This is a genomic window from Brevibacillus sp. MER 51 (assembly GCF_023714195.1).
GTDB lineage: Bacteria > Bacillota > Bacilli > Brevibacillales > Brevibacillaceae > Brevibacillus.
Map to the genome: position 1 here is coordinate 53980 of NZ_JAMAUS010000005.1, position 345555 is coordinate 399534.

At 47.7% G+C, this 345555-nt stretch carries 351 protein-coding genes, 5 tRNA genes, 1 other RNA gene, 3 pseudogenes, 7 riboswitches and 1 other annotated feature (1 of these 368 only partly in view); of the genes and pseudogenes, 88 read left to right on the plus strand and 272 right to left on the minus strand.

Annotated elements, in window-relative coordinates:
- Positions 1-1504, minus strand: the start of a protein-coding gene (locus tag M3630_RS12335; RefSeq protein WP_251252305.1) for an NACHT domain-containing protein. 1688 nt of this gene lie to the left of the window's left edge; the window shows 1504 of its 3192 coding nt (coding positions 1-1504); its start codon is at positions 1502-1504; the stop codon falls past the left edge of the window.
- 260 nt (positions 1505-1764) lie between these two features.
- On the opposite strand from M3630_RS12335, the gene M3630_RS12340 reads away from it, so the two are divergent.
- From M3630_RS12340 to M3630_RS12355, 4 genes and pseudogenes are all read left to right on the plus strand, one after another.
- A complete protein-coding gene (locus M3630_RS12340) occupies positions 1765-2256 on the plus strand; it encodes an ImmA/IrrE family metallo-endopeptidase (RefSeq protein WP_251252306.1) in 492 nt (163 codons plus the stop codon).
- Between the two features lie 37 nt (positions 2257-2293).
- Positions 2294-3988: a recombinase family protein gene (locus M3630_RS12345; protein ID WP_251252307.1), complete on the plus strand. Its 1695-nt coding sequence runs from the start codon at positions 2294-2296 to the stop codon at positions 3986-3988.
- Positions 3946-4374, plus strand: a pseudogene (locus M3630_RS12350) (magnesium chelatase subunit ChlI family protein); the annotation flags it as partial. The gene M3630_RS12345 and the pseudogene M3630_RS12350, both read left to right, overlap by 43 nt.
- 443 nt (positions 4375-4817) lie before the next feature.
- Positions 4818-5546 (plus strand): hypothetical protein, encoded by a 729-nt coding sequence (locus M3630_RS12355; protein WP_251252308.1) that lies wholly within the window; start codon positions 4818-4820, stop codon positions 5544-5546.
- Here the strand turns inward: M3630_RS12355 and M3630_RS12360 are convergent.
- The 36 genes and pseudogenes from M3630_RS12360 to M3630_RS12535 form a co-directional block, all read right to left on the minus strand.
- A pseudogene (locus M3630_RS12360) lies at positions 5546-5647 on the minus strand (protein tyrosine phosphatase); the annotation flags it as partial. The gene M3630_RS12355 and the pseudogene M3630_RS12360 sit on opposite strands and share 1 nt — an antisense overlap.
- Positions 5644-6198, minus strand: a complete 555-nt coding sequence (locus tag M3630_RS12365) for an NADAR family protein (protein ID WP_251252309.1) — start codon at positions 6196-6198, stop codon at positions 5644-5646. The pseudogene M3630_RS12360 and the gene M3630_RS12365, both read right to left, overlap by 4 nt.
- Before the next feature lie 43 nt (positions 6199-6241).
- A complete protein-coding gene (locus M3630_RS12370) occupies positions 6242-7018 on the minus strand; it encodes a nucleotidyltransferase domain-containing protein (protein WP_251252310.1) in 777 nt (258 codons plus the stop codon).
- A gap of 97 nt (positions 7019-7115) precedes the next feature.
- On the minus strand, positions 7116-8963 hold the full coding sequence (locus tag M3630_RS12375; RefSeq protein WP_251252311.1) for an Ig-like domain-containing protein: 1848 nt from the start codon (positions 8961-8963) through the stop codon (positions 7116-7118).
- Between the two features lie 339 nt (positions 8964-9302).
- Positions 9303-9680 (minus strand): YraN family protein, encoded by a 378-nt coding sequence (locus M3630_RS12380; protein WP_251252312.1) that lies wholly within the window; start codon positions 9678-9680, stop codon positions 9303-9305.
- The gene (locus M3630_RS12385) at positions 9677-9970 is read right to left on the minus strand and encodes an EscU/YscU/HrcU family type III secretion system export apparatus switch protein (protein WP_173608045.1); all 294 of its coding nucleotides are present in this window, start codon (positions 9968-9970) and stop codon (positions 9677-9679) included. The genes M3630_RS12380 and M3630_RS12385 overlap by 4 nt, the downstream gene beginning before the upstream one ends.
- The gene (locus tag M3630_RS12390) at positions 9967-11865 is read right to left on the minus strand and encodes a hypothetical protein (RefSeq protein ID WP_251252313.1); all 1899 of its coding nucleotides are present in this window, start codon (positions 11863-11865) and stop codon (positions 9967-9969) included. Before M3630_RS12390 ends, M3630_RS12385 begins: the two co-directional genes overlap by 4 nt.
- 40 nt (positions 11866-11905) lie before the next feature.
- Entirely contained in the window at positions 11906-12682 is a 777-nt protein-coding gene (locus M3630_RS12395) for a ribonuclease HII (RefSeq protein ID WP_173608047.1), read from the minus strand.
- Positions 12683-12767: 85 nt separating this feature from the next.
- On the minus strand, positions 12768-13661 hold the full coding sequence (gene ylqF / locus M3630_RS12400; protein ID WP_007719698.1) for a ribosome biogenesis GTPase YlqF: 894 nt from the start codon (positions 13659-13661) through the stop codon (positions 12768-12770).
- A gap of 28 nt (positions 13662-13689) precedes the next feature.
- Positions 13690-14253: a signal peptidase I gene (gene lepB, locus M3630_RS12405; RefSeq protein ID WP_251252314.1), complete on the minus strand. Its 564-nt coding sequence runs from the start codon at positions 14251-14253 to the stop codon at positions 13690-13692.
- A 135-nt stretch (positions 14254-14388) separates the two neighbouring features.
- A complete protein-coding gene (gene rplS, locus M3630_RS12410) occupies positions 14389-14736 on the minus strand; it encodes a 50S ribosomal protein L19 (protein ID WP_015891886.1) in 348 nt (115 codons plus the stop codon).
- A gap of 167 nt (positions 14737-14903) precedes the next feature.
- Positions 14904-15635 carry a tRNA (guanosine(37)-N1)-methyltransferase TrmD gene (gene trmD, locus M3630_RS12415; RefSeq protein ID WP_056486459.1) on the minus strand — a complete coding sequence of 244 codons (732 nt, stop codon included), beginning with the start codon at positions 15633-15635 and terminating at the stop codon, positions 14904-14906.
- A gap of 12 nt (positions 15636-15647) precedes the next feature.
- Positions 15648-16175: a ribosome maturation factor RimM gene (gene rimM / locus M3630_RS12420; protein ID WP_173608049.1), complete on the minus strand. Its 528-nt coding sequence runs from the start codon at positions 16173-16175 to the stop codon at positions 15648-15650.
- The gene (locus M3630_RS12425) at positions 16172-16609 is read right to left on the minus strand and encodes a YlqD family protein (protein WP_137028306.1); all 438 of its coding nucleotides are present in this window, start codon (positions 16607-16609) and stop codon (positions 16172-16174) included. Before M3630_RS12425 ends, rimM begins: the two co-directional genes overlap by 4 nt.
- A gap of 86 nt (positions 16610-16695) precedes the next feature.
- Positions 16696-16923, minus strand: coding sequence for a KH domain-containing protein (locus tag M3630_RS12430; protein WP_007719711.1), 228 nt, complete (start codon positions 16921-16923; stop codon positions 16696-16698).
- Between the two features lie 23 nt (positions 16924-16946).
- Positions 16947-17219 carry a 30S ribosomal protein S16 gene (rpsP, locus tag M3630_RS12435; protein WP_047067992.1) on the minus strand — a complete coding sequence of 91 codons (273 nt, stop codon included), beginning with the start codon at positions 17217-17219 and terminating at the stop codon, positions 16947-16949.
- Between the two features lie 113 nt (positions 17220-17332).
- A complete protein-coding gene (gene ffh, locus M3630_RS12440) occupies positions 17333-18745 on the minus strand; it encodes a signal recognition particle protein (RefSeq protein WP_047067995.1) in 1413 nt (470 codons plus the stop codon).
- A 10-nt stretch (positions 18746-18755) separates the two neighbouring features.
- Positions 18756-19094: a putative DNA-binding protein gene (locus M3630_RS12445; RefSeq protein WP_016743283.1), complete on the minus strand. Its 339-nt coding sequence runs from the start codon at positions 19092-19094 to the stop codon at positions 18756-18758.
- A 143-nt stretch (positions 19095-19237) separates the two neighbouring features.
- Complete coding sequence (ftsY, locus tag M3630_RS12450; RefSeq protein ID WP_144614433.1) at positions 19238-20245, minus strand: signal recognition particle-docking protein FtsY; 1008 nt, start codon at positions 20243-20245, stop codon at positions 19238-19240.
- A gap of 45 nt (positions 20246-20290) precedes the next feature.
- Positions 20291-23863 carry a chromosome segregation protein SMC gene (gene smc / locus M3630_RS12455; RefSeq protein ID WP_251252315.1) on the minus strand — a complete coding sequence of 1191 codons (3573 nt, stop codon included), beginning with the start codon at positions 23861-23863 and terminating at the stop codon, positions 20291-20293.
- A 260-nt stretch (positions 23864-24123) separates the two neighbouring features.
- Positions 24124-24810: a ribonuclease III gene (gene rnc, locus M3630_RS12460; protein ID WP_026043146.1), complete on the minus strand. Its 687-nt coding sequence runs from the start codon at positions 24808-24810 to the stop codon at positions 24124-24126.
- A gap of 54 nt (positions 24811-24864) precedes the next feature.
- On the minus strand, positions 24865-26106 hold the full coding sequence (fabF, locus tag M3630_RS12465; protein WP_251252316.1) for a beta-ketoacyl-ACP synthase II: 1242 nt from the start codon (positions 26104-26106) through the stop codon (positions 24865-24867).
- A gap of 136 nt (positions 26107-26242) precedes the next feature.
- Entirely contained in the window at positions 26243-26476 is a 234-nt protein-coding gene (gene acpP, locus M3630_RS12470; protein ID WP_005834336.1) for an acyl carrier protein, read from the minus strand.
- 81 nt (positions 26477-26557) lie between these two features.
- Positions 26558-27298: a 3-oxoacyl-[acyl-carrier-protein] reductase gene (fabG, locus tag M3630_RS12475; protein ID WP_173608054.1), complete on the minus strand. Its 741-nt coding sequence runs from the start codon at positions 27296-27298 to the stop codon at positions 26558-26560.
- Positions 27292-28242: an ACP S-malonyltransferase gene (fabD, locus tag M3630_RS12480; protein ID WP_251252317.1), complete on the minus strand. Its 951-nt coding sequence runs from the start codon at positions 28240-28242 to the stop codon at positions 27292-27294. The genes fabG and fabD overlap by 7 nt, the downstream gene beginning before the upstream one ends.
- 2 nt (positions 28243-28244) lie before the next feature.
- On the minus strand, positions 28245-29261 hold the full coding sequence (locus tag M3630_RS12485; protein ID WP_251252504.1) for a beta-ketoacyl-ACP synthase III: 1017 nt from the start codon (positions 29259-29261) through the stop codon (positions 28245-28247).
- Positions 29262-29266: 5 nt separating this feature from the next.
- On the minus strand, positions 29267-30274 hold the full coding sequence (gene plsX, locus M3630_RS12490) for a phosphate acyltransferase PlsX (RefSeq protein WP_173608056.1): 1008 nt from the start codon (positions 30272-30274) through the stop codon (positions 29267-29269).
- 13 nt (positions 30275-30287) lie between these two features.
- On the minus strand, positions 30288-30878 hold the full coding sequence (fapR, locus tag M3630_RS12495) for a transcription factor FapR (protein WP_088908224.1): 591 nt from the start codon (positions 30876-30878) through the stop codon (positions 30288-30290).
- Between the two features lie 127 nt (positions 30879-31005).
- Entirely contained in the window at positions 31006-31974 is a 969-nt protein-coding gene (locus tag M3630_RS12500; protein ID WP_251252318.1) for an ABC transporter ATP-binding protein, read from the minus strand.
- A gap of 11 nt (positions 31975-31985) precedes the next feature.
- Positions 31986-32774, minus strand: coding sequence for an ABC transporter permease (locus M3630_RS12505; RefSeq protein ID WP_251252319.1), 789 nt, complete (start codon positions 32772-32774; stop codon positions 31986-31988).
- Between the two features lie 4 nt (positions 32775-32778).
- A complete protein-coding gene (locus M3630_RS12510) occupies positions 32779-33558 on the minus strand; it encodes an ABC transporter permease (protein ID WP_251252320.1) in 780 nt (259 codons plus the stop codon).
- Between the two features lie 184 nt (positions 33559-33742).
- On the minus strand, positions 33743-34504 hold the full coding sequence (locus tag M3630_RS12515; RefSeq protein ID WP_251252321.1) for a DeoR/GlpR family DNA-binding transcription regulator: 762 nt from the start codon (positions 34502-34504) through the stop codon (positions 33743-33745).
- A gap of 151 nt (positions 34505-34655) precedes the next feature.
- On the minus strand, positions 34656-34826 hold the full coding sequence (gene rpmF / locus M3630_RS12520; RefSeq protein WP_005834357.1) for a 50S ribosomal protein L32: 171 nt from the start codon (positions 34824-34826) through the stop codon (positions 34656-34658).
- 140 nt (positions 34827-34966) lie between these two features.
- Positions 34967-35485 (minus strand): YceD family protein, encoded by a 519-nt coding sequence (locus M3630_RS12525; protein WP_221868388.1) that lies wholly within the window; start codon positions 35483-35485, stop codon positions 34967-34969.
- A gap of 85 nt (positions 35486-35570) precedes the next feature.
- A complete protein-coding gene (locus M3630_RS12530) occupies positions 35571-36638 on the minus strand; it encodes a SepM family pheromone-processing serine protease (protein WP_251252322.1) in 1068 nt (355 codons plus the stop codon).
- Complete coding sequence (locus M3630_RS12535) at positions 36635-37429, minus strand: patatin-like phospholipase family protein (protein ID WP_251252323.1); 795 nt, start codon at positions 37427-37429, stop codon at positions 36635-36637. The genes M3630_RS12530 and M3630_RS12535 overlap by 4 nt, the downstream gene beginning before the upstream one ends.
- Before the next feature lie 147 nt (positions 37430-37576).
- Between M3630_RS12535 and ylbJ the strand changes: the two genes are divergently transcribed.
- A complete protein-coding gene (gene ylbJ / locus M3630_RS12540; RefSeq protein WP_251252324.1) occupies positions 37577-38806 on the plus strand; it encodes a sporulation integral membrane protein YlbJ in 1230 nt (409 codons plus the stop codon).
- Between the two features lie 4 nt (positions 38807-38810).
- Here the strand turns inward: ylbJ and coaD are convergent, their stop codons facing one another.
- Positions 38811-39290, minus strand: a complete 480-nt coding sequence (gene coaD, locus M3630_RS12545; RefSeq protein ID WP_188068726.1) for a pantetheine-phosphate adenylyltransferase — start codon at positions 39288-39290, stop codon at positions 38811-38813.
- Positions 39291-39337: 47 nt separating this feature from the next.
- Positions 39338-39904 carry a 16S rRNA (guanine(966)-N(2))-methyltransferase RsmD gene (gene rsmD / locus M3630_RS12550; RefSeq protein ID WP_173608065.1) on the minus strand — a complete coding sequence of 189 codons (567 nt, stop codon included), beginning with the start codon at positions 39902-39904 and terminating at the stop codon, positions 39338-39340.
- A 444-nt stretch (positions 39905-40348) separates the two neighbouring features.
- On the opposite strand from rsmD, the gene M3630_RS12555 reads away from it, so the two are divergent.
- Complete coding sequence (locus M3630_RS12555) at positions 40349-40492, plus strand: hypothetical protein (protein WP_016743266.1); 144 nt, start codon at positions 40349-40351, stop codon at positions 40490-40492.
- 122 nt (positions 40493-40614) lie between these two features.
- The gene (ku, locus tag M3630_RS12560; protein WP_173608066.1) at positions 40615-41574 is read left to right on the plus strand and encodes a non-homologous end joining protein Ku; all 960 of its coding nucleotides are present in this window, start codon (positions 40615-40617) and stop codon (positions 41572-41574) included.
- A 62-nt stretch (positions 41575-41636) separates the two neighbouring features.
- Here ku and M3630_RS12565 read toward each other — a convergent pair whose 3' ends face one another.
- Entirely contained in the window at positions 41637-42518 is an 882-nt protein-coding gene (locus M3630_RS12565; RefSeq protein ID WP_221868391.1) for a cation diffusion facilitator family transporter, read from the minus strand.
- 247 nt (positions 42519-42765) lie between these two features.
- Positions 42766-42878: riboswitch (TPP riboswitch) on the plus strand.
- 149 nt (positions 42879-43027) lie between these two features.
- On the opposite strand from M3630_RS12565, the gene thiC reads away from it, so the two are divergent.
- Positions 43028-44782, plus strand: coding sequence for a phosphomethylpyrimidine synthase ThiC (gene thiC, locus M3630_RS12570; protein WP_251252325.1), 1755 nt, complete (start codon positions 43028-43030; stop codon positions 44780-44782).
- Between the two features lie 15 nt (positions 44783-44797).
- Complete coding sequence (locus tag M3630_RS12575) at positions 44798-44968, plus strand: hypothetical protein (protein ID WP_173608069.1); 171 nt, start codon at positions 44798-44800, stop codon at positions 44966-44968.
- Between the two features lie 47 nt (positions 44969-45015).
- Here the strand turns inward: M3630_RS12575 and M3630_RS12580 are convergent, their stop codons facing one another.
- Positions 45016-45345 (minus strand): DUF1904 family protein, encoded by a 330-nt coding sequence (locus tag M3630_RS12580; RefSeq protein WP_251252326.1) that lies wholly within the window; start codon positions 45343-45345, stop codon positions 45016-45018.
- A gap of 408 nt (positions 45346-45753) precedes the next feature.
- On the minus strand, positions 45754-46689 hold the full coding sequence (locus tag M3630_RS12585; protein WP_251252327.1) for an ATP-dependent DNA ligase: 936 nt from the start codon (positions 46687-46689) through the stop codon (positions 45754-45756).
- 337 nt (positions 46690-47026) lie between these two features.
- On the opposite strand from M3630_RS12585, the gene M3630_RS12590 reads away from it, so the two are divergent.
- Positions 47027-47908 (plus strand): carboxylesterase, encoded by an 882-nt coding sequence (locus M3630_RS12590; RefSeq protein WP_251252328.1) that lies wholly within the window; start codon positions 47027-47029, stop codon positions 47906-47908.
- Positions 47909-48022: 114 nt separating this feature from the next.
- Here the strand turns inward: M3630_RS12590 and M3630_RS12595 are convergent, their stop codons facing one another.
- Genes M3630_RS12595 through M3630_RS12610 form a run of 4 tightly spaced genes read right to left on the minus strand, consistent with a single transcriptional unit; the run spans position 48023 to position 52366 of the window.
- Positions 48023-49381 (minus strand): GerAB/ArcD/ProY family transporter, encoded by a 1359-nt coding sequence (locus M3630_RS12595; protein WP_251252329.1) that lies wholly within the window; start codon positions 49379-49381, stop codon positions 48023-48025.
- A 12-nt stretch (positions 49382-49393) separates the two neighbouring features.
- A complete protein-coding gene (locus tag M3630_RS12600; RefSeq protein ID WP_173608074.1) occupies positions 49394-49630 on the minus strand; it encodes a hypothetical protein in 237 nt (78 codons plus the stop codon).
- Positions 49623-50789 carry a Ger(x)C family spore germination protein gene (locus M3630_RS12605; RefSeq protein ID WP_251252330.1) on the minus strand — a complete coding sequence of 389 codons (1167 nt, stop codon included), beginning with the start codon at positions 50787-50789 and terminating at the stop codon, positions 49623-49625. Before M3630_RS12605 ends, M3630_RS12600 begins: the two co-directional genes overlap by 8 nt.
- Complete coding sequence (locus M3630_RS12610; protein ID WP_483298467.1) at positions 50786-52366, minus strand: spore germination protein; 1581 nt, start codon at positions 52364-52366, stop codon at positions 50786-50788. Before M3630_RS12610 ends, M3630_RS12605 begins: the two co-directional genes overlap by 4 nt.
- A 168-nt stretch (positions 52367-52534) precedes the next feature.
- Between M3630_RS12610 and ligD the strand changes: the two genes are divergently transcribed.
- The 3 genes from ligD to M3630_RS12625 all read left to right on the plus strand — a co-directional run bounded on the left by ligD (position 52535) and on the right by M3630_RS12625 (position 54672).
- The gene (ligD, locus tag M3630_RS12615) at positions 52535-53437 is read left to right on the plus strand and encodes a non-homologous end-joining DNA ligase (RefSeq protein ID WP_251252332.1); all 903 of its coding nucleotides are present in this window, start codon (positions 52535-52537) and stop codon (positions 53435-53437) included.
- A 73-nt stretch (positions 53438-53510) separates the two neighbouring features.
- On the plus strand, positions 53511-54308 hold the full coding sequence (gene lgt / locus M3630_RS12620; protein ID WP_251252333.1) for a prolipoprotein diacylglyceryl transferase: 798 nt from the start codon (positions 53511-53513) through the stop codon (positions 54306-54308).
- Between the two features lie 124 nt (positions 54309-54432).
- Positions 54433-54672, plus strand: a complete 240-nt coding sequence (locus tag M3630_RS12625) for a hypothetical protein (protein ID WP_173608079.1) — start codon at positions 54433-54435, stop codon at positions 54670-54672.
- Positions 54673-54741: 69 nt separating this feature from the next.
- Here M3630_RS12625 and M3630_RS12630 read toward each other — a convergent pair whose 3' ends face one another.
- The 3 genes from M3630_RS12630 to M3630_RS12640 all read right to left on the minus strand — a co-directional run bounded on the left by M3630_RS12630 (position 54742) and on the right by M3630_RS12640 (position 57217).
- Positions 54742-55761 carry an inorganic phosphate transporter gene (locus M3630_RS12630; RefSeq protein ID WP_173608080.1) on the minus strand — a complete coding sequence of 340 codons (1020 nt, stop codon included), beginning with the start codon at positions 55759-55761 and terminating at the stop codon, positions 54742-54744.
- On the minus strand, positions 55754-56371 hold the full coding sequence (locus M3630_RS12635) for a DUF47 domain-containing protein (RefSeq protein WP_173608081.1): 618 nt from the start codon (positions 56369-56371) through the stop codon (positions 55754-55756). Before M3630_RS12635 ends, M3630_RS12630 begins: the two co-directional genes overlap by 8 nt.
- A 159-nt stretch (positions 56372-56530) precedes the next feature.
- The gene (locus tag M3630_RS12640; RefSeq protein ID WP_251252334.1) at positions 56531-57217 is read right to left on the minus strand and encodes a GGDEF domain-containing protein; all 687 of its coding nucleotides are present in this window, start codon (positions 57215-57217) and stop codon (positions 56531-56533) included.
- 217 nt (positions 57218-57434) lie between these two features.
- On the opposite strand from M3630_RS12640, the gene M3630_RS12645 reads away from it, so the two are divergent.
- The 3 genes from M3630_RS12645 to M3630_RS12655 all read left to right on the plus strand — a co-directional run bounded on the left by M3630_RS12645 (position 57435) and on the right by M3630_RS12655 (position 59470).
- Positions 57435-58499, plus strand: coding sequence for a type III polyketide synthase (locus tag M3630_RS12645; protein WP_251252335.1), 1065 nt, complete (start codon positions 57435-57437; stop codon positions 58497-58499).
- A gap of 2 nt (positions 58500-58501) precedes the next feature.
- Positions 58502-59029 carry an isoprenylcysteine carboxyl methyltransferase family protein gene (locus M3630_RS12650; RefSeq protein ID WP_251252336.1) on the plus strand — a complete coding sequence of 176 codons (528 nt, stop codon included), beginning with the start codon at positions 58502-58504 and terminating at the stop codon, positions 59027-59029.
- Positions 59030-59149: 120 nt separating this feature from the next.
- Positions 59150-59470 carry a hypothetical protein gene (locus M3630_RS12655; protein WP_026043151.1) on the plus strand — a complete coding sequence of 107 codons (321 nt, stop codon included), beginning with the start codon at positions 59150-59152 and terminating at the stop codon, positions 59468-59470.
- 17 nt (positions 59471-59487) lie between these two features.
- On the opposite strand, the gene M3630_RS12660 is transcribed toward M3630_RS12655, so the two are convergent.
- The 4 genes from M3630_RS12660 to M3630_RS12675 form a co-directional block, all read right to left on the minus strand.
- Entirely contained in the window at positions 59488-60603 is a 1116-nt protein-coding gene (locus tag M3630_RS12660; RefSeq protein WP_251252337.1) for an aminopeptidase, read from the minus strand.
- A gap of 146 nt (positions 60604-60749) precedes the next feature.
- On the minus strand, positions 60750-60932 hold the full coding sequence (locus M3630_RS12665) for a YozQ family protein (RefSeq protein ID WP_251252338.1): 183 nt from the start codon (positions 60930-60932) through the stop codon (positions 60750-60752).
- Positions 60933-61050: 118 nt separating this feature from the next.
- Positions 61051-61533, minus strand: coding sequence for a hypothetical protein (locus tag M3630_RS12670; protein WP_251252339.1), 483 nt, complete (start codon positions 61531-61533; stop codon positions 61051-61053).
- Between the two features lie 74 nt (positions 61534-61607).
- Entirely contained in the window at positions 61608-62033 is a 426-nt protein-coding gene (locus M3630_RS12675) for a MarR family winged helix-turn-helix transcriptional regulator (RefSeq protein ID WP_015891940.1), read from the minus strand.
- A gap of 387 nt (positions 62034-62420) precedes the next feature.
- Here M3630_RS12675 and lepB (M3630_RS12680) point away from each other — a divergent pair, with 387 nt between their 5' ends.
- Positions 62421-62981 carry a signal peptidase I gene (gene lepB / locus M3630_RS12680; protein ID WP_173608087.1) on the plus strand — a complete coding sequence of 187 codons (561 nt, stop codon included), beginning with the start codon at positions 62421-62423 and terminating at the stop codon, positions 62979-62981.
- Positions 62982-63043: 62 nt separating this feature from the next.
- Here the strand turns inward: lepB (M3630_RS12680) and M3630_RS12685 are convergent, their stop codons facing one another.
- The 6 genes from M3630_RS12685 to M3630_RS12710 form a co-directional block, all read right to left on the minus strand.
- Entirely contained in the window at positions 63044-63865 is an 822-nt protein-coding gene (locus M3630_RS12685) for a M15 family metallopeptidase (protein ID WP_251252340.1), read from the minus strand.
- Positions 63866-63956: 91 nt separating this feature from the next.
- Positions 63957-64838, minus strand: coding sequence for an NAD-dependent epimerase/dehydratase family protein (locus M3630_RS12690; protein WP_251252341.1), 882 nt, complete (start codon positions 64836-64838; stop codon positions 63957-63959).
- Between the two features lie 27 nt (positions 64839-64865).
- Positions 64866-66899: a gamma-glutamyltransferase gene (gene ggt / locus M3630_RS12695; protein WP_251252342.1), complete on the minus strand. Its 2034-nt coding sequence runs from the start codon at positions 66897-66899 to the stop codon at positions 64866-64868.
- A gap of 168 nt (positions 66900-67067) precedes the next feature.
- Entirely contained in the window at positions 67068-68147 is a 1080-nt protein-coding gene (locus M3630_RS12700; protein WP_251252343.1) for a phosphodiester glycosidase family protein, read from the minus strand.
- Entirely contained in the window at positions 68128-68634 is a 507-nt protein-coding gene (locus M3630_RS12705; protein WP_173608092.1) for a coiled-coil domain-containing protein, read from the minus strand. Before M3630_RS12705 ends, M3630_RS12700 begins: the two co-directional genes overlap by 20 nt.
- Positions 68635-68772: 138 nt before the next feature.
- Entirely contained in the window at positions 68773-69597 is an 825-nt protein-coding gene (locus M3630_RS12710; RefSeq protein ID WP_251252344.1) for an RDD family protein, read from the minus strand.
- A 78-nt stretch (positions 69598-69675) separates the two neighbouring features.
- Between M3630_RS12710 and M3630_RS12715 the strand changes: the two genes are divergently transcribed.
- Positions 69676-70656, plus strand: coding sequence for a stage II sporulation protein M (locus M3630_RS12715; RefSeq protein WP_173608094.1), 981 nt, complete (start codon positions 69676-69678; stop codon positions 70654-70656).
- Here the strand turns inward: M3630_RS12715 and M3630_RS12720 are convergent.
- The 5 genes from M3630_RS12720 to M3630_RS12740 are packed head-to-tail and all read right to left on the minus strand — an operon-like array spanning position 70623 to position 75646.
- Complete coding sequence (locus tag M3630_RS12720) at positions 70623-71993, minus strand: DUF58 domain-containing protein (RefSeq protein ID WP_251252345.1); 1371 nt, start codon at positions 71991-71993, stop codon at positions 70623-70625. The genes M3630_RS12715 and M3630_RS12720 overlap by 34 nt on opposite strands.
- Complete coding sequence (locus M3630_RS12725) at positions 71944-72864, minus strand: AAA family ATPase (RefSeq protein ID WP_232773294.1); 921 nt, start codon at positions 72862-72864, stop codon at positions 71944-71946. The genes M3630_RS12720 and M3630_RS12725 overlap by 50 nt, the downstream gene beginning before the upstream one ends.
- An 8-nt stretch (positions 72865-72872) precedes the next feature.
- The gene (locus M3630_RS12730; protein ID WP_251252346.1) at positions 72873-73997 is read right to left on the minus strand and encodes a DUF4350 domain-containing protein; all 1125 of its coding nucleotides are present in this window, start codon (positions 73995-73997) and stop codon (positions 72873-72875) included.
- Entirely contained in the window at positions 73990-74616 is a 627-nt protein-coding gene (locus M3630_RS12735; protein WP_221868401.1) for a DUF4129 domain-containing protein, read from the minus strand. Before M3630_RS12735 ends, M3630_RS12730 begins: the two co-directional genes overlap by 8 nt.
- Positions 74609-75646 carry a DUF7847 domain-containing protein gene (locus M3630_RS12740; RefSeq protein WP_251252347.1) on the minus strand — a complete coding sequence of 346 codons (1038 nt, stop codon included), beginning with the start codon at positions 75644-75646 and terminating at the stop codon, positions 74609-74611. The genes M3630_RS12735 and M3630_RS12740 overlap by 8 nt, the downstream gene beginning before the upstream one ends.
- A gap of 176 nt (positions 75647-75822) precedes the next feature.
- Between M3630_RS12740 and M3630_RS12745 the strand changes: the two genes are divergently transcribed.
- On the plus strand, positions 75823-76401 hold the full coding sequence (locus M3630_RS12745; RefSeq protein ID WP_251252348.1) for a hypothetical protein: 579 nt from the start codon (positions 75823-75825) through the stop codon (positions 76399-76401).
- Between the two features lie 245 nt (positions 76402-76646).
- Here M3630_RS12745 and M3630_RS12750 read toward each other — a convergent pair whose 3' ends face one another.
- From M3630_RS12750 to M3630_RS12765, 4 genes are all read right to left on the minus strand, one after another.
- Positions 76647-77795 (minus strand): glycosyltransferase family 4 protein, encoded by a 1149-nt coding sequence (locus M3630_RS12750; RefSeq protein ID WP_251252349.1) that lies wholly within the window; start codon positions 77793-77795, stop codon positions 76647-76649.
- Positions 77796-77828: 33 nt separating this feature from the next.
- The gene (locus M3630_RS12755; RefSeq protein WP_251252350.1) at positions 77829-79670 is read right to left on the minus strand and encodes a CotS family spore coat protein; all 1842 of its coding nucleotides are present in this window, start codon (positions 79668-79670) and stop codon (positions 77829-77831) included.
- Between the two features lie 183 nt (positions 79671-79853).
- Positions 79854-83126, minus strand: a complete 3273-nt coding sequence (locus tag M3630_RS12760) for a DEAD/DEAH box helicase (protein WP_251252351.1) — start codon at positions 83124-83126, stop codon at positions 79854-79856.
- Positions 83127-83228: 102 nt separating this feature from the next.
- Positions 83229-83459 (minus strand): DNA primase, encoded by a 231-nt coding sequence (locus tag M3630_RS12765; protein ID WP_251252352.1) that lies wholly within the window; start codon positions 83457-83459, stop codon positions 83229-83231.
- Positions 83460-83738: 279 nt separating this feature from the next.
- Between M3630_RS12765 and pdaA the strand changes: the two genes are divergently transcribed.
- Complete coding sequence (gene pdaA, locus M3630_RS12770; RefSeq protein ID WP_173608105.1) at positions 83739-84524, plus strand: delta-lactam-biosynthetic de-N-acetylase; 786 nt, start codon at positions 83739-83741, stop codon at positions 84522-84524.
- Positions 84525-84594: 70 nt separating this feature from the next.
- Here pdaA and aspA read toward each other — a convergent pair whose 3' ends face one another.
- Positions 84595-86019: an aspartate ammonia-lyase gene (aspA, locus tag M3630_RS12775; protein WP_217366858.1), complete on the minus strand. Its 1425-nt coding sequence runs from the start codon at positions 86017-86019 to the stop codon at positions 84595-84597.
- Positions 86020-86178: 159 nt separating this feature from the next.
- On the opposite strand from aspA, the gene M3630_RS12780 reads away from it, so the two are divergent.
- Positions 86179-86688, plus strand: coding sequence for a Gmad2 immunoglobulin-like domain-containing protein (locus M3630_RS12780; RefSeq protein WP_173608106.1), 510 nt, complete (start codon positions 86179-86181; stop codon positions 86686-86688).
- A gap of 363 nt (positions 86689-87051) precedes the next feature.
- Positions 87052-87798, plus strand: a complete 747-nt coding sequence (locus tag M3630_RS12785) for a YwaF family protein (RefSeq protein WP_251252353.1) — start codon at positions 87052-87054, stop codon at positions 87796-87798.
- 1 nt (position 87799) lies between these two features.
- Here M3630_RS12785 and M3630_RS12790 read toward each other — a convergent pair whose 3' ends face one another.
- Positions 87800-88678 carry a LysR substrate-binding domain-containing protein gene (locus M3630_RS12790; RefSeq protein ID WP_251252354.1) on the minus strand — a complete coding sequence of 293 codons (879 nt, stop codon included), beginning with the start codon at positions 88676-88678 and terminating at the stop codon, positions 87800-87802.
- Between the two features lie 145 nt (positions 88679-88823).
- Between M3630_RS12790 and M3630_RS12795 the strand changes: the two genes are divergently transcribed.
- Positions 88824-89720 (plus strand): DMT family transporter, encoded by an 897-nt coding sequence (locus tag M3630_RS12795; protein ID WP_251252355.1) that lies wholly within the window; start codon positions 88824-88826, stop codon positions 89718-89720.
- Positions 89721-89846: 126 nt separating this feature from the next.
- On the opposite strand, the gene M3630_RS12800 is transcribed toward M3630_RS12795, so the two are convergent.
- The gene (locus tag M3630_RS12800) at positions 89847-91442 is read right to left on the minus strand and encodes an amidohydrolase (protein ID WP_251252356.1); all 1596 of its coding nucleotides are present in this window, start codon (positions 91440-91442) and stop codon (positions 89847-89849) included.
- 218 nt (positions 91443-91660) lie between these two features.
- On the opposite strand from M3630_RS12800, the gene M3630_RS12805 reads away from it, so the two are divergent.
- Complete coding sequence (locus M3630_RS12805) at positions 91661-92971, plus strand: MFS transporter (RefSeq protein WP_232773303.1); 1311 nt, start codon at positions 91661-91663, stop codon at positions 92969-92971.
- Positions 92972-93097: 126 nt separating this feature from the next.
- Here M3630_RS12805 and M3630_RS12810 read toward each other — a convergent pair whose 3' ends face one another.
- From M3630_RS12810 to M3630_RS12830, 5 genes are all read right to left on the minus strand, one after another.
- Positions 93098-93379, minus strand: coding sequence for a hypothetical protein (locus M3630_RS12810; RefSeq protein ID WP_047068137.1), 282 nt, complete (start codon positions 93377-93379; stop codon positions 93098-93100).
- A 281-nt stretch (positions 93380-93660) separates the two neighbouring features.
- Positions 93661-94011 carry a YolD-like family protein gene (locus M3630_RS12815; protein ID WP_007728326.1) on the minus strand — a complete coding sequence of 117 codons (351 nt, stop codon included), beginning with the start codon at positions 94009-94011 and terminating at the stop codon, positions 93661-93663.
- Positions 94008-94379, minus strand: coding sequence for a YhjD family protein (locus M3630_RS12820; protein ID WP_251252357.1), 372 nt, complete (start codon positions 94377-94379; stop codon positions 94008-94010). The genes M3630_RS12815 and M3630_RS12820 overlap by 4 nt, the downstream gene beginning before the upstream one ends.
- Positions 94376-95617, minus strand: a complete 1242-nt coding sequence (locus tag M3630_RS12825) for a DNA polymerase IV (RefSeq protein ID WP_173608113.1) — start codon at positions 95615-95617, stop codon at positions 94376-94378. The genes M3630_RS12820 and M3630_RS12825 overlap by 4 nt, the downstream gene beginning before the upstream one ends.
- Before the next feature lie 172 nt (positions 95618-95789).
- Entirely contained in the window at positions 95790-96659 is an 870-nt protein-coding gene (locus M3630_RS12830) for an AraC family transcriptional regulator (RefSeq protein WP_221868411.1), read from the minus strand.
- 122 nt (positions 96660-96781) lie between these two features.
- Here M3630_RS12830 and M3630_RS12835 point away from each other — a divergent pair, with 122 nt between their 5' ends.
- The gene (locus M3630_RS12835; RefSeq protein WP_251252358.1) at positions 96782-97144 is read left to right on the plus strand and encodes a VOC family protein; all 363 of its coding nucleotides are present in this window, start codon (positions 96782-96784) and stop codon (positions 97142-97144) included.
- Between the two features lie 20 nt (positions 97145-97164).
- Positions 97165-97680, plus strand: a complete 516-nt coding sequence (locus M3630_RS12840) for a GNAT family N-acetyltransferase (protein ID WP_251252359.1) — start codon at positions 97165-97167, stop codon at positions 97678-97680.
- Here M3630_RS12840 and M3630_RS12845 read toward each other — a convergent pair.
- From M3630_RS12845 to M3630_RS12880, 8 genes are all read right to left on the minus strand, one after another.
- The gene (locus M3630_RS12845) at positions 97647-99143 is read right to left on the minus strand and encodes a hypothetical protein (RefSeq protein ID WP_251252360.1); all 1497 of its coding nucleotides are present in this window, start codon (positions 99141-99143) and stop codon (positions 97647-97649) included. The genes M3630_RS12840 and M3630_RS12845 overlap by 34 nt on opposite strands.
- Before the next feature lie 161 nt (positions 99144-99304).
- Positions 99305-101359, minus strand: coding sequence for an ATP-dependent DNA helicase RecG (gene recG / locus M3630_RS12850; protein WP_251252361.1), 2055 nt, complete (start codon positions 101357-101359; stop codon positions 99305-99307).
- A gap of 1 nt (position 101360) precedes the next feature.
- On the minus strand, positions 101361-102245 hold the full coding sequence (sdaAA, locus tag M3630_RS12855; RefSeq protein WP_047068155.1) for an L-serine ammonia-lyase, iron-sulfur-dependent, subunit alpha: 885 nt from the start codon (positions 102243-102245) through the stop codon (positions 101361-101363).
- Between the two features lie 38 nt (positions 102246-102283).
- Positions 102284-102949: an L-serine ammonia-lyase, iron-sulfur-dependent subunit beta gene (sdaAB, locus tag M3630_RS12860; RefSeq protein ID WP_173608118.1), complete on the minus strand. Its 666-nt coding sequence runs from the start codon at positions 102947-102949 to the stop codon at positions 102284-102286.
- Between the two features lie 249 nt (positions 102950-103198).
- Positions 103199-103693: a hypothetical protein gene (locus tag M3630_RS12865; RefSeq protein WP_251252362.1), complete on the minus strand. Its 495-nt coding sequence runs from the start codon at positions 103691-103693 to the stop codon at positions 103199-103201.
- 103 nt (positions 103694-103796) lie between these two features.
- Complete coding sequence (locus tag M3630_RS12870; RefSeq protein WP_221868414.1) at positions 103797-104654, minus strand: DegV family protein; 858 nt, start codon at positions 104652-104654, stop codon at positions 103797-103799.
- Between the two features lie 45 nt (positions 104655-104699).
- Positions 104700-106406, minus strand: coding sequence for a DAK2 domain-containing protein (locus tag M3630_RS12875; protein WP_251252363.1), 1707 nt, complete (start codon positions 106404-106406; stop codon positions 104700-104702).
- 13 nt (positions 106407-106419) lie between these two features.
- Entirely contained in the window at positions 106420-106785 is a 366-nt protein-coding gene (locus tag M3630_RS12880) for an Asp23/Gls24 family envelope stress response protein (RefSeq protein WP_007728362.1), read from the minus strand.
- A 248-nt stretch (positions 106786-107033) separates the two neighbouring features.
- Between M3630_RS12880 and rpmB the strand changes: the two genes are divergently transcribed.
- Positions 107034-107222, plus strand: coding sequence for a 50S ribosomal protein L28 (gene rpmB / locus M3630_RS12885; RefSeq protein WP_005831020.1), 189 nt, complete (start codon positions 107034-107036; stop codon positions 107220-107222).
- A gap of 99 nt (positions 107223-107321) precedes the next feature.
- On the opposite strand, the gene spoVM is transcribed toward rpmB, so the two are convergent.
- The 6 genes from spoVM to M3630_RS12915 all read right to left on the minus strand — a co-directional run bounded on the left by spoVM (position 107322) and on the right by M3630_RS12915 (position 110717).
- Positions 107322-107405 carry a stage V sporulation protein SpoVM gene (gene spoVM, locus M3630_RS12890; RefSeq protein WP_005831022.1) on the minus strand — a complete coding sequence of 28 codons (84 nt, stop codon included), beginning with the start codon at positions 107403-107405 and terminating at the stop codon, positions 107322-107324.
- A gap of 23 nt (positions 107406-107428) precedes the next feature.
- On the minus strand, positions 107429-107602 hold the full coding sequence (locus tag M3630_RS12895) for a hypothetical protein (protein ID WP_007728365.1): 174 nt from the start codon (positions 107600-107602) through the stop codon (positions 107429-107431).
- A 191-nt stretch (positions 107603-107793) separates the two neighbouring features.
- Positions 107794-108354 carry an energy-coupled thiamine transporter ThiT gene (gene thiT / locus M3630_RS12900; RefSeq protein ID WP_173608122.1) on the minus strand — a complete coding sequence of 187 codons (561 nt, stop codon included), beginning with the start codon at positions 108352-108354 and terminating at the stop codon, positions 107794-107796.
- A 128-nt stretch (positions 108355-108482) separates the two neighbouring features.
- Positions 108483-109205, minus strand: coding sequence for an amino acid ABC transporter ATP-binding protein (locus M3630_RS12905; RefSeq protein WP_069849464.1), 723 nt, complete (start codon positions 109203-109205; stop codon positions 108483-108485).
- Positions 109198-109857: an amino acid ABC transporter permease gene (locus M3630_RS12910; RefSeq protein ID WP_173608123.1), complete on the minus strand. Its 660-nt coding sequence runs from the start codon at positions 109855-109857 to the stop codon at positions 109198-109200. Before M3630_RS12910 ends, M3630_RS12905 begins: the two co-directional genes overlap by 8 nt.
- Before the next feature lie 53 nt (positions 109858-109910).
- Positions 109911-110717 carry a transporter substrate-binding domain-containing protein gene (locus M3630_RS12915; RefSeq protein ID WP_251252364.1) on the minus strand — a complete coding sequence of 269 codons (807 nt, stop codon included), beginning with the start codon at positions 110715-110717 and terminating at the stop codon, positions 109911-109913.
- 244 nt (positions 110718-110961) lie between these two features.
- Between M3630_RS12915 and M3630_RS12920 the strand changes: the two genes are divergently transcribed.
- Entirely contained in the window at positions 110962-112095 is a 1134-nt protein-coding gene (locus M3630_RS12920; RefSeq protein ID WP_251252365.1) for a M20 family metallopeptidase, read from the plus strand.
- A 128-nt stretch (positions 112096-112223) separates the two neighbouring features.
- Positions 112224-112646 carry an RDD family protein gene (locus M3630_RS12925; protein ID WP_173608126.1) on the plus strand — a complete coding sequence of 141 codons (423 nt, stop codon included), beginning with the start codon at positions 112224-112226 and terminating at the stop codon, positions 112644-112646.
- 146 nt (positions 112647-112792) lie between these two features.
- On the opposite strand, the gene M3630_RS12930 is transcribed toward M3630_RS12925, so the two are convergent.
- The 15 genes from M3630_RS12930 to M3630_RS13000 all read right to left on the minus strand — a co-directional run bounded on the left by M3630_RS12930 (position 112793) and on the right by M3630_RS13000 (position 127803).
- Positions 112793-113257, minus strand: coding sequence for a protease complex subunit PrcB family protein (locus M3630_RS12930; RefSeq protein WP_173608127.1), 465 nt, complete (start codon positions 113255-113257; stop codon positions 112793-112795).
- A gap of 392 nt (positions 113258-113649) precedes the next feature.
- Entirely contained in the window at positions 113650-114300 is a 651-nt protein-coding gene (rpe, locus tag M3630_RS12935) for a ribulose-phosphate 3-epimerase (RefSeq protein ID WP_251252366.1), read from the minus strand.
- A complete protein-coding gene (gene rsgA / locus M3630_RS12940; RefSeq protein WP_251252367.1) occupies positions 114294-115184 on the minus strand; it encodes a ribosome small subunit-dependent GTPase A in 891 nt (296 codons plus the stop codon). The genes rpe and rsgA overlap by 7 nt, the downstream gene beginning before the upstream one ends.
- A gap of 18 nt (positions 115185-115202) precedes the next feature.
- The gene (pknB, locus tag M3630_RS12945; RefSeq protein ID WP_173608129.1) at positions 115203-117185 is read right to left on the minus strand and encodes a Stk1 family PASTA domain-containing Ser/Thr kinase; all 1983 of its coding nucleotides are present in this window, start codon (positions 117183-117185) and stop codon (positions 115203-115205) included.
- 5 nt (positions 117186-117190) lie between these two features.
- Positions 117191-117946 (minus strand): Stp1/IreP family PP2C-type Ser/Thr phosphatase, encoded by a 756-nt coding sequence (locus tag M3630_RS12950; RefSeq protein WP_173608130.1) that lies wholly within the window; start codon positions 117944-117946, stop codon positions 117191-117193.
- 4 nt (positions 117947-117950) lie between these two features.
- Positions 117951-119021 (minus strand): dual-specificity RNA methyltransferase RlmN, encoded by a 1071-nt coding sequence (gene rlmN, locus M3630_RS12955; protein ID WP_173608131.1) that lies wholly within the window; start codon positions 119019-119021, stop codon positions 117951-117953.
- A 211-nt stretch (positions 119022-119232) separates the two neighbouring features.
- Positions 119233-120579, minus strand: coding sequence for a 16S rRNA (cytosine(967)-C(5))-methyltransferase RsmB (gene rsmB, locus M3630_RS12960; RefSeq protein WP_251252368.1), 1347 nt, complete (start codon positions 120577-120579; stop codon positions 119233-119235).
- Between the two features lie 3 nt (positions 120580-120582).
- Complete coding sequence (fmt, locus tag M3630_RS12965) at positions 120583-121533, minus strand: methionyl-tRNA formyltransferase (protein ID WP_251252369.1); 951 nt, start codon at positions 121531-121533, stop codon at positions 120583-120585.
- A 4-nt stretch (positions 121534-121537) separates the two neighbouring features.
- The gene (gene def, locus M3630_RS12970) at positions 121538-122014 is read right to left on the minus strand and encodes a peptide deformylase (RefSeq protein ID WP_173608134.1); all 477 of its coding nucleotides are present in this window, start codon (positions 122012-122014) and stop codon (positions 121538-121540) included.
- A 16-nt stretch (positions 122015-122030) separates the two neighbouring features.
- The gene (gene priA, locus M3630_RS12975; protein WP_251252370.1) at positions 122031-124466 is read right to left on the minus strand and encodes a primosomal protein N'; all 2436 of its coding nucleotides are present in this window, start codon (positions 124464-124466) and stop codon (positions 122031-122033) included.
- A complete protein-coding gene (gene coaBC, locus M3630_RS12980) occupies positions 124463-125710 on the minus strand; it encodes a bifunctional phosphopantothenoylcysteine decarboxylase/phosphopantothenate--cysteine ligase CoaBC (protein WP_251252371.1) in 1248 nt (415 codons plus the stop codon). The genes priA and coaBC overlap by 4 nt, the downstream gene beginning before the upstream one ends.
- Positions 125711-125785: 75 nt before the next feature.
- Positions 125786-125992 carry a DNA-directed RNA polymerase subunit omega gene (gene rpoZ / locus M3630_RS12985; RefSeq protein ID WP_106653312.1) on the minus strand — a complete coding sequence of 69 codons (207 nt, stop codon included), beginning with the start codon at positions 125990-125992 and terminating at the stop codon, positions 125786-125788.
- Positions 125993-125996: 4 nt separating this feature from the next.
- Positions 125997-126617 (minus strand): guanylate kinase, encoded by a 621-nt coding sequence (gmk, locus tag M3630_RS12990; RefSeq protein ID WP_047068199.1) that lies wholly within the window; start codon positions 126615-126617, stop codon positions 125997-125999.
- A 16-nt stretch (positions 126618-126633) separates the two neighbouring features.
- Positions 126634-126894, minus strand: coding sequence for an extracellular matrix/biofilm regulator RemA (gene remA, locus M3630_RS12995; protein WP_015891999.1), 261 nt, complete (start codon positions 126892-126894; stop codon positions 126634-126636).
- A 24-nt stretch (positions 126895-126918) separates the two neighbouring features.
- Complete coding sequence (locus tag M3630_RS13000; protein ID WP_221868418.1) at positions 126919-127803, minus strand: YicC/YloC family endoribonuclease; 885 nt, start codon at positions 127801-127803, stop codon at positions 126919-126921.
- A gap of 179 nt (positions 127804-127982) precedes the next feature.
- Here M3630_RS13000 and M3630_RS13005 point away from each other — a divergent pair, with 179 nt between their 5' ends.
- The 3 genes from M3630_RS13005 to M3630_RS13015 are packed head-to-tail and all read left to right on the plus strand — an operon-like array spanning position 127983 to position 130576.
- Entirely contained in the window at positions 127983-129722 is a 1740-nt protein-coding gene (locus M3630_RS13005; protein ID WP_251252372.1) for an Rqc2 family fibronectin-binding protein, read from the plus strand.
- A 36-nt stretch (positions 129723-129758) separates the two neighbouring features.
- Positions 129759-130100, plus strand: coding sequence for a DUF2512 family protein (locus tag M3630_RS13010; RefSeq protein ID WP_047068205.1), 342 nt, complete (start codon positions 129759-129761; stop codon positions 130098-130100).
- 32 nt (positions 130101-130132) lie between these two features.
- Entirely contained in the window at positions 130133-130576 is a 444-nt protein-coding gene (locus tag M3630_RS13015; RefSeq protein WP_251252373.1) for a hypothetical protein, read from the plus strand.
- A gap of 90 nt (positions 130577-130666) precedes the next feature.
- Here the strand turns inward: M3630_RS13015 and ssrS are convergent.
- The 5 genes from ssrS to M3630_RS13040 all read right to left on the minus strand — a co-directional run bounded on the left by ssrS (position 130667) and on the right by M3630_RS13040 (position 133735).
- A non-coding RNA gene (ssrS, locus tag M3630_RS13020) (6S RNA) lies at positions 130667-130857 on the minus strand.
- Positions 130858-130942: 85 nt separating this feature from the next.
- Positions 130943-131713, minus strand: coding sequence for an enoyl-CoA hydratase/isomerase family protein (locus M3630_RS13025; protein WP_251252374.1), 771 nt, complete (start codon positions 131711-131713; stop codon positions 130943-130945).
- A 17-nt stretch (positions 131714-131730) separates the two neighbouring features.
- On the minus strand, positions 131731-132906 hold the full coding sequence (locus M3630_RS13030; protein ID WP_251252375.1) for a CaiB/BaiF CoA transferase family protein: 1176 nt from the start codon (positions 132904-132906) through the stop codon (positions 131731-131733).
- Between the two features lie 130 nt (positions 132907-133036).
- Positions 133037-133387: a DUF4870 domain-containing protein gene (locus M3630_RS13035; protein WP_007728403.1), complete on the minus strand. Its 351-nt coding sequence runs from the start codon at positions 133385-133387 to the stop codon at positions 133037-133039.
- A 96-nt stretch (positions 133388-133483) separates the two neighbouring features.
- Positions 133484-133735: a hypothetical protein gene (locus tag M3630_RS13040; RefSeq protein ID WP_173608142.1), complete on the minus strand. Its 252-nt coding sequence runs from the start codon at positions 133733-133735 to the stop codon at positions 133484-133486.
- Between the two features lie 281 nt (positions 133736-134016).
- On the opposite strand from M3630_RS13040, the gene M3630_RS13045 reads away from it, so the two are divergent.
- A complete protein-coding gene (locus M3630_RS13045) occupies positions 134017-134187 on the plus strand; it encodes a YjzC family protein (RefSeq protein ID WP_007728413.1) in 171 nt (56 codons plus the stop codon).
- A 50-nt stretch (positions 134188-134237) separates the two neighbouring features.
- On the opposite strand, the gene M3630_RS13050 is transcribed toward M3630_RS13045, so the two are convergent.
- Positions 134238-134489, minus strand: coding sequence for a hypothetical protein (locus M3630_RS13050; protein WP_221868422.1), 252 nt, complete (start codon positions 134487-134489; stop codon positions 134238-134240).
- A 91-nt stretch (positions 134490-134580) separates the two neighbouring features.
- On the opposite strand from M3630_RS13050, the gene M3630_RS13055 reads away from it, so the two are divergent.
- Positions 134581-135114: a DUF309 domain-containing protein gene (locus M3630_RS13055; RefSeq protein WP_251252376.1), complete on the plus strand. Its 534-nt coding sequence runs from the start codon at positions 134581-134583 to the stop codon at positions 135112-135114.
- On the opposite strand, the gene M3630_RS13060 is transcribed toward M3630_RS13055, so the two are convergent.
- Positions 135111-135662: an RNA 2'-phosphotransferase gene (locus M3630_RS13060; protein ID WP_251252377.1), complete on the minus strand. Its 552-nt coding sequence runs from the start codon at positions 135660-135662 to the stop codon at positions 135111-135113. The genes M3630_RS13055 and M3630_RS13060 overlap by 4 nt on opposite strands.
- A 24-nt stretch (positions 135663-135686) precedes the next feature.
- Entirely contained in the window at positions 135687-136367 is a 681-nt protein-coding gene (locus M3630_RS13065; protein WP_251252378.1) for a CPBP family intramembrane glutamic endopeptidase, read from the minus strand.
- A 193-nt stretch (positions 136368-136560) separates the two neighbouring features.
- On the opposite strand from M3630_RS13065, the gene M3630_RS13070 reads away from it, so the two are divergent.
- Both M3630_RS13070 and M3630_RS13075 read left to right on the plus strand, forming a co-directional pair.
- Positions 136561-137760 (plus strand): MFS transporter, encoded by a 1200-nt coding sequence (locus tag M3630_RS13070; protein ID WP_251252379.1) that lies wholly within the window; start codon positions 136561-136563, stop codon positions 137758-137760.
- 97 nt (positions 137761-137857) lie between these two features.
- Complete coding sequence (locus tag M3630_RS13075) at positions 137858-138337, plus strand: CcdC family protein (protein WP_015892012.1); 480 nt, start codon at positions 137858-137860, stop codon at positions 138335-138337.
- A 35-nt stretch (positions 138338-138372) separates the two neighbouring features.
- On the opposite strand, the gene M3630_RS13080 is transcribed toward M3630_RS13075, so the two are convergent.
- Positions 138373-138780: an NUDIX hydrolase gene (locus M3630_RS13080; RefSeq protein ID WP_251252380.1), complete on the minus strand. Its 408-nt coding sequence runs from the start codon at positions 138778-138780 to the stop codon at positions 138373-138375.
- 25 nt (positions 138781-138805) lie between these two features.
- Positions 138806-139621 carry a VOC family protein gene (locus tag M3630_RS13085; protein WP_251252381.1) on the minus strand — a complete coding sequence of 272 codons (816 nt, stop codon included), beginning with the start codon at positions 139619-139621 and terminating at the stop codon, positions 138806-138808.
- 78 nt (positions 139622-139699) lie between these two features.
- On the opposite strand from M3630_RS13085, the gene M3630_RS13090 reads away from it, so the two are divergent.
- The gene (locus M3630_RS13090; RefSeq protein ID WP_251252382.1) at positions 139700-140869 is read left to right on the plus strand and encodes a CapA family protein; all 1170 of its coding nucleotides are present in this window, start codon (positions 139700-139702) and stop codon (positions 140867-140869) included.
- A gap of 62 nt (positions 140870-140931) precedes the next feature.
- Here the strand turns inward: M3630_RS13090 and M3630_RS13095 are convergent, their stop codons facing one another.
- The 12 genes from M3630_RS13095 to M3630_RS13150 form a co-directional block, all read right to left on the minus strand.
- Positions 140932-142197, minus strand: coding sequence for a homoserine dehydrogenase (locus M3630_RS13095; protein WP_251252383.1), 1266 nt, complete (start codon positions 142195-142197; stop codon positions 140932-140934).
- An 87-nt stretch (positions 142198-142284) separates the two neighbouring features.
- Positions 142285-142396, minus strand: a riboswitch (SAM riboswitch).
- Between the two features lie 64 nt (positions 142397-142460).
- Positions 142461-142567, minus strand: a riboswitch (SAM riboswitch).
- Positions 142568-142662: 95 nt separating this feature from the next.
- Positions 142663-142800 (minus strand): hypothetical protein, encoded by a 138-nt coding sequence (locus tag M3630_RS13100; RefSeq protein ID WP_173607641.1) that lies wholly within the window; start codon positions 142798-142800, stop codon positions 142663-142665.
- A 156-nt stretch (positions 142801-142956) separates the two neighbouring features.
- Positions 142957-143163, minus strand: a riboswitch (cobalamin riboswitch).
- Between the two features lie 20 nt (positions 143164-143183).
- Positions 143184-143711, minus strand: a complete 528-nt coding sequence (locus tag M3630_RS13105; RefSeq protein ID WP_251252384.1) for a DinB family protein — start codon at positions 143709-143711, stop codon at positions 143184-143186.
- 17 nt (positions 143712-143728) lie between these two features.
- Entirely contained in the window at positions 143729-144370 is a 642-nt protein-coding gene (locus tag M3630_RS13110; protein ID WP_173608153.1) for a cyclase family protein, read from the minus strand.
- A gap of 21 nt (positions 144371-144391) precedes the next feature.
- Positions 144392-145381, minus strand: coding sequence for a Gfo/Idh/MocA family protein (locus M3630_RS13115; protein WP_251252385.1), 990 nt, complete (start codon positions 145379-145381; stop codon positions 144392-144394).
- Between the two features lie 23 nt (positions 145382-145404).
- Positions 145405-146904, minus strand: a complete 1500-nt coding sequence (gene zwf, locus M3630_RS13120; RefSeq protein ID WP_251252386.1) for a glucose-6-phosphate dehydrogenase — start codon at positions 146902-146904, stop codon at positions 145405-145407.
- Between the two features lie 98 nt (positions 146905-147002).
- Positions 147003-147623: an arylformamidase gene (gene kynB, locus M3630_RS13125; protein ID WP_251252387.1), complete on the minus strand. Its 621-nt coding sequence runs from the start codon at positions 147621-147623 to the stop codon at positions 147003-147005.
- Positions 147624-147759: 136 nt separating this feature from the next.
- Positions 147760-148938, minus strand: a complete 1179-nt coding sequence (locus tag M3630_RS13130) for an ATP-binding protein (RefSeq protein WP_251252388.1) — start codon at positions 148936-148938, stop codon at positions 147760-147762.
- 184 nt (positions 148939-149122) lie between these two features.
- Positions 149123-149647 (minus strand): phage tail protein, encoded by a 525-nt coding sequence (locus tag M3630_RS13135; RefSeq protein WP_251252389.1) that lies wholly within the window; start codon positions 149645-149647, stop codon positions 149123-149125.
- Positions 149648-149662: 15 nt separating this feature from the next.
- Complete coding sequence (locus tag M3630_RS13140; RefSeq protein WP_251252390.1) at positions 149663-150172, minus strand: phage tail protein; 510 nt, start codon at positions 150170-150172, stop codon at positions 149663-149665.
- 27 nt (positions 150173-150199) lie between these two features.
- Positions 150200-150715, minus strand: coding sequence for a phage tail protein (locus M3630_RS13145; RefSeq protein ID WP_251252391.1), 516 nt, complete (start codon positions 150713-150715; stop codon positions 150200-150202).
- Positions 150716-150769: 54 nt separating this feature from the next.
- Positions 150770-151246, minus strand: a complete 477-nt coding sequence (locus M3630_RS13150; RefSeq protein WP_251252392.1) for a GNAT family N-acetyltransferase — start codon at positions 151244-151246, stop codon at positions 150770-150772.
- Positions 151247-151573: 327 nt separating this feature from the next.
- Between M3630_RS13150 and M3630_RS13155 the strand changes: the two genes are divergently transcribed.
- Both M3630_RS13155 and M3630_RS13160 read left to right on the plus strand, forming a co-directional pair.
- On the plus strand, positions 151574-151894 hold the full coding sequence (locus tag M3630_RS13155) for an ArsR/SmtB family transcription factor (RefSeq protein ID WP_483298468.1): 321 nt from the start codon (positions 151574-151576) through the stop codon (positions 151892-151894).
- Positions 151895-151993: 99 nt separating this feature from the next.
- Positions 151994-152203 carry a Rossmann-fold NAD(P)-binding domain-containing protein gene (locus M3630_RS13160; RefSeq protein WP_251252393.1) on the plus strand — a complete coding sequence of 70 codons (210 nt, stop codon included), beginning with the start codon at positions 151994-151996 and terminating at the stop codon, positions 152201-152203.
- Positions 152204-152342: 139 nt separating this feature from the next.
- Here M3630_RS13160 and pyrE read toward each other — a convergent pair whose 3' ends face one another.
- The 18 genes from pyrE to M3630_RS13250 all read right to left on the minus strand — a co-directional run bounded on the left by pyrE (position 152343) and on the right by M3630_RS13250 (position 176955).
- A complete protein-coding gene (gene pyrE, locus M3630_RS13165; RefSeq protein WP_087349934.1) occupies positions 152343-152981 on the minus strand; it encodes an orotate phosphoribosyltransferase in 639 nt (212 codons plus the stop codon).
- A gap of 27 nt (positions 152982-153008) precedes the next feature.
- Complete coding sequence (gene pyrF / locus M3630_RS13170) at positions 153009-153746, minus strand: orotidine-5'-phosphate decarboxylase (RefSeq protein WP_353057234.1); 738 nt, start codon at positions 153744-153746, stop codon at positions 153009-153011.
- Positions 153747-153761: 15 nt separating this feature from the next.
- Complete coding sequence (gene carB / locus M3630_RS13175) at positions 153762-156974, minus strand: carbamoyl-phosphate synthase large subunit (RefSeq protein WP_251252394.1); 3213 nt, start codon at positions 156972-156974, stop codon at positions 153762-153764.
- Positions 156958-158055 (minus strand): carbamoyl phosphate synthase small subunit, encoded by a 1098-nt coding sequence (locus M3630_RS13180; protein ID WP_142061874.1) that lies wholly within the window; start codon positions 158053-158055, stop codon positions 156958-156960. Before M3630_RS13180 ends, carB begins: the two co-directional genes overlap by 17 nt.
- Before the next feature lie 55 nt (positions 158056-158110).
- Positions 158111-159391, minus strand: a complete 1281-nt coding sequence (locus tag M3630_RS13185; protein ID WP_251252395.1) for a dihydroorotase — start codon at positions 159389-159391, stop codon at positions 158111-158113.
- The gene (locus tag M3630_RS13190; RefSeq protein ID WP_251252506.1) at positions 159358-160299 is read right to left on the minus strand and encodes an aspartate carbamoyltransferase catalytic subunit; all 942 of its coding nucleotides are present in this window, start codon (positions 160297-160299) and stop codon (positions 159358-159360) included. Before M3630_RS13190 ends, M3630_RS13185 begins: the two co-directional genes overlap by 34 nt.
- 177 nt (positions 160300-160476) lie before the next feature.
- On the minus strand, positions 160477-161826 hold the full coding sequence (locus M3630_RS13195) for a solute carrier family 23 protein (protein WP_251252396.1): 1350 nt from the start codon (positions 161824-161826) through the stop codon (positions 160477-160479).
- A gap of 163 nt (positions 161827-161989) precedes the next feature.
- The gene (gene pyrR / locus M3630_RS13200; protein WP_007728461.1) at positions 161990-162529 is read right to left on the minus strand and encodes a bifunctional pyr operon transcriptional regulator/uracil phosphoribosyltransferase PyrR; all 540 of its coding nucleotides are present in this window, start codon (positions 162527-162529) and stop codon (positions 161990-161992) included.
- 224 nt (positions 162530-162753) lie between these two features.
- Positions 162754-164118, minus strand: a complete 1365-nt coding sequence (locus M3630_RS13205; protein ID WP_251252397.1) for a TolB-like translocation protein — start codon at positions 164116-164118, stop codon at positions 162754-162756.
- A 98-nt stretch (positions 164119-164216) separates the two neighbouring features.
- Positions 164217-164618: a VOC family protein gene (locus tag M3630_RS13210; protein WP_251252398.1), complete on the minus strand. Its 402-nt coding sequence runs from the start codon at positions 164616-164618 to the stop codon at positions 164217-164219.
- Positions 164619-164638: 20 nt separating this feature from the next.
- Positions 164639-165568 (minus strand): RluA family pseudouridine synthase, encoded by a 930-nt coding sequence (locus M3630_RS13215; RefSeq protein WP_251252399.1) that lies wholly within the window; start codon positions 165566-165568, stop codon positions 164639-164641.
- Between the two features lie 45 nt (positions 165569-165613).
- The gene (gene lspA / locus M3630_RS13220) at positions 165614-166063 is read right to left on the minus strand and encodes a signal peptidase II (protein ID WP_173608169.1); all 450 of its coding nucleotides are present in this window, start codon (positions 166061-166063) and stop codon (positions 165614-165616) included.
- A gap of 77 nt (positions 166064-166140) precedes the next feature.
- A complete protein-coding gene (locus M3630_RS13225; protein ID WP_173608170.1) occupies positions 166141-166782 on the minus strand; it encodes a serine/threonine-protein kinase in 642 nt (213 codons plus the stop codon).
- Between the two features lie 844 nt (positions 166783-167626).
- Entirely contained in the window at positions 167627-169051 is a 1425-nt protein-coding gene (locus M3630_RS13230; protein ID WP_251252400.1) for a phosphoglucomutase/phosphomannomutase family protein, read from the minus strand.
- A 19-nt stretch (positions 169052-169070) separates the two neighbouring features.
- A complete protein-coding gene (locus M3630_RS13235) occupies positions 169071-171032 on the minus strand; it encodes a glycoside hydrolase family 15 protein (RefSeq protein WP_251252401.1) in 1962 nt (653 codons plus the stop codon).
- A gap of 18 nt (positions 171033-171050) precedes the next feature.
- Positions 171051-173456: a sugar phosphate nucleotidyltransferase gene (locus M3630_RS13240; protein ID WP_251252402.1), complete on the minus strand. Its 2406-nt coding sequence runs from the start codon at positions 173454-173456 to the stop codon at positions 171051-171053.
- Between the two features lie 30 nt (positions 173457-173486).
- Positions 173487-176324: a 1,4-alpha-glucan branching protein domain-containing protein gene (locus M3630_RS13245; RefSeq protein ID WP_251252403.1), complete on the minus strand. Its 2838-nt coding sequence runs from the start codon at positions 176322-176324 to the stop codon at positions 173487-173489.
- A gap of 10 nt (positions 176325-176334) precedes the next feature.
- The gene (locus M3630_RS13250) at positions 176335-176955 is read right to left on the minus strand and encodes a DUF4912 domain-containing protein (protein WP_251252404.1); all 621 of its coding nucleotides are present in this window, start codon (positions 176953-176955) and stop codon (positions 176335-176337) included.
- Between the two features lie 337 nt (positions 176956-177292).
- Between M3630_RS13250 and M3630_RS13255 the strand changes: the two genes are divergently transcribed.
- A complete protein-coding gene (locus M3630_RS13255; protein WP_251252405.1) occupies positions 177293-180220 on the plus strand; it encodes a collagenase in 2928 nt (975 codons plus the stop codon).
- Positions 180221-180296: 76 nt separating this feature from the next.
- Here the strand turns inward: M3630_RS13255 and M3630_RS13260 are convergent, their stop codons facing one another.
- The 6 genes from M3630_RS13260 to M3630_RS13285 form a co-directional block, all read right to left on the minus strand.
- Positions 180297-181088 (minus strand): DUF4247 domain-containing protein, encoded by a 792-nt coding sequence (locus tag M3630_RS13260; RefSeq protein WP_173608176.1) that lies wholly within the window; start codon positions 181086-181088, stop codon positions 180297-180299.
- Between the two features lie 17 nt (positions 181089-181105).
- Positions 181106-181612, minus strand: a complete 507-nt coding sequence (locus M3630_RS13265; protein ID WP_016740757.1) for a DUF4178 domain-containing protein — start codon at positions 181610-181612, stop codon at positions 181106-181108.
- Between the two features lie 25 nt (positions 181613-181637).
- Positions 181638-182042 (minus strand): DUF350 domain-containing protein, encoded by a 405-nt coding sequence (locus M3630_RS13270; protein ID WP_251252406.1) that lies wholly within the window; start codon positions 182040-182042, stop codon positions 181638-181640.
- A gap of 66 nt (positions 182043-182108) precedes the next feature.
- On the minus strand, positions 182109-182774 hold the full coding sequence (locus M3630_RS13275; RefSeq protein WP_173608178.1) for a PspA/IM30 family protein: 666 nt from the start codon (positions 182772-182774) through the stop codon (positions 182109-182111).
- A 122-nt stretch (positions 182775-182896) separates the two neighbouring features.
- Positions 182897-185149 (minus strand): type IA DNA topoisomerase, encoded by a 2253-nt coding sequence (locus M3630_RS13280; protein ID WP_251252407.1) that lies wholly within the window; start codon positions 185147-185149, stop codon positions 182897-182899.
- A gap of 82 nt (positions 185150-185231) precedes the next feature.
- Entirely contained in the window at positions 185232-186365 is a 1134-nt protein-coding gene (locus tag M3630_RS13285) for a DUF2515 domain-containing protein (RefSeq protein WP_251252408.1), read from the minus strand.
- Here M3630_RS13285 and shc point away from each other — a divergent pair.
- Positions 186338-188320: a squalene--hopene cyclase gene (gene shc / locus M3630_RS13290; RefSeq protein ID WP_251252409.1), complete on the plus strand. Its 1983-nt coding sequence runs from the start codon at positions 186338-186340 to the stop codon at positions 188318-188320. The two genes, M3630_RS13285 and shc, sit on opposite strands and share 28 nt — an antisense overlap.
- Before the next feature lie 9 nt (positions 188321-188329).
- Here shc and M3630_RS13295 read toward each other — a convergent pair whose 3' ends face one another.
- Positions 188330-188527 (minus strand): hypothetical protein, encoded by a 198-nt coding sequence (locus tag M3630_RS13295; protein WP_251252410.1) that lies wholly within the window; start codon positions 188525-188527, stop codon positions 188330-188332.
- Between the two features lie 147 nt (positions 188528-188674).
- Here M3630_RS13295 and M3630_RS13300 point away from each other — a divergent pair, with 147 nt between their 5' ends.
- The 6 genes from M3630_RS13300 to M3630_RS13325 are packed head-to-tail and all read left to right on the plus strand — an operon-like array spanning position 188675 to position 190641.
- Positions 188675-188926 (plus strand): spore germination protein, encoded by a 252-nt coding sequence (locus M3630_RS13300; protein ID WP_173608186.1) that lies wholly within the window; start codon positions 188675-188677, stop codon positions 188924-188926.
- On the plus strand, positions 188923-189165 hold the full coding sequence (locus tag M3630_RS13305; RefSeq protein WP_251252411.1) for a spore germination protein GerPB: 243 nt from the start codon (positions 188923-188925) through the stop codon (positions 189163-189165). The genes M3630_RS13300 and M3630_RS13305 overlap by 4 nt, the downstream gene beginning before the upstream one ends.
- A 47-nt stretch (positions 189166-189212) precedes the next feature.
- A complete protein-coding gene (gene gerPC / locus M3630_RS13310; protein WP_173608188.1) occupies positions 189213-189827 on the plus strand; it encodes a spore germination protein GerPC in 615 nt (204 codons plus the stop codon).
- A complete protein-coding gene (locus M3630_RS13315) occupies positions 189824-190015 on the plus strand; it encodes a spore gernimation protein (protein ID WP_221869115.1) in 192 nt (63 codons plus the stop codon). The genes gerPC and M3630_RS13315 overlap by 4 nt, the downstream gene beginning before the upstream one ends.
- Before the next feature lie 14 nt (positions 190016-190029).
- A complete protein-coding gene (locus M3630_RS13320) occupies positions 190030-190422 on the plus strand; it encodes a spore germination protein GerPE (protein WP_251252412.1) in 393 nt (130 codons plus the stop codon).
- Between the two features lie 3 nt (positions 190423-190425).
- Entirely contained in the window at positions 190426-190641 is a 216-nt protein-coding gene (locus tag M3630_RS13325; protein ID WP_007717765.1) for a spore germination protein, read from the plus strand.
- A gap of 85 nt (positions 190642-190726) precedes the next feature.
- Here M3630_RS13325 and ppsA read toward each other — a convergent pair whose 3' ends face one another.
- The 3 genes from ppsA to M3630_RS13340 form a co-directional block, all read right to left on the minus strand.
- On the minus strand, positions 190727-193342 hold the full coding sequence (ppsA, locus tag M3630_RS13330; protein ID WP_251252413.1) for a phosphoenolpyruvate synthase: 2616 nt from the start codon (positions 193340-193342) through the stop codon (positions 190727-190729).
- Positions 193343-193552: 210 nt separating this feature from the next.
- Complete coding sequence (locus M3630_RS13335) at positions 193553-194149, minus strand: Hsp20/alpha crystallin family protein (RefSeq protein WP_251252414.1); 597 nt, start codon at positions 194147-194149, stop codon at positions 193553-193555.
- 85 nt (positions 194150-194234) lie between these two features.
- Positions 194235-195590, minus strand: a complete 1356-nt coding sequence (locus tag M3630_RS13340; protein WP_251252415.1) for an LCP family protein — start codon at positions 195588-195590, stop codon at positions 194235-194237.
- A gap of 237 nt (positions 195591-195827) precedes the next feature.
- Here M3630_RS13340 and M3630_RS13345 point away from each other — a divergent pair, with 237 nt between their 5' ends.
- Positions 195828-196757 (plus strand): NAD(P)/FAD-dependent oxidoreductase, encoded by a 930-nt coding sequence (locus M3630_RS13345; protein ID WP_251252416.1) that lies wholly within the window; start codon positions 195828-195830, stop codon positions 196755-196757.
- A 14-nt stretch (positions 196758-196771) separates the two neighbouring features.
- Positions 196772-197245, plus strand: coding sequence for an NUDIX domain-containing protein (locus tag M3630_RS13350; RefSeq protein ID WP_251252417.1), 474 nt, complete (start codon positions 196772-196774; stop codon positions 197243-197245).
- Between the two features lie 74 nt (positions 197246-197319).
- Here the strand turns inward: M3630_RS13350 and M3630_RS13355 are convergent, their stop codons facing one another.
- From M3630_RS13355 to M3630_RS13520, 34 genes are all read right to left on the minus strand, one after another.
- Complete coding sequence (locus M3630_RS13355) at positions 197320-198693, minus strand: MFS transporter (protein WP_251252418.1); 1374 nt, start codon at positions 198691-198693, stop codon at positions 197320-197322.
- A 15-nt stretch (positions 198694-198708) separates the two neighbouring features.
- Positions 198709-199860: a mandelate racemase/muconate lactonizing enzyme family protein gene (locus tag M3630_RS13360; protein WP_251252419.1), complete on the minus strand. Its 1152-nt coding sequence runs from the start codon at positions 199858-199860 to the stop codon at positions 198709-198711.
- Positions 199847-200620, minus strand: a complete 774-nt coding sequence (locus M3630_RS13365) for a TraR/DksA C4-type zinc finger protein (RefSeq protein ID WP_173608198.1) — start codon at positions 200618-200620, stop codon at positions 199847-199849. Before M3630_RS13365 ends, M3630_RS13360 begins: the two co-directional genes overlap by 14 nt.
- 104 nt (positions 200621-200724) lie before the next feature.
- Positions 200725-203502: an isoleucine--tRNA ligase gene (gene ileS, locus M3630_RS13370; protein ID WP_251252420.1), complete on the minus strand. Its 2778-nt coding sequence runs from the start codon at positions 203500-203502 to the stop codon at positions 200725-200727.
- Between the two features lie 45 nt (positions 203503-203547).
- Positions 203548-203814: a binding site (T-box leader), on the minus strand.
- A gap of 90 nt (positions 203815-203904) precedes the next feature.
- Complete coding sequence (locus M3630_RS13375; protein ID WP_007717747.1) at positions 203905-204396, minus strand: DivIVA domain-containing protein; 492 nt, start codon at positions 204394-204396, stop codon at positions 203905-203907.
- A gap of 100 nt (positions 204397-204496) precedes the next feature.
- Entirely contained in the window at positions 204497-205270 is a 774-nt protein-coding gene (locus M3630_RS13380; protein ID WP_173608200.1) for a YlmH family RNA-binding protein, read from the minus strand.
- Positions 205271-205282: 12 nt separating this feature from the next.
- Positions 205283-205549 carry a YggT family protein gene (locus M3630_RS13385; protein WP_173608201.1) on the minus strand — a complete coding sequence of 89 codons (267 nt, stop codon included), beginning with the start codon at positions 205547-205549 and terminating at the stop codon, positions 205283-205285.
- A gap of 31 nt (positions 205550-205580) precedes the next feature.
- Complete coding sequence (locus tag M3630_RS13390; RefSeq protein WP_007717736.1) at positions 205581-206009, minus strand: cell division protein SepF; 429 nt, start codon at positions 206007-206009, stop codon at positions 205581-205583.
- 42 nt (positions 206010-206051) lie between these two features.
- Positions 206052-206750, minus strand: a complete 699-nt coding sequence (locus M3630_RS13395; protein ID WP_087348010.1) for a YggS family pyridoxal phosphate-dependent enzyme — start codon at positions 206748-206750, stop codon at positions 206052-206054.
- A gap of 20 nt (positions 206751-206770) precedes the next feature.
- Positions 206771-207601 (minus strand): peptidoglycan editing factor PgeF, encoded by an 831-nt coding sequence (gene pgeF, locus M3630_RS13400; RefSeq protein ID WP_251252421.1) that lies wholly within the window; start codon positions 207599-207601, stop codon positions 206771-206773.
- A gap of 82 nt (positions 207602-207683) precedes the next feature.
- Positions 207684-207962 carry a YlmC/YmxH family sporulation protein gene (locus M3630_RS13405; RefSeq protein WP_015892085.1) on the minus strand — a complete coding sequence of 93 codons (279 nt, stop codon included), beginning with the start codon at positions 207960-207962 and terminating at the stop codon, positions 207684-207686.
- Between the two features lie 160 nt (positions 207963-208122).
- Positions 208123-208902 carry an RNA polymerase sporulation sigma factor SigG gene (gene sigG / locus M3630_RS13410; protein ID WP_007717728.1) on the minus strand — a complete coding sequence of 260 codons (780 nt, stop codon included), beginning with the start codon at positions 208900-208902 and terminating at the stop codon, positions 208123-208125.
- Between the two features lie 149 nt (positions 208903-209051).
- Positions 209052-209774 carry an RNA polymerase sporulation sigma factor SigE gene (gene sigE / locus M3630_RS13415; RefSeq protein ID WP_007717727.1) on the minus strand — a complete coding sequence of 241 codons (723 nt, stop codon included), beginning with the start codon at positions 209772-209774 and terminating at the stop codon, positions 209052-209054.
- A 2-nt stretch (positions 209775-209776) separates the two neighbouring features.
- Entirely contained in the window at positions 209777-210742 is a 966-nt protein-coding gene (gene spoIIGA / locus M3630_RS13420) for a sigma-E processing peptidase SpoIIGA (RefSeq protein WP_251252422.1), read from the minus strand.
- Between the two features lie 235 nt (positions 210743-210977).
- The gene (ftsZ, locus tag M3630_RS13425; protein ID WP_106783052.1) at positions 210978-212126 is read right to left on the minus strand and encodes a cell division protein FtsZ; all 1149 of its coding nucleotides are present in this window, start codon (positions 212124-212126) and stop codon (positions 210978-210980) included.
- Positions 212127-212252: 126 nt separating this feature from the next.
- A complete protein-coding gene (gene ftsA / locus M3630_RS13430; RefSeq protein ID WP_173608204.1) occupies positions 212253-213509 on the minus strand; it encodes a cell division protein FtsA in 1257 nt (418 codons plus the stop codon).
- A gap of 142 nt (positions 213510-213651) precedes the next feature.
- Positions 213652-213999, minus strand: coding sequence for a small basic family protein (locus tag M3630_RS13435; RefSeq protein ID WP_007717721.1), 348 nt, complete (start codon positions 213997-213999; stop codon positions 213652-213654).
- Positions 214000-214001: 2 nt separating this feature from the next.
- On the minus strand, positions 214002-214748 hold the full coding sequence (locus M3630_RS13440; protein WP_251252423.1) for a DUF881 domain-containing protein: 747 nt from the start codon (positions 214746-214748) through the stop codon (positions 214002-214004).
- A gap of 20 nt (positions 214749-214768) precedes the next feature.
- Entirely contained in the window at positions 214769-215479 is a 711-nt protein-coding gene (locus M3630_RS13445; protein ID WP_173608206.1) for a DUF881 domain-containing protein, read from the minus strand.
- Positions 215480-215501: 22 nt separating this feature from the next.
- The gene (locus tag M3630_RS13450; RefSeq protein ID WP_173608207.1) at positions 215502-216287 is read right to left on the minus strand and encodes a cell division protein FtsQ/DivIB; all 786 of its coding nucleotides are present in this window, start codon (positions 216285-216287) and stop codon (positions 215502-215504) included.
- 131 nt (positions 216288-216418) lie between these two features.
- Positions 216419-217675, minus strand: a complete 1257-nt coding sequence (murA, locus tag M3630_RS13455; RefSeq protein WP_015892094.1) for a UDP-N-acetylglucosamine 1-carboxyvinyltransferase — start codon at positions 217673-217675, stop codon at positions 216419-216421.
- Positions 217676-217690: 15 nt separating this feature from the next.
- A complete protein-coding gene (murB, locus tag M3630_RS13460; RefSeq protein ID WP_173608208.1) occupies positions 217691-218596 on the minus strand; it encodes a UDP-N-acetylmuramate dehydrogenase in 906 nt (301 codons plus the stop codon).
- 102 nt (positions 218597-218698) lie between these two features.
- On the minus strand, positions 218699-219802 hold the full coding sequence (murG, locus tag M3630_RS13465) for an undecaprenyldiphospho-muramoylpentapeptide beta-N-acetylglucosaminyltransferase (protein WP_232773335.1): 1104 nt from the start codon (positions 219800-219802) through the stop codon (positions 218699-218701).
- 77 nt (positions 219803-219879) lie between these two features.
- Positions 219880-220974 carry a stage V sporulation protein E gene (spoVE, locus tag M3630_RS13470; RefSeq protein WP_173608210.1) on the minus strand — a complete coding sequence of 365 codons (1095 nt, stop codon included), beginning with the start codon at positions 220972-220974 and terminating at the stop codon, positions 219880-219882.
- Between the two features lie 66 nt (positions 220975-221040).
- Positions 221041-222405, minus strand: a complete 1365-nt coding sequence (murD, locus tag M3630_RS13475; RefSeq protein ID WP_251252424.1) for a UDP-N-acetylmuramoyl-L-alanine--D-glutamate ligase — start codon at positions 222403-222405, stop codon at positions 221041-221043.
- The gene (gene mraY, locus M3630_RS13480; protein WP_007717699.1) at positions 222402-223373 is read right to left on the minus strand and encodes a phospho-N-acetylmuramoyl-pentapeptide-transferase; all 972 of its coding nucleotides are present in this window, start codon (positions 223371-223373) and stop codon (positions 222402-222404) included. The genes murD and mraY overlap by 4 nt, the downstream gene beginning before the upstream one ends.
- Positions 223374-223415: 42 nt before the next feature.
- Positions 223416-224894, minus strand: a complete 1479-nt coding sequence (locus M3630_RS13485; protein WP_232773337.1) for a UDP-N-acetylmuramoyl-L-alanyl-D-glutamate--2,6-diaminopimelate ligase — start codon at positions 224892-224894, stop codon at positions 223416-223418.
- Between the two features lie 152 nt (positions 224895-225046).
- Complete coding sequence (locus M3630_RS13490; RefSeq protein ID WP_251252425.1) at positions 225047-226975, minus strand: stage V sporulation protein D; 1929 nt, start codon at positions 226973-226975, stop codon at positions 225047-225049.
- 64 nt (positions 226976-227039) lie between these two features.
- Positions 227040-229511 (minus strand): penicillin-binding protein, encoded by a 2472-nt coding sequence (locus M3630_RS13495; protein WP_251252426.1) that lies wholly within the window; start codon positions 229509-229511, stop codon positions 227040-227042.
- A gap of 141 nt (positions 229512-229652) precedes the next feature.
- Positions 229653-230066 (minus strand): cell division protein FtsL, encoded by a 414-nt coding sequence (gene ftsL2 / locus M3630_RS13500; protein WP_251252427.1) that lies wholly within the window; start codon positions 230064-230066, stop codon positions 229653-229655.
- A 33-nt stretch (positions 230067-230099) separates the two neighbouring features.
- Positions 230100-231044: a 16S rRNA (cytosine(1402)-N(4))-methyltransferase RsmH gene (gene rsmH, locus M3630_RS13505; RefSeq protein ID WP_251252428.1), complete on the minus strand. Its 945-nt coding sequence runs from the start codon at positions 231042-231044 to the stop codon at positions 230100-230102.
- A 17-nt stretch (positions 231045-231061) separates the two neighbouring features.
- A complete protein-coding gene (gene mraZ / locus M3630_RS13510; RefSeq protein ID WP_007717680.1) occupies positions 231062-231493 on the minus strand; it encodes a division/cell wall cluster transcriptional repressor MraZ in 432 nt (143 codons plus the stop codon).
- 151 nt (positions 231494-231644) lie between these two features.
- Positions 231645-232904, minus strand: a complete 1260-nt coding sequence (locus M3630_RS13515) for an adenosylhomocysteinase (protein WP_047068374.1) — start codon at positions 232902-232904, stop codon at positions 231645-231647.
- A gap of 94 nt (positions 232905-232998) precedes the next feature.
- Positions 232999-233889, minus strand: a complete 891-nt coding sequence (locus M3630_RS13520) for a LysR family transcriptional regulator (protein ID WP_251252507.1) — start codon at positions 233887-233889, stop codon at positions 232999-233001.
- A 128-nt stretch (positions 233890-234017) separates the two neighbouring features.
- Here M3630_RS13520 and M3630_RS13525 point away from each other — a divergent pair, with 128 nt between their 5' ends.
- The gene (locus M3630_RS13525) at positions 234018-235280 is read left to right on the plus strand and encodes an APC family permease (RefSeq protein ID WP_251252429.1); all 1263 of its coding nucleotides are present in this window, start codon (positions 234018-234020) and stop codon (positions 235278-235280) included.
- 40 nt (positions 235281-235320) lie between these two features.
- Here M3630_RS13525 and M3630_RS13530 read toward each other — a convergent pair whose 3' ends face one another.
- The 10 genes from M3630_RS13530 to M3630_RS13575 all read right to left on the minus strand — a co-directional run bounded on the left by M3630_RS13530 (position 235321) and on the right by M3630_RS13575 (position 245340).
- A complete protein-coding gene (locus tag M3630_RS13530) occupies positions 235321-236373 on the minus strand; it encodes an S-layer homology domain-containing protein (protein ID WP_251252430.1) in 1053 nt (350 codons plus the stop codon).
- A 161-nt stretch (positions 236374-236534) separates the two neighbouring features.
- Positions 236535-238157, minus strand: a complete 1623-nt coding sequence (gene bshC / locus M3630_RS13535) for a bacillithiol biosynthesis cysteine-adding enzyme BshC (RefSeq protein WP_251252431.1) — start codon at positions 238155-238157, stop codon at positions 236535-236537.
- Between the two features lie 123 nt (positions 238158-238280).
- The gene (locus M3630_RS13540; protein WP_007717657.1) at positions 238281-238838 is read right to left on the minus strand and encodes a helix-turn-helix domain-containing protein; all 558 of its coding nucleotides are present in this window, start codon (positions 238836-238838) and stop codon (positions 238281-238283) included.
- A 52-nt stretch (positions 238839-238890) separates the two neighbouring features.
- The gene (locus M3630_RS13545) at positions 238891-239289 is read right to left on the minus strand and encodes a DUF3397 domain-containing protein (RefSeq protein ID WP_251252432.1); all 399 of its coding nucleotides are present in this window, start codon (positions 239287-239289) and stop codon (positions 238891-238893) included.
- Entirely contained in the window at positions 239286-240251 is a 966-nt protein-coding gene (locus M3630_RS13550) for a ketopantoate reductase family protein (RefSeq protein ID WP_251252433.1), read from the minus strand. Before M3630_RS13550 ends, M3630_RS13545 begins: the two co-directional genes overlap by 4 nt.
- Positions 240252-240421: 170 nt before the next feature.
- Positions 240422-241960, minus strand: coding sequence for an acyl-CoA carboxylase subunit beta (locus M3630_RS13555; protein WP_251252434.1), 1539 nt, complete (start codon positions 241958-241960; stop codon positions 240422-240424).
- 17 nt (positions 241961-241977) lie between these two features.
- A complete protein-coding gene (locus tag M3630_RS13560) occupies positions 241978-242751 on the minus strand; it encodes an enoyl-CoA hydratase-related protein (protein ID WP_251252435.1) in 774 nt (257 codons plus the stop codon).
- A 37-nt stretch (positions 242752-242788) separates the two neighbouring features.
- Positions 242789-243688 carry a hydroxymethylglutaryl-CoA lyase gene (locus M3630_RS13565; RefSeq protein WP_251252436.1) on the minus strand — a complete coding sequence of 300 codons (900 nt, stop codon included), beginning with the start codon at positions 243686-243688 and terminating at the stop codon, positions 242789-242791.
- A 52-nt stretch (positions 243689-243740) separates the two neighbouring features.
- Entirely contained in the window at positions 243741-243953 is a 213-nt protein-coding gene (locus M3630_RS13570; protein ID WP_106783004.1) for a biotin/lipoyl-containing protein, read from the minus strand.
- Between the two features lie 31 nt (positions 243954-243984).
- On the minus strand, positions 243985-245340 hold the full coding sequence (locus M3630_RS13575) for an acetyl-CoA carboxylase biotin carboxylase subunit (protein WP_251252437.1): 1356 nt from the start codon (positions 245338-245340) through the stop codon (positions 243985-243987).
- 276 nt (positions 245341-245616) lie between these two features.
- On the opposite strand from M3630_RS13575, the gene M3630_RS13580 reads away from it, so the two are divergent.
- Entirely contained in the window at positions 245617-246084 is a 468-nt protein-coding gene (locus tag M3630_RS13580; RefSeq protein WP_047068385.1) for an N-acetyltransferase, read from the plus strand.
- Between the two features lie 86 nt (positions 246085-246170).
- Here M3630_RS13580 and M3630_RS13585 read toward each other — a convergent pair whose 3' ends face one another.
- The 3 genes from M3630_RS13585 to M3630_RS13595 all read right to left on the minus strand — a co-directional run bounded on the left by M3630_RS13585 (position 246171) and on the right by M3630_RS13595 (position 248179).
- Positions 246171-246812: an RsfA family transcriptional regulator gene (locus tag M3630_RS13585; protein ID WP_173608225.1), complete on the minus strand. Its 642-nt coding sequence runs from the start codon at positions 246810-246812 to the stop codon at positions 246171-246173.
- Positions 246813-246946: 134 nt separating this feature from the next.
- Positions 246947-247714, minus strand: coding sequence for an enoyl-CoA hydratase/isomerase family protein (locus tag M3630_RS13590; protein WP_251252438.1), 768 nt, complete (start codon positions 247712-247714; stop codon positions 246947-246949).
- Positions 247715-247801: 87 nt separating this feature from the next.
- Complete coding sequence (locus M3630_RS13595) at positions 247802-248179, minus strand: Spx/MgsR family RNA polymerase-binding regulatory protein (protein ID WP_016740704.1); 378 nt, start codon at positions 248177-248179, stop codon at positions 247802-247804.
- A 439-nt stretch (positions 248180-248618) separates the two neighbouring features.
- Here M3630_RS13595 and M3630_RS13600 point away from each other — a divergent pair, with 439 nt between their 5' ends.
- Positions 248619-249317: a helix-turn-helix transcriptional regulator gene (locus tag M3630_RS13600; protein ID WP_047068388.1), complete on the plus strand. Its 699-nt coding sequence runs from the start codon at positions 248619-248621 to the stop codon at positions 249315-249317.
- Positions 249318-249454: 137 nt separating this feature from the next.
- A complete protein-coding gene (locus M3630_RS13605) occupies positions 249455-249721 on the plus strand; it encodes a DUF2626 domain-containing protein (RefSeq protein ID WP_015892123.1) in 267 nt (88 codons plus the stop codon).
- A 47-nt stretch (positions 249722-249768) separates the two neighbouring features.
- Here the strand turns inward: M3630_RS13605 and M3630_RS13610 are convergent, their stop codons facing one another.
- Positions 249769-250866 (minus strand): class I SAM-dependent methyltransferase, encoded by a 1098-nt coding sequence (locus tag M3630_RS13610; protein ID WP_251252439.1) that lies wholly within the window; start codon positions 250864-250866, stop codon positions 249769-249771.
- A gap of 93 nt (positions 250867-250959) precedes the next feature.
- Here M3630_RS13610 and M3630_RS13615 point away from each other — a divergent pair, with 93 nt between their 5' ends.
- Positions 250960-252033: a coiled-coil domain-containing protein gene (locus M3630_RS13615; RefSeq protein ID WP_173608228.1), complete on the plus strand. Its 1074-nt coding sequence runs from the start codon at positions 250960-250962 to the stop codon at positions 252031-252033.
- A gap of 13 nt (positions 252034-252046) precedes the next feature.
- Here M3630_RS13615 and M3630_RS13620 read toward each other — a convergent pair whose 3' ends face one another.
- Entirely contained in the window at positions 252047-253303 is a 1257-nt protein-coding gene (locus M3630_RS13620) for a CapA family protein (RefSeq protein WP_251252440.1), read from the minus strand.
- A 93-nt stretch (positions 253304-253396) separates the two neighbouring features.
- On the minus strand, positions 253397-254044 hold the full coding sequence (locus tag M3630_RS13625; protein ID WP_251252441.1) for an MBL fold metallo-hydrolase: 648 nt from the start codon (positions 254042-254044) through the stop codon (positions 253397-253399).
- A gap of 63 nt (positions 254045-254107) precedes the next feature.
- On the opposite strand from M3630_RS13625, the gene M3630_RS13630 reads away from it, so the two are divergent.
- Positions 254108-254608 (plus strand): hypothetical protein, encoded by a 501-nt coding sequence (locus tag M3630_RS13630; RefSeq protein ID WP_232773349.1) that lies wholly within the window; start codon positions 254108-254110, stop codon positions 254606-254608.
- Positions 254609-254659: 51 nt separating this feature from the next.
- Here M3630_RS13630 and M3630_RS13635 read toward each other — a convergent pair whose 3' ends face one another.
- Both M3630_RS13635 and M3630_RS13640 read right to left on the minus strand, forming a co-directional pair.
- Positions 254660-255199 carry a hypothetical protein gene (locus M3630_RS13635; protein WP_232773351.1) on the minus strand — a complete coding sequence of 180 codons (540 nt, stop codon included), beginning with the start codon at positions 255197-255199 and terminating at the stop codon, positions 254660-254662.
- Between the two features lie 83 nt (positions 255200-255282).
- The gene (locus M3630_RS13640) at positions 255283-255729 is read right to left on the minus strand and encodes a hypothetical protein (protein ID WP_173608386.1); all 447 of its coding nucleotides are present in this window, start codon (positions 255727-255729) and stop codon (positions 255283-255285) included.
- A gap of 139 nt (positions 255730-255868) precedes the next feature.
- Between M3630_RS13640 and M3630_RS13645 the strand changes: the two genes are divergently transcribed.
- Positions 255869-256345, plus strand: coding sequence for a DinB family protein (locus M3630_RS13645; protein WP_251252442.1), 477 nt, complete (start codon positions 255869-255871; stop codon positions 256343-256345).
- A 333-nt stretch (positions 256346-256678) separates the two neighbouring features.
- Here the strand turns inward: M3630_RS13645 and M3630_RS13650 are convergent, their stop codons facing one another.
- Positions 256679-258013 carry a PhoH family protein gene (locus tag M3630_RS13650; protein WP_173608234.1) on the minus strand — a complete coding sequence of 445 codons (1335 nt, stop codon included), beginning with the start codon at positions 258011-258013 and terminating at the stop codon, positions 256679-256681.
- Between the two features lie 203 nt (positions 258014-258216).
- On the opposite strand from M3630_RS13650, the gene M3630_RS13655 reads away from it, so the two are divergent.
- A complete protein-coding gene (locus tag M3630_RS13655; protein ID WP_251252443.1) occupies positions 258217-258822 on the plus strand; it encodes a YhcN/YlaJ family sporulation lipoprotein in 606 nt (201 codons plus the stop codon).
- A 22-nt stretch (positions 258823-258844) separates the two neighbouring features.
- On the opposite strand, the gene M3630_RS13660 is transcribed toward M3630_RS13655, so the two are convergent.
- The 3 genes from M3630_RS13660 to M3630_RS13670 all read right to left on the minus strand — a co-directional run bounded on the left by M3630_RS13660 (position 258845) and on the right by M3630_RS13670 (position 261939).
- Positions 258845-260032: a trans-sulfuration enzyme family protein gene (locus tag M3630_RS13660; protein ID WP_251252444.1), complete on the minus strand. Its 1188-nt coding sequence runs from the start codon at positions 260030-260032 to the stop codon at positions 258845-258847.
- A complete protein-coding gene (locus tag M3630_RS13665) occupies positions 260029-261192 on the minus strand; it encodes an aminotransferase class I/II-fold pyridoxal phosphate-dependent enzyme (protein WP_251252445.1) in 1164 nt (387 codons plus the stop codon). The genes M3630_RS13660 and M3630_RS13665 overlap by 4 nt, the downstream gene beginning before the upstream one ends.
- A 94-nt stretch (positions 261193-261286) precedes the next feature.
- Positions 261287-261406: riboswitch (SAM riboswitch) on the minus strand.
- Positions 261407-261480: 74 nt separating this feature from the next.
- Entirely contained in the window at positions 261481-261939 is a 459-nt protein-coding gene (locus M3630_RS13670) for a pyridoxamine 5'-phosphate oxidase family protein (protein ID WP_251252446.1), read from the minus strand.
- 138 nt (positions 261940-262077) lie between these two features.
- Here M3630_RS13670 and M3630_RS13675 point away from each other — a divergent pair, with 138 nt between their 5' ends.
- Positions 262078-262419, plus strand: a complete 342-nt coding sequence (locus M3630_RS13675) for a DUF5665 domain-containing protein (RefSeq protein WP_007723262.1) — start codon at positions 262078-262080, stop codon at positions 262417-262419.
- A gap of 9 nt (positions 262420-262428) precedes the next feature.
- On the opposite strand, the gene M3630_RS13680 is transcribed toward M3630_RS13675, so the two are convergent.
- From M3630_RS13680 to M3630_RS13690, 3 genes are all read right to left on the minus strand, one after another.
- A complete protein-coding gene (locus M3630_RS13680; protein WP_251252447.1) occupies positions 262429-263817 on the minus strand; it encodes a hypothetical protein in 1389 nt (462 codons plus the stop codon).
- A gap of 190 nt (positions 263818-264007) precedes the next feature.
- Entirely contained in the window at positions 264008-264283 is a 276-nt protein-coding gene (locus tag M3630_RS13685; RefSeq protein ID WP_251252448.1) for a hypothetical protein, read from the minus strand.
- Between the two features lie 10 nt (positions 264284-264293).
- Positions 264294-264620, minus strand: a complete 327-nt coding sequence (locus M3630_RS13690) for a YlaH-like family protein (RefSeq protein ID WP_251252449.1) — start codon at positions 264618-264620, stop codon at positions 264294-264296.
- A 231-nt stretch (positions 264621-264851) separates the two neighbouring features.
- Here M3630_RS13690 and M3630_RS13695 point away from each other — a divergent pair, with 231 nt between their 5' ends.
- Entirely contained in the window at positions 264852-265325 is a 474-nt protein-coding gene (locus tag M3630_RS13695; protein WP_251252450.1) for a glutathione peroxidase, read from the plus strand.
- A gap of 69 nt (positions 265326-265394) precedes the next feature.
- Here the strand turns inward: M3630_RS13695 and typA are convergent, their stop codons facing one another.
- Positions 265395-267236 (minus strand): translational GTPase TypA, encoded by a 1842-nt coding sequence (gene typA / locus M3630_RS13700; RefSeq protein WP_048033790.1) that lies wholly within the window; start codon positions 267234-267236, stop codon positions 265395-265397.
- A 139-nt stretch (positions 267237-267375) separates the two neighbouring features.
- On the opposite strand from typA, the gene M3630_RS13705 reads away from it, so the two are divergent.
- Positions 267376-267987 (plus strand): YhcN/YlaJ family sporulation lipoprotein, encoded by a 612-nt coding sequence (locus tag M3630_RS13705; RefSeq protein ID WP_251252451.1) that lies wholly within the window; start codon positions 267376-267378, stop codon positions 267985-267987.
- Between the two features lie 79 nt (positions 267988-268066).
- Here M3630_RS13705 and speD read toward each other — a convergent pair whose 3' ends face one another.
- Positions 268067-268468 carry an adenosylmethionine decarboxylase gene (gene speD, locus M3630_RS13710; RefSeq protein WP_007723244.1) on the minus strand — a complete coding sequence of 134 codons (402 nt, stop codon included), beginning with the start codon at positions 268466-268468 and terminating at the stop codon, positions 268067-268069.
- Between the two features lie 319 nt (positions 268469-268787).
- On the opposite strand from speD, the gene M3630_RS13715 reads away from it, so the two are divergent.
- Entirely contained in the window at positions 268788-269282 is a 495-nt protein-coding gene (locus tag M3630_RS13715; protein WP_251252452.1) for a GNAT family N-acetyltransferase, read from the plus strand.
- Positions 269283-269389: 107 nt separating this feature from the next.
- On the opposite strand, the gene M3630_RS13720 is transcribed toward M3630_RS13715, so the two are convergent.
- The 3 genes from M3630_RS13720 to M3630_RS13730 all read right to left on the minus strand — a co-directional run bounded on the left by M3630_RS13720 (position 269390) and on the right by M3630_RS13730 (position 271666).
- Entirely contained in the window at positions 269390-269986 is a 597-nt protein-coding gene (locus M3630_RS13720) for a hypothetical protein (RefSeq protein WP_173608243.1), read from the minus strand.
- A gap of 346 nt (positions 269987-270332) precedes the next feature.
- Positions 270333-270839 carry a DUF4446 family protein gene (locus M3630_RS13725; protein ID WP_251252453.1) on the minus strand — a complete coding sequence of 169 codons (507 nt, stop codon included), beginning with the start codon at positions 270837-270839 and terminating at the stop codon, positions 270333-270335.
- Positions 270840-271066: 227 nt separating this feature from the next.
- Positions 271067-271666: a hypothetical protein gene (locus tag M3630_RS13730; RefSeq protein ID WP_048033797.1), complete on the minus strand. Its 600-nt coding sequence runs from the start codon at positions 271664-271666 to the stop codon at positions 271067-271069.
- A gap of 230 nt (positions 271667-271896) precedes the next feature.
- On the opposite strand from M3630_RS13730, the gene M3630_RS13735 reads away from it, so the two are divergent.
- Positions 271897-272532: a YktB family protein gene (locus tag M3630_RS13735; RefSeq protein WP_251252454.1), complete on the plus strand. Its 636-nt coding sequence runs from the start codon at positions 271897-271899 to the stop codon at positions 272530-272532.
- Positions 272533-272616: 84 nt separating this feature from the next.
- On the opposite strand, the gene M3630_RS13740 is transcribed toward M3630_RS13735, so the two are convergent.
- Complete coding sequence (locus tag M3630_RS13740) at positions 272617-273621, minus strand: NAD(P)H-dependent flavin oxidoreductase (protein ID WP_285860547.1); 1005 nt, start codon at positions 273619-273621, stop codon at positions 272617-272619.
- Between the two features lie 121 nt (positions 273622-273742).
- On the opposite strand from M3630_RS13740, the gene M3630_RS13745 reads away from it, so the two are divergent.
- Entirely contained in the window at positions 273743-275215 is a 1473-nt protein-coding gene (locus M3630_RS13745) for an aminotransferase class I/II-fold pyridoxal phosphate-dependent enzyme (protein WP_173608247.1), read from the plus strand.
- Positions 275216-275301: 86 nt separating this feature from the next.
- Positions 275302-277272, plus strand: coding sequence for a beta/alpha barrel domain-containing protein (locus M3630_RS13750; RefSeq protein WP_251252456.1), 1971 nt, complete (start codon positions 275302-275304; stop codon positions 277270-277272).
- 69 nt (positions 277273-277341) lie between these two features.
- On the opposite strand, the gene M3630_RS13755 is transcribed toward M3630_RS13750, so the two are convergent.
- The 5 genes from M3630_RS13755 to M3630_RS13775 form a co-directional block, all read right to left on the minus strand.
- Positions 277342-279240: a hypothetical protein gene (locus M3630_RS13755; RefSeq protein WP_251252457.1), complete on the minus strand. Its 1899-nt coding sequence runs from the start codon at positions 279238-279240 to the stop codon at positions 277342-277344.
- A 106-nt stretch (positions 279241-279346) separates the two neighbouring features.
- Positions 279347-279472: a GapA-binding peptide SR1P gene (locus M3630_RS13760; protein WP_007723214.1), complete on the minus strand. Its 126-nt coding sequence runs from the start codon at positions 279470-279472 to the stop codon at positions 279347-279349.
- A gap of 118 nt (positions 279473-279590) precedes the next feature.
- On the minus strand, positions 279591-280388 hold the full coding sequence (locus tag M3630_RS13765) for an alpha/beta hydrolase (protein ID WP_251252458.1): 798 nt from the start codon (positions 280386-280388) through the stop codon (positions 279591-279593).
- A gap of 108 nt (positions 280389-280496) precedes the next feature.
- Positions 280497-280796: a DUF3055 domain-containing protein gene (locus M3630_RS13770; protein WP_015892160.1), complete on the minus strand. Its 300-nt coding sequence runs from the start codon at positions 280794-280796 to the stop codon at positions 280497-280499.
- A gap of 78 nt (positions 280797-280874) precedes the next feature.
- Positions 280875-281423 carry a MarR family winged helix-turn-helix transcriptional regulator gene (locus M3630_RS13775; protein ID WP_007723208.1) on the minus strand — a complete coding sequence of 183 codons (549 nt, stop codon included), beginning with the start codon at positions 281421-281423 and terminating at the stop codon, positions 280875-280877.
- A gap of 180 nt (positions 281424-281603) precedes the next feature.
- On the opposite strand from M3630_RS13775, the gene M3630_RS13780 reads away from it, so the two are divergent.
- Together M3630_RS13780 and M3630_RS13785 are read left to right on the plus strand one after the other, a co-directional pair.
- Positions 281604-282032 carry a DUF1885 family protein gene (locus M3630_RS13780; RefSeq protein WP_221869085.1) on the plus strand — a complete coding sequence of 143 codons (429 nt, stop codon included), beginning with the start codon at positions 281604-281606 and terminating at the stop codon, positions 282030-282032.
- A gap of 110 nt (positions 282033-282142) precedes the next feature.
- A pseudogene (locus M3630_RS13785) lies at positions 282143-282782 on the plus strand (glycoside hydrolase family 73 protein).
- A 111-nt stretch (positions 282783-282893) separates the two neighbouring features.
- Here the strand turns inward: M3630_RS13785 and M3630_RS13790 are convergent.
- The 5 genes from M3630_RS13790 to dapD all read right to left on the minus strand — a co-directional run bounded on the left by M3630_RS13790 (position 282894) and on the right by dapD (position 287318).
- The gene (locus M3630_RS13790; RefSeq protein ID WP_007723202.1) at positions 282894-283256 is read right to left on the minus strand and encodes a DUF4912 domain-containing protein; all 363 of its coding nucleotides are present in this window, start codon (positions 283254-283256) and stop codon (positions 282894-282896) included.
- A 112-nt stretch (positions 283257-283368) separates the two neighbouring features.
- Positions 283369-283968, minus strand: a complete 600-nt coding sequence (locus M3630_RS13795; RefSeq protein ID WP_048033807.1) for a hypothetical protein — start codon at positions 283966-283968, stop codon at positions 283369-283371.
- A gap of 273 nt (positions 283969-284241) precedes the next feature.
- Complete coding sequence (locus M3630_RS13800; RefSeq protein ID WP_251252459.1) at positions 284242-285375, minus strand: N-acetyldiaminopimelate deacetylase; 1134 nt, start codon at positions 285373-285375, stop codon at positions 284242-284244.
- A gap of 3 nt (positions 285376-285378) precedes the next feature.
- Positions 285379-286593 (minus strand): aspartate aminotransferase family protein, encoded by a 1215-nt coding sequence (locus M3630_RS13805; protein WP_173608253.1) that lies wholly within the window; start codon positions 286591-286593, stop codon positions 285379-285381.
- A gap of 14 nt (positions 286594-286607) precedes the next feature.
- Positions 286608-287318 (minus strand): 2,3,4,5-tetrahydropyridine-2,6-dicarboxylate N-acetyltransferase, encoded by a 711-nt coding sequence (dapD, locus tag M3630_RS13810; protein ID WP_007723196.1) that lies wholly within the window; start codon positions 287316-287318, stop codon positions 286608-286610.
- A 91-nt stretch (positions 287319-287409) separates the two neighbouring features.
- Positions 287410-287599: riboswitch (Lysine riboswitch) on the minus strand.
- Positions 287600-287739: 140 nt separating this feature from the next.
- Between dapD and M3630_RS13815 the strand changes: the two genes are divergently transcribed.
- Together M3630_RS13815 and M3630_RS13820 are read left to right on the plus strand one after the other, a co-directional pair.
- Positions 287740-288180 (plus strand): flavodoxin, encoded by a 441-nt coding sequence (locus M3630_RS13815; protein WP_173608254.1) that lies wholly within the window; start codon positions 287740-287742, stop codon positions 288178-288180.
- Positions 288181-288248: 68 nt separating this feature from the next.
- Positions 288249-288797 (plus strand): GNAT family N-acetyltransferase, encoded by a 549-nt coding sequence (locus tag M3630_RS13820; RefSeq protein WP_173608255.1) that lies wholly within the window; start codon positions 288249-288251, stop codon positions 288795-288797.
- Here M3630_RS13820 and M3630_RS13825 read toward each other — a convergent pair.
- From M3630_RS13825 to M3630_RS13835, 3 genes are read right to left on the minus strand one after another with little or no spacing between them, the layout of a single operon-like run.
- On the minus strand, positions 288772-289617 hold the full coding sequence (locus M3630_RS13825; RefSeq protein WP_251252460.1) for an EcsC family protein: 846 nt from the start codon (positions 289615-289617) through the stop codon (positions 288772-288774). The genes M3630_RS13820 and M3630_RS13825 overlap by 26 nt on opposite strands.
- Before the next feature lie 22 nt (positions 289618-289639).
- The gene (locus M3630_RS13830) at positions 289640-289834 is read right to left on the minus strand and encodes a hypothetical protein (RefSeq protein WP_251252461.1); all 195 of its coding nucleotides are present in this window, start codon (positions 289832-289834) and stop codon (positions 289640-289642) included.
- A 60-nt stretch (positions 289835-289894) separates the two neighbouring features.
- Positions 289895-291937: a hypothetical protein gene (locus tag M3630_RS13835; protein ID WP_251252462.1), complete on the minus strand. Its 2043-nt coding sequence runs from the start codon at positions 291935-291937 to the stop codon at positions 289895-289897.
- A gap of 191 nt (positions 291938-292128) precedes the next feature.
- Between M3630_RS13835 and M3630_RS13840 the strand changes: the two genes are divergently transcribed.
- Complete coding sequence (locus tag M3630_RS13840; RefSeq protein WP_251252463.1) at positions 292129-292929, plus strand: class I SAM-dependent methyltransferase; 801 nt, start codon at positions 292129-292131, stop codon at positions 292927-292929.
- Positions 292926-293600 carry a type 1 periplasmic-binding domain-containing protein gene (locus M3630_RS13845; RefSeq protein ID WP_251252464.1) on the plus strand — a complete coding sequence of 225 codons (675 nt, stop codon included), beginning with the start codon at positions 292926-292928 and terminating at the stop codon, positions 293598-293600. Before M3630_RS13840 ends, M3630_RS13845 begins: the two co-directional genes overlap by 4 nt.
- 91 nt (positions 293601-293691) lie before the next feature.
- On the opposite strand, the gene M3630_RS13850 is transcribed toward M3630_RS13845, so the two are convergent.
- The 3 genes from M3630_RS13850 to M3630_RS13860 are packed head-to-tail and all read right to left on the minus strand — an operon-like array spanning position 293692 to position 297420.
- The gene (locus M3630_RS13850; protein ID WP_173608261.1) at positions 293692-295209 is read right to left on the minus strand and encodes an efflux RND transporter periplasmic adaptor subunit; all 1518 of its coding nucleotides are present in this window, start codon (positions 295207-295209) and stop codon (positions 293692-293694) included.
- Between the two features lie 24 nt (positions 295210-295233).
- Positions 295234-296694: an ABC transporter permease gene (locus M3630_RS13855; protein ID WP_173608262.1), complete on the minus strand. Its 1461-nt coding sequence runs from the start codon at positions 296692-296694 to the stop codon at positions 295234-295236.
- 24 nt (positions 296695-296718) lie between these two features.
- The gene (locus tag M3630_RS13860; protein ID WP_173608263.1) at positions 296719-297420 is read right to left on the minus strand and encodes an ABC transporter ATP-binding protein; all 702 of its coding nucleotides are present in this window, start codon (positions 297418-297420) and stop codon (positions 296719-296721) included.
- Positions 297421-297641: 221 nt separating this feature from the next.
- Here M3630_RS13860 and M3630_RS13865 point away from each other — a divergent pair, with 221 nt between their 5' ends.
- Positions 297642-297815: a hypothetical protein gene (locus M3630_RS13865; RefSeq protein WP_007723176.1), complete on the plus strand. Its 174-nt coding sequence runs from the start codon at positions 297642-297644 to the stop codon at positions 297813-297815.
- Between the two features lie 171 nt (positions 297816-297986).
- Positions 297987-298814, plus strand: coding sequence for a pyridoxine/pyridoxal/pyridoxamine kinase (pdxK, locus tag M3630_RS13870; RefSeq protein ID WP_237898773.1), 828 nt, complete (start codon positions 297987-297989; stop codon positions 298812-298814).
- A 71-nt stretch (positions 298815-298885) separates the two neighbouring features.
- Here pdxK and rarD read toward each other — a convergent pair whose 3' ends face one another.
- Positions 298886-299794, minus strand: coding sequence for an EamA family transporter RarD (rarD, locus tag M3630_RS13875; protein WP_251252465.1), 909 nt, complete (start codon positions 299792-299794; stop codon positions 298886-298888).
- 287 nt (positions 299795-300081) lie between these two features.
- Between rarD and M3630_RS13880 the strand changes: the two genes are divergently transcribed.
- The 3 genes from M3630_RS13880 to M3630_RS13890 all read left to right on the plus strand — a co-directional run bounded on the left by M3630_RS13880 (position 300082) and on the right by M3630_RS13890 (position 301966).
- Positions 300082-300990 carry an EamA family transporter gene (locus M3630_RS13880; RefSeq protein WP_221869075.1) on the plus strand — a complete coding sequence of 303 codons (909 nt, stop codon included), beginning with the start codon at positions 300082-300084 and terminating at the stop codon, positions 300988-300990.
- A 146-nt stretch (positions 300991-301136) separates the two neighbouring features.
- Complete coding sequence (locus tag M3630_RS13885; protein WP_173608267.1) at positions 301137-301601, plus strand: DinB family protein; 465 nt, start codon at positions 301137-301139, stop codon at positions 301599-301601.
- Entirely contained in the window at positions 301598-301966 is a 369-nt protein-coding gene (locus M3630_RS13890; RefSeq protein WP_251252466.1) for a glyoxalase superfamily protein, read from the plus strand. Before M3630_RS13885 ends, M3630_RS13890 begins: the two co-directional genes overlap by 4 nt.
- 85 nt (positions 301967-302051) lie before the next feature.
- On the opposite strand, the gene M3630_RS13895 is transcribed toward M3630_RS13890, so the two are convergent.
- The 8 genes from M3630_RS13895 to M3630_RS13935 all read right to left on the minus strand — a co-directional run bounded on the left by M3630_RS13895 (position 302052) and on the right by M3630_RS13935 (position 306399).
- Positions 302052-302127 (minus strand) — tRNA-His (locus tag M3630_RS13895).
- 17 nt (positions 302128-302144) lie between these two features.
- Positions 302145-302231 (minus strand) — tRNA-Leu (locus M3630_RS13900).
- A 9-nt stretch (positions 302232-302240) separates the two neighbouring features.
- Positions 302241-302316, minus strand: a tRNA-Val gene (locus M3630_RS13905).
- 38 nt (positions 302317-302354) lie between these two features.
- A tRNA-Glu gene (locus M3630_RS13910) sits at positions 302355-302428 on the minus strand.
- An 8-nt stretch (positions 302429-302436) separates the two neighbouring features.
- Positions 302437-302529 (minus strand) — tRNA-Ser (locus M3630_RS13915).
- A 784-nt stretch (positions 302530-303313) separates the two neighbouring features.
- The gene (gene thiM / locus M3630_RS13925) at positions 303314-304174 is read right to left on the minus strand and encodes a hydroxyethylthiazole kinase (RefSeq protein ID WP_251252468.1); all 861 of its coding nucleotides are present in this window, start codon (positions 304172-304174) and stop codon (positions 303314-303316) included.
- A complete protein-coding gene (locus M3630_RS13930; RefSeq protein ID WP_229088094.1) occupies positions 304140-304682 on the minus strand; it encodes a hypothetical protein in 543 nt (180 codons plus the stop codon). The genes thiM and M3630_RS13930 overlap by 35 nt, the downstream gene beginning before the upstream one ends.
- A gap of 280 nt (positions 304683-304962) precedes the next feature.
- Positions 304963-306399: an RtcB family protein gene (locus tag M3630_RS13935; RefSeq protein ID WP_251252469.1), complete on the minus strand. Its 1437-nt coding sequence runs from the start codon at positions 306397-306399 to the stop codon at positions 304963-304965.
- A 183-nt stretch (positions 306400-306582) separates the two neighbouring features.
- On the opposite strand from M3630_RS13935, the gene M3630_RS13940 reads away from it, so the two are divergent.
- The 3 genes from M3630_RS13940 (at position 306583) to M3630_RS13950 (ending at position 309883) form a co-directional block, all read left to right on the plus strand.
- Entirely contained in the window at positions 306583-307878 is a 1296-nt protein-coding gene (locus M3630_RS13940) for a helix-turn-helix transcriptional regulator (protein WP_251252470.1), read from the plus strand.
- Entirely contained in the window at positions 307865-308674 is an 810-nt protein-coding gene (locus M3630_RS13945) for a WYL domain-containing protein (protein WP_221869070.1), read from the plus strand. The genes M3630_RS13940 and M3630_RS13945 overlap by 14 nt, the downstream gene beginning before the upstream one ends.
- 102 nt (positions 308675-308776) lie before the next feature.
- On the plus strand, positions 308777-309883 hold the full coding sequence (locus M3630_RS13950; protein WP_251252508.1) for an N-acetylmuramoyl-L-alanine amidase family protein: 1107 nt from the start codon (positions 308777-308779) through the stop codon (positions 309881-309883).
- On the opposite strand, the gene M3630_RS13955 is transcribed toward M3630_RS13950, so the two are convergent.
- From M3630_RS13955 to M3630_RS13985, 7 genes are all read right to left on the minus strand, one after another.
- Positions 309868-310344, minus strand: a complete 477-nt coding sequence (locus M3630_RS13955; protein WP_251252471.1) for a hypothetical protein — start codon at positions 310342-310344, stop codon at positions 309868-309870. The genes M3630_RS13950 and M3630_RS13955 overlap by 16 nt on opposite strands.
- Positions 310345-310514: 170 nt before the next feature.
- Entirely contained in the window at positions 310515-311171 is a 657-nt protein-coding gene (locus tag M3630_RS13960; RefSeq protein ID WP_173608275.1) for a YitT family protein, read from the minus strand.
- A 278-nt stretch (positions 311172-311449) separates the two neighbouring features.
- Positions 311450-312016: a bifunctional adenosylcobinamide kinase/adenosylcobinamide-phosphate guanylyltransferase gene (cobU, locus tag M3630_RS13965; RefSeq protein WP_251252472.1), complete on the minus strand. Its 567-nt coding sequence runs from the start codon at positions 312014-312016 to the stop codon at positions 311450-311452.
- Positions 312017-312028: 12 nt separating this feature from the next.
- A complete protein-coding gene (locus M3630_RS13970; RefSeq protein ID WP_251252473.1) occupies positions 312029-312805 on the minus strand; it encodes an ABC transporter ATP-binding protein in 777 nt (258 codons plus the stop codon).
- Positions 312806-312814: 9 nt separating this feature from the next.
- Positions 312815-313852 carry a FecCD family ABC transporter permease gene (locus tag M3630_RS13975; RefSeq protein ID WP_251252474.1) on the minus strand — a complete coding sequence of 346 codons (1038 nt, stop codon included), beginning with the start codon at positions 313850-313852 and terminating at the stop codon, positions 312815-312817.
- Between the two features lies 1 nt (position 313853).
- Complete coding sequence (locus M3630_RS13980) at positions 313854-314849, minus strand: ABC transporter substrate-binding protein (protein WP_251252475.1); 996 nt, start codon at positions 314847-314849, stop codon at positions 313854-313856.
- Between the two features lie 156 nt (positions 314850-315005).
- Positions 315006-315154, minus strand: a riboswitch (cobalamin riboswitch).
- Between the two features lie 148 nt (positions 315155-315302).
- A complete protein-coding gene (locus M3630_RS13985; protein ID WP_251252476.1) occupies positions 315303-316247 on the minus strand; it encodes an MBL fold metallo-hydrolase in 945 nt (314 codons plus the stop codon).
- Between the two features lie 157 nt (positions 316248-316404).
- On the opposite strand from M3630_RS13985, the gene M3630_RS13990 reads away from it, so the two are divergent.
- The gene (locus M3630_RS13990; RefSeq protein ID WP_251252477.1) at positions 316405-316989 is read left to right on the plus strand and encodes a pyridoxamine 5'-phosphate oxidase family protein; all 585 of its coding nucleotides are present in this window, start codon (positions 316405-316407) and stop codon (positions 316987-316989) included.
- A gap of 47 nt (positions 316990-317036) precedes the next feature.
- On the opposite strand, the gene M3630_RS13995 is transcribed toward M3630_RS13990, so the two are convergent.
- Positions 317037-317795: a MerR family transcriptional regulator gene (locus M3630_RS13995; RefSeq protein ID WP_251252478.1), complete on the minus strand. Its 759-nt coding sequence runs from the start codon at positions 317793-317795 to the stop codon at positions 317037-317039.
- Positions 317796-317930: 135 nt separating this feature from the next.
- Between M3630_RS13995 and M3630_RS14000 the strand changes: the two genes are divergently transcribed.
- Positions 317931-318101 (plus strand): hypothetical protein, encoded by a 171-nt coding sequence (locus M3630_RS14000; RefSeq protein WP_016738742.1) that lies wholly within the window; start codon positions 317931-317933, stop codon positions 318099-318101.
- A 50-nt stretch (positions 318102-318151) separates the two neighbouring features.
- Here M3630_RS14000 and M3630_RS14005 read toward each other — a convergent pair whose 3' ends face one another.
- Positions 318152-319084: a manganese-dependent inorganic pyrophosphatase gene (locus tag M3630_RS14005; RefSeq protein WP_173608389.1), complete on the minus strand. Its 933-nt coding sequence runs from the start codon at positions 319082-319084 to the stop codon at positions 318152-318154.
- Between the two features lie 143 nt (positions 319085-319227).
- On the opposite strand from M3630_RS14005, the gene M3630_RS14010 reads away from it, so the two are divergent.
- Positions 319228-320001: a metallophosphoesterase family protein gene (locus M3630_RS14010; RefSeq protein WP_251252479.1), complete on the plus strand. Its 774-nt coding sequence runs from the start codon at positions 319228-319230 to the stop codon at positions 319999-320001.
- 29 nt (positions 320002-320030) lie between these two features.
- Here M3630_RS14010 and M3630_RS14015 read toward each other — a convergent pair whose 3' ends face one another.
- The 6 genes from M3630_RS14015 to M3630_RS14040 all read right to left on the minus strand — a co-directional run bounded on the left by M3630_RS14015 (position 320031) and on the right by M3630_RS14040 (position 326805).
- The gene (locus M3630_RS14015) at positions 320031-320627 is read right to left on the minus strand and encodes a PepSY domain-containing protein (protein WP_251252480.1); all 597 of its coding nucleotides are present in this window, start codon (positions 320625-320627) and stop codon (positions 320031-320033) included.
- Positions 320628-321476: 849 nt separating this feature from the next.
- Positions 321477-322478: an ABC transporter substrate-binding protein gene (locus M3630_RS14020; RefSeq protein ID WP_251252481.1), complete on the minus strand. Its 1002-nt coding sequence runs from the start codon at positions 322476-322478 to the stop codon at positions 321477-321479.
- Between the two features lie 44 nt (positions 322479-322522).
- Entirely contained in the window at positions 322523-323548 is a 1026-nt protein-coding gene (locus tag M3630_RS14025) for a FecCD family ABC transporter permease (protein ID WP_251252482.1), read from the minus strand.
- Positions 323548-324585, minus strand: a complete 1038-nt coding sequence (locus tag M3630_RS14030; RefSeq protein ID WP_251252483.1) for a FecCD family ABC transporter permease — start codon at positions 324583-324585, stop codon at positions 323548-323550. The genes M3630_RS14025 and M3630_RS14030 overlap by 1 nt, the downstream gene beginning before the upstream one ends.
- On the minus strand, positions 324560-325153 hold the full coding sequence (locus M3630_RS14035; protein WP_251252484.1) for a nitroreductase family protein: 594 nt from the start codon (positions 325151-325153) through the stop codon (positions 324560-324562). The genes M3630_RS14030 and M3630_RS14035 overlap by 26 nt, the downstream gene beginning before the upstream one ends.
- 32 nt (positions 325154-325185) lie before the next feature.
- Positions 325186-326805 (minus strand): AraC family transcriptional regulator, encoded by a 1620-nt coding sequence (locus tag M3630_RS14040; RefSeq protein ID WP_251252485.1) that lies wholly within the window; start codon positions 326803-326805, stop codon positions 325186-325188.
- A gap of 276 nt (positions 326806-327081) precedes the next feature.
- Here M3630_RS14040 and M3630_RS14045 point away from each other — a divergent pair, with 276 nt between their 5' ends.
- Positions 327082-327816, plus strand: a complete 735-nt coding sequence (locus M3630_RS14045) for an SDR family NAD(P)-dependent oxidoreductase (protein ID WP_251252486.1) — start codon at positions 327082-327084, stop codon at positions 327814-327816.
- Between the two features lie 19 nt (positions 327817-327835).
- Here M3630_RS14045 and M3630_RS14050 read toward each other — a convergent pair whose 3' ends face one another.
- Together M3630_RS14050 and fmdA are read right to left on the minus strand one after the other, a co-directional pair.
- Positions 327836-328147, minus strand: a complete 312-nt coding sequence (locus tag M3630_RS14050; protein WP_251252487.1) for an FmdB family zinc ribbon protein — start codon at positions 328145-328147, stop codon at positions 327836-327838.
- A gap of 36 nt (positions 328148-328183) precedes the next feature.
- Positions 328184-329365, minus strand: coding sequence for a formamidase (gene fmdA, locus M3630_RS14055; RefSeq protein WP_251252488.1), 1182 nt, complete (start codon positions 329363-329365; stop codon positions 328184-328186).
- Positions 329366-329691: 326 nt separating this feature from the next.
- Between fmdA and M3630_RS14060 the strand changes: the two genes are divergently transcribed.
- Positions 329692-331170: a sigma-54 interaction domain-containing protein gene (locus M3630_RS14060; RefSeq protein WP_251252489.1), complete on the plus strand. Its 1479-nt coding sequence runs from the start codon at positions 329692-329694 to the stop codon at positions 331168-331170.
- A 55-nt stretch (positions 331171-331225) separates the two neighbouring features.
- Here M3630_RS14060 and M3630_RS14065 read toward each other — a convergent pair whose 3' ends face one another.
- Positions 331226-332143, minus strand: a complete 918-nt coding sequence (locus tag M3630_RS14065; RefSeq protein WP_251252490.1) for a phosphotransferase — start codon at positions 332141-332143, stop codon at positions 331226-331228.
- 53 nt (positions 332144-332196) lie between these two features.
- On the minus strand, positions 332197-332832 hold the full coding sequence (locus tag M3630_RS14070) for a helix-turn-helix transcriptional regulator (protein ID WP_251252491.1): 636 nt from the start codon (positions 332830-332832) through the stop codon (positions 332197-332199).
- A 219-nt stretch (positions 332833-333051) separates the two neighbouring features.
- On the opposite strand from M3630_RS14070, the gene murB (M3630_RS14075) reads away from it, so the two are divergent.
- The 3 genes from murB (M3630_RS14075) (at position 333052) to M3630_RS14085 (ending at position 335709) form a co-directional block, all read left to right on the plus strand.
- Complete coding sequence (murB, locus tag M3630_RS14075) at positions 333052-333954, plus strand: UDP-N-acetylmuramate dehydrogenase (RefSeq protein WP_251252509.1); 903 nt, start codon at positions 333052-333054, stop codon at positions 333952-333954.
- Between the two features lie 23 nt (positions 333955-333977).
- Positions 333978-334331, plus strand: coding sequence for a HesB/IscA family protein (locus M3630_RS14080; protein WP_251252492.1), 354 nt, complete (start codon positions 333978-333980; stop codon positions 334329-334331).
- Between the two features lie 187 nt (positions 334332-334518).
- Positions 334519-335709 (plus strand): multidrug effflux MFS transporter, encoded by a 1191-nt coding sequence (locus M3630_RS14085; RefSeq protein WP_251252493.1) that lies wholly within the window; start codon positions 334519-334521, stop codon positions 335707-335709.
- Positions 335710-335787: 78 nt separating this feature from the next.
- Here the strand turns inward: M3630_RS14085 and M3630_RS14090 are convergent, their stop codons facing one another.
- The 4 genes from M3630_RS14090 to M3630_RS14105 all read right to left on the minus strand — a co-directional run bounded on the left by M3630_RS14090 (position 335788) and on the right by M3630_RS14105 (position 339627).
- Positions 335788-337803 (minus strand): endonuclease MutS2, encoded by a 2016-nt coding sequence (locus tag M3630_RS14090; RefSeq protein ID WP_251252494.1) that lies wholly within the window; start codon positions 337801-337803, stop codon positions 335788-335790.
- 362 nt (positions 337804-338165) lie between these two features.
- Positions 338166-338636: a macro domain-containing protein gene (locus M3630_RS14095; RefSeq protein WP_173608301.1), complete on the minus strand. Its 471-nt coding sequence runs from the start codon at positions 338634-338636 to the stop codon at positions 338166-338168.
- 18 nt (positions 338637-338654) lie between these two features.
- On the minus strand, positions 338655-339041 hold the full coding sequence (locus M3630_RS14100; RefSeq protein ID WP_173608302.1) for a hypothetical protein: 387 nt from the start codon (positions 339039-339041) through the stop codon (positions 338655-338657).
- 22 nt (positions 339042-339063) lie between these two features.
- Positions 339064-339627, minus strand: coding sequence for a putative glycolipid-binding domain-containing protein (locus tag M3630_RS14105; RefSeq protein WP_251252495.1), 564 nt, complete (start codon positions 339625-339627; stop codon positions 339064-339066).
- Positions 339628-339781: 154 nt separating this feature from the next.
- Here M3630_RS14105 and M3630_RS14110 point away from each other — a divergent pair, with 154 nt between their 5' ends.
- Positions 339782-341242, plus strand: coding sequence for a flavin monoamine oxidase family protein (locus tag M3630_RS14110; protein ID WP_251252496.1), 1461 nt, complete (start codon positions 339782-339784; stop codon positions 341240-341242).
- A gap of 61 nt (positions 341243-341303) precedes the next feature.
- Here the strand turns inward: M3630_RS14110 and M3630_RS14115 are convergent, their stop codons facing one another.
- Together M3630_RS14115 and M3630_RS14120 are read right to left on the minus strand one after the other, a co-directional pair.
- Positions 341304-341873 (minus strand): GNAT family N-acetyltransferase, encoded by a 570-nt coding sequence (locus M3630_RS14115; RefSeq protein WP_251252497.1) that lies wholly within the window; start codon positions 341871-341873, stop codon positions 341304-341306.
- Positions 341874-342090: 217 nt separating this feature from the next.
- Positions 342091-342678 (minus strand): DUF3238 domain-containing protein, encoded by a 588-nt coding sequence (locus tag M3630_RS14120; protein ID WP_221869049.1) that lies wholly within the window; start codon positions 342676-342678, stop codon positions 342091-342093.
- Between the two features lie 164 nt (positions 342679-342842).
- Between M3630_RS14120 and M3630_RS14125 the strand changes: the two genes are divergently transcribed.
- Positions 342843-343433: an AAA family ATPase gene (locus M3630_RS14125; protein ID WP_173608306.1), complete on the plus strand. Its 591-nt coding sequence runs from the start codon at positions 342843-342845 to the stop codon at positions 343431-343433.
- A 4-nt stretch (positions 343434-343437) separates the two neighbouring features.
- Here the strand turns inward: M3630_RS14125 and M3630_RS14130 are convergent, their stop codons facing one another.
- Both M3630_RS14130 and M3630_RS31170 read right to left on the minus strand, forming a co-directional pair.
- The gene (locus tag M3630_RS14130; protein ID WP_173608307.1) at positions 343438-345012 is read right to left on the minus strand and encodes an FAD-dependent oxidoreductase; all 1575 of its coding nucleotides are present in this window, start codon (positions 345010-345012) and stop codon (positions 343438-343440) included.
- A gap of 453 nt (positions 345013-345465) precedes the next feature.
- Positions 345466-345555, minus strand: a 90-nt coding sequence (locus M3630_RS31170) for an IS3 family transposase (RefSeq protein ID WP_483298460.1), incomplete at its 5' end; no start/stop codon positions are given.

Consider the following 345555-nt stretch of genomic DNA (forward strand, 5'->3'; position numbering starts at 1 on the left):
TCGGTCTTTTAAGTTCATCATAAGTAATAACTTGTTTATCAAAGAGTAATTTATATATATTAAAATCGTCTTCTTTCATGACATTAGTAATAATGTCTCTACTGATTCCTTGGAAAATCTCTATATTGATTGGCGTTTTAGCTTTTAGTGCTTCTCTAATCCAATTATTAAATTGGTCAATTTTAAAACCATATACTGAAGCAAAATAATTGATTGGTCTATTCTCTTGATTTTTCTTCATGTATGGATGATACATGTTTAAATGTTTTTCTAGTCCGTGCTCAATCGGTCTAGAAGATATAATTATTCTATTCTTGCGACATTTCTTTTCGTCAATATTTTGTATTTTTTTTACTGATCTTAAAACTTTGTCGATCCGATCTTCTGATAGATTTCCACATTCATCTAAGGAATCAATTAAAAAAACATATTCTTTCTGCTTGAAGTCTTCATCTTCAACGTTTAACCCAAACTTTTTTGCCAGATAGTCACTAATGACTCCGTATGTACTCCCTTGATCAAACTCGTCAAATTCTCTTAGATTAAAATAAACTGGAATTGGTGTTTCACACGTTTGCATATGTTTTTTAGCTAAAGTAGAAGCATACCTTTTGAGAAATACAGACTTTCCTTTTCCAAAATCAGCTATGATAAACATGATCTTTTCAATAGTATCATCCGTTCCAAAGTACTCTGAAATCATTTCCTCTAGTGGCACTAAAGATTCTTCAATTTCATTAATTTTTTCTATATCTTTTTTATAATTCCCTGTTTCCTCGTAACGATATTTATCTACGATTTTCCAAGACCCGTAAGTTTTCTGATAAGTAAAATCTTCTCCTTTTAAGAATCCGATTTTATTTAACTCAACCATGTGGTTCAACAATTTTCCTTCTTGATTTTTTATCCATTTTTCATTTATTTCTTCTTGATGTTTTTGATAATCGTCTCCAAAATGTTTTTTTACCTCTTCCTCAATATTTTCATTATAACTACGAATAAATTTATTCTTTAAGTCCTCATAATTTGTATGGTCAGGTGTGTATTCTTCTAGTAGTTTAATGCAGATGCTTTTAATTAAAGTACATGCTGGATGTCTTTGTGCATTAAAATCCAAGGTTATTTCTGAATCTGCAATATTTGCCTTCTTTTCTTCAAATACTTCTTCAAAACGTTTAATTAGCCTTTTTTGGGAATCATGATCAATATATATTTCGTCAAGTTCCAATAATGATTTTGTCCCTTGCTCACATGCAGCTTTAAAATAAATTCCCAAGCCAAAATTTTGTAATTTATTCTCACTCAGATTTTCAAAATATTTATCTATTAACTTCTGACCAAATAATTTAATGACAATGCCTATTGTTCCGTTTGCATTTCCTAATATTTCTTGACCGTTTTTTTCAAAATTATCCTTAATATTGTCTACTGTAAGTTTTGAAATTAAAGGTATTGTCTCTTTAACATTCTCTATCCATTGCTTTGTTTTCGTTAGTTTCGACATTCTTTTTCCTCCAATGACTCAAGATGAATATTAAATACTTGATTTGATTTATGACTTTCTTCTCCACTATTGAATTATTCCTACATAAAGATTCGGCAAATAGTCCCAATTACCTACATTTTTCTATCGAGCTTATCCGACATAAAACGACAAAACATACTAATTAAGCCGCAATCAATACATCAAATTGTCACTAGTAGGAAAAAAGTAGGGATGGTAAAATCATTTACAGAACAAACGTTCCTGCTAGAGGTGATCTGATGAAATCGTCCTACTCTCCTACCCCACTCGAAATTTGGATAAGTCAATTTTATAAACAGCTAGGAATATACACACCTGAAGAACTAGATGAACAGCGTATAGCTAGATCATTAGGCATCCATCTCTTTTACAAAGAGATCCCATCAATGGCATATGAATTCGGCCGCTTCAAAAGTATAACGATAGACAAACGACTCCCTTCACTTGTGCAAAGGGAGCATTTTTATCATGAGCTTTGTCATATCCTCCGTCATTCCGGACGCCAGCTAATGATGCCTGCTGCCTTCCGTGAGTTACAGGAATGGGATGCAAGGAATTTCACAAGATATGCTGCATTACCACTACATATGCTGAAGAACTATGATTACAAGCAGCCTGAAATACTTGATATCCTATCAGAGCAGTTTAAAGTTACACCCGAACTATGTTCAGATAGGTTGCTGAGAATAAAATCAAAATTGTCATGCAACCCAATCCGATTCATCTCGTAACAAATCAAAAGGACAAATCTCAGTATAGGAGGGAACCATGTTGCGGTTAGGAATTTATGCACGTGTTAGTTCAGACGATCAAGCAGAACGTGGTACGATCGAAAACCAACTTGAATTTGCTCGTAAGTATGCGGATCTCCATCAGTTAGAAATTGTTAAGTGGTACAAGGATGATGGTGTAACTGGAACCGTTCCATTAGAAGCACGTCCAGCCGGTCGTGAACTGTTACAAGATGCTAAGAACAAAGAAATTGATCTCCTTCTTATCTACCGCTTAGACCGCCTGGGACGATCAGCCAGAATCATCCTGAATTCCGTTCACGATCTAGAAAGTGACAGTGTTAAAATTCGTTCTATGACGGAGCCATTTGATACCGGAGATCCGTCAGGCCGTTTCCTTTTAACCATTTTAGCAGGGGTGGCTGACTTAGAGCGTGAGACCATCATAGAACGTCTGTGGTACGGTGCAAACCGCGCTGCACGGGCTGGTAAATGGCTTGGAGGTATTGTCCCCTATGGATACCGCGTAGGCAGTGAAGGCTATCTGGAGATTTGTGAAGACCTACTTCCCCACTCAGACATGACTGAGGCAGGAGTTGTAAGGCTAATCTTCCATATGGTTGCTAACCAAGGTAACTCATGCATAAAAGTCTCTGACTATTTAAATGCATTAGGTGTCCCTACGGCATACGCAAAGGATGATCGGAAAATTACTCGAGGGAAGCGAAAAGAGAATACTGCGGGTATCTGGCGCCCCTCAAGAGTACGTGGGATTATTACGAATACTTCTTACAAGGGAGTACATTTCTACGGAAAACGGAGTACACGAAAGCGAGAAGTAATTGAACGTGAAGTTCCAGCCATCGTTGATGTAGACACGTGGGAAAAAGCACAAAAAGTCCTTCGAAGTAATCAAATAGAAGCTATGCGTAACACCAAGAATCAGTATTTACTTCGAAGCCTACTAAAATGCCAGTGCTGCGGATTAACGTATGTGGGGATTCATTATCCAGGGAGTAAACGAGCATTGAAAGGTTTCTATGTTTGTACCGGTAAACAAGCATATAAGGGACCACTGCAAGGGAAATGTACATCAAAAAATCTGCCGCAAGATTGGATCGAGGACCTTGTGTGGAGAGATTGCTTGGCCTTTATTAATCAGCCAGGGGAAGCCCTTCAGGAGATTGCTGCAGCTAGAGAATTAAAGCTGACTGAGAAGGTCGATTTGGAATCAGAAATAACACTTATTCAAAAGAGCATTGATGATAAAGATGTAGAACGACAGAGTATCCTGGACCTCTTCCGTAAAAGCATCATTACTTTTACCGATTTAGAGAAACAGATCCAAAAAATTAATCAAGAGAAAGAGATCCTCGAGCAACGGATAAAAGAAATACGGACCTCGCTACAAGTTGACCGCGATTACTCTACTAAGGTAATGAATGCTTTTCAATTACTCACATCACTACGAAACAAACTAGATGACAATCCATCATTTGAAACGAGACGTGAAATTGTGAAGGCTCTGGTACAACGCATTCAGGTGCATACAACCCCTAGTGAAGGATCAAAACGCCCTCGTGCTTCTGTCACCGTTCAGTATTGTTTTTCCAAGGATATTATCTACACGGATGTCCTTGTGGATTCTTCGGTACTCGAGAGAAGCAAACCTGCTCATGCTCCCCCCAGCAAATCTACAAATACCGCTCAAAGCTCTCAGGTCCCTTGCTAGACCGCATCGATCTGCACATCGAGGTGCCGAGAGTACCCGTTCAACTTCTTCACAACAGAACAGCAGAGGAGTCCTCAAAAGACATTCAGCAGCGAGTAGAACAAGCGAGGGCTGTCCAATGTGAAAGATACCACTATCGTCCGGGATGCCCTTTTAATAGTGTGATGAATGGTGAAGAGCTGCGCCAATTTGCCCAACTAGATAAGGAAGGACAGGAGATGCTGCAGTTGGCTTTCGAGACTCTCGGTTTAAGTGCCCGAGCTTACGACAGGATAGTCAAAGTAGCAAGAACTATCGCTGATTTAGATGGAGCTTCCAACGTAGAGGTAGCACATGTAGCTGAAGCGATTCGTTACCGAGCATTGGATCGTGGATTACTTTTTTGATGCTAAATAAATTATGAATGTTGAACACAATGTTCATCTAGGCGTGGACGCTACAGTAAAAGACTCTCTAATTGACAAAATAGTTAAAGAAAATCCCTTTATATTTTCTAGCCTTAGAATTTAACTAACCCGTCTCTTTTAAAGAGACGGGTATTCAACTATTATCTCTGCTTGAGTAACGATAGCATATCTGGTCTCTTTACTAAAAAAATAAGATGAAAAATTCACGAAAATAGTATATCTTTCACATAGTTTTCGTAATTTGAAATACCATTTTACATGTTTTGTCGAATCGTGCGAGTGAGTAAATGTCAAATGAAATAGTAATACTAGGAAACGTATTGTCAAAAAAGTGGAAAAATGTCGAAACATTAAACTCTATCAAGATATAAGGTTGATAGTAATAAATTGAAGCTAAATTGTAAGTATTTGGAGGAGTATTTATGGGGTTATCTCGAAGCGAACGTAATGAAGACAGAAGAGATGCAAGATTAGAACGCCGTCAAGCTTTAGAGGCAAAAGCCCAAGCAGAAGCAAAAAAATCGACTTCTAGTCGCGCTCAACAAAGCAATACAAACTTATCGAAATCATCCATGCAAAAAGCTAGTGTAGATAGAGTTGACATTAGCGAAGCGGCAAGAAATTTAGCAGCTACGGTGCCTAAACAAGCTCAAACATCAAATAACACAGGAGTAATGCATGGTCCACCGATTCCACCGAAAACTAGTAGTACCCAAACATCAAATAACACGGGAGCAATGCATGGTCCACCAATTCCTACTAAAACGGAAAAGACATGGGGTGAGGCAAGTAGTGAAGCCTCAGTTAGTGCTTCGCTTTCAACACTTACAAATAATGCAGCTGAAAAAATGTTAAGCAGCATTATTTGTGATTCAACTCTTCCAGGAACAGCGGGGAAAATCGTTGCAGTAGGTACGTCAACTGCAGATGTTTATTACGATGCCGCAGCTAATCTCTCTAAAGGTGATACCAAGTTTGAGAGTAATAAATCGATTTCGCAATCTTTTACAGAGGCTGTCACAGGGGCTATAATCTCTGAACTAGGTTCATCGGCATTGGTGAATGCAATCGCAGTATCACCAGCTTATATGAAACTAATACCACAGAAAGATAAAACTATTGCATTAATGGCTTCATTAGGTACCGGTTAAGTACCTGCTGATCTAACTTCATATTCATTGATCCCGTGAAAAATCTTTTCTGCCGTCAAGCTCCTCCATTTATTTCTGCTACAAATAAACAATAGCTTCATTCTTCCTCCTCATCGAAATCTTCAAACTGCCATTCCTCTGGTACCGGAAAATAAGCGTCATACTCATTCCTGGCATCCACACTCATTTCCTCTAGCCATGGCCAATAATGCATGACATAGTCCTCACCAAATCCCATCCGCCAAAACAAACTATATGGATGCTCTTCTGGAAACTCAATCCATGGCGGCAAATAGAAATGCGGTTGATACCCATCTAAGCTTTCACGTACTTCCATCCACAATTTTCCGAGTAAGTTTGGATCGTTACTCGAACGATCGATTAAGGCTGCATCCCCGGTAGAGAGCAGAATTTCACGAATGACAGGATACTGTTCCACTTTTGCTTGTAATGCCTTGCGCATGATCTCTTTTTCTAGGGCAGTCCCTAAAACTTTTTTTGCTTGCAGATAGTGTTCCAAGGTTGTCCATATTTCCCCTTCCAACTCTATTGGATGACCGGAGAAATTGGAGAAGCAGCCGTAAGGTTTGTCTGGCTGGTCAAAATGAATTTCGAGAGGTTGCTGTATATGTTTTCGGATATGATCCTGCATGAAAATTTGTGCCTCCCTATATATCGTAACGTTTCCATCATGACTAACTGATAATCCACGCCTTCTGTAAATAATTCCGAAATATCTCATCCAGCTTGTCAGTTGGGTCCTCCAAATCATTTGTATATTGGCTCGCCAGTGCAGTCAGACGCCCTATTTGTTCCTCAATAAAACGGTGAAGCTCTTCGATTCTTGGCTCCAAATTCAACTCATCCCCAGCCATTTTTCTTTGGAGCAGCTCAGAAATTTTACTTTTTAGTATAGAATCTGTTACTAACTCTCCAACTAACTGATCAAATCCAATGGGAGGATTCGTATGATACGTTTCGATCCAGATGCATGCGAGGATCGGGCGTAACACATAAAAGTATTTTTTGATTTTGACTTGCTCACCTTGCAGATAGTCCCGAAAATTCCCTTTGGCCATACTGAGGTAATGATGCAAGGAAGCCTTTGGCGAGAATACTTCCCCTTGCAACCTTACCAGCTCATTGCGAAAGCCAAGTGTATCGAGATAAACAATGTCTGATACAAGCCATTCTTGTAGGGGCGGATTCGATTTTCGAAATAGCTTGAGTGCTTTTCGAATATCCCAGCCGTTTATATCTAATAGGTCGTTGATCGGTACTTCCACAACATCCCGTTTGGCGTCAATGGACAAATACCATTCCGGCTTCTTCACATAGACAAAACGTACATCATAATCGCTATCTTTGGACGGAAATCCCCATGCCCGGCTTCCCGATTCAACAGCGAACAATATTTTCAACTCATGCGCTTGCTCGATTTCTTTTAACTTTTCCAAGATGATCTCTCTCAAGATTCATTCCTCCTCCTACAACAAATAACAAGTTACCCTTTCTCTGGGAAAAAAACTCGCTGAACCAATAACGATTCAGCGAGTTTCTTGTCAACTATTATTTTACCGTTACTTCGATTTCCACTTCATAGCCTTTGTATTCAGCAGTAATAGTGGCCTTACCTTTCTTTTTACCTTTTACCGAACCACTGCTGGATACTGATGCTACAGACGACTTGGAGGACTTCCATTTAGCTTTAGAGCTGCTGATGTCATCGCCATCATAGGTGAGCTTGATTTTTTCGGAGTCACCCTTTTTAATGGTAATGCTTGTGTCATCTGCTTCCAGCTTGCCTGAGCTTTTGCTGTCTACTTTTACTTCAATTTCTACTTTTTCGCCTTTATACGTAGCTGTAATGGTTGCTGTACCTTTAGCTTTTGCAGTAATTGTACCACTGCTGCTAACCGTTGCTACGGAAGATTTAGAGGTTTTCCATGATGCTTTTGAACCGCTGATTGAACTTCCATCGTATTTCAGGCGAATCGTTTCTTTTCCGCCTTTTTTCAAGGTAATGCTCGTATCGCTTGCTTCCAGCATGTCTGAAGAAGAAGAAGTATCTACTTTTACATCAATTTCTACCTTATACCCTTTGTATTCTGCTGTAATAGTAGCGGTCCCCTTGCCTTGGGCTGTAATCACACCACTGCTATTTACAGTTGCTACAGAAGAATTGGATGTTCTCCAAGTTGCACTGGATAAAGAAATTCTTTCATTATCGAATTTGAGCAGTACAAAATCTTGCTGTCCCTTTTTCATAGAGATCTTTGTTTCTTCTGCTTCAAGTCTGCCAGACATATCTACTTTTACTTCAATTTCAACTTTATGACCTCTGTATTCAGCTGTAATGGTAGCCGTGCCGGTTCCTTTTGCTGTAATCACACCATCGTCTACAGTAGCAACAGAAGATCTAGATGTTCTCCAAGTTGCTTTCGAACCGCTGAGTGTATCACCATCGTATTTCAGCTTAACGGTTTCTTTGTCCCCTTTTTTCAAAGAGATGCTAGTATCATCAGCTTCTAATTTACCGGAACTGTCAGTATCTACATAAACATCAACTTCTACTTCGTAGCCTTTGTATTTTGCAGTGATCGTTGCTGTACCTTTGCCTTTTGCAGTAACGACACCATCGTCATTTACAGTTGCTACAGAGGACTTCGAAGTTTTCCAGGTTGCTTTTGAACCAGAAAGTTTATCGTCGTCATACGTCAACTTAATTGTTTCTTTATCGCCTTTTTCCATTTTCAGCTGGGTAACATCTGCTTCCAGCTTACCGTCTGAATTTCCGCCGCCTTCAACATCAACGCGGATTTCTACCTCTTGGTCTTTGTAGCTCGCAGTAATGACTGTGCTTCCTTCGCCTACACCTTTAATTTCACCATCATCAACAGTTGCGACATATTTATCTGCGGTTTTCCAAGTTGCTCTTGATCCAGGGAGACTGCTGCCCGCAAATTTCAAACTAACGTTTGTTTTTTTACCTTTTTTAACAGAAACCTCTGTTTTCGTAGCTTCGAGAGTCTGTGCTCTGTCAACTGTCACTCTAACGGTAGCACGATAACCGTTGTATCTAGCAGTAACAACAGTCGTTCCTACTTTCTTACCGTAAACAACCCCATTGCTGACAGAAGCGATGCTGGAGCTGCCAATTTCCCAATCAACCAATGCGTTATCGATAGGGCTGCCATTATAAGTAAGGCGAATGGTTTCTGTATCCCCAATCGTAACATTCACTGAGCCTACGTTTGCTTTCAGGCCTGTAGTGCTTGCTACCATACTATAAGCTTCAATAGGTTGTGGTGTCGTGACTTGAGCAGAAGCAATGCCGGTAACTGAAAACTGAACAGTACAAATAGTTGCTACCGCTAAGGAGACGTTTTTCATTAAACTGTTCTTAATCTTTTTCATGTTTTTTACCTCCAAATTATTTCCTATACTTCTATTGACGAATGAGATGGAAAAATGTCACACCAAATTGGATATTTTTTTGAAAAACATTTGTTTTTCTTTTAAATAATTGTTGGTATCCCGGGATTCAAAAGCAACAGTGATACTAGTGATGGGTTTGTCCGTGCGAATCAATCAAAGTTTCATCAAAAAAAAATACTTCCCAGCTTTTGAGCCGGAAAGCGGATATTGATGCTTGGAGGAGTTTCATCGCGTCGAGTACAGTACATAGTACGCTGGCTCTGCGACTGATGCTGTAGACGTATCCCCAATATATCCGTGGTCAAGAGCCCGTTTTTCCTAGAAAGCACTCTCATAATGCTCAATGACTGGCTTCGTGAAGTCTCCACCTTGCGTTGATGTACCGGTGTAAATCGCAATGACATCAAAACGAAAGGCCGGGATTGGCTGTGAGGCTTTTTGCAAATATTCGATGGCAAGCTCACGCAGCTTTTGTTTCTTCTTCCACGTAATGGACTCGCCCGCTGTTCCAAAAAATTGGCTGCTTCTCGTTCGAACCTCAATGAAAACCAAGCAATTACCGTCTCGAGCAATCAAATCCATTTCCCCACGTTTTGTTCGAACATTTCGATCAACAATGAGGAAACCCTTGTTCACTAAATATCCTTCAGCAAGCTGTTCTCCTCTTTGACCAAGAAGACGGCGGCGATCGCTCATGATTTGGTTCCTCCGCCTTTATCGATGCGATAGACAAAAGCAAGGATTTCTGCCACAACTTGATACAGCTCCGGGGGTATTTGTTGATCCAAATCCAGCTTGCCCAAAACCTCTACAAGTGATGGATCCTCCTGAACCGGTATATCATGCTCCTTCGCTGTCTTCAGGATATTGTCAGCCACGTACCCCTTGCCTTTTGCCACAACCTTTGGGGCTTCCATGGTACCCGCCTGATATTTTAGTGCAACTGCCTGTTTTCGTTTTTGCTCTGATGAGGATGGCGGCTTCATACGCGAAGGTCCACCCCTTTATAGTCAGCCAGGATGTGGCCTTTGGTTTGGATCGGACTTGTCGACTTCCCGCGATCGGCCGGGACTGGCTGCACACGCATAGCCGATAGATGGTAACCAACATCCTGTAATTGATCAGCAAAACGATCCTTGGACCCTTGAATGAGTGCTTCCACCCATGGCGTATCGTTAAATATTTGCAAGTTAACGATTCGATTCACGATACTTGCATCAATCATGGTTGTCCCCATACTTTGGAGTTCCAAATGAAAGAAAAGACGGCAGTTCTCCGGATCAAGCTGTCCAGAGCCTTTCTTTTTCGATTCAATTTGGACGAAAGCGGTCTCATCCCCCTCCTCTTGGCGAATCGGAATTTGCATAACGATTTGAGACAAAGCCTGGTTAGAGGGTTGTACCATCATCAACTGTTGTCCGGTGACTTGTTGCAGCAGTTGATCTGCTGCTTCACGCAAGGCGGTTGGGATTGCCTGAGCTGGCGCTTGACTGATTTGCAGCAAGAGGGATTTGACTGTATCCATCTGCTTTAATGAATGCGAATCGTTTGCCCCTTGTGAAAATGCCTGTCCCATCAATTCTCTCTCGTGGGTTACGCCTAAATGACGAAACAATTCAGCAATCGGGTTAGCAGCTGTGGCGCCATTCACTGCACCAGATGCTTGCGACACCATTTGTGGCATGACTTTTTGCCCCGCGTTGTTCACTGCGGCCCTTTGCTCCGCCATCTGCTTGTTCTGGACCGGCTCCTGATTCATCTGTATTGACTGAGGAGTAGGCAATGGCTCGTTTCGAGCAATCTTTGAATCGATGCTTGGACTACTGGTCTGGTTAGACATCAATTGATTACTCTTTCCGGTCATAGCGTTTTGCAACGAGTCTACCTGTTTACCGGCGGTGGTTGGTGCAGGTACTGTCCCGGTAGCAGTAGAAGCATTTGGCGAAACAGGTTGTGACGGCGTTGGTATGTTACTGGAAGCCACCGTTGATGGTTGGGGAGATGTCTGCACTTGCGATGTAGGCTGACCGCTCTGCGCAGGCAGGGGCTGTGTCTGGTTTCCTCCAGTCGCATTCTGCGAAGCACCTTGATTGGGCTGATTTCCTTGTGGCATTTGTTTGACCGCCAGGCCCTCGTCTGCACCATCGTTGCCCGCGATAAGTATAGAGAGTCCCGTCAACTTATCTTTTAACTGACTAACAAGCTGTTTGACATCTCCCGTTGCCGCATTAGCTTGTCCGGGGACTTGCTGTGATTGGCTTTGAGGAACTTGACCCGTCATCTGCGAAGGCTGGCCCTCTCCTTCTAAAAAGAGCGAGGCTTGCTGCAGCAGGTTCTGAATGAGTTGACCCATTGGCTTGTCCGATAAAAAAGCTTTGAGCCCTGCGATTGTATCGGGAGACAGTGGCAAATTTCGTTTCATGGCAGTCATGAATGCCTCAATAGTGGCATTGTCTACACCTAATCGCTGCGCAACAGCTGAAAAAGCTTGTATTGTCTCCTTATTCACAGGCAGATTGGCACCAAGCAGCGCTTGCACGATCGCTTTGTTCTCTTTTGTATCGGCAATCCCTAGTGTGCGCATTAGCCCTTCTAGAGATGCTTCTTTGCCTGCTCCTTCTCCGACGCTTTCCAAAACCTTCAGCGTGACGACACCTGTTGATGGCTGGACTTGCAGCCAAGCTTTTTGGCCCGGTTCCAAACTTGCTTCCATTTTAGCCTGAACCTGCATTCCCCCGACTTGTACGAGCGCCATATTGTCCGGGTAATGCTTGATTACCGTGCCTTTAAACACTTGTCCGGGAGTAAGCTCAACCGGCTTCGGAGCGGATATGGGTGCTTTTTGCACGAATGATTGAATAAGTTGCGACGGGGAAAACATGCAGATCCTCCTCCTGTGAGCGGTATGTTACTTGCCCTTTTTATGCGTGTTCTTTTACACCAGTAAATGTCTTGCGATGAATCGGCGTAGGTCCAAATCGAGCGATTGCTGCCAGATGCTCAGGAGTGCCGTAGCCTGCGTGCTTGTCAAAGCCATAGGCTGGATATTGTTCGGCATACTGGGCCATCAATCGATCACGGGTGACCTTTGCTACAATCGATGCGGCCGCAATCGAGACACTCTTGGCATCTCCACCGATAATCGGAACCTGCTCGCAATCCATTCCGGTTAGCTGTACGGCGTCAATCAGTAATGCATCTGGAGATTTACCTGCCTGCTGGATTGCCAGCTTCATCGCCTCTTTTGTAGCAGCTAATATATTGATCGCATCGATTCTTGCTGCATCGACAATTCCGATACCCACAGCAAGTGCATCTCTTTGAATGATTTCGCAAAAAGCCTCCCGAGTGGATACAGGTATCTTCTTCGAGTCATTCAGGCCTGGCAAGTAAAAATCCTTGGGCAGGCACACGGCACACGCGACAACTGGTCCAGCCAATGGTCCTCGTCCGACCTCATCTACCCCGAATATGTATTGATGGCCTTTATCAAACATCGCTTTTTCATAGACGGTCATGTCAGCCCACATCTGCGCGAGCTTTTCTTGGCGTGCAAGCGCTGCTTCTGCCTGCTTCGCCAGAGCCTGTACACCCGCTCTTTTATCTTCTTTCAGCAATTGTAAAAAATCTTTGGGTACCTCGTCCAACTTTTCCATCGTCACTCGTATTTCTTTTATCGACATATCCGCTAGATTCATTGACTCATTTCTCCTTATCGATTCTCATAGTAAAAAACCTGCCTACCGTATATGTCGATAGACAGGTTTTTGATGGCTGGGAAGCTTATTCTGGAAAAGACACTGGCTTACCAATCGGTTCGTCCATTTCCCAGTCAATCGGGCGCTCGACAGAGATCGTTCCCAGCTTACCGGAACGCAGCTCACGCAGGAAAATTTCCGCTGCCTTGTCGTAATCGATATTTCCGCCAGAAACGAGACATCCGCGCTTCTTCCCGATTTCTTCGAGCATCTCTACTCGATCCTCAGGCAATTCTTTTAGCTTGAAGCGTTCGATCAGGCGTTCCGGATAGTAATGCATCATGTAGCTGATGACAAATAATGCTACCTCCGTAAAATCAATGAGCTCATCTTTAATTGCCCCACTTGCCGCCAATCGCAGGCCTACCATCTGATCTTCAAATTTCGGCCAAAGAATACCAGGCGTATCGAGAAGCTCCAGTGTATCGCCCATTTTTACCCATTGTTGCGCCTTGGTTACCGCTGGTCGATCACCAGTGGCTGCTACCGAGCGCTTGGACAAGCGGTTAATGAGGGAAGACTTGCCGACATTCGGGATACCCAAGATCATGATGCGGATGGCACGACCTTGCATCCCACGCTCACTGCGCTTTGCCAGCATGTCAGCTGCTAGCTCCTTACACATTTCTGGCAGCTTGCTGACACCTTTTCCACTCAGGGCATCAATCGGCAACGTACGAATGCCTTGCTTGCGAAAATAAGCAATCCACTCATCTGTTGCCCGTTCATCTGCCAAATCTGCTTTGTTTAGTAATATCAAACGTGGTTTATCACTGACAATCTCGTCAATCATCGGATTTCGGCTGGAAAGCGGCAGACGTGCATCGAGAAGCTCGATGACTACATCGATTAATTTCAGCTTTTCCGTTACTTGACGACGTGCTTTAGCCATATGGCCAGGAAACCATTGGATCGTCATGATGTCTCACCTACCTTGAAGCTTTGCTTTATCTTGTCAAGCGAATTCCCGCAACCGGCCAAAAAGTAAATTCAGCTCTGCCAACAACCGTACTGACGGCAACAGGACCGATCGCTCTGCTGTCATGACTGTTCAACCTGTTGTCGCCCATCACAAAGATATGGTCTGCTGGTATTTGGACCGGGGGAAAATCGTGGGTAAAGAACGGCTCTCCCTGCTGCTTCGCTTGTTCTTTCGATTGTGCAAGATACGGTTCCTCTACCACTTTGCCATTGACCAGCAGCTGATCGTTTTTGACCTCTACTGTATCACCCTCAACAGCAATGACTCTTTTGATGTAATCTCGCTCCTTTTCAGCATGGAACACGATGATTTCACCAGGTTTCGGATCTTGCAAAAAGTAAAGCGCCTTGTTCACCACTAATTTTTCGCTGTTATGTAATGTACTTTCCATGGATTCGCCTTCTACAATAAACGGGGCGAACAAAAAGGTGCGAATGAGAAACGCCAAGACTAAGGCGATCCCAAGTGCCTTTATCCATTCCCATAGTTCATTTTTCTTCTTATGACTGGAGGTAATTTCTTCGCTCATGACTTACGATCCTCCCATGAAAGCTCGTCCAACCTTAGCTGTAACATATGTCAAGATGAACTATTTTATTTCAAGATCGCTAAATGGAAAAAAGAGGCCTGGCAAGCAGGCCAGTCCTCTTTCTAAGCGTTACGCTTATCGACGAATTTCTTTAATACGAGCTGCTTTACCTACGCGATCGCGCAGATAGTACAGTTTCGCACGACGTACTTTACCATGACGCACGATTTCGATCTTGTCGATCTTAGGCGTGTGTACTGGGAATGTACGCTCAACACCTACGCCGTAAGAAATCTTACGAGCTGTAAATGTTTCGCTGATACCTGTACCGCGACGGCGAATGCATACGCCTTCGAACAGCTGGATACGCTCACGCTGACCCTCGATAACCTTAACGTGTACACGAACAGTGTCACCAGGTCGGAACGCAGGAATGTCCTGTTTCAATTGCGCTTTTTCCAGTTCACGGATAATTTGGTTCATTTGAATTTCCTCCTTCCGATAGACGTTCTTACTCGTCTAACCCATAGGTCCAGCCGCTTGGGCTGCGTTACGAGTAGCGGACCGCCTTAGTCAGCGGGCAAAATTGCCACAAGAAGTATATTAACATAGCGGGCACAAAACTACAAGACTCTTCCCCTATTTGTTCCCTACTTTTTTTCCTGCTCTAATTCAGCCAATAGCTTTTTCATTTCATCTGTCAGCGCGAGCTTCTCCAACAAATCTGGACGCCGTGCTTTTGTTCGACGCAGCGATTCTTTTAACCGCCAGCTTTCAATATTGGCGTGATGGCCTGACAACAGTACGTCTGGCACTTTCCAGCCGCGAAACTCAGCCGGTCGTGTGTAATGTGGGTATTCGAGCAGTCCCGTTGAAAAGGAGTCCTCAACGGCTGACGTTTGGTTTCCCAACGCTCCTGGTTGCAGACGAACGACACTGTCAATGACCACCATCGCCGCAAGCTCTCCCCCGGTCAGAACGTAATCGCCAATCGAGATTTCATCCGTGACGAGATGCTCCCGAATTCGCTCGTCGTACCCTTCATAATGACCGCAGATGAAGACAAGATGCTCTTCTTGCGCTAGCTCTTCTGCCAGCTTCTGATGATAAGGCACACCCTGTGGGCACATCAGAATCACTCGGGGTTTTTTCTCTCCCGTCAAGGCTTCTACAGCCCGGAACAACGGTTCGGGCTTCAGGACCATTCCTCCGCCACCGCCATAAGGGGTGTCATCTACCGTACCGTGCTTGCTCTCAGAGAAATCGCGAAAATTGGTGACGTGAAAATCAACCAGTTCTTTTTCGCTTGCCTTGCCCAAAATGCTGCTGGATAAAACACCTGTAAACATTTCGGGAAAGAGCGTAAAAATATCGATCCGCATCTGAAGTTCCTCCTACAGCAAGCCTTCCATTAGATGGCAGACCACACGTTTGTTCGCGATATCTACTTCCTTGATGCATTCGTCGATATACGGCAACAAGATTTCTCCGCGTTTTCCCTTCACTACCCACACATCGTTTGCTCCTGGCTGCATAACATCCACAATTTTCCCCAGTTCTTCGCCCTCGTCGGTTACTACAACGCAGCCGACGAGCTGATGAATGTAGAACTCGTCCTCTTCTAATTCCATCAGGGCTTCCTCTGGAATTTTCAATTCTCCGCCCTTGTACTTTTCGATATCGTTAATATGCTCATAGCCTTGAAAGCTCACAATCTCAAAATTTTTATGCGGGCGACGAGAAGCGATTTTCAATTTTAGCGGCTCACTAAGTGTCGGGTGGAACAAGTACAGCTCATTTCCTTTGCGAAAACGCTGATCTGGAAAGTCAGTCGTTGGTGTTACGCGTACTTCACCACGCAGGCCATGCGTATTAACTAGTTTGCCTACTCCGTAAAAACTATTTTGGCTCAACGTGTTCATTCCTCCTTTTCTTTGTTCCCATTTTTTGTTTGTAGCCGAATCTCATGTACCAGGCCATCTTTTATCATGATTTCCGTTCCGGACATCATTTCATCCCAGACATCGCCCTCTTGAATCGAGACAGGGCTTTGAACTGTCTGGTAATCGATCTCGCTTCCCTCTGGAAGATTTTCAACCTGCTGGAGGGTATATGTCAGATGATCTATCTTTTCCTTGCGTCGACGCTCTTCCTGCGCGATTTTTTCTTGCGCCAACGCATATGTATCCGCAGACTTTTTCTTCGCCTCGGTTAATAACTTTTTGGATTGAAACTGCCACTGCTCCCATTCTTTACGCTGCAAACGAAGTCGCTGGCTATACTGATCAATGAGAGCAGCCCGTGATGCTTCCGTAATGATCAGTTTAACCTGTACCGTCCGAAATATAGTAAGCACCTTCGCCACTCCTTTCGGAAAAATCATCATGGTCTATGAGCATCTTGGATACTAGAAAAAAGACTGGGAAAGCTCCCAGTCTTTTCTCATACAATTTCAACCGTGACACGCTTGTCCGTTTCCACGGATGCGGCGATCACGACCGTGCGCAGGGCTTTCGCGATTCGACCTTGCTTGCCAATAATCTTCCCCATATCATCAGGGTGTACCGACAATTCAAAGACGAGAGTTCGCTCTTTGTCCACTGCGTTAACACGAACCTCATTCGGATGATCGACGAGAGCTTTAGCGATCGTTTCGACCAGCGCTTTCATCATCAAACCTCCAGAAGACCGACTTATTTGCCGTATTTGGTTTCGTGTACTTTTGCGAGTACGCCTTCTTTGGAGAGAAGGTTACGAACGGTGTCAGTTGGAGCTGCACCATTCAGGATCCATTGTACCGCTTTGTCGGTATCAATTTTCACCACTGCCGGTTGTGCAACCGGATTGTAGTAACCGATTTCTTCAATGAAACGGCCATCGCGTGGGGAACGGGAGTCAGCTACTACTACACGGTAGAAAGGAGCTTTCTTGGAACCCATACGCTTCAGACGGATTTTTACTGCCATGTTGTGTCACCTCCTGTATTAATCAACGCTAGAAGAGCATCTGCGTTGGTGCTACTATATCTGAACCATCGCGGCCAGCTGACAAGTCAGTGTCGCGAAGAGATCATGCCTACTTACTTGAACGGTGGCTTGAAGTTAAAGGGGAAGTTCATCCCGCCTTGGTTGTTGCCTCCGCCTTTTCCCATGAAAGGTAATCCGAAGCCTTTTTTCTTCGACTTCTTGACCATTTTGTCAGCAGCGCCTGAGAATTGCTTCATCATCTTTTTCATTTCCTCGAACTGCTTGAGGAAACGATTGACTTCTTGAATACTCGTTCCGCTTCCGCTTGCGATGCGCTTGCGACGGCTGGCATTCAATAAATCAGGATTCGCGCGCTCTTGTTTGGTCATGGATTTGGCGATCGCTTCAACGCGGGCAATCTGCTTTTCATCCACGTTCATCTTGCCCTTCATCTTGTTCATTCCTGGCAGCATGCCGAGAATGTCTTCAAAAGGACCCAGGTTGCGAAGCTGCTGCATGGAATCCAGGAACATGTCGAAGGTAAACTCACCTTGGCGCATTTGGCGTTCCATATCGCGTGCTTTGTCTTCATCCACGGATGCCTGTGCTTTTTCAATCAGGCTGAGTACGTCCCCCATACCCAAAATACGGGAAGCCATACGATCCGGATGGAACGGTTCGAGCGCATCCAGCTTTTCACCCATCGCCGCGAATTTGATCGGCTTTCCAGTGACAGCCTTGACGGACAGTGCCGCACCGCCTCGAGTATCACCGTCGAGCTTCGTGAGAACCACACCAGTCAGTTCGAGCTGGCTATTGAAGCTCTCTGCTACATTGACGGCATCTTGACCTGTCATCGCGTCCACGACGAGTAAAATCTCATCGGGCTTGGTTACCTCGCGAATCTGCTTCAACTCGTCCATCAGCGCTTCGTCAATATGCAGGCGACCTGCGGTATCGATGAGGACTACGTCGAGATGATTCGTCTTCGCGTGTTCAATCGCTTGGCGAGCGATATCGACAGGACTGACTTGATCACCGAGAGTGAAGACGGGAACATTGAGTTGGTCCCCTAAAACCTGAAGCTGCTTGATCGCAGCAGGACGGTAAATGTCTCCCGCTACCAGAAGCGGCTTGCGGTTTTGCTTTTGCAAATACTTGGCCAGCTTACCGGTTGTGGTTGTTTTACCTGCCCCTTGCAGACCTGCCATCATAATGACGGTCGGCGGGCGGTGAGCCATCGTGAGCTGAGCGACGTTGCCACCCATCAGAGCGACCAGTTCTTCATTCACGATCTTGATCACCATTTGGCCAGGCGTCAAGCTTTTCATGACTTCCTGACCGACTGCGCGCTCCTTGACACGAGCAACGAAGTCTTTTACTACTTTAAAGTTAACGTCTGCTTCCAGCAGGGCCAGACGAACTTCACGCATCGCTTCATTCACGATGGTCTCGTCTATTTTCCCTCTGCCGCGCAGTTTGTCAAACGCGTTTTGCAGCCGATTGGCTAAGCTCTCAAACGCCATGCGAGCCCTCCTAATCCATCTCTGACAGTTGGTGGAGCAAAGTGTTCAGCTCGTCTCTTGTCTCGCTCTCCGAAAGCTCATTTACAAGTTCATTCATGCGATTCAACACGTCCATGCGTTTTTCATGACGCTCAGCGAGGCGAAGCTTCTGATCGTATTCAAACAGTTGCTTCTCTGCTCGCTTGATATGATCATAAACAGCTTGGCGGCTGACCTCATGCATCTCGGCAATTTCTCCGAGCGATAAATCGTCCAGATAATACAGCTCAAGATATTCTCGCTGCTTGCCCTTGAGTAGCGGCGCGTAAAAGTCAAACAAGAGATTGACTTGATTGGTCTTTTCTAACATGAAACCAATCCTTTGCTATGAGGTACTCGTTTCAAACTGTAAAGACTTTTTCTTTACAGCACGTAGATTATAGTACCTAATTCCACACCTAGTGTCAAGGTTTTTTATTGACATCATTTTTTTATCTTTGAAACACTATGTTTTTACGCATTTTCCTGCTCTTCTGTTTCATCTTTTTGGATCAATCCAGCAAATAGCGCATGAACAAATTGCTCAGGATCAAACTGCTGCAAGTCATCCATTCTTTCACCCAACCCGACGTATTTCACCGGAATGTTCAGCTCGTTGCGAATCGCAATGACGATACCACCCTTTGCTGTACCATCCAGCTTGGTCAGGACTAAACCTGTTACTCCAGCAGACTGTCCAAACGTTTTCGCCTGTGAAAGCGCATTTTGCCCAGTCGTAGCGTCCAAAACGAGCAAAACCTCGTGCGGAGCTCCTGGCAATTCGCGCTGCAATACGCGGTGTACCTTCGCCAGCTCTTCCATCAGATTGACTTTGTTTTGCAAGCGGCCTGCGGTATCGCACAACAGCACATCAACCTGTCGGGATTTCGCTGCCTGAATCGCATCGTAAATCACTGCAGCCGGATCAGAGCCTTGTTGCTGCTTGATTACATCAACTCCTACACGCTCTCCCCAAACCTCCAGCTGTTCAATCGCTGCTGCGCGGAACGTGTCACCTGCTGCCAGCAGCACTTTTTTGTTTTGCTGCTTGAACATGTGCGCCATTTTACCGATCGTAGTCGTTTTCCCTACTCCATTTACCCCTACGAACAAAATGACGTTCAGACGACCGTCCTCTACATTCAGAGACGTATCCGCCGCATCATCATTTTTCAAAAGGGCAACCAGTTTTTCTGAGAGAATGGGCTGCAGGTCGATCGCATTCTCGATTTTTTGCTTGCGCACTTCTGTCCGCAGGTCGTCAATGAGCTCCATGACGGTATTGACGCCCACATCGGACGTAATCAAAATTTCTTCTAATTCATCGAAAAAGTCATCGTCGATCTTTTTGTAGCGACGTACGAGATCCTCGACTTTTTCTACTAGCAGGTCTCTCGTCTTAGCCAAACCATCCGTAAACTTCTGGGTGACCTCTTCGGACTTTTGGACAATAGCATCACGAAGGCGCTTGAAAAAACTCATGTTCATCTTCCTTTGCGGGTAATATCAATTGAATGGCAGATCCCTTTAAGAGGCAGATTCAACAAACTTGTCACTGTCCTCCAGCTTGACGGAGACGAGTTTGGACACGCCGCCCTCCTGCATCGTGATACCGTATAGCACGTCTGCGCTTTCCATGGTGCCTTTTCTGTGTGTGACGCAAATAAACTGCGTCTGGTTGCTGAAATGGTGCATGTACTCGGCGAAACGGTTAACGTTCGCCTCATCCAAAGCGGCTTCTACCTCATCCAATACACAGAATGGCACTGGCTTCACACGCAGGATGGCAAATAGCAAGGCCATCGCAGTCAAAGCACGTTCGCCCCCGGACAAGAGCGCAAGATTTTGCAGCTTCTTGCCAGGTGGCTGCGCCACAATATCGATGCCCGTCTCAAGCAGATTATCTGGGTTGGAGAGTACAAGATCTGCGCGTCCTCCTCCAAACAGTTGGACAAACACGTCGCGGAACTGCTCCGAGATCGCATCAAATGTTTCTTTGAAGCGGCGCGACATCTCTGCGTCCATTTCTTGGATCACTTGATAGAGCATATCTTTTGCTTCATTCAAATCAGCTTCCTGCGAGCTTAAGAACTGCTGACGCTCGGCCAAGCGCTCATATTCCTCAATCGCACCAAGGTTCACAGTGCCAAGTGCCCCAATTTGCTTTTTGAGACGATTGACCACTTGTGTCTCTTCCTGAATCTCGCCACGTGCCGGATATTTTTGCTTCGCCAGGTCGTAGCTCATTTCGTATTCTTCGGAGAGTTTATTCAACAGATGGTCGAGCTCTACCTCGTTGCGGTTGACTTTTACTTCTTCCTGATGAAGCTTTTCCTCGAGCGATTTAACCTCGCGGCGGATTTCTTTCACCTGCTGTTCTACTTGCTCCTGTTTGTAAAAGAGAGTCGCCCGCTCACTTCTCCGCTCTTGAATCAAACCAGCTACACGGTCTTTATCCTGGCGCAATTCGCTAATGCGCTGATCCAGCTCTAGCCCGGACGATTCGTTCGTACGCTCCAGCTCATCAAGAGATGCCAAATTTGCGTTTTGTTCTTCCCATTCTCGCTGCAATTGGCTTTTTTGCTCCAGCAATCGTTCTGTTTGCTCCAAGCGTGATTGATACTCTTGCTTGACCTGCGCATTCAATACTTTGAGACTTGTTATTTTTTGATTCATTTCTTCTTTGGATTCGAGCTGCTCTTGACGTTTCGCCTCTGCTTCTGCGATCTGTGCACTGAGCTCTTTTTCCTCTTGCTCCATGGCAGTCAAAGAGGCTTGCAGCTGCTCTTGCTTGCGTTTGGCTTCTTCCATCTCGCGGCGATAGCTCTCAATATCTTGTTCAACAAGCTTTGCTCGCTCGCCTAAGGATCTGCCTTCCGATTCCTTTTGCTGCAAGAGTCCTTTTACTTCCTGTTCTTTCAGTCGCAGACTTTCGCCCTCTGTCCGCAGAGCTTCTTGCTCCTGCTGCATTTGCGCCAGTTCCTTCGTCAGCTGCTCCATAAGGGTAGTATGCCCAGAAATTGCCTGGTCGATTTCTACCAGCTGCGCTTCCAGCTCTTCTGATTGACGGTTGCGCCCAAGCAGGTTCGTGCTGTTCTTTTTCAATGCCCCCCCTGTCATGGAACCGCCAGCATTTACGATATCGCCTTCCAGCGTCACGACGCGATAGCGGTAGCCAAGCGTACGGGCTACACGGTTTGCCTGCTCCAGCTTTTCCGTAATAATGACATTCCCCAAAAGACTTTCGAGGATGGGTCGGTACGCTTCTTCAAAAGTCACGAGCTCACTCGCGATTCCGACGACTCCACTCTCCTCCTCAAGCTGGCGCTTATCGCTTGCCTGCAAGGTACGAGGACGGATGACATCGAGCGGTAGAAATGTTGCCCTACCTGCATTGTGTTGCTTCAAGTGAGCAATGGCTGCACGACCAGATGCTTCGTTGTCCACGACGACGTTTTGCAGTGCGCCACCCAATGCGACCTCCATCGCTGTCTCGTATTGCTGTGGCACAACAACGAGCTCAGCGACCGCTCCATGGATCCCTTTGAAGCCCCGCTCGCGTGCTTTCAAAATTTCTTTTACCCCTTGCTGAAACCCTGCGAATTCCGACTGCATTTCTTTTAACAGGTCAAAACGAGACTTCGCTGCTTCCCGCTTTTGTTCCCAGTGGCGCAGCTCCCGACGGGCTGTTTCAAGACGGGCTTGTCCTTCACGCATACCCTCGACCAGCTCTTTGTATCTGACGCCAGTTTCTTGAATGGTAGAAACGATGTTCTCCAGCTGATCTTGGAGTTGGCTCAACTGAGCTAATCGCTGCTCTTCTTCTTCATCAAGCTGTTTTTTTCCAGACAATTGACGTTCGACTCTGGCCTCGCTTGTCTTGAGTAGCTGCTCTTGATGGCGATTTTCGTTGCGCAGATTCGCCATTTCGTTGAGCTTTTCGAAGTAATCACTCTTCAAACGCTCCACGTCATCTGTCAGTGATTGCACCATGGAAAAAAATTGACCTTCTGCTTCTTGCAGCGAAGCGTGGGCTTCGGTCATGCGGCGATCCGCTTCCTTGGCCCGCTCTTGTTCTTCTGCCAATTCTGCCTCAAGCCCGTGCTGCTTCTCGGTAATCCGATGCATCTGCTCCATCGTCTGCTGGCGATTGGCATTGAGATTGCGCATACGCTCCCGCAATACCTCACGTTGTCCTTCGACTTTTTCCGTCTCTTCACTGACTGTCAAAAGTACTTGTTGCAGTTCTTCGATAGATTGGTCGATCTGGGTGACATGAAAACGCGCTTGCTCCAGATCAGCTTCTTGTTTGGATGCTTCGGTCGTTTGTCCGATTAACAGGTGCTTGAGTTCCTCTACCCGTCCGGTAGCTGCTTCCCACTTCGTATGAGCTGCTTCAATTTGCTGCACGTAAAGAGCAACTTCATGCTCAACCAGCTGGCGGTGAAGCTCCTTGTACGTCTTGGCTGTTTCTGCCTGCTCCTGCAAAGGCCCGATCTGCTCCGTAATTTCACTGACGATATCGTGAATACGCACCAGATTTTGCTCGGTGTCATCGAGCTTTTTCTCCGCCTCGCGCTTGCGTGTTTTGTATTTGACGATTCCGGCCGCTTCTTCAAATATTCCACGGCGATCCTCGGACTTGGTACTGAGAATTTCCTCAATTTTTCCTTGACCGATAATGGAATACGCTTCTTTACCCAGCCCCGTATCCATGAACAGCTCCATAATGTCTTTTAGACGGCAGGATCTGTTGTTTATGTAATACTCACTGTCACCAGAACGATACACTCTGCGGGTAACGGACACCTCCGAATATTCCACATCGAGCGAACGATCTGTATTGTCTAAGGTGAGTGTCACTTCTGCGAAATTCACTGGCTTGCGCTTGTCACTGCCCGCAAAAATAATGTCTTCCATTTTCGCTCCACGCAACGACTTCGCGCTCTGTTCCCCCAGTACCCAGCGGATCGAATCAGAAACGTTACTTTTCCCACTTCCATTCGGTCCCACTACGGCTGTTACCCCTGGTACAAATTCCAATTCCGTGCGATCGGCAAAGGATTTGAATCCAGCCAGCTCCAGGCGTTTCAAATACATACGTACGGTCCTCCTTAAGAAACCATCCAAGACTGCCTGTCAAATTGACAGACTTACAAACATGCAAGGAACGGATGGTACCCGAAAAGAAGCCCCTGCATCGAACAGGAGCTACCTACTACGAGCCTACATGGTCATCTGTAGGTAAGTGTATCATAGATAGCGGTCATCTCGCAGTATTTTCCCTATGTTTCCCACCCGAAAGAAAAAAGCTGCACCATCTTGTAGCAGATGATGCAGCCCTTCTCGCTGACGAGTGATTATTTATCCCCCAGCTTGACCAACGCTCGTGCAGCAGCTTGCTGTTCCGCTTCTTTTTTGGAGCGGCCAGAGCCGATGCCAAGCGAACGATTGTTCAAAAGCACCTCAGATACGAATTCTCGATTATGAGCTGGTCCTTTTTCTTCTACAATTCGGTAATGGATGTCTCCCAGATTGTCTTGTTGAACAAATTCCTGCAACTGGCTCTTGAAGTCGGTTACCTGGGCAAACTCTCCCTTGTCGATGCGCGGGTACACGTATTTTTCCATAAAGGAAAAGACTGCGTCCAACCCCTGGTCCAAGTAAAGCGCACCTACAAACGCCTCAAAAACGTCCGCTAGCAAGGCTGGTCGCTGACGTCCACCTGTCAGCTCTTCCCCTTTTCCCAGCAATACGAGATCGCCAAAATTCAACAGTTCAGCAAACTTGACAAGAGAAGGTTCACAGACAATGGCTGCACGCAGCTTCGTCATTTCCCCTTCGCTCATCTTCGGAAAAGTTTTATACAAAAACTGGGAGACGGTCAACTCCAGTACAGCATCCCCCAAAAACTCTAGCCGTTCATTGTCTGATATTCGTTTGCCGCGTTGCTCGTTCACGTAGGAAGAATGGGTGAATGCCTGCCGCAAAACGCTTTCATCGCGAAAGCGAAAGCCTATCGTTTCTTGCAGCTGTGCAAAATTCATCACCCTCACCACCATTCCAGGAGACTGCCTACTATTTCTATCAGTAGGGCTCATTTATGCTTCGTATCGCTTCAGGACAATCGTTGCGTTGTGACCGCCGAATCCAAATGTATTGGAAACAGCCACATTGACGGTCGCCTTGCGCGCATGGTTCGGAACATAGTCCAGATCACATTCTGGATCCGGGTTTTCCAAGTTGATTGTTGGAGGCAGTACTTGATCACGCAGCGCATAGGCCGTCGCGATTGCCTCGACTCCACCAGTAGCACCCAGCAAATGGCCTGTCATCGATTTGGTCGAGCTGACAGCCAATTTGTATGCGTGCTCGCCAAACACACGCTTGATCGCTTGTGTTTCTGCGATATCTCCTTGGTCAGTAGAAGTACCATGTGCATTAATATATTGGACTTCTGTTGGGTCAACGCCAGCGTCTTTCAGTGCGCTCGCCATGCAACGCGCTGCCCCTTCGCCACCAGGAGATGGAGAAGTAATATGGTGAGCATCTGCACTCATCCCGTAGCCAATGACTTCCGCGATGATCGTTGCTCCACGTTTTTTCGCATGCTCAAGCTCTTCCAGAATCAGAACACCAGCACCTTCGCCCATTACGAAGCCATCGCGATCTTGGTCAAACGGACGGCTCGCTTTTTGCGGCTCATCGTTTCTGGTGGACATCGCTTTTGCCGAGCAAAAGCCTGCAAATGCCATTGGACGCACCGTTGCTTCTGCTCCACCTGCGATCATGACATCTGCGTGATCGAACTGGATCAGACGCAGTGCATCACCGATCGCATTTGTACCTGTCGCACAAGCGGTAATCGCACTGGAAGTTGGTCCTTTTGCACCGTATTGAATAGATACTGCACCAGACGCCATGTTCGCAATCAGCATCGGTATGAAGAATGGACTCACACGACGCGGTCCTTTTTCCAACAAGACGGAATGCTGTTCTTCCCATGTAGTCAGACCACCGATTCCGGACCCGATGTATACACCCACTCGTTCCGCATTTTCTGGCGTGATCTCCAGTTTTGCATCTTCTACAGCCATTTTGGCAGCAGCTAATCCAAACTGAACGAATCGGTCTGTACGTCGGATATCTTTCTTGTCCATATACTGCTCAGGATCGAAGTTTTTCACTTCGCCTGCAATTTGTGTTGGATAATCTGAAGCGTCAAAGGCAGCCACACGGTCAATGCCTGATTTTCCTTCCAGCAAGCTGTTCCAGAAAGTCTGCGCGTCATTCCCTACTGGAGAAACGACACCAACGCCAGTAATCACCACTCTGCGTTTCATTGCAATCACCTCTATATGAAAGTCAGCAGTCAGCTTCTTACATTCACTGCATGCAAAACGTGTATTTATTTGAATTATGTACAGGTGGCTATTGAAGGAGAAGTCCCGTATGGTACGGGACTTCCAACAGATCAACCTACTTGTGAGATTCTATGTATTTAACAACCTCACCAACAGAAGTGATCTTTTCAGCATCTTCGTCGGAAATCTCTAAATCAAACTCATCTTCGAGTTCCATTACGAGTTCAACCACATCCAGGGAGTCAGCGCCCAGGTCTTCTTTGAAAGAAGCTTCCAAAGTAATTTTGGACTCATCTACACCCAGACGATCGACGATGATTTTCTTCACACGCTCCAAAGTATCTGCCATCTTGCTTCACCCCCTCTCCCGTATTATAGTGGATGAGCTTTCAAAAAACCAGTTTTCAGAAAACGCGCGATGGTTTTCTTCCTACATGTACATTCCGCCGTCTACGTGCAGGGTCTGCCCTGTCATGTAGTTGGCTGCGTCGGATGCCAGGAACAACACGACAGATGCGATATCATCTGTTTGTCCCAAGCGGGCAAGCGGAATTTGGCTTGTGAGTCCTGCTTTGACATCCTCCGGCAATACAGCAGTCATTTCTGTATCAATAAATCCTGGGGCAACAGCATTCACCGTGATATTGCGGCTTGCCAGCTCACGAGCTGCTGTCTTCGTCAAGCCAATAACCCCAGCTTTTGCAGCTACGTAGTTAGCTTGTCCTGCGTTCCCCAAAACACCTACCACAGAAGTGATGTTGATGATTTTGCCTGAACGCTGCTTCATCATTGGGCGGGTCGCTGCCTTTACGCAGTTGAATACCCCCTTCAGATTCGTCGCAATGACATCATCCCACTCGTCTTCTTTCATGCGCATGATCAAGTTGTCGCGAGTGATTCCCGCATTGTTCACGAGAATATCAATTGCACCAAAATGATCCAAAGCAGCTTTGAACATGTCGTTGACATCTTCTGTAGAAGAAACGTTCGCACGAATCATGATGGCATCGCGGCCCATTTCTTTAATAAGGGAAACCGTCTCACTCGCTGCCGCTTCACTACCTGCGTAATTGACAACTACATTCGCGCCAGCTTCTGCCAGCTTCAATGCAATTGCACGCCCAATACCACGGGAAGCCCCTGTGACCAGTGCTGTTTTTCCTGTTAACATAGTACCCCTCCGTTCAAAAGCTCAGTAAGCGAATCCATGTCCTGCACAGAGATAATCGTCGTATCCGCTGGTGCGATTTTCTTGATTAAACCGGCCAAAACTTTTCCTGGACCGATTTCCACAAAGGTTGTCACCCCTGCTTCGACCATCCATTGTACAGAATCCTCCCACAAAACTGGAGCGGAAACTTGTTGAACCAATTGATCTACTATGATGGTAGCCTCAGATACTGGTCTAGCCGTTACGTTTGCCACAACAGGCACGGTCGCTTCTTGTACCGTAACGCCAGCCAAGACAGCTTGCAGCTTCTCTGCTGCCGGCTGCATCAAGCTCGAGTGGAACGGACCGCTTACATTCAATGGAAGGACACGCTTTGCGCCCGCTTCCTTCGCTTTTTCACCGGCCAACTTCACACCTTCAGCAGAACCAGAGATGACAATTTGCCCTGGGCAGTTCATGTTCGCTAATTGAACAGGATGTCCAGCTGCTGTTACCTCTTCGCAAACCACATGCAGTGCCGCGCGATCCATGTTCAAGACAGCAGCCATAGCACCTTGTCCCGCTGGCACCGCTTCTTCCATGAACTGACCACGAGCTCGCACAGTTTTGACTGCATCTGCAAAGGACAAAGCCCCTGCCGCGACCAAAGCAGAATACTCACCCAAGCTATGACCTGCTACGAACGCAGGCTTATAGTCAGACAACTTTTCTTTCAATGCTGCGAAAACAGCGATGCTTGCTGTCAAAATAGCTGGCTGTGTGTTTGCTGTCAGCTTCAATTCCTCTTCTGGTCCTGCAAAACACAGTCCCGACAAGGAAAAGCCGAGTGCTTCATCAGCCTGCTCAAATATATGACGGGCCGCTTCCGATTGTTCGGAGAGAGCTTGCCCCATTCCTACAAATTGTGAACCTTGCCCCGGAAAAACAAAGGCTACTTTTCCCATTCCTACTTGCTCCCTTCTGCCGGAGTCGTGCACCACTTCAAGAGCGTCGCTCCCCAAGTCAAGCCGCCACCAAACCCAACCAGGATCAGGTTGTCGCCTTCTTTTACACGACCAGCCTTTACTGCTTCATCCAACGCTACAGGAATAGACGCAGAGGACATGTTTCCATAACGATCCAGGTTGATCGCTACTTTATCCTCAGACAAACCAAAGCGCTGTACGGCAGAGTCGATGATTCGTTTGTTTGCCTGATGCGGTACCAACAGGTCGATCTCATCCTTCGATACGCCCGCTTTGGACAAAACAGCCTCTGTTGCAGAATTCATGACGCGAACGGCGAATTTGAAAACTTCTCCGCCTGCCATGTAGAGATAATGCAGGCCTTGTTCGACAGACTCAGCAGATGCAGGCGTTCTGGAACCACCTGCTGGCAAGCACAAGAGGGACCCGCCTGATCCATCTGCACCGAGCTCAAAGGACTGGAAGCCGTATCCCTCGCTAACTTCACCGATAACAGCCGCACCTGCACCGTCTCCGAACAAGACGCATGTATTTCGATCTTTGTAATTCGTAATTTTGGACAAGGTCTCAACGCCTACGACCAATACTTTTTTATACAAACCGTTTTGGATGAACTGAGTCGCTGTTGTAATTCCGTACAAAAAGCCTGTGCAAGCCGCGGAAAGATCCATGGCAGCCGCACGTGTAGCACCCAGCTTTTCTTGCAGCAAGCAAGCAGTAGACGGGAACGACATGTCAGGCGTTACAGTTGCGACAATGATCATATCCAGCTGTTCCGCGCTGATGTTTGCTTTCTCGAGCGCTTCTTTGGCAGCCTCGTAAGCCAAGTCGGAGGAAGCTTGCTCCGGTGAGCTAATGCGACGCTCTCTGATTCCGGTACGGGAAACAATCCACTCATCAGAGGTTTCCACCATTTTCTCCAGATCAAAGTTCGTCAACACCCGCTCCGGGGTATAAGAGCCTGTAGACAAAATTCCTACTGAACGCTTTGTACTCATCTGCTTCACTCGCTTTCTCCCAAAGTATTTTTCTGTAATGATTGCTGGATAATCTCGTTCACGTCCTGCTGAATAAACCGCGTTGCACTGACAATCGCGTTTTTCATCGCACGCTCATTTGAGGAACCGTGGGCCTTGATCACAGGGGATTTCAATCCCAGCAAGGGAGCACCACCGTATTCCGCATAATCCATTTTCTTTTTAAAGCGTACCAATCCTGGTTTCAGAATGGCAGCTCCTAGCTTATTAATCAGGCTGGAAGTAAACTCCTGCTTTAACTGCGAAAAGATTGTGGAGGCAGCACCCTCTACGGCCTTTAACAAAACATTTCCAACAAAGCCGTCGCATACGAGCACATCACAGGCTCCTTGCATAACATCGCGTGCTTCCACATTTCCTACGAAGTTCAAGTCAGCTTCTTGAAGGAGAGGAAAAACGGCTTTCGTCAATTCATTCCCTTTTCCTTCTTCCGTTCCGACATTCAGCAAGCCTACTGTCGGCTGCTTGAAGCCCAACACTTTTTCAGCGTACAAGCTCCCCATCAGTGCGTACTGGACAAGCTGATGCGGCTTGGCATCCATATTGGCTCCGACGTCTAGCGTCAGTGTTACACGGCCTTTTGTATTCGGGATATAGGCACAAAGCGCCGGGCGCTCGATTCCATCCATGCGACCCGCGTACAGCAAGCCCGCTGTCATCAAAGCACCCGTATTCCCAGCCGAGATCATCGCGTCGACTTTTTTCTCGCGCGCCATCTCAACAGCTACGACCAGCGAAGAATTTTTCTTACGCCGAACTGCTCGAACCGGTTCATCATCTGGCAAAATCACTTCCGCTGCAGGAACAATTTCAATGTTTGCCGGAATATCCTGCGGCAAGTGGTTCCGAATAGCCTGTTCATCTCCCACCAATACAACTGTAATGGCCGGGTTTTCCTTGATGGCAGCAAGCGCCCCTAATACTGTACTCTTCGGTGCGTGATCGCCGCCCATCGCATCCACTGCAATTCGCAACCGTGACTCCTCCTTACTCCTCATCCATGCTGTTATGGTAGCTCGACATTTCAACTACACGGAAGGTTGCCGTAAAGACCAATTCACCCTGAACCTTCGTCTCTACACGCACCTTGCATTCGTCGCCGTTACGGCTCCTCACCACTGCTTTTGCAACCAGCTTTTCCCCTGCTCGTACAGGACGGACAAAGCGGATTCTCGCTGTAGCTGTCAACGCTACCTCTGCGTTGATTACGGCAACTGCCAATGAGTTGGCCTGAGCAAATATATAATGCCCTCGGGCAATTTGTGTTTTCGAAAAAACATGCTCTTCTTTAATTTCCAATACGGAAATGGCCTGTGAATCGAGCTGTAGATCAATAATCTCACCGATGATTTCATCGATGCCCAATGATTTTACAGGATCAAGACTTTTCTCTGCGACTGTCTTGATTCGTTCACGCAGCTCCGGTATGCCTAATTCCAGTCTGTCTAAGCGTATGGTTTGAATACTGACACGAAATAACTCAGCCAGATCTTCGTCCGTCGCAAATGGGTTATCCGCCAGATACTGCACTAAGCGGGACTGGCGATCTTTTTTTGGCAAGCGGGCGATGCTGAACACCCCCTTAAGCAGGATTCAGTTGTACTATGTATGATTGCGATCTGTTTTTAATACCTGGTACCAAAACACAGTATACGGGAGAAGATGTGGAATTACAAGTATCGATCACGAAATTAGGTAGCCATCCCTAACGGTAAATCAGACGAATGATCTCCTCAATCCCCGGTTCTTTCATCTGGATGTCCAAAGGCTCATCCCACCCCGCCACCTCGGCAAGGATTCGCGGCGAAGAAATTTTTCCTTTGTCGAAGTAAATCGAAAGCACATTTTCTGATAGCTCCATCCGCTCAATTCCCTCTAGCTCGTAAAGCTTTTCTGGCGGTTGTCGAAATTCGATTCGTATGAGGCTTGGCAGCCCTATCTGGTGTCGCAAATCAGCCAAGCTCGTATCCATCATCTTTTTGCCATGATTGATCACGATAATCCGGTTGCAGAGTTGTTCAATATCGTCCATATCATGAGTCGTCAAAAGAATCGTCTTCTTCTGGGTCTGATTCACTTCTTTCAAAAAAGCTCTGATGCGAGTCTTCGCGACCACATCCAACCCAATCGTAGGCTCGTCCAAAAACAGGACAGGTGGATCATGCAGTAGAGCTGCCGCCAAATCAGCTCTCATCCTTTGTCCTAACGACAATTTACGCACTGGCGTATCAAGGAATTCATGAAGGTCCAGCAGTTCCTGATACAACTCCATCGATCGCCGATACGCGCTGTCGTCAATTTTGTACATCGCTTGCAAAATTTCGAAGGAATCTCTGACTGGCAAATCCCACCAAAGCTGTGTTCGCTGCCCGAACACCACTCCGATCTGCGAGGCTACTTGAATTCTTTCCCGCTGCGGACTATATCCGCCTATCCGGATTTCCCCCTGGCTGGGATGAAGAATTCCCGCCAGCATTTTGATTGTCGTCGATTTACCTGCGCCATTCGGCCCGATATATCCCACGAACTCGCCTCTGTCAATGGAAAAGGAGATATCGTGGACGGCTTTGACTTCCCTTCGTTCACGAGAAAAGAGTGTTCGTAGAGAAGAAAAGCGCCCCTCCTTCGCTTGATTCAGGAAAAATGATTTTTCGATGTGCTCTGCTTCAATCATGTTACCCCTCCTTAGCTCCCTGTACTATGGTAGTGTCTAATCCCGACATTCCACAGCATACGAGCGAAATAAAAAGCACTCGCTGCAGCTACTGGGGTGAGTATCGGATAAAACCATTCGCCCCCTTTGCCCAACAGCGTCAACATTGGCAAATAATTCATATATGCAATCGGAATCGCTGAGAAAAAGAGCCATTTGAGCCAGTTTGGATATAGCCCGATCGGATAATTGGAAGCATTGGCTGGTGCATAAATGGTAAAGGTCAGCATGTCTTTCATCTGATGCGTCCAAAAGGCGACCCCAGCCGTAGCAAGACCAATGGAGAAATAGATCACTCCGCCAGACAAAATGGCAATTGGTGAGAATAGCACCAACCCCATGATCGATTGCCCTTCCGCCGCAAGACCCGACAAGGAGATGACCAAAACAGATACCCCTTGCACCAACCCTCCCACTCTCGACAAATCAAGATTACGTGTCAATAGCAGAAGCAAAGGTGAAACAGGCCGGATGAGCAATTGATCGAGCTCCCCTAGTACGATGTACTTCTCAAAGTCGTTAATTTCCGGAGCAAACAGTCGATACAAGGAGACAGATGCCGAGGAAATCCCGTAAAGCATCCCAACCTCGTAAATATTCCACCCGACCACATCGTGAAATCGGTACAAAATTGCAGAGAGAATAATAAAATCAAGCACCATAATCATTCCGGTCGTGGCAGCGCTCGTGACAAAATTTATCTTGTATTGCATTTGCGAGCGAATGCTGGCCGTAATCAGTTTGCGATAGAGGGCAAACATATGGTTATCCTCCTTGAATTTCTAGCTTTCTTCTTGCCATGTTCGTCACCAATAAAGCAACTACTGTTAAAGCGAGCGCCCATCCAGCTTGGACTAGCATGCCATAAGGAGGAGCAAGCTCTAGCAAGGTCATGACTGGATAATAAATCATCGCGGAAAAGGGCAAATAAGGCGCTACCTTTCCAAACATCCCGGGCATCAAGTCGATCGGAATCATTTGTCCACCTAACCCAAAGATCAGTGACAAAAGGATGAGATGTACCCAGCGAATTTCTGTCGTCCAGAAGGAAGAAATGCCAGCGAGATAAAAGAGTAACATGCCTACGTACGTTCCTAGCAGAAGCGAGAGGATAAACCAGAAGTAAGTGAACAGATGGGAGGGAAAAAAGAAGCCTACCGCTAATCCTAGCAGCAAGCCAATCGGAACACTTCGGTAACAAGCATTGTACAAAAGTCGTCCAAACTCCTGACTGAGCATGTACCAGAGATAATGAACAGGCTTGATCATATCCAGACTGACAGCCCCGCTCCTTACCGCTATTTGCACATTCAGACCTGGGGACAGAAAAGTTGTCATCCAGAGAACGCTTTGGCAAATCGCGATGTAATACCCCATTGTTTTGACATCATACGGGCCATATACTTGTTTTCCAGAAAGGACACCCGTCCAAATGGCAATAAAAACAAGCCCAAAAATCGAGCTTGCGACATTGTTGACGACATGCGATAAACGATACTGAAGATTTCGACGATAGCTCTTGCAAATAATCCGCCAATAGACCATAGAACCCTCCTCTTGGAAAAGTCAGGATTATCAGAATAGCAGGGGCAGTACATAAATGCAAGAAAAAAAGAAAGAGTCCTTCCCATTTGAAGGACTCTTTCTGATAAATCCATTTGCTGTCACGCTGGTCACCCATTCACGCCAGCCAAATGGAACTTATCCTCTTTTTTATGGATCAATAGCTTCATGTGGAAGCTACAATCACCTCTACATCGTTAGCGTGCAAAGCCTCAGCTATTTCCTTTTCAGGCAGCTTATCGGTCACGATAATATCGATCTGGTCAAAACCTGCAACGCGATACAACATGCTTTTTCCAAACTTGGTATGGTCAGTGAGTATGATCACTTGATCGGCGCGCTTGATCATTTCTTTGATCAGAAAGCCGTGATCCTCCTGCGTGGACATGAGCCCTTCCTTTGTAAGACCACATGCACCAACCAGCACTTTATCGACATGAAAATCAGCGAGGTTTTGAATTACGCGTGTACCGAGCACACATTGATCCTCTGCATGCACGTCTCCGCCCAAAAGCTTGACAAGAACGCCTTCTTTTCGGGACATACTGGCGGCAGTCGCTAATGAGTTCGTGATGATGACATGATCGCGGGTCTGCAACGATTCCACCGTGAGCTGAACAGTTGTAGACGCATCGAGCAGCATGTAATCGCCGTCTTTGATCAGACGGGCCGCCGCTGTCGCAATACTGCGCTTTCCTGTCAAATCAAGCTGCATTCGTTCCTGATGGGAGTAGTTCTTTTTGTTGAGGCTGGGCAGTACTGCTCCTCCCCTGGTCCGCAGGATTTGTCCCTGCTCCTCCAGCTTGACGATATCACGCCTCGCTGTGTCACGGGAAACCCCAAACTGCTCAACTACTTCTTGCACACTGATTCGCTGGTGCTCCTGCAGATACGCAAGAATTGCAGCCAACCTCTCCTCTTGAAACACGAAGCCTCAACCCCATCCTTATCTTGACTACATTATAAGTCATTTAAGTCATTTACACAAGTGATAATAAGCATTTGTAAGTAATGATAAGCAATAGGAAGGAACAAAAAAAGCAAGGCGATTTCTCACCTTGCTTTCTTAGCAGCGAATATTACTTCGCTACTTTCACGCCTTTGTAGTGACCGCAGCTTGGGCAAACACGATGCGCAAGCTTGTATTCGCTGCAATTATCGCATTTGATCATGCCTGGAATCTCTAATTTGAAGTGCGTACGACGCATTCTTTTACGGGTTTTGGAAGTTCTCCGTTGAGGTACTGCCATCTTCCTTACACCTCCTTCAACTGACAAATGCTAAGAAGCTCTATTGGGTGGACAGTATAGGCAAAATGCTTATGCCATCCTTCAAAAATGAGACGCTGCCACGAATGGTCGGCGAATCATCTTGAATACAGTAAGAATACTTATTTGCTGTCTTTGAAAAAGTCAGCCAACCCAGCCAAACGCGGGTCAACACGCTCATTCTTGCAGCTGCATGCCACTTCGTTACGGTTCACACCGCAAGTCGGGCACAGACCTTTGCAATCCTCCTCGCAAAGCGGGAAGGTCGGCATTGCCAGTAAGAAGTCCTCTTGCAACAGCGAGTCCAGCTCGATTTCATCGCCTTCCAAAGGAAGGATATCGCTGTCCTCGTCATCTTGCAGAATTGGATCATCCGCAAGCGCAAATGTCTCAGAGAAATCTACTGTTGCCTGATCGACAAAAGGATTCAAGCATCTCGCACAGACAAAATTCACGTCTGCCTTCATGCTTCCTTTTACGTAATAGAGATTGCCCAGCTGAACGGCTTCACCACTCGCAGTCACAGGACTAATCCCGCGAATCTCATGATGACGCTTCTTTAGCTCATCTGCTTCCAAGGTTACCTGGAATGGCAACGGCTCTCCTTTTCGGTGCTCTAACTCTGCTAACTTAATGTTCATAGCATTTTCACCTCATGCACAACAAAGATGATTATAGACCCTGCCCAAAGCTTTGTCAACCATTTTTGCTTGACAGCTAGTTTGCTCAGGTAGATTTCGGTTTTTGTCCATTCAAGTACGTAATCGCTTCTTCCACCGTCTTGACCGGAACCACTTTCATTGAAGTTCCAATCCGCTTGGCAGTCGCTAACGCCTCCTCGTAATTGGAAGTCGTATCTGGCGTATCCTGTGGAGCAAAGAAGATCTCTGCGCCCGCTTTGTCCGCTGCGATTACCTTTTGATTAATGCCACCGATCCTGCCTACTTTTCCGTCTAACGAAATCGTGCCTGTTCCTGCAATTTTATAGCCTTTTGTCAAATCCGTCTTCGTATTTAACTGGTCATAAATCTCCAGGGTCATCATTAACCCAGCAGAAGGACCACCAATCCCTTGAGAGGCAATGGTAACTTCTTTTGGAATGATGATTTCCTGTTTGTTGTCAGGGCGTACACCAATTCCAACTGACTTGGACTCAGGTAGTGGTTCCAAGGTTAACATCGTTTTGGCCTCTTGTCCATCTCTTGTGTACGTAATTTCGACTTGGTCGCCTGCTTTTTTTGCAGAGAGGGCTGTCAGCAAATCTTTTGCCTCAGATGTGCGAACCCCGTCTACAAACGTAATGACATCTCCGATTTGCAATGCTTTATGGGCAGGGAACCCTTCCAAGGTACCCATCACCCACACACCCTGCTTCTCGATTTTCACTTCGAAGCCGGCAAGACGGAATGCGACTGCCTCCGCAATTTTTTGTGAATTGTCCATGACCGCTTGTTCTCGACGGATAAAATCTTCGCTGTCTTCTCCCTTGCTGACAACCAACTCCTTGGGCAATAGCTCAACATCCTGCGCCATTTTTGCATACCAATACCACGGCAAATTCGCTTCGCCCATTCGAACCGTCGTGAGCATGAAGGAGCCGGTCTCGTCTTTCTTGCCGCCTTCCACTTGAATCATCGGCCCCAACTCAATCGCTGACCCCGGACGACTCACGTAATAATTCGTCGGTACAAAAAAGGAAATGCCCAACAAGACAAAGACCAAGGCAAGTATCCAGCTAAAGCCTCTGGTTCCTGTAGATCTGCGTCTGTTGGCATAAAGCTGTTCCTCACTCATTCTTGTGCCTCCCAATTTGCAATTAGTTCCTGTATGCGTTCGATATGTTCAGTACCCGCACGTTTGCCTAGCTCGATAATTTCTTCGACACCCGTGTACGCGATACTGCTATAGTGTCCAACATCAGGCCTGATTACGATGTCTGCCGCAATGATTCGATGTCGCAGAATTTCCCTTTCCATGACATCAATCGTTTGGGCGATCACATCAAAAATACTTTTGACTTCCATCCGAGTGTCGAATTGGGCGACATCTACCGCAATCACGATATCGGCACCCATTTCACGCAGCACCGTCACCGGCACGCGATCAATTACTCCTCCGTCGACCAAAAGCCGCCCCCCTACTTTTTCAGGGACGAAGATGCCTGGAATGGATATGCTCGCCCTCACCGCTTGATCAATCGGGCCTTCACGAAATACGACGCGCTCCCCTGATTCAATATCCGTCGCTACAATGGCAAGGGGCTTATTCAGCTCTTCCAAGCGCTTTCCGTGCGTTAACAGACGAATCAATTGTTTGATCTTTTCCCCCGTAACAAAGCCCATGCTGGGTACGGTCAAATCGAGCCAATGCTTGCGTTTTAAATTCAAGGCAAGCTTTCCCATCATGTGCGGTTCAATTCCGTTGGCATAGACAGCTCCAATCAAACTGCCCATACTGGAGCCAGCGAGCATGTCAATCTGAATACCATGTGCTTCTAGCGCATTCAATACACCAATATGCGCAAAACCGCGAGCGCCTCCTGAACCCAGGGCTACACCCACGATTGGTTTACGTCTTGTCTGCATGGAAAAACCCCTCCCTGTAACCAGCCTATGTGGTAAATCGCTGTTCCTTTCACACTTGGGAGATATTCGTCGACCAAGCTTACGCATAGTTCTCCCGCTTGCCACGTAGACATGTACTACTACTTTTCTTCGATTCAGGAGGAATCCATGTCACGCCACTCACCCGTACTTACATTGTTGCTCGCCATTTCGACAGTTTTCATTGTTATTTCGTTGATCGCATACTCACAGATTTCTTTTGAAGCTGCCGTACGCGGTCTGAAAATATGGTGGGAGGTAGTTTTTCCCTCTACTCTTCCCTTTATTGTGCTGTCTGAGGTGTTGATGGGTCTGGGCGTCGTTCATTTCGTCGGCGTGTTACTGGAGCCATTCATGCGCCCACTGTTTAACGTTCCGGGAACTGGCGGGTTCGTGCTGGCAATGGGCTTCTCGTCCGGCTATCCGGTAGCCGCAAAGCTGACAACACGCCTGCGTCTGCAAGGCAATGTGACGAAGGCTGAGGGGGAACGACTCGTCTCTTTTACAACGACGGGAGACCCTTTATTCGTCATGGGAGCAGTGGCAATCGGCTTTTTCCACAGTGAGCAAATGGGCATCATTCTAGCTCTGACTCATTATTTGTCAGCTGTACTCATGGGTGTGGTCTATCGTTTTCATGCGCCTTTTGCCATAACTTCAGCCCCATTGGAGAAAAATTCATTGCCTCTTCCTTTACGAGCCTTGCAAGCGATGCATCGGGCACGTGTCCGTGACGGACGTCCGTTCGGAAAATTAATGGGAGAAGCAGTGCAATCCGCTCTGAATACCTTGCTCATGATCGGTGGTTTCATCATTGTTTTTTCGGTATTAATCCAACTTTTCTCCACGATTCATCTGACACAAATCATCAGTACGCTTCTCTCGATTTTTCTCGGTCCCTTTGGTTTTCCGCCAGCCTTTTCCCAAGCAATTGTGGCAGGATTGTTCGAAGTAACCCTCGGCGCACAGGCAGCGAGCATTGTCCCTGATGAAGTTTCCCTGGTCTGGAAAGCAGCCATTGCCAGTGCGATATTGTCTTGGGGCGGTTTGAGTGTTCACGCGCAGGTCGCAAGTATCTTGAGTGAAACGGATATTCGTGTCGCCCCTTACTTGATTGCCAGATCCCTGCATGCTTTGCTAGCTGCGATTTTGACCTTCGTCTTTTGGGGGCCACTTGCCACAGTCAGCTCCTGGCTCGTGGAGCAAGCCGTCCCTGTATTTGTGCATGCGAAACCTGAGGTCCCTGCGACGAGTTGGTGGGAGACCTTGCTATTATCAGGGGGACTCGCCATCGGCGTTGGTGCAATTCTTTTGTGTACCAGCCTGGCTCTTTCGCGCATGAACCGCAGTAAGACGTGATAATCTACTCGGCCATTTTTCGCTTCAGTGCCTCTTCTACGATTGGCGGCACCAAATCTGCGACACTCGCCTTGTATTTCGCAACTTCCTTCACAATACTTGAACTCAAGTACGAATATTGATTGTTCGTCATCATGAAAAACGTTTCGATATTTTCATCGAGTTTTTTATTAATCGAGGCGACTTGCATCTCATATTCAAAATCAGAAACAGCACGAAGGCCACGAATGATCACCTGTGCGCCCTTTTTGTTCATATAGTCAATTAATAAGCCGTCAAATGAGTCCACTTCTACATTTTTCATGTCAGCCGTTACCTGACGAAGCAATTCGACACGCTCTTCTACGCTGAATAATGAGTTTTTCTTTGAATTGATCAAGACGGCGACAATGACCTTATCAAAAACGTTGGCACCCCGCGCAATAATGTCGAGATGCCCATAAGTAACAGGGTCGAAGCTTCCTGAACATACGGCGATTGCCATAGCGGGTTATCCTCCCTTGGTGTTCTTTACGCACCTTAATTTGAAAGTTAGGCTTGTGGTTCCAAATCGTAATAATAAACGGTAATGGCCGTATCCCCATACTTCGCTGCTCGATCCTTCACACAATAACCAATCGCATCCGGAAAGGAGTCTGCGATATCATGCTCAGCCACGATCCAAGCTCCGTCCGCCAACATTCCCAGCTCCTGTAACATCGCAATTTCTTCGACAATCTTTTGCTGGGCGTATGGCGGGTCCAAAAAGACAAGATCAAATTTTTGATGGCGGGTACTCAGTGTGCGAATGGCGCGCTCCGCATCCATGCGATATAGCTCGGCATAATCGTCCAGCCTGCAAGTGCTGACGTTTTGTTTTACCACGGCAAACGCTTTGGGATCTCGCTCCACAAAAACAGCTCGATCCACTCCCCTACTCAATGCCTCGATCCCGAGACCACCTGTTCCTGCGTATAGGTCCAATGCCCAACCACCATCGAAATAGGGGCCAATCATATTAAAAATCGATTCTTTGACTTTATCGGTTGTCGGTCTGGTTCCTTTGCCCGGGACTGCTGCCAACCGTCTTCCTCTGTGTTCTCCAGCGATGACTCGCATACTCATTTCACCTGTCTGCTTTCCTGATATGTATGTTTTAAGACGCGATTTTCTAAGACTGAGAATGATATCATACTATCACAACTGCATACACCCGTAAAATTAGCAACTGGAAAAATTTATGCGCAAGAAGGTATACAACCCCATACTATTGGAAAAGATGATGAATAGCGACGCAACGGTGTCGCTGACAACCGCGGAGAAGACTTACGTTTCCCCATAAGCTCTTCCTCCGGTTTCTCCTCTCCCATAATTGAAAGGCTGTTCACTTTGGCGCACGACGTGTCTGATAGGAGCATTTCGTGCCATCGCTCCCTTCATCGGGAGGAGTTGAACGGCTGCCCCTCGTCATTTGGCGATGGGGTATTTTTTTGTGTCCAGCGCATACTACATGTACCTGCAACACCCTCTACATGTAGATTGCCTGAAGGGAGTGAGTCAATCATGGCAGAAAAGCGACCGTCCGCACAAAAGCTGAAGGCGTCCAAAGCCCAGTCCATTGCAGACCGCACAGGCAAAGACGTCGAACTGGCGCGTGACATGCAATCGCGTGCAGATCAATCGGACATCGTCAAACATGGACAATAGTTGCATATGTAGCCAGCCGCATCGAATCGGCTGGCTTTTTACTTTTCCACCTTCAATTCCCTCGGCACTTCTTCTAAAGGGATACAGATACTATTCAAAATGACTGTGAAGGAGGTATCCGCATGCATACGGTGTGGAAGGGTTCAATCAGCTTCGGCCTCGTCAATATACCTGTTCGCATGTTTACTGCAACGGAAGAGCGCGATATTCGCTTTCGCCAACTGCATAAAGAGTGCAATACCCCGATCAAGTACACGAAAATGTGCCCGCACTGCCAGCGCGAGGTCGATACGAATGAAATCGTCCGTGGCTTCGAATACGAAAAAGGACATTTTGTCATGATCGACGATGATGATCTGGAAGCCATTACTCCAGAAACACGCAGAGCCATTGAAATTATCGACTTCGTAGACTTGTCGGAGATTGATCCTGTTTATTTTCACAAGAGCTATTTCCTATCTCCACAAGACACCGGCGAAAAAGCATACGCCTTGCTGCGATCGGCTATGGAACAAACAGGAAAGATCGGCGTTGCACAGGTGACGATGCGCAATCGGCAAAGCCTGGCCGTTATCCGACTGTATGAACATTGCATCATGCTGGAGACAATCTTCTATCCGGATGAGGTACGCCCCGTCAATCAAGTGCCTGCCTTGCCTGAGGCCAATGTAACGTTGGCCGAAAACGAACTGAAAATGGCAACTGAGCTCATTAGCAATATGACGCTCCCTTTTGATCCGGCAAAATATACGGATGAATATCGATCCGACCTGCAAAAACTGATTGAGAAAAAATTGGAGGGTCAGGAAATCGCCACTGCACCTACTGTGGCAAGAACCAATGTTATTGATCTCATGCAAGCCCTAAAAGAAAGCTTGGAGTCTACAGCCGGTCAAGCCGCAGTACCCATCAAAATCGAACCGGAACCGACTCCTTCAAAGCCTGCGCGAAAACGCACCACTGCTGCCTCCTCTTCCGAAAAAGAGCAAGCATCGAAAAAGCCGACCGCAGCCGATCCCAAAAAAACTACGACTACTTCTACAACCAAAACACTGCGCAAAAAGAAGGCTACCTCTGGTTAGCAGCACATAACAAAAAAAACCTGCCCACACTGGACAGGTTTTTTGTATTCCCATGATGGAATCTAACTAGGCGCCATTTTCCTGCACGGTTCAATATGGATATGAACGGCGTTAATGCGGTGAATCTTGCGCATCTGTTCTTCAATTTTTTCGGTGATGGTGTGGCTCTCCACCACATTCAGCCCTGGATCTACATGGATCACAACATCAACCAGCACGCTGCTTCCATGGTAGCGGGCTTTGATGTCACTGATATCCTTTACTCCTGAAATCGAGGAAATCGTTGCCCGCAGGTCCGCAAGCTCACTTTCGTCGAAGCCATCTGTTAAACGGTGGGTTGCTTCTCTGAAAATGTCCCACGCAGTCTTCAAGATAATGAGACCAACAACAAAAGCAGCTAATGGATCGAGCCAATGCAATTGAAACTGTGCGCCAGCTACCCCGATAAACGTCCCGATACTGACGAATGCATCTGAGCGGTTGTCAGCGGCCGCTGCATCCAGTGCTTGGCTGTTTGTTTTGATGGCGAGCTTTTTATTGTAGCGATAGACAAAAAGCATAATAACGGCAGTTGCAAGTGCTGTCCATCCTGCTAACAGGTCAGGAGCCGAATGTTGTGGATCAAACAAGGATGGTACGGCATTCGTAATGACCTGAACTCCGACAAATAGCATAATAAATGATGCGACAAGTGCTGAAATCGTCTCTGCCCGGAAATGGCCATACGGGTGATCTTTGTCAGGTGGTTTCCTTGCAATACGCAGCCCGATCAAAACAGCAATTGATGCGACCACATCTGTTGAGTTGTTAAGACCGTCGGCCATTAAAGCTTCCGACGCTGTGACATACGCAACTCCTATTTTTAATACAGAGCAGAAAATGTAGGCAAAAATACTCACCCACGCTCCACGTTCTCCTTGTTTTAGATCCGAATAAACATCCATACCTCATCACCTCAAAATACTTCTCCATCCTGCTTCGACAACGCGGAAAATCAAAGCGCTGGAAGCAGTTGCTTTTTTTCGAACTTCATCGTAACAGATAGGAATCATGTGGGTCTACAGAAACAGTTTTAGTCCGATTCATGAGAATAGGGGGGAGGAAAATGTGTTGCACACCTGCAATTTTTCACTAGAAAATTATCCTTGAAATTAACTTGACTTCCCGTTATCCTATTGTTGCAATCCAAAAATAAAAAAGCACGGGAGCTTGGAATTCACCAGGCTGAGAGGATGGTACTGTGCCATCGACCGTTGAACCTGAACTGGGTAATGCCAGCGGAGGAATGTCATATACGACACGAAAAGATACGTGTATTTTTAGGATACCCGTTTCTTCTCTACTCTCGCGTTGGCGTCGCATGTTGTTTATGCGGCGCTTTTTCGCGGGATGTTTCTTTCGCCTCCCTAAACGGTTCTCGCTTTCGTGCAACCAAAACAAGGAGGTTTTTCTTATGTCATTGGTGTCATCTTTTCCAGGTAGTCGCAAAGTATACGAGACAGGTAGTCGTGCGGACATCCGTGTCCCGATGCGCGAGATTTCTCTTCATCCTACCGAAGGATTGTCCGGCTCCACACCCAATCCTCCCATTCGCGTGTATGATACGAGTGGCGAGTATACTGCATCCGGTTATGTCCCTGACATTCAAGCAGGACTCCCCTCCATTCGCCACCAATGGATTGATGAGCGAAATGATGTGGAAACGTATGTCGGTCGCGAACCACAACTAGTCGACGACGGCATCCGAAACGAAGAGAAGGCTGTCACCCTCCCCACTTTCCCTCGAGAGGGCTACAAACCTAAACGGGCAAAGCCAGGCAAAAATGTTACCCAGCTTCATTATGCCCGAAAAAATATCATCACACCGGAAATGGAATACGTTGCCATTCGCGAGGGGGTCTCTCCTGAATTTGTACGGGCAGAAATCGCCGCTGGACGTGCGATCCTCCCTTCTAACATCAATCATCCTGAGAGCGAGCCGATGATCATTGGCCGCAACTTTCATGTCAAAATCAATGCCAACATCGGAACATCAGCCGTCAGCTCTTCCATGGAAGAAGAGGTCGAAAAAATGATTTGGTCTGTCCGTTGGGGTGCCGACACCATTATGGACCTCTCGACGGGAAAACATATACACACCACGCGGGAGTGGATTATCCGCAACAGTCCCGTTCCAGTTGGTACTGTCCCGATTTATCAAGCACTTGAAAAAGTAAATGGCAAAGCCGAGGATTTGACATGGGAGGTTTACCGAGACACCTTGATTGAGCAAGCGGAGCAAGGCGTCGATTACTTCACGATTCATGCTGGTGTTCTTTTGCGCTACATCCCCATGACAGCTAACCGCGTTACCGGTATCGTCTCTCGCGGCGGATCGATTTTGGCGGCATGGTGCCTAGCCCATCACGAGGAAAACTTTCTGTATACGCATTTCGCTGAAATTTGCGAAATTCTGAAGGCCTATGACATTTGTGTATCCCTTGGAGATGGACTACGTCCTGGCTCTATCGCGGATGCGAATGATGAGGCACAGTTCGCGGAGCTTGAAACATTGGGGGAACTCACAAAAATTGCGTGGGAACACGACGTACAAGTCATGATTGAAGGCCCCGGTCACGTCCCCATGCATCTCATTCGTGAAAATATGGATAAACAGTTATCCATTTGCCATGAGGCCCCTTTTTACACACTCGGGCCGCTCACGACAGACATTGCCCCCGGCTATGATCACATTACTTCAGCGATTGGCGCTGCCATGATTGGATGGTTCGGAACAGCGATGCTCTGCTATGTAACGCCCAAGGAACATCTCGGCCTTCCGAATAAAGAGGATGTCCGCAACGGTTTAATCGCATACAAAATCGCTGCGCATGCCGCTGATCTCGCAAAAGGACATCCGCGGGCAAAACAGCGAGACGATGCCTTATCCAAAGCTCGTTTTGATTTTCGCTGGAACGATCAATTCAATTTGTCGCTGGACCCGGAGCGCGCCCGCGAATATCACGATGAAACGTTGCCAGCAGAAGCCGCCAAATCTGCCCATTTTTGTTCCATGTGCGGTCCTAAATTTTGCAGCATGAAAATATCGCACGACATTCGTCACATCGCCAATGAACAAGGGGCTGCGCAAGATCCCGCCATTCTTGCAGGGATGCAGGAAAAATCGCGTGAGTTCCGCGAACAGGGAAGCCGTTTGTATCAGTCGTAATGAAGGGGGATTCATATGGAGGAAGCCAGTCGTTTACGCGAAAAGATCCTTCGACTAGAGGCTGAGCTAGAGCACTCTAAACAACAATTGCGACTCATTCAACAGGATTGCAGTCACGTCTATATCGAAACGCCACTTACGCGTACATGCTCCAAGTGCCTGCAATCCGAAAGCCTCTATTATTAATAGAAAAAGGTCGAAATCCTTTTGAAGGATCTCGACCTTTTTCTTGCTTATTTCGCCATTCCGACTTGCAACGGAAGTCCTTCTTTATAATAGAGAGTGGGCGATAACAGGATGAAGAAAATATGAACTTGCAAAAAGCCTTGCTTCTTCAAAATGCCGTGGACCGCGTTTGCAATCGCATCATGTTGCTTTTGTTCACGGGGAAACATCATGATCTCTACAGACAAAGGACTGTTCGTTAGTTGCTCCACCTGAAGCAGCTCCAATTTCACCTTTTCTTGAGCTACCTCAGCAATTTGGGAAAACTCTTCTATAAGAATCTGAGAAATGGGCTCTATGTCTTGCTTCGCAAAGCCTTTAAACCGAAGAAACGGCAAGTCAATTCCTTCTTTCGTAAATGAGTTCGCACAGTCATTATAAACAAGTCTCTATTTGTATATCAATGAAAAAAGGATTAAAGAAAGTGAACAACAAACATTCCCAACTGGGGCGAGAGGCGCAAAGAGGGCCATATCAGAGAGCAGCTCCCTTCCATGAGGTGTGGTGGACGTACCACGGAAGGAGGAAGCAGCTCAACCAGATACAGCCCAACCCGCTAACCCAGTTACTTTATACAGGTAGTATAGCTCGAATTTAATACTTAATCAATAAAAAAGTTTCGTAAAATTCTAACAGGAATGCATCCGCCAGCTCTACATACATAGGATGACAAACACAAAGAAGCAATATTAAAAACATCCCACTATTTATGGGATGTTTTTTGTTCTGTGTTGCACCAAGAGACTCTACTCCAATACACAGTAATCAACAGGTACATCAACAACTGCTTGAATACTCGGTTGCCGCAACGTATAGCCATCTGTCCATTCCGCGAATTGTACCTTAACCGTGACAGTTGGTCTTAACCACACAGCACCCTTGAACCTTGCTGGGGTATTTACAAATGGCATATCATTTTGTATCAAAGGCACAATCTTTTCCGTCAAGGCCATCCAGTCATTTCGAGTTAATTTGCCTGTTCCTGCGTGGCCTATATAAAATAAGCGCCCTTCCAGATCATACAGCCCTAACAAGAGGGAATTCACAACGTTATCACGCAGCGTAACTCCCCCAACGACAGCTATGGTGTCACGATAGTATTTTTTCTTTTGCCATTGCTTCTCTTTCCCACCAATGACATATTTGCTGTTAAGATTCTTCATAACTATGCCTTCCATACCGTGCTGCTTAATGATCTCATACATAGCATTTCCATTATCATGACCATCAACCAATTGTACATGGTCATTGGGAATAATGATTTCTTGTAATAAGTTGATACGTTCGCTCAATGTAAGATCGATTTTCCACTCATTATTTGTAAATATGACATCAAAGATCATATAAGTAATGGGGACAGCCTTCTGTGCCTGGCTGACTTTCTCCAATCGTCTAATCCCATCCCGCCGCATCACTTCATGAAATGAGGGTTTTCCGTCAGTTCCTAATGCAATCACTTCTCCATCTAAGATCACCGAGCGAGCATTGCAATATGTCTGTATGTGAGCTAACTCTGGGTATTGGTGGGTCCGCTCATTTATTCTCCGATTGTATAAACGAGTTCCCTTTCCATCAAAGTAAGTCAGGATTCGAACCCCATCCCATTTAACTTGGGCAATCCACTCGTCCCCTTGGGGTATATTCTCACAGCTAATTGGCTCCATAGGTATAATTGGATTCATCTTTCACCTCAGAAAAGGGGGCAAAATTCCTTAAGAATACTTAAGTTTTGAGAAACTTCCTTGCTTGAGTTTGTCCCAATTAAAGAAGAGTATTCTTGAAAATAATGCCACGCTCAGTCCCGCCCCCCGCGAGGGAACAATGTGGCTTGTGGCGGAACATCTGCTTCAATATTTAATACTGCAATTCAAGGAATTACCAAGGATATCATTCTGTTATACTTTTTTATTTCCATCTGTTATAGTAATATAAACCTCTATTTATTTGTATTATTGACGATTTTAACAACCTGTATTATATTTAAAACTACATTTGTATTACTCTAGGAGGAAGCATTGTATGTCTAACCATACATCGTTCAATGCATCACGAAATGACAGTGGCATTCACTATTACGAAACCTATGAAGAAAGCCTTACTCTTTGGCCAGTTACTTACGAAGCATTTTATGTAACTACCCGTTTCGGACAAACGCATATTATTGCAAGTGGACCAAAGGATGCACCACCACTCGTATTGCTACACGGAGCATTGTTTAGTTCCACCATGTGGTATCCAAATATTGCCGATTGGAGCCGCAAATACCGGACATATGCAATTGATATCATGGGCGATAAGAACAAAAGTATTCCTGAGGATTTAAACGGTACGAGAGCGGGTTATGCCGAATGGCTTCTCGATGTGTTTGACAATCTAGGTATCAAAAAGGCAAATATGGTTGGACTTTCGCTTGGTGGGCTTCATGTTATGAATTTTGTTTTACGTGCAGTCGAGAGAGTAGAAAAGGCAGTTTTACTTAGTCCTGCGGAAACATTCGTATCATTTCATCCAGATTTCTACAAATATGCACTTGGTCTTACTCTGCCTAACGGCGTTGAGAATTTTTTAAAGTGGATAATGGGCGATCGTTACGTGTTACACCCACATTTTGCAAGGCAGTTTCATGCTGGAGTGATGTGGGAGGATGAATTACGAAATCCACAACCTAAAGCTGATGGATTCCCGTATGTTTTCACTGACGATGAATTAAAATCAGTAAAAGTTCCGATTCTCTTATTGCTTAGCGAGCACGAAGTCATTTATGACCCACAATCCGCTTTCCATCGTGCTTCGACTTTTGTTCCCGGTATAGAAGCGGAAATCGTAAAAAATGCTGGCCACGTTTTGTCGATGGAACAGCCAGAATACGTTAATGGACGTGTATTGAGATTTTTAGATTAATGAAAGACAGAAAAAGTTGAATGCAAAGATGTATGAAGGCTGGCGCGCTTTCACGGAAAGAATCCAGCCCCTCGTCAGTGTGTTTTGGAGTAAGGAACCCCTTGACTTTCGACCTCATTGTCGAAACGACCCAGCCTGTTTTGTTCTCCCCAGCCTTTGCTTGCCATGATTAAGGGCCTGCATTTCCCCGTAGCTTGTCAACAGCGCTATCAGTAAGAGGACAATGTAGACAACAGCTGTCGCTCCCCCACCTATCGCTGATTTATCCTTAAAAAAGTCCCCAACCACTATCACGATCACACAACCACTTAAACAGACTGTCGTGGTCCATACCATTGACCTGTAAAATCGATAAAGCTTCGTTCCTTCGGGAATGAGGCTTTGCTCTCTTCCTTTATTCTTTCGCCTTACATGAACAAGCAAAAAGAGCGCCAGCGGCAATTGAAAGACGAGCACGATCAACGGCAAGCTATAGCTAATAAATTGATCGATATGTGCTATATTTGGAAACGCGAATATGGACGATACAACGATAAACCATCCACACGGTGCATTGAGTGTATTGTAATGCCTCTGTCCCCCAAACGATCCCACCCCCACTAAAAACGCCAAGTAAGCGACTATGACTTTAATTGTGAAAGCAGGAAACCAAACACTAAAGAGGATCATTTCGACCCTGTCCAGAAAATCTGTGATGTGAATTTGCTGGACGAGAATATAGATAGGGAAATTCAGTCGACCGGCGATAATGTAGCCCATCACCCCGAGCAAAACGAGCAACATAATCGTCGTTCCAAAGCCAACAATAATGACCCCGTGCTTCATCGCAGCATAAAATAGCCGCGGCTCTACAATGGCATGTAAGAATGCCCCAATAAGAAATACATCACCATATACACCCACTGGAAAAAAGTTGCTGATCACGATCCGATCCAATCTATTCGTTAAAATTGGTTCCAATCGCTCTACGTTGTATTCATTCATTAGCAGGAAATATAACGATATACACATGAGGAAATAAAGAGGAAAATAAAGCTCATTTACTCGCGCCGCCACCTCAAGGCTCGTTTTACCATAGTACATTATCAGTAGGACGAAGACGAGTAAGATGACCTCCAATGGCGTGTTTGGCAATAACGAGATATGTAAAAAATCAGCAGCCCCTTTAATATCGATCGCCAGGATGATCCAAATATAAAACAAAATCAGTAGATTGACAGCTCCACCAATCCACTTCCCGCCAATAATAAATAAAATTTCAAAGATATTCTTCCCAGGGTAGGCCTCCACCAGCCCACTCAAAACGTAGGCGACAAAAATCGCATAAAAGATGGGGAAAATTTGAGAGAACCAACCATCCATCCTCGCTACCTGAACGACAGACCGCAAGAAACCGATCATCATCCCTGTCATCAAGACACTGCCGACGAGCCAGGCAATTTGCCGATGATTGACAACTTGCTTGTGAATCATACTTGGTCCTCCTTATACGAACTGATCCACCCACCACTTCACATGGGGAGAGAAAATGTTCATGATGTTACTCGTGGGTAGGATTTGATAATACTGGAATTGCAATGCGATCAGATAAACAATGGTTAGGGTGTAAAAAATAACAATGACTCGTTGCTGTCTTCCATCTATGCCTTTTCGCTTCAGGATGAATTCTCCAATGGAATGTAACAGCATGAAGACAAAAAAAACCAGAAATATTCTATTCATGATCATCTTCACCTTTGGTTATATTCTTCGTTGTCTGTCCGAAATTGACCACGTTCACTTTGGATCGTATTTCGTATGTGATTTTCGGAAGTTCCTTATACCACCTGTTCCGATATCGGTCCCGCCACTCTCGCGGATAATTCCTTGACAACGCGATTCCTAACCCGATGAAGTCTGATTGTTTCTTTTGGATCGTTTGCATCATGTGGTTCACACCGTTATTGATTTGCTCGACGAGCTTCGCTTCCAGCATTCGAATATTTTTCTCTTCCTCGAGATCGAGGTTTGACTGATTCTCCACCACAACGGCAGAAGTGTATAGGTCAATTTTGAAATGGATGTGGCCCTTCCTAATCACAGGCTTGATATTCGCCCTTCCTTTCGAAAGAGTTATCGTAAGCCGTTCATGCTTGGTAAGGGGCAGCACAATAGAAAACGGTGTAAATTCGCGTTGGAACAATCGCAAGCCGAGCAGCTCTTTGGGCTTCGCGATGGTTACGAGCTTGTCTTGTCGAAATAACCCTACCCCCGTCGCCTCTATTTCTTTTGACTTTCCTTTCGGATGGGAATCCACAGCCGCTAGAACGGGTAAGATGGCATCAACCCCTGGTGTACCGAGCATCTGGGCCACATCCTTCAACGTTACACTAATGCCCCCCATCTTGACCAACTCACGCATCGCTTCTCCTGAAAAACGTTCAAATTGCGGCTGTGCGGTTAGTAATTCGATTGCTTTGCCTTTTGTCATGACAATGTATGCTGTCAGTCTGTTTTCCGGAAAGCGTGCCACAATATCGAGCACATCGGACATTCCGTCCTTCGCCAGTTCTTCGCCTATCACGATCATCCGGTGATGGGAGTAGTAAATTCTCCGAGACATTCTTGCTTGGATCAAGCCATTCGCTTCCCGAATTGTCCTGCCCACCGCGGAATCAACGTAATAACTCTTATCACCACTCGTCCCCCCACCCCCTCCAGACTGTGCGCCTAGGCTGCTGACCAGGGGGACCTGAATGGAGAACCGATACCTACCGTCTGGTTCCTTATCCATCGCCATTGCAATGACGATAGCCATGTCATTTACTTCGCGCCGATCCCAACAACCAGAAATCAGGAACATGCAGAGCGACACCACCAATATGCGGGTCACAGCCTTCACGATTGTCCCTCCTCGTTTGGATGACGGTTTCCTGTCATCCCTGATTGCCCTCCTCTTTGCTGCATAGAATTAGCAAAACCATCGTTCATACGCCTTGCGTTTTGAACTCCCAAAAAGCTCGGGCGTTTTTCCATCATCGACCATGGCGTTCTTATCAGGACGTCTTTGAGATCGCCGATTGACATCGGTGCCAGCGGAGATAAATATGGAACACCAAAAGAACGTAGGTTGGCCATATGTCCGAGGATTAGCAATAACGCTACCAGCATTCCATAGATGCCGAGGATCGAAGCCGCAATCATGATCGGAAAGCGCAGCATTCGCAATGAAATCGATGCATTAAAATGCGGGATGGTAAATGAGGCTATCCCTGTGAGCGATACAACAATAACCATGGGGGCAGAAACAATCCCTGCCTGCACAGCTGCTTGACCTACGACCAGCGCGCCTAAAATACTGACGGCTTGCCCGACCGTTTTCGGGAGACGAATCCCCGCTTCTCGCAAGGCTTCAAAAGAAATTTCCATGATAAAAGCCTCCACAATAGCAGGAAAAGGAATGGACTCGCGCGCAGCCGCAATACTTAAAAGGAGCGTGGTTGGCAGCATCTGTTGGTGATAAGTCGTTATGGCCACATATAAGGCAGGGGTAATGAGTGAAATGATGAGAAATACATAACGCAGTAGTCGTACAAGCGTAGCCATTTGAAAGCGCTCGTAGTAATCCTCGCTGGCCTGCATCATCATCCAAAACGTAACAGGCACGATTAAAACCATCGGTGTCCCATCCACAAATATCGCGACACGTCCCTCCAGCAATGCCGCAGCGACCGTGTCTGGGCGCTCGGAATACATAACCTGAGGGAAAGGCGAGTATGTATTATCCTGGATCATCTCTTCGATATATCCGCTTTCCAGCACAGCATCTAAATTGATCTTACTGATTCGAGCAGTGACCTCCTGAACGATCTCTGGATCAGCAATCCCATCCAGAAAAGCAACCACCAGGTTGGTGTTTGTCTCACGTCCAACTACCAAGGACTTCATTTTCAATCGAGGTGTTCGCAATTTTCGCCGTAGCATCGACGTGTTCGTGCGAATATTTTCGATAAAACCCTCACGAGGCCCCCGTACGACCGCTTCTCCTTCCGGTTCGTTTACGGAGCGTTTTTCTGCTCCACGAATGCCGAGCGTAAGTGCTTCTGTATTTCCCTCTACAAGAATGCCTGTATCACCTGAAAGCACAGCCTGTAATAGCTTTTTATAATCGTCTACTCTTCCCATCTGGGAAACAGGCAAAAGTGACTCTTCTATCACTTTTATATCGTCATCGCCGTCTTCAAGCACCATTAACGATTTCAGTGCAGAATTGACCTCTTTGGTATCAATCAGCCCATCGACGAAAACAGCAATTGCACGAACACTGTTTTTTTGGCGGAATTCCCGTATGACAAAATCGGAGCAATCAGCGAACATTTTTTTCAACAGATCAATGTTCTCTCCCAATTGAGGCGAAATCGGTATACCCTCCAGATCAATCAAGCTGCAGGCATTCATCGTCTCAATCAGGTCCTTCATTTTATCTTTCTTCTTGAATTTCATTTCATCACCAACCACTGGAAAGCTACCCGTATTATGGTTGATTGGCAGGAAATATATGCAAAGAGGAATTCTCATTACATAGAGAATCGTGGATGGGAGATAGTAGGAACACCTATACCGTTTCAAAAGAAGGTGAAAACATCATTGCGTCCTGCAACAAAAGAGTACGAGCTGACGATCGACAATCACGTATTGTCCATCACAAATCCTGACAAGCCTCTATGGCCAGAGGCCAAGGTAACCAAGCTAGATTACTTGCGCTATTTGCTGATTGTTGCGGCCCCACTGCTCAGATATAGCAAGGATCGGCTCTTAACCGTCATTCGCTACCCGCACGGAATCGGTGACAAGCACTTCTATCAAAAAAATGCCCCAGACTATGCACCCGACTGGATACAAACGCATACATGGGAAAACGTACGGTACGTACTGTGCAATAACCGAGCGACACTCGTATGGATGGCGAATCAAGCAGCATTGGAGTGGCACGTCTCTTTTCATCTCGCCAAGGATGAGACTCCGACTGAGCTCGTGTTTGACCTCGACCCTTCCACAGATGATTTTGGTGTTGTGATAGAGTCTGCCCTCTTATTGAAAGAGCTGCTCGATGAATTACAGTTGCCTTCATGGGTCAAGACATCTGGTTCCAGCGGCTTGCAAGTTTATGTTCCGATCGAACTTTGCTATACGTTTGAACAGACGCGCCAAGTCGGACATTTCATCGCATCCTATTTAGTCAGCAAGCATCCCTCACTTTTAACCATCGAGCGTTTCGTGAAGAATCGGGGCAATAAGCTATACATTGATTATTTGCAACACTGGCGCGGTAAGACACTGCCAGCCCCTTATTCAACCCGCGCAAAACCACAGGCAACCGTATCAACGCCACTTCTGTGGAAAGAGGTTCCCCATTGTCATCCCACAGACTTCACCGTTTATACGGTACCCAAACGCCTGGAAACAATCGGAGATTTATTCTCATCCATTTCTGCTCCGACAAAGCGCTCCTCTCTTGATGGCATCCTCGGCTTTTTGCAGTCCCGGTAAGCCATTAGTTGGAATCCTGCAGTCTATTTGTGCTATACTTGGCACAGATGTTTTGAGGCAAGGAGGCACATTCATGATCGATCCGATCGCAATTGCAATCGGCCCCTTAAAGATTCACTGGTATGGCATTATTATGGGGCTGGCGTTTTTCTTGGGTACTTATCTCGCGCGCTACAATTCCAAACGTTCTGGCATTGATCCTGATCACGTCTTGAACATGGTGGTTCTGATCATTCCAGCAGCCATCGTTTGTGCAAGATTGTATTATGTTACGTTTGAATGGCAGCAGTACAAAGACAACCCACTGGACATCTTCGCAGTTTGGCAAGGCGGCTTGGCTATTCACGGCGGATTAATCGGTGGTGTTCTGGCAGGAACCTGGTATATTCGAAAGCATAATCTGCCGTTCCTTCGCTTGGCTGACATTTTTATGCCGAGTGTCATTTTGGGTCAAGCCATCGGGCGTTGGGGAAACTTTATCAACCAGGAAGCTCATGGTGGTCCAGTCTCTGCCGAGTTTATGGAAAAGTTCCCCGCATTCATCCGCGAGCAAATGTTTATCGGCGGACAGTACTACCATCCTACATTCTTGTATGAATCGATATGGAACCTCGTCGTGTTTGGCATTCTCATGCTCATGCTGTACCGATTCAAAAAATTCGATGGACAGGTCTTGTTCAGCTACATGATCCTGTATTCGATTGGACGCTTCTTCATTGAGGGCATGCGTACAGACAGTTTGTTGATAGCCGATACCCTGCGTGTCGCTCAATTAGTCAGTCTGTGCTTGATTGCTGCCGGTGTCATCTTGCTGCTCGTGTTTGCGCGCAAAAGCAAGCAGGCCGGACATTCCCAAAACTCGATCGAATAACATCAACATGCCATATCCATTGCCACTCAGGTCAGTCCGACTGGGTGGTTTTTTCTTTGCCTTGTCTGAATTGTCGCAATGCAGGCAATAACTAGGAGAAAGAATAAAAAAGGATGGGAATAAGATGGATGATGGAATTTTGGAAGAGTATCTCGATCGTTATGTACGTATTCATTTCGCTCCTGATATGATCGGCCAAGGATTATCTGCATATGCAGAAGGTAAATTGTATGATTACAGCCCCAATGGCATATTAATTGAAGAACGGGACGGCTCGCTGGACTATATCCCATTCTCTGCCATTCGCCTCGTGCAAATTAAACCTAAGCCTGGCTTATGGGAGCGTTTAACTGGATCAAGCTAATGAAAAAGACACCTCCCCGCGTACTCTACACGGAAAGGTGTCTGTTATCTGTTGGATAAAGATGTAGCTCTACAGGAATACGTCAAACACGACGTAGCAGGCAGCAGCCAAAAGTCCGGTAATCGGAAGGGTAATGACCCAAGTGACCAAAATCCGGCCAGCCAAGCCCCATTTTACTGCGTTCAGCTTTTGCGATGCCCCTACCCCCAAGATGGCGGATGTGATCACATGCGTTGTGCTCACTGGCAGTTTCAAAGCTGTAAAGATTGTGATAATCAAGGCAGAAGACAGGTCTGCTGAGAAACCGGAAATTGGCTTGATTTTCATAATCTTACCACCCAAGGTCTTGATGATCCGCCATCCACCAAAGGCTGTACCTAAAGCCATTGCAAGAGCAGCTGAAAGTTTTACCCACAGTGGAATAACGAATTCGCCCGGTGCTTGTACCAAGAATCCTCCAGAAATCAAAGCAAGGGTGATTACGCCCATTGTTTTTTGCGCATCGTTGGCTCCATGGCTGAAAGCCTGCCAAGACGCTGACAATACTTGCATCGAACGGAAACCTTTATTGGTTTTGTGATACGCGGAGTTACGAACGAACCAAGACACCAGCTTGATCACCACAAAACCAACAGCGAAGGCAACAAGCGGCGATACGATCAACGCTTGGATAATGCTAATGAAGCCTGACCAGTTAATGGCACCACTTCCTGCGGCACCAAAAGCGGCACCTGCAACGCCGCCGATAATCGCGTGCGAGGACGAGCTAGGAATTCCGAACCACCAGGTGATTAGGTTCCACAAAATCGCAGATGTCAACGCGGCCAAAACGACGACCAATCCATTTTCCAGCTTGAATGGATCAGTAATGCCTCCCCCGATTGTCTTCGCTACCCCCGTATATGAGAGTGCACCAATCAGGTTACACAAGGATGCAATAATAATCGCCGTTTTTGGACTTAATGCGCGCGTGGAAACAGAAGTCGCAATCGCGTTCGCCGTATCGTGAAAACCATTAATAAAGTCAAATGCTAACGCCATGATGACGACGAGTACGAGAATAATCACCTCTGGCGAAAGATCAAGCATTCTTTAACACGATCCCTTCTACCAGGTTGGAGACGTCCTCAGCGAAGTCAGCACAGTCTTCGAGCTTATCGTAAATCTCTTTGAGTTTGATCGCTTCCATTGGGTTGGTATCAGGAGAATTCAACAAATCAGATACCATTTTACGGTAGTTGGAGTCAGATTCATGCTCCAAATCTTTAATTTCCCCAGCGATTTGTGTAACGACTTTATGATCCAGTTTGCGCAGTGTGCGAATCAGCTCGATCAGCTTTGCCGAGCATTTCACCAAAATATTGGCTTGTGCCAATACACGTGGATCTGGTTGAGTCACTTGGTACAAATACATACGATCAGCAACACCGTCAATGTAGTCGATCATCGAGTCCATCGTATGAGCGAGTTGGTGAATGTCTTCACGCTCAAGCGGAGTGATAAAAGTAGAGTTCAACTCGTTCATGATGCGACGAACGATTTCGTCTCCTTCTTTCTCGACAGCCTTGATTGCCTTAACCTTTGTTTCCAGATCATGATAATTTCCTATCATTTCATAGAAAAGATGAGTTCCTTTGTGTACCGTGGCAATCTGCTGTTCGAACAGATCAAAGAAGATATACTTGTTTGATTTCAACATATGGGACTTCTTCACTCCTTTGAATAAATCACACCTAACAGATTATATCGAATGTTAATGTTTCCGTAAATTTAAAATCAAGGTCAAATGTGTATATTTTTCTTTAAGGAATTATTAAGTTTTTGTAAATGCTCTTTACAATTAAAAAAAACACCCATGTCAAGAGAGATGACGAGTGTTAGTCTTGCCAATATTTATCATTTCATTCGAAGCGACCATCATGCAATCTTTCCTTTTTTTCGCTTCATACATATGCATATCTGCTTTTTTCGCTAACTCTTCCGCTGTTGCAGCATGGTGTGGATACGAGGCTACTCCGATACTGACCGTGACACCTGAAAGAGCCTGTCGCACTTGATTTTGAATTCGTTCCCCGATTGCCAGTCCTCTTCTTGTGTCTGTCTGCGCTAACAAAACAACGAATTCTTCCCCACCCCACCTTCCAACCGTGTCTTGTTTCCGTACACTTGCTTGCAAGAGTCTTGCAAATTGGCAAAGGAGTCTGTCGCCTTCCAAATGGCCAAATGAATCATTGAATATTTTGAAATTATCCAAATCAATAAACAATAAAGTAGCAGATTGATGATTGCTTTTTGCCAACTCTACTTCTTCAACCAATTTGTCCAGAAATCTGCGATTGACGAGAACGCCTGTAAGTGAATCATGATAAGCCATCTGCCGCAACCGATCTACATATTTCCCTATTTGATAGGCAGCAACCGACTGAATGACACCCACAAGTATAAGAAAGACAAACATGCTCTCATCCCTCGGCAATCCGTAACCGATCAGCCAAACCGAGATGATCACACAGGACACACCCAAGCTGATCCAGCGTGAGCCCAAAGTACACTACCCCCGATCCATCCGATGTAACCTTCTTTCTATTCGTACATTAGACCTATCAAGCAAAACCACGAAACTGCCACTTATTCATTCAAGCGAATCATCGAAAGCTCCTGACAACCAGCCTGTGGTCTATGCACATGGTGCTGCATGAATTGGAACCAATTGGAAGGGATAAGCTAATGCCTAATAAAAAAAGACGGGAGTGAATGAATGTATGCCCCGTATAGAAGCCGTGGCTACAGCAGTACCTTCCCATGAGATTACACAAGAGGACTCCATCAAGCTGGCGCGCCTATTTTTTCAAGATGCCTTTCCCGATATAGACCGTTTGTTACACGTGTTTGCACACAGTCACATTCAAAAACGACATTTTAGTATGCCAATGGATTGGTTTTTGGAAGACCGGCCATTTGCAGAGAAAAATCAATTGTATATCGAACATGCGGAAGCTTTGGCAGAGGAAGCAGCCCGAAAGTGTTTGACGAAAGCTGGAGTTGAGCCGGCATCCATTGATTGTCTGATGTTTGTATCAAGCACTGGCATTGCGACCCCAAGCCTTGATTCCCGCTTGCTCCACCGCTTGGGACTTCGATCGCAAGCAACCCGTGTCCCGTTGTGGGGCCTTGGCTGTGCCGGTGGAGCGATGGGATTGTCGCGCGCATGTGAGTACACCCAGGCTTATCCCTCCCGGCGAGTATTGCTTGTGAGCGTAGAACTGTGCGGCTTGACCTTTATCCGACAAGATTTGTCTAAAAGTAATTTGGTCGCAACGTGCCTCTTTGGAGATGGAGCTGCAGCCGTATTAATTGAAGGAGATCAAGTCTTTTCCTCATCACTCATACCTAAGGTTCAATTTTGTGATGCGCGAACAACAACATGGCCGGACACCGTAGATGTCATGGGATGGGAATTGACCGATCCTGGGTTAAAAGTGATTTTCTCTCGCGACATCCCTACTCTCATCCGGTCTTCGATGCGAGAAAACGTGGAGAGTTTTTTGTCACCGCATGGGATGTCTATTGACCATCTACGTCACTTCATTTTCCATCCAGGTGGAGCCAAGGTATTAACGGCTTACCAGCGTTCTCTGGGCATTGGTACCGAAGCCACTCGTTTTTCTGAAGATGTCCTAACCAATTTTGGAAACATGTCTTCCCCTACGGTTCTGTTCGTCTTGGAAAAAAGCATGGAGAAGGCGTGGGAGCCAGGAGATCGCGGATTGGTCGCTGCGCTTGGACCTGGATTTAGCTCCGAGCTCTTACTTCTGGAGGCGAGATAGTCATGTTGCTCTTCTTTGGATTTGTCATGGCTGGAGTCGTGTTGCAGCGACTGGTGGAGCTACTCGTTGCCGTGAAGAATGCCCGCTATATCCGATCAAAAGGGGGCTACGAAGTTGGGGCGAGTCATTACAAATACATCGTCCTTCTTCATTTTCTCTTTTTTCTCTCGCTTATTTTCGAAGTGGTGGGAAAAGGCAGTTCCATGGTTCTGCCCTCTTGGTGGGCGGTTCCGTTCAGCCTGTTTTTTATCGCCCAAGGACTGCGTTATTGGTGTATTCGAAGCTTGGGCAAACGGTGGAATACACGCATCTTCATACTCCCGGGCGAGGCTCCGATCAAGCGAGGTCCTTATCGGTTCATTCGTCACCCCAACTACTTGGTCGTATCGCTTGAGCTACTCCTACTGCCCTTGACATTTTCCGCTGTGGCAACTGCTCTGACTTTTTCTCTCTTGAATGCCTGGCTGCTCCTGCGCATACGGATTCCCCTGGAAGAAGCAAGCGTCTACGATGGTCATCGCGAGTCATAAAAACAAAAAGTCTTTGGCACACGCACATGCCAAAGACTTTTTATCAGACAAAAGGTTTATTCCTTGTCATTCAGCGGGAAAAGAAAAGAAGCTGTTACTCTTTCCCGTGAGGTGGATCTAGTGAATCGCACAACCATAGTGGAGCCTCAAGAGACGAAACGTATCATCGTCCGAGACTTTTTCGCTTTGATTGAAACGGTACCGAACAAGGATGACCAGGCTAGTATTCAAACATTTCTCCGCTATTTGCAAAGCCTGCTAAGAATCAAGCAAGTCGTTCCTCCCGTTGTGGAAATCATGACGGTTATCAAACAAAACAAGCCACTTCTCTACCACGCGGCACGCAGAATTACTCTTCCTTCAAGCAATTTGCACATGCTATTTCAGCTAGAAATGGATATTATGCTTGCCCACGAAAGGCTCCGTCAGTACGACAAATGATTTGGGTAGGCTTTGCCTTACCCTTTCAAGTTTTCTGGATTCAGACATTCAAGCTCTGCAATGACAAAACGACCATCTTTGCGAATCAGGACGTCATCAAACCAGATTTCCCCTCCGCCCCATTCTGGACGCTGGATGGAAACCATGTCCCAGTGCACAGACGATTTGTTGCCATTGTAAGCTTCGTCATAGCATTGACCAGGCGTGAAGTGGAAGCTTCCGTCTATTTTTTCGTCAAACAAGATATCTTTCATCGGGTTGCGAATGTAAGGATTCACACCGATAGCGAATTCCCCAACGAAACGCGCTCCCTCGTCCGTATCCAAAATTTGATTCAAGCGTTCGGTATCGTTCGCTGTTGCTTCCACAATTTTGCCGTCCTTGAAGGTCAGGCGGACATTTTCGAATGTGAAGCCGTGGTATGGTGTTGGCGCATTATGAGTGATAACGCCATTTACGGAATCCTTTACAGGTGCTGTATACACTTCACCATCCGGTATATTGCGCAGGCCAGCACATTTTACAGCAGGAATGTCCTTGATTGAGAAGGTGAGATCCGTTTCAGGTCCTACCAAGCGTACCTTGTCTGTGCGATTCATCAAGTCAACCAGACTGTCCATTGCTTTGTCCATTTTCGCGTAATCCAGGTTACATACCTGGAAGTAAAAATCTTCAAAAGCTGCTGTAGACATGTTCGCAAGCTGTGCCATGGAAGGATTCGGATAACGAAGAACAACCCACTTCGTTTTAGGCACGCGCACATTCATCACGGGCAGCTCATACAGGCGAGAATAGATGCCGAGCTTGTCACTTGGAACATCAGCCATCTCATTGATGTTGTCCGCTGCACGAATGCCGATATAACCTTGCATTTTCTCCATGAGTTCAACTTCATGTTGAGCCATGGTCTTTAACTGATCTTCATTGCAATTCATTGCGATTTCTCGGCTTACGGCGGGATCAATCAATTGAACATAAGGACTGCCGCCTGCTTTGTAAATCTCACGCACGAGGGCTTGCACCAAATCCGGTGTGTCCCCTTTCGCGTTGATCAAAATGTTTTCCCCTGGCTGTACTCGTACAGAATAGTTAACCAGATTGTACGCTAATTGATCTAATCGTGAGTCTCTCATTCGTGGCACACCCTTTTTAAATTTTCTGATTCCTCTTGTATTTTTACCGATACAATCTACTAAGTCAATAAAAAATTTTTTATCAATGAAACAAAAAGCGGCCAGCCTTCTTACATCCAGGCTGGCATTGCTCTTTTCTTCCGTTTTTACATCGTCTGTTTCCTGTCCTCAATGGTTCCCATCTTGTACATGTCACTGACCAGCTCCCGTGTCGTTGCCAGTCCAGCCGTATATTCGTCTGCCGCTTGATAGTAGACGGCTCCGCCTGCATCCACCATGCCCAACTCTCTCGCCCTGGATCGAGCCTGATCCTTATCATAACCTGCCATTTTCATTCCTCCTTCCCTTTGGTTGAATCCGCTTTAGTTTGTACGGGAATCTCCAGCTTTAGCCAAAAAGGCGCCTTGCCCAATTCGAGGGACAAAGCGCCTTTATTATCAGCTATGCTTATTTTTCGTTATCGGATTCTGGAGCGATCATTGCCCAACCAGCTGCTGGAGCATCCACAGGAGTTACGCCACCAGTTGTAACAAATTGATCTACTCCTGGCATCATTGCCCAACCAGCTACGTTAGAGACGACTGGAACATATTGACCACTTACCCATACATACTCATCTTTACCTGGCATGATAACCCAGCCACCTTGTTGAGTCAAACCTTGAATTGGAGTAACGGTTTGTGGAGTCGCAGGTTTTACTTCAGGTTTAGTTGCTGGTGCAGTTGTTGTTGCATCAGTTGCCGGCTTTTCTTCAGTAGTTGCTGGTTTTTCTTCAGTAGTTGCCGGTTTTTCTTCAGTTGCAGTTGTTTTTGCTTCTGTTGCAGTAGTCGTTTCAGTAGCTTTTACTGCCTCTTCAGCAAATGCAGCTTGTGTGAAGAGAGCTGCTCCTAAGATACAAGAACTCATGATCAGTGTGCTTTTCTTTTTCATATGTGTACACTCCCATTCCGCGGTACACACTTTTGTCTTACACGAATGTCCCCAAACCCGAACTTGAAGGTATGCTATATGCACTGCTGCATTTTCCTGAGAAAATACGTAAACTGCTCTAATTCGTCGTCAGTCAGATTCTCCAGCAGCTTTCCCACTAGTGCTCTCCTGTGGCACAGAAGTCCTTCCAGAGTTGGAACGGCTTGTTGTGACAAAGTGACCCACACGACACGTCGATCCTGTTCGTCTCGAACCCGGTCAATAAAACCGGCCTTAACCAACCGATTGAGTGCGATTGTGGTGGCACTATTGGATAACTTCAAAATAGTCGCCAGCTCAGAAACTGTGCTTCGTCCTTTTTGATGTAGCACACGCAACAAGATAAACTGCTTCGGACTGATTGACTCTTCCTCTAGCCAATTGTTAATAAAGAAACGAGCAATCTCGACAAAAACTCGATCCAGTTCCTCAAGTTTACTGGCACGGGACATATTGCTCACGACATCACCTATTTTCGGAAAATTAATAATATAAGTACTTTTACTATAAAACTATATAGCCTAAGTACCGGAAGATCAATAGGACTCCCGAAATTATTTCTTTTCACGAAAGATATGTATGAGCCAGACAAAGTGTTTACCACTTAATATTTTTATTGTAAAACTTATTTCAAGAACATCTTAACTCAAACAGGAAAAACTGACAATAGATATGCTTGCAAAATAATGTTACGACTTTTTCCGTTTTATCCACGAAGCCAATTATTTCCTTGAATCATCTTTCGTATCTATTCGTAAAGCATGTATAATGGGAAGACAGCCTTACACACACGAGGCATTTGACTCAGGCATGTTTGCCAAAGAAATCACATACATAGGAGAATTTCAATGGAACAAACCAACCCTACACCAAAATGGAAAGTGGAATTGCTTGATTGGTTAAAATCGTTTGTCTTGATTGGCGGATTGACTGCCTTCATCTACGTATTTGTCATGGCTCCCTACGTCGTCCAAGGGCGTTCCATGGAAAGTACGTTGCATGACCGCGAGCGTGTCATCGTAAACAAAGCGATTTACTACCTCAAAGAACCGCAACCTGGCGATATCGTCATCATTCACCCGGATGCAACTGGTGACAACTGGATCAAGCGCGTGGTCGCAGTAGCTGGCGACACCGTTGAAGCCAAAAATGATCAAGTGTATGTCAATGGCCAACCCCTCAGCGAAGAGTATTTGGTCGAAAACAAGCTAAAAACCTCTACAGCAGGGGTAACGTTAACCGAAGATTTTGATCCTGTAAAGATTCCTGAAGGCAGTGTATTTGTCATGGGGGATAATCGCAACAATAGTATGGACAGCCGCGTTATTGGCCCTGTTCAACTGGATCATGTAGTCGGACGAGCAGAGGTTGTATACTGGCCGCTGTCCCAGATTCGCCTCCCACGTTAACATTTATTCAGGCAGCAAAAAGCCGCTCCTTATCGGGGCGGCTCTTTTCGTTTTCGATGGCGTTATTTGTGGGCAATGGTCGCTTCCGAAAAATAATCCTCCAAAGTAAGGCCACTTGCCATAATTTCTTTCGCCATTTCCTTCCCTACATAACGCAAATGCCAAGGCTCATACGCATATCCAGTCGTATCTTCCTTGCCTTTCAAATAACGAATAACAAACCCATAGTCTGCACAGTTGGCTGCCAGCCATATTCCTTCAGGTGTCTCAGCAAATGATTCTTCCAAGCGTGTACTTGCATCAGATCCGGACACATCCATAGCCAAGCCAGTCTGATGCTCGCTCTTTCCAGGTACCGCACTGTAAGCAGCGGCATGTTCAGCACCTTGCGTCCTTACATACGTTTCGTACAGCGATTTTTGGGTCTTATACGAGCGGTAGCCAGAAACGGCATACAGTTCAATGCCTTCTGTCTTGGCTTTGGCAAACAGTTCTTCTAATGCTTGTGCGGCTTCTGCTCTCAGCAATCGCTTCTCCACTTTTTCATCAAAAGGAAATGGAACATTCGGCTCTACCAAATCCGGTGGAATATAATCGCCAGGCAATGCCCGCTGTTTATTTACGACAACCGAGAGATCTGTAGCATTCGTAACGGTTGGCACTCCATCCACATCTTTTATCGTCTCTGCAAGAGATGCCCGTTGGGGACGTGCTGTCTCCTCTTTATTTGGCTCAACTGTCGTTGATTGTGTTCCCTCAGCTGCGGGCTGTCCATTCGATTCACTGGATAGCAATCCGCCTAATGAGGGAGGTTCACATCCACTGAGTAGTGCTACTGATAATGCTGCGACGATCGCAAGGCTGCTGGTGCGATTTTTGTTCATGATCGATCCTCCTGGTTCCTTACAGACACATATGTCTGCTCTACCTTACCACGGAGTACTACGAAAGAAAAGGTAGATAGGTCACGCTTTTTCAAAAGGTATATTCCTCGTTTAGGCTTTGGATAAGCGCCGGTAACCATTCATCCAGCGACCAAAATGGAAAGCCCGCTGCCTTAGCCTTACCGTTATTCATGTAAAAGGAAGCTGCAAATCCAAAGGGAGACGCATCAGAAGCATCTGTCGTTTTCTCGATTCGGACAGGTTTTCCGACTGTTTGCGCAATTGTCTCCATCAGCTCAGCAAGCGAAACAGTCCCATCCGAGCACGCATTCACTGGCCCTGTGATGGACGCTGTCGCCACCCATGCCAAAAATTGAGCTGCTTCCTGTGCATGGATAAAGCACATCTGGGTAGCGGGATTCGTGATCCCAATCGGCCGCTCCTCTTGCACATGCTCAATATGAAACCATAGCCGCCGTGTGTAATCGTCTTCCGCCAGTACGATTGGAAAACGAACAGCTACGACAGGGAAGGCCTTTTCTTGAAAAAAGACGGCTTCTGCTTGACGCTTCCCCTCTTGATAAGTTATCTCGTCTCTCGTTTTCCGGTTGATTGCATACGTGTATGGATCAAATGCTTCTTCCTGTAGCGGTTCCTCGGCATAATCGTAGACGGACAAGGTTGAGGTCAAAACGTACTTTCCCACTTTCCCCCGAAAAACCTTACACGCATCCATTGCATTTTGAGAGGAATAACAGATATTATCGTACACCACGTCCCACTGCTCTTCCCCTGCAGCCATTAATGAGTGGATGTCATCGCGATCAAGCGTTATTCTTGTGACAGCGGCAGGCAACTCCACTTGGGTAAGTCCCCTCGTTGCAACCGTAACGTCTGCCCCCGTTTCAACGAGAAGCTGGACCAATCGCTTTCCAAAAAATCGCGTTCCGCCGAGTACAAGTACTTTCTTCATTTTTGCTACATCCTTTCCTTGGTCAGCCTACTTTTTGCTTTTCAACTCGATGGTTCGCTCTCCTTCCTTCCACACGACTGTATAGCCCAGCTTCTCGCCAACTTTTTTGACAGGCAAGTAAGGGATTCCCTTCACCATGACCACATCAGACTGGAAGGACGTCACTTTTTGTCCCAACCCTAACAGCAGCTTTTTGGCGTGAACATGCGCTACTCCATCTATCATCACTTTTTGCTCTGCTGTGTATGGGTAAACATGGCCGTTTACTTGTAAATCAAAAGGGCCATCTTTTTCTTTTGGAGACTGGATTGGCTGAGCAGCCGTATACGCGATGGCATCGACCCCGAGTACAGTGCCCTCGCGCGTGTTATCCGCACCTCCGTACATTTTGCCTGTTTCAAAATCGTACACAATCGCTTGGACGTTGCCAATGTTCGTCGGTTCCTCAGCAAAGACGTGACCTTTTGCCATCAATTGCAGGATGACATCTTGGTCAATGCCCGCTTCCCACGTCACATTCGGATAGCTGCTCGAAAAAATGCGTGGCGCACGGATCGCATCCTCAATTTCCATTCCATGATCGATCACATTGAGAATCGTCTGCGATACAGAGGCGATAATAGTGGAACCACCAGGTGAGCCAATCGCTAAAAAAGGCTTTCCGTCTTTTAGCACCATGGTTGGCGTCATACTGGAACGCGGACGCTTTCCGGGCTCGACCTGATTGACTCCGCCAGGAATCGCGTCAAAATCTGTCAGCTCGTTATTGAGCATGAAGCCGTATCCCGGAACCATCACACCGCTGCCAAAAATATCTTCAATGGTGGTCGTATACGCCACGATATTCCCCCATCTGTCCATCACAGAGAAATGCGTAGTCTGCTTGACCGGAGATTGATCTCTCAGTTTTATCGACACCTCTGGCTTTTTTCCGGGATCGTACTTCCAAGGATCGCCTGCAACGATATCGGCATTCGCGGTCTCTTCATGAATGAGCTGACGCCGTTCCTTGATGTATTGGTCCGCAATCAGCCCCTTTCTTGGTACTGGATAAACATCCTCGTCCGCCATAAAAGCCGCCCGATCTGCGTAAGCGAGGTGGTTGGCTTCGATCAGATGATGCAAATAGGCTACCGACCCGATTCCGTCCTTTTTGTTATCGTAGCCTTCCATCAGCTTCAAAATCTGAATGAGAGTCAAGCCGCCAGAGCTGGGTGGTGCCATCGAAATCACTTCATATCCGCGATACATGCCGCGGATTGGTTCACGCTCCTTCACTTGATACGCCCGCAAATCATCGAGAGTCATGGAGCCACCCGTTCTTTGTACTTCCTCAACGAGAGCCTTGCCAATTTCCCCTTCATACAAGGCATCTGCGCCTTTGTCGCGGATGATCTTCAACGTTTTCGCCAATTGGGGCTGAACCAGCATCTCGCCTTCTTTGAGTGGAACTCCGTTTGGCGCAAACACCTGTGCAGCCGTCTCGTGCTTTTTCAGCTTTTCCATGGAATTGGCAATAAATTGAGCGGACACCCAGTTGACGCGAACTCCTTTTTCCGCTAATTCAATCGACGGTTCTATCACTTTTTCCAAGTCCCATGTCCCATACGATTTCAACGCCTGCTCTACGCCAAGCAATGTACCTGGGACACCTACGGCCTGACCGCTCATATGTCTCTCCTCAAATGGGATCGGCTTACCATCTGCCTGTAAAAACATATCGGGAGTCACCTTGGCAGGAGCCACTTCTCGACTATCTATTACCGTCACTTTGTTTTGATCCTTGACATAAATCATCATAAAACCACCGCCGCCGATGCCGGACATATACGGTTCGGCCACATTCAGCGCAAATTGGATTCCAGCCGCAGCGTCAATCGCATTGCCGCCCTTTGCCAGGATATCTCTACCGACCTGCGCCGCTGCTGGATGAGAGACCGCGACAATTCCTTTGGTAGCTCCTTGCACACCCGCTGGCACACCTGGGACTTTTCCCACAGCAAAATGCGGAAACGAAAGCACGGAAACAATCGTGAGGGCAACCAACATCCCTTTTTTCATGCGATCCCTCCTATTCCATTTCGTTAACTTCTTCTATTATTATAATTTTCAGCATTTTTTAAGGTCAACCCACAATGACAGTTGCCTAGGCAAACTTTTCTCTACAGAAAAAAACACTCTTCTGCAGCAAGACTTGTCGTCTTCACAGAAGAGTGTTGCGATTTTTGCTTATGGCATGATGACCAAATTGCTCACCACGCGCCGTTCTTTGCCGCCTGAAGGCTTGTTCAACAGCTTGCCATTGTAATAAAACGCACTGGAGCCACCGCCGTCGAGATTATACGCATCCACGACATGCCACTCTTGCAGCTTTCTTTGCGCTTCCTCCAGCGTAACCCCATTACTCCAGCCGTCTCGTCTTCCGTCAATGACAATCAGCAGCAAATCGCCGTTGTCGAAATGGCCGATCAGCGTTCGCGGTTGACGTGCATTCGCCCATTCGCGAGGAATAGGCAATCGCTTGCCGTCCTGCAAGAGACGCGGCAAGAAGCTCGCGCCCTGCAATATCCCTTGTTGCGTAATTTGTGCCTGCGTCTTGATGCTTGTTCCGACTAGATGACCTTTGTTGTTGAAACCGACAAAGCTCAGCTTCGCATTATTGGAAAAGGTTCGAATCTTGCCGTCAACAACCGTAATGCCTAATGGAGTCAGATTGCCCTGCTTGTCCGACATAAAGCCGCCTGCATTGATCGCAAGAATGGCTCCTGTACGCTTACCAGCTTGACTCGTCGTCTCTCCTTTACTTTTCACAGAGTTGTTGGCCAGCACCATTTTCAGCGCTTTCGGATCATTGAGGCGAACTTTGGCCATATAACCGCGGTATCCGCCTTCTTGCAGGGAATAAACTTTCACGGTCGAGTCTTTCCCGAAGTGTTGACCGATCGGCTTGCCAAGCATGTTGGACAAAATCGTGTCCAATACATCCGCAGATTTTTGTGTCTGGGATTTGCTCGCTTCCAGTGCGCTACTGATCTTCTTGTTTTGTTGCTCGTATTCCTTCTGTTCCTTTTTCGAGCGATCCCGGATGTCTTCGATGACGAATTCCACGTTTCGAAGCTGCACCTTGGTGTCGTTGAGCCGTTCCCCCAGTTCATCTGCTTGGCTCTTCGCTACGGCAGAAGAGAGCTTCAGGCCTTCTGTCTGGAGCTTGTCCACTGGATTGTCCAGCGCAAAAGCGACCAAAAAACCGAGAGCAGGCGCCAACAGAAAGAGAAAGAAACGGTTTATCTTACCAAGCACGGGCAGCATCCTCCAATTTTTTCAGAGATGCTTTCAAATCAACCAGCTGTTTGTTGAGCTGGTCAACCCGATCCTGCAGGGCTTCTTTTGTCTTGTTGGTGCCACCAATGGTTTCACCCGTCAAAGCCAAATCTTCTTCCAGATTTCCCAAACCCTTCTGGACATTTTGCATTTCTTCCTGCACCAGAGTCAGTTGATCTCCCAATGCCTTCATCTGCTTTTGATTGTCTTCCTGAATTTGATCAATTCGTTGGTTCACAAATTGTTGTTGCTTGTCCAACGTATAAACAGCAAAGGCATATCCAGCATAGGCAAGTCCTACCCAGACCAGAACGGCCAAAACGATGGGTAGTAAAGGACGCTTACCTTCTGTCTGGGAGGGAATCAATGCCTGAAAAAGACTGCCTCTTCTGCGTCTTCCTTTCTGCTTCCCGTTTGCCGGAAGTGGCAGTGTCGGTGACGAAGTCGATGACGCTCCCATGTATTTGTCGTCCATCGGCTCCCTCCTCCTTTCTGTGACATAGAGTGAGGTTTCATTATAACATAGAAAGATTTTGAAGCAGCCTTTTGCGGAATAATGGAAAAATACATCCAGAAAAGAAAATACCGCCAACATTTTTGGCGGTACTTCACTTTATTTTCGAAGCTGAAATTCGCTTTGCAGCTGATTGTGCAGTCTTTGCAAAAACAGGATCGGGTCTTCCTTGGCGTTCTGTTCTTCGACAAGCTCTAATTTTTTGCGCATGATGCTGGCAATTTGATTCCCGAGTTCATATTTTTTCGCTTGAGATAAAGAAGATAATCTGCTGATGAAGGAGGAAAGCAGCTGCCAGTCCTCTCGGGTAATCGCCTGTTTTTGGCGCTCATCAAGCACGAGTAGCGCATGATTCAAATCAAAGCCGTTTGGCTGTTTGTCTTTCTTTTTCTGAAAAAGAGTCGAGCGCTGTCCTGACTCCATCACGACAATCGTCCCCGCCACCATATCGCCAAGTCGCTTATCACGGGGGTGGAAAAAGCAGACGAGCGCCCCCAGAAAATAACCAGTTGGCATTGCGTCAATGATGCGAAACAGATTCCGGATCGTCGAGGAAACAAACGTCGCAGGCTGTCCATTATCATGGATGACCCGGATTCCCACCAGCCTTTTGCCAACGGTCTGTCCACCCCAGAACGCTTCCAGTAACCAATAGTAGCCAAAATTCACCACGAAGATAGCCAGGATGACGATGGCCAACGCATAGTTGCCAGAATCCAGGAAAAGATCATCTTCATTTCCAAATAAAACTATACCAAACAATAGAAATACAGTAAGATTAACCAGGAGCAAGATTCCTGTATCAATCAGCATCGCAGTGGCGCGGCTGCCTAGACCTGCCGTCTGAAATCGCAGCATAACATGCTCGGGTGTCACGACAGACGCTTCTCGATTTGACCCACTGACGTATGTCGGTTCATTCATGATAGTTTTCTTCCCCCCTCGAAACTTTGAGGTTTTTTCGAGTTTATTACACACGCGCTAATGAAGGAGGCATTATACATGGATATTACCTCGTTTTGGCACAAGCATAAAGCCTCTTGGGCCGAACTGGAACAATTAGTGGAGCGTTTTACCCGACAACCTCGGCACATCAGTGCTACCGATATTGATCGCCTGACACAACTATATAAGAAAACATCTGCTCATTTGGCCTATGTACGCTCCTACCATCCTGCAGACGAGATCACCCTCTACTTAAACCAACTCGTCTTACGTGCACATAATTTGGCTTACAAGCAGCGAATAGGCAGTTGGCAGCAGCTCAAGCATTTCTTTGGCAGCTACTTGATGGGTCTCGTACATAAGCGAATGGGCTTCATTGGTGTGGCAGCCCTTCTTTTCATCATCGGTGGTATTTCTGGCTTTGCCGCCGTCATGGTCGATCCACTCAACCTGTATTATGTATTGCCACAAGGGATGGCAGAGCAGATCGATCCATCCAGGCTGGGAGAAGGGCACGACTCACTAGACAGTCCGGTCATCTCCACGATGATTATGACCAACAACATCAAAGTCGCGATGCTGGCCTTTGTCAGTGGCATTACGTTTGGAATCGTCCCCATCTACCTTCTCTTATTCAATGGCCTTCTGGTTGGAGCTTTGGCTGCCGTCTACTATCAGGCAGATAGCAGCTATGCTTTTTGGGCCTATATTTTGCCACACGGCGTGATCGAGCTAACTGCCATCTTCATTGCTGGCGGAGCAGGTCTTCACATGGGCTACCGCCTGCTTGTGCCCGGCCGCTACGCAAGAAGACATCAATTTTTGGAGGCGGCAAAAGAGTCTGCGCATTTGCTGTTGGCTACCATTCCACTTTTGTTCATCGCGGGAATCATCGAGGGCTATATTACTCCATCGAGTCTCTCGCTCGAAGCCAAGTACATCGTAGCTATTGGCACATTGCTTTTGCTGATTGCCTGGTACTTGCTCGGATACAGACCGGATTCTCACAAAGCTTCTCTTGATTTGATGTCCAAGTAAGTATTGATAACCGTCAGCGTTAATTGATCGGCCGGAACGTCCAGTACCTGGATACCCGCGCCGATCATTTTTTGTTGAAACGCCCTGCGATCGAGCTGGAACCGTTGAGCTACCGCCTTCGTAAACGCCAAGCTACTGTTGCTCGTGTCTATATGACTCCATTCATGCAGCAGCGGATCTGCCAAAGACAGCAGCAAGAGCAAATGCGAACGGCGCATCCGCCACAAATAATTGCTCAACTGATCTTCGACGAGGTAGTTTTCCATATCAGAAAAAAGAACGATCAAGCTCCTTCTCTTCTGCTGGCGATTCAAAAATTCAAGTGCCTTCGCCGGATCAGCCTCTACAAAATCACTCGTCAGGTTGTAGGTCGCCTCCAACAGAGTGTGCAAGTGGCGCAGCCCTCTGCCTGGAGGTATGTACGTCTTGATCTCATGCGAATAGGCTAGTAACGCCACCTGATCTCCTTGACGCAATGCCACAGCCGCTAATGTGAGCGCAGATTCCAGTGATCGATCCAGTCTTGTCTGGTTATCCAGCTCGACCCCCATCAACCTGCCACAATCGATCAGAATGGTTATTACCTTGCCATGCTCTGGTCGATATTGATTCGTCATCAGACGTCGGGAGCGTGCTGAAGCGGACCAGTTAATCATCCGAGGATCATCGTCAGGCACGTAATCGCGGATCGCATGGAATTCCGTACCCGCTTTCGCCCTGCGCATGATTTTTTTCCCGTCGACGATCAAGCTCTCCTGCAACGAAGCCAAATAGCCTCGAACGGCTGAAAGGTCGGGGTATACCTTGATCGTTTGTTCGCACGCAAAGCGGCTTTGGCGATACCACAAGCCGAACTTGCCATTCCACCGCATGTAAAGCCAGCGGAACACGTACTCTCCGCGCTCTTTTCCTCTTGTTTCAAAACTGATGTTGGTTAAGGGTTGCTCCATCACACCCGTGACTGGTCCTGCTTCTTCAAATGACAGCGGAAGATCATCCACGATGGCGAAGGAAACGGATTGTCCGCTTCTATTGGCAAGCTCAAGCCCGATCGAAAACGATTGTCCGATATCCGTCTGCTCAGGCAAGATTCTTTGGATAGACAAGTCCCGACGTTTGGGGATAGTAACCCAATCCAGGACGCTAGCAATCAGGAGCAAGCCGTTGTACAAAAAGAAGAGCGAATAGCCAATTTCCAGTAGGAATCCGACGATCGCGATGGGCGTGCCCAGCAAAACTGCCACGAGCAGTCGCTTGGATGGCAAGACAAAACGGTCTGCCAAAAAATCAGCGAGGAACTGGAATAGCCGCCAGCGTCTCTTCGATGATGTGGTCACTGGTACCCCCCTCCAATTCTACCTGCGGTGACAGAATGAGTCGGTGCCGCAATGCAGGGCGGGCCACCATCTTCACGTCATCCGGCGTCACAAACTTGCGATTGTCCAAAAGCGCCCAGGCTTTGCTCGCCATCAACACGGCAATTCCAGCACGAGAGCTGGCACCTAAGAGCAATCGTTTCGTTTCGCGTGTGTTGCGAATCAATGTCGTAATGTACTCCAGAATCGAATCATCCACAACCACTTCTTCTAATTCGCGTCGCTTCTCCAAAATTGCCTCCCATGTAAAGAGCGGCTCTTGATTACGTTCGTGGCTGCGCTTGTTGGGAATATGTTTGGCGAGAATTTGCTTTTCATTTTCATGGGAAGGATACGACATCGTTAGCTTGAACAAAAAGCGATCGAGCTGAGCCTCCGGCAATACATACGTTCCTTCATACTCCACCGGATTTTGCGTAGCGACGACAAAAAACGGATCTGGCAAAGGATAGGTGACACCATGAATCGTCACTTGCCCCTCCTCCATGGCTTCTAAAAGGGCCGCTTGGGTTTTCGGGGGAGTCCGGTTGATCTCGTCCGCCAGCAGCAAGTTGGCGAAAACAGGACCTTTGATTGTCTCAAACTGGTTCTGCTGCATATTGAACACCACATGACCAATTATGTCCGATGGCATCATGTCAGGCGTAAACTGGACGCGCTTACTCACGCCCCCCATCAACTCCGACAAGGTCTTTACCATTTTCGTCTTTCCGATACCGGGTACACCTTCTAGCAAAACGTGTCCACCGGCAACCAAAGCGGTTAGCAGCAACCGAATATTTTGCCTTTGACCAACCAGCTCTTTTTCCATTTGTTGCAACAATTGCTCCACGGTAGTTGTCACTCCTTCTCCAGACGCTTCGTAATCTCATCCAACAAAAGACTGTCTGCAAGCAAGCTCTTCAGCGAGTATCGCCCTTCGTTTTTTGCCTGCTCCAGTCGTTCCAGCAGATGAGCGAATTTCTCTACCTCTTGATTTGTCCATCTTGTTTTGGCATATCGCACGATTTCCAAACGATCAGCTCGCAGGTGCACTCCCCATCGATCGTACAACAACTGTCGCATGTACGTTTCTCGATGTCGCAACGCATCCTTTGCCAGCCCTCTTCGCTCATACCAGCTAGACACGGCAAGCAACGTCTCATCACCACGTCGCACCGTCCATTCCCTAAGCGTATAGACTGGTCCGAATCGTTTTCCTCTCCACCACACATACAGCAAAAGCAGGATACCGAGTTGGATGCAAGCGGCTATGAGCCACCCCGGGTAGATCGCCAAAAAACCTGGTTTTTCCTGCAAGCCGTGATGGTATTCATCTACCCAAAGAACTGACCAATCCCCTTGTACATACGGCCAGATCGCTTCAAAGTGGGACAGTCGATCAATTTTTTGATTGGTTAGCCATTCCGGTACGAGAAAAAACGTGACACTGCCATCTCCCACTTCTGTTCTTCCTCCAAGTATCCCTTGATCGTCGTAGAGAAGTGGCTCCATGTCGTCCTCTTCTAAAAATCTCAATGAGGTCTCCGCTTTGCCCATGAAGCTGCCCTGAACGAGAGGTCCCTGAATGTTCCGCTCCTGATTTTCTTTACCCCGGATGTACTCCGTATCAAAGGGAAGATCTTCCCACTCTGGTCTCGACTGAAAGAGAATCAGGTCATTGCCTTCACTGACCCAGTCCAGAATATCTATCTGTTCCTCTGGCATCAGCCTTTCCGGCTCTACCACGAGCATGGCCTGCCCGGTTGCTGTCGGTAAAAAACGCATCGGCTGACGCCATTCCTTTACCTGCTTGCCTTTTTCCTCCAGTAGTACGAGCACCGCCTTGATTCCACTCGGCTGTGCAGATGAAGCCAAGTACGGTGGGAGAGGCTCAGCTGCAGGCTTGACGATCAACCAGCCCACGATGACGAGCAACAAGGTAGCCACAACGATTCCGACGCGATAAGTGCGCAAACTATCCATGCTGTCCCTCCTCGCGCCAGATGCCTTCCAGTTCGTTCACACGCTGCCAGAATGACCCTTCATCAACAAGTGCCTGCCCGTACCAAACAGCGTCGAATTCTCGTGCGAAACTGCCGAACACATCGCGTAAGCTCGGCTGATTTGCCTCAATTTCTTCTGCGTATTCCCAATTCGTTTTCCATTTCTCCACACGAACCCACGACTTCATTTGCAAATAAACCAACAACGCCAAAAACAACGAGCGTTCTCCTTCCCGCCATTCTCCTCGCGCTGCTTTTTCCTTCGCATCACGCAAATAATCTGCATGAGAACGTATTTTTTCACCGTCCATAAACAGCGGTCGATGCTTCTTCTGTTCCCAAATCATCCTGCGGAACAACCAGTAAATGATGCCGACCAGTCCCAGTACTGCCAGGATGAGCACGAGTGTCGATACGGTATTTGCCGCACCAGTTGGAATATAGGTCCACTCAAAAAGATCGGCGATCAACTCGATCAAAAACTCCATGGCTCTTTGAATCCAGTTCTCTCCACTGCCTTGGGGCAAATTAAACTCGTCTCTGGCTAGAATCTCTTGTAAATGCTCCTTGTCATCTACCCAAGGACTCGTGCTAATCATGTGTAACTCCCGGCTCTTGTGCAGGGGTAGGAGCTGCTGGTTCTACTGGTGCAGATGTGGCAAGCTGACGGCTTACGAGCTCTTGTAAATCTGTCCCGTCTTTTCTCACACGAAGATCAAAGTAAGCCAAGGCGTAAACAATGGCCATCCAAGGACTCAAGAGGCAGGTAAGTGCAACCAGAATCATTTGCGCCAGAATAGATGTGCCTAAGACGCCCGTGAGTACTAATTGTATGCCGCTAGAGAACATCGAGTAAATCACACTCAAAACAACAAAAATACCGAATAAACGCCAAAAGTTTCCTTTTGTCAAATTCCAGCTCTCACCGATTCCGATACCATCGCGTTCGAACAGAACGAGCGGCATATAAAAACCCCAACGAATTAAGAAAAAGCCCGGTACGAGCATCATCCCGGCAATTAAGAATAAATAGCCAAACAAAACCAGAACGATCATAAGCACAATACTGCCTTCATCTGACGGATCAAACATAGTTTCCAATGTCATTCCACCAGCGAAGGCGATCATAACGAAAATCAATCCATATACGATGACAAATGCTGTCGACACTGCAAATGCGATTACTCCATATAGGAAAGTACTGCCCGCGAGCGGCCAAAATCGGCGAAGTGCCCCCTTCAAGGCATCTTTTAAGCTCAAGGTCTCTCCCTCGAGAGCAGCCTTCGTCAGTAAAATCGAACCGGAAATCATTTGCGGATAGGCGATGATCATAAGAATCGGTCCGACAAGGAATATGAATATGAGCAACATAGGCAAGCTTTGTGTCATAAATTCTTCTTGTCCGGCAAATCTTGCGCCTAACGATTCTGCAAAGTCCATACCTTCTGTATCTTGTGCGAGCAAAGGCACTCTGGTAAGGTCAACCAGAAGCAGTTGCTGCAGGAGTAATAATGGACCGAACCAAATTAAAGCCAACAAAAAGAATGCTCCAAAATGCTGGCGATACACTGAAAAGCTCTTGTCCAACAGCTTCCCCACTCCCATGGGGGCAATCGGCGTACGATTCATGAGAAACCTCCATCTTTCTTTTTGAGAGTACCTGATAAGTATACACGATTTTCCTGTTTTTTTAAAAAAATCATCTAATTTTGCTAATGTTTTCCTGCCTGATTTTGTCAAATCAGGTGTTAGTCCAATGCGGTCGCCACCCTGTTGAATATGATATTGCATGCATAGTTAGGAGGGTGTTGCCTTTGAAAGCATTGCGAAAGAAGCAGCTAAAAGCAAAGCAAGCCCGCTGCCGCTGCAAGAAGCGATCTACCAAACGTAAATCCAATAGTCTGCTCAAGCAGTTACGTCGTTTTGTGCGTATCCACGTTCGCGCACCTCAAGTGAATGTGACCACCCCCACCCCTCAAGTAGAAGCGCCTGTTGTGCATGTAGATGCTCCCGTTGTACAAGTAGAACCGCCTGTTGTACAAGTAGAGGCACCTTATGTACAAGTAGAAGCTCCGAAGCCAATCGTCATCCCGGCACCGTTAGTGACGGTAGATGTCGAGAGGGAAGAATCAGCGGACCAAGCATGTATAGAAGGGCTTCGTCAGGAACTTGGCAAATGCATGAGAAACGATCAACTTGTGGAGGTCTTACTTACGACGGATTGGGGGCCTGGGGGTCGATCTTATCGAGTCGGCAAGCTTCTGAGAGTGGACGAAGGAATCATTGAATTACAGACCTTACCCTCCTCACGTACCAACGGAGCCTCTATTCTTATTCCTATCACCCACATCGTCGCGATTATTCCAAATGTACAACCCAATTGAACAAGCTGATATTCTGCGAGGCTTTAGGAGGGACTAAAGATGAGGGGGAGTCTGTGCGTAGTAGATTCCCCCTCATCTTACCCCATTTCGTACAATACGCATGTGGGACAAGCCCTTTTGTTCAACGGGCCTGTCCACTCTGGCGCAAGACATTGCATGATTCTTTCGTCTCGAAGATATGAATAAACGCCCACTTCTCCGATCTCACTTTAGGGAAGTGGGCCGCTAGCATTCACTTTTTGGTTTTACATACCCCTGTTATTCCATACGTCTAGCACATCTCTTGCGACCCGATCCCATGTAAATCTTTGTTCGGCAAGCTGGCGTCCACTTCTCCCCATTTGTCGTTGGAGGTCGCGGCTGGACAATAGTTGTTTTAGCTGTACAGCAAACGCTTGAGGGTCCTCCGGCTGCTCGACCAACAGTCCATTGCCTCCGATGATCACCTCAGCATTTCCACCCCGTTTTGTCGTGACAAAAGGCAGACCGGCAGCCATCGCTTCATAATGGACACGAGCCAGTGGTTCCTCCCATTGCGAAGGACAGACAAAAATGTCCCCCGCCCAGAACCAGTGGTGAATCTGATCTGCCGGAACAAAACCCGTTGTAATAACCGGAACAGGTGAACGATTCGCTAATGAGCGTACATATGCTGCATAGTCACTGATTTTATTTTCACCGTACCAGGACCCTCCAACCAAAACGAGAGCAATGTTGGAATGGTAGGAGCGGAGTTCATTCATCGCACGAACCAGAATATCGGCCCCTTTTTTCGGCGTCAATCGCCCAACAAACAAGATCACTTGTTTGTTGCCCAGATTGTGGGTAGCCCGAAGTTCCTGACGAATCTTTTGCGCCGTTTTGGATCCTTCTACCGGAACGAATGTATCCAGGTTTACACCGGAATAAATCGTACGAAGCTTGTTTGCGGCTTCGGGATACAACGAGGCAATGACCCGGCCGACATAATCACTGATGGTGATGATCCGTTCTGTTTCAGCAACCGCTCTAGCAGCTTCTGCCTGCCCTATTTTTACCGGATCAAACATATCATTGTGCATACTTAGAATAATACGTGCGTTCGGGCATACTTCACGAATGATGGGAACCATCCGCGGTCGGTTAAAAATATGGATGACATCATAGGTGTTCGCACTCAGAAAAGCGGCTACTTCGCGTGCATAAATCTCGAACACACCTTGACCATCTACTCGCACATAACGCGCATTGTGAACTTTTTCATCCTTTGGTAGCGTGGGATCCGACGTTCCCAGGATAGTCAGTTCGTGATGCCTCCCTAGAATATCTGCAATCCCTGCAATATAAGTCTGAATCGCTCCCCCTCGTATAGGAGGGACTGGCAATTTTTCTGTACAGACCATGATAACTTTCATCCGTATTCTCCTTTCCCGTTCCGACTTCTTACATTAGTTGCCTCTCGTCTTCTTTGAATTTGGACGTTGCTTCTTCAACTGATTGTTGATGAGTTTACGGCTTAGTTTCGCCGCCTTGGCAACCTTCTTGTTCTTGTTGGAAGTGACGGTACGGGACTGCTGTTTAGATGTCCACACAGTTCCTTTTTTGTTTTTCTCTGCTTGACTTGCAGGTTTTGCTTGTGGTGATTTGGCCTTTACATTGATAGGGACCTTTACTTTACTTTGAAGCTTACTCGACTTTTTGCTGCTGTTTTTTGACACAGCGGAGATCATGCCCCGCTTTTTGTTTCGACGAACGAGTTTTTGTGGTTCACTTGCAACGAATGGCGCTGATGGCGTAAAAGGAACATTTCCCGAAAATGCAATTCGAGTTCTGCGGGTAGTGCTACTTTGTTCTGCCTCTGCCCCTTTTTGCTGGCTTTCTTCCCGTGTTACTGGCGTCTTCCGGGAAGTCGGAAGTGAAGTGGCTACTTTATCGCTTGCAGCCTCCTTGACTTTGGACTCTTTGTCTTTGGATTCCTTCACCTTAGACACTTTTTCCTTGGATACCTTGACCTTGGACTCTTTATCCTTAGACACCTTGAGCTTAGTAGACTTTTTGTCTTTCGGTTCCTCGACCAAAGACTCTGTTGTTGGAGTGGATGCCGCAACAGGTATGAATTCCTTGATACCGGATGCTAACCGTTGCGGTTCCACCACTTCCGTTATTTGGTCATAGTTGCCCGGTTCGTATTTGCTGATGTCTTTTGCGAGCTCTGCCAATGCCGCATCTTTCGTCTTATCCCCCGTCAAAACTCGCTGCAGAATGCCTTCCGCTTCCGTAGACAGAAAAATTTCGGGATCATAAAACATCTCTTTGAGGTGCTTATAAAATTCGTTTGGCACTGCCATATCATTCAAGAGCACCTCAAACGATTCGCGATCCAGCGGGTTTGCCTTATGATAGGCTTCGATCATGCCGCGCATCCAGGTAACATCCCAGACGCCCATATCATCCATCGTACTGGTGATGAGCTTGCGCAAATCCCGAAACGGCAAATCATACGACACGCCATCCAGGTCGATGACCCAAAGCCCTCCCGGACCATTTTGACCATTTGACCAGCCATAATCTTGGTGCACCAATCCCCAGTGAGCCTCTCCCATTTTGATCATTTTCGGATAGGCAGATGCTTTTAATTTCTCTAAGGCTGCCCATGCTTGCTGTTCATAGTGATCGACGACGGCCAAAATGGATTTACTTGCTGGTGTTTCACTGTAGGCTTTTGCTACTTCCCGCATCCACCCGATTTTTTTGGCAATCTTTTGATAATGATTGGGCCAACGATATAAACGGGAAGAATTTTTGGCTCCTGCGGGCGGAACATAGCCTTTCGAATGCCGATGGAATTCACCAAGGCCGTAGCAGAGCTCTTGCGCGCCTACCAAATCTACTTTTGTTGCCGGTTGCAAAGCAATCCAATCGGTAACAATCCATAGTTTCCCGCCTTTTTCCACATAAAGACTTCCATTTCGGGCAGGAATCAGTGCTGGTACCCTTGCCCCCTGTTTGACAACGTATTCTTGGAAAGCCACACTATAGAGACTCCGTTCAGGCGTACGGTGCAGTACCTTTAGGCTGCGCGGACCTTTATCTGTTTCGATGCGCCAAATAGCCCCGCCTTTGTCTGGCTTGGAAGTAATGAGTGTACGACTCTTTACCGACATGTCATACTCCTTGATCACTTGTTCTGCGATCGCATCTACTTCCGGTGGCACTGTCATATCCCAGTTAGCCGGCGTTTCCGCATTCCCTTCTCGGGTATCCCATGGCTTAATCACATATTGTTCCATTCCATTCCCCCCACACTTCTGTGGTGATGCCTTCGTCCTTCTCCATAAGCTATTCGCTATGTCCTTTTCTCGAACCGGACAAATATCATTGGGAGTCTGCCAATTCGTTATTCGCACAGAGATAAAGTCTCGCAAAAAAACAGCTTGACTCCTCGCATGGTTGCGACAGTCAAGCTGTTCATGTTAAATCATCAGTAATTCACGTATTTCCTGCTCGGTTAAAGAAGAGATTGCCTCTTGTCCCGGTGTAATGATTTCTTCAATCAAGTTTTTCTTTTTTTGTTGCAGCTCGTACATCTTCTCTTCGACCGTTCCCTCTGCAACAAGCCTGATCACTTGGACGACGTTCTTTTGCCCGATACGATGGGCACGATCCGCCGCCTGTTGTTCGACGGCGGGATTCCACCACAGATCATACAAGATTACGGTGTCAGCGCCTGTCACATTCAATCCTGTTCCACCAGCTTTCAGAGACATGAGAAACAAATCCCGCTCTCCCTCGTTAAATCGGTTACACAAATCTAGTCTCTCTGCTACTGGTGTCTGTCCATCCAGATAGAAAAACGGGATACCATGATACCCCAGCTCGCGTCCGATTATTCCCAGCATCTCTGTAAATTGAGAAAAGAGCAAAACGCGCTTCCCTGCGTTTTTGCATTCACCGATGATCTCGAATAGCTGTTCGAGCTTGGCTGACCCTCCGTCATACTCTTTGACGAACAACGCAGGATGACAACATATTTGGCGAAGTCTCGTCAAGCCTGCGAGAATTTTGATCCGATTTTTTTGAAAGCCTTTATTGTACAGGTGCTTCACTGTTTCCTGTTGGAGCTGCGCCAAATAGGCGACATACAGCTTTTTCTGCTCTGGCAACAGTCTCGCGCTTTGCAGTGTTTCAATTTTGGCTGGTAATTCCTTCAGTACCTCCGTCTTGAGCCTGCGCAATAAAAACGGACGCGTCCGCTTCGCAATCGTATCTCGCGACAAGTCGAGAAATTCCTTTCGTGCCGGAAAAAGCTCCGGGAAAACAACATCGTAGATGGACCACAGCTCCTCTACCCTGTTTTCCACAGGTGTTCCCGTAAGCGCAAAGCGATGCTTGGCTTTTATCCGTTTGACTGTCTGGGCTGTTTGAGTCACATAGTTTTTGAAGGTCTGCGCTTCATCCAAGATCAAGGTGTGGAAGGAATGCTCCTCGAATTGGGCAGTATCTCGACGCAAGAGCGGATACGAAGTAATGAGCACATCGATTTCTGACAGCTCATTCACGATTTGATTCCGCTCTTCCTTCGTGCCATCCACAATAACGCTACGGATATTTGGCGCGAACTTTTTGATTTCATTGTGCCAGTTGTATAAAAGAGAGGCAGGAGCCACGATAATCGCCGGGAGCCTCTGTTCTCGGATTTCGGGCAGAACAGAGAGCAGAAAAGTAATACTTTGCAAAGTCTTCCCCAGACCCATATCGTCTGCGAGAATTCCCCCAAAGCCGTAGTGTGCCAGTGTTTTCATCCATTGATAGCCATATTTCTGATAATCGCGAAGTGTCCCTTGCAAAGATTGGGGTACGGGAAAATCAAGATTATCTGGGTTACGCATATTCTCCAAAAACTGGCGCAACAATTTGCCTAGCTGAACAGGCTGTCCCTGCATGGGGATATCAAGCAAACGCAGCCCGCGAAATGCAGGCAGTTGAAAACCACTCCCCATTTGCTCAGCATATTGCATGCCCATCTCGTCCAAAAAACGATTGATTTGCTCAAATTCTTTTGTCTCCAGCGGCAAAAGTGCTCCATTCGACAGCCGATGATATCTGCGCTTTTCTTCTACCGATTGGATAACACTTCGGATTTCAGACTCGGGTATGCCATCCATATCAAAACGAAAATCCAGCCAATTGGTTCGCTCATCGACATCCACTTTTACTTTTGGTGGTAGGTGGAGAGGCTGAATCCTGATTTTCACGGAAGTGGTCGCGTATACCCTTAACAGCTTTTCCAGCTTAGGGACGGTGTGGTAAAGAAAGTCGTACTCAGCTTCTTCGTCATCCAGAAAATAGCCTCCTTCTGTGCGGGTAAAGGTACTTTCCTCCATCAGCTCTAAAATCTGCCGCTCCTTCTCCCCGTCACGCATCAGAATCAGCTCACTGCCACGTTGCCCTCCGCCTTCATAGACTTCCAGCGGATTGATGATGATATCGCCATATTGAAACTCAAGCCCCGCCAGCAGCCGGTCTCTTACCCTGTCCAAATACAGCTTGGCCTTTAACTGGAATTGCACGACTCGTTCGGAGACGGCCTTTGCAATTTGTACGTTGCCCAGTTTCATCAAGGCCGGAACAATTTGCACCATGAATGGCTCGATTTTTTCTGGGGGAATGTGAATCCGCTCACTGCTATGAGATGCTAACAAGTGCTTCAACTCAGCCAAACTGTGGCATTGTTCCTTTGGCAGTTTGTGCCATTTGCCATCCACGAGCAACAATCCGTAAGCTTCCAAGACAGTGATTTGCTTGAATCCTTGGACTTCCAGCTGATATTGATCGGTTTTTGTCTGGTCAAATTCGAAGTGGAGTGGCGGCGGTTCATCTATACAGACAAATGTTGGATACACTTGGTCATGATGCTGGATGTGTACAGACGGTGCTGTAAGTAGCAAAGCAAATAATCGCTCCCACGTAAATGGTGGAACCAGAAGAACCCGTTCCCCACCCACATGCTTCTGTTCCTGATACTGGTAGCTGGCTGTCTCTCGATATATTTTTTCCGTGCGATAAATTTGCAGGAGTTCGCGGAGGATGGCTTCATGCTCTGGCAAAAAGCGATGCAAATTCGGGTCATAAGTAAATTGGTTAGAGAATCGATACACTTGCTGCTTATCCACCCGTTCCAAAAACGCGCGAATGTCCTTTACGATGTACAACCTCTTTGGCCCTAGCTTCAGCTCAATTCCGATCATACTCTTGCGAAAGCCATACGGTACGATTTTACATATGATTTCCAAGGCAAGCGTTGTTCGGGAATCCAGCAACACGCGATTATGGCTTGTCCGAATTGGTCGGTCCACGAACAAGCCGAACAGTCCCTCTGTCAGTTGGGAATCAGCCTGTGTTGCCATGCCTGCTTGTCTCGTTGTAACGGAAGTGGAATAGCTGCCAGGATGCTCGTCTACTTGGAGATCACGCATCGTTAGCAACGAAGCTGCAATGTGCTGGCAGTAGTGATCGTACGATGCTAAAGTAGGACAACTGCACACGGCTGCTATTCCGGACTCGTCCAGTTCAATGGTGACCTGATAATTATTTTTGCCTGCGTTCACTGTCGTTTTGATCCAGGCAGGCTCTTGTTGAAAATGCTCCACAAGCACGTTCCCAGAACGGTAAAAAGTCTTTCCTTTTTCATAAGAAAGGCGACCGCACCATTCTTTTATCGTTTGATGGCTCACTTGAAAGCTCATTTTCTGTTCCATCCTCATCTTGAAATATGTTTAATATTACAGAATGCAACTGAAAAAAGATACGCATGAAAGCGTATCTTTTCCCACACTTATAAAAATCAATTAGGCTTCGTCGTCAGGATCTTCGTCCTCGGAATCTTCGTCCTCGGAATCTTCATCCTCGGAATCTTCTCCAGCATAGTCTTCATCTTCATCTTCTTCATCATCTTCATCGTCGTCATTATTGCCAAAGTATAATTTTTTCGTAGTGCCATCTTCGTATTCAATTTTTACTTCCATTTCTTCTGCACCTTCACCGAGTGCTTGTCGTAATTGCTCCAACCATTCGTCCATATTACCACACCTCCTGGGTATAGATGATCTCTTGGCAGCATTTGCCAACAGCTTTACTGTCGACATTGATACTATATGAAGAGTTTCTTTTTCATGTTTGGACAGCTGTCCCCGTCCTCACAGTAGACTTTTACACAACTTGCCCTCGCAAGTAATGCGTCTCCCAAGAAGCACCTATTGCCTACGTATCGTTTACATATTTGGAAGTAGACTGGACAAACTTTTGATGGAATCGACTTAAATACACCATGACTTCGCCACAGAAGGGAGAGCTTATTATTGAACAGACGATGGATCAAAAGCTTGTTGGTCGGGATTAGCTTGTTGCTTACAAGTGCCTTGCCGGTTGACTCGATTATGGCCTCACCAGATCATCCTTACCATTTTGGATTTAAAAAGAGCAAGAATGGTCAATTACCCTCGATCAATGAGGAAGGCTTTAAAAGCATTGTGGATCGCCACGGTGCGGTTTTTTTAGGGGATACCACGAAAAAAGAGCTTTACTTGACGTTTGATAACGGGTATGAAAATGGCTTTACACCAAAGATTTTAGACACACTTCTCGCAAAAAAAGTCCCTGCCATTTTCTTTGTGACAGGGCACTTTGTGAAGGAACAGCCCGAGTTGTTAAAGCGGATGGCACAGGAGGGACATCTGATCGGCAATCATTCCTGGAGCCATCCCGATATGACAACCGTACCGAATCAAAAAATCAAAGACGAACTGACAAAGGTAAGCAATGCCGTCCAGCAAGTGACCGGGCAGGCTAACATGCGTTACTTGCGGCCTCCCAGAGGAATTTTCAGCGATCGCACACTTGCTGTAACCAAAGATTTGGGCTATACCAATGTCTTTTGGTCGGTCGCCTACAAGGATTGGGATACCAAAGCCCAGCGGGGAGCAAAATATGCCTATGATAGCGTGATGGCCCAATTGCATCCCGGCGCTGTTATTCTGCTGCATTCTGTCTCCAAAGACAATGCAGAGGCTCTCGGGATGATGATCGATGAAGCACGCAAGCAAGGCTATGAATTCAAGAGCTTGGATCAGCTTCCGAAAAAGTAGCGCAAGCCTTCCCTTTTGCAAGCAAAAACTCCCGCTGCTTCGCATGTGCAAAGCGCGGGAGTTTTTGGGTTTAGTCGCGATCCAGCAAGGATGCTCCAGCAATACCTGGATGCGTCATTTCAAATGGATCGAGAATCAGATCCAGCTCTTCCTCTGTCAGTACATTGTGTTGCAAGCACAGCTCACGTACAGACTTTCCTGTCAATATAGCTTCGCGGGCAATACGTGCAGCAGTCTCATAACCGAGATGAGGATTCACCGCGGTGATGACGCCTACGCTTTTTTCCACGTATTCTTTCATGCGCTCGCGGTTTGCTTCGATTCCTTCCAAGCAGTGACGCGTAAAGACATCGAATGCATTGTCCATAATGCTGATCGATTGCAGCAAGTTGAAGACAAGCACAGGCTCCATAACGTTCAGTTCTAGCTGACCTGCCTCAGATGCCAAACAAATCGTATGGTCATTTCCGATGACCTGAAACGCTACTTGGTTGATGAGCTCTGCCATAACAGGATTGACTTTTCCTGGCATGATCGAGGAACCTGGCTGACGTGCTGGCAAGGAGATTTCTCCCAGTCCAGCTCGAGGTCCTGATGCCATCAAACGTAAGTCATTCGCGATTTTAGACATGTTCATCATGCAAACTTTCAGTGCTGCTGATACTTCTGTATATGCATCTGTGTTTTGTGTAGCATCCACGAGATGCTCTGCACCTGTCAGCGGGAAGCCCGTGATATCGGCAAGATGCTTGACTACTGTTGTAATGTAACTCGGGTCAGCATTCAATCCCGTTCCTACCGCAGTTGCTCCCATATTCACTTCGTACAAATGCTGACGTGATTGCTTGATACGCTTGATGTCGCGCTCAAGTACTCGACGGTATGCTTCGAATTCTTGGCCCAAACGAATCGGAACCGCATCCTGCAAATGCGTTCTGCCCATTTTAATGACATCATCGAATTCTTTTGCTTTTTGGCCAAATGCATCATGCATCTTATCCATCGTCACGAGCAGCTTTTCCAACAGAGTGAGTGTTGCAATATGAATGGCTGTTGGGAAAGCATCATTGGTAGACTGAGACATGTTGACATGTGTATTTGGGCTTAAGTGGAAATAGTCCCCTTTTTTCTCACCAAGCATTTCAAGACCGCGGTTCGCGATTACTTCGTTGGCATTCATATTGATCGAAGTACCTGCTCCGCCCTGGATTGGATCGACGATAAATTGATCATGCCATTTTCCTTGCATGATTTCTTCCGCCGCAGCGACAATCGCATTTCCTAAACGCGGATTCAATCTGGAGACTTCCATATTTGCCATCGCAGCTGCTTTCTTTACCATTGCCATTGCATTGATGAGGGAAAAATGAAGACGATACCCGGTGATTGGGAAGTTTTCCGTTGCTCGCATCGTTTGCACGCCATAATAAGCATCTACTGGAATTTGCTTCTCGCCAAGAAAGTCTTTTTCCACTCGAAACGTCTGTTGTTCCATTCTTATCAGACCAGCCTTCTAGGAATAATGGTTGCTACATCCTCTCCATTCTACCACAGTTTTATGCAGGAAGACTCATCCACCTGAAACACTATTATTTGTTTTTACGTCTTACTATGTGCAGGTACCATTTCATACCAGACAGAATCGAGGGATACCATGAAAAAAATGCTTTTGCTGCTGTTGACGATCGGCTTGCTGCAAGGATGCACGAGTGGCACAGATAGCCCTTCCACTCCAACAGAACAACAGAAGCCACCCGTTACAGCCCAGCCCGAGACACCTGCTTCTGAGCCACCCGCAACCACACAACCACCTACAACGCCTGAGAAGCCACCAACGGAACAACCAGCTCAACCGGAGGCTGTCTATGGCAATGACATTTTCCGCAATGTCACTGTGAAGAAAACCGGTCAGGACACGTTTGAAATCAAAGGACAGGCGCGCGTGTTCGAAGCTGTACTCAATTATGTCGTAGAAGATGGACATAACGAGCTTACGCAAGGTTCCGTGCAGGCTTCGACCGCTGCTCCTGATTGGGGAGATTTTACCCATACACTGAAAGTGAAAAAAGCGGAGCAGAACAGCACACTAACACTGATCTTGTTTGAAACAAGCATGAAAGACGGCAGCCGAAGAATGGAGCTCATCATTCCACTCCCGGAGTAAAGCCTGCAAAAAAATCAGACCCTCTCTATTAAAAAGAGAGGGTCTGATTGAAAGGGTCTATTATTAGATAGCAGTAGACAGTCAGTTGCCGTATGCCTTGCTTTTACTTTTACTCGCCTTGTTCTTCCTTGAAGCATTCCATGCAGAGTGCACCATTGTTCTCGATTTCATACTCGGTCAAGCGAGCCTGGCAAGACTTGCATTGTTTTTCCGTGAGCACTAAGTTCAAGACTATATCTCCTCTCAATGATGTAACGTAGTCTATTTATATTATAACCAAAGATTTATATCAGACAAACAGCTATCTGTTAAAATTTCGTGAATTTTCAAATATAAAAAATAATAAACAAAGAGGAGATCATCATGACCTCACCCTATTTTTCACTTTTCCTGACAGGGGAGCCGTTTCGGCTGTTTTCCCCTTCTCACATTATCACTTTGATTCTTGTGCTCTGTCTGGTCGTGCTCACCTATTTATTTCGGCAAAAACTCCAAGCCCCGACAAACCGACTCACCACCCGTTACGTACTTGCGGGTGTCTTGCTTTTGTCAGAGGTTTGTTATCAGCTTTGGCATGTTTATACCGATAGCTGGACGGCTGCTTACACATTGCCCTTGCAGCTGTGTAGCGTGACCCTTATTCTTTCTACCGTGATGCTAATGACGAGAAGCTACGGTCTGTATGAGGTTACGTTTTTTGCCGGGATTGGCGGCGCCATGCAGGCATTGCTTACACCCGAGTTGTTTTATCCATTTCCACATTTTCGCTTTGTGCATTTTTTTGTAGCCCATGCAGGAATTGTCCTTGCTTGCCTGTACATGACGTGGGTAGAAGGCTACCGTCCAACCGTCCGTTCGATATGGAAAACGATGGGCTTTTTAAACCTGCTTTTGCTTGTTGCACTTTTCGTCAACCAGTGGACGGGCGGAAATTACTTATTTGTCTCACGCAAACCGGACAATCCCAGTCTGATTGACTTTTTGGGTCCGTATCCGTGGTACATCGTTTCATTGGAAGGAGTAGCGCTTGCTTTGTTTTTCTTGTTGTACCTGCCCTTTGTCCGAAAGCAGCCGCTTGCGAAGGAAGTCAGGAGCGATTTGTCTGTCTGAATTACGCCTGCTGCTCGTTTACCCAATCGGTGACACACTGCAAAAAGCGTTTGGCAGCCGGTGACTGCTTGGAAAAAGAGGTTGCTGCCACCCCCAGCGAACGGTAATGCTCCCCTTCGAGCGGGATCATCCGGATATTTGCAGGCAAGCGGAACAAGATCATTTCCGGAAGGATGCTGATCCCGAGCCCATTTTGCACCATGGCAATAATCGCGTGATCATCCCCCACTTCATATTTGATTCGCGGCTCGATCTGATACTGGGCCAGCAAACGCTGTATATCATTGTCACAGCCCGTCTTCGGCATGATAAATGTCTCTTCTGCCAATCGGCTCACATGCACCCGCTCCTCTTTGTAGAGCGGGTGTTCCTCTGTCACCAGCAAATACATCTGATCCTTTTTCAAAGGAATCCATTCCAAATCCTCTGTTGTCGGTAAGGAGACGAAACCAAAATCAATCTCTCCACTTTGAATCCAGCTCTCAATTCCATCGTAATACCCTTCCATCAGCTTAATCTCGATCGCCGGATACTGGTCTTGGAACCGCTTGAGGATTCCCGGAAGCCACTGTGTGGATACACTCGTGAACGTTCCAATTCTCACCGTCCCGACCTCCAACCCATTGATGGCAAACACCTCTTGTTTCATCCTCACATGACAGCGCAAGGTCTCGCGCATGAATGGTAGCAATCGCTCCCCATTACTCGTGAGGCTAATGCCCGATCGTCCCCTTGTCAAAAGCGAAAACCCATATTCCCGCTCGAGACTCGCAATCGCATGACTAATCGCTGATTGTGTCAAACCCAGTATTTCTCCAGCTTTGGTTAAGCTCCCCGACTCAATAACGGTGATCACTACCTCAAACTTGTTCAAACTCACCCTTCTTCGCCTCCTTTTTCATGAATTCGATTCATGAAAACCATCACAAACATTCATTTTTCTTATTCAAACGATACTCGTATACTGTTTATGGCGCAACACGGATTAGGACCCGATTTTCTCGGACAAGGAGGCTTATCTCATCATGAAACCGCAAGCGAAAGCCGATTTGGCTATGATTTTGGTCACCCTGTTTTGGGGAACCTCGTATGTGTTTATGCAAATGGGATTGAAGGATTTGGAGACCTTCAATTTGATCGGAATCCGCTTTGGCATTGCTTTTCTACTAGCTGCCGCCTTGTTCCATAAACGCTTGCGTGGCACGAATCGCAAAACATTGCTCCATGCGTTCGTACTCGGTGCGCTCCTCTTCGGGGTTTTTGCCACCGTCACGAACGGAGTGAAATCGACGACAGCTTCCCAGGCAGGCTTTCTCGTTAGCTTGACTGTTATCTTTGTTCCGCTCTTATCTATTCTTTTGCGCAACCGCCCGGAAAAAAGAGTCTTCGTCGGCGCTGGACTGGCCATGATCGGCATCGGTCTTCTCACACTAAGCGCTGAATTTCGCATCAGCCAAGGAGACCTTTTGTGCATCGCTGGCGCCCTCTTTTATGCTACACATATTACCGTAACGGGCAGATGGGCCAGCCAATCGGATACGATTCAGTTGGGGATTTACCAGCTTGGCTTTACGGCGCTGCTGGGCATTGTTTTTTCATTTGCACTGGAGACTCCTGCATTGCCGCAGACTACAGAGGCTTGGATCGCCGTCCTCGCCCTTAGCGTATTGTGCAGCGCAATCGGCTTTGTCGTTCAAACGGTGGCTCAAAAATATACGACCGCCACGCACACGGGTGTTATTTTTTCCTTGGAGCCAGTCTTCGCTGCCCTGTTTGCCTTCTTGGTCACAGGCGAAACACTGTCTGTTCGCGGGTATATAGGCGCAGGTCTCGTTTTGATCAGTGTGCTGATTGCGGAAATCGATGTGAAGAGCTTGCTGCGCGGAAAGCAGCTGACAAAAAACCCGACTCATCTATCCTGAGTCGGGTTTCGCTATGGGTTAGGCAAGAGCGCAATCTAAAGCAAATCGACGCCATAAACCAGCGGCAGTCCAGGACTTTCCTTTCTTGTCCAGGGCAGCCGCTGCTCTGATTTTCGGGTTATTTTTTCAAGACGTGTAGCAAACATTTCCACCAATGATAGTCATCATGACCTTTGTCGAGAGCAACTCGTCTGGATCGATAGTAAACAGGTCTTTGGAATAAACAGTCATATCCGCATATTTTCCACGAGACAGCGTGCCTTTTACGTGATCTTCGTTCGTCACCTGTGCACTGCCCAATGTAAACAGATGAATCGCTTCCTCCATCGTCAGCTTTTCTTGTGGGAAGTATCCATCGTGGGTTTCCCCCGGTGCCTTGCGCGTGACGGCTGCGTGTATCCCCAACAGAGGATCGATGGGTTCTACTGGTGTATCCGAGCCCGCAGCGCAAATGATTCCATAATCCATCATCGTTTTCCAGATGTACGAGTGTTGAATCCGCTCCTGTCCTACGCGATCCATTACCCACGGGAAGTCTCCTGCGAGAAAACGCGGTTGGATATCTGCAATCCGATGAGGATGCTTCAAGCGGTCCAGCAGGTCCGGCCGCAAGATTTGTGTGTGTATGAGGCGGTCCCGGTAGGCCACTGCCGGAAACTGATCCAAGCTATCCAGCACCATCTCCAGTGCTTTGTCGCCAATGGTGTGTACAGCAATGGGCATCCCGAGTCCACGTGCTTGTCGTACCAGCTCTGTCAGCTCGTCTTGCTCATGCACAGGATAACCGCTGGTGCTCGGATCATCAGCATACGGAGCTGACAGGTAAGCCGTCCTGCGTCCTAATGCCCCATCTGCAAAAATTTTCACCGCACCGATTCGCACATGAGCGTTGCCATAACCAGCCGTCATCTTTAAGTCGCGCAGCTCATGCATATGCGGGTAGTAGACAAGCAAATTGCTGCGCAGCGCAAGCTCTTCGCCATTGATGAGCTCATCATAGAGTCGATACGTTTGCGCAAGTCCGCCCAATTCACGCAAATCCTCCGTATGCGCCCCTGTCAATCCATGCGCCATTGCATAGTGGATCGAGTTGCGCAGGCTTTGCTTCAACTGATCGTAGTCAGGTCTTGGAATATGCTTCGTAATCAGGTTGGAGGCAGTTTCCAACAACATGCCTGTTGGCTTTCCGCTCATAGGATCATGTACGATGACTCCCCCCGCAGGCACCTCCATGTCACGATGATAGCCACTTAGCTCCAATGCCTTGCTGTTGACCAAATTCGCATGTCCACATATTCGCGCCAGAAGAATCGGGCAATGTGGTGCAGCTTGATCAAGTTCTTCGATGGTAGGAATGCCGCCACCATCCGCGAACAAGTTCTCATCCCAGCCATAACCTTGTATCCACGCATTTTCAGTTGTGACTTGCGCTTTTTCTTTTAAAAGAAGCAGCAGCTCATCCTTGGAGCGAGCTTTGCTCAAATCCAGTTGCAAAAAGGTCAGACCGAGCCATCCCAAGTGCAAGTGGCTGTCAATCAATCCCGGGGTAGCGGTACAACCTTGCAGATCAATGACCGTTGCATCACCTCCGTATTGAAGAAGCATGTCTGCATCGCTGCCCAGGTCATGCACAATTCCATCTCGAACGACTAATGCTTGTACGAACAAATGCCGGGAATCTCCTGTGTAAATGCGTCCATTTCTGAAAATGGTTGTCGCCATCTCGTGACCTCTTTTCTGTTCGCTTCTGTGTTTTTCGTATGCCTCCCTTCTTAATTTGTTTGCTTGTAGTCGTTTTCCTCCCTGAAATGAAATAACGTTCAAAAAATTACGACCTTCTTTTTCACTTGGGAAAACATGGTGTTTACTCACTTTCCTGTTGAAAGCAGCAGCGGTAGGGCACGTTATGTTCATGTCCTATTTTTGCACGGAGGGAACGTATGCAACAAAAAACAAAAAAACGCCTTCCACCCTTCCTTCCCATACAGGAGTCCACTGGTCTGAAAATGTCGCACCATGAGCCTTCTCACCAAAAGTCATCAGGTCGTCTGGACAATCAAGCCAAGCTGCTGCTCCTGGTCAACGCTGTGTTTATTGCCGCTGGCGCCCTTTCTGGCACGTTTGTAAACGTCTATTTGTGGAAGGTAAAAAGTCAATTTGCCCCGATCGCTTGGTTTACTTTTTCCGCTCATCTCGCGGGTGCGCTTACTTTCTGGCTTGCGGGCTGGTACGTGAAGCGTCTGAACAAAATGAATGTCCTGCGCGCTGGCATGGCCGTTTCTGCCCTTTTTTATTTGCTCGTTCTTCTGGCAGGTCCCAAAGCTGTCTCTTATGCTGTACCGCTTGGGCTCGTTCAGGGTATGGCGAATGGATTTTTTTGGCTGTCCTTCAACGTGGTGTACTTCGAAATCACGAATGCGGATAACCGCGACCTTTTCAACGGTACGGCAGGGCTGCTCGCTTCACTTGGCGGCATGCTCGCTCCATGGATATCGGGCTTGCTCATTACACGGCTTCCGGGCAACAGCGGCTACTCCCTTATTTTCGGGATTTCTCTTGCGCTATTTGTCGTCGGCGTGTTCATCAGCTTTTTTCTGAAAAAACGCCAATCGGAAGGGACTTATTCCTGGAGCTTTTCCTTACGTTGTTTGCGAGAGGAGCGCGAGTGGCGCTGGGCAGCAGGGGCTTTAGCTGGTCAAGGACTGCGTGAAGGTGTATTCGGCTTTGTGATTGGTCTACTCGTCTACATTGCCACGAAAAGCGAGATGACTCTCGGCAACTACTGGCTGACTACATCTGCCGTCGGACTTGTGAGCTACTTCCTGATCTCCAAATGGTTCACTCCCCGCTTTCGCAAGTGGGGAATGCTCACTGGTTCTGTCATCATGTGGGGGATTCTCTTCGTATTTTTTTGGCAGGTGAGCTTTACAACACTGCTTATTTTCGGGATTGCCGTGTCCATTGCTTATCCACTGTTTTCAGTGCCCATGCTTTCCACGATTTTTGATCTGATTGGCACGAACGAAGAGAGCGCCCGCAATCGAGTCGAGTATGTCGTGCTGCGAGAGTTCGCTCTGGACGTTGGTCGGCTGGTGGGGATTTTGATCTTTCTGCTGGTAACGTCTTTGAGCGTCTCTCCTCTTACGCTGAATTGGTTGATTTTGTGTATCGGAATCGGCCCACTCATCGCATGGTTTTGCATGACCAAGCTATTCCGTCACGTTCCTGCTGCTAAAAAAGCAGATAATTGAACGAAGCGTGCACCCAGGAGAAAACAAAACCCGCTTCGGCTGACTTGCCTGGCGGGTTTTAGCAACAAAAAACCTTTCCCACTCGGAGGCTAGCTCCCACAGGAAAGGTTGCGCTGGTTTTTTGGATTATGATTGGGCTACTTTTTCTTTCGCTTTCGTTACGATGTGGTGACCGAGCGGCAAGCCGCGCTGCTCCAGCTCATCAGCTGTCACAATATGGAGCGTCTCACTTTTACACGGCATGGGCATCAATCCGCCCAATGGACTCATCACTCTTCCGATCGTGTCTGTCTCAATGAGCACGTACAGGCCTTTTTCCTCCAATTGTTGCATGAATTCTCCCCAACGCTTGGAAGTAATTTGATCGGCGTGCTTGGTGAATATGACACCCATTTCTTGTGCTAGCATGTAAAATCTCCTTTGTTCTATCCGTCAAATATATGCTTCAAAAGATAATCTAACAATACAGGGAAACCTCCCTTCTGGCAAAATCCGTGTAAGCCAAAAAAACACGAAAAACGGTTGTTTTTGACCGCTTTTCGTTTCAGGAATCTCACATCTTCCTCGCACACACCGTTTCAACGCGGCACGCTGTTTTTTGCCGCTTGCTTTTGAAAAAGAGGCCTATTTTTGCCGATTTCCTGAGTAATTCTCATATCTTGCCCATCATGTACCTGCATTTCCTCGATTTAGAAGCTCGCTGCCAGCTCCACATGCAGCAATCGGGCAAAAGGAACCCAGTGAATCTCGGAGCCTGCCCGAAGCTTGAGGCGTCTCGCCGCTTGATCAATATGGATAATGTGGGCAGACAGGCGTCGCGGCTCTCGCCCGTCATAATAGGTTAGCGTCAGGATACTCTCTGTCTGAAACGCCTGCCATACCAGCTCGCTCAAGGCGCTGAGCTGCTCTTGATCCAGCTCGGGTGGTACATAGCGGCGCTCTTCTTCCTTGATCCGCAAATACATTTCCCGATGCTCCGGCAGCACAAACCGACTGGCCACGAATACATTTTCCTTTTTGGACACGCGTTTTTCCCTCATTGCTTGTTCTCTCCTCGCTGTTCATATCGGGTCCATAAATGGACGAGCTCCTGACACTCTGCCCGCAATACCTCAATCGTATAGATCGCTTCTCGCATATACCCGCGTTGTCGATAGTGGACGACATACATATGTCCCTGACGTCGTGAACTGACGACTGTGCACCCTCTTTGCCGCAGAATGCGACGCAGCTGGTGATGCTGCCGCTCCGCCCACCGCGAGAGCTCATTGAACATCATCTGATAAGAAAACTTCAACGGCACAATCCGCATCTGCCCCAGATCGGCCATGACCGCCCGAAACAAAATGCCAAATAAAATATACTGGCGTATCAATTCCTGTTCGTCAGACACCATCGGCTCCGTCACTTGTAGTGTCCTCCGATCTTACGTGCGCGCTCTTTCGCCTGTCCTGCTTCCAATACAGAGGTGGCGCGCAGGATGGCGTCCTGACCGTATCGGGTCCGGATATCATCCATGGCTTGTGCCAACGAACGCCGCTTGTGATTGTCCGTGAACAGATTGAGTTGCACCACGTTGTCAGGGACAAGCTGCCCCAGATTGACCCCGATACTGCGGACGGGCGTTTCCTGCCAGTGGCGGTCAAACAGAAAGCAGGCCGCTTCGTACAAAGTCATGGCATCATTCGTCTGCTCCGTGAGCTTCATCTGCCGTCCAAAGCCCGTTCCAGCAGCCAAATCAGCTCCACGACAGCCCACAGACAGAACGGAGCCCATCAGCTCCTTTTTCCGCGCCCGACGGCACACTTCTTCGCACAGCTCTAAAAGCACCACTTTGATTTCCGCTGCTGTATGGTAATCCCGCGGCAACGTCATGTGATGACCGATCCCTTTTTGTGAATCATAGGAATCCAAAGCCACAGGTGAATCGTCGATTCCGTGAGCCGTGCGCCACAGCACTTCCCCGTTTACTCCCCAATGCCGGGTGAGGATGGCTGGCCTCATATCTGCAAGCTGTCCGATCTGATAGACGCCCATTCGATGAAAATGACGCTTCATGCGTGAGCCTACGCCGAACAGCTTTTCAATCGGAAGCTTCCAGAGCGTATCCGCTAACGTTTCCCGCTTGAGCCAAAAAACGCCTTCTTCCCGTTTCTTGGCGAAATTGTCGCAGGCCATCTTGGCCAATACCTTGTTCTCCCCGATGCCTACCCGACAGTTGATTCCTGTCTCCATCCAGACGCGCTGCCGAATCTGTGCAGCCATCTGCATCGGATCACCAAACAGGTGGACGCTGCCTGTCACGTCGAGAAACTGCTCGTCGATCGAGTACGGCTCCACCTTGTCGGTAAATGCCTCGAATATGCGAGTGATTTGCATGGAGATGCGAATGTACATCTCCATGCGCGGACGAACAACGACGAGCTGGCGACACTTTTGCTGCGCCTGCCACAGCGCTTCGGCCGCGACCACTCCGTATGACTTGGCAATCGGACACGCTGCCAGCACGACTCCACTGCGCCGCTCCGGATCACCCGCGACGACAATCGGTTTGTTTCGCAGCTCTGGATTGGCCCCTTTCTCGATACTGGCATAAAAGCTCTGCATGTCGATCAAAAACACGATCCGCTTGTTCGCATTGGACATACGATCATCCCCTAAATAAGAACTTATGTTCTCTAGTTGCTTTGTTCTTATTATAGCAAACAAACGTTCGCTTTTATGCCTGTCTCGCGCAAAAAAAAGCTAGTAATTATTTCCTCCCGGATAAGCACACGTTGGTAGGTGTTCCGCAAGCGAAAGCGAATCCAATAAAGGGTTACTTTTTCACGACAGGAATCCAAATTTCGCTTCGGAAGGTTGGGGATGAAGTATCTTTATTTTCGTTCCACAAAATCTCCGGACCCTCAGCCTGTTCATAACCGGAGGATAAAAACCATTCCGAATAAATGCGGGCCCAGACATCTTGCAGCGTATCGGGAAAAGGACCCACTGCTTCGAAGACCGCCCAGGTGGAAGCAGCAACTTCAAGTACTGCCAGGTTGTCTGGATAAGCTTTTGTAGTGGCTACGCCGATATAATGATCAAGCTCGCCATATTCCAGTCGACCTTCTGAAAAGTTCGTGGACGCACTGATCAGTCCTAGTGGTTCGATATCGGATAGCGACTTCAGCTGCTGGATCGTCTCCCTATCTAATGAAGCCCACATAGCCGCAATCTCTGGATTGACTCCACGATAAATCAGCGGGACTCTTTTTTTCAGACCCACAATACGAAATGCCTCTTTTTCTTCCATGCGGTAGTTCATGGCACTGCCTCCTTTTATGGATAGATGAAAGGTCATTCGTGGATAAGCCTTCAAGGGTTGGCCGATATGTCTGGCTTCTGTCGGAGTGACTCCATGCACATTCTGAAAAGCTCTGGCAAAGGAATCAGCCGATCCGTATCCGTATTTGATCGCAATGTCAATGACCCGCTCGTTGCTGTCCGCAAGCTCAAAAGCTGCAAGCGTAATGCGTCGACGCCGGATGTACTCGGATAGCGGAACACCAGCGAGAAAAGAAAACATTCTTTTGAAGTGATACTCGGAGCAGCAAGCTACCCGGGCGATTTCTTTATAGTCAATCTCGCTGGTCAAATTGTCTTCGATGTAGTCCAGAGCCTCATTCAGCTTTACAAGCAAATCCATGGTAATGACCTCCCTTTCCTCCTCAGAATAGCAGATGCAAAATCGGGCGATCCGACATTTCGTGCACGATGATGACGGGTCGACCTTGTGAAAAAAACGCCTATTGAAAGGAGCTCTATCACATGACAACGACTTCCCCTCTGCTCCCCCAAATCGGAGCTATTTTTGTAGCCGTCAGCGACATCGAGCGCGCACGCGACTGGTACTGCCGTCTCTTGGGCATTCCCATAGACAGTGAAATTATGTTCGGGCATATATACTGCATTCCTTTGCAAAACGGACTGACACTCGTACTGGACAGCAAAATCTTTCCGAAGCGCACCACAGATGATGCCCCCTTGTTTCATTTCAACACACTGGATATCGAAGCCTCCTATGCCTTTCTCAAAGAGAGCGGAGTCGAAGTCGTCACCCCTATCCAGCATGGCCACTGGTTCAACTTCCGCGATCCCGACGGCAATCTGATTATGGTAAGCCAATGTTAAATGAAAGAGGAGATACTCGCATGACCATCCACTTGCGCCGAACTACACCGGCAGACATTCCTTTCGTATGCGAAGTAGAAAATGCACCAGAGAATACCCCGTTCATTATTCCGTGGAGTGCAGATCGGCACCATAACGCTCTTGGCGACCCGGACATCCTCCATATGATTGCCGAGAAAAAAGAAACAGGCCACCCCGTCGGCTACGTCATCATCGCCGGGCTGACCAATCCTCATCAAAGTATTGAACTCATGCGTATCACAATCGCAGCAAAGGGGAACGGCTACGGTCGCAACATCCTGCGTCAGATCAAGCAGTGGGCATTTATCGAGCAAAAGGCCCATCGGCTCTGGCTGGATGTAAAAGAAACGAACGACCGCGCCCGCAGCCTTTACGTATCCGAAGGGTTTCACATAGAGGGCACCTTGCGCGATTGCCTAAAAGCAGGCGATACTTACGAATCCTTGATCATTTTATCGATGCTGGCAACGGAATATGACACTTACGGGGCAAATGCGTCCGGAGTCGTGACGTAGAGCCATTTTCCATCGTTGCTCGCTCCCAGAATCGATACACTTGCTGGCAGTCCTTTCACCAGCACAGATTGTTGCTTACGATCGGCATCGAACAGGAAGAGCGACGAAACGGACTCCGCCCCTTGTTCAGCTTTTTCCCAATCAATATAAACCAAATGGTGAGTGCCTGGAATCCATACCGCTTCTGGCTTCATTTCCATCAGTTTGACGTCGCCCTTAAACACTCCTGCATTCCAATACATTTGATAGGCGCCATCCGTCGACTGAATATAGCCAGACCACGCTTCTTTGGGAACCGGTGGATTCCAGCTGATCACCTTGCCTGACTGCCAATCGTAGCGTTGACGAAGCTCTTCGAAGCTATCTTCCTCTGTTCTCATTTCAAACGTCGCGTAACGTCCACCATCCATAAAACTAACGGGCTGGACTTGCCCATTCATCTCGTCTGTTGGAACCCATCCTTTGATGACACCTGGGAGGCGCCGTTCTTTTCCAGTCTCCAAATCGTACACGATCAGATCGAGGTCCTTTTTCTGTTCGGTCTTGCCCACTGCCATCAATACATGCTTGCGATCATGGCTAAAGCTGGCTCCATGTACGTATCCATCTACCTTGACACGAATGGCAAACTCGCTTTTCGGTACTTCTGTCCCTTTCGGTGGATGAGCGAAAAAGAAGCCGCGACGATCTGCCATGAAGTCGCCTGCACCGCTGTAGTTGTCAGTCAACTCCACTGGATAAGCAGTCAGATCTTTTGTTTGTGTGTCATAAATCGAATACAGCATGGGGAAACGGGCATCGCACTCGCAATATTCTGTAAATCGCTCCAGTAGCACATACCGTTCCTCGGGGTCGATAAACTGCATGGGAGTCCTGACGGCAAAGTCCGTCATTTTCTCTTTCACCTTGCCATCGACTGAGACTCGCCAAATCTGAGACGGAGCAAACACCACCGCCGAGAAATCATTTGTATCGTCAAAGACGGTTCCCTTTACCTTCTTCGCTCCTGCTACGCTGACAACATATTCCGTCCAGCTTCTGTCCTTGGCAAGCTCAGGAATGGTAGCCAGCAATTGCAGTTGACGGTCGTGCACCCAGTGAAACGTAAAAATCGGCTCCACGAAACCCAAATCCTCTTTTTTGGTCTCTTCCTGGGCATTTTTGCGGATGGCCTCTTCGACTGTTCCACGGTTCACGGCTTCCTTAAAAAAGATAGTGTACTCCTGTGGTGCAGGTCCCACAACCGTTCTTCGAGGAGAGCGGAGCTGTGGTGCATCGTTTAGCTGTATAACCACGTCTTCTTTCATCGCCGCGTAGTCGTAAGGCAGTTCCTTTTGCTTCCATTCCTTTGTCGTTTGGCTAGTCGTATGAGATGGGCCAGTCTGAACAATCCGACTGTCCGTGGAAGTTGCTTGCGCGAAGTCGGATCCTGTCATGATAAGCAATGCGAACACAATGGACATACTCATTCCCCGAATTTTTCGCAAAGACAAAAAAACTCGCCTCGCTTCCTAGAAAAATTTACCTTACAGAGAATAGACGTCGAGAGCTTGCTTAAGGTTTCACCCCAACAAAAGAAAAAGCCTTCTCACACGCGCTTGGAACGTGGGAAGACTTTCCTTTCTTAATCGAAGACGACACCGTCGAGTACGCCCTCAATCTTCAAATAGTCACGCAGCCAGTGATACTTTTCATCGCGCCAGAAGGAGTCCTCTGCTACCAGCTTGACCGTCTCCTGTCTCGCTACCTCCAGCGCTTTGTAATCACTTAATAAATCAGCGACTTTAAACTCCGGCAAGCCGCTCTGCTTGGTTCCAAAAAAATCACCCGGTCCGCGCAATTCCAAATCGCGCTGCGACAGCTCAAATCCATCCGTCGTCTCGCACATGACACGCATCCGCTCTTTTCCAATCTCGGATTTCGGATCGGCGATCAGCACACAATATGACTGTTCAGAGCCACGTCCTACGCGCCCTCGCAATTGGTGAAGCTGAGCAAGACCAAACCGCTCCGCATCATAGATGACCATATAGGTGGCATTCGGCACATTCACACCGACCTCTACAACCGTTGTACTGACCAGGACAGCGTGCTCTGCGGCAAGAAAGGCTTGCATGACAGCATCCTTTTCTTTCGCGGGCAGTCGCCCATGCATCAGGCCTACGCCGAATTCCGGGAAAATGTGTGTGAGCTGAGCATGTACATCAATCGCATTTTGCACATCGAGCTTTTCGGATTCCTCGATAAGCGGACAAATCACGTATGCCTGTCGTCCTTTGCGCAGCTCATCCCGCATTTGCTCCAGCACAGCCGGAAACTGATCATGCTTTTTCCATGTCGTCTCAATCGGTTTGCGCCCCGCAGGCATTTGATCAATCGTAGAAACGTCCATGTCGCCAAATGCCGTAATTGCCAGTGTTCTCGGAATTGGCGTTGCAGTCATAAACAAGACATCAGGGGACAAGCCTTTATTCCGTAAAATTCGCCGCTGCTCCACACCGAATCGGTGCTGCTCGTCCGTAATCACGAGACCAAGACGAGAAAAAAAGACATCCTCCTGAATGAGGGCATGGGTACCGACTACGACATCGATTAACCCCATTTGCAGAGAGCCGATGACTTCGCGTCTACGTTTCGCCGTCAGCGAGCCCGATAAGAGCGCAACTTGAATGCCGTAATCGGATAGGAGCTTCGTCAACGACTGCACATGCTGCTCGGCGAGAATCTCCGTCGGTACCATCAACGCTCCTTGATAACCTGCTTTCACCGCAGCAATCAGCGCGATGGCGGCTACAACGGTTTTCCCCGAGCCTACGTCCCCTTGCAGCAATCGATTCATCGCATGAGGGGCCCGCATGTCGTCCAATATTTCTTTTACTACTCGTTTCTGCGCATCTGTCAGTGGGAACGGCAACCCTTTGACAAATTCCCGGACCTCTTCCATCGGAATCGCCAAAGCAACGCCTTCCGTTTGCTGCCGATTAATCTTGCGCAGTGTTTGCATTTTCAACTGGAATAAGAAAAGCTCCTCGAACATAATCCGTCGCCGCGCTTGACGGCCATCTTCCGCATTTTCAGGAAAATGAATCGAATGAAAGGCATCCTTCCGCGGCATCAATCGGTAGCGCTCCACGATATCCGCAGGAAGGATCTCAGGTATCTCCTTGCCATATTGACGCAACGCCTGTTGAATGGTTTTGCGCAGCAGTGTATGCGTCACATCCCCGCCAAGTGGATAGACAGGGGCGAGCTCGCCTCTTTTTGTCGCGCGTTCGGAGTCCACTTCTGTCATTTCGCTCACTGTGATTTGTAGCTTGTGCTTGTCCCATTTTCCCGTGACGAGTATTTCCTTGCCTGGCGACAGCCTGCTTTTGACAAACGTCTGATTGAACCAGACAGCCGTGACCACGACACGGTCCATGACAACCTTGACGGACAGTCGTGATTTTCTTTTTCCAAAAAAACGAACAGAGGGTTCGCCGTACACCGTACCTGCCAGCGTGACCCTCTCTCCGTCTTTTACTTCAGTCAAATCGCGCACACGGTAATCTTCATAGCGAGACGGGAAATACTCCAGCAAATCGCCAATGCTGTTGATTCCCAGTCCTGCAAATGCCTTCGCCCGCTCTTCCCCTACCCCGTGCAAAAGGGAGACGGGCGATTGATATGCACCAGCCATCTTACTTCTCCATCCGTACGCCGAACACTTTGGCTTCGATCATGCGACCCGTTTGCGTGGCAGCAAGACCACCCTGTGCGGTTTCCTTCAGCGTAGTCGGCATAGCGCAACCGATTCGGTACATGGCATCGATGACTTCATCTGTTGGGATTACGCTCTTGATGCCTGCCATTGCCATATCTGCGGCTACTGTCGCAATCGCTGCTCCCATCGCATTTCGTTTGACACATGGTACTTCAACCAGTCCGGCTACGGGGTCACAGACCAGACCGAGCATATTTTTCAACGCGATCGCTACTGCTTGGGCAGATTCCTCAGGCGTACCGCCAGCCATTTCTACAATCGCCGCAGCAGCCATAGCTGTTGCAGAGCCTACCTCTGCCTGGCAACCACCCGCAGCACCCGAAATAAACGCGTTATTGGCAATGCAATACCCGATAGCGCCTGCCGTGAACAAATAATTGACCATTTCCTCACGGGTCGGCTGCAGCTTGTCAGATACGGCAAACAACGTGCCTGGTACAATGCCGCATGCTCCTGCTGTAGGCGTTGCGACAATCGTGCCCATTGCTGCGTTTACTTCATTAACCGCCACAGACATCGAGACCGCATTCAAAAGTGTGGGACCGGACAAAAATGTCTTGGTCTCCATATATGTTTGCAGCTTCTTCGCATCGCCGCCCGTCAACCCGCTATGCGAGCGAATATCTTCGGTAAGCCCGCGACGCACTGCTTTTTCCATTACATCGAGGTTGGCGTACATATCTTGCATAATGGCATCCCGGCTGCGCTGGGAAACTTCCATTTCTGCTTCAATCATCACCTCGGAGATCTTCTTCCCCTGGGATTCCGCCAACTCTACTAGTTCAGCCACATTACGAAACATCTGGTTGTTCACTCCTCTAATCCTGCTCGTCCTTTTGCTTAGTTCAATGCGAGCAGGGATACGTCAAAGATATGGGGAATTTGACGAATTTCCTCCAGTACTTCCGGGGAGATCGTCGAATCCGTTTCGATTGCCATCAAAGCACGCGAACCGCGTGTATGTCGAGACACTTCCATGAGTCCCACATTAATGTTGTGCTGCGTCAGCACCTTTGCCACAGCCGCAATCATCCCGAAGCGATCTTCATGCAGAACCAAGAGCGTCGGCGTATCGAAGCCCAACTGAAAGGAAAACCCGTTCACTTCCAACACTTCGATCTTCCCGCCACCAATGGAGACACCAACGATTTCAATCTGACGCTCATCATCAGACAGCTTGATCCGCGCCGTATTCGGGTGCTCTGTCAAAACGTCAGAAGTGGACAACTCCACTTCCATGCCAGCTTTTTCTGCAATCACCAGCGAATTTTTCAGACGCAAATCCGACGTGTCAAAGTCAAGAATTCCTGCAACAGTCGCCACATCAGAACCATGTCCTTGATACGTTTTTGCAAATGAGCCGTAAAAAACAATTTCTGCTCGCAAAGGCATTCTGCCAAACAGCTTGCGAGCCACACGACCGATACGGGCTGCACCAGCCGTATGGGAGCTAGATGGTCCAACCATAATTGGACCGATAATATCAAATACGCTTTTGTACTTCAACCGGTTCTCCTCCCGAATCACAAGGGGTTCAACAAGATTCACTCTCATTGTATCCTACAGCCTTTGAAAGCGCTACAGAGGAAACTGTACGTAAAGCAATCATAACCGATTTCCGGAGGCAACATGCGGTCAAATCAGGATAAATGAAAAAACTCCCACTAAGAAGATAGGGGCGTCAACGATAGTCAAGTCGGTAATCCTCTGAGTCCCACAACCAGCGGTAAGCGTTCAAACTTCATCGATTTCATTTTATTTCTTTGGAAGTGAAATTAGGAATACCTTTACGGGATCTAGTTCACCGTCGAAATCTGCTTGAACATCATTTCCTTCGTTTGCTGTTTCTACTATTGGAATTCCATCATGATAAGGAAAGAGAATAAACTCGTTAATGATTGGTTCAAGCTCATCAAGGATTTCAATCTTTCCGCTAAAAGGGAGTTTTTCATGAATTTGAGATATAAGATTAAATTTTAGTTGGGATGCCTGCCAATCGAACCAAACATATAACAGCATTCCATGATCACTATTTGATTTTAAAATTTGCTGTTGTCTATTCTCTATTACTTTATGGAAAAAGTTCAGGAAATCAAAAACTGTAAACTGACTAGCTAACTGCATACTTAAAGAAATAGACCACATATTGGCAGAAATTTCTTTATTCAAATCATCTTTCTGAGCGCCAATAAATAGAGAGTCATACACAATATCTTCCAACTCAATAAGGAATTCGTCCTTATTCACCATAACCCCGCCTTATTTTCATAACTTTTAAATCGTTTTAATAGAACCTCTGTATAAAAAAGAAGCCCCCTGCCTCAGGGAAGCTTCTCTCCATACCAAATATGCCTTACCTATCTTTTACCATGACGATCCCGAGTAGACCGGGACCTGTATGCGTACCGATCACCGGACCAATCTGTTCCAACCAAGAATCCGTTACCGCAAACTCTTGCTTGAGTCGCTCCAAGAGCTCAGCCGCTTGATCGGGAACACTGCTGTGCAGCACAGCGATTTTCACTGGCTCGCCTTGCGCGTATTCCTGCAACGCTTCAAATACGCGATTCAGAGCTTTCTTCGTCCCTCGTACCTTGTCAAAAGCAGAGACGTACCCGGCAGGATCCAGTGTCAAAATCGGCTTGATGTTCAAGAGCGAACCGATGACAGCAGATGCTTTGCCGATTCGACCGCCTTTTTGCAGGAACTCCAGTGTATCCACAATAAAGTATACCTGCACCTCATCCAAGTAACGATCAATCTGATCCAGAATTTGCTCCTTGTTCTTGCCTGCTTGAGCGGCTTTGGCAGCCTCTACGCAGATCATTCCGTGAACAAATGAGGCTTTGCGAGAATCGATCACCGTAATGTCGATATTTTCATCCAACATCGACTTGGCGATCATCGCTGACTGATACGTACCCGATAAGGAACCCGATAAGAGTATCGCAATGATTTGCACGTCCTTGCCATATTTCTCATGGATCGCTTTGTACGCTTCAGCAAATTCAAGCGGAGACGGCTGCGAGGTTGTCGGCATCACGCTCGATTGCTTCAGCTTATCGAAAAACTCCGAAGACGAGATAGTGACCGCGTCCACATACGTTTCCGCCCCAAACATGATTTTTAACGGGACGGCCACGATCCCCAATGACTGCCTCGCAGACGCATCGATATCAGACGCACTGTCGGTAAGAATCACAATTGGCATTCTCGATCGCTCCTCTCCCTGTTCATTCGTTCAAAAAATTGGCTTTTACTCGACAGAAAAAATGAATGGATACAACGGTTGACCGCCTGCCTGGATCTCAACTTCCACATCCGGGTATGAATCGGACAAAGCTTTTTCCAAAGCATGAGCCTGATCTTCTGTCGCATCTTCCCCTAAGAAAATCGTAATGATTTCGGAGTCTTCATCCACCATTCCCAAGAGCAGCGTCGTTGCGCAAGCCAACAAGTCAGGATTTGCTGTGACGATTTCTTTCTCGGCCATGCCGATAAAATCGCCTTCTTTGATTTCTACCTCACCCATTTGCGTGTCGCGAACCGCGTGCGTCACCATTCCGGTTTTCACCTGAGCAATCGCCTTGATCATCGCTTGCACGTTCGCTTCCGGCTGGGCATCTGCACGGAAGCTGACAAGTGCTGCCAACCCCTGCGGAATGCTCTTCGTCGGTATGACAGAAACCGGAACTTCAGCTAGCTCTGATGCCTGCTGTGCTGCCATGATGATATTGCTGTTGTTTGGCAGGATGATGATGTGCTGGGCATTCAGTCCTGCGACGGCCTTCATGAAGTCCTCTGTGCTCGGGTTCATCGTTTGGCCGCCCTCTACTACCACATGCACACCCATGCTGCGCAGAATCGTAGCGATTCCCTCACCAGCAGCTACCGCGATCAATCCGTATGGAAGCAACTCTGTAGCAGGTTGAGCAGCTGTTTCTGGCTTCGCCTGTCCTTTGCTTTCTTCCGCTTTGAGAATGTTCGCATGCTGCTCGCGCATGTTTTCTATCTTCAGTCGATGCAGGCTGCCGAATTGCTGAGCGTATTGCAGTACGCTTCCCGGATGCTCTGCATGAATATGTACCTTGACAACTTCCTCATCAGAGACGACCAGTAGTGAATCACCCATTGTATCCAGATGACTGCGAAACAGTGCCTCTGAAAACGGCTTTTTGTTCGGCTCGGTGCTATGCGCGACATGAACCATAAACTCCGTACAGTACCCGTACGTGATGTCTTCTGTTTTCATGTGGATTTGTGCATGATGCTGCTCAGAAATGAGCTTGTCCAACTCTTCCTGACCGATTTTGGGTACCGAACGCTCGCGATCGGCGGATAGTTCTTCCCCGCGCAATGCTCGCAAAAACCCTTCATAAATAAACAAGAGACCTTGTCCACCTGAGTCGACTACGCCCACTTCTTTTAGAACAGGCAGCATTTCCGGCGTACGCAACAGCGTAGCTTGCGCCTGCTCGTATGTTTTTTCCATGACAGAGATAATGTCATCTGACGTGCGTGCTGCACGCACAGCCATCTCCGCCGCTTCACGGGCAACAGTCAAAATCGTGCCTTCTACCGGCTTCATCACTGCCTGATACGCAGAGTCAACACCAGCTTTCAAGGCATCGGCAAACTGACGGGCGTTAACCTCATCTTTTCCATTGACTGATTTGCTGAAGCCGCGGAATAACTGGGACAAAATCACGCCGGAGTTACCGCGCGCGCCCATTAACAGACCTTTTGCCAAAGCAGCAGCCGATTCAGTGATACGGGAGGATTCCTTTCGAGACAGCTCCTCCACACCGGAAGAGAAAGTCAAATTCATGTTTGTCCCCGTATCGCCATCCGGCACAGGAAAGACGTTTAATCCATCCACTACTCTGACGTTGTCGGATAAAAGGTTCGCCCCCAGGTAAACCATCCGGCTAAACAGCACGCCATCTAGACGCGTATGTACCAACTGATGTTCCTCCTTACATATCCCTGTCTGTACGAACTCCCTGCACAAAAATATTAACAGCAGTCACATCAATGCCTACCGTTTGCTCCAAGGTATATCGAACACGGCGTTGAACGTTGCCTGCCACCTCGGAAATTTTCACGCCATAGCTGACGATAATGTGCATGTCCAATACTACTTCGCCATTTGTGTTATGAACGACGACACCTTTGCTCAGGTTGTCTCTTCCTAACAGCTCAGCGATTCCATCTTTCAACGCTTTGCGAGAAGCCATGCCCACAAGTCCAAAAACTTCCATGGCCGCGCCTCCAGCAATCCGTGCGATCACATCTTCTGTAACATCGATCTTTCCTAGCGATGTATTCATTTCCACCGTCATGCAAGGACTCCTCCTCTGTTAAACAGCTTGACCGTCATAGGTAAGCGTAACCATGCTTCCTTACAATTCTACACTAACACTTAATAGAAATGAAGCGTTTTGTCGATCCTATCAACCCTACGAGAAAGACTGGGTAAATCATCTTGTCAAGTATTGCAATTGACAGCAATGTTGTGCTAATATAATCGAGTATTTGTATTTCCCACAAAGGAAATCCCGTTTAGATGTAACAAGGGAGGTGGATCGTAATGGCACGTCGTTGCTTTGTAACAGGTAAATCTGCTAAAGCTGGAAACGCTCGCTCCCACTCCATGCGCGCAACTCGCCGCACCTGGGGTGTCAACGTACAAAAAGTGCGCATTCTCGTAAATGGAAAACCGAAGCGCGTTTATGTAAGTACTCGAGCACTGAAATCCGGTCTCGTAACTCGCGTATAGTTAATCTCAGCTATGCGAAAAAAAGCACCCTCGAGGTGCTTTTTTGCATTTCCTCCCGTTTCTCCACTCTTCTCCCAAAGGAGGCTCGGGGCCGAGACTTCACTTTTTCTTGTTGAACGCCTCGATGATGCCCCGAATCATGCCACCCAGGAACTTCGGCAACTTGATGGTGTAAAACCGCATGCTACCCCTCCTCACCGAAATTACTACACACGATACAAATACACGCCGGCCCCTATGAGTGCTAATGCCAATAGGCTATACCAAACCCACGGAGGTGCCCAATACAGGAAAATGGTGATTCCCCCGACAGCCAACGCTACCCCGAGAACACGTCGCAAGGCGCCCCCCTGTCGCAGGCGATAGGAGCGCAATCCCATTTCGCGTAAGCACCTCCTTTAGGTGTTCTCAAAAACGTGCATATTACATCATATTCTGCTGTCGGATAAACATGTATCCTGCCACCTGAAAAAAGTATATGTCTAAGAAGTAAAAAATCAGGCAACGAAAACTCGCTGCCTGATTACATTATGTGGATAGTTTGTACATGATACCGATTTTTTCCTTTTTCTTACGCAACTCGATCGCGTGCAGGAAACAGCAGCTGCGATGCGCTGCTAAGCACAACTGTCAAGACGACTCCCGCAATAATCATTTCTGGCAACAGATACGTGATGTTATAAATGAGGGAATATTGCCAGACTGGTACACCTTCTGGCGCGTAGCTGCCAAACCAAATAACACCCGATAGAAAATGGCAGACAAATCGTCCAATCACGCCGATGAGCAAGCCGCTCCACAGTACCATGATTCGTTGCTTCGTTCCTTCGTAGCCAGACAAGCGAAAAAGCCCAGCGAGACCAAGCGCCCCAAAAGCAAGAGGATAATCCAGCAACAGCTGAACCGGATGGACAACTGTACTGCCCAAGAACAATTGAAGAAATCCGACAACAAGCCCTGTCATGACACCAGCAGCGAGTCCACGGCGAACAGCGATCAACGCGATTGGTACCATCACCAGGGACACAGAGCCACCCTGTGGCATATCGAAGACCTTGATCTGACTAAAAACAATTGCAAGAGCCGCCATCATCGCCATTTCCAACAAAATGACCAATCGTTGACGATCCAAAATAGTCACTCCCCAAAATAGAATAAATAAAAAATTTTTTACACTGATAATGTTTCTGATTCTAGCCCAAGTCTATGCTCGTGTCAAAGAAAAAAGCCGCTGCCTCATCGGCACTGCGGCTGATTGTATTACCGAACCTTCTCCAAAAACTGCTGGGCACGTTCACTTCTTGGCTTTTGAAAAAACTCTTCTGGTGGCGTATCCTCCAAGAGACGACCATCATCGAGGAATAAAATACGATCTGACACCTCTTCGGCAAAGCGCATTTCATGCGTGACGATTGCCATGGTCATTCCGCTATCTGCGAGCCCCTTCATAACCTCCAGAACCTCCTTGACCATCTCTGGGTCGAGGGCAGAGGTCGGCTCGTCAAACAGCATGATTTGCGGCTCCATCACAAGTGATCGGGCAATGGCTACACGCTGCTTCTGACCACCTGACAAACGTGAAGGAAAGACATCCGCTTTGTCTGCCAGTCCTACGCGCGCCAATAGTTCTCGCGCCTTTTTTTCCGCTTCCGCCGCAGACATGCCTTTTACTTTCATCGGAGCATAGGTCAAGTTCTTTAACACTGTCATATGCGGAAACAGGTGAAAATGCTGGAAAACCATCCCGATTTGTTGGCGAATACCCATCACGTCGGCTTTTGGCGCGGTGATTTCCTGTCCGTTGATTGTAATGGTACCCGTCGTTGGTGTCTCCATCAGGTTGATGCAACGCAATAGCGTAGACTTCCCCGATCCAGATGGACCGATGATGGCGACAACCTCCCCTTTACCGATGTTCGTCGTGATGCCCTTCAACACATTCAGTTGCCCAAATGACTTCGTAATGTTATCGATCTTAATCACTGAGTCTCATCCTCCGTTCCAGTACGCGAGCTACCCAAGTCAGGATCATAACCATGACATAGTACAGGATACCGGCCATCATGTATGGCTCAAAATAGCGGAAGATGGTGCCTTTGACCACATTCGCGTTCTGCATGATGTCTGCAAGACCAATTGTGGAAACGAGTGCGGATTCCTTCAAGAGTGCAATTGTTTCATTGACAAGAGCAGGCAAGATATTTTTGACAGCCTGCGGCAAAATAATGTCGAGCATCATCCGGTGATAAGGTACCCCAAGCGCTTTGGCCGCTTCCCACTGCCCTTTATCCACCGCCAAAATTCCACCACGAATAGTCTCGGAAATGTATGCACCTGAGTTTAATGTAAACGTCAAAACAGCTGCTTCCAGTTGTGAAATATTGTAGCCAGTAAGCTGTGGCGTTGCAAAATATACAAAAGTCAGCTGCAAAATCAAAGGTGTCCCGCGGAAAACAGACGTGTAGGCAACCGCGAGCCAGTTCAGCAATTTTACATTCGAAATTTTAATGAGTGCGAGGATGGAGCCCCAGAAAAATCCTAATACAACCGAAATCAAGGTAACAAGTAGCGTGCCCTTTATCCCTTCCAATATGAAAGGAATATAGGGCACGATTTGTTCAAAATCCAAATTCATGCCCATTCTCCCCTCTTGCTGCTTATACAGTTATTCTTCGTTGTCTGGAGAGATTATTGACCGAACCATTTTTGAATCAGCTTGTCCATTTCTCCGTTTTCTTGCATCTTTTTAATCACTTCATTAAACTTCTGTACGTGCGGCGACCCTTTTGGGAACGCAACAGCGGAGCCATTCTTTTCATTTTCTTCCATTGTGGTGAATTGCAGAGAGTCATTGTTTGCCACGAAGCCTTTCGCTACCGTGTCCTCAATAATGGCAGCATCTACGCGGCCCGCTTTTACTTCTTCGACGATCTCAGGCAGCTTGTTCAGTGAAGTGATCTGCAAGCCGGAAACAGTTTTTGCAAGTTCTTTTGCTGCCCCTTCCTGAATAGAGCCGAGCTGTACCGCCACTTTTTTGCCAGCCAATTGCTCAGGCTTGGTCAGATTGCTGTCTTTCTTTGCTACGATTGTATTTTTCGCATCGTAATAGATGGTAGAGAAATCAGCGTTCTTCTCGCGCTCAGGTGTTGCTGTCATGCCCGCCATAACGAAATCCGCGCGATTCGTTTGCAGCGCCGGAATAAGTCCGTCAAAGTTCATGTCGTTGATTTGCAGTTCGTAGCCGAGCTCTTTTGCAATGTATTTCGCAATATCAATGTCAAAGCCGACAATCTCGTCTTTTCCACTGCTCAGATCGTGATATTCATACGGCTTATAGTCGGCAGAAGTAGCCATGACCAATGTTTTCTTGTCTCCAGCAGAAGGTGCAGGTGCTTGTCCTGTTGCGGTTTGATTGCCTGTACCACATCCGGCGATTAACACTGCCGCAAGCATGGAAGTAAGTGCCAGAGAAATAAATGATTTTGTTTTCTTCATGATGAAACCCCCGTTGTTATGATTTTTACGCATAAAGCAGTCTATTCGTAGCATTAATTTGCATGAAAACTTATATTTATGCATCACAATGATTATTTTACTCATAATCTGAACAATTTCAATCATTTTTTACTTGTGTTTTAAACACGGAATATACAGAATTTTATGTACAAATCTTTATTTTTGTGGCAGAAAAGCAAACAAGGCTTTATAGTGCTAGTAAAAGGATTTACAGGAGGCTGACATGGAGAAAAATTGGACGTCCTATTTTCGGCAGCAGCTCCCAGAAATTATTGAGGAACTGCGTACATATGTAGAGATGGAAACACCCACCCATAACAAGCAAGCTGTCGATCAATTAGGCAGCCTGATCGCAGAACGCTTTCGCCAATTGGGATGTCGGGTGGAGAGCTTGCCACAAGAGCAATACGGAAATCAGCTGCGCATGGAGTATGGAGATGGCGAAGAACAAATCTTCATTCTCGGTCATTTCGATACTGTAAAAGAGATTGGAACATTAGCTGTTGAGCCTTGTCGCGAGGAAAATGGCCGACTCTATGGGCCTGGTACATACGACATGAAAGCAGGGATCGTTTTTAGCTATTTCGCCCTGCGTGCCATGATGGAACATAATCTTTCGCCCAAACATAAGCTCGTCTTTTTTTGGAACACCGATGAAGAGATCGGCAGTGTTTCCTCCGAAATGCTCATTCGAGAGGAAGCAAAAAGAAGTAAATATGCATTGGTACTGGAGCCCGCCGCTGGAGATGGCTCTTTGAAAACAAGCCGAAAAGGCGGCGGAGACTTCATTCTGAAAGTAACAGGCCGCGCTGCACATGCAGGGAATGATCACGCCAAGGGGATCAATGCGATTGCTGAGCTGGCTCACCACGTCCTCGCGATTCAATCGTTTACGAATTATGAAGCGGGCACAACCTTGTCTGTCGGCACCATTACAGGTGGAAGTGCATCAAATGTCGTGCCTGACTTTGCCATGACGGAAATTGATGTCCGTATCCAAAGTCGCGAGGAAAGCGAACGCATAACCCGATTGATGAATCAACTGACCCCTGTCCATCCGGAAGCCAAGCTGTTCGTGGAAGGCGGAATCACCAAACCTCCTATGGAACGAACCGCTGGTACCCAGCAACTGTTCTTGCATGCACAGGAACAAGCGCGTCTGGAAGGTTTTGAATTGACGGAGCAAGGTGTCGGTGGAACAAGCGATGGAAACTTCGCCGCTGATGCCGGAACACCAACGCTTGACGGTTTGGGACCTGTTGGTGACGGAGCCCACGCTTCTCATGAGCATATCGTCATTGACGCTATTCCTGGCAGGATTGCCGTCATGCTTCGGATGTTTTTAACCTTGTCATAATAATTTTACAGGTGTATAATTTTATGGAAAATTAAGGCTCCGTCTACTTAACGACGGAGCCTTATCTGCACTATTTTCGAATGGGCAATCATATATATTCCTATTCGAATAACAAGGAGAGGGAAAACATGGAATCAATCACCACATCGCCAAGCAATCCCGTAGGATTTTGGCTCCGACTCGGTGCCGGTCTGCTAGATGCAATCATTGTCGGACTACCGCTACTACTGATCACCTATATCATTACAGGCAATACAGAAGACAATCTTGTTACCAATATTATCTCCTCGCTCTACAGCCTACTCGTACCTGTATTTTGGCATGGCTATACGGTGGGAAAACGAATTGTCGGTATTCGCATCGCCCGAATCGATGGAGAGCCGGTAGGAGTCGGAACTATGCTGTTACGCAACTTGGTCGGAGGGATCGTGTACGTCATTACACTCGGTCTTGGTATCATCGTCAGCGCCATCATGATTGCTGTTCGTCAGGATAAACGCTCGATCCATGATTTGATCGCCGGTACGTATGTAACCTCGAATCAGCCTTAATTACCATTCATCATACATAAAAATAGCAACTCTGCGACGAGCCCCCTTGGAATCAACTCCAAAGGGGCATTTTTATTAGATTGGCGCCCACAACAGCATGTCCCGACTAAAAAAGACCGGATATAATCATCCGGCCTTTTTCACGTTTATTGGAACAGCACCTTATCAGTTTTTGCATCCATAAACACCATTGTTGTGTAAGGCGGTAGGCTTGCCCGTACAATGATATAAGGTGTGTGCACCGCTGGCATTGTAATATCTTCTGGAGCAGGATTTGTCAGCTCTACATATACCGTGAGCATTTCCCATCCTTGCTCTGTTCCAACAACCTTCAAACCATAGCCAGAGGTAGGCACTTCACCACGGGAGACTACATACAAGTCACCTTGGCGATGTACCCCCTTCTTCGCCTTTACTTTCCCTACGAAAGCTCGTTCAGCCGCTGACAATGTACTTTCTTTTTCGATAGACAATTTTTTCGTTTGCACGTCTACTTGAGAAGCCGTGATCGACTCCGAATGTTTTTGTTCAGCATGCACGGCAGCTTGTGAAAATGGCAGAATGGAGAGAATGGTGAGAACCGCTACACTGTTTTTCCATAACGATTTCATACATGATCAACTCCTGATTTTTTTTAGAGGGCGAGAAACAATTCTTGATACTGGCCAGTATCTCTCAGATAGGAAATTTTTACCATCTATCTGGATAATTTGATTTAATCATTATATTTATTAAAAAGCAATATTTTCCAAAATGTTTTATTTTTGTTAATTAACCTTTACCATATATCGCCAAATATCCTTGTTATAGCAAGAATAATTCAATTTTATTCAATTTGTAATACGAACGATAATTATAATTTTATTTTTATTATTAATTGATTTATCACATAATTAGTTATAATATTCAGATGATTACAAACCGATTATAAACAGAGGAAAGCACAAAAAAAGCTGACGCCGATTGCATATCGTCGTCAGCTTACAGCAGCTAAGTGTTTTTCTTATTGTCCACGAATCGCAGCGATTGCTTGACCGCGATTTTCCTGATTGAATACCGCGCTTCCTGCAACGAGGACAGTGGCACCTGCTTCCTCGCACAAACGTGCTGTTTGTGCATTGACACCGCCATCGATTTCGATTTCCACATGCCCCAAACCACGTTCGTTCAGCATTTGACGCAACTGGGCAACCTTTGGCACAACGCTGTGAATGAACTTTTGTCCACCAAAACCAGGGTTCACTGTCATAAGGAGAACCATATCCAAATCAGCGAGGACTGGCTCGATCGCGGAAATCGGTGTAGCCGGGTTCAATACCACTCCCGCTTTCACACCTTGCTCCTTGATCAAGTACAGCGTGCGATGCAGATGACGGCATGCTTCCTGATGAACCGTAATCCAGTCTGCCCCACTTTTCGCGAATTGCGGAATGTAGCGATCTGGTTCCTCAATCATCAAGTGCACATCGAGAGGCAGCTTGGTCACTGGGCGAATCGCCTCCACAATCAGAGGACCGATCGTAATGTTTGGAACGAAGTGTCCATCCATCACATCCACGTGAATCCAGTCAGCTCCTCCCTTCTCGACATCGAGAATTTCTTCACCCAGACGGGCAAAATCAGCAGATAGGATAGAAGGTGCGATTTTTACCATGGTTTGTTCCTCCGTTGGTATTCTTTTAGCTCGTCGCGGAATTGTTTGTAGTGCTCGTAGCGCTGTTCGCTGATCTCTCCAGCCTCCAGCGCGGCCTGAACAGCACAAGCTGGCTCGCTTACGTGTAGACAGCCACGGAACTTGCATTCCGAGCTGCGATCGGCAAAGTCCCGGAAGGATTCCGCCAGGTCAAGCTCGGAGAAATCGATAAATTCCAGTGAACTGAAGCCCGGTGTGTCTGCCACATAGCCGCCGCCCGCAAGCGGAATCAGCTCGACATGACGCGTTGTATGCTTTCCACGTCCGAGCTTTTGGCTGACATCTCCTGTCTGCAGGCTGACACCCGGAAACAGCATGTTGATCAGAGAGGATTTGCCTACACCTGACTGACCGGCAAAAACCGAAATACGGTCCCGCAAAATCTCACGCACGTCCTCTACACCGCGTTCATCGGCCGTGGAGGTCGGAATCACGCGGTACCCGATCGCTTCATACTTCTCCACGATTTCGGTTACCTCTTCTTCCGACACTTGATCGGCTTTGGATAAGACAATCACGGAATCAATCCCTGCATGCTCCGTGTGCGTCAGGAACTTGTCCAACAGCAACGGACTGAACATCGGCTTGTACATCGAGAAGACAAGTACCGCCTGATCCACATTGGAAATGGGCGGACGAACCAACTCATTCGTCCGTTCACCCACCTCCATGATATAGCCTTCTTCCTCATTGATCGCATCGTAGACGACCCAATCCCCAACCAGTGGGTTTACTTTTGCGTCTTTTTTCTTGAAGAGCCCTCGTGCACGGCAACTGTAGATTCGCCCTTCGTCGGCTACATAATAGAAACCGCTGAGCGCTTTCACAATCCGTCCTTCTGGCATTCATGTCCCTCCACTACACTATGGCAAGCTGCTATAGGAAATCGAATACTTTTGTGCCTCCATAAAGTTGTTCATGTTCGGCCCTTTGACCAAAAGCCTGATCAACGCATCTTTTTGAGGCGACACTACGTATTGCACGTTGTATTCTTTGCTTTCAGTAACCGTCTCAGTCTGCACAACCTTCGTACCGCTGGCATCCGTTACTTCAATTTGCACTTCCAATGTATCACCAGGCATCACATCGAGATAGACAGGTGAAGTCCCGGTCTTGGCATCCTGCGGATATTGGCCGTTGCTGACCTCAAGCGGAATCGCTACGTCCTTTTGCACATCCATTCCCGGATCGTATGGGTGAGTGCTGAGAACAATGCCTGGTTTGTCGGTTGTATAAGTAGGCACTTCGGTGATTTTCCCGACAGACAGCCCTTTTTTGAACAATTCTACTTGCGCAGCCTCTACGGATTTATTCCGGACATCCGGCATTTTCACGAAGGCTTTTCCTTTACTAATCGTGACCGTCACATTCGTTTTGATTGGGAACACCTTTTCATTGGCTGCTGGGGACTGCTTGATAACCGTTCCTACCTCGGCCTTGTCGTCCTCTTCCTCTACGAAAGTGACATTCTCCAGTTTAAAACCATTGCTTTTCAATGCTTCCTCTGCTGTTGCCCGCGGCAACGTAACCAGATTTGGCATGTTGATCTCTTGTTGTCCTTTGCTTACAAACAAGGTCACAACGGAATTTTCCTTTAACCGCATGGGAGGTGCAGGGTCCTGACGAATCACCATTCCCTTTTCTATCGTATCGTTGGCTTCCTCAACGATACGGGCAACAAGTTTGGCATCCTGAATCTTTTTCTCAGCGAGAGTCACTTCGATCCCTTCTACATGAGGGACCTGTGCCTCTGGTACTGACGGGAACAGATTCAACAGTAAGTTAAATCCGAAGAATGCCAGTACGAAAAACAGTCCGATACCGCCTACCCACAGCAGAGCCTTGACCCACCATTGTTTCTTTGCTGGTTTGACATCCTCTTCTTCTGTGCGCTGCTCATAACGGCTACGCCCCGCTCCTCCGGTTTTGCCATTGGTGTGGCCTTCGAGCATGTCAGGTGTGATGATCGGCACCACTCGCGTCATCTCTTCATCCACCGGGAACGTCAGCTTTTCTTCGTTTAATCGTTCCGGGAACAGGCAGGTCTCCAAATCTTCTAGCATTTCACTCGCGGATGCGTATCTGAGAAATGGATCCTTTACCAGCGCCTTCAAAATGACATTTTCCACACTCTGTGGGATAGCCGGATTGACCTGGCGCGGCTCTGGAAGCGGCTCCTGCAAATGCTTGAGCGCCACCGATATAGGCGAATCACCGGAAAACGGCAGTTCACCTGTCACCATTTCGTACAAAACGATCCCCAGCGAGTAAATATCGGATTTTTCCCCGGTAATCCCACCGCGTGCCTGCTCTGGCGAAAAATAATGGACAGAGCCAAGCATCGCATTCGTATGCGTAATCGTTGCGGAAGTAACGGCTCGCGCAATCCCGAAATCCGTAACCTTCACCCGACCATTTTTTCCAATCATAATGTTATGCGGCTTAATATCTCGATGAATGATCTGGTTTTGATGCGCATGATCGAGTGCATCGCAAATTTGCTCGGCGATCCGCACTGCCTCTTCTACCGGCAGCGCGCCACGTTGAATGATGACCTCTTTCAACGTATAGCCTTCTATGTACTCCATCACCATATAATGGGTATCGCCATCCTGACCGACATCATACACCCCAACCACATTGGGGTGAGATAAGCTCGCCACCGCCTGCGCTTCACGTCGGAAACGATTGACGAAATCTTCGTCCGTACCAAACTGTGAACGCAACACTTTGACTGCCACTGGACGATTCAAAATTAAATCTTTGGCCTTGTATACAATGGCCATACCGCCCCCACCGACGCGGGATTCTATTTGGTATCGTCCTCCCAGTCGTTGACCTTCCATCTCTCTCACCCCTCTTTCTGACCGGCATCAAGCGTATTTCGTACGGCAACCAGCGTTATGTTATCTTCCCCACCGGCATCCAGTGCTTCCTGCACCAAACCGTCCACCTTCGCTTGTAACGATATCTGTTTCTGCAAATTTTCTTCCAAGGAAGGATGACTGACTTTATTGCTCAATCCATCTGAGCAAATCAAGACGACATCACCCTCTGACCATTCAAACTGTCCAAGATCAATGAGCACATCCGGCTCTGTCCCGAGCGAACGCATGATAACGTTGCGGTGAGGGTGGACAGACGCCTCCTCGGCTGTAATCTGTCCACTTTTCACCAGCTCATTGACAAGAGAATGGTCTTCTGTTTTCATGACCAGTCCGTCTTGGTTGTAAAAATACAGACGGCTGTCGCCAATATGCGCGGTAATCACGGAGGATTGGTCAAACAAAGCAGCAACCACAGTTGTGCCCATACCACTACACTCCGGATGTTCAGCCGCATATTCATAGACTTCTTTATTTGCAAGCAGGACGGCGTTCATCAACTGCTCACGCACATCCTCTGCTTCGAGGTCCCCATCTAGGTGACGCAGTTCTTTTACTATTCGCTCAACAGCTAGGCGACTGGCAATATCACCAGCCTGATGGCCACCCATACCATCTGCTACAATGGCGAGCACGCGTCCGTTTAAATCGGTCACACAGGCATAATAGTCCTCGTTAACCTGACGAACGCGGCCAACATGGGATTTCATCGCGATTTCCATGGCATCACCCCACGGTTTCTTTAGCGTGTTGTGCCCTCAATTGTCCGCAAGCAGCAGCAATGTCACTGCCTTGCTCGCGTCTGATGGTCACATTGATTCCTTTTTCCTCTAAGATGCGTTTGAACTGAAAAATCTCATTGCGTGGCGTGCGTACATAATCACGCTCTGGTACGTAGTTCACCGGGATCAGATTCACGTGGCAAAGCATGTCGCCAATGAGTTCGGCCAGCTCCTCTGCATGCTCGGGCTGATCGTTTTTCCCGCCGAATAGACCGTACTCAAAACTGATGCGGCGCCCTGTCTTGTTAATGTAATGGTGGCATGCTTCCATCAGCTTAGCGAGCGGGAAGCCGCGGTTGATCGGCATAAGCTGGCTTCTCAACTCCGTGTTTGGAGCGTGCAGGGAAATCGCCAAGTTCACTTGTCCGCCTCGTTCGGCAAACTCGTAAATCTTCGGCACAATTCCACTGGTGGAAACTGTAATGTGACGAGCACCGATATTCAAGCCACGGTTATCGTTGATGACAGACAGGAACGCCATCAAGCTCTCGAAGTTCTCGAAAGGCTCCCCGATCCCCATGACAACAACGTGACTGACGCGCTCACCTTCCGCATCCAATCTGCGTTGTGCCGTCAATACTTGAGAGACGATTTCACCTGCATCCAGGTTACGTTTTAGTCCCCCTAATGTAGATGCACAAAACGTACATCCGATACGGCAGCCCACCTGCGTCGTAACACAGATGCTGTTTCCGTAGTTATGACGCATAATCACCGTCTCAATCGCATGCCCATCGACAAGCTGGAACAAAAACTTGATCGTTCCGTCCTGCGACTCCTGATGTGTGATTTCCTTGAGTGGCTCCATGCGGAATGTATCCGCCAGCTTTTGGCGCAGCTCCTTGGACAAATTGCTCATCTCTTCAAAAGAAGTGACGCGCTTTACATATAGCCAGTCAAAAATTTGTTGCGCACGAAATGCTTTGTCGCCGGCACTAACCAGCCATTCCTTCATTTCATCTTGCGTCAAACTGTAAATAAGCGGCTTTGCGCCAGTAAATGTCGTTAACGGCATTCTATCTCCACATCCTCAAAATCATTGCTTGCCTAAATCCATTCTATCATTGTACCTCGTGGGGCGTCTCGCTTCAAACGGTTTTGACATCCAGATTCATAAATGCGTCACTTTTCCTAGTGTAAACCAATCTAAGCGCTCGCAAACAAAGGCAAAGGAGTGGCATTTTCCACCTGTTGGTGCGCCACCCCTTGCTTGTACGTCCATTACCTTATCCTCTTCGTTTCAATCGCGCGATAAAGAATCCATCACTCTCGAAATGGTGAGGCAAAATTTGTACGCAGGCTCCGGTTTCATCAACATGCACTCTGACGGCCTCTGGCAGGTCCTTTGCCAGTGTATCATCGAATACGAAATCAGGGTATTCTTCAACAAAGCGGCGAACAATCTCCTGATTTTCTGCTGGCTCAATTGTACATGTGCTGTAAACCATGACACCACCCTGAGCAAGCATCGGCGCCAATGTCTTGAGCAGTTCGTACTGTAGCTGAGCAATCGCACGGACATCTTCCGGCGTTTTGTTCCATTTCAGGTCAGGCTTGCGACGAATTACGCCAAATCCGGTGCATGGCGCATCCAGCAAGATTCGATCGAAAGTTCCCAACGCTTTTTCAGGTAGGTCCAGTGCATCACTAACGATTGGCTCGATGATCGTAATCCCGAGTCTTTTCGCTGCACCAGCAATCAGATCGCGTTTGTGCGGATGCACGTCACTCGCAATGATTTGCCCGCGGTTTTCCATCATTTCCGCTATGTGCGTTGTTTTTCCACCAGGTGCTGCGCAGGCATCTAATACACGCATGCCTGGTTGGGCAGCAAGAGCTGGTGCTACGAGCATGGAACTCTCATCCTGAATCGTGAAGTAGCCTTCCTTGAATAAACGCGAGCCTGCTGCATGTCCGCCTTCCATCAGAATCGCGTGAGGACTGACAGACGACGCTTGTCCTTCCAGCCCTTCTTCCGCCAGCTTGTCCAGCACTTGATCCTTCGTCGTTTTCCATGCATTGACTCGGACTGAGCTATGCGGTGTTCTGTTGTTCGCTTCGCAAATCGCAATCGTCGTCTCTTCGCCATATACGGCGAGCCACTGACGCACAAGCCATTCTGGATGAGAATAGGCTACAGCGATTTGCAGGGCACGACCGCCTTTTGGCTGACGCTCCCACACATCCGGCTGGCGCAGCACATTGCGCAAAACACCGTTGACCATCGAAGCAATCCCTTGATGACCGCGTTTCTTGGCGATTTCAACTGCTTGGTGTACGGCAGCGCGTTCAGGAATACGGTCCAAAAAACGAATTTGATACAAGCTGAGACGCAGCAAATTGCGGACCCAGGTCTGGACCTTTTTATTCCCGACAAAATGGGACAGGACATGATCCAGCGTCATTTTGCGCTGAATGGTACCGTACACAAGCTCTGTCACCAGCCCTGCATCTGCTGCACTGAGATTTTCCCGATCCAAGACATTGCGCAGCTCAAGATTGCTGTAGGACTTATGTTCTTCTACCCTATTCAAAACGTCGAGGGCGATATCGCGAGCTCCCTTTTTTGCCACGGACTATTCTCCTACCTTTGTGCCGATTTCAATGCTGCTGCCCGCTCCACGCAAAAAGTCGAGTGCACTCATACGTTTTTTGCCTTCTGGCTGCAATTCGGTTATTTTCACTGCACCACTACCGCAAGCGACAACGATACCGTCTTCCTCGCGAGCGATGATCGTTCCCGGCTCTTTGCCATCGCCCGACACAGGCATTTTTTCTACCCACCACAACTTCCAAATCTTGCCCTCGCATGTTGTAAATGCGACAGGCCACGGATTCAAGCCACGGACTTGGTTGTAAATCTGTTCCGCAGAACGGCTCCAGTCAATCTTCTCGTCCGTACGCTTGATATTCGGGGCAAAAGTCGCTGCTGAATGATCCTGTTGCTCTGCTACAAGCTCTCCAGCCAACAGGGGCGGAACGGTAGCAATCAACAGCTCAGAGCCTGCCGCAGCCAATTTGTCATGCAAGGTCCCCACGGTATCGCGCTCCTCAATCGGCACGACTACCTTGGACAGCATATCCCCTGCATCGAGAGCTTCGACCATGTACATGATGGTCACGCCTGTTTCCGCTTCTCCCTCGACAATCGATTTATGAATCGGGGCACCCCCGCGATATTTCGGCAAAAGAGAGGCGTGTACATTGATGCAGCCATATTTCGGGGCATCGAGCAGTTTTTTCGGCAAAATCTGCCCGTACGCCGCGGTAATGATCAGATCAGGCTCGAGGGCCAACACTTCTTCAAGTGCATCCTCAGCCTTGATTTTTTCCGGTTGCAATACCAAAAGTCCATGACGCAAAGCCGCCTCCTTCACGGGGGGCGGCGTCAATACCTGCTTGCGTCCAACGGGACGATCGGGTTGTGTTACGACTCCAATCACGTTGTAGCCTGCTTCGAGTACTGCCGTAAGACTCGATACAGCAAAGTCAGGCGTACCCATAAACAGGATGCGAGCATCTTTCAAATGGTTATTCCCCTTCCTGGTTCGGGTTTACTTTGTACACCTTGTCAGCTACATCGATAAAGAGGACGCCGTTTAAATGATCGATCTCGTGTTGAGCGCAACGGGACAACAGGTCGTCTGCCTCGAGCTCAACCACATTCCCGTTACGATCATGACCGCGCAGCTTGATCCACTTGTGGCGACGAACGTCTCCTTGCAGGCCAGGAATACTGAGGCAGCCTTCTGGATAATCATATTGCTCCCCTTCATGCTCAATGATTTCCGGATTGATCATTTCAATCAGTCCATCACCGCAATCCATCACGATGACACGCTTGGAGATGCCCACTTGTGGAGCAGCCAAGCCTACACCGTCTGCATCGTACATCGTGTCTGCCATATCATCAAGCAGTTTGTGCAAATTGGCATTAAATTTGGTTACGACCATTGCTTTTTCACGCAAAATCGGATCTGGATGTTTTACAATTGTGCGAATCGCCATGTGTTTCATATCCTCCCTAAAGCAGTACGTAAGGGTCGACGTCAATCGTCATCAATACTTTCTGCTGTTTGTTCCATTCTTCAAACGCAGCCGTCGCCTGAGCGAGCAGGTCCGACAGTTGCGGTTCATCACGATATTTTAGCATGATCTGAAAACGAAATCTATCCTTCACCCTTGCAATGGGCGAAGCCACAGGGCCCAAGAGAATCGTCGTCTGTGCCAAACGCTGTCGCAAGTAGTCAGCCATCGTATGCGCACCGCGGATCACAACAGGTACCTCTTCGTGGCTAAACGTTATTAAAACGAGACGGAAATACGGCGGGTAGCCTGTTCGTCTGCGCTGCATCATTTCATCCTGATAAAATGCGGGATAATCATGCTTGGTCGCATGAACAATGCTGTAGTGCTCCGGCGTATACGTCTGAATCACGACATCTCCGTCCAGCTCATGCCGTCCTGCCCGTCCACCTACCTGCGTCAAAAGCTGAAATGTCTTCTCCGCTGCACGGAAGTCAGGCAGATGCAAGGATGTATCCGCTGCAATGATGCCCGCCAGCGTCACTCGTGGAAAATCAAGCCCCTTGGCAATCATCTGCGTACCGAGCAAAACGTCGCCTTGACCCGAACGAAATTTGTTTAGCAGCTCTTCGTGAGAGCCTTTTCGCGAGGTCGTGTCCACGTCCATTCGGATGACCCGGATTCCGGGGAATAGTTTTGCCAGCTCCGCTTCCACCTTTTGCGTTCCGGTACCAAAAAAGCGTATATGCTCACTTTGACACTCTGGACAATGCTTGGGCTGTGCGATGGTGTATCCACAGTAATGACAGCGTGCTGTATGATTCGTTTTATGATAAGTAAGCGAGATGTCGCAATGAATGCAGCGCATCGTATAGCCGCAGGAGCGGCACATGACAAAGGTAGAAAAACCTCTTCGGTTAAGGAAAATGACCATCTGTTCTTCTTTTGCCAGTCGGTCTGCAATCATCTCATGCAGCTTCCGGCTGAACATCGAACGATTCTGGGCCTGAAGCTCCTCGCGCATATCCACAACATGAACCTCTGGCATCGGGCGATTCCCGACACGCTCCGGCATGCGCAAGAGTTCGTATCGCCCACGTGTGGCCAATGCATACGTCTCCAAAGCAGGAGTGGCGCTTCCCATGACGAGGACACCCTGATTCTCTTTCGCTCGCCACAGGGCTACTTCCCGCGCATGATAGCGTGGCGTCTCTTCTTGCTTATACGAGCTCTCATGCTCTTCATCGATCACTATCAACCCAACATTCCGAAACGGAGCAAAGATGGCAGAGCGTGCCCCTACCACCACTTTGACCTGATTGCGGATGATCTTGCGCCACTCGTCATAGCGCTCTCCTTGTGACAACGCACTGTGCAAAACAGCTACGTCTGCTCCAAAACGAGCTTTGAAGCGCTCGACCATTTGCGGAGTCAGTGAAATTTCCGGAACGAGAAAGATCGCCTCGCGCCCTTTTTCCAATGTGCGTTCGATTGCTTCGAGATACACTTCTGTCTTACCGCTTCCGGTAACGCCGTGCAGCAAGTAAGAAGCATACGTTCCCGACTCAATCGATTGCAAAATAGGGGTCAGTGCCGCTTCCTGTAAGGGAGTAAAGACGGGTTTCTGCTTTTCCTGGAATCGTCGATTGGCGTACGGGTCCCGGTAAACTTCCACTTGCTCGATCGCGATCCAGCCTTTTGATTCCAGACTTTTTAGCGGGGAGCGCGTAATTCCGTATTCATCCCGCAGCATTTGTACAGATAAGGACTGCTCCTTGTGCATAAGCATCAGTTGAAGGACACGGCGCATCTGCTCCGCCCGTGCTGGCAACGAACCAATCGCTTCTTCCAGCTTACCTTCATCCAATAAGCTTCGGACAAATGATTGCTGCTTGCGGGTAATTCTGTCTCTTACCTGATACTCTGTTGCAAGCAAACCACTCTGTATCCAACCGGGAACGAGCAAATACTCCTCCGCAAATTGCTTCTCCACTTCTGAGAGCGGAATTTGCCGTTTGCGAAACAATTCCCACAGAAGCCCGGATCTCCCGCATGCTTCTTCGTCTAATGCGTCTGTCGCCGTCAGCCACTTCTCCGACTTCCCTTTGAGCACAGCCGGGAGCATCGCCTGTACAGCCGTTACCCACGGACACAAGTATTGCTTGGACATCCATTCGCTCATTTTTAGCAGCTCTGGCGTTAGAGGAGGAGTATCGTCTTGTACCTGCACGACATCTTTTAGTCGCGAACGGTCTGGTATAGCTTCATCATCCTCTACGATCCCGATGACATAGCCTTGCAGTTGACGGGGGCCAAACGGCACAACCACACGACTGCCAATGCGAATCAGTGGACGCAACCAAGGCGGAACATGGTAATCAAAAGGTCGATTCGTCCGATTGACCGGAACGTCCACGATAATTTGGGCAATCATGACAGGTCTCGGAGCGGTCTATGCTCTTGCACGGCAAGGACAGCATCAAACAGCTTGTCTGCCACAGCCCGCTTGCTCAATTTATCCAACGCCAGTTGCTCTCCGCCACGGGTTAGCAAGGTCACGATATTCGTATCGCTCCCCATACCTGCTCCCTCCAGCAATACATTATTGGCTACAATCATATCGAGATTTTTTCGCTCCAGCTTGGACTGGGCATGCTGTAACACATTTTGGGTCTCTGCTGCAAAGCCTACGACGAATTGCTTCGTTTTCCGCTCACCAACCGTTTTTAAAATATCGGGTGCTTTCTCTAGCACAAGGTCGAGTGGACCGTCACCCTTTTTCATCTTATGTTCAGCTACATGCTTTGGTCGATAATCGGAAACGGCTGCTGATTTGACGACGATGTCACAGTGCGGCAATTGCTCCATGACGGCATCAAACATTTCTTGTACCGATTCCACCGCGATGAATTCTACTCCATCAGGGCGTGCCAAGGTAGTCGGCCCACTGATCAGTGTGACCTTTGCCCCTCTGTCTCGTGCCGCTTCCGCAATGGCGTAGCCCATTTTTCCTGAAGCATGATTGGTTATGTAACGAACGGGATCAATTTTTTCACGAGTCGGTCCCGCAGTGATCAGTACGTGCTTGCCCTGCAAATCCTTTTCTCGGATCGTTTGTCTGGTCTCATCGGAAGCAAACCATTGACGCACAGCTTCGACGATTTCCTCCGGCTCCGCCAAACGTCCTTTGCCAATCCAGCCACATGCCAATAGCCCGACACCCGGTTCAACAAACCGATAACCATAGGAGGTAAGCTTATCCATATTGGCGATAACCGCCGGGTGATTGTACATATTGACGTTCATGGCAGGCGCGACCATGACAGGAGCTTTCGTAGCCAGTACAGTCGTCGTCAGCATATCATCCGCAATGCCATTCGCCATCTTGCCGATCACGTTGGCTGTTGCTGGCGCGATCAATACGAGATCAGCTCGATCAGCCAGTTCAATATGGCTAATCACATGGGGGTCTGGCTCCGTAAATGTATCTGTATAAACAGGCAGGTGAGACAAGGCTTGAAACGTCAAAGGCTGAATAAACTGCAAGGCGCCCTCTGTCAAAATGACATGTACCAATGCACCTGCCTGTGTCAGCTTGCTGGTCAGTGCAGCAGCCTTGTAAGCAGCGATGCCGCCAGATACTCCAAGAACAATACGTTTTCCTGCAAGCGAATGCATCTGCACTCTCTCCCTTCTCCCCTAACCGAAATCCGAAAAAAACAACCTCGTGAGGTTGTTTTTAAAGGTGACTGCTTATTTGCGACCGTCCAAAAACTCGTGAACGAGCTCGTCGGAGATGAACTCTTCCAGTGCCAAACCTACAAACTTTTTGGATTTTGGTCTCACCACTTGAATTTCGCTGTTTTCGCGAAGCTGACGCGCACGCTTGGATGCGACTGTCACCAGGATGTACTTGCTCTCCGCTTTTTGGGTCAATTCGTCAATAGATGGATACAACATAATTCTATTCAACCTCCTGTAACCATTTACGATATTTGTGAACCTGACGATCTTTTTTCAGATGTTCCGCTGTAATAATTGCTTGGATTCGATCGCAAGCCGATTCGATGACGTCATTTACGACTACATAATCGTAGTGGTCCATGAGCTCGATTTCAGCACGCGCTACTTCCATGCGCTTGCGAATGATCTCTTGCGATTCTGTCCCGCGTCCCACAATCCGGTTTTCCAGTTCGTTTAAATCAGGCGGAGCCAGGAACAGGAATGTACCTTGCGGGAAGCGCTCTTTTACTTGAAGAGCACCCTGAACTTCAATCTCAAGAATGACATCGCGACCCTCATTGAGCATATCGTCCACGAACTGACGAGGGGTTCCGTAGTAATTCCCTACGTATTCTGCCCATTCCAGGAGAGCATCTTCTTCAATCATCTGCTTGAACTCTTCTTGGCTTTTAAAAAAGTAATTAACCCCTTCTACCTCTCCAGGACGAGGCTGGCGTGTGGTAGCAGAAACCGAATACACCAGATCAGGCATCACTTCACGAAGTGCCTTGCATACTGTTCCTTTTCCCACACCAGCTGGTCCGGAAAGAACCAAAAGGAGACCACGATCAACCATACTCATTGTTTACACTCCTACTTTATTCGTCCGATTCGTCATCCTTCGTAGTCAAGCGCTGCGCCACTGTTTCTGGCTGTACCGCTGACAAAATCACGTGATCGCTGTCTGTAATAATGACCGCACGTGTACGTCTCCCATAGGTAGCGTCCACTAGCATGTTGCGATCGCGCGCTTCCTGGATGATCCGTTTGATAGGAGCGGACTCCGGACTTACAATTGAAATAATGCGGTTGGCATTGACGATGTTGCCAAAACCGATATTGATTAGCTTGATTGCCATGACGGCCCAGCCCATCCTTTCATGCTACTCGACATTCTGTATTTGCTCCCGCATTTTCTCCAGTTCTGTCTTGATCTCGACAGCCAAATGCTGAATGCGCAAATGATTCGCTTTGGAAGCAATCGTATTGGCTTCCCGATTCATTTCCTGGAGCAGAAAATCCAGTTTTCGACCAATTGCTTCTTCTTTGCCTAATTGATTGGCAAACTGTTGGCAATGACTATCTAAACGGGTCAACTCTTCACTAATATCACTTTTATCAGCGAAAAAGGCAACCTCTTGCGCTACACGAGCAGGGTCCAATTCAAAAGGTGTCAAACCGACCCACTCACTAACGCGTTGCTCAAGTCGGCCCTTGTAATCTTCCCTACAAAGTGGGGCCAACTGGGAGATCTCCCGGGTCCATGTGTTGACGGCAGTCAGGCGACTGGCTAGATCAGCATGCAGCAGTTTACCCTCGGTCTCTTTCATCGAAACGAGATCCATTGCTGCGGCCCTTACCAGGTCTTGGAGCCACTCTGCCAGCTCCTCCACATTGTCCTCTGACTCTTTGGTATGTATCACGCCAGGAAAGTGTAGCAGATCCTTGACGGTTAAAGGCGTCTCTAGCGAAAAACGCTGAGTCATCTCGCGGGAAATGGAGACGAGCTGTTCAGCTACATCCCAGTCAATGTCCATGACCGTAGCAGAAGAATTTTTCCCTTCCACTGAGACAGTGACATCGACACGCCCTCTTCTGACATACTGTGCGACCAGCTTACGAATCGAATCCTCAAGCATATTCCATGCTTTGGGCAGGCGCACGACAATCTCAGAAAAACGGTGATTCACTGCACGAATCTCGACTGTTGCTCGAATGGAGCCTTTGCTATCTTCTTTTCTACCGTAACCAGTCATGCTTCGAATCACAAGTTTTCACTTCCATAGACGCAAAATCGTTAATTTATTATAGGAGACAACTCTTGGCAGTGTCAACCGAAGCAGCCCCACCATTGAGAAGATTCCTCCTTGCTCTGACTTATGCTACACTGTGACTGGCAGCTGTCTATCTATTATTCTAGCCATTTTTTTGATCTGAGGTGACTTTTGTGGCATTTGATGGCGTAGTAACCCGCTCCGTTGCGCGGGAATTACATAAACTGGTAGGAGGACGCATCTCGAAAATCCACCAGCCCCACCATAGCGATATTGTTATGCAAGTACGGACACAAGGAGAAACAGTAAAGTTCCTCCTGTCTGCAAACCCGACCTATCCGAGGCTTCACATCACGACAGAAGAATTCACGAATCCGCTGGAAGCTCCGATGTTTTGCATGCTATTGCGCAAGCATTGTGAAGGCGGCGTCATTGAATCTGTCGAGCAAATCGGGATGGAGCGAATCATTCACATCGATGTACGCACCCGGGATGAGCTGGGTGACACGGCTGTCCGCCGAATTATTGTAGAGATCATGGGCAAGCACAGTAACATCATCCTCATCGATCCTGCAACCGGAGTGATTTTGGATAGCGCCATGCATGTGACGCTGGCCATTAGCCAGTACAGACAAGTAACGCCTGGCAGACCTTACGTCTCTCCTCCGAACCAAGATAAACGCGACCCTCTCACTGTAACCGAGCAAGCGTTTCTTTCTTCCCTCGACTGGAACAGCGGTCGTTTGGACAAGCAAATCGTAGATGGCTATACCGGGATCAGTCCCTTACTGGCAAAAGAAATTTTGCACAGAGCAGGGCTCGCGAATCGTGAAACATTGTGGGCTGCCTTTTCACAGGTAATAAAGGCAATCAACGAACATGAATATGCACCATCCATTGTTGAGGCGAATGGCAAAGCGTATTTTCACGTCGTCGAGCTGACTCATCTCTCAAACGGGGTTACCACCCCCTATCCTTCCGTCCAAGAATGCTTGCAGGCATTTTACGAAGGAAAGGCGCTCCGTGACACGGTCAAGCAACGTGCGCACGATTTGATTCGCTTTGTCACCTCTGAGCGCAATAAAAATGAAAAGAAAATCGAGAAGCTCGAGCAAACGCTGCAAGATGCGCATGAAGCAGACCAGTTCCGTTTGTACGGGGAATTGATCACCGCCAATATGCACCAAATGAAGCGAGGGGATCGCGAGCTCGTCACGGTTAACTGGTATGACGAAGCGGGAGATACCATCACCATACCTCTCGACCCATTGAAGACCCCGTCGGAAAATTTGCAGTCGTATTACAAACGGTATAACAAGGCCAAAAACAGCCTCTCCATCGTGAGTGAGCAGATTGAACAAGCGCAGGCTGAACTCTTGTATTTGGACGGCGTATTGGTTCAACTGGAACATGCCACCTTAAAAGATGCCGAAGAAATTCGCGAGGAGCTCGTTGAGCAAGGCTACATGCGGGATCGTAAAAAACGCGGTCCGCGCAAGAAAAAAGATACCAGACCTGAGCTTGATACATACCTTTCTTCGGACGGCATTGAAATTTTGGTCGGCAAAAACAATAAACAAAATGAATACTTGACCAACAAGCTCGCATCATCCCAAGAAACATGGCTACACACCAAGGATATCCCTGGGTCCCATGTCGTCATTCGCGCTCGGGAATTTTCGGATGAAACGTTGCTGGAAGCTGCGAATCTGGCGGCTTATTTCAGTCGCGCCAAAGAAGGCAGCCAAATTCCCGTAGATTACACGCTCGTCAAGCATGTAAAAAAACCGAGCGGGGCCAAGCCTGGCTATGTGATCTACGAGCAGCAACGAACGCTGTATGTAACACCAGATGAAGCATTGATCCGCCGTTTAAAATCAAACACCTCTTCTACGAATAGTGCGACTACCTAAGTTCATACTAAGGGCATGAAAGGTGGTGTTCGCACTTTGAACATCGTTCTCAAGCTCTTGTTTAACGGAATCATCGCCATTCCAGGGCTTTGGTGGTCGGGGACGTCCCTTATGTTTGCTGTGCTCGCAAGCGTGATTGTCAGTTTACTGGGTTATGTACTGGATTTGACAATCCTCCCACGTACGAACAATACGTTTGCGAGCTCCGCTGATTTCTTGTTCGTGTATGCCTCCTTGTGGCTTGGCTGTTACTTGTTTGGTCAAACCATATCCTTATCTGGTTTGTTGTTGACGGCATTTGCCATTACGGTGGTCGAATACTTTTTCCATGGTTACCTGCAACGGCACGGTGTCCACCATTCCAAACATCCGGGCTGAAGCATCATTTCTATTTTGGAAGGAGGATCAGGATGAACGTCATTGGCATCATCCAGACCGATCTTAACGAATTCAACGTGCTGTTTGAGCAGCAAGGCGGACAAGGCGGAAGCGGACAAGGGCAGCAATCACATGACGGCGGACAAAACAACCAACAAGACCAAGACAGCGACTCGATGTTTCTCAGTTTTCTCGATGAACAACCGAGTTCAAATGAACACAGCGGACAAGGGAACAGCCAAGGTGGGCAGCAGCAAAATGGCGGCGGCCCGCAAGAGTTGACCGTTCGCATTAAAGGAATTCCTGAGGGACAAAAAGCAAACTTCCTGCAAATGTATCAAATTCTTCAAGACGCCCAAGACTCCCAAACCCTTGAAAAAGACCTGACCATTGTCGATCACGGAGATCAAGACCAGGGCTCACAAAAACAAGGGCAGGGTCACAGCTCGGGCAAGCAAAACAAAACCACTCATTAATTTGAAGGCAAAAACAAAAACCACCTGGAAGCTGATTCCAAGTGGTTTTTGTTTTTGTGCTATCGGCAATTCATTGCATTCATAAACGGCCAAGTCCCCGCTCTGCCGTTGACCTCATGTTTCTATAACCTGCGCTCACACAGGTGGGCGACCCTTCTGCACTTCAGCCTTCCCATGCATCCAAAAAGGAGGTGGGCCTGACATCCATCACAGTTTCCGTCTCCCAAAAAACACGTATAAGGTTAGAAACATTTACGGCCTATCGTACATCGCAGGATCTTGATATCCCTACTTTATCACAGAATGGTCCATTTCTCAACGGATAAAGTTCCCTTTGGACTTTTCCGAGCGCAAAATAGCCTATCGCTACATCCGCTTTAATTTCGCTTGTACAAGCGTCTGAAATTCAGGACGTGCGATTAGGGACGGCTGCTGTTGCTTTTCCCAGGCCAGAGCGTATTCTAGGCTGTTTGTGTGGCAGCGTCCCACCCCTTCTTTTGTTATAGCATACGCTTGTTTGGGCAGGCGCCGTACCGCAGCAACCAATTTTTCAACCTCACTTTCGACTTGACTTGCTTCTACCGCTCGATAGATCAAGCCGATTTCCTCCGCTTTTTTCCCTGTTATCTTTTCTCCCAGGAGTGCTAGCCGCTTCGCCCACGCGGTACCAACAAGCCTCGGCAAAAGGTACGTCCCACCAAAATCCGTTGTCAGACCGATCTGGACAAAAGGCTCCTGCAACAGTGCATCTTCCGTCGCAATGACAAAATCAGCATGCAACGCGAGATTGAGTCCCGCTCCAACAGCTACTCCCTCGATAACGGCAATCACAGGCTTTGGCATTTGATGCAAATTGGTGATGAAATCATTAATGATCGTCAATGATTGATCAGCGTCACTCTTATCCGTCAGCGCAGTCAACACGCCCAAATCAGCACCGGAGCAAAAGTTCCCTCCTGCTCCCCGCAAAATAAGCATATCGACTTCCCCATCGGCTGAAGCTTTTGCGATCGCGTCCTGCAAAAGCGAAAACATTTCTACCGTCATCGCATTGAGGACATGTGGTCTGTTGAGCGTAATCGTGCAGATTCCACCAGCTTTTGTTACGATTAATTGCGTTTGATGATCCTGTTCCATGATTTTCTCACCCTTTCCTATAAAGAAGCAGCAGGTATAACCCCCTGCCTGTGTAGCCTGTTCAGATCTCCCTCTGTCAGGTTCAGCTTGCGTTTGAGCAGTTCGTGCGTGTAATCGGTGTGCCATGGGGGTGACAACCTCTCTGCCCTGTAACGATGCGAGAAGCTCCCCTCTTGATTGAAAGACTTCTTTTCCAAATAAGGAAGCGTATACGCTATCTCCCTGTTCGCAACGTACGGATTGTCTGCCCAGTTTTCCCAATCTTCAACAGCGGTCAGACAGCAATCCACTTCGCTGCCCAACTCACTCCACTCGGCTTGGGTTCTGGACAGAAACAGTGCTTTCATATCGTCAAACACTTCTGGATACTCAGCAACGCTCGCCAGGTGGCATAGCTCCCAGTCTGCTCTTCCTACCGCGCGGCAAAAATTGAGCCAGAACTTCTCTTCCAGGGCAGCAAGCGCGACATACTGACCGTCTGCTGTCTCAAAGACCTGGTACGCCAGCAAATTCCCTCTTCCTGTTTCCCGTCCAATCGACGAACTGTATGTCATAAACAGCGCATGAAGCCCTGTCCAAGAACTAAACAAGTCAGCCGATGATACATCCAAATAAGCTCCTCGTCCTGTCCGCGCACGTTGCACAAGCGCCGCACATATTTGTTCACTTGCATACAGGCCGAGCGCGTAATCAGTAAGCGGAATATCAGCAACAACGGGCTTTCCTTCCAGATCGCGAACCAGCGAGAGAAATCCGCTTACTGCTTGGACATTCAAGTCATGCCCCCCTATTTGGTATAGCTCCCCGCTTTGACCATAGCCCGTCACAGAACAATAAATAACCGCAGGGTGCATCTCCCACAGGCGATCATAATCAAGTCCCAAATGTCGCATCACACCGGGTCGATAGCTTTCCACCACGACATCAGCCTGTCTGGCCAGAGCAAACGCGAGCGCTTTTCCCTCATTTGTCCGCAAATTCAAGGAAATACTTTTATGATTTCGATGTGAACGCAGGTAAAACGCTCCCGTCTCTCTAGCTTCGGATTGAGTTGGCCTGGTTAACGATGAGTGAGCATTGTCGTGATACGGTTCCACCTCGATGACCTCTGCCCCCAAATCAGCCAGGCGCATCGTACAAATCGGACCTGGAAGATGGCGAGAAAAATCGACTATCGTCACTCCTGTCAGCATGATTTGACTCCCCCTTCACCGACTACACTCATTTGGAATTCGAGATGAACGACTGTTCACCCTCTTTTTTAATAGAAAATTCAAACAAATAAAAAAGCCGTCCCCTGCGGAACGACTTTCCCAAGAACGGTTATTTGATAAACCGGAGAGTGAGCGGGTAACGGAATTCCTTTCCCTCATTCGCTTTCACCGCAGCGATAATAACGAAAATCGCCCAAAAAATAAAGAGGGCTCCCAATAATAGTACGCCAATAAAAATAATGATCAACAAACTTGAAATGGCGGCATAAATCGTCACCGAGATGCTAAAATTCAAGGCCTCTTTTCCATGCTGATAAAAAAAGGCTCCTTCTTCACGTTTGATCAACCATACGATTAAAGGTCCTAGTACATTGCCGAACGGAACGATAAAACCAAGGAAGGCAGATAGATGTACGATCATCGCCCACATTCGTTCCTCTTTCCCATTCAGGAATTGCATACCCATACCTCCATTAATCCTTTTCCTCTATTGTACGACAAATTGTGCAAAACTTGCGAAAAAACGAAAAAAGCGCCACTTCGGCGCCTTTCTCTATTAATACTTGCTCTCGTGACTTCCACCGTAACCGCCGCCGTATCCGCCACCATAAGAGGAGCCGTAACCATCGTAACCGCCGTAACCGCCGCCGAAGTGGTCATAACCACCAAAGTGACCGTGTCCACAGCTACGACCGTATGGTTTACAATGGGTTTTGTAGTGTGGCTTGTAGAAGCAATGCTTTCTGTACACTTTCTTTTCGCAGCATTTAAAGCATCTGCGACGAGATCTTCTGCATCCGCAACTCATTAACCTCACCCCTTCCTGTTCGTTACATCTACAAGGTATGTAGGTGAAGACATATCGGCATGGACAGAAGTCTATATACGAATCAAAATCAGCGGATGTCTCGTAGGCAATTCACTAGTAGGAGTGGTCAAACGCTGGTTGGATCGCACTTTTTCCGACGCTGCGAATGGAAATGATCGTACAGGAATTCAAAATCTATCGTCAACAGGAGCGAGGGCATGAAGCCTGTATACGGGGTCATACTAATTCAGATGACAATTCCTTAGGAAGAAGGTGCCTTCGTGGGAGAACACAGCCGTTTTCGTGAAGGAGAAAAGTCTCCGAAAAATGCCGTATACATGGAGATTGGTGAGTCCGGTGCAAGCGTGCAGGACCCGATGATCATCGAGCTTTCCAGAGGGGAAAAGTTCCCCGCTACACGAAATAAAAATCGCGTATGGACGCAAAAGTAAGAATGCAAAAACCAACCTGGCAACATGCACAAGGTTGGTTCTCTTTTTTCCTAAATGTCGTCGTCTTCGTCGTCGTTTTCTTCCTCTTCGTCTTCTTCATCGCCGCTCAAGTAAATAATGGTGACACCCAAGCTCTCCAACAACGAAAGGACTTCTTTGTTCAACTCCTGATCCATGAGCAATCCCAGGCTTTCCACGAGCTCGAGCTCTTCCAGTTCGCCCTGTTCAGCATCCTCGATCAGTTCTATGATTTCGGTCATTCGCTTTTTTTCCAATACGGCTACGAGTTCATCTCTTGTCATAAATGGTTTTACACCTCATTTTCTACTCTCTATGCTTTATAATAGTACATAAACGAACCATTGAAAACCAAGCAGTGAGGTGAAGATCACCATGTATCCGCAACCGTATCTGGATTATTTGATCCAATTTCATGTAGAACGCGATTATTTTGAGTGTCATGAGATTCTCGAGGAGTATTGGAAAAGCGCTCCTCCCCATGAGCGAAAGCCAGTGTGGGTAGGTTTGATTCAAATCTCCGTCGCTCTTTATCACCAGAGACGCGGGAATCAGTCAGGTGCAATCAAAATGCTCACGAGCGCTATTTCCCTTGTCAAAAAGCATCATCTTGACATTCAGAAGCTCGGGTTGGATAGTTCCAGTCTGGTAAGCCTGCTTGAAGAGCGCCTGACGGAAATGCAAAATGGTCTGCCCTATCGAAGCCTGTCCTTGCCCATGTCCGATTCCTTGAAAAAAGCGTATCAAGAGGCTTGTACGATGCAAAATCACCCAGAACATCGGGATAGCGATATGCAAGACGCCTACTTGCTGAATAAGCATACCTTGAGGGATCGCAGCGACGTTTTGGCAGAACGCCAGCACCAGCTACAAATGCGCGAAGCACGTCGAAACAACGAGTCAAGCTAATCTGCGTACAACTGCAAAAAAGTGGCTGGGACAGCATCACTCAAACAATAGCGCTCGCCCACTCGGTAAAAGCAAATGCCGGCTTCATGGGCCTCCTTTGCATTCACAGTGACGAGGCGCAATGTGTCTGTCGGCTCTCCGATATGCTCCGGTCTATCCGCAAGCTGCACATACTCACTGGCTATCGGCAACAGACCGCCAGTGAGTACTTGTTTCAATAACTTTCGATGTGTCCCGTAGTAGAGAACGTCAGGTGGCACGATCTCCATGAGCCTGCTTTTTGCAATCGAGGGCAAAAAGCCGCAGGTAACTCGAATGAGTGCTCCTCCGTCCCATTCGATACTTCGCTCCGGATCGAATTCCATGACTTGATGAAGATCTTGCCTCGTTATATATGCGCACCCTTTCAGCGTATGGAGATATTTCAGCAACGGCTCGACCGGGGTATACCCATACGTGTCATAGTAGAGTTGAAATGCTTCACTGTTTTGCCGAAGTATACTGAGCAATCGCTTGCGAAGTCTCGTTTCTTCATGAATCGCCAGCATCCGTTCCGCCCTCCTCCTATCCGGTCAATAAATCCAGAGAACCACAGCTATTGCCAGACCCAAATCCGCGAGTAAATGACTAATCCAGTTTGGATAAATCGAAGGAAACATTTCTTTCATCCATCCCCATATCAGCCCAGCGCCCAAAACCAACGAGGTAATTAACAAGCCGTTTCGAAAACCAAATAGGATCGTAGAGATAATCAGATGATACAAAGAATAAAAGAAGCCGGAAAGGAAAATGGACATGAAGCGGGACAAGGATGCACGAAACCGCTGCAATACGAAGCCTCGCCAAAACAATTCTTCCAGTAGCGAGTTAATGAAAATAAGATAGCCGGCAAAAACCAAAATCCAGCGGCGCTCAATCCCCCATGCTTCCATACCTGCTCGAACGACTTCCGGTCTTCCCGGTTCCTGCAAGAGCAACCAAAGTCCAGCCAGCACTCCTGTCAACATCAGAACCCCAAGTGCCAGTCCGTATAAAGTACCCTGCCATTCAAAACTTCCCCACGCGAAACGCCAGTGCTTTCGCAAATCTCCCTCCCACCATGCGTGAATGACGGGAATACAGATGCAAACGAGCACATGAAAAGAAAAGAACGTGATAATGACGCTATGCTTTTCCACCAGTCCGTAAAAGATCGTGAGTGTCGCAGCAAATCCGTACACGATCAACAGTAGTAACGTTCGTTTTCGCGCCATTTACGAATAGCTCCTTTTGTGCGTAATGGCCGCAGTATTGCGTTAGTTTGTCCGTTATAAATACGAAGAATACCCACAAAGACAATAAATATACAAGCGTTTGCATGAATGCTATACTAGATAAATCGCTTTTTATCAAAAAATGGTTCGGTTCAAATTTTTACCTATCTAACGAATGTTTGGAGTGGCTCTCATGTTATGGCGTAATCGTACCTTTCTGCTTTTAATGAGCGGAGAGATCGTCGCGGGAGCGGGCATGTGGATTTCGATTATTGCCAATCTTGCGTTCATGCAGAAACTTGTTCCTTCTGATACGGTGAAGGGCTTGATTCTGATGTGTGGATTGGTGGTCAGCATTCTCCTCGCCCCAAAAACGGGTGTGGTGATTGACATGTACGACAAAGGCAAGATCATGCTGTTTGCCAGTGTGGTCCGAACACTCAGCCCAGTCTTCATGTTCCCTGCTCTTGCAAACGATTCTCTTCTGTGGATGATCGTATCTTTGATCGTGATGCAATGCTCTGCTGCTTTTTATTTTCCGACCGTGCAGGCTTCCTTGCCAGCCATCCTTTCCCAGGACGAGTTACTCAAGGCGAACAGCGCATATTTGAATATCTCTACCCTCTCGCGCATTGGAGGAACAGCAATCGGCGGTATACTCGTCGCATCCATGGACCTGTCCATGCTATATGTCTGCTCTATCATCGCGTATGCAGTACTCGCTGTAGTTACGCTCTTTCTCCGTATTCCACCCGTCACTTCTCGGAAAATTCAGGAAAAAGTGGAGTTCCGCGAAGTACTGACGATCTCACGACAAGACCCGGCTTTGTTTGTCGGGTTGATTAATAATGGGTTGATCACCTTGTTCCTTGGAGGTGTGAACCTGATGATCTTGAACTTTAGCGAGCTGCAGCAGGAACCTCAGCTCATGGGATGGATCTATGCAGCAGAAGGAATCAGCATTTTGATTGGAGGGCTCTTGGCCAAACGTTGGATAGGCCGCAGAAACCTCGTGGCAGCGTCCACCATCATGCTCTTCTTCTTCGCACTGTCCCAGTTTGGCATGTCATTCGCGGATAACAAATTCATGGTGCTTGCTTCCTTCTCCGTGTTCGGCTTTGTCGTTGCTTTCTTCTTCCCGGTCATCGCAACGATTTTCCAGAAGCGCCTACCTCCACACCAGCAAGGGCGATTCTTTTCTTTCAAAAGCATGCTGGATCGTGGGTTCTTCTTGTTGGCTCTCGCAATTACAGGAGTTGGGCTGGACCTTCTCGGCATTAGCGGCTACCTCCTCTTCATCGGCTCGCTGACATTGCTCTTTGGTTTGTTGACTTTCATCTACAGTAAAAAGCATAAGCTGGATGTTCGCTCACACGATGAAGCAGCTGCCTAGTATCGGCATATAACGTACCATGACAAACGCTTTCCTATCGACCATGCTTTGGTGTACACTATTGAAGTATGTTGAACACTTATGGAGGCGTTTTTCCATGCAGATACTTTCCTCTCCCGTTTTGGGAATCTTGCTGCCTCTCGTGATGGCTATTGCAGTGATCTTTTTGAGAATGCGTCGGCAAAAAAAGCCGGCTTCTGCAAAAAGCATTATTTTGCCACCATTCTTTATGGCGACAGGGTTTGCGATGTTTTTGTTCCCGGAGGCGCAATTACCGCCCAAGTTTGATATTGCAGCCTTTGTGGTTGGGGTTATCTTTTCGATTCCGTTGATTATGACATCACGTTTTGAAATCATTGGGCAAGATGTATATCTGAAACGGTCCCGTGCGTTTTTCTTCATTTTGTCCGGTCTGTTGGTCATCCGGCTGATTATTAAACTGTTGATCAATGATAGCTTTACACCGATTCAAACAGGTGGACTGTTCTTCTTGCTCGCATTCGGTATGCTCGTGCCTTGGCGTATCGCGATGCTGGTGATGTACCGGAACTTAACCAAAAAGACGTTTGGCACCTAATACAAAACCACCTCCAATGCGAGGTGGTTTCTTTCTTAAAATTCTACATAAAACGGATGCTCTTCTTCTCGCAAACACAATTCAATCCGTTGCCGGAAGTTTTTCCAGGTGACCATCTCCAGCGCTTCCTCTACCGGAAAAAAGACGGCCTGCAAGCATTCCGGGGTCGTGATCAATTTTCCGCCGATCGGTTTGGCTAAAAATAGCGTATTGCAGAGGCTTTTCCTCACATTTTGAAAAATACCGCAAAATTTCGTCACTTCAATCTCTAAACCGCACTCTTCCTTCGTCTCTCGAATGGCTGCCTCCTTGAGAGATTCGCCCTCTTCTACTTTTCCACCGGGCATTTCCCATCCTCTGCGCGGACCCTTGATCAATAAAATCTCCTGACGCTCATTGATAATAATCGCTGCTGCGGAAATCGTATGCCGAGGTGATCCCATATGTACGCCTCCCTTTTTTAAACGACTACTCCAGCGCTGCCAGAAAGTAAGATCCTCCACCAATCTTATACTCGCTATTCTTGCATGCTCCTGCGAGCTTCGCAAAAAACGGTCTTTGCCCGCGATTTTTCCATGCCGTCTGCGCCAATCCCTCCTCAGTCGGTTGGCAAAGCACTACATTTCCCCCCGGAAGTTCAAATGCTTGGCAGATAGCCCCCAGTTTTTTATCGTGGAATACTTCGCTCTTCTCCCACCCAAACCAGCTTTGCCAACGGGCTGTCGCTTCTTCCAGATCCTTTACTGCATAGCCTACTGACTGGAGATGAGCTGCACCGTTCGGATGTGCGGCAATCATACGGCGATTCGTCAAATCTTCTCTTCTCTCTTCATCCGTTTGCGACCATTCAATGAGAAATGGCGGGAGAAGAGCACTATCTGTATCTTCGAGAAACAACATCCGCCACCGAAGCGTCGTACCATCATCACGCGTACGATTTCCCGCAACAGGTCCAGTAACCTGCAAGCCTTGGCTTCGCAGGCGCTCTGCCCACGCATCCATCTCGTTGGTCCGAAGCGCAATCTGACCGAATCCTTCCCCCTTTGCTTCATCCTCGATACATTGACGTACGAGCGGATTCTCTGATTGTCGAGCAAGCTCCTGGTGTTCAACCGCCAAAAATTCAACATAAGAAAGCCCGAAATAACTAAGGCTATTCCATGTCCCCCAAGACGCATGACGCCCTCCAGCTACCGCATGAAAACCCGCTTGGCAAAATTGTTCCGCTGCTTCCTGTGGAGTCCGCTGTACAAAATGAACCAAATGATCAAAAGTTAATCGCACCTTTTTTCGCCCCTTTTTCGTATTACTTATAGGATATCAAACTTCATTTATGTAAGGATAGAAAGGCAAGGGGGAAAAATGAACGAGAACAGATCAAGCCGGATACATGCTCGGCGCAAGCGCTCACGCAGAAAATGGGTACGTATGGGAAAGAACACGCTCCTATTTAGCTTGTTGGCCATCTTCGTCGTCGGAACCTACTACCTATTCCAAATTGCCATGGATGGAGAACATGCCAACCCGAACACACAGCCTACTCCTGACAATACCGCAAACCAAAAGACTTCTGTGCAGCTCACCTTTGTCGGTGACATCATGATGTCAGGAAATGTTGAGAAAACCTTACTCGCAAACAGCTATGACTACCCATATAAACATGTAAGCTCGCTCTTTTTGCAAGATGATATCACCATTGCCAATTTGGAGACGCCGATCACCGCCACAGGTGTTGCCGCTCAAAACAAGGAGTATGTCTACAAATCATCGCCACTTGCTGTTCCTGCCATGAAAAACGCGGGGATTGATGTGGTGAATCTCGCCAATAACCACTCCATGGACCAAGGAGTTCCAGGATTGTTGGATACTTTTGACGCTTTGGACGAAAACCGGATTGAATACGTCGGCGCCGGTAAAGATGCCAGCCGTGCCTATTCACCTGTATTCATAGAAAAGAACGGCATCAAGATCGCGATTCTCGGCTTCAGCAGGGTCATTCCCGAAACGAGCTGGTTTGCAGGAGATTCCCAGCCAGGTATGGCCGCTTCCTATGATCCTACACTGGCAGTGAAAGCGATCCAGGATGCGAACAGCCAAGCTGATCTCGTCGTGGTGATTGCACACTGGGGCAAGGAACGCTCCGACTATCCTGTCGATCATCAAAAAGAGCTGTCCCGTGCCTACATCGATGCTGGTGCAGATTTGATTGTTGGCGGTCATCCCCACGTACTTCAAGGCTTTGAACGATACAACGACAAATGGATTGCGTACAGTCTTGGCAATTTCATTTTTACACGGTCAAACGAACCCAAGACTTGGGAAACGATGGTCCTGCAAGCAAGCTGTACGAAAAGCGGCGATTGTGAACTGACGATGCTTCCGTTTCACGCAGAATTGGGACAAGCCGTACCCATGAATGAAAGCAATGGCGCTGCCCTGCTAAAACGCATCGAATCCATTTCTGAGAGTGTCGACATTCAAAGTGACGGGCGTGTGCAGCCACATGCTAATGCGGTGGAGACTGCCCCCTGACAAAAGAAGCCGTGTTTCCAGATACCTAGAAATACGGCTTTTCTTCATATGATTCCTCTTCCTTACGCAGATTCAAGAACAGGGAAGCAGCGCACTTCTAAGCCAAAATCATTTTTCAAGAAAGACTCATGCTCTTCACTGATTCCTGTCACGATCAAGCCTGCGCGCAAGACGCCACCCAAATCGAATTGGACTTTTAGCTTATGCACGTTCACTCCTGCCTGCTGAAGGAAATGCAAGACTCGGTCTGGCGTCGCAGTATGACATGAGCCCTCAAGATAACACAGGACGTGTTCTGCCGAGTCCGATGTAGCTCCAGCTTTGTCAGCCGTTTTTTCTTTCCAGGTAGGATGCGGCGTGAATGGCTGTGTCAATAAATAGGCCAAATCCTCCACGACTGCACTTGCTGTAGGAAGCTCTCCTGCCCCTCTTCCTGTAAACAGCAAGTCCCCCACGATGTTGCCGGATAGCTGGACAGCATTAAATGCGTCGTGGATTTGCGCCAACGGATGGCTCAGCGGAAGCATAGTTGGTTCAACAGATAGGCGAATTCCTTTCTCAGCTTGATAGGCCTGCGCGATCAGCTTGATCCGATACCCCAGCTCGCTTGCAATCCGAATGTGACCTGCTGACAAATCTGCAATTCCTTTACGAACAACATCCGCTAAAGGCAGCGATTCTCCGTAAACAAGCTGTGCCAAGATATACAATTTGTACATAGCATCGAAGCCTTCTACATCCGAACGAGGGTCTGCTTCCGCATAGCCCAGCTCCTGCGCTTGCTTGAGCACCTCCTGATATGAGAGCTGCTCTGCTTCCATTTTCGTCAAGATGAAGTTCGTTGTTCCGTTGAGAATACCGCGAACACCTTGGATATCATTCGTGCGAAGGAACTGCCTCAGCACACTCAAGATCGGGATGCCCCCTGCCACACTCGCTTCATAGGCAAGATGCACTTGATGCTGATTTGCCAAATCGACTAGCTCTGTTCCTTTTTTCGCCAGGAGCTCTTTGTTGGCCGTTACCACATGGCAGCCCTTTTCGATCAAAGCACGAACGTAGTCATAGGTAGGTTCTACACCACCCATGACCTCCACCACGATATCCACATCGCTTCTCAATACATCCTCAAAATCTGTTGTCAATAAAGCCGGGTCGACATGAACCGCCCGCTCTTTTTCCGAGTCACGCACCAATGCCTTGACGATCTCAATTCGTTTACCCAGACGAGTAGCCAGCTTCTCCTGTTGCGAGCGAATCGTTTTGATTACGCCTCCACCCACTGTCCCCAATCCCAATAATCCTACGCGTACCACTTCTGCACTCATTCTAACCACCCCATACCCCGAATTTTGGATAAAAAGAAAAAGCCATCTTCGATAAGAAGAAGGCTTGTAAGTAGCTAATGCTCCCCCTCCTTATCTCCCAGGACGTATATGTCCTGCAGGAATTGGCACCTTGTCACAAAATATGCGTGACGGTTGCCGGGCTTCATCGGGCCAGTCCCTCCACCTCTCTGGATAAAGAAAATATGAAATTAAAAAACCTTCTTCGCTAAGAAGAAGGTTCATCTACCAATGGAGTAACCCGCTTCTTATCTTTCGAGACGAAACGTCTCGCAGGAATTGGCACCTTGTCGCTATATGCAACGGTTGCCGGGCTTCATCGGGCCAGACCCTCCACCTCTCTGGATAAGAACCATTTATGCTGTTGAGCTTTATTCTAAGAAATTCCAAGGCAAGCGTCAACAAAATTCTTTCTTTTCTGATTGCAAGCTGATTTTGGCAAAGCTTTCAGTTGTAGGTGAACAGGCTCTCTACCTCTTCCATACTGCAGCAAGTGCAATGAAACACGCCCTCGTGGCAGTCCTCAGGCAGCTCCTTTTCCTCAACATATCCGCACCATTGGCAAATAAAAACTTGAATCATCATACGCCCTCCTCTTCTTTTATCCTGCCCAAAATAAAAAAAGCATTTTCCGCTCGACCGTGACGATCGTTAGAAAATGCCAGAAAAAGAGGGACGTACTTGTCCACTCGCTGTTTTTCGCAAGCCATCTCTAACACCTCCCTATCTCCCGTAGGTCTATCAGTGTTGTCGAAACAGGCAGGTCTCCTGACTATGGGTTCATCGTCTAGCGTCGCCTTCCCCGTCTATTTGGATAGACCAGTGGCTTGTTGGACGCTGACTCCCCTCTTACAGTGGCGGGACCGTGTCGGATTTGCACCGAGCTTCCCTATTATCCTTGTGGCGAATATGTTTACGCCCTAAAGAACCTGTTTCCACCTATGAAATTGTCTTTCTCACTACTACCCTCACATTTTACCTTCCCCCAAATACCGCTCTTTCAAAATGGTAGTGTGGTGAGCTTCATGTCCAGCAATCGCGTAGGCCAATGTCCTTGCAGATAGTTTGTTTCCGTTGGCAAGTCCTGTACGCAACCATGCTTCCGGAGAGATTCCGCGGACCTGCGCGATGGTGGAAGCACGAACAGCCTTATACTCTTCCAGTAAATCAGACAGGTCTCTTAGCTGAAAATACCCGTGTTCGACAAAAGCATTCTCATCAAAACCAACGAGGGGTGTCTGATCTCCTCTCGCGATTCTTAACAAGCGATAGCTCATGATGCGTTCTGTATCGACGAGATGACCCAAAACCTCTTTTACCGTCCATTTGCCTGGTGCATACCGATAATCCATTTGCTCGGGCGCAAGTGAGGAAAATAATGCGACTTGCCTCTCTCCTTGTTGTGTGAGGATCGTTTGCAGCTCCCCCTCGGGTACAAGTCCAATATAATAGTCAAAATAAGCAGCGTATTCATCCCGCTCTGGTCGTCTGAGCATATGCTTCCCACTCCTCGTCATTCAGTTTCGATAGACAAATTGCTATGTAAACCTTCAAACAGTAGGACCCTTGCCGGGGCTGCATCGGTGCCAATCAGCTTGAGTGGGGCAGCTACCAGAAAGTACTCGCCTGGCGGGACCTCTGCTAGCCGCAAGCCTTCAATGACAATGACTCCCGCTGCAAACAGCTTTTTATGTGTGGGGTGACCTTCCTGACTACGTTCGATTCCAAGTGCATCGGTACCAATACCCCGCACCCCCAGCTCACTTACATATTCCGCACCTTCCTCTGACAGAAAGATGAATTCAAAAGAGAACGCCTCTTCAAAAGAGTTTTTCGTTTTAAACAGGACAAAATCTCCCCGCGCAAGATCGAATCTCTCCAAGTCAGCGCGTGTGATCCTGTCTTCTACAGCTGTGAGATCGAGAACCTTGCAATTGCCCACTAGCTTCTCCAAGGAAATACTCTCAAATGTATCGCCAGCATTCACCATGTGCAGGGGAGCATCCACATGGGTACCCGTGTGAAGGTCCATATCGATTCTCGATTCGGTTACATACCCACTGGTAGCCGTATGTATTTTCGGCTGCTTTTCCGGCTTGTTTTTATATACCGTCATTCCTTCGTACACGGTGGCGGTTACATCATACATTTTCATCCCAAACCCACTCCCCTTTGCCTACTGTTTTTTTCGATCCGCTGGAAAAGCAATCCCCATCTGTCTTCTCGCTTCATCCATGACCTGCATGGCCATTTTGGAAACTTCATGCGAATTCGTTGCGGATTGTCTGGCCCCAATCCTTGCCAAGCGCAAGAATTCTCTTATTTCATAGTGCATAGTCTTCGGGGTCTGTGGCCTTGTTACTTGCTCGATTCGTCCGTCCCTGTAACGAATGTCCACTTCTTTGAGATGGTTGATTCGATCGATCACCATCGTGGCATCCTCCCCTTGAATTTCTGCTGGCTGATAGGAGGTCGTAATTTTCGAGTAGCTAATGATGGCATCCATTTGGCGATACTTCAACAGCATACTGCCTTCTCCATCCACGCCAGAATCAAGCACAATTCCTCCTGCTTTGACGTCGTCTGGTCTGCCAAAAAGGATGAGTAACGGATAAAGACAATAAATACCGATGTCCATCAAGGCTCCGTTTGAAAAAGCAGGATCAAAAGCACGTAAAACCTTCCCTTCGCGGTAGGCGTCATAGCGCGAAGAATATTGGCAATTGCTCGCAATAAAACGCCGTACTTTTCCCAGCTTGTGAAGGTTGTCTTGTATCGCAAAAAAATTGGGCAACAGTGTAGATTTGACAGCCTCCATGAGAAGCACGTCATTTCTTTTCGCTGCCTCGATCATTTCTTCTACCTCAATTGCATTGGAAGCGAGTGGCTTTTCACACAATACGTGCAGCCCCGCGTCCATGCACTGGATCGCTTGTTCCGCGTGGCAGGAGTTGGGGCTCGCAATATAGACCGCGTCAATATTTTTGCTTGCAGCCATTTCTTCTATGCTGCTATAGGCGAATGGAGCATGGTACTTGTCAGCGATTTCCTTGGCGCGTTCGATGGTACGTGAATAAACAGCCTGAAGAGAAAATCCTTCTACTTCTTGACCAGCCTGGATGAATTCCTCGGTGATCCAGTTCGTTCCGATTACGCCAAATCGCATCTCATCCGCTCCCTTTTCTTTTTCTATCTCGTTGCAGTGACTGGCACTCGTTCTTCGACCTTATCGAGCCACCACTCGAATCCGTCTGCTGCAAGCAATTGCTCTGCGGCCTTTGGTCCGAATGAGCCGGCTTCATACGTGAAGAGCGGCACCAAATTTTCAGCGAAGGCTTCCAAAATCGGTGTCACCCACTCCCACGACAACCGGACCTCATCCCAATGCGCAAAGTAAGTGGAATCCCCCCGGAGTGCATCGAACAAGAGCAGCTCGTACGCTTCTGGCACGTCTTTTGTCCCTGCACTGAAATCTACCGTCACCGGCTCAATCTTACCGCTATTTGTCGGATTCTTACTATTTACCTGCAAAGCAATACCTTCGTTCGGATTCACACTGATGATCAACAAATTAGGCGCTGTCGTTTCATTTTGCTCCTGGTATAGCTTTTCGTGTGGATTTTTGAACTCAATAACGATCCTGGTTGACTTCTCTTGCAGTCTTTTTCCCGTGCGAATATAAAAAGGTACCCCTTCCCAAAACGGGTCATCAATCCAGACACGAGTGGCAATATACGTTTCTGTCAGGGAAACTGGATCAACACCAGGCTCGTCCCTGTAGCCAGCCACAGGCGTTCCTTGAATATGTCCCTCGCTATACTGACCGCGAATAACGTGGGTCCCGACTTCTTCTTTCTTCATCGGACGCACGGCTGCCATCACCTTGCGTTTTTCTTCGCGGATATGGGCGGATGTGATTCGCTTCGGAAGCTGCATGGCGATAATCATGAGCATTTGCAGCATGTGATTTTGAAGCATGTCACGCAGTGCTCCAGCTGGCTCGTAATATCCAGCCCGATCCTCGACGCCGACCGTTTCATTCGCCGTAATTTGCACGTTGGCGATGTACTGATTGTTCCAGAGGGCCTGAAAGACTGGGTTCGCGAATTCGAGAGCCTCGAGGTTTTGCACCATCGGTTTTCCCAAGTAATGGTCAATGCGATAAATTTCTTCTTCCGAAAATGCTTTCCCCAGCTTTTCATTCAATTCTTTCGCGGATTGCAAATCATGTCCAAACGGTTTTTCAATGATCAGACGCTTCCAGCCTGTCGTTGAACCGAGTCCGCTGGCTTTGACATTGGTTGCAATTCCCTCGAAAAATTGCGGGGCCACTGACAAGTAAAACATCCGGTTTTGCGGAATCTGCAGCTCTTGCTCTCTTTGCAGGACTAGATCATGTAACGTAACATAAGCACGCGGTTCCATGACATTTACTTCCGCATAGCGACAAGCAGACAAGAAAGCATCTAGTTCGTGGGAATCAATCTGGGCCCGACGGGAAAACTCATGGACAGAATGGCGAACAGATTCCTGAAATTCGTCATCAGACCACGCCCTTCTCCCCACGCCGATAATCGAAAAGGCGGCAGGCAACTTTTGATCGACATATAAATTGAAGAGCGCAGGGAAAATTTTGCGTTTTGCTAAATCTCCTGTCGCGCCAAAAAGGACAAAGGTCATCGCTTCCATCTACTTTTTCATTCCCTTCATACGTACGCCGTAATGATGGTTTTTTGTCGTTACCCTGTTATTATTCGAGAAAATCACTGCTTTATCAATATGCAGCCTTACGAACGACGCAAGATTGCACGTACCGGACTTCCATCTGCTTCTACCAAAGACAGCGGCAGTGCGATCAGTTCGTAATCTCCCGGTTCGACATGATCGAGCAGAAGCCCCTCCAAAATATGAATATCCTGCTGGTGAAGTCCATGATGAGCAGCCAGTTCCTTGCTGTCTAGCGGATCGACAGATGGGACATCTACTCCAATCAGCCGAATGCCTTTTTTGGCGAGAAACGCTGGCAAGTCCGCTCGCAGATGACAGATGGTTGACGGAAATTGATGGGGATCGCTCCATGATAACGTTTTGAGCAGCAAGCGTTCGACCCCCTCCAGATCAACCTGGGCAAAATCTTCTGGGCCAATGCTGGAACGTCCAGTAAGCTCCACCACTCTTGCCTCTCCGATGTACAAGTCTAGAGGCAATTCAGCTATTTTTCGGCCATCGTCATCGAAATGAAACGGAGCATCCACATGGGTACCTGTGTGAACACTCATGGTTACTTTACCGACATTGACTGAGCCACTCTCCGTTTTGGGCCAGTTTACGACATAGTAAAAGGGAGTGTCTCCTGGCCAGGTCGGCATACCTGCCATGAACGGACGGGATATATCTATTATTTTCATCGCGTATTCTCCACCTTCCAGCAACTGTTAGCGCCTATACTCAGCGTACAAAAAAGACTGTATTGAGTCAATATTCTAACATTTGCACAAAAAAAGACCGCAGCTTGATAGCGTGCCGACAGTCTTTTCGTTGATTTCAGATTCTACTATGAAGAGATAGGTAGTCCCACACTTCATCATAAATTCCATTGTCATCCACTTGCTTCAAATGTTCTTTCAAAGTCCTCAACCACTCAATGGTTGTTGGATACGTAGCTGCAATGGCCTCACGCAGATCGCTCATTTGAATCGGGCGATCGACCCCTTTTGTTACGATATCATGCCATACTTGCTCCGTCGCGAGCTCCACCACGTACTCGATGTCTGCCCCCGAATAAAACTCTGTCCATCCTGCCAATTGCTCATAATCGAGCATCTCAGAGGGACGGCCCTCCAGTTTTAAGCGAAAAATATCCTCCCGTGCTTGCCGATCTGGCGGTCCGACAAAAATCCAGTGATCAAACCCAGCCGCTCGAAGCATGGAAGGCTCCAATTCCCATGGAACATTGGTTGCGCCCATCAGGACTAATCGTTCGTCGTACTCGCCTGCCTCCGCTATCTGCTGAAGCCATTTGGAATCGATCCCCTGTTTAGGATAGGAGTTCGCATGCTCTTCATCATGGCTGGAAGCGTCCAGTTCATCTAAAAAGAACAGAAACGGTTTATTGGCAGGGACTGTCGCTAGTAAATCGTGGATGTTGAAACGTCTGTTTGACGGCGTATACATACTTCGACCGCCTGTGATTGCGATAGAGAAAAAATGAGCCTGACATTCTTCTGCGGTTGCTTTTGCCAGCAAAGATTTTCCGCACCCCGAAGGTCCGTAAAGTAAAAGGGTACTTTTCTTTTGAGGCAGCCGTTGCGAGATAGGCCGTAGGAGTCTTTGGAAGATTGCCTCTTTTACTCGTCCAAGCCCGCCGACCGTTCCAAAGCCCGCCGTTTTCTCAACGAGTTGAACCGATTTCGCGGTGGTCTTCCCTTTGCCCCCTTCAATGACGCGTATCTTAGGTGAAAACATCGTAGTGTATGTAGAGGAATCCTTCTGATTGATCCCTTTTAACGTCCGCGAATAGGGGGATTCTTTTTGTAGCTTGTTGAGCTCGATCACAATTTTTTCCTTCATCGCTTCATTACCATAGGCAAGAGCCTGCGTAAACGCCTGTAAAGCCTCCGTACGATCCCCCTGCTCAGCATGCTCTAACCCTAACAACAGCCATACTGGTGCATTGCGTTGATCGCTCGTCAACATGCTTTTCAGTATTTCTATCTTCGTCATCTGCTTCATCCTCTGCGATCGTTTAAGCTTCAAGCGATCGTTTAGTATCACGGACATATCCATTATAATGCATACGTCTCGCAAGAAGAATACGAAAAGTAGGAAAAGATGGAAGAAGGGCTGTGACCATCATTCGAAAAAGACGCCTCCTGCTACACAGCATCGGGCGTCCAAGTTCCAGTCTCTATCCTCTCGACGGAAAAGCTCCGCCTTCCACACAAATGATAAACGAGAGTCCGAGATAAGGTTGCATATTATTATGAGGCTGAGTCCCGCCTGTGGTTCCAATTGCTTGCGGGCTTAGCTGTGTCCCATCACTCGTGTTGGAGTAAGGAATGATACCTCCCCGGCCACCAGTGGATGACCATTTTGACCCTGTTGGCGTATCCCCTGTAGGAGTTGAGCACGCATTTGGAACGTGAGTATGAACCGGAATTTGGTTTTGCAGAAGTGTTATAGCGGCAGCGCCATCTGTCTGACCTGCCGTACGCGGTGTCAAGCCAGGTCCTGCCCCCTGATTCATCGGGGCTGTGCCTCTTAAATTGGGAAGCGCAAATGTGGTCTTGCCATCTCCGCCATACTTTGAACCCAATATCGAATACAAAACAGGATTGGAAGAGATCGTAAGCAATTGTCCATCACAAAAAGCCCAGTCCCTTGGCGGGAAGCTGCCAGCGAAAATACGAATTTCTCCAATATACGGATCCATATGATAGTGCCTCCTTTAGTTTCTTGACGGGTAAATCCCTTGAATCGCGATGCAAAAATTCCCGACAAAATACGGCTGCATATTCGTATGAGGCGCACTGTTTCCTACTGTTTGCAACGCACTCTCACTCATCGTCGTATCAGGGGTTGTCCCATAGGTTGTAGTGGATGCTTGTGCCCAGTAGTTCCCAGCGCTAATTTTTTCAGAGGCTGCTGCATTCGAGCCGGTTGCCATATGGGTATGGGCGGGTATCTCGCTTGTCGAAAGTACATGACTTTCTTCGCCGGCCGACAGACCGCGCGTAACGATGGGGCGATCCTGTTGATTGTTTACATGAACAGGGACACGCCCTCTTAAATCCGGTAAAGCAAACGTGTTTTTCCCGTCCCCCCCATAAGCAACTCCTAACAAGGAAAACAGTGCCTGGTTTCCTTTGATAGGCAACAGCGCTCCATTACAAAAAGCCCACCCCTTTGGCGCAAATGGAAAGGGGAAAAATCGAATTTCTCCAAGAAATGGTTCCATGTAAAATCCTCCTGTTCAATTGGAATGTTAATTTTGTTGAGGATAAATCCCATACAGGGCAATGATGAAATTAATAACCGTAGACGGCATCAGGTTACTGTGTGGTTGATTTCCACCTACAGCACTCAAGCTGGACGCGTTCATCAATCCATCAGGTGCATTTGTTGAATATAGCTGCGTATTCTTTGCCCATACAGCATTGGCAGGGCTGTTCTGCGTTCCTGGCTGCGATGATGCATGGACCGTATGTGTATGCGCGGGCAATTGTGGGATGGTTAAGGTGACGGATTCTACACCATTTTTTTCACCTATCACGAAGTTAGTTCCTGTACGCGGATTTTTCCCTTGATGGAGCGGGATACGTCCTCGTAAATCAGGCAACGCAAAAGTCGTTTGTCCATCCCCGCCATATGTGGTTCCAATCAAACTATACAACGTGTCGTATTCAGAAATAGATAAGATCTGTCCTTCGCATAATGCCCATCCTTGTGGTGCATAATCTCCTCCAAACATCCTGATTTCTCCAAGAAATGGCTCTGCCATGTTGCTTCCTCCTTATGTAATGTGGTTATTCCCTTTGTCAAGCGAACAGCCTGGTCATTTTTGCAAAAGCGGCTGCCATTCCATTTGGATATACAGCCCCGTTGAGTCTGTCACGATGAAATGAAGTCGTTCATATAATCGAAAGGCAGGATTCCCTTGTAAAACATGTAAACGGATCGGTAATGGGACAGCTTCAGCCTCTTTTTGCAGTTCACCCATAATGATAGAACCAACACCCTGTCCCCGATAAGCAGGCAGCAAAGAAATATCGACAAGATGCAGTGCATCTCCGCTCGCATCCGTGATCAAACGACCAATAGGTTGCCCGGATCGGAGAATGATTTGATGATTTTGAGCGGGAAACTGCATGTGGTAAGATTTCTGCTGCATGATAAACTGCGACTGTAAAAAAGCAAGCTTGTCCGACTCACTCCAACCCCAAAGAGCTATTTCTTCGGTTCGAGTAGAGCAGTACAATTCCCAAATAAACGCTTCGTCTTGCTCATATTCAAAAGGCCTGGTATGTACCATAATCCTCCTTGTAGCAATCGTTGTACTTTTCTGTCATTTGATCAGTTACCTGCTTGCATTCTTTCAGGCCTGGATACACCGACTTCACTTTCCTCTGTGTATCGCTCTTCCTCCTTCGAACTTTTTCTGATATCCTGCCTGATTCAATAGCAATCATCAATCATGATATCATTAGCCTAATTCCTTCTAACACTAACTAAAGTTAGCTCTTTTATATGAAAAACGCTTCGTCCCCCAAAATGAGAAGAAGCGTTTTTATCGCTTGCAAAAATAAGGAAGACCCATATACTTTAGTTTAAATGATTAAGTTTATTAACGGAGTGTACAATGACGACGAATCCAACCTGCAATGAAAAAGCGACTCAATTATTTATGGAGTTAAGCCCATACTTCCAAGGCTTGGGTGATCCGATTCGGCAGCAAATCGTAGCTCTTCTCATCGACAAGGAAAGCATGAATGTAACACAAATTGCCCAACATATTCCCATGTCCAGACCTACGGTGTCTCATCACTTGAAAATATTAAAACAAGCGGGCCTAGTAAACGTTCAAAAGAAGGGAACGGAGATGTTTTATCGGCTTGAAATTACAGAAGCGATCCGACTTTTTAAGCAATTGGTGACTTTCGTTGAGGAAGAGTGCAACTAAATTTGACCCGTCACGAAAAGGGACAGTGTGTCCCTGTTTTTCACATCTATTCGTTAATATACTTAAACGAATGAACGTTTGATCAAAGGAGAAATCTTTATGAATCTCACGAAAGTTTTAATTGTCGGCGGCTATGGAACAGTCGGGAGCCAAATTGCCAAGATCCTGCACGATCGCCACCCGACTCTCGAATTATTGCTGGGAGGAAGGTCTGCTGGAAAGTCTTTTCCTTTCACATCTACGAGGCTAAAGCCTTTCCTTCTGGACATCTCTAATTTGATCCTCTCGCCCATGCTCCCGATGATTTGAGCTTGATTATCAGTGCGGTAAATGATCTCGATATCCTCCAGTTCTATCGATCCGAAGGCGTCCAGATTACGATCCACGACGAAACAAAAAAGAGTAGGACGGTCTGAGTGCCGCCCTACTCTTCATCCTGTATCCCTTTTTATTCAAAAAAAGTACGCGGGGATTTCCGCCATTCGCCCAATACTTTTTCCTGTTCGCTCGTAATAACCCCTTGCTCTGAAGCTACTTCCAAAAGTGCTGTGTAATTCGATATGGTCGAGCAAGGAATGCCAGCTTCCTCAAACAAGGCTTGGGCATCCGGGAATTGGTAGCTGAAAATGGCTACGACTCCCAGTACCTCTCCGCCCTCAGCCTGTACCGCTTGCGCTGCTTTCAAGGAGCTACCTCCTGTGGAAATCAGGTCTTCAATCACGACGACCTTTTGACCAGCCGCCAATGCACCCTCAATCTGGTTTTGGCGACCGTGGCCTTTTGCCTTGTCCCGTACGTAGATCATAGGCAGATCAAGCAGCTCTGCAACCCATGCAGCATGTGGAATACCAGCAGTTGCTGTTCCCGCCACGACTTGCGCATCTGGGTACTGCTCCTTGATCAGATCGGCAAAGGCTCTTGCAACGGCGCGGCGCACATGCGGATAAGACATCGTGATCCGGTTGTCGCAGTAGATCGGGGATTTGATCCCGGACGTCCATGTAAAAGGCTGCTCCGGTCGCAGATGAACTGCCCCGATTTCGAGAAGATTCGCTGCAATTTGTTTAGCGGTTGTCATTGTCGTCATTTCACTTATTCCCTCCAGCTGGCTACTTTACGAACGATCTTTTTCCACTGCTGCGACGATACTTTGCCAAACCCCTACCGGATCTTTTGCACCCGTAATGGCGCGTCCGATCACAAGGTAATCACTGCCCAAGCGGAATGCCTGTTCTGGTGTCGTGATACGCGTCTGATCGCCTTGATCTGCTCCCAGTGGACGAATTCCTGGGGTTACGGTTACAAATGCGTCTCCAGCAGCTTTTTTGATCATCGGTACTTCTAACGGAGAAGCAACGACCCCATCCAAACCAGCTTGCTTGGTCATCAGCGCATAGTGCACGACAACATCCTCTACCGCACCTGGAATCGCCAATTCTTGATTCATCGTTTGCAAACCAGTGGAAGTCAGCATCGTTACACCGATCAGGAGGGGACGAGCAGCACCTGCTGCTGTCCCTTGCTCCAAGCCTTCTCTCGCTGCCGCCATCATGGCTACGCCGCCTGCCGCATGAACGTTTACCATGTCTGCTCCCAGTCGCGCCAGGCTTCTCATTGCGCCTTTAGCTGTATTGGGAATATCATGAACCTTCAAGTCGAGGAACACGTTGAGTCCTTTTTCCTTCAAGAAGGAAACGATCGCTGGCCCTTCTGCGTAAGCGAGCTCCATCCCTACTTTTACATAGCGGATATGCCCCTGTAGCGGCTCGATGCACTTTTTGACTTCATCCAGTGTGGAAAAGTCGAGCGCAACAATCATGCGTTCGCGAATATCGGTTAGTTGTTGTTGCACGCTGCTCTCCCCTTTTTATACAGTTACTGCCACTTTTGCACCAGCACGCTGGGCAGGCATTGCTTCTGTAGAGAATGTGATCGTCTCCAGTACGTGCAGGAGAGCGGAAGCTGTATCCAGCGAAGTCAAGCATACCGCGCCGTTTTCTACTGCTTCCCGACGAATGCGGAAACCGTCGCGTTGTGGCGTTTTGCCTTTTGTCAGTGTATTGAGTACGATGTTCGCTTCGCCTGTATGGATGACATCCAGCAGGTTTGGCGTGCCTTCGGACAATTTGCTCACGCGTGTGACTTGCAGTCCCGCTTGCTCCAAATAATCGGCAGTGCCTGCTGTTGCCATCAGCTTGAAGCCGAGGTGGCGGAAGCGTTTCACAATGTCTAGCGCTTCTTCCTTGTCTTTATCGGCAACTGTCACGAGCAAGGTGCCTTGTGTCGGGATATTCATGCCCGCTGCGACCAAGCCTTTGTACAACGCTTTTGCCAGTGTGCTCTCGCGTCCCATGACTTCTCCGGTCGATTTCATTTCAGGGCCAAGCGTAATATCAACGCGGCGCAGCTTAGCAAAGGAGAAGACGGGTACTTTGACAGAGACCATCGACTCCTCTGGATGGTAGCCCGGTGTAAAGCCTTGTTCGATGATCGAGTGACCAAGGATCGCTTTCGTCGCGATGTTCGCCATTGGAATCCCCGTTACTTTGGAGAGGAATGGCACCGTACGGGACGAGCGCGGATTGACCTCGATGACGTATGGGCGGTCTTTATAGATGACGAACTGGATGTTGAGCAAGCCTTTGATTTGCAGGGAACGCGCCAGCTTCGTCGTCATGTCGATCAGTTCATCCTTGATCGCTTGGGACAAGGATTGCGGAGGATATACAGCGATGGAGTCACCGGAGTGCACCCCTGCGCGTTCGATATGCTCCATGATGCCTGGAATCAGGACGTTTTCTCCGTCGCAGATCGCGTCGACTTCCGCTTCTACCCCGACCATGTAACGGTCTACCAGTACAGGGTGATCAGGATTTACCTTCACCGCTTTTTCCATGTACTCCAACAGTTCGGACTGATTGTAGACGATTTCCATCGCACGTCCGCCAAGTACGTAGGATGGGCGTACCAGGACTGGGAAGCCAAGACCTTCTGCTGCCACGACTGCCTGCTCGACAGAAGTTACCGTTTTGCCTGGTGGTTGGGCGATTTCCAGCTCGCGCAGCAGCGCTTCGAACTTCTCGCGGTTTTCTGCTGCGTCGATGTTTTCCAGACTCGTACCCAAGATTTTGATTCCGCGTGCAGCCAGCTTGTCAGCCAGGTTGATCGCGGTTTGCCCGCCGAATTGTACGATGACACCCTCTGGTTTTTCCACATCGAGAATGTTCATGACGTCTTCGATGTACAGCGGCTCGAAGTATAGGCGATCAGATGTGTTGAAGTCTGTGGAAACAGTCTCCGGGTTGTTGTTGATGATCACTGCCTCATAGCCTGCTTCTCTCAGTGCCCAGACAGCGTGGACAGTCGCATAGTCAAACTCGATTCCTTGACCGATGCGGATTGGTCCGGAGCCCAGTACGACCACGCGCTTCTTGCCAGTCTCAATGCGCTCGTCTTCCACTTCATAAGCGGAGTAGTAGTACGGTGTTTGCGCTTCGAATTCTGCCGCGCACGTATCTACCATTTTATATACAGGTACAAAGCCTTTCTCTTTGCGCATTGCGTGTACCGCTTCTTCTGTCTCACCGCACAGCTCGGCAATTTTGCGGTCCGTGAAGCCCATGCGCTTTGCTTCGTACAGCTTCTCACTCGTCAAGCCTTTTGCCAGTTCCGCTTCAAAGGCAATCATTTTATGGAACTTGTGCAGGAAGAACAGATCGATCTTGGTCAGGTTGTGCAGTTCTTCGATCGTCCAGCCACGGCGCAGTGCTTCTGCCAGCAGGAAGAGGCGTTCGTCATCCGCGTGTACCAGTCGTGCTTTCAAATCTTCCTCGCTGATTTCGTCTGCTCCTTTGATCTCGATGTGATAACTGCCGATTTCCAAGGAACGAATGGCTTTCATGATCGATTCTTCAAAAGTCCGACCGATTGCCATCACTTCTCCGGTCGCTTTCATTTGCGTACCGAGCTTGCGGTTGGCGGATTGGAACTTGTCGAACGGCCAGCGTGGAATTTTGCTGACGATGTAGTCCAGCGTTGGCTCAAAGCATGCGTAAGTTTGGCCTGTCACCGGGTTTTTCAGCTCATCCAACGTGTAGCCGATTGCGATTTTGGCTGCCATCTTTGCGATTGGGTAGCCTGTTGCCTTGGAAGCCAGTGCAGAAGAGCGGCTCACACGCGGGTTCACTTCGATCACATAGTACTGGAAGCTGTGCGGGTCGAGTGCGTATTGTACGTTGCAGCCACCCTCGATACCGAGCGCCCGGATGATGTTCAGTGCGGATGTACGCAGCATTTGATACTCGCGGTCAGCCAGTGTTTGGCTAGGTGCTACTACGATGGAATCACCAGTATGCACGCCGACTGGGTCGATGTTTTCCATGTTGCAGACGACGATGCAGTTGTCGTTGGCATCGCGCATTACTTCGTACTCGATTTCTTTCATGCCGGCGATGCTTTTCTCGATCAAGCATTGCGTAATCGGGGAGTATTTCAATCCGCTTGCGACGATCTCGCGGAGTGTTTCTTCATCATCACAAATTCCGCCGCCTGTACCACCCAAGGTGTAGGCAGGACGAACGATGATGGGATAACCGATTTCGTTTGCAAAATCGACAGCTTCTTCTACCGTACTCACGATGACTGATTCAGGTACTGGCTCGCCCAGTTCATTCATGAGGGAGCGGAACAGGTCGCGGTCTTCTGCTTGCTTGATCGATTCCAGCTTGGTTCCGAGCAGCTTTACATTTTCTTGCTCGAGAACGCCTGCTTCTGAGAGGGCAACAGCCATGTTCAAGCCTGTTTGACCGCCAAGTGTAGGCAGTAGTCCATCCGGCTTCTCTTGACGAATGACGCGCGCTACGAATTCAGGTGTGATTGGCTCGATATATACTTTGTCCGCCATGTTTGTATCCGTCATGATGGTCGCCGGGTTGGAGTTGATCAGAACTACCTCCATGCCCTCTTCTTTTAACGCCTCGCATGCTTGCGTGCCTGCATAGTCAAATTCTGCTGCCTGCCCGATAACGATAGGTCCAGAGCCGATTACGAGGATTTTTTTCAGATTATCTTGTTTTGGCATGAGTTTTTTCCTCCTTAGCGGTTTCCATCATCGCAAGAAACTGGTCGAACAGGTAGCCGGAGTCATACGGTCCTGGAGCTGCTTCTGGATGGTACTGTACTGAGAATGCATTCTTAGCGGCATGACGTACGCCTTCGATGGTGCCATCATTCAGTGCGATATGTGTAACTTCCAGTTCCGTGCCTGCGAGCGAGTCTTCTTTGACTGCATAGCTGTGGTTCTGGGATGTGATATAGGTGCGTCCGGTTGGCAGCTCTTTTACCGGATGGTTGCCGCCACGGTGTCCGAATTTCATTTTCGTCGTGTCAGCGCCAGATGCGAGCGCGAACAGTTGGTGACCGAGGCAAATTCCGAACAGCGGATATTCACCCAAGATTTCCCGAATCATCTCTACGGCTTGTGGTACGTCCTTCGGGTCCCCAGGGCCATTGGACAAAAGTATTCCGTCCGGTTGGATGCGGCGAATCTCTTCTGCTGTCACATTGTAAGGCACAACGACAACGTCGCAGTTGCGCTTAGTCAGCTCGCGCAAAATCCCGTGCTTGGCTCCGAAGTCTACCAGTACTACCCTATGACCTGTACCCGGGCAGCTGAAGACGCTTTTCGTAGAAACGCGTGATACTTGGTCTGTCATCAATGTCGTGCCGTTTAAGGCAGCAACCAATTCAGCCAACGGGGCTTCACTGGTTGTAATCATGCCCTTCATCGTGCCGTGGTAACGAATTTTTCTCGTCAGCATCCGGGTGTCAATTCCAGCAATGCCCGGAATGTCGTATGTTTTCAGCAGTTCGTCGAGTGTGTTCGTATTGCGCCAGTTGCTCGGTGCCTCGCAATGCTCGCGAACAACGAAGCCGTGAATGTATGGACGAACAGCTTCAAAGTCGTCTCGATTGATCCCGTAATTTCCGATTAGCGGGTATGTCATGGTGACGATCTGTCCGCAGTAGGATGGGTCGGACAAAACCTCCTGATAGCCAGTCAGCCCTGTATTGAAAACCACTTCCCCGTAGGACTCCTTTGTCGCTCCAAATGCCGTCCCGATAAATTCTGTTCCGTCTTCCAAGATCAATCTTGCACGCATCTATGCTCCTCCTCCATTGTCGTGTAAAAACTTTTGTCTTGTCTGTCAGTCGTTTTTACACGTTTTGATATACGATCTTCCCATCTACCAGTGTCAGGGTCGGCCAGCCTTTGCATGCCCAACCGGCAAATGGTGTGTTGATTCCTTTACTTGCGAATGTGCTTGGGTCAATTGTTTTTTCCGTTTCCAGATCAATCACAGTCAGGTCTGCTGGCGCGCCTACTTCCAGACGTCCGTATGGCAGATTGAATGCTTCTGCTGGCTTCACGGTCAACAGCTCAACCAGCTTCTTCAAGGTCAGCTCTCCCGTTTGTACGAGATTTGTGTACAACAGCGGGAATGCTGTCTCCAGTCCGACGATTCCGAATGGCGCACGGTTTATCCCGTTTGCTTTTTCCTCTTGGGTGTGTGGTGCATGGTCGGTTGCGATCATATCAATGGTGCCGTCTTTTAATCCCGCAATCAGTGCAGCACGATCTTCACGAGAGCGCAGCGGCGGGTTCATTTTCCAATTCGTATCCAGATTGTCCGGGATATCCTCATCGCACAGCAAGAGGTGATGCGGACTGACTTCACATGTTACATTCACGCCAGCGCGTTTCCCGTCACGTACCAGACGCACCGACTCTTTCGCGCTGATGTGACATACGTGGTAGTGGACACCTGTCTGTTCTGCCAGCAAAATATCGCGGCCAACGTGGATGGACTCTGATTCAGAAGGAATTCCCGGGAGTCCATGTCGAGCTGCAACCACCCCGTCATGCAAAGCTGCTCCCGGGATCAACAGGTCTTCGTCCTCACAGTGAGCGACGATTGCGATCCCGAGCTCTGCTGCTTTTTGCATGGCCTTTTTCATCATCGCAGTTGATTGCACACCCACACCGTCATCTGTCAGCGCGAAGATCCCCGCTTCTTTTAACCCAGCGAAATCCGTCAGCTCTTTTCCCAATTGGCGAACAGTAATCGCACCATACGGGATCACGCGCGCCATACCTGCCTCGCTCGCTTTGTCCAAAATGTAGGTCACGGTCTCGACACTATCAATGGACGGTCGTGTGTTCGGCATGCATGCTACTGTTGTAAATCCGCCTTGTACCGCTGCTTTTGCCCCTGTTTCGATCGTTTCTTTATGTTCAAAGCCTGGCTCGCGCAGATGTACGTGGACATCGATGAGACCCGCGCTAATCATGCCGCCATGGCAATCGATCCATTCATGCCCACAGCGATCGAGTGTTTCCCCCATTGCTGTGATTCTTCCCTTTTCCACCAATATTTCCATCGGGGTGAGTTCCCCCGCCTGATTTAGTACGTTGCCGTTGCCAAGGATGATTCCCATGTCATTTCGCTCCCTTTCAAAAGAGTTTCTAAAACTGCCATTCTTGCTGCGACTCCGTTGGTCACTTGGGTTTGAATCAAGGACGTTTCGCATTCTACCAAATCGGTATGAATCTCAACCCCGCGATTGACGGGTGCCGGATGCATGATGACTGCGTCGGACTTCATCATTTTGGCTCTTTCCAGTGTGAGCCCATGTGCCTTGTGATACTCTTCCTTCGATAGATAGAGGGATTCCGCATGGCGCTCCAGCTGAACGCGCAGCATCATGACCACATCTGCGGTTTGAACTGCTTCTTCCATTTCCACGATTTTGACACCTTGCGGGATATGTGCCGGCATCATCGTAGCAGGACCCGAGAGCAGCAGGTTCACACCGAGCTTTGGTAGCGCATGCAGATGAGAACCGAGCACGCGGCTGTGGCGCAGATCTCCAATGATCGCTACCGTGAGACCAGAGAGCTTGCCAAACTTTCTTTTCATGGTCAAAAGATCGAGCAGGCATTGGGTCGGGTGCTCATTCGTTCCATCTCCCGCGTTGATCAGCTTCAGGTCTACGCTTTCTGCCAGCTCTTGCAGCAGGCCTTCCTTCTTGGTGCGGATCACGGCTGCTTCCACGCCCATTGCTTCCAAGGTGCGAATCGTGTCATAGACCGTCTCGCCTTTTACGGTAGAGGAGGTTTCCGGAATGAAGTTCAAAACATGTGCGCCCAGTCGCTTTTGAGCTACTTCAAAAGAGAAGCGGGTTCTGGTGCTGGCCTCGAAGAACAGATTCGCGACAAACCGTCCGCGCAGGATATCCGCTTGCTCAGTTGGTCTGGCAGCCCAATGCTCTGCTCGCTCGAGGAGCTGGATGATCTGTTCTTTCGATAAGTCTTTGAGGCCAATCAAATGCGCTACATTTTTCATCATGAATCCCTCCGGTTCTTTATTTTTCAAAAGAAAAAGCTTCTTGGCATCGCTTTGCATCTGGAGGCAAGCGAGACAAGAAGCTGGTTGAGTGCCTTTTTTGGGCAGCCAAAACAGCGTTCTTTGCCTTGCCAGCCTCTCTGGACTGGATTTAAAGGATTGGGAACGTTAGGCTATTTATTTTTGTTCTTCAAGGTGCGCTTCTCCCATCGCAGTCTCTTTTCCTGGAAGGATCAGGTGCAGAATAATTCCCAGGAAGGTAGAGAGTGCGATATTATCGATGGTCAGATCACTCAGGAAAGCCATATCTGTACTTGCAAAACTGATTTTGTATCCGCCGATTCCCGTGACGAGGATGACCGCTGCGAGAATCATGTTGCGCTTGTCTGCAAAATTCACTTTGTGCTCGACGTACATCCGCAAGCCTTGTGCTGCGATGATACCGAACAGGATGATGGAGACACCACCAAGTACCGGCGTTGGAATCGTCATTAAAATGGCGCTAATCTTACCAGCGAAGGCGAACATGATTGCCAGTACAGCAGCCAGACCGATGACTACTCGGCTGTATACCTTCGTCATTGCAAGGACACCGATGTTTTCTCCATAAGTCGTTGCTGGCGGACCTCCGATGATGGCTGCCAGTGAGGTCGCCACCCCGTCTCCAAGCAAGCTGCGGTGCAGACCCGGATTTTTCATCAGATCGCGATCCATGACCTTGCTCGTTACCAGCAAGTGACCCAAATGCTCTGCCAGCGTGACGAAAGCGACTGGCGCGATGACCAGTGCTGCGATCCATGCAGAGCCGTCACCGATCGCACTCATGACTTCGGTAAATTTGAAGTGCTCCGTAAACATTTTTTGTGGCGTGATGAACCAGTCTGCTTCTACTACTTTTTGAAAGTTAATCAGTTCAGGGTGACGCAGCAGCGTGTATACATAACCTGTAACCATACCGATCAAGATAGGGATAAGACCAAGGAATCCGCGCAGCATGACCGCTGCAAGCACTGTTATGACCACAGTTACGAGCGAGATTTCAATCGAAGTCAGCGACATTTGCGATTGACCGTCTACAGTGACTTTCGTTGCCATGTCTACTGCTACGCCAGCCAGGCTCAGACCGATCACGACGATGACAGAAGCGATGACAACTGGTGGCAGTACCCGATCGAGCCATTTGACTCCTGCCTTTTTCACGATACCGGCGACGATGATGTACACCATCCCGGAGAGGAAGCAACCCAAGAGTGCCGTCCCTACTCCATGTGATTGACTCACGACGATAATCGGACCGATGAAAGCGAAGGAAGAACCGAGGTAGTTTGGCAGTTTTCCTTTGGTGATCCACAGGAATAAAAGGGTTCCAATCCCGCTTGCCATGAGCGCCGTTGCTACATCCAGCCCCGTTAAGATCGGCACCAATACAGTCGAGCCAAACATCGCGAACAAGTGTTGGATACTAAGTGGCAGCAATCGCGAAATATGTGGTGTTTCGTCTACATCGATGTAATTTTTCTGGCTCATGCCTGTATGCCCCCTGTTTTGTTTCTTCCATTCAAAAAAGTGTCTTTTATACAAAAAACCTCTTTGTGCGGACACAAAGAGGCTAGCTTCGCCATAATCATGGGAAGTATCTTGCCTCTTGCCGACCTCACGGGATCGTTTTTAAAGAGGAATCCTATTCTTTTTACAGTAGCTGTCGGATGGAGACAATATCCATAACGTCCACTTCTGCCAATTGTACATCGACAATTTCCGTTCGGGCAGTAGGGAGGTTTTTTCCGACGAAATCAGGGCGAATTGGCAGCTCGCGATGACCACGATCAACCAGAACAGCCAGTTGAATCATCCGTGGGCGACCGTTATCAATCAGTGCATCCAATGCGGCACGCACGGTTCTTCCCGTGTAGAGAACATCATCTACCAGAATCACGGTCTTGCCTGTGATTTGATCCGGGAGCTTGGAGCCTTGCAAAATGGCATCTTCGGACTTGTGTTGCAAATCGTCACGATAGAACGTAATGTCCAGCTCACCGACTGGGACTTTCACATTTTCAATCATTTCGATTCTTTCCACAAGGCGTTGCGCGAGGTAGATCCCTCTGGTCTTGATGCCCACGATAATGAGATCCTCGACGCCTTTATTTCGCTCGATAATTTCATGCGCGATTCGCGTGAGTGCGCGGCGGATCGCCGCTTCATCCATAATAACGCTTTTGTTGATCATCTCAATATCCCCCTTTTCGACGGGAACAGTGGACCTTACGAAAAAAGGCTCCTTGTCAGGAGACAAGAAGCCCTCGGACAAACTGACCGGACTTTTAAACGTCCCGCCTGTTTGTCATTCCGTGCCCTTGCCAGCCTCACTGGACTGGATTTAAAGGTTCCATTCGTCATGTAGAATTATGACACGATTCTGGACGGGTGTCAATGCAGCCCGAAAAAGTCTAACTATTCCCAATAGACGCTGACCCACGGTGGCAAGTAGTTCGCATAATAACCAATGTCCCCTGTCATATCTTTGATCAGCTCGATTTGTTTGTCCGCATTCTCGCCAATTCCTTGGATAAACAGGGAGCCATGCACCGCTCGATCCAACCGCAAGAAAAGAAGCTGTTTCCCATCTGGAGACGGCGCAGGATAGTAGTCCGCTGTATTCGCTTCCCCTTTTGTCACCTGCTGCTCCGCTCCATCTGTGGATCGCCGCCAGATGCCTTGTTCCGGTACCATGACCTTCTTTGGGTCGTATGAATACTCTGTAGCCAAGCCTCTGGTGAAAAGCAGCGTGTACGGAGCTTTCGGAATCCATACCGGGTAAGTGTCTACCACCACTGGACCAGGGCTGACTGTTTTGACCTTTCCTGCTCGATCCATCAGCTTCAACTGCTTGTTAGTCGTGGCGATCCGGTCAGTTCCATCGACAAAAGCGAGCTGTTCGCCATTTGGTGTCCAGGCAAGCCAATCAGGATAAGCCAATCCTGTTCCGAGGTCTATTGGCTTTTTAGCAGGCTGTGTCAAATCAAACCATTGAATCGGTACGCCATCTGCAGACAAGGAACCGGAGTTATACCTGACAAAGTAGGCCACAGCCTTTCCATCCGGAGATACTTTTAAGCCTGTCGCTGCCCATGGGTATATGCCTTCCTCCACCACTTTTGGCGGTTCTGCTATCGGATAGGCAGCCAACGGTTTACCTGCAAGTGTGCGCAAGGCCAGCGTCATCGGCTTATTTTTTTCGGCTGGTAGCGAGACAAGCAGGTTTTCCCCATCCGGCATCCAGGCAAAGTCTGCGAAATCAGCCTTCGTTGTACTTTGCAAAGCTAATTCTCCATGCTCTTGGACTTCTTTTACGATCAGCAATAATCTGGGTGCTTCATTACTGCCAACATTCACGGTGTACGCGAGCTTGTTCGCTTTCGGAGACCATTTTGGCGTTTCAAAAACCGCTCGCTCGTCTACCTGCACAGCTTTGCTGCCGTCAGCGCTGACGATCCACACATTGCCTGGTGTCGAGTAATTGTCGTTGCCTTTGTATTTCACGAACAGGAGCCACTTGCCGTCTGGCGACCAGCCCACGATCTGTGCATAGCCATCCTTGGTGATTTGCTTGATCTTTCCCGACGCATCCCGTCCATCTACCAAAAACAAATGCTGGTTGCTCGTAAATGCAATTTTTGCCGGAACGCTTATTTCCTTGTTCACTCGCTCTGGCCCTTGGCTTTGGGCTGCCACCTTTGCTTCACCGTTTGCTGTGACAAGTACAGCCAAAAGGACAAAAAGGCTGATCAGCTTCCCCCATTTTCCGATCACAGGCATTCACTCCTTACACGCTCTATTGAATGATGAAAAAACGCCAGAAGAAAGTAATAAGCTCTCTACTAGCGTTTTCCAATCCAACTGCCATTATGTAAGGGTCATAGGAAGACTGGCTGCAACAACAAAAAACGATTGCCATACAGATCCTCGAAAACAACCTCAATGCCATACATCACTTCGTTTGGTTCACTCACAAACTTTACGCCACGTTGACCCAGTGTTTCGTATGTGGACCAAAAATCATCCGTCTCCCAAACCCACATTGGATTTTTGCCGACCTGACGAAGCATTTCCTGCGCAACGTCTTCCCGATGCCAATGAGTTGGGTCATGCAGTACAATCTCTATCTCCTGCCCGGGCAGGCCGACGGTGAGCCAACGAGAGCCATCATCCATACGCGAATCCATGCGTTTTTCGAAACCGAGTTTTTCCGTGTAAAACCGCAATGCCTCTTCACAGTCGTGAACGTACAGCGTTACATGCGCTAATCTTTTTAGCACGGCTATTCCTCCTGTTCTCTTTACGCTTGTCGGAGAACTTCGATGACGTCAAGCATTTCCTTCGGCATTGGCGCTTCGAACTCGAGCTGCTCTCCTGTACGTGGATGGATGAAGCCCAATGTTTTCGCATGCAGAGCTTGTCCATCGAGCTCCAATGTATTTTTCGGACCGTATTTCGGGTCACCTGCCAGTGGATAGCCAATGTACTTCATGTGTACGCGAATTTGATGGGTACGTCCTGTTTCGAGTTTCAATTCTACCAACGTGTACTCCTTAAAGCGCTCCAACACGATAAAATGCGTAACAGCTGGCTTGCTGTTTTCAAAAACGACCGCCATTTGCTGGCGATTTTTCGGATCGCGCCCGATTGGTGCTTCAATCGTTCCCATTTCATGCGGGATGACACCGTGAACAATCGCGACATACTTCCGATTGACTGTATGTGCTTTCAATTGTTCAGCCAAACCCATATGTGCCTTATCGTTTTTAGCTACCATCAAAAGGCCGGAAGTATCCTTGTCAATGCGGTGGACAATTCCCGGACGCAAAACGCCATTGATTCCGGACAAATCCTTGCAATGTGCCAAAAGCCCATTGACGAGTGTCCCCGTGTAATGACCAGGAGCAGGATGCACGACGAGACCACGTGGTTTATTCACGACCACGACATCGCTATCCTCGTATACAATATCAAGCGACATCTCTTCTGGCTGGATCGCCATTTCTTTGGGCGGCGGAACACGGAGGGTCACTTCGTCCTCTGCCTGTAGCTTGTAGTTGTTTTTGATCGGTTCACCATTTACAGTGACACGACCTTCCTTTACCCAAGCCTGCACCTGTGAACGGGACCAATCTTCATTTTGCAGCGTGATAAATTTGTCGATGCGCTCGCTCGTATCCGCTGGGTCTACCGTCCAATCGTAACGTTCAAATAATTGCGTGTCATTCATGTATGTTCTCCACCTATCCGAGCTTTCCCACTATTATTCTCATGACTATCGGTTTTTCTTCCCATCCAGAAAAACATCGAGAAGCAAAATCCCCACACCAATCGTGATGGCCATATCAGCCACGTTAAAGATCGGGAAGTGAATCAACGTAAAATCGAGAAAATCTACGACTTGACCGGACGTCGCACGATCAATGAAATTCCCGACGGCTCCACCCAAGACAAATGACAGCGCCAACGATGCACGAGGCTGTTTTTTTCCCAAGCGAATCAAGGAAATGACAATCCCAATCACAACGACAGTGGTAATGGCAATAAAAAACCAACGTCGATTTTGCAGGATGCCAAACGCCGCTCCCATGTTTCGATGGGAAGTTAGATGAAATACGTCCGCGATCAAAGGAATGGATTCTCCCAGTTCCATATACTTCACGACTAAATACTTTGTAAACTGATCAAGCGCAATAATTACTGCCGCAATGAGATAGTACAACAATGGAATGTCCTCCTTATTCTGCTTCGACCAGCAACTGTACAAACACAATGTCAAATGATCATTTTACCAGAGACAGCCTACGTGAACAAGCGCTTTCCTTTTTTGTACAGTCGATAGCCTTTGCGTACGACTTCCAGCATCCACAATGGGATTTTCCATCCACGATCCTTGATAAACGGCAGATACACCTTGTAATACGCCTTGCGTAAATCACGCCATTTCGTGTCTGTATCATTGACATAGTAATCCGATACATCAATCAGATACCCTCGTCCCTGATCCATTAATACGTTTTTCCCATGGACATCATGTGGAAACAAGCCCTTCCTGCGGGCTTCTTCTAGCGCCTCCTCCACGTCTTCAATCACCTGCGGAGGAATCGGGATACCAAAGCGCACACAGTCAAACAGGGGTATGCCGTTCATCCGCGTAATGACCAAGTATCCTTCTCCATAATCATAACAGATGGGGAAGGAACGAGTCTCGCCAAGCTTGCGATAGACTTCGATTTCCTGTTCGGCTCCTGGTCTTCCAGGTGCGTACAGCTTGATCACTACCTTCGGATAGTCCGGATGGGCAAATACGGCAGCATAATTGCCAGTACCGACCAGCTCCCACGGATACGGCGTGTGGTGTACGACGACTGGATCATCCGGCGACAGACTCTCCACTTGAACTTCCTGTAAAAAAGCTTTCAATATATGCTGATCGATCCGCATCGTTTCTCATCATCTCTCATCAGTTACCGACTTCGAACTACGTTAAAACAAAATTACTACTACGATCATTCAGACACTTCCTATAAGGGGCAAAAAATCCTTTGCACTGGTAGGGCCAGGAGGTCCTGTCCGATTCCAATGAAAGGATTGCATATGGACAAGAATACCTCATTTTTTTGATTTGGTAAATGGGTAGCGAATGTCCACCAATCGTACCTGTTTTTATGTAGTGTATAACGAATGATTCTAACTGATTCATTTGGAAAATAAGGCTCTTGTATGGTGCTGTTGTGGTGGGGAGGAAACAGGAGAAAACGCTCAGATTCTAGGGCCACCCGCTGGGAGATTGACTGCCCGGCTCCATGAAAAAAAACGAAACCCGCGTCCAAAGTCGTCCTTTCAGGAGGTATCTCAGAGGTGGACGCTAAGAGCTTGTTTCTCTTTTTTTCATTGCGCCTCGGTCGGTGTCCCTAAGATCTTCGCTTTTTTCTCCTGTTTCCTCTACGAGCTTCCTGTGTTTACCACACATTTTAAAGCTTTAAAAGAATGAAGAATGTAATCGTTTCGCCAGAGAAGAATATTTCCAGACGTAGCGACTTGTGGAGTCCTCCCCAGCGGAGAAGGGATTCGCGGGCAAAAGAAACGCAACGTGCTCGCGCTACGAAGCGGCTACCACTTTTGCGTTTCCCCGCGAATCCCTTCGGAGCGGACAGTCTCTGCCCTCAGCAGGACGGAGCCTGGAGCCTAGACTGGAAATATTCTTCTCTTCTCCGCAGCCGCATAGCAAGATCCTCAGCAAAAAAAGAAGAACCTGACACATCATGCAGGCTCTCCCTTTCATAATTTACACATTAATCTCCAAAAACCATTCGCGAATCGCATCTTGCAGCTTCTGCAAGGCTGCCGCATTCGTTGCTTCACAATAAATACGCACCAACGGCTCTGTGCCAGACGGACGGATCAGGACCCAATGTCCTTCCTCGAGCAACAGCTTGACCCCATCCACTCTTTGAATCTCCAAAACCTGATAAGGACCGATGAGTGCAGGTGGCTTGGCGATCATTTGCTGTACCCATGGATCTTTTTCCGGCAATTTCATATCAAGCCGCGTATGGAACAGCTCGCCGAACTGCTCGTAGACGTCTCGCAGTATTTGATCGATTCCTTTGTTTTCATACGCGCACATTTCGGCAAGCAACAAATTGATGAGTACGCCGTCCTTCTCCGGGATGTGACCGAGAATACTCGCCCCGCCACTTTCCTCTCCGCCGATAAGCACATCGCCTTTGCGCATTTCCTCACCAATGTACTTGAAACCGACTGGCGTCTCTACCAACTCAAGACCATAATGCGTAGCCATCTGATCCAGCAGATGCGTGGTTGCTACTGTTCTCACAATGCGTCCAGTCAAGCCACGATTTTTTCGCAAATGATAGGTTAGCAGCACGAGTGCTTCATTGGGCGTGATATACTGTCCAAAGCGGTCGACGACTCCGAAGCGATCCGCATCGCCGTCATTGGCAAGACCAAGAGATGCTTGGCGTTCTACGACTTCTTTTTTTAACAAATGCAAATGCTTATCGTTTGGCTCAGGCAAATCTCCGCCAAAAGCTGCATCCGGTACCTCTCGGATACCGACGTTTTTCACCCCCGCCTCTGACAAAAAACCGCTCACATAGCCCATACCGGCACCATGCATGGCATCGACAACAACGGACAAGGAAGAGTTTTTCAAAACATCCATATTTACCATCCGTCTCAGATGCGCCTCGTAATGAGGACGCAGCACAATAACTTGCAGCAGCTTGCGGGTCTTTGCTTCCGCGAGGGAAATCGTACGCACCGATTTGGTCTGGCAGGTTTCGCTGATCCACTCTTCCAATCTTTGCGTGATCGCAGGCGTTGCGGGTCCAGCGTACTCCGGAATGTATTTGATGCCGTTATATTCGGGTGGATTGTGACTGGCCGTGATCATGATTGCGCCACTCGCTGCAAAATGCTTCACTCCAAAGGCTACGGCAGGCGTTGGCGCTGCTTCGTTCACCAAATAGGTACGAATGTCATTGGCGGTCAGGACAGCTGCAACCTCCTGTGCAAAGCGTCTCCCGAGAAACCGCGTGTCGTGTCCAACCAAAACAGGCTGCTCCTGCTGTCCGATTTCTTTGGTATAGCTGGCGATGGCTTGTGCGACAATACGGACATTCTCGACAGTAAATCCATCTGCGATTATGTCGCGCCAACCGTCCGTACCGAAACGGATCGTTGTCATCTACTCATCTCTCCCCTCGTTACCGCAACTCATTCACCTTCTCCAAATAACGCAAAACAGTGGCAACATAAGTAGCATGCGACCATGTCAGGGGTGCAACGGACACAGGAGCACCTGTATACGGATCGAGCTGTTCGGAGAGCACGCCGCTTTGTAGGGCATGCCGTACGACCCAAGCCAGTCTGCTCTTTGGCTCTTGGAGTTCATCGAGCGATTTTGCCTTGGCAATTTCCCAATCAGCCACCCATAAAGTGCAAATGATCCATGGATTTCCCGGCACCTTCACCGTGTCATGTGATTTTTTGAAATAGTAATCCCCTTGATAGCGGGCAATTCCACCGATCGCCGTGTCTACCCGCAAACTTTTTTTGACAGCTTCCATTGTCCGCTCAACCCTCGGATCATCTACGGAAAACACATCAAGCGCAAACAAGGCGAACAAGCTGCTCTCCACCGTGAAATCTTTTTCGACACTCCCATCTGCTCTTACATAAATCCCGCGCAGAAAACGCCCGCTTTCAGGGTCGTACAGATGTTTTTCCATCGCCCCGCGAATGCGCTCTGCCCCTTCTGCGTAGCGTTTGTAGCGCCGATCATCCCCGAACAACTGGGCGAAACGAGCTGCAGCCATTAAGCCTGCAAAAACCGTAGCACTGCTAAACGTAAAAATTCCCCGTCGCTCTTCCCATAAGTCGTAGCTTGGTTTTGGGAGTTGCAGCTCTGGATGGACATACTCCAGCAAAAAGCGAGCTGCCGGACGAACCAGCGTGGGATAGAGAGCCTGGCAATCTTCAATTTGCTTGCCGCTCTTGTATTGCTCCCAGAGGGCATACAGCACGAGTGCCGTCTCATCCTCCTGAATCGGGAGCTGAATTTCTCCGTCAACAATATACGGATGCCAGCTGGAGCCGACAGACCCATCCGGATTGTACTTGTGCAGCAAATATCCTTCCTTATTCAAGGCGTCTGCACAAAACCGAAAAAATGGTGCGACGACTCCCGTGTAGCCCGCTTTCGCCATCGCACTCGCAATCAACGCCCCGTCTCTTGGCCACATGTAGCTGTAATGGTCGCGATTGAATTGAAGAATATCCGAGTCATTCGCTGCGAGAATCGCTCCGTTCTGATCGATTTGCGTACGCACGAGTAGCAAGCTGGTCTTGTACAGATTGACAACCTCTGCCGGAAGATCAGCAAAGTCACGCCCTTCCTTATTGACCCAACGCTGCCAATACACCGCTACCCGATTGAGCAAATGTTCCGGATCACTTTCGAGTACATACTGGTTCAATCCTTTGACAGCCTCATACGATTCACCAATGCACATCCAGTAGAAGAGCGCCTTCTCTTCTTGGGGTTGCAGCGTGAGGGAAAAAGAGATCGTACTATCTACGGAGCCTTGCGCAATCGGATTGCCAGACAAAAGACCATCCTCTGCGTCCCTCCAGGTCCCCTCCGCATAGTTGAACCGCTTGATTCCGACGCTATATTGATCGATCCCACCCATATCTGTCTTTCCATTCGCCATGATGTACACATTGCGCTTGTAGTGATAAATGGTGCGCAGGATGGGATCAAAAACAGCGGTATCCCCTACCTCCGTCTCATTCAAGCTGAAATCGTGATGAAAAAACAGCCTGACTTCCCGCATCTCGCTCGTCAAATTTCGAACGCACACCTTTTTCAAATAAATCGGGTCACGCTGATGCACCCCATCTGCGATTTGCAAGGAGATGCCCAGATGTTCATGATGCGCATGAACATCTGTCACCAAAGACTCCTGTCCGTATCCGAGCTGCCGCGTCCAGCCGTCTTCATCCAGCCAGGAAAAGCGACCTTGTACCCATATCCCCAGCTTGCTAAAGTGTCCCCCGACATGATTCAGCTGACCGACATACGGAAAATAGAGATCTCGCATGTGCAGTTTGTCATCAAAATTAATCAGCAGTTTTCCATTCCCGACGACGAGCGGTCTCGGCATGCCTTCACGTCCTTTTCGTTATAGGCTGTCGATCTCTCTCTTTTCGTGAAACTGATATTCGGCAATTCGCCTCGCATAGGAAGAAGCAAGCGTAGCCGCGGTCTCTGCCGTCGCCCCTTGCGAAATCACTTTTACGTGCGAATCCTCTGAATCGGGTAAAATCAGCACCCAGCCATTCGAATCGTACACCTTGATTCCATCGACGAGCTCCAGCAGCTTGCCTTTGTTTTCTTCCATCACTCTGCGCATGACCTTCCCTTTTGCTGCCCATGGGCAAAAGACAGTCTTTTTCTCCATATGGCACGCTGGCAACAACTCCAGCAAAACGCTGAGCGATTTTTCTTCAGAAGCGAGATACGAAAGAATTCGCATGAGACTGTAAACGGCGTCAAACATCGGATGAAAACGTTGTTCGCTCGATACCTCCATCATGGACCGCGGAGAGACCTTGGTGCGTACAACCTCCATTTGCAACAGCTGGGCCATATGCTCCAATTCAATCGGGGCACTCACTGGCAGGCCGATACGCCGATGTTGACCACTGCATGCCAGCAGTTGCAGCGCCGTGATCTGTTCATTCGAGAGCTTCTCTCCATGCTCGGTAAACAAGGTAAATTGCTCGCCATTTTTATCGAGACGAACGCCTAAATCTGCTCCCTTTTTTCGAATACCTTCTTGTATAGAGCTGTAATCGGCGGTAACTCCCAGTGCATGCAAGAGTGGCGCAAGAAAAGTAGGAAAAAAACGCTGTTCACAATCGATCAGCAGTCGAAAGCGCTGACGCTGGATGGACGATACGTTCAACTGTTGAACCAAAGCGTGAAGATATGCCTCTTGTACTTGATGCTCGACTTGCAGTGCTCCCAACCGATGCAGGTTGCGAACATAAGTCTCTTGCCAGTAGGCATTCTCAACTTTGCGCTCCATCTCACGGGAAATCGGCAAGCCCGCTTGATCGATGAATTGGATGACAATCTCTTTATCATCGACTGGCTCTGCCATATAAACATGAATGCCGCCTTTGCAATCCAGAGAGCGCACGCCGTACCGGATCAAAGGTGAATTGCCAATCCCGAGATCGACTGTATCAATTCCGGAAGAGCACAAACTGGTCATGATGCTATGCTTCAATAGCTGAGCAAATGGGTGTGCGCATGCCGAAAGCGCAATCTTATCCCCCGCTTGTAGTAAGTACGCGTAGGCAGCAGCAAGTCTAGTGACGAATTCGGGCGTGATGTCAACATTGCCAATGCCCTTGATTCCTTGCGTCCCAAACAAGTTTTTGGTTTGCTTGGCACCATAAATGAGCGAGGTGGTGACAGTCGCATTTTCCCCGACTTCCTTATCCGGCCAAATTTTGATTCCGGCCTTTACCACTGACTTCGCCCCAATGAGGCACTGGTCTCCAATGACCGCCCCTTCCCCGAGTTGTACGCAATCTGCAATTCGGGTGTTGCGGCAGAGGGTCGTTCCTGTGATCTCTGCTTTTTTCCCAATAACACTGTTTTCCCAAATAATCGTCCTGGACAGCTTCGTACCAGAAGAAATCACCGTATTTTTTCCCAGAATGGAATAAGCACCGACGGCAACTCCAGCCTGCAAGTGTACATTTTCACCGATATAGACAGGGCCTTCCAATCGGACTGATGAATCGATGCGAACATCATTTTCCAAGAAAATGCGCGGCGCGATTTCCTGTGCTTTTATTTCGAGATGTACGCGTCCATCCAGCAAATCAAACTGGGCTTGCTGATAAACCTCCATAGAGCCAATATCGGACCAATAGCCACTTGCTTCATATCCGTATAAAGGCTTTGCTGCCTGTAAAAAGGACGGGAAAATGTCCTTGCTGAAATCCACTTCCCGCTCTTCTTCTATAGAAGACAAGACCTCCGGCTCGCAGACGTATATCCCCGTATTCACCGTATCGCTAAAAACCTCCGCCCAGCTCGGCTTCTCTAAAAAACGGGTAATGCGTCCGGCCTCATCTGTCATGACAACTCCGAATTCCAGCGGTGTTTCTACGCGCGTCAAAATCAACGTAGCCAGTGCGTTATTTTGCTCATGAAAACGAATGGCTGCCGACAAATCGATGTCTGTCAACGTATCTCCACTGATCACAACAAAACGCTCATCGAGAAAATCGGCGCAGTTCTTCACACTGCCTGCCGTGCCCAACGGAATTGTTTCTTCAAAATAGACAAGCGAAACACCGTAGCGAGACCCATCACCAAACGTATCTCGGATGACATCAGGCAGATACTGGAGTGTCACTGCTATCTCAGTAATCCCATGCTTTTTCAATAGATCAATCGTGTACTCCATGCAAGGCCGGTTTAAGAGTGGCACCATTGGTTTTGGCGTGTGGCATGTTAACGGACGTAGTCGTGTACCTTTTCCCCCAGCCATGATTACTGCCTTCATCTTTTTTTCTTCCTCCTTCATCGTTGCAATCTATGTTGTCATGCCGATTTCCGCGGGATTGCCAAGCGAACGGTATAGATCGATGGTTTGGCTAGCCAGAAGTGTCCAGTTGTAAAACTGTTTAACATCTTGCATTGCCGTCTGGGCCAGTTTATGCCGCTGATCAGGGTCGCGCAGTAGCCAACGGAGTTGATTCGTCAGCGATTCGGGATCACCCGTGTACATCATGGCGCCGTTTTCGCCGTGGCGAACGATCTCTCGTAGCCCTCCCGTATCCGCAACCAGAATAGGCGTACCTAAAGCCATCGCTTCCAGTGCAACAATTCCGAAAGGCTCATACAAGCTTGGGAATACCGCCACATCAGCCAAGGCGAACAGCTCATTTCTCCTTCGATCATCTACGAAGCCCAAGAAGCGTACTTGCTCAAAAAGTCCCATCTGATGGACCAACTGCTCCCATTCGTCTTGCATCGGTCCTCTGCCAGCTACCAGCAACCTCGCATGCGGAAACTCATCGCGCAGCCTTGCCATGGACTCCAACAATAGGTGAACACCTTTTTCCCGGACCAAGCGGCCTACAAAAAAGAGAACAGGACCGTCCCCTATCGCCAACTCCTGCCGAAGCTGTTCACGATTTACATCCGGCAGGGGAATGAGATCGACACCGTTGTGAATGACACGTAATTGGGACGATGGCGTTCCGAACAGGCGCATCACTTCCGACTCCATATACTTGCTGCATACGATCATCGAGTCAGAGCTTTGTGTTAGCGTACGTTCACACTCATGAATCCTTTGCTGCACCGGCGTATGAATACCTTGATGCCGACCATGTTCCAGTGCATGAATCGTGCTGACGAGCGGAAGGGAGTACCTCTGTTTCAGTTCGATCGCAGCCCAACTCACCAGCCAATCGTGTGCGTGGATAAGATCTGGCCGCACCCCGAGTGACCATAGTTGGGAGACAGCATCGACCATCGCCAAATTCAGTTGAAACACCCATGCCAGAAAGTCAGTTTGTTCAGAAGGAATATACGTAGGCAAACGGTGTACGTGAACCCCTTCCATCGTCTCATCTTTGGAGCATGAATCTGTCGCACGTGTCAGCACATGCACCGCTACTCCTTGCTGGACAAGATGCCTGGCGAGATCGTAGACAGCCCGGCCAAGCCCCCCTACCACATGAGGGGGAAATTCCCATGTAAGCATCAAAACAGTTTTTGTCGAAGACTGATCTTGCGCAGCCGCTACCAATTGACGCGATACGTTCACTCTATGCGTTTGTTTAGGCAAATAGAACGTGATATCCAAGTCAGGAAAGATCGGAAAATCAGCTTCTGCTTGTGTAATAGCCTCTTCATCCAGTTGATGCTCCCGATACATCGCCAAGAGAGCGCGCATGCGAACCAAATGGTCATGAATGCGTTGTACCGCATACCGAGTGACCGTTTGACCGTCTAAAATAAACGCCCAATCACTGCTTTGGGCGAGCATCAATTCGCGTGCGGCCTGCCTGAGGCACCGTAAGGCAAGCTGATCTCCTTTCATTTCAAAATAGGTAGTAATCGCTCCGATCAGTTCCCCCTCTGCCTGATGCAAATGCCTGTATATCCAGCCATTGTTCTCGTTCAGCCAGACTTCTCCGTAGCCATTTCTTCCCCATGTAGACATCGGCAAGTGACCGCGATCCTGTTCTGGATACTCCTCCAAATATTCAGATGGTGTCATTAATTTCACTTTTTTTGAATCACAAACCGTTTTGCGTATGAGAAAATCCAAAAACTGCGGACCCTCGAACCACCAATGGCCAAACAGCTCCGCATCATAAGTGGCGACAACCAACGGCTTGCGATCCATCCAGTGACTGGCTTCCTCTACTTGACGCTCTCGGTGATACAGGAAGTGGCCCGCATGTGACGCTGCTTTTTCGAGCGCCCAGCTTGGCTCATACCAGTCTTTATCCCCTTCTTTTCCGGTAATCCGATAGTATTTCAAACCGGTATGCACGCGAATGCCGTCAGGATGGATGTACGGCTCGATGTAGCTCATCTCCCTGTCAAACCCGATATCCCTGTAGTATTCCCGATAGTCATAGTCCCCCGGATAACCATCGATCGAGCTCCATACCTGGCGGGAAGCCACTTCATCTCGGGCAAAGGCAGCCACATCATGCGGCGTAAACAAGGGAGCCAGCACCCCTCTGCGAGGTAAAGGCGTCGCATGCTCTATCGTGTGACTGTCTACAAAGAAATACCGAAGTCCGGCTTCTTTCAGCAAACGATCCAGTCCAGGTGTATACCCGCACTCTGGCAGCCAAATTCCCTTCGGACGTCTTCCCAAAATCCGCTCATGTGTATCAATACCTACCAGAAGCTGTGCCCGAATCGCCTCTTCTGTTTCTACATAGGGCAAAAAGGAGTGTGTGGCAGCGCAAGTGATGAGTTCGAGGCATCCACTGTCCGCGATTTGCCGAAAGGCCTTGATCAGTTGAAAATCCCACTTGCGGCAATAGGCAATGATGGTTCGAAATCGTTCCACATACATTTTGGCGATACGGTTTTCTCGGGGTTGACTTGCGGTTCGTTTGACTTCCTTCCCAGCCAATTCAACGGTCTTCGCTAGATGTGTGCGAAAACGTGTCACGATCAGATCATCATCCAGCATGGAAAGTAATGTCGGAGAAATAGCAAGGGTCATGCGAAAAGCGATGCCGTCTGAGAGGAGTTTGTCGAAAACCATGAGCAAAGGAAGATAGCATTCCAGCATGGCTTCATACACCCAGCGCTCTTCCAGGCGATCGTCCCGATCCCCGTGTCGGACATAAGGCAGATGGGCATGCAACACGAGGGAGAGATAACCTTTGTGCACAAATGACACCTCACTTATTTGATGTTTTGGTATACAACGAATAGGAGGAAAAGTTCTCAAACCAGGAAGGTGCAGCTGGATCGTGGACGGGCTCAACTAGCGGTTCCCCCCAGCTAGCTTTTGAATGGCGTGGAGTAACTACCGTTTCCGAGCGTAATATCGGACAAAACCGATTGTGTTCATATAAACCAAAATCAACAATGTATGTACGTCCTGGCTCTACATCTTTCACGTACCAGGAATGAGCCTCTTCATGTACGAACACAGCTCGGACGGAATGCGCATTTTTTCCATCAAATAAGCGTTCGGTCACATCATACAGACGCAAGCCCTTCTGGATGTGACGATAATCGGCTTGCAGGTACGATGCGACCATTCTCATGCGCGGCCAAGTGATTTCCCAATAGATGAATAACACCGTCGGTCCTTGTACCATCACTTTGACAATGTCCCGACCATAAAACCCAGGCAATTGCCATTCCAATTCTCTTCTAGCGGGAGATGATGCCTCTGGCTTGGCACGGTCTTTTTGCAGACGATACTTTACTTGACCGATCGTTAAGCCGCACTCTTTGGCAATTTGTGCAATGGACATGGATCGTGAACGCAGTTCGAGAATTTTTTCCAGCATCTTCTAGCACTCCCCTCCGCCAACTTCGCCTATCTGTGCTTTCCCAATGTCAATCATAGCCAATGCGGCTAACAAAGACTGTCGAATGCTGGATGCACATCCCTTCTTCTTTTGTCGATCAACAATCATGTTTTCGTCATGGGCAAACAAAAGTCGCTCTCTTTCCATACTTACAAAGCTACTTCACTAGACATTCTTTTCTTTTTGCCAAATAGAAAAAAAGAGCTATATTCCGTCATCTTTTGTTTTATTTGTAAGGATTTTCATGTTGGATACCGATACTATAAAATATTCACTTCTACTTTCACAATGAATGAAAAAGGAGTCAACGAAAGAAATGAATCGTTCATGGATTAGCATGGTAACAGCAGGATCAATTGCAATTTCAACGGTAGCGGCTGGCTTGCCACTAGCAGCTCAAGCCAAAAGCACACCGCAAATCCTATCCCAAGAGCCCATTGATTCGCAGATTGGTCATACACCTGTTCAGGAAAACATGTCGAAAACACAATTACGCCAAGCAGCCAAACAGGAGAAGTACAGCATCTCGCATCTGAATACATTGGAGAATTCAGAGCTTGTTGAATTGTTGAAGGAAATCAGTTGGACGCAAATCCCCGAGCTGTTTATTTACAACGACGACACTCAGGAATTTTATGAGGATCGGGAGCGGGTTCAGGCCATCATCGATGCCCTGCAAGAGAGTGGCAAAAACTTTACTAAGGATGACGAGCAGGGCATCCATACCTATGTAGAGGTTTTGCGTTCGGGGTATTACTTGGGGTACTACCATAATGAATTAAAGTATTTGATGGAGCCAAAGTATAAGCAAAGGATTATTCCAGCCCTTCAAGCAATTACTACCAATGAAAATTTTGCCTTAGGTACAAAGACTCAAAATGAAATCATCAGTTCTACGGGAAAATTAATTAGCAACACGACTGTTGATTCAGAGACAATCGGTCTTCTGACAAAAGTAATGGAGGACTTTAACGACAATCGGGATAAATGGTCAGATGATCGCGAAGCAAGCGAGGCCTTTTACAGCGTCCTTCAAGGTGTCGGCTACGTTCTGATTTGGGGAGTAGATGATTCAGAAAGAGACGAGCTGAAAGGCAGCATCGACGCATTTATCGACCCCATTTTTGACATGGCCGAAAATGGGGAAACCTCCGCTGATCACGTATGGTTGACGAACAATGCCCTGTATTACACAGGGAAATTAGGAAGCTACTACAGTGATCCTGACAAAGCCAATGACATATTGACCAAAGCGATGAAAACGTATAAAAAGTGGAGCGAGCCATACTTCACTGCGGCCCAACAAATCGTGGAAGCATATGGCGAGGATGCCAATGGCAAAAAAATCGACCTCGAGGAAATGAAAAAAGAAGGCAAAAAGCATTATCTTCCGCAGCAATTCACTTTTGATGACGGAGCGGTTGTGTTCAAAACAGGAGACAACCTAACAGAAGAACAGGTTGAGCGCTTGTATTGGGCATCCAAGGAAGTGAAGGCACAATTTCATCGTGTCATCGGCAATGACAAGGAGCTTGAGAGCGGCAATCCGGATGATGTACTGACTATTGTCATCTACAATACGCCTGATGAATATAAAATGAATCGCTTCTTGTACGGATACGACACAGATAATGGTGGTATCTACATCGAGGGTACCGGCACTTTTTTCACCTACGATCGGACAAAAGAACAAAGCATCTACAGTCTGGAAGAGCTGTTCCGTCATGAATTCGTCCACTATTTGCAAGGCAGATATGAAGTGCCGGGCATGTGGGGACAGGGAAAGATTTATGAAAACAGTCGCTTGCCTTGGTATGAGGAAGGTGGAGCCGAGTTTTTCGCAGGTGCTACCCGAACAGAAGGAATCAAGCCTCGCCAGTCAGTTGTAGGCAATATTCGAAATGCCGCGCCTTATCTCGATTACACTGCGGCCGATATGATGCGTGCCAAATACGGAACCCTGGCATTCTACGACTACTCATTCGCGCTTCAGTACCATCTGTTCAAGAATGATTTTGCTCGTCTGGATATAATCAATGATACGATCCGTTCCAATGATGTATCTGCTTATGATGACTTGATCGAAGAATTCAGCCATGATCGCGCACTTGAACGTGGCTATCAAGAAACGTTAGAAGATTTGATCGACCAGTATGAAGAGTTGGATGTTCCTCTCGTTTCAGATGATTACCTACAAAAAGTAGACGTGACGAACAAAGAAGAGGTTTATCGTCAAATCGCAAAGGTTGCCTCTCTGACCGATGTAAAAACAGATGAAAAAGACTCTGGGGATTTCCGCAGCTTCACGTTGCGCGGGGTCTATACGGGCGGAACATCTCAAGGAGAATATCAGGATTGGCAGGAAATGAACCGCCTCACCGATGGATTCCTCAAGGAGTTATCGGATCTCTCCTGGAATGGCTATGACACGGTTACGAGCTATTTTACCAATTATCGTACAACAAAAGATGGACGCTTTGCCTATGATATCGTGTTCCACGGGAAGCTGGCTCAAGAAGATGGCTCCGAAACGGAACAGCCAAATCCAAATCCAAATCCTGAAGAATCGTCAATTTCATTAGGTAAGCCGATCACGGGTATCATCCATCCACAAAAACCGAGTCAGGAGTTCCGGCTCGATGTGAAATCAGCCCAACAGCTTCAAGTAGAGATGGAAACAAAGAATGGCAATAGTGTGGCGTGGCTTGTATTCCACGAGTCTGATAGAGAGAACTACATCTCCTATCCCACCAAGCGTGAAGGCAACAAGCTGATCGGATCATTCGATGCGAAACCGGGGACTTACTATGTGACTGCTTATACGTATCGTACAGGACAAGAGGACCAACCGTTTCGCTTATTGGTTACGGGGGAAGATCGCCCACAAGAGCAGCTCTATCAAGAAAACGAGAGCAATGATTCTACCGAACAAGCAAATGGTCCATTAAAGATTGGTACGACTGTTTCAGGGGACATGAAAGGAAACGATTGGCAAGATATCTTTGCCTTCCAAGTAGATAAACCAGAAGAAATACGCATTTCTTTAAACCCTCAAGAGGGACAAGGTGTTACTTGGATGCTATTCCATGAAGGAAATCTGGATCAGCCTGTAACGTACCCGCAAGAGCGGGAGGGAAATCTGCAAAGTGCCCATTATCAAGTAAAGCCAGGCCGTTACTTCTTGTATGTGTACAAATATCAAAATGAAGACGTTGTGTATACGGTAGAAACCAAGCAGCGTTAATCAGCAAAACAAAAAACACCCCCAAACGAGCTATCAAAATCGTTTGGGGGTCTTCGTTTCTCTCTTGTTTTTACAGTTATCGGCGCTTGGTGATCCGCCCAGAACCCCCAACCTTCGTTCGTGGGGGCGATTTACTTTTCGGCGGGGAAAAGCTCGAACGTTTGGATGAAAAAGAGTCACTTGAATTCGACGATTGACTGCTGGAAGAACGAATAATCTTGCCTGAACTACCGCTAGAAGATGAATCCGCCTTCTTCTTGAAAAGGTTGCCGTCAGAACCTACCATACCATCCGCGTTCTTCGCATTACCCCGTTTGAAAATACTTCCCGTACCCTCTTTGGTAATTGGCGGCGCTACTTTTTTGTCCTCGATTGTAGGCACGCGATACGTACCGGAAGGCTTGTATATGTCCTTGCTAGAGTAGCCACGATAGCTACCCTTTGTACTTTTCTTAAGTCCGTCGAACAAATCATCCAGTACGCTGGCTACAATATATCCCTGCAAAAACGAAGAATCGTAGTTTTGCCGGACGTACTCTTTGCTGTCGACCTCGATCAACGTATCCGTCGGCTTGGCAGCGTCTTGCTGCAAATGGTAGATCTCGTCCGGATAAATGAGGAACATATGCTGCGAATCTTCTTTGGAGATTTCATCTGGCGAATTCTGCTCCGCCAGCTCCGAGGCTACTTCCGGTACAGTCTTGTTTTCCGCACGGTAGATGCGTGACGACTGTCCATTGTCCTTCGTAGAGACAGATTCAAGCGGATATGTCTCGCCAACCCCAGGGCTGCCACAACCCGCTAGCGTAAGGAGGAACAACGCCGGAATCAGTAGGAGCTTGATTGATTTCATCCATGGATTTGGCATGTACTTGTCCCTCCTCTCTATGTGCCGCGCAATACCTGCACGTCCGCTGGCAGAACACTTTCTCCCTCATAGAGCATGAAACGGCCATCCTGCCACTCGATCCGCAGCAATTGGCGTTGATCCGATTGGAATTGCCAAATGTACTGCTCCCCTGATGTGTGAAACGGCGCTTTTCCCACAGTCTGGATGGCGCCATTATATTGCTCCTCCAAATGGTAGGTGACATCGTCCATCTCGATTGTGGTCGGTACCTCGTCTATTGAATCCAGTCGTCCATCAATGACGCTATACAGATGATAGACGATCTTCTCCCGTTCCTCGATATACAGGTAGCGAATGGTCGTTCCATCCTGCAAGGTAAGCATCGTGGCTTTGCGACTCGCATTGCTCGCCTTCCCGATTACTTGATAGGTAACGAGCGATACATCGACCACATCACCCGGTCCCACCGTCAGAATGCTCTTCTCCGGTGCAGGAGGCTCATGCTTGGCAAAAATGTTTTGGATTCGCTTCATCAAACTCATGCTGTACTCCCTTCCCTTTCACGTCTTACAGACATGCAGCCAAAATCAAGGCACCCACGAGATGGAATGAACCAGCCATCATGGCATGAGCCACCTTTCCTTCCTGCGTCCCTTTTTCCAGATCCAGTCCGGCTACTTGCTTTAACAGCCATTCCACGATTCTTTCCAAAAGGAATAAAATAATAAAAGAAATCACAGAAAAGAGCAGTGCTGTCCACAATGAGTTGGAGGTAATGATAGATTGCGATAAGATGTATCCTTGCGCAAACAGCTTCATGACAAAACGCGTCGTGACCGCGATGTTTCCATTTTTGATTTCCGTGATGTCCTTGTATTTCGTAAACAACGAATCGATCCACATTAAAACAAAAAGTAAAATGCCGCCGGCTCCTGTCCAAACCAGCATCCCTAGTATTTCTGTCCACGTCAAAGCGAATCACTCCACTTCCGTCAAGGTGTTTAAGGTCTGAAAAAAAGGGAAACCGCCTGAAGCGGTTTACCCCTCATATTTTTTCAGCAGAGCAGCCAATTCGTCCTCAACGGCTTGATCCTTATTCAGCTTCGCAATTTCATCATCCAAAGAGCTCTGTTTTTTGTAAATCTCGCCGCTCGCTTCTGCTTCTGCTTCCATTTGCAGTGCTTTTTCTTCCATGCGTTTCAAGCCTGACATAGCCGAGTTCGTGTCGAAGCTACCCATCGCTTGGTTGATCGTCTTTTGCGCTTTTGCTGCATTTACGCGAGCAACTAATGTTTCGCGCTTGTTTTTCAGCTCGGTTATCTGTTTTTTCATCTCAGCCAGCTTCTCGCGCAATCCGTCGGCTGCCAGCTTGTTTTTCTCGTAGCTTTCCTTGTATTCGTTCATTTTTTGCTCGGCAGCTTTCTTTTCTTCCAGAGCACGTCGAGCCAGATCAATGTTCTGTGCTTGTGCTGCGATGTGAGCTTGCTCATCGCGCTTTTTCACCAAGGCTTCCTGTTCTTCATACAGCACCTTGAATTTCTTTTCCAGAGCAATTTGAGCGGCAACCGCTTTCTCTGCTTCACTCAAGTCTTCTTGCATATCACGCAAATACTGGTCTGTCATTTTGATTGGATCTTCTGCTTTCTCAATCAAAGCGTACAAATTGGACATGGTCAAATCACGCAGTCTTTTAAAAATGGACATGGATTATTCCTCCTTAAGTACCTGCTAGGTAGTTCGGCTTATTTGCCGTCCCCGTTATACATGTATTTACGATAGTTACGCAAGTAAGTTTCAACAATTTATTTTTTTATTGGCTTACATACCTACTCGAAAGTAAGTTCGCCCGATTCAACGCTTTTCAAAATCAGTTTTGCTTGAAATTGTGTTCCATCCTGACGTTCAAGCTTCATTTTACCCGTTTTGCCTTTTTCAATGAGTGCTTTAATCTGTGTATCAGTCAGCATACGCCCGTAATTCTCTTTCCATATGACGAATTTACAGCCCACGTTGTAATTCGAACAACCGTAACCTTTGCGTCCCATGAAAATGGAGCCTCCGCACCCCGGTCGTGGACATTTGGTGATGATACTCGAAGTAGTACTAGCGGTCTTAGCTGCTGTTCGAGTTGCAGTCTTTGTGGCATTCCTGCTACCTGAACTGCCTGTACTTCGCCCGCCAGCTCGTCCTCTTGTTTTCGAAGACCCTTTCTGCGCGGTACTCTCACTCTCAAATAAGGTCTTCTCAGCACGAGATTGCACGCGAACCTTTTCTACGATCATCGTAGCGAATTTCTTCACATTCTCCATAAATTGCCCATCGGAAGCGGTCCCTCGGGAGATCTCATTTAAGCGGCGCTCCCAATGCCCCGTCATTTCAGGAGAGGTTAATAGTTCGATCCCTGCTCCCCTAATCAATTCGATAACGGTACGGCCTTTTAGCGTAAGTTGAATCCTTTTCCCCTGCATCTCAACGTATCCGACCTTTTTCAGCCGTTCGATAGTTGCGGCACGAGTTGCCGGGGTTCCCAGACCAGATTCTTTCATCGCATCACGCAGTTCCTCGTCCTCGATTTGCTTGCCTGCGCTTTCCATGGCTTTTAGAAGCGTTCCTTCCGTATAATGCTTGGGCGGCTGTGTTTCTTTCTCCTTTGCAATGGCATCCGAGCATAATACGCTGGCATCAGGTTGAATGATAAAAGGCTCGTTAACTTCAATCTCTTCCTTATCCTCTTCTTCTTTGGCCGCACCTTTTACATTCTTGGGCTTTTCCTTCTGCTGGTCAGCATAAATAATCTTCCAACCGAGACTTTTCCGTTCTTTCACCGATGTTTTGAAAAATTCATTTTCGACATCGGTTACGACCGTATGCATCTTATATTCCGCTGGCGGATAAAACTGTGACAGAAAGCGACGAACGATCAAATCGTATAATTTCTGCTCATCTGGCGTTAACCCTGAAGCCTTGCGATTTGTCGGCAGGATAGCGTGGTGGTCGTCTACTTTTGCTGGATTGCATATAAATTTGTTGCCTTTATGAACCAAACTACGGTTTGCACCCTTTACCAGATCGTCATACCCAGTGCCTTGCAGGGACGACAAGGTGTTGTGCATTTCGGGAATATTTTGCTCTGTCACATAGTTGGAATTCGTCCGCGGATAAGAAATCACCTTGTGTTTTTCATAGAGTGCCTGTGCTACATCCAAGGTTTTCTTGGCGGAAAAACCGTACTTGCCATTGGCCTCACGTTGCAGCAATGTCAGGTCGTACAGCTTGAATGGGTACTCCTTGGTATCCTTTACTTCGTAGGACGCGATCCGCCCTTGTTTTCCTTTCACTTTACGAGCCAACATTTCTGCTTTAGATGGATCGGTTAAGCGATCACCTTGCCAAATCCCCTTGTACGTCCTCTCCCCCTGCGAAAAATGCCCTTCTACTTGAAAAAACGTAACCGATGAGAAAGCTTCAATCTGTTTCTGTCGATCATAAATGAGAGCAAGCACAGGGGTCTGTACTCGTCCGACAGAAAGGAGCACGTTATGTTTGGTCGTAAATGCACGTGAGCCATTCATCCCGATTAGCCAATCGGCTTCACTACGAGCTTTTGCTGCCTTCGTCAAGTTTTCATAGGCTGCGGCATCCTTCATCTCCGCAAATCCTTTCCTGATCGTTTCAGGGGTCAAGTCCGAGATCCACAGTCTTTTAACGGGTTGACGCAATTTTAGATGTCGCTGAATGAGTGAAAAGATATGTTGACCTTCCCGCCCGGCATCGCATGCATTAATCAGCAGATTGCTTCGTTTGGCCAACTGCCCGATTATTTTTAGCTGATCGATTGTTTTCCGATTGGGCACTAGTTTAAATGGCTCGGGAATGATAGGAAGATCATTGATATTCCACTTTTTATATTTTTGGTCGTACGCCTCCGGTTCCGCCAGTTCAATTAGGTGCCCGATTGCCCACGTAATAATGTATTTTTCACCTTCTAAATAGGTGCGGTGATTTTTCGCTTTAGGATCTATTGCGGCAGCAATATTTCGTCCCATGTCAGGTTTCTCCGCAATAATTAATATCTTCAAATGGTTATCGCTCCTTCTAAAACTCTCTAAGCCTGTCGAGGTTCAGTCTAACGTTTTGGATTCCTCTCTATTTTACTACAAGTTAGCCAAGTATTCTCGTTCTGGCTGCGACAGCCCACTCGATTTTTGCCAACGCCTGGCAATACGCTTCACTCATCTCTGTTGCATCGGCTGTCTCCTCCGTTCGAGTCAACACACGCCATACATCGCCTTTGTTTTTGTACCAATCTAACTCCTTTGGCTGCTCATGGCTGACCGGTCTCCAAACTTGGCGCAGCGTTGGGGAAAATAGCCGCTTTGTCCCTGATCGCAGCTGACAGTTCATTAGTTTTACCTGATAAGGCTTGCCAGGAACTGTCTCATTCACATCGTGAAAAAGATGGGGCCAATAATCTTTTCGCGAACCTGTGTGTGGCTGATCCAATGCCCAAGCGTACGCTGCCTCCTGCCTATCTATTGCCCCAAACAGCAGACTGTACAGCCTTTTTCCCAAGCTGATTCTCTCTGGTAAGGAGGCAAAATGAAACACGCGCTCACCCGCGAGCTGCAAGGAGCTTCCCTGCTCATCAACCCTTTTTTGCTGAGGAAGCAAGATCATATTCAGTTGCAAAAGCTCCTGCAGGGCAAACGGGATTGTGCGGACAACAGAATTTTGATAGGCCGGGTCTTTCATCACCTGCTCTTCCAAGTAGTTTTGTTCATTGATGATCAAACCAATGGCGAGTATATCTTTATCCGTTGTCTTCCAAAAATGATTCCAGATCGCCTGCATGAAAGTAGAGACGCCCAGATGAGGCAGTAAATAAAAAAGGTTGGTCTGTCGCCTGACACACTCTTCATACAGTAACAATTGAGGGTATGCATCGTGAAAAATCAGCCAGTTTCCCCGCTCCAATAACGAAAAATATTCCTGTTGCTCTTTTGCTCGGAGCAAGCGAGGCAATAATTCTCCCCGCAAATCGGTCATACTCCATCCCGCATTACGTGATACGAGATGTGCCAATAGCGCCCAGTGAACTTGTGGATGTTTTTGATAAAACGACAAATAGGCGCGCGTTCTGTCTATGTTGTCGCGGTTGTGGGCGAGTGTCTCCTGTCTAATCCGCTCTACAGTCTTTTGATCTTGTTCTGGCAATAATGCTGTCGCCGTACGGACCTTCCCCAGATTTACGGCAAGCGGCAGACGTGATGCGTATTGGTACCACGACAGCCCCATCGATGCTCTTCCCCCTCTCTTCCTCAGACGCCGTATTTTATCGGGAGGTGAATGAGTTGCGTGAAGTCCAGCAAGAAATCAACCGCATTCAAGCCTATTTGTTACAGCGCCAACAAGTGGATGGCACTTGGCGCTTTTGTCTGGAAAGCTCACCGATGACAGATTCTCACATGATCATCCTATTGCGTACACTGGGTATTCATGATGAGCGTTTGATGGAGAAGCTCACTGCTCACATCATATCTCTCCAACACGAGAATGGGGCATGGAAGCTGTATCCTGACGAGCATGATGGCCATCTGTCTACGACCATTGATTCGTATTACGCTCTGCTGTTATCAGGCAAATACACGAAGAACGAACCAAGAATGGCTCTGGCTCGCTCGTTTATTTTGGAAAAGGGTGGGTTGACACAAGCGAACATGCTCACCAAATTTGCTACAGCCTTGACAGGCCAATACCAGTGGCCCTCGCATTTTCTCGTTCCCGTCGAGATTGCTCTCTTGCACTCGAGCTTCCCTGTCAGCTTTTACGATTTTGTCGGGTACGCTCGTGTCCATCTTGCACCCATGATGATTGTGGCTGATCGCAAATATGTAAAAAAGCCTGACAATGCACCAGACTTGTCCGATCTATACGCAGATACGCCTATCTCACGCGGTCTATATCCGCATCGATTCCTGGAGAATTTCCTCAAGGAGGGCCAATCGTTCCTCGCCACCATCCACGATTCCTTGCAGCGGCTCCCCTTTTTACCCGGACAACTGCACAAGCTCGCCCTGCGGCGCCTGGAACAATACATCCTGGCGCGAATCGAGCCAGATGGTACTCTGTACAATTATTCGACCTCTACCTTTTTCATGATATTTGCGCTGCTCGCTCGGGGGTTTTCTCCGAAAGATCCGCTTATTCGAAAGGCGATGCAAGGGCTTACGAACAGTGTCTGCGATTACGAAAACGGCGCACACTTGCAGCTAGCTACATCAGCCGTCTGGGACACGGCGCTCTTGACTACTTCTCTGCAAAAAAGCGGACTCTCTACCACCCATCCCGCGATTCAAAAAGCAAACCGTTACCTTCTCCAGAAACAGCAGCATACGTACGGTGACTGGAAAATCCGCAATCCAAAAGGAAAGCCAGGCGGTTGGGGCTTTTCTGACTACAACACGATGAACCCGGATATTGATGATACGACGGCTGCTCTGCGCTCTCTACGCCTGCTCGCCCGTACGGATATGACAGCCTCTGCTGCTTGGAAACGCGGTCTCGAATGGCTATTATCCATGCAAAACGACGATGGAGGCTGGCCTGCTTTTGAACGAAATACAGATGCTGATTTCATTCGCCACCTGCCGATTGAAGGAGCTGATACCGTCAGTACAGATCCGTCCTCTGCCGATTTGACAGGGAGGACTTTGGAATTCCTCGGAAACGATGCCGGACGAACATTGACTGACCCACATGTAGAAAAAGGAGTCCGCTGGCTTCTCAAACATCAAGAGTCAGACGGCTCCTGGTATGGACGTTGGGGAATTGCTTACCTATACGGCACTTGGGCTGCCATTACCGGGCTAATGGCGGTTGGCTTTTCCCCTACTGATCCCGCCATCCAAAAAGCAGTTGCATGGCTGGTTGCCAACCAAAATCCCGACGGCGGCTGGGGAGAATCTTGCCAGAGTGACCAGAAAAAAACGTACATCCCCCTCGGAGCAAGCACTCCCTCGCAGACAGCATGGGCAATCGATGCACTGATAGCCGTATCATCCAAGCCGACGACAGAGCTGCAACGAGGGATTCACTATTTGCTCACTCACAATCAAGCAAATGACTGGACGACTCGCTACCCGACTGGCGGGGGACGCCCTGGCGGCACATACTTTGCCTATCACAGCTATCGTTGGATTTGGCCGTTGCTGGCTCTCAGCCACTATCAGACCAAATACACAAACACGTAAAAACCACCGCTACCCTCTTCGCAAACCAAGGTCTAACGCCTGGATAGGAACCTGGGTTGAATAAATCACGGCATGTAGCGGTGTATCAAATATAGAGTAGCAGGAAAGGACATCGGTGTCCCCAATCAGCACAATCGACGACTTAGTTACTCCACCAAAACTGAAATCACCGACGTCTATTTTTTTATTCGTCACCTTCATATTCATGGAACTTTTTCTCCTTTTCCTAAAACTCGCGCCCATCCATACATCGTATGCAACTCGCACTGGTTCGGTCGCAAAAACAGGTATGAACACCCAATGGCCTACGACATACAATACAGAGAGGATCTCTCCCAAAAGGATGTGCCGAACATGCCAGCATTCGTTGGAGTCATCAATGTAAACAACGTGGGCGGCGTTTTCAATGTCGGAGACGTCCGTAAAATCGCTCCTACCAGCTATGCCAAGACCTTCGCAGGTGGAGGATCATTCAATTCTGGTACAAATTTGTCATTTAAAATTCCACGTAGCGTCGTCTACGTCAATGAACAATCCGATAATGATATCCCGCTTTTTGTAGAAGAAACGAATGATTACCGGGCAAAGGGACGAGATTTCGCATGAACTTTTTTGTCACGCAGCATATCGTAATCAACTCACTGAAGATCGATGGCATTACCAACTCCTCTGTGTGCCAGATCGGAAGTGCTGGTATCATCAAGCCATTATCCAAGCTTTACAACACGGGAGGATTCACAGAACCAGCACCACCAGCGGGTCCACTTCCTCAAGCTGTTTCTGAGGAGTTCGTTCCACTTGTCCCGTTGGTAGAGCCGTCACGCATTACCCCGCGCATGCCCTAGAGGCGTCGCTAATTACGCTTTATGCTAGCTGAAGAAGGATGGTCGTCATGTACATGGGACACGAAATGATGCAATATATTCAACAGTTACATGACTATATACAATCGCAAAACAAAAAGATCGAAAATATGAGGCAGATGCTTGAACAACTGCAACAAGATGTCAATGACCTCAAAGAAAGGCAGATTCCTTCGGTCATTAGAAATGAATACAAATTCGACTTGCTCAAAGTTGAACGCCTCGAAGGGACTCTCAATATCGGATTAAATCCAAAAGGCAATGATTCTGGAATCGGTGATTTCTCCATTAATCAGTCGATGGACATCCCTGATCCTCCCCAAACCAGCGCTCCTCTTTTTGACCGTGTACAAAATGAGATTTATCAATATTTGGAGGGCGATGCCTACCTCGTTCTCGAAAAAATTGAAACAGAGTGCAATTACCCACTTGACCAAAATTATCGAGCATTTATTTTAGATGACATTAAAAAGCAGATTGACCAACGCATCAAGCATTACTTAAACGAGCTTCCTGCTGATGAACTAGAACCGGAGCATCTCGACATTTTCGTGCAAACAATCGTCCAAAAAGTCAAACGCGATATTGATAAAACATGCGAAACATTTGTAAAAAATTTGCCTCGTGAGGTGAACGAACCATGATGAGGTATCAGGTGATAAACGAAGTCATTTGTGTGAAGCGCGTCTCCATCGAAGCTCTCTCCTCTGCCGCTTCTTTATTTATCGGAGACACCCAGACGGTAAGCCTCCGATCGATTTATGAAACACCGCCTGAAAAAATGATTGTAGGTGCCACTATTCCCGTCGATACGGCAATTCCTGCTTCGTAAGGAAGTGGGATACGATGTATCGGAGAACCAGCCATGTCCACAAAGTAGATGTCCTCTCAGTAGATGGCTCATCGGTTCTGCAAATAGGTGATTCCCAGTGCCTAGATGCTGTTTCCAATATTTTGGCGGTCCAGCGTGAAAAGGCCATCTTTTACGAAAACGAATTTATGTTCGAGAATTACTCTGCCTTTTCCATTCCTTTAATCGCACCTAGCCTGACTGAACCGATCTGCATCGATACGTTCCATGACTGTCCTTATATTTTTGTTCGAAATGTGAGCGTCCCATTCATAGCTGCTGCCTCTGTTGTCCACATCGGTTCAAACGAGTCCATTTCATTAGAAACACGTGTGGTAAACATTCGCCACCTGTTCCGCGAAGAACCACATACCGGGGGGAGGAGATAGCCTGTGCCTTCTGTCATTGGAGCTGTCAATATCAATAACAATTCAGGTACCGTTAACTTCGGAGACACCCTCAACATATCGCCAAAAACCGCCGCCAAGACATTCTCCGGTTCAGGAGGCGGCAACACCGGTAACGTCGTAAATACGCTCAATGGTGTCAACGCAACCAATACTTTGGACCCCAATGTCGTCGATCAGCCGATGTTTGGGAACATCTAATCCTTGCAGTGTTAATGTTATTTCATTGACACTGTTTTTATTTTGACTGAAAAACAAAACAAAAAGGAGGCACGAGGCCCCCTGACTACAATATTTCAATATACCCTTCTGTCCCATGCACCCGAATTCGTTGTCCGTCTTTTATCAGTGTTGTTGCATTTTCCACGCCGACAACTGCTGGTAAGCCATATTCACGCGCGATAACTGCTCCATGGGTCATCAGTCCACCAACTTCGGTGACTAGGCCTTTTATGGATACAAACAATGGTGTCCAGCCAGGGTCAGTAAAGGCGGTGACTAATATATCTCCATCTTCTAGGTCAGCATCTTCCATGTTTAAGATGACGCGTGCTCGCCCCTCTATGACACCGGTTGAAACAGGTAGACCTACAAGCGCATTGGCTGGCATATTTTCTCGCTTGTACTCACCAACAATAATTTCACCATCAGACGTAATTACACGTGGGGGAGTCAGTTTTTCAAAAAACTTGTACTCGTCTTTTCGTTTGCTGATGATCTGATCATCCAATTTGTTTGTGCGTACGACCTCATGAAGTTCTTCAAAAGTGAGATAGTATATATCGTCTTTTTCATGAATGACCTTTGTTTGTACGAGTTGTTCGGCTTCTTTCAGCAAAGCCTGCTTATAAACGAAGTAGCGATTCATCATGCTGTATTTTGGATATTCTCGATAGCCGATGAAATTCCGGATGAGGTCGATCATTTGTTTGGTTTCTTTCGCTTTTTGTTCACCATCCGGTAATTGCTTCAAAAGCTCTACTAACTCTTGCTCTTTTTCCAAAGCTTCCTGTCGTCCTTGCTCGAATTTCCGCTTGCCAGCATTCGGCTCAAAGTTTTTGATGTTACCTAGAATCATGGGGACAAGCATGAGTGGTTTTTCACTCCAACGGGTTTTCGTTATATCGATTTCTCCGGAACATCGCATCCCGTATTTCGTGAGATACGCATAGATTGCGTCTCGCGTCTCCTGTCCACCTTCAAACTGAACCAGTTCATTTAAAAAGTTATCATCTTTTACATGCTGTAAAAAATCAATGACTTCTGGATAAGGACGAACGACATCCGCAACATCCATGAGCGCCAGCCCCATTTCCGAAGTAATATTGTTTGGCACAGATTGAGTAAGCGTGTCTGCTACGTTTTTTTCCCCTAACCACATGTTCATTTTTTCATTGATCCATTTTGAAGCATTCATAGCAGCCGTAATCACACCTATGTTTTGTGGATCAAATATAATCTTCTTTAATTGCTGGATGTCTTCTCGAATAAAATCAAATAAATCCGACCCTGATTTCGTTTGGATGTTATGCTTTACCTCTTCGATCGATCTTTGACTGCGCTTAATCAAATCAGAAACAATTGCCGGATCATTTTCGAATTGTTCTTGAAAACCAAAAGCCGACATGCCTTTATTGCTTTTACCGGGATTCTGTTCATTTTTATCATTTGGGGACGATTGTATAAAATCGCCTCGCTCTAGGACGGTCATCAGTGCGTCTTTGATAAGCGGATCGGATTGTCCCAGGGTATCTAATATGGTTTGTCTGCTGTCAGGTGAAGCCAACATTTTTGTAACATCAACAAATAACCTTCCACCCGCTTTGCTCATGGGTGCGGGAGTCATTAACAGGAAAAAAGACAGTCCCAATGGTTTCATAGGGTCGGTCATCATTTGTTGATGGCCAACAGATACATAAACGTGATTTTCTTGATCATTCGCTTCAGGGATGGGATATAAAGTCGTGATTGGCCGGCTCTGGACAATATAAAAGGTGTCCTCAACCAAGCACCATTCGATATCTTGTGGGGACTCAAAATAAGCTTCGATCTGTCTTCCAATGCGTGCCAGTTGTAAAATTTGTTCATCTGCAAGTGTTTGCGTCTTTTGCTGATCGGGATCGATCTGCTGCGTCTCTGTTCCGCCTTCTTTTCGTCCATGGATAGCCAAATGTTTGGTTGCTATCCTCTTCTCGACGATTTCTTCTTCCAGCACTTTATAACAATCAGCAGATACCAGGCCAGAGACCAGTGCCTCTCCAAGCCCAAAACTGGCATCGATGGATAGCAACTTCCGGTTGGATGTAATGGGATCAGCGGTAAATAAAATCCCGGAAGCCTGTGGGAAAACCATCCTTTGAACGATAACGGATAAATAAACGTGACTATGGTCAAATCCATTTTGCATACGGTAGATGACCGCTCGATCTGTAAAGAGGGAAGCCCAGCATTTGCTGATGTGCTGCAAGATTGCTTCTTTTCCGATGATATTTAAATAGGTGTCTTGTTGACCTGCAAAAGAGGCATGTGGTAAATCTTCAGCAGTCGCACTTGAACGCACTGCATAAGCATGCTCCTCTCCAAACCGAGAGAGATAGTGAGTAACGGCTTTCACAACATCGGAAGGAATCTCTGCATCCATAATGATTTGTCGAATCTTCCTGCTGATTTCTCCAATTTGTTCTCGGTCTTGTACTTTTAGCATGGTGAGTCGATCCAACAAAGCATGATACACTTCGTTTTGTTCGACGGCCTTTTGATATCCCACTGTCGTCACACAAAACCCTTCTGGCACGTGTATTCCTTGTATTTTTGACAGTTCCCCTAAATGTAATCCTTTTCCGCCAACGAGATAAAGCTGCGTTTTTTCCATTTCCTGAAAACCGAGAACCAAAGAACTCATTTCAATATCTCCCCTATCCATTAAATTGAGAAAAAACATTTGACAAGAGTTCACCAGCATGGTACGATTAAAGTGTAAGATGCAATAATTTTGACTATATTTACAAAATCAGTCGTGATCTGATTATATCATCGCGTCTGTTACTGTGCAATAAAAAGAACCTGGTAGGAAGATCCAGGTTCTTTTTTCATTTTCCACTGCTACCTGCTTTTACAAGCTCGCCTTAAATGTGGTTTTTCGTTCGTTCGCAGCCCTGCCACGCATCAAATAAATTTCTAACACCCCGTCCTGATACTGAGCCCTCATCCCTTTTGAACTGACGGAAACCGGAAGAGCCAGTTTTCGATAAAAGGGGCCGTAGCTTCTCTCCCCTTGTGTACGAAGCCCCTTGTGCTCACTTTCCTTGATAATCCCCTTAACCTCCAAACAACGTTGGTCGAAGAGGGTAATCTCCAGACTATCGCGATCGAAGCCCGGCAGTTCACAGGAAACAATGACCATTTCCTCTGATTGGAAGATATCCGAGACTGGGGAAAAATGCGAATCGTCTACCTGCACGAAACGCATCGGTTTTTCCTTCGTCTTTTTTTTCCCCTTTTTCACGGGTGGTACAGTTGGCGTGGCTGCGGCAGTCGTCTTTTGTGCTGCTTGCTTATTGAGCGTCGCGATATTCTCCCAAAAATTTGTATCCAGCACCTGTCCCATCTGGCTCAATGCTTTCCATGGATGATCTGGGTCAAAACCGAGCTTGGACAAACTTTCGGATGCTTTTTGCAACTGCTTCATGGTCTCTTGCAGATTTTTCATACATACGCACTCCCCTTCCCAGCAGAGGCAAGACTGTCTATATACGATAGAGTATGTGCTTTTGCCTGGGGGGGTGTGCTCAAGATCATCCAGTTTGCCCGATGTCAGCACTATCTGTCGCTGGTGCAGGCGGGGCCAAAATATCTGGTGGCGGCATATTACTATCTGTCGGCGCAGGATTGGTTTCGCCATTGCCATCTGGTACGGTCGGCTGTGTCACTGGCTCCTGTGTTGGTTCTGGAGCAGGTCTTGATGGTGTGGCTGGTTTTTGTGTTTTTGGCTGCTCTTTTGTACCTGTTGTGGGCTTGGGTTTTGGAGCCTGCGTTCTCTTCTCCGCTTTCATTTCGACCTTGGCTACTTCTGCTACCGCTGCATCACTGAGCTGTTCGCTCGGTCCAGCTGCGCCCACTTCTGTTTGCAGGGCAGTTCGAACCGCTTGCATGTTCTCCCTCGGCCACAAGGAATAAGGAGAACTCCAGATCGCCCCATTATCCAAAGTAACCATGTTGCTTGACGAAAAGCTGGCAAAATCGAGCGCCAATCCTTTTATTTGGTCTGTCGACAGATCGGTTTTGATATGTTTGCCAACGGTATCCAGCACAGCTGTCAAACTCGTTAATCCATCCATAGACATGCTCTTTTCTGCTACAGCACGAATCACCTGTTGCTGTCTGCGGTTGCGATCGAAGTCGCTCGAGTTGTAAGCGTCTCCACGCCGGTCGATGCGATGACGGACGAAACCGAGTGCCTGCTCTCCGTTCAATACTTGTTTCCCTTTTTTCAAATTGCGGTATACCCCTTGCTTGGGCAATTCGTATACGAGATCCCGATCTACGTCAACCGTAATTCCGCCCAGCTTGTCAATAACCGCTGTAAAACCTTCAAAGTCAAGCTGCACATAATGCTCGACCGAGATCCCCAGCATGTGATTCAACGTTTTTTTGAGCATCGTCATGCCATTTTCTGTGACAGGCTTCCCTTTGATTTCCGCATCTTTCCTGATATTTTCCCCTAAGGCAAATACTTCATTGACCTTGTGATAGCCTGGATATCCTGGGATTTGAACGCGGGTGTCACGGGGCAACGACACCATGCTCAGCTTTTGTGTAACGGGATTGGCGACTGCGACAATCAGAACATCCGTGTTTAACATACCGATGTTTTTGCGCGTATCCACTCCAACGATGACAAAGGCGATTGATTTCTTTTGTTCATACGGCTTTTCTACTACAGGTTGATCCGGCAGCTTGTAAGGGTCAGCTGTTACGATCTCCAGCGTCTTGTCTACCTGGTTGAGGGCGAAGCCTGCTCCTACGGCCAACAAACAGAGGAATAAGCAACCCGCCAAGAGCAGATACATCCGCTTGCTTCGCTGGCCACGCTTGATCCGTTTACGCGGCTGTTTAGCAGGAGCTTGAGGCTTGTCATTCTTGGCTTGCACGTTCGGTTCACTCCTTTTTACTATCACTGGGTCCATAGTGCTTTGGGATATTCATTTTTCAATATATTCTGGAAAACATTCGTCTCATTTTACCACAATCTTCCGGTAAATTGTAGAATCATGCCGATCCAACTCGATCGGTTTTCCCTCTGAGTTCTTGCACTTGCGAATCGAAACAGGTAGTCTAAAAATGAGGAAAATCAGATAGATGAATAAGGGAATCGGAGGGACTTGAGAGTGGAACACATACAGGTGCTGATCGCAGGTGGCGGCATCGCAGGGTTGTCCGCAGCAATATGGTGCCAACGATTAGGTCTTTCTTGTCTTCTTATCGAAAAAACGGATAGACTCGGCGGCCAACTGCATCACATTTACAGCGAGATTACCGACTTTCCGCCCCTTGTATATGACCAGGGAGCTGCCCTTGTAAAGGAACTGATCGCACATCCTTTCATCCAGCAGCAAAACATACGATTGAACGAAACCATTCTTTCCATTGATCAGGAAACGAAACAGGTGACCACTTCGAAATCCGTTTATCGTGCCGACTATTTACTCATCGCCACAGGAGTTGGCTGGAATGAAATACCGGCCTTAGCTGATTGTCCGAGCGTCCTGTCGCCTTGGTTTTCTACAACTGCCCAAGCGCATACCATCGCCGGGCAAGATATCGCCGTTATTGGCGGAGGAGATCGCGCATTAGAAAGTGCAGCAAATTTGAGTTCGCATGCCCGACAAGTCTATCTGTTGGTTCGGAGCAATCGTTGGCGTGCTCGTCCCGAATGGCAAAAGAAAATCACAGGCCTCCCCAACATCCAAGTCCTGTGGGAAACACAAGTCAGCGACTATCAGGAAGAAGAGGCACGGACTGTTCTGACACTCACCACTCCGCGCGATAACAACCCGCAGGCAATCATAGTGGATTGGATTCTGCCGCGAATTGGTGTTCATGGAAACACAGATGGTCTCCAAGGGTTGGACACGTTTGGCGATAAGTACTTGCAAACGGACTTGTATCAACGAGTCCACTCTCCATGGATATACGCAGTCGGAGACGTGAGCAACGGGGCTGCTTATGCGAGTTTGTCTCTGGCAGTTGGGCAAGCAATGAAGGCAGTCAAACATATTTCCTTGCAAATTCAAACTAACAGATCAATGAGCCTGTAGAAGGAGCGCTTTGCATGTACGCTTTTTACGACGATTTCGGCTTACCTGTCAAGCTAACCTTTTCCCCAGAAGAGTATCGTAACCACCAAGCAGGTCACGTGCTGATCTTCGCTTTTTATCAAGGAAAGCTGTTATTTACTCGCCATCGTACACGCGGTGTGGAGCTACCAGGGGGAAAAGTAGAAGCAGGAGAAAACAGCCTGTCTGCAGCAGTTCGTGAGGTCTACGAAGAAACCGGCGCCATACTGGAAGGGATTGAGCGCATCGGACAGTACACCATCGACGACTCGATGCGGAAAGATATTTATATCGCCAAGGTAGCGCATTATACAAGCCAGCCTAGCGGCTCAGACGTGCTTGCCACCATTGTGTTTGCGGATATCCCGCGAGATGTAAAAGGCAATCTGGAGTTTAGCCGCATTCTGCAAGATGATGTGTATCCGCTCGCACTCGAACGAGCTTTACGCCATCCCTTCGCTGAGTCCTAGCCATTATAAACAGGCTCGTCCCTGTCGCTCTCCGACATTGTATTCGGTGAGAATGACCGACAGAGACAGCCTGTTTATTGTTTTTCCTTTTCTTTTTTTCCCGACAATACACGCTTGACGAGCTCATTTGGATCAAAACCATACTTTTTAATGGCTCTCTCACGTTGTTCCTCATGTACCGTTTCTGGTTCAATTCCCAGTACCTCTGATATTTGCCGCCATGCTTTCGTTTCGCTATTTTTTGTACCCTGTCCTTGCTGCTCGACCTGCTTGGGCTTCAAGAAAAAGATCGCAACTACAGCGAAAACGAGCGATAACCCTGCAATTGATAAAAACATGACCGTCCGAGAAATTCCAAGCAACCAGGTAAAAATAGGCGGGCCGATCGCAACACCGATAAAACGGACTCCGCTATACAAAGAAGTAATCATGCCCCGCTCTGTTTTCTGTACAGCCCCAACGATCATGGAGTTCAAGCACGGTAAAATCATCCCCGTCCCCACGCTGCCGATGACCAAAATGCCTATCAGAACATAAGCCCCTTGGACAAAGCTGGCCAGAATATAAGACGTAGCCAGCAAAAACATGCCAATAATCACAAACAGACGCATCAGCTTCAGCTTCTTTTTAATGATAATCCCTGTCACATATGCCGCTATACTCATCACGAGCAAAGGAATCGCCAAAAAGAAGCCTTTGATGACACCATCAATCTTGTATTTTTCCTCCAATAAATCAGACAGGTAAAACAGTACACCAAACAACGTGAACAAGCAGATGCTCCCTATAAAAAACGCGGGGACAAGCCATTTTCCATGCTGCTTGAACACTTGCGCGATTGAATGCATGTACTCCTTGACGGGGAGCGGCTTCTTCTCCTGTTTCTTTTCCTTGGTCAGAAATAAAAACATCAGGAGGACAACACCGCAAATAATCGGAAAAGCTAAGAAGACCATGTACCAAGAGATGAGAGCAAGCAAGGAGCCAAAAATCGGACTTAATACTTTTCCCATCCCATTTGATGTCTCCAAGAGCCCCAATGCCCTACTCTCCGAGGCGCCATCGAACAGATCCCCTACCAACGCCATCGCGATTGGGGCTGTCCCAGCGGCTCCGATCCCCTGCAACACACGCCCTCCCATGATAGCCATGTAAGGTTGATCCAGCCACAGCGCGGCAAGCCCTGCGAGTAAACCACCCAGACCATACAGGGCAAGCGAGATGATAATGACAATTTTTCTCCCGAATCGATCCGACAAATAGCCGGCAAAAGGGATAACAATACCTGCTGCAATCGAAAAAGCGGTGATCAATAAGCTCGACTGTAAGGAGGTGAGCTTCATTTCCGTTTTCATGGTAGGCAGTACAGGGATCAGCATCGAGTTGCCCAGCACCATAACTAATGGAACCCCGACAAGCCCAATCAGGTTTTTCGCATTTTGTGCCATACGAAACTCCTTATCCTACGCATAAGCGCTTCCGTCCCAGCGCAACGCGTTCATAATCTCCCAGTCAGGTTCAACGCCTATTCCCACGCCAGCAGGAAGAGTCACTTCGCCGTTTCTGGGTCGCAGCGGAAATAATTGTGTAAACGGGTTCTCCATGACGTCCCATTCGACTGGCTCAATGGGATGGCTATCCATCTTGGTCCATGCCAGCAAGCAAGCTTGTGCAAATAACGTATACAATCGTGCCAGCGAGCCATCAAAGGAATGCGGAGACACGCGATAACCAAACTGACGGGCCATTTGCAAATGCGTTCGATAATCGTCAATGCCCCCCGTATGCATCAGGTCAGGCTGTGCAATATCAATGGCTCCCCCCTCATACAAGGGCAAAAACTGTGCGCAACGGATCAAGTTTTCTCCGCCAGCAAGCGGGATGGATAATGATGAACGAAGCTTGATATATTCTTTTGTACGATCCATAGGCATCGGCTCCTCCAGCCAAAGCCAATTGCCATGTCGGGAGAAAAGCCGCTCCCACTTCCTTGCAGTCGCACAGTCGTAGCTCTGATTGGCATCTACTGCTACTAGAATTTCTTCGGGAAGCAAATTCATCAGTTTTTCGATGTGCGTCTGATCCTCAAGAACAGAGCGTCCGCCAATCTTTACCTTCACCATCTTGAAGCCATCGTCGACTTGCTGGCTGACTTGCTTCCATGACTGTTGCATCCAGTCTTCTGTTTCCCGGTAGGATTGGAGGGAGGCATATACCGGGATGCCAGAATGAATCTGGCCTCCCCACAGTTGGCACACAGATAGCCCCGCCACTTTCGCCAAAATTTCCGTAAGTGCCATACTGACACCTGAAGCCGATCGCTGATGCCACTTTCCTATGACATCGACAATCGCTACTCTGTTATCCACCTGCTTACCCAGCAAGTACGGAATAATGCGCTCACAAAAGCCCTTGTGCAGCGTTGGCAGCCAATCGATAATTTCTCCCCAGCCATCTACTCCCGACCGTGTGATAATCCGAATGAGATAACTAGTACGATAACGCTTGTACCCATTCGCATCACCGTAAGCTTGCGATAGACGATGAAGCAGCGGATACGTTTCCACGCGCTCAATTTGCAGGTCTGAAATCTCTACCTGGTCATGAGTAGTCATCTATGCCCTCTCGTTCGGCTTGCTCTCCCTCATAATCGTCATAGGAGAGGAAGTTGCCCTTCCCTTCTCCCTTTCTCATGTACTCCTCATACGTCCCGCTTCTCATAAAATGCACACTGTCCGGTCCGTGATAGCCTTCAATATCGGTGTAACCGATCTCCTCTACGGCTTCAACAAAGCCATCCGGCTCATTGCTCTCGATATACATTTCTTCGTAATCTGTCTTGTCGGGTTCTTGGTACGAAAAGGGAGTGCTGGATGTCCCCCATGCCTCGACAATTTGCCAAGCATCCTCACCGTCGAATCCGTTCTGTCCTTCTTTTTCATCCAAAGACGTTCGTCCGAAGGGTGGCTGCAAAAACTCCTCTTCAATCGGACGCGACTCATTGATTATCGGCGCTGGTGCGTGCTCCTTGCACGTTTGTGCCTGAGGCAATGCTTCCAGTCGCTCCACAGGTATTTGCTCTCCACAGACCGTACAGAGGCCGTAGGTGCCTTCCTCCATACGCAGTAGCGCCTGATCAATCTCTTTTAATGTCTCACGATCGAGACTATCAAGAGCCAAATCTTTTTCCCGTTCAAACATCTCACTGCCGATATCTGCCGGATGATTATCGTACATGGCAAACTCCTGCAAAGAGGTTGTCATCGGTTCTCTCATGCCATAATGGTCCTGTACGCGGTCTTCCAGTTCTTTTTTCTGTTCCAGCAGCTTTTCCCGGAAGCTGGCCACCATCTTTTGGTCCACGCTGTACACCACCTTTGTTTGGTTTCCTCAACAGGTAGTATGTCTTGGTCCCGAAGGAAATATGACCAGCAAAAAACCTGCCACCCCCAAAGGGAATGACAGGTTGATCAACGTGTTTATTCTGTTACATGTGCGTAGTGTTGTTCTACGATATCAGCACAACGTACGCAGAGTGAAGCGTGCGACTCGCGAGTGCCAACATCTGGTTTTACTACGCGGCAACGCTCGCATTTTCCACCGTCTGCGGCAGAGACCACAGCAGCAATTCCTTCGAGTTGTACTGCCTCTGCCGGAGCAGAAGCTCTGTATACATCCACGTGAGCGACGATGAACAGGTCAGCCAAATCGTCCATTGCTGCCAATGTTTTCGCAACTTCTTCCGTTTGTGGGTACAGAGCCAGCTTCGCATCAACGGAGTTACCGAATACCTTGTTACGGCGCGCTTCTTCCATGGCTTTGAGAACCTCGTCTCGGATCGCCAGGAAAGCATCCCATTTGCTCTCTGCTTCTGCTGCAAAGCTGAGATGTTGCTCGTCGCCTTCTGGCATATCCGTCAACTGCACACTCTTCTCTTCCACTCCTGGAATGAACGCCCACACCTCATCAGCTGTATGCGGCAACAGTGGAGCAACCAGCTTCACCAGACTGAGCAAGCAATCGTACATTACTGTCTGTGCAGCGCGGCGCTTCAGACTGTCAGGTGCTTCTACATACAGGCGATCCTTGCAAATATCCAGATAGAATGCGGACAAATCAATAACGCAGAAGTTGTGAACGGCATGGAATACAGTATGGAACTGATATTCATCATACGCTTTGCGTGCGCGCTTCGCGACTTTTGCCGCTTTCGCCAGAACATAACGGTCCAGCTCACCCAGCTCTTCGTACGCTACGCGGTCTGTTGCTGGATTAAATCCATCCAAATTACCCAACAGGAAGCGGAACGTATTGCGGATTTTGCGGTACACCTCAGCGATCTGATTGAGAATCGCATCGGAAATGCGCACATCAGCCTGATAATCAACAGAAGCTACCCACAGACGCAAGATATCTGCGCCCATCTTGTCAATAACTTGTTGTGGCACGATGACGTTACCAAGGGATTTGGACATTTTGCGTCCTTCCCCATCCAATGCAAAACCGTGGCTCAGGACAGATTTGTAAGGAGCTGTGCCATATACGGCAACCCCCGTCGAGAGAGAAGAGTTGAACCAGCCACGATACTGGTCAGATCCTTCCAGATACATATCCGCTGGCCAAGCAATGCCTCTTTCACGCAAAACAGCCTGATGGCTGGAGCCGGAGTCGAACCAAACGTCCATAATATCCGTTTCTTTGCGGAAATCCTTGCAATCGCATTTGGTGCAAGAAAGCCCTTCTGGAACCAGCTCATTTGCTTCACGGGAGAACCATACTTTCGATCCTTCTTTGCGGAACAGATCAGCAACATGGTTGATCGTCGTATCGTTAATGATCGGTTCGTTACACGATTTGCAATAGAAGATTGGGATCGGTACACCCCATACACGCTGACGGGAAATGCACCAGTCGCCACGATCCGCAATCATGTTAGCCAGACGAGTTTCTCCCCAATGAGGAATCCATTTTACATTTTTAATCGCTTCGAGCATTTGCTCACGGAATCCGTCAATAGATGCGAACCATTGCTCTGTCGCGCGATAAATAACCGGTTTTTTCGTACGCCAGTCATGTGGGTAGGAGTGCGTGAAGAAATTGAGCTTCAAGAGTGCTCCATTTTCTTTCAGCTTTTCCGTAATCACTTTGTTGGCATCTTCATAGAACAGACCTTCAAAGCCTGGTGCTTCATTGGTCATTTTACCTTCGTGATCTACCGGGCAAAGGACACCCAAATTGTATTTTTGACCAACGTTAAAGTCATCTTCGCCGTGTCCCGGAGCTGTATGAACGCAACCAGTACCTGCATCCAAGGTGACATGTTCGCCAAGGATGAGTGGAGACTTGCGATCGTAGAACGGATGCTGAGTCTCTACGCCTTCCAGATCTTGACCTTTAAAGCTCGCGAGAATCTCTACGCCTTCCCAGCCAATTTCTTTGCTCGCAGCTTCAATCAGACCGTTGGCTACCAGGAACTTGCGGCCATCCACCTTCACGACGTTGTACTCGAGCTCAGGGTGCAGGCTGATCGCGAGGTTTGCTGGCAATGTCCAAGGAGTCGTTGTCCAGATAACAACGCCTGTTTCTGTGTCCAGCTTGCCTTTTCCGTCTGCTACCTGGAAGCTGACGTAAATAGAAGGAGAGCGCTTGTCTTTGTATTCGATTTCTGCATCAGCCAGAGCCGTCTCAGAAGACGGAGACCAGTACACGCAGCGCAGACCTTTGTAAATATAGCCCTTTTTCGCCATTTCGCCGAATACGCGAATTTGGTTGGCTTCATACTCAGGCAGGAGTGTTACATAAGGGTTTTCCCAATCTCCACGAACGCCCAGACGCTTGAATTGGTCACGTTGCTTGTCAATATAGGACCAAGCATACTCTTCACAGCGTTGGCGGAAATCGTTCACTTCAATGCTGCGACGATCCAGCCCTTGTGCATTGATAATCGCTTGCTCAATCGGCAAACCATGTGTATCCCAGCCTGGGATGTACGGCGCATAAAAGCCTGCCATGGATTTGTAGCGTACGATGAAGTCCTTGAGGATTTTGTTCAGTGCGTGACCGATATGGATGTCTCCATTCGCATATGGAGGGCCATCATGCAAGACAAAAGACGGGCGGTCTTTTGTACGATCCAACACTTGTTGGTAAATATTTTGCTCTTCCCATACCGCTTGCATCTGTGGCTCGCGGCTTGGCAAATTTCCGCGCATGGGGAAATCTGTTTTTGGTAGCGCTAAGGTTTTGCTGTAATCCATGGCCTGATTCACTCCTTAAATAAATAAAAGCCTTCACTCATCCCATAAAGGGACGAGAGAAAGCTCCCGTGGTACCACCCTGATTGAACAAACCCGTACGACAAAAAAGCCTGCATCGGATTCGTTCCACTTCACTCATTCGTAACGGGAATGACGCGCTCACTTACTCACCTGTGCAACCATCAAGGTTCTCGGTTTTCGGATATTGAACTCCCGGGTGATTTTCTGCGAAAGCAACTGGCCGGGTTTTCACCTTTTCCCGACTCTCTAGGCAGTGCTGGCTCACGTACTCTTCCCGTTCATCGTCTATGATTTGTTTAAGTGTGTTCAACTTCTATAAGTGCTTTATTTCGAAAAAGTTGTCTTTCATTATAATACCATCATTGCTCGAACGTCAATGATTTATTCAACTGTTACAGGCGAATCAACTTGTGGCTGTTCAATGCTGTCCCAGTCGCCATTTTCCAGCATTTCCAACTGCGCTTCCAAAAGCGTACGAAAGCGCATACGGTAAACCGAAGCACGTTTTTTTAATTCTTCGATTTCGATTGCGATTTTGCGCGACTTCGCCAATGCTTCGTTGACGATACGGTCTGCATTTTTCTCGGCTTCTTTTAAGATGAGCTGCGCTTCCTTGCGGGCATTCGACTTCACATCCTCCGCTGTCTCCTGCGCCACCAAAATCGACTTGCTCAAATTTTCTTCCAAACTCTTATAGTAATCTACGCGCTCATTCAGAATAGCTACGCGCTCTTCCTGTTCTTTTTTCTCTTTTATCAAGAGCTCAAAATCTTTGATCACCTGATCGAGAAATTCGTTCACTTCGTCAATATTATACCCACGAAAGCCTGTGCTGAATTCCTTATTGTGTATATCTAACGGCGTTAATGGCACATGAACCCCCCACTTTTCCCGATAATTCGTCTTCAATTATTTCGACAGGAATAGCAGTGTTTCCTGCCGTATTTTACATTTTTTTGCGCCTTGGTCCATCTTATGTAACCAGTCCGACAATCATGCGGAGTCTTCCGCTGCGTGTTGGACCTGCTACCTCAAGAATTTTGAACCGACCATATCCTGCAAGTGATACCATATCCCCCATCTGGAGTTGATACGATGGGTCCTCGATTACTTTCCAGTTGATCTTTACTTTTCCCGCTCGAATGGGCACAAGTGCTTTTGCGCGAGACATATTGTGTACTTCTCCGATGACCGCGTCAATTCGCGGTGATGGTACGGTGATCGTTTTTTCAACAAACTTGGGAGCTGGAGGTGTAAAGTCCTCCCATTCTACCCGTTCAAACTGAACAGAAGTCCGGTGAATTTGCGTCACCTGCGCACAGACAAAATCAGCAACTTCCTCTGCTACAATTGCATAGCTGCCAGCTGAATCTGTCAGCATATCACCGAATTTCTCCCGCTTCATCCCGACACCCAGCATGGCCCCCATCACATCTCGATGCTCCAGCACATGAAAGCGCTGATCAGCCTTGATTGCCAATAAGGTAATGCGATAGTCATCAGGCTCTACAGGGATATACTCCGGATGGATGATAATACGAACTCGCTCGGCACCCTCGTAGCCTCCATAAGGAGAAACCTTCACATCTCTTACTTGTGAGGATAGACTCTGAAAAATCATCAACTGCCTAGGGTCTACAAAATCAGTAAGGCGCATGGCCTGCTTCCGCTCTACTTGCGTCAGCATTTCCAGCGCCCGTTCAACAAAGGGACGTTCTTCTTTTGAAAAATGGTCAAATATGCTCATCGTTTCACTCGCCTAGAACATGATTTGTTGCAAAATGGCGTACAGGCCAGATTGGGCAAAACGCAGTGCAATCAATGCGACAATCGGGGAGATGTCGATGAAGCCGAGCGGTGGGATAAACCGTCGGAATGGCGCCAAATAAGGCTCAACCAGTCTTTCCAGTAACTGACCGATGCCTGTACCCCTCATTTGAGGAACCCATGACATCAAAATGTAAGCAATAATCATATATTGATATACCGTAAAGGCAAAATTTAAAATCGAAATGACAGCAGTCATTGGCTCACCCTTTTACATTCGTCTTAATTGGCTACTCTTCCAACACACTGGAGATCGTACCCTGAATATCTACATGATCGGGCGTGCACACGAAGATCGTGTCTCCGACCTTTTGGATATCGCCGTTTAATGCATAGACCGTCCCGCTCAAAAAGTCGATAATTCTCTTGGCTTGGTCTTTTTCCACGCGATGGAGATTGACCACAACCGGTCTACGATGACGCAGGTTATCGGCGATATCCTGTGCGTCACTGTAATGACGGGGTTCACAGAGAATCAAACGGATTCCCTCCTTTTCCCGTGCTTGAAACGGTACCACGTTGTTAGCTCGGCCGATTGCTGGCTGGCGTTTGTGCGAGGACTCTTGCTCTTCTCTTTCCTCTTCCACTGTTGTTGTCTCTTCGATGTATTCCTCGTTTTCTAACCCCAGAAACCCCATCAATTTATTCATAACACCCATACTCTTCCTCCTCTCTTACTCCGTGGTTTGGTCTGCTTTCCTTTACTCCGGCTTGACCAATACCGATCCTAAACGAATATATGTAGCTCCCTCTTCAATGGCCACTTCAAAATCACTAGACATGCCCATAGACAGCTCTTCCACCTGTGCGTGCGGGAATGCCATCTCGTTAATCCGTTGCTTCCACTCATAGAGGCCACGGAACACCTGTCTGGCTTCCTCTTGATTTTCGACAACAGGCGCCATCGTCATTAATCCAACGATACTTATATGTTTCATATTACTGGTTTCGCGCAAAAAAGCCAATACGTCATTGGGACTAAGGCCAAATTTTGTCTCTTCACCGGATATATTGATCTGTAAAAAGCATTTTACGACATGATCCAGCGCTTCACCGCGTCGATTTAGCTCCTGTGCCAAAGAAAGTCTGTCCAGAGAATGGATGTACGGGAATCTTCCTACGACTTCTTTTGCCTTATTCGTCTGGAGGTGCCCGATAAAATGCCAGATCCCTTTATCGCCGTGTAGCTCGTGCTTCGGCAGGGCATCCTGCACGCGATTTTCCCCGATATTCTCAACGCCTACAGCGAGCAAGTCCCCAATGGCATCTGCGTCGACATACTTGGTCACGGCAATAATTTTTACTTCCTCACGTTTGCGGTTCGCCCGATCGCAAGCAGCCTGAATTCTTGCCTCGATGGATTGCAGTCGTTCTTTTAACAATTCTTGTTCCTTGGTCATAACGAACCCTTCCCTTTCTTCTATAGGTTTTCCTTCCAGCCGATATAAGAAGCCATGCGCCCGGTAGTTCCTTGTATTCCGGCTTCCTTGCGATGAGAGAAAAACAAGTCTGTTCTGCAGCTTGTACACCAATTCGTGGCTAAAATATTCCCGGAAGAAATTCCTGCTTCGAGCAATATCGCTGTGTTCAGTTGACGAAGGTCCAGCATATACCGATCCACTGTGGCGGAGATCACTGCTTTTTCCCAATTGCCTGCACAAGTGCGTACCTGCGTCATGATTCGCTCATCAACTTCATAGCAACAGCCGCCAATGGATGGGCCAATTGCGACGAGAATGTCCTCTGGCTTTGCTTGATAGTGCTTCGTCATTGCCTTCACCATTTCCTCGGCAATACGGCCCACTGTCCCCTTCCAGCCTGCGTGTGCAAGTCCGATTGCACCTGATTGGGGGGCTAGAAAATAGAGGGGAACACAATCCGCGTAAAACGAGGTCAGCATGACTCCTTTTTCAAGAGTAAACAAACCATCTGTTGCAGATATGACGTCCTCCAGACTTTCTTTTCCCGCACCACCTGCTGTAACCTGGCATACCTGATTACCATGCACTTGATCGGCGCATGTCCACGCCGAAAATGACATCCCGACTTGTTCTGCCAGCTTGCGTCTATTGGCTACCACGTTCGCAGATTCATCACCCACATGCAGCCCCATATTAAAAGACCCGTACGGTTGTTCACTTTCCCCGCCTGAGCGAATAGTAAACCCCGCCACTAATCCAGGAAATTGTTGCTCCCACTCTGTTAACGATAAGATTGACTTATCCTCTACCCTGACAAATGGTTCTCTCATGTTGTCACCTTCCTCATATGGCTAATCATACCATAGCCGAAAAGAAAAGAAAGGCTATCCGTGCCTTTCTCCCTTTACTCCGTTAGTATTCATCTCCACCTGAAGTTTTTACTTCAACTTTAAGTGCTTCTTCCATCCGAACAAGCACCACATCTTTCCCGATCTTCACAATATTGCGCCAAGGAATGACGTAATCGTTCCCGGCAGAAAAGAAGCCGAGAAACTTGCCTGGTCCCGGTACGACGATAGCCTCTACGCGCCCGTGACGCAGATCGATCTCCAAATCTGAAATTTGCCCAAGCCGTTTCCCATCAAGAATATTCACCACTTCTTTGGTCTGGAAGTCAGAGATTTTTACCATTCTTCCTCACCTTCTTTTCTCCGTTACTTACAGTATATGAGTCCAAAGAGGAATATGTCCGCTTCTTTGCCAAAAAGTAAGTCGATTGAAAACGAATGCTTCCGCTCGTACAAAAAACCCGAACGGTACAAGACCGCCGGGTCACCTATGTGGTTTCTCATTACGATTGAACGTGCTTTTGCATATGGGCAATTGCCGCTTTTTCTAATCGGGAGACCTGTGCCTGTGAAATACCGATTTCCTCTGCTACTTCCATCTGCGTTTTTCCTTCGTAAAAGCGCATGGATAATATCATTTTTTCTCGGTCACCTAGCCGCTGCATTCCCTCACGAAGCGCAATTTCCTCGACCCACGTGACATCTTTGTTCTTCTCGTCACTAATCTGATCCATGACGTAAATCGGATCGCCACCATCCTGATAAATCGGTTCAAACAATGAAACCGGATCCTGGATCGCATCGAGTGCAAACACGACATCTTCTTTGGCTACGTTCAATTCCTGAGAAATCTCGATAATGGTAGGCTCTCGCGAATGTTTGTTGGTCAGATTGTCACGCACCTGCAAGGCCTTGTACGCGATATCTCGCAAAGAACGGGAAACGCGAATCGGATTGTTGTCCCGTAAATAGCGTCGAATTTCTCCGATGATCATTGGTACGGCATACGTGGAAAACTTCACATTTTGCCCGAGATCAAAGTTGTCGATCGCTTTCATCAACCCGATGCAGCCCACTTGAAACAAGTCATCCACGAACTCCCCGCGATTGTTGAACCGTTGGATTACGCTCAGCACCAGTCGCAAGTTGCCGTTGACCAGCTTTTCGCGGGCTGCCAACTCCCCACTTTGCAGGCGCTCAAACAATTCCCGCATCTCTTTGTTTGTCAACACCGGAAGCTTGGAGGTATCTACCCCGCATATCTCTACCTTATTGCGCGTCACGTCTTTCCCTCCTCGAAGCAAGAAAAAAGTCCCTAACCCGGTTGTCTTGAAAGGCCGCGTAACTGACGCGTAGCCGACCAAGAAGGTGGCAAAAACCACCATCTGTTTCGGTTTAGGAACAGTATCCCCCCAAGCTGGGAAAATATGCGTTAGACCATCTTGTTGAATTCTTTTCGCAACCGTTTTATAATTCGCTTTTCCAAACGGGAAATATACGACTGTGAGATACCCAACAAATCCGCAACATCCTTTTGTGTCTTTTCCTCTTCTCCTGCTAAGCCAAAGCGCAGCTCCATGATAATTCTCTCGCGGTCAGACAGTTTATCCAGTGCTTTTTTCAGCAGCTTTCGATCCACTTGGTCCTCGATGTTTTTATAGATCGTGTCATTCTCCGTACCCAAAACATCTGAGAGCAACAGCTCATTGCCGTCCCAGTCAATGTTAAGCGGTTCATCAAAAGATACCTCTGAGCGAATTTTATTATTGCGGCGAAGATACATGAGGATTTCGTTTTCAATACAACGAGAAGCATATGTTGCCAGCTTGATGTTCTTGTCTGGATCAAAGGTATTCACTGCCTTGATCAAGCCGATGGTGCCAATGCTGACCAAGTCCTCAATGTTAATTCCCGTATTCTCAAACTTGCGGGCGATGTAAACGACCAGACGAAGATTGCGTTCAATCAACATACCGCGGACAGCCGGATCACCGGACGGAAGTCGTCCGAGCAGCAGCTCCTCTTCTTCTCTGGTCAACGGTGGAGGCAATGCTTCACTCCCGCCAATATAATAGACTTCTTCGGCGCGTACACCAAGCCAGAGCAAGATTCGGTACCAGGTCAACTGGAGTTGTAGGCGAAGTTTTACATACATGATTAGCCCTCCTGTTTGAGAATAAAGGTTGATTCTTCCGCTTCATAAGTTTCCATCATGGCTGGGTGCACGATGGCCTGATACTTACCGTCAGCGGCCAATGGGATGGGGTTAAGCCCGATCAGCACCCGTTCTGTTTCAAAACGAATCCCATCTTGCACGACCATGACATGGTCTGGTTTGATTGCGAGTAAAAAATCCATCCCTCTTGACACGCTGCGATACGGGATCAAGCGTACCCGCGACTGCCATTCCAGCGGCAGCTGGTCCCAAGATCCGTCCAGCTTCTCCCACACTCCACCGTTTTCATCGGCTTGTCGGAGAAGCGACGGCGGAAGCAAATGTGCGAACATGCGATTTTCCATTATCATGACGGGTATGCGTGTAATCGGTTCGTGGAGTTGGTTTCCTGTATCCACAAGTCCACGGCAAATGACTTTTTCCCTTGCTAACGTAACGACGACATCAACGAGAAAGGTTTCGATTCTTCGCGGCTCCTGAATCGCGCGATAACTCCTTTTCCCGAGGAAAAAGACCAGGATAAACCCAATCAAAACAATCCCCAAAGTAGGCTTGAACCCAACGCCAAATCCATCATTATGCGTGACAACCAGTCCATTTACAATTTCACTCTGCGGTGCCAAAAAATACTGTAGCCCAAGCACTCCTCCTCCGAACACAAATGCGACAAAGTAAAAAATGATCAAGTTTTGCGCAAAAGACAACAACCTCCTGTTCCCAAAAGCAATCCACAGCATGATGACAGAAAAGAGCAGTTTGACCCACCATTGATACATCGGAGAAAACATAGGAAAAAAGAAAAAGACCAGATACGCGGAGCCAAACAGGGAGGCAAGTATCATTCTCCACCACACCATGCGCTCTTTACGAAAATAAGCAGTAAACCAGAGTAACAAGGTATCAACAGCCACATTCAGGAGTAGAATGATATCAAGATACACAACCACTTGCTTTCCCCCTCATCTTCTGACCGACTTGGCAGCAAGCATGTGTCCTAGCAAAAATGGTAAATAGTAGGACGACTTCTATCAGTAAAAGCAGTATATATCAATGTGTATGTAAAGTCTGTCAATTCTTGACGGTGTTTTTTTGGTTTTTTTGTCTAACATTTTTCATCCAATCAACGAAAAAAAGCCTTGTCCCCACTGACGGGAACAAGGCTTTTGACAGTCGTTTTTCGCTTTAGTTTTTGTTGCGGCGGCGATTGCGCAGGAATGCCGGAATATCCAGATTATCCAGGTTGCCCATGGAGAAGAAGGACTTGTCTTCCTCTTCTTCCTTCGCTCGGCTGTTATTCGTATTGGAAACTGGTGTCGGACGATTGCCAGGCGTATTGACCGCCTGTTGTTGACGGCGAGGGGCTTCCGGAGCCCGTTGAGCATGCTCGAAGCCTGTGGCAATAACTGTCACGACCAATTCATTCTTTAATTCCTCGTTAATCACAGCACCGAAAATCATATTCACATCTGGGTCCGATGCGGAAGCCACGATGTCTGCTGCTTCGTTTACTTCGTACAAGCTCAGGTTGGTACCGCCTGTAATGTTCATGAGAACACCGCGTGCACCATCAATGGAAGTCTCGAGAAGTGGGCTGGAAATAGCACGGCGAGCAGCTTCAGCCGCACGATTCTCCCCGCTGCTTACACCGATTCCCATGAGAGCCGAACCACGCTCAGTCATGATCGTCTTCACGTCAGCGAAGTCCAGGTTGATCAAGCCAGGTGTTGCAATCAAATCGGAAATACCTTGAACCCCTTGACGAAGAACGTTGTCAACTTCGCGGAATGCTTCGAGCATTGGCGTATTCTTATCAACGATTTCCAAAAGACGATCGTTAGGAATCACGATCAGTGTATCTACTTTTTCTTTCAAAGCAGAGATACCGATTTCACCGTGCTGGGAACGTCTGCGGCCTTCAAAGGAGAACGGACGGGTTACTACACCAACTGTAAGAGCACCCATCTCCTTGGCGATCTCTGCAACAACAGGTGCTGCCCCTGTACCCGTACCACCGCCCATACCAGCCGTTACGAATACCATATCAGCTCCACGCAGAGCGTTCTCGATCAAATCACGACTTTCTTCCGCTGCTTTTTTACCGATCTCGGGATTCGCACCTGCTCCCAATCCACGTGTCAGCTTTTCACCAATTTGCAGCTTCATATCGGCATTAGAGAGTTGGAGTGCTTGCGCGTCCGTGTTCAAGGTGATGAACTCTACACCTTTCAACCCTCCTGCGATCATGCGGTTTACTGCGTTACTACCGCCGCCGCCGCAACCAATAACTTTAATTCGTGCAAAGGATTCCATATCCATATCAAATTCCAGCATATTGCTAGTCCTCCCCAATTCAACATAAGAAAACTTCGTGGCTACAGAAGCCTGTCAACTAAACACAATGGAACGAATCGAAACCCGTCTTCGTCATTGTAGTTAAGCTCGATAAAGCGAACTCCATTAAATAAATTCGCTAAACCAGTTTTTTACTTTTTCCATCAAACCGCCGCCTTCTGCTTTTGGCTTAGACGAAACAGTTTGCTTCTGAGTGCCCTTGAATGAGGGGGTGACGCGAATGCTGCGGCGCTCCATCAACTGCAAGGCATATTGAATCAAACCTACCCCGGTGGTGTAGGCAGGATCTCGCACTCCGATGTAATCTGGAATCGCAATTCGAACAGGTGCGTCCAATTCTTCTTTTGCCAATTCCAACATGCCCGGCATAGCTACGGTACCACCCGTAAGAACATAGCCACCTGCAATTTCGTCGCGATAGCCCAATTTGTATACAGCATCCTCGACTAATTGGAATATTTCCGCAGCGCGCGGCTCGATAATATTGGCCAAATCCACTTGCGTAAATTGCTTTTCGACTTCACTGCCAATCCGGTTCACCTTGAACTTCACATCTTCGGATGCTTCGTCAATTAGGGCACAGCCGTTTTTGGTTTTCACACGATCTGCCACATCTGTATGCGTTCGCAGTCCGAGTGAAATATCGCTCGTAATGTGGTCGCCACCGATGCCGATCACGGTGGTCGCTGCCAGTTTCCCCTGCTCGAATACACCGATCGTGGTAGAACCCGCACCGATGTCGACAAGAACGACACCCATATTTTTGTCATCTTTGGATAGAGCAACAGTGCTAGCCGCAAGCGGTTGCAAGAATATTCCAGCTACACGCAGATTGGTTCGTTGAGCACAGCGAACGATGTTATGTACGACCGTTTTCAACCCGGTCACAATGGTCCCTTCCATTTCCAGTCGGACACCAATCATCCCACGCGGGTCCTTAATACTCCCTTGTCCATCAACGATGTACTCCTTTGGGACTACCTCGATGATTTCACGGTCTGGAGGAATAGCCACGACCTTCGCTGCCTGAATTACGCGTTGAATATCTTCTTCTCGTATCTCACGGTCTTCGCTGGATACAGCGACAACCCCTTGGGTTTCATGCAGATCGATATGGTTTCCAGTGATCCCTACATACACTTCTTCGATTGAAACGCCAACCATGCGCTCTGCATGATCAACCGCTTCCCGGATGGCATGCACGGTTTGGTCGATGTCTACAATCACGCCCTTCTTGATGCCTTCTGAGTGTGATTGTCCGACGCCGATGATGTTGATGGAACCATTGTTGATCTCGCCAATCATGACGCGTACTTTGGATGTTCCAATGTCTAGGCTGACTATGAATTCATTGCTTACCAAACCTGTGACACCTCCCCTGCTACGTCTTTTTTCTTGCTAAAGTGAGAACACCTGCATAAATTATTCCACACAGGACAACCATTCCCTTTTTTTCTTATTGATTTTTTGTAAAAAAATGACCATCTTCCCATTTTTCTTCGCGTTATTCTTGCTGATTGATCCATTTGGATAGAACAATTCTCCTAATGACAGCGAGATTGTTGAACAACCGGACCCCGAAAGCCACGATCGCAGCCAAATACAGATCAATCCCCAAGAACCCTCCAATGAAGGCCAAGCCTGCTGCAAAAAGTGTGTTGAAAAAGAATCCGGACATGAAAATACGAACGTTAAAAGTACGCTCTAAAAACGAACGAATCCCCCCAAAGATCGTATCCAATCCAGCCAAGAGGGCTATTGATAGATAGCTGCTATACTCCTGGGGCACACGCCAATCCAGCAGGAAGCCGACAACAAGACCGACAATCAGTCCGATAAGCGGGAGCCACATGGTTACGAATCTCCTTTTTGTTTCACAGGTTTCATAAATTGAATGACACGTGTTTCGTTATTCGCTGAAATCATCAGCTTGTCCCGTTTTTCTGCCAGCACCTTTTTATTCGCCAGCTGGAAGTTCTCCTCTACACCCTCCAGCTTCAATGCGGACAACAATACTTCAGGCTCCCCCAATGCTTTTATCTCATACGGAGCCCTAATCGTCCTGGTATCGATCTGGATGACGTCTCCCACATTGCGGATCGCAGTGGTAGCAATCAGTCGATGGCCATTAATGGAAACAGCTTGTGCTCCGTTTGCAAACAGGATATTTACCAACCAGCGCAAATCTTCATCGTCAATCGTATAGTCTCCTACAACAGGCACAGGCATATGTTCATCCAAAACTGGTTCTTCAGGCTTATGGGCATCGACAACATCAATAACGATGCCTTCTCCCTCCATCCCTACCATACCAGCCATCCGGCGAGTCCGTGCCAACTCCTCTTTCATAACGGAGATACTTTCATCTTCACTGAGTGAGGTTTCGTATTGGTAGTACAGCTGATTATACTTTGAAATGTCTGCGAGCAGGTTTTTGTGTTTCTCCAGTTCTTTTTGCAACGTGGTCCGAAGTTCCGCGATGCTGCGAGACTCTTTATGAACAGGATGAAGACTGCTTCGTAATTGCACAGTCAACATCACACCTATGATAGCACTAATGATGGCAAGAATAAATGTGATTTTACGGCTTTTTTGTAACATAGGTAAACGCATCCTTTTATTTAGGAGTGTTTCGTTTTCGCGTCACCAACAAAGGCAGGCAGTTCAACCTTCTCTTTTTTGGCTACGCTTATTTGGACAAAGTCTTGCAAGGAGTGCAAAACACCTCCCGGCAAGTTCAAAGCACTGTCTAGTGTGTCGGGATTCCCTATCGCTGTTACTACGAACGGAGCGGCCGACTTGATGCCGTTTACGATGATCGTAGGTCCAATGCAACGAATCTCGGAATTGCTCACCACACGCTGCCCATTAATGCTGATGGCCTCTGCTCCTGCTGCACGCAGTTCATTTACGACCAGACGTACATCCTGCTCATGCACGATGTAGTTCGCGATGTCTGCGCTGTTCGCTGCATTCTGGCTATCCTGCATCGTTATGACGATACCCGGTCCTTCGACAGCCACTACCCCTGCCAACATCCGCGCTGCATCCAGTTGACTGAGTGTATCAGCAGCCTCCGATTTGCGCTCCGCCATCGCCTCTTCCACTTTTCCCACCTGACGCTGCAAATCGAGCAGTTGACTTTCCAGATGCCGATTTTGCTCCTTCTCAGCCAAAATCCGATCATTCAATTGCGTTTCCTGTTGGAACAGCTGATCATTCATCCGTTCTTTGCGCGTAAGCTTGTTCGTTTCGAAGGAAGTGGCCACTAGAAAGCCGGTAGAAAACGTCACGATGGTTAAATACAAATGAAATTTGCGACGACGACTCATTGTCTACTTTCCCCTTTTTCATTTACTGCTGTGGCTGTTCTTGCCCTTCCTGTATCGGAATAGCCCCTTGAGCCCCGTAAGGAATAAACCACGGCTGCTCAAACAAGGAGAGCACCCCTTTTGTATCTGGCGGCAATTCTTTCACGATTGCCGGGTACCAGTTCATCATCTTGTCCAGCTTGTAGATGACGCTTCTTACTTCATTCCCATCGCGCATGTACAGCGTTACGCGTTGTTTGTCGTAAACCGTTGGCGTCAGTGTAATATCCGAAATCTCCGCGAGTACATCTGGTGATAATTTCGATAACGACTTGGCGAGATGGGGAAGGAGCTCAGGTGAGGCCCAGGAGCTAATCAATGGCCTGTCCACTACACGCTTGGCGAAATTAACCTGTTTGAGCACATAGCCATTGTCCAGTAAGGCATAGCGGCTTCCGTCCTGCCCACTCCAAAAAGCGACGCGCTTTTGTTCGGTGATATGTAGTGTGATCAATCCGGGAAAAGAGCGGCTCACCGTCACATCTTTAATGGCCTCTAATGGTTTCAGGTTATTTCGTACACTGTTCTCCCATACGTTTAAAAACTGCATGTCCTTCACTAAGCCGGATTGAGCAACGATTTGCTCCGTCGTATAAATATCATTGCCAGTCACTCGAATCTCTTGCACCTTACTGTAAGGGGAACGGATAAAAACGATGATGAGAATGGTAAGAAAAAACAATACCAGCAGAAAGACCAGCTTGCGGTTGCCCCTTCTTCTGGGGCGTTGTTGCTTGACTTGCGGAATGCGTTCCTCATATACCGCCATGGCCGTACCCTTCCTCTTGTTTTTTAGGCTCATTGCCCAGAGCAAAGTAAATTACTGGATGTCTTTCGAATAAATGTCATTCAACAAAACAGGGAAAGCGGCATAACATTATGCCGCCCACTCTCCCTCGGTTACATCGATACTCGTGATATATCGGCTCCTAATTGACGCAACTGCTCTTCCAGCCGATCGTATCCACGATCGATATGATGGATCTGGTTCACCGTGGTAATACCTTCTGCAGCAAGCCCTGCGAGGACTAAGGCAGCACCTGCTCGAAGATCAGTAGCTTCGACATTCGTAGCGGTCAATTTGTTGACACCCCGAATAATTGCGGAGCCAAGATCTACGTATATAGAGGCGCCCATTCGCGCCAATTCATTCACATGTTTGAATCTTCCTTCAAAAATGGTCTCTTTGATGACACTCGTTCCCCTTGCCTGTGACAGAAACACCATCAGCTGCGCCTGCAAATCAGTCGGAAACCCAGGATACGGCGAGGTAATGATCCGGTCGTAGGCACGTGGACGGGACGTGCTTTTGATTTCCATTATATCATGGCGGGTCTTGATTTCAACACCGCAGCTACGGGCGACCTCAATCAATGCCATCAATTGCTCAGGCAATGTATTGGTCAATTCGATATGTCCCTGTGAAATACCGACAGCCAACAGATAGGTTCCTGTCACAATCCTGTCCGGTATGATCCGGTAACTGACGGAACGCAAACGAGGTACACCACTGATCTCAATCGTATCGGTGCCTGCCCCTCTAATTCGCGCTCCCATTGCATTCAGGAAATTCTGGAGGTCGATGATTTCCGGTTCTCGTGCTGCATTACAAATTCGAGTTGTGCCTTTTGCCAGCACAGCCGCCATCATGATATTTTCCGTCGCGCCCACACTGGGAAAGGAAAGAAAGATATTGGACCCACGCAATTGTTTGGCCCGAAATGTAATGTAGCCTTCCGATTCTTCGATTTTGGCTCCCAGCGCAGTCAATCCAGCCAAATGCAAGTCAATCCTGCGCTCTCCAATGTCACATCCACCTGGTCTGGAAATCGTGACCTCACCCAGCCGTGCGAGGAGTGGTCCCGCCAAAAAAATCGAAGATCGCATTTGGCTCATTAAATCATCCGGCACCTGCGGGACACAGACAGACGTTGTATCCAGATCGACACATCCGTCCTCATGCTTCGTATTCGCCCCAAGCAACGTCAAAATTTCGAGCATGACTTTAATGTCTTTTAGATGGGGGACGTCATAGATATAGAATTGCCCTTCCGCGAGGACTGCAGCGGCAAGAATGGGAAGAGCAGCGTTCTTAGCACCTTGGATCCGAAGCGAACCGGACAGAGGTCTTCCGCCTTCGATCGCAAAAGTCTCCAAACTTTCACCTCCGTGTTACCCCTCGCCCACCACCAGGACTTCCGGATGCAGGTCTATCCCATTTTTCTCGAGAATGGTGCTCCGAACATGATTAATCAAGGTGAGGACGTCGGCAGCCGTTGCTCCTCCGCAATTCACGATGAAGTTGGAGTGTTTTTCTGAAACCTGAGCTCCTCCGATCTGATAGCCCTTCAGCCCAGCTGCTTCAATCAGGCGACCTGCGTGGTCATTCGGCGGATTTCGGAACACACTGCCAGCACACGGCATCTGCAGCGGCTGCGTATTGCGCCGTCGTTCCTTATTGGCAGCGAGTGTGGCGGCAATCTCCTTGCGGTCGCCCGTCCTCAATTGAAAACGGGCCTCTAGCACGATCCCTTTTTGCTTTTGCAAAAGAGAAGTCCGATAGCTAAAGCTCAGTTCTTCGTTACTCAACACTTTACTTTCGCCGTTTTCGAAAAGGATCTCGGCATCAATAAGAATACGTGAAAGATCAGATCCGTGTGCCCCCGCATTCATATAGACGGCGCCGCCTACCGTACCAGGAATCCCTCCTGCAAACTCCATACCTGTTAATCCCATCTTGCCTGTCTCCACCGCCAGGCGGATCATGGAATATCCGGCACCCACACACACCTCTTCGCCCCTGAACTCACAGTGGCTCAAGCCCTCGGCCACCTTAAGCACGGCTCCACGTATCCCTCTGTCCCTCACCAGAAGGTTTGAACCGCGCCCGATTACACTCCAAGGAATTTCATGACGATGGATGATCTGCAAGGCTTTTTGCAAGGATGCTTTATCCTTGGGTTGGATTAACAAATCAGCAGGACCCCCGATCCGCCACGTTGTATGATTAGCAAGGGGTTCATCGGTCCACACTTTGTCAATTCCTGCTTGCATGAGTTCATCTGCGATTTTTTTCATTTGTGAACCTCCTGATACGTTTGCTAGGTCGGACCTAGTCTTCTCACGTGTTTGCTCCATACTATGCGTTCGCCCAGATCGGCGTGACAATCGCCTATCTGATCATTTTTTTCGTGTAATCGCCTCTAATTGACGGACAATTTCCGTAGCTGCTTGCGGCATCCCCAAGGAAAGAGAACTATTTTTCATCTCTTCCCATTTAGCTGGATTGGCAAGAATATTTTCCAAGGAAAGTAGCAAGCTCTCTCCGGTAAGTTCCCGCTCTACGATAACATGAGCTGCCCCTGCGCGCTCCAATCCCCTTGCATTTTTCTCTTGATGATTGTTCGTGACATACGGGGACGGAATCAAGATCGAAGGCACACCTAGTGCCGTAATTTCTGCCAAGGTAGATGCCCCTGCGCGACCAACCAATACATAGGTCGCTGCCAAAACATCCGGCATATTATGGACGAACGGAAGCACAGAAATGTTACTTGGAAGTGTTGCCAATTCTCTAAGCTGTGCCGAAATTGTTTCATAATGAACGTCGCCCGTCACATATACAAAATGAGAATCGGCATATTTGCCCAACTGCGTAACAACCGAAAGCACCGCCTCATTGATTGCGCGGGCTCCCCTGCTGCCACCAAAGATCAGCACGATTTTTTTGCTATTGTCCACACCCAAAAAGCTACGCCCCGCCTCTGCATTACCATGCATGACTTCCGTTGCACGCGGATTTCCGGTCAGTACCGTTTTGGACGGGGGAAAATGGGCAAGCGATTCTTTGAACGAAACAGCCACCCGTGTAGCTGAGCGAGAAAGAAACTTGTTGGTCAAGCCTGGCACTACGTTTTGCTCATGGATCAGCGTTGGAATCCCCAAGCGAGAAGCTGCATATACGACTGGGCCACACACGTAGCCACCTGTACCAATTACGACATCCGGTTTGAATTCGCGCAGCATTTTCTTGGCATCACCAACAGCCCGGACGAATTTCCACAAGGTCTTCAGGTTGTCCAACGAAAGCTTGCGTTTCAATCCGCTAATTTCTACGGATTGGAAAGGAATATTTGATCTCGGAACCAAACCTGCTTCCAAGCCTTTTTTACTGCCAATATACAAAAAGGCAGCCTGCGGATTTTGGCGGGAAACTTCCCTCGCCACCGCAAGCGCCGGATAAATATGTCCACCTGTGCCACCGCCCGTTAAGACGACACGCATACGTTCACACCCTTTTTTAGAAGGAGTAGCAATGAGCTGATGTACATTCCTATTGCGTACTCCTGTTGAGGTTTCTGTTATCGAGAAAAACGAGAGATGTTCAACAAGACACCTACACCTGTGAGCATCAGTGTCAATGATGAACCGCCGTAGCTTAAGAATGGCAACGTGATTCCTGTCACCGGAAACATCCCTGTTACAACACCAATATTGATGACAACCTGGATGGCAATCATTCCAATGATTCCTAGCGCAAGCAGGCTTCCGAACAAATCCGGAGCCGTAATCGCCGTCCGCATTCCCCTCCACAACAAGAGGAGGAAAAGCAGGAGAATGAGCGTGCCTCCGATAAAGCCCAGCTCCTCCGCGACAATCGAGAAAATAAAATCATTGTAAGGCTCCGGCAAGTACAGATGCTTCTGTCTGCTTTGTCCAAGACCAAGACCCAACAAACCACCGGGACCTATTGCGTAAAGGGATTGGATGATTTGATAGCCGGTATTGAGCGGGTCAGACCACGGATCGAGGAAGGACGTAATCCTTTTGATTCGATAAGGAGCTGACAAAACCAATCCGATGAAGCCAACCACTCCGATCATTCCCAATCCGACAAAATGACTGACCCGCGCACCTGACGCAAAAATCATGACAACCGCTGTTCCCATCAAAACCGTCCCGGTGCCCAGGTCCGGTTGCAACATGATCAATCCAAAGCACAGAACCGGGATTCCCAAGGCAGGCATAAGACCTTTTCGGAACAAGACAATTTGCTTCTGATTATCTGAGAGCCACTTCGCGAGAAATGCAACAACGCCCAGTTTCGCAAATTCTCCTGGTTGAATTCCAAAAGCGCCAAATCCAAGCCAGCTTTTCGAGCCATTTACCTCGATCCCGATGATCAAAACAAGAATCAACAGACCGATGCTCGCCAAATATCCTGCCTTGGCCCATTGCTTCCACACCCAGTAATCAATATTCATTGTAATGTACATGGATGTAATCCCTAACAGAGCGAAGATCAGTTGCCGCTTGGCAAAGAAATACGGATCGGAAAACGGCGGCTTTTGCGCCACGATCGCGCTGGCGCTGTACACCATCACGATGCCAATTCCCAATAAAAAAAGTGTTGCAAAAATAATTACGAAGTCGGGGGCAGAGCGTACCTTGCTCATTGTGCCAGGTCATCCTTTCTCATGCCGTCCCGCTTTTGTCATATTCGTGATGGTACCAGTGGGACGTTATGCTAGGCTTGTTTTAAGTCTATGCACGCCGTCCTTAAACATGCTCCCCCTTGTCTCAAACGAAGGAAACATGTCCCAACTCGCACAAGCTGGGCTCAGTAAGACCACATCACCTGATTCAGCCAACCGGGAAGCAGCAAGAACGGCTTTTTCCACAGTATCGACATGGATACGCTCATTAATCCCTGCTTCCTGAGCACGTTCCAGTAAAATCGGAGCCGTTTGCCCGAGCGCGATGACTGCTTTTACCCGACCTTGGATCACAGGCAGCAGTTCCCGAAAATCAACGCCACGATCCAGCCCACCGCAAATCCATACGACCGGCTCCTTGCATGCTTGCAAGGCACGTGATGCCGCTTCGGGGTTGGTCGCTTTTGAATCGTTGAAGTATTTGACACCGCGAATCGAATCTACGAACTCCATCCGGTGCTCTACCCCTGGGAAGGTAGTAAGAACTTGTATAATCGATTGCTTGTCCGCGCCTGCGAGCTTCGCAACAAGAATCGCTGCCAGTGCGTTGTCCAGATGAGGAACGGTAATATCCGCTATTGCAATAATTGGCTCTGTATTCCCATTCCCATCCGCAAACAGGATCAAACCATCCTTGACAAAAGCACCCTTTGGCACCTCTTGACTCTTGCTAAAGTAGTAGATGGCTGCAGGGAGGTCTTTGCATTTTTCTACAATCTCTGGTTGGTCATATGGCAAAATAGCTGCGTCATCTGCCGTTTGGTTGGCAAACATTTTCAGTTTGGCTGCCAAATACTCTTCCATGGTGTGATGGTAATCCAGATGAGCAGGATACAGATTGAGTAAAACACCGATATGTGGGCGAAATTCCCTTGTCCCCATCAGTTGGAAGCTACTCAATTCGGCAACGAGCCATTCGTCGGGACCTGCTTCCTCTGCCAGACCGCACAACACGGTACCGATGTTGCCTCCTACCTTTGCATCCAGACCCGCTTCTTTGAAAATCAGTCCGACGAGCGTCGTAGTCGTCGTCTTGCCATTGGAGCCTGTTATGCCGATAATCGGTGCCTTGGCAATCTGGGAGGCCAGCTCCACCTCCGTCACAACAGGAATGCCTAGTGACTGCGCCTGTTTGACGGGTGCTGCTTCATACGGAATCCCCGGGTTTTTGACCACTAGGGATACGCCTTCATGAATCAGATCATCGGGGTGATAACCGCAAATGACCGGGATTCCCAACGCTTCCAGCTCTTCTATCCCCACCGCTTCTTCACGTGGCTTTTTATCATTTACGACGACATGAGCACCAAAGCGGTGTAGCAGTTTAGCCACTGCGACACCGCTCTTTGCCATACCAATAACGACGACATGCTTATTATGAAAACGCATCATCTGATTGTCACCACCTCAAGGTATACACCCAATCCAGCAAAGAACATACCGACGAGCCAGAACGTGACAACCACGCGCCACTCTGACCAGCCTGTTAATTCAAAATGATGATGCAGGGGACTCATTCGGAAAATACGCTTTCCACGTGTCTTAAAGGAGACTACCTGCATAATGACAGAGAGCGTCTCAACAACGAATACCCCACCGATAATAGCCAAGAGCAATTCCGTCTTGGTCATGATTGCAATTCCCGCGAGCGCTCCGCCAAGTCCAAGTGAACCGGTATCACCCATGAACACGCGTGCCGGATGTGCATTGAAGACGAGGAAGCCAAGTAGCGCACCTACAACAGCCGCACTAAAAATAGCAGTGTCATAATCTTGGCCAAACCATGCGATGATCGCATAAGCACCAAAAGCAATGGCTCCCGTCCCTGCCAATAGTCCATCTACCCCATCTGTGATGTTAACAGCATTCGTTGTACCTACCAAGAGGAACAACAGGAACGGGAAGTAGAAATAGCCAAGCTCCAGCTTCCACGGTGTACCTGGCAGATGAATGGACGTGTCATGCCCCATCATGAGCAGCAAAATATAAGCGCCGATTGCCAAGACAATCTGACCAGCAAACTTCTGTTTGGCAGTCAACCCGAGGTTGCGTTTTTTCTTGATTTTGATGAAATCATCCAGAAACCCGATTAAACCGTATCCAAGAGTCACCAATAACAGGAAGTAAATTTCCATTTTCGCATTGGCAAACTTCAACACGGTAAATATGAGTGCCAAAAGAATGATGGTGCCTCCCATAGTGGGAGTTCCAGCCTTCTTATAATGGGATTGCGGTCCTTCCTCACGAATTGCCTGCCCAAATTTCAGGCGGCGAAGGAAGGGAATAAACAATGGGCCAATGAGTACGGCGATGAGAAACGCAGCGACGATCGTGACGATTAGGACGTTGTCAACGAACATGCCCGAGCCTCCTTTCTTTCGATGCAGTGTGTGGCATCTGTTTTATTCTTGGTTGTACCGGGCAATCGCTTCGCGCGCTACTTCACGGTCATCGAAGGGCAACACCTGGTCTTTAATAATTTGATACGTTTCGTGTCCTTTTCCGGCGATCAAGATCACATCGTCCGGCTTTGCGAGCGAAACAGCATGGGCAATGGCTTCGCGTCGGTCTGTTAGTGCCGTATAACGATCAGGTGCCACTTCCGACAAGCCTGCCAACATGTCATCGAGAATCGCCTGCGGCTCCTCCGAGCGTGGATTATCTGATGTTAAGACGGTCAGATCAGCATATTTCGTTGCAATTTGCGCCATGATTGGGCGTTTGGATCGATCCCTGTCGCCTCCGCAGCCAACAATGCAAAATACGTTGCCACGGGCAAATTCCTTGACAGTCATCAATGCATTTTCCAAGCTGTCTGGCGTGTGTGAGTAGTCGACGAGCACCGCAAACGGCTGACCAGCATCTACTGCTTCAAATCGCCCATTTACCCCTGCTACCGCTTCCAGGCTCGCTTTAATCTCTTCTAGTGGAATACCTTCTGCGAGTGTAACCGCGATGGCTGCCAAAGCGTTATACACATTGAACTTTCCCATCAGCTTCAAGTTCAGACGCGCACTGCCAGCAAAGCTTTCGACTGTAAAAGAAGTTCCTTTACTGGTGATTTCAATTTGTTTTGCCCTTACATCTGCAGGTTGATCAATGCCGTATGTAATGACTCGCGCCGGTGTAACGGTAGCATATAATTCGGACGCCTCATCATCCGCATTCAGTACAGCCGTTTTTAGACGGTCTGTGTCATAGCTGTTGCCGAGCTGGGAAAACAACAATGATTTGGCGTAGCGATAGTTTTCCATTGTTTTATGGTAGTCGAGGTGATCCTGGGTCAGGTTGGTGAAAACCGCTGTATGGATTTCGCAACCGCGGACTCTTCCCAGCTCCAGTGCATGAGAGGACACCTCAATAATCGCATAGTCTGTGTTTACATCGCACATGCGGCGAAAGCTTCTTTGCAAATCTATGGCATCTGGAGTCGTATTTTTGACTTCCTCCGTTACGTCTCCAATTCTCATATGGATCGTTCCGATTAAGCCTGTTTGCTTGCTTTGATCGCGCAAAATTTTGTCGATCAGATGCGTAGTGGTCGTCTTGCCATTTGTCCCCGTTACGCCAATGACTTTTACTTCTTTCGTAGGAGATCCGAAAATACGATCAGCCAGCATAGCCATTGCCCGCCGGGTATCCGGTACTTTGACAATAGTCGCTGGCACGTCCAGATCTTGTTCGGATAACACGGCGACGGCACCATTCTTCACCGCCTGGGCCGCGAACGTATGTCCATCCACGGTATATCCAGTCAGACAGACAAACAAGTAGCCGGGCTTTACCTGGCGCGAGTCTGCTGTCAAACCCGTAATCTCCATGCTGTCATCCCCCGAAACCGTTACTGGCAACAAAGGCATGAGCAGATCCCGTAGAAACATGAAACAGGCACCCCATTCTCCAACTAGTATAGACAGAAATTTGAACATTTGTACTAGGCTACACCGATCATTTAGGCGCAGTCTTGACGAACAAAGGCAGAGCGAACGTAGACAAGCCTACTCCCCTCCGCCTTCGAAATCTCATTTTATAGCTAATTGGTCGATTTGTCACCAAGGTATATGCGAATTTTTCCGCCCTCATCAATTTTTACTCCGGGTGCAGGGGACTGCTGAATGACATACTGACCTTTCCCTGAAACGACTAGCGGCAGAGTATCATACGTTGTCACTACGTCTCTCATGGATTGTCCGACCATGTTTGGCACTTCGATTGGCGCCCTTTCTCCAAGTGCTTTGTTAATTTCCTTGGGGATGCCATCTTTACGTTTCGGTATATTCAAATGCTGAAGGGAGGATTCCATGATGCTTTTTACACTCGGAGCGGCAATCAATCCCCCAAACGCCAGTGCTTTCGGATTGTCTACGGCGAAATATACGACGAGCTGTGGATCATCAGCCGGCGCAAAGCCGATAAACGACACGATGTATTCCCCATCGACGTAACGGCCATTTTTTACTTTTTGCGCTGTCCCCGTCTTTCCTCCTACCCGATATCCTTCAATAAATGCCTTGTTACCTGTTCCTTGCGCGACCACACTTTCCAGCGCATGCCGAACTTTGGCGGAGGTCTCCTCTGTAATCACCTGTCGCACTTCTGTCGGCAAAGTCCTCGCTACGACATCGTGTGTCACACTATCCCGCCACTCCTTGGCGACAAACGGTTTCATAAGTTTGCCCCCATTGATGGCAGCTGAGACCGCAGCCATTTGTTGAATCGGCGTTACCGATACCCCTTGACCGAAAGAAGTCGTCCCCAGCTCTACGGGTCCTACTTTATTCAAATTAAATAGCAACCCGTTTTCTTCGCCAATCAAATCGATCCCTGTCTTTTGTCCGAAGCCAAATTTTTTGATGTAGTCAAATAGTCGTTCTTTTTGCAGTCGCTGGCCCATTGTCACGAAGCCAGGGTTACAAGAATTCTCTACCACTTCCAGCATCGTTTCCTGTCCATGCCCCTGGCGTTTCCAGCAACGCAATCGCTTCCCTGCCACATTTATGAATCCCGGATCGTAAAAGCCCTCGTTCAGATTGATGACCCCTTCGTTTAAAGCAGCTGCCAGTGTCACAATCTTGAATGTGGAACCGGGCTCGTATGTTTTCCAGATAGGGAGATTTCTATTGTACACCTCGGAAGGATAGTCCCTGTACGCATCCGGTTGAAAAGTCGGGCGACTTCCCATCCCCAATATTTCCCCTGTCTTTGGATTCATGGCGATCGCCAGAACATCATCGGGCTGATAAGCGACCACCGCTTGATCCAGCTCGCGTTCGATAAACGATTGGATGGTACTGTCGAGGGTTAAATACATGTCCATCCCATTCACGGGTGCTACGTAGTCTTCAGTTCCACCTGGCAGTACGCGCCCTTTGGCATCTGAAGGAAATGAGATATGTCCCTCGGTCCCCATCAAGAAAGGATCATAAATTTTTTCTAGCCCTGTCAGCCCTTGATTGTCAATGCCTGTGAAACCAAGAATATGGGCTGCCATATTTCCGTTCGGGTAAAAACGCTTCGTATCCCCTGCCAAGTATATCCCTGGCAAATTCAGTTCTTGTATTTTTCTCGCCTTTTCAACTGACAGTTTTCTTCCACCAGGAATCTGGTTGTTGCTCATTTCTTTTTTCGTAATGGCACGAAATACATCTTCTTCTTTTTGCTCCAAAATAACGGCGAGCTGTCTCGCTGTTTCTTTAGGGTCTTTGATTTGCGCCCCTACCGATACCAGTGTGGGGACGGTCATATTCGTCACGAGCTCATTGCCGCTTCTGTCCAGAATGCGACCGCGATTGGGTTGAAATTTAATTTCCCGCTTGAGCAGTTCATCTGACATTTGCGAGAGTTTCGGTCCTTCTATCAATTGAACATAGCCCAATCGGGTGACAAGCGCTGAATACAAAACAACTCCTACAATCAAGATGATAAAAATACGACGGCGTACAGTAGCATTGGATACCCGCAAAGCGAGTCCCCCCTCAAATAGGTTGTCTCTTCTTAACCTTATTCGCAGGGGGGACTAGTTAGAACTATGGAGTTGTAGGCGTTTGCGTCGATTGGTCTTCTGGTTTGTCAGGAGGAGGTGCCTGTCCAGATGCTGGCGGCTGTGCTGCCCCACCTTGCCCGGTTTGCTGACCGGAAGATGGTGAAGCCGGATTGTTTCCTCCTGTTGAATTTGTAGCAGGATTCGCCCCCGAATTGTTTGGTGTGGTTGTAACAGGCACTGTGCTGCCCTCCTGAACAGGAGGAGGGGGTGTCGGTACAGGTGGTTCCGACACGGATTGCAGCGTCACCTGTAGCAGCTCTGTACCCTGGAGAACCGTTCCCGGAGGAATGCTTTGTTGGGTGACGAAGCCGGTTCCAGTTGATTTCATTTCGAGATTGATCAAAGAGCTGAACTCCATGACATCCCGCAATGATTTTCCTTTGAAGTCAGGCATCTTCGTTCCTTTTACCCTGTCCGTTACAAGGATGATCTGTTCACCAGGAACGACCTGATCATAGGCTTCCGGATATTGTTTGACGATTTTCGTACCTGTACCAGCTACCGTGACGGTCAAATTGTCCTGCTTCGCCCGCAATTGTGCGGCTGTAGTGGACATCCCTTCAAACTTAGGCAATGTCTTCGGTGCAGCAGGTGAGGATGCCAGCGTTGCCTGCGCTTCTTTTTTCGGCGTTGCCTTTTCTTTCTGTTTATTCTTTACTAAGGACAGATCAGGCTGCTGCTGCAAATATTGCAGGCTGCGTTCCATAATGGATGTAAACATCGGAGCGAGCATCATTTGTCCCCACAATGCATACCATGCATCTGTTTGCGGATCGTCAATAACGACGTAGACTAACAGCTTCGGATTGTCTTTTGGCGCGAAACCGATGAAGGAAGCAACGTAACGGCCATCCAAAATTTTCCCTGTATTAGGATTATATTTTTGCGCAGTTCCTGTCTTTCCTGCTACTTGATACCCTTCGATTTGATATAGTGTACCAGTCCCGGGCTTCTCTGAGACAACCTTACCCAAAATGTCGCGTGTCTGTTTTGCAGTCGCTTCACTTACAACCCTGTCCACAACCTCACGTTGCGTGCGATTGACGACTGCTCCCGTGTGAGGATCGCGCATTTCTTTTACAATATGAGGTTTTAGAAGCTCTCCTCCATTCGCGATTGCCCCTACAGCAGCAACCTGTTGGATCGCCGTAACCGTCGCTGCTTGACCATACGTTGTTGCAGCCCAGTCGCGTGGTGACCGAGGTTTTTCCAAGTTGATCAAGTTTCCTTCTTTTTCGTAAGGAAGCTCTATTCCGGTTTTTTGACCCATCCCGAATTTTTTGAAGTATTTCTTCAGACCCTCCAGCTTCAACCGTTCATAACCCAACTTAGCGAACAACACGTTACTGGATCGCTGAACCCCTTCCAAAAAGCTGATGGTTCCCCAACCGGCACCATTGTTGTGGTCACGGATCGGAATCTGCCCCTTGATGGTGTAAGCGCCTGATTGATAGGTTTCATTCTGATTAAACATTTTTTCTTCGATTGCTGCCGCCAGCGTAATAATCTTAAACGTAGAGCCCGGCTCAAACATCGTGGTGACTGCATGGTTGTTGTAGTTCTCAATCCCGTTGTAGTACGTATTCGGATTAAACTGTGAACGGTTGCCCATCGCCAATACCTCGCCCGTTTGCGGGTCGGCTACAACGACCGTCATGCCCTGCGGCTTGTACTGCTGTTCCACCTTGTCAAGGGCTTGTTCTACATAATCCTGTATCTGGCGATCAATGGTGAGATATACATCTAAACCGTCTATTGCCGGAATGTAATCTCCTTCTCCGTCTGGCAGTTGATAGCCTGCACGATCCTTTTGGTAGGCAATATGTCCCTTTTTGCCAGCCAATTGTTCGTTCAATTGCAGTTCGATCCCCATTTTCGGTTCATCATACAAATCAAGATAACCGATCACGTGGGAAGCGAAGGCGTTATTCGGATAAACCCGGCGAGTCGTTTCAGTCAAATAAATTCCTGGGAGCTGATTCTTTTTGACCTTCTCACCACTTGGCAGTGTCGGATATTGCAAACTTAGAATGCGGTTCCTTTGCTCTTCACTGATCTTTTTCCCGTAGCGTCCCAATTCCACCACTTTGTTCGGCTTGGTCAAATTCTTCACCAACTCTTGAACAGGCGCATTCAAAATAGGAGCCAGCATATTCGCTGTGTAGTAGGGGTCTTTCACCACATCTTCGTCTCTCGCATCAAGTGGCTTCAGCCTTGCATTTACTGTGTATGCCTTGCCATCATATGCCAAGATCTCTCCGTTTCGATCATAGATTGCTCCACGCTTCGGCTTCAAAACACTCTCTCTGTCCCACTGCTTTTGAGCCGTTTCCATAATTCTGGCAGCCTCTGCCGTTTGGATCCAATAAATCCGAAAGCTCAACGTCGAAAAGGTCAAGATCAGGCATAAAGCTACCACGAGAATTCGCCAATTTACTTTTCTCTTCCATTCCATCTACATTCAACTCCGTCACATCAAAGATCGCCCGCCTCCCAAGTAAGGCTGATGGGGGAGACGAACGCAACCTAGCCGAGTCAGGAGCAGACTCTGGCCCAGCTAAGAAAAAATGTTACCGCACATAAGGAGCAGTAACATTTAAGGTTTTTTGTGTTGTGTTTGTGGCAGAGAACTCGCCTGTACTTCTGGTTTGCCGATCGTATGTACAGCTGCCGGATTGTATACCATCCCCTGCTTCTCTGCTTCTTTTTGCAGGCGATCCCGGTTGGTCATTTGTTCAATTTGCAATTTCAGCGTTGCATTTTTTTCTGCCGTTACACGGTTTTCATGTTTGGTGCTCTGGATATCGTAATTCAACTGGGAAATTTGCGAGTAGCGGACACCCACTAGACCCAAGCCGACGACGGTTAACGAGATAAATAAGAGATACAGCAATTTTTCTCCGGTCGGAATCGTTGGCTTGATTCGAACCGTGCGCTTTGTTGTTTTCGTTACAGAGCGGGATTTTTGTTCCAACTCCATAGCTAAATTTCCTCGGTAGTAATAACTCATCGCTTCTCCCTCCCCTTTCTCGTCGATCCCGGTCTACAGCTTCTCCGCTACCCGTAGTTTAGCTGATCGTGCACGATTGTTTGCTTCCAATTCAACTTCTGATGGCAAAATCGGCTTCTTTGTAATGACTTTTACTACCGCTTTATTTCCGCAAGTGCAAATCGGAAAAGCTGGCGGGCACGTGCACCCTTTGGAAAAGTCTTGATAAATTTGCTTGCAGATTCTGTCCTCTAATGAATGAAACGTGATGACACTGACCCGACCTTCTGGATTCAAAACCTCAATTGCATCGACTACGGCTTCTTTGAATGCATCCAGTTCATCATTGACTGCGATCCGAATTGCCTGAAAGGTACGCTTCGCCGGATGGGGTCCGGTACGGCGCGCAGCGGCAGGAATTCCTTCCTTGATCAACTCAACGAGTTCCCCTGTTGTTTGGATCGGCTGCTTCTTCCGTTGTTGAACGATTTGCCGGGCAATTCTCCGGGAAAATTTCTCTTCTCCATACAGCCAAATGATCTTGGCAATCTCTTCTTCGTCCCACTCATTGATAATGTCATAGGCGGACAATGGCGCTTGCTGGTCCATTCTCATATCCAAGGGTGCATCGGCATTGTAACTGAAACCTCGCTCTCCCTCATCCAATTGCGGAGAGGATACCCCGAGGTCAAATAACACCCCGTCTACACCCTCCAAGCCTAAATCTCTCACAATGTCTTTGATATGGCGGAAGTTGCTCTTTACCAGCGTGACTCTGTCCATATAGGAAGCGAGTCTTTCGCGGGCATTATCCAGTGCCCAGTCGTCCTGATCGATGGCAATAAGTCGACCGCCCTCCGTCAACTTGGAAGCAATCAAACTGCTGTGCCCAGCTCCGCCGAGTGTACAGTCTACATAAATGCCTCCAGGACGAATGTTTAGCCCTTCGACAGCCTCATCCATCAAAACGGTTACGTGATGAAACGACAATGTCGTCACTCCTGTTCTTCTCGCTGCTACAAATTAAAATCAACCAGTTTTTCGGCAATTTCTCCAAAAGAGCCTTCTGACTGGGCAAAATAATCTTCCCAGCGTTCCTTGCTCCATACCTCTACACGGTTTGACACCCCGATGATCACACATTCTTTTTGCATGCCTGCATGCTCACGTAAATTGGGTGGTATGTTTACCCTTCCCTGCTTGTCCCACTCGCATTCGGTGGCACCTGAAAAGAAAAATCGTGTAAATGCGCGAGCATCTGCTTTTGTAAAGGGGAGAGACTTGAGTCTTTCCTCTAGTTGTTTCCACTCATCTTGCGGATAAGCAAACAAGCATTGGTCCAGCCCGCGGGTAATAACAAAGGAAGTGCCTAGCCCTTCACGGAATTTGGCTGGGATCGTCAGGCGGCCTTTTTCGTCGATGCTGTGCTGATATTCCCCCATGAACACGCTCTGGTCCCCCACTTTCCTGTCGGTTGACTCCACTTTCCCCCACTTTTCCCCACCTAGTACCTATTTGTTATTATAAAAAAAAATCCTGCGTTTGTAAGCAGGATTTTTTCGCATATTTTTTTGCCGGGAAAAGACGGGATTCGAGGAACTATTCGACCCAGCTTTCCAGGTAGGATTTTTGCTCATCTGTCAATTTGTCGATTCCGATGTTCAGAGCTTCCAACTTGTACTGAGCAACCATTTGATCCAACTCGAATGGTACGTTCAGCACTTTTTTGCCAATGTTTTTGTACTGTTCATTGACATAAGCCAAGGATACCGCTTGCAGAGCAAAGGTCATATCCATGATTTCAGCCGGATGTCCGTCGCCAGCAGCCAAGTTCACGAGGCGGCCTTCTGCGAGCAGATACACTTTTCGACCATCAGCCAGGACAAATTCTTCAATATCTTTACGCACAATACGGGAAGAAGTCGACATTGCATTCAGATCGACCTTATTTACTTCGACATCGAAGTGACCCGCGTTGGACAAGATTGCGCCATCTTTCATCACAGCAAAATGCTCTTTGCTGATGATATCGCGGTTACCTGTCACTGTTACGAAGTAGTCACCATGCTTCGCAGCTTCGAGCATTGGCATTACTTCAAATCCATCCATGTAAGCTTCTACCGCTTTGATTGGGTCGATTTCGGTTACGATCACTTTTGCGCCCAAACCTTTTGCACGCATCGCTACACCTTTACCGCACCAGCCGTAGCCAGCTACCACAACCGTTTTACCAGCAACTACAAGGTTTGTAGTACGGTTGATACCATCCCATACGGATTGACCCGTGCCATAGCGGTTGTCGAACAAGTATTTGCAGAATGCATCGTTTACAGCAACCATCGGGAACTCCAGCTTGCCTTCTTTCTCCAACGCTTTCAGACGCAGAATACCTGTTGTCGTTTCTTCTGCACCACCGCGTACTTGAGACAACAGATCACGGCGCTCGCTGTGCAAAATAGTGATCAGGTCGCCACCGTCGTCAATGATCAGGTCAGGGCGAGTTTCCAGTGTTTTGATAAGATGCTCTTTGTATTCTGCAGGATCTGGATTGTATTTCGCAAATACGCGGATACCGTCTTCCACCAATGCTGCGCAGATGTCATCTTGCGTGGACAGCGGGTTGGAACCGGTAATGGTTACTTCAGCGCCACCAGCTTGAACTACTTTTGCCAGATAAGCCGTTTTCGCTTCCAAGTGCAAGGAGATCGCAACTTTCAGGCCTGCAAACGGCTGCTCTTTTTCAAAGCGCTCACGAATGCGGTTTAGGACAGGCATGTGTTCTTTTACCCAATCAATTTTCAGATGGCCGTTGTGCGCCAACGACATATCTTTTACGATGCTTTCAGACACTGTGTTCATGTATGGATGGACCTCCTTTTATCTCATAAAGCAACCTTCTCTATCATATCATACGCAAGTTCAACCATCACCTGTTTTTCCTATTATCGGCAGTTTACGGCTCTGCGGTTTCTACCGTAAGCAACTCCAAAAAGCGCAGCAAAGCCTGTGGCATCCATTTCTTTTTATGGTAAACCAACTGTCGGAATACACGGATATCCGGATGGGAAAAGGGGAGTATAACGAGTGTACCATTTTTCACTTCTTCTTGTACGACAATTTTCGGAAGCAACGCAATTCCTAAATCATAGGCAACGCATTGTTTTATCGCTTCCAGACTGCCAAATTCAAAAGAAGATTCCACCGTTGCTCCTGCTTCACGCAACACCGCTTCCATCATCCCTCGGTAGCTGCATCCCTTTTCTGTAAAAATCCAGGTTTCCCCGGTAAAATCGTGGGTTTCTACCTTCTCTTTTTTCACCAGCGGATGGGTAGGGGCAGTAACAACGACTAGTTTTTCCTCACCTAAAACGACATTTGTCAGTTCAGATTGATCTTGGAGCCAATCGAGCACAAAGGCGAAATCGAACTTCCCTTCCTTTACCCCTTGTCTCAAATCTTGGCAAATGCCCGGTGCAAGCATGATCCGCATACGCGGCTGCTCCAAGCGAAATTTTTGCAAATAAGGAGGTAAATAAAAGGCCGCCAATGACTCCACTGTTCCGATACTCAACATTCCCGCCAGTTGCGCTTGCTCGGACAGATTCGCTTTTGCCTCATCTAATACGGCTTGCAGCTGTTCGCTGTAGCCTAGAAGCACTTCGCCTGCATGGGTAAGTCTGATTTTTTTGCCCCAACGCTCGAATAGGCTGACACCGAACTCCGATTCCAGGTTTTGAATTTGGGTCGTCACACTCGACTGCGCGTAGCCCAAAATTTCTGCTGCACGAGTAAAGCTTTGGCATTTTGCTACTTCACGGAAGGTTTGCAAATAACGAGTATCCAGATTTCCCCCTCATTCCATCGAAAAAATCGATTCGAATCATCTAATATTATAGATAACTCCGATAATTAAGTCTATGCTACACTTCAGTTACCAACGACAAGGTAAGTAAAAAAGTGAGGGATCTACCTATGGGGAAATTATCTACGCAAGCCCCCGGTCTAGCCAAAACACTGCGACTTCCGCAAATCGTCACCTTATATATCGGGGCGGTGATCGGTTCCGGCGTATTGCTTATCCCCGGACTCGCAGCCGAGAAGGCTGGTCCTGCTTCCATTTTAGCTTGGCTCGTCATGTCTATTCTCGTCCTGCCCATGGCCATTACAATGGGGCTGTTATCTGCTCGTTACCCGAGCTCAGGTGGAGTCTCTACTTTTGTACGGACAGCGTACGGAGATCGATTCGGAAACATGGTTGGCTGGTTCTTTCTCTTGTCTGTCCCGATTGGCGCACCGATTCTTAGTGTTACAGGGGCCAACTACATTGCGATCCTGCTGAACTGGAGTGAGTCGCAAGTTTATGCAGCGGCGGCTCTGCTTCTTCTCGCTGTCGTAATAATGAATGTTGTAGGCTTGCATGTAGCTGCACGAGTCCAAACGATTGTTGTCTCGCTGATTATCACGATTTTGATTTTGGCCGTTGTCGCCAGCATTCCGCATGCATCTGTGACCCACTTTACCCCATTTATGCCAAACGGTTGGTTGAGTGTCGTGCAAGCCGCAGGTCTGATGTTCTGGTGCTTCATTGGGTGGGAAGCCGTGACGCATCTTTCAGAGGAATTCGTCGATCCTGCGAAAAATGCGATTCGCGGTGTCTTGTGGAGTGCGGGAATCGTTGCTCTCTTATACTTTGCCGTAGCCTTTATGACTGTGGCTACGCATAGCTATGGGGTCGGCATCTCCGCTGCATCGCTCAGTGTCATGGTTCAACTATCCTTGGGTCCGATCGGCGGATGGATTGTAGCCGTAACCGCCTTGTTCATTTGTATCGCGACAGCCAACGCGTACATCGGAGCTGCGTCACGCATCGCCTATTCGTTGGCTCAAGAAAAGATCGCTCCGCGTTGGTTTGGCACCCTCCACGTCAAGTACCGGACACCAATCGGCGGACTTCTGTTTCTCTCTCTTTGTTTTGTAGTCGTTCTTGGCGTACTCTATTTCGACGTGATCGACTTGTCCAGACTCATCGAGCTTCCCAATGCTACCTTTTTTGCGACTTACATCGGCGGGTGTCTGGCCGGGGTACGGCTGTTGCACAATAGTCGTGTAGGCCGAATCGCTTCTTGGACTTCTCTCGTATGTACCGTAGGGCTGTATCCTTTTTTGGGGTGGTCCGCTCTCTATCCGCTCGTGATTGCACTCGTCCTTTTTATTTGGCAAAAACGTCATGCTTGACACGAAAAAAGGCTGGGGTCATGTCCCAGCCTTCTTTTTCTTATTCATCTTTTCCAATCAGTCGAAACGTTTTGCCATCGCTCGAGGAAAGGTAAAACGTGCGATCGACGCTTCCGCCCAAATCCCCTGCGTAATATTGAACCGTCATTCTGTATTTATTCATTCCGATTTTTGCAAAGTACATCAGCTCATTGAACTGCGGAAACCGGATATAATCATACACTTCATATTGCATAAACGAAAAATGCTCGCGTAAAAACGATTCGCTCACAGGCAGATTGTTTTTCTTTACATACGCGACCAAGTCATCATAACGTCGAATTTTTTGCTTATCCATCACGTCACTTACGAATGACGAGACAGCTTGTGTCATTGCCTTTTTCTCGCTCTCTGGTACATTGCCAGGATACAGCTCGTCTATTTTCGTTTCCAAACGATTTAATAGGACGACTGCCTGTGCTCTGTTGATTTTGTCATCAGGACGAAAGCTTCCATCTGGAAAGCCAGCCAGAATCCCCATTTTGTAAGCAGGGTAGACCGTCATCACCTGTGTTTCGTTTTCGACCGAAAGATCCGTAAAAAATTTCGCTGTCGTTCCCCGATATTTTTCCCCTTCGGATTGATGCCCGATGGCTGCCAGCAAGGTTCTTGCCGCTTCTAACCGCGTCATGCTATCCGTCGGTTTCCCGGATGGCATGATACCCGCAGAAGCCAAATGGTGATAGGTTTTTTCCGACCAACGTCCCGCAGCAGCCTGCAAGTAGGTCTCTTTGATATAGCCTTCAGGCTCATGACCTGTGAAGGAAGGTATGACGCGTTCAATCAGGGATAAAAACTGTTCTTGCGTCACCGTTTGCTCTGGCTTAAAGGTCCCATCGGGAAATCCTTTGATCAATCCTTTTTTGGTAGCAATCCCTATTTCCTTTGCTGCCCAATGTCCATTCGTGTCAATAAATGCAGGGGAATTGACCACGTATTCTTCCCGTGCGTCGGCCTTCTTCATTCCTGCGGTTGCGATGCCCGTCAATAAAACCGACAAGCTAACAACTAGTAGAGTGGCTTTTTTCCCGATTTGTTGTAATGTAATCTGCATCCCGAGTACCACCTTTCCCCAAAAACAATCCATTACTACTAAGACGCAAAATTTGTCGGAAAAGTTTCGGCATGATTTGATGAAAAGTTTTCCATCTGCTTAAACAACAAAAAAATAGCCGGGTCCACTTCTAGGACGATCCGACTATTTTACGCTGCATTTTACAGGTAATAAAGTTGATGAGTACCATCATGCGCGAATGGCGCATCTACTAATCGGTCAATCAAACCAAGACCATACTTATTTGCAAACGTGAAAAACGAATGCTTTCTTTCTTGCAGTCCACCTTCGGGCAACAAAGCGGTCTCAATTCGTTGGACGCGGACGTGTTCCACGTCATCTTTTTGCTGTAGCGAACGAATTAGACGTTCTTCCAAAAAGGAGACCTGCTCTAGCAGCAGCTTACTATTTTTCTCCGCCAGACCACGCAATCCGCCGTCCAGAGAAACGACTTCCTCTACCAGCGGGCGATAGATCGACATAATCGACTCCCGTGCCGAAGCGAATTGCTGCTCCAACGGATGTGGCCCCTGATTTTTGGACCACTCGGTTTTCCAAGCGGTGAAATCAGTCAAGACTTGTTCAACAGACAACCCCAAGCTATCCAGCAGTCTCAGTTGAGCACCTTCCACAAGGGTAATGGACATCCGAGGCAATACGATCGGCATCTGCATCCCGAATAGCTCGAATACCTCCCGATAAAACGCCCAATACGCAATCTCACCCGGACCTCCAATGAAGGCAAGCGTAGGAAAGAGATGCTCCTGCATCAACCCACGAGTAACGACGTTTGTGCTAAAACGCTCCGGGGTATCTGCAACCTGCTTGAGCAATTCATCGCGACTGTAAGAACGTCTCCGATTGATAAAGCGCTCCCCGTGACGTTCTAGCAGTAATCGATCATCGCCCTCATAGACGAACAGATTGGCTTGATGCTCTTCTACTTGCAATTGAAGCGGATAGCCAGCCGTTGAAATTCGATCCGCTGCCCGCAGCATTACCTTCGTCAATTGCTCATTGTTTTCGATGATCTGTGAAAAAATGGGTTGCTGCAGTTCACGAACAAACGGCAACGAGGATTCAACCAGAACAAGACCATGCTTGCCAAACAGTTTTGCCATCAAGCGGGCAAACCACTCTGCGACTGTGCGCGAGTCTGATGCAGTCTGCGTCAGCAACTCACGAATCTGTTTGGTTTCGGTAGTCTCTGTCTGTCCCTGGAAAAACTTTTCCAGGAACTGCGTACACAGCTCTGGGTTCAAGGGTAGCGTACTTGCCGATTGACGGCCCTTCTTGTTCAGAGCCAGTCGCTCTTTGTGCAGGCGCTTTCCATCGTCCGCTCCCCAGTACACGTGATCGATCTCATCGATGTCATGATCTTCGCCAGCAATCCAAAACACCGGAATGACGTTCGCCTGAAGCTCGGCAGACAGCCTCTTCGCTGCCTGGATCAGATGAACAGCCTTGTTGACCGTATAGAGTGGCCCACCCAGAACTCCTGCTTGCTGACCGCCGATGACCACATAGGTGTCTGGCTGTTTGAGCAACTCGATATTTTTCAGTGTTTCAGGGTGAGTACCCATCTCTTTATTAAATCGATATAAACCTTCCACGAGCTGGTTCCGGTGAGGATAGGATTGACTTCGAAGCCATTCCACGCGTTCTCGATAGGACTGTTCACGGTAGGGATTATGCGCAAAAAACTGTAATGCAGAGGCATTTTGCTGCTGGTACTCCTGTGCCAGCGGATTCGCCAATGGAAGCGCGAGACATTCAACATTCATGCTAGCTCACCTTTCTTCGGGCCATGGTCAACCAAAATTATAACATGCTCCACAGCCACAAAAAACAAGACAACCCACTTTAATGGGTTGTCAAAGTGTAATACAGGCTCGTTTGCGCTTGCATTAAAATTGCGGAGGGGTGACGGACCAGATTAACAAAGCTTCCGTTTCTCCTGTATTTTCGATTGAGTGTGTTTTGCTACTATCAAATGAAATACTGTCTCCTGCTTCCAATACATGCTCTTCATCGTTGAAGCGTGCTGTCACACTGCCAGTAATGACCGTGAAGCACTCTTCTCCCTCTGACTGCACGAACTTGTCGACAGCCATTTCTCCAGGCATCAGTCGCACTTCCAGCATCCCCAGCTTGGCACTACCTCCCATCGAGAGCAGCGAATACGTGCCCGTCGATTCAGGAAAGACCAGTTGTCTGCGTTTTTGCAAGCGAGTCACATGCACCTGCTTTTGATCAATATCTTCGAAAAAATGAATGATGGGTGACTCCAGAGCTTTGGTGATTTTCCACAGCGAATCCAGCGACGGCTGTGAAATTCCACGCTCTACTTGGCTCAGCAAACCTTTGCTTAACCCTGTCTTGCCTGCCATAATTTCCAAGGTAAAGCCGCGTTCTTTCCGAATCATTCGAATCTTATGACCGATGGTCTCGATGGGAAGTCGCATAGTTCCAACCTTCTTTCTTATCGGAATAAATACGATATGTATCAACAGTGCTTTACACGACACCCATCGTTTTGATAATTCCGGTCGTAAACAGCACTATGTAGACGATTCCAAACCAGAGAAACGACAATCGCCAGGCTGAAAATCCTACCTTTCTGAGGGAGAGCCGCCCCTTCAACTTCATCTGTACCCACCCAAGGAGTATGGTTACCACCAGGTAAAAACAGAATACCCACCACCAAGCGGAGAATGCCTCGGGCCAGATCAGTTCGTAAGCGGAAACGGCAGAGCGAATCACCAAAAGATTCGTGATATTTATCGCGAAGCGGCCTGCCAATTTCTTGTTCCGCGTCATTCCATACAAGATGAAATAAACGATCGGAAATCCGAGAAACGGCACAACCGTCAGCGTCCCCCACAAATAGGCCCAGACATTCGCCAAAAAGGTCATCTACTGTCGCCTCCCTCCTTCCGTATTCCCATGTCTGACTTTAGAAGGATAACGCGAAGCAAGGTTTCGTGCAGCGGAGTCGGAATCCCGGCTTTTTGCCCTACTTGGACGATATAGCCGTTGATAGACTGCACTTCCGTCGGTCTGCGCTTCTTAATATCCTGCAGCATGGAGGAAAGATTACGGGAAGTATTTCGGCAAATGGAGACAATTTCCTGCAAGTCTGCATCCTCGATTTTTTGTCCGGCATACGCAGCCACTGCAGCTGCTTCCACAAACAAAGCACGCATGAGCTGTTGCGTATTTGAATTTTCGAGGAGGGCACCATTTGGGATTTCAAAAAGCGCGGTTAACGGATTGATCAGCGCATTTGCGATGAGCTTGCGCCAAGCGAAGGGCTGTATTGCCTTTTCATAGACAGCCTCCATGCCTGTTGATATTGCCCACTCGACAAATATGCGAATCAGTGGATCATTGCAATCAGAAGTCTCCCAAGAGCCTACACGCAAAGTACCTGTACCGGTGTGCACGACTTCTGTAGGCGACAATCTCCTTGCCCCTTCCGTATTAATCGCAAAGAAGCACTGTGTCTCCGTTAAAACGGTTCGAAGCAATTCGTAATGACCCATGCCATTTTGCAAAGCGATTACTCTTGCCTTGAGGTCCAACCTTTGTAGATCTGGGAGCAAGCTGTGCAAATCTGGCTGCTTTACAGTTAACAGATACAGATTCCCTTCAGGCAATCCTTCTTCAATGGAGCGAGCGGCTACGGGAACAGTGACTGAATCCCCATTCAGCTTTTGAAAGCTGAGCCCGCGTTCATTTAGCTGATTCGCCTGGAGTGAACTGCGTGTAACAATCGTAACAGGTTGTCCAGCGTGTGCGAGCCTTGCTGCATACAGCAGCCCGACAGACCCTCCACCTATGACTACTACCTGAAACGTCATTGGTTCTAGCAGCATTTGTTCACCCACATTAATCAATGCTTATTTTTCAAGAATAACAGAGTTTTCGGGATTGTTCAATTGATTGCCACAAAAAAAGATCGAAATTATCGAAATATTCCTTGGCTCCCACACCTTTTTTGTAAAAAAATAGGCTGTCGCCCTTTGACGACAGCCTGACCCCTCAATTATACGGGATAAACAGCATGCTTTCTGTCCGAAAAAACGTGACGCTTTTCCTTGTAAACCTCGTAGCGCTGGATTAATTCGCGTCTCAGTTCGCTTGGAGGCACAACAGCATCCACAATCAAGTTCGAAGCCAGTAAGTACAGATCGATGTCTTCCTGATACTCTCTGCGTTTTTCCTGAATAAACGCTTGACGCTCCGCCGGGTCCTCAATCGCCTGTATTTTGTTACTGTAGACAGCATTAACGGCTGCTTCTGGTCCCATCACGGCGATTTGGGCTCCGGGCAGTGCGAGGCAAGCATCTGGTTCAAATGCAGAGCTAGCCATTGCATACAAGCCAGCACCATACGCTTTACGTACAATGACGGATATTTTCGGTACTGTGGCTTCCGCCATGGCGGAGATCATTTTTGCCCCGTGTCTGATAATGCCTGCCCGCTCTACGGCTGTCCCAATCATAAATCCCGGAACATCCGCCAAGAACAACAGTGGAATGGAAAACGCATCGCACAGCGTGATAAATCGAGCCGCCTTGTCAGCCGAATCGACAAACAAGACTCCTCCTTTTACACGCGGCTGGTTGGCAATGATACCGACAGGTTTGCCATCCAGACGTGCCAATCCGGTAATCAGTTCTTGGGCAAATAATTTTTTGATTTCAAAGAACGAATTCTCGTCGACCAATGCTGTAATGACATCATGCATATTAAAAGCTGCATTTTGGTTCTCCGGCACGATGCTCGTGATTTCTTTCGCGGTAGACACAGGAGCTTTTGCCAGTGCAGTCGGCGGCGTCAATGTATAGTTCGCCGGGAAGAAGCGCAGATAGCTGCGCGCTGCTTGAATCGCTTCTTCTTCATTGGCAGCCAGTACGTCCCCGCATCCGCTGACGGAGCAATGCATGCGTGCACCGCCCAACTCCTCCAAGCTCACTTTTTCTCCAATCACCATTTCCGCCATGCGCGGAGAGCCCAAGTACATGCTCGCGTTTTTGTCGACCATGATGACAATGTCACAAAAAGCAGGGATATAAGCGCCACCAGCCGCAGAAGGTCCAAACAAAATGCACACTTGTGGAATTTTGCCCGAAAGCTTCACTTGGTTGTAAAAGATTCGGCCAGCCCCCCGTCGGCCTGGGAACATCTCCAATTGATCAGTGATACGCGCTCCTGCTGAATCGACGAGATAGAGAAGAGGAACACGCATTTTTTCGGCTGTCTCTTGAATGCGAATGATTTTTTCGACGGTCCGCGATCCCCAAGACCCGGCTTTCACAGTCGAATCATTTGCCATCACGCAGACGGTTTGACCATTAACCTTGCCAATTGCGGTCACAACTCCATCCGCCGGCAGATCGCCTGCCATGACATTCGCGAACAGCCCATCCTCGACCATGAACTCGTCATCGAACAATAGCTTGAGGCGATCGCGGACGAACAGCTTGTTTTGCTCCTTGAGCTTGTCATGATACTTGGCATCGCCCCCTTGCACTACTTGGGCAATTTTTTCGTGCAATGTGTCTTCCAAATGTTTGGTCATCAGCGTAATCCCCCTCGTCACTCTCCGCGGTATATCGGTTTTCGTTTTTCTTGAAAGGCTGCGAGTCCTTCTAGGCGGTCTCTCGTCGGGACGAGCAGCTTGTACGCGTTGCTTTCAATCTGAAGTCCGCTACCTAGCTCGACTTCCACTCCACAATCGATAGCAAACTTGGCTTGGGCTAAGGCAAGTGGAGCATTCGCTGAAATTTGCTCGGCCAAAGAAATGGCTGTCGCCATGAGTTGATCAGCGGGAACAATCCGATTGACTAACCCAATGGACATTGCCTCCCCTGGAAAAACACGCCTTGCCGTAAAAATCAGTTCCTTGGCGACGCCTTTTCCAACCAGCCGAGGTAGACGCTGTGTTCCGCCGGCGCCAGGGATGATCCCGAGCGATGTCTCCGTTAAACCCATCTGGGCCTGATCACTCATGATCCGCAGATCGCACGCCAATGCCAATTCTGTACCGCCACCCAGTGCCAGCCCGTTAATCGCCGCGATGACAGGTTTCGGTAGCTTTTCCAGCTCTGTGAACGTATCTCGAATCGTTTGGATATAGACATCAACCTGTTGTGGTGACATGAAGCGTCGCTCTCTCAAGTCCGCACCAGAGCAAAACGCCTTGTCACCAGCCCCTGTCACAATGACCGTCCGGATGTCGCGATCATGGCTGATTTCACTGATCAAGCCGCGCAGTGTCACAAGCGTATCCAGATTGAGGCAGTTAAAAACTTCTGGCCGTTGCAGCGTCAGTACGCCGATTGCGCCCTCTCTTTGCAGGGAAACCGTCATCTTCTATCCCCTCTTTGCGAATGTGTGGAAATACAGATCATCCAGCTGGTTTGCTTGCGAGCGATGCCCGCAGCACTTTTGAGGGGAGCTCTTTGCCCAACTGCTGCCCAATATACGCACCAGCCTCAATCAACTTCTCGAGATCGACGCCCGTTTCATAGTCCATTCCGTGCAACATGTAGACCAAATCTTCCGTCGAAATGTTGCCGGCAGCTCCTGGGGCATACGGGCATCCACCAAGTCCGCCGATTGAGCTGTCAAAGATTCGGATTCCTTCATCAAGCGCTGCTGCTACGTTCGCCAATCCGGTTCCTCTCGTATCATGGAAATGGGCGGCTAAGCGCTCGTTCGTAACATCTTTCACAAGTTCTCCAAAAACCTCATGAACCTGCTTCGGTGTTGCAACCCCTATCGTATCCCCGAGAGAAATCTCGTACACTCCCATTTCCAACAGAGCCTCTGTCACCCTGCGGCTATTGTCCAGCGGAACGTTTCCTTCATACGGACAACCGAACACCGTTGAGATATATCCACGAACTTTCATCCCGAGAGCCAGCGCTTCCTGGGCAACCTCCCGCAGGATCGGATACGTGTCTGCTATCGGTTTATTGATGTTTTTTTGATTATGGGTTTCAGAGGCAGACATGAACAGGGCAATCTCTGTCAGTCCGCATTGGCGCGCCCGCTCCAGACCGCGAATATTTGGAACCAATGCGCTAAGCATTACCTCTTGGCTGCGATTGATTCCCTGCAAGACCTCATCTGCATCCGCCAATTGCGGTATCCATTTCGGATTCACAAATGAACTTGCTTCTATCCGCTTCAAGCCTGCTGCCATCAGCTTATGAATCAACGCAATTTTTGCTGCTGCCGGAACGATCGCGCTCTCATTTTGCAACCCGTCACGAGGACCGACCTCCACGATTTGCACACGCACAACAAGTCACCCCCCTCGCCTAGCGGTCGCTCAGTTTAGAAGTATTCTAATCCTATTCCAAAACAACAATAATATCGCCATCGTTGACAAAATCGCCAATATTCGCTTTAACTTCCACAACCTTGCCTGAGGCTTGAGCCTGTACAGGAACTTCCATTTTCATCGATTCCAGTACAAGGACATCTTGTCCTTCACTGATCTCGTCACCTGGCTGCACCAGGACATTAATAACGGTTCCTGCCATATTGGCTGCTACTTGTTTCATGGATGGATCTCTCCTTTACATATCATAGATATTAGCGTTTTTCCGTGCTTGACGCAGTTCCGCGCTCAGTGACAAACCATGTCGTATAGTTACCTGCTCGGAATTGTTCATCCTGTAATACTTCTTGCAAAAACGGAATGTTCGTTTTAATGCCAGTAATCAGAAAATGATCCATAGCCTTCTGCGCCTGCTGTACAGCCTCTTCTCTTGTCGCTCCAGATACAATGACCTTTGCAATCATCGGGTCGTAAAAAGGAGTCACCTGTGTACCTGTCTCTACCCCATCATCAATTCTTACATCTTCAAATGCAGGTGGCTGATACAACGTAATCGTCCCTGGCGATGGCAGGAAGGTGACAGGGTCTTCCGCATAGACACGCAGCTCAATCGCGTGGCGCAGAGCCTTGACGTCCTCTTGCTTGATCGACAGCGGGTGACCATCGGCAATGTCCAGTTGGAGCGACACGAGGTCAATGCCCGTCATTTCTTCCGTCACAGGATGCTCCACTTGCAAGCGTGTATTCATTTCCAAGAAGTAAAAGTTTTTCTGTTCATCTACGATAAATTCAACCGTTCCTACACCTGAGTAGCCCACTGCTTTCGCTGCGGTAACAGCTGCATCGCACAAAAGCTCTCTTGTTGCTGTGTCCAAAAAGGGCGACGGGCTTTCCTCGAGCACCTTTTGATGTCTGCGCTGTATGGAGCATTCCCGTTCTAATAAGTGGATGACGTTTCCATGTTGATCAGCAACGACCTGCACTTCGATGTGGTGCGGACGTTCCACGTATTTCTCCATGTACATCGCATCGTTTCCAAAATACGCTTTTGCCCGACCTTTCGCCGATTGGTAGGCTTGACGCAGTTCAGCCTCTTCTCGGCAAATGTGCATCCCGATTCCTCCGCCGCCAGCACTTGCCTTGAGCATCACGGGATATCCAATGGACATCGCGATGACAGCTACTTCATCTGGAGAATCGATAGCCTGTTCACACCCCGGAACTACCGGCACTCCCGCAGCCTCCATCATACGGCGGGCAGTCAGCTTGTCACCCATTTGCCCGATGACCTCGGGGGTAGGCCCAATGAATAGAAGACCCTCCTCCAGAACACGGCGGGCAAAAGCTTCGTTTTCTGACAAAAGACCGTAGCCTGGGTGAATGGCATCGGCACCGGTGCTTTTCGCTGCTGCAAGAATGGCTTCTACGTTCAGGTAGCTGTGCGGAACGGGCGGTGGACCAATATGGACTGACTCATCTGCTTCACGTACAAACGGCAGATCCTTGTCTGCATCCGAATAGACAGCAACCGTAGCCACTCCTCTTGCCTTGCATGTACGGATAATTCGTCTGGCAATTTCACCACGGTTTGCGATTAATACCTTGTTCATGGCAACGCTCCCCTCTTTGACAAACCGACCACAACCGTAAGCGCTTCCAAATTGTTTGCCTGGTTTGTATCATGTGATGCTACTTTCTATTTTGCCACGAGAATGATCATAGTTCTAGGATGAAATTTTAAATTTTTCCAAGGAAGCGAAATCATTTCCTGACAATCCCTCTATATAAAAAAAGAAAAACACTTCGGAAAAGCCTAACATCGTGTATAATAAAGGGGCGGGGCCAAAGGTGGCCAAGGCAAAGAGCTGTGAGAGGAGTGGCTAACCATGTTTGAAGTAAGACGTTTGCAAATCAACTATAAGACACTGGAGGAATTCCAGAAGTTTCGCGAATTTGGCCTGGAGGAGCTTTCTATGAAGGAAGACCTGGAGGCGAACATCGTGGAAAACGATTCGGAATCTCCATTTTACGGTATTTATGACAACGATCTTCTGGTAGCACGTATGAGCCTCTACAAAATTGACGGGAAATACGACCGTTACTTCCAACCTGCGCAAGACTATTACGAGCTGTGGAAGCTCGAGGTCCTGCCTGACTACCGCGGCAAAGATTACGGAACAGCTTTGGTTAACCACGCGAAGAGCTTTGGAGCTCCTATTAAAACCAACTCCCGCTGCCGCGCAGACGATTTTTGGTTGAAAATGGGCTTCACGCCTGTGAAGTACAACCTCATGCGTGATCGTGGTGAAAACCCGTACGTATGGTTGCCAGAGAGCGTAGAGCTGCAAGACTAGCTCCCTCTTTACTAACATGAATGACAGATGAATGCGCAAACAAAAAGAAGCGGATCAATCACCGCTTCTTTTTTCATACCTAGCGCTTATTTTTCCACGCGCTCTAAATTTCCGTTTTCATCCATTTTGAAGATCGCTTTGTTGGAATCTTCTTCCTGTAAAAAAGCAAGCTTGCGTGCACGTTCCATAATCTGTACCAACGCACGGTAATCATCATTGACACCCTGAACCTGATCCAGCTCTTTTCTAGCGCGTTCGTGGGCTTCTTTCAATTCTTTTAACTCCAACTCTTTTCCTTCCAACTCTTGTTCCAATTGTCGCAAGCGACGAGTCATTTCCTTTTGATTGACGAGCATGCGAATGACTGCTTCAATCTGCTGCTCCTCTACATCCGCGTACTTTTGCACCTCTGCTATTGGTGTCTCAGAACGTTTTGTATGCAACGTGACGACCTCGACCTCTGCCACCACAGGGGGCGGTGCTTGAATCCTCCCGAGCTTTTTCAATTGCTGCCTCTGGCTTTTCGCAATCGAAATGGCCGCATCGTACCGTTTACGTACGCAACTGTTCCAGCGGAAGCCGCACGCAGCTGCTGTCCTTCCCAACCTTTGACCCACTTCTTCAAATGCAGCAAGCTGTGTGCCGCCTTCGCGTATGTGGCGCAAGGTGACTTCCGCCAACACTAGATCGTCATCTTCGGTCCATGCGTCTTGTCTGGAAGCTACCATATGAGTCCCTCCCGTTACCTTTAAAAAGGATGATGTAATTCATCCTATGCTTTTCCCTACTCTTGTAGAATCGCTTTCTACTAGAAAAAGTATGTCCAAGCAAATAAATGTTTAAACGGAAAGGACTACATCGATCAGGACGTTGGGCGCTTTGTCAGGAAGCTTTCCACTACGGAGACGTGTTCAGGGCTACCCCATAGATGCGCACATTGACTCACTTCACGCCGGATTCGTTCTTCTTGCGGAATGCCCATACGCTTCCACCGCAGGATCTGCATGTACGCTTCAATGCCAGATAGTGGCTGGGCAGCGATTTTTCGAGCGAAACGATATGCTTCCTCCTGGAGCTTCTCTTCCGAGTATACCTCGTCAACAAAACCGTAGGACTTGGCTTCCTCTGCACGCAATCTGTCACCAGTCAACAGGAGAGCGAGTGCTTTTGACTCTGGCAGCAAGTCCAACAGCCGACTTCCTCCACCCCAACCTGTCGTAATATGCATACTGATTTGCACAAACCCGAACGTCGCCTGGTCACTGGCAAAACGAAAATGACACGCGCCCGCAAACTCACAGCCACCTCCGACCGCGGCACCGTTAATCATGGCAATCACCGGTTTGGAATACTGATCAATGGCCGACAAAAGCCCCGTCACTTTGCTGAGCAAAGGATGCGCCTGTTCAAAGCCACGAGCTGCAATAAACTGATTCAAATCGCCTCCGGAAACAAAGCTTCTGCCCGTCCCCGTCACAATCAGAACCTTCACCCGAGGATCGGCTTGGCAGTCTTGCAGGACCTGATGCAGTTCGTCAACCAGCTCCACGCTGATGGCATTATGTACATGCGGTCGATTTAATGTGATCGTGGCAATACCGTCCTGTTTTTGCAAAAGCAAGGTCTCCATAAGAACTCCCACCTCTTTATCAGCTTGTGGCTTTATTTTACCTTTCGATGGACAAACAAAAAAGAGGAGGTCTTTCCCCCCTCTTCATTAGGACAACAGATTTTTCATGGCGGAAGAATTGAATCCGACAATCAGGTTTTCACCGTCAGTCAGGATCGGACGCTTCAAAAGCTGAGGCTCTTCGCTAAGCATTTCGAGCAGTTCCTTCACTGACATATCATTGATATCGACATCCAGGTTTTTAAAACGCTGACTTCTCGTCGACAAGATTTCATCCAAGCCATTTGAAGTCATTTTGATAATATCCAGCAGTTCTTCTGCTGTCGGTGGATTTTTGAACAAGTGACGCTCTTCGTAATTTACTCCGTTTTCTGCCAGCCATGCCTTCGCTTTGCGACAGGATGTGCAGCTAGGATAAGTGAAAAACGTTAATTTTTGTGTTTGTGTACGTTCAGCAACGGCCATTGGTTACCCCTCCATCTCATCTATTACGCATGATTTCATCTATAAAAGTCTTACGATTTGCAGTTCTTGATGTTCGGTTCAGTCCCTTACAAAAAGTTAGCCAATAAAATTTCTTTCCTTACTTTGGATTTTAATGCTTCATTAACACTATGTCAATAGTAGTTAATTTAAAAACTAGATGAAAATTCGTGTGATATGCTGTTGTAGCACACTGCTACCTTAACAAGTAACACAAAATGGGATACACTTATGAAGATTGTTCAAAAAGTTGTCTTTTGATCACGAAGGAGTCCTGAAAGTTGGGTAACATCGAAAGAGGCGTTCACCTTCAAAGTCCGGTGCTCATGTAGGTCCCCTACACTCACCCCTTTCTCGGTGCTGAAAAGACGACTTTTAGAATTTGATCTTATGGAAATTGTTTTGAGAAAGGGGTATCGGCATGGACCACGATGCGCAAAAGTTAACCAGTGCTTTAGCTGACCCCACCCGTTTTTCCATTTACCAATTTGTCGCCTACAGTAAAGATCCCATCACGGTTCAGGATATAGCTGATCACTTCTCTATCCATCCAAATGTGGCACGCTTGCATTTGACCAAGCTGGAAGACGTGAATTTACTCACTGCTGTTACAGACAAAAGCGGTAAGGGAGGACGTCCCAGTCGGTTGTACTCACTTTCTGAACAGGTTGTGAGTCTGCAATTCCCACCTCGTGACTATCAGCTGTTGGCCGATATCGCGATTGAAAGCCTCCTATCGCTCGGCGAGGCTGGCGAAGCCGCTCTCATTAAAATGGGACATCGCATTGGAACAGAGATGGCAAAACGGGCGGTTGTCCAAAGCGGAATCAATTTAGAAACAGCCTCTATGGAAGAAAAATTGGACCTGGTCCATCGGATTGTCGTGGCTCAGGGATTGAAACCAGACATCGAAGCAATGGATGAAGGGAAGCTGCGTTTTCGCGTGAATAATTGCACCTTCTCTGACAGCGCAAAAAAATATCCGAATGCCGTATGCCAGATGCACAACGCTCTTTTGATGGGAATATTCGAAACGTACTTGGGGAACATTGAGTTACGTGAGGATGATTCCAAAATTCGCGGTTGCCAATCCTGCAACTATACGGTGATTCAATATTAGCACCGCAAGTCCAGTCTCTCCCCCTCGGGTGACAATAATCCGACATACCTTTATCGTTTACACGTGTTCACCTGTCCTATATAATGGGGGAGGAATCTTGTAAATCTTACCGTTCGAGGCAAAAAGGGGGGACAAAAATGGATCGTATGTATCGCGTTCTTGGTTTCTGGACCATTGTGATCGCGTTGATGGCGTTTTGGGGAGAATTGTACCCGATGGCGCTCATCTTCTTCAGTTTGACTGCTTTCTTCGTAGCATTGAGCTACATGAATCTGACTGAACGAGTATACTTAAACATTTTCTTCGGCTTCATGTTCCTGTCTTTTGTTGGATTCACGTATTACACGTTCTTCGTGATGCCTGTTGGCCCACAAGAGCACGCTTTGCTACAATTGATTATGTAAAAAAAGATGCTCGCCATGAGCATCTTTTTTTGTGTTCCCTTCTTCTTTTACTCCCGGACGCCTTTTCCTTGGACCATGACCCGAAAACGCCCACCCAAGCCGGCAGGATCGATCAACTGCTGAATAGCCCGATTCCGTTTCATCGCAACGCTCGTGAAAGGGTCTGTATCCATATGCGCGACCGCTTTATGAAGCAAGCCATTGCGCATTAAAAACCGATCCTGCCTCATATAGTCCATTTCCCGTAAACCAGCCTTTTCTCCATACGCTTGCCACGCAGAAAAATTCACATGTGTCGTCAAGTCTTGTTCGCCAATGTTGATATACGGATTCGTATGCGCCCGATGACGATGATAGCACATCAGTGTTCCGTTTTTTCTACTGGGATGGTAAAGCTCCTCTTGCAGATCACCATAATCAATCGTGATGACGAACCCTTTTTTCAAGAGGGAGGAAACTTCTTGTGCCGCTTGCTCCATCGCCAAATTTATCTCGATCCGCATGCCGATTGGCAGCTTCAAGTTCAGCCCTAGCACATATTCTCCTAGGGCTGGTGTCATCTCTCCCAGACACTCTTCCAACCCGTCCTCGGCAGCACGCACCCACACTTCCTGCCAGCCGGATTTGGTTTTTTCTACAATATGTACCGGAAATGCGTCCAGCCATTCATTCGAAAAAATAACCCCTTCTATTTTTTCATGCTTGGCAGCTTCCTTCACGGAAGAATACCAACGCTTCGGACCCTCGTGCCACTCGAGTGCCTCCTGCTGCATTTTCTGGTGATACGGACTCGCCTCTATCAAAATGACCGTCAACTCTTTGTATACCGCTGGCTTGCATTCGCGGATACGCTCCAGCATGTGACGGCAGACAGCCCCGGTTCCACCACCAATCTCCACGAGAACAGGCGAAGTAATATCCGCCTCCTCCCATAATGCCAAGACAGCATCCGCGATTGTTTCCGCAAAGACGGGATGCACCGATGCGCTCGTATAAAAATCTCCCGTTTTGCCTACTTTGGGTTGTTCAACCATATAATATCCATGAGTATCGTGGTATAGGGCCAACTCCATAAAGCGCGCGAACGTAATCGCTTTTCCTGGTTGGCTTTCTATTTCCTCGCGAATCAGTTCGATCATCGTCATAAGCTCTTCTCCTGCTATCCAAATTCAACTAGATAAGGCTATAATACGAAAAGAAGCATACAATATGGAAAGGCAAAAGCAAAAGGTGAAATCATGCGCAAATTTCTTCTCGTCTTGTTCCTGTTTGTATGTCCACTAACGGTATTCGCACAGGAAGAACCCGCTACCCCTTTGGAGCAGCTCATCCTGCAGCAGCATTTTACACAAAAAGAGCTGGAGCGAACCCTCACCTTACTAAAGGAAGAAGAGACGCGGACATACGGGGAAATCGCTCAAATGGATCTCGACTTGCAACGGCAAAAGCTAGTGATGGAAGCCACACAACGTCGTGCAGGCGAAGTAGCGCGTGCCTATTACATGGGCGAGCGTACTAATCTTCTGACGCTACTATTAAATGCGGAAAATTTCAATCAGTTCTTATTGATGTACGACTTCTACGAGATCTTGTACGAGCGTGACATGTCTCGACTAGAGTCCTATCATACTGAGCGCACCAAGCTTACCGCGATGCAAACCGACAAAAAGAATCGATTGGAACAACTTCAGACGCTACGAAAAAAATACGAGCTTCAATTGTCAGAGATGCTCGCCGTTGCCGCTGAAAAAGAAAAGAATGTACAAAAGCTGGATGACCCGACCGTTGTGGAATCCATGATGAATCACTTGATTTTAGACTGGGAAAAACGTGGTTTGCCCGCATTCCAGACCTTCTTCGGAATGCTCGCGCAGGTCATGGTTCAGGTCCCCGAGTTGGCGACGCCCGATCGAATTCAGTCGGAAGGTCTTCTTAAGCATACGCTAACCATTAACCAGACTGACTTCAACAATTTTTTGATAGAGAAAGATGCGTTGTTTAAACAATCGCATTTCTCCTTTGAGGATAACAAGCTGACCGTGGAAGGCACGTATGATCAGATGGAGCTCAAGCTCGTTGGTAACTATGAGCTCGTCTCTCCTACCCATCTCAAATTCCACATTACTGAGCTGTACTTTGACGGCTTTGCCTTGCCTCAATCGACCGTAGAGGAAATGGAGGAAGCGTACGATCTAGGATTTTATCCGGAGCTGATCTCCCCCAATATCCAAGTGCAGGGCATCACGCTGATGGACGAAGAATTAAAACTCCAGCTACAATTCAATCTTCCCTTTGGATTCGGAAAGAAGTAAAGCCAGCTATTCATTAGCTGGCTTTTTTCTTGGAAACAACCTTATTGACATGAGCCGGCATTTCCTTCTGCAATTGTGTCATGTACTGGATCGCTTCTTTCGTCAGCGTAGGGTATTTCTGCCCCTGCTTTAGCTTTTCCAAGGTTTCTGACACCGGGTAAATGACGTAGTTGCGCTTGTTATTTTTCCGATAAAAATGAACGTAGGTCGGAATCATTTCAGCACTTTCGATGCTTGCCTCTCCTGACTCATTCTTGTACAGCACAAGCTTCAGAATTGCCCCAACATCCTTGTAATCCCATCGCTGCGCAGAGATGAAATTGCCTAAAGAATAGGTGATCAGTCCTTTGTGTTGACGTCCATCTTCGAGGGTAACCGTCTTCCATTCGTAAGGTTGTACCACATGTGGATGCGCGCCCAGTATGATATCCGCTCCAAATGTCAGAGCTTGCTCGGCGGTCTTGATTTGTTCAGGACTGGGCATTCGCTGATACTCATTTCCGAAATGAAGCGCCACTGCAACCAGATCGGCTCCTTTTTCTCTTGCCCGTGCGATATCTTTCTTCATCAGCCCAGGCGAAATGAGATTGATCAGATACGGCTTGCCCTCTGGAATCGCGATTCCATTCGTTCCGTACGTATACGATAGCAAGGCTAGCGTGAATCCGTCCTTGGTCAACAGCAAGGGCTCATCTCGATCCTCAGGATTTGCAAACGTTCCCGTGTGCGGTAGACCGGCTTCATCGAGATATTTGATGGTTTGCAGAACCCCTTGTTCTTTGCGGTCCATCGAATGGTTATTCGCTGTTGTTACCGCAGTAAATCCAATTTCCTTCAACGTATGTGCAAGGGACTCAGGAGAATTAAACATCGGATACCCTGAGTATTTGGCCTCGCTACCGCTCATCGTTGTCTCAAGATTGCCGATGACCCAGTCTGCCTCGCGGAACATCGGAATGACGTTCGGGAAAAAACGTTTAAAATCATAGCTTTTCGTCGCTGGGTCCCAAACGGCATCCAACTGCTCCTGATGCATCATGATATCCCCAACGGCGAGAAGGGAGATACGCTGTTCCGGAAATCTTGACGGCAAAGTCGGAGGTTGTGTCTCCTGATGATTGGGCGCTGTCTGCGGTGATGTTTCGGGATCGGGCACTTTCACGTCGGGAGCTTGGTTTGTCTTATCTGCTTGGGCGATGGGTGCCGCACACCCAACCAGACTCGTGCAGGCAATAACGAGAAGGAGTGCCCATTTCCATGTTCGCTTCATAATAAATAGCTCCTTTGGTAAATGGTGACCCCTTCCTTTTCTCCACCACCTGACAAAATCCTCTCCCAACCTTTATAAAGAATGATGAAATGACTAACGCAGCATGCCTGTGACAAACGGATTGTACGTTTTCTCGTAGTCGATCGTCGTCTTCGGTCCATGTCCAGGATATACAATTGTTTCATCCTCGAGCTCAAACAGTTTGTCCTGGATGCTGATCATCAGTGTCTCATAATCTCCTCCGAACAGATCCGTACGCCCGATGCTCTGGTTAAACAGAACGTCGCCACCGAAGCAGTGCTGGCCAATTACGAATGAACAACTGCCTGGTGAATGCCCTGGCGTATGCAACACCTGAATATGAAAACCTGCCAGTTCCAGAGTTTGACCATCTGCCAATTCGTGCTCAGCCCGCTCACAAACGATGAGTTCGGGCAGATTCCAGCGTCGAGATCCGTTGAGATCAGGATTGGTGAGCCATTCCTGCTCCAATGGATGAATGTAAACCGGTGCTTTTGTCAATTCTCTTACTTGGTTGAGACCACCAATATGATCCAAATGGGCATGCGTCAAAAGAATAGCAACGACGTTTTTATTAGCAAGAGCGCGGAGCAACTGATCTGGCTCCATGCCCGGGTCAATCACAATGGTCTGGTTGGTAACGGTGTTTGTCACCACATAGGCATTGGTTTGAAATGCTCCCAACGCATAAGACTCAATGGCAAGATTTTGATTTGTCATAGGAAACCTCCTTGATTTTTTGATACGATAGAAAAAACACGATTGCAAACATGGGGGTATGACATGCGCCATATGTACGGAATTGAACTGAATGTACCAGCCGGGAAGCTCCCTGGCTTCTATGCTCAAGTCATACATAAAATCGGAGATCATGTCAATGTCTTTGATCGGGACAAACTGCTTTTTATTGTAGAGAACCAAGCCGAACAGGAGAAGCTAGAGACCATTTTGGAGAAATCCAACATGTTAGGCGATGCCTTTTCTCTATTGCTACTCCCGTCAACAACCACCATCGATCAACTCGATGATATCGGTTTTGTCTCCCAAAATGAACATTTGTATGTATATGCAGATCAAGTTGCCATCGTAACGCCCGAGGCCCCATCCCAAACTGAAGATCAGTGGGCTGCCATGGAGCAACTCCGTGAGCATGTTCTAGGCGTGATACCTGAAAGTACACAACAACCCGAAGCCTACCTGATTGATCAAAGCTTGATTCCACTGGCAGAGGGAATCGCAAAGGCTTATCAAGTGAAGCTCGTTTGGCTCCATCCGACCAAATGAATCCTTTCCATGAAAAAAGGGAGTCCCTGATAGCGAACTCCCTTCTCCTTATTACGATGATTTACGATCAAATCGGAACCACGCCACCTGATTGTCCACAAGACCAAAATTGGCGGTGTATTTGCTGCCTTCATACACCACTTCTTGTTCGCCTTTTCCTTTGCCGTACAGCTTCTCTAGCTGCCCAGCACTGTCAAACATCGTGAGTCCTCGATATGTTTTGAATTTTTGCGCGTCCTCACGGGGAACTCCACCCAGCATAATCGATGTCAATTCACCTTTGTGGACTTTGATCATCATCTGGCTTTGATCAACCAGCAGCATTCCCATTACTGCATCTCCCGCACCCTGCGCCATTTGCTCTACCGTATAGCTTTGTCTTGTCACCATATCCATAAAATCAGCTTTTGTTGGCTTCAACATATCCATTGCTTCTTTTATGTTCTGCCCGATAAAAATGCCGTTTACTCCGTATTCCTTTGGATTTTCGGGGTCAAATGTAGCAGTTGGTTCCGACTGGGCCGAACATGCCACCAAGACAACTACTGTCAACACCCAAAACGCAGTCATTCGCAAGCATTTCCACATCATTCACTTGTGCCCACCTTTGCTACCGCTCTTTTGGTTATCTTAGCGTATCCGGCAAGCATCGGGCAACTATAGGAAGACGAGCTTTATTCTCGTGTTCCGCTGACTTTGCGGCGCGGTCGATTAGGAGGCAAATTGCTGTCCACTGATTGTTTGAAGCTCTCTAATATTTTGAGGAGTGATGCGAAAAAAGGCGAGCCAAACACCGCAACAATCCCCCACATCCATGTTCCTAACTGCCACGAATCTTTTACATAAGCGGATTCAGCACCCGTTAAAATAAGTGCCGGGTCCAGACCAAGCATGCCAAAAATGACACCAGCAGCCAATACGGAAATAAGCAGATTGAAAAAGCGCTTGTAGTGCATCAATCGAGCAGCATGATACTGATCCTCCCAGCAATTTTCTTTCGCCTCATAGTCCGTCGCCAAAAAGGGAATGACTGATTTAAAAGCTTCCGTAACTCCTGCTGCCGCGCTGGATACCGCTGTGATATAAATCAAAAAAGAAATAGATGAATCCAACGTAACCATCATGCTTCCCTCCTTTGTACATATGTATGGAATTGGAGGGACAACTTGCAAATTTTTTTGCAGTTTGTATATTTCCCCTTTGTTGTTTATGCGGTAAGATGTGAAGTGCATGTAAATATGAGGAAGGGCAGGGATTGCTATGCAGGACTTTTCTTTTGTATGGAATCAGTACGACTTGATTCGCGGAATGTTTTTGGCGAGATTGACGGAAATAACCGAGGAAGAAGCAGATGTGGTTCCAGTTGGCTTTAAAAACAACATTCGCTGGAATATTGGCCATATTCTTCTGACACAAGATTACTTGCTCTTCGGACCAGAAGGAATGAAATGTCCTCCGCATTACGCAGCCATGTTCGCTCCAGGAACCAAACCTGCTGATTGGCAAAAAGAAGCACCTTCCCTCGAAACCTTAGCTGTTGAGCTAAAAGAACAGCATGTGCGTATCAAAGAAGAATTTCACTCCCGCTTGAATGATCCATTGCCAAAACCGTTTGAGCTAGGAGACAAAGGCACTATGCATACTTACGGGGAAATGATGGTCTTCACTCTTTTCCATGAAGGAATGCACATCGGATGTATTTCGTCATTGCGAAAAGCTATCGCGGCTGCTAAATAAGGAAAATCAGACAAAAACGCGGGATCGTTTATCCGCGTTTTTCTTTTGCCTGCCAAATCCTCAAAAATGAAAACCGCTCCAATGAGGAGCGGTCCTTGTCGAGCCCGAATTGCTTATGGGGTTCTACCGGTTATTCTCTTTGGCTCTTCAACCTCCGTCGTAGAGAAAAGTAGCTAAAGGAATCGGTGTATCTCCATACGACTTTCGTCGATTGCTTGATCATGATTATCCACGGATCTTCGCCTCCTGCAAGGCATTTCGCCGTTTACTCACATGAATCAACGGGCTCGACAAAAATAGTATGACCTCTTCGTAGTTTTTCATACATCGTCTTTACAATAAATCTGCGGCCAGCTGTGCGAGCACACTCCGTTCGCCTTTTTCCAACTGAATATGTCCAGCCAGCTTTTGGTCTTTAAATACTTCGACCACGTAGGTTAAACCGTTGTTGCTCTCATCCAGATACGGATGATCAATCTGCTCAGGATCACCCATTAACACAATTTTCGAGCCGTCCCCCACCCTCGTCAGGATCGTCTTCACTTCATGCTTTGTCAAGTTCTGGGCTTCGTCAATGATAATAAATTGTTCAGGGATGGAGCGCCCGCGAATATACGTCAAAGCTTCCACCTGCAAACTTCCCATGCCTGCCAAAATTTTATCCAAATCACCTGGGCGTTTTGTGTTGAATAAATATTCCAAATTATCATAAATCGGTTGCATCCACGGCCGAAGCTTTTCTTCTTTTTCGCCGGGCAAATAACCGATGTCTTTTCCAAGCGGAACGATAGGTCTTGCTACTAACAGTTTTTTGTATTTTTGCTGGTCCTCAATTTGCAGCAGGCCCGCTGCTAATGCCAGCAAGGTTTTTCCTGTACCGGCCTTACCGGTCATGGTTACTAAAGGGATATCATCTCGTAGCAGCAATTCGGTTGCCATCCGTTGCTGCACGTTGCGGGCTCGGATGCCCCAAATCGGATCATCATCTGAGATTAACATTTCTAACATTTTTCCGTCCGGGTCGACTTTTCCAATCGCTGAAATAGATGGGTTACATTCGTCCTTCAGCACTAAAAATTGATGAGGATAAAAGCGATAGCGCGGAAAACAGGAGGCCAGCTGCAGTTTTCTTGTCGCATAGTAAGTCTTGATGATGTCGGATGCTACCATCATCTTCTGATACCCCGGGTAAATACTGGAGAACTCTCCCACAACTCGATCCGAAAGAAAATCTTCTGCGGAAATATTCAATGCATCAGCCTTGACTCTCATGAGAGCATCCTTACTTACCAAAATGACTGGTCTTGGCTGTGGTTTTCCATTTTCCTCCTCTTGTAAGTTTAGTGCAACCGCCAAAATGCGGTTGTCATTACTCATTTCCGTGAATTGTTTTTGAAGGCGGTGGAAAGAGGAATGATTCAGTTCCACCCGAAACAACCCACCCGTTTCAAGGGTAATGCCAGTGTGCAATTGCCCCAGCTCACGAAAACTGTCAAAGAGCCGAGATACGTACCGAGCATTGCGGCCAATTTCATCCATGTACCGCTTTTTGGAATCGATTTCTTCCAATACAACAGCTGGTATGACGATTTCGTTGTCAGCGAAGGAAAACATCGCCCTTGGATCTTGCAGGAGTACGTTGGTGTCCAGTACGTAGATTTTCTTCAAAATCTCGCCTCCTATTACCCTTCTTATATACCCTATGCAATTTTTGGAGGGATGCTCAAGTGCGGCGACGTGATGTACTACAGTCTATGTTCAGGTAGACAGAGATAGACGACCCAGTGGCAGAATGAAAATGGGCAGCCCAGAACAAAATACTTGTAACCCTGCCCTCCTCATGAAAGGAAGGCAATACTGGGAAAGGGAGAATGCCTGTGAAACGGATCATGATCTACTGCCTCGGTTTTAGCTTGTTGCTTACAGCATGTATGTCAGGCAATAAACCCCCGGCGAATCAGGCTGCACAACAGCCGAAGCATGCCAATCATACTCAGCGCGTTCAGCAAACAGCTCCTGAGCCTGCTTATAATCAATCTTCCCAAGCCACCGCTGATCGCCTCGCCCAACTGGCAACACGTGTGAAAAGGGTTCACAGTGCCACTGCTGTGGTATTGGGCAAATATGCGGTAGTTGGTATTACAGTGGACCCGAATCTTGATCGCCCAGAAGTTGGCGTCATAAAGTATACGGTTGCGGAAGCTCTGAAAGAAGACCCCCAAGGAGCGAATGCTGTCGTAACTGCAGACCCTGCTATCGTACAGCGGTTACGGGAAATGAGAGATGATATTCGTCGCGGCCATCCTGTTGCCGGAATTACGGAAGAGTTGGCGGACATCGTAGGTCGGATCATTCCCCAGTTGCCGCGCAGTGTGCAGCCTCGCGAAGAAACCCCTTCTCAAGTAAAAGAAAAACGCATGCACAAAGAACCGCAGGGACAAAACAAAATCAACGCAAATCGTACAGGAACACCATAAAAGAAAAGAGGTATCCCCGGATTTAAGCCCGGGAGAATACCTCTTTTTCTTTATGGACTAGTGCTTCAGATGGCAAATGATCCAGTGCTTGCTTCAAATCTGCCACCAAGTCATCGAAATCCTCTAAACCAGCTGACAATCTGATCAAACCATCTGTGATTCCCCTTGCAGCTCTTTCTTCAGCAGGCATCGCTGCATGTGACATCGTAGCTGGATAGGACAGAATTGTTTCCACTGCCCCGAGACTGACAGCCACAATCGGCAATTTTACGCGATCAAACAACGCTTTTGCTCTCTCGCGGCTCCCTACATCAAAGGAAAGAACAGCTCCATGCCCAGTCGCTTGTTGTGTTTGAATCAGGTGCCCGGGGTGATCCGTCAGTCCCGTATAGTAGACTCGGCTTACTTGTGGATGCGTAGACAACCAGTCAGCCAAGCTCGCGGCTGTCTTCGTGCTCACATCCAGTCGGGCTTTCAATGTTTTCAGCCCACGCATCACGAGCCAGCAGTCCTGCACACCCAAAATCGCTCCCATGCCATTCTGGATAAAGTAGAGCTGTTCCCCTAACGAAGCGTCTCTGGTCACGGCCAGACCTGCCACCACATCGCTATGCCCACCGATAAACTTCGTTGCACTATGAATGACCACATCTGCGCCAAGTTCCAATGGGCGCTGGTAATACGGGGTAAGGAACGTATTATCAACAATGACGAGCACGCCGTGCTCCTTCGCGATTCGAGAAACCGCTGCAATATCTGTCACCTTTAAGGTAGGATTGGAGGGAGTCTCCAGGTAAACCCCTTTTGTTATCGGTGTAATGGCTGCGCCAACGGCTTCAGTATCTGTTGCATCCACGAATGTAACGGAGATGCCCATTCTCGACAAAACTTTGGTCAAAAACCGAAACGTGCCACCGTATACATCCTCCGCCACTACAACATGGTCTCCGGCTGAAAACAGCATGAAAACGCTGGAAATGGCAGCCATGCCAGATGAGAACGCGAAACCTCGTGCGCCTCCCTCCAGAGACGCAATGGCTTCCTCCAAAGCCTGCCTGGTCGGATTGCCAGATCTGGCGTAATCAAAAGTACCTGGCTGATCGATATCAGTCTGATGAAATGTGGAAGCTTGATAAATCGGAACCGACGACGCACCTGTGAACGGGTCAATGCAAGTGGAACCGTGGAGGATCTTGGTTGCAAAATTCATCGTACACTCCCCCCTACGACCAAACTAGCATTCAAGGCCTGAAACAAATCGGCTATGACATCATCTGGATGCTCGATGCCAACCGACAGTCGCAATAATCGATCACAAACCCCGACATGCTCTCTGACTTCTTGCGGGATATCCGCGTGAGTTTGCGTCGCCGGATACGTACACAATGACTCGACACCACCCAGGCTTTCGGCAAAGGCCACGATTTGCAGATTTTGCAGGAACAATCCCACCTGCTCTGCATCGCGTACGCGGAACGATACCATCCCACTATGCCCGGTCGCTTGATTCACCTGGATCTCATGCCCGGGATGCTCTTGTAGACCTGGATAAAATACCTCCGCTACTGCCGGATGCTCACGCAGTTTTTCCGCTACGATCAGCGCGTTGGATTGATGACGCTCCATCCGCAATGCCAATGTCTTCATCCCGCGAATGAGTAGCCAGCAATCCTGCGGTCCAAGTACAGCACCGATTGAATTGTGCAAAAACCGGATTTTTTCCGACAACTCTTCTCCTTTTGTTACGATGAGTCCAGCCAGTACATCGTTATGTCCTGCCAAATACTTGGTTGCACTATGTAAAACGATATCTGCACCAAGCTCTAGTGGGCGTTGACAATAGGGGGTTAAGAATGTGTTGTCTACAATCGTCAGGAGCCCGTGCTGTTTCGCCAATTGCGTTACAGCTCGAATGTCGGTAATCTGCATGAGCGGATTGGTTGGTGTCTCGACGAAGATGGCCTTTGTCTCTGGGCGAATCGCATTTTTGAGTGCATCAATGTCACGCAAATCCACGTACGAAAATGTCAGACCGTAACGAGAGAGCACTTGCTCGAACAATCGATAGGTTCCCCCGTAAAGATCGAGTGAAACGATCAGATGATCCCCCTGGGAAAACAGGCCCATGACGGTGTGAACAGCAGCCATTCCAGAGGCGCAAGCGAATCCTGCATCTCCTGATTCCGCTTCAGCGATGGTTTCCTCCAAAATAGTGCGAGTAGGATTAGCTGTGCGCGTATAATCATATCCAGTGCTCTGGCCCAAGGCAGGATGACGATAAGCTGTTGCATAGTAAACAGGAAAACTCACCGCCCCTGTTTTTTCGTCTCTGCCTACTCCCGCCTGAATCAACTTTGTTTCCAATTTCATGTCTGTTTCTCTCCCTCCAATAGTGTACGAGGGCATCAAAAAAGCCCCCTTTCCTCTGAAAGAAGGCTTTGTTTACGTCACCGTAAGCAAATCCTTCTCATCTTTCAGAGTTTGATAACTCTGCAGGAATTAGCACCATTATCTCCCTGTTAAAATACAGGTGATTGGTTGCCGGGCATCATCGGGCCAGTCCCTCCGCCGCTCTGGATAAGAAGATTGCTATTCAATTCGATTGACCCTAATAGTAAAGGATCGGCAGGATTCTTGTCAACAATTTATTTCCACCCGTTAATTTGCATCTTTCAAGGCGGTCATAACTTGATTGTCCAGCTTCGCTGCTGCGTTTTTGTCATACGTTTTTTCATATTGTGGTTCTACGGAAATACGGGAACCGTAAAACATAATATCACGAACAGCCTCAATTTTGATCTCTGCCATGGCCAGCTTGAGCGGAACTCCTTCCAAGCGGTCTGTTTTAACGACAGCACGACCATTAATGGCAAAAGACGAGCCGGCACCGATCAAATGCAGGACAACCTGCGGTTCCTTCGCAATATTAGCCAAAATACGGGAGCGATTATCCATGGCAAAACGAATCGTATCGGCGCTGACAGCATACGTCCAGGACAAGGAGCTGAGCGATGGTGCCCCTGACTCATGGTCTACTGTGCCCAAAGTAACAAAACGCTCCTTTTGCAAGAGCTTGAATAAATCTTCGGAAAGAGATTGGGAAACAGTTTCAGCCATTTCAAAGCCTCCTAACAAACGTTTTGTACGTTCATTTTACCCTTCGCGCAGCTGATAGGCAAACGTTTCCTCTCCACCTTGATTCTGGTTGTCTTTTTCCCTAGACTGGTAGGTAACGATACCGAATAGTGAAAGGGGATGGACAGCTTGTCGCCTACAGACCGCCTCATGCAGCAAATTGATCAAGTTCTTGAAGAGCTTCAGGAAGTTCGGAAGGTAAATGAGCGGATGCACAAAATTGCGATGTTCCTGGAAGATATCCGACTAGCAGATGTAATCCAAAATTACACAGCCCCGCGCAAGCTGCTCTGGATCAATTTCCTCGCAGGTCTTGCCCGGGGTCTGGGATTGACGATTGGTACTGCTATCGTTTTGGCTTTCCTCGGCTCCCTCTTGACGCAATTTCTTTCGATCCCCATTCTGGGTGATTACATCAGACAATTGGTGGAGTACGTCGAGACTTACAAGCAGCGGCCTTAATGATAGAGACTAGTCTCTGTCCTCGTCATGATCGTCATCGTCATCATCGTGATCGTCATTCCATTCCTTACCGTGCTTTTTCCAATAACCATACGCGTTGCCGTTGGGATGCTTATCTTTCTGCTTCCCTTTTTCTTTTTTCTTTTTGTCATCATCATCATTTTCATCGTCGTCTGTTGGCTTCACAGGCTCGACAATGACTTTTGTGCTTAATGCAACGTCAGCTTTCTTAACCAGCTTATCGTCTTCATACAGTGCGAATTGAATGGATTTGGCGCTAAAGGAACGATTCTTGTAAGACAAGGTCAAAGAAAACTCACCTTTGTCATTCGGTTCAATCTCTTTTTTCTGACCGTCTGGAGCGATCACAAACAGCTCAGTATCGTCCTTTTTGTTCCAGCCGCTTACTGTCCCTTTCACCTGAATGGACTTGGCGGCAGGATTGTTTACAGCAGTCGCCTTGATGGCATATTCGGTCGCTTGATCCTTATCAGGGGCGTTAACAATTTCTACCTGAACGGATTCGGAATCAACCTTCTTGCCATCCTCATAAACCTCGATCAAAGCTTTTTGATCTTTTGCTGCTTGTACATCCTTTACTGAAACCGTAAAGCTGCTTACGCCATCCCACAGCTTCTTCACGTTTGCGTCTTTTTTCACGCCATTATAGGTGACAGTTACTTTGTCTGCCCCCTGCTTGACAATTCCTTTTACTTTTAGTTCTTTTTTCTTCGCATCCAATACAGTCATGGTATGGATGATCATTTCCTTATCTTCTTCTGCTTTTGGAACGATCTTTACCTTTTCGCTATCGACCAGCTTGCTGCCTGCGTAGGCACTCACGGTTACATACGGTTCATAGGATGCATCCGGAGCTTCAAAGCTGACTGTAAAAGAGTGATCGTTGGTCGGAACGACTTCAATGATGTCGGAATTCGGCTTTTTCACAACAACCTTGGTGACATCCGAAGTCACAATCCCCTTTATGTATACCTTGTTATTTTCAGTCTTGGCATTTACGCTCACGATTTCTTCAGCATTCTCTGTCAGGCGCACTTCCAGCCAGATATCGCTGTAGTACTCGTTGTAGATACGCTCCCACTCTGCTTTGTTTTCTTCCATATACGTTTGGAGCTTCGTATTCAAGTTAATCTCATCTACAATAATGTACAAGTGATCTGCCTGATTCTTCAAGAGCATGTTCAGTGTCGTTGGATCATTTTGGGCAAGTTCCTTAAGATTGTAGCGCGTGACTTGCTTCCCCTCGTCATTCATGACTACCTTTGTGGCACTTGGACTAGCAATCGAGCTTGCATTGGCAAAAATTGGCGTCAAACAGCCAAGAATACCTGCCGCTGTCACCACTGCTAATACGGGCTTGGTCATGTACTTTTTCAATGGTAGTTCCCCCTTCTCGTCTGTCAAAATCCCCCTGTATGCTTGGGGCATGAATATTGACGGGAAATCATTTTCAAAAGTTGCATGATCCAAGAAACCGCATCTTATTACCTATGAAATGAGCATGATACAAAAAAACTCCACCCAACTTCCGAATCATTTCGGCAAGTGGAGGGGAGTCTTTGTCCCGTTAGTTGCAGTTGTACTTGGGTTCGCTTTCAATCGCGACCAATAAAGCTTCGACTGATTCAGCAGGGTATCGCGCTTCCACAGACTGTGAATCAGCGTTCCCAAATAGCACGTACCAGCTACCTTCCAGACGATAACCGATATCGCTCATTTGATGATCCTCTCGCAGCAATTGCAAGAAAAAAGCAGCGGTATCCAAAGCAGAGCGGTCTTCTGGTCGCGCATCGGCAACCACTTGAATTTGGAGCCAATTAAAAAGTGCATCTTCACGCTTCACGTGGTTCTCCTCACTTTCGCCCAGTTTGCTCCGGTTTGATCCGTACCTTTACAATCACGAGTATCGCGATCGCCACCAGCATTGCACTTTTCACAGGAAGCTGCACATCCAAAATAGCGAAAATGAGAGCTCCAACAAACAAAAGGATGTACAAGAGCACGTTTTTCAAAATAGGCATACGGATACGGGTAGCAAAGCCAAGATAATAGACAATAATTAATTCCACAAACAAAATCCAGGCCCGATATTTATCAGCCCATATGCGAAAGCTGTCATATGGTGTGAGCTGATCTGGATTCGTTGGCACATAGGTTGATGCGATTTGTATCCAGTCCATCACTTATCTCTCCTGTCTTCAAGCGGTGAAACTCCTACCGCTTCACATGCCACCTCATAGGCGGAATGAAACGAATAGTCACTCCTTTTTTCTTAGGAAAACGCTATCTTTCTTACTTTATCAGGTGGTGCATTCTGTGTCAAAAAACGGTAGGCCCTTCCATTTGGCTAGCAAGATTTTCGCCGTACATGCTATGATGAGGGTATGTCAGTTGAAAAAGGTGGGAATAAGATGAGCTTGTATGATATTGCCGTCAAAACGATTTCCGGTGAAGAGAAGACATTGGACGCCTTCAAAGGCCATGTCCTGCTAATCGTGAACGTCGCCAGCCAATGCGGCCTTACCCCTCAATACAAAGGGCTCCAGGGGCTATATAAGCGTTATCAAGATAAGGGGCTGGTCGTTCTTGGCTTCCCTTGCAACCAATTCGCTGGGCAAGAGCCAGGAACAGAAGAGGAAATTGCAACGTTCTGCGATCGCAATTACGGCGTGACGTTCCCGCTATTTGCGAAGATCGATGTCAATGGTCCTGGTACCCACCCGTTGTATCAGTACTTAAAGGAACATGCTCCTAGCGAAGAAAATCCAGATATCGAATGGAACTTCGCCAAATTCCTCGTGGATAAAGACGGTCGTGTCGTGAAACGCATCAGTGCTCGTACTCAACCCGAAGAACTCAGCTCAGATATTGAGAGTCTGTTGTAAGGACAAGCCCAAATAAAAACGCCACTTCATCCCCAAACAGGATCAAGTGGCGTTCTTTTCATTTCAATCTTACGCTTGCGGTTGTGCTTCATAGCGTCTTTGCTTCTCATAGCGCTCACGATCTGATTTGTTCAGATATTTTTTGCGCAGACGAACGGATTGAGGTGTTACTTCGCACAGCTCATCGTCGTTCAGATATTCCAGTGCCTCTTCCAAGGACAACATGCGAGGAGCCTTCATTTTGACAGTCTCATCCTTGGTCGCAGAACGTACGTTGGTCGCATGCTTTTCTTTACATACGTTAACAACAAGATCGTTGTCACGGTTGTGCTCGCCCACGATCATGCCTTCGTATACTTCTGTACCTGGGTGAATGAACATGGTTCCGCGATCTTCTACGGACATCAAGCCATACGTGGTAGCTGTTCCTGTCTCATGGGAAATAAGTACCCCTGCGTGACGTCCTCCTACCGCTCCTGGTACAAGTGGACGATAGCTGTCGAAGGAGTGGTTGAGAATACCGTAACCGCGTGTAATCGTCAAGAACTCTGTACGATATCCGATCAAACCGCGGGATGGAATAATGAATTCCAGGCGAACTTGTCCGAAGCCGTTGTTGATCATGTTAACCATCTCGGCTTTACGTTGACCCAATGTCTCCATAACCGCCCCTGTGTACTCTTCAGGCACATCAATGATCAACAGCTCAGCCGGTTCCATTTTTTGGCCATCGATCATACGAATGATAACCTCAGGCTTGGACACGCCCAGCTCAAAGCCTTCACGACGCATGTTCTCAACCAAGATGGACAAGTGCAATTCACCGCGTCCGGAAACCACATACGCATCTGGCGAATCTGTTTCATCTACACGCAGAGATACATCTGTCTCCAGCTCAGCCATCAGACGATCACGCAGTTTGCGGGAAGTCACGTGCTTACCTTCGCGACCAGCAAACGGGCTGTTATTCACAAGGAACGTCATTTGCAGGGTAGGCTCGTCAATTTTCAGGAGTGGCAATGCCTCTGGATGATCAACGTGGCAAACGGTTTCCCCAACGTTGATATCGTCAATACCAGAAATCGCTACGATATCCCCTGCTCTTGCTGTTTTTTGCTCAACACGCTGCAAACCGGAGAATCCGAACAGCTTTTGAATCCGTGCCTTTTTCACTTCGCCTTCGCGTGTAGTGACAGATACCATTTCATTCAGGTTCATGGTTCCGCGATAGATGCGGCCAATCCCGATACGACCCAAAAAGTCGTTGTAATCCAGCATGGTTACTTGCATTTGGAGCGGAGCAGATTCGTCTGCGTCAGGAGCAGGCATATGCTCTACGATGGTGTCAAACAGTGGGCGAAGGTCGCCTTCCAGTTTATCTGGCTCAAGTCCTGCAATCCCTTGCAGACCAGAAGCATATACGATCGGGAATTCCAGTTGGTCTTCCGTCGCATCCAGATCAATGAACAGGTCGTACACTTCGTTGATAACTTCTTGAGGACGTGCATTGTCGCGGTCTACTTTGTTCACGACAACGATAGGGGTAACTTTTGCTTCCAGCGCTTTTTTCAATACAAAGCGCGTTTGTGGCATACAGCCTTCGAAGGCGTCGACGATCAACAGAACGCCATCCACCATGCTCATGATACGCTCAACCTCGCCACCGAAGTCAGCATGGCCTGGTGTATCCAAGATGTTAATCGTGAAATCTTTGTATTTGACAGAAGTGGTTTTCGCCAGGATCGTAATTCCACGCTCGCGCTCCAGGTCGTTGGAGTCCATCATTCTCTCTTCTACCTGTTGGTTCGAGCGGAATGTGCCCGATTGGATCAAAAGTTTGTCAACCAGTGTGGTTTTTCCGTGGTCAACGTGGGCAATAATTGCAATGTTGCGTATGTCAAGACGCTTCATGTGAACCTCCTCTATTATGCATACCTTCCATATTAACAGGTAGTGAAACGCGGCACAATGGGCAGTTTTTTACGGGAGCCACTTCCAGAGTAAGAGACTTCGTTTTCGTCATACTAAGGAAAATGGAGGTGGCATACGTATGAAACGGAGTGGCCCGAAATGTTTGGTTGGCTTGCTTATGATTGCAATCATGATGACCGGATGCGCAAGCTCGAACAGCCATCCAAAAAATCAAGCGCACACACAAAGTACCACCAATCAGCAGGCCCCGGGTGCCAGGACTAGCCTCGCTCATGATTATCATGCCTACACTGGCGGAATCAATGCCCGCAATTATCACAAAGGCTATACGGTCAATGGTTTCAATCAGGATTTGGCTGAACAGCTCACCTTGGTCGCAGATGAAGTGCCTGGTGTGGAACGTGCTACTGTTCTCGTGAGCGGCACAGATGCAGTCGTCGGAATTCGTGTTCGGAAAAACTTTGGCCCTGAGCAAACGCGCATAATCGAACAGCAAGTCCACTCAGCCGTTCGTTCACGTGTTCCCAACTTCTCGATCCAAGTAGCCTCCGACGCAGCCACATTTGATCGGATTCGTGCCATCCATGCAGATATTTATGAAGAAGCTACGCATCGGACCAATCAAGTTGATGTGAGACCCAACATGAATAGTCAGATCACCAATACATCCACGGAATTTCGTTCTCTGCTCCATGATATTGGCGGCAGAATTCCTACTGTCACTCCATGATGACGAATAGGAATCGAAGCTCCATATAAAAGAGGTGCGGAATCAGCCCGCACCTCTTGAAAACTTTTCCATTTGTTCCTTACTTTGCCGCTTCAACCAGTTTCATTTCTGGCTCAACAACTTGCAGTTCACCCAAACCACGAACTAATTTCTTCGCGTAAGTTTTTTCCGGCTTCAGCACGGATACCAAGTAGTCGATAGCGATTTGCGGATCAACGGTTTCCCCACACGTGTAGCAATCCAGGGCAGCAAAGCCGCGCTCAGGATACGTATGAATGGACAGGTGGCTTTCCGAGAGAAGAACCAGTACGGTAGCACCCTGAGGAGAAAACTGCTTCGCTTGCACACTCAGTACCGTAGCACCGCATGCCTCAGCAGCCTCAATCATTTCCTTTTTCAAAAATTCTGCGTCGTTCAACAAATCAAACTGAACTCCCCATGTGTCAACAGCAACGTGTCTTCCGAAAGTCGAATATTCCATCTTTCGGTTCCCCCTTCCTAACGAGTGTAATGTTAAACATCGCTAGGACCTGCGTCATTCACTAACGGGGGCGGTTTCCGTTGTTATCCACCCTTTAAAGTGAATCCTGGTTCCTAATCCTGTTTCCAACGAAAACAACAATACCATGCATCGGCCTAGTTTGACAATACCCTTTTTCAATAATCTATAAGAACAATACAAATAGGCTGACGGCTGTCTCGACAGAATGCGGAGCCGACGCCTGCTACAAGTGGCCCTCACCTATTATGAAATATGCTAAACTTTTAGAAATGAACCAGAATGGAGAGGATCACAACACATGATTACTATCCGTAATGCCAAAGCAGAAGATTTGCCAACATTAATCGCCATCGAGCACCTTTGCTTCTCACCAGATGAGGCTGCAACACAGGAAGCATTTGAGAAGCGTATTCGATTGATTCCTGACAGTTTTTTTGTAGCGGAAGCGGATGGGATCATTGCGGGTTTGGTCAATGGACCCGTCATCGAATCCACCTTCATTACCGATGATCTGTTTCAAACGATTAAAGAAAATCCGGCAACTGGCGGACATCAAGCCATTTTAGGATTAGCGGTTTCTCCCGCTTACCAAAATCGCGGCATTGCCTCCATGCTCCTCGCACACCTGGAAGCCTCCGCAAGAGAGTCCAATCGTGAGACAATCACGCTTACGTGCAAGGAAAATTTGATTGGCTACTATGAAAGTCATGGATACCTCAACAACGGTTTTTCCAGCTCAGACCATGCTGGAGCCATTTGGTACAATATGAGCAAGCCATTACAATTGCGCTAAGTGAAGGGCAAATAGTAAAAGCGGGACCTCTTGTTAGGAGGAAACCCGCTTTTTGTTATTCGCTATGTGATCCAATAAAAAAGGGCGCACCAGGCACCCTTCTTTCACTAAACTTCTAATTCAAATAGACGTCGCGATAACGTTGCTAATCGAACATCAATTGCTGGAAGTTTTTCTGGGGCAGTTCTCTTTGCCCAATTACGCAAATCCAGCCATCGGTCCGTCTCTTGACGTAAGGACTCAATCTCCTGCTCGCTGCCATCCTGCTGGAACAAAGCCTCCAGCTCATTGGCCATGTGCAGAGAGTTATTTTCAAAGATGGACACTTCTTCGTCTCCGGTTAGCTCCTGAATGCTCACAACCGATCCTTGATCGTAGTGATACACCATTGTGAAGCCGTCATAAATCCGGTGGACAATTCCATAGCCTCGGAACGCTTTCATTGCTTTTCTCATAGCATTTGCCAGCTGCCGATCTCGAATTAGATACGAGCTGTCGCATGAGTAGCGGCTGCCAACCCGACAGAAATTCAATTGAATTTCTCCGGTCTTGTCATTCAAGATTACGTCACGATCGCCATTGTCACACACTTTGACTTGGACTGAAATGTGTTCATTGGTGAAAAGCGAAACGAACTGGTTCAGCTCTTCTTCATTCACCGTGAAATAGGCCTTGGCGTAATTAGTTGCTAAACGCTGTGCCATAAATATCTCCTCAATTCTTTTGGTTTGCATGGGTCGAGTATGACCGAACAGTTATCCAAAACAGAGGAGATACGCTAAGTATCAACAAAAGAACGCTGTAGAACCTGGCCTTGCCCTCCGCATCGAAAATCGATTTGGGTAATGAAGGCGGATCACCTACTTTTTGTTTTTCGCAAAAAAGCCATTTTTGACATCTTTATTATACCTCAGGTGCCCTCAAAAGTCTTGAGCAAAATGACGATGAATTTTAGCAAAAAACCGGAATATCCGCAATCAGAAGCAGGGAAATGAAAAGAACTCCCTGATTCATTCAAATGCTTGCTGTTTCATTGAAATTCAGAGCCACTTATATCCCTGCGGTTGAGGTCATCGCTTTTTTGATCGCAGCCTGTTCTTCTTCAGACAAATGGTAGCTCGATGTTCCCTGCTCAAGCGGCTTGGCGTACACGCGAGATTCTTCTCGTCCAAAAATGCTGGTGATCACCACGCCGTTCCCAGCGTCATCTGTTACCGCCAGCGAAAAGCTAAGATCACTGCCGACATCCCCGAAGGCATTGTAGCGGATAATCGCTACTTTGCCGCATTGCGCTGCCATTCGTTGTGACAGACGATTGATGGCAAATTGCTGATCGCTATGCTGCTTTTTCATTTCCTCTACCTGATCCAGCAGTCTGTGCAAGCCTTCCTCGAGATTGGCTCCTCCCGTCCCTGTCATAATCCGGTTGATCGATTTTCTCAATCGACTGATCCGAATAGACTGCATAATCACGATCCATAACAGGATCAGTGTCAATGCGATGACGGCTAAAAGCAGGATCGCTACATTGGGGATTTGTGATAGGAATGCTTCCAAAACTTTTCTTCCTTTCCGGCGCGTTCGTAAATATGCTGTCAAAAACCTTCTTTATTGTACAACCGTCGAGCCTCCCATTCAAACAAGTCTTTCATAAAAACAACAATTACTACATTAGCGACTTTTCCATCAAAAAAAGCGACACCCTCATTTGTTTGAGATGTCGCTTTTTCATTCCGTATTCGTTTGTGTCAAACTCATCGTCCTTTGGCTATCCTCCAGTCTGCCTACGCTTCCAAAAGCAACATTTCCCGACGAAGCTGCTTTAATCGCTCCGTGGACTGCTTCATTTGACTTTGGTCTTTGGCTTGCATCGCGTCATACAACGTCGCCAGTTCATAATCCAACTCCAGACGCAGCACCGGGATGCGTTCTTCCGAGTCACGTCGTTTCATCGCGGCAATTACCTGATCCATCGTTACATTGCAAAATTTTTCATAGATCACTTTTTTCTCAGCTCCTTTTAATTCCACTATTCTGATAACTTCTCCGTACTGGATTTGCTTCAGCAAGACGCACTCTTCAAAAGTGACCTTGATCATGGCATGCCCTTTCGCCCGCTCTACGAAGTGGTACAGTACCAGTGCCACCCGAGAATCATTGACAGGAATGCCTGCAATGTGCAGCTTATAGGACCCGTTTAAACGCTGCATTTTCCAGTCGGATCGGCCATCTGTGGTGTTCACGAGGAGGTGAAACTGCTCGGGAGATTCTTTCCACGTGACGCTCACCCCTGCTTCCACCAGGGCCTGCACCATCGCGTGCAATGTTTTGCGGTCAAACCAAACTGCCAAATGAAAATACTCCAACTCCATGCCGAGATTCATCTTCTACAGGCCCCTCCCGTTGACAGAATACTCAGATATCATTTTCGCCGTAAGGGAGTGAGTGGTATATCATATTATTCAGACTTTGGTTTTGCTATTCATAAACTCGGCATGTATTTTTTTCCTGGATGGTATGATATCATATGGAGGATTCCAAGCTCCCTTGACGGGGACGATCGCCCTTTTCTTTCCAGTGGGGTTCGATGATGCTTAAAAGAGGTGTTTGTTACATGCCAACGTTTCCAGGTTTTCGTCAAGAAGATTTTGATGTTTTTGCCATCGATGGACTGGATGCCCGAATGGACGCAATCAAAACCAATATCCGTCCCAAATTCGAAGTACTCAGCCAACACTTTGCGCCCTTTCTCTCCGTAGCAACCGGGGATGAAATGTTTACGCACATAGCAAAACATGCACGCCGTACGGTGAACCCACCAGCTGATACGTGGGTTGCCTGGGCTAATGATAAACGCGGTTACAAAAAACATCCGCACTTTCAGATCGGCTTGTGGGGAACACATTTGTTCGTTTGGTACGCGGTAATTTACGAGTCTCCTTCCAAAGAGATCATCAGCCATGCGTTTAACAAGCGTCTGGATGAGGTCATTGCGATGGTTCCGGAGCACTTTCACTGGTCCCCAGATCATATGCAACCAGCAAGTACGTCTCAAAAAGAATTGGGCACCGCTGGCGTGAAAAAGTTGGTGGACAGGCTTGCACAGGTAAAAAAAGCGGAGTTGCTCTGCGGAATTACCATTGACCGTCATGATCCAATTCTGGCAGATGGAGAAGCATTGGTGAGTCGTCTCGAAGAAACGTTTGGCGTGTTGAGTAAGCTCTATACATTAGGAAATTCTCGTGGATAGACCGCCTCCCGCTTTCTTTATTTAAGTTATATGCAAAAGAACAGGTCCGCTTTCATTTGAAAAACGCAGGCCTGTTCTTTTGTTTTAGGAAAAAGACCGCAGTCGATCCAACGCCTTGCTCACATCGCCAAACATGCGGTCAAACAATTGTTGGACACTTGGTACATCGTCAATCAATCCGATAACCTGACCAGCCCAACCAAAGCCGCGCTGCCTGTCGCCCTCATAAATAAAGGTGCAGTTGTTCTCTCCACTGATGAAGCTCTTTAACTGCTCGTAGCCTGCCCCTTCTTTTTCCATTTGGAGAATATGATCAGAGCCTGGTGTACGAACAACCCTCGCAGGTGCCCCCAATGTGCGCTTGATAACAGCGGTATCGTGCTCCGTCCCAGCAACCAACGCCTCTTTGTAGGCCGAATGGGCATGGACACACTCTTGCGTCGCAATAAATCGCGTTCCCATCTCCACACCTTCTGCACCGAGTGCAAGCGCTGCCAAAATTCCCCGACCATCACCGATGCCACCGCTAGCCAATACCGGAATTTTCACGGAATCCACCACACGCGGAATCAAAACAAACGTCCCGATATCATCTCGTCCCAGGTGCCCCCCACCTTCTTGACCAACAGCCATCACTGCATCCGCACCAATCGATTCTGCTTTTTGTGCTTGGCGGGCAGATGCAACCAAGACGAGCTTTTTGATGGGATGACCATCGAGTCTTCGCAGCAGCGGCTCTGGATTGCCTCCTGTCACCGAAACAGCCGCCACTCCTTCTTCAATCGCCACATCCAGCATTTCTTCATACGGCCGTCCGTGTTGGCCAATTGCATAATTCACACCAAATGGTTTATCCGTCATTGTACGAACCTTGCGAATCTCCTCCCGCAGTGCACCCGCCGATGGCAAGGACATAGCCGTAATTTGACCGAGTCCCCCCGCATTTGACACAGCCGCAGCCAAGTCTGCGTAAGCCAAATATGCCAAGCCACCTTGAACTACCGGATATGTTATTTGAAGTAGCTCCGTTACTCTCGTTTTCATCTTTTTATCACCCCGTGTAAATGTCCTTCTCGGCTTACAGGCCAAACTCCTGCCGCTACACGTAAACCTGAATAAAAATTCGCTTGCTTTCCCCCCCTATTTTGCTATACTCAATTTGTTTGTTTTTCCCCTTATTATTCTTGATTAGTAAAGTGAGGCGATCGTAGTGAGACAAATGAAAACTCCTTTGTTCAGCGGGTTGTTGGAGCACGCCAACCGGAACCCGATTCAATTTCACATTCCGGGCCATAAGAAGGGTATGGGTATGCATCCGGCATTTCGCGAGTTCATCGGGGACAACGCTCTTTCGATAGACCTCATCAACATTGCGCCATTGGATGACTTGCATCACCCGAAGGCAATGATTAAAGAAGCACAAGATTTGGCAGCCGAGGCATTCGGCGCTGACCATACATTCTTTTCCGTGCAAGGTACAAGCGGTGCCATCATGGCGATGATTATGGCGACCTGCAGTCCTGGCGACAAAATTATCGTCCCGCGTAACGTACACAAATCGATTATGTCGGCGATTATTTTCGCAGGAGCAGTCCCAATCTTTATTCACCCTGCCATGGACGAGCGTCTGGGTATTTCTCACGGGATCACAGTGAAGGCCGTGCAAAAAGCACTGGAAGCCCATCCTGATGCTGCTGCCTTGTTGGTGATTAACCCGACGTACTTCGGTATTGCAGGTGACCTGCGTGAAATCGTGCGGGCTGCCCATAACTATGAAATTCCTGTATTGGTCGACGAAGCTCATGGTGTGCATATTCATTTCCACGAGGAACTGCCGATTTCGGCCATGCAAGCTGGTGCCGACATGGCAGCGACCAGCGTACACAAGCTGGGTGGCTCTTTGACTCAAACGTCGATCTTGAATGTACGGGAAGGGCTCGTCGATGTCGATCGGGTGAAAACAGTCATGAGTATGCTCACGACGACCTCGACTTCTTACATCTTCCTCGCGTCGTTGGATATGGCCCGTCAGCATTTGGCCCTCAACGGAAAAATGCTCGCTGATCAAGCGATGGAACTGGCAGCAAAAGCCCGGGATATGATTAACGAAATCCCGCGCATCTACTGCGTTGGCAAGGAGATTCTTGGAAAGCCTGCGACTTTTGCAATGGACCCAACCAAGCTCCTCATCCACGTACGCGATCTCGGAATCACTGGATGGGAAGTCGAGAACTGGCTGCGTGACAAGTACAACATTGAGGTAGAGATGAGCGATCTGTACAACATCCTCTGCTTCGTTACTGCCGGAGATACGGAAGAATCCATCCGTGCGCTAGTAAATGGCTTGCGTGATTTGTCCGTTGAATTTTCGCACGTACAAGCAGAAGACAAGCCGACGATCTCACTGCCGAATATCCCTATGCTGTCCACCACCCCACGCGAAGCTTTCTATGCAGAAACAGAGACAATTCCGTTGGCGGAAGCAGCAGGTCGAGTCATCACCGAGTTCATCATGGTGTATCCTCCAGGCATCCCGATCTTCCTTCCCGGGGAAGTAATCACCGAGGAAAATATCGCGTACATTCAGGAAAACATTCGGGTCGGATTACCCGTACAAGGTCCTGAAGATGAGACACTGAAAACGATCAAAGTCGTAAAAAGACAAACCGCCATTTCTGGCTAAGCGATCCGAAACGAAACATAGCTGCCCTCTTTCTCGAGAGAGCAGCTTTTTTATTTTTTATGCAAACATTTTGAGATAAGATGGAAATGGGAAAAATCAGGAAAGTAGGCGATCCTGCCATGCCAGACTGGTCGTATCAAACGTTGTTTCGGCCACTTCTCTTTCTCATGCCACCCGAACGAGCCCGGTCGATTACCTTGCAGTCAATTGGTACATTGGCCAAAATTCCGGGTGGTCCGTTCATCATTGAATGGATGGGACATATGGAGCCTCCCTCACAGCTCTCCAGAACAATTGGCCCAGTCACGTTCCCTACTCCAGTCGGGTTGGGTGCCGGGTTAGACACGGAATGCATTGCCATTCAAGCGCTGTCCAAATTCGGTTTCGGATTTCTCGAGCTGGGACCTGTGTCCAAAGAACCGATTGATTCCCACGGCACCATTCAACGTGACATTGCCGCAATGAATATCCACTACCCCTGTCTTTTGGTAAATAATGGGATACATACCCTTCAGAGGCGCCTGGAGGGGGCTTCTGGCATTAAAATTCCGATCGGAGTCAGATTGGCCTGCCAACCAAAAGTCGGCCTGAGAGAAGCCACGGAAGAGCTTCAGGAGCTGATCGACAAATTGGAGCGTTTTTGCTCGTTTTTCACGATTGACACGCGGGCGAATATAGGACAGCCAGAATGGAGCCACACAGCGTGGAAGGAGCATTTTTCCTGTTTGCGTAACCAAACGGATCTCCCCCTCTTGCTGGCGATCCCTCCGAGCCTTGCTGAACCGGAAGCGCTCCCGATTCTTACCTCGGCAAAAGAAGCAGGACTCAACGGTCTAGTTGTCGCTGGAGGCATCATTCAGGAAGATTCACCATGTGCGAACAACACTGTTTATACCACGGGGAGGAGTTCACACGAGCAAGCCGTCAAATTTGTCTCCTGGGCACGGGAACAGTGGTCAGATGCCCTTATCATTGGATCAGGCGGGATTCTGGAACCACAAGATGCTCTGACCTTTCTTGCAGCGGGTGCCGATTTTGTGCAGTTGCATAGCGGCTTGGTCTATTCTGGACCCGGCTTGCCAAAACGAATTAACGAAGCCATCTTGCAAACACAACCAGAAGCTGATCCTCCTCAAGAAAAGCGACCTGCTTTTTTATTTCCTTCATGGGTATGGGGGATCTTGTTGGGCGTGGGCATGATGATCGGTGGGGCACTTGCTTGGCTGGTCGCCGCAACAACTGTCGTTCTCCCCTACGACGTACGCTTTCTCGGGATGTCAGCCGACCAGCTCACGCTCTTAAATCCGCAAATTCTCTCTTTCATGTCCCATGATCGAATTAGTCTGGCAGGAACGATGATATCCATAGGAATTTTGTATAGCCAACTAGCTTACCATGGCCTGCGCAAAGATATTCACTGGACGCGGACCATCTTGCTCGTCTCCGGCTCCGTTGGGTTTTCCAGCTTCTTTTTATTTATTGGATACGGGTACTTTGATTACGTGCACGCGATTTTAGCGCTCATGTTGTTTCCCTTGTTTTTGCTCGCATTACGAACTCCAGCAACCGTTCATTTGACTCGCCTACCGCCACAGCTTCACAACGATCAGGATTGGCGAATGGCTCTATGGGGACAATTGCTGTTTGTCATCATCGGATTTGGTTTGACAGGGGCTGGTATCATCATTTCGATCATCGGCGTCACGGGTGTCTTCGTTCCTTCCGACCTCGTCTTTCTCTGCGTGTCTGCCGATACCTTGCAGTCTTACAATGAGCGATTAATTCCGGTTATCGCTCATGACCGTGCTGGTTTTGGCGGGGCATTAGTTTCGAATGGCTTGGCTGTCTTGCTGATTAGCCTTTGGGGTATCAGGCGAGGAGAAGCGTGGATTTGGTGGACATTGTTTTTAGCAGGCATTCCGGGCTTCGTTTCTGGCATTGGCATACATTTTACTGTTGGCTATGTTGATTTTATTCATCTCTTGCCCGCTTATGTTGCCGTTATTTTATTTCTCGTAGCACTCGTACTTTTGAAGCCGTATTTATGCCGGACATAAATGAAAACAGACGAAAGAAATTCTTTCGTCTGTTTTTCTCTCATGGAGCCTGACTCGATTTATTCAGAATCAGTCCTCGTCTTCCTCATCATCTTCGTCGTCATCATCGTCACCCGGAGCGAACGCCAATGTGTAGACGTAAGGAGCTTTGTCGCGATCATCTATCCAGACAATGCGATTTCCACCCATGCGCGGGCTTTCCATTTCCGCATCATCATCCCACTCGATATCGCTAAATGCCCCCTCTTCGAAATCATACAGCTCAAAGTAGAACTGCTTGCCTTTTCCGGACAGACGATTGTCTTCGAATAAAATCATATTTCGTGAAGCCTGTGGATTTTTTTGGTCACCTTCCGTATAGCGTAGCAGCGGATTGACTTTTTGACGGTCGATGTTGTAATAATACAAATCCCAACCTGTTTTGGAATTGCCAGTATCTTCGCTCCAAACTACGAAATCATCGCCAATCTCTGCTTTCTCCACTTTTACGTTTTTACGAATTTCTCTTTCTCTATCTCCCTCGATATCGTAGAGAACGATCGTTGCATTCTTTTTGCCTTCTTGGACTACCCAGGTTGCATAGTCCTGATAAATATCAACGCTTAACGGTTCATCTTTCAGCCTTGATACCTCAGTATGCTTTCCAGTGGACAGATTTGTGATGATCACTTCCGCTCTGCGATCGACATTGACCCACAATAGATGTTCTCCGTCGACTTCATAAAACTTTTCACTCGGCTTCTGGTCATCATCTTCGTTTGTGATCTGGGTTTGGACGCCTTTACGAATATCGTAGGAGAAGAGTGCGTCTTCCCGCTGATCATACCAAACAACATAACGAGAACTTACGACAGGACGAGCTGCATCGTGATCTGAACTACTGATGGCTTTGCTCGTTCCTTTTACCATATCGTAAAGAACGATAGCATTGTTATTCTTAGACTTTGATACATATGCGACATAACGATCGTGACCAGCTGGATCAATAGGATCACCACCTACATTACCCAGCGGAACTTGCTCTTTTTCGTCCAGATCATACAGGTGAAGCTGGAGCTTTTTATTACTGTCCTTTTTCGCATACAAAACGTAGTCGCCAAAAATTCTCGGCCCTACATTTCCATAAAGGTTGGAGTCAATCTTCTTTTTGGACGATTTATCGACGGTACGATAGATCAGATCATTACCATCAGCATACACATAATCGTCTTTGTACGTATGTACAAATTCTTTGTCATTCGAACCGTTCGTCAATTCTTTGTTTCTGCCATTGCTGATGGTATGCACGTAAATTTGATTATAGGAGCGATTCTCATACAAAATTTTATTCGTGGAAAGAGTAGGACGCCCTTGATCGCCTTTTTGGACGACAGCCGCCTTTTCTTCTTTGGCTTTGATATCGTAATAGTAAATATCGCTGTTGCCATCACGTTCATCTTCCCATGCGACATACGCGTCGCTTACCACCGGGTTGCTTGCTTTTCCACTCGCAGATACGACCTCTGTATCGCCTGTAGAAATTTTGTACAGATAAACATCCCCGTTATCTGTCCAGACAACGTTTTTATCCCCGATCTCCACACCATCGACAGATGCTGACCCGTCTGACAAACGGGTTTCTTTTTCCTTCGCGATGTCATACAAGTAGACGTCAGAACCTCCGTCACGGGAGTCGATCCACACGACATAATCACCATCGACTTTTGGATTCGTCTTTTCAGATTCCTTGTCGCCAATTTGTGTTTGCGTACCTTTATCGAGATTGTAAAGGGTTACAGTTTCTTCCCCTTCAACCATCCACACGGCATATTTTTTGGAAATGTCGTAACCGGCTCCGGAAATTTCAGGCTTGCTTGCGTCGATTTTTTCTTCATCACCAATACTGTAGGCAAGCGCCGGTGTCCCGCTCCACAGAGATGTGACCAAAAGTGCAGCGGCCAGCATTCCCTGCATCGGTTTTCGCTTCATGAAACAATTCCTCCTTTTACAACGATTTTCACACTTCTCCATTATCCTCCATACGGAAAAGGTTGTCAAAAAAAACAGGCCTCAACATAGGCCCGTTGACTATTTTTTATTCTTTTTCCTGTCTTTCCCCAGGTCGGCAGTCACAGTTGCACACCGCATAAAGTGTTTTTACTGAATTACATTCAAAATGCTCGATGATGGTTCCGCAAGTCTGACATACGATAGTTCCCATCTATGTCCCCTCCGCATTCAATTGATTCACATATTTCCACAAATGTTATGTTACATTCATCTTAATATGCTACGTTATTCGGAGTCAAGATGCATTTGTTGATAATTAGTATGTCACATTAATTAGATATATTGTCATTCAACCAGCTCACGATTTTTTGCAAGACTTCTTCCTTTTCAGGCTCATTCAAAATTTCGTGTCGCAAGCCCGCGAATCGTTCAAACGTCTGTCTGTCTGAAAGACCCGCTGTAAACTGTTCCACTGCATCCGCATCTACCAATGAATCAGCACCAGCCTGCAAAACAAGGACAGGATGCTTGATTTGATTTCTTTCCGCCCACGCCTTTTCCATAGAGCGGTTCAATTCCGTGAACCATCTGACACTTACCTTGGAATAATTGAGCGGATCGTTCTGATAAGCAGCCTGAACCGCTTCGTCACGGGATACCATGTCGGGAGTGATTCCATTCGGCATGACAAGTGTTGGCCAGACCCGATCGAGAAACTGCGCCAATTGCTCCTTCCACGCCGGTACAGTCAGTTTGAGCTTCAAGCATGGAGAGGTGAGAATTAACCCTGCCAACTCTTTGCTCCGCTCATCTGTCTGAATAAAGCGAGTCGCAATGAGACCACCCAGACTATGCCCCATTAAACATACAGGCTTCTCTCCTGACGCATCGGCAAGAGCGGTACTCGTCCACTCGCGTACACGGGACAAATAGTCTTCGAATGATTGAATATGCCCCCGTCTCCCAGGAGAGCGCCCCCATCCCGGCAAATCTTCCGCATATACATCCCAACCTGCCTGATTAAAATAAGCCGCTACATGCCCATAACGCCCATGATGCTCTCCCGTTCCATGGACGAGAACAATCGCTCCCTGAGAATCTTTGGCCGACCATTTATGTACACCCATTCTCCCTGTTCCTCCTACTGCTTGATTTCTTTCGATTATACTAAAAACGGAAGGCCGTATTTTACGAAAAAAACCAAAACGAGCAGAAGATAAACTTCTGCTCGTTACCTAATACTGATTTTCTTCAAATGGAATGGATGGTAAATGTTCCTGGAAAAACTCAGCAAGCGCGACTGCCTCGTTCTCTGAATCCAGCCTGAAAATTTTTTGCAGGTATCCTGGATTCACCGCATCTTCAGAACTGAGAAGAGTCGATTGCCCTGTCTGCATACAGATCACCAACGGCTTCCCATAAAACTTGTGTGTAAATACCATGCCAAAGTCGTATCGTGTTCCCTCTGAAATAAAACCGAGAAAACGTACATTAGCATTCTCCGAAACGTCGTATAAGTGGTCGTAGTGCTCCATCAGCAATCCCTCCTCAACAGTATTTTGGCCTCTGAATTTCGTGAAATATTCGGATTATTCACTAGTATAAGCGAAAAATCACGTTTTTGCCACCCAAACAGCATCATTTACCAGACGCGTTGGGTTAATGACCCTGTCTTCCCCTTCTTGAATCCATCTTACTTTTTCGGCACCATGCAACGATTGCGCGACAAAGGAAAGGCATTCAAAGAACAGTTCAACTACTGCTGTACTGTATCGTTCCTCCATTTTCTCCAATGCATACGTCAATCTAAAAATATCTGGTACACTTCTTCGACTGGCTTCCAATACTTCTTTTCCTTTTTCAGTCGGGTATACGTGAACCACACGCCCATCCAACTCCGACTTTTCGATGGTCACCATGCCTTTCTCCATTAATTTCTTGATATGAATGACAATCGAAGAGGGATGCCAGAAGGTCCAATCTGCAATTTGTGTGACGCGTACACCTTCATAACAGTAGATGATCCAGAGAATGTTTAACTGTACGGAAGAATCCAATTCGGCTTCCTTCGCTGCCCGCTCCCAGTCTTCTTTGTTCACCACATCGATGGCGCGCATGGTGTTTAAAGCTTCGAATACATGTCTAATTGAGGCCTCCTGCATGCGTATATTCCTCCATGATCCTTTATCGTTCATCTAACGGCATATAAATATGATATATATTTTACACTTTTCAGAAAAAACACGCAATTGTTTTTGGTCGCCAACTGCCTCATTGCCAAAGAGTGGAAGACAATGCTACACTAAACGCACAGAATACCGGTACTAGGAGTGAGTGCAGTCGTGAAACTTCAATCGGCCTACATCTATTTCGTTGATGGTTCTACCGCAGCATCTGCAAGTATTGACGACGTGAAAGCCAAGTTTACGCGATACGTTGACATGACAACAAAAACAGGAAAGCAGTTGGGCTGGACCTATGCTGACGCCGCTTTCCCCTACACCCTAGAAGAACGCCCGGAAGGAAAGGAATCATGGTTCCTTCTCAAAGGAAAAGACCCAAATATGTACAAAGCCATCGTTGTTGGAGTCGGGAGCAAAAATGAAAACGGTTCCGAAAAGCACTACATACAAGTGTCCCTCCCTGAATCTGCGACGCATGGCGATAAAAACAAGGCAAATGAGTACTGTCGATACTTGGCACGTGATTATAAAGCAGAGCTCCACCTCTTCAACAAGCGCATTCAATATTTCCAACCTCGAAAGCCATAAAGAAAGATGGAAAAACAGTCGAGAAATTTCGACTGTTTTTCATGTTCAGGCCTATTCCCTCTGACCTCTTTTTTTCATACGAATAACAAAGAGAGGAAAGAGGTGAGCTTATGGATGCGCAAGCCTTTATTCAGTTGGTTGCTAACCATGCCAGGAAGACTTATTTGAACGATCGTCTCTTCCCCTCCATTATCATAGCGCAAGCCATACTCGAATCTGGTTGGGGTGAAAAAGTACCTGTTGACCCTGCCACTGGAACATCCTTCGTACAACCTCTTTGGAATAAAGAGAGTGGGATCTGCAGGCTCTGTCACCATCGAAAGCAAAGAGGTGGAAAACGGAAAGACCGTTATACGTACTTCCCAGTTCCGTGCTTATGAAAATTACCAGCAATCCATGGAAGACCATGCCCAATTTTTACGTAAGCCCGCTTATAAAAACGTGCTGGCAGCCACGACTCCCGCACAAGCCGCGCAAGCTTTAGAAGAAGCCGGCTACGCTACTGATCCTGCCTATGCTGAAAAACTGACGCGCCTCATTCAGACGTTCAACTTGACCCAGTACGATCAATTCGTTCCAGAAGATCCACAATCGTTACCTCCCTGGAAATTGGAGCTGGGCAATCGTGCGCTACAGGAGGGCTTGCTGACATCCCCTGAATGGCTAGATAAGTTAGATGAACCAATGCCAGTATGGGCTGTTTTAGCGGTTGCCCTGCGACTGCTGGACAAACAGCGAGAGAAGTCGTGAGTCCATATAACAATCAAAAGCCCCATTTCCACTAGCAAATATCGTGGGTAATGGGGCTGTTCCGTATAAAAATGCAATTGCCGCAGTCGTAACGTTGCTCGAGCACGTTGATCAAATCATTTGAGACCTGGACAGCGAATAAAACCTTCCGTCCACCATCCGAATTCCCAGATCGACGCAATATTCCAATCCTTGCGTCACTCCGTACAAAATCCATTCGGAAGAACGGTGGTTGATATCAAAATCAGTGTAAAGGTCAGTGCCATCATTTCGGATCTCTTTGCGGTACGTCACATCAAAAAGGCGTAGGACAAAAGGCAGTTCAGCAAACGGAATAGCAAACTTTCGCTCTATTTCTTGCTCAAACTCCTTCGTCATGCTCCACTCTGCCTGAATGGATTGCTCATCTTTCCAGGCAATGCGTATACTCGGGCCTTCTACATCTGTGGACGATCGCGGGGGATTTGTCTCCATTCGCTCCCATCGTTCCTTTCTTTCATGTACTTGCTATCACCAAGTATATTGGCTTTTCCGTATATTATAGCACGGGGACATGCAAAGTGGAAACGCATCCAAGCCATAATTTTTAGCGGCCAACTGTAAATGTATTTTCTCCGACGGTTACATAAGAAGTGAATTTTTCGGATTTCATTTGAACTTGTACTTTATAAGTGCCGTATGCTTCGAGTTTCGTAGATACAAAAGGCTCTGAAAAATAGAAGCTGTTTGCATTTTGCGTGGAGTATTTCCATTCTTTCCCTTTGGACACTTCTTTGCCGTCCGGTCCGACCAACACAAGTTGCATGCGCAGGTCTTTGGCTACAGGCGCGTCATCAACCTCTACGAATACGTTAAACGTACGAGGCACATTTTTGTCGCTGTATCCTTTGACAGGGTTGCTGAAAACAACATTTTTATTGCGGGTCTGCTGAATCCCTTCGACCACAATAATATTTACGTTTGGCTTAATCACTTGCAATTTGCCAGATTGCTGATCGTAATCGGCGAAACCACCGAGCTTGTTCACTATTGATTCAACCGATTCGGCCTTGGATGCTGGCATTTCACTCGCAACGGTTTCTGCGCCGAAAAATACGCGCATCGCACCCTCTCCAAGCGCAGTAGTGCTCCCCACCCCTGCTGCTACAGTCAACGCCAACAAGGCCGACAACCATGCTTTTTTCATGTCAATAATCCTCCTGTATGTGTGCGCGGCAGCGCTTGTTTTTCCGGAATTTCTTCTCCCTAGTTTATACGTTTGGAAAAGGAAATAGTTGTGCTGCCCTGATAAGTTTTTTCAACAATATCCACATTATCCACAAGCACAAAAACCTTAGGAAGAAAGACTTATACACAGAGATGTTAGTAACTACTTCTTACCCTTGACCAGAGTACGGGCGGGAAGGACACAGAAAAAAGAGCGGCTATCCAGCCACTCTTTTTTTGCTCCTGACACCTGCTACTCCTGTTGCGAAAGCCATGTAAAATACCGGGAGACCAGTCGAACGGCAACCTCGATCGCGTCTTCGTTCGGCTCAATCTTGGAATGGTGCAAGCCGTACGGCGTTTGCACACCCAGCCAGAACAAAAAGCCGGGGATTTCTTTCAAAAAGTAACCGAAGTCTTCTCCGGTCATGGCTTCCTTGCAGGTAATGAGAGTTACCTCTTCACATTGGTCCTGTACCCATTGCATGAAGTCTGTCGTTAGCTGCTCCTCGTTGTAAACCTGGCAGTAGCCAACACCGTAATCAATCGTTGCCTGGCAATCAAAACCTATTTCCACTCCCTTTACGAGAGATTCAATGCGGCTTTTGACGAGTGCCATCGATTCCATCGAAAAGGTTCGGATGGTCCCTTCTAGCCTGGACTTCTCCGCGATGATGTTCTGCTTCGTCCCGCTCTCCAGCTTGCCAATCGTTATGACGGCCGAATCCAATGGATCGATATTGCGCGAAATAATCGATTGAAGCTGTGTCACAAGATGGCTTCCTGCAACCACCATGTCACTCGCCTTGTGGGGGAAGGCTGCATGCCCCCCTTTGCCAACCAAATCAATGTACAACTCAGAAGTATTGGCAAACAAAATTCCTGGCTTCGTCGCAATATGACCAACTGGATATTCCGGCGCGATATGCAGGGCAAAAATGCAGTCCGGTCGCCAGTCTGCAAACTCTTCACTTTCCATCATCGGTTCAGCACCGCCAGGGCCTTCTTCTGCCGGCTGAAAGAGAAACAACAAATCATCTGCGATCGGATGCTCGGTAAAATGCGTCAGGAGGCCAAGTGCAATTGCCATATGCATGTCATGCCCGCAAGCATGCATGTATCCTTCATGAAGCGATCGAAACGGATAGGACGTTTCCTCTACGATCGGCAGGCCATCCATATCCGTCCGCCAGGCAATTAATCGTTTTGGCTCTGTTCCTGCCAGCTTGACCAAAATGCCTGTCCGCCACGTTTTGATCTCGATTCGCTCCTGAGGCAGCTTTTTCAAATAATCGAGCAAGTATTGTTGCGTCTTCACTTCAGCGAAGCCTGGCTCCGGTATTTGGTGCAGGTCTCGGCGAATTTGTGTAAACAAGGAAGTCGTCATGGTCTACGCCTCCTTTTTCGTACTTGTTCTTGCTGTTAATTGCTCCTCAAACACGGCAAGGAAACGGTCCACATCGGCTTTGGTCAATGTCAGTGGCGGAAGCAGACGAACAATCGTTTTCTGCGTCACGTCAACGAGAATTCCTTCGTCAAGCAATGCTTGCTGCAAGTGGCTTACCTCTTCCGGGGTGGAAGAGAGCGGAATTCCAACCATCAAGCCTTTTCCGCGCAGGGATTGCAGCTGATCCGGAAGGCGCGTTCGCAACGCTTCCAAGCCCGACCACAGGTACGCAATCACTTCTTCTACGTGAGCGATGAAGGCTGGATCAAGCAATTCGTCCAACACGACATTCCCCAGGGCAGCAGACAGTGGCGATGGTGCGAATGTCGTTCCGTGATCCCCTGGTTTGAACTGATTCATCAGCTTTGGACCAGCGATGACACCGCCGAGGGGAAGCCCTCCCCCTATACCTTTGGCAAAAAGGATAAGGTCTGGCGTTACGCCTGCATGCTCATAAGCAAAGAGCTTTCCTGTTCTGCCCATTCCTGTCTGGATCTCGTCCATGACAAAGAGCATACCTTCTTGCTCACAGATCGCAGCTACCTCTCGCAAGAACGCTTCGGATAACGGTACGACACCGCCAGAACCCAATACTGGCTCCATGAGGACCGCAGCGGGTCTTGCTTCCTGGCAAATCGCTCGCAATCCTGCCGTGTCCTCCACATCCAGTTCATAAACAGGAAAAGCTGGCTGAGGAAAGTCTTGATAGACGTGAGCCTGCCTCGTCAGACGCACTGCTCCGAGTGTTCGCCCATGAAAGCTGTTGCGCAAGACAACGATGCCCTCACGACCAGCTCCCTCGTTTTTTGTCCATTTGTGAATCAGCTTGATGGCAGACTCTGTGGCCTCTGCACCAGAGTTGGTGAAAAACACCTTACCGCTGATGCTGTTCGCAACCAAACGCTCGGCTAAACGAATAGCCGGCTTGTTTAAAAATACATTGGAAATATGCAAGAAGCGCTCTCCCTGCTCACGCAGAGCCTGTACAATGCGCGGATGAGAATGCCCCAAAACGTTTACCGCGAGTCCGGTAAACAAGTCGAGATAACTCTTCCCGTTCGTATCGTACAAGTAATTTCCTTCGCCTTTGTCTATGGCAATCGGAAGTCTTTTGTAAGAGGAGACGATATATTGTTCATCGAGCGAACGCCAGTCCATGTGCACTCTCTCCCTTACAGCTGACGTAGCTCCTGCTTGATCTCTGTCTTGGAACGAGTTTTTTCATCGATTTGCTTGATCACACGTGCAGGCGTTCCCGCAACTACTACGTATGGAGGTACATCTTCAATGACGACAGCGCCTGCTGCAACGACAGCACCTTTTCCTACGCGTACACCTTCCAGAATGACTGCATTTGCTCCGATGACAACATCATCTTCGACAACAACTGGCTGTGCAGACGGCGGCTCGATAACGCCCGCGATAACCGATCCCGCACCGATGTGGCAGTTTTTCCCGATAGTTCCACGTCCACCTACTACAACATTCATGTCGATCATTGTACCTTCACCGATAACTGCACCGATGTTAATGGAAGCACCCATCATGATGACCGCGTTGTTACCAATTGTCACTTGGTCACGGATAATTGCGCCTGGCTCAATACGCGCTTGAATCCCTTTTGTATCCAGCAATGGAATGGCGGAGTTGCGACGGTCACTCTCTACTACATAATCTTCAATTTTGTCTGCGTTAGCAGCGAGCACTGGCTCAATCTCTTTCCACTCACCAAAAACAACACCAGTAGGACCAGTAATGAAAGCTTTGGAGCTCGCACCGAAGTCGATTCCCTCCAGGTTCCCTTTCACATATACTTTCACGGGTGTTTTCTTTTCGCTTTTTTGGATAAACGCGATAATTTCGTTGGCATCCATCATATTCATTGTTACATCCTCCTCAAAATAACAGCATGGTAAATCAAAAAAAGCAATGAGTGCATTCGCTATCTCATTGCTCTTGATACTACAGAAGCAAATCATAAATAGCGCTCCACAAAAAGACGTAAGGTCCCTTGTGACAGGATGTTCATTTTTCATGAGACACCCCAGCCTGTGCTACGTAGGGGCATAGCATAAGCTTCGGCGCTTTAGCCTTTCTTCCTTCTCCTGCCCCCTGGCAGATTGCGAAAAGACTTACTCTTCTTCGGCGCACCTCTATTTAGAGTACATTATTATAATTTTATTTAACTCTACCAAAATCAATGAAACGTGGCAATAAGAAAAAAGTTATTGACAACGATTCTCATTTTCATTATTTTATTTATTGAGAATGATACTCATTATCCAATTGGAGGGTTTACGTTTTATGAGCATTTTGATGGTTTACGCGAGCATGACAGGGAATACACAGGAAATTGCTGAAGCAATTGCAGAAGGTATTCGTTCCACTGGTGCTGAGCTGGAGATAAAAGAAGTGATGGATGCAAACGCAAAAGAACTCGAGGCTTACGACGGAATCTTGCTTGGCGCCTACACATGGGGCGACGGCGAACTCCCAGATGAATGCATGGATTTTTATGAGGAAATGGACGATATTGACCTTAGCGGGAAAAAGGTTGTTGCTTTTGGCTCTTGCGACTCCGCTTATGAGCATGTCGGTGCAGCAGTTGATATTTTGCTGAAAAAGGCGAGCGAACGGGGAGCAGAAACACCAATGGAAGGATTGAAAATCGAGCTTTCTCCTACTGCAAAAGAAGTGGAAACTTGCAAAGCATTTGGGGTATCGTTTGCTGAATTGCTCGGATAATCGTTGTTTCCCAAATAGTCTGGCACATGCTATACTATCAATCCAACTTTTTCAGGAGGATTGATCTCATGACACTACATACGGACGAGATTCTCTTACGGCCTCTCCACCAACAAGACGCAGCCGAGCTCCTAGAGCTTCGGCTGCGCAATCATGACTTTCTCCAACCATTTGAACCGATCCGCCCCGCTTCATTTCTGACCCTCCCAGTACAGCAAGAACAGATTTCACAAGCGCAGAATGATTTTGAACGTGGCACTGCCTATGCTTTCGGCGTATTCTCCCGGGAATCCGGAAAGATGATTGGACGTATTGCGTTGTCAAATGTGGCACGCGGCGCATGGCAAAATGCAACGATTGGTTACTTCATGGATCAGGCGTGCAATGGCAAAGGCTATACGACATTAGCCGTAAATCTTGCCCTTCGCTTTGCTTTCACGGATGCTGGGCTACACAGGGTACAAGCGGCTGTAATGCCTCGCAACCAAGCATCCATTCGTGTCTTGGAAAAAAACCGTTTTCGCCAGGAAGGCCTTTCGTTACGCTATTTGCAAATTAACGGCGTATGGGAGGACCATCTTATCTACGCTCTTACAGCTGAGGAGTGGTCTTTGTAATCTCCCCACTCTTTTCGCTATCGCGCAGCCGCTCCAGGATGCGCCGTTTGCGGTACAGCATCATCCCCGCTTCGGCGACATCCTGTACGGTTGAGCGATTCAAATACGCCCCGAACAAAATACCCGCAATGGGCACCATTTGAAATAACTTTTTCCACCCAAAGTTTTCTGTGTACGTTACCACGACTTCACGCCATCCCTGCAATTGCGCCATTACCTCTCTCTGGGCAGTTGGGTCATCAAAGCGGGAGAGCTCAGCGAGTATCGCTTTTTTCCCTACGATGTCCGATGAAGCAAACTGCAGGCATTTGACGACAAACAGCCGCTCCTTCTTCTCTTCCGGTCGATAGCCATAGGCAAGCGCCATCTCTTGCAAAACTTTTAGGGATGTCCCCATCAATAACGGGATATCGATCGCAAGGGTAAATATCCCCCCGAAGCCAGTCGTCGCACCTTGTACCGTGGCAAAATTCGCACGTGAATCCTTTAACTCCATGGCGACTTCATTCATGATCGTAAGCGGAACAGCGGCTATCTCCTCCTTGCCAATAACAGAAGTGCCCTGTCCCTCTAACCGTTTGCCAAACCGCTTGTATATCGGTTCATCCTGCACCAAATAAGTTCCACCTGTTTCAAGAAAGGCTGCCATTTCATCTACGGCTTTTCCCAGCTTCTCCTGAACGAATGCAGGCGTAATCCGATCCAACAAAACAAAAGGAAGTCTGCCAAGCTTTTCCCAGAACCACAAGTCGTTCTGGTCCTTCTCCCAAGCCTCCACTTCGTGTAATGCCGTAACCAATGTCTCCTTAGACTCTTTCAACACCAATAACCTCCCTGGCTGCTCACTCAGATTCTCCTCGCTTCCACTGACATTGGTTGCGCAAGATGGACTTGATATAGTCCCGCAACTCTTCTGACGTGGCGTGACAGACGAACTCTCTTTTATGTCTTACGATCCCCAGCTTCAAATGTTTCACTTGCTCTCCTTCGATCCGAAAGCCGAACTTTTCCAGGATTGCCTTCTGCTCATTTGTCACAGGACTTCCTCCCCTTGTAGTCGAAAACCCCCATGCCAAATTGCAAGGGGGTCTTCTTACCTACTTCACTTCAATTGTCATCGTCAATGTTTCATTACGCTCATTTTCATCGGTTTTCTTGGTGTGCTTTCTTTTGGAGTTGATAACTGTGCAGGTTTTATTGGTGAGCGTATTCGTTACCTTGATCTTGTATTCCCCAGGCTTATCCGTATCGATATACCTTTTCAAATTCAGTGATTCAAGTCCCTCACCATCGTCGCCATCACCTTTGCTTGGCTTGATGCTGGCGATCTCTTCCTCACCATAAAAGATCTCGATCCGATTTTCTGAGGAAATGGTACCGTTACTGTGCTTCCGATTGGCACCAATACCAATTTCTCCATGTTTCCATTCAAATTTCGGCATATAGTAGGACTTCTTTTCGCTCTTATCCCTGATCTTTTTGGATCCGACAAGCTCAGCATGAGTAGCGATCAGTCTTAAGTCTTCCCATTCTTCGAGATTATCGCCTGCATTCACGGTAATCTTTTGTCCGTCCCGGTATTCCTTGCCGCTCTCGCTTCGAAGAAAAAGTGGCGAACTTGGCGGAGTTACACCTGTATCATCCGGCTCACATGACGGATACGACTTGATTGGAGGTGAATCTTCTATGACTTGAACGTAGCCGCACCATACCTGCGACGGGTCTCTTTTGCTATAGTAGTTGACTTTGTAGCGACCTGGCTTGTAACCGGACAACAACAATGCCGTGTGATCCCAACTCAATTTGCTCTCGTCGGCAATGACATTATCGATCGCCCATACACCCGGCCCTTCATCATCATCCGCTTCACTTCCATATTTGATGTGTTCGGCAGCAGTTGCCAGCCAGATCACATGAACAGGATTTTGATACAGCTTGATTGTATTATCAGAGGAATACAGGTTCATCTTTTCTACCGTTGGTGTTGATTGTTCGTTCTGCTGCATCAACACATCCATCGTGACATTTCCATTAGCAGGGCCGCAGGCATTAGGTGCACCTGGTATTTGTATTTGAACCGTTGTTGCCGAAGTATCGCCCCACATAGACGATGTCTCTTTTTGCCCCGAAACAGGCTCAAAGGTAACAGCGATTGTGATTCCGGCCAGTCTCTCAGGAATGTCCACCTCAAAGTGCTGCGCGTCTGTCAAGGTTTGTCCGGTTCCGTTCACCGACCATCTTCCTGGGATTGGCGAATACAATGGAACCTTCCCTGGTGCTGCTGGAGCTGTTATTTTCTGATCTTGCGTGAGCTTTTGACCACTTGCATCTGTCCCCATGTACAGCTCTGCAACGCCTACTTGAATCATCGTCATCCAAGGTGACATGGTAGTATCATCAGGAACAAAGAGGAGCTCGTACTGCCCCGTCAACAATGTCCCCGTCGAAAATATGGTTTCTTGAACAGACCTCATTTCTGTATTCGTGGACTTATTTGTTAATTTCCATGTGCCCGGTACAGAACTAGTAAAGTCGTGTGAACCCATCATTCCAAAAATCGCCGTTTGCCCGCCACTTGGTACTGGTTCTCCCTCTGCCTTTTCCCCATTAAATATGCTCGGGTAATTTTGGGCCTCTACCAGAAATCGCACATGCAACGTGCTGCTCTTCCCTTTGGCATCCGTCACAATAAAGGTCAAGGTATGCGAGCCGGCAGATAGCTTTTGTGCTGGAATGGTAAACCGAGGAACTTGCCATTTGAAAGAGGTCTGGGACGAGGTAGTTTCGGCTTGATACTCCGATAATTCTACGCCATCCAATAAAACTTGCTTCCGATTGAGGTTAGTGCCAGTTCCATAAGTAGTCTGTATCACGTCAATATCAAGTGGTGTCTCGGGAGGAAGAATAAACTCATCATTCTTCACCCAGTTCCAACCATTTGAATCCAATCCTGCAACCTGATAATCGTTAAAGATAACCATATCGTGAACAGGCTGCTGCCGGAGTGGCTTAGATACTTGGCTGTTTTTTTTCATGGATGCTGTTGCCCCGGCCCCCATGGCTGGCGGTACTGACACACCTGACAAAAAGGTGCCCGTTGCCATACACACTAGAAGTGCTTTTACAACCCATTTTTTCACGAATTGTCCTCCTATTTCTTCCTTTCAATTTTTCAACTGTGTTCATTCGACAAAAACAGCGAAATATCCTTTACAATCACAGAGCTTTTTCACGGCACGGATATAGTTAAAAACTATCAAGTTTATAATTTATATAGATTTGACTTATATCCCTCCAGTCGGTCAAAATGGATGAAAGGGAGGGGATTCGGATGGTTCAAACCAATCAATGGAATGCCGGGCTATACGACGCCAAAATGAATTTCGTTTCTGAATACGGCAAAGGTTTAGTGGACTGGCTACAGCCGGCTTCTGGAGAAAACATTCTTGACTTAGGCTGTGGAACAGGGGACCTGTGTGCTCGACTATCGCTTGCAGGAGTTAATGTGACAGGAATCGACTTTTCTGCCGCCATGATTGAGGCTGCTCGTCAAAAATATCCGCAGTTTGCCTTTGAAGTAGCCGATGCACATACGTATCGTACAGATGTCAGCTACGACGCTGTCTTTTCCAATGCCGCACTCCACTGGATGAAACGTCCTGCTGAAGTCATTGAAACCATTTGGTTGGCTCTAGCTCCCGGTGGACGCTTTGTCGCTGAATTTGGAGGGCAGGGAAATTGCGGACAAATCACCAAGGCATTACGGACTGTTTTAGCACGAAGAGGAATATCTGCCGACGAGCGCTCGCCTTGGTATTTTCCCAGCATAGGAGAGTACACGACTCTTTTGGAAAAGCAAGGCTTCCATGTCGTACTTGCCTCCCATTTTGATCGCCCGACAGTCATGGCTGATGGAGACCTGGGGCTGTCACATTGGCTGAATTCTTTTTGCAGTCCTTTTTTCGCGGGACTGTCCTCAAATGAAATTCAGCAAGTATGTAGCGAAGTCACTGACTTACTGCGTCCTGCTCTGTTTCAAGAGGGACACTGGGTGCTCGATTACAAGCGTATTCGCGTCATTGCCCACAAGAAATCAGAGAAGGAAACTCTACATGGGGGAGCTGCACAATGACCCGTATTGGCTGTCTCCATGGACATTATTCGAATATTCCCCTCTTATCAGATGCGTTCGCAGCCTTTGACGTAGAGCTCATTCATTTTGTTGATCCAGGTTTACTCCTGCAGAACGAAGGAACCTCTGTCCATACCAAGGAACAATCAAATGCCAAATTACGTGAGCAACTAAACTGGATGCGAAACTGCGGGGTCGATGCAATCGTGATCACATGCACGCAGTATGCTGCACTGGTAACACCAGAAGATGAAGCAACTGCCACTGTTCCACTCTTCACAATCGATGGACCTTTTTTTCATGAGCTTGCACGGCATACTGAGCCACAAGTTCTGCTGTTCTCCAATCCCGCTACTGTTCAACCTACGATGGAGCGTCTCGTGAAACACGCCCATTCTCACAACCTTCATCCAGAGATACAAGTATCTCTCGTCGAAAATGCTTTTGCCCTGCTCATGGAAAACAAGCAAGAAGCTTACAGAGAAGCGATAAAAGACGCCCTGTATCAGCTCCGCCAAACGTTTCCAGACCAACCTATTGCATTGGCACAGCTCTCCATGGCCCCTGTTGCTGATCAATTTGCAAAGGAAAATGACTGTACAATTTCCCATCCTTTACATAGTTTGACGTCGCTAATGTCCGTAGCGTTACAATTGCGTTCAAGCCGTTGAAAAGGGAATGCGTGTAAAAAACAGCCCCGTTTGCTTAGGTCTTTGGCCAGTGGCAACGGGGCTGTCGCATAAACACGAATTCAATTGGCTTTTACATGCCTTCGGAATTGGTCACCAGAACCTCTTCTCCCTCATTCAAGCCGCCTTTGATTTCAATAAAATCATATCCTTCAATCCCGATTTCTACGTCTTTCGGCATTGGATCTCCGGTGCTCGGATCTTTCACCATTACCGTTCCCTGACCTGGTCCCAGAATTTCAACTGCATTGCTTGGCAAGCGCAGGACATTCTGTGCTTGGGCGACGATAATATCGTTGTCTCCCGTCATTCCATGCTTAAAATCAGCCTTGTCTAGCAATTCCACTTTTACCGCGAAACGAACTTCCTTGTCTTCTTTTTTTCCTTCTTTCGGGAGCTCTACGACTTTGCCTTTAAACGGCTCGGTACCGAATGCATACACGTAAACATCGACATTTTGTCCGATTTTAATCGCGGGGATATCAAGCTCTCCAACGGCTGCCATAAAGTAAACAGAAGACGTGTCCATAATAATGGCTGCAGGCTCTGATCCTGGCGCTTCGCCTTCTTTTACGCCTAGCTTGGTGATTACACCGCTAATTGGCGCCGTTACTTGGTTCTTCGCAATTTCACGCTTTTTCTGCTCCATGTTCAATAAGGAACTTTTTAGCGCCAGTTCTTTTTCCATCAGCTCCATACCGGACGCTTCCATATCCATCTTGAACAGTTGTTGCCCTACTTTGACTACATCGTCCTTTTTGACGTCGATCTTGCCGATTTTTCCGTACGTACCAGCCAAGATTTCTATTTCATCCGGCAGCTGGAATTCCTTCTGATTTCGGCTTACATATAAGAGGCCCTTATCATCCGTGTACTGTACCTCACCCTTGTCTCCGACATAAATGGCCCCAGGCTTCTTGACCAATACCTCGACATTGTGAATTCCGCCAGCACCTTCTACTTTTTCACCTATTCTATCCACTTCTGTGACAACACCATCCACAAAATACATGGAAGTCGGAATGAATACCTTCACTTTTTGTCCTACACTGAATCGTTCAGACTCATAGGAGGTAAATTGTCCAATAATTTTCAAATAGTCGGTATTAGCCAGCTTGACTACCACCTGTTCCGGTCTTACATCTTGTCCTTCTTCCACAAGAACCTCAACCACTTTTCCTTCTTTTGTAGCCGTGATCTTGTCTTTCTTTTGCTTAATTTCATTTAACTCTTTTTTCGCCTTTAAAATGTCCAGCTCCAGCTTTTGAATTTCCAGTTGTGCATCCGAGCTGTCTATCGTGAACAAAACATCGCCTTTTTTTACGGACTGCCCTTCTTTCACTAGCACACGTTGCACCTTGCCGCTGAGCTCTGGCTTGACTTCCTCACGGGCCTTCGCTTCCACTGTACCTGCTGAGTTGATTGTCTTCTTGACGTCACCTCGTTCCACGACCGCTGTCGGGAAGTTCGGTTTTTCTTCCGGCTTTTCTTCTGTAACCTCTTCGCCCTTGAAGTATGAGTAGCCGTAATAGCTGCCTCCTCCAAGAACGGCCACGACCGTGGCGATAATGATCCATTTTTTCTTGTTCATCTTACGTTCCTCACATTTCATCACTTATTCAGATCGAATCGCTTGCAGCGCACTTAAACGAGACGCGCGGATCGCCGGGAAGATTCCCGCCAACACCCCAATAATAAAGGAGAAGCCAATCGCAAAGAGTGCCAGCCACCCCGGAATTACTGCCAATTTTGTTGGCTCAGCCTCTGGATCACCACCGCCGCCGTAGCCCATGTTGAGACTATCCAAGAGACCGCCAGACGCTCCAAAGTAATTCACCAGCTCAACCGCTCCCCATGCCATTCCGAGACCAGCCAGTCCACCAATTAAGCCAATAAAACCTGACTCCATTAAGAACAGCCAACGAATATTCAACACAGTGGCCCCGATTACTTTCATGATACCAATCTCTTTGGTTCGCTCTAAAATTGACATGATCATCGTATTGACGATTCCAATGGTTGCGACGAGCAAGGAGATTGCAGCAATTCCTCCGAGGACCATCTGAATCACGAAGAAGAAGTTATTGATGGTTTCCAGCTCACGTGCTGGCGACCATACTTCAAAGCCCTTTTCCTTCAACGCTTTGACTACACCCTCGACCTTTTCACGAGACTCTACCTTGACAGTAATTCTGTCAAATTCAAAGGTTTCCTTTTTGGCTTTATCGCGTGAACGGCGAGATGCTCCCTCTTCGACTTCGTCACCTCGACTGCGCGTGACCCACTCATTTAGCTCTTTCACTACATTAATCGGTACATAAACCGCGGCTGACGAGTTACGTTCTTCCGATTTCTTTAATTGACCGACAACCTTTACACGCAATTCTTTTTTCTCGTATTTTGGTTCATCGTCGATGCGATATTCGCGTGACAAGATGAGAGTCCCTGCTCTGTCTACGAGATTGAAGGTCAGTGCTTCTCCGCCCCCTATATCAGGAGGTGGCATCTGAGACATTTCATGCCGTCCAGCTCCGGCCTTTCTTCGCCGTTCCTCGCGCTTTTCCTTTTCTACGTCGCGCAATTCTCTGGATACATCGAAAGCGACCACTATCTCTTGTGGCGCCCCTGTCAGATAGGTTCCTTTTTCAATGTCATTTTTGCGATAGGCAGCCGACTCATTCACATCCACCCCAATAAGCTGAACGTAGCCTTCTCGTCTACCTACCTTAAGCTTCGCTTGCTCTCGTAATTCTTTTATCGGCATAACCGCCTGAATGCCAGGAATCTTTTTTAATTCCTGCACCGCTTGCATATTCAGCTTCTTGACCTTATCCTCTGGAACATCGATCCATTCACCATTTTCCTCGTACCAACGCAATGGCTCGACGTCCATCTCTGTCAAGTTCCCGAAGTTCTCCAAGCTTTTTACCGCACTTTCCTTAAGCCCTAAACTAAGCGCCATCATTGCGACGATTGCAGCCGTCCCGATCATGACACCAACCGATGTGAGGGCTGTCCGCAGCTTCATTCGCCACAGATTCCTCCAGACAATGCGAAAAGAATCCATTACCTTCACTGTTTGTTCACCTCATACCCTCGCCTACGCTGGTCTTGTCCTTTTTTGTACAACCCGTCCGTCCTGGAGATAAATGACGCGGTCGGACTGTTCCGCTACTTCCTGCTCATGGGTAACGATGATGAACGTAGTCCCATTTTCCTTGTTCATTTCTCTCATTAATAGGAGAATCTCCTGTTCTGTCTTCGAATCCAGGTTCCCCGTCGGCTCATCCGCCAAGATAATGCCAGGCTGATTGACGAGTGCTCTGGCAATACTGACACGCTGCTGCTGTCCACCACTAAGCTCATTGGGTCTGTGGTCGATACGACCTTCCAGCCCCACGCGGTGTAAGATTTCTGTTGCTTTCTCCCGACGTTTTTTCTTGCTTTCGCCTGCAAAAATCAGTGGAAGCTCTACGTTTTCCAACGCTGTCAGATTCGGAAGCAGATTGTATGACTGGAAGATAAATCCCATATTTTTACGGCGAAACAGGCATAGTTCGTTTTCGCTGTAGCTGGAAATCTCTGCTCCGCTAACCATGACACTCCCTTCCTCCGGCTTGGTCAAACCTGCAAGCAAATTCAAGAGCGTAGATTTGCCAGAACCCGATGAGCCGCACAGGGCCACGAATTCTCCCTTGTTGATATGAAGGTTGATATCATACAGCACGGGCACTTTGATTTTTCCCGTTCCGTAGCTGTGATTGACCCCTGTCACCGTCAGCTCTCCTGTTGAATTGACCATCGTTTGTCGCACCTCATTCGTTCTTTCAAAATGGAAACTTTCGTAAACATCACATACTAAAGACGTAACATTTCGCAAAACGTAACGCTTCTTTCGGAAACATTTTACGATTTACGTAAACAACCATATTTTCTTCAAAAATATGTAACAGCTATGTAACCTTTTGCAGCCGGCTACGTATTACAATGTAGATGTCAACAAACCATGGAGGGTCGAAGAAGATGACTATCTATCGCTTTTTATTTGAAACAGCAACACGCAGATGGGTTGAAATCATCAAGGCACCCAGTATGTTTGAGGCAGCAAAGCAAGCCAAACAGCTTGCAACCAAGCGTTCCAAGTCCATGTCCACTACCATCAGCTTCTCTTTTCACCACGCTGCTTCTCAAGCATAAATGCACACATACATAAACCGCTTGCCCGCTACGGGAGGCGGTTTTTATATTTTGGGGATATTATTGACAGCACCGATTTCTTCCTCTTTAATATAGAGAGAGGCATTACAGTGCATGACAGTACAGATCCGCTTCGATTGTGCAGCGGTATACAAAGGGAGATAATCACAAATGACCATGAAGAAAGCACTCACCATTGCAGGTTCCGACACCAGCGGCGGAGCTGGTCAGCAAGCAGACCTCAAAACGTTTCAGGAGCTTGGTGTTTTCGGGATGACCGCCCTCACCGTTATCGTAGCCCAAGATCCACATAACGAATGGTTCCACGAAGTGTTTCCGATCGATGTTGCGATTCTGGAAAAACAAATCGAAACCGTACTCGCAGGAATTGGCGTAGATGCTGTAAAAACAGGGATGCTCGGAACCACTGAACTGGTTGACCTCGCTACCCGTAAAATAAAAGAATACGATTTGAAAAATGTTGTCGTGGACCCTGTGATGATCTGTAAGGGTGCAGATGAAGCACTCCATCCAGAAATTGCAGTCAGCCTGCGTGAAGTCTTGCTCCCGCACGCGACAGTTGCTACTCCTAACCTGTTCGAAGCAGGTATTCTCAGCCAAATGGGCGCATTGAAAAGTGTCGATGACATGAAGGAAGCGGCGAAGCGCATCCACGACTTCGGCACCTCTTATGTCGTTGTAAAAGGCGGCAGCAAGCTTCAAAGCGGAAATGCCGTAGATGTTTTCTATGACGGGAAAACGATTGAGGTAATGGAATCAGAGCGCTTTGAGACGAGCTTTACTCATGGTGCCGGCTGCACGTTCTCCGCTGCGATCTGTGCGGAATTGGCAAAAGGAAGCTCTGTACACAACGCAGTAGCTGTTGCCAAAGAATTTATTACCGAAGCGATTCGCCACTCGTTTGCACTCAATAAATATGTGGGACCTACTAATCACGGTGCATACCGCATGAAAAAGCACGGCGAAGCGATTTGCTAATTACTTCTTAGTAAACAAAAACTCCTGACCAAATCCGAGTCTTTCTCGGCGGGTCAGGAGTTTTCTTATAATTACGCTTGTTTTTTGATAGCGACCTCGGGATTGATTGGGGCAGCTCTTCGTTTCATGCGTACGGAAGACACCGTAAATACAATAAGCGCAGACCAGATGAGTCCAAAGCTAATGAGATGTGTTTGGGTGAAAGGCTCACCGAATAAAAATACAGCTGATAAGAGCGATATCGTAGGTGCCAAGTATTGGATGAAGCCCACAACGGAAAGTGGGAGCCTAGTCGTTGCTTGGGCGAACCAGTAGAGCGGCATGGCAGTAGCTACCCCCGCAAGCGTCAGCAATAAAAGTTGCCACCACGCTAAGGAAGTCATCGTCTCCGTCCCATTGACCTGTAGCATCAACAGATAACCGAAAGCAATAGGGGCCACAAACAGCGTCTCCCATGCCAGTCCGATCATCGCCTCCATTCGGACGAGCTTCTTCGCCAAGCTGTAAAAAGCAAAGGTCAGAGCAAGTGATAGAGAGACCCATGGAATCTCACCGTACTCGAAGGTGATGAACATGACTCCGAAAGCCGCGAGCATAAGCCCGAGCCATTGCCCAGCATGCATTTTTTCTTTTAAGAAAAGGACTCCAAGCAGTACGGTGATGAGAGGATTCATGTAGTAACCAAGACTCGTTTGCATGACTTGATCGTTATTCACTGCCCAGATAAAAATGAGCCAGTTTGCGCTGATTAGCAGTGAACATATCGCTAATGCTCCGAGCATTTTAAAACCAGTAACCGCTCTCCACATACTGCGCCAGCGTTTCGTTACCTGGATAATGATTGCAACAAAAATAATCGACCAGACGATTCGATGAGCGAGTATCTCCCATGCCCCCATTGCCTGAAACAGCTTCCAATAGAGCGGGAGTAAACCCCAAGCCAAATACGCCACAATTGCATAAATAATCCCCTGTCTCATCCTAGCTCCTCCATGTGTTTCGCCTTCTCTTTCTCTATAGACAACTTTTGAACTTATTATCTATGAAATAGTGTAACGGAAATAAGAAAAAACAGCTATGTATTCTCACGTAGAATAGCGCGTTCTTTACACTTTCATCCGTTACCATATTACCAATGCACGTAGCTAGCTAGTTACCTCAGTAGCATAGTAAAGTATGCACAAAAATTTTATTGTACCACTTTTATACCTGTAGTACAATAGTCATTATTCTTCCGAGTTTAGTCATACGAAAGGAACTTTTACTTATGACATACTGGCGATCTATCTTTTTAGTTTTACTCGGTGCGTGCAGCTACGGTGTCCTCTCGATCTTCATGAAGCATGCCTTTCAACTCGGCTTTACGCCATTTGAAATGAGTGGGAGTCAATTGATTTTTGGCGGCTTGATTATGACGGTCATGGCCATCCTTTTCTCCAAGCAGCGCTTTTCGTTTACGTATTTGTTGCTTTTGGCACCAGCCAGCCTGATGATGGCCTCAACCAGTCTTTTTTACCATCAGGCTGTTAGCCGGGTTTCTGCTTCACTCGCAATTGTTCTCCTCTTTCAGTTTACCTGGATCGGTGTTTTGCTAGAGGCGATTGTAGATCGAAAATGGCCGACCGCTGAAAAATGGGTGTCTCTGGTTATGCTTGGAGCAGGGACTGTTCTTGCAAGTGGACTAGGCGAAAGCGGTATTCAGAGCGTAGACATGGTTGGTTTGATCTTCGGTCTGATGTCTGGCGCGACCTTTGCCCTGGTTATTTTCTTCAGCGGGCGAATTCTCCCTGGAATGGATCCATACTTGCGAAGCGCGATTTCGATTAGTATGGCAGCCCTGATGCTCTCGATCGTTTATCCGCCGACTTTCTTGGTAAATGGTCAGCTTCTGCAAGGTTTGCTGCCGCTCGGTCTTTTGGTTGCGATCTTCGGTTCGGTCATCCCGATCTTCTGTTTGGCTGTCGGTGTGCCGCGGATCGGCAATGGACTGGCTACCATTTTAAGTGCAGTCGAGCTGCCCACAGTCGTGCTCTTGTCGAGCTTCGTGCTTCAAGAGACTGTCTCTCTCCCTCAATGGGGTGGCGTATTCATGATCCTGGCTGCCATTTGTGTACCGCAAGTAAAGTGGCGGAAACTATTCTCCCCTTCTCACGCCCTCGAGCAGGAAAGAATGTAGCGCCGATTTCTATAAACCACATACAAAAAGCGTGCAGACAAGCTGTTCTGCACGCTTTTTTTTGGTACACCCCCTTCATATAGAAGGAAGGTAGATTCTCTGCCTCGAATTTATTTGCGAAGACTGCCACTCAAAGGGGGAAAGGTATGGAAAAGCGGCATTCGGTGTTATTCCAGCAACTAGAGGATTATCGACAGGAGACGTTAAAAGCAATCGATGGTTTGACAAATGAAGATGCGAACATCATTCCTGATGGTTTCTCCAACAATATCTTGTGGAATCTGGGGCACATTTATCTCGATCAGTATTTATGGATCGCGCACCTTACAAAAGAAACGATCCCGCTCCCCCCTGGCTTCAAGGAATGGTTTAACTTCGGGACCAAGCCTGCTGACTGGAAAACACCGCCGCCGAATCTCGAAACGCTCGTTTCCTTATTACAAGAACAACCTCAGAAGATACAGGCTGCTTACAAGGACCGATTAGACGAAGAGTTTCCCGCAACAGAATCCGGCATGCATACGATTGCGCAAGTGCTAGTACGAACGATTTTTCACGAAGGGATGCACCTCGCCTCCCTCAATACAATCCGGAGGTTTCTAGGCAAATGACTCAGACTATAACGCCGATTTTTCGCATGTTTGACATTGAGAAGGCAAGAGAGTTTTATGTGGATTTTCTAGGTTTTCAGATTGATTGGGAGCATCGTTACGAGGATCATTTTCCTTTATACATGCAAATTTCCTCTCCATCGTGCACGATTCATCTATCCGAGCATCACGGAGATGCTTGTCCTGGCTCAGCGATTCGCGTACAGGTGGAAAACATTGAGCTTTTCCATCAGTCCCTGTTGCGTCAAGGATACAAGTACGCTTGTCCTGATTTAGAGGAGACGCCGTGGGAAACGCGTGAAGTGAGCGTGACCGATCCTTTTGGCAATCGCCTTCACTTTTATCAGCCTGTCGATCACTCGTAAACAAATACAAAGAAAGCCCAGCGACAGTTCCTTTACAGGAGCCACCGCTGGGCTAATTTCATTTAACATTTTGAACATAAATAGATGGGGCGATCGATGGGACTTGAACCCACGAATGCCGGAGCCACAATCCGGTGCGTTAACCCCTTCGCCACGACCGCCATATATAGGGTTTGCTTGGTGCGGTCGAGAGGACTTGAACCTCCACGGTGTTGCCACCACTAGAACCTGAATCTAGCGCGTCTGCCAATTCCGCCACGACCGCATATAAAAATGGTGGAGGCTGACGGGATCGAACCGCCGACCCTCTGCTTGTAAGGCAGATGCTCTCCCAGCTGAGCTAAGCCTCCACAATCCCCCGCTATTTCATTGGGGGCGTTTTGCTAGGTGACCCGTAGGGGATTCGAACCCCTGTATGACAGCGTGAAAGGCTGCTGTGTTAAACCGCTTCACCAACGGGCCAAGTATCATGGCGGATGGAGTGGGATTTGAACCCACGAGACGGTTCGACACCGCCTACACGATTTCCAATCGTGCTCCTTCGGCCGCTCGGACATCCATCCATCGAGCCTGCAAACGTTCGCTTCGGCAAGAATTAATCTATCATATTCACAACATGATTTCAAGTGATATTTTGAAAGTTTACGAAAAAAGGGAGATTGCCTAAAGCAACTTCACTTCCGGTTCAATATGATACAAGTAGTATTCCTTTACAAGACGGAGTGATGTCAGTTGTCAAAAAGAAAGCGCCGTTCAGTAGGCTTCCCCTGTTTGTACGGAAACTGGTGCGGGCCTGGATGCTCCGGGCCGGCTGCGCCGATTGATGATGTCGACAGATGCTGCAAGAGGCATGATTATTGCTATCAAAAGCACGGTTATTTTTCTTGTCACTGTGATCAGGAGCTCGTACGGTGCCTTCGAAATAAAGTAAATAGCTCAACGGAAAAAGGGAGAATGGCCGGACTCATCTCGAACTTTTTCTCTCGAACAGGGTGCTTTCCCAGCAATCCACGCTAGTTTTTTCTGAATCGTTCTCCTTGCCAGTTTTCATCCAAAAAACGGTAACAACTTGGACATAAATCAGTCATAATTCCCTTGTTTTTCCTTGTATTTTTTTGGTACTCTATTGAATGTCCAAGGAGGGTACACAGCGTGGAATTGCACATACGAACAGACGCCAGTGTGGCGCTGACGTTAAAGAGAGAAATTATTTGTCATGGTATTTCCCGTTTTTATGTCCGTCCATACGATGATGATCACGTTGAATTTATATTCCTAGCACTTTCAGAGCACCAGAAGAAGCTGCTGTCTTATTCACTACGAAATTACAGCTACTGCCTAACATATCTAGCTTAATCGTTCTACGGTCATTTTCCTCCCCTTTTTTAAAGGGGAATTTTTATTCCCTTTTTCGATATATCCAAAACGGCGAACATCGTCTGTGGTCAAGTTATACAAGGCATTCAAAAATTCGATTTGGAAACTTCCTGGCCCTACTCCTGCTGCTTTCTCGGCTGCCAACTGAGCAGCAACACCGTAGCATACCAATGCCGCAGCTCCTCCGATCAGCTTGTCATTTGAAATGGCTGCAAACGCTCCCATAACAGCCGTTAACAAACAACCTGTTCCGGTCACCTTCGTTAAGATGGGATGACCATTATGGATCGAATAAGTCGTTTCTCCGTCCGAAATCACGTCGACCTTGCCCGTAATCGCTACGATTGTCCCCAGCTTTTTCGCTGCTGCTCTCGCTAGGTTCTCGACATCTCCGCCTGCTTCCTTCGCATCTACACCTTTAATCTCCCAGCGTTCCCCTACGACATTGGCAATCTCGGCAGCATTTCCTCTAATCAAGGCTAGGTTGAGTTCCTGCGCAAGACGTTGACTTGTCTCGGTTCGATACGATGTTGCTCCCGCTCCCACCGGATCAAACAAAACAGGCACGCCATGCTGGTTCGCGGATTTTCCTGCGATCAACATCGCTTCGATCTCATGCTCATTCAACGTCCCTATATTCAATACAAGAGCTCCGGCAATCCTTGCCATGTCTGCCACCTCTTGTTTGGCGTACGCCATGACAGGTGACGCACCAAGAGCTAACAAACCGTTCGCTGTAAAGTTCGTGACAACTACGTTCGTTATGTTATGAACGAGTGGATTTTCCTCGCGCACTTTAGTTAGTAATTGCCCGATTGTCTCCAGAATCATGATCGTTACCCCTTTCCTCTTGAACAGCGAATCGTGGAATCATCTTGTATACCTCGATGACTTCTCCTAATATAGAATGCTCTTGCATGACGCCAATGATGATATACGCTTGCTTTAAGATGGGTAATTCGTGCATGTTAGCTACAATTTTCCACACTTTCCCATCCTCATCCGTCACGCTGGCACTGAAGGAGACTCTTCCCGCCCCTTCTTTCAAGATATCCACGGCATCAAGGACTCCGCATATTTTCATCCGATCATCTGGATGCATGATTCGGTTTTCCTCGACCCATTTTAGCTTCATTTCTTCTACCTTTAGTGTTTTCCATCGATCAAGGAACTCCCAATCTTTGGAATGCGGAAATATATGCTTCGTTTGCTCAAGGAAGGTGTTGTACTCTCCGTGTAGCTGATCTACATAATCATCTACATCCTCAGAAATCACGCGAATTGAATCTTCTCCGCATGTACGGATGTGGTGAGCCAGGTATTTGAAGGACTCGATCATGTCAAAGTTTCCCCAGCCCCAGGCCTGTTCGCCGAAAACTCCCCCCCGGGTTCGGCATTTTAGGCAGGTGAAGTAATAGTATGTAGGCATATCTGTTCCCCTATCTCCCCTATTTTGTCTCTCTTTTGGTATCGGTTGAGGAAGCGATGCAATTTATGTTACATTCGAACCTATTTTTTGAAACTTCTCAGCAATTTGTTCACAATTTAACTTCTGTAATTTAGTGTAAGTTAAATTGCAAAAGGTGGCTCCCTCAAAATTTTCAGGAAGCCACTCTTCATTATACTCCTTTTATGGCAATAAGAGGGTTACATTTTGCTACGACAGATGCAAGATTTGCTCCCACTACCGAATCGATGATTTGATCCACATCTTTATAGGCTTGCGGGCATTCATCAAGGATGGAAGCAAGCGAACGGTGATTCACCATGATCTCGTCTTCCTGTCCCACGCGCATTGCCTGCTCAAATTGATCGATGGTCACGAGCTCCTTGGTTGCTTTGCGAGAACGAACACGCCCAGCACCATGACAGATCGAATAAAAGTTTTTCGCACCGGCCTCCGATCCAACCATGATATAGGACGATGTTCCCATAGAACCGGGGATCAAAGCTGGATGTCCGGTTTCGCGATAAGCCTTCGGATTTTGGAAATGGCCTGCTGGCAACGCCTTCGTCGCTCCTTTGCGGTGGACGAGCATCGGTGTGTTGCGATGGAATTCTTTCAAGGCGTAATTATGCATCAGATCATACAGGACAGGTGTACGCATCTCACTACCAAAAACATCCCGAAATGCCTGCTCTACTGAAAATCCGATCATATGCCGATTCGTTACTGCAAAGTTCAGCGCGGAGTACATCAAATTCAAATACTGTTGCCCTTCCTCGCTTTGGATCGGAGCATATACCAGGCTCGGCTCAGGATTATGAATCCCCCATTTGTACATGGCTTCCTTGAAGCTTTTGGTATAATCCCGCCCGAGCATAGCCCCCCACGCACGCGAACCGGAATGAATCATGATGACGACCTGGCCGTCGAACAGTCCCCACGCTTTGGCAATCTCCCTGTTCTCCTCCGCGATCTCGATATGCTGGATTTCAATAAAGTGGTTACCGCCCCCCAATGTCCCCAACTGGCCCCACGCACGACTCCAAGATTTTTGCGGTATTTGCTCCAGGAAGGAATGGTCGAATTCAAATGTGTACTTTTCCACATGCGAGAAAGAACGGCTTAAAGTGTCGGGTGCTGCTTCTGTATCCGGAATATAGTTGCTCGGCAGCCCTTTTAAACCATGCTTCACCACTTCCTCCAAGCGAATATCCGTAAAATGCGTATGACCCCGCTCGTTTGTCGGGACGTACGCTTCGATCGCTTCGATCAATGCACGTTTTAGGCTCTTGTCTTTGAGGTCATCTCGATGCAACGGAGTCAGATGTACACGCATTCCACATCCAATGTCTGATCCGACGATGGAAGGCGAGACAAATCCATCGGCAAGATTCCAAACGGCTGTCGTCCCAATGCAGGTCCCAACGCCTACATGCGCATCGGGGGTATACGAAAAATAAACATTTCGCGGAATCCGCAAATTATTGTCTGCCATTTGATATACGCGTTCACCGAAGCTCGCAAAGACTTCGTCATTCGCAAAAACGTGCACTTCTCCATGCTCCAGCTTCACTTCACGATGGTTGTTTCCATGCAAAATTGTTTTCATTATCCAATTCTCCTGTCTCTCACAGCCTGCGCTGTTTTTCATACCCTTATTTTCCATCCGCGCATCTGGTTTGAACATGGTAAAAGTATTACGAATCTCTTTTTCTCATTGACTTCTCTTCCGCCTCTTCGTAATATGAGGACTAATTTGGAAATAAATGACGAATGAATAAGGATGAATGTAATGGCACGCGAAAGCTTTGACAAAGAGCTGCAATTGCTCCGTCTCCTGTTTTTGACCGCTGGTGCCTACAATCGGCAACAGTTAGCCGAGCGGCTCGGGATTTCCGTACATACGCTTGATAAAACGCTAAAAAAGCTGAAGGACATCCAATCGACCTTTTATCAGCATGTCGGGGATGAGGAGAAAAAAGAGTATTATGCACAGCTTCGTTACAACTATTTTGAGGTGACGGACAATTTCTTGATGTTTTTGTACCATGCGAAATCATTGAAGGATTCGGAAGTAGAACGACTGTCGCACATCTTGGAAAAGCTCAAGCAACAGCCTCTTTCCATTAAAGATTTGCTGGATACGTTTGTGGATACAGAGCCCGATGAAAAAACGATTCGTCAGGACATGAAATACCTCGAAGAAATTGGCGTGATAAAAAATGTGAGTGAGGTCAGGCCGTACATCTATCAATTCGACGGTGAGCTACTGGACTCGCTGACGGACGACGAGTTGTTGGATCTGTATGATTTCATCGACTTCATGGCCAATACACAACTTCCGGCTGTCCCTGGTTATCTTCTGCAAGAAAAAGTGAAGCGTTATCTCAAACATCGCTTGAAGCTAACCGATGCATCTGCGTTTTTGTACAAATATCATTTCGTCTCACGCATTCTCGATGAATATCAAGCTTTGCTTCTCACCGAAGCCATTCGTCAGCGAAAAATCGTTGAATTTCACTACTACACACCCAAACGCCGGAAGTTTTACGATTCCCAGAATACGAATCCGGCTTTCCAACGAGACACATCCGGGCGACATCAAAAAGTCATTCCACTCCGGGTTATTTTTGATCATCAATACGGCAGATGGTACTTGCTGGCCCAAGGATGCGGCAATGGTCCGCTGCGCAAATACCGCGTGGAAGGTATGACCAAGCTCGTAACAGGCAAATCCGTTACGCCGGAAATCTTCTCTTCCTTGCAAGCTAGTGCGGATGAGCGTATTGCCAACAGTTGGCTAATTGATACAGGAAAACTCGTAACCGTACGCCTGCGCTTTTTTCAGCCTCGCGACACGCCTCATTCCTTTATCCAAGAGCGAGTGGAGGCACAGGGGCAATGGGGGATTGTGACAGAAGAATCACGGGAGAGCTTTGTGTACGAGATAAACGTAAACAGCACGATGGAAATTACACCGTGGATTCGCAGCTTCGGTTCAAGCGTCGAAGTTCTTGAACCGCTGTTTCTTCGCAAGCAATTCCAAAAAGAATGGGAGGAGCTGCTCGCCTACTATGAATCTGTTTGATAAGATACATAATTACCAACTGGTGACACGGCTGGATGAAGCGGGTGTTTATCCGATAACCTCACACGAAAAAGCGTGGCTCGCCCTGATGCTGGAGAATCCATCTGCGGCAGAAATTTTCGAGCCCGCTACACTCGAAAAGCTTCACCGTTTGACACATCTGCCTGATAATAAATGGACCGAACAAGAACGGTTCGTGGAAAAAGCGCAAACTCAGGCCAAGCAGCTCTGGAGCCCACTCGTGCGTACCCTGCGGCGAATCATTCTCGGCAAGAATCACATAAAAATAACCGCAGCCACGAACAAAGGCCCGGTTTTTCGCAATCAACGTGGGGTTCCCTACAAGCTGGAATATTCACTTGCCAAGAAGGCCTGGTACCTGATCTGGTTGAACATGTCTTCCAATCGACTGATCACGACTCCGCTGCATCTCATTCGCTCCGTCGATGAGCTTTACATAGAAGATGGATGGTATGACAGTTTTTTGCCGACTATCTCGGAACAGATCCAGCAGCGCAAGCAGATGGCAAAAATCGTGATCATCCCTCGTTACAACGCTGAGCTCCAGCGCATATTGTACGCCTTTTCCTGCTTTGACAAAGCGGTCGCTTTTGACCCAGAATCACAGGTGTATACAATCACCCTGCACTTTCTATCCGACGAGCAGGAGTTTATTTTATCGCGCATTCGTTTTCTCGGCCTGCGTGTAAAAGTAGTAGAAAACGATCAACTCAAAAAGCGAATGGCAGAGTCGGCAACGAACGCCTTGGCAAGATATACCGAAACTCCACATTGATTGTCCCAAAAAATCAGGAAATCATACCCTATTCGATTTCCTGCATTTCCCTTATGATAATTCAGGTGAGATAGTAGCTAATCCAAGTCAGAGGTAGAAATGATGAAAACAACATGTAAAAAAGCGTCTCTCATATGTGGGCTATGGCTTAGTCTGTCGTGGCCGTTTCTTACGGAGCCGGCGCAAGCAGCAAGTGTCATCCAGGCAAAGGTGGTCGCAACCTCTCTGAACGTTCGCAGTGAACCAGCCCTCAATGCTTCCGTTGTCGCTACCGTGCCGCAAGGAGCCGTCGTGACCATTACGGATGAAGCATACGGTTGGGCAAAAATTAAATACAATCAAAAGGTAGGCTGGGTCGCAGGGTATTACTTGCAAAAAGGAGCGGTAACGAGTGCGAGGTCAGCTTCTTCACCAGCCAATACGGCGAGTACCAAAAGCCAGCAAGGCACGGTTTTGGCCGATTCGCTTCGAATGCGCAAAGGGCCAAGCACGAGCCATGAGATTGTCCTTTCGCTGCCCAGAGGAACCCGTGTAGATATTTTGAAAAAGCAAGGAGACTGGATCCAGGCGAGAACTTCCAATGGACAGACAGGCTGGGTGTCTGCGACATATATTGGCGATGCCAAAGCCAACGCCCCGGTGTCCAAAAGCACCAAATCGCCAGGCTTAAAAGGAAAAGTCATCGTCATCGACCCGGGACATGGTGGTTCCGATGTCGGGACACAGGGAACACAGTGGAATAGCATGGAAAAAACGTTGAATTACAAAACGTCCATGCTGCTCGCCAGTAAACTGCGACAACGGGGAGCGCAAGTGTTCATGACGAGGACAAGTGACACAGAAAAGCCTTCGCTAGCGCAGCGTGTCGCTTTTAGTGAATCAAAGGGAGCGGATGCCTTCATTAGCATTCACTACAATTCTTCTGTGAAGCCAAATAGCGGTACCCTCACGTTTTATTATTCGCAAGGCAAAGACGAGCCATTAGCTCGAGCGATTGAGTCTCGCTTGGCAGGTGGCATCGGTTTAAGAAGCAATGGCATTTCATTCGGCAACTATCACGTTCTGCGCGAAAACGATGATCCATCCGTCTTAATTGAGCTTGGGTTCTTATCGAATCCAAAGGATGAAGGAATCGTCCGTACGTCGTCCTATCAAGACAAAGCTGCGCAGGCGATTACGGAAGCTCTAGCGGATTACTTCGGTCGATAATCGTAAGGCTGGACGCTGTAGGAGAACAGCTTCCGCTCGAATTTCCCTTTGGGGCCAATGATCTGATACCAGGTCTCTCCGATCAACAAGTCGGTTGCAAAATCCTTGTCCAGCAGATTGGTGATCGTCTCCATGACCGCTTTCTCATTGTCTTTTTGAATTTTCAACGACAAGGCCAGGACGAAATACGCCTGGTCTTCTTCCATTTCCAGCAAATGCAGACGGGCTGTACCACGGCGTTTGGCATTGAAACCATCGATCACATGTAACAGACCCTTTTTTGCTTGCACTTTATACTTTGTCGCTTCCCTCCAAGAGGAAATAACCGCATCGTACAATGAAAAGGTCAGGATGAAATGGCTGGCGTAATCCTTCGGGTTAAAAGGCTCCGGTCCCATTTGCTTCTCATCCGCTGGTATGACGACGAATGCTTTGTAGTTGCTAAAAAACGGATCGCTCATGGCAGGTCCTTTCCTTCGAGAGTATCTGTGTTGGTTAGTATCCACTAGGAAAGCAGGATATTATGTACAAAAACGGTCATTAACGTTCAAAAGGCCAAGTCGACATGAAAACCGACTTGGCCTTTTGCTTGCTTTTGTATAGGCATGTTTTTCAACTGAATATCTACTCATTACCGGTGGGTCATCGAGACGCTTCCATGCCCGTGCTCCTCTTCCATGACCTCCATTCCTGCACCATGATTGACGGTCCAGGTGATGACTTGGCTGGAAATGACAACGGCCAAAATGGTATACATCATCTCTTTCATCGGTACGAACCAGAACGACATGCAAAGCACAATAACGTCCAGTAAAAGAAAGACCGTACCAATGGACAATCCCGTGTACTTACTGATCAACAGGGAGAAAATATCGTCTCCACCTGTCGCAGCTCCATAGCGCAGAACCAATCCGGTACCCAGCCCGGTCAATACACCGGACAAGACAGACGCCAGCGGCATCATTCTGCTCATATCCATGACAATCGGTGAAAATCGTTCAAACAAATCGTAAAACATGGTAAAAGCAAGTGATGCAAAAATGGTGTCCCAAATGAACTGGCGGCCTCTAACTAACCAGGCAACCAAAAACAGTGGAATATCCAGTAAAAGCATCACCATCGCTGGCGACAAGTCAAAGGCGTATTTCGCCAGTAACCCCAAGCCAACAAACCCACCTTCAGACAAATGGTTCTGAAAGTTAATGTGATAATACGCAAAAGCAAGTAAACAAGCTCCAAACAAAATCATACTGTAACGCTTAGATAACTGCAGCGCTCTCCTCATCATGGTTTCCTCGCATTTTTGTCGGTTTAGGCACAGACGACCAACCGACTACCGAGGAACATCGCAAGTATAAGTCGCTACTCATACAAAGGGCCCCGCTTTCGTAGTAGATTGGTCGTCTTCAGTGACGAGCGACTACTACGAAGCTAGATGTAGGAGAGGTCAAAACGTTTCCAGATCGTCCTATGGGGACGCATGGTATCCTGATCCCTTCCATGGCTTTTCTTGTATTATATCATAAAAAAGGTGAAAAGACGACTCGAAACCGTCTTTTCACCGAGCTAAAATCGGAAAGCTTGTCCTTTTAGCTCCACCGGAATCCCTGCTGTGACAAGAAAAACTTGATCGGCAACAGTTGCCACACGTTGATTCATCAACCCTGCCAAGTCACGAAACATACGGCCCAACGGATGTTGCGGGACGAGCCCGTCGCCTACTTCATTTGTCACCAGCAAAACGGTACCGGGGTAGTCTTTTAGCTTCTTTACCAGCACATCAACCTGCTGGAGCACTTTCTCAAATGGCTGCTCCTCTCCCTCATACAACAGCCAATTGGACAGCCAAAGGATCAAGCAATCAACCAAAATCACCGTCTGCTGTTCTTGTATGTCCTTTTGTGCTCCCAGCTTCGCAAGCCATTCTGTCAATGCGTACGGCTCCTCAATCGTTTGCCAAGGAAAGTTGGACTGCAAGCGGCGGTCGCGATGGTGCAAGATCCGCTCTTCCATTTCCTCATCAGTGATTTGTGCAGTCGCGATGTAAACACCCGAGGAGCCCAAATGAGCTGCGTATTTTTCGGCAAATGTGCTTTTTCCGCTGCGTGCTCCACCTGTAATCAGTACAATCATGCTTCTGTCTCCTTACACTTGCGATTGCAAAATAATTTGCGGCAAATGATGAACAGGATGCTCCATGACAATCGGTCTGGTTCCGTATACAGCCTCTATTCTGTCACTTTGCAAGATGTCTTTTGGTGTGCCGACGCTTATCTGCTTTCCTTTATGCAGCATCAGGATACGATCGCAGTATAAGGAGGCCAGATTCAGATCGTGCAGCACAGCAATGACCGTCACCTGCGTCGTCTTTTGCCATTTTCGCACAATGTCCATCAGTTGAATCTGATACCCGATATCGAGGTAAGTCGTGGGTTCATCCAGCAATAGCACCTGTGGTCGCTGGATCAATGCCTTCCCCAAAGCCACGCGCTGCTTTTCCCCACCGCTCAACTGATCCAGTGTGCGCTCTTCCAAATGTTCAAGACCGAGCATCTGGACGATTTCATCAATGAGCGATGCGACATCCTGCTTTTCTTCGCCCAGCCAATTTTGGTAAGGAAAGCGTCCCATCTCCAACACCTCTCGGACACGAAAGCCGACTGGCGGCAGACCCTCTTGCTCCAAAACAGCCAGTATTTTGGCAAGCTCTTTGCGTGGATAGGAAAGAAGCTTTTTCTCCTGAAGCAAAATGTCTCCGGCATCTGCCTTGATGACTCCTGAAATCATTTTCAGCAAGGTGGATTTACCGCTTCCATTGGGCCCGATGATGCCAAAAAATTCTCCCTTTTCCACGCAAAAATCGATTCCGTGCAAAACTGGCGTATCCTGATACGATTTCTGCAAGCTGCGCACATTGATCATAAGCTTACGTTACCTCTTCCTAAAGCGTTTATTTTGCTTCAATAAATAAGCGAAAAACGGTGCTCCCAGAAATGCTGTCACGACACCGAGCGGGATTTCTGTGGGACTTAGCAGCATTCTGGAGAGAGTGTCGGCCCACAGCACATAGATGCCACCGCAGATCGCAGCCATCGGCAGCAAAATACGGTGGTCAGGACCAACCAGCATACGGACGAGGTGCGGTACCACCAGGCCAACGAACCCGATAATTCCCGCGATAGAAACCGCTGCTGCCGTCAGAAGAGTCGAGACGACCAGAACCACCATCTTTGTTCGATCCACATGGACGCCGAGATGCGCAGCCTGCCGCTCGCCCAATGCAAAAAGGTTCAAGGAACGCGCATAGCTCACCAGCACCATTCCACCGATGACCAAGTACGGAATCAAGACGTACGTAAAGGCCCAGCCCCGAAATGACAGGCTGCCCATCAGCCAGAACACGATCTCATTCACCGTCTGATCGGATAGCGAAACCATAAAGGAAACGAGCGAGCCGAGAAAAGCCTGCACCACAACTCCAGACAAAATCAGGGTCTCTGTTTGGAGCTTTCCTTGCGTGTTCGCGAGTCCGAGTACGATCCATAGACTGAGCAGACCTGTAAGAAATGCGACGACAGGCGTGCTCCATGCACCCAAAAAGCTGATTTGCAAGCCAAACAGGATCAAAAAGGCCGCTCCGACAGCAGAACCTGATGCCACGCCCATCGTAAACGGATCGGCGAGCGGATTGCGCAAAACTCCCTGAAAGCCCGCTCCCGCAAGCGACAAGCAAGCCCCAATCAAGACAGCCAATACAACGCGTGGAAAACGAACCTTCATGACAATTTGCTCAGATGACTCTGGCCACGCTTCGGCAATCCAGTCAGAGAAGCCCGGGATCTGCTGGAGCAGGATGAGCCATACTTGTGAGATCGGGAGTTGTGCCGCCCCCATCGAGATGCTGATGACTATTGATGCCAGAAGGACAAGACAACTGACTCCTCCCCATATGAACAATCGTTTCTTCATTTTATTTCACCAAGTCAGGGTAAATCGCCTTGGCTACTTCGATCAAGCCTTGTGTAATGCGCGGACCAGGACGGGACAAAATATTTTGGTCCATGCCAAAGATTTGTTTTTCACGAATCGCCTTCATTTTATCCCAACCATTGCGATTCGCGATCATATCCTCCAGCTTGACGCCGGTCTTTTCATCGGTAATTCCGCTCGCATACAAAATGACGTCTGGGTCGTTTTGCAAAATCTTTTCTTCACTGATCGGATTCCAGCCTTGGGTGTCAGAAGCAATATTTGTCGCTCCAGCCAGTGTGATGAGTTCGTCCATGAACTCGCCTTTTCCGACTGTCCAGCCTGGGGAGAATTCCAGGTATACCTTTTTCTTCTGTTCCTGTTTTACATTTTTCACTGCATCTTGAACGTACGCGATGTCTTTCTTCATTTGCGCGACGACTTTTTCGGCTTGTTCCTGTGTATTCGTGATAACTCCCATTGTTAAAACATTGTTAAGGATGTCATCCATCTTTGTCGGATGGGTAATGTAGACGGGCATTCCGAGAGATTTTAGCTTGTCAGCCACTGGCTTCTCCATCGAAATCCCACCGACGACCATATCCGGCGTTTGAGCGAGAATGGCTTCTTCATTCGGTTTGACGACGCCGCCAATTTTCGGCTTTGCCTTCGCCGCTTCTGGATAATCGTCATAGTCTGAGACAGCTACGATCCGATCTTCCAAGCCTAATGCGAACAATATCTCTGTCTCGGCAGGTGATGTTGAGACGATTCGCTCAGGAGCTTTTGCAAAAGTTACTTCTTTTCCAGTCGCATCCGTGACTGTCAATGGATACGTTGTTTGTTTTGCAGGCTGCTCGGCCGCGCTCTCTTGCGGTGTTGTCTGCGGTGCACCTGTTTGTCCACCTGGTGCTGGCTGGCTATTATCATTACCCGCACAACCCGCGAGGCTCACCGCTACCAGTAGTGGGATCATGAATCGCAATGAACGTTTCATATGTAGAACTTCCTTTCTTCATGTCTGATTGACTGTACCTTCCAATAAAAAAAGCGACCCTTGCTTCCATTCGGAAATCAAAGGGTCGGCACCTCAGGGCAAACAGACAGGATGGTCTGCTTCCTGAAATAGGCCGATCCTTTCCGCGAAGGCAACAGGCACGAAAACAAACAGGCAGGTCTCCTGGCTTACGGCTGAGGAACGAGCCGATTTACAGTGGCGGGACCGCGTCGGATTTTCACCGACTTCCCTTTTCACCCGATCTTTTTAAGAAAAGACGAGGCACCTATTTGCTGTTACGTTTGAAATTGTCACAGTCCATGATTCATCCTACATCATAGCATTCCTTGGATGAAAAAAGAATGACAAACACGTAAGCCAATACTTTCTTGCCTGCTAAAAATGAAAAACGCCTGAACAAAAGGTTCAGGCAAATGTAAAGCTTTTCGCAGGCTACTCTCGTTTGTGCAAATAAACCAGAATGCCCATGGAGCATACTTGCAAATCGAGCTTGAGTACTTCGAAAACGTCGTGGTCACCACTGATGCCTTGTGACTGTAGATGATCCGAGATTCGTTCAAACAGCGTACGAGACAATTCTTCATAGGTTTGTCCAGCAGCAATCGCTGACTCTCCTTCCTCAACAAACACAGGGAGCCACTCACGTATTTGGCGGTACACATCATCTACCTGCTCAGACATCCCATAATGACCAAAGTAAATGCGATTTAGCTTGCGTGCTTCAAAACGGCTTAGAGACGCTAGCATGGCATCGGGGTCAAACTGATTCGGGGAAGTAGATGGCAGCACGAGGTGTATGCCATCCTTTTGAAGCTGTGGATAAAGTACACCTGCCGTATCCCCTGTGAACATGCCGCGGCTTACGGGATCGTAGATGCTGAAATGATGATTGGCATGTCCCGGCGAATCCAGAAACTCTAACACGCAATTTTCTCCGATCTTCAGTGTATCCCCGTCGCCGCGAATCAAAAGCCTCTCCTCAGAAACTGCCACGATCGGATCGAACAATCGATCAAAATCATCGTGATAAACCGCTCTCGCCCCTGCGATCAGTCGGCTCGGATCTACGAGATGACGTGCACCTTTCGGGTGGACGACGACCTTTGCGTTTGGACAATCCTTCAAAAACAGTCCTACTCCTCCTGCATGATCCAAATGAATATGTGTCACAATGATGTATTTTACTTGTTCCGGCGTATAACCGAGCTTGGCGAGACCGGCCTTGATGTATGGGACAGAGGGGCTTGGTCCTGTTTCGACCAAAGTCAGTTCTTCTTCAGCGATGACATAAGTCCCCGTACGCTCTGGCCAGCCCATATCGAAACCGTCTATCAAATGAATGCGCTCCCCTAAGTAAATAGGCTTTGATGATTGCATGTAAATGCTCCTCCTTTTCGAAAACTATTTTGTTGCGAGAATATTTACACTTTATCACCTATTTGGGAGGCGCTGGTGAAAAACAACACAAAATCTTCATATTTTTTTCGTAATATAAGGGCAGTAAAAAAATCCCATTACTTGGAGGGGTGCAAAAATGGGTCAGCTTTTTTCCGAGTTACGACCTGAGCATGAGAAGTTTATCAAGAAGCAACGGATGTTCTTTGTTGCCTCTGCTCCAATGGACACAGATGGTCACGTGAATCTTTCACCGAAAGGGTACGATTCTTTTCGCATCATATCGCCTACGGAGGTCGCCTATTTAGACCTGACTGGAAGCGGAAATGAAACCAGTGCACATCTGCAGGAAAATGGCAGGATTACTCTTATGTTTTGTGCCTTTGAAGGCCCTCCTCTCATCATGCGCCTATTCGGCAAAGGAACGGTTATTCTCCCGGATACGCCTCGGTGGGATGAGCTCGTAAAGGACTTCCCTCTTCTGCCCGGCGCTCGTCAAATCATTTCCGTAAACGTACAGGAAGTAAAGACTTCTTGCGGCTGGGCCATCCCCTTCTATTCCTTTTCAAAAGAACGCGATACCCTGCAGAAATGGACCTTGGCGAAAGACGAAGAGGAACTGCTTGCTTATCAAAAGGAAAACAACGTAGTCAGCATGGATGGCTTGCCAACACCCTTGGGACAAAAGCTTTTTCCCGCAGTAGGCGGGGATAACGAAGCGTAAAACGCAAAGAAGCTGCCTTTCTCGCAGCTTCTTTTTTGGAAACCTCTTTACTTGCTCGTATAAATCGCCACTGCATCGCGGAGAAACTCGGCTACACCTGGCTGCTCCTTGTCATAGTAAGCGGTAAAACGCGTGTCATCTACATACATCTGGGCCACACCTGCGTGGGCTTCCTTACTGTAGCTGTCCCAATAAAAACTCAGCCATTGACGGTGAAGATCTGCTGCTTTTTGCGCTAATTCATGAGCAGGGTCGCCTGTCGAAAAAGCCTGCGACAACGTCTCGTGCAGCTCTGCGTTCAATTTCTCCAGCGCGGCATATTGTTCTTCTGTCATGCCTTTGACCTTCTGATTCGATTTTTCGATTCGGTCACTTCCATATTTTGCACGAATTTCTTCTCCGTATTGCGCCTCGTTGTCGTCAATCAACTTTTGCTTGAAGCCTTCAAATTTTTGTTTGTCACTCATCGTTTTGGTCCCCTCTCTTTGTGCTAATGTCAAATCGACATTGGCGATTAACGCATCCAATTGCGCTCGCCTTTCCAGGAGCTTCTCGCGGTGCTCCAGCAGTGCCCGGTCAGCATCAAAGGTTGGTGAATCCAGGATCTCCTTGATTTCCTCCAAGCTCACCCCCAGCTCGCGGTAAAAAAGGATTTGCTGCAATCGATCAACCTCTTGCTGTCCGTAAATGCGATACCCTGACGAATTGATTCTCGCCGGCTTGAGAAGGTCAATTTCATCGTAGTATCGGAGCGTCCGGGTGCTGACACCCGCCAGGAGTCCTAGCTTTTGCACCGTATATTCCATGTTCATTCCTCCTGACAAATTGATCGTACACATTTACGGACCGTCAATGTCAAATACATTTTCACAAAAAATTGGCGTTACTTCATTTTCATTATTTGCTAAAATATAGGTAAAGTCATACAAGGGGGGACTTCGATGCTCTATATCATCGGCTTCATTGTAGCTATAGTCGGTGCCGGATGGGGATTAACAGGGCTGCTCAGTCTCAAAGCCAGAGATAAACATGCCATCACCCATTACACTGATGATGCTTATGCCCAGCAAACCTTGTTCCAGATGCATAACAACCCTACCCAAGGCATGTAAAGATAAAAAATGGCTGCCCGCATCGTGTGCATGGCAGCCACTTTTCTTTTTTACAGAGCTTGGAATGTATCAGTCAATACCGGTACGATTTGCTTCTTGCGGGAGACAACGCCCTTCAGAACAGCTTTGTTGTCCACCAATGTTACTTGGTATGCTTTTTCTACTGCTTGTGTTGCACTGCCGAGTGCAATTGCAACAGAATCGTTATTCAAGATATCCGTTACTACAAACACGAACAGGTCCAAACCTTTTTCAGCGATGTTTGCGTTCATAGCTGCTTCCAGTTCGCTTTGGCGTGCAAGTACATCATTGACATCCACTGCATTAACTTGTGCGATTTCTACTTTCGCATTGCCCATTTGGAACTCTTTTGCATCCAATGTGAGCAATTGTGCGATTGTTTTGTCGCTCAGGTCTGCCCCCGCTTTGAGCATTTCCAGGCCGTATGCTTCCAGATTGACACCCGCGATTTCAGCCAGCTCATGAGCAGCCGCTACATCTTGCTCCGTGCACGTTGGGGATTTCAACAGCAACGTATCCGAAATGATAGCAGAAAGCATCAAGCCCGCCATCTCTTTTGGAATGTCTACGCCGTTTTCTTTGTACATTTTCTTCAAAATGGTAGTCGTGCATCCAACCGGCTCGGCACGGAAGTAGAGAGGATTGCTCGTCTCAAAGTTCGCAATACGGTGATGGTCGATCACTTCTACCACTTGCACTTGCTCAATGTCATTCGCGCTTTGTTGGCGCTCGTTGTGGTCTACAAGGATCACTTCATTAACTTCATTCGCCACTGTCTCTACGAGGCGCGGCTCTTTTACTTGGAAGTAGTTCAACACAAATGCCGTTTCGCTGCTGATTACACCCAGACGTACAGGCTCTACATTTGCGCCCAGTTTTGTTTTCAAGTCAGCATACACAAGTGCTGAACAAATGGAATCTGTGTCTGGATTTTTATGACCGAAGATTAGTTTTTTTTCCATCATCCATACTCCTTAATCTTAATTTGGCTTCCAAATTATACCACAGCTTAGCGGATATGCCCAAGATACATTATAGGTTCAAACTCGGTCGTTGGAAATAAGGTTTTGAAGAACACTCCGTAATGAATGGGAGGCGAAATAAAATGAGAGTGGCAGCTTTATATGACATTCACGGGAATGTACCTGCCCTACATGCAACATTGACAGAACTCGAAGTTGTGAAGCCTGATCTTATTGTCATCGGGGGGGACACCATCTCAGGCCCAATGCCCGTCCAAACACTTGAAATACTCTTCCAATTGGATACACCTGTGCAATTCATTCGTGGTAATGGCGATCGTGAAGTACTCCTCACTTTTGACGGTGAGGCTCAGGCCTTGGAAATGTCCGATTCTGTGCGGGAAATCACGTCTTGGGTTGCGGAGCAATTGAGCCGCTCTCATCGTGACTTTCTTTCGCGGCTCCCTCTTACCTACACGTTAACACGCGAGAATTATGAGGACGTACTTTTCTGCCATGCCATTCCCACCAATGATGAATATATTTTCACCCCACTCACTCCTGATACAGTTGTGGCCACTTACTTTGAGCGGACGCTGCAACGAATAGTCATCTGCGGTCATACGCATGTCCAATTTGAACGTCGTCTTGGCGATCTGCGTATCCTCAATGCAGGAAGTGTGGGCATGCCGTTTGCCAACAAACCAGGGGCATATTGGTTACTTCTTGATGGTGACAGCTACGAGCATCGCTTTACACCCTATGACGTAGAGGCTGCTGCAAAACAAATCGCTTCCACGAACTATCCGCAAGCTCAGAAGTTTGCCGAAGAGAATGTCCGAAAGATACCTACGGCTCAAGAAGCAATGGAATTTTTAGAGGCACTTGCACAAAAAAACCGACCCTCTGTTTATTGAGGGTCGGTTGAGAAGGATAGCTGCCTAGATTAATCGTCCCAGTCTACATCCAATACAGCGCCTGTTGTAGCGGAAATCTCCAAATCGACTTCCTGTCCTTTAGCCGTTTTCACTTCCACTTCATACACATAGTGGTTATCATCATCATCCAGCTTCATGGATTTGATGGTGCCGTTCACTTTAGCCAGCGCGATTTTTTTCGCTTGTTCTACACTGATTTTCACCGGTTGTTTTTCCCACTGATCGTCGTTGTCGTCGTCATGATCATTGTCGTCATCGTGGTCAACTATTTGCCACACATCGCCAGTCATCGCGTCGACGTACACATCAATCTCTTGCTGCTTATTTCTGATCTCTGCTTTGTATACGAGGAAACCGTCCTCTTCGTCCAGCTTCCATTCGATAATGGTACCAGGCTGTACATCCCGAACTTTTTTCAGTGCTTTTTCAGGCGTGATGCGCACGAGCTTCGCCCAGTTGTGTTTCACATCATCGTCGATTTGCAGGTACACGGCAGAAGTGTTCTTTTGCGGTACACTGTAGGATTGGTTGCTATGTGCAAAGGCTGTTACGCCAAGGCTCCCTACAATCAGTGCTCCTACCATGGTCATGACTACTTTTTTCATATGATCTCGCTCCTTTTTTCGACTGGGTTTGTTTGATCTCCTTTATCATAAAAAGGACAGATGAAGGAAAAAAAAGAGAGAGATTAGAAATTGATGAGAAAATAGAAGAGACCTCTCACAGCATTCATAATTGCCAGGGAGCCACAGCGATTAACAAAAAGAGCGCGTGTTTTCTACTGGCAAAAACGAACCATACTGGCTTTAAATCGACGCAAATGAACCATTCGCGCTTTTGCGTGCTTTCCGCTTTTTTCCGTATAATGAAAGCAATCGAGAGGACAACAGTCGACTCGATGACATACGAAAGAGAGCGTGAATGGCAGTGTAATACATATCGTTTCTAATTACTTTCTATTTTTTCTTACATGAGAAGGAGAAACGATTTTTCCGTGGAATCACCACTTTTGAAAAACATCTTTTTTTGAATCTATTTCTTCGTCACTATGCATACGGTTGTCATGTCCGTTATGACTTTGGAAGTGAAAAACCCAGCACGTATTCAATTGGCAGCACAAGCAACACAAGCTATCTCCTCTGCCAATACGGAATCAGGCAATCGGAAATGAAAAAAGGCACTCTACTAATCTTGCAGAGTGCTTCTTGTATGTTTACGCTAAACCAACATTCATGTAAAAAAGGAGTGACAGCAGGATGCGAAAAATGGAAGTACGTCCTTACGAAGCAAATTGGGCCAAAATGTTTAGAGACGAGGCGCTGTTGTTGCAAAGGATTTTCGGTGATTCCCCTATGATTCTGGCGGTTATGTAAAAGGGAAAGATTCACTTGCAAAAGCTCTGGAACAAAAAGCGCTTGTATGGAAATATTCTCAGAATGAGCAGCAGTAAATTTCTATTTTCCGAGATTGTTCTTAATGGCTTCCAATCCAGCGATTTCTCCCAAGAAGAACGTATCGCCTGCGAGTGTATCCATCGTGTAGACCTGGTTGTTTTTCACTGCTTGGAGGTTTTTCCAGACAGGATGATCCTTCCAGATATGAATCAACCCTTCTGGCTCCTCTGCTTTTGCTGAACGGCGGTTCTCCGCAATAAAGATATGATCGGGAGCAAGCTCACTCAACGCTTCGATTCCGATACGCCCTCCAATCTTGCCATCCTCAGGCAATCCGGTTATCGGTGTTAATCCCACTTCCTTATAATAAATCGGGAAGTTTTTGGGATGCATTACCGTAAAATCCTTACCATTAGAAACGAGGAATAGCGCCGTTTCTCCTTTATGCTTGTCTGCTGCTGCTTTTGCTTCGCTTTTCAGCTTATTAAAATCGGACAAAACTTGCTTCGCCTTTTCTTCTTTACCAATTACTTCAGCGATTTTCATGAGGCGAGTGGGGACATCCACTGAGAAATCAATGACAATGGAATTAGCCATTTTGTTGAATTCCTCAAATCTGGAGCCTTTTCCGGTGCTAGTCATGACAATAACCTCTGGGTCCATCTCCAGCAAAGTCTCCAAATTCGTTTTTCCACCCAGATCCTTTACCGTTTTACCTTCCGCATACTTCGCAAAAATGGGTGACTTGCTTTTCGTCGACTCAAAGCCTTCCGATACAATCGGAGCAAAATCTAGCACGAGGAAGTAATCTGTTCCCATGATATCGACAGAAGCGACACGCTCCGGCTTTTTCTCCAATGTGACTTCCCCCATCGTATGCTTGATGGTTCGAGGATATACAGGCTCCCCAGCCCCTTTTGTATCGGGTTGTGATGCTCCTGCCTCAACCGTTTGCGCTTTATTGGCAGTGTTTGTGTCTGTAGTCGCCTGTCCTGCTCCGCACCCGGCCACGACGGCTGTGGCTAAGATTACGGACAAAATGCCTGATAATTTCTTTTTCATATCAATTGAACTCCTTTTATTCATCTCCTGATTTCAAACATGATTTACCCTTTTGTTCGGATCAACAAATACAGAAAATAAGGCCCCCCAATGAGGGAAATGACAATACCCGCCGGTACTTCTGTAGCCGGCATAATGCTTCGCCCTATCGTATCTCCGGTCAACACGAGCAAGGAACCGACGAGCGCGGTAATGGGCAGCATGTATTGATGCTGGGGTCCGACCAATCTGCGCGCGATATGCGGGCCAAGCAAACCGATAAAGCCTATGCCTCCACCTGTCGCTACACTCGACGCAGCCAATCCAACCGCACCCGCCATCAAGGCCAGTCGCTCCCGTTGAAGAGATACGCCCAGACTTGCTGCAATTTGTTCATTCATACTGAGCAGGTTCAGTACATTTGCCTTCCGATACACGTACGGCAGCAGGATCACCATCCACGGCATAAGCGCCAGCACGAACTTCCAATTGGAACCCCACAACGATCCCATCTGCCAAGTGACGACAAACTCGAGGTTTCGCGGATTCAACTGAAGTGTCAAAATAATGCTGATGGCGCTAAGTCCCGCCCCTACTGCAATCCCTGTAAGCAAGAGACGGGTAGGAGATATGCCGTGCCCTTTCTTGTATGCCAGCGTATAGATTATGGCTGCTGTGGCGGTGGCACCGAGGAGTGCGAAAAACGGCATCAAAAAAGGCGGGGCCATGTTCGTTGCGGGATATAAAGAGACGAACAACAATACAGCCAGTCCAGCACCAGAACTGATTCCAAGAATGCCAGGGTCAGACAGGCCATTGCGAGAGATTCCTTGCAGGATCGCTCCCGATACAGCAAGCCCCGCTCCAATCATGACCGCAATCACCATCCGAGGAAGCCTCAGCTCAAACAACACGAGACTCTGCTTTTTCGAACCCTCCCCCAGCAACGTCTGCAACACCTCGAAGGGCCCAATACTGTACGGTCCCGTGTTCAAGCTCAGGACAAAACCGACAAGCAAAAGCACTGCGAAAAGAAGGATCAGTCGGACACTACGGCTTTTTCTTTTTTGGGAAAATTGATCGATGTCCACTACCACTCCCTCCTTTCCTTACTTGCCAGATACAGGAAGAAGGGGACCCCGATAACAGCGATAATGGCGCCAAGCGGTGTCTCATAGGGCATCGCTATCATTTTGGCTCCGATGTCTGCAAAAACAACCAAAACAGCTCCCATGACTGCCGAGCATGGAATAATCCAGCGGTAATCAACCCCGACCAGAAAACGGACGATATGTGGGACAACAAGACCGACAAACCCAACACCGCCAACTGTCGAGACAGAAGCACCCGCCAGCACCATGACGACAGCCGCCGACACCCCCTTCACCAGCCTTGTCTTTTGTCCGAGTCCCGCTGCGATCTCTTCTCCCAAACTTAAAATAGTAATGGAGCGAGATAGGATTATGGCCACAACGATTCCTCCGACAATCCACGGCATCATGACGGATACTTGAAACCACTCCGCTGTAGAGATCCCCCCTGCTGACCAGAATGCCAGATCGTAGTTGATCTGAAAGAGGAGGGAAATCGCCTGACTAATCCCCGATATGATTGAGCTGACGACTGCCCCTGCCAACGCGAGCCGCAAGGGGGTCAAACCGTTTTTGGAAAAATAGGCCAGACCATAAACAAGCCCTACCCCCAGACCCGCTCCGATAAAAGAAAAGAGAATAATAGACTCAAAAGGGAGTCCTGGGACAAAAGCAAAAACGAGTACAAGTACGAATCCAGCCCCTGCATTAATGCCCATCAAGCCCGTATCCGCAATCGGATTTTTCGTAACCCCTTGCATGATGGCTCCCGCTACGGCAAAAGCAGCTCCCACCAGCGCTCCTGCCAAGGCACGCGGCATTCGCAGTGTTTGAATAATGACATGGTGCTCGTTGCTAGAATCATAATGAAAAATCGAATTCCAAACGGTGGCAAACGAGATATTCGCCACTCCAGTGACAATGGATGAACTTAGCCCGAAAAGAATGGCGCAAATCCCTGCAACAATCAACACCGTCGCCATCCACGGCCTGGTTCGAAGCGAAGCATTTTTAGTGATCGGCTGTGACAGTGACATTTCCCTTCTTATCCTCCAGAGCAACGTTCGAATGAATCACGGTCAGCTTGTCATTTGCAGCCGTTCTCGCTCGTGCTTCCGGGATGACCTCCGGAAAGCCAAGCTGAAGCATTCCTACGAGTTTTTCCTCCGCATGTACCCCTACCGCTTGCAAAAATCCTGCTTGATACGTAAACGGTTCCGTTTTCCAAACGACGCCCAAGCCCCGCTCCCACGCCGCGAGCTGAAAATTTTGAATCAACGTGCAGGCTGCCGCATAGTCCTCTTCCCGTTCTCTTTGCCGAGAGTCTTCATTTACGATAACCAAAAGATAGGCCGGGACGCGTAAAAGCAATTCCGGATCTCTTTTTTTCATGGCGTTATGAAGAATGGCATCGACAACTACCCGCTTCCCTTCCTCCATATAAAGGACGAATCGCCAAGGCTCACGTAGTCCGTGGTTAGGCGCCCAGACAGCTACATCCAGCAACTCACGAATCAATTCCAGTGGAATCGGGTCTGGCTTGAATTTCTTTATGGTTCTGCGGTCTCGGATCGCTTGTGCAATCGGATACAATGATGACTCCATCTCGTTCCCTCCAACAATAGTGATACTCATTCTCAATCATTATCACAAACTTGTGGGCGCAAGAAAATTGAAGAACCTGATTCCTTTTTTGTACATTCCTGTGACTCTGCAAGATGCGTGAGCGCCTCTGATATGGATTGCTCATGGCCGAGGGCGGAATAATGCAGCCAAGGATATACCCCAGCTCGATGTACATTTCCTTTTAATCGATGCTTGCGTACATCCGTTCGAATTTTCCTTTCGTCGAAAAGCAGAATATGATCAGCCTGAAAATCTTGAAGCTCATCCAGGCTCGCGATATCCAGAAAGGCAAAATGCTCTGTTCCCACTGGAGGTCTTACCTGTAGGTCACCGTATAAAATATCGGAAATTTTCCGCCTTTTCGCACCAAATATACGGGCTCCACCATCCCACGCCCTCACTGCCATAACGGTTTCATTTCCAATTTTTTTGCGGATACGCTCGCGAGCCGCAGCTGCTTTCAGATCATAATAATAGAGCCAACTGGTCGCCACCTCTGTAATTCCCAGCATGGCAGCTACCTGTTGCAAATGATCTCGCCAAGTCGTTGTTTTAAAAGGAATGAGCCAGGTCGGTGCAATGGTTTCCAATTGTTCAAGCCAAGGGGCAACCTGATCTGTTCCGACAATCAAATCTGGCTCCATCTGATGCAGACGGTACAAGTCAAATTCCAGTGTGGCTGCTTCCATCTGGGAATACGGTCTCTTTTGCCGTTGCTTTTCCCAAACAGGGATCAGATGTTGGATCGAAATCCCCAATGCAAGAAGATCACCGATGATTGCTGGATGGAGTACGGCAATTTTCTTTTGTAACGATTTCTTGAAGCGATAAGGGGGAACGCCAACGATCTTTTTAAACATCCGACTGAAATAGTACACATCCCGATAGCCTACTTCACTAGCTACCTCAGGAATCAGCACGTCCTGCGTCACCAGAAGCTGACAAGCCTTCTCCATTCGTTTCCGATTGATGAATTGCAAGGGAGTGAGCGAGGTGTACTCCTTAAACTGCTGGTAGAAAAGGGTCGGCGTCATTCCTGAGTAGCGAGCCATCTCCTCGATCTGAAAAGTCTCCTCACAATGCTGCTCCATATGCTCAGCGATCCCTTGAAGAAGTTGTTGACGATCTGTTTTTTTATCTTGCAGCGTGATTCCAGCCATAATAGCTTGCCATAGCTTCAGAAAAAGAATCTGCATGGTTGCCTGATCGAAGCGATCTTTTCGCCATGCCAGATGCAATTGTTCGATGTGATGGTGAATTAAGGATATCGTTTCGATATGGTGCTTCCCCTGAATCGGTAGCATCACTTCGTTTATGAGCCACCCATCCCTTTCTTTTCTGGCATGAGCAGCAAAAAGCGCCACGTAACAAACATAGAGGTTCTCCGTAATGGGCAAGAGGGCGAGCCCTTCCTGCATATCCTCTGGAGATATGACCATGCAATCTCCCTGGTTAAGCATCCCTCCTGTCTTATCCAACCGAAACGACGCCCTGCCCTCTATTAGCAAAATGATGATTTGTTCGCTTCTCTCTCTCGCTTCTACAAGCTTCCATTCTTTTGAAATGGACAAAACTTGCACATCATTTACAGTGATGACATTCGGATCACTAAATATGTCTGTTTTTCCCATAAATAACTCCTCTTGAATCATGATGCATCAATTGATAACGATTCTCACCAATTGTACGAGAGACTTGGCAAAACCGCAATTGCACTCGAGTGAGAAAAAGCAAAAAAACGCCAAACGATCATCAAGATGACCACTCGACGTTTTCTCTTTCCACTTAAGCTATTCTCATGACACTCTTTGTAGACAAATATTTCTAAATAATCGTATATTTTAACAAAGCATCTCATATTTTCTACCTTTGTTTCTACTAAAACACAAACAGAAAGAGGTACAGGTATGCTGAGCAATCAAAAAGTAATCGTAACAGGAGCAGCTTCTGGGATCGGGAAAGCCGTAGTGATGCACTGCTTGCAAGAAGGGGCCGCTGTCATCGCGTGTGACCTCAATCAGGAAGCTTTGCTGGCACTGGAAGAAGAGATGGATCGAGCAGAAAGACTACATACGTATTGTGTGGATGTTAGCAAATATGAAGAGGTCGCGGCTTTTTTTGCGCATATCGAGGCAGAGCATGCGGATTGTACCAGTCTCGTCAATAACGCAGGCATTTACCTGGCGAAAAACATTCTGGACTACGACCTCGACACAATTGAAAAAGTGCTCGCGATTAACGTAAAAGGTTGCATTTATTTCTCACAGATGTTCGGAAAGCTCCTTTTTCCTGCCCAAATACGAGGAACGATCGTCAACCTGTCCTCTGTATCTGGAATCGAGGGCAGCTCGGATGCAGTCTATGGAACCTCGAAGGCGGCAATTCTCGGCTTGACGAAAAGCTGCGCAATGAACTTCGCTCCCTACATCCGGGTCAATGCGGTAGCACCCACTATGGTTGCTACACCGATGATGGACACCATTCCAGAATGGCGTCGGGCAGAATATCTCGCTCACGGCCTCATCGATATCCCTGTAATGCCAGCGGACGTGGCAGATACCGTCGTTTTCCTGTTATCGGAGAAGTCCAAACACTACACCGGAGCGACTTTTGACATCAACAACGGCGGATATCTGCGGTAATAGCATGGCAAAGGGGCGTTTAGTGCCCTACCATCCAAGGGCGTTTGCCCCCACGACTGTGAGAATGTCCCCGCTGTGTCTGGCTACCGTGGTTATGGCTGCCCCCTCCTCCTTCATGGGAATGCGAATGCTTCCGTACCACTTTTGGTTCCACGCCACGCTCAACACGTTGTCGCAGCGCTTGCGGTGTCATGATCAATCCTGGTGCGGCATACAAACGCTTTGACGGTAGCCGGCAATCGGGGCACGCAATGCTATCTGTAAGCTCGCTCATCTTCAGCCATTGTACAAATGGACCACATTCCTCGCACATGTAATCATATCTCGGCATCGTATTTGGCTCCCTCTTTCGCGTTCTTTTTCTTGGCTACTTCGGCAAGATATCTCGATCAAAAATGCTCGTCGGGATAGACAAGGTGCAGCATGCGTTGGGAATATCGACGATTCCTGCAATTCTTCCTTCCACCGGTGCCGTTCCCAGCAGCATGTACGCCTGCTCCCCTGTGAAACCCATCGCTGTTTTCAAATATTCGATGGCATTCAGGCATGCATTGCGGTAGGCAACATGCGCATCCATGTACAGCTGCTGCCCTGTCGTCTCGTGGACTGAAATTCCTTCGAAAACGAGGTACTCGGTATAGCGAGGCTCTACTGGACCCGGTTTGAATACAGGGTTGTTCACGATGTTATACTTGGCCATCCCGCCCTTGATGACGTCCACATGAAGATCCAGCCAACCAGCCATTTCAATACCGCCGCAGAAGGTCACTTCTCCGTCTCCTTGTGAAAAATGCAAATCGCCCATGGACAGCTTTGCTCCATTTACATAAACCGGAAAGTAAATGCGAGTGCCTTTGGACAAGTTTTTAATATCGCAGTTTCCGCCGTGCTCGCGAGGGGGGACAGTCCGGGCCGCTTCTCTGGCAATCCGATCAAACTCGGCTCCCTTTAGACTTCCCAACACGGCACTGTGCGGGGTCGGCAAATTCGCGAGTGGCGGCATTCTTTCAGGATTTGTCGCTACGAGGTCGCTCTCTCTTCGGTTCCAGCGATCCAACAGTTGGTGGGAAGGTGCGGTACCAATCAAGCCTGGATGAAGAATCCCAGCAAATTTGACTCCTGGCAAATGACGAGAAGTGGTGTAAATGCCGTGGAAGTCCCAGATCGACTTGGCTGCTTGCGAATAATGATCGACGAGGAAGCTCCCGCCGTTTTCTTTGGCGAAAATCCCGTTAAAACCCCATTCCGATTGAGGGAGTGCCCCGATATCGAGAATATCGACAACCAAGAGGTCGCCTGGCTCTGTTCCATTCACCCAGACAGGTCCACTGAGCACATGGACGCGATTGAGATTGACATCCCGAATGTCGGAAGGGTCATCGTTATTCGCGATCTGCCCGTCCGTCCAGTCCTTACATTCCATGCGGAAAACAGCTCCTGGATTCACGGAAACGGTTGCTGGAATGTCTGGATGCCATCTGTTGTGACCAGGTGTATCCTGCTCCTCCATCGGTTTGTTCAAATCAACTCGAAATAAAACTTCTGGCATGCTGCTTCCCCCTCACTTGTTCAAAATGCGTATGCCCTACATTCACAAAAAGAAGCAAATGACATGCCAATGCTTGCTGGACCTAATAAAAATTTGATAATACCGATTCTTTTGGCTATTTTCTCCTGTATACTTAATAGAAAGTGCTTGTCGCAAAACAGGTCATGCAGTTGATCTGCCCTTGACCCGGAAATGTCCCACCTCTCTTGTATCGCTTTCGTCATTGTGTGTCGTTTGTTTCCCTGCTTCCTTGTCGGACACCTGTCCCACGATCGAACAAACAAACTATAACAAGAAAGGGTGCGAGAACGATTTTTGAAGCCGGCATGCTACTCTCGTCTTTCGATTCTTCCTCCGTAACCGAGCGTTCCCATCATCGCGCGATCTCTCATGCTGTCTTTCACTCTCTCTATCAGCAATTACAGGCCACCGCGAATCTTTCATCCTATGAATTTTCTCTGATTAGGGATGCGCTAATCCATTTGCTACAAAATGGCTCTTTGCCGCTTTTTCCGCTATCTCATTCCACTACGCGACATTCTTCTGCCCTTCAAACGAATCATGTGATTCCAGCACTCAGGCATCCCTCTCATTCTGTTCCCAATTGGAAGAGTCTTCTTTTCGCATGGGCGGAAAACAGCCAAGAATACCTCATCGCACTCAGTGACGAGCGCATCGTACTTTTTGCTAACAAGCGGGCACAAGAACGATTTTCGTTAGTTGAAGGCCTTGTGCTCGAGGCGGAATGGGAACAAGAACGCTTAACCAATTGGTATTTAGAAGAACTCGATCTGGGTGAGAAGACGTGGTATCGCCTCTTTCTTATTCGCCCAAGTATGTCAACCTTTTCAAAGACTACTAGCAGCGATTCTTTTTCAGAGATTCATACGAATAGCCCCCTCTATCAAGCTCAACTACATACAGCACGTATTGCTGCAAAATCGCTATCGAATACGTTATTGCTCGGAGAAACAGGCTGTGGCAAAGAAGTCCTGGCACGTGCCATCCACTCCTCCAGTTCGAGAAAAGACGGCCCTTTTCTTGCGGTCAATATCGCAGCACTTCCACGCGAACTGATCGCCAGTGAGCTATTTGGATATACAGAAGGAGCTTTTACGGGAGCAAAAAAAGGAGGACAACCAGGAAAATTCGAAGCAGCAAATGGAGGAACGCTATTTCTCGATGAAATCGGGGAAATGAGTTTGGAGCTTCAAGTGCTTTTGCTACGCGTCCTCGAAGAGCGCAAAGTGACGAGATTGGGCTCTCACGAAGAAAAGCCATTGGATATTCGGATTATCGCAGCCACCAATCGTTCTATAGAAGAACAGGTACAAAATGGGCAGTTTCGGGCAGACCTCTACTACAGGCTCAATGTCCTGCAAATACGCATCCCTCCTCTGCGCGAACGCAAGGAAGACATTGCAACCTTGGCTAACGAGTTCCTCCAGCAGCTACATACCCAATATGCTGGCGGTCCGACCGATATCTGTGAATCTGCCCTGGCGATCTTAAAGCAGCATTCATGGCCCGGAAATATTCGTGAGCTGCGCAATATCGTGGAACGGGCATTTTTACATGCGTTCGGTGATTCGTGGGTCACCTCTCACCATCTCCCGAGCGAATGGCAGCAGCAGTATGGGCTGCAAGAAGCATCCGGGGAACCTTTGCCATTATTGCGCGAATTAGAGCGACAGACGATCCAGCAAGCCATCACACAAGCTCCGTCCATCAGCGCCGCTGCCAAAAAGCTAGGTATTGCGCGAAGCACCCTTTATCGAAAAATGGAAGAGTTAGGAATCGGATAAGAAATTCGGGGGATGAGCCTTAGCAGCTTGTCCCCCGAATCATTTTACAGATACCCTATTCGCCAGCGAGTGCTCGCCGTATCGTCATTCTTGCTTCCTCTGCTACTATCTCATCATTGTGATCAATGGCTTGCATCCAGAGCAGCATCGGAATGTACACCGCCATCATTCTCGCCAATATTTTTGTCTCTTCATCCACTTCTCCATACGTATGGAAAAACGATTGACGGGCTTGTGGCGGTAAAAAACTGTACGCCACATTTACATCCGCTCCTGGGTGACCTACATTGAGATCACCCCAGTCAATGATGCCTGATATCTGCCCGGCTTCATCTACCAGCATATTTTTAACATGGAGGTCTCCGTGCAGCAGCACTTCACGTGGACTTAATCGGTCGATCACGACTTGTCCTAAATAATTTGCGATCGCATCCCGATCCTCTGCAGGAATATGTACAGCTAAGGTAGACAAAAACGTCTGCATCTTTTCTTTTCTCTGTGCAATGTCCAGGAGGTTCCTGTGATCATGCTCGATGCCGTTCTCCCGGGCACGCTGGGACGGAAACGCGTGCAAGCGTTTTAAAAACGTTGCAAGTGCCACTGCTGATGAAGCACGCTGCTCGTCGGTCAAGCCTTTTGGAAACGTTCCAGGCACATACGTGTACCCCAAGAAAGGGAATGGATAGTCGTTGGTTGGTTCCCCATAAAAAACAGGCTCTGGATACGGGATCGTCAGGAATGCCGCAAGCATTGGCAGCAGCACCCCTTCCTTCTTGATCAACGCAACAGCGACATTCCGCCTGGGAAAACGGAAGACATATTCGTCCCCCACTCGAAAGACCACGTTATCCCACCCACAGCCGATCAGCTTGATGGGCATGGAAGATAGCCGCGGAAACTGACGGAAAATAAGTGCACGTGCCAATGGTTCGGATACGTCCCAGTCAGCATCCCATGGATTCGAGTTAGTCATGGTTTTCGTCCCCTCCCATTTGTCCTTTCATCTGCCGTGATGGGTGCTTACAGCTACGATTGCGTAGATCGGATCTGATAGACACATCTCTTTCCGCCGATTGCCACGCATTCCGTCCGTTCTACGCTCGTCTGCAGTAACGCTCGGTAACAATTAAGCTCTCTTGCACAAATCATCTGATACCGATCTGCTACTTTAAAATAAGGACAATTGTGCTGCGTGATCACATATTCCTCATCACTGACCTGCTCCCATCTCGCCATAAATCCGTTGTCATCTTGGATGCGCGCCATCTCTGCCACCTTTTCAGATAGCGCTTTTCCTTCCATTTGTCCCTCGTATTTCTGGATCATCTTTTCTTGCTGTCTTGCGAAAAATTGATCCACTCGGTCTTCCCCGTCTGCCAGCATGATATGCTCCATCAAATCCACGGCCAATTGCCCGTAATCATTCGGAAATTGTCCGCTGCCTTGCTGTGTCAACGAGTAGTAATGCATCGGTCTGCCTGCTTTTTGACGACCTACTCTGCACACAACAAAACCGTCTTTTTCCAAGTAGATCATTTGCCTGCTGACAGCTACCTTTGTGAGTTCCAGCCTGTTTTGTAAATCCTTTGTGCTGAGTTCCCCTTCCCTTTTCAGCAACAATAGAATGTATTCACGTGTTGACAGGTGTTTATATCTCTCCATTTTCTCTTCGCCCCTTTATTGGAAAAGAACGATACGCTCACAGTATATGTCCTTTGTATAACTAATTCAACAAACATGTTTATAAAGTGACCCTCTTTGTTCATCACAAAGGTTACGCAACTGCAATTTATTAAACATTTTAGTTGAATATATATAAATTAGTACCTATACTGTGATTGTAGTGCACGGTGTTTTTTCCAAGAAGGATAGGTGAAACGAATGAAAGCTGTATTCTCCCTTCTCCGTGAACGACGGGTCGAAGTGACTTATCAGGAGCCTTTGGCGGCACATACTACCTGGAAAATTGGCGGACCTGCGGATTTACTGATTATACCGAGCAGTAAATCTCAACTGATCATGGTCCTACAAATACTGAATGAACATCATGTCCCATGGATGGTGATGGGAAAGGGTTCCAACCTTTTGATCACAGACAAGGGGTATCGTGGCGCGGTCATTAAATTAAACAAGGCTTTGGACTATGCCCGAATCGTGGGCAATCAGATTTATGCAGGGGCCGGCTACTCCTTAATCAAGCTTGCAGCATTGGCAAACAAGCACAGACTCAGTGGCTTGGAGTTCGCAGGTGGAATACCCGGGTCTGTCGGTGGAGCTGTGTATATGAATGCAGGCGCCAACGGATCGGATATATCAGACATTTTCCATTCAGCTGAAGTGATCACGAAAACCGGAGCCATTCGCTCCTTGCGTGCTGTAGATTTGGATTTTTCTTATCGCCACTCTTCCTTGCAAGATGCTGATGTCATTATCACAGAAGCGATTTTTGAACTGACTTTGCGCGATAGCGAAAGCATCAAGCTCCAATGGAACCAATATAAAGAAAAACGTTTAAAAACACAGCCTCTGCCGTTCGACTGTGCGGGCAGTGTATTCAGAAATCCACCGGGCCATTTTGCGGCAAAGCTCATCGAAGATGCTGGCCTAAAAGGTATGCGGTACGGAGGCGCGGAAGTATCGAGCAAACACGCCAATTTTATTATGAATACCGGCAATGCCACTGCACTTGATGTATGGACACTCATGAGACAGATTCAGGAAAAAGTTCACAGCCAATCTGGCATTCAGCTTGTTCCTGAAGTTGTAATCGTAGGTGAACTGTAAACATAAAATAGGGAGGTCTCACGATGATTCAAATCAGCCCAGCTGCTGTCACTCGCATTCAAAATATGCTTGAACAAGAAAGCTCTTCTCTCTTCATTCGTTTTGGCGTGAAGGACGGCGGGTGTTCCGGAATGACCTACGGGCTCGGTTTTGATGATACTTATCGAGAGGGCGACTCCACAATCGAAATGGATGGCGTGAAGTTAGTCGTCAATCCGGAAAGTTATCCGTATGTCGATGGCGTCGAAATCGATTACAAAGAGACAGGAATGATGGGTGGGTTTACGATCCAAAACCCGAATGCGATTGCAACCTGCGGCTGTGGAAGCAGCTTCCGTACAGCCCTACATCGAGGACAAAGAGAAAAGTGTGAATAAATCACCAGACGAAAATGACTTGTCACCGATTGCAAACGAATGCTATTCTAGTGAAAAATTTCCCCCTATTACTTATGTAAGGTGACAATATGCTTTCATTTTCCAGACTAATCAAATGTAAACCCCCAATCCCGTAATCTCCCTCCTGCGCTGTTTGAGATTTTCGGAATGTAGGGGGAATGTACAAGTGAATACAAAAATCTCAACACCATCTTTGCTACTGTTGATCATTCTGGTGGGTTTTCCGCAAATTAGTGAAACGATCTACACACCTTCGTTACCTGATATCGCCAATAGTCTTCATGCCAGTAACAATACGATCCAACTGACACTCAGTATTTACTTCCTCGGTTTTGCCTTTGGCGTATTTTGTTGGGGAAGACTCTCTGACGCTATCGGCCGACGCCCTGCCATGCTCTGGGGAATTTTCGTTTACGGTCTGGGCAGCTTGGGTTGCTACCTCTCCGTTTCAGCTGACTGGTTGTTATGGAGCCGGTTCATTCAAGCTTTCGGTGCGAGTGCAGGATCGGTGGTAACCCAAACCATCTTACGAGAGAGTACCGATACCACCAAGCGTCATGCTGTTTTTGCTCAGATTTCAGCTGCTCTCGCTTTTACGCCTGCAATTGGCCCCTTAATCGGTGGTTGGGTGGATCAATCGTTTGGATACCAGGCTGTTTTCTTCACGCTAATTGCGATGAGCGTAGCGATTTTTGCTTACGCGTTTGTATCGTTACCTGAGACCAAAACATTTACCGCTTCAAAGATAAACACGCTGGCTGTAGCCAAACGCCTTTTTACGGACAAAAGGATTTGGGCTTTTGGCTTCTTAATTGGGGCGACAAATGGCATGTTGTTCAGTTACTATGCCGAAACGCCATTTATTTTCATTGCGTTTTTCGGCATGACGCCTGGTGTGTTTGGGTTCTTGGGGATTTTCGTAGCTTTGGCTTCTGTGATCGGGGCCATGCTCTCGAAAAAACTGCTAACCAAATACCCCGCTGAGAGCATTATCCTGATCGGCTCACTGGTGACAACGTTAGGAGCAGTATGCCTCACAAGTTTCACTTTGTATGGAGTGAGCCCGTCCGTTGTTTCGATGGCGATCATGGTAATCTCTATCTTTACCCTTTTGCTAGGGATTGGGATCATGATTCCAAACTGCCTGAGTTTAGCTCTTGTCCACTACAGCGATGTGCTCGGAACTGCTGGCGCCATTTTTGGTTTGATTTACTACCTCATCGTCAGTCTCATTACGAGTGGCATGAGCTATTTTCATAACGGCTCGCTGGTCACCATGCCCATCTACTTCTTGCTATTGGCAATCATGATGGTGCTTGTTAGTAAACAAATGACGGCCAGCCATACAACCAAATAGCCGATTCGCTCTTTTCAGCAACTTCAACATCAAAAAGCCGATTCTCTCATAGAGAAATCGGCTTTTTGCCTGTACTCGTCACTCCTCCCGCTTCGTCTCGATCGATAATCCTTCGACATGCTTGCGACTCATCATTTTACGTTTCTTTCGGTTCTCTTTTGTCTCAAAAACGATGTCCATGTCATAATCGGCCGGATACAGCTCTTTGCCCTCTATATGCAAGACGAGGCGCTTTTTGTTGATTTTATATTTCTGATTTTGAATCATGACGCCAACGATACCTTTGGAGTCCTCCGCAGCAAACACGATGCCGGTTCTCCCCAAATAGGAGATGAATACACTATCGCCAACAGCAAATGGTTTGTCACGCTTTGGCGTGGCTGGGGTATCTGCTGCTTTTTCGGAAATCTCCTGGGAAAGTTGCTCACGCGTTTCCTCTTCTACTGCCACTACCACTTCTTCCGGCTTTTCTATTATCCGTGACTCCACATAGCCTGGAGCCTCATACTCTTCCTGCTCGACGTCTTGGTATTGTTCCAGCCTTTCATTAGCGGCAGTCGTAGTCATGAATCCATTCCGAGTAATTTCCCGAGAACGCTGAATCATCTCAGACGGGATACCCAGCTTCAGTGCGATCAGGAATGCGTAGCTCTGGCCAGCTTCTCCGATTCGCAAGCGATACAGTGGCTGCAAGGTCTCCTCGTCAAATTCCATTCGTGCATTTTGGAACCCAGCAGTTGCGGAGGCAAAATTTTTGATTTCGTTAAAATGTGTATTCACGATTACTGTCGCGCCTCTTCGGTGCAGCTCCTCCAAAATCGCAATCGATAAAGCGACCCCTTCTCCTGGATCTGTACCCGTAGCCATCTCATCAATTAGAACAAGGGTCGAGGCGTCGGTAATCTTCAAGATTTCCAAGACATTATGAATATGCGCCGAAAACGTGCTTAACGCTTGCTCGATACTCTGCCCATCCCCAATATCTACAGCGATGTTTCGGAAAATGGAGAAACGACTGCCTTCCTGTACTGGTACTAGCAAACCTGACTGAACCATCATGGTTAACAGCCCAATGGTTTTTAAGGTCAATGTTTTCCCGCCTGTATTGGGACCTGTAATAATAAGCGATTTGTACTCTCGACCAATTTTCAAATGCAGTGGCACCATTTTCGGACCGAGTAGCGGATGCCGTGCTTCCTTGACATCAAGGATTCCTTTTTCGTTTAGCTCGACGTTCGCGCCTCCGATTGCCAATGCGTACTTCGCTTTTGCGAAAAGGAAGTCATACATTCCAACGATCTCGACGTTCGCGGTGAGTTCATGGGTATATTCTTCTGCGTACGCGGACAATTGCATCAGTACTTTTGTTACCTCGCGTTCTTCCTCTGCCTTGAGTGCTGTCAGCTCAAACTGTACGGCGCTGATCTCCGTCGGTTCCATATAGACGGTTTGACCGCTCGCCGACTCATCTAAGACACTGCCTGCCACTTGCTTGCGATGTTCTTTTTTGATAGGGATGACATAGCGTCCATTGCGTGTACTAATCACATTTTCTTGCATGATCGAACGATATTTGTTCATGATCGAATCCAATTGCCTTTTCAGGCGCTCTTCAAATACGACAATGCGTTTGCGCACCTTCAACAAGTCTTTGCTGGCGGAATCGACAACTTGCCCATGACGGATGCACTGTTCGATTTCGTTCCTCAATTTTGTAGCGTCGTACATCGATGCTGCATAAGTGCTTACCCGTGGCGCCAATTGTGCTTTTGTTGCCATGTACTTCATGAGTTGTGAGCAACTCGTTAGGAACAAGTACAGATTCGTAAAATCGTTTACGCCAAATACATATCCCGTCCCTAGAAGAGAAAGGATCTTCTCCATCCCTTCCAGCGCGGGAATTGGTACACTAGCTCCATTTTGCAGGATGTTCTTGGCTTCAGCTGTTTCGTCCAGCTTACTACGCACTACCTTGACAGACTCCATTGGCATCATTTGTTCTACATGCTTTTTCCCTGCGTACGATAAGGCGTATTCCATTACCTTTTCTTTGATCTTGTCGTATTCGAGACGCTGTAATGCTTTTTCATTCATGACTGATTTCTCCTTTTTATGAAAAATAAAAAAGGGCGAAGAATGAACAAATGTCATTCTCCGCCCTTTTTTTTGGTATACCTAAACAAAACGCAACCAAATAAAAAACCGCGCTGAACACAGCACGGATTTTGGGCGCAATGATAGGGTTTTCACCTAAGGCATTGTATGATATCCGTTGTTCTTAACTAATTCCAAGGCCGATTATCACCCAGCACAAAGAAACTTTGCTACAGGGCAAAATTTCGAATGGTGAATCAAGACCTTTTGTATGGAATTGCTTTAGTTAAGAACGACCGCCGACATCAACATCTCTCCCTAGATATGGTTCCTTTCACTATAGCGCATGTGATCCTCTGCCGTCAATCCGCTTCGAATTTGTACAGCTTCACACCATAACCAGTAAAAATATCGTCAAGCTGTTTCCTCACCACATCCCAATCCCCGCCTGCTAATCCGCAGCCGATCCCGTATGGAATGGCGATGGTCAGATTTTCTTTTTTCGCGAGGGAGAGAACTTCTTCCAACCCTTTTTGCAGCATGTCATATTTCGTGTAGATTCCTTTTTTTCCATAACCGAGCTGTGCAAAAAGGTTGGCAATGTACTTCCCTTCCCCGACCTGGCAAAGTAGCACTTGTCCAAGGAGGTCGCCTCGTGCATCTGCATACTGCTCGCAATGACGCTTGTACTCCGTATAAACACTTGGATAGTTGGCCCTAATTTGCTTGGCAAGACCTGCCCCCATCACACCCATGCAGTTGACCTGCTGCACGATGATATTTTCTGTAGCTTCCAAAATATTCCCTGACACGACTTGTACCCATTCATTCATGGCACTCACTCCTTTTCCTTACGCTTCATGCAGGACTTTCTTTTTACGCCTAAAGAAGCGCAGACAAACAAAATAAAGCACAGATGCCGCTACGCCCAGGACATAAAACTTGAGAAGCAGCGTTAAGGTATGCATAACGATGAAGAAAAGCATCATCGTTGCGATGATTCCAGCCACGACGTACAGCATTGCTTCCAGTATGAGAAGGTGCCTTCTCTTGTTCAATGGCATTCGCTTCATGACCCAATCAATGATGATAGATTGCGGAATCCCTAACATAAACACCGTCGGGAACGTAAGCATCGCGACGGGAAGAACCGAGAATCGATCCTGAAAATACAGAAGGGCAGTTGCAAATGTAAATAAAAAACTCGCCACTATACCCGCCATAAACCTTTCAGCCATGCAGAACAATCACTCCTTCTTCCTACACCTGCTCACGAATAAACAGGTCTGGATAGTTCAGGACCAACCCATTTGTATCAACAGTGATGTTCTCCACGAATGTTCCAGCCTGGTATCGATAGACAGAAGAGTCCCCATTGCTTTCTAACAGCGTATATTGCTGCTGCACTTGTCTATACGTCAGCTCATGGGCCAAGAAATAGACTACTTGAATAGACTGTGGTTCCCATGGAGAATACGATAAACGGCGGATTGGCAGTGTATTTGTGAAAGGTGTACAAGAAATATCGATATCGATACAGCCAAAGAGCTCAGGAATGGGCTCACCCACCTCATTCGTCCAGTTTCCCTTGCCATCCGATGAGAGATGCAAAGCTCCTTCTTCGCCCATGATTGCCAGTGAAACCTCATGTGTGACCCAATTTGAATCCAGGACCATTTCATATTGGATTCTGGTTATACTAGCGTCATCCAGCCTTCCGATCACCATGCTATTTACGTGGATTCTGTTCGAGCCCTCCCGTATGCTCAAATGCTCATATCCTACACCTGTGGTTGGTTTCCAGATAACATTCGTTGGTAACATGCGAACCCCTCCGATCATTTGTTCCCCTTTTCTCATCCTATCATTTCTTGGATCAAAATGGTAGAGTCCTGTATAACCGGCTTGCACAACGCATACCTGAGTCATATATGGAATAGGATCATAGTACCGGAAAATAATGGAAAGGAGACAATCGATGGATAATCCCTCCCTCTCCTTAACACAACCTGACATGCTGTCCATTATTCGCAATGGTCTCCCCAAAACCCACTCCCCCCTCCATATCATCATCGTCGGGGCTGGGATGGCTGGTCTTGTTTCTGCCTCGTTGCTAAAAGCAGCGGGACACAACGTAACGATTTTGGAAGCAGCAAACCGGATAGGGGGCAGAGTGTACACATTGCGCTCTCCGTTTACCCATGGCCATTATCTGGATGCCGGGGCCATGCGTATTCCTCACACGCACGAACTTACCCTGGCATACGTGACGAAATTCGCTCTGCCCCTTCATCCGTTTATCAACAACTCTCCCAACGATATCCTCTCCGTAAATGGCATCAAAACAAGACGCTGGATCTATGAACGTAATCCTGACATCCTCCGGTTCCCTGTAGCCCCACATGAAAAAGGCCGTACTTTCAATGAATTAGCCGGGCAAGCCATTAAGCCTGTCATCGACTTCATCAATCTCAATCCAGCAACGAACTGGCCCATCATCGTCAAAAAATACGATCGATTTTCCATGGACCAGTTCTTACGCTTCAATCCTGTTGGTCCTTCCTTATCCTCCCCCGCTATCGATATGATCAAGGTCATGACTGGCTTCGAGGGTTTCCCTGAGCTCGCCTTTCCCGAAATTTTACGAGACTTCATCCTGTTCGATCCTTCTACACGCTTTTACGAAATAGCAGGGGGATTTGATCAGCTACCACAGGCATTTCTCCCACAATTACAAGACAATATATATCTCCGGCATAAAATGACGCGAATCGTCAAGACGGGGAATCAAATGACCATTTCTGGCGTTCGTACCGACACAGACGAAATGTTTCAGATGACCGGCGATATCGCGATTATTACCATCCCTTTTACTGTCTTGCAGTTTGTTCAGGTCGAACCGTACGACCTGTTTTCCTATCAAAAATGGAAAGCCATTCGTCAACTCCACTATGTTTCTTCATCCAAAATAGGCGTTCAGTTTTCTCAGCGCTTCTGGGAAGCACAAGGAATAAGGAGCGGACAAACAGTAACGGATTCGCCTATTCGCCTCTCCTACTTCCCCAATCACGGATTTGATCGGCCCGGGGGTGTCGTATTGGTCAGTTACACATGGGAAGATGACGACCTTCCTTGGCTCAGCATGTCGCAAGAAGTTCAAGTGATGCGAGCAGTAAAGCATCTGGCTGATATTCATGGAGAGCAGGTGTACAATACATTCGTTACGGGGGTCGCACATAATTGGGCATTGCAGCCCCATGCTGCTGGTGCCTTTGCCTTGTTCAAACCGTTGCAGGAGACGGAATTTGCTTCCCACATTGGTGCGCCTGAAGGAAAAATTTATTTTGCGGGGGAGCATATCTCGAATGAATATCACGGCTGGATTCAGGGGGCGATTGAGTCTGCTGTGCGCGTGGCTGTAGAGGTGGGCAGAAAATAAGCGGGGTTCTGTACGATAAAAGATTCCGTACATTCCCCGCCGTTTGTCGATTATGATTCTTTTACGAATTCAACTCATATTCTTTTCGAAGCAGCGCCAGCTTCACAAGATCAATGTACATCCCATTTTCAAATTCCGTTTCTCGATGGATTCCTTCCACCTGAAAGCCAAATTTTTGGAGCAAATGGATAGATGCCGTATTTCGTGTATCTGCATCTGCTTCTATTCTGTTTAGATGCATATGCGTAAACCCGTACGCGATAATGGGCCGCAGTGCTTCCGACATGATCCCCTTATTCCACCACGAAAAATTCAGATCATACCCAATCTCCGCTTTGTTATGTCCAGCATGATAATGTTTATAGCCGCAGCTACCCAGAAATTTTCCAGTGAAACGATCCGTGACCGCCCACCTGAGTCCCTGTTTTTGTTCAAATAAGTCTCGGTACCATCGAAGTTCATTTTCAGCATCTGCAATCGATTGAAATCTCGCTATTCCTACATATCTCGCCACATCTTCATGAGACAACACTTCAAAAATATCTTCTATGTCTTGTTGATCAGGTTGTCGCAGGATCAATCTGTCTGTTTCGATGACAGGGAATTGATCGAACATCGTCGGGCTACTCACGATAAGAACCTCCTCACAAACGTAGGACGGGACATTTTGGTTGCCTCATTCCCTTCCATAATCTAGTTCATGATATAGTTTATGATAGAAAGAAGCAATGTCTCGAATTGCTGAATCTGCTTGTGCGTTGCTCTTTTTGACGATGCCTTGATCCATATAGTTGTCGTGACAACTCTGTTCTACTGGTGGAGGATAGCAGAGTGATAATGCGTTCGTACTACAGCATCTTGCGAAAGTGATATTCCATCTCTCCAGCCATGGCTGCCGGAGTATCACCTGTTTCGCGGAAATCATGGGTATGAATCGTTTCAAACGGTCCAAAATCCGCTTGCTTATAAAACTCAAAACAAGGGAAGCCATCATGCGCTCCTTCGATCTGTACAAGACCATCCCTTTTCGCCGTAACTGATAATAAGTAGTCAACCGGAGGCGCATGCTCATTCAGGGGATTGCTCGCACTTGCGCTCATTTCAAAGCTCACTTCATCATCCGATTTCCATATCATATTCCTGCACAAAATGCCGTCTGTACTCGCTTTTCCCTTTCTCAGCTGAATCGAGCCATCAGGATTCGTGATCTTCTCTGTTGTGATTCCCGTGTTCTGATAGGTGAAAATTTCTTTTTTCATAAAGTCTACGACAACCTCTTGCTCCACTCTGGAACGCATGGCGTTAACTGCATGCGGGGTAAATTCACGCGAATCGCCTTCGAATTGAATGATTTTTCCTGTTTGCGAATCAGTTCTTGGTTCCGTCCATGACAGGGGGATAAATACACTCGCCCTGATTTTGATCAGGTTCACCATACCTTGGCACCTCCATGTGTCATTGTTCTTCTAAGACAAATATGTTATGTTTTGGTAAAAAAAGAACACCATGCAGATATCATCATTTCGTTGTCAACGCTGCTTATCATTACTTTCCGTGCAAAAAAATAGGATCTATCCTGATAAAGTAAGGTGGGATAAAGATGTTGCAAGAGAATGCCAATCTTCATGTTCCAGACAGATGTATCTTTCTCGTTACCGGGGTTATGGCTTCTGGAAAATCAACGGTAGCTCAGTTACTTGCTGAAAAGCTGAATCGAGGCGTCCATCTGCGTGGTGATTCGTTCCGACGAATGATTGTAAATGGCAGAGAGGAGTATATGCCTGAACCGTCAGAAGAAGCCATTCGACAGTTGCGGTTGCGCTACAAAATAGCAGCCTCTACAGCAGACACTTTTTTTGAAGCAGGATTTAATGTGGTTGTACAGGATGTTGTGATCGGCCCCTTTTTGGGCGAATTTGTAGAAATGATTCGGAACCGTCCGTTGTATGTTGTAGTACTCTCGCCAAGCGAAAAAGCAATTGAAGAGAGAGAAGCTTCCCGTTCCAAAACAGGGTATGGTGCTTGGACGATTTCCCATCTCAATAAAATCTTGCAAACCGAGACACCAAAGCTCGGCATGTGGATCGATTCTTCCGAGCAGGCACCTCAGGAAACGGTGGAGGAAATCTTACTCTCTATGAAAAAGCCTGAGTTCAGTGACATGCCGAACTCAGGCAACCAAATCGTCTAACTTCTTACACTGCGTACATCGTTGGCCAGAAGTACTCTACGCCTTCCGCGTACAAGAACGCTTGGAACTTTTTCAGCTCATCAGGAGTGTTTCGAACAGCGCGAGGAGTCAAGCCATATTGCAAGCAATAAGCTGTCAAATAACCAGCTACTTCACCAACGTTCCACTCTACTGGGTGGAGACGGAAGCATCCATTTGTAATATGCGTAACCCCAAGATTTTTGCCCGCTGGCAGCAGGTTATTTACACGCACAGGGATTAAGCTGCCCAACGGAATTTGGAACGGATAGGTAGACACATCGACGTAATTGCGGTTCGCTGTACTCGGATGTAGATCGATTCGGTAACTACCGACTCCAACGGAATCTTCGAAAGCCTCTGCTTTGCCTGTTTTGCGGACAAATGCACTCACATGTTGCTCCAAAACGGTGAATTCGGCTTTGATCCGGCGGGATTCACGAATATACGGATACATCGCCAGTCCATCCTCTGTTCCTACTACATCCTTGCGCAGTCGCAGGCCAGGATACCCTTGTCCACCATCTGGGCGAGGAGCCTCTGTTTGCATCCAATACAGAAGGGAGAGACTCAGCTGTTTACCACCGTAAAGGTGACGCTGACGCTCTTCCTCTGGCACATCGATGATCGAGCCCAGCCAGTAATCATTTTGCGGCCAGTTAACGAGCGATACACCACTCTTGTACAAACCGGTTTGGAAGTTTTTCGGATCAGCAACCTGACGATACGTGAAGAGCGGAAAATATTTAGTACCCGGGAACAGCTCATATCGTACAGATTCAGCAGTATTTCGCGGGTTGGAACCTGTCCAGCTGAGCAGCTTGTCCGGCCAAAAATCTGCTTTGTAGTTTCTCCAGAAGTCATACGTTTCCGGTTTGGCAATTGTATGATCTTCTCCCTCCAAATAGTCCATGGCAAAGACATACGTAAACGCCTGAATATCATTTGGCTGCGGCGGTCCGACAACAGCATTTGGCTCTCCAGTTTGATCAACTGATTCAGCGCCAAGCACATATTCGACGCCGGCTTGCGGGAGAACATCTCCACATTCTGTCGCATCCAAGAAATAAGGTGCTACCAATTCATGAAAATCATGATGCTTCTTATCTTCGACCGTGATCGACAAGACATTATCGCCATCCATGCGAACGGCATGCAGCTTATGATTAGTCAGAATAGTAAGTCTACCACTGTTAATGTACGGAGCAAGCATCTGATAAAAAACAGCCAGTGCTACTTTTGGTTCGTGGCAAAGGCGACTTACAGAACCGTTACCAGGGTCAAGATTCGGAATGACGCGTGCTTCTGCCGTCATTGGGTAATGGTTGCGATAATAGTCACGCACGCTGTCACGGAATGTCCGATAGCTGCGCGTGCAACCAAACTGTTCGATCCATGGATGCTCATCTGGAGGTACCGCCTGACTCGTAAATTGACCGCCAATCCAATCGGTTTCCTCCGTCATAATGACTGATTTTCCTGATTTCGCTGCTGCCAGTGCTGCTGCGCAGCCACCAGTGCCTCCCCCAATAATCACCACATCAGCATGAAGTTCTCTCATTCTGCTCCCCTCCACATTTTCTGATTTTTGGTTGTTCCTGTCAGTTAATACGCAAAAAATGACAATACGTTACAATTTTCGCAAAAAACACTAAATATTTTTTCATCAGCTTCTACTTGTGCAAACTTTGTTTCTGGATCTATGCCCCTAATTTCCCCTCAGAGTGATGACCCTTTTCATCCCCTTCCAGCTGTCTCTTACCAAGCCTGAATTCCCCATCTCCACGCCAAACTTGTGTATTGAAGTGGAATCGTCTAAACAAAAACAAGAACATGTGTTCTTATTCAAATATATATGAACAAAATGCGAACAGTCAAGAAATTATTCCCTTTTCTTTCTGTTTTTTGTAAAAATACAAGCGACAGAAAGCACCGCAAAGTGAAGATAAGCACAAAAAATCCCTTCAGCGTGACTATTGGACTGACCCTAATTAATGAGACGTTGAAAAAGCACCTAGGCTACCTGTTTCCCATACTCGTATGGAGACAGGTAGTTCAATTTTTCCTGAATTCGATCTTGGTTATAAAAACAGATGTAATTTTC

Excerpts from the sequence above, each read along its gene's own strand:
- M3630_RS12340 (WP_251252306.1), top strand. The coding sequence starts at position 1,765 with ATGAAATCGTCCTACTCTCCTACCCCACTCGAAATTTGGATAAGTCAA.
- M3630_RS12345 (WP_251252307.1), top strand. The coding sequence starts at position 2,294 with ATGTTGCGGTTAGGAATTTATGCACGTGTTAGTTCAGACGATCAAGCA.
- M3630_RS12355 (WP_251252308.1), top strand. The coding sequence starts at position 4,818 with ATGGGGTTATCTCGAAGCGAACGTAATGAAGACAGAAGAGATGCAAGA.
- M3630_RS12365 (WP_251252309.1), bottom strand. The coding sequence starts at position 6,198 with ATGCAGGATCATATCCGAAAACATATACAGCAACCTCTCGAAATTCAT.
- M3630_RS12375 (WP_251252311.1), bottom strand. The coding sequence starts at position 8,963 with ATGAAAAAGATTAAGAACAGTTTAATGAAAAACGTCTCCTTAGCGGTA.
- M3630_RS12380 (WP_251252312.1), bottom strand. The coding sequence starts at position 9,680 with ATGAGCGATCGCCGCCGTCTTCTTGGTCAAAGAGGAGAACAGCTTGCT.
- M3630_RS12385 (WP_173608045.1), bottom strand. The coding sequence starts at position 9,970 with ATGAAGCCGCCATCCTCATCAGAGCAAAAACGAAAACAGGCAGTTGCA.
- M3630_RS12390 (WP_251252313.1), bottom strand. The coding sequence starts at position 11,865 with ATGTTTTCCCCGTCGCAACTTATTCAATCATTCGTGCAAAAAGCACCC.
- M3630_RS12395 (WP_173608047.1), bottom strand. The coding sequence starts at position 12,682 with ATGAATCTAGCGGATATGTCGATAAAAGAAATACGAGTGACGATGGAA.
- ylqF (WP_007719698.1), bottom strand. The coding sequence starts at position 13,661 with ATGACGATCCAATGGTTTCCTGGCCATATGGCTAAAGCACGTCGTCAA.
- lepB (WP_251252314.1), bottom strand. The coding sequence starts at position 14,253 with ATGAGCGAAGAAATTACCTCCAGTCATAAGAAGAAAAATGAACTATGG.
- rplS (WP_015891886.1), bottom strand. The coding sequence starts at position 14,736 with ATGAACCAAATTATCCGTGAACTGGAAAAAGCGCAATTGAAACAGGAC.
- trmD (WP_056486459.1), bottom strand. The coding sequence starts at position 15,635 with ATGCGGATCGATATTTTTACGCTCTTTCCCGAAATGTTTACAGGTGTT.
- rimM (WP_173608049.1), bottom strand. The coding sequence starts at position 16,175 with ATGAACACGTTGAGCCAAAATAGTTTTTACGGAGTAGGCAAACTAGTT.
- M3630_RS12430 (WP_007719711.1), bottom strand. The coding sequence starts at position 16,923 with ATGAAAGCGCTGGTCGAAACGATCGCTAAAGCTCTCGTCGATCATCCG.
- rpsP (WP_047067992.1), bottom strand. The coding sequence starts at position 17,219 with ATGGCAGTAAAAATCCGTCTGAAGCGTATGGGTTCCAAGAAAGCTCCT.
- ffh (WP_047067995.1), bottom strand. The coding sequence starts at position 18,745 with ATGGCGTTTGAGAGCTTAGCCAATCGGCTGCAAAACGCGTTTGACAAA.
- M3630_RS12445 (WP_016743283.1), bottom strand. The coding sequence starts at position 19,094 with ATGTTAGAAAAGACCAATCAAGTCAATCTCTTGTTTGACTTTTACGCG.
- ftsY (WP_144614433.1), bottom strand. The coding sequence starts at position 20,245 with ATGAGTTTTTTCAAGCGCCTTCGTGATGCTATTGTCCAAAAGTCCGAA.
- smc (WP_251252315.1), bottom strand. The coding sequence starts at position 23,863 with ATGTATTTGAAACGCCTGGAGCTGGCTGGATTCAAATCCTTTGCCGAT.
- rnc (WP_026043146.1), bottom strand. The coding sequence starts at position 24,810 with ATGAATTTTGCACAGCTGCAAGAAACGATAGGCTTTCGCTTTCGCGAT.
- fabF (WP_251252316.1), bottom strand. The coding sequence starts at position 26,106 with ATGAAACGCAGAGTGGTGATTACTGGCGTTGGTGTCGTTTCTCCAGTA.
- acpP (WP_005834336.1), bottom strand. The coding sequence starts at position 26,476 with ATGGCAGATACTTTGGAGCGTGTGAAGAAAATCATCGTCGATCGTCTG.
- fabG (WP_173608054.1), bottom strand. The coding sequence starts at position 27,298 with ATGTTAACAGGAAAAACAGCACTGGTCACAGGGGCTTCCCGTGGTATT.
- fabD (WP_251252317.1), bottom strand. The coding sequence starts at position 28,242 with ATGGGAAAAGTAGCCTTTGTTTTTCCGGGGCAAGGTTCACAATTTGTA.
- M3630_RS12485 (WP_251252504.1), bottom strand. The coding sequence starts at position 29,261 with ATGAGTACAAAGCGTTCAGTAGGAATTTTGTCTACAGGCTCTTATACC.
- M3630_RS12500 (WP_251252318.1), bottom strand. The coding sequence starts at position 31,974 with ATGATTGAAGCAGAGCACATCGAAAAATCATTTTTCCTGAATCAAGCG.
- M3630_RS12505 (WP_251252319.1), bottom strand. The coding sequence starts at position 32,774 with ATGTTTGCCCTCTATCGCAAACTGATTACGGCCAGCATTCGCTCGCAA.
- M3630_RS12510 (WP_251252320.1), bottom strand. The coding sequence starts at position 33,558 with ATGGTCTATTGGCGGATTATTTGCAAGAGCTATCGTCGAAATCTTCAG.
- rpmF (WP_005834357.1), bottom strand. The coding sequence starts at position 34,826 with ATGGCAGTACCTCAACGGAGAACTTCCAAAACCCGTAAAAGAATGCGT.
- M3630_RS12525 (WP_221868388.1), bottom strand. The coding sequence starts at position 35,485 with ATGAACATTAAGTTAGCAGAGTTAGAGCACCGAAAAGGAGAGCCGTTG.
- M3630_RS12530 (WP_251252322.1), bottom strand. The coding sequence starts at position 36,638 with ATGAGTGAGGAACAGCTTTATGCCAACAGACGCAGATCTACAGGAACC.
- M3630_RS12535 (WP_251252323.1), bottom strand. The coding sequence starts at position 37,429 with ATGCAGACAAGACGTAAACCAATCGTGGGTGTAGCCCTGGGTTCAGGA.
- ylbJ (WP_251252324.1), top strand. The coding sequence starts at position 37,577 with ATGTCACGCCACTCACCCGTACTTACATTGTTGCTCGCCATTTCGACA.
- coaD (WP_188068726.1), bottom strand. The coding sequence starts at position 39,290 with ATGGCAATCGCCGTATGTTCAGGAAGCTTCGACCCTGTTACTTATGGG.
- rsmD (WP_173608065.1), bottom strand. The coding sequence starts at position 39,904 with ATGCGAGTCATCGCTGGAGAACACAGAGGAAGACGGTTGGCAGCAGTC.
- M3630_RS12555 (WP_016743266.1), top strand. The coding sequence starts at position 40,349 with ATGGCAGAAAAGCGACCGTCCGCACAAAAGCTGAAGGCGTCCAAAGCC.
- ku (WP_173608066.1), top strand. The coding sequence starts at position 40,615 with ATGCATACGGTGTGGAAGGGTTCAATCAGCTTCGGCCTCGTCAATATA.
- M3630_RS12565 (WP_221868391.1), bottom strand. The coding sequence starts at position 42,518 with ATGGATGTTTATTCGGATCTAAAACAAGGAGAACGTGGAGCGTGGGTG.
- thiC (WP_251252325.1), top strand. The coding sequence starts at position 43,028 with ATGTCATTGGTGTCATCTTTTCCAGGTAGTCGCAAAGTATACGAGACA.
- M3630_RS12575 (WP_173608069.1), top strand. The coding sequence starts at position 44,798 with ATGGAGGAAGCCAGTCGTTTACGCGAAAAGATCCTTCGACTAGAGGCT.
- M3630_RS12585 (WP_251252327.1), bottom strand. The coding sequence starts at position 46,689 with ATGAATCCAATTATACCTATGGAGCCAATTAGCTGTGAGAATATACCC.
- M3630_RS12590 (WP_251252328.1), top strand. The coding sequence starts at position 47,027 with ATGTCTAACCATACATCGTTCAATGCATCACGAAATGACAGTGGCATT.
- M3630_RS12595 (WP_251252329.1), bottom strand. The coding sequence starts at position 49,381 with ATGATTCACAAGCAAGTTGTCAATCATCGGCAAATTGCCTGGCTCGTC.
- M3630_RS12600 (WP_173608074.1), bottom strand. The coding sequence starts at position 49,630 with ATGAATAGAATATTTCTGGTTTTTTTTGTCTTCATGCTGTTACATTCC.
- M3630_RS12610 (WP_483298467.1), bottom strand. The coding sequence starts at position 52,366 with ATGAAGGACCTGATTGAGACGATGAATGCCTGCAGCTTGATTGATCTG.
- lgt (WP_251252333.1), top strand. The coding sequence starts at position 53,511 with ATGATCGATCCGATCGCAATTGCAATCGGCCCCTTAAAGATTCACTGG.
- M3630_RS12625 (WP_173608079.1), top strand. The coding sequence starts at position 54,433 with ATGGATGATGGAATTTTGGAAGAGTATCTCGATCGTTATGTACGTATT.
- M3630_RS12630 (WP_173608080.1), bottom strand. The coding sequence starts at position 55,761 with ATGCTTGATCTTTCGCCAGAGGTGATTATTCTCGTACTCGTCGTCATC.
- M3630_RS12635 (WP_173608081.1), bottom strand. The coding sequence starts at position 56,371 with ATGTTGAAATCAAACAAGTATATCTTCTTTGATCTGTTCGAACAGCAG.
- M3630_RS12645 (WP_251252335.1), top strand. The coding sequence starts at position 57,435 with ATGCCCCGTATAGAAGCCGTGGCTACAGCAGTACCTTCCCATGAGATT.
- M3630_RS12650 (WP_251252336.1), top strand. The coding sequence starts at position 58,502 with ATGTTGCTCTTCTTTGGATTTGTCATGGCTGGAGTCGTGTTGCAGCGA.
- M3630_RS12660 (WP_251252337.1), bottom strand. The coding sequence starts at position 60,603 with ATGAGAGACTCACGATTAGATCAATTAGCGTACAATCTGGTTAACTAT.
- M3630_RS12665 (WP_251252338.1), bottom strand. The coding sequence starts at position 60,932 with ATGGCAGGTTATGATAAGGATCAGGCTCGATCCAGGGCGAGAGAGTTG.
- M3630_RS12670 (WP_251252339.1), bottom strand. The coding sequence starts at position 61,533 with ATGAAAAAGAAAAGCACACTGATCATGAGTTCTTGTATCTTAGGAGCA.
- lepB (WP_173608087.1), top strand. The coding sequence starts at position 62,421 with ATGGAACAAACCAACCCTACACCAAAATGGAAAGTGGAATTGCTTGAT.
- M3630_RS12685 (WP_251252340.1), bottom strand. The coding sequence starts at position 63,865 with ATGAACAAAAATCGCACCAGCAGCCTTGCGATCGTCGCAGCATTATCA.
- M3630_RS12690 (WP_251252341.1), bottom strand. The coding sequence starts at position 64,838 with ATGAAGAAAGTACTTGTACTCGGCGGAACGCGATTTTTTGGAAAGCGA.
- ggt (WP_251252342.1), bottom strand. The coding sequence starts at position 66,899 with ATGAAAAAAGGGATGTTGGTTGCCCTCACGATTGTTTCCGTGCTTTCG.
- M3630_RS12700 (WP_251252343.1), bottom strand. The coding sequence starts at position 68,147 with ATGCTGCCCGTGCTTGGTAAGATAAACCGTTTCTTTCTCTTTCTGTTG.
- M3630_RS12705 (WP_173608092.1), bottom strand. The coding sequence starts at position 68,634 with ATGGACGACAAATACATGGGAGCGTCATCGACTTCGTCACCGACACTG.
- M3630_RS12710 (WP_251252344.1), bottom strand. The coding sequence starts at position 69,597 with ATGAATGAACCGACATACGTCAGTGGGTCAAATCGAGAAGCGTCTGTC.
- M3630_RS12715 (WP_173608094.1), top strand. The coding sequence starts at position 69,676 with ATGGATATTACCTCGTTTTGGCACAAGCATAAAGCCTCTTGGGCCGAA.
- M3630_RS12730 (WP_251252346.1), bottom strand. The coding sequence starts at position 73,997 with ATGGATAGTTTGCGCACTTATCGCGTCGGAATCGTTGTGGCTACCTTG.
- M3630_RS12735 (WP_221868401.1), bottom strand. The coding sequence starts at position 74,616 with ATGATTAGCACGAGTCCTTGGGTAGATGACAAGGAGCATTTACAAGAG.
- M3630_RS12740 (WP_251252347.1), bottom strand. The coding sequence starts at position 75,646 with ATGAATCGTACGCCGATTGCCCCCATGGGAGTGGGGAAGCTGTTGGAC.
- M3630_RS12750 (WP_251252349.1), bottom strand. The coding sequence starts at position 77,795 with ATGAAAGTTATCATGGTCTGTACAGAAAAATTGCCAGTCCCTCCTATA.
- M3630_RS12755 (WP_251252350.1), bottom strand. The coding sequence starts at position 79,670 with ATGGAACAATATGTGATTAAGCCATGGGATACCCGAGAAGGGAATGCG.
- M3630_RS12760 (WP_251252351.1), bottom strand. The coding sequence starts at position 83,126 with ATGAGCTTTCAAGTGAGCCATCAAACGATAAAAGAATGGTGCGGTCGC.
- M3630_RS12765 (WP_251252352.1), bottom strand. The coding sequence starts at position 83,459 with ATGGACGAATGGTTGGAGCAATTACGACAAGCACTCGGTGAAGGTGCA.
- aspA (WP_217366858.1), bottom strand. The coding sequence starts at position 86,019 with ATGGAACAACAGACGTTTCGAGTGGAAAAAGACTTTCTTGGCGAGAAG.
- M3630_RS12780 (WP_173608106.1), top strand. The coding sequence starts at position 86,179 with ATGAAAAAAATGCTTTTGCTGCTGTTGACGATCGGCTTGCTGCAAGGA.
- M3630_RS12785 (WP_251252353.1), top strand. The coding sequence starts at position 87,052 with ATGACCTCACCCTATTTTTCACTTTTCCTGACAGGGGAGCCGTTTCGG.
- M3630_RS12795 (WP_251252355.1), top strand. The coding sequence starts at position 88,824 with ATGAAACCGCAAGCGAAAGCCGATTTGGCTATGATTTTGGTCACCCTG.
- M3630_RS12800 (WP_251252356.1), bottom strand. The coding sequence starts at position 91,442 with ATGGCGACAACCATTTTCAGAAATGGACGCATTTACACAGGAGATTCC.
- M3630_RS12805 (WP_232773303.1), top strand. The coding sequence starts at position 91,661 with ATGCAACAAAAAACAAAAAAACGCCTTCCACCCTTCCTTCCCATACAG.
- M3630_RS12810 (WP_047068137.1), bottom strand. The coding sequence starts at position 93,379 with ATGCTAGCACAAGAAATGGGTGTCATATTCACCAAGCACGCCGATCAA.
- M3630_RS12815 (WP_007728326.1), bottom strand. The coding sequence starts at position 94,011 with ATGAGGGAAAAACGCGTGTCCAAAAAGGAAAATGTATTCGTGGCCAGT.
- M3630_RS12825 (WP_173608113.1), bottom strand. The coding sequence starts at position 95,617 with ATGTCCAATGCGAACAAGCGGATCGTGTTTTTGATCGACATGCAGAGC.
- M3630_RS12830 (WP_221868411.1), bottom strand. The coding sequence starts at position 96,659 with ATGGATTTGCTTGTAAAGCTGAATGAGGCTCTGGACTACATCGAAGAC.
- M3630_RS12835 (WP_251252358.1), top strand. The coding sequence starts at position 96,782 with ATGACAACGACTTCCCCTCTGCTCCCCCAAATCGGAGCTATTTTTGTA.
- M3630_RS12840 (WP_251252359.1), top strand. The coding sequence starts at position 97,165 with ATGACCATCCACTTGCGCCGAACTACACCGGCAGACATTCCTTTCGTA.
- M3630_RS12845 (WP_251252360.1), bottom strand. The coding sequence starts at position 99,143 with ATGTCCATTGTGTTCGCATTGCTTATCATGACAGGATCCGACTTCGCG.
- recG (WP_251252361.1), bottom strand. The coding sequence starts at position 101,359 with ATGGCTGGTGCATATCAATCGCCCGTCTCCCTTTTGCACGGGGTAGGG.
- sdaAA (WP_047068155.1), bottom strand. The coding sequence starts at position 102,245 with ATGTTTCGTAATGTGGCTGAACTAGTAGAGTTGGCGGAATCCCAGGGG.
- M3630_RS12865 (WP_251252362.1), bottom strand. The coding sequence starts at position 103,693 with ATGGTGAATAAGGACGAATTCCTTATTGAGTTGGAAGATATTGTGTAT.
- M3630_RS12870 (WP_221868414.1), bottom strand. The coding sequence starts at position 104,654 with ATGCCAATTGTGATTCTTACCGACAGTGCGTCTGATATCGATGCGTCT.
- M3630_RS12880 (WP_007728362.1), bottom strand. The coding sequence starts at position 106,785 with ATGACGGTGGAAATGAATACATCGCTAGGAAAGATCGATGTTACAGAA.
- rpmB (WP_005831020.1), top strand. The coding sequence starts at position 107,034 with ATGGCACGTCGTTGCTTTGTAACAGGTAAATCTGCTAAAGCTGGAAAC.
- spoVM (WP_005831022.1), bottom strand. The coding sequence starts at position 107,405 with ATGCGGTTTTACACCATCAAGTTGCCGAAGTTCCTGGGTGGCATGATT.
- M3630_RS12895 (WP_007728365.1), bottom strand. The coding sequence starts at position 107,602 with ATGGGATTGCGCTCCTATCGCCTGCGACAGGGGGGCGCCTTGCGACGT.
- M3630_RS12910 (WP_173608123.1), bottom strand. The coding sequence starts at position 109,857 with ATGAATTTGGATTTTGAACAAATCGTGCCCTATATTCCTTTCATATTG.
- M3630_RS12915 (WP_251252364.1), bottom strand. The coding sequence starts at position 110,717 with ATGAAGAAAACAAAATCATTTATTTCTCTGGCACTTACTTCCATGCTT.
- M3630_RS12920 (WP_251252365.1), top strand. The coding sequence starts at position 110,962 with ATGGAGAAAAATTGGACGTCCTATTTTCGGCAGCAGCTCCCAGAAATT.
- M3630_RS12925 (WP_173608126.1), top strand. The coding sequence starts at position 112,224 with ATGGAATCAATCACCACATCGCCAAGCAATCCCGTAGGATTTTGGCTC.
- M3630_RS12930 (WP_173608127.1), bottom strand. The coding sequence starts at position 113,257 with ATGAAATCGTTATGGAAAAACAGTGTAGCGGTTCTCACCATTCTCTCC.
- rpe (WP_251252366.1), bottom strand. The coding sequence starts at position 114,300 with ATGGTAAAAATCGCACCTTCTATCCTATCTGCTGATTTTGCCCGTCTG.
- rsgA (WP_251252367.1), bottom strand. The coding sequence starts at position 115,184 with ATGCCAGAAGGACGGATTGTGAAAGCGCTCAGCGGTTTCTATTATGTA.
- pknB (WP_173608129.1), bottom strand. The coding sequence starts at position 117,185 with ATGGAAGGTCAACGACTGGGAGGACGATACCAAATAGAATCCCGCGTC.
- M3630_RS12950 (WP_173608130.1), bottom strand. The coding sequence starts at position 117,946 with ATGGAAATCGCGATGAAATCCCATGTTGGCCGCGTTCGTCAGGTTAAC.
- rlmN (WP_173608131.1), bottom strand. The coding sequence starts at position 119,021 with ATGCCGTTAACGACATTTACTGGCGCAAAGCCGCTTATTTACAGTTTG.
- def (WP_173608134.1), bottom strand. The coding sequence starts at position 122,014 with ATGGCGATTCGCACAATTGTAAAACATCCAGATCCGATTTTGCGTGAA.
- priA (WP_251252370.1), bottom strand. The coding sequence starts at position 124,466 with ATGATTGCCCAAATTATCGTGGACGTTCCGGTCAATCGGACGAATCGA.
- coaBC (WP_251252371.1), bottom strand. The coding sequence starts at position 125,710 with ATGCATTCGCTTGCAGGAAAACGTATTGTTCTTGGAGTATCTGGCGGC.
- rpoZ (WP_106653312.1), bottom strand. The coding sequence starts at position 125,992 with ATGTTGTATCCATCTATTGACGAATTGACCCAAAAAGCGGAGAGCAAG.
- gmk (WP_047068199.1), bottom strand. The coding sequence starts at position 126,617 with ATGAGTATGGTTGATCGTGGTCTCCTTTTGGTTCTTTCCGGACCAGCT.
- remA (WP_015891999.1), bottom strand. The coding sequence starts at position 126,894 with ATGGCAATCAAGCTAATCAATATCGGTTTTGGCAACATCGTCAATGCC.
- M3630_RS13015 (WP_251252373.1), top strand. The coding sequence starts at position 130,133 with ATGAACGTCATTGGCATCATCCAGACCGATCTTAACGAATTCAACGTG.
- M3630_RS13025 (WP_251252374.1), bottom strand. The coding sequence starts at position 131,713 with ATGGAACAGGATCATCAAACGCAATTAATCGTAACAAAAGCTGGTGGA.
- M3630_RS13030 (WP_251252375.1), bottom strand. The coding sequence starts at position 132,906 with ATGCTGACAGGAGTGACGATAGTCGATTTTTCTCGCCATCTTCCAGGT.
- M3630_RS13035 (WP_007728403.1), bottom strand. The coding sequence starts at position 133,387 with ATGCAATTCCTGAATGGGAAAGAGGAACGAATGTGGGCGATGATCGTA.
- M3630_RS13040 (WP_173608142.1), bottom strand. The coding sequence starts at position 133,735 with ATGAGTTGCGGATGCAGAAGATCTCGTCGCAGATGCTTTAAATGCTGC.
- M3630_RS13050 (WP_221868422.1), bottom strand. The coding sequence starts at position 134,489 with ATGACAAGAGATGAACTCGTAGCCGTATTGGAAAAAAAGCGAATGACC.
- M3630_RS13055 (WP_251252376.1), top strand. The coding sequence starts at position 134,581 with ATGTATCCGCAACCGTATCTGGATTATTTGATCCAATTTCATGTAGAA.
- M3630_RS13060 (WP_251252377.1), bottom strand. The coding sequence starts at position 135,662 with ATGCTGGCGATTCATGAAGAAACGAGACTTCGCAAGCGATTGCTCAGT.
- M3630_RS13065 (WP_251252378.1), bottom strand. The coding sequence starts at position 136,367 with ATGGCGCGAAAACGAACGTTACTACTGTTGATCGTGTACGGATTTGCT.
- M3630_RS13070 (WP_251252379.1), top strand. The coding sequence starts at position 136,561 with ATGTTATGGCGTAATCGTACCTTTCTGCTTTTAATGAGCGGAGAGATC.
- M3630_RS13075 (WP_015892012.1), top strand. The coding sequence starts at position 137,858 with ATGCAGATACTTTCCTCTCCCGTTTTGGGAATCTTGCTGCCTCTCGTG.
- M3630_RS13080 (WP_251252380.1), bottom strand. The coding sequence starts at position 138,780 with ATGGGATCACCTCGGCATACGATTTCCGCAGCAGCGATTATTATCAAT.
- M3630_RS13090 (WP_251252382.1), top strand. The coding sequence starts at position 139,700 with ATGAACGAGAACAGATCAAGCCGGATACATGCTCGGCGCAAGCGCTCA.
- M3630_RS13095 (WP_251252383.1), bottom strand. The coding sequence starts at position 142,197 with ATGAGTGCAGAAGTGGTACGCGTAGGATTATTGGGATTGGGGACAGTG.
- M3630_RS13100 (WP_173607641.1), bottom strand. The coding sequence starts at position 142,800 with ATGATGATTCAAGTTTTTATTTGCCAATGGTGCGGATATGTTGAGGAA.
- M3630_RS13105 (WP_251252384.1), bottom strand. The coding sequence starts at position 143,711 with ATGCTCAGACGACCAGAGCGGGATGAATACGCTGCTTATTTTGACTAT.
- M3630_RS13110 (WP_173608153.1), bottom strand. The coding sequence starts at position 144,370 with ATGAAAATGTATGATGTAACCGCCACCGTGTACGAAGGAATGACGGTA.
- M3630_RS13115 (WP_251252385.1), bottom strand. The coding sequence starts at position 145,381 with ATGCGATTTGGCGTAATCGGAACGAACTGGATCACCGAGGAATTCATC.
- zwf (WP_251252386.1), bottom strand. The coding sequence starts at position 146,904 with ATGGAAGCGATGACCTTTGTCCTTTTTGGCGCGACAGGAGATTTAGCA.
- kynB (WP_251252387.1), bottom strand. The coding sequence starts at position 147,623 with ATGAAAATAATAGATATATCCCGTCCGTTCATGGCAGGTATGCCGACC.
- M3630_RS13130 (WP_251252388.1), bottom strand. The coding sequence starts at position 148,938 with ATGACGAAGATAGAAATACTGAAAAGCATGTTGACGAGCGATCAACGC.
- M3630_RS13135 (WP_251252389.1), bottom strand. The coding sequence starts at position 149,647 with ATGGATCCGTATATTGGAGAAATTCGTATTTTCGCTGGCAGCTTCCCG.
- M3630_RS13140 (WP_251252390.1), bottom strand. The coding sequence starts at position 150,172 with ATGGAACCATTTCTTGGAGAAATTCGATTTTTCCCCTTTCCATTTGCG.
- M3630_RS13145 (WP_251252391.1), bottom strand. The coding sequence starts at position 150,715 with ATGGCAGAGCCATTTCTTGGAGAAATCAGGATGTTTGGAGGAGATTAT.
- M3630_RS13150 (WP_251252392.1), bottom strand. The coding sequence starts at position 151,246 with ATGGTACATACCAGGCCTTTTGAATATGAGCAAGACGAAGCGTTTATT.
- M3630_RS13155 (WP_483298468.1), top strand. The coding sequence starts at position 151,574 with ATGACGACGAATCCAACCTGCAATGAAAAAGCGACTCAATTATTTATG.
- M3630_RS13160 (WP_251252393.1), top strand. The coding sequence starts at position 151,994 with ATGAATCTCACGAAAGTTTTAATTGTCGGCGGCTATGGAACAGTCGGG.
- pyrE (WP_087349934.1), bottom strand. The coding sequence starts at position 152,981 with ATGACGACAATGACAACCGCTAAACAAATTGCAGCGAATCTTCTCGAA.
- carB (WP_251252394.1), bottom strand. The coding sequence starts at position 156,974 with ATGCCAAAACAAGATAATCTGAAAAAAATCCTCGTAATCGGCTCTGGA.
- M3630_RS13180 (WP_142061874.1), bottom strand. The coding sequence starts at position 158,055 with ATGCGTGCAAGATTGATCTTGGAAGACGGAACAGAATTTATCGGGACG.
- M3630_RS13185 (WP_251252395.1), bottom strand. The coding sequence starts at position 159,391 with ATGGGAATCATCCTTGGCAACGGCAACGTACTAAATCAGGCGGGGGAA.
- M3630_RS13190 (WP_251252506.1), bottom strand. The coding sequence starts at position 160,299 with ATGAAAAATGTAGCGCATTTGATTGGCCTCAAAGACTTATCGAAAGAA.
- M3630_RS13195 (WP_251252396.1), bottom strand. The coding sequence starts at position 161,826 with ATGAGCCAGAAAAATTACATCGATGTAGACGAAACACCACATATTTCG.
- pyrR (WP_007728461.1), bottom strand. The coding sequence starts at position 162,529 with ATGATCAACAAAAGCGTTATTATGGATGAAGCGGCGATCCGCCGCGCA.
- M3630_RS13205 (WP_251252397.1), bottom strand. The coding sequence starts at position 164,118 with ATGCCTGTGATCGGAAAATGGGGGAAGCTGATCAGCCTTTTTGTCCTT.
- M3630_RS13215 (WP_251252399.1), bottom strand. The coding sequence starts at position 165,568 with ATGAATGACACGCAATTATTTGAACGTTACGATTGGACGGTAGACCCA.
- M3630_RS13225 (WP_173608170.1), bottom strand. The coding sequence starts at position 166,782 with ATGCGGATCGATCAGCATATATTGAAAGCTTTTTTACAGGAAGTTCAA.
- M3630_RS13230 (WP_251252400.1), bottom strand. The coding sequence starts at position 169,051 with ATGACAACGATCCGTTTCGGTACGGACGGTTGGCGCGACATAATCGCA.
- M3630_RS13235 (WP_251252401.1), bottom strand. The coding sequence starts at position 171,032 with ATGCCGAGACCGCTCGTCGTCGGGAATGGAAAACTGCTGATTAATTTT.
- M3630_RS13240 (WP_251252402.1), bottom strand. The coding sequence starts at position 173,456 with ATGAAGGCAGTAATCATGGCTGGGGGAAAAGGTACACGACTACGTCCG.
- M3630_RS13250 (WP_251252404.1), bottom strand. The coding sequence starts at position 176,955 with ATGCTGGAAAAAATTCTCGAACTGCGTTCACGATCCATGTCCATTGCA.
- M3630_RS13255 (WP_251252405.1), top strand. The coding sequence starts at position 177,293 with ATGAATCGTTCATGGATTAGCATGGTAACAGCAGGATCAATTGCAATT.
- M3630_RS13260 (WP_173608176.1), bottom strand. The coding sequence starts at position 181,088 with ATGCCAAATCCATGGATGAAATCAATCAAGCTCCTACTGATTCCGGCG.
- M3630_RS13265 (WP_016740757.1), bottom strand. The coding sequence starts at position 181,612 with ATGAGTTTGATGAAGCGAATCCAAAACATTTTTGCCAAGCATGAGCCT.
- M3630_RS13275 (WP_173608178.1), bottom strand. The coding sequence starts at position 182,774 with ATGTCCATTTTTAAAAGACTGCGTGATTTGACCATGTCCAATTTGTAC.
- shc (WP_251252409.1), top strand. The coding sequence starts at position 186,338 with ATGCGTATTGGTACCACGACAGCCCCATCGATGCTCTTCCCCCTCTCT.
- M3630_RS13285 (WP_251252408.1), bottom strand. The coding sequence starts at position 186,365 with ATGGGGCTGTCGTGGTACCAATACGCATCACGTCTGCCGCTTGCCGTA.
- M3630_RS13295 (WP_251252410.1), bottom strand. The coding sequence starts at position 188,527 with ATGAATATGAAGGTGACGAATAAAAAAATAGACGTCGGTGATTTCAGT.
- M3630_RS13300 (WP_173608186.1), top strand. The coding sequence starts at position 188,675 with ATGCCAGCATTCGTTGGAGTCATCAATGTAAACAACGTGGGCGGCGTT.
- M3630_RS13305 (WP_251252411.1), top strand. The coding sequence starts at position 188,923 with ATGAACTTTTTTGTCACGCAGCATATCGTAATCAACTCACTGAAGATC.
- gerPC (WP_173608188.1), top strand. The coding sequence starts at position 189,213 with ATGTACATGGGACACGAAATGATGCAATATATTCAACAGTTACATGAC.
- M3630_RS13315 (WP_221869115.1), top strand. The coding sequence starts at position 189,824 with ATGATGAGGTATCAGGTGATAAACGAAGTCATTTGTGTGAAGCGCGTC.
- M3630_RS13320 (WP_251252412.1), top strand. The coding sequence starts at position 190,030 with ATGTATCGGAGAACCAGCCATGTCCACAAAGTAGATGTCCTCTCAGTA.
- ppsA (WP_251252413.1), bottom strand. The coding sequence starts at position 193,342 with ATGAGTTCTTTGGTTCTCGGTTTTCAGGAAATGGAAAAAACGCAGCTT.
- M3630_RS13335 (WP_251252414.1), bottom strand. The coding sequence starts at position 194,149 with ATGAAAAATCTGCAAGAGACCATGAAGCAGTTGCAAAAAGCATCCGAA.
- M3630_RS13350 (WP_251252417.1), top strand. The coding sequence starts at position 196,772 with ATGTACGCTTTTTACGACGATTTCGGCTTACCTGTCAAGCTAACCTTT.
- M3630_RS13355 (WP_251252418.1), bottom strand. The coding sequence starts at position 198,693 with ATGGCACAAAATGCGAAAAACCTGATTGGGCTTGTCGGGGTTCCATTA.
- M3630_RS13360 (WP_251252419.1), bottom strand. The coding sequence starts at position 199,860 with ATGACTACTCATGACCAGGTAGAGATTTCAGACCTGCAAATTGAGCGC.
- ileS (WP_251252420.1), bottom strand. The coding sequence starts at position 203,502 with ATGGATTACAGCAAAACCTTAGCGCTACCAAAAACAGATTTCCCCATG.
- M3630_RS13380 (WP_173608200.1), bottom strand. The coding sequence starts at position 205,270 with ATGAGCATATTTGACCATTTTTCAAAAGAAGAACGTCCCTTTGTTGAA.
- M3630_RS13385 (WP_173608201.1), bottom strand. The coding sequence starts at position 205,549 with ATGACTGCTGTCATTTCGATTTTAAATTTTGCCTTTACGGTATATCAA.
- M3630_RS13390 (WP_007717736.1), bottom strand. The coding sequence starts at position 206,009 with ATGGGTGTTATGAATAAATTGATGGGGTTTCTGGGGTTAGAAAACGAG.
- M3630_RS13395 (WP_087348010.1), bottom strand. The coding sequence starts at position 206,750 with ATGACCAAGGAACAAGAATTGTTAAAAGAACGACTGCAATCCATCGAG.
- pgeF (WP_251252421.1), bottom strand. The coding sequence starts at position 207,601 with ATGAGAGAACCATTTGTCAGGGTAGAGGATAAGTCAATCTTATCGTTA.
- M3630_RS13405 (WP_015892085.1), bottom strand. The coding sequence starts at position 207,962 with ATGGTAAAAATCTCTGACTTCCAGACCAAAGAAGTGGTGAATATTCTT.
- sigE (WP_007717727.1), bottom strand. The coding sequence starts at position 209,774 with ATGTATGTAAAACTTCGCCTACAACTCCAGTTGACCTGGTACCGAATC.
- ftsZ (WP_106783052.1), bottom strand. The coding sequence starts at position 212,126 with ATGCTGGAATTTGATATGGATATGGAATCCTTTGCACGAATTAAAGTT.
- M3630_RS13435 (WP_007717721.1), bottom strand. The coding sequence starts at position 213,999 with ATGTGGCTCCCGCTTATCGGACTGATTGTCGGTCTTGTTGTCGGCTTC.
- M3630_RS13440 (WP_251252423.1), bottom strand. The coding sequence starts at position 214,748 with ATGTTACAAAAAAGCCGTAAAATCACATTTATTCTTGCCATCATTAGT.
- M3630_RS13445 (WP_173608206.1), bottom strand. The coding sequence starts at position 215,479 with ATGAGTCGTCGTCGCAAATTTCATTTGTATTTAACCATCGTGACGTTT.
- M3630_RS13450 (WP_173608207.1), bottom strand. The coding sequence starts at position 216,287 with ATGGCGGTATATGAGGAACGCATTCCGCAAGTCAAGCAACAACGCCCC.
- murB (WP_173608208.1), bottom strand. The coding sequence starts at position 218,596 with ATGAAAAAAATCGCAGATGAACTCATGCAAGCAGGAATTGACAAAGTG.
- murG (WP_232773335.1), bottom strand. The coding sequence starts at position 219,802 with ATGCGTGTCGTCTTAACGGGCGGTGGCACAGGTGGACATATTTATCCG.
- spoVE (WP_173608210.1), bottom strand. The coding sequence starts at position 220,974 with ATGAGCAAGGTACGCTCTGCCCCCGACTTCGTAATTATTTTTGCAACA.
- murD (WP_251252424.1), bottom strand. The coding sequence starts at position 222,405 with ATGATGCGTTTTCATAATAAGCATGTCGTCGTTATTGGTATGGCAAAG.
- mraY (WP_007717699.1), bottom strand. The coding sequence starts at position 223,373 with ATGTTCGTTGACAACGTCCTAATCGTCACGATCGTCGCTGCGTTTCTC.
- M3630_RS13485 (WP_232773337.1), bottom strand. The coding sequence starts at position 224,894 with ATGTTTCTACGGGATCTGCTCATGCCTTTGTTGCCAGTAACGGTTTCG.
- M3630_RS13495 (WP_251252426.1), bottom strand. The coding sequence starts at position 229,511 with ATGGAATGGAAGAGAAAAGTAAATTGGCGAATTCTCGTGGTAGCTTTA.
- ftsL2 (WP_251252427.1), bottom strand. The coding sequence starts at position 230,066 with ATGAGTTATTACTACCGAGGAAATTTAGCTATGGAGTTGGAACAAAAA.
- M3630_RS13515 (WP_047068374.1), bottom strand. The coding sequence starts at position 232,904 with ATGAACACAGTGTCTGAAAGCATCGTAAAAGATATGTCGTTGGCGCAC.
- M3630_RS13525 (WP_251252429.1), top strand. The coding sequence starts at position 234,018 with ATGGGGAAATTATCTACGCAAGCCCCCGGTCTAGCCAAAACACTGCGA.
- M3630_RS13530 (WP_251252430.1), bottom strand. The coding sequence starts at position 236,373 with ATGCAGATTACATTACAACAAATCGGGAAAAAAGCCACTCTACTAGTT.
- bshC (WP_251252431.1), bottom strand. The coding sequence starts at position 238,157 with ATGAATGTTGAATGTCTCGCGCTTCCATTGGCGAATCCGCTGGCACAG.
- M3630_RS13540 (WP_007717657.1), bottom strand. The coding sequence starts at position 238,838 with ATGCGACTTCCCATCGAGACCATCGGTCATAAGATTCGAATGATTCGG.
- M3630_RS13545 (WP_251252432.1), bottom strand. The coding sequence starts at position 239,289 with ATGACCTTTTTGGCGAATGTCTGGGCCTATTTGTGGGGGACGCTGACG.
- M3630_RS13550 (WP_251252433.1), bottom strand. The coding sequence starts at position 240,251 with ATGCTGCTAGAACCAATGACGTTTCAGGTAGTAGTCATAGGTGGAGGG.
- M3630_RS13555 (WP_251252434.1), bottom strand. The coding sequence starts at position 241,960 with ATGACCAAACATTTGGAAGACACATTGCACGAAAAAATTGCCCAAGTA.
- M3630_RS13560 (WP_251252435.1), bottom strand. The coding sequence starts at position 242,751 with ATGACGGTTTCCCTGCAAAGAGAGGGCGCAATCGGCGTACTGACGCTG.
- M3630_RS13570 (WP_106783004.1), bottom strand. The coding sequence starts at position 243,953 with ATGAAACAAGTAGCAGCCAATATGGCAGGAACCGTTATTAATGTCCTG.
- M3630_RS13575 (WP_251252437.1), bottom strand. The coding sequence starts at position 245,340 with ATGAACAAGGTATTAATCGCAAACCGTGGTGAAATTGCCAGACGAATT.
- M3630_RS13580 (WP_047068385.1), top strand. The coding sequence starts at position 245,617 with ATGTTTGAAGTAAGACGTTTGCAAATCAACTATAAGACACTGGAGGAA.
- M3630_RS13585 (WP_173608225.1), bottom strand. The coding sequence starts at position 246,812 with ATGGTAGCTTCCAGACAAGACGCATGGACCGAAGATGACGATCTAGTG.
- M3630_RS13590 (WP_251252438.1), bottom strand. The coding sequence starts at position 247,714 with ATGGAGACCTTGCTTTTGCAAAAACAGGACGGTATTGCCACGATCACA.
- M3630_RS13595 (WP_016740704.1), bottom strand. The coding sequence starts at position 248,179 with ATGGCCGTTGCTGAACGTACACAAACACAAAAATTAACGTTTTTCACT.
- M3630_RS13600 (WP_047068388.1), top strand. The coding sequence starts at position 248,619 with ATGGACCACGATGCGCAAAAGTTAACCAGTGCTTTAGCTGACCCCACC.
- M3630_RS13605 (WP_015892123.1), top strand. The coding sequence starts at position 249,455 with ATGGATCGTATGTATCGCGTTCTTGGTTTCTGGACCATTGTGATCGCG.
- M3630_RS13610 (WP_251252439.1), bottom strand. The coding sequence starts at position 250,866 with ATGACGATGATCGAACTGATTCGCGAGGAAATAGAAAGCCAACCAGGA.
- M3630_RS13615 (WP_173608228.1), top strand. The coding sequence starts at position 250,960 with ATGCGCAAATTTCTTCTCGTCTTGTTCCTGTTTGTATGTCCACTAACG.
- M3630_RS13620 (WP_251252440.1), bottom strand. The coding sequence starts at position 253,303 with ATGAAGCGAACATGGAAATGGGCACTCCTTCTCGTTATTGCCTGCACG.
- M3630_RS13625 (WP_251252441.1), bottom strand. The coding sequence starts at position 254,044 with ATGACAAATCAAAATCTTGCCATTGAGTCTTATGCGTTGGGAGCATTT.
- M3630_RS13630 (WP_232773349.1), top strand. The coding sequence starts at position 254,108 with ATGCGCCATATGTACGGAATTGAACTGAATGTACCAGCCGGGAAGCTC.
- M3630_RS13635 (WP_232773351.1), bottom strand. The coding sequence starts at position 255,199 with ATGATGTGGAAATGCTTGCGAATGACTGCGTTTTGGGTGTTGACAGTA.
- M3630_RS13640 (WP_173608386.1), bottom strand. The coding sequence starts at position 255,729 with ATGGTTACGTTGGATTCATCTATTTCTTTTTTGATTTATATCACAGCG.
- M3630_RS13645 (WP_251252442.1), top strand. The coding sequence starts at position 255,869 with ATGCAGGACTTTTCTTTTGTATGGAATCAGTACGACTTGATTCGCGGA.
- M3630_RS13655 (WP_251252443.1), top strand. The coding sequence starts at position 258,217 with ATGCCTGTGAAACGGATCATGATCTACTGCCTCGGTTTTAGCTTGTTG.
- M3630_RS13660 (WP_251252444.1), bottom strand. The coding sequence starts at position 260,032 with ATGAATTTTGCAACCAAGATCCTCCACGGTTCCACTTGCATTGACCCG.
- M3630_RS13665 (WP_251252445.1), bottom strand. The coding sequence starts at position 261,192 with ATGAAATTGGAAACAAAGTTGATTCAGGCGGGAGTAGGCAGAGACGAA.
- M3630_RS13670 (WP_251252446.1), bottom strand. The coding sequence starts at position 261,939 with ATGGCTGAAACTGTTTCCCAATCTCTTTCCGAAGATTTATTCAAGCTC.
- M3630_RS13675 (WP_007723262.1), top strand. The coding sequence starts at position 262,078 with ATGGACAGCTTGTCGCCTACAGACCGCCTCATGCAGCAAATTGATCAA.
- M3630_RS13690 (WP_251252449.1), bottom strand. The coding sequence starts at position 264,620 with ATGGACTGGATACAAATCGCATCAACCTATGTGCCAACGAATCCAGAT.
- M3630_RS13695 (WP_251252450.1), top strand. The coding sequence starts at position 264,852 with ATGAGCTTGTATGATATTGCCGTCAAAACGATTTCCGGTGAAGAGAAG.
- typA (WP_048033790.1), bottom strand. The coding sequence starts at position 267,236 with ATGAAGCGTCTTGACATACGCAACATTGCAATTATTGCCCACGTTGAC.
- M3630_RS13705 (WP_251252451.1), top strand. The coding sequence starts at position 267,376 with ATGAAACGGAGTGGCCCGAAATGTTTGGTTGGCTTGCTTATGATTGCA.
- speD (WP_007723244.1), bottom strand. The coding sequence starts at position 268,468 with ATGGAATATTCGACTTTCGGAAGACACGTTGCTGTTGACACATGGGGA.
- M3630_RS13715 (WP_251252452.1), top strand. The coding sequence starts at position 268,788 with ATGATTACTATCCGTAATGCCAAAGCAGAAGATTTGCCAACATTAATC.
- M3630_RS13720 (WP_173608243.1), bottom strand. The coding sequence starts at position 269,986 with ATGGCACAGCGTTTAGCAACTAATTACGCCAAGGCCTATTTCACGGTG.
- M3630_RS13730 (WP_048033797.1), bottom strand. The coding sequence starts at position 271,666 with ATGAATCTCGGCATGGAGTTGGAGTATTTTCATTTGGCAGTTTGGTTT.
- M3630_RS13735 (WP_251252454.1), top strand. The coding sequence starts at position 271,897 with ATGCCAACGTTTCCAGGTTTTCGTCAAGAAGATTTTGATGTTTTTGCC.
- M3630_RS13750 (WP_251252456.1), top strand. The coding sequence starts at position 275,302 with ATGGGAAAAATCAGGAAAGTAGGCGATCCTGCCATGCCAGACTGGTCG.
- M3630_RS13755 (WP_251252457.1), bottom strand. The coding sequence starts at position 279,240 with ATGAAGCGAAAACCGATGCAGGGAATGCTGGCCGCTGCACTTTTGGTC.
- M3630_RS13760 (WP_007723214.1), bottom strand. The coding sequence starts at position 279,472 with ATGGGAACTATCGTATGTCAGACTTGCGGAACCATCATCGAGCATTTT.
- M3630_RS13765 (WP_251252458.1), bottom strand. The coding sequence starts at position 280,388 with ATGGGTGTACATAAATGGTCGGCCAAAGATTCTCAGGGAGCGATTGTT.
- M3630_RS13770 (WP_015892160.1), bottom strand. The coding sequence starts at position 280,796 with ATGGAGCACTACGACCACTTATACGACGTTTCGGAGAATGCTAATGTA.
- M3630_RS13775 (WP_007723208.1), bottom strand. The coding sequence starts at position 281,423 with ATGCAGGAGGCCTCAATTAGACATGTATTCGAAGCTTTAAACACCATG.
- M3630_RS13790 (WP_007723202.1), bottom strand. The coding sequence starts at position 283,256 with ATGGAGACAAATCCCCCGCGATCGTCCACAGATGTAGAAGGCCCGAGT.
- M3630_RS13795 (WP_048033807.1), bottom strand. The coding sequence starts at position 283,968 with ATGAAAAAAGCATGGTTGTCGGCCTTGTTGGCGTTGACTGTAGCAGCA.
- M3630_RS13800 (WP_251252459.1), bottom strand. The coding sequence starts at position 285,375 with ATGACGACTTCCTTGTTTACACAAATTCGCCGAGACCTGCACCAAATA.
- M3630_RS13805 (WP_173608253.1), bottom strand. The coding sequence starts at position 286,593 with ATGGACTGGCGTTCGCTCGATGAACAATATATCGTCTCCTCTTACAAA.
- dapD (WP_007723196.1), bottom strand. The coding sequence starts at position 287,318 with ATGAATATGATGGATGCCAACGAAATTATCGCGTTTATCCAAAAAAGC.
- M3630_RS13815 (WP_173608254.1), top strand. The coding sequence starts at position 287,740 with ATGAGCATTTTGATGGTTTACGCGAGCATGACAGGGAATACACAGGAA.
- M3630_RS13820 (WP_173608255.1), top strand. The coding sequence starts at position 288,249 with ATGACACTACATACGGACGAGATTCTCTTACGGCCTCTCCACCAACAA.
- M3630_RS13840 (WP_251252463.1), top strand. The coding sequence starts at position 292,129 with ATGGTTCAAACCAATCAATGGAATGCCGGGCTATACGACGCCAAAATG.
- M3630_RS13845 (WP_251252464.1), top strand. The coding sequence starts at position 292,926 with ATGACCCGTATTGGCTGTCTCCATGGACATTATTCGAATATTCCCCTC.
- M3630_RS13850 (WP_173608261.1), bottom strand. The coding sequence starts at position 295,209 with ATGAACAAGAAAAAATGGATCATTATCGCCACGGTCGTGGCCGTTCTT.
- M3630_RS13860 (WP_173608263.1), bottom strand. The coding sequence starts at position 297,420 with ATGGTCAATTCAACAGGAGAGCTGACGGTGACAGGGGTCAATCACAGC.
- M3630_RS13865 (WP_007723176.1), top strand. The coding sequence starts at position 297,642 with ATGACTATCTATCGCTTTTTATTTGAAACAGCAACACGCAGATGGGTT.
- pdxK (WP_237898773.1), top strand. The coding sequence starts at position 297,987 with ATGACCATGAAGAAAGCACTCACCATTGCAGGTTCCGACACCAGCGGC.
- rarD (WP_251252465.1), bottom strand. The coding sequence starts at position 299,794 with ATGAGACAGGGGATTATTTATGCAATTGTGGCGTATTTGGCTTGGGGT.
- M3630_RS13880 (WP_221869075.1), top strand. The coding sequence starts at position 300,082 with ATGACATACTGGCGATCTATCTTTTTAGTTTTACTCGGTGCGTGCAGC.
- M3630_RS13885 (WP_173608267.1), top strand. The coding sequence starts at position 301,137 with ATGGAAAAGCGGCATTCGGTGTTATTCCAGCAACTAGAGGATTATCGA.
- M3630_RS13890 (WP_251252466.1), top strand. The coding sequence starts at position 301,598 with ATGACTCAGACTATAACGCCGATTTTTCGCATGTTTGACATTGAGAAG.
- thiM (WP_251252468.1), bottom strand. The coding sequence starts at position 304,174 with ATGATTCTGGAGACAATCGGGCAATTACTAACTAAAGTGCGCGAGGAA.
- M3630_RS13930 (WP_229088094.1), bottom strand. The coding sequence starts at position 304,682 with ATGATCGAGTCCTTCAAATACCTGGCTCACCACATCCGTACATGCGGA.
- M3630_RS13935 (WP_251252469.1), bottom strand. The coding sequence starts at position 306,399 with ATGAAAACAATTTTGCATGGAAACAACCATCGTGAAGTGAAGCTGGAG.
- M3630_RS13940 (WP_251252470.1), top strand. The coding sequence starts at position 306,583 with ATGGCACGCGAAAGCTTTGACAAAGAGCTGCAATTGCTCCGTCTCCTG.
- M3630_RS13945 (WP_221869070.1), top strand. The coding sequence starts at position 307,865 with ATGAATCTGTTTGATAAGATACATAATTACCAACTGGTGACACGGCTG.
- M3630_RS13950 (WP_251252508.1), top strand. The coding sequence starts at position 308,777 with ATGAAAACAACATGTAAAAAAGCGTCTCTCATATGTGGGCTATGGCTT.
- M3630_RS13955 (WP_251252471.1), bottom strand. The coding sequence starts at position 310,344 with ATGAGCGATCCGTTTTTTAGCAACTACAAAGCATTCGTCGTCATACCA.
- M3630_RS13960 (WP_173608275.1), bottom strand. The coding sequence starts at position 311,171 with ATGATGAGGAGAGCGCTGCAGTTATCTAAGCGTTACAGTATGATTTTG.
- cobU (WP_251252472.1), bottom strand. The coding sequence starts at position 312,016 with ATGATTGTACTGATTACAGGTGGAGCACGCAGCGGAAAAAGCACATTT.
- M3630_RS13970 (WP_251252473.1), bottom strand. The coding sequence starts at position 312,805 with ATGATCAATGTGCGCAGCTTGCAGAAATCGTATCAGGATACGCCAGTT.
- M3630_RS13975 (WP_251252474.1), bottom strand. The coding sequence starts at position 313,852 with ATGAAGAAACGATTGTTCATATGGGGAGGAGTCAGTTGTCTTGTCCTT.
- M3630_RS13980 (WP_251252475.1), bottom strand. The coding sequence starts at position 314,849 with ATGAAACGTTCATTGCGATTCATGATCCCACTACTGGTAGCGGTGAGC.
- M3630_RS13985 (WP_251252476.1), bottom strand. The coding sequence starts at position 316,247 with ATGCAATCATCAAAGCCTATTTACTTAGGGGAGCGCATTCATTTGATA.
- M3630_RS13990 (WP_251252477.1), top strand. The coding sequence starts at position 316,405 with ATGGGTCAGCTTTTTTCCGAGTTACGACCTGAGCATGAGAAGTTTATC.
- M3630_RS13995 (WP_251252478.1), bottom strand. The coding sequence starts at position 317,795 with ATGGAATATACGGTGCAAAAGCTAGGACTCCTGGCGGGTGTCAGCACC.
- M3630_RS14000 (WP_016738742.1), top strand. The coding sequence starts at position 317,931 with ATGCTCTATATCATCGGCTTCATTGTAGCTATAGTCGGTGCCGGATGG.
- M3630_RS14005 (WP_173608389.1), bottom strand. The coding sequence starts at position 319,084 with ATGGAAAAAAAACTAATCTTCGGTCATAAAAATCCAGACACAGATTCC.
- M3630_RS14010 (WP_251252479.1), top strand. The coding sequence starts at position 319,228 with ATGAGAGTGGCAGCTTTATATGACATTCACGGGAATGTACCTGCCCTA.
- M3630_RS14015 (WP_251252480.1), bottom strand. The coding sequence starts at position 320,627 with ATGAAAAAAGTAGTCATGACCATGGTAGGAGCACTGATTGTAGGGAGC.
- M3630_RS14020 (WP_251252481.1), bottom strand. The coding sequence starts at position 322,478 with ATGAAAAAGAAATTATCAGGCATTTTGTCCGTAATCTTAGCCACAGCC.
- M3630_RS14030 (WP_251252483.1), bottom strand. The coding sequence starts at position 324,585 with ATGTCACTGTCACAGCCGATCACTAAAAATGCTTCGCTTCGAACCAGG.
- M3630_RS14035 (WP_251252484.1), bottom strand. The coding sequence starts at position 325,153 with ATGGAGTCATCATTGTATCCGATTGCACAAGCGATCCGAGACCGCAGA.
- M3630_RS14040 (WP_251252485.1), bottom strand. The coding sequence starts at position 326,805 with ATGGGAAAAACAGACATATTTAGTGATCCGAATGTCATCACTGTAAAT.
- M3630_RS14045 (WP_251252486.1), top strand. The coding sequence starts at position 327,082 with ATGCTGAGCAATCAAAAAGTAATCGTAACAGGAGCAGCTTCTGGGATC.
- M3630_RS14050 (WP_251252487.1), bottom strand. The coding sequence starts at position 328,147 with ATGCCGAGATATGATTACATGTGCGAGGAATGTGGTCCATTTGTACAA.
- fmdA (WP_251252488.1), bottom strand. The coding sequence starts at position 329,365 with ATGCCAGAAGTTTTATTTCGAGTTGATTTGAACAAACCGATGGAGGAG.
- M3630_RS14060 (WP_251252489.1), top strand. The coding sequence starts at position 329,692 with ATGCTACTCTCGTCTTTCGATTCTTCCTCCGTAACCGAGCGTTCCCAT.
- M3630_RS14065 (WP_251252490.1), bottom strand. The coding sequence starts at position 332,143 with ATGACTAACTCGAATCCATGGGATGCTGACTGGGACGTATCCGAACCA.
- M3630_RS14070 (WP_251252491.1), bottom strand. The coding sequence starts at position 332,832 with ATGGAGAGATATAAACACCTGTCAACACGTGAATACATTCTATTGTTG.
- murB (WP_251252509.1), top strand. The coding sequence starts at position 333,052 with ATGAAAGCTGTATTCTCCCTTCTCCGTGAACGACGGGTCGAAGTGACT.
- M3630_RS14080 (WP_251252492.1), top strand. The coding sequence starts at position 333,978 with ATGATTCAAATCAGCCCAGCTGCTGTCACTCGCATTCAAAATATGCTT.
- M3630_RS14090 (WP_251252494.1), bottom strand. The coding sequence starts at position 337,803 with ATGAATGAAAAAGCATTACAGCGTCTCGAATACGACAAGATCAAAGAA.
- M3630_RS14095 (WP_173608301.1), bottom strand. The coding sequence starts at position 338,636 with ATGAATGAATGGGTACAAGTCGTGTCAGGGAATATTTTGGAAGCTACA.
- M3630_RS14100 (WP_173608302.1), bottom strand. The coding sequence starts at position 339,041 with ATGGCTGAAAGGTTTATGGCGGGTATAGTGGCGAGTTTTTTATTTACA.
- M3630_RS14105 (WP_251252495.1), bottom strand. The coding sequence starts at position 339,627 with ATGTTACCAACGAATGTTATCTGGAAACCAACCACAGGTGTAGGATAT.
- M3630_RS14110 (WP_251252496.1), top strand. The coding sequence starts at position 339,782 with ATGGATAATCCCTCCCTCTCCTTAACACAACCTGACATGCTGTCCATT.
- M3630_RS14120 (WP_221869049.1), bottom strand. The coding sequence starts at position 342,678 with ATGGTGAACCTGATCAAAATCAGGGCGAGTGTATTTATCCCCCTGTCA.
- M3630_RS14125 (WP_173608306.1), top strand. The coding sequence starts at position 342,843 with ATGTTGCAAGAGAATGCCAATCTTCATGTTCCAGACAGATGTATCTTT.
- M3630_RS14130 (WP_173608307.1), bottom strand. The coding sequence starts at position 345,012 with ATGAGAGAACTTCATGCTGATGTGGTGATTATTGGGGGAGGCACTGGT.